347 protein-coding genes, 3 tRNA genes, 2 pseudogenes and 1 riboswitch (1 of these 353 cut by a window edge) are annotated in these 366,103 nt (G+C 71.4%); of the genes and pseudogenes, 213 read left to right on the forward strand and 139 right to left on the reverse strand.

Annotation, left to right across the window (positions count from 1 at the left end; genetic code table 11):
• Nucleotides 1-1,459, reverse strand: partial view of a fumarate hydratase gene (locus F1615_RS03800; protein ID WP_149547424.1) — the 5' portion only. The gene continues 221 nt to the left of window position 1, outside the view; only the first 1,459 of its 1,680 coding nucleotides appear in the window; it begins with the start codon at nucleotides 1,457-1,459; its stop codon lies beyond the left edge, outside the window.
• Nucleotides 1,460-1,650: 191 nt separating this feature from the next.
• Between F1615_RS03800 and F1615_RS03805 the strand changes: the two genes are divergently transcribed.
• Together F1615_RS03805 and F1615_RS03810 are read left to right on the forward strand one after the other, a co-directional pair.
• Nucleotides 1,651-2,346 carry a DUF1707 SHOCT-like domain-containing protein gene (locus F1615_RS03805; protein WP_149547425.1) on the forward strand — a complete coding sequence of 232 codons (696 nt, stop codon included), beginning with the start codon at nucleotides 1,651-1,653 and terminating at the stop codon, nucleotides 2,344-2,346.
• A 108-nt stretch (nucleotides 2,347-2,454) separates the two neighbouring features.
• The gene (locus tag F1615_RS03810) at nucleotides 2,455-2,829 is read left to right on the forward strand and encodes a WhiB family transcriptional regulator (RefSeq protein WP_149547426.1); all 375 of its coding nucleotides are present in this window, start codon (nucleotides 2,455-2,457) and stop codon (nucleotides 2,827-2,829) included.
• Nucleotides 2,830-2,921: 92 nt separating this feature from the next.
• Here the strand turns inward: F1615_RS03810 and glpX are convergent, their stop codons facing one another.
• Nucleotides 2,922-3,956 (reverse strand): class II fructose-bisphosphatase, encoded by a 1,035-nt coding sequence (gene glpX, locus F1615_RS03815; protein ID WP_149547427.1) that lies wholly within the window; start codon nucleotides 3,954-3,956, stop codon nucleotides 2,922-2,924.
• A gap of 143 nt (nucleotides 3,957-4,099) precedes the next feature.
• Here glpX and F1615_RS03820 point away from each other — a divergent pair, with 143 nt between their 5' ends.
• Nucleotides 4,100-4,606 carry a DUF4245 domain-containing protein gene (locus tag F1615_RS03820; protein ID WP_149547428.1) on the forward strand — a complete coding sequence of 169 codons (507 nt, stop codon included), beginning with the start codon at nucleotides 4,100-4,102 and terminating at the stop codon, nucleotides 4,604-4,606.
• Nucleotides 4,607-4,684: 78 nt separating this feature from the next.
• On the opposite strand, the gene F1615_RS03825 is transcribed toward F1615_RS03820, so the two are convergent.
• The 3 genes from F1615_RS03825 to xseA form a co-directional block, all read right to left on the reverse strand.
• Nucleotides 4,685-5,275 (reverse strand): malonic semialdehyde reductase, encoded by a 591-nt coding sequence (locus F1615_RS03825; protein WP_149547429.1) that lies wholly within the window; start codon nucleotides 5,273-5,275, stop codon nucleotides 4,685-4,687.
• 142 nt (nucleotides 5,276-5,417) lie between these two features.
• Entirely contained in the window at nucleotides 5,418-5,672 is a 255-nt protein-coding gene (locus F1615_RS03830) for an exodeoxyribonuclease VII small subunit (protein WP_149547430.1), read from the reverse strand.
• Nucleotides 5,673-5,681: 9 nt separating this feature from the next.
• The gene (gene xseA / locus F1615_RS03835; RefSeq protein WP_149547431.1) at nucleotides 5,682-6,890 is read right to left on the reverse strand and encodes an exodeoxyribonuclease VII large subunit; all 1,209 of its coding nucleotides are present in this window, start codon (nucleotides 6,888-6,890) and stop codon (nucleotides 5,682-5,684) included.
• Between the two features lie 66 nt (nucleotides 6,891-6,956).
• Here xseA and F1615_RS03840 point away from each other — a divergent pair, with 66 nt between their 5' ends.
• Together F1615_RS03840 and ppgK are read left to right on the forward strand one after the other, a co-directional pair.
• On the forward strand, nucleotides 6,957-7,982 hold the full coding sequence (locus tag F1615_RS03840) for a 4-hydroxy-3-methylbut-2-enyl diphosphate reductase (RefSeq protein ID WP_149547432.1): 1,026 nt from the start codon (nucleotides 6,957-6,959) through the stop codon (nucleotides 7,980-7,982).
• A gap of 70 nt (nucleotides 7,983-8,052) precedes the next feature.
• Nucleotides 8,053-8,799, forward strand: a complete 747-nt coding sequence (ppgK, locus tag F1615_RS03845) for a polyphosphate--glucose phosphotransferase (RefSeq protein WP_149547433.1) — start codon at nucleotides 8,053-8,055, stop codon at nucleotides 8,797-8,799.
• A gap of 10 nt (nucleotides 8,800-8,809) precedes the next feature.
• Here the strand turns inward: ppgK and F1615_RS35905 are convergent, their stop codons facing one another.
• Complete coding sequence (locus F1615_RS35905) at nucleotides 8,810-9,424, reverse strand: DUF6542 domain-containing protein (protein ID WP_149547434.1); 615 nt, start codon at nucleotides 9,422-9,424, stop codon at nucleotides 8,810-8,812.
• 181 nt (nucleotides 9,425-9,605) lie between these two features.
• Here F1615_RS35905 and ychF point away from each other — a divergent pair, with 181 nt between their 5' ends.
• The 6 genes from ychF (at nucleotide 9,606) to F1615_RS03875 (ending at nucleotide 15,078) form a co-directional block, all read left to right on the forward strand.
• Entirely contained in the window at nucleotides 9,606-10,694 is a 1,089-nt protein-coding gene (gene ychF / locus F1615_RS03855; protein WP_149547435.1) for a redox-regulated ATPase YchF, read from the forward strand.
• A gap of 125 nt (nucleotides 10,695-10,819) precedes the next feature.
• Entirely contained in the window at nucleotides 10,820-11,014 is a 195-nt protein-coding gene (locus tag F1615_RS03860) for an alpha/beta fold hydrolase (RefSeq protein ID WP_149547436.1), read from the forward strand.
• Between the two features lie 347 nt (nucleotides 11,015-11,361).
• Entirely contained in the window at nucleotides 11,362-12,570 is a 1,209-nt protein-coding gene (locus F1615_RS03865) for a multidrug effflux MFS transporter (RefSeq protein WP_244328634.1), read from the forward strand.
• Nucleotides 12,571-12,707: 137 nt separating this feature from the next.
• Nucleotides 12,708-12,839 carry a hypothetical protein gene (locus F1615_RS36815; protein WP_280118885.1) on the forward strand — a complete coding sequence of 44 codons (132 nt, stop codon included), beginning with the start codon at nucleotides 12,708-12,710 and terminating at the stop codon, nucleotides 12,837-12,839.
• Nucleotides 12,840-13,158: 319 nt separating this feature from the next.
• Nucleotides 13,159-14,106 carry a MerR family transcriptional regulator gene (locus F1615_RS03870; RefSeq protein WP_149547437.1) on the forward strand — a complete coding sequence of 316 codons (948 nt, stop codon included), beginning with the start codon at nucleotides 13,159-13,161 and terminating at the stop codon, nucleotides 14,104-14,106.
• 102 nt (nucleotides 14,107-14,208) lie between these two features.
• Complete coding sequence (locus F1615_RS03875; RefSeq protein WP_149547438.1) at nucleotides 14,209-15,078, forward strand: potassium channel family protein; 870 nt, start codon at nucleotides 14,209-14,211, stop codon at nucleotides 15,076-15,078.
• A 324-nt stretch (nucleotides 15,079-15,402) separates the two neighbouring features.
• Here the strand turns inward: F1615_RS03875 and F1615_RS03880 are convergent, their stop codons facing one another.
• The gene (locus F1615_RS03880; RefSeq protein ID WP_208818239.1) at nucleotides 15,403-15,888 is read right to left on the reverse strand and encodes a MarR family winged helix-turn-helix transcriptional regulator; all 486 of its coding nucleotides are present in this window, start codon (nucleotides 15,886-15,888) and stop codon (nucleotides 15,403-15,405) included.
• A 146-nt stretch (nucleotides 15,889-16,034) separates the two neighbouring features.
• Between F1615_RS03880 and F1615_RS03885 the strand changes: the two genes are divergently transcribed.
• From F1615_RS03885 to F1615_RS03915, 7 genes are all read left to right on the forward strand, one after another.
• Nucleotides 16,035-17,192, forward strand: coding sequence for a PP2C family protein-serine/threonine phosphatase (locus F1615_RS03885; protein WP_149547439.1), 1,158 nt, complete (start codon nucleotides 16,035-16,037; stop codon nucleotides 17,190-17,192).
• Between the two features lie 139 nt (nucleotides 17,193-17,331).
• The gene (locus tag F1615_RS03890; RefSeq protein ID WP_149547751.1) at nucleotides 17,332-18,216 is read left to right on the forward strand and encodes an STAS domain-containing protein; all 885 of its coding nucleotides are present in this window, start codon (nucleotides 17,332-17,334) and stop codon (nucleotides 18,214-18,216) included.
• A complete protein-coding gene (locus tag F1615_RS03895) occupies nucleotides 18,213-18,623 on the forward strand; it encodes an STAS domain-containing protein (protein WP_149547440.1) in 411 nt (136 codons plus the stop codon). The genes F1615_RS03890 and F1615_RS03895 overlap by 4 nt, the downstream gene beginning before the upstream one ends.
• On the forward strand, nucleotides 18,620-19,066 hold the full coding sequence (locus F1615_RS03900) for an anti-sigma regulatory factor (protein ID WP_149547441.1): 447 nt from the start codon (nucleotides 18,620-18,622) through the stop codon (nucleotides 19,064-19,066). Before F1615_RS03895 ends, F1615_RS03900 begins: the two co-directional genes overlap by 4 nt.
• Nucleotides 19,066-20,118, forward strand: a complete 1,053-nt coding sequence (locus F1615_RS03905) for a SpoIIE family protein phosphatase (RefSeq protein ID WP_149547442.1) — start codon at nucleotides 19,066-19,068, stop codon at nucleotides 20,116-20,118. Before F1615_RS03900 ends, F1615_RS03905 begins: the two co-directional genes overlap by 1 nt.
• Entirely contained in the window at nucleotides 20,115-21,920 is a 1,806-nt protein-coding gene (locus F1615_RS03910; protein WP_149547443.1) for a PP2C family protein-serine/threonine phosphatase, read from the forward strand. Before F1615_RS03905 ends, F1615_RS03910 begins: the two co-directional genes overlap by 4 nt.
• Nucleotides 21,921-21,949: 29 nt before the next feature.
• Entirely contained in the window at nucleotides 21,950-23,161 is a 1,212-nt protein-coding gene (locus F1615_RS03915; RefSeq protein WP_149547444.1) for a PP2C family protein-serine/threonine phosphatase, read from the forward strand.
• Between the two features lie 10 nt (nucleotides 23,162-23,171).
• Here F1615_RS03915 and F1615_RS03920 read toward each other — a convergent pair whose 3' ends face one another.
• The 3 genes from F1615_RS03920 to F1615_RS03930 form a co-directional block, all read right to left on the reverse strand.
• Nucleotides 23,172-23,669, reverse strand: a complete 498-nt coding sequence (locus tag F1615_RS03920) for a MarR family winged helix-turn-helix transcriptional regulator (protein WP_149547445.1) — start codon at nucleotides 23,667-23,669, stop codon at nucleotides 23,172-23,174.
• 129 nt (nucleotides 23,670-23,798) lie between these two features.
• A complete protein-coding gene (locus F1615_RS03925) occupies nucleotides 23,799-24,581 on the reverse strand; it encodes a DUF899 family protein (RefSeq protein WP_149547446.1) in 783 nt (260 codons plus the stop codon).
• Nucleotides 24,582-24,657: 76 nt separating this feature from the next.
• Nucleotides 24,658-25,962: a M14 family zinc carboxypeptidase gene (locus F1615_RS03930; protein ID WP_149547447.1), complete on the reverse strand. Its 1,305-nt coding sequence runs from the start codon at nucleotides 25,960-25,962 to the stop codon at nucleotides 24,658-24,660.
• Nucleotides 25,963-26,181: 219 nt separating this feature from the next.
• Here F1615_RS03930 and F1615_RS03935 point away from each other — a divergent pair, with 219 nt between their 5' ends.
• The 10 genes from F1615_RS03935 (at nucleotide 26,182) to F1615_RS03980 (ending at nucleotide 38,336) form a co-directional block, all read left to right on the forward strand.
• Nucleotides 26,182-27,390, forward strand: coding sequence for a HesA/MoeB/ThiF family protein (locus F1615_RS03935; RefSeq protein ID WP_208818240.1), 1,209 nt, complete (start codon nucleotides 26,182-26,184; stop codon nucleotides 27,388-27,390).
• On the forward strand, nucleotides 27,387-28,667 hold the full coding sequence (locus F1615_RS03940) for a hypothetical protein (RefSeq protein WP_149547448.1): 1,281 nt from the start codon (nucleotides 27,387-27,389) through the stop codon (nucleotides 28,665-28,667). The genes F1615_RS03935 and F1615_RS03940 overlap by 4 nt, the downstream gene beginning before the upstream one ends.
• 260 nt (nucleotides 28,668-28,927) lie before the next feature.
• The gene (locus F1615_RS03945) at nucleotides 28,928-30,502 is read left to right on the forward strand and encodes a S8 family peptidase (RefSeq protein ID WP_149547449.1); all 1,575 of its coding nucleotides are present in this window, start codon (nucleotides 28,928-28,930) and stop codon (nucleotides 30,500-30,502) included.
• A gap of 92 nt (nucleotides 30,503-30,594) precedes the next feature.
• The gene (locus tag F1615_RS03950) at nucleotides 30,595-31,752 is read left to right on the forward strand and encodes a DUF4190 domain-containing protein (RefSeq protein WP_425385620.1); all 1,158 of its coding nucleotides are present in this window, start codon (nucleotides 30,595-30,597) and stop codon (nucleotides 31,750-31,752) included.
• A 147-nt stretch (nucleotides 31,753-31,899) separates the two neighbouring features.
• The gene (locus F1615_RS03955) at nucleotides 31,900-32,652 is read left to right on the forward strand and encodes a GntR family transcriptional regulator (protein WP_149547451.1); all 753 of its coding nucleotides are present in this window, start codon (nucleotides 31,900-31,902) and stop codon (nucleotides 32,650-32,652) included.
• 387 nt (nucleotides 32,653-33,039) lie between these two features.
• Nucleotides 33,040-33,228 carry an SPOR domain-containing protein gene (locus F1615_RS03960; protein ID WP_149547452.1) on the forward strand — a complete coding sequence of 63 codons (189 nt, stop codon included), beginning with the start codon at nucleotides 33,040-33,042 and terminating at the stop codon, nucleotides 33,226-33,228.
• Nucleotides 33,229-33,251: 23 nt separating this feature from the next.
• Nucleotides 33,252-33,665, forward strand: a complete 414-nt coding sequence (locus F1615_RS03965; RefSeq protein ID WP_149547453.1) for a (deoxy)nucleoside triphosphate pyrophosphohydrolase — start codon at nucleotides 33,252-33,254, stop codon at nucleotides 33,663-33,665.
• 185 nt (nucleotides 33,666-33,850) lie between these two features.
• A complete protein-coding gene (locus F1615_RS03970; protein WP_208818241.1) occupies nucleotides 33,851-34,258 on the forward strand; it encodes an ATP-binding protein in 408 nt (135 codons plus the stop codon).
• 267 nt (nucleotides 34,259-34,525) lie between these two features.
• A complete protein-coding gene (locus tag F1615_RS03975; RefSeq protein ID WP_149547455.1) occupies nucleotides 34,526-37,165 on the forward strand; it encodes a SpoIIE family protein phosphatase in 2,640 nt (879 codons plus the stop codon).
• A 73-nt stretch (nucleotides 37,166-37,238) separates the two neighbouring features.
• Nucleotides 37,239-38,336 (forward strand): glycoside hydrolase family 18 protein, encoded by a 1,098-nt coding sequence (locus F1615_RS03980; protein WP_244328635.1) that lies wholly within the window; start codon nucleotides 37,239-37,241, stop codon nucleotides 38,334-38,336.
• Here F1615_RS03980 and F1615_RS03985 read toward each other — a convergent pair.
• The 4 genes from F1615_RS03985 to F1615_RS04000 are packed head-to-tail and all read right to left on the reverse strand — an operon-like array spanning nucleotide 38,323 to nucleotide 42,195.
• Nucleotides 38,323-39,087, reverse strand: a complete 765-nt coding sequence (locus F1615_RS03985; protein WP_149547456.1) for a succinate dehydrogenase/fumarate reductase iron-sulfur subunit — start codon at nucleotides 39,085-39,087, stop codon at nucleotides 38,323-38,325. The genes F1615_RS03980 and F1615_RS03985 overlap by 14 nt on opposite strands.
• The gene (locus tag F1615_RS03990; protein WP_149547457.1) at nucleotides 39,084-41,018 is read right to left on the reverse strand and encodes a fumarate reductase/succinate dehydrogenase flavoprotein subunit; all 1,935 of its coding nucleotides are present in this window, start codon (nucleotides 41,016-41,018) and stop codon (nucleotides 39,084-39,086) included. The genes F1615_RS03985 and F1615_RS03990 overlap by 4 nt, the downstream gene beginning before the upstream one ends.
• Nucleotides 41,018-41,854, reverse strand: a complete 837-nt coding sequence (locus F1615_RS03995; protein WP_149547458.1) for a hypothetical protein — start codon at nucleotides 41,852-41,854, stop codon at nucleotides 41,018-41,020. Before F1615_RS03995 ends, F1615_RS03990 begins: the two co-directional genes overlap by 1 nt.
• Before the next feature lie 47 nt (nucleotides 41,855-41,901).
• Nucleotides 41,902-42,195 carry a hypothetical protein gene (locus F1615_RS04000; RefSeq protein ID WP_149547459.1) on the reverse strand — a complete coding sequence of 98 codons (294 nt, stop codon included), beginning with the start codon at nucleotides 42,193-42,195 and terminating at the stop codon, nucleotides 41,902-41,904.
• A 290-nt stretch (nucleotides 42,196-42,485) separates the two neighbouring features.
• Between F1615_RS04000 and F1615_RS04005 the strand changes: the two genes are divergently transcribed.
• Nucleotides 42,486-44,729, forward strand: a complete 2,244-nt coding sequence (locus F1615_RS04005; RefSeq protein ID WP_149547460.1) for an ABC transporter family substrate-binding protein — start codon at nucleotides 42,486-42,488, stop codon at nucleotides 44,727-44,729.
• Between the two features lie 71 nt (nucleotides 44,730-44,800).
• On the opposite strand, the gene typA is transcribed toward F1615_RS04005, so the two are convergent.
• The gene (gene typA, locus F1615_RS04010) at nucleotides 44,801-46,708 is read right to left on the reverse strand and encodes a translational GTPase TypA (protein WP_149547461.1); all 1,908 of its coding nucleotides are present in this window, start codon (nucleotides 46,706-46,708) and stop codon (nucleotides 44,801-44,803) included.
• Nucleotides 46,709-47,150: 442 nt separating this feature from the next.
• Here typA and F1615_RS04015 point away from each other — a divergent pair, with 442 nt between their 5' ends.
• The 10 genes from F1615_RS04015 (at nucleotide 47,151) to F1615_RS04060 (ending at nucleotide 59,125) form a co-directional block, all read left to right on the forward strand.
• Nucleotides 47,151-48,197: an ABC transporter permease gene (locus tag F1615_RS04015; protein WP_149547462.1), complete on the forward strand. Its 1,047-nt coding sequence runs from the start codon at nucleotides 47,151-47,153 to the stop codon at nucleotides 48,195-48,197.
• 100 nt (nucleotides 48,198-48,297) lie between these two features.
• Nucleotides 48,298-50,100 carry an ABC transporter substrate-binding protein gene (locus F1615_RS04020; protein ID WP_149547463.1) on the forward strand — a complete coding sequence of 601 codons (1,803 nt, stop codon included), beginning with the start codon at nucleotides 48,298-48,300 and terminating at the stop codon, nucleotides 50,098-50,100.
• A gap of 103 nt (nucleotides 50,101-50,203) precedes the next feature.
• Nucleotides 50,204-51,181: an ABC transporter permease gene (locus F1615_RS04025; protein WP_149547464.1), complete on the forward strand. Its 978-nt coding sequence runs from the start codon at nucleotides 50,204-50,206 to the stop codon at nucleotides 51,179-51,181.
• A 10-nt stretch (nucleotides 51,182-51,191) separates the two neighbouring features.
• Nucleotides 51,192-52,253, forward strand: a complete 1,062-nt coding sequence (locus F1615_RS04030; protein WP_149547465.1) for an ABC transporter ATP-binding protein — start codon at nucleotides 51,192-51,194, stop codon at nucleotides 52,251-52,253.
• 15 nt (nucleotides 52,254-52,268) lie between these two features.
• On the forward strand, nucleotides 52,269-53,387 hold the full coding sequence (locus F1615_RS04035; RefSeq protein ID WP_149547466.1) for an ABC transporter ATP-binding protein: 1,119 nt from the start codon (nucleotides 52,269-52,271) through the stop codon (nucleotides 53,385-53,387).
• 186 nt (nucleotides 53,388-53,573) lie between these two features.
• A complete protein-coding gene (locus F1615_RS04040) occupies nucleotides 53,574-55,202 on the forward strand; it encodes a peptide ABC transporter substrate-binding protein (protein ID WP_149547467.1) in 1,629 nt (542 codons plus the stop codon).
• 6 nt (nucleotides 55,203-55,208) lie between these two features.
• The gene (locus F1615_RS04045) at nucleotides 55,209-56,132 is read left to right on the forward strand and encodes an ABC transporter permease (RefSeq protein WP_149547468.1); all 924 of its coding nucleotides are present in this window, start codon (nucleotides 55,209-55,211) and stop codon (nucleotides 56,130-56,132) included.
• On the forward strand, nucleotides 56,125-57,105 hold the full coding sequence (locus tag F1615_RS04050) for an ABC transporter permease (protein ID WP_149547469.1): 981 nt from the start codon (nucleotides 56,125-56,127) through the stop codon (nucleotides 57,103-57,105). The genes F1615_RS04045 and F1615_RS04050 overlap by 8 nt, the downstream gene beginning before the upstream one ends.
• 6 nt (nucleotides 57,106-57,111) lie before the next feature.
• Nucleotides 57,112-58,086 (forward strand): ABC transporter ATP-binding protein, encoded by a 975-nt coding sequence (locus F1615_RS04055; RefSeq protein ID WP_149547470.1) that lies wholly within the window; start codon nucleotides 57,112-57,114, stop codon nucleotides 58,084-58,086.
• Complete coding sequence (locus F1615_RS04060; RefSeq protein ID WP_149547471.1) at nucleotides 58,079-59,125, forward strand: ABC transporter ATP-binding protein; 1,047 nt, start codon at nucleotides 58,079-58,081, stop codon at nucleotides 59,123-59,125. Before F1615_RS04055 ends, F1615_RS04060 begins: the two co-directional genes overlap by 8 nt.
• 100 nt (nucleotides 59,126-59,225) lie before the next feature.
• On the opposite strand, the gene F1615_RS04065 is transcribed toward F1615_RS04060, so the two are convergent.
• Nucleotides 59,226-61,364: a S9 family peptidase gene (locus F1615_RS04065; protein WP_149547472.1), complete on the reverse strand. Its 2,139-nt coding sequence runs from the start codon at nucleotides 61,362-61,364 to the stop codon at nucleotides 59,226-59,228.
• Between the two features lie 176 nt (nucleotides 61,365-61,540).
• Here F1615_RS04065 and F1615_RS04070 point away from each other — a divergent pair, with 176 nt between their 5' ends.
• The 6 genes from F1615_RS04070 (at nucleotide 61,541) to F1615_RS04095 (ending at nucleotide 67,528) form a co-directional block, all read left to right on the forward strand.
• Nucleotides 61,541-61,735 carry a hypothetical protein gene (locus F1615_RS04070; protein WP_037938797.1) on the forward strand — a complete coding sequence of 65 codons (195 nt, stop codon included), beginning with the start codon at nucleotides 61,541-61,543 and terminating at the stop codon, nucleotides 61,733-61,735.
• A 107-nt stretch (nucleotides 61,736-61,842) separates the two neighbouring features.
• Nucleotides 61,843-62,250 carry a WD40 repeat domain-containing protein gene (locus tag F1615_RS04075; protein WP_280118887.1) on the forward strand — a complete coding sequence of 136 codons (408 nt, stop codon included), beginning with the start codon at nucleotides 61,843-61,845 and terminating at the stop codon, nucleotides 62,248-62,250.
• Nucleotides 62,251-62,296: 46 nt separating this feature from the next.
• Nucleotides 62,297-63,721, forward strand: coding sequence for an amidase (locus tag F1615_RS04080; RefSeq protein WP_149547474.1), 1,425 nt, complete (start codon nucleotides 62,297-62,299; stop codon nucleotides 63,719-63,721).
• A gap of 94 nt (nucleotides 63,722-63,815) precedes the next feature.
• Nucleotides 63,816-64,673 carry an N-acetyl-1-D-myo-inositol-2-amino-2-deoxy-alpha-D-glucopyranoside deacetylase gene (gene mshB, locus F1615_RS04085; RefSeq protein ID WP_149547475.1) on the forward strand — a complete coding sequence of 286 codons (858 nt, stop codon included), beginning with the start codon at nucleotides 63,816-63,818 and terminating at the stop codon, nucleotides 64,671-64,673.
• 20 nt (nucleotides 64,674-64,693) lie between these two features.
• A complete protein-coding gene (locus F1615_RS04090; RefSeq protein ID WP_149547754.1) occupies nucleotides 64,694-65,083 on the forward strand; it encodes a DUF6113 family protein in 390 nt (129 codons plus the stop codon).
• Nucleotides 65,084-65,278: 195 nt separating this feature from the next.
• On the forward strand, nucleotides 65,279-67,528 hold the full coding sequence (locus tag F1615_RS04095; protein ID WP_149547476.1) for a hypothetical protein: 2,250 nt from the start codon (nucleotides 65,279-65,281) through the stop codon (nucleotides 67,526-67,528).
• A 91-nt stretch (nucleotides 67,529-67,619) separates the two neighbouring features.
• Here F1615_RS04095 and F1615_RS04100 read toward each other — a convergent pair whose 3' ends face one another.
• The 3 genes from F1615_RS04100 to F1615_RS04110 form a co-directional block, all read right to left on the reverse strand.
• Nucleotides 67,620-67,802 carry a hypothetical protein gene (locus tag F1615_RS04100; protein WP_149547477.1) on the reverse strand — a complete coding sequence of 61 codons (183 nt, stop codon included), beginning with the start codon at nucleotides 67,800-67,802 and terminating at the stop codon, nucleotides 67,620-67,622.
• Between the two features lie 86 nt (nucleotides 67,803-67,888).
• Complete coding sequence (locus tag F1615_RS04105; protein WP_149547478.1) at nucleotides 67,889-68,755, reverse strand: transglutaminase-like domain-containing protein; 867 nt, start codon at nucleotides 68,753-68,755, stop codon at nucleotides 67,889-67,891.
• 17 nt (nucleotides 68,756-68,772) lie between these two features.
• Entirely contained in the window at nucleotides 68,773-69,798 is a 1,026-nt protein-coding gene (locus F1615_RS04110) for a GNAT family N-acetyltransferase (RefSeq protein WP_149547479.1), read from the reverse strand.
• A gap of 140 nt (nucleotides 69,799-69,938) precedes the next feature.
• Here F1615_RS04110 and fdxA point away from each other — a divergent pair, with 140 nt between their 5' ends.
• Together fdxA and F1615_RS04120 are read left to right on the forward strand one after the other, a co-directional pair.
• On the forward strand, nucleotides 69,939-70,256 hold the full coding sequence (gene fdxA / locus F1615_RS04115) for a ferredoxin (RefSeq protein ID WP_004926152.1): 318 nt from the start codon (nucleotides 69,939-69,941) through the stop codon (nucleotides 70,254-70,256).
• Between the two features lie 114 nt (nucleotides 70,257-70,370).
• Complete coding sequence (locus tag F1615_RS04120) at nucleotides 70,371-71,468, forward strand: bifunctional succinyldiaminopimelate transaminase/glutamate-prephenate aminotransferase (protein ID WP_149547480.1); 1,098 nt, start codon at nucleotides 70,371-70,373, stop codon at nucleotides 71,466-71,468.
• A 114-nt stretch (nucleotides 71,469-71,582) separates the two neighbouring features.
• On the opposite strand, the gene F1615_RS04125 is transcribed toward F1615_RS04120, so the two are convergent.
• Nucleotides 71,583-71,927 carry an ATP-binding protein gene (locus F1615_RS04125; RefSeq protein WP_149547481.1) on the reverse strand — a complete coding sequence of 115 codons (345 nt, stop codon included), beginning with the start codon at nucleotides 71,925-71,927 and terminating at the stop codon, nucleotides 71,583-71,585.
• 191 nt (nucleotides 71,928-72,118) lie between these two features.
• Nucleotides 72,119-73,102 (reverse strand): heavy metal transporter, encoded by a 984-nt coding sequence (locus F1615_RS04130; protein WP_244328636.1) that lies wholly within the window; start codon nucleotides 73,100-73,102, stop codon nucleotides 72,119-72,121.
• Between the two features lie 82 nt (nucleotides 73,103-73,184).
• Between F1615_RS04130 and dapE the strand changes: the two genes are divergently transcribed.
• Together dapE and F1615_RS04140 are read left to right on the forward strand one after the other, a co-directional pair.
• Nucleotides 73,185-74,264 (forward strand): succinyl-diaminopimelate desuccinylase, encoded by a 1,080-nt coding sequence (gene dapE, locus F1615_RS04135; protein ID WP_149547482.1) that lies wholly within the window; start codon nucleotides 73,185-73,187, stop codon nucleotides 74,262-74,264.
• Between the two features lie 119 nt (nucleotides 74,265-74,383).
• Nucleotides 74,384-75,142: a TIGR00730 family Rossman fold protein gene (locus tag F1615_RS04140; protein ID WP_149547483.1), complete on the forward strand. Its 759-nt coding sequence runs from the start codon at nucleotides 74,384-74,386 to the stop codon at nucleotides 75,140-75,142.
• Nucleotides 75,143-75,205: 63 nt separating this feature from the next.
• On the opposite strand, the gene folP is transcribed toward F1615_RS04140, so the two are convergent.
• Nucleotides 75,206-76,066 carry a dihydropteroate synthase gene (gene folP / locus F1615_RS04145; RefSeq protein ID WP_149547484.1) on the reverse strand — a complete coding sequence of 287 codons (861 nt, stop codon included), beginning with the start codon at nucleotides 76,064-76,066 and terminating at the stop codon, nucleotides 75,206-75,208.
• 138 nt (nucleotides 76,067-76,204) lie between these two features.
• Here folP and F1615_RS04150 point away from each other — a divergent pair, with 138 nt between their 5' ends.
• Both F1615_RS04150 and F1615_RS04155 read left to right on the forward strand, forming a co-directional pair.
• Complete coding sequence (locus tag F1615_RS04150) at nucleotides 76,205-76,561, forward strand: DivIVA domain-containing protein (protein WP_167533670.1); 357 nt, start codon at nucleotides 76,205-76,207, stop codon at nucleotides 76,559-76,561.
• Nucleotides 76,558-77,145, forward strand: a complete 588-nt coding sequence (locus F1615_RS04155) for a DNA-3-methyladenine glycosylase I (protein WP_149547486.1) — start codon at nucleotides 76,558-76,560, stop codon at nucleotides 77,143-77,145. Before F1615_RS04150 ends, F1615_RS04155 begins: the two co-directional genes overlap by 4 nt.
• Before the next feature lie 34 nt (nucleotides 77,146-77,179).
• Here the strand turns inward: F1615_RS04155 and F1615_RS04160 are convergent, their stop codons facing one another.
• A complete protein-coding gene (locus F1615_RS04160) occupies nucleotides 77,180-77,983 on the reverse strand; it encodes an enoyl-CoA hydratase/isomerase family protein (RefSeq protein ID WP_149547487.1) in 804 nt (267 codons plus the stop codon).
• A 379-nt stretch (nucleotides 77,984-78,362) separates the two neighbouring features.
• Here F1615_RS04160 and F1615_RS04165 point away from each other — a divergent pair, with 379 nt between their 5' ends.
• Nucleotides 78,363-78,530, forward strand: coding sequence for a DUF3117 domain-containing protein (locus tag F1615_RS04165; protein ID WP_003966491.1), 168 nt, complete (start codon nucleotides 78,363-78,365; stop codon nucleotides 78,528-78,530).
• A 128-nt stretch (nucleotides 78,531-78,658) separates the two neighbouring features.
• Here the strand turns inward: F1615_RS04165 and F1615_RS04170 are convergent, their stop codons facing one another.
• A complete protein-coding gene (locus F1615_RS04170) occupies nucleotides 78,659-79,357 on the reverse strand; it encodes an O-methyltransferase (protein WP_149547488.1) in 699 nt (232 codons plus the stop codon).
• A 276-nt stretch (nucleotides 79,358-79,633) separates the two neighbouring features.
• Here F1615_RS04170 and sigE point away from each other — a divergent pair, with 276 nt between their 5' ends.
• The 5 genes from sigE to F1615_RS04195 all read left to right on the forward strand — a co-directional run bounded on the left by sigE (nucleotide 79,634) and on the right by F1615_RS04195 (nucleotide 84,559).
• On the forward strand, nucleotides 79,634-80,293 hold the full coding sequence (gene sigE / locus F1615_RS04175; protein WP_149547489.1) for an RNA polymerase sigma factor SigE: 660 nt from the start codon (nucleotides 79,634-79,636) through the stop codon (nucleotides 80,291-80,293).
• Entirely contained in the window at nucleotides 80,290-81,198 is a 909-nt protein-coding gene (locus tag F1615_RS04180) for an anti-sigma factor family protein (RefSeq protein ID WP_149547490.1), read from the forward strand. Before sigE ends, F1615_RS04180 begins: the two co-directional genes overlap by 4 nt.
• Before the next feature lie 102 nt (nucleotides 81,199-81,300).
• On the forward strand, nucleotides 81,301-83,097 hold the full coding sequence (locus tag F1615_RS04185) for a trypsin-like peptidase domain-containing protein (RefSeq protein WP_149547491.1): 1,797 nt from the start codon (nucleotides 81,301-81,303) through the stop codon (nucleotides 83,095-83,097).
• Nucleotides 83,098-83,227: 130 nt separating this feature from the next.
• On the forward strand, nucleotides 83,228-83,656 hold the full coding sequence (locus F1615_RS04190; RefSeq protein ID WP_149547492.1) for a sec-independent translocase: 429 nt from the start codon (nucleotides 83,228-83,230) through the stop codon (nucleotides 83,654-83,656).
• Nucleotides 83,657-83,881: 225 nt separating this feature from the next.
• A complete protein-coding gene (locus tag F1615_RS04195; RefSeq protein ID WP_149547493.1) occupies nucleotides 83,882-84,559 on the forward strand; it encodes a hypothetical protein in 678 nt (225 codons plus the stop codon).
• A gap of 56 nt (nucleotides 84,560-84,615) precedes the next feature.
• Here F1615_RS04195 and F1615_RS04200 read toward each other — a convergent pair whose 3' ends face one another.
• Genes F1615_RS04200 through F1615_RS04210 form a run of 3 tightly spaced genes read right to left on the reverse strand, consistent with a single transcriptional unit; the run spans nucleotide 84,616 to nucleotide 87,674 of the window.
• Nucleotides 84,616-85,749 carry an Mrp/NBP35 family ATP-binding protein gene (locus F1615_RS04200; protein ID WP_149547494.1) on the reverse strand — a complete coding sequence of 378 codons (1,134 nt, stop codon included), beginning with the start codon at nucleotides 85,747-85,749 and terminating at the stop codon, nucleotides 84,616-84,618.
• Between the two features lie 43 nt (nucleotides 85,750-85,792).
• Nucleotides 85,793-86,401, reverse strand: coding sequence for a DUF1003 domain-containing protein (locus tag F1615_RS04205; protein WP_149547495.1), 609 nt, complete (start codon nucleotides 86,399-86,401; stop codon nucleotides 85,793-85,795).
• Nucleotides 86,391-87,674, reverse strand: a complete 1,284-nt coding sequence (locus F1615_RS04210) for a magnesium transporter MgtE N-terminal domain-containing protein (RefSeq protein ID WP_149547496.1) — start codon at nucleotides 87,672-87,674, stop codon at nucleotides 86,391-86,393. Before F1615_RS04210 ends, F1615_RS04205 begins: the two co-directional genes overlap by 11 nt.
• A 211-nt stretch (nucleotides 87,675-87,885) precedes the next feature.
• Between F1615_RS04210 and F1615_RS04215 the strand changes: the two genes are divergently transcribed.
• Entirely contained in the window at nucleotides 87,886-88,644 is a 759-nt protein-coding gene (locus F1615_RS04215; RefSeq protein WP_149547497.1) for a hypothetical protein, read from the forward strand.
• A gap of 6 nt (nucleotides 88,645-88,650) precedes the next feature.
• Here F1615_RS04215 and F1615_RS04220 read toward each other — a convergent pair whose 3' ends face one another.
• Nucleotides 88,651-89,166 carry a hypothetical protein gene (locus F1615_RS04220; protein WP_149547498.1) on the reverse strand — a complete coding sequence of 172 codons (516 nt, stop codon included), beginning with the start codon at nucleotides 89,164-89,166 and terminating at the stop codon, nucleotides 88,651-88,653.
• A 41-nt stretch (nucleotides 89,167-89,207) separates the two neighbouring features.
• Nucleotides 89,208-90,329, reverse strand: coding sequence for a magnesium and cobalt transport protein CorA (locus tag F1615_RS04225; RefSeq protein WP_149547499.1), 1,122 nt, complete (start codon nucleotides 90,327-90,329; stop codon nucleotides 89,208-89,210).
• Nucleotides 90,330-90,857: 528 nt separating this feature from the next.
• Here F1615_RS04225 and F1615_RS04230 point away from each other — a divergent pair.
• The 4 genes from F1615_RS04230 to F1615_RS04245 all read left to right on the forward strand — a co-directional run bounded on the left by F1615_RS04230 (nucleotide 90,858) and on the right by F1615_RS04245 (nucleotide 93,831).
• On the forward strand, nucleotides 90,858-91,442 hold the full coding sequence (locus F1615_RS04230; protein ID WP_149547500.1) for a suppressor of fused domain protein: 585 nt from the start codon (nucleotides 90,858-90,860) through the stop codon (nucleotides 91,440-91,442).
• Between the two features lie 114 nt (nucleotides 91,443-91,556).
• Nucleotides 91,557-92,198, forward strand: coding sequence for a DUF6758 family protein (locus F1615_RS04235; RefSeq protein WP_149547501.1), 642 nt, complete (start codon nucleotides 91,557-91,559; stop codon nucleotides 92,196-92,198).
• 118 nt (nucleotides 92,199-92,316) lie between these two features.
• Entirely contained in the window at nucleotides 92,317-93,174 is an 858-nt protein-coding gene (locus tag F1615_RS04240) for a PHP domain-containing protein (RefSeq protein WP_149547502.1), read from the forward strand.
• 51 nt (nucleotides 93,175-93,225) lie between these two features.
• The gene (locus F1615_RS04245; protein ID WP_149547503.1) at nucleotides 93,226-93,831 is read left to right on the forward strand and encodes a MarC family protein; all 606 of its coding nucleotides are present in this window, start codon (nucleotides 93,226-93,228) and stop codon (nucleotides 93,829-93,831) included.
• A gap of 113 nt (nucleotides 93,832-93,944) precedes the next feature.
• Here the strand turns inward: F1615_RS04245 and F1615_RS04250 are convergent, their stop codons facing one another.
• Nucleotides 93,945-94,097 (reverse strand): hypothetical protein, encoded by a 153-nt coding sequence (locus F1615_RS04250; RefSeq protein WP_142193303.1) that lies wholly within the window; start codon nucleotides 94,095-94,097, stop codon nucleotides 93,945-93,947.
• Between the two features lie 228 nt (nucleotides 94,098-94,325).
• On the opposite strand from F1615_RS04250, the gene F1615_RS04255 reads away from it, so the two are divergent.
• A complete protein-coding gene (locus F1615_RS04255) occupies nucleotides 94,326-95,219 on the forward strand; it encodes an NYN domain-containing protein (RefSeq protein ID WP_167533656.1) in 894 nt (297 codons plus the stop codon).
• Here the strand turns inward: F1615_RS04255 and F1615_RS04260 are convergent.
• Nucleotides 95,216-96,097, reverse strand: a complete 882-nt coding sequence (locus F1615_RS04260; RefSeq protein ID WP_149547504.1) for an alpha/beta fold hydrolase — start codon at nucleotides 96,095-96,097, stop codon at nucleotides 95,216-95,218. The genes F1615_RS04255 and F1615_RS04260 overlap by 4 nt on opposite strands.
• Nucleotides 96,098-96,174: 77 nt before the next feature.
• Nucleotides 96,175-98,631, reverse strand: coding sequence for a DEAD/DEAH box helicase (locus F1615_RS04265; RefSeq protein ID WP_149547505.1), 2,457 nt, complete (start codon nucleotides 98,629-98,631; stop codon nucleotides 96,175-96,177).
• 479 nt (nucleotides 98,632-99,110) lie between these two features.
• Here F1615_RS04265 and F1615_RS04275 point away from each other — a divergent pair, with 479 nt between their 5' ends.
• Nucleotides 99,111-99,866 (forward strand): ferritin-like domain-containing protein, encoded by a 756-nt coding sequence (locus F1615_RS04275; protein WP_149547507.1) that lies wholly within the window; start codon nucleotides 99,111-99,113, stop codon nucleotides 99,864-99,866.
• A gap of 56 nt (nucleotides 99,867-99,922) precedes the next feature.
• On the opposite strand, the gene F1615_RS04280 is transcribed toward F1615_RS04275, so the two are convergent.
• From F1615_RS04280 to F1615_RS04295, 4 genes are all read right to left on the reverse strand, one after another.
• Nucleotides 99,923-100,192 carry a hypothetical protein gene (locus F1615_RS04280; protein ID WP_149547508.1) on the reverse strand — a complete coding sequence of 90 codons (270 nt, stop codon included), beginning with the start codon at nucleotides 100,190-100,192 and terminating at the stop codon, nucleotides 99,923-99,925.
• Nucleotides 100,193-100,408: 216 nt separating this feature from the next.
• On the reverse strand, nucleotides 100,409-100,636 hold the full coding sequence (locus F1615_RS04285; protein ID WP_019522837.1) for a DUF3107 domain-containing protein: 228 nt from the start codon (nucleotides 100,634-100,636) through the stop codon (nucleotides 100,409-100,411).
• Nucleotides 100,637-100,789: 153 nt separating this feature from the next.
• Complete coding sequence (locus F1615_RS04290; protein WP_149547509.1) at nucleotides 100,790-101,434, reverse strand: TetR/AcrR family transcriptional regulator; 645 nt, start codon at nucleotides 101,432-101,434, stop codon at nucleotides 100,790-100,792.
• Nucleotides 101,435-101,632: 198 nt separating this feature from the next.
• On the reverse strand, nucleotides 101,633-101,857 hold the full coding sequence (locus tag F1615_RS04295) for a hypothetical protein (protein WP_149547510.1): 225 nt from the start codon (nucleotides 101,855-101,857) through the stop codon (nucleotides 101,633-101,635).
• Between the two features lie 197 nt (nucleotides 101,858-102,054).
• Between F1615_RS04295 and F1615_RS04300 the strand changes: the two genes are divergently transcribed.
• The 7 genes from F1615_RS04300 to moeZ all read left to right on the forward strand — a co-directional run bounded on the left by F1615_RS04300 (nucleotide 102,055) and on the right by moeZ (nucleotide 111,161).
• The gene (locus F1615_RS04300; protein WP_149547511.1) at nucleotides 102,055-103,110 is read left to right on the forward strand and encodes an alpha/beta fold hydrolase; all 1,056 of its coding nucleotides are present in this window, start codon (nucleotides 102,055-102,057) and stop codon (nucleotides 103,108-103,110) included.
• Between the two features lie 8 nt (nucleotides 103,111-103,118).
• Nucleotides 103,119-104,768 (forward strand): DUF3152 domain-containing protein, encoded by a 1,650-nt coding sequence (locus tag F1615_RS04305; RefSeq protein WP_149547512.1) that lies wholly within the window; start codon nucleotides 103,119-103,121, stop codon nucleotides 104,766-104,768.
• A gap of 183 nt (nucleotides 104,769-104,951) precedes the next feature.
• Complete coding sequence (locus F1615_RS04310; RefSeq protein ID WP_149547513.1) at nucleotides 104,952-106,607, forward strand: DUF3492 domain-containing protein; 1,656 nt, start codon at nucleotides 104,952-104,954, stop codon at nucleotides 106,605-106,607.
• Nucleotides 106,604-107,731, forward strand: a complete 1,128-nt coding sequence (locus tag F1615_RS04315; RefSeq protein ID WP_149547514.1) for a hypothetical protein — start codon at nucleotides 106,604-106,606, stop codon at nucleotides 107,729-107,731. Before F1615_RS04310 ends, F1615_RS04315 begins: the two co-directional genes overlap by 4 nt.
• 407 nt (nucleotides 107,732-108,138) lie before the next feature.
• The gene (locus tag F1615_RS04320) at nucleotides 108,139-109,185 is read left to right on the forward strand and encodes an NAD-dependent epimerase/dehydratase family protein (RefSeq protein WP_149547515.1); all 1,047 of its coding nucleotides are present in this window, start codon (nucleotides 108,139-108,141) and stop codon (nucleotides 109,183-109,185) included.
• A complete protein-coding gene (locus F1615_RS04325) occupies nucleotides 109,173-109,919 on the forward strand; it encodes a spherulation-specific family 4 protein (RefSeq protein WP_149547516.1) in 747 nt (248 codons plus the stop codon). Before F1615_RS04320 ends, F1615_RS04325 begins: the two co-directional genes overlap by 13 nt.
• Nucleotides 109,920-109,982: 63 nt before the next feature.
• On the forward strand, nucleotides 109,983-111,161 hold the full coding sequence (gene moeZ / locus F1615_RS04330; RefSeq protein ID WP_149547517.1) for an adenylyltransferase/sulfurtransferase MoeZ: 1,179 nt from the start codon (nucleotides 109,983-109,985) through the stop codon (nucleotides 111,159-111,161).
• Nucleotides 111,162-111,229: 68 nt separating this feature from the next.
• Here the strand turns inward: moeZ and F1615_RS04335 are convergent, their stop codons facing one another.
• From F1615_RS04335 to F1615_RS04345, 3 genes are all read right to left on the reverse strand, one after another.
• The gene (locus tag F1615_RS04335; RefSeq protein ID WP_149547518.1) at nucleotides 111,230-112,738 is read right to left on the reverse strand and encodes an alpha/beta hydrolase; all 1,509 of its coding nucleotides are present in this window, start codon (nucleotides 112,736-112,738) and stop codon (nucleotides 111,230-111,232) included.
• A 137-nt stretch (nucleotides 112,739-112,875) separates the two neighbouring features.
• Entirely contained in the window at nucleotides 112,876-114,429 is a 1,554-nt protein-coding gene (locus F1615_RS04340; protein ID WP_149547519.1) for an alpha/beta hydrolase, read from the reverse strand.
• A gap of 104 nt (nucleotides 114,430-114,533) precedes the next feature.
• Nucleotides 114,534-117,233: a lysylphosphatidylglycerol synthase transmembrane domain-containing protein gene (locus F1615_RS04345; protein ID WP_208818243.1), complete on the reverse strand. Its 2,700-nt coding sequence runs from the start codon at nucleotides 117,231-117,233 to the stop codon at nucleotides 114,534-114,536.
• A gap of 186 nt (nucleotides 117,234-117,419) precedes the next feature.
• Here F1615_RS04345 and F1615_RS04350 point away from each other — a divergent pair, with 186 nt between their 5' ends.
• From F1615_RS04350 to nudC, 5 genes are all read left to right on the forward strand, one after another.
• Nucleotides 117,420-117,806: an MGMT family protein gene (locus F1615_RS04350; protein ID WP_149547521.1), complete on the forward strand. Its 387-nt coding sequence runs from the start codon at nucleotides 117,420-117,422 to the stop codon at nucleotides 117,804-117,806.
• A gap of 257 nt (nucleotides 117,807-118,063) precedes the next feature.
• Nucleotides 118,064-121,378, forward strand: coding sequence for an ATP-dependent helicase (locus tag F1615_RS04355; protein ID WP_149547522.1), 3,315 nt, complete (start codon nucleotides 118,064-118,066; stop codon nucleotides 121,376-121,378).
• A gap of 100 nt (nucleotides 121,379-121,478) precedes the next feature.
• The gene (locus tag F1615_RS04360) at nucleotides 121,479-124,949 is read left to right on the forward strand and encodes an ATP-dependent helicase (RefSeq protein WP_149547523.1); all 3,471 of its coding nucleotides are present in this window, start codon (nucleotides 121,479-121,481) and stop codon (nucleotides 124,947-124,949) included.
• Nucleotides 124,950-124,959: 10 nt separating this feature from the next.
• Nucleotides 124,960-126,372 (forward strand): dipeptidase, encoded by a 1,413-nt coding sequence (locus F1615_RS04365; protein ID WP_149547524.1) that lies wholly within the window; start codon nucleotides 124,960-124,962, stop codon nucleotides 126,370-126,372.
• A gap of 146 nt (nucleotides 126,373-126,518) precedes the next feature.
• Nucleotides 126,519-127,463, forward strand: coding sequence for an NAD(+) diphosphatase (nudC, locus tag F1615_RS04370; protein WP_149547525.1), 945 nt, complete (start codon nucleotides 126,519-126,521; stop codon nucleotides 127,461-127,463).
• 78 nt (nucleotides 127,464-127,541) lie between these two features.
• Here the strand turns inward: nudC and F1615_RS04375 are convergent, their stop codons facing one another.
• Nucleotides 127,542-127,784 carry a mycoredoxin gene (locus F1615_RS04375; RefSeq protein WP_149547526.1) on the reverse strand — a complete coding sequence of 81 codons (243 nt, stop codon included), beginning with the start codon at nucleotides 127,782-127,784 and terminating at the stop codon, nucleotides 127,542-127,544.
• A 102-nt stretch (nucleotides 127,785-127,886) separates the two neighbouring features.
• On the opposite strand from F1615_RS04375, the gene F1615_RS04380 reads away from it, so the two are divergent.
• The 5 genes from F1615_RS04380 (at nucleotide 127,887) to F1615_RS04400 (ending at nucleotide 131,859) form a co-directional block, all read left to right on the forward strand.
• On the forward strand, nucleotides 127,887-130,175 hold the full coding sequence (locus tag F1615_RS04380) for an ATP-dependent DNA helicase UvrD2 (RefSeq protein ID WP_149547527.1): 2,289 nt from the start codon (nucleotides 127,887-127,889) through the stop codon (nucleotides 130,173-130,175).
• Between the two features lie 164 nt (nucleotides 130,176-130,339).
• Nucleotides 130,340-130,654, forward strand: coding sequence for a hypothetical protein (locus F1615_RS04385; protein WP_149547528.1), 315 nt, complete (start codon nucleotides 130,340-130,342; stop codon nucleotides 130,652-130,654).
• Nucleotides 130,655-130,824: 170 nt separating this feature from the next.
• On the forward strand, nucleotides 130,825-131,193 hold the full coding sequence (locus F1615_RS04390; protein ID WP_037937846.1) for a WhiB family transcriptional regulator: 369 nt from the start codon (nucleotides 130,825-130,827) through the stop codon (nucleotides 131,191-131,193).
• Nucleotides 131,190-131,513 carry a hypothetical protein gene (locus tag F1615_RS04395; protein ID WP_149547529.1) on the forward strand — a complete coding sequence of 108 codons (324 nt, stop codon included), beginning with the start codon at nucleotides 131,190-131,192 and terminating at the stop codon, nucleotides 131,511-131,513. The genes F1615_RS04390 and F1615_RS04395 overlap by 4 nt, the downstream gene beginning before the upstream one ends.
• Before the next feature lie 136 nt (nucleotides 131,514-131,649).
• Nucleotides 131,650-131,859: a hypothetical protein gene (locus tag F1615_RS04400; RefSeq protein WP_149547530.1), complete on the forward strand. Its 210-nt coding sequence runs from the start codon at nucleotides 131,650-131,652 to the stop codon at nucleotides 131,857-131,859.
• Nucleotides 131,860-131,872: 13 nt separating this feature from the next.
• Here the strand turns inward: F1615_RS04400 and F1615_RS04405 are convergent, their stop codons facing one another.
• Nucleotides 131,873-133,240 (reverse strand): ABC1 kinase family protein, encoded by a 1,368-nt coding sequence (locus tag F1615_RS04405; protein ID WP_149547531.1) that lies wholly within the window; start codon nucleotides 133,238-133,240, stop codon nucleotides 131,873-131,875.
• Nucleotides 133,233-134,483 (reverse strand): TOMM precursor leader peptide-binding protein, encoded by a 1,251-nt coding sequence (locus F1615_RS04410; protein ID WP_149547532.1) that lies wholly within the window; start codon nucleotides 134,481-134,483, stop codon nucleotides 133,233-133,235. Before F1615_RS04410 ends, F1615_RS04405 begins: the two co-directional genes overlap by 8 nt.
• Before the next feature lie 217 nt (nucleotides 134,484-134,700).
• On the opposite strand from F1615_RS04410, the gene F1615_RS04415 reads away from it, so the two are divergent.
• The 4 genes from F1615_RS04415 (at nucleotide 134,701) to F1615_RS04430 (ending at nucleotide 138,606) form a co-directional block, all read left to right on the forward strand.
• Entirely contained in the window at nucleotides 134,701-135,294 is a 594-nt protein-coding gene (locus F1615_RS04415) for a M48 family metallopeptidase (protein WP_149547533.1), read from the forward strand.
• Nucleotides 135,295-135,430: 136 nt separating this feature from the next.
• On the forward strand, nucleotides 135,431-137,140 hold the full coding sequence (locus tag F1615_RS04420; RefSeq protein WP_149547534.1) for a TerD family protein: 1,710 nt from the start codon (nucleotides 135,431-135,433) through the stop codon (nucleotides 137,138-137,140).
• A 12-nt stretch (nucleotides 137,141-137,152) separates the two neighbouring features.
• Nucleotides 137,153-137,833: an AIM24 family protein gene (locus F1615_RS04425; RefSeq protein WP_149547535.1), complete on the forward strand. Its 681-nt coding sequence runs from the start codon at nucleotides 137,153-137,155 to the stop codon at nucleotides 137,831-137,833.
• Between the two features lie 17 nt (nucleotides 137,834-137,850).
• On the forward strand, nucleotides 137,851-138,606 hold the full coding sequence (locus tag F1615_RS04430) for an AIM24 family protein (RefSeq protein WP_149547536.1): 756 nt from the start codon (nucleotides 137,851-137,853) through the stop codon (nucleotides 138,604-138,606).
• 63 nt (nucleotides 138,607-138,669) lie between these two features.
• On the opposite strand, the gene F1615_RS04435 is transcribed toward F1615_RS04430, so the two are convergent.
• Both F1615_RS04435 and F1615_RS04440 read right to left on the reverse strand, forming a co-directional pair.
• Complete coding sequence (locus F1615_RS04435) at nucleotides 138,670-139,197, reverse strand: NUDIX hydrolase (RefSeq protein ID WP_149547537.1); 528 nt, start codon at nucleotides 139,195-139,197, stop codon at nucleotides 138,670-138,672.
• A complete protein-coding gene (locus F1615_RS04440; protein WP_149547538.1) occupies nucleotides 139,194-140,630 on the reverse strand; it encodes a zinc-dependent metalloprotease in 1,437 nt (478 codons plus the stop codon). Before F1615_RS04440 ends, F1615_RS04435 begins: the two co-directional genes overlap by 4 nt.
• A gap of 192 nt (nucleotides 140,631-140,822) precedes the next feature.
• On the opposite strand from F1615_RS04440, the gene F1615_RS04445 reads away from it, so the two are divergent.
• The 3 genes from F1615_RS04445 (at nucleotide 140,823) to F1615_RS04455 (ending at nucleotide 144,152) form a co-directional block, all read left to right on the forward strand.
• The gene (locus tag F1615_RS04445) at nucleotides 140,823-141,986 is read left to right on the forward strand and encodes an SDR family oxidoreductase (protein ID WP_149547539.1); all 1,164 of its coding nucleotides are present in this window, start codon (nucleotides 140,823-140,825) and stop codon (nucleotides 141,984-141,986) included.
• 118 nt (nucleotides 141,987-142,104) lie between these two features.
• Entirely contained in the window at nucleotides 142,105-142,563 is a 459-nt protein-coding gene (locus F1615_RS04450) for a molybdenum cofactor biosynthesis protein MoaE (protein WP_149547540.1), read from the forward strand.
• A 494-nt stretch (nucleotides 142,564-143,057) separates the two neighbouring features.
• Nucleotides 143,058-144,152 (forward strand): YlbL family protein, encoded by a 1,095-nt coding sequence (locus tag F1615_RS04455; RefSeq protein ID WP_149547541.1) that lies wholly within the window; start codon nucleotides 143,058-143,060, stop codon nucleotides 144,150-144,152.
• Nucleotides 144,153-144,192: 40 nt separating this feature from the next.
• On the opposite strand, the gene F1615_RS04460 is transcribed toward F1615_RS04455, so the two are convergent.
• Entirely contained in the window at nucleotides 144,193-144,735 is a 543-nt protein-coding gene (locus tag F1615_RS04460; RefSeq protein WP_149547542.1) for a PPA1309 family protein, read from the reverse strand.
• A 164-nt stretch (nucleotides 144,736-144,899) separates the two neighbouring features.
• Between F1615_RS04460 and F1615_RS04465 the strand changes: the two genes are divergently transcribed.
• From F1615_RS04465 to F1615_RS04480, 4 genes are all read left to right on the forward strand, one after another.
• Nucleotides 144,900-147,839 (forward strand): UPF0182 family protein, encoded by a 2,940-nt coding sequence (locus F1615_RS04465; protein ID WP_244328646.1) that lies wholly within the window; start codon nucleotides 144,900-144,902, stop codon nucleotides 147,837-147,839.
• Nucleotides 147,840-147,894: 55 nt separating this feature from the next.
• Nucleotides 147,895-147,968, forward strand: a tRNA-Met gene (locus F1615_RS04470).
• A 223-nt stretch (nucleotides 147,969-148,191) separates the two neighbouring features.
• Nucleotides 148,192-150,009 carry a tetratricopeptide repeat protein gene (locus tag F1615_RS04475; RefSeq protein WP_208818245.1) on the forward strand — a complete coding sequence of 606 codons (1,818 nt, stop codon included), beginning with the start codon at nucleotides 148,192-148,194 and terminating at the stop codon, nucleotides 150,007-150,009.
• A gap of 116 nt (nucleotides 150,010-150,125) precedes the next feature.
• Nucleotides 150,126-150,199 (forward strand) — tRNA-Met (locus F1615_RS04480).
• A gap of 102 nt (nucleotides 150,200-150,301) precedes the next feature.
• On the opposite strand, the gene F1615_RS04485 is transcribed toward F1615_RS04480, so the two are convergent.
• Nucleotides 150,302-150,718 carry a Fur family transcriptional regulator gene (locus tag F1615_RS04485; protein ID WP_149547545.1) on the reverse strand — a complete coding sequence of 139 codons (417 nt, stop codon included), beginning with the start codon at nucleotides 150,716-150,718 and terminating at the stop codon, nucleotides 150,302-150,304.
• 145 nt (nucleotides 150,719-150,863) lie between these two features.
• On the opposite strand from F1615_RS04485, the gene F1615_RS04490 reads away from it, so the two are divergent.
• Nucleotides 150,864-152,315 carry a catalase gene (locus F1615_RS04490; RefSeq protein ID WP_208818246.1) on the forward strand — a complete coding sequence of 484 codons (1,452 nt, stop codon included), beginning with the start codon at nucleotides 150,864-150,866 and terminating at the stop codon, nucleotides 152,313-152,315.
• Between the two features lie 70 nt (nucleotides 152,316-152,385).
• Here the strand turns inward: F1615_RS04490 and F1615_RS04495 are convergent, their stop codons facing one another.
• Both F1615_RS04495 and hisN read right to left on the reverse strand, forming a co-directional pair.
• The gene (locus F1615_RS04495; protein WP_149547547.1) at nucleotides 152,386-152,787 is read right to left on the reverse strand and encodes a CBS domain-containing protein; all 402 of its coding nucleotides are present in this window, start codon (nucleotides 152,785-152,787) and stop codon (nucleotides 152,386-152,388) included.
• 169 nt (nucleotides 152,788-152,956) lie between these two features.
• Nucleotides 152,957-153,757, reverse strand: a complete 801-nt coding sequence (hisN, locus tag F1615_RS04500; RefSeq protein ID WP_149547548.1) for a histidinol-phosphatase — start codon at nucleotides 153,755-153,757, stop codon at nucleotides 152,957-152,959.
• Between the two features lie 125 nt (nucleotides 153,758-153,882).
• On the opposite strand from hisN, the gene F1615_RS04505 reads away from it, so the two are divergent.
• Entirely contained in the window at nucleotides 153,883-154,494 is a 612-nt protein-coding gene (locus F1615_RS04505) for a TetR/AcrR family transcriptional regulator (protein ID WP_208818247.1), read from the forward strand.
• 13 nt (nucleotides 154,495-154,507) lie between these two features.
• On the opposite strand, the gene F1615_RS04510 is transcribed toward F1615_RS04505, so the two are convergent.
• From F1615_RS04510 to F1615_RS04525, 4 genes are all read right to left on the reverse strand, one after another.
• Nucleotides 154,508-154,831 carry a DMT family transporter gene (locus F1615_RS04510; RefSeq protein WP_149547550.1) on the reverse strand — a complete coding sequence of 108 codons (324 nt, stop codon included), beginning with the start codon at nucleotides 154,829-154,831 and terminating at the stop codon, nucleotides 154,508-154,510.
• Nucleotides 154,832-154,950: 119 nt separating this feature from the next.
• Nucleotides 154,951-155,961 carry a ribosome small subunit-dependent GTPase A gene (rsgA, locus tag F1615_RS04515; RefSeq protein WP_149547551.1) on the reverse strand — a complete coding sequence of 337 codons (1,011 nt, stop codon included), beginning with the start codon at nucleotides 155,959-155,961 and terminating at the stop codon, nucleotides 154,951-154,953.
• 9 nt (nucleotides 155,962-155,970) lie between these two features.
• Complete coding sequence (gene aroA / locus F1615_RS04520) at nucleotides 155,971-157,311, reverse strand: 3-phosphoshikimate 1-carboxyvinyltransferase (protein WP_149547552.1); 1,341 nt, start codon at nucleotides 157,309-157,311, stop codon at nucleotides 155,971-155,973.
• Between the two features lie 98 nt (nucleotides 157,312-157,409).
• A complete protein-coding gene (locus F1615_RS04525; protein ID WP_149547553.1) occupies nucleotides 157,410-158,132 on the reverse strand; it encodes a M50 family metallopeptidase in 723 nt (240 codons plus the stop codon).
• Nucleotides 158,133-158,192: 60 nt separating this feature from the next.
• Here F1615_RS04525 and F1615_RS04530 point away from each other — a divergent pair, with 60 nt between their 5' ends.
• From F1615_RS04530 to F1615_RS04575, 10 genes are all read left to right on the forward strand, one after another.
• A complete protein-coding gene (locus F1615_RS04530; RefSeq protein ID WP_149547554.1) occupies nucleotides 158,193-159,008 on the forward strand; it encodes an SOS response-associated peptidase in 816 nt (271 codons plus the stop codon).
• A gap of 1 nt (nucleotide 159,009) precedes the next feature.
• Entirely contained in the window at nucleotides 159,010-159,660 is a 651-nt protein-coding gene (locus F1615_RS04535) for an alpha/beta family hydrolase (RefSeq protein ID WP_149547555.1), read from the forward strand.
• A gap of 256 nt (nucleotides 159,661-159,916) precedes the next feature.
• Nucleotides 159,917-160,603, forward strand: coding sequence for an RNA polymerase sigma factor SigR (gene sigR, locus F1615_RS04540; protein ID WP_037937802.1), 687 nt, complete (start codon nucleotides 159,917-159,919; stop codon nucleotides 160,601-160,603).
• The gene (rsrA, locus tag F1615_RS04545) at nucleotides 160,600-160,911 is read left to right on the forward strand and encodes a mycothiol system anti-sigma-R factor (RefSeq protein ID WP_149547557.1); all 312 of its coding nucleotides are present in this window, start codon (nucleotides 160,600-160,602) and stop codon (nucleotides 160,909-160,911) included. The genes sigR and rsrA overlap by 4 nt, the downstream gene beginning before the upstream one ends.
• 147 nt (nucleotides 160,912-161,058) lie before the next feature.
• The gene (locus F1615_RS04550; RefSeq protein WP_149547558.1) at nucleotides 161,059-162,438 is read left to right on the forward strand and encodes an HD-GYP domain-containing protein; all 1,380 of its coding nucleotides are present in this window, start codon (nucleotides 161,059-161,061) and stop codon (nucleotides 162,436-162,438) included.
• The gene (locus F1615_RS04555) at nucleotides 162,435-163,682 is read left to right on the forward strand and encodes an HD-GYP domain-containing protein (protein WP_208818248.1); all 1,248 of its coding nucleotides are present in this window, start codon (nucleotides 162,435-162,437) and stop codon (nucleotides 163,680-163,682) included. Before F1615_RS04550 ends, F1615_RS04555 begins: the two co-directional genes overlap by 4 nt.
• Before the next feature lie 157 nt (nucleotides 163,683-163,839).
• Nucleotides 163,840-164,820: a tetratricopeptide repeat protein gene (locus F1615_RS04560; protein ID WP_149547559.1), complete on the forward strand. Its 981-nt coding sequence runs from the start codon at nucleotides 163,840-163,842 to the stop codon at nucleotides 164,818-164,820.
• A 77-nt stretch (nucleotides 164,821-164,897) separates the two neighbouring features.
• On the forward strand, nucleotides 164,898-165,548 hold the full coding sequence (gene def / locus F1615_RS04565) for a peptide deformylase (RefSeq protein ID WP_149547560.1): 651 nt from the start codon (nucleotides 164,898-164,900) through the stop codon (nucleotides 165,546-165,548).
• Nucleotides 165,549-165,777: 229 nt separating this feature from the next.
• Nucleotides 165,778-166,863 carry an epi-isozizaene synthase gene (gene cyc1 / locus F1615_RS04570; RefSeq protein WP_149547758.1) on the forward strand — a complete coding sequence of 362 codons (1,086 nt, stop codon included), beginning with the start codon at nucleotides 165,778-165,780 and terminating at the stop codon, nucleotides 166,861-166,863.
• Nucleotides 166,860-168,230: a cytochrome P450 gene (locus F1615_RS04575; RefSeq protein WP_149547561.1), complete on the forward strand. Its 1,371-nt coding sequence runs from the start codon at nucleotides 166,860-166,862 to the stop codon at nucleotides 168,228-168,230. The genes cyc1 and F1615_RS04575 overlap by 4 nt, the downstream gene beginning before the upstream one ends.
• Before the next feature lie 18 nt (nucleotides 168,231-168,248).
• On the opposite strand, the gene F1615_RS04580 is transcribed toward F1615_RS04575, so the two are convergent.
• Nucleotides 168,249-169,211: a helix-turn-helix domain-containing protein gene (locus F1615_RS04580; RefSeq protein WP_149547562.1), complete on the reverse strand. Its 963-nt coding sequence runs from the start codon at nucleotides 169,209-169,211 to the stop codon at nucleotides 168,249-168,251.
• A 92-nt stretch (nucleotides 169,212-169,303) separates the two neighbouring features.
• On the opposite strand from F1615_RS04580, the gene F1615_RS04585 reads away from it, so the two are divergent.
• Nucleotides 169,304-169,528 carry a hypothetical protein gene (locus F1615_RS04585; RefSeq protein ID WP_149547563.1) on the forward strand — a complete coding sequence of 75 codons (225 nt, stop codon included), beginning with the start codon at nucleotides 169,304-169,306 and terminating at the stop codon, nucleotides 169,526-169,528.
• A 24-nt stretch (nucleotides 169,529-169,552) separates the two neighbouring features.
• On the opposite strand, the gene F1615_RS04590 is transcribed toward F1615_RS04585, so the two are convergent.
• The 7 genes and pseudogenes from F1615_RS04590 to nagB form a co-directional block, all read right to left on the reverse strand.
• Nucleotides 169,553-170,560 (reverse strand): ribonucleotide-diphosphate reductase subunit beta, encoded by a 1,008-nt coding sequence (locus F1615_RS04590; protein WP_149547564.1) that lies wholly within the window; start codon nucleotides 170,558-170,560, stop codon nucleotides 169,553-169,555.
• Nucleotides 170,560-172,917 (reverse strand): ribonucleoside-diphosphate reductase subunit alpha, encoded by a 2,358-nt coding sequence (locus F1615_RS04595; protein ID WP_149547565.1) that lies wholly within the window; start codon nucleotides 172,915-172,917, stop codon nucleotides 170,560-170,562. Before F1615_RS04595 ends, F1615_RS04590 begins: the two co-directional genes overlap by 1 nt.
• A 124-nt stretch (nucleotides 172,918-173,041) precedes the next feature.
• Nucleotides 173,042-173,213, reverse strand: a riboswitch (cobalamin riboswitch).
• A gap of 15 nt (nucleotides 173,214-173,228) precedes the next feature.
• Nucleotides 173,229-173,544: pseudogene (locus tag F1615_RS04600) on the reverse strand (GNAT family N-acetyltransferase); the annotation flags it as partial.
• Between the two features lie 138 nt (nucleotides 173,545-173,682).
• Nucleotides 173,683-175,314 (reverse strand): monocarboxylate uptake permease MctP, encoded by a 1,632-nt coding sequence (gene mctP / locus F1615_RS04605; protein ID WP_149547566.1) that lies wholly within the window; start codon nucleotides 175,312-175,314, stop codon nucleotides 173,683-173,685.
• Nucleotides 175,311-175,577, reverse strand: a complete 267-nt coding sequence (locus tag F1615_RS04610) for a DUF3311 domain-containing protein (protein WP_208818249.1) — start codon at nucleotides 175,575-175,577, stop codon at nucleotides 175,311-175,313. Before F1615_RS04610 ends, mctP begins: the two co-directional genes overlap by 4 nt.
• Before the next feature lie 181 nt (nucleotides 175,578-175,758).
• Nucleotides 175,759-176,523, reverse strand: a complete 765-nt coding sequence (locus F1615_RS04615; protein WP_149547568.1) for a GntR family transcriptional regulator — start codon at nucleotides 176,521-176,523, stop codon at nucleotides 175,759-175,761.
• A 156-nt stretch (nucleotides 176,524-176,679) separates the two neighbouring features.
• On the reverse strand, nucleotides 176,680-177,465 hold the full coding sequence (gene nagB / locus F1615_RS04620; protein ID WP_149547569.1) for a glucosamine-6-phosphate deaminase: 786 nt from the start codon (nucleotides 177,463-177,465) through the stop codon (nucleotides 176,680-176,682).
• 517 nt (nucleotides 177,466-177,982) lie between these two features.
• Between nagB and F1615_RS04625 the strand changes: the two genes are divergently transcribed.
• Nucleotides 177,983-179,458 (forward strand): sensor histidine kinase, encoded by a 1,476-nt coding sequence (locus tag F1615_RS04625; protein WP_149547570.1) that lies wholly within the window; start codon nucleotides 177,983-177,985, stop codon nucleotides 179,456-179,458.
• 198 nt (nucleotides 179,459-179,656) lie between these two features.
• Here the strand turns inward: F1615_RS04625 and F1615_RS04630 are convergent, their stop codons facing one another.
• Together F1615_RS04630 and F1615_RS04635 are read right to left on the reverse strand one after the other, a co-directional pair.
• Nucleotides 179,657-179,914 (reverse strand): WhiB family transcriptional regulator, encoded by a 258-nt coding sequence (locus F1615_RS04630; RefSeq protein ID WP_037937783.1) that lies wholly within the window; start codon nucleotides 179,912-179,914, stop codon nucleotides 179,657-179,659.
• A gap of 317 nt (nucleotides 179,915-180,231) precedes the next feature.
• Nucleotides 180,232-181,200 carry a diacylglycerol/lipid kinase family protein gene (locus tag F1615_RS04635; RefSeq protein WP_149547571.1) on the reverse strand — a complete coding sequence of 323 codons (969 nt, stop codon included), beginning with the start codon at nucleotides 181,198-181,200 and terminating at the stop codon, nucleotides 180,232-180,234.
• Nucleotides 181,201-181,315: 115 nt separating this feature from the next.
• On the opposite strand from F1615_RS04635, the gene F1615_RS04640 reads away from it, so the two are divergent.
• Nucleotides 181,316-181,759: a hypothetical protein gene (locus tag F1615_RS04640; RefSeq protein WP_149547572.1), complete on the forward strand. Its 444-nt coding sequence runs from the start codon at nucleotides 181,316-181,318 to the stop codon at nucleotides 181,757-181,759.
• 20 nt (nucleotides 181,760-181,779) lie between these two features.
• On the opposite strand, the gene F1615_RS04645 is transcribed toward F1615_RS04640, so the two are convergent.
• The 3 genes from F1615_RS04645 to F1615_RS04655 form a co-directional block, all read right to left on the reverse strand.
• Nucleotides 181,780-182,910 (reverse strand): RNA polymerase sigma factor SigF, encoded by a 1,131-nt coding sequence (locus tag F1615_RS04645; protein ID WP_167533658.1) that lies wholly within the window; start codon nucleotides 182,908-182,910, stop codon nucleotides 181,780-181,782.
• A 17-nt stretch (nucleotides 182,911-182,927) separates the two neighbouring features.
• Nucleotides 182,928-183,341, reverse strand: coding sequence for an anti-sigma regulatory factor (locus tag F1615_RS04650; protein ID WP_004925829.1), 414 nt, complete (start codon nucleotides 183,339-183,341; stop codon nucleotides 182,928-182,930).
• 256 nt (nucleotides 183,342-183,597) lie between these two features.
• Nucleotides 183,598-183,858: a UBP-type zinc finger domain-containing protein gene (locus F1615_RS04655; protein ID WP_149547574.1), complete on the reverse strand. Its 261-nt coding sequence runs from the start codon at nucleotides 183,856-183,858 to the stop codon at nucleotides 183,598-183,600.
• Nucleotides 183,859-183,918: 60 nt separating this feature from the next.
• Between F1615_RS04655 and F1615_RS04660 the strand changes: the two genes are divergently transcribed.
• Nucleotides 183,919-185,511 carry a Na+/H+ antiporter gene (locus F1615_RS04660; RefSeq protein WP_149547575.1) on the forward strand — a complete coding sequence of 531 codons (1,593 nt, stop codon included), beginning with the start codon at nucleotides 183,919-183,921 and terminating at the stop codon, nucleotides 185,509-185,511.
• Between the two features lie 4 nt (nucleotides 185,512-185,515).
• Here F1615_RS04660 and F1615_RS04665 read toward each other — a convergent pair whose 3' ends face one another.
• Together F1615_RS04665 and F1615_RS04670 are read right to left on the reverse strand one after the other, a co-directional pair.
• Complete coding sequence (locus F1615_RS04665) at nucleotides 185,516-186,436, reverse strand: 1-aminocyclopropane-1-carboxylate deaminase/D-cysteine desulfhydrase (RefSeq protein ID WP_149547576.1); 921 nt, start codon at nucleotides 186,434-186,436, stop codon at nucleotides 185,516-185,518.
• 74 nt (nucleotides 186,437-186,510) lie between these two features.
• Nucleotides 186,511-187,101 (reverse strand): N-acetylmuramoyl-L-alanine amidase, encoded by a 591-nt coding sequence (locus tag F1615_RS04670; RefSeq protein ID WP_208818250.1) that lies wholly within the window; start codon nucleotides 187,099-187,101, stop codon nucleotides 186,511-186,513.
• Between the two features lie 292 nt (nucleotides 187,102-187,393).
• Here F1615_RS04670 and F1615_RS04675 point away from each other — a divergent pair, with 292 nt between their 5' ends.
• From F1615_RS04675 to F1615_RS04710, 8 genes are all read left to right on the forward strand, one after another.
• On the forward strand, nucleotides 187,394-188,800 hold the full coding sequence (locus F1615_RS04675) for a family 2B encapsulin nanocompartment shell protein (protein WP_149547577.1): 1,407 nt from the start codon (nucleotides 187,394-187,396) through the stop codon (nucleotides 188,798-188,800).
• A gap of 133 nt (nucleotides 188,801-188,933) precedes the next feature.
• On the forward strand, nucleotides 188,934-190,043 hold the full coding sequence (locus F1615_RS04680; protein WP_149547578.1) for a family 2 encapsulin nanocompartment cargo protein polyprenyl transferase: 1,110 nt from the start codon (nucleotides 188,934-188,936) through the stop codon (nucleotides 190,041-190,043).
• Nucleotides 190,044-190,231: 188 nt separating this feature from the next.
• Complete coding sequence (locus F1615_RS04685; RefSeq protein WP_149547579.1) at nucleotides 190,232-190,885, forward strand: GNAT family N-acetyltransferase; 654 nt, start codon at nucleotides 190,232-190,234, stop codon at nucleotides 190,883-190,885.
• Between the two features lie 143 nt (nucleotides 190,886-191,028).
• Nucleotides 191,029-191,277, forward strand: coding sequence for a hypothetical protein (locus tag F1615_RS04690; RefSeq protein ID WP_149547580.1), 249 nt, complete (start codon nucleotides 191,029-191,031; stop codon nucleotides 191,275-191,277).
• Nucleotides 191,278-191,394: 117 nt separating this feature from the next.
• Nucleotides 191,395-193,113: a cytochrome c oxidase subunit I gene (ctaD, locus tag F1615_RS04695; protein WP_149547581.1), complete on the forward strand. Its 1,719-nt coding sequence runs from the start codon at nucleotides 191,395-191,397 to the stop codon at nucleotides 193,111-193,113.
• A gap of 3 nt (nucleotides 193,114-193,116) precedes the next feature.
• Nucleotides 193,117-193,557, forward strand: a complete 441-nt coding sequence (locus tag F1615_RS04700) for a hypothetical protein (protein WP_149547582.1) — start codon at nucleotides 193,117-193,119, stop codon at nucleotides 193,555-193,557.
• Between the two features lie 159 nt (nucleotides 193,558-193,716).
• Complete coding sequence (locus tag F1615_RS04705; protein ID WP_149547583.1) at nucleotides 193,717-194,301, forward strand: dihydrofolate reductase family protein; 585 nt, start codon at nucleotides 193,717-193,719, stop codon at nucleotides 194,299-194,301.
• A gap of 26 nt (nucleotides 194,302-194,327) precedes the next feature.
• Nucleotides 194,328-194,573 (forward strand): hypothetical protein, encoded by a 246-nt coding sequence (locus F1615_RS04710; RefSeq protein ID WP_149547584.1) that lies wholly within the window; start codon nucleotides 194,328-194,330, stop codon nucleotides 194,571-194,573.
• A 47-nt stretch (nucleotides 194,574-194,620) separates the two neighbouring features.
• On the opposite strand, the gene F1615_RS04715 is transcribed toward F1615_RS04710, so the two are convergent.
• The 5 genes from F1615_RS04715 to sodN are packed head-to-tail and all read right to left on the reverse strand — an operon-like array spanning nucleotide 194,621 to nucleotide 197,070.
• Nucleotides 194,621-195,388 (reverse strand): VOC family protein, encoded by a 768-nt coding sequence (locus F1615_RS04715; protein ID WP_149547585.1) that lies wholly within the window; start codon nucleotides 195,386-195,388, stop codon nucleotides 194,621-194,623.
• Nucleotides 195,385-195,813, reverse strand: coding sequence for a VOC family protein (locus F1615_RS04720; protein ID WP_149547586.1), 429 nt, complete (start codon nucleotides 195,811-195,813; stop codon nucleotides 195,385-195,387). The genes F1615_RS04715 and F1615_RS04720 overlap by 4 nt, the downstream gene beginning before the upstream one ends.
• A gap of 9 nt (nucleotides 195,814-195,822) precedes the next feature.
• Complete coding sequence (locus F1615_RS04725) at nucleotides 195,823-196,245, reverse strand: helix-turn-helix transcriptional regulator (RefSeq protein ID WP_149547587.1); 423 nt, start codon at nucleotides 196,243-196,245, stop codon at nucleotides 195,823-195,825.
• Between the two features lie 42 nt (nucleotides 196,246-196,287).
• Nucleotides 196,288-196,668 (reverse strand): hypothetical protein, encoded by a 381-nt coding sequence (locus tag F1615_RS35910; RefSeq protein ID WP_208818251.1) that lies wholly within the window; start codon nucleotides 196,666-196,668, stop codon nucleotides 196,288-196,290.
• A 6-nt stretch (nucleotides 196,669-196,674) separates the two neighbouring features.
• Nucleotides 196,675-197,070, reverse strand: coding sequence for a superoxide dismutase, Ni (gene sodN / locus F1615_RS04735; RefSeq protein WP_004983535.1), 396 nt, complete (start codon nucleotides 197,068-197,070; stop codon nucleotides 196,675-196,677).
• Between the two features lie 146 nt (nucleotides 197,071-197,216).
• On the opposite strand from sodN, the gene sodX reads away from it, so the two are divergent.
• Nucleotides 197,217-197,651 (forward strand): nickel-type superoxide dismutase maturation protease, encoded by a 435-nt coding sequence (sodX, locus tag F1615_RS04740; protein ID WP_149547588.1) that lies wholly within the window; start codon nucleotides 197,217-197,219, stop codon nucleotides 197,649-197,651.
• Here the strand turns inward: sodX and F1615_RS04745 are convergent.
• Nucleotides 197,534-198,184: a CGNR zinc finger domain-containing protein gene (locus tag F1615_RS04745; RefSeq protein ID WP_149547589.1), complete on the reverse strand. Its 651-nt coding sequence runs from the start codon at nucleotides 198,182-198,184 to the stop codon at nucleotides 197,534-197,536. The genes sodX and F1615_RS04745 overlap by 118 nt on opposite strands.
• Before the next feature lie 100 nt (nucleotides 198,185-198,284).
• Here F1615_RS04745 and F1615_RS04750 point away from each other — a divergent pair, with 100 nt between their 5' ends.
• Nucleotides 198,285-199,055 (forward strand): class I SAM-dependent methyltransferase, encoded by a 771-nt coding sequence (locus F1615_RS04750; RefSeq protein ID WP_149547590.1) that lies wholly within the window; start codon nucleotides 198,285-198,287, stop codon nucleotides 199,053-199,055.
• 63 nt (nucleotides 199,056-199,118) lie between these two features.
• Here the strand turns inward: F1615_RS04750 and F1615_RS04755 are convergent, their stop codons facing one another.
• From F1615_RS04755 to F1615_RS04765, 3 genes are read right to left on the reverse strand one after another with little or no spacing between them, the layout of a single operon-like run.
• The gene (locus tag F1615_RS04755) at nucleotides 199,119-199,871 is read right to left on the reverse strand and encodes an amino acid ABC transporter ATP-binding protein (RefSeq protein WP_149547760.1); all 753 of its coding nucleotides are present in this window, start codon (nucleotides 199,869-199,871) and stop codon (nucleotides 199,119-199,121) included.
• A 44-nt stretch (nucleotides 199,872-199,915) separates the two neighbouring features.
• Complete coding sequence (locus F1615_RS04760; protein WP_149547591.1) at nucleotides 199,916-200,845, reverse strand: amino acid ABC transporter permease; 930 nt, start codon at nucleotides 200,843-200,845, stop codon at nucleotides 199,916-199,918.
• 28 nt (nucleotides 200,846-200,873) lie between these two features.
• A complete protein-coding gene (locus tag F1615_RS04765; RefSeq protein WP_149547592.1) occupies nucleotides 200,874-201,833 on the reverse strand; it encodes an ABC transporter substrate-binding protein in 960 nt (319 codons plus the stop codon).
• 580 nt (nucleotides 201,834-202,413) lie between these two features.
• Here F1615_RS04765 and F1615_RS04775 point away from each other — a divergent pair.
• From F1615_RS04775 to F1615_RS04790, 4 genes are all read left to right on the forward strand, one after another.
• Nucleotides 202,414-203,652, forward strand: coding sequence for an NAD(P)-dependent malic enzyme (locus F1615_RS04775; protein WP_149547593.1), 1,239 nt, complete (start codon nucleotides 202,414-202,416; stop codon nucleotides 203,650-203,652).
• Nucleotides 203,653-203,826: 174 nt separating this feature from the next.
• On the forward strand, nucleotides 203,827-204,792 hold the full coding sequence (locus tag F1615_RS04780) for a zinc-binding dehydrogenase (protein WP_149547594.1): 966 nt from the start codon (nucleotides 203,827-203,829) through the stop codon (nucleotides 204,790-204,792).
• A 101-nt stretch (nucleotides 204,793-204,893) separates the two neighbouring features.
• Nucleotides 204,894-205,103 (forward strand): HTH domain-containing protein, encoded by a 210-nt coding sequence (locus F1615_RS04785; RefSeq protein ID WP_030219802.1) that lies wholly within the window; start codon nucleotides 204,894-204,896, stop codon nucleotides 205,101-205,103.
• Nucleotides 205,103-205,669, forward strand: a complete 567-nt coding sequence (locus F1615_RS04790; RefSeq protein WP_149547595.1) for a Clp protease N-terminal domain-containing protein — start codon at nucleotides 205,103-205,105, stop codon at nucleotides 205,667-205,669. The genes F1615_RS04785 and F1615_RS04790 overlap by 1 nt, the downstream gene beginning before the upstream one ends.
• A gap of 7 nt (nucleotides 205,670-205,676) precedes the next feature.
• Here F1615_RS04790 and F1615_RS04795 read toward each other — a convergent pair whose 3' ends face one another.
• The 7 genes from F1615_RS04795 to F1615_RS04830 all read right to left on the reverse strand — a co-directional run bounded on the left by F1615_RS04795 (nucleotide 205,677) and on the right by F1615_RS04830 (nucleotide 214,995).
• Nucleotides 205,677-206,714, reverse strand: coding sequence for a helix-turn-helix transcriptional regulator (locus tag F1615_RS04795; protein WP_149547596.1), 1,038 nt, complete (start codon nucleotides 206,712-206,714; stop codon nucleotides 205,677-205,679).
• A gap of 1 nt (nucleotide 206,715) precedes the next feature.
• Nucleotides 206,716-207,588 carry a DUF4097 family beta strand repeat-containing protein gene (locus F1615_RS04800; protein WP_149547597.1) on the reverse strand — a complete coding sequence of 291 codons (873 nt, stop codon included), beginning with the start codon at nucleotides 207,586-207,588 and terminating at the stop codon, nucleotides 206,716-206,718.
• A 404-nt stretch (nucleotides 207,589-207,992) separates the two neighbouring features.
• Nucleotides 207,993-208,172 (reverse strand): DUF6104 family protein, encoded by a 180-nt coding sequence (locus F1615_RS04810; RefSeq protein ID WP_018544467.1) that lies wholly within the window; start codon nucleotides 208,170-208,172, stop codon nucleotides 207,993-207,995.
• 78 nt (nucleotides 208,173-208,250) lie between these two features.
• Nucleotides 208,251-212,039: a multifunctional oxoglutarate decarboxylase/oxoglutarate dehydrogenase thiamine pyrophosphate-binding subunit/dihydrolipoyllysine-residue succinyltransferase subunit gene (locus F1615_RS04815; protein ID WP_149547598.1), complete on the reverse strand. Its 3,789-nt coding sequence runs from the start codon at nucleotides 212,037-212,039 to the stop codon at nucleotides 208,251-208,253.
• Nucleotides 212,040-212,330: 291 nt separating this feature from the next.
• Entirely contained in the window at nucleotides 212,331-213,443 is a 1,113-nt protein-coding gene (locus F1615_RS04820; RefSeq protein WP_149547599.1) for a HAMP domain-containing sensor histidine kinase, read from the reverse strand.
• Nucleotides 213,440-214,180 carry a response regulator transcription factor gene (locus F1615_RS04825; RefSeq protein ID WP_019522934.1) on the reverse strand — a complete coding sequence of 247 codons (741 nt, stop codon included), beginning with the start codon at nucleotides 214,178-214,180 and terminating at the stop codon, nucleotides 213,440-213,442. Before F1615_RS04825 ends, F1615_RS04820 begins: the two co-directional genes overlap by 4 nt.
• Nucleotides 214,181-214,305: 125 nt before the next feature.
• Nucleotides 214,306-214,995: a spermidine synthase gene (locus F1615_RS04830; RefSeq protein ID WP_149547600.1), complete on the reverse strand. Its 690-nt coding sequence runs from the start codon at nucleotides 214,993-214,995 to the stop codon at nucleotides 214,306-214,308.
• Nucleotides 214,996-215,146: 151 nt separating this feature from the next.
• On the opposite strand from F1615_RS04830, the gene lon reads away from it, so the two are divergent.
• Nucleotides 215,147-217,561: an endopeptidase La gene (lon, locus tag F1615_RS04835; protein WP_149547601.1), complete on the forward strand. Its 2,415-nt coding sequence runs from the start codon at nucleotides 215,147-215,149 to the stop codon at nucleotides 217,559-217,561.
• A gap of 76 nt (nucleotides 217,562-217,637) precedes the next feature.
• Here the strand turns inward: lon and F1615_RS04840 are convergent, their stop codons facing one another.
• A complete protein-coding gene (locus F1615_RS04840) occupies nucleotides 217,638-218,462 on the reverse strand; it encodes a lysozyme (protein WP_149547602.1) in 825 nt (274 codons plus the stop codon).
• A 261-nt stretch (nucleotides 218,463-218,723) separates the two neighbouring features.
• On the opposite strand from F1615_RS04840, the gene F1615_RS04845 reads away from it, so the two are divergent.
• On the forward strand, nucleotides 218,724-219,218 hold the full coding sequence (locus tag F1615_RS04845; protein ID WP_149547603.1) for a MarR family winged helix-turn-helix transcriptional regulator: 495 nt from the start codon (nucleotides 218,724-218,726) through the stop codon (nucleotides 219,216-219,218).
• 19 nt (nucleotides 219,219-219,237) lie between these two features.
• On the opposite strand, the gene F1615_RS04850 is transcribed toward F1615_RS04845, so the two are convergent.
• Nucleotides 219,238-220,032 carry a protein phosphatase 2C domain-containing protein gene (locus F1615_RS04850; RefSeq protein ID WP_149547604.1) on the reverse strand — a complete coding sequence of 265 codons (795 nt, stop codon included), beginning with the start codon at nucleotides 220,030-220,032 and terminating at the stop codon, nucleotides 219,238-219,240.
• Nucleotides 220,033-220,439: 407 nt separating this feature from the next.
• On the opposite strand from F1615_RS04850, the gene F1615_RS04855 reads away from it, so the two are divergent.
• The 6 genes from F1615_RS04855 (at nucleotide 220,440) to F1615_RS04880 (ending at nucleotide 229,578) form a co-directional block, all read left to right on the forward strand.
• Complete coding sequence (locus F1615_RS04855; RefSeq protein ID WP_244328637.1) at nucleotides 220,440-223,550, forward strand: sensor histidine kinase; 3,111 nt, start codon at nucleotides 220,440-220,442, stop codon at nucleotides 223,548-223,550.
• Entirely contained in the window at nucleotides 223,547-224,050 is a 504-nt protein-coding gene (locus F1615_RS04860) for a roadblock/LC7 domain-containing protein (protein WP_149547606.1), read from the forward strand. Before F1615_RS04855 ends, F1615_RS04860 begins: the two co-directional genes overlap by 4 nt.
• The gene (locus tag F1615_RS04865; protein ID WP_149547607.1) at nucleotides 224,047-224,478 is read left to right on the forward strand and encodes a DUF742 domain-containing protein; all 432 of its coding nucleotides are present in this window, start codon (nucleotides 224,047-224,049) and stop codon (nucleotides 224,476-224,478) included. The genes F1615_RS04860 and F1615_RS04865 overlap by 4 nt, the downstream gene beginning before the upstream one ends.
• A complete protein-coding gene (locus F1615_RS04870) occupies nucleotides 224,459-225,097 on the forward strand; it encodes a GTP-binding protein (RefSeq protein WP_167533659.1) in 639 nt (212 codons plus the stop codon). Before F1615_RS04865 ends, F1615_RS04870 begins: the two co-directional genes overlap by 20 nt.
• Before the next feature lie 35 nt (nucleotides 225,098-225,132).
• On the forward strand, nucleotides 225,133-226,386 hold the full coding sequence (locus tag F1615_RS04875; RefSeq protein WP_149547608.1) for a styrene monooxygenase/indole monooxygenase family protein: 1,254 nt from the start codon (nucleotides 225,133-225,135) through the stop codon (nucleotides 226,384-226,386).
• Between the two features lie 222 nt (nucleotides 226,387-226,608).
• Nucleotides 226,609-229,578, forward strand: a complete 2,970-nt coding sequence (locus tag F1615_RS04880) for a SpoIIE family protein phosphatase (RefSeq protein ID WP_149547609.1) — start codon at nucleotides 226,609-226,611, stop codon at nucleotides 229,576-229,578.
• A gap of 135 nt (nucleotides 229,579-229,713) precedes the next feature.
• Here F1615_RS04880 and F1615_RS04885 read toward each other — a convergent pair whose 3' ends face one another.
• From F1615_RS04885 to F1615_RS04900, 4 genes are all read right to left on the reverse strand, one after another.
• On the reverse strand, nucleotides 229,714-230,883 hold the full coding sequence (locus tag F1615_RS04885; RefSeq protein WP_149547610.1) for a C40 family peptidase: 1,170 nt from the start codon (nucleotides 230,881-230,883) through the stop codon (nucleotides 229,714-229,716).
• 103 nt (nucleotides 230,884-230,986) lie between these two features.
• Nucleotides 230,987-231,301 carry a hypothetical protein gene (locus F1615_RS04890; RefSeq protein WP_149547611.1) on the reverse strand — a complete coding sequence of 105 codons (315 nt, stop codon included), beginning with the start codon at nucleotides 231,299-231,301 and terminating at the stop codon, nucleotides 230,987-230,989.
• 59 nt (nucleotides 231,302-231,360) lie between these two features.
• Entirely contained in the window at nucleotides 231,361-232,014 is a 654-nt protein-coding gene (locus F1615_RS04895; RefSeq protein ID WP_149547612.1) for a TetR/AcrR family transcriptional regulator, read from the reverse strand.
• A 34-nt stretch (nucleotides 232,015-232,048) separates the two neighbouring features.
• Nucleotides 232,049-232,987, reverse strand: a complete 939-nt coding sequence (locus F1615_RS04900; RefSeq protein WP_149547613.1) for an AurF N-oxygenase family protein — start codon at nucleotides 232,985-232,987, stop codon at nucleotides 232,049-232,051.
• 224 nt (nucleotides 232,988-233,211) lie between these two features.
• On the opposite strand from F1615_RS04900, the gene F1615_RS04905 reads away from it, so the two are divergent.
• Nucleotides 233,212-233,811 (forward strand): Uma2 family endonuclease, encoded by a 600-nt coding sequence (locus tag F1615_RS04905; protein ID WP_149547614.1) that lies wholly within the window; start codon nucleotides 233,212-233,214, stop codon nucleotides 233,809-233,811.
• Here the strand turns inward: F1615_RS04905 and F1615_RS04910 are convergent.
• The 5 genes and pseudogenes from F1615_RS04910 to F1615_RS04930 all read right to left on the reverse strand — a co-directional run bounded on the left by F1615_RS04910 (nucleotide 233,812) and on the right by F1615_RS04930 (nucleotide 238,327).
• A pseudogene (locus F1615_RS04910) lies at nucleotides 233,812-234,196 on the reverse strand (DUF3291 domain-containing protein). It abuts the gene before it with no gap.
• A gap of 45 nt (nucleotides 234,197-234,241) precedes the next feature.
• Nucleotides 234,242-235,720 (reverse strand): penicillin-binding transpeptidase domain-containing protein, encoded by a 1,479-nt coding sequence (locus F1615_RS04915; protein ID WP_149547615.1) that lies wholly within the window; start codon nucleotides 235,718-235,720, stop codon nucleotides 234,242-234,244.
• Nucleotides 235,717-237,078: an FtsW/RodA/SpoVE family cell cycle protein gene (locus tag F1615_RS04920; RefSeq protein WP_149547616.1), complete on the reverse strand. Its 1,362-nt coding sequence runs from the start codon at nucleotides 237,076-237,078 to the stop codon at nucleotides 235,717-235,719. Before F1615_RS04920 ends, F1615_RS04915 begins: the two co-directional genes overlap by 4 nt.
• 43 nt (nucleotides 237,079-237,121) lie before the next feature.
• On the reverse strand, nucleotides 237,122-237,682 hold the full coding sequence (locus F1615_RS04925; RefSeq protein WP_149547617.1) for an SH3 domain-containing protein: 561 nt from the start codon (nucleotides 237,680-237,682) through the stop codon (nucleotides 237,122-237,124).
• A gap of 138 nt (nucleotides 237,683-237,820) precedes the next feature.
• Nucleotides 237,821-238,327, reverse strand: coding sequence for a protein-tyrosine phosphatase family protein (locus F1615_RS04930; RefSeq protein WP_149547618.1), 507 nt, complete (start codon nucleotides 238,325-238,327; stop codon nucleotides 237,821-237,823).
• A 100-nt stretch (nucleotides 238,328-238,427) separates the two neighbouring features.
• Here F1615_RS04930 and F1615_RS04935 point away from each other — a divergent pair, with 100 nt between their 5' ends.
• Nucleotides 238,428-239,231, forward strand: coding sequence for a nuclease-related domain-containing protein (locus F1615_RS04935; RefSeq protein WP_149547619.1), 804 nt, complete (start codon nucleotides 238,428-238,430; stop codon nucleotides 239,229-239,231).
• 19 nt (nucleotides 239,232-239,250) lie between these two features.
• Here the strand turns inward: F1615_RS04935 and ligD are convergent, their stop codons facing one another.
• Nucleotides 239,251-240,132, reverse strand: coding sequence for a non-homologous end-joining DNA ligase (gene ligD / locus F1615_RS04940; RefSeq protein ID WP_149547620.1), 882 nt, complete (start codon nucleotides 240,130-240,132; stop codon nucleotides 239,251-239,253).
• 64 nt (nucleotides 240,133-240,196) lie between these two features.
• Here ligD and F1615_RS04945 point away from each other — a divergent pair, with 64 nt between their 5' ends.
• Nucleotides 240,197-241,210, forward strand: coding sequence for a Ku protein (locus F1615_RS04945; RefSeq protein WP_149547621.1), 1,014 nt, complete (start codon nucleotides 240,197-240,199; stop codon nucleotides 241,208-241,210).
• A 479-nt stretch (nucleotides 241,211-241,689) separates the two neighbouring features.
• Here F1615_RS04945 and F1615_RS04950 read toward each other — a convergent pair whose 3' ends face one another.
• The 3 genes from F1615_RS04950 to F1615_RS04960 form a co-directional block, all read right to left on the reverse strand.
• Nucleotides 241,690-243,459: a beta-ketoacyl-[acyl-carrier-protein] synthase family protein gene (locus tag F1615_RS04950; protein ID WP_149547622.1), complete on the reverse strand. Its 1,770-nt coding sequence runs from the start codon at nucleotides 243,457-243,459 to the stop codon at nucleotides 241,690-241,692.
• 200 nt (nucleotides 243,460-243,659) lie between these two features.
• Nucleotides 243,660-245,381, reverse strand: a complete 1,722-nt coding sequence (locus F1615_RS04955) for a transglycosylase domain-containing protein (protein ID WP_425385622.1) — start codon at nucleotides 245,379-245,381, stop codon at nucleotides 243,660-243,662.
• Nucleotides 245,378-246,433 carry a sigma factor-like helix-turn-helix DNA-binding protein gene (locus tag F1615_RS04960; RefSeq protein WP_244328639.1) on the reverse strand — a complete coding sequence of 352 codons (1,056 nt, stop codon included), beginning with the start codon at nucleotides 246,431-246,433 and terminating at the stop codon, nucleotides 245,378-245,380. The genes F1615_RS04955 and F1615_RS04960 overlap by 4 nt, the downstream gene beginning before the upstream one ends.
• A 227-nt stretch (nucleotides 246,434-246,660) precedes the next feature.
• Here F1615_RS04960 and F1615_RS04965 point away from each other — a divergent pair, with 227 nt between their 5' ends.
• The 4 genes from F1615_RS04965 to F1615_RS04980 all read left to right on the forward strand — a co-directional run bounded on the left by F1615_RS04965 (nucleotide 246,661) and on the right by F1615_RS04980 (nucleotide 249,456).
• On the forward strand, nucleotides 246,661-247,176 hold the full coding sequence (locus tag F1615_RS04965; protein ID WP_208818252.1) for a SigE family RNA polymerase sigma factor: 516 nt from the start codon (nucleotides 246,661-246,663) through the stop codon (nucleotides 247,174-247,176).
• Nucleotides 247,166-247,921: a hypothetical protein gene (locus F1615_RS04970; RefSeq protein ID WP_208818253.1), complete on the forward strand. Its 756-nt coding sequence runs from the start codon at nucleotides 247,166-247,168 to the stop codon at nucleotides 247,919-247,921. The genes F1615_RS04965 and F1615_RS04970 overlap by 11 nt, the downstream gene beginning before the upstream one ends.
• 218 nt (nucleotides 247,922-248,139) lie before the next feature.
• Nucleotides 248,140-248,532, forward strand: a complete 393-nt coding sequence (locus F1615_RS04975) for a hypothetical protein (protein ID WP_149547624.1) — start codon at nucleotides 248,140-248,142, stop codon at nucleotides 248,530-248,532.
• A 75-nt stretch (nucleotides 248,533-248,607) separates the two neighbouring features.
• A complete protein-coding gene (locus tag F1615_RS04980) occupies nucleotides 248,608-249,456 on the forward strand; it encodes a class I SAM-dependent methyltransferase (RefSeq protein WP_149547625.1) in 849 nt (282 codons plus the stop codon).
• 148 nt (nucleotides 249,457-249,604) lie between these two features.
• Here F1615_RS04980 and F1615_RS04990 read toward each other — a convergent pair whose 3' ends face one another.
• Entirely contained in the window at nucleotides 249,605-250,111 is a 507-nt protein-coding gene (locus tag F1615_RS04990; RefSeq protein ID WP_149547626.1) for a DUF4440 domain-containing protein, read from the reverse strand.
• A gap of 70 nt (nucleotides 250,112-250,181) precedes the next feature.
• Here F1615_RS04990 and F1615_RS04995 point away from each other — a divergent pair, with 70 nt between their 5' ends.
• Nucleotides 250,182-250,595, forward strand: a complete 414-nt coding sequence (locus F1615_RS04995) for a winged helix-turn-helix transcriptional regulator (RefSeq protein ID WP_244328640.1) — start codon at nucleotides 250,182-250,184, stop codon at nucleotides 250,593-250,595.
• A 722-nt stretch (nucleotides 250,596-251,317) separates the two neighbouring features.
• Here F1615_RS04995 and F1615_RS05005 read toward each other — a convergent pair.
• Together F1615_RS05005 and F1615_RS05010 are read right to left on the reverse strand one after the other, a co-directional pair.
• The gene (locus F1615_RS05005; protein WP_149547629.1) at nucleotides 251,318-252,043 is read right to left on the reverse strand and encodes a 5-formyltetrahydrofolate cyclo-ligase; all 726 of its coding nucleotides are present in this window, start codon (nucleotides 252,041-252,043) and stop codon (nucleotides 251,318-251,320) included.
• Between the two features lie 19 nt (nucleotides 252,044-252,062).
• The gene (locus F1615_RS05010) at nucleotides 252,063-253,229 is read right to left on the reverse strand and encodes a helix-turn-helix transcriptional regulator (RefSeq protein WP_149547630.1); all 1,167 of its coding nucleotides are present in this window, start codon (nucleotides 253,227-253,229) and stop codon (nucleotides 252,063-252,065) included.
• 177 nt (nucleotides 253,230-253,406) lie between these two features.
• Between F1615_RS05010 and F1615_RS05015 the strand changes: the two genes are divergently transcribed.
• From F1615_RS05015 to F1615_RS05045, 8 genes are all read left to right on the forward strand, one after another.
• Complete coding sequence (locus F1615_RS05015; RefSeq protein WP_149547631.1) at nucleotides 253,407-254,009, forward strand: ATP-binding protein; 603 nt, start codon at nucleotides 253,407-253,409, stop codon at nucleotides 254,007-254,009.
• Between the two features lie 94 nt (nucleotides 254,010-254,103).
• Nucleotides 254,104-254,247 (forward strand): hypothetical protein, encoded by a 144-nt coding sequence (locus tag F1615_RS35545; protein WP_167533660.1) that lies wholly within the window; start codon nucleotides 254,104-254,106, stop codon nucleotides 254,245-254,247.
• A gap of 15 nt (nucleotides 254,248-254,262) precedes the next feature.
• Entirely contained in the window at nucleotides 254,263-255,447 is a 1,185-nt protein-coding gene (locus F1615_RS05020) for a cupin domain-containing protein (protein ID WP_149547632.1), read from the forward strand.
• Nucleotides 255,444-256,340 (forward strand): aldo/keto reductase, encoded by an 897-nt coding sequence (locus tag F1615_RS05025; protein WP_149547633.1) that lies wholly within the window; start codon nucleotides 255,444-255,446, stop codon nucleotides 256,338-256,340. The genes F1615_RS05020 and F1615_RS05025 overlap by 4 nt, the downstream gene beginning before the upstream one ends.
• Nucleotides 256,341-256,617: 277 nt before the next feature.
• The gene (locus F1615_RS05030; RefSeq protein ID WP_244328641.1) at nucleotides 256,618-257,214 is read left to right on the forward strand and encodes a phosphotransferase; all 597 of its coding nucleotides are present in this window, start codon (nucleotides 256,618-256,620) and stop codon (nucleotides 257,212-257,214) included.
• Nucleotides 257,215-257,479: 265 nt separating this feature from the next.
• Complete coding sequence (locus F1615_RS05035) at nucleotides 257,480-258,124, forward strand: hypothetical protein (RefSeq protein WP_149547634.1); 645 nt, start codon at nucleotides 257,480-257,482, stop codon at nucleotides 258,122-258,124.
• Between the two features lie 27 nt (nucleotides 258,125-258,151).
• A complete protein-coding gene (locus tag F1615_RS05040; protein WP_149547635.1) occupies nucleotides 258,152-259,138 on the forward strand; it encodes an McrB family protein in 987 nt (328 codons plus the stop codon).
• A complete protein-coding gene (locus F1615_RS05045; protein ID WP_149547636.1) occupies nucleotides 259,138-260,460 on the forward strand; it encodes an McrC family protein in 1,323 nt (440 codons plus the stop codon). Before F1615_RS05040 ends, F1615_RS05045 begins: the two co-directional genes overlap by 1 nt.
• Here the strand turns inward: F1615_RS05045 and F1615_RS05050 are convergent.
• Complete coding sequence (locus tag F1615_RS05050; protein WP_149547637.1) at nucleotides 260,457-261,752, reverse strand: DNA-methyltransferase; 1,296 nt, start codon at nucleotides 261,750-261,752, stop codon at nucleotides 260,457-260,459. The genes F1615_RS05045 and F1615_RS05050 overlap by 4 nt on opposite strands.
• Nucleotides 261,753-261,966: 214 nt before the next feature.
• Complete coding sequence (locus tag F1615_RS05055) at nucleotides 261,967-262,515, reverse strand: sigma-70 family RNA polymerase sigma factor (protein ID WP_149547638.1); 549 nt, start codon at nucleotides 262,513-262,515, stop codon at nucleotides 261,967-261,969.
• A 1,267-nt stretch (nucleotides 262,516-263,782) separates the two neighbouring features.
• On the opposite strand from F1615_RS05055, the gene F1615_RS05065 reads away from it, so the two are divergent.
• The 15 genes from F1615_RS05065 to F1615_RS05135 all read left to right on the forward strand — a co-directional run bounded on the left by F1615_RS05065 (nucleotide 263,783) and on the right by F1615_RS05135 (nucleotide 274,369).
• The gene (locus F1615_RS05065; RefSeq protein WP_149547765.1) at nucleotides 263,783-264,631 is read left to right on the forward strand and encodes a helix-turn-helix domain-containing protein; all 849 of its coding nucleotides are present in this window, start codon (nucleotides 263,783-263,785) and stop codon (nucleotides 264,629-264,631) included.
• 97 nt (nucleotides 264,632-264,728) lie between these two features.
• Complete coding sequence (locus F1615_RS05070; RefSeq protein ID WP_149547640.1) at nucleotides 264,729-265,118, forward strand: ATP-binding protein; 390 nt, start codon at nucleotides 264,729-264,731, stop codon at nucleotides 265,116-265,118.
• Between the two features lie 175 nt (nucleotides 265,119-265,293).
• On the forward strand, nucleotides 265,294-266,145 hold the full coding sequence (locus F1615_RS05075) for a sigma factor-like helix-turn-helix DNA-binding protein (protein ID WP_149547641.1): 852 nt from the start codon (nucleotides 265,294-265,296) through the stop codon (nucleotides 266,143-266,145).
• Nucleotides 266,142-266,966 (forward strand): protein phosphatase 2C domain-containing protein, encoded by an 825-nt coding sequence (locus F1615_RS05080; protein WP_149547642.1) that lies wholly within the window; start codon nucleotides 266,142-266,144, stop codon nucleotides 266,964-266,966. Before F1615_RS05075 ends, F1615_RS05080 begins: the two co-directional genes overlap by 4 nt.
• Before the next feature lie 28 nt (nucleotides 266,967-266,994).
• Nucleotides 266,995-267,351, forward strand: coding sequence for a DUF6233 domain-containing protein (locus F1615_RS05085; protein WP_149547643.1), 357 nt, complete (start codon nucleotides 266,995-266,997; stop codon nucleotides 267,349-267,351).
• 243 nt (nucleotides 267,352-267,594) lie between these two features.
• Nucleotides 267,595-267,942: a hypothetical protein gene (locus tag F1615_RS05090; RefSeq protein WP_086699578.1), complete on the forward strand. Its 348-nt coding sequence runs from the start codon at nucleotides 267,595-267,597 to the stop codon at nucleotides 267,940-267,942.
• Between the two features lie 5 nt (nucleotides 267,943-267,947).
• Nucleotides 267,948-269,303 carry an FtsK/SpoIIIE domain-containing protein gene (locus tag F1615_RS05095; RefSeq protein ID WP_149547644.1) on the forward strand — a complete coding sequence of 452 codons (1,356 nt, stop codon included), beginning with the start codon at nucleotides 267,948-267,950 and terminating at the stop codon, nucleotides 269,301-269,303.
• A gap of 86 nt (nucleotides 269,304-269,389) precedes the next feature.
• On the forward strand, nucleotides 269,390-270,094 hold the full coding sequence (locus F1615_RS05100; protein WP_149547645.1) for a DUF2637 domain-containing protein: 705 nt from the start codon (nucleotides 269,390-269,392) through the stop codon (nucleotides 270,092-270,094).
• 13 nt (nucleotides 270,095-270,107) lie between these two features.
• Entirely contained in the window at nucleotides 270,108-270,287 is a 180-nt protein-coding gene (locus F1615_RS05105) for a mobile element transfer protein (protein ID WP_019524147.1), read from the forward strand.
• A 15-nt stretch (nucleotides 270,288-270,302) separates the two neighbouring features.
• Nucleotides 270,303-270,458, forward strand: a complete 156-nt coding sequence (locus F1615_RS05110) for a hypothetical protein (protein WP_006134826.1) — start codon at nucleotides 270,303-270,305, stop codon at nucleotides 270,456-270,458.
• A 20-nt stretch (nucleotides 270,459-270,478) separates the two neighbouring features.
• Entirely contained in the window at nucleotides 270,479-270,784 is a 306-nt protein-coding gene (locus F1615_RS05115) for a SpdD-like protein (protein ID WP_149547646.1), read from the forward strand.
• 88 nt (nucleotides 270,785-270,872) lie between these two features.
• On the forward strand, nucleotides 270,873-272,252 hold the full coding sequence (locus F1615_RS05120; protein WP_244328642.1) for a replication initiator: 1,380 nt from the start codon (nucleotides 270,873-270,875) through the stop codon (nucleotides 272,250-272,252).
• Complete coding sequence (locus F1615_RS05125) at nucleotides 272,249-272,419, forward strand: helix-turn-helix transcriptional regulator (RefSeq protein ID WP_037722595.1); 171 nt, start codon at nucleotides 272,249-272,251, stop codon at nucleotides 272,417-272,419. The genes F1615_RS05120 and F1615_RS05125 overlap by 4 nt, the downstream gene beginning before the upstream one ends.
• The gene (locus tag F1615_RS05130) at nucleotides 272,416-273,789 is read left to right on the forward strand and encodes a tyrosine-type recombinase/integrase (protein ID WP_149547647.1); all 1,374 of its coding nucleotides are present in this window, start codon (nucleotides 272,416-272,418) and stop codon (nucleotides 273,787-273,789) included. Before F1615_RS05125 ends, F1615_RS05130 begins: the two co-directional genes overlap by 4 nt.
• A gap of 196 nt (nucleotides 273,790-273,985) precedes the next feature.
• On the forward strand, nucleotides 273,986-274,369 hold the full coding sequence (locus F1615_RS05135; RefSeq protein ID WP_167533662.1) for a DUF6083 domain-containing protein: 384 nt from the start codon (nucleotides 273,986-273,988) through the stop codon (nucleotides 274,367-274,369).
• Between the two features lie 175 nt (nucleotides 274,370-274,544).
• Here the strand turns inward: F1615_RS05135 and F1615_RS05140 are convergent.
• Nucleotides 274,545-274,616, reverse strand: a tRNA-Arg gene (locus tag F1615_RS05140).
• A 119-nt stretch (nucleotides 274,617-274,735) separates the two neighbouring features.
• Here F1615_RS05140 and F1615_RS05145 point away from each other — a divergent pair.
• From F1615_RS05145 to F1615_RS05265, 25 genes are all read left to right on the forward strand, one after another.
• The gene (locus F1615_RS05145) at nucleotides 274,736-275,218 is read left to right on the forward strand and encodes a response regulator (RefSeq protein WP_388234747.1); all 483 of its coding nucleotides are present in this window, start codon (nucleotides 274,736-274,738) and stop codon (nucleotides 275,216-275,218) included.
• 147 nt (nucleotides 275,219-275,365) lie between these two features.
• Nucleotides 275,366-276,448, forward strand: a complete 1,083-nt coding sequence (gene nrtL / locus F1615_RS05150; protein ID WP_149547650.1) for an ArgS-related anticodon-binding protein NrtL — start codon at nucleotides 275,366-275,368, stop codon at nucleotides 276,446-276,448.
• A 20-nt stretch (nucleotides 276,449-276,468) separates the two neighbouring features.
• Nucleotides 276,469-277,860, forward strand: coding sequence for a diaminopimelate decarboxylase (gene lysA / locus F1615_RS05155; protein WP_149547651.1), 1,392 nt, complete (start codon nucleotides 276,469-276,471; stop codon nucleotides 277,858-277,860).
• A 177-nt stretch (nucleotides 277,861-278,037) separates the two neighbouring features.
• Nucleotides 278,038-279,330 carry a homoserine dehydrogenase gene (locus F1615_RS05160; protein WP_149547652.1) on the forward strand — a complete coding sequence of 431 codons (1,293 nt, stop codon included), beginning with the start codon at nucleotides 278,038-278,040 and terminating at the stop codon, nucleotides 279,328-279,330.
• A gap of 6 nt (nucleotides 279,331-279,336) precedes the next feature.
• Nucleotides 279,337-280,395, forward strand: a complete 1,059-nt coding sequence (gene thrC, locus F1615_RS05165) for a threonine synthase (RefSeq protein ID WP_149547653.1) — start codon at nucleotides 279,337-279,339, stop codon at nucleotides 280,393-280,395.
• A 343-nt stretch (nucleotides 280,396-280,738) separates the two neighbouring features.
• Entirely contained in the window at nucleotides 280,739-281,656 is a 918-nt protein-coding gene (gene thrB, locus F1615_RS05170) for a homoserine kinase (RefSeq protein ID WP_149547654.1), read from the forward strand.
• Between the two features lie 420 nt (nucleotides 281,657-282,076).
• The gene (gene rho, locus F1615_RS05175; protein WP_149547655.1) at nucleotides 282,077-284,140 is read left to right on the forward strand and encodes a transcription termination factor Rho; all 2,064 of its coding nucleotides are present in this window, start codon (nucleotides 282,077-282,079) and stop codon (nucleotides 284,138-284,140) included.
• A gap of 243 nt (nucleotides 284,141-284,383) precedes the next feature.
• On the forward strand, nucleotides 284,384-285,523 hold the full coding sequence (locus F1615_RS05180) for an LCP family protein (protein ID WP_149547656.1): 1,140 nt from the start codon (nucleotides 284,384-284,386) through the stop codon (nucleotides 285,521-285,523).
• 190 nt (nucleotides 285,524-285,713) lie between these two features.
• On the forward strand, nucleotides 285,714-285,935 hold the full coding sequence (gene rpmE / locus F1615_RS05185) for a 50S ribosomal protein L31 (RefSeq protein WP_085572322.1): 222 nt from the start codon (nucleotides 285,714-285,716) through the stop codon (nucleotides 285,933-285,935).
• A gap of 105 nt (nucleotides 285,936-286,040) precedes the next feature.
• Nucleotides 286,041-287,108, forward strand: a complete 1,068-nt coding sequence (gene prfA, locus F1615_RS05190) for a peptide chain release factor 1 (protein ID WP_149547657.1) — start codon at nucleotides 286,041-286,043, stop codon at nucleotides 287,106-287,108.
• A gap of 27 nt (nucleotides 287,109-287,135) precedes the next feature.
• Nucleotides 287,136-287,981, forward strand: coding sequence for a peptide chain release factor N(5)-glutamine methyltransferase (gene prmC, locus F1615_RS05195; protein ID WP_149547658.1), 846 nt, complete (start codon nucleotides 287,136-287,138; stop codon nucleotides 287,979-287,981).
• A 53-nt stretch (nucleotides 287,982-288,034) separates the two neighbouring features.
• Nucleotides 288,035-288,682 carry an L-threonylcarbamoyladenylate synthase gene (locus F1615_RS05200; RefSeq protein ID WP_149547659.1) on the forward strand — a complete coding sequence of 216 codons (648 nt, stop codon included), beginning with the start codon at nucleotides 288,035-288,037 and terminating at the stop codon, nucleotides 288,680-288,682.
• A complete protein-coding gene (locus tag F1615_RS05205) occupies nucleotides 288,679-289,356 on the forward strand; it encodes a protein-tyrosine-phosphatase (RefSeq protein ID WP_149547660.1) in 678 nt (225 codons plus the stop codon). Before F1615_RS05200 ends, F1615_RS05205 begins: the two co-directional genes overlap by 4 nt.
• 134 nt (nucleotides 289,357-289,490) lie before the next feature.
• Nucleotides 289,491-290,729 carry a serine hydroxymethyltransferase gene (gene glyA / locus F1615_RS05210; RefSeq protein WP_149547661.1) on the forward strand — a complete coding sequence of 413 codons (1,239 nt, stop codon included), beginning with the start codon at nucleotides 289,491-289,493 and terminating at the stop codon, nucleotides 290,727-290,729.
• A gap of 137 nt (nucleotides 290,730-290,866) precedes the next feature.
• Nucleotides 290,867-292,198: an MraY family glycosyltransferase gene (locus F1615_RS05215; protein ID WP_149547662.1), complete on the forward strand. Its 1,332-nt coding sequence runs from the start codon at nucleotides 290,867-290,869 to the stop codon at nucleotides 292,196-292,198.
• A gap of 311 nt (nucleotides 292,199-292,509) precedes the next feature.
• Entirely contained in the window at nucleotides 292,510-292,947 is a 438-nt protein-coding gene (locus F1615_RS05220) for a hypothetical protein (RefSeq protein WP_037935951.1), read from the forward strand.
• Between the two features lie 210 nt (nucleotides 292,948-293,157).
• Nucleotides 293,158-293,997 carry a F0F1 ATP synthase subunit A gene (gene atpB / locus F1615_RS05225; RefSeq protein WP_167533663.1) on the forward strand — a complete coding sequence of 280 codons (840 nt, stop codon included), beginning with the start codon at nucleotides 293,158-293,160 and terminating at the stop codon, nucleotides 293,995-293,997.
• 73 nt (nucleotides 293,998-294,070) lie between these two features.
• Nucleotides 294,071-294,292, forward strand: a complete 222-nt coding sequence (atpE, locus tag F1615_RS05230; RefSeq protein WP_037935955.1) for an ATP synthase F0 subunit C — start codon at nucleotides 294,071-294,073, stop codon at nucleotides 294,290-294,292.
• Between the two features lie 41 nt (nucleotides 294,293-294,333).
• The gene (locus F1615_RS05235) at nucleotides 294,334-294,885 is read left to right on the forward strand and encodes a F0F1 ATP synthase subunit B (RefSeq protein WP_037935956.1); all 552 of its coding nucleotides are present in this window, start codon (nucleotides 294,334-294,336) and stop codon (nucleotides 294,883-294,885) included.
• A complete protein-coding gene (locus F1615_RS05240) occupies nucleotides 294,882-295,697 on the forward strand; it encodes a F0F1 ATP synthase subunit delta (protein ID WP_149547664.1) in 816 nt (271 codons plus the stop codon). Before F1615_RS05235 ends, F1615_RS05240 begins: the two co-directional genes overlap by 4 nt.
• 126 nt (nucleotides 295,698-295,823) lie before the next feature.
• Nucleotides 295,824-297,413, forward strand: a complete 1,590-nt coding sequence (gene atpA, locus F1615_RS05245; RefSeq protein WP_149547665.1) for a F0F1 ATP synthase subunit alpha — start codon at nucleotides 295,824-295,826, stop codon at nucleotides 297,411-297,413.
• A gap of 21 nt (nucleotides 297,414-297,434) precedes the next feature.
• Nucleotides 297,435-298,352, forward strand: coding sequence for a F0F1 ATP synthase subunit gamma (locus F1615_RS05250; RefSeq protein WP_149547666.1), 918 nt, complete (start codon nucleotides 297,435-297,437; stop codon nucleotides 298,350-298,352).
• Nucleotides 298,352-299,788 carry a F0F1 ATP synthase subunit beta gene (gene atpD, locus F1615_RS05255; protein ID WP_149547667.1) on the forward strand — a complete coding sequence of 479 codons (1,437 nt, stop codon included), beginning with the start codon at nucleotides 298,352-298,354 and terminating at the stop codon, nucleotides 299,786-299,788. Before F1615_RS05250 ends, atpD begins: the two co-directional genes overlap by 1 nt.
• Before the next feature lie 108 nt (nucleotides 299,789-299,896).
• Complete coding sequence (locus tag F1615_RS05260; RefSeq protein ID WP_149547668.1) at nucleotides 299,897-300,274, forward strand: F0F1 ATP synthase subunit epsilon; 378 nt, start codon at nucleotides 299,897-299,899, stop codon at nucleotides 300,272-300,274.
• Nucleotides 300,275-300,402: 128 nt separating this feature from the next.
• Nucleotides 300,403-300,852, forward strand: coding sequence for a DUF2550 domain-containing protein (locus F1615_RS05265; RefSeq protein WP_149547669.1), 450 nt, complete (start codon nucleotides 300,403-300,405; stop codon nucleotides 300,850-300,852).
• Nucleotides 300,853-300,868: 16 nt separating this feature from the next.
• Here the strand turns inward: F1615_RS05265 and F1615_RS05270 are convergent, their stop codons facing one another.
• From F1615_RS05270 to F1615_RS05280, 3 genes are all read right to left on the reverse strand, one after another.
• Nucleotides 300,869-302,692 (reverse strand): glycoside hydrolase family 18 chitinase, encoded by a 1,824-nt coding sequence (locus F1615_RS05270; RefSeq protein WP_149547670.1) that lies wholly within the window; start codon nucleotides 302,690-302,692, stop codon nucleotides 300,869-300,871.
• Nucleotides 302,693-302,828: 136 nt separating this feature from the next.
• Nucleotides 302,829-303,470 carry a response regulator gene (locus F1615_RS05275; protein ID WP_149547671.1) on the reverse strand — a complete coding sequence of 214 codons (642 nt, stop codon included), beginning with the start codon at nucleotides 303,468-303,470 and terminating at the stop codon, nucleotides 302,829-302,831.
• Nucleotides 303,470-304,660 carry a sensor histidine kinase gene (locus tag F1615_RS05280; RefSeq protein ID WP_149547672.1) on the reverse strand — a complete coding sequence of 397 codons (1,191 nt, stop codon included), beginning with the start codon at nucleotides 304,658-304,660 and terminating at the stop codon, nucleotides 303,470-303,472. Before F1615_RS05280 ends, F1615_RS05275 begins: the two co-directional genes overlap by 1 nt.
• 153 nt (nucleotides 304,661-304,813) lie before the next feature.
• On the opposite strand from F1615_RS05280, the gene F1615_RS05285 reads away from it, so the two are divergent.
• Both F1615_RS05285 and F1615_RS05290 read left to right on the forward strand, forming a co-directional pair.
• The gene (locus tag F1615_RS05285; protein WP_149547673.1) at nucleotides 304,814-305,395 is read left to right on the forward strand and encodes a hypothetical protein; all 582 of its coding nucleotides are present in this window, start codon (nucleotides 304,814-304,816) and stop codon (nucleotides 305,393-305,395) included.
• Nucleotides 305,392-305,574, forward strand: coding sequence for a DUF5708 family protein (locus tag F1615_RS05290; RefSeq protein WP_149547674.1), 183 nt, complete (start codon nucleotides 305,392-305,394; stop codon nucleotides 305,572-305,574). The genes F1615_RS05285 and F1615_RS05290 overlap by 4 nt, the downstream gene beginning before the upstream one ends.
• 3 nt (nucleotides 305,575-305,577) lie before the next feature.
• Here the strand turns inward: F1615_RS05290 and F1615_RS05295 are convergent, their stop codons facing one another.
• The 3 genes from F1615_RS05295 to F1615_RS05305 are packed head-to-tail and all read right to left on the reverse strand — an operon-like array spanning nucleotide 305,578 to nucleotide 307,709.
• Nucleotides 305,578-306,150, reverse strand: coding sequence for a cob(I)yrinic acid a,c-diamide adenosyltransferase (locus F1615_RS05295; RefSeq protein WP_149547675.1), 573 nt, complete (start codon nucleotides 306,148-306,150; stop codon nucleotides 305,578-305,580).
• Between the two features lie 13 nt (nucleotides 306,151-306,163).
• A complete protein-coding gene (locus F1615_RS05300; protein ID WP_149547676.1) occupies nucleotides 306,164-306,913 on the reverse strand; it encodes an ABC transporter permease in 750 nt (249 codons plus the stop codon).
• Nucleotides 306,914-306,926: 13 nt separating this feature from the next.
• Entirely contained in the window at nucleotides 306,927-307,709 is a 783-nt protein-coding gene (locus F1615_RS05305; RefSeq protein ID WP_149547677.1) for an ABC transporter ATP-binding protein, read from the reverse strand.
• A gap of 91 nt (nucleotides 307,710-307,800) precedes the next feature.
• Between F1615_RS05305 and F1615_RS05310 the strand changes: the two genes are divergently transcribed.
• The 4 genes from F1615_RS05310 to F1615_RS05325 all read left to right on the forward strand — a co-directional run bounded on the left by F1615_RS05310 (nucleotide 307,801) and on the right by F1615_RS05325 (nucleotide 312,680).
• Complete coding sequence (locus F1615_RS05310; protein ID WP_149547678.1) at nucleotides 307,801-308,442, forward strand: TetR/AcrR family transcriptional regulator; 642 nt, start codon at nucleotides 307,801-307,803, stop codon at nucleotides 308,440-308,442.
• A 125-nt stretch (nucleotides 308,443-308,567) separates the two neighbouring features.
• Nucleotides 308,568-309,416 (forward strand): 3-hydroxyacyl-CoA dehydrogenase family protein, encoded by an 849-nt coding sequence (locus F1615_RS05315; protein WP_149547679.1) that lies wholly within the window; start codon nucleotides 308,568-308,570, stop codon nucleotides 309,414-309,416.
• Between the two features lie 156 nt (nucleotides 309,417-309,572).
• A complete protein-coding gene (locus tag F1615_RS05320; RefSeq protein WP_149547680.1) occupies nucleotides 309,573-309,896 on the forward strand; it encodes an STAS domain-containing protein in 324 nt (107 codons plus the stop codon).
• Nucleotides 309,897-310,157: 261 nt separating this feature from the next.
• Entirely contained in the window at nucleotides 310,158-312,680 is a 2,523-nt protein-coding gene (locus tag F1615_RS05325; RefSeq protein WP_149547681.1) for an ATP-binding protein, read from the forward strand.
• 70 nt (nucleotides 312,681-312,750) lie between these two features.
• Here F1615_RS05325 and nucS read toward each other — a convergent pair whose 3' ends face one another.
• Nucleotides 312,751-313,422, reverse strand: a complete 672-nt coding sequence (gene nucS / locus F1615_RS05330; RefSeq protein ID WP_167533664.1) for an endonuclease NucS — start codon at nucleotides 313,420-313,422, stop codon at nucleotides 312,751-312,753.
• 288 nt (nucleotides 313,423-313,710) lie between these two features.
• Between nucS and F1615_RS05335 the strand changes: the two genes are divergently transcribed.
• Nucleotides 313,711-314,103 (forward strand): SCO5389 family protein, encoded by a 393-nt coding sequence (locus tag F1615_RS05335; RefSeq protein ID WP_149547683.1) that lies wholly within the window; start codon nucleotides 313,711-313,713, stop codon nucleotides 314,101-314,103.
• 82 nt (nucleotides 314,104-314,185) lie between these two features.
• On the opposite strand, the gene F1615_RS05340 is transcribed toward F1615_RS05335, so the two are convergent.
• Nucleotides 314,186-315,214, reverse strand: a complete 1,029-nt coding sequence (locus tag F1615_RS05340; protein WP_149547684.1) for an LLM class flavin-dependent oxidoreductase — start codon at nucleotides 315,212-315,214, stop codon at nucleotides 314,186-314,188.
• A 241-nt stretch (nucleotides 315,215-315,455) separates the two neighbouring features.
• Between F1615_RS05340 and F1615_RS05345 the strand changes: the two genes are divergently transcribed.
• Nucleotides 315,456-315,788 carry an ATP/GTP-binding protein gene (locus F1615_RS05345; RefSeq protein ID WP_149547685.1) on the forward strand — a complete coding sequence of 111 codons (333 nt, stop codon included), beginning with the start codon at nucleotides 315,456-315,458 and terminating at the stop codon, nucleotides 315,786-315,788.
• A 7-nt stretch (nucleotides 315,789-315,795) separates the two neighbouring features.
• Here the strand turns inward: F1615_RS05345 and F1615_RS05350 are convergent, their stop codons facing one another.
• The 7 genes from F1615_RS05350 to mce all read right to left on the reverse strand — a co-directional run bounded on the left by F1615_RS05350 (nucleotide 315,796) and on the right by mce (nucleotide 325,536).
• A complete protein-coding gene (locus tag F1615_RS05350) occupies nucleotides 315,796-316,689 on the reverse strand; it encodes an ABC transporter permease subunit (RefSeq protein ID WP_149547686.1) in 894 nt (297 codons plus the stop codon).
• Nucleotides 316,686-317,933 (reverse strand): ABC transporter ATP-binding protein, encoded by a 1,248-nt coding sequence (locus F1615_RS05355; protein WP_149547687.1) that lies wholly within the window; start codon nucleotides 317,931-317,933, stop codon nucleotides 316,686-316,688. The genes F1615_RS05350 and F1615_RS05355 overlap by 4 nt, the downstream gene beginning before the upstream one ends.
• Before the next feature lie 118 nt (nucleotides 317,934-318,051).
• Nucleotides 318,052-318,825 carry an ABC transporter permease gene (locus F1615_RS05360; protein ID WP_167533665.1) on the reverse strand — a complete coding sequence of 258 codons (774 nt, stop codon included), beginning with the start codon at nucleotides 318,823-318,825 and terminating at the stop codon, nucleotides 318,052-318,054.
• 2 nt (nucleotides 318,826-318,827) lie between these two features.
• A complete protein-coding gene (locus F1615_RS05365) occupies nucleotides 318,828-319,781 on the reverse strand; it encodes an ABC transporter ATP-binding protein (RefSeq protein ID WP_149547688.1) in 954 nt (317 codons plus the stop codon).
• An 81-nt stretch (nucleotides 319,782-319,862) separates the two neighbouring features.
• Nucleotides 319,863-320,801: a cellulose-binding protein gene (locus F1615_RS05370; RefSeq protein ID WP_149547689.1), complete on the reverse strand. Its 939-nt coding sequence runs from the start codon at nucleotides 320,799-320,801 to the stop codon at nucleotides 319,863-319,865.
• Nucleotides 320,802-320,984: 183 nt separating this feature from the next.
• Nucleotides 320,985-324,866, reverse strand: coding sequence for a polarized growth protein Scy (gene scy, locus F1615_RS05375; RefSeq protein ID WP_149547690.1), 3,882 nt, complete (start codon nucleotides 324,864-324,866; stop codon nucleotides 320,985-320,987).
• Between the two features lie 229 nt (nucleotides 324,867-325,095).
• The gene (gene mce / locus F1615_RS05380; RefSeq protein WP_149547691.1) at nucleotides 325,096-325,536 is read right to left on the reverse strand and encodes a methylmalonyl-CoA epimerase; all 441 of its coding nucleotides are present in this window, start codon (nucleotides 325,534-325,536) and stop codon (nucleotides 325,096-325,098) included.
• Nucleotides 325,537-325,683: 147 nt separating this feature from the next.
• Between mce and F1615_RS05385 the strand changes: the two genes are divergently transcribed.
• Both F1615_RS05385 and meaB read left to right on the forward strand, forming a co-directional pair.
• Nucleotides 325,684-326,907: an acetyl-CoA C-acetyltransferase gene (locus tag F1615_RS05385; RefSeq protein ID WP_149547692.1), complete on the forward strand. Its 1,224-nt coding sequence runs from the start codon at nucleotides 325,684-325,686 to the stop codon at nucleotides 326,905-326,907.
• 52 nt (nucleotides 326,908-326,959) lie between these two features.
• Nucleotides 326,960-327,916, forward strand: coding sequence for a methylmalonyl Co-A mutase-associated GTPase MeaB (gene meaB / locus F1615_RS05390; protein ID WP_149547693.1), 957 nt, complete (start codon nucleotides 326,960-326,962; stop codon nucleotides 327,914-327,916).
• Nucleotides 327,917-328,042: 126 nt separating this feature from the next.
• Here meaB and F1615_RS05395 read toward each other — a convergent pair whose 3' ends face one another.
• Nucleotides 328,043-328,690 (reverse strand): PepSY domain-containing protein, encoded by a 648-nt coding sequence (locus F1615_RS05395; protein ID WP_149547694.1) that lies wholly within the window; start codon nucleotides 328,688-328,690, stop codon nucleotides 328,043-328,045.
• A 121-nt stretch (nucleotides 328,691-328,811) separates the two neighbouring features.
• Here F1615_RS05395 and F1615_RS05400 point away from each other — a divergent pair, with 121 nt between their 5' ends.
• Together F1615_RS05400 and F1615_RS05405 are read left to right on the forward strand one after the other, a co-directional pair.
• A complete protein-coding gene (locus F1615_RS05400) occupies nucleotides 328,812-329,639 on the forward strand; it encodes a response regulator transcription factor (protein WP_341873412.1) in 828 nt (275 codons plus the stop codon).
• Nucleotides 329,636-331,087, forward strand: coding sequence for a sensor histidine kinase (locus F1615_RS05405; protein WP_149547695.1), 1,452 nt, complete (start codon nucleotides 329,636-329,638; stop codon nucleotides 331,085-331,087). Before F1615_RS05400 ends, F1615_RS05405 begins: the two co-directional genes overlap by 4 nt.
• A 6-nt stretch (nucleotides 331,088-331,093) precedes the next feature.
• Here the strand turns inward: F1615_RS05405 and F1615_RS05410 are convergent, their stop codons facing one another.
• The 4 genes from F1615_RS05410 to F1615_RS05425 form a co-directional block, all read right to left on the reverse strand.
• Nucleotides 331,094-331,570 (reverse strand): MarR family winged helix-turn-helix transcriptional regulator, encoded by a 477-nt coding sequence (locus F1615_RS05410; RefSeq protein ID WP_149547696.1) that lies wholly within the window; start codon nucleotides 331,568-331,570, stop codon nucleotides 331,094-331,096.
• A 97-nt stretch (nucleotides 331,571-331,667) separates the two neighbouring features.
• Complete coding sequence (locus tag F1615_RS05415) at nucleotides 331,668-332,468, reverse strand: AIM24 family protein (RefSeq protein ID WP_149547697.1); 801 nt, start codon at nucleotides 332,466-332,468, stop codon at nucleotides 331,668-331,670.
• Complete coding sequence (locus F1615_RS05420) at nucleotides 332,465-333,115, reverse strand: AIM24 family protein (RefSeq protein WP_149547698.1); 651 nt, start codon at nucleotides 333,113-333,115, stop codon at nucleotides 332,465-332,467. Before F1615_RS05420 ends, F1615_RS05415 begins: the two co-directional genes overlap by 4 nt.
• 1 nt (nucleotide 333,116) lies before the next feature.
• Entirely contained in the window at nucleotides 333,117-333,749 is a 633-nt protein-coding gene (locus tag F1615_RS05425) for an AIM24 family protein (protein WP_149547769.1), read from the reverse strand.
• Nucleotides 333,750-333,947: 198 nt separating this feature from the next.
• On the opposite strand from F1615_RS05425, the gene F1615_RS05430 reads away from it, so the two are divergent.
• The 3 genes from F1615_RS05430 (at nucleotide 333,948) to F1615_RS05440 (ending at nucleotide 335,162) form a co-directional block, all read left to right on the forward strand.
• Entirely contained in the window at nucleotides 333,948-334,292 is a 345-nt protein-coding gene (locus F1615_RS05430) for a DUF3817 domain-containing protein (RefSeq protein ID WP_149547699.1), read from the forward strand.
• A complete protein-coding gene (locus F1615_RS05435; protein WP_149547700.1) occupies nucleotides 334,289-334,591 on the forward strand; it encodes an MTH1187 family thiamine-binding protein in 303 nt (100 codons plus the stop codon). Before F1615_RS05430 ends, F1615_RS05435 begins: the two co-directional genes overlap by 4 nt.
• Nucleotides 334,592-334,652: 61 nt before the next feature.
• Complete coding sequence (locus tag F1615_RS05440; RefSeq protein ID WP_149547701.1) at nucleotides 334,653-335,162, forward strand: MarR family winged helix-turn-helix transcriptional regulator; 510 nt, start codon at nucleotides 334,653-334,655, stop codon at nucleotides 335,160-335,162.
• Nucleotides 335,163-335,221: 59 nt separating this feature from the next.
• Here the strand turns inward: F1615_RS05440 and F1615_RS05445 are convergent, their stop codons facing one another.
• A complete protein-coding gene (locus F1615_RS05445) occupies nucleotides 335,222-335,722 on the reverse strand; it encodes a hypothetical protein (protein WP_149547702.1) in 501 nt (166 codons plus the stop codon).
• A gap of 170 nt (nucleotides 335,723-335,892) precedes the next feature.
• On the opposite strand from F1615_RS05445, the gene F1615_RS05450 reads away from it, so the two are divergent.
• Together F1615_RS05450 and F1615_RS05455 are read left to right on the forward strand one after the other, a co-directional pair.
• The gene (locus F1615_RS05450; protein ID WP_149547703.1) at nucleotides 335,893-336,231 is read left to right on the forward strand and encodes a DUF3817 domain-containing protein; all 339 of its coding nucleotides are present in this window, start codon (nucleotides 335,893-335,895) and stop codon (nucleotides 336,229-336,231) included.
• 82 nt (nucleotides 336,232-336,313) lie between these two features.
• Nucleotides 336,314-338,014 carry an acyl-CoA mutase large subunit family protein gene (locus F1615_RS05455; RefSeq protein WP_149547704.1) on the forward strand — a complete coding sequence of 567 codons (1,701 nt, stop codon included), beginning with the start codon at nucleotides 336,314-336,316 and terminating at the stop codon, nucleotides 338,012-338,014.
• A gap of 88 nt (nucleotides 338,015-338,102) precedes the next feature.
• On the opposite strand, the gene F1615_RS05460 is transcribed toward F1615_RS05455, so the two are convergent.
• The 5 genes from F1615_RS05460 to F1615_RS05480 all read right to left on the reverse strand — a co-directional run bounded on the left by F1615_RS05460 (nucleotide 338,103) and on the right by F1615_RS05480 (nucleotide 342,354).
• Nucleotides 338,103-339,140 (reverse strand): YeiH family protein, encoded by a 1,038-nt coding sequence (locus F1615_RS05460; RefSeq protein ID WP_149547705.1) that lies wholly within the window; start codon nucleotides 339,138-339,140, stop codon nucleotides 338,103-338,105.
• Nucleotides 339,140-339,730, reverse strand: a complete 591-nt coding sequence (locus tag F1615_RS05465) for a cysteine dioxygenase family protein (protein WP_149547706.1) — start codon at nucleotides 339,728-339,730, stop codon at nucleotides 339,140-339,142. The genes F1615_RS05460 and F1615_RS05465 overlap by 1 nt, the downstream gene beginning before the upstream one ends.
• Before the next feature lie 92 nt (nucleotides 339,731-339,822).
• The gene (locus F1615_RS05470) at nucleotides 339,823-340,728 is read right to left on the reverse strand and encodes a LysR family transcriptional regulator (protein ID WP_149547707.1); all 906 of its coding nucleotides are present in this window, start codon (nucleotides 340,726-340,728) and stop codon (nucleotides 339,823-339,825) included.
• Nucleotides 340,729-340,788: 60 nt separating this feature from the next.
• Complete coding sequence (locus tag F1615_RS05475) at nucleotides 340,789-341,601, reverse strand: SAM-dependent methyltransferase (RefSeq protein ID WP_149547708.1); 813 nt, start codon at nucleotides 341,599-341,601, stop codon at nucleotides 340,789-340,791.
• A gap of 126 nt (nucleotides 341,602-341,727) precedes the next feature.
• Nucleotides 341,728-342,354 (reverse strand): TetR/AcrR family transcriptional regulator, encoded by a 627-nt coding sequence (locus F1615_RS05480; protein ID WP_149547709.1) that lies wholly within the window; start codon nucleotides 342,352-342,354, stop codon nucleotides 341,728-341,730.
• A 237-nt stretch (nucleotides 342,355-342,591) separates the two neighbouring features.
• Between F1615_RS05480 and F1615_RS05485 the strand changes: the two genes are divergently transcribed.
• From F1615_RS05485 to F1615_RS05505, 4 genes are all read left to right on the forward strand, one after another.
• Complete coding sequence (locus F1615_RS05485) at nucleotides 342,592-343,569, forward strand: tetratricopeptide repeat protein (protein WP_149547710.1); 978 nt, start codon at nucleotides 342,592-342,594, stop codon at nucleotides 343,567-343,569.
• 651 nt (nucleotides 343,570-344,220) lie between these two features.
• Nucleotides 344,221-344,856: a DUF6230 family protein gene (locus F1615_RS05495; RefSeq protein WP_149547711.1), complete on the forward strand. Its 636-nt coding sequence runs from the start codon at nucleotides 344,221-344,223 to the stop codon at nucleotides 344,854-344,856.
• A gap of 117 nt (nucleotides 344,857-344,973) precedes the next feature.
• Nucleotides 344,974-345,576 carry a DUF6114 domain-containing protein gene (locus F1615_RS05500; RefSeq protein ID WP_149547712.1) on the forward strand — a complete coding sequence of 201 codons (603 nt, stop codon included), beginning with the start codon at nucleotides 344,974-344,976 and terminating at the stop codon, nucleotides 345,574-345,576.
• Nucleotides 345,566-346,909, forward strand: coding sequence for a hypothetical protein (locus tag F1615_RS05505; protein ID WP_149547713.1), 1,344 nt, complete (start codon nucleotides 345,566-345,568; stop codon nucleotides 346,907-346,909). Before F1615_RS05500 ends, F1615_RS05505 begins: the two co-directional genes overlap by 11 nt.
• 90 nt (nucleotides 346,910-346,999) lie before the next feature.
• Here F1615_RS05505 and pyk read toward each other — a convergent pair whose 3' ends face one another.
• The 3 genes from pyk to pta all read right to left on the reverse strand — a co-directional run bounded on the left by pyk (nucleotide 347,000) and on the right by pta (nucleotide 351,817).
• Complete coding sequence (pyk, locus tag F1615_RS05510; protein ID WP_149547714.1) at nucleotides 347,000-348,427, reverse strand: pyruvate kinase; 1,428 nt, start codon at nucleotides 348,425-348,427, stop codon at nucleotides 347,000-347,002.
• 73 nt (nucleotides 348,428-348,500) lie between these two features.
• Nucleotides 348,501-349,712, reverse strand: a complete 1,212-nt coding sequence (locus F1615_RS05515) for an acetate kinase (RefSeq protein ID WP_149547715.1) — start codon at nucleotides 349,710-349,712, stop codon at nucleotides 348,501-348,503.
• Nucleotides 349,709-351,817 (reverse strand): phosphate acetyltransferase, encoded by a 2,109-nt coding sequence (gene pta, locus F1615_RS05520; RefSeq protein ID WP_149547716.1) that lies wholly within the window; start codon nucleotides 351,815-351,817, stop codon nucleotides 349,709-349,711. The genes F1615_RS05515 and pta overlap by 4 nt, the downstream gene beginning before the upstream one ends.
• Nucleotides 351,818-352,017: 200 nt before the next feature.
• On the opposite strand from pta, the gene F1615_RS05525 reads away from it, so the two are divergent.
• On the forward strand, nucleotides 352,018-353,043 hold the full coding sequence (locus tag F1615_RS05525; RefSeq protein WP_149547717.1) for an ATP-dependent 6-phosphofructokinase: 1,026 nt from the start codon (nucleotides 352,018-352,020) through the stop codon (nucleotides 353,041-353,043).
• Between the two features lie 9 nt (nucleotides 353,044-353,052).
• Here the strand turns inward: F1615_RS05525 and F1615_RS05530 are convergent, their stop codons facing one another.
• A complete protein-coding gene (locus F1615_RS05530; RefSeq protein WP_149547770.1) occupies nucleotides 353,053-353,772 on the reverse strand; it encodes an XRE family transcriptional regulator in 720 nt (239 codons plus the stop codon).
• A 385-nt stretch (nucleotides 353,773-354,157) separates the two neighbouring features.
• On the opposite strand from F1615_RS05530, the gene F1615_RS05535 reads away from it, so the two are divergent.
• Nucleotides 354,158-354,430 (forward strand): hypothetical protein, encoded by a 273-nt coding sequence (locus F1615_RS05535; RefSeq protein ID WP_149547718.1) that lies wholly within the window; start codon nucleotides 354,158-354,160, stop codon nucleotides 354,428-354,430.
• Nucleotides 354,431-354,548: 118 nt separating this feature from the next.
• On the opposite strand, the gene F1615_RS05540 is transcribed toward F1615_RS05535, so the two are convergent.
• On the reverse strand, nucleotides 354,549-355,232 hold the full coding sequence (locus tag F1615_RS05540) for a response regulator (protein WP_149547719.1): 684 nt from the start codon (nucleotides 355,230-355,232) through the stop codon (nucleotides 354,549-354,551).
• Complete coding sequence (locus F1615_RS05545) at nucleotides 355,229-356,863, reverse strand: sensor histidine kinase (RefSeq protein WP_149547720.1); 1,635 nt, start codon at nucleotides 356,861-356,863, stop codon at nucleotides 355,229-355,231. The genes F1615_RS05540 and F1615_RS05545 overlap by 4 nt, the downstream gene beginning before the upstream one ends.
• A gap of 157 nt (nucleotides 356,864-357,020) precedes the next feature.
• Here F1615_RS05545 and F1615_RS05550 point away from each other — a divergent pair, with 157 nt between their 5' ends.
• The 4 genes from F1615_RS05550 to F1615_RS05565 all read left to right on the forward strand — a co-directional run bounded on the left by F1615_RS05550 (nucleotide 357,021) and on the right by F1615_RS05565 (nucleotide 361,794).
• The gene (locus F1615_RS05550; RefSeq protein WP_149547721.1) at nucleotides 357,021-358,418 is read left to right on the forward strand and encodes a cation:dicarboxylate symporter family transporter; all 1,398 of its coding nucleotides are present in this window, start codon (nucleotides 357,021-357,023) and stop codon (nucleotides 358,416-358,418) included.
• Between the two features lie 215 nt (nucleotides 358,419-358,633).
• Nucleotides 358,634-359,062, forward strand: a complete 429-nt coding sequence (locus tag F1615_RS05555) for a MerR family transcriptional regulator (protein WP_149547722.1) — start codon at nucleotides 358,634-358,636, stop codon at nucleotides 359,060-359,062.
• On the forward strand, nucleotides 359,059-359,382 hold the full coding sequence (locus F1615_RS05560) for a thioredoxin family protein (protein WP_425385621.1): 324 nt from the start codon (nucleotides 359,059-359,061) through the stop codon (nucleotides 359,380-359,382). Before F1615_RS05555 ends, F1615_RS05560 begins: the two co-directional genes overlap by 4 nt.
• Nucleotides 359,383-359,514: 132 nt before the next feature.
• The gene (locus tag F1615_RS05565) at nucleotides 359,515-361,794 is read left to right on the forward strand and encodes a HelD family protein (RefSeq protein WP_149547724.1); all 2,280 of its coding nucleotides are present in this window, start codon (nucleotides 359,515-359,517) and stop codon (nucleotides 361,792-361,794) included.
• 15 nt (nucleotides 361,795-361,809) lie between these two features.
• Here F1615_RS05565 and glgB read toward each other — a convergent pair whose 3' ends face one another.
• The 3 genes from glgB to F1615_RS05580 form a co-directional block, all read right to left on the reverse strand.
• Nucleotides 361,810-364,254, reverse strand: a complete 2,445-nt coding sequence (gene glgB / locus F1615_RS05570; protein WP_425385623.1) for a 1,4-alpha-glucan branching enzyme — start codon at nucleotides 364,252-364,254, stop codon at nucleotides 361,810-361,812.
• Between the two features lie 129 nt (nucleotides 364,255-364,383).
• Nucleotides 364,384-365,829 carry a maltokinase N-terminal cap-like domain-containing protein gene (locus F1615_RS05575; RefSeq protein ID WP_149547726.1) on the reverse strand — a complete coding sequence of 482 codons (1,446 nt, stop codon included), beginning with the start codon at nucleotides 365,827-365,829 and terminating at the stop codon, nucleotides 364,384-364,386.
• Between the two features lie 112 nt (nucleotides 365,830-365,941).
• On the reverse strand, nucleotides 365,942-366,103 hold a 162-nt coding region (locus tag F1615_RS05580; protein ID WP_208818260.1), incomplete at its 5' end, for an alpha-glucosidase C-terminal domain-containing protein.

Genomic DNA, 366,103 nt, shown 5'->3' on the forward strand with positions numbered 1-366,103 from the left:
ACCCGAGGTAGAACCCGCCGTGCGCGTCGCACGCGTCCGTGACCTGCTTGCTCCGGTTCCCCTTCGCCAGCATCACCTTGGACCCGCCCGCCGCCTGGAACTGCTCCACGTAGGAGTCCATGCGCCCGGCCGTCGTCGGCCCGAAGGACCCCGACGCGTACCCCTCCGGGGTCTTCGCCGGCCCGGCGTAGTACACCGGGTGGTCCTTCAGGTACTGCGGCATCTCCTCGCCCGCGTCCAGCCGCTCCTTGATCTTGGCGTGCGCGATGTCACGCGCCACGACCAGCGGCCCGGTCAGCGAAAGCCGGGTCTTCACCGGGTACTTGGTCAGCTCGGCGAGGATGTCGTCCATGGGCTGGCTGAGGTCGATCCTGACGACGTCGCCCTCCGACTCGAGCTGCTCGTCCGTCGTCTCGGGAAGGAACCGCGCCGGATCCGTCTCCAGCTGCTCAAGGAACACGCCCTCGGTGGTGATCTTCGCGACCGCCTGCCGGTCGGCCGAGCACGACACCGCGATCGCGACCGGGCACGAGGCCCCGTGCCGCGGCAGCCGCACCACCCGCACGTCGTGGCAGAAGTACTTGCCGCCGAACTGCGCCCCGATACCGATCTTCTGCGTCAGCTCGAAGACCTTCTCCTCCAGCTCCTCGTCCCGGAAGCCGTGCCCGAGCGGCGACCCCTCGGAGGGAATCTCGTCCAGGTAGTGCGCGGAGGCGTACTTCGCGGTCTTCAGCGCGTACTCGGCCGACGTGCCGCCGACGACGATCGCCAGGTGGTACGGCGGACAGGCGGCCGTACCGAGCGAACGGATCTTCTCCTCCAGGAACTTCATCATGGAGGCCTCGTTCAGGACCGCCTTGGTCTCCTGGTACAGGAAGCTCTTGTTGGCGGACCCGCCGCCCTTGGCCATGAACAGGAACTTGTACGCGCCGCCGTCCGTCGCGTACAGCTCGATCTGCGCCGGGAGGTTGGAGCCGGTGTTCTTCTCCTCCCACATGGTGAGCGGAGCCATCTGCGAGTACCGGAGGTTCAGGTTCTGGTACGCGTCGTAGATGCCCCGGGACAGGGCCTCCTCGTCGCGGCCCGCCGTCAGCACGTTCTGCCCGCGCTTGCCCATGACGATCGCCGTACCGGTGTCCTGGCACATGGGCAGCACGCCGGCCGCCGCGATGTTCGCGTTCTTCAGCAGGTCCAGGGCGACGAACTTGTCGTTGCCCGACGCCTCGGGGTCGTCGATGATCCGGCGCAGCTGCGCCAGGTGGGCGGGGCGCAGATAGTGCTGGATGTCGTGGACGGCCTCCTCGGCGAGCCTGCGCAGCGCCTCCGGCTCCACCTTGAGGAACGTCCGCCCGTCGGCCTCGAAGGTGGAGACACCTTCGGAGGTCACCAGCCGGTAGGGGGTGGTGTCCTCTCCCATGGGGAGCAGATCGGCGTACTCGAACTCAGGCATCTCGCCCATTCCTCACTCGACGGAAGACCGCCCGCCTCCGTTGGCGGGCGCTCACCAGCCTAGGACCTGCCGTCGGCGGTGAACCTGTGAGGTTGTCCTCAGTCGTCCGCGCGGGAGACGTCCGCGCGCAAGACGCCCCTGCGAGAGTTGTCCGCGCGAGAGGGTAGTCGCGATCTATCGCGTTTGGGTACGCTGCTGCCGTGGACCTTCAGAAGCACGCCCAGCAGCCGGACACGGCACCGGGGGCCGCCGAGCTGCGCGCCTCCGACGCCGACCGGGACCGTATCGCCGACCTCCTGCGCGAGGCCCTCGCCGAGGGCCGCCTGACCGCCGACGAGCACGCGGAGCGCGTCGAGGGCGTGCTGGCCGCCAAGACGGTGGGGGAGCTGGACGTGTTCGTCCGGGACCTGCCGATAGCCCACCAGCGGCGCGCGGCCCACTCCTCCGCCCCCAGCCGGCCCACCGCGGGCGCGATCCCCGTCGACCCCGATGACAACGTGGTCGCGGTGTTCAGCGCCGCCGCCCGCAAGGGCCGATGGCGGACCGGCCGCCGCATCCACGCGTACGCGATCTTCGGCAGCGTCGAGATCGACCTCAGCGAGGCGCTGTTCGACCACCAGCAGGTCATGATCAAGGCGTTCGCCGTCTTCGGCAGCGTCGAGGTCCGCGTCCCGGAGAACGTGTCGCTGCGCGGCACGGGCGGTGGCGTGCTGGGTTCCTTCGAGGTGGACACGCTCGACGCGACCGACGACGAGGCCCCGGTGGTCTTCGTCGACGGCTGGGCGGTGCTGGGCAGCGTCGAGGCGCGGCCCAGGCGCGGCAAGTTCGTCGCGGACATCCTCGACCGGGTGCAGCGCACGGTCGACAGGAGCATGCGCAAGCATCTCGGCCACTGACCCGGCACGAGCGGAGCCCCGTCGGGGACGCAGTGCATAGGCGCGCGTACATCGGGTAAGCCTTGCTGCATCGTCTCTCGCTCGCGAAGCCGTCGTCAGGAGTAGACCGTGCTGCAACCGCCGCATTCGTCCCTGCAGGTAGCCGCCGTTCCGGCCCAGTCTGCGGCAGGGCGGGAGAGGGACCAGGACGCCCCCTGGCACACCGAGGCGGTGTGCCGGCGCGACGAGGCGGGGCTGTTCTTCGCGCCGTCGAAGGAGCCCACCGCCGCCCGGCTCTCCCGTGAGGAGGCGGCGAAGCGGGTCTGCGCCCGCTGCCCGGTCATGGTCGAGTGCCGCGAGCACGCCCTGCTCCAGCCCGAGCCGTACGGCGTCTGGGGCGGCCTCACCGCCGCCGAGCGCCGCGTGGTGCTGGCCCGCCGCAGGCGCCGCGACATGGAACTCAAGAAGACCGCCCGCCAGGGCCGCATAGCGGCGGCGGGCTAGCAGCGCGCACGAAAGAGGCGCCCCCTCCGCACAGGGGGCGCCTTTTCACGCGCCGGGCCGGCCAGCTCGCCCAGGGGCGCTGGAGAGACGTTTCACTTGGCCCGGTCGAAGTCGATGGCGCTGTAGGCGCGCAGCTTGCTCAGCCGGTGCTCGGAGTCGATCCTGCGCACCGTCCCCGACTTCGACCGCATCACGATGGAGTCGGTCGTGGCCGTCTCCGACCGGTACCGCACACCCCGCAGCAACTCGCCGTCGGTGATGCCCGTCGCCACGAAGAACACGTTGTCCCCGGTGACCAGGTCCTCCGTGGTCAGCACCCGGTCCAGGTCGTGCCCCGCGTCGACCGCCCGCTGCCGCTCCTCGTCGTCCTTGGGCCACAGCTTGCCCTGGATCGTCCCGCCCAGGCACTTGACCGCACAGGCCGAGATGATGCCCTCGGGGGTGCCGCCGACACCGAGCAGCAGGTCGATGCCGGTGCCCTCGCGCAGCGCGAGGATGGAGCCGGCCACGTCGCCGTCGGAGATCAGCTTGATGCGCGCCCCGGTCTCCCGGATCTCCTTGATGATGCCCTCGTGCCGCGGCCGGTCGAGGATCACGACGGTGACGTCCTCGGGGGTGACCCGCTTCGCCTTGGCGACCCGGCGGATGTTCACGTTCACCGGCGCGTTGATGTCGACGAAGTCGGCGGCCTCGGGGCCGGTGACCAGCTTGTCCATGTAGAACACGGCCGAGGGGTCGAACATCGAGCCGCGCTCGGCGGCGGCCAGCACCGCGATGGCGTTCGTCATGCCCTTGGCGGTCAGCGTGGTGCCGTCGATCGGGTCGACGGCGATGTCGCACTCGGGGCCGGTCCCGTCGCCCACACGCTCCCCGTTGAAGAGCATCGGGGCCTCGTCCTTCTCGCCCTCGCCGATGACGACGACGCCGTTCATCGAGACGGTGGAGACGAGGGTGCGCATGGCGCGCACCGCGGCACCGTCGGCGCCGTTCTTGTCCCCGCGCCCTACCCAGCGGCCCGCGGCCATCGCCGCTGCCTCGGTGACCCGTACGAGCTCCAGGGCGAGGTTGCGGTCGGGGGCCTCGGAGGGGACATCGAGCTCGGAGGGCAAGTGATGGTGTTCGGTCATCGGAGCGCACCTTTCTGTACGACGACGGCCGGATGAGGGTGTGGCCACGACTCTATCGCCAGACAGGCAGAATGAGCAGGGCCCCCCACGGATGAGCGCTTCGGGTACCTGCGACGATAGGGGACGTGGCAGGAACGAGCAGCATGCAGAAAACGGCCCGGGACATGATCCTCTCCCTGGCCCTCATCGTGCTCGCCGCGGGAGTGATCTGGCTGTTCATCCCGCACGAGGACGGTGAACCCGACCTCAAGCGGGTCGACTACCGGGTCGACCTGCTCACGGCCCGCCGGGCCGCCTCCTACCCCGTGGCCGCGCCCGAGGGACTGCCCGAGGCGTGGAAGCCCACCTCCGTCCGCTTCCAGGGCGCCGACGCCGACGCCTGGCACCTCGGCTTCCACGCCCCCGACGGGGAGTACGTGGCGGTCGAGCAGTCCGCGGGCAAGCGGACGCCGTTCATCGAGGACAAGACGCAGGGCGCCGCGAAGACCGGGGCCACCCAGCGGATCGACGGCAGGACGTGGACGCGCTACGAGGGCGACCACTACGACGCGCTGGTGCTGGAGGGCACCGAGGGCTCGACCACCGTCGTGACGGGCACGGCGTCGTTCGGGCAGCTGACGAAGATGGCCGAGGCGCTGCGCACCGAGTGAGCGCGCGCGGCCGAAAGGGGGACGGGCCCCGTCGGACCGGCCGGTCCGACGGGGCCCGTCCCTTCGCGTGTGCGGCGGTCAGACCGTGGTGACGACCTGCTCGAACTCCAGGCGCGGGCTGCGCGGGTACCAGGCGTCGGGGCCGGGACGGCCGATGTTGACGACCATCAGCGGGGTGTGGTCGTCGTCCAGGAACTCCTTGCGGACGCCCTCGAAGTCGACGCCGGTCATCGGACCGGCGGCCAGGCCGGCGGCGCGGACGCCGATGATGAAGTACGCGGCCTGGAGGGCGGCGTTCAGCGCCGCGGCGCTCTCCCGCACCGGGCGCTCGCTAAAGACGGCGTCCCTGGCCTGCGGGAAGTGCGGGAAGAGCTGCGGCAGCTCCTCGTGGAACTCGTTGTCCGCGGACAGGATCGCCACCAGCGGGGCCGTGGCCGTCTTGGGCCGGTTGCCCTCGGCCATGTGCCGCACGAGGCGCTCGCGGGCCTCGGGGGAGCGGACCAGCGTGACGCGCAGCGGCGACTGGTTCATGGCGGTAGGACCGTACTTGACCAGGTCGTAGATCGCCCGCACCTGCTCTTCGGTCACCGGCTCGTCGGTGAACGTGTTGGCGGTGCGCGCCTCGCGGAACAGCAGGTCCTGGGCGGCGGGGTCAAGGGCGAGAGACATGCGTGAACCTTCTGGGTGGTACGTCGGCCCGGCGTCCGCGCGGGGACCGCGGACCGGTTGGCGGACTCGACGGTACGCCCGAAAAGTTCAACTCTCAACTAAATCCGGACCGTGGTGATCCACTTCACGGATCGTTCACGGATCAGCCCTCCTCGGCGTCCTTTGCCCCGGCCTCCTCCGCGAGCGCCGCGTCCAGCCGCGCCCGCGCCCCGTCCAGCCAGCGCCGGCACACCTTGGCCAGCTCCTCGCCCCGCTCCCAGAGCGCGAGGGACTCCTCCAGGGTCGTACCGCCCGCCTCCAGCCGCCGTACGACCTCGATCAGCTCGTCCCGCGCCTGCTCGTACCCGAGCGCCCCGGCCGTCTCCGCCGCCGCTGTCTGCTCCGCCTTGCTGGTCATCCGCCCACCCTAAACATCGACTCGGACCGTGAACTCGCCCTCGGACACCCGCGCCCGCAACGCCTCACCGGCCTCCACCTCGCCCGGAGCGCGCACCGCGTGCCCGTCCGCCCGCTGGAGCACGGCGTACCCCCGCTTCAGGGTCGCGGCGGGGGACAGGGCCACCACGCGCGCGTGCGTGTGCGTCAGCTCCGAGTCGGCCCGGTCCAGCTGGTGCCGCAGACAGCGCCGCCCGCGCTCCAGCAGTGCCGTGACCTCCTCGGCCCGGGTCTCGATCATCCGGTGCGGATCCTGTATCGAGGGGCGGGCCAGCGCGTGGGCCAGCCCGCGCTCCTCCCGGTCCAGCAGCGCCTGGACGCAGCGCCGCGCGCGGTCGCGCAGCATCCGCACCCGCTCGTGTTCCTCCCCCACGTCCGGCACGACCTTCTTGGCGGCGTCGGTCGGCGTGGAGGCGCGCAGGTCGGCGACGTGGTCGAGGAGCGGACTGTCCGGCTCGTGCCCGATCGCCGAGACCACCGGCGTACGGCACGCCGCCACCGCCCGCACCAGCTGCTCGTCGGAGAAGGGCAGCAGGTCCTCCACGCTGCCGCCGCCCCGCGCCACGATGATCACGTCCACGTCGTCGACGGCGTCCAGCTCCTTCACGGCCTGGACGACCTGCGGCACCGCGTGCACCCCCTGCACGGCGACGTTGCGCACCTCGAAGCGCACGGCGGGCCAGCGGTGCCGCGCGTTCTCCAGCACGTCCCGCTCGGCCGCCGAGGCCCGCCCGCACACCAGCCCGATCAGCTGGGGCAGGAACGGCAGCGGCTTCTTCCGCTCCGGCGCGAACAGCCCCTCGCGCGCGAGCGCCTTCTTCAGCTGCTCCAGGCGCGCGAGCAGCTCCCCGACCCCGACGGGCCTGATCTCGGCGGCCCTGAGCGACAACTGCCCGCGCGGCGCGTACCACTCCGGCTTGCAGTGCACCACCACCCGCGCGCCCTCGCTCACGACGTCCGCCACGGCGTCGAACACCTGCCGGTAGCAGGTCACGCCCACGGAGATGTCGTGGGACGGGTCGCGCAGCGTCAGGAACACCACCCCGGCGCCCGGCCGCCGTGACAGCTGGGTGATCTGCCCCTCGACCCACACCGCGCCGAGCCGGTCGATCCATCCCCCGATGAGCCGCGACACCTCCCCGACCGGGAGGGGAGCTTCCGCAGACGTGTTGACAGCCATGCCGCGAGAGTAGTGCGCCCCACCGACAACGCACCGTGACCGGCCCCCTCGGACGCGGCCCTTACGATGGGACGCATGACCGCTTCGCCTGGCCGCCGTGTCCTGCTCGCCGCCCCCCGTGGCTACTGCGCGGGTGTGGACCGCGCCGTGATCGCCGTCGAGAAGGCCCTGGAGCAGTACGGGGCCCCCGTCTACGTCCGGCACGAGATCGTGCACAACAAGTACGTCGTGCAGACCCTGGAGAAGAAGGGTGCCGTCTTCGTCGAACGGACGGAGGAGGTCCCGCCGGGCAACATCGTGATGTTCTCCGCGCACGGCGTCGCCCCCGTCGTCCACGAGGAGGCCGAGCGCGGCCGGCTCGCCACCATCGACGCCACCTGTCCGCTCGTGACCAAGGTGCACAAGGAGGCGGTCCGCTTCGCCAACGAGGACTACGACATCCTCCTGATCGGCCACGAGGGCCACGAGGAGGTCATCGGCACCTCCGGCGAGGCCCCCGACCACATCCAGCTCGTCGACGGGCCCGGCGACGTGGAGAAGGTCGAGGTGCGCGACCCGTCCAGGGTCGTCTGGCTCTCCCAGACCACCCTCTCCGTCGACGAGACCATGGAGACCGTCGACGCCCTCAAGGAGAAGTTCCCCCAGCTGATCTCCCCGCCCAGCGACGACATCTGCTACGCCACGCAGAACCGCCAGCTCGCGGTCAAGCAGATGGGCGCCGAGGCGGACCTGGTGATCGTGGTCGGCTCCCGCAACTCCTCCAACTCCAAGCGGCTGGTGGAGGTCGCCAAGCTGGCCGGTGCCCGCGCGGCGTACCTGGTGGACTTCGCCGACGAGATCGACGAGGCGTGGCTGGAGGGCGTCTCCACGGTCGGCGTCACCTCGGGCGCCTCCGTGCCGGAGATCCTGGTCGAGCAGGTCCTCGAGTGGCTGGCGCGGCGCGGCTTCGAGGACGTCGAGATCGTCAAGGCGGCCGAGGAGTCGATCATCTTCTCCCTGCCGAAGGAGCTCCGCCGCGATCTGCGCGACGAGGCCGCCGCCCTGGTGGCCGGGCGCGGCGGCACGGGGACCGGTGCGGATTCCGCGGAGTGACGGTGGGGCCGCGGTGGCGGCCGGGCGGCCGGCTTTCGTGACGGTCCGTCGTTCGTCGTAACGTGGGGACATGCAGATCTTCGGCGTGGACATCGGCGGATCCGGGATCAAGGGTGCCCCGGTCGACCTGGACAAGGGGGACCTGGCGCAGGAGCGCTGCAAGGTCCTCACCCCGCACCCCGCCACGCCGGACGCGGTGGCCGACGGCGTCAAGCAGGTCGTCGACCACTTCGGCTGGACCGGCCCGGTCGGCGTCACCTTCCCCGGAGTGGTCACCGGCGGCACCACGATCCGTACGGCGGCCAACGTCGACAAGAGCTGGATCGACACCGACGCGCGCGTGCTGCTCGGCGACCGGCTGGGCGGCCTGCCGGTGACGGTGGTGAACGACGCGGACGCGGCCGGCGTCGCCGAGATGCACTTCGGCGCCGGACGCCACCGCAGGGGCACGGTGATCCTGCTGACCTTCGGCACCGGTATCGGCAGCGCCGTGTTCGTGGACGGCGTCCTCGTCCCCAACACCGAGCTGGGTCACCTGGAGCTGCACGGCCACGAGGCGGAGAAGCGGGCCTCCAGCAAGGCCAGGGAGGACCACGAACTGTCGTGGGAGCAGTGGGCGCACCGGGTGCGGACGTACCTGGCCCACGTGGAGATGCTGTTCTCGCCGGAGCTGTTCATCATCGGCGGCGGCGTCAGCCGCAAGTCCCACAAGTTCCTGGACCACATCGAGGGCATCAAGGCCGAGATCGTCCCCGCCCAGCTCCAGAACAACGCGGGCATCGTGGGCGCGGCGATGCGGGCGGCGACGGGCGCGTAGCGGGTGACCTCTACGGGCGGGGCCGGCTCCGCGCGACGCGGCGGTTGAGCACACGGACCCGGCGCACCCTGCGGACGAGCACGATCACACCCGCGACGAGCGTTCCGCCGTAGAGCCACCCGGCCTGGGTGGCCAGGCCCGTCACCAGGCCCGTCAGCCGGTCGAGGGTGCCGCCGCCGTCGGCGACCGGCACCAGGCCCACGGCGAACGCGATCGGTACGACCACGGGCGCGATCAGCAGGTCCCCCTCGCGCACCCACAGCGCGGTCAGCGCGCACACCGGCAGGAAGAGCACGCCGTACACCGTCTGGGAGGCCCCGAACAGCGCCCCGGTCAGCAGCCCGAGCGCGAGCATCACCAGCCCGCAGAACAGGCCGCCGCCCAGTCCGGTGAGCCGTGGGTCGGGCAGCCGCCGGGCCGCGGGCGGGTGAGCGGGCCGGCGCTGCGGCGCGCGGCCGGGCCGGGCCGGCCGCGCGGACCGTACGACCCCGCCCCCCGCCGCGCGTGCCGCCTGCGGAGGCAACGGCGGCCGGGGTGACCGGGACGGCCTGGGCTGCGCGGGTGGCCCGGATGCCGGGTCACGTCGCGGTCCGTACTGCGCGGGTCGCGTCCTGTGTTGCTCCACTGGACCAACTTAGGTCGTTTTATGTGCCGAACGGTCTGTCAGACACGCCGGGAACCGGAGCTCGGCCAGGCGTTCGGTACGTCGGCGGGGCGGGCACGGGCACGCCGTAGACTGGTGGATCGGCCCACGCTGCCCAGCCGGCCGGTCCTCGCCCCCATCCTCACGTACGGGAAGTCGCAACGTGTCGCTCACGATCGGAATCGTCGGTCTGCCGAATGTCGGCAAGTCGACCCTGTTCAACGCCCTGACCAAGAACGACGTGCTGGCGGCCAACTACCCGTTCGCCACGATCGAGCCGAACGTCGGCGTGGTCGGTGTCCCCGACCCCCGCCTGACCAGGCTGGCGGAGATCTTCGGCTCCCAGCGCGTCCTGCCGGCCACGGTCGACTTCGTCGACATCGCGGGCATCGTCCGCGGCGCGTCGGAGGGTGAGGGCCTGGGTAACAAGTTCCTCGCGAACATCCGCGAGTCCGACGCGATCTGCCAGGTCATCCGTGCCTTCAAGGACGAGAACGTCGTGCACGTCGACGGCAAGGTCTCGCCGAAGGACGACATCGAGACGATCAACACCGAGCTGATCCTCGCCGACCTGCAGACCATCGAGAAGGTCCTGCCCCGCCTCCAGAAGGAGTCGCGGATCAAGAAGGACATCGCGCCCAAGGTCAAGGCGGTCGAGGAGGCCAAGGAGATCCTGGAGAAGGGCGACACCCTCTTCGCCCACGGCATCGTCCAGGGCAGCGAGCGCGCGGAGCTCCTGCACGACCTGCACCTCCTCACGACGAAGCCCTTCCTCTACGTCTTCAACGTCGACGAGGACGAGCTGACCGACGAGGACTTCAAGAACGAGCAGCGCGCCCTGGTCGCCCCCGCCGAGGCGATCTTCCTCAACGCCAAGCTGGAGGCGGACCTCGCCGAGCTGGACGAGGACGAGGCCCTCGAACTCCTCCAGTCCGTCGGCCAGGACGAGCCCGGCCTCGCCACCCTCGCCCACGTCGGCTTCCGCACCCTCGGCCTGCAGACGTACCTCACGGCCGGCCCCAAGGAGTCCCGCGCCTGGACCATCAAGAAGGGCGCCACCGCCCCCGAGGCCGCCGGTGTCATCCACACCGACTTCCAGAAGGGCTTCATCAAGGCCGAGGTCATCTCCTTCTCCGACCTGGTCGAGACCGGCTCGGTCGCCGAGGCCCGCGCCAAGGGCAAGGCCCGCATGGAGGGCAAGGACTACGTCATGCAGGACGGCGACGTGGTGGAGTTCCGCTTCAACGTGTGACGGGTGGTGCACCACCACGTCAATGATCCGGCGCACGTGCAGGTCACATGGGGTCTGACTCTTCGGAGTCAGGCCCCATGGCTTTGCACCGTGCTGGATTCGTGCCGGGTGGGAGGAGAGTGCCCGTGCCGGACGGTGCTGTCCGGAGCCCGGTGGCAGGAGAGCACAAGTTCGTCCCGCCCTGGGCCTGCCAGGCGTACGCCCGGGCCGTCCCCTGCGGCCGGACGGTGGTCGTCCCGGACGCCTCCCACATGCCGTATCCGGAGCAACCCGCACGGTTCGCGCAGGAGTTGCCGTCACGGATCGGCGGTCCGGTGTGAGAAAACGAGCTGTTACCACCGGCGGTCGTGTGCCTACGATGAGCGACGACAACCTCGTTTCCAGGGATCGCTTCAGAAGGGGTCACGTTGCAGTCGGCGTCACGTGCCACGGGTGGCGAGCGGGCGGGCCGCAGGCCGCGCAACGCGCAGGCCACCTGGTGGCCGCTGATTCGAAGACTCACCACGCACCGCTGAGCCTTGCCGAGAGCACTGCCGCTCCGGCACGGCGCGGTTCCACGTGCCCACTTCACCTCACCCGGCCGGTCTCCGGCGTACCCCCGCTCCGTCGCGCCCTCGCGCGGACCCGGGGGCCGCCCGCGTCCCCCGGGTCCTTCCCTCACGAGGCCATGAAGAAGAACAGATTCCTGCCCACGCTGCTCGTCGTGGCGCTGATCGGCACCATCATCGAGCTGGACATGTCCGTGCCCAGCTTCCCCGACATCGCCCGGGCGCTGGACGCGTCCGAGTCGTCGGTCCAGCTGACCGTCACCTACAACTTCCTCGGCTACTGCCTGGGCGCCCTCGCCTACGGGCCGCTGTCCGACCGGTTCGGCCGGCGCGGCGTCATGCTGGCCGGCAACGCCGTCATGCTGGCCGGCGCCCTGGGCTGCGCGGTGGCACCCACCATCGAGTTCCTGCTGGTGTCCCGGTTCGTGCAGGGCGTGGGCGCCAGCACCTCCGTCGTGCTCGTCTTCGTGATCATCGCGGACGTCTACGAGGGCAAGCAGCTGCTCAAGATGTTCGGGCTGACCAACGCCGCCATGTCCACTTTCATGACAGCGGCCCCGGCGCTCGGCGGACTGGTCAACCGCACCCTCGGCTGGCGCGGCAACTACGCGGTGGTTTTCGGCGTCACCCTGGTGTCGCTGCTGCTCATGGCGCTGTTCCTGCCCGAGACCAGGACCGGGCGGGTCAAGGTGAGCGCCCGGCAGGTGGCCGGCGACTACCGACGGCTGCTGGGCAGCAGGGAGTTCCTGGCCGCGTCGCTCGTCCCCAGCCTGCTGTTCGCCGCCTACATGGTCTTCATCGCCGCCAGTTCCTTCCTCTACACGGACACCTTCGGCCTGTCCACGCCGGCGTTCGCGGGCAACCTCCTGGTCGTCGTCGCGTCGTTCGCGGTCACCAGCCTCTTCGCCACCAGGATCATGGAGCTCCTCGGCGGTCCCGGGCGCACCGTGGCGTGCGCCATCGCCGCCACGCTGGCCGGCGTCGCCCTGTTCCTCGCCCTCGGTGACGGTCCGGTGCCCACCACCGTGTCCCTCGCCGTCTTCAGCGTCGGCTTCGCCGCCGTCTACCCCGTCGTCTTCGGCCGTTCCCTGGAGGTGTTCCCCGAACTCCAGGGAGCGGCGTCCTCGCTGAGCATGAGTGGTCGGGCGCTGCTGGTGACCCTGTTCACCGGCGTGGCCGGCGGTCTGTTCACCGGTGACGCCGTCGTCACGGCCGGGGTGATGGCGGTGGCCACCGTCATCGCCGCGCCACTGGCCTTCCTCAGGCCCCGCACCCCCGCCGGCGAGCAGACCCCGCACCCGTCGGACGCGATGACCGGGACCGGCTGAGCCGGCCCGCCCTTCGGCTTCCCTTCACCCCCGCGGACGCGGGCGGCACTGCGCGCCGCCCGCACCCGCCCCCGCCCCGTCGTCACAGGGCACGCCGGCCGTCTGCCGCGCCGGCGTGCCCGGGAAAGAGGCACGCCATGTCCATGCTCCACCAGGAGAACGCCCCGTCCGAGCGGAGGCTGTCCAGCCTGCCCGCGCGGTACGCGGACCGCTGGGAGGCCCGCTACAACGCCGACGGCGTCCTGCCCGTCGCCATCGCGGCCAAGTAGTCCGCCGCCGGGGAGAAGCCGGGGGGGCCGTCCGCCCTTCTTCGGCCGCGAGGACTACAAGGCCCGGCACGCGGTCGAATGCGGGATCAACCGTCTCAAGCAGCACCGGGCCGTGGCGACCCGGTTCGATGAAGTTGCGGTTCGCCCGCCGTTGTGCGGATGCCACAGCAGGACAGGAAAGGACGGCCCTGCGGTCGTTACGGAGGAAGGGCGCAGTTCCTGGCATTGGGCGGAGCGGTGTTCATGCGGTTGCACCTTCCGTAGCGGCATGTGGTCCGGTGGACTTACGTCCCGATGCCTTGAGGAAAGGTCCCTGCTCATGCGTTCGTCTTTCGTGCCGCCCCGCCAGGTCAAGATCGGTGACGCGGCGGCCTTCGCCGGCAGCACGCCACGGGCGATTCGCCATTACCACGAGATCGGGCTGCTCCCCGAGCCTGAGCGGGGCGGCGACGACCGCCGCCGCTACGGGTACGAGGACATGATCCGCCTGCTGTGGATTCGCAAGATGGCCGATGCCGGGATCGCCCTGGACGACATCCGTGACGCCTTCACCACCGGCACCGCTTCCGCCGGTGCGGACAGCGGAGAAGGTATCGCGGGAATCCTGGAGCGGTTGGAGGAAACCCTCGCCGAGCAGGAGGCGGAATTGCGGCGGCAACGGACCGCCGTGCAGCGGATGCGCGCCGAAGGCAGCCGGATGGGCCTGCTCTCCGACCTCGTCACCGAACGCCTCAAGAGCCTGCCCGAGGGCTCCCTGCGTCAGGGGGACCTGGACAGTCTGCTGGTCACTGAGCGGATCTTCGGCCCGCTCGGCGCGGCCGTCCAGGCCACCCGCTTCGTCGTCCTGGCCACGCATCCCACTCTGCGGGAGGATTCCGACCGCATCGATGACGCCGAGGAGGCACTCGACGACAGTGTCGCCGTCGATGATCCACGGGTGGCTCGAGTGGCCGTCGAGCGGCACGCCTTCGAAAGCGCCCTGCAGGCCGCCATCGAGGAGTCCGGCCTGGGTGAGGACGACGACGACCTCTTCGACGCCTGGGACACTTCGCACCCTGCCACCGCCGATGACGGCGAGAGCGAGGCCGGCCTCAGCCCTGGCAGGCGGGAGGCTGACTCCATGAGCGTGTTCGAAGCCACCGGCAAGATGCCCTACGACTTCTCCCCAGCCCGCCTGCGCTGTATGGAACTGGCCGAGGAACTCTCCGCCCAAGACTCACCCGCTACCCAGAACACGGCCTCCAGTGCCCGGCGCGGTTTCCTCTGACGCCGGCACGACGTGTGGGGAGTGGCCGGCGACCGGCCGGCGTCGCCCCGGCACCGGCGGTTCCTGTGGGCGGCGGCCCCGGCATGGGGAAAGGTGGCGGCCATGGCGTGGCTTTCGATGGCCGCTGGCGCGGTGATGGTGCTGTTCGTCCTCCGTGACGTGTTCCACACGCTGTGGCACCCGACACGGCACGGCGGTCTCAGCAGGCTGATCATGATGTCACTGTGGCGGCTGTCGGCCCGCCTGGGAGCGCGGCGACGGCCGGCGGGTCTGGCCGGTCCGCTGGGCATGGTCGCGGTCGTCGCCGTGTGGGCGGGGACCGTCGCGGTCGGCTGGGGCCTCGTCTACTGGCCGCACATGCCCGAGCGGTTCTCCTACTCCGAGCGTCTCGTCCCCGGCGAGCACGCGGGCCCCGTGGACGCCCTGTACGTCTCCCTGGTCACCCTCGCCACGCTGGGCCTGGGAGACATCGCGCCGACATCGGGGTGGCTGCGGGTGCTCGCTCCCGTGGAGGCGCTGGTGGGCTTCGTTCTGCTGTCGGCGACCGTGGCCTGGATCCTCGGTGTCTACCCGGCCCTGGCCCGCCGGCGGGCTCTGGCCCTGCGTCTGTCCCACGTACGGCGGAGCCGGGCCACCGCGGAGGCCCTCGACTCGGACGGGGGAGCCGCGCTCCTGGATGCTCTGGCCTCGGCACTCTCGGTGACCACGGTCGACTTCATGCAGTACGCGGAGTCGTACTACTTCTACGACGGCGACGAGAACACGTCGCTGCCCCGGCAGCTCGGCCACGCGGCCGACCTGGCCCGTCAGGCCGGGCGCGCGCGTCACCCCGACGTGCGGCTGTCCGCGTCGGTGATGCGTACGGCCCTGGAGGACCTGGCCGCCGTCCTCGACGCGCGCTTTCTCCGTACGGGCGGGACTCCCGAGCAGGTCTTCGCGGCGTACGGTGCCGACCACGGACGGGGGGCGTGACCGAGCAGGTGATCGGCTGCGCCGTCACGGCCGCCGAGACCCTTCCCCGAGGCTTCGGGCGGATTCCGGTCCAGGTGCGCGCCGCGTCGCCGCGTCCGGGGGCGACGGGGCGATCCGGGAATCGTCCCTGTCATCGGGGGTATCCGGAGCGGGTACGCTTCCAGGGTCTGTTGCCGAGGGGCAACAATGGCCTTGGGGCAACAAAGCAGCCGTGTCGTACCGGACGGGGAAGGTAGTGGAATGTTCCGGTGGGGCGGACGTCCCTCCGCGCACCGGCCACCGATGCCCCGCGGCATCGGGGAGCCCGGTGGCGCAGCCTCGTGTTCAGGCGGTGCGGTCGTCCGACCGCATGCCGTCGTCGTGCATCTGCAGCGCCGCCGCGTCGCAGAACGCCTCCAGCCCTTCCAGCAGAGCCGCCCGCTTCCCCGCGGGCATGAGCGTCAGCACCGACTGCAGTTCCTGCTCCCGGCGTGCGCGCAGGTCGTCGAGGAACGCGCGGCCCCGCTTGCTGAGGTGCAGCCGGACCTCTCTCCGGTCGGTCCGGCCGACCACCCGCTCGACCAGGCCGACGGCGACCAGCCGGTCGCAGAGCCGGCTGGTGGACGGGGGGGTTGAGGCGAGGGCGGCGCTGAGCGTGCGCAGATTGATGCCGTCCTGGTGCTCCAGGGTGAGCAGCACGCGCATCTGGGACGCGGATGCCGGGGCGGTCGAGGCGCGGCCCCACAGGACTTCCAGCAACTCTCCCGCCGTCGCGGTCACACGGGCGACCTCGACGGGCTCCGGGCGGGGGCGGAAAGCAGCCACTGTCACACTCTCGCAGGCACTGGGACAGCGGCCAGCGTACTAGCCATTCGCAGCGGCTACACGTGGGTCCAGCGCCCCGATGCGGCCCCGAGCGGCGTCACCGCCCGGGCGAGGACAGAGGAACTCTTCGAAGGATTGGTGTTATTGCCATCGTGAACAGACTCGTGACCGCCGAGCGGGCGCTGCGTACAGCGGCACCGCATGAGCTGCTCGACGCCACCCGTCGCGTGCTGGCGGAGCTGTACGCGGCGGAATCCGCCGACTTGTTGATGGCCGACTACGGCCTGACCGTGCTCCAGCCCGTGTCGGTGCTCCCGTACACCGCGGAGCCGGTGTCCGTGCACAACAGCGTGGTGGGCCGGGCTTTCGGCGCCCAGGAACCGGTGGTCGAGCCCGTCGGCGGCCGTGTGCGCGTGCACCTCCCGGTCAGCGTGCGCGGCGACCGGCTGGGCGTGCTGTCGGTCACCCTGCCGGACGAGGACGGCGCCGTAGGCGTCCTCAACGAGCTCGCGGAGATCGCGCAGGTGCTCGGCCACGAAGTGGTCGTCGCCGAGCGTGACACCGACGTCTATCTGCAGGCGCGCCGCAAGGACCGGCTCACCCTGGCCGCCGAGATGCAGTGGCAGCTGCTGCCCGCGCGTTCCTGCTCGCGCCCCGAGTACGAGCTCGGCGCACAGCTGGAGCCCGCGTACGCGATCCACGGCGACAACTTCGACTGGTCCGTCACGGCGGACCATCTGATGCTCTACGTCACCAACGGCATGGGGGAGGGCACAGAGGCCTCCCTGCTGACCAATCTGGCCATCAACGCCCTGCGCAACGCGCGGCGTGCCGGGATCGCCATCGAGGACCAGGCCGCCCTCGCCGATCAGGCGGTCTACGCCCACTACCGGGGCCGCTGCTACCTGTCGGTGCTGATGTTCGACTTCGACCTGGAGACGGGGCGCGTCGCCGTCGTGGACGCGGGGTCCCCGCAGACGGTCCGGCTGCGGAACGGATCCGTCGAGCCGGTCACCTTCGAGGCGCAGCTTCCGCTGGGCATGTTCGAGGAGACCGACTACGTGACCCAGGAGTTCCGGGTCGAGCCCGGCGACCGGCTCGTCTTCGTCAGCGACGGCGTGCACGCGGTCGCGGACCCCAAGGGGGAGGCGTACGGCGACGCCGCGCTCGCCCGCGCGATCCAGGCCACCCGGCTGCTGCCGGCCGCCGAGGTCCCGCGCGCCGTCCTGCGCGAGCTGACCGGCCACCGGGGCCAGTCCCTCCCCGACGACGACGCCCTCGTCGTCTGTCTCGACTGGCACGGCCGCTGACCCGGGCGGGAACCGCCGGCCTCCCCGCGTGATGTGCCGACCCGTGTTGTTCGCCGCACACTGTCGGCGCTAACGTTTGCCATGTGGCAATAATTGCCTCATGGACGTGGCCGGTCGGCGGCCCCGCGGGGAGGAGACGGTGAGGGTGTCGGAGCAAGAGGCGGTCGAGTCGGCGGCGCGTGGGCTGGGAGCCTTCCTGGAGCGCCGCCGGGAGCAGATCGCTCAGCGCTGGGCCGACGCCCCGCTCTTCCGCGCCGTGTTCACCGTGTCCCGCGACGAGGCGGTGGAGGCCTGCAAGGCCGTCGTGGACGCCCTGTCCGAAGTGGCGTCGACCGGGAGGCTGGAGGACATCGCGGCCCCCGGCTTCGACCGGGTGCGCGATCAGCTCGGGCGCATGTCCGGGTCCCGGACCCGCACCGGATCCAGCCCCGCGCAGATCGCGGACGAGGTGGCCGCCCTGCGGGCGCCGGCCGCCGAGCTGCTGCGGGCCGAGTCCGCCGACGCGTCCGCCCCGGAGGCGGCCGAGGGCATGCTGGCGCTGACCGTCCTGATGGGCACGCTGCGCGTGGTGGTGATGCAGACGGCGCTCAGCTCGGGCGAGGAGCTCATCGCGCGGCAGCGGGAGCAACTGCTCGAGGTGGCCACCCCGGTCATCAGCCTGTGGGAGGGCGTCGTCGCGGTGCCGCTGATCGGCACGCTGGACAGCGCCCGCAGCCAGGTCGTCATGGAGTCCCTGCTGGAGAGCATCGTCGACCGGAGCGCCCGCTACGCCATCCTGGACATCACCGGTGTGTCCACCGTCGACTCCCTCGTCGCGCAGCACCTGATGAAGACGGTCGCCGCCGCGCGGCTGATGGGGGCCGAGTGCATCGTCTCCGGCATCCGCCCGGCCATCGCCCAGACCATCGTGCACCTCGGCATCGACCTGGGCTCCGTCCTCACCCGCGCGTCCCTGGCGGACGCCCTGGCCTACGCCCTCTCCCAGCAGGGCATCGAGGTCTCCCCGCGCGCGGGTACCCCGTGAGCTCCCCCCACCCGAGCCGCGCGGCCGCGGTGCCGGTCCTGGCGCTGGGGGAGACACTGCTCGTCACCCTCCAGGGGGAGCCGCACGACGGGACGGCCGAGCGGCTCCAGCAGGACGTCACCCACCGCATCGCCCGCAGCGGGGCGATCGGCGTGGCCATCGACATCTCCGGCGTGGACGTCGTGGACTCGTTCCTGGGACGGGTCCTCGCGGAGATCGCGGCGAACGCCCGTCTGCCGGCGGCCCGCACCGTCGTGGTCGGCATGCGGCCCGCCGTGGCGATCACGCTGGCCGAGCTGGGCCTCACCCTGCCCGGGCTGACCACCGCACTCGACGTCGAGCAGGGGATGGACCTGCTGACGGGGAACCGGCCGGCCGCCTCGGACGGACGGGGGAGGGGGACGTGACGCCGGCCTCCGATCCCCCTGTCGCGACGAGCCTGCCGGTCGGCTCGGACGCGGACCTGGCATGGGTGCGGCAGCAGATCCGCCAGGCCGCCGCCGGGCTCGGCTTCGGCCTGGTGCAGCAGACCAAGCTGGTCACCGCGGCCAGCGAACTGGCCCGCAACGCCCTGGTGCACGGCGGTGGCGGCCACGTGGAGATCACTCCGGTGGTGCGGGGCACGGCCCGGGGGCTGCGGCTGTCCTTCGTCGACAGCGGTCCCGGGATCCGCGACGTCGAGCTGGCCATGACCGACGGATACACCAGCGGCGGCGGCCTGGGGCTCGGCCTCGGCGGTGCCCGGCGCCTCGTGCACGAATTCGCGCTCGACACCGAGCCGGGCCGGGGCACCACCGTCACCGTCGTCGCCTGGACCGCCGACGTACCCGCGGCCCGTTCGGGGGAGTGATGACACGCTTCTGGGACATTCCGGTGCACGACTCCACCCGTGTACGGGATGTCCGCGTGGCGGCCGAGGCGGCCGGCGGCCACGCCCGCCTCGGTCCGCACCGCACGGCGGTCGCCGCCCTGGTCGCCACGGAGCCGGCGGCCAACCTGTTCAAGCACGCGGGCGGCGGCAGCATCGTCATCGACGTCGTCGAGCGTCCCGGAGAGGGCGAACCCGTGCCGGCGGTGCAGCACGCGTCCCTCGACCACGGCCCGGGCATCCACGACGTCACCGCGGCCACGCGCGACGGTCACACCACCAGCGACGCGTCGCTCGGCGCCGGCCTGGGTACCTGCCGGCGGACATCGAGCGCGTTCGACCTGTTCGGCAGCCACCGCGGTACCGTCGCGGTGGCCCGCACCGACCCGGATCCCGGCATCAGCCGGGTGACGGCCCCGCCGGGGCCACGCGCGGGAGGAATCAACGTCCCGCTCGCCCACGCCGAGCACTCGGGCGACGCCTGGCGCCTGGCACGTTCGGGCCCGCGCCCGACCCTGATGCCGGCCGACGGCCTCGGCCACGGAGTGGGGGCCGCCCACGCGTCCGGTACCGCGGCCGACGAACTGCGCCGCTCCGCGCATCTGCCACCCGCCGACATCCTGCGCCACATGCACCCGGCCCTGCGCCCCACCCGTGGCGCCGCCGTCGCCGTGGCCCAGCTCGACACCGACCGCGCGGAACTCGCTTTCGCCGGAGTCGGCACCATCGGCGCCGTCCCGCACACCGGCACCTCGTGGGAGCCCCTGATCCTCCACCCCGGCATCGTCGGCGCCCGGTTCCCCGCGACCGTGCCCGTACGGCGCCTGCCGTGGGGACCGGACAACGTGCTCGTCCTGCACAGTGACGGGCTGCCAGCCCGGTGGACGCCGCCCGACGGCCCCGGACTCCCCACCCACGATCCGGCGGTGGTCGCCGCGACCATACCGCTGGACGCCGGCAGCTCGGCCCGCCCTCCGCGCGACGACACCGCGGTGGCCGTCCTCGCCCGCGCACGTGCGGGACCGGTGTCATGATCCCGCCCGATGTCCGGAAGATCGCCACGGCGTCCGACGCCGCCCGTGCCCGGAGCGCCGCCGCGCGCCTCACGGCCGCGCAGGGAGCCCCCGGGGTCGAACGGGCACGCTTCCTCACGGCACTCACGCAGCGGCTGCGCCAGTGCCTCGACGGTGACGGCGCGGAACTCACGCTCACCGTCGAAGCGCCCGGTCCGGACGGGGCCGCGCGGGTACAGGCGGTGGTGCGGCCCCTCCCGCCGGGTGGACGGACCTCCCCGTCGCGGTTCGCCGTCTCCTGCCCCGGCCCCGTGCCCCGGAGCCTCGCCCACCCGGCGGACCCGGACGACCCCGCGTCGACCGACGCCGTCCTGGCCGCCGACGAGGAGACGGCGGCCGTCCTGAGGAGACTCGACGAGGTGGAGGAACTCTTCCGCCTCCACCGCGAGGAACTGCACCGGACCGACCAGGGCGTGCTGGCCCTGCACGCCGAGCTGGACGCCGCCGCCCTCGTCCAGCGCGACCTGCTCGACGCCGAACGGGCCACGCGCGGTGAGGCGGAGAAGGCCCGGCGGCTGCTGACCTTCCTCACCGACGCCAGCGCGGCCGTGACGGCGTCCCTCGACCACGAGGACATCCTGCTCTGCCTGTCCGACCAGCTCGTCCCGCGGTACGCGAGCCAGGTCGACGTATGGCTCTTCGGCGAGAACCGGGCGGCCTCCGGCGGTGCCCGCTCCGCCGCGGCGGTCACGGCCGCCCGCACCGGCCGTCCCCAGCACGCCGGACGTCACCCCGGCGGACTGCCCGGCACCGAGGACCTCCCGCCTTCCGCGCTCTCCCCCGGCCGGCCCGTGCTGTGCATCCCCCTCACGGTGCGCCGGACCCTCGGCGTGCTGACCCTCACGGCACCCGGCCACCGCTTCGACGCGGACACCGGCGTGATGCTGGTCGAACTGGCCCGCCGGATCGCCATCGCCCTGGAGAACGCCCTCCGCTACGAACAGCACCGGGACACCGCCGAGACACTCCAGCGTGCCCAGCTCACCGACCTGCCCACCGCCGACGGCCTGCGCCTGGCCGCCCGCTACCTGCCCGCCACCCGGGGACTCAACATCGGCGGCGACTGGTACGACGCCTTCTTCCAGCCCGACGGCAGCCTTCTGACGGTCATCGGAGACGTCACCGGGCACGGGCTGCACGCCGCCGTGGTCATGGGCCAGTTGCGCACCGCGCTCCGCGCGTACGCCGTCGACGGGGCCGGCCCCGCCGAGATCCTCACGCGTCTGCACCGCATGCTGCGCCACCAGGAGCCCGACCTGTACGCCACCGCGATGATCGCGCGCCTCAGGCCGGGGGAACACCGGGTGACGTGGGCCTCCGCCGGCCACCCGCCGGCGGTCGTCCGGGCTCCCAGGGGCGCCGTGCGGGTGCTGGGCAGCAAACCCGGGGTCATGCTCGGCGTCCCGATCCCCTTCACGTACCGGGACCGCACGACCGGTCTCGAACCGGGCTCGACCCTGGTGCTCTACACCGACGGCCTGGTGGAGCGACGCTCCCAGGGCATCGACACCGGCATCGAGCTGCTCGGGCGGACCCTGGCCGCGCTGGACGAGCCCGCCCTGGAGGACCTGGACCGGTGTGCCGAGTCGCTGGTCGAGCCCCTCGTCCGCGCGTCCGAGCGTGACGACGACGTCTGTCTCCTGCTCTGCCACAGCACCCCGCCGGAAACGGTGCCCCAGCCCGCGCACGGCGAGCGCCTGGGCCGGCCCACCGGGGTGCCGCGTCCTGCCCGCGCCTTCGGTGAAGGCCCGGCACCGCGATAGCGTGGAGATTCCAAGGGGAGAGGGCGGATATGGTGAATGTGTCTGGACGGCAGTCGTCCGTGGAGAGCCGCCTGCGGGCGGTGCCGCCCCATGCCCTGCACGCCACCGCCGAGGCGCTGCTGACCGAGGGTTTCGGCGCCCGGGAGGTCACCCTCTTCCTGGCCGACTACGGCCTCACGGTCCTCCAGCCGGTCACGCACCTGCCGCACACGGGAGAGCCGGTCTCCGCCCACGACGGTCCGGCCGGCACCGCGTTCACCTCCCAGAAGCCGGTGGTCGAGATCACCGCCGACCCGGCCACCGAGCTGATCCACCTGCCCATCACGGTCCGGGGCGACCGGCTGGGCGTCCTCTCCGTCCGTGTCCCCGCCGACTCCGCGGATCCGGCCACCGTGCTCAGGCTCGGTGAGTTCGCCACCGCACTCGGGCACGAGGTCGCCACGGCCGGCCGGGACACCGACCTCTACCTGCAGGCCCGCCGCACCCGCCGCCTCACCCTCGCGGCCGAGATGCAGTGGCAGCTCCTGCCGGGGCGCGGCTGCGCCCGCCCCGAGTACACCATCGGAGCCCACCTGGAACCCGCCTACGCGATCGGCGGCGACAACTTCGACTGGTCCACCGGCGCGGACCACCTCACCGTCACCCTCACCGACGGCATGGGCCAGGGCATCGACGCCTCCCTGCTCACCAGCCTCACCGTCAGCGCCCTGCGCAACGCCCGCCGGGCCGGCATCGGCCTCGCCGACCAGGCCGCGCTCGCGGACCAGGCCGTCTACGCACAGTACGGCGGCAAGGCGTACGCCTCGACGCTGCTGCTGCGCTTCGACCTGGACACGGGAACCGTGAGCGCCGTCGACGCGGGCTCACCCCAGATCTACCGGCTGCGCGGCGCCGGGATCGAACGGATCGAGCTGACCGCACAGCTCCCTCTGGGGATGTTCGAGGAGACGCCGTACGAGGAGCAGACCTTCCGGGTGGAGCCCGGAGACCGCCTGGTCGGCATCAGCTCCGGGGTGCACGGCACCAGCTCGGCGGCCGGAGACCTCTTCGGGGAACAGGCCCTGCGCCAGGTCCTGAGCGCGACGCGGCGGACCTCGCCGCACGAGACGGCCCGCGCGGTCGTCGCCGGGCTGATGGAGCACACGGGCAGCACGGACCTCACCACCGACGCCGCCGTCCTGTGCCTCGACTGGACCGGCAGGGCCGGCACCGCGGCGGGGGGCGGACCAGGGGCGGGGTGAACCCGCCCGGTCACGGTGCCTCCGGGGGGCGCGGCTCACCGCTCCGGGCGGCGAGGAACGCCTTCATGGCGCGGCGCAGCGCCGACCGCTCCGCCGGTTCCATCCCCGCCAGCACGGCCGCCAGGGCCCTCGCCCGCCGGGCCGCGACGTCGTCCAGTACGCGGCGTCCCTGCGCGGTCAGGCTCAGCCGGACCTCCCGGCGCCTCTCCGGATGCAGCGAACGCTCCAGCATCCCCGCCGCCTCCAGCCGGTCGCAGAGGCGACTGGCCGTGGGCAGGCCTATGCCCAGCCGCTCGGCGAGCGCGGTCAGGTTCAGATCCGTGGCCGCCTCCAGGACCAGCAGCGCCCGCAACTGGTGCGTGGACAGGCGCAGGGCTGCCCGCTGAGCGGCCGTCGACCACAGGTTCGTCAGACTCTCCACAGCGTCGGCGATGTCCAGCGCGACGGCGTCCGGGGCGTCGCCCGGTCCCTCATTGCGGTCGTCACCGGGGCCGTCGAGACGGGTCACCAAAACATCGCTTCCGTCATGTTTCGGATGCTGCGGAGATAATCCTCATCCCCTCGCTGTACCCGAAGACGCGCGGTGCAAGCCGGTTCCCGGGCCCGGCCGGGTGCCGTGCGACGGCGTGGGCGCGTGTCAGTGGTGGGGGCCGTGGCGGCCGAGGGTGTCGACGGGCGTGGCGCCGGGGCGGGTCCACTGGGGTACGGGGCGGCTGGTCGGGCCCCAGGTGGGGGCGCCGTCGGCGTCCGAGCGCCAGAACCAGCACGGCTCGCGCCCCTCGGGGCGGCCCTCGGGGTGGTCCTCCCAGGCCTCACCACGGCCGTACGGCGTCATGTCGAGGAGGCCGGCGGATCCGTTGACCCGTTCGGTGCCGCGGCCCGTGGTGGAGTAGGTGAGGAACGTGCGGTCGCCGTCGCGGAGGTAGCAGGTGAGGTAGCCCATGGGCCCGCCGGCCGGCCCCTCCACGCCGCGCACCGAGTACCAGGGCTGGGTGTAGCCCATGAACGCCACGTAGGAGGCCACCTCGTCCCAGCGGCCGGTGGTGAGGAAGGCGAACGACACGCCGCGGGCGTTGAGGTAGACGGCGTCCTTGAGGTGCCAGGCCGTGGTGGTGCAGCCCTCGCACTGGCCCTGGTGCGGCGCGCCGTCGTACCACATGTGCTTGTAGACCACGAGCTCGTCGCGGCCCTGGAACAGGTCCAGGAACGGGACGCGGCCGTCGGGCCCGACGACCTCGACCGTTCCGTCGAACTCCACCATCGGCAGCCGGCGGCGGGCGGCGGCGACGGCGTCGCCCTCGTGGGTGTGGGCCTTCTCGCGGACCAGCAGTTCGTCCCGGGCCGCCTGCCAGGTGGCCAGGTCGACGACGGGGGGCCGACCGGGCGGCGCGGTGGCCGGGTCTTTCGGCGGGGTCGTCATGAGGGTCTCCCGTGTGTCTCGTGCCGCACGGCGTCGTACGGCGGTCACCAGTGAAGACCCGCGGCACGGCCGGAACTCATCGCGATGCGCGCTCGGACGTCAGCGCGCTCTCCGCCGCGGCCACGACCGTGCGTGACTGGTGCCGCACCTGGTGGTGCACGGGGACCCAGCGCAGGCGCAGGGACTTCTCGAAGTCCTCGCACCACGTGGTGAACAGGGCGTCCAGCTCGCGGTGGAGTCCCGGGGCGGCGGCGTCGTCCGATGCCGCCAGGAGCCGCAGCAGCAGGCCGGCCGCGCGGAGCGGCTGGCGGCGGGCCACCACGTCCAGGGCGCAGACCTGGGACGTGGTCAGCCGGTGCGGAGCGTCGGCGGCCTGGCGGGCGAGGGGTGCCCAGGAGTCGGCGACCAGGTCGTAGAGGTCGTCCGCCATCCACTCCAGGACCCGTACGGGCGCGCTGGCCTCGGCCGGGGGCAGGAATCCGCGCGCCTTGTCGAAGATCGCGGTCACCTGTTCCCCGCCGTCCCTCACCAGCCGGGACAGATCACGCAGGACGTGCGCGGCCTCCGGGTGCGGGGACAGGTCGCCGGCCATGTCGCTGGCCCACATGGGCACTTCGACGATCGCCGTGACACCGCCGTAGCGCTGGGGCGCGCACCAGGTGGACAGGCCGATGTTCTCGGACCCGGCCGCGAGACGGCCGGTGCTCTCCGGCGGGGGCAGGACGTGGATGCCGGGGCCGGGGTTCTCCCAGTACAGGGCGTCGAACGTGCCGTGCTGGACGGGGATGGAGAGTTCCGCGGCTGACGTCCGGAAGGGGACGGCGAGTCCGGGGAGGTCCCGGGTCAGCTGGGTCCAGCTGCCGCCCGCTTCGACGCTGTGCAGGGAGCACTGGATGAAGGGGCGCAGTCCGTCGATCACGTCGAAGAGGGCCTGGCTCTCCGGGAGGTGCCGCGGCACGATCGGTGCCCACTCCGGCTGTTCCGCCGCGACCGGGCGGAAGGCGCTGCGGTAGTAGTTCCCCAGGGTGTGGCCGGGGCCGGCCGTCGCCTCCTCGACGCCCTCGCTGAGAGCCGCGCCGTCCGGGTCGAGACACAGGACGATGTCCCAGGTGACGAGCGCCGGGTCGGTCGCCGCGGCCGGCCGTCCGCCGCCCGCCACCCGCTCCGCCAGCGCGAGCGCGGTCACGCCGCCGACCGGCTCGTCGGGGTGCGGCCGGGCGACCACCAGGACGTGGTGCGGCCCGTGCCCCACGGACAGCATCTCGATCGGGCGGCCCTCGCGGGACGCGCCGACCCGGCGCAGTCGGCAGGTCCCCGGGAACCGGGAGACCAGCCGCCGCGCCGACTCGGAGACGTCCGCGACCGTGAGGTAGCGGTCCATCGTGCGCGTCCGGTCAGGAGCCGCCGTTGCCACCGCTGTCGCCGGTGGTCTCCTTCTTGTCCAGCGGACGGATCTCGATCTTGTTCGACATGCCGTTACCTCCCGTGATGGCTGGGTGCGCGAGGAGCCGATGTGCACTTGCCAGCGTTCGCTTATCGGGTCAGTGTCTCAATCTCCGTTGTTGTCGGGAGAGTTGGGACTGTCGAGATTGGCGTGAAGATGACGGTGCACACAACGGTCCGCTCGATGCGGCGGCCCCGGATCAAGCCGGAGCACCGGGCCTACCGGACCGTGGACGGCCACATCAGGATCGGCAGCGTCGTCCACGGCATCGGTGCCGAGGTCAGGGATCCCGACGGCTGGGTGTGGACCCTGGTCGAGGCCATGGACGGCACGCGCGGCGCCGAGGGCGTCGTCGACGAGGTGTCCCGGCGCCACCCGGGACTTCGGCTGCCGGCCGCGGACATCGTGCAGGCGATGACGGACCTGGCCGCGGCCGGGTACGTGGAGGACGCCGGTGCCGCGACGCCCGCGGAGCTGTCCGAGCGGGAACGCGAGCGCTACGGCAGGGGCATGACCCTGCTGCGCTGGATGGACCTCCGGCCGAGGGAGAGCGCCTGGGAGCCGCAGCTCCGGCTGCGGCGGGCCCGGGTCCTGCTGGTCGGCGTCGGCGGTACCGGCGGCGCCGCCGCACGGGACCTGGTGGCCTCCGGAGTGGGACGGCTGCACTGCGTCGAACCGGATGTCGTCGAGCTGTCCAACCTGAACCGGCAGACGCTCTTCCGCGAGGACGACCTGGGTACGCCCAAGATCGACGCGGCGCTGACCGCGTTACGGGCCCTGAACTCCGACACGGCGGTGACCGGCGAGCGCCGCGAGGTACGCGGTCCGGCGGACCTCGGGGACCTGCTGGCCGGCGCGCCCGACGGCCTTGGCGACTCCCCTGACCGGCCGGCCGCGTACGACGTGCTGCTCCTCGCCGCCGACCGCCCGGCCGTGATCCGCAGATGGGCCAACCAGGTATGTCTGGCCTCCGGCACGCCCTGGGCCGAAGCGGGCTATCGCGGTCCCCTGGTGAGCGTCGGGGTCTTCGCGCCCGGCCGCGGAGCGTGCTGGGAGTGCCTGCGCAGCGCCGAGATCGAACGACGCGATCTGCGGCTCGCGCCCGGCCAGGACGAGGACGCCGCCTCGCCCCGCATGCCGTGGAATCCGGTCAACGCCGTGACGGCGGGCCTGTCCGGCAGCCTGCTCGCCCATGCCGCGATCACGCTGCTGTGCGGCATCCCGCCGATCGAACCCGGCTGCCGGTTCGGCCTCAACCTCATGGTTCCCGGCGACCCGGTCATGCAGCGTTCCCAGCGGCGCCCCGACTGCCCCGCCTGCCGGACGGAACCGGCGGTGAACCCGTTCTCCGGGAACGCCTCGTGACGGACACCGCGGCCGAGGACCCTTCCCGCATCGATCCGTCGACCCGCGTCCAGCTGCACGACCTCGCGGTGCGCCGGGACCGGGACGAGTGGATCGTGGGCCGCATGGCGACCCGGACCTTCGTCGCCCTCCCGGCCGCCGGGGCACGCGCGGTGGAACTCCTGGGCCGGGGCATGAGCGTGGCCCGGACGGAGGAGGAACTGCGCACCGAGACCGGTGAGGAGTTCGCGATCGCGGACTTCGTCCGGGACCTGACCGCCCTGGGGTTCGTCGCACGGATCGGGGACCGTCCGGTACCGGAGCCCGAACCGCCGCCCGCCTCACTGCCGTGGCTGCGCCCGCGCCACGTCCGGTTCGCCCTGCACCCGGCGCTTCCCGTGCTCGTCGCGGTCCTGCTGACGGCCGCCGTCGTCACCCTCGTCCGCCGTCCCGGCCTGATCCCCGGCTACCGCGACCTGCTGTGGAGCCCGCACGGCAGCCTGGTCCTGCTGAGCGGGGCGGCGGCCGGGTGGACGCTGCTGCTGGCCCATGAACTGGCCCACCTGGTCACCGCCCGCGCCGCCGGCGTGCCGGGGAGGATGCGGCTGGGCACCCGGTTGCAGTTCCTCGTCATGCAGACCGACATCAGTGGCATCGAACTCGCGCCCCGCCGCCACCGGCTGACGGCCTACCTGGCGGGCATCGCCCTCAACCTGTCCGTCGCCTCCGCCCTGGTCCTGGTCCTCGCCGTGACGGACACCGGCACGACGGCCCACCGGCTGACGGCCGCCGCCCTGCTGCTGCCGCTGCTGCCGCTGCCCTTCCAGCTGATGGTGTTCACGCGCACGGACGTGTACTTCGTCCTCCAGGACCTCACCGGCTGCCGGGACCTGTACGGCGACGGACTCGCCTACGCCCGCTACCGGTTCCGGCGGGCGGTGGCGGCCCTGCGCCCCGGCGCTCCCGCGAAGACCGCCGGGGCCGGTGACCCGAGCACCCGGCTGCCCCCGCACGAGCGCCGGGCCGTCCGCCTCTACAGCGCCGTCCTCGTGACCGGGACGGCGGCCTGTCTGACGTTCATGGCCGCCGTCACCCTCCCCCTCGACATCGCCCTGCTGGTCCGAGCCGTACGGGGACTGGGGCCCGAGCACGGTGCCGCGCGCAACGCCGACTCGGTGGCGGTGCTGGTCACCCTGGGCGGGGTCAACGTCCTGTGGCTGGTCACCAAGTGGCGCGACCGCCGGTCACGCCGGGCCGGCGGGAGCGACCGCGGCCGGCTGCGGCGTGACGCGCCGTGAGCCGGGCGCGTCGCGTGCCGGGCGCCGCGCCGCGGTCCACCCACGGGGCCGTTACCGTCACGGGCCTGGCCCATTACGTCGTGCAGGGCCCTTGTGCAAATCCTGTGGAACCCTCAATCTTTCGGCTGAAGCGCGGACTTGGCCATCGGTATTGACATGATCCTGTCAGTGGCCGGTTCGCTGCGCCACACGCGCAGCCCGTGCGTCGACCGCACCACCCCCCACAGCACACGCACCACCGACTGAGGAGGAACCCTCACATGGCAGTGATGCGTCACCCCCGGCGAAGACTGGCCACCCTCGGAGCCGCGACCACCGCGGCCCTCGTCGCGGGCCTCGTCTCCGCTCTCCCCGCGGGCGCGGCCCCGGCCGCTCCTGAAGGCCGCATCCAGTACGCGGGCGCCGCGAACGCCGTCGCCGGCAGTTACATCGTGACCCTGAAGGCCGACGAGGCCCGCTCCGGCTCCGCCGAGGGCCGCGCCCTGGCCGCGAAGTACGGCGCCGACATCGAGCGCACCTACACCAAGGCCCTCAACGGCTACGAGGTCGAGGCCTCCGAGGCCGAGGCGAAGCGTCTCGCCGCCGACCCGGCCGTCGCCTCCGTGGTCCAGAACCGCACCTTCCACGTCACCGGCACCCAGCCCAGCCCGCCCTCCTGGGGCCTGGACCGGATCGACCAGCGCAGCCTCCCGCTCAACAGCTCCTACACCTACCCGGATTCGGCCGGGCAGGGCGTGACGGCGTACGTCATCGACACCGGCGTCCGCATCACCCACAGCGACTTCGGCGGCCGGGCCTCCTACGGCTACGACGCCATCGACAACGACAACACCGCCCAGGACGGCCACGGCCACGGCACGCACGTCGCCGGCACGGTCGCGGGCGGCTCCTACGGCGTGGCGAAGAAGGCGAAGGTCGTCGGCGTCCGGGTGCTGAACAACTCCGGCTCCGGCACCACCGCGCAGGTCGTCGCCGGCATCGACTGGGTGGCGCGGAACGCGGTCAAGCCGGCCGTCGCCAACATGTCCCTCGGCGGCGGCGCGGACACCGCCCTCGACACGGCCGTCCGCAACGCCGTCGCCTCCGGCGTCACCTTCGTCGTCGCGGCCGGCAACGAGTCCACCAACGCCTCCACCAAGTCCCCGGCCCGGGTGACCGAGGCGATCACCGTCGGCGCCACCACCTCCTCCGACGCCCGCGCCAGCTACTCCAACTACGGCTCCGTCCTGGACCTCTTCGCGCCGGGCTCCTCCATCACCTCCGCATGGAACAGCGGCGACACGGCCACCAACACCATCTCCGGCACGTCCATGGCGAGCCCGCACGTCGCCGGCGCCGCCGCCCTCCACCTGGCCGACAACCCCTCGGCCACCCCCGCCCAGGTCTCCTCCGCGCTGACCTCCGCCGCCACCACCGGCGTCGTCGGCAACCCGGGCAGCGGATCGCCCAACCGCCTGCTGTACGTGGGCGAGGGGGACACCACCCCGCCCGGTGACCGCTTCGAGAACACCGCCGACTACGCCATCGCCGACAACAGCACCGTCGAGTCCCCGGTCACCGTCTCCGGCGTCTCCGGCAACGCGCCCTCGGACCTGGCCGTCGAGGTCGACATCACCCACACCTACATCGGCGACCTCCAGGTCCAGCTGATCGCCCCCGACGGCACGGCGTACACGCTGAAGTCGTACGGCACCGGCGGCAGCGCCGACAACATCAACACCACCTACACCGTGAACGCCTCCGCGGAGCCGGCGAACGGCACCTGGAAGCTGCGCGTGAGCGACAACGCCCGGTACGACACCGGCCGGCTCAACGGCTGGGCCCTGCAGTTCTGACGCGGCCGGCGTCCTGCTGACGGGCACACCCTCGCCCCCGGGGAAGGATCCCCGGGGGCGAGGCCCGTCACCCCGCGCCTACGATGCGCCTCGTGTCCATACCTCCGCCCCACGGGCCCCCGCACCAGGACGGCCCCCCGCCGCCGCAGTTCCCCTACGGCGGCCGGCCCGGTTTCGCGCCGTACGGGCTGTACGGGCCCGACGGGCCCCGGCCGCCCGCCGTCGTCAACGGTGTCGCCATCGCCGCCCTGGTCCTCGGCGTGCTGTGCTTCCTGCCGGCCATCGGGCTGGTGCTGGGGCTGGTCGCCCTGAGGCAGATCAAGCGGCGGGGGGAGCGCGGGCGGGGGATGGCGATCGCCGGATCCGTGCTGTCGTCACTCGGGCTCGCGCTGTGGACGGTGGCGCTCGCCACCGGGGTCGCGGCCGACGTCTGGCAGGGCGTCAAGGACGGTACGCGCGGCGACAGCGTCCTCGGCCTGCGCAAGGGCGACTGCTTCAACTCGCCCGGCGGTCTCGAGGGCTGGGCCACGGACGCCGACCGGGTGCCCTGCGCGCGGGAGCACGACGGGGAGGTCTTCGCCGTCGTCACCGTGCCCGACGGCGCCTTCCCGGGCGACGCCCGCCTCACCGACACGGCCGACGAACGGTGCTACGCGCTCCAGGACGCCTACGTCATGGACACCTGGGCGCTGCCCGGCCACGTGGACGTCTACTACCTCACCCCGTCCCGGGAGAGCTGGGACTTCGGTGACCGCGAGATCACCTGCGTCCTCGGCAACCGGGACGCGCAGGCCACTCTCACCGGGTCGCTGCGCCGGGACCCGGCCACGCTGGACGCGCACCAGCTGGCCTATCTGAAGGCGGCCCGGGTGCTCGACACCGCGCTGCGCGACGCGCCCGGGGCGGAGTACCCCGACGAGGACCTGAGCGACGACAAGGAGTGGGCCGGACGGGTCGAGGAGGCCCTCGCCGAGCAGACGAGGCTGCTGCGCGCCCACGAGTGGCCGGCCGGTGCCAGGCAGCCGGTGGCCGACCTGGCCGACGGTCTGGAGAAGGCGCGCCAGGAATGGGCCAGGGCGGCCGACGCAGCCGACGTGGGCGCCTACTACGGGCACGAGGAGAAGGGCCGGGAGCTGATCGATCCCCACAGGTCGGTCACCGCACGCAAGGCTCTGGGCCTGGCCACCACCCCGCCCTCGTACGACGACGAGGCGGAGCGCGAGCCGGAAAGCGGTGACATGAAGGTGTGACGGCCGCCATAGCGGGGAGAAAGTGCCTGCGTAAAGCCCTCACCCGGCAGATGTCATCACATCGAGTGATTCTCTGGCCTTCGCTTGCCTGGTACAACCTACGGTTGCCACGCTGTTGCTGTCTGTACAACCTGATGGGAGTGGCCCGTGACATTCGGTGAGCAGCCGGCGTACCTGCGCGTCGCGGGTGATCTCCGCAAGAAGATCGTCGACGGCCGGCTGCCACCGCACACCCGCCTCCCCTCGCAGGCGAGGATCCGCGAGGAGTACGGCGTCTCGGACACGGTCGCCCTGGAGGCGCGCAAGGTGCTCATGGCGGAGGGGCTCGTCGAGGGCCGCTCCGGGTCGGGGACGTACGTGCGCGAGCGGCCGGTGCCCCGGCGGGTGGCCCGCTCCGGCTTCCGTCCGGAGCGCGGGGCCACGCCCTTCCGCCAGGAGCAGGCCGACGTGGGCGTCCGCGGCACCTGGGAGTCCAGCAGCGAGCAGACCGACGCCGGCGCCGCCGTCGCCGGCCGGCTCGGCATCGAGCCCGGTGACCGCGTGATGCGCACCAAGTACCTCTTCCGGGAGGCCGGTGAGCCGATGATGCTCTCCACCTCCTGGGAGCCGCTCGCCCTCACCGGCCGGACCCCCGTGATGCTCCCCGAGGAGGGCCCGCTCGGCGGCATGGGCGTCGTCGAGCGCATGCGCGCCATCGACGTGATCGTGGACAACGTCACCGAGGAGGTCGGCGCCCGCCCCGGCCTCGCCGAGGAGCTGGTCCTGCTGGGCGGCGTCCCCGGTCACGTCGTCCTGGTCATCCAGCGGACCTACTTCGCCTCGGGGCGCCCGGTCGAGACGGCGGACGTGGTCATCCCCGCCGACCGCTACCGGGCCGCCTACCACCTCCCGGTGAAGTAGCGCGGTCCCGGCCGGGCGGACCCCCGGGCCGTCCCGCTCCCGCCCCATCGCCCCCTCGCGCTCCTTTCCGCGCCCCCCGCCCCCGGGTCCGCTCCGGCGTGCCGCGCGGGCCGGCGCCGTCCCGCCGCCGTAGCAATCTGGCCGTTCTCGCAGGTCGCCCCCGGAGCGGGGCGCGCCGCGCGGTATGCCGCTGACCGGATGCGTCGGCCCTCGCGCACGGCGCACTGACCACCGTGCGCCCCCTGCGTACTGGCTGGTTGCGTGCCTCTTTGTGAAAAGGCGTATTCGCTCAGTGAAGGTAAGGCGTAGGCTCGGGCATATGCGGACTGGGGTTTCCTTACCGGGCGGAGCGCGGCACAGGCCGCGGGCGGGAAGTGGAGGGGAGCGATGAACGACGGCACGGTGACTCTGCCCTGGCTCGTCGTGCGTCAGGACGACAACGGAAATCGCTACCGGGTGGGCAGGTACGCGACCCGCGCCGAGGCGGAGAGGATCGCGGACAGCCTCGACGGGCCCGGACACAAACAGCTCTACTGGGTCGAGCGGATCACCCGGGACGGAACGTCGCCCGGCTGACCCGCTGTCGTAGGCTCCGGCGCATGAGCGAGCGGATCGTGGTGGTCGGTGCGGCCCTCTGGCACGAAGGGCGGCTGCTCGCCGCCCGCAGGAGCGCGCCCGCCGAACTGGCCGGGCGCTGGGAGCTGCCCGGCGGCAAGGTGGAACCGGGCGAGACCCCGGACGCGGCGGTCGTACGGGAGTTGCGCGAGGAACTCGGCGTCGACGCCGAGGCGGGCGAGCGCGTCCCGGGCGAGTGGCCGCTGCGCACCCCGTACGTGATGCAGGTGTGGACCGCGCGCCTGCGCCCCGGATCCGCCGCACCCCGGCCCCTGGAGGACCACGACGAGCTGCGCTGGCTGACGCCCGACCGGATCTGGGACGTCGACTGGCTCGAGCACGACGTGCCGGCCGTCCGGGACACCCTCGCCCACCTCGGCCCCCGGCAGGGCGTGTGAAGCGCTACTGCGGCGCGTGGACGCGGGGATGACGGAGCGTGGGGCGCCTTCCCGCGCCGCTCGTGCCACGATGCGCCGCCGAACGGGGTACTCGGTGCGGGATATCGGGTATGGGCCTTTTGACCGCATGAAGCCGGATAGGGAGGGATGTCCTCCCCGGGCTTCCTCACTCCCGCGGCGGGGAAGTGATCCGCGTGACCGACACCGACGGCGACTGGGCCGCGTGGACGTTCTCCGCGGACCCGGGAGCCGTGCGCGCGGCCCGCTCCGCCGTCCGCGACCAGCTGCGGCTCTGGGGCCTCGACAGCGTCGGCGACCTCGCGGCCCTGCTGGTCAGCGAGCTGGTCACGAACGCCCTGCGGCACGCCACCGGCCCCATCGGCGTCCGCCTGGTTCGCCCCTGCGACCTCGCCGAAGTCCTCCTGGTGGAGGTCTCCGACCCGCTCCCCGACCCCCCGCGCGAACGCGCCGCGCGGCCGGAGGACGAGGGCGGGCGCGGACTGCAGCTGCTGGCCTCCGCCTCCCGCCGCTGGGGCACCCGCCCCGGGGCGGCCGGAAAGACCGTGTGGTTCGAACTCACGGTGCCCCGGTGAGGTCTCGCACGGGCGTTCACCGGTGTACGCGCCCCGCCCTTCCGTCGAGTGACCGGCGCCGCCCGGCGGAGGTTGTCGAAGAGGGGGGTTCGACGACGTGTCCGCTGGTTAGAAGACTGGAAGTGTTCTCACGGCGCGGACCGAAAAGCATCGGGACCGTGCTGTGATCGTGAACACCGTGTTGTGCGGCGCCGTAGTGCTGGATACTGCGGGCAGCCGCCCCCGGTGACCGGTGCCGGACGCGGTGAGCTGGAGGGGACGGTTCGCGTGAGCGAGATACCAGCGAAGGCCACGGAGTCCGAGGACCCGTCGGGCGGCGCGAGAGGAGAGGCCGCCGACGGCCTCGTCCTCGGCGACGCCCCGTCCGGTGACGCGATGTGGCAGAGCAGTCCGCCCGGCTCCATGTACGACTACATCAAGGTCGCCTCCTTCTCCATCGGCCCGGACGGGCTGGTCGACCAGTGGAGTCTGCGCGCCGAGCAGATCTTCGGCATCCCCGCGGACCACGCCGTCGGCATGGACCCCATCGAGGCGTTCATCGAGCCCGTCCGGCGGGAGCGGGGCCAGCGCAAGATGGCCGAGATCCTGGACGGCCGGGAGTGGACCGGGGTCGTGCCCTTCCGGCTGCCCGCCACGATGGAGGCGGACGAGCGCGACCGGGAGGGCCTCGCCGAGGTCTACGTCATGCCGACGCGGACGGAGGAGGGGGAGAAGGCCGCCGTCTGCATCGTCGTGGACGTCCGCACCCTGCGCCGCATCGAGACCGACCTCGCCGCCTCGCAGGCCATATTCGGCCAATCTCCCTTCGGCTTCCTGCTGATCGATCCCGACCTGCGGGTACGCCGCGCCAACCAGCGGTTCGCGTCCATCTTCGGCGGCACCCCCGACGACCACCGCGGCAAGGGCGTGTACGACTATCTGCCGCGCGGGGAGGCCGAGCGTGTCGCGGCGACCCTGCGCCGGGTGCTGGAGTCCGGCGACTCCATCACGGACATGCACGTCACGGGCTTCGTTCCGGGGTCGGACGAGCGCCGCCACTGGTCCGTCAACCTCTACCGCGTGCACAGCGGCAGCGGGCGGCCCATCGGCATCGCCTGGCTCGGAACCGACATCACCGCCCGCCGTGCCGCCGCCCGGGAGGCCGCCGCCGCGCGGCGCAATCTCGCCCTCCTCAACGAGGCGGGCGCCCGGATCGGCAACTCCCTCGACCTGGAGACCACCGCCCGCGAACTCCTCGACGTCGTCGTCCCCGGCTTCTGCGACCTGGCCACCGTCGACCTGTACCAGGGGCTGCTGGCCGGTGACGAGAACCCTCCGGGGCTCGCCGACGGCAGCGCGGAGGTGCGCAGGGTCGCCTTCGCCAGCGCGGTCTCCGGCGCGCCGTTCAGCGGCACCGGGGAGCCCGTCAAGCTGGGAGCCGTCCACCACTACCCGTTCAACTCGGCCTGCGCGGACGCCCTGCGCACCGCCCGCCCGCAGAAGGTGCCGGGCGACGACGGCGGCCTGGTGCAGTCCACGCTCGCCGTGCCGATGGTCGCCCACGACACCGTGGTGGGCCTCGCCCAGTTCGCCCGCACCAAGGGCAGCGAGCCGTTCGGCGACCGCGACCGTGAGCTCGCGGTCGAACTGGCCGCGCGGGCCGCCGTCTGCATCGACAACGCCCGTCTGTACCGGCGTGAGCACGAACGGGCGCTGATACTGCAGCGGTCCCTGCTCCCGCCCGGCGACCCGGAGGCCTCCGGCCTCGACATCGCCTGCCGTTACCTGCCCGGCAACGCGGCCACCGGCCGGCCCAGCGAGGTCGGCGGCGACTGGTTCGACGTGATCGAACTGCCGGGCCACCGCACCGCGCTGGTCGTCGGGGACGTCATGGGGCGCGGGCTGCGCGCGGCCGTGGCGATGGGTGAACTGCGCACCGCCGTCCGCACCCTGGCCCAGCTCGACCTGGAACCCGCCGAGGTGCTCTCCCAGTTGGACGAGATCGCCCGGGGCCTCGGTGCTCCCGGAGGCCCCTCCCAGGCCTTCGCGGGAGGCGTCCAGCAGGCCACCAGAGCCGCCCGCCGTCCCCGCGAGGCGGACCTCTCCGAGGTCTACCTGGCGACCTGCGTGTACGCCGTCTACGACTCGGTGACCCGGCGCTGCACCTTCGCCAACGCGGGCCACCTGCCGCCCGTCCTGGTCGAACCCGGCGAGCCCGCCCTGATGCTGGACGTGCCGCCCGGCATGCCGCTCGGCGTCGGCGGGGAGCCGTTCGAGGAGGTGGAGGTCGAACTGCCCGAGGGCGCCCTGCTCGCGCTCTACACGGACGGCCTGGTCGAAAGCCGCGACCACCCCCTCGACGAGGGCCTCCAGGCCTTCGTGGGCACCCTGACGGATCCCTCCGCCCCCCTGGAGGACGTCTGCGACCACGTCCTCAACACCCTCGACACCCACCACGGCGAGGACGACATCGCCCTGCTGATGGCCCGCGTCCAGGGCCTGCCCGCCGACTCCGTCGGCGACTGGACCCTGCCCCGCGAGCCCCGCAGCGTGGGCCGGGCCCGCGAGTACGCCCGGGCGCAACTGCTCAGCTGGGACATGGAGCCGCTGGTCGACACCACGGAACTCCTGGTCAGCGAACTGGTCACCAACGCCCTGCGCTACGGCGAGGGAGAGATCAGACTCCGGCTCCTCCTCGACCGCACCCTGGTCTGCGAGGTCTGGGACTCCGGCCTGGTCCAGCCCCGCCGCCGGCGCGCCCGCGACACCGACGAGGGCGGCCGCGGCCTCCAGCTCGTCGGCCTGCTCAGCGCGGCCTGGGGCTCACGCCGTACGCACCGGGGCAAGACGGTCTGGTTCGAACTGCCCCTGCCCGGCACCGACACCGGTCTCACCGATCCGGCGGAGGCGCTGCTGAGCCTGTTCTGAGCGCCGTGTGCGCAACCGGAACACCTGTTCCCCTCGTCCTCCCCGGCAACAACGACGGCGAGGGGAACGCGGCATGGAGGGCACGGAGCCGGGGGAACAGGAAGCCGGCGAGGAGAGGAGCACCGGACCCGCGCCCGAGGGGAAGCGACGCAGCCCCTGGGTCCGCCGGGCCCGGCGCGCCGCCCTCGTGGTCGCGCTTCTCCTGATCGTCCCCCTTCTCGCCGCCGGGACCGCCCTGCGCGTGAACTACATGGGGGATCCGGCGGAGGGGACGTACACGCGTGACAGGGACGCCCTCTGGCTCGGGCACGCCTGGGTCGACGGGCGCAAGAAGGACGCCGACGCGACCGCGCTCGCCCGCCGCCTGAAGGACACCGGCATCCGCGACCTCTACGTCCACTCCGGACCGCTGGAGCATGACGGCACCCTGCCGAAGTCCGCCTATCCTAAGGCCCGCTGGCTGATCGACGCGGTGCACCGCGAGCTGCCCGGCGTCCGTGTCCAGGCCTTCCTCGGCGACGTCCTCGCCAACGGGGGCCCCGACGGCCTGCACCTGGACCGCGCCGCCACCCGCGCCGAGGTCGTCCGCAGCGCCGGTCAGGTCCTGGACACCGGCTACGACGGCGTCCACCTCGACCTGGAGCCCCTGCACTCCGGTGACAAGGACTACCTCACCCTCCTGGACGACCTGCGCGCCCTCACCCGTGCCGAGGGCGCCCACCTGTCCGTGGCGGCGCACCAGATCGACCCGCTCCCGGCGCTCCACTCCGTCGCGGGCCTCTTCGCCGAACACCCCAAGTGGTGGTCGCAGGAGTTCTTCGGCCAGGTCGCCCGGCGCGTCGACCAGATCGCCGTGATGTCGTACGACACCGCGCAGCCCCTGGAGGGCACCTACGGCGGCTACGTCGCCCTGCAGACGTCCCTCGCCCTGGAGGTCACCCCGCCCACCACACACCTGCTGATGGGCCTGCCCTTCTACCACGAGAGCAACTTCAGCCACTGGGGTCACGCCGAGACCGTCGCCGCCGCCGTCCGCGGCGCCCGCCTCGGCCTCTCCCGCACGGACGCCGACCGGGAGCTCTTCGGTGTCGCCCCGTACATCGACTTCGCGGCGACGGAGACCAACTGGCGGGAGTACCGCGACGGCTGGCTGCGCCCTAACGCCTCCTGATCTTCGAGCCCAGCCACACCAGCGGGTCGTACTTGCGGTCCACCGCCCGTTCCTTCAGCGGGATCAGCGCGTTGTCCGTGATCCTGATGCCCTCGGGGCAGACCTCCGTGCAGCACTTGGTGATGTTGCAGTAGCCGAGGCCGTGTTCGTCCTGCGCCGTGCCCTTGCGGTCCAGGCCGGTCTCCTCGGCCGCGTCCAGCGGGTGCATGTCGAGTTCCGCGACCCGCATCAGGAACCGCGGCCCGGCGAACGCCGGCTTGTTCTCCTCGTGGTCACGGACCACATGGCAGGTGTCCTGGCACAGGAAGCACTCGATGCACTTGCGGAACTCCTGCGACCGGTCCACGTCCTCCTGCATCATCCGGTACTCGCCCGGACCGACCCCCTCCGGCGCCACGAAGGACGGGACCTGCCGGGCCTTGGCGTAGTTGAAGCCGACGTCCGTCACCAGGTCCCGGATCACCGGGAAGGCCCGCAGCGGGGTCACGGTGATCGTCTCGTCCCGCCCGAACACCGACATCCGGGTCATGCACAGCAGCCGGGGCCGACCGTTGATCTCCGCCGAGCACGAACCGCACTTGCCGGCCTTGCAGTTCCAGCGCACGGCGAGGTCGGGGGTCTGGGTGGCCTGGAGGCGGTGGATGATGTCGAGGACCACCTCGCCGTCGTTCACCTCGACCGCGAAGTCCTCCAGGCCGCCGCCCCGCACGTCCCCCCGCCACACCTTGAAGCGGGCCTCGTAGCTGCTCACTCGTAGAGCTCCTCTTCGGCCAGGTACTTGACCAGCTCCTCCTTCTCGAAGAGGGCGAGCAGGTCGGGACGGATGGGTTCGGTTCTCTCGCGGGTGAGGGCGATCTGGCCGCGCACCGCGTCGGTGCCCGCGAGACCGCCCGTGGGGTCGGTGAGCGCGCACAGCAGATTGACGTTGCGCCAGGACCGGTCCATTCCGGCGTGGTCCTCGCGGGTGTGCCCGCCGCGCGACTCGGTGCGCTCCAGCGCCGCCCGGGCCACGCACTCGCTGACCAGCAGCATGTTCCTGAGGTCGAGGGCGAGGTGCCAGCCCGGGTTGAACTGCCGGTGCCCCTCGACCCCGGCCCGGCGGGCCCGTACCCGCAGCTCGGCGAGCTTCTGCAGGGCCCGCTCCATCTCGTGCTCGCGGCGGATGATGCCGACCAGGTCGTTCATCGTCTGCTGGAGTTCCTGGTGCAGGGTGTACGGGTTCTCCGGCGGCCCGTCGGCCGGTTCCCCGCCCTCCGCGGAGAACGGGCGCAGGGCCTCCGCGGCGGCCGCGTCGACCTGCACGTCGTCCACGCGGGGCCGCCCGGCCCCCTCGGCGCTCGCGTACTCGGCCGCGTGCAGGCCGGCCCGGCGCCCGAACACCAGCAGGTCGGACAGCGAGTTGCCGCCGAGCCGGTTGGAGCCGTGCATCCCGCCGGCCACCTCACCGGCCGCGAACAGCCCCGGCACCCCGCGCGCCGCCGCCGAGTCGGAGTCGACGGCGATGCCGCCCATCACGTAGTGACAGGTCGGCCCGACCTCCATCGCCTCCGCCGTGATGTCGACGTCCGCCAGCTCCTTGAACTGGTGGTACATCGACGGCAGCCGCCGCTTGATCACCTCGGCCGGCATCCGCGTGGACACGTCCAGGAAGACCCCGCCGTGCGGGGAGCCGCGGCCCGCCTTCACCTCGGCGTTGATCGCGCGGGCCACCTCGTCGCGGGGGAGCAGCTCGGGCGGGCGCCGGTTGTGGTCCGGGTCGTCGTACCAGCGGTCGCCCTCCTCCTCCGACTCGGCGTACTTGTCCTTGAAGACGTCCGGGACGTAGTCGAACATGAACCGCTCGCCCTCGGAGTTGCGCAGCACCCCGCCGTCCCCGCGCACCGACTCGGTGACGAGGATGCCCTTCACCGACGGAGGCCAGACCATCCCGGTCGGGTGGAACTGCACGAACTCCATGTTCAGCAGCGGGGCCCCGGCCAGCAGCGCCAGCGCGTGCCCGTCGCCCGTGTACTCCCAGGAGTTCGACGTCACCTTGAACGACTTGCCGATGCCGCCGGTCGCGATCACCACCGCGGGCGCCTCGAGGACGAAGAAGCGCCCCGACTCCCGCTCGTAGCCGAAGACCCCGCTGACCTGCTCGCCGTCCTTCAGCACCCGGGTGACCGTGCACTCCTGGAACACCTTCAGCCGCGACTCGTAGTCGCCGGTCTCCCGGAAGTCCTCCTGCTGGAGCGAGACGATCTTCTGCTGGAGGGTGCGGATCAGCTCAAGACCCGTGCGGTCGCCCACATGCGCCAGGCGCGGGTACTCGTGGCCGCCGAAGTTGCGCTGCGAGATCCGGCCGTCCTTCGTCCGGTCGAACAGCGCGCCCCACGTCTCCAGCTCCCACACCCGCTGCGGCGCCTCCTGGGCGTGCAGTTCGGCCATCCGCCACTGGTTGAGGAACTTGCCGCCGCGCATGGTGTCGCGGAAGTGGACCTGCCAGTCGTCCCCGGAGTTGACGTTGCCCATCGCCGCCGCGATGCCGCCCTCGGCCATCACGGTGTGTGCCTTGCCGAACAGCGACTTGCAGATCACGGCCGTACGGGCACCCCGCTCGCGGGCCTCGATCGCGGCGCGCAGACCGGCGCCGCCGGCCCCGACCACGACGACGTCCCACTCCTGCCGGTCGACCACGGACATCAGAACAACCTCGGATCGTCGAAGGCACCGGACGCGATCAGGTAGACGTAGAAGTCGGCGAGCGCCACGCTCACCAGCGACGCCCAGGCGAGCTGCATGTGCCGGGCGTTCAGCCGGCCCACCCACTGCCACATCCGGTAGCGAACGGGATGCCTGGAGAAATGCTTGAGCTTGCCGCCCACGATGTGGCGGCAGGAGTGGCAGGAGATCGTGTACGCCCAGATCAGCACGATGTTGAGGAGAAACACGAGTGTGCCGAGGCCCATGTGGCCCCACTGGTAGTTCTCGTCGCGAAAGGCGAGCACGGTGTCGTACGTGAGGATGCCGGCGACGAGGATCGCCGCGTAGAAGAAGTACCGGTGGATGTTCTGCAGGATCAGCGGGAAGCGGGTCTCCCCGGTGTACCTGGCGTGCGGTTCGGCCACCGCGCAGGCCGGCGGGGACGCCCAGAAGCCCCGGTAGTAGGCCTTGCGGTAATAGTAGCAGGTCAGCCGGAAGCCGAGCGGGAAGATCAGGATGATGATCGCCGGTGAGATGCCCCACCAGCTCCCGAACAGCTCCCAGTTCGGCCCGGCCTTCATCGGCTCGCAGTTCTCCGCCAGACAGGGCGAGTAGAACGGCGAGACGTACGGCGCCGCGTAGTAGTCGGCGTTCGCGAAGGCCCGCCAGGTCGAGTAGACGACGAAGGCGAGCAGTCCGGCCGCGGTGGCGGCCGGGGCCAGCCACCAGCGGTCGGTCCGCAGATGCGGGGCGGCGATCGCGGCGCGCGTACCGGTTCTCACGCCGCCGCTCGGGTGATGGGGTTCTGTGGCAGGGGGTTCCGTGCCAGTGGCCACTTGTCCACTCCGGTAGGGGTCAGGGGGGCGCCGCGATCGGCGGGAGGTCAGGGGGCGCGCCGGTCGCGGGCGCCGAGACCCTCGTCGTCCGTGTCCACCCACAGCGAGGGGTCGTACGGCGTGTCGGAGATGGTCACGAGGTCGGGGCGCTTCAGCGGGGCCGCGGTGGCGGCGGCCGTCTCCCGCAGCAGCGCGACGCTCTCGCGCAGGTGATTGGTGTCGGTGCGGACACGGCGCATCTCCAGGCCGCCGCTGCCCATCTGCTTCTCCAGGCGTCCCACCGACCGGATCAGGTCGTCGAGACAGCGCTGGACGGATGCCAGTTCGTCGTGCACGGACATGACTTGCCCTCACTTCCACGGGTCCCTCTGGCCCAAGGCGGCAACGTTCATGCGCCTGAGAGTGTTGCGCGTCACACCTTGCGCTGTGAAGGGATGTGCATCGATTGGCCGAGGCGTACGGGTGCATCGGGCCGTGCGTTGCGCCGCACGGGTGGGCTTGCCGCCCGTGGCCGCCGTGTCGCCCCGCGTTGCCGAACCCTTTCCTCTTCAGTGGGCCGCATACATCGGATGAGCTCCAAATACCACCAAAAGTGATCGTAACGCCCGCGGCTTCCCGGAGGTACCCAGAGATGTCCCACGACGGCGTCGGTCCGCGCGCGGCTCTGCGCTCGGTCGCCCTCCTCACCGCCGGCATGCTCGCGGTGCCCGCGCTGGCCGGATGCGGTTCGGACGACGACCCCGCGGGCGAGCCGCTCGCCGGAGCGGACATCGCGCGCGCCGACCGGGCCAGGATCGCCGACGGGGGCACCCTGCGCTGGGCCGTGGACACCGTCCCGGACACCCTGAACACCTTCCAGGCGGACGCCGACGCCACCACCTCCCGGATCGCCCAGGCCGTCCTGCCCTCGATGTACCGGATGGACGGCCGGGGACGGGCGGTCCGCAACCCCGACTACCTGGAGTCCGCCGAGATCGTCGACACCGAGCCCCGTCAGGTGGTCCTCTACAAGCTCAGCCAGCAGGCCGTCTGGAGCGACGGCCGCGAGATCGGCGCCGCCGACTTCGCCGCCCAGTGGCGCGCCCTGTCCGGCAAGGACACCGCCTACTGGACCGCCCGCAACGCCGGCTACGACCGCATCGAGAAGATCGAGCGGGGCGGGAACGACCTCGAGGTCAAGGTCACCTTCCGGCGCCCCTACGCCGACTGGAGGTCGCTGTTCACCCCGCTCTACCCCAAGGAGGTCATGGGCACGCCCGACTCCTTCAACGACGGGGCGCGCAAGAAACTGAAGGTCACCGCCGGCCCCTTCACCGTGAAGAAGGTCGACACCGAGGAGGACGAGGTCACCCTCACCCGCAACACGCGCTGGTGGGGCGAGGCGGCGAAGCTCTCGGAGATCGTGCTGCGCGCCGTCCCCCGCGACAAGCGGATCTCCGCGCTCAGCGCCGGCACCGTCGACCTGGCCGAGATCGACCCCTCCGCCGCCCGCCGGATCACCGTCGCCGCGCTCCCGCAGAATGAGAGCGGCCCGCTCATGGGCCCCGGCTCCGACCGTTCCGCCGCGGACGCGCTGCGCTCCTGGGCGGTCGCCAACGGCTCCGACGAGGACGCCGCCGACGAGGAGCTCTCCGCCCGCAGGAAGCTGCGCAAGAAGGCCGCGAAGTACGCCCGTCAGCAGAAGGCCCTCACCGGCTTCGAGGTGCGCAAGTCACTCGAGCCCGCCTACACCCAGCTCGCCCTCAACGGCGCCGACGGCCCCCTCGCCGACGAGCGGGTCCGCCGCGCCGTGGCCCGCGCCCTGGACCGCGAGGACATCGCCGGGGCCGTCCTGAAGCCGCTGGGCCTGCCCGCCGAGCCCGTCGGCAGCCACCTCGCGCTGGCCGGCCAGGCCGCCTACGCCGACAGCAGCGGCGCCCTCGGCGAGCAGGACGCCAAGGAGGCCCGGGCCCTGCTCGCGGACGCCGGCTGGGTGCCGGGCGGCCCGGTGAAGGAGGAGAAGAAGAAGGACGAGGGCGAGGAGGCGGCCGGCGCTGAGGGGGAGGAGGCCGGCTCCGAGGAGGACTCAGGAAGCGAGTCGGAGGGCGACGACGGCACGTACATCGTCGGTGAGGACGACGAGAACGACGACAACGACGGGGACGGCGGGAGCGGGGACAGCGGCGACAACAAGGCCCCGCGCGACTCCGCCACCGGTGCCCAGCGCCTGCAGCAGGGGAGCGCGCCCGGCGCCTACGCCCCCGAGGGCACCGCCGCCCCGGCCCGGGCCGGGAACGCGCCGGTGGCCAAGGACGGCAAGGCGCTCACCCTCCGGTTCGTCCTGCCCTCGGGGCCGGGCTCGGACACGCTGGCCACCGTGGCCGGCCGGATCTCGAAGATGCTGGAGCGGATCGGCATCCGCACGGACATCTCCAAGGTCGACGACGAGAGCTACTTCAAGGACCACATCGCCTCCGGCGAATACGACCTCGCCCTCTACTCGTGGCCCGCGACCGCCTTCCCCGCCACCGACGCCCGCCCCGTCTACTCCAAGCCGGTCCCGGCCGCCGACGGCTCCCTGAACGTGGAGCAGAACTACACCCGCGTCGGCACCGACCAGGTCGACCAGCTCTTCGACCAGGCCATCGGCACCCTGGACGACTCCGAGCGCCACGCCCTGATCCGCAAGGCCGACTCCCGCATCTGGGCGGCGGCCGGCTCGATCCCCCTCTACCAGCGCCCCCAGCTCACCGCGGCCCGCAGGAACCTGGCCAACGCCGGAGCCTTCGGGTTCCGCACACCGGTGTACGAGGACATGGGGTTCCTGAAGAAGTCCGCCCAGGGACCGTCGGGCACACCGGGCCCCAGGAGCTCCGGGACGCCGTCCGGGGACTGACGCCCCGGACACACACGGAAGCGGCCCACCCCGGACGGGGCGGGCCGCTTCCGTGTCCGTGCCGGCCGGGATCAGCCGTGCTTGGCGCGGCTCGCGGCGCGGGCGCGCTCGCGGGCGTCCAGGTTCACCTTGCGGATGCGGACCGCCTCCGGGGTGACCTCCACGCACTCGTCGTCACGGCAGAACTCCAGGGACTGCTCCAGCGACAGCTTGCGCGGGGGCACGATCGACTCGGTCACATCGGCCGTGGAGGACCGCATGTTCGTGAGCTTCTTCTCCTTGGTGATGTTGACGTCCATGTCGTCGGAGCGGGAATTCTCTCCGACGATCATGCCCTCGTACACCTCGGTGCCGGGCTCGACGAACAGCACGCCGCGCTCCTGGAGGTTGGTCATCGCGAACGCGGTGACGGCACCGGAGCGGTCGGCGACCAGGGAACCGTTGTTACGGGTCGTGAGCGTCCCGAACCAGGGCTCGTGCCCCTCGTGGATGGAGTGGGCGATGCCCGTGCCGCGGGTCTGGGTCAGGAACTCCGTACGGAAGCCGATCAGACCGCGGGAGGGCACCACGAACTCCATGCGCACCCAGCCGGAGCCGTGGTTGGACATGTTGTCCATGCGGCCCTTGCGGACGCCCATGAGCTGCGTGACCGCGCCCATGTGCTCCTCGGGCACGTCGATGGTCATGCGCTCGACCGGCTCGTAGGTCTTGCCCTCGACCTCCTTGGTGACGACCTGGGGCTTGCCGACGGTGAGCTCGTAGCCCTCCCGGCGCATGGTCTCCACCAGGATGGCCAGCGCCAGCTCGCCGCGGCCCTGCACCTCCCAGGCGTCGGGGCGGTCGGTGTCCAGGACGCGGAGCGAGACGTTGCCGATCAGCTCGCGGTCCAGGCGGTCCTTGACCTGGCGGGCGGTGACCTTGCGGTCCTTGACGGCCGCCTTGTTGTCCGCGCCCTTGCCGGTGGCGCCGCGGCCGACCAGCGGAGAGGTGTTGGTGCCGATGGTCATGGAGATCGCGGGCTCGTCCACCGTGATCAGCGGCAGCGGGACCGGGTTCTCCTGGTCGGCCAGGGTCTCGCCGATCATGATGTCCGGGATACCGGCGACGGCGCAGATGTCACCGGGGCCGGCCTTCTCGGCGGGCTTGCGGGTGAGCGCCTCGGTCATCATCAGCTCGGAGATGCGCACGTTGGCGACGGACCCGTCGCGCTTCAGCCAGGCGACCGTCTGCCCCTTCTTCAGCTCGCCCTGGTGGACGCGCAGCAGGGCGATACGGCCGAGGAAGTTGTCGGCGTCGAGGTTGGTGACGTGCGCCTGGAGCGGGGCGTCCTCGTCGTAGGTGGGGGCCGGGATGTGCTCCAGGATCGTGGAGAAGAACGGCTCCAGCGAGTCGGAGTCGCCCGGGACCGTGCCGTCCTCCGGCTTGGTCAGGGAGGCGACGCCGTCCCGGCCGCAGGCGTAGACGATCGGGAACTCGATCTGCTCCTCGTCGGCGTCCAGGTCGAGGAAGAGGTCGTAGGTCTCGTTGACGACCTCGTCGATCCGGGCGTCCGGACGGTCGGTCTTGTTGATGCAGAGGATGATCGGCAGCCGCTGCTGCAGCGCCTTGCGCAGCACGAAGCGGGTCTGCGGCAGCGGGCCCTCGGAGGCGTCCACCAGCAGCACCACGCCGTCGACCATCGACAGACCGCGCTCGACCTCGCCGCCGAAGTCGGCGTGGCCGGGGGTGTCGATGATGTTGATGGTGATGGGCTCCCCGCCGTCCTTGGGGTGGTACTTCACCGCCGTGTTCTTGGCGAGGATCGTGATGCCCTTCTCACGCTCCAGGTCGTTCGAGTCCATCATGCGGTCGTCGACCTGGTCGAGCTGGTGGGCGGCGAAGGCGCCGGCCTGCTTGAGCATGCCGTCGACGATGGTGGTCTTGCCGTGGTCGACGTGAGCGACGATGGCGACGTTGCGGATGTCGTGGCGCGTGGCCATAAAAGGCGTACTCCCGGAGTGCTGAGGAATGCCCTGCACGAGCGTCTGTGGTGTGCGGGCCCTGCCGGGCTGACACACGCCACGGCCTCACCCCATGGTACGGGCCCGTCGCGCCGTCCGCCGTCGCGAGCTCACGGGCCCCGGGAGCCCCCCGGGGAGCGGAAAGGTTCGTTCGGATATCGGTGTGTGTTCAAACACGTTTCGGACAAGTAAACAAAAAGGTGCGCCCAAATGCCCGAATTGCCGGTTTGTCTACGAGAGTGTCAAGCGCGCGCAGGTGTCAATCTTTGCAATTTTTGCTCAAAATATGGACGGTAGGGAGATCCCTATGTCTTCCGCCCTTGACGCGCGTTGACGGTCTTGGCGAAAGTTCCCCCAAACCACAGAACCTGCCGGTATCTGTGCTGCGCTCAACTCTCCAACCCCCCGGGGGACGAACACGATGACCAGTCCAATCAAGGCCGAGGACTCCGGGTCCGCGGCTGTCTTGGACCCTGAGCTCGCAGCGACCACCGAAAACGCGGTCGCCAAGGGCGAGAAGCAGCCCGAGGGTCGTTCCCCCGGCCAGTTGATGTGGCAGCGCTTCAAGCGCGACCGTACCGGGGTCGTCTCCGCGTGCGTAGTGATTTTCTTCTTCGTGGTCGCCGCTTGCGCCCCGCTCATCGCGAAGCTGTACGGGAAGAACCCTTACACGCTGTACGCCCAGGAGCCGGACTACCCCTTCCTCCTGGACGACTTCGCCATGCCGACCGGTTCCTTCGGCGGCATGTCGGGCGACTTCTGGTTCGGTGTGGAGCCGAAGCTGGGCCGTGACGTGTTCACGATGCTGCTGTACGGCATGCGGACCTCGCTGTACATGGCCGTGGTCGTCACCACGCTGTGTGTGGTGACGGGCGTGGTCATCGGCATGGTGATGGGCTACTTCGGCGGCCGGGTGGACTACTGGATGGGTCGGGTCACGGACTTCTTCCTGGCCTTCCCGCAGCAGCTGTTCTTCATCGCCTTCATGCCCGTCGTGACCGCCATGTTCGTCTCTCCCGCGGATGAGACCCCCACCTATCTGCGGGCCGTGGCGATCATCCTGGTGATGTGGTTCCTCGGCTGGATGGGCCTGGCCCGTCTGGTGCGCAGTTCCGTACTGTCGCTGGCGGACAGGGAGTTCGTGGAGGCGGCCAAGGTGTCCGGTGCTTCTCCCTGGCGCATCGTGCGCAAGGAGATCCTGCCGAACATCGTCACCCCGATCCTGGTGCAGGCCACCTACATCCTCCCGAGCACGATCCTCACCATCGCCTTCCTCTCGTTCATCGGCGTCGGCTTCGTCGAGCCGACCCCCGACTGGGGCCGGATGTTCGCCGTCGGCGCCGACGTGTACGAGCAGGACCCGATGTTCATGTTCTTCCCGGGCGTGGCGCTGGTGACCTTCGTTCTCGCCTTCAACCTTCTCGGAGACTCCGTCCGGGACGCATTCGACCCCAAGACCGGACGCTAACCGTCCATTGGTGGTGGGGGAGCTGCCGCCCCCGTGCCGGGTGACCGGACCGTCAGGCAGCACTCGTGGACAACTAACGACAGGTAGGTGCATCGGCATCATGAAGCCCATCAGAACGCGCACCGCGCGCGCTATCGCCGTTGCCATCGTGGCCGGCTCGCTGGCACTGACCGGCTGCTCGGGCGACAACGGCGGCGGCAGCAAGGGCAAGGACGACTCCAAGAAGCAGAAGGACGCCGCCGAGCAGCAGGACCCTGTCGCGTACGGTGACGCCGCCGCCTCCACCGGCCCGGCCGAGGAGGTCCCCGGGGCCAAGCCCGGCGGTTTCATCAACGTCTACATGCAGTCGGACCTGTCCCACATGGACCCGGGTCAGATCTACGTGAGCGACGCCGGCCAGTTCGCCAACCTGGTCCACCGCGGCCTGACGAACTACCAGGAGGACGACAAGGGCAACCTGACGGTCGTCGGTGACATCGCCACCGACTCCGGCAAGTCCTCCGACGGCGGCAAGACCTGGACGTACACGCTCAAGGACGGCGTCAAGGACGAGGACGGCAACGTCATCACGTCCGCCGACGTCCGCCACACCATCGAGCGCATGTACTCGAAGGTCATCTTCGACGGCCCGACCTACGTCCAGTCCTGGCTCTCGGGCAACGACTACCGCAAGGCGCTGCCGGACGGCCCCTACAAGGGCAAGCACCTGCCGGACTCCGTGCTGGAGACCCCGGACGACAAGACGGTCGTCTTCCACTTCGACAAGCCGCGTCCGGACCTCCCGCAGGCTCTGGCCATGGCCGGCTACGCCATCGTGCCCGAGAAGCAGGACACGAAGGAGAAGTACGACGACGCCCCCGCGTCGCTCGGCCCCTACAAGATCGCCGAGTACAAGGCCGGCAAGTCGATGAAGCTGGTCAAGAACGACCAGTGGGACGCGAAGACGGACTCGGTGCGCCACCAGTACGTCGACGGTTACAACTTCACCTCGACGATCGACCAGCCCAGCCAGACCAAGCGTCTGATCGCCGACCAGGGCGAGGCCAAGAACGCCATCCAGTTCACGGACTCGGTCGACCCGGCGCAGCTGTCCACGGTCATCGGTGACGCGGGCGCCAAGAAGCGCACCATCCAGGGCTACCAGCCCTACGTGTGGCAGCTCACCTTCAACCTCGACCGCGTCAAGGACAAGAAGATCCGCGACGCGATCACCTACGCCATCCCGAACCAGTCCATGGTCCAGGCGGACGGTGGCCGCTACGGCGGTGAGGTCGCCGGCGGTCTGCTCGCCCCGACGCTGCCGAACTTCGACCCCGAGTACGACCCGTTCGGCAAGCTGAAGAAGCCCAACGGCGACATCGAGAAGGCCAAGCAGCTGCTGAAGGAGGCGGGTGTCAAGGAGGGCACGAAGCTCACCTACGCCTACTCCAACACCCCGCGTGGCCAGGCCCAGCAGGTCATCATCAAGGACGCCCTGGGCAAGATCGGCTTCGACGTCCAGGCCAAGGAGATCGACCGGGCCAGCTTCTACGAGCAGGTCGGCAAGCTCGACAACCCGTACGACATCTACATGACCGGCTGGGGCCAGGACTGGTCCTCGCCGTCCACGGTCATCACCCCGGTCTACGACGGTGAGCTCGTCGCCGACGGTGCGTCGAACTACTCGCACATCAACGACAAGCAGGTCAACGACCTGATCAAGAAGGCCTCGGCGCAGGAGCCGGAGGAGGCCGCCAAGACCTGGGAGCAGGCTCACCACCGCATCGTGGAGGAGATCAACCCGGCTGCCCCGGTCTACTACTCGAAGCAGATCCAGCTCTACGGATCGAACATCGGTGGCGCCAAGTACAGCACCGAGTCGAGCTACATCGACATCAACGACCTGTTCCTGAAGCAGCCGTAACCGTCAGCTCGGCTGACCGCGGGGGTGTGCGCCAGGCGGAGCGCACCCCCGCGGACGGTTCCCCCTCCCTGCCGCCGCGTTTCGAAGAGAGCATTCACCCGCCATGCTTCAGTTCCTCATCCGCAGGCTGATCGGCGCCGTCGTCATCATGTTCCTGATCGGCGCCTTCACGTTCTTCCTGTTCTATACGGTTCCACAGGACTTCGCTGCGCTGTCCTGCGGCAAGAACTGCTCGCCCGAGAACCTCGCGGTGATCCGGGAGAACCTGGGCCTCGACAAGCCCATCACCACACAGTTCTGGGAGTTCATGTCGGGCATCGTGGCCGGCCGCGACTTCCCGCAGGGGCACTGCTCCGCGCCGTGCCTGGGTGTCTCCTTCGACAGCGGCAACTTCGTCTGGGACTCCATCGTCGACCGCTTCCCGCTGACGCTGTCGCTGACCGTCGGCGGCCTGGTGATCTTCCTGACCCTGGGCCTCGGCTCGGGTCTGCTCGCCGCCTGGAAGCGCGGCACCGTGATCGACAAGCTCGTCTCCGGCGCCTCGATCGTGCTCAGCTCGTTCCAGATCTACCTGCTCGGCCCGATCGTCCTGGGCATCCTGGTGTACAGCACCGGCATCATGGAGAACCCCAAGTACCACCCGTTCACCGAGAACCCGGCCACCTGGGCTCTCGGACTGCTCATCCCCTGGGCCGTGATGGCCACCATCTTCACCGCCCAGTACACGCGTATGTCGCGCTCGACCATGATCGAGCAACTGCAGGAGGAGCACGTCCGCACCGCGCGCGCCAAGGGCATGTCGCAGCGGTTCGTCTTCTTCCGCTACGCCTGGCGCGGCTCCCTCATCCCGATCGTCACCATCCTCGGCATCGACCTCAGCGCGCTGCTCGGGGGCGCGGTCGTCACGGAGTTCACCTTCGACCTGCCCGGCCTCGGCCGGCTCGCGGTCGACTCCTCGCTGACCAAGGACCTGCCGCTGACGATGGGCATCATGCTGTTCGGGGCGTTCTTCATCCTGATCCTGAACATCATCGTCGACCTCGCGTACGCATACATCGACCCGCGCGTGCGGCTCAGCTAGGAGAAACACCGTGACCACACTGACCAAGACCGAAGGCGGCAAGGCCCCGACCGGGCCTGACTCCTTCCTCTCGGTCCGCGACCTGCGGGTGCGGTTCTCCACTGAGGACGGCATCGTCAAGGCGGTCGACGGACTGTCCTTCGACGTCGAGCGCGGCAAGACCCTCGGCATCGTGGGCGAGTCGGGCTCCGGCAAGTCCGTGACCAACCTGACCGTTCTCGGTCTGCACAACCCCAAGACCGCCACCGTCGAGGGCGAGATCCTCCTCGAGGGGCAGGACCTGGTCACCGCCCCCGAGAAGGAGATGGAGAAGCTCCGCGGCAACAAGGTCGCGATGATCTTCCAGGACCCGCTGACGGCGCTCTCGCCGTACTACACGGTGGGCCGGCAGATCGCCGAGCCGTTCATGAAGCACACCGGCGCCTCCAGGAAGGAGGCCCGGGAGCGGGCGATCGAGATGCTGACCAAGGTCGGCATCCCGCAGCCCAAGACCCGCGTGGACGACTACCCGCACCAGTTCTCCGGCGGTATGCGCCAGCGCGCCATGATCGCCATGGCGCTGGTCTGTGACCCCGACCTGCTGATCGCCGACGAGCCGACCACGGCCCTGGACGTGACGGTCCAGGCGCAGATCCTCGACCTGCTCAAGGACCTCCAGCAGGAGTTCGGGTCCGCGATCATCTTCATCACCCACGACCTCGGCGTCATCTCCGACATGGCCGACGACCTGCTGGTGATGTATTCGGGGCGGGCCGTGGAGCGCGGCAGCGTCCGCGAAGTGCTGCGCGAGCCCAAGCACCCCTACACCTGGGGCCTGCTCAGCTCGATGCCGCGCCTCGGCGGGGACACCTCGCAGGCGCTCAACCCGATCCCCGGATCGCCGCCCAGCCTGCTGAACCCGCCCTCCGGCTGCCCCTTCCACCCGCGCTGCGCCTTCACCGGCGAGGTGCCGGGCAACCGGTGCAGCACCAAGCGCCCGCCGCTCGGCGAGGGCCGGGCCGCTGCCTGCCACCTGACGGCGGAGCAGAAGCAGACCATATTCATCGACACGATCCAGCCCCGGCTGCGCTAGGGAGAGATCCGAGACATGAGCGACAACCTCACCCTCCCCGCACAGCAGGGCTCCACCGGCGCGTCCACCGAGGCGCTGCTGAAGGTGGAGGGCCTGACCAAGCACTTCCCGATCTACGGCGGCTTTCCGATCAAGCGGAAGGTCGGCGCCGTCCAGGCGGTCGACAACGTCGACCTGACCGTCGGCGTCGGCGAGAGCGTCGGCCTGGTGGGTGAGTCGGGCTGCGGCAAGTCGACCACCGGCCGGCTCATCACCCGGCTCCTGGAGCCGACCGGCGGAAGGATCGAGTACGCGGGCCAGGACATCACGCACGCCAAGCGCAGGCAGCTTGCGCCCGTGCGGTCCGAGATCCAGATGATCTTCCAGGACCCGTACTCCTCGCTGAACCCGCGGCAGACCGTCGGCACCATCATCAGGTCGCCGATGGAGGTCAACGGGATCAACCCCGCGGGCGGCCGGGAGAAGAGGGTCCGCGAGCTGCTCGAGCTCGTCGGCCTCAACCCCGAGCACTACAACCGCTTCCCGCACGAGTTCTCCGGCGGCCAGCGCCAGCGCATCGGCGTCGCCCGTGCCCTCGCGCTCAACCCGAAGCTGATCGTCGCGGACGAGCCGGTCTCCGCCCTGGACGTGTCCATCCAGGCGCAGGTCGTCAACCTGCTGCAGAAGGTGCAGGAGGAGCTGGGCATCGCCTTCCTGTTCATCGCCCACGACCTGGCGGTGGTCCGGCACTTCTCGCAGCGCGTGGCCGTGATGTACCTCGGCAAGGTGGTCGAGGTCGGTGACCGGGACTCCATCTACAACCGGCCCCGGCACCCGTACACCCACGCCCTGCTGTCGGCCGTGCCCGAGGTGGCCATGGACGACGAGACGGAGAACCGGGAGCGCATCCGCCTCTACGGCGACGTGCCCTCGCCGATCATGCCGCCGTCCGGCTGCCGCTTCCGCACCCGCTGCTGGAAGGCGCAGGACAAGTGCGCCACCGAGGAGCCCCCGCTGGTGCAGATCTCCGGCAACCGCGAGGGTCACCTGACGGCCTGCCACTTCCCCGAGGAGCCGACCACTCAGTCCCGCGGCGAGGACGTGGTCCTCGACCCGGCCCTGAAGGCGCTGGAGGAGTCGGCCGGCAAGGACTGACACCTCGTCGGAACCGACGGCTGCCGTCCGCCCTCCCGGGGGCGGACGGCAGCCTTTGCCCGTTCGGGGCCCTTCATACGTACATACGGCTGGAGTCACCCCCGTACAGGTGCCGTACATGTGCGTGACGCACCCTTTGCCCAGATATTGGCGTGAAGGACCGGCGCACGTACGAGGAGGCACCCCATGCGCGGAGCCACGCACGTCAAATGGGCCGCTTGCGCGATGGCGGTCGCCCTCGCGGCGACGGCCTGCGGAGGCGACGGGGACGGCGGCGGCAGCGACGCCGGTGCCGTGCTGAGCGCCTCCTGGGGCGACCCGCAGAACCCGCTGGAGCCCTCGAACACCAACGAGGTCCAGGGCGGCAAGGTCCTCGACATGATCTTCCGGGGCCTGAAGCGGTACGACCCGGAGACCGGCGAGGCCAAGGACATGCTCGCCGAGAGGATCGAGACCTCCGACTCGCAGAACTTCACCGTCACCGTCAAGGACGGCTGGACCTTCAGCAACGGGGAGAAGGTCACCGCACAGTCCTTCGTCGACGCCTGGAACTACGGCGCGAGCCTCAGGAACAACCAGCGCAACGCGTACTTCTTCGCCTACATCGAGGGCTACGACCAGGTCCACCCCGAGGAGGGCGAGCAGACCGCCGACACCCTGTCCGGTCTGAAGGTCACCGGTGACCTGACCTTCACCGTCAAGCTCACCCAGAAGTTCTCGACCTTCCCCGACACCCTCGGCTACAACGCCTTCGCCCCGCTGCCCCGCGCCTTCTTCGACGACCACGACGCCTGGGTGAAGAAGCCGGTCGGCAACGGCCCCTACCTGGTCGACTCCTACACGCGCGGCTCGCAGATGTCCCTGCGCCGGTGGGACGACTACCCCGGCCCGGACAAGGCGCAGAACGGCGGCGTCGACCTCAAGGTCTACACCGACAACAACACCGCCTACACCGACCTGATGGCCGGCAACCTCGACCTGGTCGACGACGTCCCCGCCGCCCAGCTGAAGAACGTGAAGAACGACCTCGGCGACCGCTACCTCAACACCCCCGCCGGCATCATCCAGACCCTCGCCTTCCCCTTCTACGACGACGCCTGGAACAAGCCCGGCTCGGAGAAGGTCCGCAAGGGCCTGTCCATGGCGATCGACCGGGGGCAGATCACCGACACGATCTTCCAGAAGACCCGCACCCCGGCCACCGACTGGACCTCACCGGTCCTCGGCGAGGACGGCGGCTACCGGGCGGGCCTGTGCGGGGAGGCGTGCGAGTACAAGCCCGACGAGGCCAGGAAGCTCATCGAGGAGGGCGGCGGGCTGCCCGGCGGCAGGGTGACGATCACCTTCAACGCGGACACCGGCTCCCACCGCGAGTGGGTCAACGCCGTCTGCAACTCCATCAACAACGCGCTGGACGACGAGCGCGCCTGCACCGCCAACCCGGTCGGCACCTTCGCCGACTTCCGCAACGAGATCACCGACCGGAAGATGACGGGCCCCTTCCGGGCCGGCTGGCAGATGGACTACCCGCTCATCCAGAACTTCCTCCAGCCGCTCTACTACACCGACGCCTCCTCCAACGACGGCAAGTGGTCCAACCGGGAGTTCGACGACCTCGTCGACCGCGCCAACCAGGAGGCCGACACCGCCAAGGCCGTCGGCCTGTTCCAGCAGGCCGAGGAGGTCGTCCGGGACAACATGGCCGCCATCCCGCTCTGGTACCAGAACGGCAGCGCCGGCTGGTCCGAGCGGCTGTCCGACGTCAAGCTCAACCCGTTCAGCGTCCCCGTGTACGAACAGATCAAGGTGAGCTGAGCCGCGATGGGACGCTATGTCGTCCGGCGTCTGCTCCAGATGATCCCGGTCTTCATCGGGGCCACGCTGCTGATCTTCCTCATGGTCAACGTGATGGGCGACCCCATCGCCGGGCTGTGCGGCGAGCGCCGGTGCGACCCGGCGACCGCCGCCCGGCTGGAGCGGGAGTTCGGCCTCGACAAGCCCGTGTGGCAGCAGTACCTGACCTACATGGGCAACGTCTTCACCGGCGACTTCGGCACGGCCTTCAACGGCCAGGAGGTCACCGAGCTGATGTCGACGGCGTTCCCCGTCACCATCCGGCTCACCCTGATCGCGATCCTCTTCGAGATCGTCATCGGCGTCACCCTCGGCGTGGTCACCGGACTGCGCCGGGGCCGCCCCGTCGACACCGGCGTCCTGCTGCTCACCCTGGTCGTCATCTCCGTGCCCACCTTCGTCACGGGCCTGCTGCTCCAGCTCCTGCTGGGCGTGAAGTGGGGCTGGATCCGGCCCTCGGTCTCCTCCGAGGCGCCCTTCGACGAGCTGATCCTGCCCGGCCTGGTGCTGGCCTCCGTCTCGCTCGCCTACGTCACCCGGCTGACCCGCACCTCCATCGCCGAGAACCGCCGCTCCGACTACGTCCGCACGGCCATCGCCAAGGGCCTGCCGCGGCACCGGGTGGTCGTCCGGCACCTGCTGCGCAACTCCCTGATCCCCGTCGTCACCTTCATCGGCGCCGACATCGGCTTCCTCATGGGCGGCGCCATCGTCACCGAGCGGATCTTCAACATCCACGGCGTCGGCTACCAGCTCTACCAGGGCATCCTCCGGCAGAACACGCAGACCGTCGTCGGCTTCGTCACCGTGCTGGTGCTGGTGTTCCTGGTCGCCAACCTCGTCGTCGACCTCCTCTACGCCGTACTGGACCCGAGGATCCGCTATGCCTGATCACCAGCACGAACCCGAGCGCGCCATCGCGGGCACCGGAATGGGCGGCACCATGGACCTGGGCGTCGACGAGGCCGAGACCCTGGAGAAGCGGCCCGGCGTCCCGGACGGACGCGGACCGCAGGAACCGCCCCGCTCCCTGTGGTCCGACGCCTGGCGCGACCTGCGCCGCAACCCCGTCTTCATCGTCTCCGCCCTGGTCATCCTCTTCCTGCTCTTCATCTCCCTGTGGCCCTCGGCGATCGCCTCCGGCAGCCCCCTCAAGTGCGACCTGTCCAAGGCCCAGCAGGGCTCCCGGTCCGGACACCCCTTCGGCTTCGACGGCCAGGGCTGCGACGTCTACACCCGCACCGTCTACGGCGCCCGCACCTCCGTCGCCGTCGGCGTCCTCGCCACCCTCGGCGTCGCCGTCCTCGGCAGCGTCCTGGGCGCGCTCGCCGGGTTCTTCGGCGGCGTCTGGGACTCGGTCCTGTCCCGGATCACCGACGTCTTCTTCGCCATCCCGGTGGTCCTCGGCGGACTGGTGCTGCTCTCCGTCATCACCAGCAACACCGTCTGGCCCGTCATCGGCTTCATCGTGCTGCTCGGCTGGCCGCAGATCTCCCGCATCGCCCGCGGCTCCGTCATCACCGCCAAGCAGAACGACTACGTGCAGGCCGCGCGGGCCCTCGGCGCCTCCACCTCCCGCCTGATGCTCCGGCACATCGCGCCGAACGCCGTCGCGCCCGTCATCGTCGTCGCGACCATCGCGCTCGGGACCTACATCGCGCTGGAGGCCACCCTGTCCTACCTCGGCGTCGGTCTGAAGCCGCCCAGCGTCTCCTGGGGCATCGACATCTCCGCCGCCTCCCCGTACATCCGCAACGCCCCGCACGCGCTGCTGTGGCCCTCCGGGGCCCTCGCGGTCACGGTCCTGGCGTTCATCATGCTCGGCGACGCGGTGCGCGACGCCCTCGACCCGAAGCTGAGGTGAGCCGCCGTGCTGCTCGAAGTGCGGGACCTGCACGTGGAGTTCCACACCCGGGACGGGGTCGCGAAGGCCGTCAACGGGGTCGGCTACGGCGTGGACGCGGGCGAGACGCTGGCCGTGCTCGGCGAGTCCGGCTCCGGCAAGTCCGTGACCGCGCAGGCGATCATGGGCATCCTCGACGTGCCGCCCGGCCGGATCACCGGGGGCGAGGTCGTCTTCCAGGGGCGCGACCTGCTGACGCTGAAGGAGGACGAACGCCGGCGGATCCGGGGTGCCGAGATGGCGATGATCTTCCAGGACGCGCTGTCGTCCCTGAACCCCGTGATCTCCGTCGGCGACCAGCTGGGCGAGATGTTCACCGTGCACCGGGGCATGTCGCGGAAGGACGCGCGGGCCAAGGCCGTCGAGCTGATGGACCGGGTGCGCATCCCCGCCGCCCGGGAGCGGGTCCGGCAGTACCCGCACCAGTTCTCCGGCGGCATGCGCCAGCGCATCATGATCGCGATGGCGCTGGCCCTCGAGCCCGCCCTGATCATCGCCGACGAACCGACCACCGCCCTCGACGTCACCGTCCAGGCCCAGGTCATGGAACTGCTCGCGGAACTCCGGCGCGAGTACCACATGGGTCTCATCCTCATCACCCACGACCTGGGCGTGGTCGCCGACGTCGCCGACCGCATCGCCGTGATGTACGCGGGCCGGATCGTCGAGTCGGCGCCCGTCCACGACATCTACAAGGCGCCCGCGCACCCCTACACCCGCGGCCTGCTGGACTCCATCCCGCGTCTGGACCAGAAGGGGCAGGAGCTCTACGCCATCAAGGGCCTGCCGCCCAACCTCATGGACATCCCGCCGGGCTGCGCCTTCCACCCCCGCTGCCCGCTGGCCCGGGACGTCTGCCGCACCGACGAGCCCCCGCTGTACGAGGTCTCGGCGACGCGGGGGAGTGCCTGCCACTTCTGGAGGGAGTGCCTGGATGACTGAGACGGTCCTGGAGGTCAGCGACCTGGTCAAGCACTACCCGCTCACCCAGGGGGTCGTGTTCCGCAAGCAGGTCGGCGCCGTGCGCGCGGTCGACGGCGTGGACTTCCGCCTCGGCCGGGGCGAGACGCTGGGCATCGTCGGCGAGTCCGGCTGCGGCAAGTCGACGGTCGCGAAGATGCTGGTCAACCTGGAGCGGCCGACGGCCGGTTCGATCCGCTACAAGGGCGAGGACATCACCAGGCTGTCCGGGCGCGCGCTCAAGGCCGTGCGCCGCAACATCCAGATGGTCTTCCAGGACCCGTACACCTCCCTCAACCCCCGTATGACGGTGGGCGACATCATCGGGGAGCCGTACGACATCCACCCCGAGGTGGCGCCCAAGGGCGACCGGCGCCGGAAGGTGCAGGACCTGCTGGACGTCGTCGGCCTCAACCCGGAGTACATCAACCGCTATCCGCATCAGTTCTCCGGTGGCCAGCGGCAGCGCATCGGCATCGCGCGGGGCCTGGCGCTGCGGCCCGAGGTGATCGTCGCCGACGAGCCGGTCTCCGCGCTGGATGTCTCGGTGCAGGCCCAGGTCATCAATCTGATGGACCGGCTGCAGAGCGAGTTCGACCTCGCCTACGTCTTCATCGCGCACGACCTGTCGATCGTCCGGCACATCTCGGACCGGGTCGGGGTGATGTACCTCGGCCGGATCGTGGAGACGGGCACGGACACCGAGATCTACGACCATCCCACGCACCCCTACACCCAGGCGCTGCTCTCCGCCGTCCCCGTGCCGGACCCCCGGGCCCGGGAGCACCGGGAGCGGATCATCCTCACCGGTGACGTCCCGTCACCCACGAACATCCCCTCCGGCTGCCGTTTCCGCACCCGCTGCTGGAAGGCGCGGGAGCGCTGTGCGCTGGAGGTGCCGGCGCTCGCCGTGCCGCCCTGGTTCGCCGCGGCCGGGGGCCCGGCGGCCCACGACTCCGCCTGCCACTTCGCCGAGGAGGCGCACGTGGTGCCGGACGGGCACGGCGGCGGGCCGGGATGACATGGCGCACCCCGGCCCGCTCACGGCACCCGCACGGCCGTACGCTGCTCAGCGTTCCGTGTCCGTATATCGGTACCGCTTCCGTGAAGTTGCCGGCGTGTTAAAGCGGTTCGTCCCCGTTCGTCAGGGACAGCGAGCGCCGGAGGAAGTCGAGCTGGAGACGGAGCAGGTTCTCGGCGACCTCCTCCTGCGGGGTCATGTGCGTGACGCCGGACAGCGGCAGCACCTCGTGCGGACGGCCGGCCGCCAGCAGGGCCGAGGACAGGCGCAGGGAGTGTGCGACGACCACGTTGTCGTCCGCCAGCCCGTGGATGACCATCATCGGCCGGTGCGGTTCGGCGGCGTCGACCAGGCCGGCGTCGTCGATCACCGAGTTGCGGCGGTAGACGTCCGGCTGCTCGTCCGGGTGGCCGACGTAGCGCTCCTGGTAGTGGGTGTCGTAGAGGCGCAGATCGGTGACCGGGGCGCCCACCACGGCCGCGTGGAAGACGTCGGGCCGGCGCAGCGCCGCGAGGGCCGCCAGATAGCCGCCGAAGGACCAGCCGCGGATGGCGACCCGGTTCAGGTCGAGCGGGAAGTCGGCGGCGAGCGCCTGGAGCGCGTCGACCTGGTCCTGGACCACGATCGCCGCGATGTCGTCCCGGACGGCCTTCTCCCAGGCGGGCGAGCGGCCCGGCGTTCCGCGCCCGTCCGCGACGATCACCGCGAACCCCTGGTCGGCGAACCACTGCGAGGTCAGGTGCGGGTTGTGGGCGGCGACCACCCGCTGCCCGTGCGGACCGCCATAGGGGTCCATGAGCACCGGCAGAAGGGTGTCACCGGCGTAGTCCCGAGGCATAAGCACGGCGCACGGAATGCGGCGTGCGCCCCCCTGGGTCAGGGTCACGCGGGGGGACATACCGGGGTCTTCGGCGTACGAGGGGACAGTGGCCGTCGGTTTCCCGTCACGCAGCACCTGGGCCCGCGAACCTGGCCGATCCGGCGTCGCGGAGACGAGCACGGTCACGCCCCCGGCGCGTACCGCCGAGTGCACGCCGGGCTCCTGCGAGAGGCGCTCCACGCCCAGTTCGTTCACCCGGTACACGTGCACCTCGCCGATCTCGGCCTCAGCCGCCTCCTCGCCCGCCGAGGCCGAGACCAGCACGTCGTCGACGGAGACGTCGAGAACCGCCCGGATGTGCAACTGGGCCCCGGTGAGCGGTCGTTCACCGACGGCGAGTCGTCGCGCGCCCCCTTCGTCCGCGATCCGCACCAGCTGCCCGGAGGGGCTCCAGCAGGGCACTCCGGGGAAAAGTTCCAGCCAAGTTGGATCTTCGTCGGCGTGCACCATCCGGGTCGCCCCGGAGTCCGGGTCCACGGCCAGGATCAGCTGGCCGCGCTGGTCGCGCGCCTGTACGAGCAGCAGCGGGGCTCCCGCGGCTGACCAGTGCACATGTGCCAGATACGGATAGCGCGCACGGTCCCAGGAGACCTCGGTGCGCGTCCCGTCGAGGCCGGTCACGAACAGCCGGACGTCCGCGTTCGGGGTGCCCGCCGCCGGGTAGCGGACGTGGCCCGGCTCACGTTCCGGGTGGGCGGGATCGGAGATCCACCACCGCTGCACCGGCGTGTCGTCCACGCGCGCCACCAGCAGCCGGTCCGACTCCGGCGCCCACCAGAAGCCCCGCGAACGCCCCATCTCCTCGGCCGCGACGAACTCCGCCAGACCGTACGTGACGTTCTCCGCCTCGGGGGTAGCGAGCGCGCGGTCGTCCGCCCCCTCGGCCCCGGTCACCCGCAGCGCACCACGGGCGACGTAGGCGACGTGCCGCCCGTCGGGTGAAGGACGGGGGTCGATCACCGGCCCCGGCACGGTCAGTTCACGCGCCGTCCCGGCCCGCAGCTCTGCTGCGAACAGCCGCCCTGACAAGGCGAAAGACGCCAACTCGACGGCCGCGTCGGTGGCATAGCCGACGATGCCGGCGCCGCCCTCGCGGCTTCGTTCGCGCCGCGCGCGTTCCTCGGCGGAGAGGTTCTCCGAGGCCCCGCCCAGGAGGGCGCGCGGGTCGGCCGCCACGCGCTCCCCGCCCCCCTCCGTGTCGAGGACCCAGAGTGAATTGGCCCGGTCCGTACCGGAACCCGAGCGCAGGAACACGACACGCGAACCGTCGGGAGCCACGCTGAACGAACGCGGCGCGCCGAGCGTGAAGCGCAGGGTACGGGCGTGCCGTCGGGGGAAGGAGTCAGCCTCGGTCGTCATGCCCTGACCATATTGGCCATGCGCCCCCTTGTGCGGCTGTGCGCCGACCGATGCGCACGTACGGATAGTTATGATCGTTCGCGCATAGTGGGTATGAACCTGCTGGCTGCTGTGTGGAACTGTCTGCCCCCAATTCCTATACCCCCGCGCCCTGGGATTCTTGGAGGTGAACCGCCGTGGCACTCTCGATTTCGGCGGTGGTGCTGCTGGCGATCATCGTCTTCCTGCTGATCAAGAAGTCGGGACTGAAGGCAGGGCACGCCATCGTGTGCATGCTGCTCGGCTTCTACCTCGCCTCGTCGACGATGGCGCCCACGATCAGCGAGCTGACGAACAACATCGCGGGGATGATCGGCAGCATCAACTTCTGAGCCGGCGGCCGGCCTCGGGCGCCTGCCCGGACCCTGCCCGATTCCGCGCCGTCACCGGGGGCGACGACAGGGACGTCCGCCTGTGGGACCTCGACAGCGGCCGGTGCCTGCGCGTCATGACCGGCCACACCCGCGCCGTGCGGTCGGTGTGGCTCGGCCCGGACGGCCGCCGCGCCCTCTCGGGCGGCGACCACCGCGAACGCGTCCGGCGCCTGTGGGACACCGAGACCGGTGAGTGCCTGCGGACCTTCGACGGCTGCTCCTCCTCCGGTGCCCGTCTCACCGGGGACGGCCGCTTCGCGGTGTGCGACGGCCGGGAGGGGATCGAGGTGTGGAACGTCGGCACGGGCCGGTGCTTCCCGCTGCCGGAGGCGAAGGGGGACGGCCCGCCGGCGGCCGTACCGACCCCCGACGGCCGGTACGTCGTGGCCGGCGACTCCGCCGGGCGGGTGCGGGTGTGGGAGATCGACTGGGAACAGACCGTGAGCGACCCCTCGCGTGTTACCCGCGGGTAAGGAATGATGGCGGGCGACCATCCACGTGCGCAGGGCGGAGCCGACGGTGACGACTTCCGAGGAACAGAGCGAGGCACGGACCAGGGTGCACGTCTTCCGGGACGACGCCCTCGGCGACCACGACGCGGTCGGCCTCGCCCGGGCGATCCGCCGGGGCGAGATCTCCGCCGCGGAGGCCTCCCGCGACGCGGCGGCCCGGGTCAGGGCCGTCGAGGCCCGGCTCAACGCCGTGCAGGTCCACCTCGACATTCCGGCGCACGGCCCCGTGACCGGCGCCTTCGCCGGGGTGCCGACCTTCGTCAAGGACAACACCGACTACCAGGGGCTGCCCACCGGCCACGGCAGCGCCGCGTTCGCGCCCAGGGCCGCCCGTCGGCACGCACCCTTCACCCGCCAGTTCCTGAGCACCGGTGTCACCGTGCTCGGCAAGACGCGGCTGCCCGAGTTCGGGTTCAGCCCGACCACGGAGTACGAGGGGGCCGAGCCCGTCCGCAATCCGTGGCACACCGGCCACTCGGCGGGCGGTTCCTCGGGCGGCAGCGCGGCCCTCGTCGCCGCGGGTGCGGTGCCGATCGCGCACGCCAACGACGGCGGCGGCTCCATCCGCATCCCGGCCGCCTGCTGCGGACTCGTCGGCCTGAAGCCGACCCGCGGCCGGGTGGTGGCGAACGCGCAGGGCCGCCAGCTCCCCATCGACCTCGTCACCGACGGCGTGGTGAGCCGCTCGGTACGGGACAGCGCCGCGTTCCTCGCCGCCGCGGAACAGCACTGGCGCAACCCGAAACTGCCGCCCGTCGGCCTGGTCGAGGGCCCCTCGGACCGCCGCCTGCGCATCGGCCTCCTGGTGGACTCCCCGAACGGCGTCCGCTCCGACGACGACACCCGGGCGGCCGTCACGCAGACGGCACAGCGCCTGGAGCGGCTCGGCCACACCGTGGAACCGGTGGAACTCTCCATCGACCCGCACTTCACCGACGACTTCCTCACGTACTGGGGCCTGCTGTCCTTCCTGATCGGTGTCACCGGCAGGACGCTCGGCACGGACTTCGACCGCCGCCGCATGGACGGGTTGAGCCGGGGCCTGCGCGAGATGTACGTCGGCAGCTGGAGGAACACACCGGGCGTCCTGCGCCGGCTCAAGCGCACGCGGGAGGCGTACGCGGCCGGGTTCCGCGGGCTGGACCTGATCCTCTCCCCGGTCCTCGCCCACACCACGCCACCGATCGGCCACCTCAGCCCGGCCGTCCCGTACACCACCCTGATCGAGCGGATCCTCGCCTACGTCGCGTTCACCCCGGTCAACAACGTCGTCGGAACGCCGTCGATCTCGGTACCGGCAGCGAGCACGACCCCGGACGGACTCCCCATCGGCGTCATGTTCTCCGGCCGCCCGGGCGCGGAACGGACGCTGCTGGAGCTGGCGTTCGCCCTGGAGGCGGACCAGCCGTTCCGGCGCCTCCAGGACGACTGACGGTCCGACGGGCGTTCCGGGCCGGCCCTCGAGCGCGTACGGCAGGCATCCGCAGGCGTGATGGCGGCGGCCGGCGACCTCATAAGGTGACTCCATGACGGAACTGCGCTCCCGGCGTCTGATGCTGGTGCACGCCCACCCGGACGACGAGTCGATCAACAACGGCGCGACCATGGCCCGGTACGCCGCCGAGGGTGCACAGGTGACGCTGGTCACCTGCACGCTCGGTGAGCGGGGCGAGGTCATCCCGCCCGAGCTGCGGCATCTGAGCGGGGCCGCCCTCGGCGGGCACCGGCTCGGTGAGCTCAGGGAAGCGATGCGCGCGCTCGGGGTCACGGACTTCCGGCTGCTCGGCGGGGCCGGGCGGTACTGCGACTCCGGGATGATGGGCCTGCCCGACAACGACGACCCCGGCTGCTTCTGGCAGGCCGACGTCGACCAGGCCGCCGGTCTGCTGGCCGACGTGATCCTCGAGGTGCGGCCGCAGGTACTCGTCACGTACGACGAGAACGGGGGGTACGGCCACCCCGACCACATCCAGACCCACCGCGTCGCCATGCGCGCCGTCGAGCTCGCCGCCGGGGCGGGCTGGGACGTTCCCAAGGTGTACTGGAACCGCGTGCCCCGGTCCGTCGTCGAGGAGTCCTTCGCCCGCCTGCACGACGACCTCGCCGGGCTGCCCTTCGACAAGGCCGGCGCGGTGGACGACGTACCGGGCGTGGTCGCCGACGAACAGGTGACCACCGGGATCGACGGCACCGCGTACGCCTCCGCCAAGGCCGCCGCCATGCGGGCGCACGCCACCCAGATCACCGTCGAGGAGCCGTACTTCGTGCTCTCCAACGAACTCGCGCAGCCGCTCTTCACCACCGAGTACTACGAGTTGGTGCGCGGGGAACGCGCCGTGAGCCGGGAGAGCGACCTGTTCGCCGGAGTCGGGGAGGCGCCGTGAGCGGCGGCCGCGCGCCCGTGATGGCGCAGCCGCTGCGTCCGCCCTCCGCCGCGCGGGCCGGGGCCTACCTGGGGCTGTTCGTGCTCGGTGCCGTGGTCGGTGTGGCCGGGGCGCTCGTCCAGCCCGCGTGGTTCCCGGGGGGACTGCTGCTGGCCCTCGCCGGAGAGGCGGGACTGGTCCTCGGGGCGTCGCGGGTGATGCGCGCCCGGGCCGGTGGCGCGGTGGTCGCCGCGGGCTGGACGCTCGTCGTCATCCTGCTCACGGCCAGCCGCCCGGAGGGAGACTTCCTGTTCGCCGCGGGTGCCGGGTCGTATCTCTTCCTGCTCGGCGGCATCGCGGTCGCTGTGATCTGTGCCACGCTCGGGGCCGGGCGGCAACCGGACGCGGAGCCCGCCCGACTTGGCAAGTGACGTACCACTTCGCCGTGTCATGGGCGTGGGGGTCGGGTGCGCTTTTCGCCAGCGGTCCTGGGATACGGGCCGGATATGGCCAGTAAGGTGGTGCGCGCCGCCGAGCCTCCCTCGAACTCTCGGCTTCGCCCGAGCAAGGGGGGACCCCCACCGTGAGGTCGTGACGGGCGGCGGAGCCAACCGGGAGAACCTGCCTTGAGTCGTGAAACTGACACTCCGTCCTCCGGACCCAACGGGCACGGCGGAGCCGCCTACCCGTCGGGCACCCCGCCCTACGGGATCCCGGCGATTCCGGACGAGGGTACGGGCGCGGGCCGTTCGGCCGCGCGACCGGAGGACCGCAAGACCGAGACCACGCTGACGACCCGGATCCGGATCAACATCCCCGGATCGCGGCCCATTCCGCCGGTCGTCGTGCGCAAGCCCGTCAAGGACGCGGAGGCCAAGGGTCTCACCGACGCGGAGGCGCCGGCTCCGTCCCCGGCCCCGTCCCCCGAGCCGGCCGAGCCTCCCGCCCGGCCCGACCGGTCCGCGGACCCGGCGGCCGAGGACAAGCCGGCCAGTGACTGGTTCGCACCGCGCAAGTCCGGCGCGGGCAAGGGCGGTCCGGGCGGCGCCGCCGCCAACGGGGCAGGCGCGCCGAGCGCTTCGGGCACCGGTGCCGGCGGCGGGGCCCCGGCGGGCCCCGGGACTCCGAAGGGTGCCGGTGCGCCCGGTGGGGCGAGGCCCGGCGCCGCACGTCCGGGTGGCGTGGTCGGCTCCATGGGCGCCCCCGGCGGCTCCCGCCCGGGCGGGACGACGGGTTCCGGACCCACCGGCGCGACCGGTGCGACCGGCGGTCCCGTGGCCCCCGGGCACGGCGGTGGCACCGGATCCTTCGACGTGACCGAGGCGCTGGCCGGCGGGCCCGCGGGCAGCGGCACCCGCCCGGGTGCCGACCGCGGGGGCGAACCCGGCCGCGACGACCTGCCGTACTTCACGGAGGACGGGCCCGGCGGTCCCCTCGGGCAGCAGGGTCCGGGCGGCGGACCCGCACAGGGCGGCCGGCCCGGGTACGGCGGCCAGGACCGGCCGGACGGCCCGCAGGGCCCCGCCGGCCCCACCGGCGGTCCCGTCACCGGCGACGGCCCGATGGTCCCGCCGGCCGGCGGCGGTCCGTCCGTCCCCGGCGGCGGTCCCGGCAGCTCCGGCGGTCCCGGTCCCGGTCCCGTCGGAGCGCAGCAGAACCGGCCCGGCGCCCAGGGCGCCCCCGGCGCGGGCCTCAGCGACGACACCGCGATCCTCACCCCCCAGAAGCCCGCCGAACCGGGCACCCCGGGCTACGGTCCCCGCCACGACAACGTCTCCGGGCACACCGTCACCAGCGGCATCCCCGTCGTCCCGCCGAGCGCGGCCTTCGACGCGCCCGGCACCGGACCCGGCGGGCGCGTGCCGCACACGCCCCCCAAGCTGCCCGAGCCGGTCTCGCCGCCCCCGGCGAGCTCCTCGAAGGCGCCGAAGAAGAAGGGCCGCAACAAGCTCGTCCTGCTCGGCGGCGGTGTCCTCTTCCTCGCCGGTGTCGCCTACGGCGCCGGTCTGCTGATGAACAGCTCCGACGTGCCCAAGGGCACCACCGTGCTCGGCGTCGACATCGGCGGCGGTACGCGTGACGACGCCGTGAAGAAGCTGGACGCCGCCCTCGGCGACCGGCTGGACAAGCCGCTGAAGCTGTCGGTCGACGGCAGGACCGTCGAGCTGCAGCCGGACAACGCCGGCCTGCAGGTCGACGCCGACGCCACCGTCGGCGCGGCCGCCACGAGCGACTACAACCCGGTCAACGTGATCGGCTCCCTCTTCGGCCAGCAGCGCGTCGTCGACCCGGTCATGCCCGTCGACGAGGAGAAGCTCCAGGTCGCCCTGGAGAGCGCCGCCGGCGGCTCCGGCTCGGTGACCGAGGGCTCGATCGCGTTCGAGTCCGGCAAGGCCGTCCCCGTCTATCCCAAGGCGGGCCAGGGCATCGACGTGTCCAAGGCGGCCGACGTGGTGACGGAGGCGTACCGCACCCAGGTGGAGACCGGCGCCTCCGCCGCGGTGAACGTCCCGACGACGGCCCAGCAGCCGAAGGTCTCCAAGGCCGAGGTCGACCGGATGATGAAGGAGTACGCCGAGCCGGCGATGTCCGGCATCGTGACCGTGCAGACCGACCCGGCGCGCTCCATCCAGATGAGCCCCGAGAAGTCGCTGTGGAAGTTCCTCCGCGTCACGGCCGTGGGCGGCAAGCTGGTCGACAAGCCCGACCTGAACGCCCTGAAGGAGCTGTACGGTCAGACGTTCGACGGCGTGCTCATCACCCGGGGCAACGGAAAGAAGACGGCCGTCACCCCCCAGGACGTCTACGTCGCCCTCCGCCAGGCGCTGATGAGCAGGACCGACCGCGTCGCCGTGATCGAGACGAACCCCAGCTGACGGGGCCACCGGGCCCCCTACGGGAGCGGCGCCGCACGAGTCCGTGAGGGACCCGTGCGGCGCCGCTCTCCTGTCCGGCGGGCCCCGTCGCTCAGCCGGCGGCGACGGCCACCGGTGCCGCCTCCGCGCCGTCGGCCGCCACCCGGGAGCGGCGCTCGATGCCGACGACGGCGGCCACGGCGCCGATCAGGCACAGGATCCCGGTGACGGTCACGAAGATCCCGCCGGGCATCACGAAGAAGTTCAGCCCGGTGATGACGACGCCGGTGGTCATCGACCGGTTGCGGCTGGGGGCTCCTCCGGGGGGCGGGACTTCGCAACGCCGGGCGGGCCGGTCCCCCGTCCGGCACCCACCAGCGGTCAGTTCAGCATCGCCCGAGCGGCGAGGGCCTCCCCCCGCACCCGCTCCCCGGCCGCCTCGTCCACCGCCGAGACCACCTCCGCGTACGCCTCCAACTCCCCGGCCCCCGCCGAGAACTCCCCCCGCTGCACCAGCAACCGCGCCCGCTCGTACCGCAGCCGCGCCGCATGGGACGGGAACAGCAGCGACAGCTCCACCGCCCACAACCCCACATCCGACCGCTCCGGCCGGGCCGCCGCCCACGCCCGCACGTTGTTCAGGATGCGCAGGACGACGTCCAGCACCCCCGCCGGCGTCAGCATCGACGCGTTCAGCGACGCCCCCGTCGCCCCCGCGACCAGCAGCTCCGCGTCGGCCCCGCTCAGCACCCGCCCCCCGTCGAACGGATCGACCAGCACCTGCCCCGCACCCACGCCCCCGCCCGGCTCCCCGAACCCGACGACGAAATGCCCCGGCAGCGCCACCCCGTACACCGGCGCACCCGCCCGCCGGGCCACCTCGATCCACACCACCGACAGCAGGATCGGCAGCCCGCGCCGCCGCCGCAGCACCTCGTGCAGCAGCGAGGACTCCAGCCGCTGGTAGTCGTCCGGAACGCCGTGGAATCCGTACCGCTCACCCAGCAGGTCCCGCAGCGCCAGCGCCCACGCGCGCGGCGAGCCGGGCCGGTGGGGCAGCTCGCCCGCCAGCCGGTCCAGCTCCACCTGCACGGCGTCCATGCCCGCCTCGTCCAGCGTGCCGTCCGCCTCGGCGCCCACCAGCAGGCACAGGGTGGACAGGTCGGGCCGCTCGCAGCGGGCCTCCTCGGCGAACCGCCGGCGCAGTTCCGCGGACCGCTCGGGCGGCGGGGGGTAGGGGGAGCGCATACCCGGTTCGTGCCCGCTCACAGCGCTCCGTCACCTACCGGGGCCGACGATTCCGGAGCGCGGTAGTGGTGGTACGCGTGATGCGCCGCGAAGCCCATACGGTCGTACAGCGCCCGCGCGCCCGCGTTGCCGTCCTCCACCTGGAGCCAGGCGGCCGAGGCTCCCTCGTCCAGTGCCCGCCGGGCCAGCGCGGCCATCACGGCGGTCGCCAGCCCTCGCCGCCGCCGCGCCGGATCCACCTCGACCGCCGCGAAGCCGGCCCACCGCCCGTCCACGACGCACCGCCCTATGGCGGCCGGCGCGCCGGGGCCGCCCGGCACCGTGGCGAACCACACCGACGGCCCGGAATGCAGGACCCTCAGGGCCGCCTCGCTCACGCCTTTGCGCCGGTACCGGGACAGCCACGCCTTGTCGGCCTCCCGCGACAGCACGACCCCGGACGGCTCCCCGCCCGGGTCGGCGACCGGCGCCAGCGGGCCCACCCACAGCTCGGCGGTCACCTCCCGTACCCAGCCGCGCCGTTCCAGCTCCGCGCACAGCGGTTCCTGCGCCCCTTCGGCGCCGGTCGCGGTCTGGACGTAGGCGGGCAGCCCCCGGGCCGCGTACCAGCCGCGTACGGCCGTCAGCGCCTCGTCGAGCGGCACGCCCGGGTCACCGAGCGGCAGCGCGGAGTTGGCCCGCCGCGTGAAACCGTCCGCAGCCCGCAGCTCCCACTCGCCGAGCCGCTCGCTCTCCACGGGCCGCCACGCCCGCGCGGAGATCCGCGCCAGCTCCCCGTACGAGGCCGCCGGCCCCCGGCGACGCGCCGGAGCGGAGGGGACGACCTTGCCCGCGACCAGCGAGGACTCCGCGACGCGGACGCTCTCCCCGTTCTTCCTTGTGATCCGCAGCACACCGTTGTCCCATGATGTGAGAACGCCGACCGTGTCGGTGAACTTCTCACCCGATGGACCATGTTCGATCAAGCTCCGTACCGAGACCCGTTTTCCCACGTCAGCAGTGGTGATACGGACCTCGAGGCGCCCGGCGGCAGAGATTTCCACAGGTCAGTTCACCCCTCCTGTTCGGATCATGCCCAGGAACGGAGATACTAGGGGCGGGCATCGACGACGCCGCGCTCCCGCGCGCCAGGCGGCGGAGCCTGAGGAGGCCCGCCAGCGCCCAATCGAGGAGGAACGACAGCGTGACCTACGTCATCGCGCAGCCTTGTGTCGACGTGAAGGACAAGGCGTGCATCGAGGAGTGCCCGGTCGACTGCATCTACGAGGGCCAGCGGTCCTTGTACATCCACCCGGACGAATGCGTCGACTGCGGCGCCTGTGAACCGGTCTGCCCGGTCGAGGCCATCTTCTACGAGGACGACACTCCCGAGGAGTGGAAGGACTACTACAAGGCGAACGTCGAGTTCTTCGACGAGCTCGGCTCGCCCGGCGGCGCCAGCAAGCTGGGGCTGATCGAGCGGGACCACCCGTTCATCGCCGCGCTGCCGCCGCAGGCGTAGCCGTCCCGCGAGCGGCCCCGCATCGACGTGCCGCCCTGGTCCCGCACGGCCCGGTCGTCCCGGTCGCCGTGCGGGTCCGAGGCGTTCGCCGTACCAGAAAGTGAGCCACTTCCCGTGTCCGCAGTCTCCGACCGGTTGCCCACCTTCCCCTGGGACAAGCTGGAGCCCTACAAGAAGACGGCCGCCGCGCACCCCGACGGCATCGTCGACCTCTCGGTCGGCACGCCCGTCGACCCGGTGCCCGAGCCGATCCAGAAGGCCCTGATCGCCGCGGCGGACTCGCCGGGCTATCCCACGGTCTGGGGCACGCCGGAACTGCGCGACGCGATCATCCGCTGGGTGGAGCGCCGGCTGGGCGCCCGTGAGGTCACCCACCGGCACGTCCTGCCGATCGTCGGCTCCAAGGAACTGGTCGCCTGGCTGCCCACCCAGCTCGGACTCGGCCCCGGCGACAAGGTCGCCTTCCCGCGCCTGGCCTACCCGACGTACGAGGTCGGCGCCCGTCTCGCCCGCGCCGGGTACGAGGCCTACGACGACCCGACCGAGCTGGACCCGACGGGCCTGAAGCTGCTCTGGCTGAACTCCCCGTCCAACCCGACGGGCCGGGTGCTCTCCAAGGAGGAACTCACCCGGATCGTCGCCTGGGCCCGCGAGCACGGCGTCCTCGTCCTCTCCGACGAGTGCTACATCGAGCTCGGCTGGGAGGCCGACCCGGTCTCGGTGCTGCACCCCGACGTCAACGGCGGTTCCCACGACGGCATCGTCTCGGTCCACTCCCTCTCCAAGCGGTCCAACCTCGCCGGCTACCGCGCCGCCTTCCTGGCCGGTGACCCGGCGGTCCTCGGTCCGCTGCTGCAGATCCGCAAGCACGGCGGGATGATGACCTCCGCGCCGACGCAGGCGGCCGTGGTGGCGGCCCTGGGCGACGACGAGCACGTCCGTGTCCAGCGGGAGCGGTACGCGGCCCGCCGCACCGCCCTGCGCGACGCGCTGCTCGCCCACGGCTTCCGCATCGAACACAGCGAGGCCAGCCTCTACCTGTGGGCCACGAGGGACGAGTCCTGCTGGTCCACGGTCGCCCACCTCGCCGACCGGGGCATCCTGGTGGCCCCCGGCGACTTCTACGGCCCGGCAGGCCACCACTTCGTCCGCGTGGCCCTGACGGCAACGGACGACCGGGTCCGGGCCGCGGTGACCCGCCTGACCACCTGACCCGCACCACGGGCTGCGGAACGACTGCCCACGGCCAGGCCGGTACACAGCGAACGACGGGGCCCGGGGAACACCCCGGACCCCGTCGCCGTACGGCCGGCCGCAGGCCGGGCCTCAGCCGATCGGCAGCCCCTTGACCGGCAGGTTCTTCCCCGCCGGCACGCCGCCCTTCGCCAGCGAGTCCGTCGGCAGCTCCTTCACCACCGGTACGGCCTTCTTCACGGTCGTACCCGCGGCCGGCGCCACCTGGCCCGCGTCCGGCGTGCTCTTGCTGACACCCTTGGCCACGTTGTCCACGGCGCCGCCGGTCGCGCCGTCCAGCGCGCTCAGGCCGAGGTTCGGGGTGGCGGGCAGCTCCGGAGCCGCGCTCGCGGTGCCGGCCGCACCGACCCCGGCGGCCGCTCCCGCAGCGACGAGCAGCGCGGCACGGGCGATCCGACGGGTCAGGGGGAGGGACATGGTGCTCCTTCGACGGCAGAGAACGGTGAGGTGTCCGGCCGCCCGGAGAGCGATCCACTGGCTGTCGACCGCCGGGCTCGGACGCAGTGACTACCGCTCGACCGCCGGGAAGGTTGCGGCGTGACGACGTAAAGAGTTGGCAATGCGTCGCATTATCGGCCGCGTACAACGCCTGCGGGTGAGCCCCCGTACTACTGAGCGGTGGTGATCCGGACCGCTCCCGCGCCGCCGTCACCCGAGTCCGCGGACCCCTTGCCGTCGGCCGTCCGCCACTGGCTGTCGGTGTTCCCGGCGGTCCACTCCCGCCCCGCGTACGAAACCCGCTTTATGTGCAGCTCGGAGGCGTTGGCCACGGCCCAGTGGGCCAGCTGCCAGCCCCGCACCCCGGCACTCCGCCCGGCCCCGGCCCCGGGGGCGACCGGGAGCGTCACCGTCCGCCCGTCGGAACCGCCGGTGTCCGGGACGCCCGGGGCCTCCGACGACGCCGGGCCGTCCACCTCCGCGCCGGCCGGCTCCAGCGCGTCCCGCCCGAAGTCCCGGACCAGCGCGGCCCGCACCGCGTCCGCACCCGCCGCCCGGGTCGCCGCGGGACGGCCCTCGCAGGTCAGCGTCGCCGCCGAGCGCCCGGTGAGCGCTGCGGCCAGCAGCGCGGCGTCCGGTTCGTGCTTGGCGTACGCCTGCGGGAAGCCGCTGCGCTGCACCCGCTGCGCGGCGACCGTGAGCGGCAGCCGGGTGTAGCCCGGTACCTCCTCCAGGTGCTCGTAGAACTTCCCCGCCGCGTACGCCGGGTCCATGATCTCCTTCGGCGTGCCCCAGCCCTGCGAGGGACGCTGCTGGAACAGTCCCAGCGAGTCGCGGTCGCCGTAGTCGATGTTGCGCAGCGCCGACTCCTGCAGCGCGGTCGCCAGCGCGATCGTCACGGCCCGCTCGGGCAGGTCGCGGGCCGTGCCCACGGCGGTGATCGTCGCCGCGTTCACCGCCTGCTCGGGCGTGAACTCGTACGCCGCGCCGTCGTCCTTGCCGGACACGACCGTGCAGCCCGGACCACCGGTACCCCCGGTGTCGTACTGCACGACGACGTATCCGGCGACCGCGGACAGCACCACAAGACCCGCGCTCCAGCGGATGAGACGGCCGCGACGCGTGCGCTGGGAAGGAAGGGACGGCTCTGGCACGCGTACAAGGTACTGGAGAGTACGGTTCCTTGTGAGCCGGGTGCGGACAGTGGTCCCGGGCCGGGGCGTTAGGGTCGTCGGCATGGCCGACACCCCGCTTGACCTCACGCTGGACGCCGCGCGCCTGACCGCGCAGCTCGTCGACTTCCCCTCCGTCAGCGGCACCGAGAAGCCGCTCGCGGACGCGATCGAGACCGCGCTGCGCGCCCTGCCGCACCTCACGGTCGACCGGTACGGCAACAACGTCGTGGCCCGTACGCGGCTGGGGCGCGCGGAGCGGGTGGTCCTCGCCGGTCACATCGACACGGTCCCGATCGCGGACAACGTCCCCTCCCGGCTCGACGCCGACGGCACGCTGTGGGGCTGCGGCACCTGCGACATGAAGGCGGGCGTGGCCGTCCAGCTGCGGATCGCGGCCACGGTCCCGGCCCCGAACCGCGACCTCACGTTCGTCTTCTACGACAACGAGGAGGTCGCCGCCGACCTCAACGGCCTCAAGCACGTCTCCGAGGCGCACCCGGAGTGGCTGGAGGGCGACTTCGCGGTGCTGCTGGAACCCTCCGACGGCCAGGTGGAGGGCGGCTGCCAGGGCACGCTGCGGGTGCTGCTGAAGACCAGCGGCGAGCGAGCCCACTCCGCGCGGAGCTGGATGGGCTCCAACGCGATCCACGCCGCCGCCCCGATCCTCGCCCGCCTGGCCGCGTACGAGCCCCGCTACCCGGTCATCGACGGGCTGGAATACCGCGAAGGACTGAACGCGGTCGGCATCTCCGGGGGAGTGGCCGGCAACGTCATCCCCGACGAGTGCGTCGTCACCGTGAACTTCCGCTACGCCCCGGACCGCACGGAGGAGGAGGCCCTGGCCCATGTCCGCGAGGTCTTCGCGGACTGCGGAGTGACGGAGTTCGCCGTCGACGACCACAGCGGCGCCGCGCTCCCCGGCCTGTCCCACCCGGCCGCGGCGGCCTTCATCGAGGCGGTGGGCGGCACCCCGCAGCCCAAGTACGGCTGGACGGACGTCTCCCGCTTCTCGTCGCTGGGCGTCCCGGCGGTCAACTACGGCCCCGGCAACCCCCATCTGGCGCACAAGCGGGACGAGCGCGTGGACACCGCGAAGATCATCGCGGGGGAGGAGCGGCTGCGGTCCTGGCTGACGGCCTGACACCGCCACACCGCGAGGGCGTTTGGAACGCGCTCCCGTGGACATGCTGACGTCCCCCGTACGTAACCCGCGTAGATCTACGCTGAGGCGGTACGACCTGGTACACGGAGGGAGCGGACATGGCTACGGGCAACCCCGAGGGGAAGCGGCGGCCGCCGGAGGAGAAGCGTCAAGGGCCGGTCCTCCGCCGGCGGGGACAGGTGCAGGCGAGCACCAGCGACCAGCGGCTGCTGGACGAGCGGGCCCCCTCGGACTGGGTGCACACCGACCCCTGGCGGGTGCTGCGCATCCAGTCGGAGTTCATCGAGGGCTTCGGCGCGCTCGCCGAACTCCCGGCCGCCATCAGCGTCTTCGGCTCGGCGCGCACACCGGTGGACTCCCCGGAGTACGAAGCCGGGGTCCGGCTCGGCCGGGGCCTGGTCCAAGCGGGCTTCGCGGTGATCACCGGCGGCGGCCCCGGCGCCATGGAGGCGGCCAACAAGGGCGCCCTCGAGGCGGACGGCATGTCGATCGGCCTGGGCATCGAGCTGCCCTTCGAGCAGGGGCTGAACCCCTACGTCGACATCGGCCTGAACTTCCGCTACTTCTTCGTCCGCAAGATGATGTTCGTGAAGTACGCCCAGGGCTTCGTCGTCCTGCCGGGCGGCCTCGGCACCCTGGACGAACTGTTCGAGGCCCTGACCCTCGTCCAGACCCAGAAGGTCACCCAGTTCCCCATCGTCCTGTTCGGCACGGACTACTGGGGCGGCCTGGTCGACTGGCTCCGCCACACGGTCATCGCCCAGGGCAAGGCGGCGGAGAAGGACCTGCTCCTGTTCCACGTCACGGACGACGTGGACGAGGCGGTGGCCCTGGTCTCCAAGGAGGCGGGCCGCTGAGGCGCTTCTGCAGGGCCGGCCGGGGCGAAAGAACCCCACGCCGGCCCTCCCCGCGCCCACCCCCTACGCCAGCCCCCTGCGGGCCACCGCCGGCGCCCGCTCCCCGGCGATGGACGACACCATGTCCAGCACCTGCCGGGTCTCGGCGACCTCGTGCACCCGGTACACCCGCGCCCCCAGCCACGCGGACACCGCGGTCGTCGCCAGTGTCCCCACCACCCGCTCCTTGACCGGGCGGTCCAGCGTCTCCCCGACGAAGTCCTTGTTCGACAACGACACCAGCACGGGCCATCCCGTGGCGACCATCTCGCCCAGCCGCCGCGTCGCCTCCAGACTGTGCCGCGTGTTCTTCCCGAAGTCGTGCCCCGGGTCGATCATCACCGACTCCCGCGGCACCCCCAGGGACACCGCCCGTTCCGCCAGGCCCACGGTCACGTCCAGGATGTCGGCCACGACGTCGTCGTACGTCACCCGGTGCGGACGCGTCCGCGGCTGCGCGCCGCCCGCGTGGGTGCACACCAGGCCCGCGCCGTACCGCGCGGCGACCTCCGCGAGCCGCGGGTCGACCCCGCCCCACGCGTCGTTCAGCACGTCCGCGCCCGCCTCGCACACGGCTTCGCCGACCTCGTGCCGCCAGGTGTCGACGCTGATCACGACGTCCGGGAAGCGCCGCCGCACCTCGGCGACGAAGCCGACCGTCCGCCGTACCTCCTCCTCGGCCGTGACCTCCTCGCCCGGTCCGGCCTTCACCCCGCCGATGTCGATGATCGCGGCACCCTCGGCCACGGCCTGCTCCACGCGCGTGAGCGCGGGCTCGTCGCGGAACGTGGCGCCCCGGTCGTAGAAGGAGTCCGGGGTCCGGTTCACGATCGCCATGATCACCCGCTCGTGCGGTGCGAATTCCCGCTGGCCCAGCCTGAGCATCCCCTGCGACCTCTTCTCGTACGTCCGTCCCGGGCCGCCCGCGTCCGCCCGGTGGCCCCGACTGTCAGACTCGCATGGCACGATCGGAGCCACACATCCGACTCCGACTCACCGACCGTGGGGGCCCCGGCGATGGTTATGTTCCTGTTCCTGGTCGTCGCGCTCGCCGTCGTGGTGGCCGCGGTGACCCTCGCCGTGGTGGGCGGCGGCGACAACGGCCCGCTGCCCGACGCGGCCCCCGAGCGCCTGGTGGACTTCCTCCCGCCGGACCGCCCGGTCAGCCGCGCGGACGTGGACGGCCTGCGCTTCCCGCTCACCGCCCGCGGCTACCGGATGGCGGACGTGGACGACGCCCTCGGCCGGCTCGGCGCCGAACTCGCCGAGCGTGACGCCCGGATCGCCGACCTGGAATCCGCTCTGGCCGGCGCCCGTGCCGCCGCCGCACACCTCTCCATGGACAAGCCCGCCCCGCACCGGGAGGACGAGCAGCCGTGAGCCACGAAGCGGACGCCCCGGCCGGTCAGGACGGCCTCCCGCGCTGCCCCTGGGCCCTGTCCACCGCGGAGTACGTGACCTACCACGACGAGGAGTGGGGCCGTACGGTCCACGGCGACGACGCCCTCTTCGAGCGCCTCAGCCTGGAGGCGTTCCAGTCCGGCCTGTCCTGGATCACCATCCTGCGGCGCCGCCCCGGCTTCCGTGCCGCCTTCGCCGACTTCAAGATCGCCGCGGTCGCGGAGTTCACCGACACCGACCGCGAGCGCCTGCTCGCCGACACCGGCATCATCCGCAACCGCGCCAAGATCGACGCGACGCTGGCCAACGCGCGCGTGCTGGCCGAGTGGGCGCCCGGCGACCTGGACGCCCTGATCTGGTCCCACGCCCCCGACCCGGCCGGCCGCCCGGCGCCGAAGACCCTCGCCGACGTCCCCGCGGTGACCCCGGAGTCGACGGCCCTGTCCAAGGGACTGAAGAAGCGGGGCCTGCGCTTCGTCGGCCCCACCACGGCGTACGCCCTGATGCAGGCCTGCGGTCTGGTGAACGACCACCTGGAGACGTGCGTGGCGAGGCGCGGCTGAGCCGTACGCCCCGCCCGTCCGTCCGGGCCGGGGCTCAGCGGCCCAGGTACCTGGGCTTCTCCTTGTTCACGAACGCCCGCACCGCGATCGCGTGGTCCTCGGAGGAGCCCGCCCGGGTCTGCAGCTCGTCCTCCTTGTCCAGCGCCTCCTGAAGCGAGTGGCTCAGCCCGTACGCCACGGACTCCTTCAGCGCCGCGTACGCCACCGTCGGCCCCTCGGCCAGCGCGCGGGCCACCTTCTCCGCCTCCGCGCGCAGCTCCGAGGCCGGTACCAGCCGGTTCGCGATGCCCAGCTCGTAGGCCTCCTGCGCGGAGACACTGCGGGGGAAGAGCAGCAGGTCGGTGGCGCGCCCGGGGCCGATCACCCGGGGCAGTGTCCACGAGATCCCGGAGTCCGCGGTCAGCGCGACCCCGGCGAACGAGGTGTTGAACGCCGCCGTGTCCGCGACGATCCGGTAGTCCGCGGCCAGCGCGAAACCGAAGCCGGCGCCCGCCGCGACCCCGTTCACCGCCGCGACCACCGGCTTCGCGGCCCCGGTGATCGCCTTCACGATCGGGTTGTAGTGCTCGCGCACCGTGCTCATCGTCTGCCCCGAACCGCTCTCCCGGTCGGCGGCCAGCAGCCCGATGTGCTCCTTGAGGTCCTGCCCGACACAGAACGCCCTGTCACCGGCGGCCGTCAGCAGCACGGCCCGCACGGCGTCGTCGTCAGCGGCGGCCCGTACCGCGTCCCGGAGGGCGACCTTCGCCGCGACGTTCAGCGCGTTCATCGCCTCCGGGCGGTTCAGCGTGATCGTCGCGAGTCCGTCGCTCACCTCGTAGAGCACGGTGTCGGCCATGGCGTATCCCTCCGTGTCGCGGCTCGGGGCGTACCGGCGGGTACGCACCTGTCTGCAGGACAGCATGACGGAGATCACCGGCTCCGGAGCACGGCCCGCGTGTGACCTGCGTCAAACAATTCACGTCCGATTCCGGCGCACGGAGGTGTGCGCGGCGGCGAAGTATCGCAGCCACATCGCCGAATTGAGTGGTTTTGCTCGCGCGCGTTGCCCAAGCGATGCCAACTGATGTTGGTCATCGGGTCCTGCGATGCGGGATAATGGCCTGGAAGCAATGTGTTCGATGCCGGTGGCGTGTGTCCTGCTTCAAGGACCGCAGGTGCCCTTCAGTGGGCCGTCGGCTAGACGGTTGAGCTGGGTTTCAGGAAGGGGAACGAGCATGGCGGCCATGAAGCCGCGGACGGGTGATGGCCCGCTCGAGGTGACCAAGGAGGGGCGGGGCATCGTCATGCGCGTTCCGCTCGAAGGCGGCGGTCGGCTCGTCGTCGAGCTGACCCCGGACGAGGCCGACGCCCTCGGCGACGCGCTGAAGAAGGTCGTCGGCTGACGCGCAAGCGACCATACCCTTTCGGCCGCCCCGGCACCGCACGCGGTGCCGGGGCGGCTGTTTGCGTACGGGAGAGGGCGCAGCCGGTCTCAGCCGGTCGCCGCTTCACCGCACGCCGCAGCGCCGCTTCACCGCTTGACCGCGCAGAGGAGCCCGTCCCCGACCGGCAGCAGCGACGACACCAGATCCTGGCTCTCGCGCACGGTCCGCACCAGCTCCCGCAGCCGCAGCACCTCCGAGGGCTGCGGACCGGAGTCCACGGTGCGCCCGTTCGCGAACACCCCTTCGAAGGCGACCAGGCCTCCGGGGCGCAGCAGGCGCAACGATTCAGCGAGGTAGTCCTGATACTCCTGCCGGTCGCCGTCGCAGAAGACGAGGTCGTAACCGGCGTCCGCGAGGCGCGGCAGCACGTCCAGCGCGCGGCCCGGGATGAAGCGGGCCCGGTTGCCCGCGAAACCGGCGTCGCGGAACGCCTGACGGGCGGACTGCTGGTGCTCCGGCTCCTGGTCGACCGTGGTGAGCACCCCGTCCGGCCGCATCCCGTGCAGCAGATGGATGCCGGAGACCCCGCAGCCGGTGCCGATCTCCGCGACCGCCTTGGCGTCCACGCTGGCGGCCAGCAACCGCAGGGCCGCGCCCGTGCCGGGCGACACCGAGCGCAGCCCTGCGTCACGGGCCCGGTCCCGGGCCCAGTGCAGCGCCTCGTCCTCGGCGACATAGGCGTCGGCGAACGCCCAGCTCGTCTGCCGGTTGGCGGTAATGACCCTCTCCCGTCCCCGTGGTTGCCTGGGCGTGACTGTATCCGTTGGCGTCGGGAACCCGCAGATGGGACCGGTCGTTTAAAGGGGTGAGCAAGTGGCGTGTGCCGTGACGGGGGGCAGGCAGTGGACGAGGACGCCGAGCAAGTGCTGACGCAGTCGTACGAGCCGTGGCAGCGCAGATCAAATTCTCGTAAAACCGCTTATCCGGAGCTAACGGGCGAGGTGGCTATGGTAGGGGCTCCACTGGACACCACCAGAGCCGATAGGGGAGGTGCGGCTGCGCCTGTGGATCGCGGAGGAGTGCTGCGGCGCTTCCTCGGATCGGCGGGCAGGCCGAAATCCGTGAACGACACCGCTGCTGACCACCACCGCGCCGGCGACCCGGCCCAGACCGCGACCTTCTCCAGCGACGCGGACGGGCAGGCGTGGACTCCGCCCACCTGGGAGGAGATCGTCAGCATGCACAGCGGCCGGGTCTACCGGCTCGCCTACCGCCTCACCGGCAACCAGCACGACGCCGAGGACCTCACGCAGGAGGTCTTCGTCCGCGTCTTCCGCTCCCTGTCGACGTACACCCCCGGCACCTTCGAGGGCTGGCTGCACCGCATCACCACCAACCTCTTCCTGGACATGGTCCGCCGCAAGCAGCGGATCCGCTTCGACGCGCTCGGTGACGACGCGGCCGAGCGGCTGGCCAGCAAGGAGCCCTCACCGCAGCAGGTCTTCAACGACGCCCACTTCGACGCGGACGTCCAGCAGGCCCTCGACACCCTCGCCCCCGAGTTCCGCGCCGCCGTCGTCCTGTGCGACATCGAAGGTCTGTCGTACGAGGAGATCGCGGCCACCCTGGGCGTCAAGCTCGGCACCGTCCGTTCCCGGATCCACCGCGGCCGTTCCCAGCTGCGCAAGGCCCTCGCGCACCGTTCGCCCCAGGCGCGCGCGGACCGCCGCTCCTTCATGCCGCGTGTTCCCGCAATGGGAGGAGGGGGCGCGAGCGCGTGAGCGGTTCACAGCCGAAGTCCTCCGAGGGACACCTCGCAGAGCAGCACCTGGGAGACCGACTCTCCGCCCTGGTGGACGGGGAGCTCGGTCATGACGCGCGTGAGCGCGTACTGGCGCACGTCGCCACCTGCGCGAAGTGCAAGGCGGAGGTGGACGCCCAGCGCCGTCTGAAGAACGTCTTCGCGGAGGCGGCCCCGCCGCCGCCGTCCGAGAGCTTCCTGGCCCGTCTGCAGGGGCTGCCGGCCGGCGGCGACCTCGGCGACGGCTCACCGCTGGGCGGCGGGGGACTGCCGGGCGGCCCGGCCGGGCGGTTCGGCTCCTCCGGGGTCTTCGGGAGCAGGCGCGGCGAGCGCTTCGAGTTCGCGTACACGCCCGTCCGGCGCCACGGCACGGCACCGGCGGCAGCCGTGGCCGGCCGGGAATTCGGCATCCACGACGTCAGCCGTCACGAGACCGACCGGCCGGCCTCGCGCGGACTGCGGTTCGCGTTCGTCGCCGCCGGAGCGGTGTCGCTGGCCGCGATCGCCCTGGGCGGCGTCACCGCGACCGGGCCCGCCGACCCGGAGGCCCGCGGCTCGGGCAAGGGCAGCAATGTGACGCCGGTGCGCACCCAGGGCGCGGCCCCGGCCACGGCGCCCGAATCCCGGCGCCGTGGCGTCGGACCGCTGCTGAGCCAGATGGCGGGGCAGAGCGCGCGAGGCGGCGCCTCCGTCGCTCCGACGGCGGTCTCCGCGCCGCTGCTGCCCGGCGTTCCCCCGCCCGCGGAGGGGGGTGCCACGGCGGTGTCCCCGCTGATACGCCCGCTGGAATCCGCCCCGCCGCTCACCCTGACCGCATGGGCCACCTCCGCCGGGCTCAGGGCCCCCGGTCTCGTCACCCCCAGGCCCACCAGCACGGCCCGCTGACCCGTTCACTGCGCAAGGGCGCGCGAACCTGATTAGATTCCAGGCGGCGCGCCCAGGCAGATGCGGCCGGGCGCCGAGCCAGTGTCCAGCTGTGGGGAGAGCATGAACAACGGGAAGCCGGGCCCACCGGGGGAGGAGCCGACCGTGCGTCCGGAGGTACCCGACGGGGACTTCGAACTGGCCCGCCCGGCCGGCGCACCGGCCACCACGGGCAACCACGAGGGCGACTACGAACTCGACCGCCCCCGAAACGCCGGGAACACCCCCGACGCGCGGAGCACGCCCACCGCCTCCGGGCCGGAGACGACCGTGGCGCCGGCACCCGCTGTTCCCGCCGGACGGACGGGCGGGTCCGACGCGCCCGCCCCTCCGGAGTCCGGTCCCGCCCCGACGCCCGGCACCCCTGCCGACGCCGCCGGGTCCCAGGGGAACGCCGAGCCCGCCGACGTGCCGGGTGTTGCTGCCCCGGGTGAGCCGCACGGGCCCGGTGGCGGGCGGACGCGGCCCCTGCACGACCCCGACCCCTACAGCACCCCGCCCTACGGCGAGCCGGGCCCCTGGGCCCCCGCACCGCCCGTGCAGCACCCGGCGGCCACTCCCGCGCACGGGATGGCGAGCGTCGCACCTCCCGCGGCCACGGCCACGCCCATCCCCGCCCAGGCGCACCCCGACGCCACGGACGCCCCGCCCGCCGACCCCTGGGGGCGCTACGACCCCTGGGCGGCGGCCGCGGCGGGCACCCCGCTGCGGCAGGCCGGGCCCGCGGTGGCGGACGGCAAGCGGCGGCGCGGGGGCGCCCGCCGGGTGCTCCTGACAGGCGCGCTCATGCTCGCCCTCGTGTCCGGCGGCATCGGCGGGATCGTCGGCGCGTACCTGGAGCGCAACGGCGGGGTGGGGACCGTGGAACTGCCGCAGGCCGGCAAGGAGGCGTCCGGGCGGGACCCGGGCAGCGTCGCCGGAATCGCCGCGCAGGCACTGCCCAGCGTCGTCACCCTGCACGTGAGCGGCGCCGGGAAGGCCGGCACCGGCACCGGCTTCGTGCTCGACGGGCGCGGTCACATCCTCACCAACAACCACGTCGTCGAGCCCGCAGGCGACGACGGCGAGATCACCGTCACCTTCCACAGCGGTGACACCGCCGAGGCCACCGTCGTCGGCCGGGACAGCGGCTACGACCTCGCCGTCGTGAAGGTGAAGGGCGTCCGCGGGCTCGCCCCCCTGCCCCTCGGCAACTCCGACAACGTGCGCGTCGGAGACCCCGTCGTCGCCATCGGCGCCCCCTTCGACCTGGCCGGCACCGTCACCTCCGGCATCATCAGCGCCCGCGAGCGGCCCATCACCGCGGGCGGCGAGAAGGGCGACGGCAGCGACGTGTCGTACGTCGACGCCCTGCAGACCGACGCGCCGATCAACCCCGGCAACTCCGGCGGCCCCCTGCTCGACGCCAAGGCCCGGGTGATCGGCATCAACTCGGCCATCCGGTCCGCCGACGGCGGTGCCGACCTGGACGGCGGTCGGGCCGGTTCCATAGGGCTCGGCTTCGCCATCCCGATCAACCAGGGCAAGCGCGTCGCCGAGGAGCTGATCAACACCGGGAGCGCGAGCCACCCGGTGATCGGCATCACCCTCGACATGGACTACAGCGGCGACGGCGCCCGCGTCGCCGCCAAGGGAAGCGACGGCGGTCCACCGGTCAGCACCGGCGGCCCCGGCGCCGAGGCCGGGATCGAGGCCGGCGACGTCATCACCGAGGTCGACGGCCGGCGCGTCCACTCCGGTGAGGAACTGATCGTCAAGACCCGCGCACACCGCCCCGGCGACCGGCTGGAGCTCACCCTGGAGCGGGACGGGAAGGAGCGGACGGTGTCGCTGGTGCTCGGCTCCTCCGACGGCGGCTGAGCGGGACGCGGGCGCCCGGGACAGTACCGGTCGTACGGGATGGCCGGGTACCGTGGACCCGGCCCGGACCACGGAAGACCACAGGCCGGCACCGAGGGCCGAGGACCGAAGGCATCGCGAGGAGCTTCAGGTGTTCAATGACATAGGACCGCTCGAGCTGGTGACGCTCATCGTCCTCGCCGTGCTCGTCTTCGGTCCGGAAAAGCTCCCCAAGGTCATCCAGGACGTGACCCGCACGATCCGGAAGATCCGGGACTTCTCGGAGAGCGCCAAGCAGGACATCCGGCAGGAGCTCGGCCCGGAGTTCAAGGACTTCGAGTTCGAGGACCTCAACCCCAAGACGTTCATCCGCAAGCAGATGGACAACGACGACCTGGGGCTGAAGGAGATCCGTAACGGCTTCGACCTGAAGAAGGAGATGGCCGAGGTCGCGGACGCCGTCCACGGCCGCGAGACGGACTCCGCCACGCCCCCCTCCGGCGGCCGCGTGGACATGACCAAGAAACCGGAGATCCCGGCGGCCGACAGCCGTCCGCCCTTCGACGCGGACGCCACCTGAGCCGTGTGCGCGAGGGCGTACGCCCTCGCGCACGTGACGCGTTTCATACTCCACCCGGGCTCCGTACGGCCTGATACGGACGTCCTGGCGAGCCGTCTGCCGGGCAGTTTCCCGGCCCGTGGCCGCGGGGTGGCTATGCTGCCGAGTTGTTGTGCGGAACGGACGAGTACGCCCGTAGGGGGGCGGGCCGCCCGGTCCGACGAGAGCGAGGAGGCGTCCGGGCACATGGAGACGACGAGTTCGGCAGTCGCGCAGGCGCCGGCCGCGGAGGACGGACCACACGTCCCCTCCGCCGCCCGGCGTACGGTCGACGGCTACCTGCGTGCGCCCTTCCCGTGGTACGGCCTGGACGAGGCCTTCACGGGGCCGCGCTGGCTGATGCAGGTCGGACTGGCGGCCGACGGAGCCGTCGAACACGGATCGGTCGGGCACGGCGACGAGCCCTCGGTGCGCAGCGAGTACGCGGCCGGGGCCGACCGGGACGCGAAGGAGAAGTTCGCGGTCGTGGTGACGGTGGCCGCCAACCCGGTCCGCCGCAGCGCCGACGGCACCGGTCTGCTGGAGGCCACCTCGGTCTCCTCCGCCGCCTGGCTCGCCGGTGTGGGGCTGCTGTCCTTCACCTGGCCCGGCCAGATGGACCACTCCCTGCGCGACGACTGGCTGGAGCAGCAGACGGAGACGGCCTGGGTCCTCGCCGACGACCTGGAGGGCGCGGACTGGTCGACGCTGTCCCTGCCCGTGGACGGGGTTCCGACGCCGTTCCACTACCGGGAGTCCGAGTTCGGCTGGGTGCTCGCCGGTTCCACGCGGGCGGGCGTGCACGTGGGCGCGTACGGCCGGGGCATGAGCGCGTACGGCCTCGGCTTCGCCGTGGTCAAGGACATCGCCGCGTACCAGGACTGAGCGGGTGTGCCGAAGGGCGCCGTCCCCGCGGACGGCGCCCTTCGGCGTGCGGACCCTCAGAACTTGTTGCGCGGGGTGATCCCCAGGGACATGCCCGACAGGCCCCGCTGCCGCCCGCCCAGCTTGCCGGCGATCGAGCGGAGCGCCGAGCCCGCCGGGGAGTCCGGGTCGGACAGGACCACGGGCCTGCCCTCGTCGCCGCCCTCGCGCAGCCGGACGTCGATCGGGATGGCACCGAGCACCGGGACGTTCGTACCGGTCGTGCGGGTCAGGCCGTCGGCGACCGTCTGGCCGCCGCCGGTGCCGAAGACGTCGACCATCTCGCCGCAGTGCGGGCAGGGCAGCCCGGACATGTTCTCGACCACGCCGACGATCTTCTGGTGCGTCTGCACGGCGATGGAGCCCGCCCGCTCGGCCACCTCGGCCGCCGCCTGCTGGGGCGTGGTGACGACCAGGATCTCGGCGTTCGGCACCAGCTGGGCCACGGAGATCGCGATGTCGCCCGTGCCGGGCGGCAGATCGAGGAGCAGCACGTCCAGGTCGCCCCAGTACACGTCCGCGAGGAACTGCTGGAGCGCGCGGTGCAGCATCGGCCCGCGCCACACGACCGGCGCGTTGCCCGGGGTGAACATGCCGATGGAGATGACCTTCACGCCGTTCGCCGACGGCGGCATGATCATGTTCTCGACCTGGGTGGGACGCCCGTCGGCCCCCAGCATGCGCGGCACCGAGTGGCCGTAGATGTCGGCGTCCACGACGCCGACCTTCAGGCCGTCGGCCGCCATGGCCGCCGCCAGGTTCACCGTCACCGACGACTTGCCGACGCCGCCCTTGCCGGACGCGACCGCGTACACCCGGGTGAGGCTGCCCGGCTTGGCGAAGGGCACCTCGCGCTCGGTCTGGCCGCCGCGCAGGGCGTTCGCCAGCTCCTTGCGCTGCTCGTCACTCATGACGTCCAGCGTCACGTCGACCCGGGTGACACCCTCGACCCGGGAGACCGCGTCCGTCACGCGCTGCGTGATGGTGTCCCGCATGGGGCAGCCGGAGACCGTCAGGTACACGGTGACCGCGACCGCCCCGTCCGCGCCGATCTCCACCGATTTGACCATGCCGAGTTCGGTGATGGGCCGGTTGATCTCGGGGTCGTTCACCGTCGCCAGTGCTTCGCGCACCGCGTCTTCCGTAGCCATAAGGACGATGGTACGGCGCCGGGTACACCCGCCGGTAAGTATGTCAGCGGTCGTCTGCGTCACGTCCCGGCGGCCGTTCCGCCCGCATCGCCGTGAATGAGCCGTGCTGTTCCTTGTGCCCGTTCCGGTGTGTCTCCAGTTCCTTGACCATGTCCTGGAGCTCGGAACGGATCCAGTCCCGGGTGGCGACCTCCCCGAGCCCGATCCGCAGGGCGGCGATCTCCCGGGTCAGGTACTCGGTGTCCGCGATCGACCGCTCGTTCTGCTTGCGGTCCTGCTCCAGGTTGACCCGGTCGCGGTCGTCCTGCCTGTTCTGCGCGAGCAGGATCAGCGGGGCGGCGTAGGAGGCCTGGAGGGACAGCATCAGGGTCAGGAAGATGAACGGGTACTCGTCGAAGCGCAGATGCTTCGGCGCGGACACGTTCCACAGCACCCACAGGATGATGACGAACGTCATCCAGACGATGAAGCGCCCGGTGCCCAGGAACCGCGCGGTGCGCTCCGAGAGCCGCCCGAAGGCCTCCGGGTCCCACTCGGGCAGGAGCCGGCGCCGCGGAGGGCGCGGCTGGTCCAGCCGGGGCGTGCGCGGCCGGCCGGCGGCCGTGGCACCCGCCGGCAGCCGCTCGCGCACGCCGTCGCGCTCAGCCGCCATCGGGCACCACCTCCTCGTCGAGGTGGAACTCGGTCTCCCGCCAGTCGTCGGGCAGCATGTGGTCCAGTACGTCGTCCACCGTCACCGCGCCGAGCAGCGACCCGGCCTCGTCGACCACGGGCGCCGCCACCATGTCGTACGCGGCGAAGAACCCGGCGACCACGGGCAGTGCCGCGTCCGGGTCCAGGGGCTGCAGATCGGTGTCCAGGATCGAGCCGACCAGCGTGTACGGGGGATCGCGCAGCAGGCGCTGGAAGTGCACGGTGCCCAGGTACTTGCCGGTGGGCGTCTCCTCGGGCGGGCGGCAGACGTAGATCTGCGCGGCGTGCGCGGGCGAGAGGTCGGGCTCGCGGATGCGGGCGAGCGCGTCCGCGACGGTCGCGTCGGGCCGCAGCACGATGGGCTCCGTGGTCATCAAGCCGCCCGCCGTGTGCTCCTCGTACGCCATCAGGCGCCGCATGTCGGCCGCGTCGCCCGGCTGCATCAGGCTCAGCAGCCGTTCCTTGTCCTCCTCGGGCAGCTCGCCGAGCAGGTCGGCCGCGTCGTCGGGGTCCATGGCCTCCAGCACGTCGGCCGCGCGTTCCTCCTTCAGCTTGCCGAGGATCTCGATCTGGTCGTCCTCCGGCAGCTCCTCCAGGACGTCCGCGAGCCGGTCGTCGTCGAGCGCGGCGGCCACCTCCGCGCGCCGCTTGGGCGAGAGGTGGTGCAGGACGTTGGCGAGGTCGGCGGGGCGCAGCTGCTCGAAGGTGGCGAGCAGGTTCTCGGCGCCCTGCCCGTGCTCCTCCAGGGAGAAGCCGGTGACCGCGGACCACTCGACGGTCAGCGCCTCGCCCTTGCCGCGCCGGAACGCGCCGCCCTTCTTCCCCTTGCGCACGAACACGCGGTCGATCTCCCACTCGCGGCGGGCGGGCAGCTGATGCACCGACAGGTCGAGGACGGTGACCTCCTCGCCGCTGTCCACGAGCGTCACCCGCCGGTCGAGGAGCTCGCCGAAGACGAGCCGCTCCGTGGGCCGCTGCTCGAAGCGCCGCACGTTGAGCACCCCGGTCGTGATGACCTGGCCGGACTGCACGGCGGTCACCCGGGTCATGGGCAGGAAGATGCGGCGCCGGGTGGAGAGTTCGACCACCAGGCCGATCAGCCTCGGCGGGCGGCGTCCGGGCCGCAGGATGACGACCAGATCGCGCACGCGTCCCACCTGGTCCCCGGCCGGGTCGAAGACGGCGACACCGGAGACGTGTGAGACGAAGAACCGGGGTGCGCCCCCTGCCATGGCGGCGGCTCCTTTTCGTGCGGGATCTTTCGGTGTACTGCCTGCTGTGTTCGTTTCTCCCCATTGCCCGCTCGGACGGGCTTCAGGCTAGCCCGTCCCGATCGGCCGTGCGCCCGCGGCCGCTCCGGACGGACTGGCTCCGCCCGGCCTCCCCGGCCCCGGTACTCTGCGGTACGCCGTTCAGGTCCCCCGTAAGAGAGGCAGCCCACCTGTGATTCCGATCTCCCAGGGCCGTTCCCGCAGGGCCACGCTGGCCGGCGCCGTGTGCGCACTGCTCGTGACGGGGACGGCGCTCACGGGATGCTCCGAGGATCCGAACGAGGGCACCAACGGTGTCGGGCGACTGCCCGCCGACCAGATCCAGAACAGGGCCCAGAAGGCCGCCGGGTCGGTCGGCGCCGTGCGGCTGCACGGAACCGTGGTCACCAGCGGACGCACGTACACGCTCGACATGCGGCTGAAGGAGAAGGGCGGCATCGGCTCGGTCACCACCAAGGGGGAGACGTTTCGCCTGCTGCGGATCGACGACGAGCTGTACCTGAAGGCCGGTGCCGAGTTCTGGGGCCAGGGCGCCGGCGCGGGTGAGGGCGACAGCGAGGCGGACGCGGCGGCGGCCGGCAAGCTCGCCGAGAAGTATGTGAAGGTGCCGCAGGGCGATCCCTCGTACAGGAAGTTCATCGGCTTCACCGACAAGAGTGTGCTGCTCAGTGGTCTGCTGACCCTGCACGGCGAGCTGGCCACGGACGGCCACCACGAGCAGTCGGGCGTGCGCACCATCCGCGTCACCGGCGACAAGGGCTCCGGCGGCACCCTGGACGTCTCGCTCGAGGGCAAGCCCTACCCGGTGCGCCTGGTGCGGGCCGGGAAGGCGGGCACCCTCACGTTCTCGGCCTGGGGTACCGACTTCCCCCTGGAGAAGCCGGCCGAGGACGAGACCCTGGACTACGGCAAGCAGCTCCCCACGTCCTAGCGCCGGCTACCCACGGCGCCGCTTCCCCTTCAGGAGCAGCCGGGGCAGTCCGGCCGGGGCGGGCCGCCGCGTCGTCACCGGGGTCGGCAGCGGGGCCTCGGCCAGGGAACCGTCGGGGAGCGGTGACGTCGCTCCCGTCGGCTCGAGGCGCAGCACCCGGCACTCGCGCGCCCAGCGCTCGGGCATGGTCTCGGCGTCGGGCGCGTTGAGCCGCTTGCCCTTGAGCTCGGCGACCGCGGCCGCCCACGCCTCGGAGCCCGGCGCCGGCTCCACGACCGTCGCGGACCAGGTGACCAGCCGGCCGCCCTTGTCCTTGCTGCGGACCGTCACCTCGGCCGGTCCGCCGCCGGCCAGCCCCGGCAGCGGCTGCTCGCCGGGCCCGTCGCCGATCACGCACGCGGCCCCGTCGTGCCACACGTGCCACAGCGCGCGGGCCGGAGCACCGGGACCCCTCACCCAGATGAGGCCGGACTTCTTCGTGGCCTCCTCGATGAGGGCCCGGTCGAGCAGCTCGCTTGTCATGTGCCCAGCCTATCCAGGGGCGCGCCGGGTCCCGTGCGCCGTCAGAGCCAGCCGTTGCGCTTCAGGGTGCGGTGGATGCCCAGACAGATGGCCACCGTGACACTCAGGACCAGCGGATAGCCGTACTTCCAGTGCGTCTCGGGCATGTAGTCGAAGTTCATCCCGTACACCCCGCACACCATGGTCGGTACGGCGATGATCGCGGCCCACGAGGTGATCTTCCGCATGTCCTCGTTCTGCGCCACGGAGGCCTGGGCCAGATTGGCCTGGAGGATGGAGTTCAGCAGCTCGTCGAAGCCGATGACCTGCTCCTGCACGCGTGCCACGTGGTCGGCGACGTCCCGGAAGTACTTCTGGATCTCCGGGTCGACCAACCGCATCGGCCGCTCGCTGAGCAGCTGCATCGGCCGCAGCAGCGGCGCCACGGCGCGCTTGAACTCCAGCACCTCACGCTTGAGTTGGTAGATCTGCCCGGCGTCCGTACCGCGCGGGGCGCCCTTGCGGCCCGGCGAGAACACCTGCGTCTCGACCTCGTCGATGTCGTCCTGCACCGCGTCGGCCACCGCGATGTAGCCGTCCACCACATGGTCGGCGATGGCGTGCAGTACCGCCGAGGGGCCCTTGGCCAGCAGTTCGGGGTCGTCCTGGAGGCGGTGCCTGAGGGCGCGCAGGGAGCCCTGGCCGCCGTGCCGGACGGTGATGAAGAAGTCCCGGCCGGTGAAGCACATCACCTCGCCGGTCTCGACGACCTCGCTGCTGGAGGTGAGCCGGTTCTTGTCGACGTAGTGGATGGTCTTGAAGACCGTGAACAGGGAGTCGTCGTAGCGCTCCAGCTTGGGCCGCTGGTGGGCCTGGACGGCGTCCTCCACGGCCAGCGGGTGGAGCCCGAACTCCGCGGCGATCCCGGCGAATTCGGCCTCGTTCGGTTCGTGCAGGCCGATCCACACGAAGCCCCCGTCGCGACGCACCAGGCGCATGGCCTCCTGGGGGGTGAGCTGGCCGCCCTCGGTCACCAGGCGGCGGCCGTCGCGGTAGACGGCGCAGTCGACGACGGCGGTGGTCGTCGCGGGGTCACGGGTGGTGTCGTACGGGCCGCTCTCCTTGCGCAGCGAGACACGGGAGGAGGGACGGACCACGGCGCGCAGGTCGCGGATCATCGACATGGCGGGCTCCTTCGCGGGCAGGCAACGAAAGGCGCCGGAACGACGGGTGGAACAACCCGGAATGAGGACGTCCTGGACTGCGGATGTTTGGCACGTCCACAAAGCGGGCAGCACCGCACCGTCGCGGTGGCGAGCTTCGTCGCTGATACAGCTACGGGGGCAGATCAGGCAGAACGAAACGACGTGCTCTTCCGATGAAGACGCGCAGGCGAAAGGCGGCAGCCAGACAGGGAGCAGCTACATCAGCGGGCGGAAGAGCGGGTGATACTGCACGGTCGACTTCGGTCCATGCCAGCCCCACCTCCTCCGGCCGGTCCCTCGTGAGGGACGATCCACATCCCCTGGGGGGATTTCCCCTGAGTGGGGAGTGTCATACGGGCGTTCGGGACGATCGGACTCCCGCAGGGCATCAACGGCCTGGGTGGTGTCCCTATCTGCGTGCGGCCCGAACCACCGGCCAAGCGTATCAGCCGACCGGCATGTCAAGGCTTTGCTTTGCCCGGTACTGACGAGTTCTATGCTCGCCGCATGGCTGATGTTCTTCCTCTGGTCGAGGCCCGGCTGCGCACCGCGCTGGGCGAGCCGGACGCGCGCGCGGCGGTCACCTTCCTGGGCACGGACCGCATCGAGGTGCTGCGCTTCCACGAGGGCGACATCGTGCGCTACGCCACCCTCGGCATGTCCGCGCACCCCATGACCGACCCCACGGCGGTCGTCGCGGACCCGGTCAAGGGCCCGCGTGTCGAGCTGGTGCTGTCCGTACGGGCCGGTGTGGCCGACACCGACAAGGTGCTCCGCCCGCTCGCCGTGCTCGCCGCGTCCCCGCAGGTCGAGGGTGTGGTCGTGGCCCCCGGCGCCTCGCTCGACGTGGGCGGACCGCTGTGGCCCGGCGCCCCGTTCACCTCCGTGCTGGTCGCCGAGCCGGGCGGCCTGGTGGAGGACTTGGAGCTCGACGACCCCCTGGACCCCGTACGGTTCCTGCCGCTGCTGCCGATGACCCCGAACGAGGCCGCCTGGAAGCGCGTGCACGGCGCCCAGGCCCTCCAGGAGCGCTGGCTGAACCAGGGCACGGATCTCAGGGACCCGTCCCGCAGGTCCGCCCCACTGGACTGAGACCGACCGGCCGGAACTCGTCGGTGTGAATATCGTGCTGATTCCACAAGATGAGTGCGCCGGCCGGGTGATCGTCCTTGACGTGGCGCGGCAGAGCTAGGACCGTGGGGCTCTATGAGGGGCGAACCCAGTTGCCCGAAGTGCGGTGGCCGGGTCAGGGCTCCCGGCCTCTTCTCGGATGCCTGGCAGTGCGACGTGCACGGCACCGTGCACCCGCTGCAGCCCGTGATACCGCCGAGCGTCGAAGCCCTCGAAGTCGTCGTGCACCGCACGAAGGTGCCGGTGTGGATGCCGTGGCCGCTGCCGGTGGGCTGGCTCTTCACGGGTGTGGCGTCCGCTGGCGACGACCGCAGCGGGGGCCGGGCGACGGCCGTCGCGTGCACCGGTCCGGGACCGCTCGGCGGAATGGGTGAACTGATCCTGGTCGCCGAGGAGCTCGGCGTCGGCCTCGGCGCGCGGTACGCGGGCATCGACGGCCCGGACCCGGGGCCGTACATGAACGTCGAGAAGCCACCGCAGGCCAAGGTGCTGGCCGCCGGCCGGCCGACCCCGCTCTGGCACGTCTCCCGGACGCCGGACGACCGTGCCGTGTTCGCGGGCGAGGCGCTCGGCATGTGGCTGTGGGCGGTGGTGTGGCCGGAGCGGTCCGGGCTGCTGATGTACGACGAGCTGGTCCTCACCGACCTGCGGGACGCCGGGGCGGAGGTGGAACTGGTGCCCTGCGGGGCGCTGTCACCGCGGTTGCTCGAGGCGTAGCCGCCCCAGGGACCGCCGGTAGGGGGCGCACGGCCGTTTCGGGTGTGACAGGGGCGGTGGAAAATCCGGTTATCCTGGAGCGTCCCCATCCGTCCGTCACCGCTTGGAGTAACGCGTCGTGCGCATCGACCTGCACACCCACTCCACCGCGTCCGACGGCACGGACACTCCGGCCGAGCTGGTCCGCAAGGCCGCTGCCGCCGGTCTCGACGTCATCGCGCTGACCGACCACGACACCACCCGCGGACACGCCGAGGCGCTCGCCGTGCTGCCGGCGGGACTCACCCTGGTCACCGGCGCCGAACTCTCCTGCCGGCTCGACGGCGTCAGCATGCACATGCTGGCCTACCTGTTCGACCCGGAGGAGCCCGCGCTGCTCGCCGAGCGCGAGCTGGTCCGGGACGACCGGGTGCCGCGGGCCAAGGGCATGATCGCCAAGCTGAACGCGCTGGGCGTGCCGGTCACCTGGGAGCAGGTCGCGCGGATCGCGGGCGACGGATCGGTGGGCCGGCCGCACGTGGCCACCGCCCTCGTCGAACTGGGCGTCGTGCCGAGCGTGAGCGACGCCTTCACCCAGGAGTGGCTGGCCGACGGAGGCCGCGCGTACATGGAGAAGCACGAGACCGACCCCTTCGTAGCCCTGCGGCTGGTGAAGAACGCGGGCGGCGTCGCCGTCTTCGCGCACCCCGCCGCGGACAAGCGGGGCAGGACCGTGCCGGAGTCCGCGATCGCCGATCTTGCCGGGGCCGGACTCGACGGCATCGAGGTCGACCACATGGACCACGACCCCGAGACCCGGGCGCGGCTGCGGGGCCTGGCGAAGGAACTGGGTCTCCTGGTCACCGGGTCCAGCGACTACCACGGCAGCAGGAAGACCTGCGTCCTCGGCGAGTTCATGACGGACCCCGAGGTGTACGGCGAGATCACACGGCGCGCGACGGGGGCGTTCCCGGTGCCCGGGGCCGGCGGAGTCTGAGGTCCGTCCTCACCCCGTACCCCTTTTCACTTCGTTCCCAGCAAGGCAGTCATGCTCGACGTCGCCGTCTTCGGCTCTCTCTTCCTGACCCTTTTTGTCATCATGGATCCCCCTGGGATCACCCCGATCTTCCTCGCCCTGACCGCGGGCCGGCCCGCCAAGGTGCAGAGGCGGATGGCCTTCCAGGCCGTCTGTGTGGCCGGCGGCGTGATCACCGTGTTCGGGCTGCTCGGCCACCAGATCCTCGCCTACCTGCACGTGTCGGTGCCGGCGCTGATGATCGCGGGCGGGCTGCTCCTGCTGCTGATCGCGCTCGACCTGCTCACCGGCAAGACCGACGAGCCCAAGCAGACCAAGGACGTCAACGTCGCCCTGGTCCCGCTGGGCATGCCGCTGCTGGCGGGGCCGGGTGCGATCGTGTCGGTCATCCTCGCCGTGCAGAAGGCCGACGGGCTCACCGGGCAGGTCTCGGTGTGGTCGGCGATCCTCGCCATCCACGTCGTGCTGTGGCTGGTGATGCGGTACTCGCTGCTGATCATCCGGGTCATCAAGGACGGCGGGGTGGTCCTGGTGACGCGCCTGGCCGGCATGATGCTCTCCGCGATCGCCGTGCAGCAGATCATCAACGGCGTCACCCAGGTCGTCCGGGGCGGCTGACCCGGCATCCTCGCGGACGTCGCGGAGCCCCCGTACCGATGGCGGTACGGGGGCTCCGAAGCATGCGTGCCGGGGCGGCCGGGCCCGTGTGGGCGGCGTCCCGCGGACGTGCGTTACGAGGCCGGGGCGTCGGCCGGGCGGATCCAGAGGCGCTGCCCGATGGCGGCGGCCTGCTGAACGATGCGGTTGACGGAGGCGGCGTCCACGACGGTCGTGTCCACGGGTGTGCCGTCGACGTCGTCGAGTCGCATGATTTCGAAGCGCACGGGCTTCTCCCTTCGTCTGGTCATCCTCCTGAAGGAGAACTACTCGGTGGGCGGCGCACAGGCCAGTCGGGCCCGTGTTCCATGACGGTTTCAACGGCATGCGCGGTGCAAACATTCCCTACGCTAAGGAAATTTTTCGATCGACTAAATACTGACCGGTAAGGGTTTCGAGGTGGACTGATCGGGACCGGTTGTGTTCATAGCGTGACCACCGGGACAATGGAAGTGATGAACGACGACCTGGCGGCCCTGCACGCCCGTATCGACCGCACGAACGAGCTGCTTCAGCGCATGCTCGCCGAGGTGGCGAAGACGCCCTCGACGCACGCGATCTTCGTCGACGCCGGCTATCTGTACGCCGCCGCGGGGCGGCTCGTGGCCGGGACGGAGGACCGCCGGGCCTTCGACCTCGACGCCGAGGGACTCATCGACGCGCTCATCGACCGGGCCCGCAATATCTTCGCCGACAGCAGGCTGCTGCGCGTCTACTGGTACGACGGGGCCAGGCGCCGCATCCACACCGCGGAGCAGCAGACCATCGCCGAACTCCCGGACGTCAAGGTCCGCCTCGGCAACCTCAACGCCAACAACCAGCAGAAGGGCGTCGACTCCCTCATCCGCACCGACCTGGAGTCACTGGCCCGGCACCGCGCCATCAGTGACGCGGCCCTGCTCGGCGGCGACGAGGACCTCGTCTCGGCGGTCGAGGCGGCCCAGGGGTACGGCGCCCGGGTCCACCTCTGGGGCATCGAGGCCCCGGAGGGCCGCAACCAGGCCGAGCCGCTGCTCTGGGAGGTCGACAGCCAGCGCACCCTCGACCTCGACTTCTTCAAGCCCTACGTCTCCCGGCGCACGGCACCGGCGTACGAGGGCACCACCGGCCGGCCCACCCGCGAGGACGTGCGGTTCGTCGGCGCGCAGATCGCCGCCAAGTGGCTGGCCGCACGCGGCCGGGAGACCATGGTGGAGCTCCTCCCCGGCCACCCCTATCTGCCCGGCTCCGTCGACCAGGACCTGCTGGTCGAGGCGGAAGGCCTCCTCCAGTACTCCCTGCGCGGCCAGGCGGACCTGCGACGCGCACTGCGGGACGGCTTCTGGGACCATCTGCAGGCGCAGTACTAGGCGGGCTCCCCGGGGCGCGGGTCGTCCCAGAAGTCGGCGAGGGCACGGGCGGTCGGGGCGGGCCGGTCGACGGCGGGCGAATGCTCGGCCCCGTCGACGACGGTGCGGTGCGCCCCCAGCCGCCGGGCCATCTCGTCGAGGTCCGGCACCGGCCACGTGTCGTCGCGCTCGCCCGACAGGACGTGGAACGGCAGCGGCACGGCGGCCAGTTCGGCGACCCGGTCCGGCTCGGTGCACAACTGATGTCCCGTGGCGAGCAGTTGTGCCGGTCGCGTGCCCAACCAGCGTCTGCGCAAGAACTCCTGGCCGCCGACCCCGCGGGCCGGACCACCCACCTCCTCCGGAGGACCCATGGCCAGGATCGCCTCCCAGCACTCCGCCATCGACATCACCGCGAGCGCGTCCCGCAGCAGCTTCACCCGCTGCTCCTGGGAGACGGAGATGTGTGCGGGCCCGGAGGAGACGAGCGTGAGCGAGCGGAAGGGGGAGTGGTCCAGGAGGACGGCGGCACGGGCGATCTGGCCGCCGAGGGAGTGGCCGACGAGGTGCACGGGCGCACCGAGCGCCTCCGCCTGCGCGAGCACGTCCCGGGCCAACTCGTCCCGCGCGTAGGCCGATTCGTCGTCGGCGGGTCCGTCCGACTCGTACTGCCCCCGCCCGTCCACGGCGACCGTACGGTATCCGCGCGCCGCGAGCGGTTCGTGCACCAGCGTGAAGTCCTCCTTGCTGCCGGTGTACCCGGGCAGCAGCAGTACCGTCCCCTTCACCCCGGCCCCGGGGGGCGGCGTCACGTCCACGACGGCGAACTCACCGCGGGAGGTGCGAAGTCGGCGGACACGGGCGCCCGGAGGCGGGGCGGAGGCGGAGCGGCTGGTCACAGAACGAAGCGTAAGGGGTACGGACACGCCGACGGCCCGGTCCCACGGGGGTGGGACCGGGCCGTCGGCGTGGTGCGTCAGCCCTCCGCGGGCTCCGCGGCGGCCGTGGCCTTGCGGGTACGGCGGGCCCTGGGCTTCGCCTCGTCCGCGGCCTCCGGCTCCTGCGCGGCCGGGGCGGCCTTGCGGGTCCGGCGCGGCTTGGCCCCGGTAGCCTCCGGCTCCTGCGCGGCCTGCGCCGGGATCTCGGCGGCCTTGCGGGTGCGGCGGCGCGGCGCGGCCTCGGCGGTGTCGACGGCGGGCTCCGCCTTCTTGGCGGCGGCCTTCCGCGTCCTGCGCGGCTTGGTCTCCTCGGCCTCGGACTCCGGGGCCGTCTGAGCCGGGATGCCGACGGCGACGGCCGGGTCCGACTCGGCGGCCTTGCGGGTGCGGCGGCGCGGCTTGGCCTCGACCGCCTCGGCGGTGTCGACGGCGGCCTCCGCCTTCGCGGTGGCCTTGCGGGTGCGGCGGGGCTTGGCCTCGGTCGCCTCGGCCGTCTCGGCGGCGTCGACCGGGGTCTCGGCCTTCGCGGCGGTCTTGCGGGTGCGGCGCGGCTTGGTCTCGGCCGCCTCGGCCGGCTCCGCGGTTCCCTCGACGGCGTCGACCGCGGCCTCCGCCTTCGCGGCGGTCTTGCGGGTGCGGCGGGGCTTGGCCTCGGTCGCCTCGGCCGTCTCGGCGGCGTCGACCGGGGTCTCGGCCTTCGCGGCGGTCTTGCGGGTGCGGCGCGGCTTCGGCTCGGTCGCCTCGGCCGGCTCGTCCGTTCCCTCGGCCGTGTCCACCGCTGCCGTCTCCGCGGTCCGGCGGGTGCGGCGGCGCGGCTCCGCGACCGGGGCGGCCTCGGGTTCCGTGACGACGGGGGCCGTCACGGCCACCGCGGTCTCCTCGGCCGGCGACGGGGTGACGACGGCCGCCGTGTCCACCGCTGCCGTCTCCGCGGACCTGCGGGTGCGGCGGCGGCGCGGCTTCGCGGCGGCTCCGGAGGCGTCCGCCGTGCCCTCGGCCGTGTCGACGGCGGACTCCGCCGCCTCGGCGGGCTCGGTCGCGGTCACCGCGGCCGACGGCGCCCCCGCCGGGACTCCGCCGCGCATACGGCGACGGCGGCGCGGGGTGCGTGCGGCCGTGCCGGTCTCCGCCTCACCGGTGCCTTCGGCGGCCGGGTTCGCGGGCTGCTGCGCCGCCTCGTCCAGCGGTGTACCGCCACGCGTGCGGCGGCGGCGCCGCGGCGTACGGGCCGAGGTCTCCCGCTCCTCGGGACGGTCGCCACCGCGCCCGCCCCGGCCACCGCGCCCGCGGGGCCCACGGCCGCCCGGCTCGCCCAGGTCCTCGAGCTCCTCCGCGTCCAGCCCGGCGCGCGTGCGGTCCGCGCGCGGCAGGATGCCCTTGGTGCCCTCGGGGATGCCCAGGTCCGTGAACAGGTGCGGGGAGGTGGAGTACGTCTCCTGCGGGTCGCCGAGGCCGAGCTCCAGCGCCTTGTTGATCAGCTGCCAGCGCGGGATGTCGTCCCAGTCGACCAGGGTGATCGCCGTACCCTTCGCCCCCGCGCGGCCGGTGCGGCCGATGCGGTGCAGATACGTCTTCTCGTCCTCGGGCGTCTGGTAGTTGATGACGTGGGTCACGCCCTCGACGTCGATGCCGCGGGCGGCGACGTCGGTGCAGACGAGGACGTCGACCTTGCCGTTGCGGAACGCGCGCAGGGCCTGTTCGCGCGCGCCCTGGCCGAGGTCGCCGTGGACCGCCCCGGAGGCGAAGCCGCGCTGCTTGAGCTGGTCGGCGAGGTCGGCGGCGGTGCGCTTGGTGCGGCAGAAGACCATGACCAGCCCCCGGCCGTCGGCCCGCAGCATCCGCGCGACCATCTCGGGCTTGTCCATGTTGTGGGCGCGGTAGACGAACTGCTTGGTGTTCGCGACCGTCGCGCCCTCGTCGTCCGGGGCCGTGGCGCGGATGTGCGTCGGCTGCGACATGTAGCGCCGGGCGAGACCGATCACGGCGCCCGGCATGGTGGCCGAGAACAGCATGGTCTGGCGCTTGGCCGGGAGGAAGTTGATGATCTTCTCGACGTCGGGCAGGAAGCCCAGGTCGAGCATCTCGTCGGCCTCGTCGAGGACGAGTGCCCTGACGTGGTTCAGGTTCAGCTTCTTCTGCCCGGCGAGGTCGAGCAGCCGGCCCGGGGTGCCGACGATCACGTCGACGCCCTTCTTCAGCGCCTCGACCTGGGGCTCGTAGGCCCGGCCGCCGTAGATGGCGGTGACGCGCACGTTACGCACCTTGCCGGCGGTCAGCAGGTCGTTGGTGACCTGCGTGCACAGCTCGCGCGTGGGGACGACGACCAGCGCCTGCGGGGCGTCGGTGAGGTCCTCGGGCTTCGCGCGGCCGGCTTCCACGTCCGCGGGGACGGTGACGCGCTCGAGGAGCGGAAGGCCGAAGCCGAGCGTCTTGCCGGTGCCGGTCTTGGCCTGGCCGATGACGTCCGTGCCCGACAGGGCCACGGGGAGCGTCATCTCCTGGATGGGGAAGGGGGTGATGATGCCGACGGCTTCCAGGGCCTCGGCGGTCTCGGGGAGGATCCCGAGCTCTCGGAACGTCGTAGTCAGGGTGCTGCCTCTTCTGTGTGCGCGGTACGAGGCGAGCGCGGGGGTCGTGTAGGGACCGTGCCGGGGACGTCGGCTGCCATACGGGCGGGGCCGTAGGACACGGGACCACTGCCGACGCTCGAGCGTTCGTACCGCTGAGGTGTCCCTCCGGGTTCCGTACGCACTGTGGCGTACGGTCGAGAGGGCTGTCGGGTCGGAGCCGATCGGGCCACCGACCGGGCATCCTCATACATGCGGCCCGTCGAGTACGTCAGAGTGCTCAGCAGGCGCATTACCACCATACCCCGGATCCGCGCACACGCCATGGCCGATTTGGTCACGTAGTCGTCGTCACACTGATTCACCAGGGACTTCCGGCGCCTGACAAGCGGGCTATTGTGCGCTTCATGACGAGCTCTGACAAGCCTGACAACGCCGCGGACACCCCCGAGACCCCCGCCGGACACACCGGCGTCGCCGCCATGGACTGGGCGGCCGCATCCGCCGACCCCCAGTACCGTGCCGCCGTCGTGGACCTGCTCGGCGCGCTCGCGTACGGGGAGCTGGCGGCGTTCGAGCGGCTCGCGGAGGACGCCAAGCTGGCGCCCACGCTGGCGGACAAGGCCGAGCTGGCGAAGATGGCCTCGGCCGAGTTCCACCACTTCGAGCGGCTGCGCGACCGGCTCGCCGAGATCGGTGAGGAACCGACGCTCGCGATGGAGCCCTTCGTCGCCGCCTACGACGGTTTCCACAAGCAGACGGCGCCCTCGGACTGGCTGGAGGGCCTGGTCAAGGCCTACGTCGGCGACTCCATCGCCAGCGACTTCTACCGGGAGGTCGCGGCCCGTCTGGACTCCGACACCCGGGCGCTGGTGCTGGCCGTGCTCGACGACACCGGGCACGGCGGCTTCGCCGTGGAAAAGGTGCGAGCCGCGATCGACGCGGACCCGCGCGTGGGCGGGCGGCTCGCACTGTGGGCGCGGCGGCTCATGGGTGAGGCGCTGTCGCAGTCCCAGCGGGTGGTCGCCGACCGGGACGCGCTGTCGACGATGCTCGTGGGAGGCGTCGCGGACGGGTTCGACCTCGCCGAGGTCGGCAAGATGTTCTCCCGGATCACCGAAGCCCACACCAAGCGGATGGCGGCCCTGGGGCTGGCGGCCTGACGGGAGTCCGGACCGCTCCGGCCCGGTTCACCGGCGGCGCCACCATCGGCGGCCGGTCAGGCGGTCGCCGATCGGCGGCGCAGTCTTCCCGCCGGGCGCAGCAGCAACGACAGCGAGGCCACGGACACGATCACCGCGCCCAGCAGGATCGTCAGCAGGTTGCCCGCGTCCAGCGCGGTGTTCATGACGAAGGCGCCGAACAGCGCTCCGGCCACACCGGTCGGCAGCACCAGGGCGCGGGCGGGAAGACGATGCGGCAGGCGGTGGTACGCCGCCCACGCCAGAGCCAGGCCGAGGATGGCGGAGCTGAGCGCTTCCAAGAGCATGTCGGGGTCCCTCCCACATGGCCGGCCTGCTCACATCGGTCGTAGCCCGTCTTACCCCTGACCTGCGGAATCCAATCCTCCTCCGGGGCGTAGCCGTGCTCCATCCGTGAAGGGACGCAGGCGGAGAGGGGAGAGGGGAGAGGGGAAAGGACACGGGAACGCGGGAGGGCCCGGCGGTTGGAACCGCCGGGCCTTCCCGTGACGTCCGGTCGCCGCCTACAGCGCGCCGAAGCCCACCTTGCGCGGGGCCGGCTCGCCGATCTCGACGTACGCGAGACGGTCGGCCGGGACCAGGATCTTGCGGCCGTGCTCGTCCACGAGGCTCAGCAGCTGCGACTTCCCGGCCAGCGCCTCGGCCACCACGCGCTCGACCTCCTCCGCGCTCTGACCGCTCTCCAGAACGATCTCGCGGGGCGCGTGCTGCACGCCGATCTTGACCTCCACGGCTATGTCCCTCCGACGGTCAGTGAAGTGCGCGACGTTCCGCGCCGTACCAGCACACATTAGCCCGGTGAGGGGACGGACACGTCGCGCCCTGCAACGCCAGGAGCGAACAGCCGACGGGAACAAACGGCCGCCGGTGTCCGCCCCGCGCGCTCAGTGGTGCTGCTCGTTGCCGTGCAACGGGAATCCGGCGATGCCCCGCCAGGCCAGCGAGGTCAGCAACTGCACCGCCTGGTCACGCGGCACGCTGCGGTCGCTGTGCAGCCAGGACCGCGCCACCACCTGCGCGAGGCCGCCGAGCCCCGAGGCGAGCAGCATCGACTCCGCCCGCGACAGCCCGGTGTCCTCGGCGATGACGTCGCAGATCGCCTCCGCGCAGTCGTTGGTCACCTTGTCGACGCGCTCGCGCACGGCGGGCTCGTTCGTCAGGTCCGACTCGAAGACCAGGCGGAACGCGCCGCCGTCGTCCTCGACGTACGCGAAATAGGCGTCCATGGTCGCCCGGACGCGCTGCTTGTTGTCCGTCGTCGACGCCAGCGCGTGGCGCACCGACTGGATCAGGGCCTCGCAGTGCTGGTCCAGCAGTGCGAGATAGAGATCCAGCTTGCCCGGGAAGTGCTGGTACAGCACCGGCTTGCTGACGCCGGCGCGTTCGGCGATGTCGTCCATCGCGGCCGCGTGGTAACCCTGCGCGACGAAGACTTCCTGAGCGGCACCCAGCAACTGGTTCCGTCGGGCACGGCGCGGCAGGCGTGTACCCCTCGGGCGTACCGCGTCTGTCTGCTCGATGGCTGTCACGCCGCCTCCCATTGTCGTCCATGTGCGGTGTGAGCCGCGCCGCCATCGTACTTTTCGGTAACCGTGGTGTGCGCGGTGAGAGCGCAGAATTTCACGGACCGGGCTGCGCCGAAAGGCGTACGGACGGTTTCAAAAGCTGTCAGAGCGGGCAAGGAGCGGCCTCCTCTCCGGACGACGGTGCCCTGGCCGGCGCACTCCTCACCGGTAGTCGTCCTCGTCGAGGGAGACGACCCGGGCCTGTTCCACCAGGTCGGCCTCGTTGGCGCGGTCGGGGTCGACGCCGGTCATCGGGTCGTCGCCCTCCGGCCGCACCTCCGCCTGCTGCTCGGCCGCGTCGACCTGGGGCGCCTCGACGTCGTACTCCTGGCCCTCGCGGACGTCCTCGTCCTCGAACGTCTCCGGGTCGGTCGGGTCTACGGCCATGGCTGGGCTCCCTTCTACGAACGTCCCTGACGGATGCAGGGGCCACATGCGGGTGCCCTCTGTACGAGCCTAGGAGACACCCGATTCGGACGCTATGCGATCCGCGGCGGCGATGTGACAGGTGCGCATCGCGCGGGGGAGCCCCCTGTGACGCCGGACACATGAGCCGCCACGTGATCGTCTCGTAACATTGCCGCATGTCTTCGACCGAGCTGCCGTCCGTGCCGCCCGCGAACGTGCTTCCCAAAGTGGCGGCCGTCAGGGTCGCGGAGGGCGAGCGCCTCAGGTCGGTGCACCTGCCCGGCGTCACCCTCTCCGTACGGTCGAGGCCACCCGCGCGCGAGGGGCTGCCGCCCGCTCTCTACGTCCACGGACTCGGCGGTTCCTCGCTGAACTGGTCGGCCCTCATGCCGCTGCTGCACGACGTCGTCGACAGCGAGGCCGTGGACCTGCCGGGCTTCGGGGACTCCCCGCCGCCGGACGACGGCGACTACTCCCTCACCGCGCACGCCCGCGCGGTGATCCGGTATCTCGACGCCTCCGGCCGCGGCCCCGTGCACCTCTTCGGGAACTCGCTCGGCGGGGCGGTCACCACCCGCGTCGCCGCCGTACGCCCCGACCTCGTCCGCACGCTCACCCTCGTGTCACCGGCCCTGCCGGAACTGCGGGTGCAGCGCACCGCCGTCCCCACGGGGCTGCTGGCGGTGCCCGGGGTCGCTCTGCTGTTCACCCGCATCACCCGGGAGTGGACGGCGGAACAGCGGGTCCGCGGTGTGCTGAAGCTCTGCTACGGCGACCCCGGGCGGGTGTCGCACGAAGGGTTCCACAACGCCGTGCAGGAGATGGAGCGGCGGCTGCGGCTGCCCTACTTCTGGGACGCGATGGCCCGCTCCGCGCGGGGGCTCGTCAACGCGTACACCCTGGGTGGCCAGCACGGACTGTGGCGCCAGGCCGAGCGGGTGCTCGCGCCGACCCTGCTCGTCTACGGCGGCCGGGACCAGCTCGTCGGCTTCCGCATGGCCCAGCGGTCGGCGCGGGCCTTCCGGGACTCCCGGCTGTGGACCATCCCGGACGCGGGCCACGTGGCGATGATGGAGTACCCCGACACCGTGGCCCTCGCCTTCCGTGAACTCCTCATGGATACAACGGATTCGGCCGATGAGGGGGATACTGGGGGACCGGGCGCGCAGGGCGCTCCGGGTTCCCCCGCCGGCACCGGTGGCGGAACCACCGCCGAGAACACGAGGGGCTGAGGCGCGACGTGGGACGCCACAGCCGCCGTGGACCCGCCCCCAGGGGCGACATCGCGGACACGACCGCAGCACGGAACGTTCCGGACGGCCGCGGGGCCCGCGGGGGCGACCGGGGCGACACCCGGCCGGACCCGTACCGGATGCCCGCGGACCATCCGGCACAGGGCCCGGCCCTGCAGCCGCCGGGGCGTCCGCCCGTGGGCGGGGGCCAGGGGTACGGGGTTCCGTACGCGGACCCGTCCGGGAATCCGGCACACGGCGCTCCCCTGTACGGGACGACCGGACACGGCATGCCGGACGGGACTCCGGCGCACGGTGTGCCGCGCCTCCCGGACGGATGGCTCCCGGAGGGCACCCCGCCGCACGGCGTTCCCCGGTTCGCCGACGGGACTCCGGCGCGCGGTGTGCCGCGGCTGCCCGACGGAACCCCCGCGCACGGCGTTCCCCGGTTCGCCGACGGCACCCCGGCGCGCGGCGTTCCCCAGGCCCGCGGCGAGCACCCGGAGCAGTGGGAGGCCGGGGGCGGCTGGGGGACGGTGAACGGCCGGACGACGGCCGGAGCCGGATACGGCGGCATGCCTCCGGCCGGGCCGGGGCCGAGACCCGGGCCGGGCGTGCCCTTCCCGCGACAGCGGCAGGCACCCCCCGCGGGACCGCGGGAGGACTACCTCGACGCCTTCGCCGATGACGTCGACCTCTTCACCCCGCGCACGCCCGCCTCCGCACCGCGCCCGCCGGCCTCCGCGCACCCCACCGACCCCTACGCCGCCGTCACCGACTGGAACAGCGCTCCGGTCACCGGCACCCCCGCGGACGCCGACGAGCCGCCGACCGGGGAGCCCGCGCAGGGCAAGGGCGGCAAGGGGCGCGCGTTCACCGGCATCGCGGCCGCCGCCGTCACCACGGTGCTGGCCGTCGTGGTGGCCGGGCAGGCCGCCGACGAGCGTGACGCCGCCGGCGCGCAGACGCAGTCCGCCGGTGAGCAGGCCCGCGACGTACGGGATCCCGCCTCGCGCGGTGACGACCGGGAGACGCCCGCCGTGCCGTCCGCCGAGCCGCTGACGTACCAGCAGAAGATGGACCGGACGTTCCCGCTCAGCGCGGCCCGCGCGGGCACGGGGACGTTCGAGGCGATCCCCGGCATCGACAAGGCGCCCGGCAAGGGCGACAAGGTCACCTACCGCGTGGACGTGGAACAGGGACTCGGCCTCGACGGCGAGCTCTTCGCCGAGGCCGTGCACAGGACGCTCAACGACGACCGCAGCTGGGCGCACAACGGCGCCCGCACCTTCGAGCGCATCCACTCAGGCCGGGCCGACTTCGTGATCACCCTCGCCAGTCCCGCGACGACCGCCGACTGGTGCGCCAAGTCCGGCCTGGACACCACCGAGGACAACGTCTCCTGCGACTCCGCGGCCACGGAGCGCGTGATGATCAACGCGTACCGGTGGGCGCAGGGTTCGGAGACCTACGGCGAGGAGATCCACGCCTACCGCCAGATGCTGATCAACCATGAGATCGGCCACCGGCTGGGCTACAACCACGTCACCTGTGACAAGAACGGCGACCTGGCACCGGTGATGCAGCAGCAGACCAAGTTCCTCGAACACAACGGAATCCGCTGCCGCCCGAACCCCTGGGCCTACCCCAACAGCTGATCATCAACTGATCGCATAGCGTCCAGAAACGCGCCCCGCACGGGAAAGTTACGCCCGTTCACCCCTTTTGGTGGCGCGATGGACAACCGTCCGTCGCGCCACCACCTGTTCCGCATACGTTCGTCCCGCTGCGAGCCGCCGGGTCAACGGCGGCTCCCCACACGGGAGATCGGGGGTGCACACGTGCGCATCGGACTGCTTACGGAGGGTGGCTATCCGTATGTGAGCGGTGAGGGCGGGTTCTGGTGCGACCGCCTGGTGCGCGGACTCGACCGACACGAGTTCGACGTCTACGCGTTCAGCAGCGGCGAGGCCCAGGAGGACGCCGGCTGGGTCCCGCTGCCGCCCCAGGTCAACCGGGTGCGTACCGCGCCGCTGTGGGCGGCCGAGGACGACGGGGTGGTGTACGGCCGCCGCGCACGCCGGCGCTTCTCGGAGCACTACGGCGAACTGGCCGCCGTGCTCTGCGCCTCGCCGGACTCCGCCGCCCCCGAGGCGGACCGTTTCGCCACCGCGCTCCGGGGCCTCGCCGAACTCGCCCGCGAGGAAGGCGGCCTGGTGGGCGCACTCCGCTCCGAGACGGCCGTACGCGCCCTGGAGCGCGCCTGTCGTGCGCCCGGTGCCCGGCGCGCGGCGCGCGAGGCCCGCGTCCCGGATCTGCTGGCGGTCGCCGCGCATGTGGAGCGCGCCCTGCGCCCCCTCTCACTCGACTGGTACGAGGAGGACGGGCTGGGCGCGGTGGACCTGTGCCACGCCGCCGCCGGGGGAGTGGCGGCCCTTCCGGGACTGCTCGCCCACCACTTCTTCGGCGTGCCCCTCCTCGTCACCGAGTACGGGGTCCGCCTGCGGACGCACTACCTCACCCGTCCGGACTCCCCACCCGCGGTCCGCTCCCTGCTCGCCGCCTTCCACGGCAGGCTCACCGCCGAGACCTACCGCCGGGCCGCGTTCATCACGCCGGGCAACACACACGCCCGCCGCTGGCAGGAACGCTGCGGCGCCGACCGGGCGAAGCTGCGCACGGTGTACCCGGGCATGGACGCCGCGCCCTTCGCCGAGGTGGGGGAGTCCCCGGAGAGCGCGGACCCGCACACCCTCGTCTGGGTCGGCCGGGTGGAGCCCGCCAAGGACCTGGTCTCGCTGCTGCACGCCTTCGCGGAGATCCGCACGGAGGAGCCGGAGGCCCGTCTGCGGATCATCGGCGGCCCGGCGGGCCCCGAGGGCGCCGCGTACCTCGGCCACTGCAGAGCACTCGCCGCACACCTCTTCCCGGACGAGGCCGACGGCCCGCACGCCGTCGGCGACAACCCGGTGTCCTTCGAGCAACTGGGCGGTCCCGGCCTGGAGACCCCCGCGGACGCCTACGCCGGCGGGGCCGTGACGGTCCTGTCCAGTGTCGTCGAGGGGTTCCCCACGGGTCTGATCGAGGCGATGTTCTGCGCACGCGCCACCGTCTCCACGGACGTCGGCGCGGTGGTGGAGGCCATCGGCGGCACCGGTCTCGTCGTACCACCGCGCAACCCGCGGGCGCTCGCCGAGGCGTGCGTCTCCCTGTTGCGCGACCCCGAGCGCCGTACACGCCTCGGCGCCGCCGCACGCGCCCGCGCTCTCGAGTTGTTCACCGTCGACCAGAACGTCTCGGCCTTCCACCGCATCTACCTGGAGATCGTCGCGCGGACCCCGGTCCGCTGCCTCGTCCTCGACGGCACCGGCGACCCCCTGCCCTTCGCCGCTCCCGCCGAGGCCCACGTCCCCGGCCACTGGACCGACCCCACCCCCCGCGCCGTCCCCACGTGGGCCGTGGAGACGCCGGTACCCGCAACGGAGACAGCCCGATGACCGACCTGGGCGAACTGAACCGCAGCACTCCCGGTGCGGCCGACCCCGTCAAGGCACTCCTGCACCGCCACCACGACCTGTGCCTGCGGGCAGTGGACCCGTTGGAGATCGCAGCGGGCCTGGAGGCCCACGGCATCACCGACCGCACCGCCGCCCGCTTCCGTCACCGCGACGTCTTCTCGCTGGCGGAGGAGCTCTACGCCCGGGTCCCCCGCGACACCGACCCCCCGCCCCCCGCCCCACCCACGACGCGGCGCGCGGACACCCTCCACGGGTCCGCATGGTTCCTCCTCCCCCTCCTTCCGGGCGCCCTGTGCGCGGCGACGGTGATCGCCCTGCGCCAGACCCACGGCGAGACGCGCCTCTACGCGGCGGCCGCCGGCATCCTCGCCGTCACCCTCGCCCTCCGCGCGGCACTCCGCCGGGGCCCGCTGAGCACTCCCGGCCGCACGACCCGCCCAGCCACGACGTCCTGGACGTGCTGGCTCATCGGCTACGCCCTCCTGGGCGACGGTCTGCTGCACGCGGCGATCACCGGCGGCCCGGACGGCCTGCCCAACGGTACGGCCGAGGGACACTGGCCACTCGCCGTCGCCCCGGTCCTCGCCCTCACCCTCGCCTGCGCGCCGGCCGCGTGGACCACCCACCTCTTCACCACCCACGCCCGCCGCCGACTCGGGTCGAGCCGCGGCCTGGAGGACTTCTCCGCCTCGGTACGCCCCGTGCTCCTGGGCACGTTCGTCCTGTTCCTGGGCGCACTGGCGGCCCTGCTCGCCGTGACGTCCGCGCTCCTCGACGAGCCCTCCGCGCTCCCCGGGACGCTCGCCCTGGGCGCCCTGCTCTTCCTGGCCCGCCTCCTGACGGTCCACGGCTTCAGCCACGCGCCGAAGGTGATCCTCACGATCACCGTCCTCGCCCAGGCAGCCGCCCTGACGACGGTCCTCGCGGCCCGCCTCCCCGGCTGCGCCGCCCTGTCCACACCGGTGGAAACCCTGACCACCACCTGGAGCCCCGCGGCGGTCCCCACCTTCACCTGCGGTGCGGCGGCCCTGGTCCTCCTGATCCACGCCTCCCGCAGACTGTCCCGCGCCTCGGCGCACGTCTCCACGGAGCAACCACGGTGAGCCGCGGACGCGCTGACGCGAGCCGAGGGGTGCTCGCGACCCGGCGCTCAACTGGTGGAGGCACGCCTCTGCCCGCGGATGCGGCAGCGGCTCCGCCCAAGCGGCGGTGGCCCGCGGGAGCGGCGTTGGCCGCGTACTGCGCGGAGGGGTCGGGGCGGGGGTGTGCGCCCGCAGCGGCTGGTGCGACTCGGCGCCCCGCACCTCCACCGGGCAACGGAATCACGCCAGTCCGAGGACGGACACCCCCGCCCCGGCCCCGACCCACCCCCCACCCGTAGGCGCTACGCGCACCCCCACCGCAGGGACAGCGGCGCCGAAGGCATACGACCACCACCCGACCCCACCCCCGAAGGAGAACCCCACATGACCCCCCGCCCAGCAGGTCCGCGCAGCGAAGGAGCCGCCCGATGAGAGTCCTGCTGATCGGAGCCAACGGCTACATCGGCCGCTTCGTGGCCGACCGCCTCCTCGCCGACCCCGCCGTCCAGCTCACCGCCCTCGGCCGGGGCGACGACGCCGACGTCCGCTTCGACCTCGCCACCGGCAGCCCCGGCGCCCTCACCCGCTTCCTCGACGCCGTCCACCCCGGCGTAGTGATCAACTGCGCCGGCGCCACACGAGGCGGTGCCCGCGACCTCACCCGCCACAACACCGTCGCCGTCGCCACCGTCTGCGAGGCCCTGCGCCGCAGCGGCTGCGGCGCACGGCTCGTACAGATCGGCTGCGCCTCGGAGTACGGCCCCAGCCAGCCCGGCTCCTCCACGGCGGAGGACGCCGTCCCCCGCCCCGGCGGCCCGTACGGCGTCAGCAAGCTCGCCGCCACCGAACTCGTCCTCGGCTCCGGCCTGGACGCCGTCGTCCTGCGGGTCTTCTCACCTGTGGGCCCCGGAACCCCCGCCGGCTCCCCCCTCGGCCGCCTCGCCGAGGCCATGCGCCGTGCCATGCAGTCCGGTGACGCCGAGCTGAAGCTCGGCGGTCTCGGCGCCCAACGGGACTTCATCGACGTCCGCGACGTCGCCCGCGCCGTCCACGCCGCCTCGCTCTCCGCCGCGCAGGGCGTCATCAACATCGGCTCGGGCCGCGCCGTCCGCCTCCGCGACGCCGCCGGGATCCTCGCCCGGGTCGCCGGCTACGGCGGCGCCCTCAACGAACTCGACACCCCACCCGGCATGCACCACCCCACCCCCCACCTCGCCCACACCCAGCACACCATCCCGCCCACCCCGCACCTGCGGCCCTCCATCGGCCACCCCCGCCCCGACCCCGACCACCACCACCACACCTCGGCCACCGCAGCCGCCGCCGGCCCCTCCGCCTTCCCCTACCCCGACGGCTGCGGCACCTGGCAGCAGGCAGACGTACGCACCGCCCGGGACCGCCTCGGCTGGCGCCCCCGCATCAACCTCGAGGAGTCCCTGGCCGACATCTGGATGGAGGCGGCATGTCGTATCTGACCAGCACCAGACCGGGCACGGCGAGCACGGACGTCCGCACCGGCTTCGGCATCCCCGGCTTCGCGCACCCCCTCCTCGCCCCCACCGAGTGGCACAGGCTCACCCGCCCGGGCACCCCTCTGCACTGGGTGGTGCTCAACGTGGCCGACGGCCCCGGTGTGCAGCCCGACCCGCACTGCCTGGCAGCGGCCGGCCGCCTGCGCAACGCCGGTGTCCGCGTCCTCGGTCACCTGGACACCGCCTACGGCCTGCGCACCTTCGGCGAGGTGATCTCGGACGCACACCGCTTGCTCGACTGGTACCAGGTCGACGGCTTCCTCCTGGACCGCTGCCCCGCCGACCCCGCCGCGCTCCCCGAAGTGCGGCGCACCGTGGCCACGCTCCGGGTGATCCATGACGACGCCCACATCGTCCTCGGCCACGGCACCCATCCGTATCCCGAATACGCCGAGCACGGCGACCAACTGGTCACCTTCTGCGGCACGTGGAGCGACTACCGCTGGTCGCAGGTGGCGGAGTGGACCGCCGACCACCCGCCCGAACGGTTCTGCCACTTCGTGCACGGGGTGCCCCGGCCGCATCTGGACGAGGCCCTGCGCGTCGCCCGCTGGCAGGGCGCGGCGACGATCTACTTCACCGATCACACGCCCGCACACCACACCGACCCCTGGGAACCCCTGCCCGGCTACTGGGACGACATCGTCTCGCGGATCGGGACGGGTGTCTCGGAATGAAAAAGGCCATGGCAGTGTTAAGCGGAGAACAACCGTAGTGATTGACCGACCAACGGAGTCCCCGTGTCGCTGCCACCCCTGGTCGAGCCGGCCCCCGAGCTCACCGTAGACGAGGTCCGCAGGTACTCCCGCCACCTGATCATCCCCGATGTGGGGATGGACGGGCAGAAGCGGCTGAAGAACGCCAAGGTGCTCTTTGTGGGCGCCGGCGGCCTGGGTTCCCCGGGGCTGATGTACATGGCCGCGGCGGGCGTGGGCACGCTCGGCATCGTGGAGTTCGACGAGGTCGACGAGTCGAACCTGCAGCGCCAGATCATCCACAGCCAGTCCGACATCGGCCGCCCCAAGGCCGAGTCCGCGCGAGACACGATCAAGGGCATCAACCCGTACGTGAACGTGGTCCTTCACGAGGAGCGGCTCGAGGCCGACAACGTGATGGGCCTCTTCAGCCAGTACGACCTGATCGTCGACGGCACGGACAACTTCGCGACCCGCTACCTGGTCAACGACGCCTGCGTGCTGCTGAACAAGCCGTACGTGTGGGGCTCGATCTACCGCTTCGACGGCCAGGCGTCCGTCTTCTGGTCCGAGCACGGCCCCTGCTACCGCTGCCTCTACCCGGAGCCCCCGCCCCCCGGCATGGTTCCCTCCTGCGCCGAGGGCGGCGTCCTCGGCGTGCTGTGCGCGTCCATCGGCTCCATCCAGGCCAACGAGGCCATCAAGCTGCTCGCCGGCATCGGTGAGCCCCTCGTCGGACGCCTGATGATCTACGACGCCCTGGAGATGCAGTACCGCCAGGTCAAGGTCCGCAAGGACCCCGACTGCGCGATCTGCGGCGAGAACCCGACCGTCACCGAGCTCATCGACTACGAGGCCTTCTGCGGCGTCGTGTCCGAGGAGGCCCAGGCGGCGGCCGCCGACTCCACGATCACTCCCAAGCAGCTCAAGGAGTGGATCGACGACGGCGAGAGCATCGAGCTCATCGACGTCCGCGAGCCGAACGAGTTCGAGATCGTCTCCATCCCGGGCGCCCGCCTGATCCCCAAGAACGAGTTCCTCATGGGCAACGCCCTGGAGAGCCTGCCGCAGGACAAGAAGATCGTCTTGAACTGCAAGACGGGTGTCCGCAGTGCGGAAGTCCTCGCGGTCCTGAAGTCCGCGGGCTTCGCCGACGCCGTCCACGTGGGCGGCGGCGTGATCGGCTGGGTCAACCAGATCGAACCGGAGAAGCCGGTCTACTGACCGGCGGCGGCGGTCCGAGCCGAGGCGGGGGCTTTGCGCACCACGGGTGCGCGGAGCCCCCGCCGTCGTCATGAGCAGACCTTGCCGTCCTCCGGCACCCTGCCGTCCAGCAGGTAGGCGTTCACCGTGGAGTCGACGCAGTCGCTGCCGCTGCCGTACGCACCGTGGCCCTCGCCCTTCCAGGTGAGCACCACCCCGACGTTCTCGCCCAGTTCGTCCGCCATCCTCCGGGCGCCCTCGTAGGGCGTGGCCGGGTCGCCGGTGTTGCCCACGACCAGGACCGGCGCCGCGCCGGGCGCGCTCACCTCCGGGGTGTCGACCTGACCGGGAACCGGCCACTCGTGGCACCAGCCTGCCGTGTCCCAGCCGAGGAAGGACCCGAACACGGGCGAGATCTCCTCGAACTCGGGCAGCAGCTTCTTCGTCTCCTCGATCGTCGGCCGCTGCTTGTCGTCCAGGCACGATATGACCCGCTGGGAGTGGGTCGTGGTGCCGTACCGCCCCGAGGTGTCACGCTCGTTGTAGCCGTCGGCCAGGGCCAGCAGCTCCGAGCCGTCCCCCTCCTCGGCGGCCTGCAGCGCGCTGGTCAGCGCCGGCCAGCTGGTCTTGCTGTACAGCGGCAGGACGATGCCGGTCAGCGCGAGCGACTGCGTCAGCTCGCGTCCGGAGGAGGACGTCGGCAGGGGCTCGGCGTCGATCCGCTCCAGCAGCTGCGCGATCTCCCTCGATCCCTGCCCGGGGTCCCGGCCGGTGGACCTCAGATAGTTGTTGAGGGCCGTCTGGAAGCCGCGCGCCTGGTTCTTGGCGTGTCCGACGGTGTCGGCGGTGGGGTCGACCACCGCGTCGAGCGTCATCCGGCCGACCTTCTCCGGGAACAGGTGCGCGTAGACGCCGCCGAGTTCCGTGCCGTAGGAGATGCCGAAGTAGTTCAGCCTGTCGTCGCCGAGGACCTGCCGGATGCGGTCCAAGTCGCGCGCGGTGTCGGTGGTCGAGACATGGGCCATCAGCTTTCCGGCGCCTTCCTGGCAGCCCTTGCCGAAGTCGGCGGCGTCCCGCAGGAACGTCTGCTCCTCGGCCGCCGTGTCGGGGGTGCCGTCCACCGACGCCTCGGCGGCCTGGATGCTCCTGTCGTCGCGGCAGCGGACGCCCTCGCTGGCGGCCACTCCGCGCGGATCCCAGCTGACCAGGTCGTACCGCTCGCGCAGCTCGGAGACCGTGGCCGCGTAGGACGGCATCATGGAGACACCCGAGCCACCCGGGCCTCCGAAGTTGAACAGCAGTGAGCCGAGGCGGTCGCCTCCCGTGGCCTTGGCCCGGATGAGGGCCAGCCCGATCGTCGAGCCCTCCGGCTTCGACCAGTCCAGCGGCACCCGGAGCGTGGCGCACTGCCAGTCGTCGCCCGGTGCGGGGGCGTCCCCGGAGGCCTTGCAGTCCCCCCAGTCGAGCGCTGTGCCGCCGCTCTTGCCGTCGTTGCCGTTGTCCCCGGAGTCGTCGCCCGACGACCCGGCGCCGCTGCAGCCCGCCGTCAGAAGCGCGGCGGCGGCCGTCAGGGCCGTCCACCGTGTGAAACGGGTCATGTGCCGATTCCCCCCTCGCTGGCCGTCCGCGCTGTGCCACGGATGGCGGTCAGGCCATGGTAGGCAGTTTCGCCGCCCGCCGGGGAAGCCTGTGGACAACGCTTTGACCTGCAGGTTTCTCCCATCTCGGCGGTCGCTCAGGAGCAGACGGTCCCGGCCGCCGGCATCGTGCCGTCCAGCAGATAGCCGTGCACCGCGTCCCGCACGCATCCGTTCCCGCTGCCGTAGGCGCCGTGCCCCTGCCCCTTGTACGTCAGCTCCACCCCGACACCGTCACCGAGGGCCCGCACCATTCTGCGTGCCCCCTCGTACGGGGTGGCCGGGTCACCGGTGGTGCCGATCACCAGGATCGGTGCCGCGCCGGGGGCGCTCACGTCCGGATGGTCGGCGGCCCCCGGCACCGCCCAGTCGGCACAGCTGATCATTCCCCACGCCATGTAGTCGCCGAAGAGCTCGGAGGCGGACCGGAACGCGGGAAGCCGGCGCTCCACGTGCCCCGGGCCGTAGCGGGGTTTGTCGTCGGCGCAGTTGATGGAGACGTTGGCGGCGACGAGGTTGCTGTACTCGCCGTTCTCGCTGCGCCCGTTCATCGCGTCGGACAGCAGCATCAGAATCGTTCCGTCACCGTCGTACGCCTGCTCGAGACCGTCGGTGAGGAACGCCCAGAACTGCTGTGAGTACAGGGCCTGCACGATCCCACCGGTCGCCGCGGTCTGGGTCAGTTGCCGTGGGAAGACCCCCGGGAGGGGCCTGCCGTCGAGGTCCTCGAGCAGTTCGGCGATGCGGTCCTTCACGTCCTGCGCGCTGTCGCCGACGGGGCACTCCTCGGTCCGGGAGACGCAGTCCCGGGCGTAGTTGTCGAGGGCGAGCTGGAATCCCCGTGCCTGTCCGAGCGAGCGCTCCTCCGCGGTCTGCGTGGGGTCGACGACCGCGTCGAACACCGCGCGGCCGACCTTCTCCGGGAACAGGTGGGCGTAGACGCCGCCGAGTTCCGTGCCGTAGGAGACGCCGAAGTAGTGCAGCGTGTCGTCACCGAGGACCTGACGCATCAGGTCCAGGTCACGGGCGGCGTCCGTGGTGCGCACATGCGGCAGGATCCGTCCGGAATTCTCCTCGCAGTCCGCGTTGAACTTTTCGGTGCTCTCCAGCAGTTCCGTGCGCTCGGTCCCGTCGTCCGGGGTGGCGTCCTGCTGGAGGTACGCGTCGAGCCGCCGGTCGTCCTGGCAGATCACCGGTGCGCTGCGGCCGACCCCGCGGGGATCGAAGCTCACGAGGTCGTAGCGGGTCCGCAGGGTCGCGTACTGCTCGCCGAACGCGGGCAGTGCGGTGACGCCGGAGCCGCCGGGGCCGCCGAAGTTGAAGATCAGGGAGCCGATGCGCTCGTTCGACGGGCCGCTCGACCCGGCCCGGATCAGCGCGAGGCCGATGGTGTCGCCCCGGGGGTCGTCCCAGTCCAGCGGCGCCTTCATGGTGGCGCAGCTCCACTCGCCCCCGCCGCCCGGCAGCGGGGACGGGGGAGCGCCTCCGCCCTGGGCCTCGGACGGGGCCGGGCAGTCCTTCCAGTCCAGCTCCTGCCGGGTCAGGTCCTGGTCCTCGGCGTCCTCGCCGCAGCCCGCCAGCAGCGTGGGCAGCAGCAGGACACAGGCGGTCAGGGCAGCGGCACGCGGGCGCAGGCGGAAGGGGCGGGGCATGCTCCCATCCTGGGGTTGCCCGGGGCGGGACGCGCGGGACGCGTGCCGTACGAGGTAAGAGGGCCCGCGCCCACGGGGCTGCCCGCGCCCACGGGGCTGCCCGCCTACAGGGCCGCCTTGCGCGTGAGGTGGTTGAAGGCGAGCCATCCCGGCAGCACCGGCAGCCACAGCGTCAGCAGCCGGAAGAGGAGCACCGCCGGCGCGGCGACCTCCTTGGGGAGCCCGACGGCGATCAGGCCGACCGTCAGGGTCGCCTCGACCGCGCCCACGCCGCCGGGTGTCGGCGCCGCCGATCCCAGCGCGTTGCCGGCGAGGAAGACGACGGCGACGCTCGCGATGCTGACCGAGGTCGTCTCGTCGCCGAACGCCCGGATCGAGGCGTCCAGGCACATCACGAAGCAGGCCGTCAGCAGCAGCATGCCGCCGATGCCGGTGACCAGCTTCTGGGGGCGCTGCAGCACGTCGAGCATGCGCGGCACGACGCCCGCGAAGAGTGACCGCACGCGCGTGGCGACGAACTTCCGCAGGAAGGGCACCGAGGTCACCACGAGCACCAGCACCGCCACCGTCAACAGGCCGCCGATGACCGTGCGGGACGGCGAGAGGGAGGGCGTCTTCTCGGTACCGGTCAGATAGCCGAACGCCAGCAGCATCAGGATGTGGCAGCCGAGCCCGAAGAGCTGCGACGCGCCGACGCTGGCCACCGCGAGCCCTGGACGCACCCCCGCGCGCTGCAGGAAGCGCGTGTTCAGGGCGACGCCGCCCACCGCGGCCGGCGCGACGATCTTGACGAAGGACCCGGCGACCTGCGCCGCCACCGTGCGCAGGAACGGCACCCGCTCCGGCACGAACCCGAGCAGGGCCATCGCCGCCGCGACGTAACTGGCCGCCGAGAACAGCACCGCCGCGGCCACCCAGCCCCACTCCGCGTTCGAGATCAGCGGGCCGAACTCGATGTGGGTGAGCTGCGTCAGGAGGAAGTACGCGCCGATCGCGCCGGCGATGAGGCTGATCAGCGTCCGCGGGCGCACCCGCTCCAGGCGGGCCGGCTCGACCGGGGCCTGCGGCCTGATCCGCAGCACCTCGTGCCGGATCTGGGTGAGCAGGTCCTCCTCGCGCGCCTCCTCCAGGGCCTCGTCGATGGCCCGCTTCTCGGCCCGCTGCTCCGCGCGTACGGCCTTCTTGCCGGTCTTCTCGAGCACCACGTGGCGGGTGTCGTCGGCGTCGTGCTCCGCGCGCGCCGGCCTGGCGTGCCGGGAGGCATCCAGGACCGCCTCGCGCTCGCGCTCCGCCCGCTCCCGGGCGAGCCTCCGCAGGGTGCCGCGCGTGGAGCGGCTCAGCGCGATCGGCTGGAGCATCGGCAGGCAGTCCGCGACAGCGTCGGGTCCGAGGACGCTCAGCGCGGAGGCCACCGCGCGTTCGGCGCCCACCCTGAGCCCCAGCGTCACCAGCAGCTGGGAGACGTCCATGCGCAGCAGCAGATCGCCTGCCGCGATCTCACCGCCGCGCAGATCGGTGAGGATCACCGTGCCGGAACGATCCACCAGGATGGCGTCGCCCACCAGCCTGCGGTGCGCGATGCGGCGGGACTGCAGGGCCCGTACCTGGTGCCAGGTGTCACGCAGCAGTTCGTCGGTGATCTCCTCGTCCTGCAGCGAGTCGAGGGTGCGCCCGCCGGTGTGCTCGTAGACGAGCATCACCGCGTCGGGACCGAGCTCGGACGTCGCGATCAGCTTGGGCGCGTTGGCGCCGGCCGCGATGGCGGCGTACGCCAGCAGCGCCTCCTGCTCCAGCGCCTGGCGCAAGGACTGCAGACTCCTGCGGGTGGCGAAGCCGCGCAGGGCCAGATTGCGCCACGCGCGGTAGAAGAACCCCTGCGCCTGCTGCTCGCGGTCGACCACCGTGACGTCCAGCGGCGGACCGTCCTCCAGGGTGACGAAGTACCGGCGCCCGCGGTCGCCGGTCTCGGAGGCGTCCGGCGCCTCGTCGCGGGAGGCGGTCACGGGGCGGAAGCCGACGGTGCGCAGGCCCGCCATCAGGGTGCGTCCGGTGGGGCGCACATTGGGCGACCCCACCGCGTAGAGGGTGCCGTAGGCCACGGTCCAGCCGATCAGCACCGTGAGGATGATCGAGAACGGTGTCGTGTACCCGGTGACGAGCATCGAGAAGGCGTCGAGGAGCAGCACGACCCACAGCACCGCGCGCCACCGGGGTCTGCGGGACATGCCGACGGCCGTCATGTACGCGATGACCGGTGCCAGATAGCCGTGCACCGGATCGGTGAGGGCGTGGATGTCACCGGGGGAGGGCTGGGTGAGCGCGTCCTGGATCGAGTCCGGAGCGGCACGTGCCACCCACAGGTCGGTGGCGAGCGTCACACCGTGCGCGAGGACGGCGGCGAGCACGCCGTCGGCGATTCGCAGTCCGTCCCGTTTGATCAGCCGTTCGATGGCGAAGGCGACCGGAACCAGGAGGATCGCGATGCTGGAGGCCAGGCCCGCGATCTTGATGAGCAGGTCGGGCGCCTGCCCGGTGCCCTTGTTGATGTCCTGTTCCAGCCCCGAGGTGGTCCCGTGGGCGAACGCGGCGATCGCCAGCAGCAGCACGACGGCGAGTACGCCGCCCAGGAGCCGCATGAGATCGGACGGGCGGTGCACCCGCGCGGGGAGCAGGGGCTCGTCGCCCTCCACCTCGTCGATGTGCGCCGTGTCGGGGTCCGTGGAGCGGGAGTCCCCGGTGTCCGGGCGCGACGAGGCGTCAGGGGTGCCCTCCGTGTCCCCGGGGTGCGCACCCTGCTGCTTCATCGTCTCTTCTCGATCTCGTATCACCGGTCACCGCCCGCACGATGGTGGCATGCCGATCCGGCACAAGGGGGCATCAGGGTCCAAAAGCGGGGCGGCACAGTCTGCCGGAAGCCCCGCTCCGGGGCGAGCCGTGCGCACGCGCGCGAGCGCGTCGCGTTGTCGGTGGGGTGGGGCAGGATGGGGCGGATGAGCCAGGAGAGCCTTCCGTCCGACAGCCCCCCGGAGCATCCCGACGCCCTGCCCGAGTACGCCGAGCGGGTTCTCGAGGTGGCGGAGCTGATCCCGCCGGGGCGTGTCATGACGTACGGGGACGTGGCCGAGTGGCTGGGGGAGGGCGGCCCCCGGCAGGTCGGGCGCGTGATGGCCCTGTACGGGGGAGCCGTACCGTGGTGGCGCGTCGTCCGCGCGGACGGTGTGCTGCTGCCGGGCCACGAACTGAGAGCCCTCGGCCACTACCGCGCGGAGGGCACGCCGCTGAAGGGGGCGAGCCGGTCCGCGGAGGGCCACGTGCCGCGCCTCGACATCGGGCGCGCGCGGTGGGACGGCGGCGAGCACACCGAGGGTCACACCTGACAGCTTCCGCCATCGCGCGCGCCGCCGTGTGACCGGTGATCCCCCGGGGTGAAACAGGGCACATCCGTGGCATGACGTACGTTCGTGAGGCAAGGGACATGTGCGCCACGAGTGTCCGGAGGGAAGAAGCGGAAGTCCTGCCTCCGTCCTTTTCACCGGCGTAGCGTCGGCTGCGCGTGCCCCCTTCACCCCCCGACCACCGCCCTCCGCGCGCGGCGAACAGCCCCACAGCACACCCACCAGGACCGGCGAACCACGTGAGCTCCTCTTCCTCCACCAGCGGCCTGTCGCACCCCCCGGTGCGGCGGGGGAACCGTGGCGCTTATCGACTGGTGCGTACCCCGCCGGCCCGCGCGAATCCCCCTCGGATGGACGCCGCACAGCGCTCCGTGGTTGAGCACACGACCGGCCCGCTGCTCGTTCTCGCAGGTCCGGGCACCGGCAAGACCACCACGCTCGTCGAGTCGGTGGCCGCGCGGATCGCCCGCGGCGGTGACCCCGGGCGCATCCTGGTGCTGACGTTCAGCCGCAGGGCGGCCGTCGAGCTGCGTGACCGCATGGCCCTGCGCATCGGAGCCGCACACGCCCCGCAGGCCACCACCTTCCACTCGCTCTGCTACGCCCTGGTCCGCGCCCACCAGGACAGCGACCTCTTCGTGGAACCGCTGCGGCTGCTGTCGGGCCCCGAGCAGGACGTCACCGTCCGCGAGCTGCTCGCCGGCCAGGTGGACCTGGAGCGGCTCGGACTGGCCCATGTGCGCTGGCCGGACGAACTGCGCGCCTGCCTGACCACCCGCGGCTTCGCCGACGAGGTCCGCGCGGTGCTCGCCCGCAGCCGCGAACTGGGCCTCGGCCCCGACGCCCTGGACGCCTTCGCCCGCCGCATCGGGCGCCCCGACTGGCGTGCGGCCTCCGCCTTCCTCGCCGAGTACCTCGACGTCCTCGACCTGCAGGGCGTGCTCGACTACGCCGAACTCGTCCACCGCGCGGTGCTCCTCGCCCGCCGCCCGGAGACCGCCGTGCGGCTCGCCGGACGGTACGACGCCGTCTACGTCGACGAGTACCAGGACACCGACCCCGCCCAGGTGCGGCTGCTGCACGCCCTGGCCGACGGACGCACCCTCGTCGCCTTCGGCGACCCCGACCAGTCGATCTACGCCTTCCGGGGCGCGGACGTGGGCGGCATCGTGGAGTTCCCGCAGGCGTTCCCCCGCGCGGACGGCCGCCCGGCCCCGGTCGAGGTGCTGCGCACCTCCCGGCGCTCCGGTGCCGCCCTGCTGGCGGCCACCCGGCTGGTGACCCGGCGCATGCCGCTGCCCCGGCTCCCCGCCGAGAAGGTCCGCGCCCACCGGGAGCTGACTCCCGTACGGGACGGCGGCCGGGCCGAAGTGTACACCTACCCGACGCCCGGCACGGAGCTGGACAACATCGCCGACATCCTGCGCAGGGCGCACCTGGAGGACGGGGTCCCCTGGAGCGACATGGCCGTGCTGGTGCGGGCCGGCTCCCGCACCCTCCCCGCCGTCCGCCGCGCGCTCACCTCGGCGGGCGTCCCCGTGGACGTCGACGGCGACGACCTGCCCCTGCGCCACGAGCCGGCCGTGGCCCCGCTGCTGACGGCCCTGCGCGCGGTGGCCACGGCGGAGGCGGGAGAGCGGGAAGGCGAGGACACGGCGACCGGCGCTCGCGCGGAAGCGTGCTGGCTCGACACCGGGACCGCCCTCACCCTGCTCGCCTCCCCCCTCGCCGGCATGGACGCCGCCGACCTGCGGCGCCTCGGACGGGCCCTGCGCGAGGAGGAGCGGGCCGCGGGCAACCCGCTGCCACCGCCCTCGGACGAGCTGCTCGCGCGAGCGCTGGCCGAACCGGAGCGGCTCGCCGTGCACGACCCCGTCCACGCGCGGGGCGCCCAGAGGCTCGGCGCCCTGCTGCGCCGGGCCCGCGAGCGTCTGGCGGGCGGCGGTACGGCCGAGGAGGCCCTGTGGGACCTGTGGGACGGCACTCCGTGGCCCCAGCGCCTGGAGCGCTCCGCCCGGCGCGGCGGCGCGGCCGGCCGTAACGCCGACCGGGACCTCGACGCCGTGTGCGCCCTGTTCGCGACCGCCGCCCGCGCGGAGGAACGCACCGGCGGCCGCGGCGCCCTGAACTTCCTGGAGGAGATCGAGGCCGAGGACATCGCCGCCGACACCCTCACCCGGCGGGCCGCCCGCCCCGACGCCGTACGCCTGATGACCGCGCACCGCTCCAAGGGCCTGGAGTGGCGCCTGGTCGTCGTGGCCGGGGTCCAGGAGGGACTGTGGCCGGACCTGCGCCGCCGCGGTTCCCTGCTGGAGGCCGACCGCATCGGCCGCGACGGACTCGCCGAACCCCTCACTCCGGGAGCGCTGCTCGCCGAGGAACGCCGCCTGTTCTACGTCGCCGCCACGCGCGCGCGTGAACGCCTCGTCGTGACGGCCGTGAAGGCGCCCGCCGACGACGGGGACCAGCCCTCACGCTTCCTGGCCGAACTCGGCGTCGAGCCCAGGGACGTCACCGGGCGCCCCCGCCGCCCCCTGTCCGTCGCCGCGCTCGTCGCCGAACTGCGCGCCACGACGGTCGACCCCCGGGTCTCGGACACCCTGCGGGAGGCCGCCGCCCAGCGGCTGGCCCGGCTCGCCGCGCTCGCCGACGAGGACGGACGCCCGCTGGTGCCGTCCGCGCACCCCTACCGCTGGTGGGGCATGTTCGAACCGACCGAGAGCAAGGTGCCGCTGCGGAGCCGCGACCAGCCCGTCGTGCTCTCCGGCAGCGCCCTCGACCAGCTCGCCAACACCTGCGCCCTGCAGTGGTTCCTCGGCCGCGAGGTGAAGGCCGACGCGCCCGCGACCGCCGCCCAGGGCTTCGGCAACGTGGTGCACGTCCTGGCCGACGAGGTGGCCTCCGGGCACACCCCGGCCGATCTCACCGTCCTCATGGAGCGCCTGGACTCCGTGTGGAACGCGCTCGCCTTCGACGCGCCGTGGAAGTCGGCGCAGGAGAAGGAGAACGCGCGCGTGGCGCTCGAACGCTTCCTGAAGTGGCACGTCATGGACCGCGCCGGACGCACCCCGGTGGCGAGCGAGCACGACTTCGACGTCACCCTCGAAGCGGGCGACTACCAGGTGCGCATCCGAGGCCAGCTCGACCGCGTCGAGGCCGACGGCGAGGGACGCGCGTACGTCGTCGACTTCAAGACCGGCAAGCAGGCGCCCAGCGCCAGGGAGGTGGAGCGCCACCCCCAGCTCGCGGTCTACCAGCTCGCCGTCCGCGAGGGCGCCGTCGACGAGGCCTTCGACGGGGTGCGCCCCGAACCGGGCGGTGCCGAGCTCGTCCAGCTGCGCCAGGGGGCCGCCCGACGGGACGGCGGCGAGACCCTGCCCAAGGTCCAGGCCCAGGAGCCGCCGGAGGGCGAGTGGGTCGGTGACCTGCTGGCCACGGCCGCCGGCAAGGTCCTCGACGAACGGTTCACCCCGACCGCGGGCCAGCACTGCGCCCACTGCTCGTTCCGCGCCTCGTGCAGCGCCCGGCCCGAGGGCCGGCACGTCGTCGAGTGACCGGCGTGACGCATCGCACCACCCGCGCCGACCTGTGCTTCTTCCTTCCCGGGGCACGCTGACGGCCCTCGCTGTCAGTGCGCGCCGCTAGATTCTGCGTGTGCCCGCCCGTATCACCGATCCCGATCAGCTCAAGGAGCTCCTCGGCATCCCGTTCACCCCGGAGCAGACGGCCTGCATCACCGCGCCGCCCGCCCCGCAGGTCATCGTGGCCGGAGCCGGGTCGGGCAAGACGACCGTGATGGCGGCGCGCGTGGTGTGGCTGGTCGGCACCGGACAGGTCGCCCCCGAGCAGGTGCTCGGCCTCACTTTCACCAACAAGGCCGCCGCCGAACTCGCCGAACGCGTCCGCAAGGCGCTGGTCAAGGCCGGCGTGACCGACCCCGACGTCATCGACCCGGACAACCCCCCGGGCGAGCCGGTGATCTCCACGTACCACGCCTTCGCGGGCCGTCTGCTGACCGACCACGGACTGCGCATCGGCCTCGAACCGGCCTCCCGGCTGCTCGCCGACGCCACCCGCTACCAGCTCGCCGCACGCGTCCTGCGCGAGGCCCCCGGGCCCTACCCGGCGCTCACCCGTTCCTTCCCCGACCTGGTCGGCGACCTCCTCACCCTCGACGCGGAGCTCGCCGAACATCTCGTGGCGCCCGAGGACCTGCGCGCCCACGACACCGGGCTGCTGCGCACCCTGGAGAACACCAGGCTCACCAACGCCGACCTGCGCAAGGTCCCCGAGGCGGCCGCCGCGCGCCGGGAACTCGCCGAACTCGTCCAGCGCTACCGGGCCGCCAAACGCGAACGCGACCTGCTCGACTTCGGCGACCAGATCGCCCTGTCCGCCCGGCTCGCCGCCCTCCCCGAGGTGGGCCGCGTCCTGCGCGACGAGTTCCGCGTGGTCCTCCTCGACGAGTACCAGGACACATCCGTCGCCCAGCGGGTCCTGCTGGCGGGACTGTTCGGCGGCGGCACCGGCCACCCGGTGACCGCCGTCGGCGACCCCTGCCAGGCGATCTACGGCTGGCGCGGCGCCTCCGTCGCCAACCTCGACGACTTCCCCGAGCACTTCGCCCAGGCCGACGGCCGCCCCGCCACCCGCCAGTCCCTCAGCGAGAACCGCCGCAGCGGAGGCCGCCTGCTCGACCTCGCCAACGGCCTCGCCGAGCCGCTGCGCGCCATGCACGCGGGCGTGGAGGCACTCCGCCCGGCCCCGGGCGCCGAACGCGACGGCACCGTCCGCTGTGCCCTGCTGCCCACCCACGCCGAGGAGATCGACTGGATCGCCGGCTCCATCGCCCACCTCGTCCGCACCGGCAAGGCACCCGGCGAGATCGCCGTCCTGTGCCGCACGGCCGGCGACTTCGCCGAGATCCAGGGCGCCCTGGTCGCCCGGGACGTCCCCGTCGAGGTCGTCGGCCTCTCCGGGCTGCTGCACCTGCCCGAGATCGCCGACCTCGTCGCCGTCTGCGAGGTCCTCCAGGACCCCGGGGCCAACGCCTCCCTGGTACGCCTGCTGACCGGCCCGCGCTGGCGCATCGGCCCCCGCGACCTCGCCCTGCTGGGGCGCCGCGCCCGGCGGCTCGTCTCCCACGCGCGCGCGGACGACGACGACCCCGACCGGCGGCTCGCCGAAGCCGTCGAGGGCGTCGACCCGGCCGAGGTGGTCTCCCTCGCCGACGCGCTCGACACGTTCCTGGAGACACCGCTGGACGGCCGCGGTGACGACGGCCTGCCCTTCTCCCCCGACGCGCGCGTGCGCTTCGCCCGCCTGGCGGCCGAACTGCGCGACCTGCGCCGCTCCCTGGCCGACCCCCTCATGGACGTCCTGCACCGCGTCCTCGCCGTCACCGGCCTGGAGGTCGAACTCTCCGCGTCCCCGCACGCCCTGGCCGCCCGGCGGCGGGAGACCCTGTCCAACTTCCTCGACATCGCCGCCTCCTTCGCCGCCGGCGACGGCGAGGCCACCCTGCTCGCCTTCCTCGGCTTCCTGCGCACCGCCGCCCAGTACGAGAAGGGCCTGGACAACGCGCTGCCCGGCGGTGAGAACACCGTCAAGGTGCTCACCGCCCACAAGTCCAAGGGCCTCGAATGGGACGTCGTCGCCGTACCCGGCCTGGTCACCGGCACCTTCCCCAGCAGTCAGGGCCGCGAGAAGTGGACCGCTCAGGGCAAGGTGCTGCCGCACGGACTGCGCGGCGACGCCGACACCCTGCCCGACGTCACGTCCTGGGACTCCCGGGGCCTGAAGTCCTTCCACGAGGCCATGAAGGAACACCAGCACACCGAGGAACTGCGCCTCGGCTACGTCACCTTCACCCGCCCCCGCTCCCTCCTGCTCGGCTCCGGGCACTGGTGGGGACCCAGCCAGAAGAGACCGCGCGGCCCCTCCGACTTCCTCCGCGCCCTCCACGAGCACTGCGCCGCCGGGTACGGCGAGATCGAGGCGTGGGCGGACGAGCCCGCCGAGGACGAGGAGAACCCCGCGCTGCACCGGGCCACCGACGACCAGGTGTGGCCCCTGCCCCTGGACGACGCCGCCCTCGCCCGCCGCCGGGCGGCCGCCGAGACCGTCCTCGCCCACCTGGACGGCCTCGCCGCCGGCACCGCCACCGCCGTACACGACCCGGACACCTACGACGACCCCGACTGGCCGCCGCCACCCGACGAGGAGGAACCCCTCCCCGGGGAGGGCCCCTTCGCGGACGCCGACCCGGACGACTGGGACTCCTGGGCCACCGACCGCCCCACCGTCCCGCACCAGGCGAGGGCACCCAAGGCCGCCGGACGCCCCGGCGCCGCGGAGCGGTCCCGCCCGCCGCGGCACCCCGAAGCACCCCGGCTCACCCCCGAGGAGGCCCGCACCGTCGCCTCCTGGGACCGCGACCTGGACGCCCTCAGCGGAGAGCTGCTGCGCACCCGCGCGAGCGTCACCGAGGTCCGGCTGCCCGCCACGCTGACCGCCTCCCAGCTGCTCCGCCTGGCCGAGGACCCGGACGGCTTCGCCCGGGAACTGGCCCGCCCCATGCCCCGCCCCCCACAGCCCGCGGCGCGCCGCGGCACCCGCTTCCACGCCTGGGTCGAGGCTCGCTTCGAGGCACTGACGCTGCCCATGCTCGAGCCGGAGGAGCTGCCCGGCAGCGACGCCGAGATCGAGGACGAGCGCGACCTGGAGGCCCTCAAGGAGGCCTTCGAACGCACCGAGTACGCCCACCGGACGCCCCACCGCGTGGAGGCGCCCTTCCAGCTGACGATCGCCGGCCGCGTCGTCCGCGGCCGCATCGACGCCGTCTACCGGCAGGACGACGGGGACGGGACGACGTACGAGATCGTCGACTGGAAGACCGGACGCGACCGCACCGGCGACCCGCTCCAGCTCGCCGTCTACCGGCTCGCCTGGGCCGAGCAGCAGGGCGTCCCGCCGGAATCCGTCACGGCCGCGTTCCTGTACGTGCGCACCGGGGAGGTGGTCCGCCCCGGCTCCCTGCCCGGACGCGCGGAGCTGGAACGGCTGCTGCTCGAGGAGCCGTCCGGTGAGATACCGCACTCCGAGGACACCGGCGCGGGCCGATAGGCTCGACGGCATGAGCCAGCCCGTTGACAGTGCCGTCAGCGCCGTCCGTACGTACATCGAGCAGCACCGTGTCGCCTTCCTCGGCGACCTCACCGAGTGGCTGCGCATCCCGTCCGTCTCGGCCCAGCCCGACCACGCGCCCGACGTGCGCCGCAGCGCCGACTGGCTCGCCGCGAAACTCAAGGAGACCGGCTTCCCCACCGCCGAGGTCTGGCACACCCCCGGCGCCCCGGCCGTCTACGCCGAGTGGCCCTCCGCCGACCCCGAGGCGCCCACCGTGCTGGTCTACGGCCACCACGACGTCCAGCCCGCCGCCCGCGAGGACGGCTGGGACAGCGAGCCCTTCGAACCCGTCGTCCGCGACAACCGCCTCTACGCCCGCGGCGCGGCCGACGACAAGGGCCAGGTCTTCTTCCACACCCTCGGCGTCCGCGCCCACCTCGCCGCCACCGGCCGCACCACCCCGGCCGTCCACCTGAAGCTGCTGATCGAGGGCGAGGAGGAATCCGGGTCCCCGCACTTCCGCGAGCTCGTCGAACGGCACGCGGACCGGCTCACCGCCGACGCCGTCATCGTGTCCGACACCGGCATGTGGTCCGAGGACACCCCCACCGTGTGCACCGGCATGCGCGGCCTCGCCGAGTGCGAGATCCGGCTGTACGGCCCCGACCAGGACATCCACTCCGGCTCCTTCGGCGGCGCGGTGCCCAACCCGGCCACCGCCGCCGCCCGCCTGGTGGCCGCCCTGCACGACGAGCACGCGCGCGTGGCGATCCCCGGTTTCTACGACGGTGTCGTCGAGCTCACCGACCGGGAACGCGAACTTTTCGCCGAGCTGCCCTTCGACGAGGCACAGTGGCTGCGCACCGCCGCGTCGCACGGCACCCGGGGCGAGGCCGGATACAGCACCCTGGAGCGCGTCTGGGCGCGCCCCACCGCCGAGGTCAACGGCATCGGCGGCGGCTACCAGGGCCCCGGCAGCAAGACGATCATCCCCTCCTCCGCCATGGTGAAGCTGTCCTTCCGGCTGGTCGCCGGCCAGGACCCGGAGCACGTGGCGAAGGCGGTCCGCGACTGGGTGCCCGGACAGGTCCCCGACGGCATCCGCCACGAACTCGTCTTCAGCCCCGCGACCCGTCCCTGCCTGACGCCCCTGGACCACCCGGCCCTGCAGTGCCTGGTCCGGGCGATGGGCCGCGCCTTCGACCGACCCGTCCTGTTCACGCGCGAGGGAGGCTCCGGCCCGGCCGCCGACCTCCAGGACGTCCTCGGCGCACCGGTCCTCTTCCTCGGCATCTCCGTCCCGTCCGACGGCTGGCACGCCCCCAACGAGAAGATCGACCTGGACCTGCTCCTCAAGGGCGTCGAGACCAGCGCGCACCTGTGGGGCGACCTCGCCGAGCACTGGCAGCACGCCCCCTGACCGCCCCACGCCGTCCGGACCCGACGCCCGCGCGGGGCACACTGGAAGGACCCGCCGCGCTCCGCCGGGTCCGGTCCCTCCCGCCGCATGTCCCGCCGAACCGCCCGCCGACCCAATCCGTTCCACCGGGGGAGTTGGAAGCACCCGTGACCACCTGGACCGACCACACCGCCGACCGCCCCATCTCGCTCACCGCCCCGAGCGGCATCGACCGCGCCGCCCACCACCGGCTCGACGAGGCATGGCTCGCGGCGGCATGGAGCCACCCCTCGACCCGCTGCTTCGTGGTCTCCGGCGGCCAGGTCCTCATCGACGAGACGGCGGACGGGCGTACCGAACTCGTCATGACCCCGTCCTTCGAGGCCCCGCTCACCGAGGCACACCGCTACTTCCTGGGGACCGACGAGGACGGCGTCAGCTACTTCGCCCTCCAGAAGGACTCCCTGCCCGGCCGCATGGACGACTCCGCCCGCCCGGCGGGCCTGCGCGAGGCGGGGCTGCTCCTGTCACCGCGCGAGGCGGGTCTGATGGTGCACGCGGTCGCCCTGGAGAACTGGCAGCGGCTGCACCGCTTCTGCTCCCGCTGCGGCGAGCGCACCGTCATCGCCGCCGCCGGCCACATCCGCCGCTGCCCCGCCTGCGGCGCGGAGCACTACCCGCGCACCGACCCCGCGGTGATCATGGCCGTCGTCGACGAGCGGGACCGCATCCTGCTCGGCCGCCAGGTCCACTGGCCCGAGGGCCGCTTCTCGACGCTGGCCGGATTCGTCGAGCCCGGCGAGTCCATCGAGCAGTCGGTGCGCCGCGAGGTCCACGAGGAGGTCGGCATCGGCGTCGGCGAGGTCGAGTACATCGCCAGCCAGCCCTGGCCCTTCCCGTCCAGCCTCATGCTGGGCTTCGTCGCCCGCGCCACCTCCACCGAGATCGACGTCGACGGCGACGAGATCCACGAGGCCCGCTGGTTCTCCCGCGACGAGCTCGGCGCCGCCTTCGAGTCCGGCGAGGTGCTGCCGCCCTACGGCATCTCGATCGCGGCCCGCCTGATCGAGCGCTGGTACGGCAAGGAGCTGCCGACCCGCAGCGTCTTCTGACCCGGCGCCCGCACGGCACGAAAGAGCGGGGTGGCGGTCCCTCCGACAGGGACCGGCCACCCCGCTCCGGGGTACCGCTCAGACGCCGACCTTCTGCTTCACCTGCGCCAGCGACGGGTTGGTGAGCGTCGAGCCGTCGGCGAAGAGGACGGTCGGAACCGTCTGGTTCCCGCCGTTCGCCTTCTCCACGAACGCGGCGGACTCGGGGTCCTGCTCGATGTTGATCTCGGTGTACGCGATGCCCTCACGGTCCATCTGGCTCTTCAGCCGGCGGCAGTAGCCGCACCACGTGGTGCTGTACATCGTCACAGTGCCCTGCATGCCTCTCGCGCTCCTTCGTCGGCTCGGGGAAGTCCTCGTCGTGGGGGAACGTACTTTAAAGCGCCATCATTCCCGAGGGCGGTGCCGCCGCGGTCCGATGTGATGCCTGCCGCATCAGTACGACTGCGAGGCCGTCCCTGTGGACAACGTGCTCACCCGTCTCCGGCGACCTGGCAGCATGGCCGTGTGACAGCAGCAACGCACTCCACCCTCTTCCCGCGGGTACCGGACTCGGCCGACGCGGTGCTCGAAGGGCTCGACCCCGAGCAGCGGGCCGTGGCCACCGCCCTGCACGGACCGGTGTGCGTGCTGGCGGGCGCCGGTACGGGCAAGACCCGGGCGATCACCCACCGGATCGCCTACGGGGTGCGCGCCGGGATCCTCCAGCCCTCCAGCGTGCTCGCCGTCACCTTCACCAACCGGGCCGCCGGGGAGATGCGCGGCCGGCTGCGCCAGCTCGGTGCCGTCGGGGTCCAGGCCCGCACCTTCCACTCCGCGGCGCTGCGCCAGCTCCAGTACTTCTGGCCGAAAGCGATCGGTGGCTCCCTGCCCCGGCTCGTCGACCGCAAGGTCCAGCTCGTCGCCGACGCGGCCGCGGCCTGCCGGATCCGGCTCGACCGGGGAGAGCTGCGGGACGTCACGGCCGAGATCGAGTGGTCCAAGGTCACCCAGACCGTCCCGGCGGACTACGCGGCCGCCGCCGCCAAGGCCGGCCGGGAGACCCCCCGAGACCCCGCCGAGGTCGCCCAGCTCTACTCCGCCTACGAGGACCTCAAGCGGGAGCGTGCCGTCATCGACTTCGAGGACGTGCTGCTGCTGACGGTCGCCGTCCTCCAGGACCGGCACGACATCGCCGAGCAGGTCCGCGCCCAGTACCAGCACTTCGTCGTCGACGAGTACCAGGACGTCAGCCCGCTCCAGCAGCGCCTGCTGGAGCTGTGGCTCGGTGACCGGGAGAACCTGTGCGTGGTCGGTGACGCCAGCCAGACCATCTACTCGTTCACGGGAGCAACCCCCGACCATCTGCTCGACTTCCGCATCCGCCACCCCGGAGCCACCGTCGTCAAGCTGGTCCGCGACTACCGTTCGACCCCCCAGGTCGTCCGTCTGGCGAACGGGCTGCTCGCCCAGGCCCGCGGCCGCGCCGCCGATCACCGGCTGGAACTGATCTCGCAGCGGGCCGCGGGCACCGAGCCGGTCTTCGCCGAGTACACCGACGAGCCCGCCGAGGCCGAGGGCGCCGCGCGCCGCATCCGTGAGCTGATCGACGCGGGGGTCCCGGCGAGCGAGATCGCCGTCCTGTTCCGCACGAACTCGCAGTCCGAGACCTACGAGCAGGCCCTCGCCGACGCCGGGGTGCCCTACCAGCTGCGGGGGGCCGAACGGTTCTTCGACCGCCCCGAGGTGCGCAAGGCGATCGTCGCCCTGCGTGCCGCGGCCCGCTTCGGCGGCAACGACGCGCTCCTCGACGACGCCCCCGACCTGCCCTCGCAGGTCCGCGCCGTGCTCTCCGGCGAGGGCTGGACGGCTCAGCCGCCGGCCGGCTCGGGCACGGTCCGGGAGCGCTGGGAGTCGCTGGCCGCCCTGGTGCATCTCGCCCAGGACTTCGCCGCCGCCCGGGGCGGCGCCACGCTCGCCGACCTCGTGGCCGAACTGGACGAGCGGGCCGGCGCGCAGCACGCCCCGACCGTGCAGGGCGTCACGCTCGCCTCGCTGCACTCGGCCAAGGGCCTGGAGTGGGACGTCGTCTTCCTGGTCGGCGTCGCCGAGGGCATGATGCCGATCACCTACGCAAAGACGGACGAGCAGATCGAGGAGGAGCGCCGCCTCCTCTATGTCGGTGTCACGCGCGCGCGTGCGCGCCTCCATCTCTCCTGGGCGCTCTCCCGCTCGCCCGGCGGCCGGCCGAACCGCCGCCCCAGCCGTTTCCTCACCGGACTGCGCCCCGGTTCGGCCTCCGCGGGCCGCGGCGGTGCGGGGGGAAGGGGAAGTGTGGAGCGCGGCTCCTCCGCCGCGGTACCGGCCCCGGCCGCGCCCACCCCGAGACGCGGCCGGCGCAGCCCCGCCCGCTGCCGGGTGTGCGGCCGCACGCTCACCGACGCGGGCGAGATGAAGCTGATGCGCTGCGAGGACTGCCCCTCCGACATGGACGAGGGTCTGTACGAGCGGCTCCGGGAGTGGCGCGCCGACCAGGCGCGGCGCAGCGGACAGCCGGCCTTCTGCGTCTTCACCGACAAGACACTGATCGCCATCGCGGAGACGGTCCCCGACGACGAGCACGGTCTCGCCCGCATCCCCGGGGTGGGGATGCGCAAACTGGGCCGCTACGGGGCCGATGTTCTGGCCATCTGCGCGGGCCGTGACGTTGCCGGTGAGCAAGATCCGGACTGATGCGAACTCGTCGGAAAAATAGTTTGCGCATGCCCCGGCAATCCCCATAGGTTCTTAGGCACGGGGACGGCGGCCTTCTCGAAGGCCGCGATTCCGTGTTGTACTTGCATATCCGCGGACTGGCTCACCCCAGTCCCCCGAGACGCCGAGAGGAGGCGAGTCCAGTGATCAGCATCAACACCAGCTCCGTCGTCAAACTGACCGATCGCTCGGCCGTCTCCCTGTGCATTCTCGGCGCCTCGAACCAGGGCACCGGTCTGTCCGGCAGCCGTGCCGCACGCCTGGTGTCCTCCCTTGCTCCCGCGGCTCCTGCCGTCCGTGAGCGGGATGAGCGACCGACCAAGGCACGGGAAGCAGTAGTGGCACAGGCGCAGGCCTATGCCTTTGCCGCGGCCGGTGCCGGATTCCGGAAGCAGACGACGCAGCACCACCTGATGTGGGCCTTCCGTGGGCCAGAACCCTGGAGCGATCCAGCCTGATGCGATCAGGCCGGCGCCTTCAGGGCCGCGGAACCCCACCCGGGATCCGCGGCCCTTCTGTTTTCCCCGAACGGGGAGGCAGAGCGAAGCGCCTCGGGACAAGAAAAGAACCCGGTACCAGCCGCCACTCGGCCAACCGGCCGGAAACGACCAGACGAGGAAGACGAACCGTGCAACTCGAAGCGCACGCCCCGTCCGTACCGCCTTCCGACACGATCCCCAAGTCCGGCTCCACGGAGGACCCGACCTTGACTCCGCTCACCGCGCTGACCGCGCTCGACGACGCCATCGAGAACCTCGGCGTGCCCGTCCCGTGCCGCTCCTACGACCCGGAGGTCTTCTTCGCCGAGTCGCCCGCGGACGTCGAGTACGCCAAGTCCCTCTGCCGCACCTGCCCGCTGGTCGAGGCCTGCCTCGCCGGCGCCAAGGAGCGGCGTGAGCCCTGGGGCGTCTGGGGTGGCGAGCTGTTCGTCCAGGGAGTTGTCGTCGCCCGGAAGCGGCCGCGTGGCCGCCCGCGCAAGAACCCGGTCACGGCATGAACACCCCAGGAACGATCGACCGCCCCCTCACGCACGACCCCCAGAAGCAGGCCCCGATGATGCCGTCCACCCACGAGCCCGCAGGCTCCGCGACCGAAGACTTCACCACCAGTGGTGCGAACGACTCGCGCCAGAACAGGACCCGAGAAATGCAACTCATCCCAGAAGCCCTGGCTCGTGCGCAAATGCGCGAGCGACTGCACGAGGCGCAACGGGAGCGCCAGGCCGCGCGCCTGGTGACCGCGCGCCGGATGCAGCGCCGGGCCGAGCGCGCCTCCCGGCGCGCCCGCCGCGCGCTCGCCATGGCGGTCATGCAGTAACCGATCCCAGCTGAAGCGGCGCCCTCCCACAGCCGGGGGCCCAGCTCTTCCCGCGGGGGCCGGTCCGTGCGAACGGACCGGCCCCCGCGGTGCGTTGTGCCGGACGGGCGGTCCGGAACGGGGTTATCGTCGCCGGGTGACGAGTCATTCCGGTGGCGGTGACGACGACGGCCCCGAGGCGGAGCCGGAGCGGCTGGTGTGTGCCCGCTGCGGCGCCCGCGCCGAGGACCCGCAGCCGACCTGGACCTATTCCGTGGAGAACGGCGCGCCGCGGTACTACTGCGAGCAGTGCTCCCGCGACCATCTGCGGGCGATCGAGGGACGCCTGGACCCGCAGTGGTGGTAGTGGCGCTGCCGGTTCACGCCTGCGCGGCCGGCTCCTCCTCCACCGGATCCTCCGGGAGGAACGCCGGCAGCCATTCCTCCAGTTCCTCCCGCAGCCGCACCGTCGCCCCCAGCTGACAGAGCACGCCGATCGTGCTCAGGGTCACCCGGTGGATCAGGAGATAGGCCGGGGGCAGGTTGAGCTGCTTGGCCAGCTGGTAGGCGGGGGAGCGGGGATCGGCGATCCGGCCCGCCTGACTCCGCATCCAGCCGCGGGTGAAGGTGAACTCCTCCGCCCGCGCCGGCTCGATGATCGGCAGGAGGTAGTCGAGTACGGCGTCGGGGTCCAGCTCTATGGACTCCTTGACGAAGCCCTCCGTGCAGAGCATCTCGTAGACGGCCTCCGCCTCGCCGTCCAGCGTCATGCGCAGGGCCTCGCCGATGGGCTCGGGCAGGCCGCCGGGGAGCCGGTCGACGGTGCCGAAGTCCAGCACCCCGAGGCGCCAGTCGTCCTCGCCCTCCGGACCGCCGGGCAGCAGTCGGAAGTTGCCCGGATGCGGGTCGGCGTGCAGCAGACCGGTGCGGGCGGGGCCGGAGAACAGGAAGCGCGACAGCAGCTGGCCGGCCCGGTCGCGCTGTGCCTCGGTGCCGTCCGAGATGATCTCCGACAGCGGAATGCCGTCCATCCACTCGGTGACCAGCACCTGCTCGCACTGGTGCACCACGTCCGGTACGACGACGTCGGGATCGCCGTCGAACTCCTCGGCGTGGGCCCGCTGGGCCTGGGCCTCCAGGCCGTAGTCCAGCTCTTCCGAGACACGGTCCTTGAGCTCGGTGATCAGCGGCTTGACGTCCATGCCGGGAATGAGCGGACCCAGCAGACGGGCGAAGCGGCTCAGCTGGTTCAGATCGGACAGCAGGGCCTCGCCGGCCCCCGGGTACTGCACCTTGACCGCGACCTCGCGGCCGTCGTGCCACACCGCCCGGTGCACCTGGCCGATCGAGGCCGCCGCGGAGGGCTTGTCCTCGAACTCCAGGAACAGCCCCTGCCAGTCCTCGCCCAGCCGCTCCCGAAGCACCGTGTGGACGGTACGGGTCGGCATCGGCGGGGCCGCCTCCTGGAGCTTGGTCAGCGCCGCGCGATAGGGACCGGCGACCTCCTCCGGAAGGGCCGACTCGAAGACCGACAGGGCCTGGCCGAACTTCATCGCGCCGCCCTTGAGCTCGCCGAGCACCTTGAAGAGCTGCTCGGCGGTGCGCTGCTGAAGCTCGCGGCCGACGATCTCCGCGGACTCGCCCACGATCCGCTTGCCGAGTCCCCAGGTCGCCCGCCCGGCGAAGCCGAGCGGGAGTGCGGCCAGCTTGGCGGTCCGGGTGACCGCCTTCCGGGGAAGATCAGACATGCGCCCTCCAAGTACCTGCCGGCCGCTCCGTGTCCGCCTGTCGGCGCAACGCCTCCGACGGCCCCTGCACAGCCATTGTGTCGTGCGACCCCCCGACCCCGGGGGTGTGTTCTCCCTTACCTTTCTCCCGGGCCCGTCCCGCGTCCTGCTCCGCGGGGCTTCCGGCAGCCCCGCACGGGCAGGCCGGATGAGGCCACACGGGCCGCGCATGCCAGTGCAGACCGGGAACGGACACCTCCCAGCGCGCGCCGGCGGTGGACGGGACCCGGCCGTCCAGGAAAGCGAGCGCGTGGGCGGCCGCCAGTCCCGCCACCGCCGTGGCCAGTGTCAGATCGCATGCTCCCACTCTGCGCTGCCGGCCGGAGCGCCACTGGGCGACGAGTCGCGGCCAGGTCGGGTCCCGGTCGACGCGGTCCTGCTGGAGACAGCCGGCACAGCCCGTCCCGCCCGGCAGGACGAGCGGACCGACGACGCCGGTTCCCTCCACCACCCCCACGTAGAGATGGGGTGTACCGGAGGACAAAAGGGTTGCGGCTGCCGACGGGTCGGGCGCGTGCACGGCGACGTCGTCCCGCGGGGCGAGGACCACCAGGGAGAAACCGGGGCCGGACTCGTCGAGGGGCGACCGGGCGGTCCGGCGCCGGGGTCCGTCCGGCGCGGCCCGCCGCACCACGCGGCGGGCCGCCTCGTCCCGGCGGTCGCCGACGGCCTCGGCTGGCAGTCCGCCCGGGGCGACGTCCCACGGCTCGACCCGGCCGACGTCACGCACCTCAACCTCGCCCACCCCGGCTCCGGACAGCAGCGCCGCGAGCAGCCCGCCCACCCGGCCCGCGCCTCTCACCTGCACCCGCATGCTGCGACGCGCCGCCAGCCGGCGGAGCGGCTCGCCCGGTTCGGACGTGGTGAGGGCGAGGGACGCCAGGTCCGCGCGGAGCCGGTCCAGGACCCCGGTTCTCTCGCGCAGGGCGTCCGCGTCCGGTCCGCCGCCCCGTGAGTCGTCCAGGAGCCCGGCCCGCGACAGCCGTCGCACGAGCCGGTCGACATGGCCCTCGGGCAGATCCATGCGCCGTCCCTCCTCGCGCAGGAGGCCGAGGCCGCGGGTGCCGTCGAGCAGTTCGAGGAAGCTGCCCGTGGCCGTGTCCACCGGGCCCAGCGTCAGCGCGTGCGCCGGCGTCATCCCGAACTGCACGGTGTTGAGATCGCGCCACCCGCGCCTGAGCGCGGGCTTGACCATCGGATGCATGACAGGCCCCCGTATGTGATGGATCGTCCCCGTGGGTGGCCGAGCCCGTTCGCGGCTCGGCCGACGCATGCCAGCATGCCGGTACGTGCCGGAGGCCGCCGAAAGTTGTCCACAGACGCCGGGATTCATCGTACAAATCCGGCGCCCGGTGGTGGGATCGCCACGGAACCGCGCCCGGAGTCAAGACTTCCCTGTGTGCAACGGGTAACGTCGGGGCGTGCCCGCCGACCCACTGCACCGCGCCGGAACGTCACAGCGCAGCACGAGCCAGCCGACGAACGGCTCACGGGCGAGCGCGATCGAGGTCCGCAGGAGCGCCCGTCGACGCAGAACGGTCTCCGCGTACCGCGAGGGCGATCGCACCGTCGTGCTCATCCCCGCCCGGATGTCCGAGGCGGAGGAGCAGCGCTGGGTGAACGTCATGCTCGACAAGCTGGCCGCCCAGGAGAGCAGGCGTGCTCTCGGGGACACGGAGCTGGCCGAACGCGCCCGGCGGCTGTCGGGCCAGTACTTCGACGGGCGGGCCAGGCCCGCCTCCGTGCGCTGGGTGACCAACCAGAACACGCGCTGGGGCTCGTGCACCCCGTCCGAGGGCAGCATCCGTCTCTCGCACCGGCTGCAGGGCATGCCCGACTACGTTGTCGACTACGTCCTCTGCCATGAGCTGGCGCATCTGCTGGTGCCCGGGCACGGGCCCCGCTTCTGGCGGCTGCTGGAGGCCTACCCCAGGACGGAGCGCGCCCGTGGCTACCTCGAGGGCGTGGTGGCGGCCGAGCGGCTGCCGCACGTGCCGGGTGCGCGCGATGAGTGAGAACCGCCCGAGGTGAGCGCACGGTAGGCCCCCGTACGCGTTGTGTACCGGGTCTGTACCGACTTCATCCGGTGTCGGCGTTTGCCGTTAGCCTGGCGCGACGCACTCGCATTCGGGATGGGGGACGGTCGTACGCATGGCCAGGGAATTCCAACGCGGCCACAAGGCCAGGATCAGTGACCTCACCGCGGGCACGGATCTGTACGTAGGTGTGCAGATCTCCGGCCCGGGGCTGAACTTCGACATCAGCTGCTTCGGTCTCGACGCCGAGGAACGGCTCTCGGACGACCGGTACTTCATCTTCTACAACCAGCCGAAGTCCCCCGAGGAGTCCATTCAGCTGCTGGGTGCCCAGGCCGGGGACACGGAGTCCTTCCGCGTGACGCTGGACCGGATCCCGCAGCAGATCAGGAAGCTGTCCTTCACGGCGGCGCTCGACGGCGCCGGGCAGATGTCGCAGGTCGGTCCCGGATACATCCGTATCGTCGCGGGCGGCGAGGAAGTGGCCCGGTACCCCTTCAGCGGCTCGGAGTTCTCCACCGAGCGGGCCGTGATGCTCGGTGACTTCTACTTCAAGGACGTGTGGCGGTTCGCCGCCGTCGGACAGGGGTTCGACGGCGGGCTCGACGCACTGCTGCGGAACTTCGGCGGTGAGGTGGCCGAGGAAGAGCCGGCCGCCCCGCAGCCGCAGCCGGGCGGGGCCGCGCCCGGTTTCGCCCCGCCCGCCCAGGCCGCCGCGCCGCCCGCGTTCGGTGCCCCCGGCGGCGGTTCCGCGCCCGCCCCGGCCCATGCTCCCGCCCCGGCCCCCGCGCCCCAGCCCGCCGCACAGGGCTTCGCGCCGCCCCCCGGCGCCACCCCGACCCCGGCCCCCGCGCCCCCGGTGCACTCCGCACCGACCATCGTCGCGCCCATGAGCACGCCGCCCGGCGGCTTCCCGGTCCCGCCTCCGGCACCGGCCCCCGCGTCGTACGGCCAGCCCGGCCAGCAGCCGCCGTACGGCCAGCCCGCCCCGCCGCCCCCGGGCTACGGTCAGCCGCAGGCGCCGCAGGCACCCGCCCCGCCGCCCGGCTACGGCCGGCCCACGCCCCCTCCCGGGTACGGACAGCAGCCCCCGCCCGGACAGGTGCCGCACCAGCAGGCTCCCTACGGTGCTCCCCAGGGCGTTCCCCAGGGCGCGCCGCAGAGCCCCGGCGTGCTCGGCGCGCTCCAGCAGTTCAAGGAGACGCCCACCGGGCAGCGCTGGACCCAGCAGAACAAGAAGCTCGTCCGCGCCGACCTCGGCATCGGCGGGCAGGCCGTGCTGGCCAGGCAGGGCAGCATGGTGCTCTACCAGGGCAAGGTCGACTTCAGCTACAAGGGCGCCGGGTTCTCCGGCCGTGTCGTGGGCAACGCCACCGGCCAGGAGATGCAGCTGATGCGCTGCACCGGCCAGGGCCAGGTGTTCTTCGCCGAGAACTCCACGATGCTGCACCCGATCGAGCTCCAGGGCGACGCCGTGTGCGTCTCCGCGGAGAACGTCCTCGCCTTCGACGAGACCCTCCAGTACGAGGTCCGCCGCATCGAGGGGCACGGCATCCCCGGCGGCGCGCTGTTCACGATGCAGTTCCAGGGGACCGGCACGATCGTCGTGAAGACCCACGGCACGCCCGTGGTGCTGCCGGTCACGCCCACCACCTTCGCCGACTGCAACGCCGTGGTCGCCTGGTCGGCCGCCTCGCAGGTGGTCGTCTCCAGCCAGGTGCGGATGCGCCGCAACTCCTACCCCGGCGACACCGGGGAGAGCGTCAACCTGCAGTTCCGGGGCGCACCAGGCAACTTCATCGTCGTCCAGCCGTACGAGATCTGAAGGGAGCCCGTCATGAACCAGCCACTCGCGGGCTACGCCCCCGCCCCCGTCACCGCCCGCATGGAGAATCACGGCAACCACATGCTGAAGGTCGCCATGCAGACCGGGAACGACCTCCTCGCGCGCGTGGGCTCGATGGTCGCCTACGAGGGATTCGTCCAGTACGAGCCCAATCCGCCGGCCGTCCGCCAGATCGCCAAGGACTGGCTCACCGGTGAGGGCGCGCCCCTGATGAAGTGCTCCGGTGACGGCCTGCTCTACCTGGCCGACTACGGCGCCAACGTCGTCGTGATCAACCTGGGCGGCGACGGCATCTCCGTCAACGCCACCAACCTGCTCGCCTTCGACGCCCATCTGACGTGGGGCGTGGAGCGGGTCAAGGGCCTGGCGAAGTTCGCCGGACAGGGCCTGTGGAACACCAAGATCTCCGGCCAGGGCTGGGTCGCGCTGACCTCGCGCGGCAAGCCGATCGTCGTCGACTGCGGTGGCGGCGACGACGAGACGTACGTCGACCCGGACGCCCTGGTCGCCTGGTCCCCGAACCTCAAGGTGAAGGGCAAGCGCAGCTTCCGCGCCCAGTCGCTGATCGGCCGCGGCAGCGGCGAGGCCTACCAGATGGCCTTCTCCGGTCAGGGGATCGTCGTCGTCCAGCCCAGTGAGGACAGCACCGACCGTCTCCGGGTCCGGGGCTGAGGGGGAGCAACCACACCATGCAGAGCCCGCTTTTCGCCTTCAACGACCAGCAGACCCAGGAACGCTGGAGCCTGCAGAACCAGCAGATGCTCCGGGTCGCCCTGGAGGGTCACGACGACGTCCTCGCCCGCAAGGGCACGATGGTCGCCTACCAGGGGCTCGTCGAGTTCGACGCCGAGTTCCAGAGCAACAGCCAGGCCCGCTCGCGGGCGCACACCGGTGAGGGACTCGACCTGATGCGCTGCCACGGGCAGGGCACCGTCTACCTCGCCAACCTCGCCCAGCGCATCCACATCATGGAGGTGGAGCAGGACGGGCTGACGGTCGACAGCAGCTACGTGCTCGCGATGGACTCCTCGCTGCACCACGAGGTCATCGCCGTCGACAGCCTGTACGGCATCTCCGGCTCCGGGAAGTACCAGCTCAACATCAGCGGCCGGGGCAAGGTCGCCCTGATGACCTCCGGCATGCCGCTGCTGATGCAGGTGACGCCGGACAAGTACGTCAACTGCGACGCCGACGCGATCGTCGCCTGGTCCACCTCACTGCGGGTGCAGATGCAGGCGCAGACCCACTCCTCCGGGGTGTGGCGGCGCCGCGGCAGCACCGGTGAGGGCTGGGAGCTCAGCTTCATGGGCAGCGGCTTCGCGCTCGTCCAGCCCAGCGAGCTGCTGCCGCCGCAGAACGCCCAGGTCGGCTCGGGGCTCGCCGCGCAGTACGGCATGGGGCAGCAGGGTGCCCGCGGCCAGAACCAGGGGAACGTCTGGAGCTGACCCGGCCGCGGCGGGACAGGGGCGAGGGGTGACCACCACGGCGGTCACCCCTCGCCTGTGCCGTCAGACGCCCAGTCTCGCCCGGGTCGCCTCGACCAGGCGTACGACCGACTCGTCGGCCACCTCCACGACCTCGCCGTAGGGGAACCAGCGCAGGTCCAGGGACTCGTCACTGATCGCGTGCGCGGCGTCCGGCGCGGCCACGGCCGCGTACTGGACGTCGAAGTGGCAGTGGCAGGGCGGCGGGATCGCATGCCGGTCCAGTCGCACCGGACCGCCCGCGAGGAGCGTCAGGCCCGGGATGCCGGACTCCTCCGTCGCCTCCCGCAGGGCCGCCGCGGCGAGCGAGGCGTCGCCGGGCTCGCAGTGGCCGCCCATCTGGAGCCACATGCGCAGCTTCCCGTGCAGGGTCAGCAGGACCCGGCCGCGCTCGGGGTCGATCACCAGGGCGCTCGCCGTGACATGCCCGGCGTGGCAGGCCTTCCACATGCCGTCCGGATGGGCGGCGAGATGGTCCAGATAGTCCTGGCGCAGCTCCCGCTGGCCCTCGTACCCCTTGAGCACGAGGACCGCGTCGTCGTACAGGCTCACTCGGTGCCGTCGCCCTTGTTCTCGCCCTCGCCCTCGTCCTTCTTCCTGAGGTCGGGCTTGTCGGCGGCCTCGCCGAGCATCTTGTCCAGCTCGGAGAAGTCGATCTGCTCCCGGTGCACGAAACCGTCCGGGTCGTCCAGGTCGGTGGCCGTCGGCAGCATGTCCGGGTGCGCCCACAGGGCGTCCCGGCCGTCGACTCCGCGCGCGTCGGTGAGCGAGGCCCACAGGCGCGAGGCGTCGCGCAGCCGGCGCGGACGCAGCTCCAGGCCGATCAGCGTGGCGAACGTCTGCTCCGCCGGGCCACCCGAGGCGCGACGCCGGCGCAGCGTCTCGCGGAGCGCGTCGGCCGACGACAGCCGGGGCTTGGCCGCCGCGTGCACCACCGCGTCCACCCAGCCCTCGACGAGGGCCAGCGCCGTCTCCAGACGGGCCAGGGCCGCCTTCTGCTCCGGCGTGTCCTCCGGCTGGAACATGCCCTGCTGAAGGGCCTCCTGCAGCTGCTCGGGGTTCTGCGGGTCGAACTGGCCGACGACGTCCTCCAGCTTGCCGGTGTCGACCTTGATCCCGCGCGCGTAGCCGTCGACCGCGCCGAAGAGGTGCGAGCGCAGCCACGGCACGTGCGCGAACAGGCGCTGGTGGGCGGCCTCGCGCAGGGCGAGGTACAGCCGCACCTCGTCCTGCGGCACGCCCAGGTCCTTGCCGAAGGTCTCGATGTTGAGCGGCAGCAGCGCGGCGCGGCGCGCCGGGCCCAGCGGCAGGCCGATGTCGGACGAACCGACGACCTCACCGGCGAGCACGCCGACGGCCTGCCCGATCTGCGTGCCGAACATGGCGCCGCCCATGGAGCGCATCATGCCGATCAGCGGGCCGGCCATGGCCTGCATCTCCTCCGGCAGGACGTCGCCCATCGCGTTCCCGACGCGCTCGGCGACCGGGTCGACCAGCTCCCGCCACGCCGGAAGGGTGGCCTCGACCCACTCCGCGCGGCTCCAGGCCACGGCGGAGTTGGCGCCCGACGGCAGCGACGTGGCGTCGTCCAGCCACAGGTCGGCCAGGCGGACGGCTTCCTCCACGGCCCTGCGGTCGGCGGGGCCGACGCTCGCGTCCTTGGACCCCTCCGCGGTGCCCTGGGAGACCGTCTGCCGGGCGATCTGCTTGGCCATGTCCCAGTTCACCGGCCCGCCCTCGTAGGAGAGCATCTGGCCGAGCTGCTGGAACGCGGCGCCCAGGTCGTTGGGGTTCAGCGACCCGAACATCGCGGCGAACGGATTGTCCGCGCCCGGGCCGCCAAAGCCTCCGGCTCCGGGCGTGCCGAATCCGAACGGGTTGGCCGGGCCCTGACCACCGCCGCTCTGCGGGTCCTTCTTCTTGCCCTCGTCGCCGTCGTCCGGCTCCTCCGGCGGAAGGCCGAATCCGAATGGGGTGTCACTCACGGGATTCCTCGGCTTGTAAGGCCACCGGTTCTTTCCGGCGGCACGGCTGCCCGACAACACCACCCAGCGTAGACACCTGAAGCCGTTCGGGCCTCGGTGCTTCGCCGACAGGAGGCCTGCGGCAGGATGGATGCCACCTGGTACGCACGCGTCGGTCGCGCTCGTACTGAAGACAACCGCTGGAGACGCCCGGTGAGTTCCCCAGATCCGCAGGTTCGCGCAGCGCGAAACAACTCAGCCCACCCGTCACCCGACCACCACCCCTCGACGACGGCGCCGCGCGCCGACAGGACGACTGCGGCGCGCGGGCCCGTCGTAGCCGTCACCGGAGCCGCGTCCGGCGTAGGGGCGCTGCTCACCGAGCGGCTCGCCGCCTCGGAGGAGATCAAGCAGGTCATCGCCATCGACGAGCGGCGCGGCGAGTGCGCCGAGGCGCGGTGGCACATCCTGGACGTACGGGATCCGGCCATCGCGGAGAAGCTCCGGGGGGCGGACGCGGTCGTCCATCTGGCGCTCGACCTCGATCTGGAGACCGACGGCGCCGCCCGGACGGCCTACAACGTACGCGGCACGCAGACCGTGCTGACGGCCGCGGCGGCCGCCGGGGTGCACCGGGTGGTGCTGTGCACCTCGACGATGGTCTACGGGGCGCTGCCGGACAACGAGCTGCCGCTGTCCGAGGACGCCGAACTGCGCGCCACGGCGGAGGCCACGGGCGTCGGCGACCTCCTGGAGATCGAGCGGCTGGCGCGCCGGGCACCGCGCGCCCACCCCGGCCTCAACGTCACCGTCGTCCGCCCCGCCGTGCTGGTGGGAGGCACCGACACGGCGCTGACCAGGTACTTCGAGTCGCCCCGGCTGCTCGTGGTGGCCGGATCGCGGCCCGCGTGGCAGTTCTGCCACGTCGACGACCTGTGCAGCGCCCTGGAGTACGCCGTGCTGGAGAAGGTCGACGGCGAGCTGGCCGTCGGCTGCGACGGATGGCTGGAGCAGGAGGAGGTCGAGGAGCTCAGCGGGATCCGGCGGATGGAGCTGCCGTCGGCGGTCGCGCTCGGCGCGGCGGCCCGGCTGCACCGGATCGGGCTCACCCCGTCCCCGGCCGGGGACCTGGCGTACACGATGTACCCCTGGGTGGTGAGCGGGAGCCGGCTGCACGATGCCGGGTGGCGGCCCGCGCACACCAACGAGGAAGTGCTCGCGGAGCTGCTGGAGGAGGTGTCCGGCAGGCACACGGTCGCCGGCCGGCGGCTGGGGCGCAAGGACGCGACGGCGGCGGGTGCCGCGGGCGCGACGGTGGCCCTGCTGGGCGCGGCGGCGGTGGTACGACGGGCGCGGAAGGCCCGGCGCCGGATCTGACCGCCCCGAGGGGCGGGACGCGTGAGCCGTCTCCTGCAGGAGGGTCCGAACCGGCACGCGCGCGTTCCGGTCGATGCCCCTGTTCCGCCTCGTCGCCGGGGTGGGGCACGATGGGGGCATGGCACCCACGCACGGTCATCCCGGTGAGCAGGCCGCACAGGACCCGATCAAGCTGATCGCGATCCGCGACACGCCGCTGTCGGTGGACGAGGTCCTCCGCGCGGTCGGGGACGACGCCGCCGGCGGGACGGCGCTGTTCGTGGGGACCGTCCGCAACCACGACGGGGGCGCCGACGTCGACACGCTCGGCTATTCGTGCCACCCCAGCGCCGAGGACGAGATGCGGCGGATCGCCGAGAAGGTCGCCGCCGAATACCCCGTACGGGCGCTCGCCGCCGTCCACCGTGTGGGGGACCTCGGGGTCGGCGACCTCGCCGTGGTCGTCGGCGTGTCGTGTCCGCACCGGGGAGAGGCCTTCGAGGCCTGCCGGAAGCTGATCGACGACCTCAAGCACGAGGTGCCCATCTGGAAGCACCAGAGCTTCTCGGACGGGACAGAGGAATGGGTCGGCGCGTAGCGCCGTCGTTGGGGGGTGGTGGTCGGGCGACGGGAGGGCGGGTCGGCGCGTAGCGCCGTCTTCGGGGGCGGTGGTCGGGCGACGGGGCCTGGCAGGGCACCCGGGCCCTCCTGTCGGCAGGCCCGGACCTCCGGTTGCGTAACACCACCCCTGAGGTGAGCGTTGTCACTGCGGATGGTTAATCTGCTGATCAGTCAGTTGCGGACGCTCATGGGGTTGGGAGGTCGGCATGGCGGCGCTCGCCTGGTTGCTGATTCCGCTTGTGGCCGCGATCGGAGCGGGACTGTGGGGCAGTTGGGCCAACCGGACCCGCAGGGTGCGGAGCGACGGCCCCGAGGTCATCGGATACGCCCGCTTCCGTGAGGCCATGGAAAGGCCGCGCTCGGACCGCTCGAGGACCTGAGACCGCGGGTCCCGGCGCGGCGCGCGGGCAGGGCCGCCCGTCCGGGCGGCCCTGACGGTGCGCCGACAGGCCCGTCCCGTACTGTCGAGGCATGCCACGCCGCACCGCGACGATGCTCGCCTCCACCCTGATGCTGATCGCGCTCCTGTGCGCGGGAGTCTTCATCCCCGTGCCCTATTCGGAGATGTCGCCGGGGCCGACGGTGAACACGCTGGGCGAGCACGACGGCGAGCCGGTGCTCCAGATCGACGGGCGCAAGACCTACGCGACGGACGGTCACCTCAACATGACCACGGTGCGGGTCACCAGTGCCGACTACCGGATGAACCTGGTGGAGGCCGTCTACGGGTGGCTCGCGCACGACAACAAGGTCGTGCCGCACGACACCCTCTACCCCAACGGCAAGACGGAGGAGCAGTCCACCCAGGAGAACGCCGAGGAGTTCAGCCAGTCCCAGGAGAGCGCCAAGGTCGCGGCCCTGAAGGAACTCGACGTCCCGGTGAAGTCCTGGGTGATCGTCTCCACGGTCGTCAAGGGGTCCCCGTCCGAGGGCAAGCTGCACGCGGGTGACGTGATCAAGGCCGTCGACGGCAGGGCGGTGAAGGAGCCGGCCGACGTCGCCGAACTGGTGACCGAGCACAGGCCCGGCGAGGACGTCGTCTTCACGGTCGTGCCCGCCAAGGAGCAGGCCGCCGCCGAGAAGGAGAAGCGGACGGCGACGAAGACCGAGAAGGTCACGATCACCACCGCGGCCTCCGACGACGCCGGCGAGAAGCGGGCCATCGTCGGGATCTCCGCCGGGACGGACCACACCTTCCCGTTCAGCATCGACATCCGGCTCGCCGACGTGGGCGGGCCGAGCGCGGGTCTGATGTTCGCCCTCGGCATCTACGACAAGCTCACCCCGGGCAGCCTGACCGGCGGCGCGTTCGTCGCCGGAACCGGGACGATAGACGACAACGGCAAGGTGGGACCGATCGGCGGCATCGAGATGAAGACGGTCGGCGCGCGCGGCAAGGGCGCCGAGTACTTCCTCACGCCCGCCGACAACTGCGCGTCCGCCGCCAGGGACGTCCCCGAGGGTCTCACCCTGGTGAAGGTGAACACCATCGACGACGCCCTGGGCGCCCTGGAGGACATCCGCTCCGGTGACACGGCCGACCTGCCGAAGTGCACCGCGTCCTGACCGGCCCTCGGCGCAGGCCCGGACCGGCCGCCCGCGGCCGCTACTCCTCGAACGTCGCCGCCAGCGCCTGAGCCAGGCCCGGCACCAGGCCGGAACCGGTGAGGACCTCCGTGGGGGAGTCCTTGTCGCGCAGCCGCAGGGCGGACTCGCGGGCGCCGTCGCGCAGCACCGCGACCGTCATACGGACCTCCTGACGCTCCGGGTGCTCCGCCACCCACTTGGTCAGCGCGGCCTCGTCCAGATTCTTCGGGACCTGCGCCTCGGCGGACGGCGGCAGCATCAGCCGCTCCACGGTCAGCGCGCAGCCGGCGACCGCGTCGGGCCAGGCGATGGTGCCCAGGAACTCGTCCAGCGGCTTGCCCGTTGGAATCTCGTCCTGCTCGATCGGGGTGTAGGCGGTGGTCTCCTGCTCGCCGTCCTGACCGAGCCGGCCCGCGAGCGAGGGCTGCTCGGCCCGCAGCCGGGCGGTGTCCACGAGGGCGAACAGTCGGGCGGGCCGGTCCCAGCCGAGTCCGGAGGCGTACTCGTCGATCTCGAGCACGGCCCGGGTGAGCGGGTTGGCGGCCATGGGTGTGTTGGACATGGTCACAATCCTCTCTCGTTCCTGGCCGGAAACGGGAACCGAGTAAAGCGTAGGTAAGTTGCATAGGTGTGGGCCCACGATCACGGGGGCCCACTCACGGTCCGTGAAACCGCGGGCCTGACGAATCAACAGCGAACTTCGAGGTGCCTACCTTGGCTTTCCAGATGCCGGACCGCGGCGGAGGCCCGACGGGGCCACGGATCAGAGTGGGCCGCCCGTCCCGGCGGGTCCGGACCCTGCTCATGACACTGGGCGTCCTGGCCGTCCTCGGCATGGTGTTCACCATGTTCGCGGGGTTCTGGACCGACTGGCTGTGGTATCGCTCGGTCAACTACTCGTCGGTCTTCACGACGACCCTGTGGACCAAGATCGGGCTGTTCTTCGTCTTCGGTCTGCTCATGGCCCTGGCGGTCGGCTTCAACATCTGGCTGGCACACCGGATGCGGCCGCCGCTGAGCGCCATGTCGATGGAGCAGCAGAACCTCGACCGGTACCGGATGGGCATCGCCCCGTACAAGAAGTGGCTGCTGCTCGGCATCACCGCTCTGGTGGGCCTGATCGCCGGCGCCTCGGCGTCGGGCCAGTGGCGGACCTGGCTGATGTGGGTCAACGGCGTGTCCTTCGGCCAGAAGGACCCGCAGTTCAAGCTCGACGTCTCCTTCTACGCCTTCGACCTGCCCTGGTACCGGTTCCTGCTGGGCTTCGGCTTCGCCGCCACGATCCTGGCGCTGATCGCCGCCGCGCTCACCCACTACCTGTACGGCGGGCTGCGCATCACCAGCCCGGGCGCGCGCGCCACGGCCGCGGCCACCGGGCACCTGTCGGTGCTCCTCGGGATCTTCGTCGCCCTGAAGGCGGTCGCGTACTGGCTCGACCGGTACGGCCTCGCCGTCAAGTCCAGCGACTTCAAGGCGACCGACAGCTGGACGGGCCTGAGGTACGTCGACGCCAACGCCTACCTGCCGGCCAAGACGATCCTGTTCTGCATCGCCGTGATCTGCGCGCTGCTGTTCTTCGCCACCCTGTGGCGGCGCACCTGGCAGCTGCCCGTGATCGGCTTCGGCCTGATGGTCCTGTCGGCGATCCTCATCGGCGGCCTCTACCCGGCGATCGTGCAGAAGTTCCAGGTCCAGCCGAACGAGCAGGCCAAGGAAGCGCCGTACGTCGAGAAGAACCTCAAGGCCACGCGTGAGGCCTACGGCATCGACGACGCCGACGTCACCGACTACCCGGGCATCGGCCAGACGGAGGACAAGACCCAGCTGCGGGACGACGTCACCGACACGGCGAGCATCCGGATCATGGACCCGAACATCGTCTCGCCGACGTTCCAGCAGCTCCAGCAGATCAGGAACTACTACGCGTTCCCGACCAACCTGGACGTCGACCGGTACACCAAGGACGGCAAGGACCAGGACACGGTCATCGGTCTGCGCGAGCTGAACCTCAACGGCATCCCGAAGCGGAACTGGATCAACGATCACTTCCGCTACACCCACGGATACGGTGTCGTCGCCGCGAAGGGCACCAGCGTGGCGTCCGGCGGCCGTCCGGAGTTCACCGAGTCCGACCTGCCGTCCAAGGGCGACCTCGGCTCGTACGAACAGCGCGTCTACTACGGCGAGCGGACGACCACGTACTCGATCGTCGGCGGTCCCCAGAAGGAGATCGACTACTCCGACGACAGTGGCGAGAAGACGTACAGCTACCAGGGCGACAGCGGGGTCAACCTCGCCAACCCGGTCAACCGGGCCGCCTACGCGGTCGCGTTCAGCGAGCCGCAGATCCTGTACTCGGGGGCCATCGGCGAGGGTTCGCGGATCCTGTACAACCGCACGCCCAAGGAGCGAGTCGAGGCGATCGCCCCGTGGCTGACCATCGACGGCGACGCCTACCCCGCGGTCGTGGACGGCCGGATCCAGTGGATCGTCGACGCCTACACGACCACCAACGGCTATCCGTACGCGTCGCGGACGACGCTCGGTGACACCACGGCCGACTCGCTGACCGCCACCAACGACCAGCGCGCGGTGGTGGCCCAGCAGAACCAGGTCAACTACATCCGCAACTCGGTGAAGGCGACCGTCGACGCGTACAGCGGCGAGGTCAAGCTCTACCAGTGGGACACCAAGGACCCCGTCCTCAAGACGTGGATGAAGGCGTTCCCGGACACGGTGGAGCCGAGGAGCGAGATCTCGGGCGACCTGATGGCCCATCTGCGCTACCCGCAGGACCTGTTCAAGGTGCAGCGCGAGCTGCTGACCCGCTACCACGTGAAGGACGCCACGACGTTCCTCTCGGGCAGCGAGGTGTGGCAGGTGCCGGACGACCCGACGAACAAGACGGGCGACGCGGTGCCTCCGTACTACCTGAGCATGAAGATGCCCGACCAGCAGGAGCAGGCCTTCTCGCTCACCACGACGTTCACCCCGAACGGACGCGACAACCTCAGCGCGTTCATGGCGGTCGACGCCGAGGCGGGCAGTGACGACTACGGCAAGATCAGAGTGCTGAAACTGCCGACGAGCACCACCGCCGCCGGACCCAAGCAGATCCAGAGCCAGTTCAACTCCGAACAGGACATCGCCGAGTCCATCAGGCTGCTGAGAGGCGGCGACTCGGAGGTCGAGTACGGCAACCTCCTGGCCGTCCCGCTCGACGGAGGACTGCTCTACGTGGAGCCGGTCTACGTACGCGGTGGCGGACTGAAGTACCCGCTGCTGCGGAAGGTGCTGGTGACCTACGGAGGCCAGACCGCGTTCGAGGACACCCTCGAAGAGGCCCTGGACAAGGTCTTCGGCGGGGAGGGCACGCCCGTCGAGCCGCCACCGGGCGAGGACGAGGGAACGGGTGAGGACGAGGGCACCGAGCCACCGCCCACGTCCGACAACCCCACGGTCCAGGAGGCTCTGAACGACGCCCAGAAGGCCTTCGAGGCCGGCCAGGAAGCCCTGAAGAACAACGACTGGGAGGCCTACGGCAAGGCGCAGAAGGACCTGGAGGACGCACTCCGCAAGGCCGAGGAGGCGCAGTCGGCCGAAGGGGGTGGCGGCGCCGGCGGCGGGGAGAGCAGTCCCGGTCCCGACGCGAGCCCGAGCAGTTAGCGAGCAGGCTGGTCAGAAGCCCACCCCGCGCCGTGCTACGGTTGGAACACAACGGCGCGGGGTGGAGCAGCTCGGTAGCTCGCTGGGCTCATAACCCAGAGGTCGCAGGTTCAAATCCTGTCCCCGCTACTGACGTCGCGCAGTCAGCGACCACAAAGGCCCGGATTCCTCACGGAATCCGGGCCTTTGTGATGTGCGAACGCATCTACCCGGGTGAGCGACGGCCGTGCCGCCGACGGGAGTTGGGCGATGTGTGTTTGACTTGTCTCTCTGTGGGCATGTCGACAAAACGCTGTAGTGACCTCACTGACTGCGGTATACCAGGTGTACCCAGGTTGCAGGTGGTGCGACGATGGATGTTATGGGGGACAAGTCAACTCTGTATGAGACAGGGCGTTTTGTGCAGTCCTCCCGCCGCGGGGAACCTCGCGACCAGGCGGGGGAAGCCGCCGACGATGCGGCGGAGGAGCTCCGCCGACGGCTCGCCGCCGAGGCCGGCGACATCGAGGCGATGAGCGTCCTCGGCGCCATGCTGCTGCGCCGCGGTGATCTCGACGGAGCCGAACCCCATCTGCGTGCCGCCACCGCCGCGGGCGACCGCGCCGCCGCCAACAACCTGGGCGTCCTGCTGCACCAGCGGGGCTACGCCGACGAGGCCGCCGGATGGTGGCGGATCGCCGCCGTCGCCGGCTCCACCGCGGCGGCCCACGCGCTCGGCCGTCACCACCGCGAGCGCGGCGACGAGCCCGCCGCCGAGTACTGGCTGCGCCAGTCCGCCGAGCAGGGCCACGCCCTCGGCGCCTACGCCCTCGCCGACCTGCTGGAACACCGTGGGGACACGGACCGGGCCGAGCGCTGGATGCGGGCCGCCGCCGAGCGGGGGCACCGCGAGGCGGCGTACCGGCTGGCCCGCTCGCTGGACCGCGGGGCCGCCCGGGAATCCGACGACGACGCCGCCAAGGCGCTCGAGGAGGCCGAGCAGTGGTACCGGCAGGCCGCCGCGCGCGGGCACCGCCGGGCCGCGCTGCACCTCGGGGCGATCCTGGAGAAACGCGGCGAGCTCAAGGAGGCCGGCCGCTGGTACCTGACGTCCGCCAAGGACGGAGAGGCCCGGGCCGCGTGCGCCCTCGGCTTCCTGCTGCGCGACGCCGGCGACACCGAGAACGCCGCCGTGTGGTGGCTGCGGGCCGCGCAGGACGGCGACGGCAACGCCGCGAACGCGCTGGGCGCGCTGCACGCCGAGCGGGGCGAGACGCAGACCGCCGAGCGCTGGTACCGGGCCGCGATGGACGCCGGCGACATCAACGGCGCCTACAACCTCGGGCTGCTCTGCGCCGACCAGGGCCGCACGGGCCCGGCCGAGCAGTGGTACCGCCGGGCCGCCTACGCCGGTCACCGCGAGGCGGCGAACGCGCTGGCGATCCTGCTGCTGCGGGCCGGGGACGAGACCGGTGCGGAGCCCTGGTTCTCCAAGGCCGCGGAGGCCGGCAGCGTGGACGCCGCCTTCAACCTCGGCATCCTGCACGCCGGCCGGGGCGAGGACGACGCCGCGCTGCGCTGGTACGAGCGGGCGGCGGCGGCCGGGCACACCGAGGCGGCGCTCCAGGTCGGGATGGCGCGGCTGCGCGACGGCGAGGAGGGCGAGGCGGAGCGCTTCCTGCGGTGCGCGGCGGGCGGCGGGAGCGCGGAGGCCGCGTACCGGCTGGCGACGGTGCTGGACGCCCGCAGGCCGCCGGAGCCCGCGCACGAGCTGGGGGAACCGGTGAACCGGCGCAGCGAGTGCGAGGAGTGGTACGAGCGGGCGGCCTCCCAGGGGCACCGGCGGGCGCAGGTGCGGGTCGGCATGCTCGCGGCGGCCCGGGGGGACGTCGTCGAGGCGGCGCGGTGGTACCGGGAGGCCGCGGAGGCCGGGTCGCGGAACGGGGCGTTCAACCTGGGGCTGCTGCTGGCGCGCGAGGGGAGCGAGCCCGAGGCCGCGGTGTGGTGGACGCGGGCCGCGGACGCCGGGCACGGGCGGGCGGCGTTGCGGCTCGCGCTGGTGTACGCGCGGCGGGGGGAGCTCGCGGAGGGGCAGCGGTGGGCCGACCGGGCGGCGGCGCTGGGGCCGGCGGCGGTGACGGAGCGGGCCACGCGGCTGCGGGACGCGCTGCGCGAGGAGCTGTCGGCGTGACCCCGCGCCGGGCCGGCCGGGGCGCGTCGCCCGGCCCGGCGTCGCGGAGCCCGAGCGGCCCGCGGTGAAAGGATTTGCTTCCTTCGCGAGTCTTGACGTAACGTTGCGTTCATCGCCGCGGGGTGGAGCAGCTCGGTAGCTCGCTGGGCTCATAACCCAGAGGTCGCAGGTTCAAATCCTGTCCCCGCTACTGAAACCGAGGGCCGGAATCCGAAAGGGTTCCGGCCCTCGGTGTTTCCCGGCCCGGGAGCGGGCCCGGCGGCGCCGGGGCCCCGGAGCCGGGTCGTGCCGCCTAGGCCGCCGCGCAGTTCGGGCAGACGCCGCGGTAGGTCACTTCCACGTCGGAGACCGAGAAGCCGAAGCGCTCCGTGTCGGGGAGGTCGGCCAGCGGGTTCCCGGTCGGGTGGACGTCGCGGATCGCCCCGCACCGCGCGCACACCAGGTGGTGGTGCGGGCGGTGGGCGTTGGGGTCGTAGCGCTTGGCCCGCTTGTCCGTGGCGACCTCGAGCACCTCGCCGAGCGAGACCAGCTCGCCCAGGGTGTTGTAGACGGTCGCCCGGGAGATCTCGGGCAGTTTGGCGACAGCTCTGGCGTGCACCTCGTCGGCCGTCAGGTGGACGTGTTCGCCGTCGAGGACCTCGGCCACGACACGGCGCTGCGCGGTCATCCGCCATCCACGTCCGCGGAGCCGTTCCAAAAGGTCACTCATAGGCACCAGCCTAACAGCAGGGGGGACCAGGTCCCGAACGGGTGTGACTTTGGAGCTTTACTTGACTTAGACATTGTCCATTGTAGGATCGAGCTCGGCTTTAGCCAAGGAACAGATTGGTCGGTAAATGTCGCAGGAGGCGTACGTGACGCAGGGACCGCTTACTACGGAGGCCGGTGCCCCGGTAGCCGACAACCAGAACAGCGAGACCGCGGGCGTCGGTGGCCCGGTCCTCGTGCAGGACCAGCTCCTCCTGGAGAAGCTGGCCCACTTCAACCGTGAGCGCATCCCGGAGCGCGTGGTCCACGCCCGTGGCGCGGGTGCGTACGGCACCTTCACGGTGACCGCCGACGTCACGAAGTACACGCGCGCCAAGTTCCTCTCCGAGGTCGGCAAGCAGACGGAGACCTTCCTGCGCTTCTCGACGGTGGCCGGCAACCTGGGTGCCGCGGACGCCGTGCGCGACCCGCGCGGTTTCGCGGTGAAGTTCTACACCGAGGAGGGCAACTACGACCTCGTCGGCAACAACACCCCGGTGTTCTTCATCCGCGACGCGATCAAGTTCCCGGACTTCATCCACACTCAGAAGCGCGACCCGTACACCGGTTCGCAGGAGGCGGACAACGTCTTCGACTTCTGGGGTCTGTCGCCCGAGTCCACGCACCAGGTGACCTGGCTGTTCGGTGACCGAGGCATCCCGGCGTCGTACCGCCACATGGACGGCTTCGGTTCGCACACCTACCAGTGGAACAACGAGGCCGGTGAGGCGTTCTGGGTCAAGTACCACTTCAAGACGGACCAGGGCATCAGGAACCTGACCGCCGAGGAGGCCGAGATCCTCGCGGGCAAGGACCCCGACTCCCACCAGCGGGACCTGCGCGAGGCCATCGAGCGCGGCGACTTCCCGTCCTGGACCGTCTACGTCCAGGTGATGCCGGCGGCCGAGGCGGCCACCTACCGCTTCAACCCGTTCGACCTGACCAAGGTCTGGCCGCACGCGGACTACCCGCTGATCGAGTTCGGCAAGCTGGAGCTCAACCGCAACCCGGAGAACATCTTCGCCGAGGTCGAGCAGTCCGTCTTCAGCCCCGCCCACTTCGTGCCGGGCATCGGTCCCTCCCCGGACAAGATGCTCCAGGGCCGCCTCTTCGCGTACGGCGACGCCCACCGCTACCGCGTCGGCATCAACGCCGACCACCTGCCGGTGAACCGTCCGCACGCCACGGAGGCGCGCACCCACTCCCGTGACGGCTACCTGTACGACGGCCGCCACAAGGGCACGAAGAACTACGAGCCGAACAGCTTCGGCGGCCCGTTCCAGACGGACCGTCCGCTGTGGCAGCCGGTGCCGGTCACCGGTGTCACCGGTGAGACGGTCACGCCCGTCCACGCCGAGGACAACGACTTCGTCCAGGCGGGCAACCTGTACCGGCTGATGTCTGAGGACGAGAAGGAGCGCCTGGTGAACAACCTGGCGAACGCCATCTCGGGGGTGACGCGCGACGACATCGCCGACCGCGCGATCAGCAACTTCCGTCAGGCGGACGAGGACTTCGGCAAGCGGCTGGAGGCCGCGGTCCAGGCCCTGCGCGGCTGATTCCAGCGCTGGACCGCTTGTCGATCGACGGGCCGGACTCCCCCGGGAGTCCGGCCCGCTCCGCGTGCCCCTACACGGGTACCTGCTGCGCCCGCTGACGCTCCGGTGCCCAGCAGCGGATGATGTCGCGGACCGAGACGATGCCGGCGGGCCCGCCCCGGTCGAGGACGATCAGATGGCGGAAACCGCCGTGGGTCATGGCGACAGCGGCCTCCTCGAGGGTCCAGGACGGGGTGGCGAAGACGACATCGGTGGTGGTGTGGGCGTGTGCGCGCTCGGCGTCCGGATCCTGGCCGAGGCCGAGGGAGTTGAGGACGTCCCGTTCGGTCAGGATGCCGATGCCGGTGCCGTCGGGGTCGAGGACCACGGCCGCGCCCACCCTGCGGGCGGACATCAGGGCGGCGGCCTGTCGGAGGGTGTGGGCGGGGCCGATGGTGAGGACCACGGTGCTCATTGCGTCACGGACGAGCATGGATGGAGCCACCTCCTATGGGAAAACGCGAGGTCACGGGCGCGGAGCCCGCTCGTTCGCGGTTTCACAAGTTCACAAGTGGGGGAGCTCCCAGAGTGGCAGGCAAAGCGGGGGTCAACAAGAGGGCGCGTGCGGCGGGTTGGGGGCGCGCACGCGGATCTCCCGCTGCTCAGTAACGCTGGTTGAGGTACCCCAGCAACTCGTCGTGCAGCAGACCGTTCGAGGCGGCGGCGTTGCCGCTGTGCGGTCCCGGGCGGCCGTCGAGGCCCGTGAACGAGCCGCCGGCCTCCGTGACCACGATCGCGGTGGCCGCCATGTCCCAGAGCGACAGCTCCGGCTCGGCACACAGGTCGACCGACCCCTCGGCGACCATCATGTACGGCCAGAAGTCGCCGTACGCGCGCGTGCGCCACACCTCGCGGCTCAGGTCGAGGAAGCCGTCCAGCCGCCCCTGTTCCTCCCAGCCGCTGAGCGAGGAGTACGCGAACGAGGCGTCGGAGAGCTCGGAGACGCGGGAGACCTGCAGCCGGGAGGCCGACGACAGACTGCGGCCGGCGAAGGCGCCGTGCCCCCGTGCGGCCCACCAGCGGCGGCCCAGGGCCGGGGCGGACACCACCCCCACGACCGGCTGGAAGCCCCCCTCACCGGCCTCCATGAGGGAGATCAGCGTGGCCCAGACGGGCACACCGCGGACGTAGTTCTTGGTGCCGTCGATCGGATCGATCACCCAGCGACGCGGCCCCGTGCCCTCCACCCCGTACTCCTCACCGAGGACCGCGTCCCTCGGGCGGGCGCGCTGGAGGTGGCCGCGGATGAGTTCCTCGGCGGCCTTGTCCGCCTCGGTCACCGGCGTCATGTCCGGTTTCGTCTCCACCTTGAGGTCGAGGGCCTTGAACCGGTCCGTCGTCGCGGCGTCGGCGGCGTCCGCGAGGACGTGGGCGAGACGCAGGTCGTCGAGGTAGTCGGGCATGCAACGAACGGTATCCGCCGAGGTCGGTGCGGGGCCAGCGGGGGCGGGGCCCGAGACCCCTTGACAGTGCCCGGGGGCGCGTCAAATCTGAACCGCAGGGTCGGCCGTTCGCCCCGAGGGAGGCGATGATGCCTGCAGCGCGGGAATCTCTGCTGGACGCCGCTTGCACGGCACTGGCACGCCGGCCGTGGTCCGCGGTGCGGATGGTGGACGTGGCCGCCGCGGCGGGAGTCTCCCGGCAGACGCTGTACAACGAGTTCGGCAGCAAGGACGGCCTCGCGAGAGCCCTCGTGCGCAGGGAGGCCGACGGCTACCTGGCCGGCGTCGACCGCGCCCTCACCGGCCACTCGGACCCGCGCGACCGCCTGACCGCGACCGCCGAGTGGACCACCTCGAGCGCCCGCGACAACGCCCTGGTCCGCGCCATGCTCACCGGCTGCTGGGGCGAACGCCTGCCCGCCCCGGCCCTCTCGGCCGTGCCGTCCGGTTCCGCCGTGCCCGCGCAGCGCCGCGCCGACGGCCCGCTGCCCTCACCCGCCGACTTCGTGGCGCTCGTCCGTGACCGTGCCGTCGCCGTCCTGGCCGGACCGGGCGTCCCGAGGAGCGACACCGCGGAGCTGGCCCGGTCCTGCGAGCTCGTGGTCCGCCTCGCCCTGTCCTGCGTGGCCGCGCCACCGGCCGACAACGGTGTTGCCGACCTGGTGCGCGGCGCCCTGCACCGGCAACCGGTGTTCTAGGGGCGGCGCGCGCTCAGTGGGTGGATCCGGAAAGCTGCAGTCCGATCACACCCACGATCACCAAGGTGATCGACACGATCTTCAGCGTCGACACCAGATCGCCGAGGAACACCATCCCGTAGATGGCCGTACCCGCCGCCCCGATGCCCGTCCACACCGCGTACGCGGGCCCCACGTCCAGCTTCTTCAGCGCCAGCGTCAGCAGCCCGAAGCTGCCCAGGGCGAACGCGCAGAACGCGATGGTCGGCCACAGCCGGGTGAATCCGTGCGACAGCTTCAGGCACACGGCGAAGCCGGTCTCGAGCAACCCGGCCACGATGACCAGCAGCCACGCCATGTGTCGTCCTCCCGCAATGCCCCACGTACAGTGACCGCTTCGCCAGGTTCGGCGGGTTCGTGTCCGGCTCGGTGCGATTATGCACTTACCGTCCGCGGGGCACGACAAACACGCGAAGGTCAGTCGCCTTCGGTGTGCTCCCGCGTCGCCAGCAGCCGGCGCAGCGAGTACAGCCGCGCCGGGTCCGCGTGACCGTCCGCCACCCAGGCGTCCAGTGCGCAGTCCGGCTCGTCGTGACTGCACGCGCGCGGACAGCCCTCCGTGCCCGGCTGCAGATCGGGGAAGGCGTTGATGACTCTGGACGGGTCGACGTGGGCGAGTCCGAAGGAGCGCACACCCGGAGTGTCGATCACCCAGCCGTCCGCACCCGACAACGGCAGCGCCAGCGCGGACGTCGTGGTGTGCCGCCCCCGCCCCGTCACCGCGTTGACATGACCGGTCGTACGCCGCCGCTCCAGCGGCACCAGCGCGTTCACCAGGGTCGTCTTGCCGACCCCGGAGTGCCCCACGAACGCCGTGATCCGGCCGTCCAGTTGCTCCCGCACCCGGTCCGCCGCCTCACCGCTCTCCAGCTCCGCGCGGCTGGTGACGACATACGGGATGTCGAGGTCGCCGTACAGCTCAAGGAGCTTGTCGGCCGGCGCGAGGTCCGACTTGGTCAGCACCAGCAGCGGCTCGAGCCCGCCGTCGTAGGCCGCGACCAGACAGCGGTCGATCAGCCGCGGGCGGGGCTCGGGGTCGGCGAGGGCGGTGACGACGGCGAGCTGGTCGGCGTTGGCCACGACCACCCGCTCGTAGGGGTCGTCGTCGTCGGCGGTACGGCGCAGCACCGACGTGCGCTTCTCGATCCGCACGATCCGCGCGAGGGTGTCCTTCCTGCCGGTCAGGTCGCCCACGATCGCCACCCGGTCGCCGACCACGGCCGCCTTGCGGCCCAGTTCGCGGGCCTTCATCGCCAGCACGACACGGTCATCGACGAGGCAGGTCAGCCGGCCCCGGTCCACGGTCAGGACCAGGCCCTCGGCGGCGTCCTCGTGCTTGGGCCGGATGTGGGTGCGCGGCCGGTTGCCCTTGCGGTTGGGGCGGGAGCGGATGTCGTCCTCGTCGGTGTGCTTGCCGTAGCGGCGCATGGTGAACCCCTACGCCCCGAGCATCCCGGTCCACAGCTCGGGGAAGTCCGGCAGGGTCTTCGCCGTGGTCGCCACGTTCTCGATCTGCACGCCCTCGACCGCCAGGCCGATGATCGCACCGGCGGTGGCCATGCGGTGGTCCTCGTAGGTGTGGAAGACCCCGCCGTGCAGCCGGCGCGGACGGATGTGCAGACCGTCGGCGGTCTCGGTGACGTCTCCGCCGAGCTCGTTGATCTCCTTGGTGAGCGCGGCCAGGCGGTCCGTCTCGTGCAGCCGCAGATGGGCCACGCCCCGCAGGGTCGACGGGGAGTCCGCGAGCGCCGCGACGGCCGCGATGCCCGGCGTCAGCTCGCCGACCTCGCCGAGGTCCACGTCGATGCCGTGGACCGAGCCGGACCCGGTGAAGACGAGCCCGTACTCGGTCAGCTCGCAGGAACCGCCCATCTCGGTGAAGATCTCCCGCAGCCGGTCACCCGGCTGGGTGGTGCGGGCCGGCCAGTCCGGGACGACGACCCGGCCGCCGGTCACCAGCGCCGCCGCCAGGAACGGCTGGGCGTTGGACAGGTCGGGCTCGACGGTCAGGTCGCGGCCGAGCAGGGCGCCCGGGGTGACCCGCCAGACGTTGGGCTCGCCGCCCGACTCGGGGGTGTCCACCTGGGCGCCCACCGCGCGGAGCATGTCGACGGTCATCCGGATGTGCGGCAGGGACGGCAGTGTCGCCCCGGTGTGCCGGACCTCCACGCCCTGGTTGAAGCGCGGCGCGGAGAGCAGGAGGGCGCTGACGAACTGGGACGAGGAGGACGCGTCGACCTCCACCGTGCCGCCGTCCAGGGCGCCGCCGCCGTGCACCGTCATCGGCAGCGCGCCGCGGTCGTCGTCGTCGATCCGGGCGCCCAGCCGGCGCAGCGCGTCGATGACTCCGTTCAGGGGACGCTCGTACGAGCGGGGGTCGCCGTCGAAGCGGACGGGACCGTCGGCCAGCGTGGCCACCGGGGGCAGGAACCGCATCACCGTGCCCGCGTTGCCGACGTCGACGGTGGCCGGACCGCGCAGGCCGGTGGGGAGCACCCGCCAGGCCTCGCCGGTGGTCTGCGGGCCCCCCGCGACGGAGGAGCTGGACGACACCGTCTCCTCGATCTCCACGCCCATCGCGCGCAGCGCGCCCGCCATCAGCAGCGTGTCGCGCGAGCGCAGCGGGCGGCGCAGCCAGCCCGGCTCGGAGGCGAGCGCGGCGAGCACGAGGGCGCGGTTGGTGACCGACTTGGACCCGGGCACGTGGACCGTCGCGTCGACGGCTCCGCTTGCGTGCGGGGCGGGCCAGAGGGCGGTGTGCGTGGGGTTCGGGGCCATGGGGCCACTCTATAAGGAGGGCGGTGGTGAGGCCGTTCGTCGTCCGCGCGTGAGACGGTGGGGGCCCGCGCGGTTTCCCGCTCGCGGATGCCGCCGGCTCACAGGGCCAGCAGCCACCTGCCGCCGCCCAGCAGCGCGCACAGCGACACCGCGTGGAACAGGAAGAGCCACAGGCCCGCCGGTACATGGGTCAGCCGCGACAGCTGGTCCGCGTCCGAGTCCCCCGCACCGCCGCGCGCCCGCTTGGCCTGGAGCTCGAATGCCGGGCGCACCCCGCCGAGCAGCAGGAACCACACCACGGCGTACGCGAACGCCGCCTGCACCTGCGGCCCGGCCAGCCAGGACACCAGGACGAACGTGCCGCCCGTGACGAGCACCGACAGCGCCCCGTAGGCGTTGCGGATCATCACCAGCATCGCCACCAGCAGCACCGTGGCCAGCCACAGCAGCAGCGTGATGCGTCCGGCGCCGAGCAGCGCGGCACCGCCCAGGCCCAGCAGCGGGGGAGCGGTGTAGCCGGCGGCGGCGGTGAGGATCATGCCGATGCCGTCCGGCTTGCCCCGGCTGACGGTCAGGCCGCTGGTGTCGGAGTGCAGGCGTATCCCCGTCAGCGTGCGGCCGGTGAGCAGGGCCACCAGGCCGTGCCCGCCCTCGTGGGCGATGGTGATGGCGTTGCGGGACAGCCGCCACAGCCCGTGGGGTACGACGACGGCGGCCGCGGCGACGAGAGTGGCGACGACCACCCACACATCGGGGTCGGGCTGGGTGCCGGAGACCTCGTCCCAGAGGGAGGCGAGCGAGGCGGACGCGGTGCTGGCCATGCTTTCCATGCGTTTCGGATCGCTCCCTGTGTGCGTACGGAGTCTGGCAGTGTTGCATGTATGTGCGGACGGTATGCAGCGAGTCGAAGGCCCGAGGACCTCGCGGGGATCTTCGGGATAGAGAAGTGGGAGCCGGAGGAGACCCTGGAGCCCGACTACAACGTGGCACCGACCAAGGAGGTTTACGCCGTACTCGACCGTGCCCTCAAGGACGAGGCCGGCCCCCGCCCGGTCCGGCAGCTGCGGACCCTCAGGTGGGGCCTGGTGCCCTCCTGGTCCAAGACCCCCGAGGGCGGCGCCCGGATGATCAACGCCCGCGCCGAGACCGTCCACGAGAAGCCGTCCTACCGCCGTGCCTTCTCCTCCCGGCGCTGCATCCTCCCCGCCGACGGCTACTACGAGTGGGTCACCGGCAAGCAGGAGCGTGACCTGGAGGCCGAGGGCAAGAAGAAGCGGCCCCGCAAGCAGCCCTACTTCGTGACGCCGGCCGACGGCTCGGTGTTCGCCATGGCCGGGCTGTACGAGTTCTGGCGGGACAGGACGCTGCCGGACGACCACCCCCGGGCCTGGTGGGTGACGTGCTCCGTCCTCACCACCGAGGCGGAGACCGCTCCGCTCGCCGTGTCCCCCGAGGAGGGCCCGTACGCCCTCGCCGAGATCCACCCGCGCATGCCGCTGATGCTCACGCCGGACCGCTGGGACACCTGGCTGGACCCCGCCCGCACGGACGTCGACGAGCTGCGTGAGCTGCTCGCCCCGCCGCCCGCAGGCCTGATGCGCGCCTACCCGGTCGCCACGGCCGTCAGCAACGTCCGCAACAACGGGCCGGAGCTGCTGAAGGAGCTGGCCGCGCCGGAAGAGGGCACACTCTTCTGACGTGACCTCCGACACGACAGACACGACCGAGAGCGTCGGGACGGACGCCGGCACCGCCCGCGTCACGTGGCACGGCGCCGGGCGCCGCGCCCGCTTCGTCCTCGCGGTGAGTCACGGCGCCGGCGGCGGGATCGAGGCCCGTGACCTGCGGGCGCTCGCCGCCGTGCTGCCCGCGCACGGTGTGACCGTCGCCCTCGTCGAACAGCCCTGGCGGGTGGCCGGCAGGAAGGTGGCTCCCGCGCCGAAGACCCTGGACGCCGGCTGGCGCGGCATCTGGCCCGCGCTGACCCGGCCGGGCCTTCCGGTGATCGCGGGCGGGCGCAGCGCCGGGGCCCGCGTCGCCTGCCGCACCGCCACGGAACTCGGCGCCCACGCCGTACTCGCCCTGAGTTTCCCGCTGCACCCGCCGGGCAGGCCCGAGAAGTCCCGGGCCGGCGAACTGCTGGGTGCGGGCGTGCCCACGCTCGTCGTCCAGGGCGGCAACGACCCGTTCGGCAGGCCCGGGGAGTTCCCCGGGGGGACCTACGAACTGGTCGAGGTGCCCCACGGCGATCATGGCTTCGCCGTGCCCAAACGGGCCGGCATCACGCAGGAGGAGGCCGTGGCGGTCGTCACGGACGCCGTCGTGCGGTGGACCGGCACGCTCGGCTGAGGCGCCGGGAATGCCCGGGCGGCTCACGCTGTTGGGAGGGGCGTATGTGCCGGTCGACGGCACCACCGTCGTAGGAGAGGAAGTCCGCCGCATGGGTTCCATGTTCTGCCCGAGCCGCAGTGCCCGCGCCGACCTGGACTGGACGGTGCTGCACGCGGCCAAGACCGCCCCGATTCGGGCGGCGGGCGGACCGGATCGTCGTCTATCCTCCGATTCGGGTGAGACCGGTTCCGGTCTCGCGACGACATCGGAGGAGGTGGGTCCGGTTCCCGGTACCGACGCAGGGACCGAACACGGCCAGGCGGAGCAGCCCGAGGGCCAGGGCAGCACGGGTGCGGAGTCGACCGCGGAGCGCAGCGCGCGCTTCGAGCGGGACGCGCTCGAGTTCCTCGACCAGATGTACTCGGCCGCGCTGCGCATGACGCGCAACCCGGCCGACGCCGAGGACCTGGTGCAGGAGACGTACGCCAAGGCGTACGCGTCCTTCCACCAGTTCCGCGAAGGCACCAACCTCAAGGCGTGGCTGTACCGGATCCTCACCAACACCTTCATCAACTCGTACCGCAAGAAGCAGCGCGAGCCCCAGCGCAGCGCGGCCGAGGAGATCGAGGACTGGCAGCTCGCGCGCGCCGAGTCGCACATGTCCACGGGTCTGCGCTCCGCGGAGTCGCAGGCGCTGGACCACCTGCCCGACTCGGACGTCAAGGAAGCACTGCAGGCGATCCCCGAGGAGTTCCGCATCGCGGTGTACCTCGCCGATGTCGAGGGCTTTGCCTACAAGGAGATCGCCGACATCATGGGGACACCCATCGGTACCGTGATGTCCCGGCTGCACCGTGGCCGCCGCCAGCTGCGCGGCATGCTCGAGGACTACGCGCGCGAGCGCGGACTGGTCCCGGCCGGTGCCGGAGAGTCGAACGAAGCGAAAGGCTCGGGGTCATGAGCTGCGGAGAGCCGCACGAGACGGATTGCAGCGAAATCCTCGATCATCTCTACGAGTTCCTCGACCGCGAGATGCCGGACGCCGACTGCGTGAAGTTCGAGCACCACTTCGAGGAATGTTCGCCGTGCCTGGAGAAGTACGGGCTCGAGCAGGCGGTGAAGAAGCTGGTCAAGCGCTGCTGCGGGCAGGACGACGTGCCGGGTGACCTGCGCTCCAAGGTCATGGGCCGGATCGACCTGATCCGCTCCGGTCAGACCGTGCCCGAGCAGGACGTCACGACCTCACCGGCCACACCGCAGGAGTCCTGACACCCCGCCCCTTCTCGCGGCCCTCGGTGTCACTCGTACGTGCTAATCCCCCGGTTATCGGCCCGTCGCGGCCCCCGCCTCCGGCCTAGGCTCCTGAGCCTGGCAGATGGCGGGCCGCGTGCGGCGGGCACGGTCGGGGAGGGGCTCATGGAGGCGTTACCGGCGCGGGTCCGGGCGTATGTCGCCGGTGTCATCCTGCTGGCCCTGCTCTGTCCGGTCCCCCCGCCGGGACTCCCGTCCCCGGGCATCCCGCCGGACCTGCGCGTCCCCTGGTGGCCGGCCGTTCTGCTCGCCGCCGTGTACGCCGGGTGCGAGCGCCTCGCCCGGTCGCGCCTCGTGGCCGCACCGCATCCGGGCGCCACCTTCTACCCCGTCCTGCTCGCCGGGGCCTTTCTGCTGCCGCCGCACGCCGCGGCGCTGGTCGCGCTGCCCGGGGCACTGCTGCTCCCCGTGGAGCAGCGTCCGTACCTGGCGCGCAGGCTCTGGCGGGCCGGCCGGCTCGTGGTCGCCGTGTGGGCCGCGGGCCGGGTCCATGCGGCGGCCGGTGGCCCGGACACGGTGGCGGACTGCGACATGCCGGGGGCACTCGCGACAGCCGGGGCCGCGGTACTGGTGTTCTGCCTGGTCCTCACCCTGCTCGACGGCGGCGTCCCGGCGCCGGCGTCCGGCGTGCGCCCGCGCGGGAGGCAGGCGGCCGCCCTTGCCGCATGGCGGCGGCAGTGCCTGAGGTCGCTGGCACCGCTGACCGTGCACGGTCTCGCCGGGCTCATGATGGCGCTGCTGTGGCGCAGCGCCTACGGCCCCGTGGCGGCGCTGCTCGTGCTGCTGCCGATGGGTGTCTCGTGGTGGGCGTTCGCCCAGTACCACCGGGAGCGGGCCGCCCACCAGGCCACGATCCGCGCGCTCGTCCAGGCCGTCGACATCAAGGACGGCTACACGCGCGGGCACAGCGAGCGCGTCGGACGGGCCTCCATGATGATCGCGCGGGAACTCGGGCTCGACGACGAGCGGGTGGAGGTGCTCCGCTTCGCGGGCATCCTGCACGACGTCGGCAAGCTCGGCGTCCCCACCCGGCTGCTCACCAAGAACGGCCCGCTGACCCCCGAGGAACGCCGGGTGATCGAACTGCACCCCGAGTACGGGCACGAGATGGTGCGGGGGATCTCCTTCCTCGGCGAGGCCCGGGCGGCCGTGCTGCACCACCACGAGCGGCTCGACGGCTCGGGCTACCCCTACGGGCTGGCGGGCGGTCAGATCCCCGAGTCCGCGCGGGTGGTCGCCGTCGCCGACGCGTTCGACGCGATGACCTCCACCCGCTCCTACAGCAGGGCACGGCCCATTCCGGTGGCGCTGGAGGAGCTCCGCCGGTGCGCGGGGACCCACTTCGACCCGCGGATGGTCGGTGCGCTGGTCCGCGCGATCGGCCGGGCCGGCTGGCATCCGGCGGTGACCGCCGACGACGACCGCTCCGCTATTTTGCCCGGGCCCGCCGCACCGGTGACCGGCCGGCCGGGAGCGCGCCGGTGAGGCCGCGGCTGCACACCGTGGTGCACCTGTGCGCCGCCGTCCTCGCCGCGGGCTCCCTGGGCAGCACCCTCTACCACGGTGTCGAGGAGCGGGGCGCCGCCCTGGCGTTCGGGGTGCTCATCACCGTCGGCGAGCTCACCCGGCGCAACGGGACCCGGATCCGGGAGGCCGCGCCGCTCGCCGCCGCGGGCTCGCTGGCGTACGCGCTGCTCGGTGAGACCGCCGGGCGGCAGACCCACCACGGCGCCGCCCAGGTCGTCACCGTGGTGCTCGCCGCGTCCCTGCTCGGCAGCGTGCCGCACGTCGGGCGAGGTGACGGACCCGCCCTCGACCCGCAGGCCCGCCGGGTGCTGACCGTCGGCTTCGTCGCCGTGTGCTTCCAGCCCCTGTACAACCGGGGTGCCTTCGACGGCTGGGACGGCTCCGCCCACGCGCTGCTGCTGCTCGCCCTGCTGTCCCTCACCGCGCTGTGCGACGCCGTGCTCGCCGCCGCGCTGGCCCACTCCCGCACCGGCTGGCCCTTCCTGCCGACGCTGCGGGACGAACTGCGCGCCGTGCCCGGCATCGGGGCGGCCGTCGTCGCCACCGGCGCCGTGATGGCGCTCGGGGTCGCGGTCGTGGGGCTGTGGGCACTGCCCGTCTTCTCCGTGCCCCTGCTGCTCGCGCAGCTGTCCTACCGGCGGTACGCCGCCGTGCGCGCCACCTACCGGCAGACGATCGCCTCCCTCGCGCGGGCCACCGAGATCGCCGGGTACACCCCCGTCGGGCACGCCCACCGGGTCGCCGCGCTCAGCCGGGCGGTGGGCCGGGACCTCGGGCTGACCGAGCCCGAGCTGACCGTGCTGGAGTACGCGGCCCTGATGCACGACATCGGTCAGCTCAGCCTCGTCGACCCGGTCCCCGCGGGCGCCACCGCCGTCCTGCCGGTCTCCGAGCAGCGGCGGATCGCGCTGCTCGGCGGTGCCGTGGTGCGCCAGACCGGCGTCGACCCCCGGGTGGCCGGAATCGTCGAACGCCAGGCCGACCCGCACCGGGAGCAGCCGCTCGCCGCGCGGATCGTCCGCGTGGTGAACGCGTACGAGGAGAAGTCCAGGGAAGGAGGCCCCGGCGGGGCGCTGACCGCGCTGGAGGAACTGCGGCTCGGTACCGCCGGGGCGTACGCGCCGGAGGTCGTCGAAGCGCTGGCCCGGGTGCTGTCACGGAACACGGAGGGGGAGTGTGCACACGGAGACCGGTCGTGGTGAGAGCCACGAAGAGGGCTGTCTGACCCCGGGCGAGGCTGGGTAACCCATGGGTAATGAGCGTCCTCGCGGCCGTACGTGGTTGGATGCGAAGGAGAGGGTGTCCGGGGGCGCGGATCGGTACAGCCGGCCCACCGAACGGAACTGGCAGGCGGGAATCGTGAGGATCTTCGGCAAGGGACGGCACCGGCCCTCCGCCTCCTGGCGGCAGGCCACGGACCGCGCGTTCACGCTCATCGGCGACGGCCGGTACGAGGACGCGGGCGCGCTGCTGACACGTGCCGCCGATCTGGAACCCTGGCTGTCGGAGTCCTGGTTCAACCTCGCGCTGCTGCACAAGTTCCGGCACGACTGGGAGCAGGCGCGGACGGCCGGTCTGCGCGCCGTGGCGCTGCTCGACCGGGACACCGGGGCTCCCGACTGGTGGAACGTCGGCATCGCCGCCACCGCCCTGCAGGACTGGCCCCTGGCCCGGCGGGCCTGGCAGGCCTACGGGCTCAAGGTGCCCGGCCCGGCCACCGACTCCGGCGAGCCCCTCGGCATGGACCTGGGCAGTGCGGCCGTACGGCTGTCACCGGAGGGGGAGGCGGAGGTCGTGTGGGGGCGACGCCTCGACCCCGCCCGGATCGAGGTGCTGTCCATTCCGCTGCCGTCGTCCGGGCGCCGCTGGGGCGAGGTCGTCCTGCACGACGGTGTGCCGCACGGCGAGCGCAGCACCGCGGCCGGGCACACCTACCCGGTGTTCGACGAGATCGAGTTGTGGGCGCCGTCGCCGGTGCCGACCTGGGTGGTGCTGCTGGAGGCCGCGTCCGAGGCCGACCGGGACGCGCTGGAACAGCTGGCCTCCGACGCCGGTTTCGCCGCCGAGGACTGGTCGTCGTCCGTACGGCTGCTGTGCCGGATGTGCTCGGAGTCCCGGATGCCGTCCGACGAGGGCGACGGCGAGCACCTGGACCCGCACGACCACAGCGAGCCGGGTCACCCCGGCCCCCTCGGCCACCGCACCGACGGGCAGTTGTGGGTTCCGGAGCGCGAGTGCGGTCTTGCCGCGCCGGCTTCGCTGGTCCGGGGGTTGTTGGACGGGTGGGTCGCGGACAGCCCGGAGTCCAGGGACTGGAGGGACCTGGAAGAGGTCTGTTAGGGGCGGGCGCGCAGATCGTTCGCCGTACCCTGTATCAGCATCACCCCCGGATTTTCCCAGGAAGGCACACGTCGGTCATGGCTCAGCAGGACACCGATCAGCAGCACGCGGGCGTGCTCCCCGTCGACGACGAGGGGTACGTCATCGACACGGAGGACTGCGAGGAGCGCGAGGCGGCCTGGCGGGAGCGCGGGACCTCTCGCCCGATCACGGTGGTCGGCAACCCGGTGCTGCACAAGGAGTGCAAGGACGTCACCGACTTCGGCGAGGAGTTCCAGCAGCTGGTCGCCGACATGTTCGCCAGCCAGCGCACCGCCGAGGGCGTGGGCCTGGCCGCCAACCAGATCGGTGTCGACCTGAAGGTCTTCGTCTACGACTGCCCGGACGACGAGGGCGTGCGGCACACCGGTGTGGTCTGCAACCCGAAGCTGGTCGAACTGCCCGCGGAACAGCGCCGGCTGGACGACAGCAACGAGGGCTGCCTGTCGGTGCCCACCGCGTACGCGTCGCTGGCCCGTCCCGACTACGCCGAGGTGACCGGGCAGGACGAGAAGGGCAACCAGGTCCGGGTACGCGGCACGGGCTACTTCGCACGGTGTTTGCAGCACGAGACCGATCACCTCTACGGCTACCTCTACATCGACCGGCTGTCCAAGCGGGAGCGCAAGGCGGCGCTGCGGCAGATGGCCGAGAACGAGCCGCGTTACCCCGTGGTCGCCAACGACTGACCGCTCCCCGCAGCCGCACGGGGATCCTCCGCTTCCTCGTACACGGCGCCCGCCCGGACACCTCTCCGGCCGGGCGCCGTTCGTGTGTGCGCGGCCAGAGGTAGTGAAAGAAGCAAATCCGTTCCCACAACGGTCAGTTGTGGTGCTGAATGGAGGTGCGTGGATACGCGGCGTGCGCCCGGCTCGGGGGAGGGGCGCACGCCGACTGGCGGCTGAGAGGGGATTGTTCGTGCATGCTTTGTCACACGGCACCACATCGACACCGACCACCATCGCAGTTCCACCGGCGCTGTCTCTTCCGGTGATCGAGGCCGCGTTTCCCCGGCAACTCCACCCGTATTGGCCGAGGCTTCAGCAGAGGACGAGGGCGTGGCTGCTCGAAAAGCGGCTCATGCCCGAGGACAAGGTGGAGGAATATGCCGATGGACTGTGCTACACCGACCTTATGGCGGGCTACTACACAGGCGCCCCCGACGAGGTCCTGCAGGCGATCGCGGACTACAGCGCGTGGTTCTTCGTCTGGGACGACCGGCACGACCGCGACATCGTGCACGGCCGCCCCGCCGCCTGGCGACGGTTGAAGGACCGGCTGCACACGGCCCTCGACAGCCCCGCCGATCACCTGGGGCACGAGGATCCGGTGGTCGCCGGGCTCGCGGACAGCGTGCGACGGCTGTACGCCTTCCTGCCGGGCACGTGGAACGCCCGGTTCGCCCGGCACTTCCACTCGGTGATCGAGGCGTACGACCGGGAATTCCACAACCGCACGGCGGGCATCGTCCCCACCGTCGAGGAATACCTGGAACTGCGCCGGCTCACCTTCGCGCACTGGATCTGGACCGATCTCCTCGAACCGAGCGCGGGCACCGAACTCCCGGACGCGATACGGAAGAACCCGGCCTACCGGAAGGCGGCGCTGCTCAGTCAGGAATTCGCCGCCTGGTACAACGACCTGTGCTCGCTCCCCAAGGAGATAGCGGGAAGCGAGGTGCACAATCTCGGAATCAGTCTCGTCACTCATGAAGGGCTGACACTCGAAGAGGCGATCGCCGACGTGAGGCGCCGCGTCGAGGAATGCATCAGCGAATTCCAGGACGCGGAAAAGGACGCCTTACGCTTCGCCGACGTCCTCGACGACGGCACGGTGGGAGGAAAGGAAACAAGCGCCGCCGTGCGCGCCTGCGTCGGCAACATGCGCAACTGGTTCAGTTCCGTCTACTGGTTCCACCACGAGTCCGGCCGGTACCGGGTCGACAGCTGGGACGACCGGTCCACGCCCCCGTACGTCAACAACGAAGCGGCAGGTGAGAAATGACCGTCGAGTCGGTGAACCCCGGAGCGCCCGCGGCGACCGCACTGCGCGAGCCGCCCTTGGCCGGCGGAGGCGTCCCCTTCCTCGGCCACGGCTGGAGGCTGGCGCGCGATCCGCTGGCCTTCATGTCCCGACTGCGCGACCACGGAGAGGTCGTGCGCCTGAAGCTCGGACCGAAGACGGTGTACGCCGTCACCACTCCCGCCCTCACCGGGACGGTGGCGCTGAGCCCCGACTACATCATCGCCGGACCGCTGTGGGAGTCCCTGGAGGACCTGCTCGGCAAGGAGGGCGTGGCCACCGCCAACGGCCCGCTGCACCGGCGCCAGCGCCGCACCATCCAGCCCGCGTTCCGGCTCGACGCGATCCCCGCCTACGGGCCGGTCATGGCGGAGGAGGCGCACGCGCTCGTGGAGCGCTGGCGCTCCGGCGAGGTGCTGGACGTGACGATGGAGTCCTTCCGCGTGGCCGTCCGGGTCGCCGCCCGCTGCCTGATGCGCGGCAGCTACATGGATGCCCGGGCCGACCGCATCTGCGTCGACCTCGCCTCGCTGTTCAGCGGCATGTACCAGCGCATGGTGGTGCCCCTCGGACCGCTCTACAAGGTGCCGCTTCCGGCCAACCGGGAATTCAACCGGGCCCTGGCCGATTTGCACGTCCTGGTGGACGAGATCGTCGCCGACCGACGGGCAAGCGGTCAAAAGCCGAACGATTTGCTGACGGCTTTGCTGGAGGCGAAGGACGACAATGGTGAGCCCATCGGGGAACAGGAGATCCACGACCAGGTCATCGCCATCCTCACCCCCGGCAGCGAAACCGTCGGAGCCACGGTCATGTCCCTGCTCCTGGTTCTCACCGAGTACCCGGAACTCGGCGACAAGATCCGCGACGAGGTGAAAACCGTCGTCGGCGACCGCCCCGTCGCATTCGAGGACGTCCGGAAGCTGACGTACACCGCGAATGTCGTCACCGAGACCCTGCGGCTGCATCCGGCCGTATGGATATTGACCCGCCGTGCGGTGGCCGACACGGAACTCGGCGGATACCGCATTCCCAAGGGGGCGGACCTCATCTACAGCCCTTACGCCATCCAGCGCGACGGGCGGTCGTACGAGCGGAACGACGAGTTCGACCCGGACCGCTGGCTTCCCGGGCGCGCGAAGGACGTGCCCCGGTACGCGATGAGCCCGTTCAGCGTGGGCAACCGCAAATGCCCCAGTGACCACTTCTCGATGGCCGAGCTCACGCTCATCACCGCGGCGGTCGCCTCCGCCTACCGGTTCGAGCACGCGCCCGGCTCCGACGCCCGGCCCCGGATCGGCATCACGCTCCGGCCGCGCCGGCTGATGCTGCGGGCGCTGCCCCGCTGACGGCCCGCCGGCGCGCGTTCAGGCGGCCTCCGGTCCCCTGAACGTGCGCCGGTAGGAGTGCGGGGTGGTTCCCACGGCGCGCACGAAGTGGTGGCGCAGTGCCGCCGCGTTGCCGAAGCCGGTGCGGCCCGCGATCGCGTCCACGGTCTCGTCCGTCGCCTCCAGCAGATGCTGGGCCAGCAGCACCCGCTGGCGCAGGATCCAGCGGTAGGGCGTGGTGCCGGTCTCCTGCTGGAAGCGGCGGGCGAAGGTGCGCGGGGACATGTGGGCGCGGGCGGCGAGCTGTTCGACGGTGACCTCCTCGTCGAGGTGCCGCTCCATCCACACCAGCACCCCGGAGACGGTGTCGCCGCCGGACCGCGGCAGCGGGCGCTCGATGTACTGCGCCTGGCCGCCGTCGCGGTGCGGGGGCACCACCATGCGCCGGGCGATCCTGTTGGCGACCTCCGGGCCCTGCTCCTTGCGCACCAGATGCAGACAGGCGTCGATCCCGGCTGCGGTGCCGGCGGAGGTGATCACCGGGTCCTCGTCGACGTAGAGCACGTCCGGTTCGACGGTCAGATGGGGATACCGCCTCAGCAGGTCCTCCGCGTGCTTCCAGTGGGAGGTGACCCGCCGGCCGTCGAGGAGACCGGCGGCGGCGAGCACGAACACCCCGGAGCAGACGCTGAGCACCCGGGCGCCCCGCTCCACGGCCCGGCGCAGGGCGTCCAGCAGCTCGGGCGGGAACTCCCGGGAACCGTAGCCGGAACCGGCCGGTACGGCGATCAGGTCCGCCGTCTCCAGGCGCTCCAGGCCGTGCTCGACCTGGAGGGTGAAGCCGGTGTTGCAGCGCAGCGTGGGGCCGTCGGCCGAGGCGACGGCGAAGTCGTAGACCGGCAGCCCGTCGTCACTGCGGTCGACGCCGAAGACCTCGCAGACGACGCCGAGTTCGAAGGGGTTCACACCGTCGAGCAGGACGGCGGCCACGTTTCTGAGCATGGGTCCAGTGTGCCCCGCCGTTGGCAGTAAATCGAGGTTCTACGGCAGTCCTGCCACTGCCGGTAAGGAGCATTCGGCCTGACAGTGGTGTCATGGATACGACGCAGAGGGAAGCACTGATCGCGATGGCCGCCGTTCTCGGCCTGTTCGTCCTCATGACCCTGCCCGCACTCATCGGCATCGCGCACGACCGGCGGATCGACCGGCAGATCAGGCGGGCCGAGGCCGCCCGCGCCGCCGCGGGACACCGCACCACGCCGACGGGGCCCCGCCCGGCCCGGGGTGCCGCCCCCCACCGCACCGCACGGGCGGCGTGAGACGGCACCGGGGCGCACGGCGCTCTAGAAGTCCTCGTCCAGGTCGACCGTGCCCTCCACGGCGACCTGGTACGCGGACGGACGCCGCTCGAAGAAGTTCGTCAGCTCCTGGACGCCCTGGAGCTCCATGAAGGAGAACGGGTTCTCCGAGCCGTACACCGGCGCGAAGCCCAGCCGCACCAGCCGCTGGTCGGCGACGCACTCCAGGTACTGCCGCATCGAATCGGTGTTCATGCCCGGCAGCCCGTCGCCGCACAGGTCACGCGCGAACTGCAGCTCCGCCTCGACCGCCTCGCGCAGCATGCCGGTGACCTGCTGCCCGAGTTCCTCGTCGAAGAGCTCCGGCTCCTCCTTGCGCACGGTGTCGACGACGTCGAAGGCGAAGGACATGTGCATCGTCTCGTCGCGGAACACCCAGTTGGTGCCGGTCGCCAGCCCGTGCAGCAGGCCCCGCCCGCGGAACCAGTAGACGTAGGCGAACGCACCGTAGAAGAACAGCCCCTCGATGCACGCCGCGAAGCAGATCAGATTCAGCAGGAAGCGGCGGCGGTCGGACCGCGTCTCCAGCCGGTCGGTCTTCTCCACCGAGTCCATCCACCGGAAGCAGAACTCCGCCTTCTCCCGGATGGAGGGGATGTTCTCCACGGCCGCGAAGGCCGCCGCCCGGTCGTCCGGGTCGGGCAGGTAGGTGTCCAGCAGCGTCAGGTAGAACTGGACGTGCACCGCCTCCTCGAACAGCTGCCGCGACAGGTACAGCCGCGCCTCCGGGGAGTTGATGTGCTTGTACAGCGTCAGCACCAGGTTGTTCGCCACGATCGAGTCACCCGTGGCGAAGAAGGCCACGAGCCGGCCGATCAGATGCTGTTCCTCCGGAGTGAGCTTCGCCAGGTCGGCGACGTCCGAGTGCAGGTCCACCTCCTCCACGTGCCAGGTGTTCTTGATGGCGTCCCGGTAGCGCTCGTAGAAGTCCGGGTAGCGCATGGGGCGCAGAGTCAGCTCGAAGCCGGGGTCGAGCAGGTTCTTGTCGGTCATCACTGGCAGGCCTCGCAGGACTCGGGGTTCTCAAGGGAGCAGGCGACCGCTTCGGGGTCCGGGGCGGCCTCCACGGGGACGGCGGCGCGGGCCGCGCGGGCGATCCGGGTCGCCGGGCGGGAGCGCAGGTAGTACGTGGTCTTCAGGCCCTGCTTCCACGCGTAGGCGTACATCGAGGAGAGCTTGCCGATCGTCGGCGTCTCCAGGAACAGGTTGAGGGACTGCGCCTGGTCCAGGAACGGGGTGCGGGCGGCGGCCATGTCGATCAGGGCGCGCTGCGGGATCTCCCACGCCGTGCGGTACAGCCGCCGCGCCTCTTCGGGGATCCACGCGAAGTCCTGCACCGAGCCGCCGGCCTCGCGCAGCGCCTCGCGGGTGCGCGCGTCCCACACGCCGAGCCGCTTCAGGTCGTCCACCAGGTAGGAGTTGACCTGGAGGAACTCCCCGGACAGCGTCTCGCGCTTGAACAGGTTGGACACCTGCGGCTCGATGCACTCGTACACGCCCGCGATCGACGCGATGGTGGCGGTGGGCGCGATCGCCAGCAGCAGCGAGTTGCGCATCCCGGTGGCCGCGATCCGCGTCCGCAGCGCGGCCCAGCGCTCCGGCCAGGACAGCTCGGCGTCGTAGTGGTCGGGGTGCAGCACGCCGCGGGCGGTACGGGTCTTCTCCCAGGCCGGGAGCGGCCCGTCGCGCTCGGCGAGGTCGGCGGAGGTCTCGTACGCGGCGAGCATGATCCGCTCGGCGATCCTCGTGGACAGGGCCTTCGCCTCGGGCGAGTCGAAGGGCAGCCGCAGCTTGAAGAAGACGTCCTGCAGACCCATGGCGCCGAGACCGACGGGGCGCCACCGGGCGTTGGAGCGGCCCGCCTGCTCGGTCGGGTAGAAGTTGATGTCGACGACCCGGTCGAGGAACGTCACGGCCGTGCGGACCGTCTCGTCGAGGCGCTCCCAGTCGACGTCCCCCCGGTCCACGAAGGCACCGAGGTTGACCGACCCCAGGTTGCAGACCGCCGTCTCCCCGTCGTCGGTGACCTCCAGGATCTCCGTGCAGAGGTTCGAGGAGTGGATGACGTGGCCGGGCTCGGCGGTCTGGTTGGCGGTGCGGTTGGCGGTGTCCTTGAAGGTCATCCAGCCGTTGCCGGTCTGGGCGAGCGTGCGCATCATCCGGCCGTACAGCTCGCGCGCCGGGAGGGTCTTGCGGGCCAGGCCACGGGCCTCGGCGGCCCGGTACGCCGCGTCGAACTCCTCGCCCCACAGGTCGACCAGTCCGGGTACGTCCGCCGGGGAGAACAGCGACCAGGGCCCGTCGGCGTCCACCCGGCGCATGAACTCGTCCGGCACCCAGTGCGCGAGGTTCAGATTGTGCGTGCGGCGGGCGTCCTCACCGGTGTTGTCGCGCAGCTCGAGGAACTCCTCGATGTCGGAGTGCCAGGTCTCCAGGTACACCGCCGCCGCGCCCTTGCGCCGCCCGCCCTGGTTCACGGCGGCGACCGAGGCGTCCAGCGTCTTCAGGAACGGGACGATGCCGTTGGAGTGCCCGTTGGTGCCGCGGATCAGCGAACCCCGTGAGCGGATGCGGGAGTAGGCCAGGCCGATGCCGCCGGCGTGCTTGGAGAGGCGGGCGACCTGGTGGTAGCGGTCGTAGATCGAGTCGAGCTCGTCCTTGGGGGAGTCCAGCAGGTAGCACGACGACATCTGGGGGTGCCGGGTACCGGAGTTGAACAGCGTGGGGGAGGAGGGCAGGTAGTCCAGGCGGCTCATCAGCCCGTACAGCGCGGCGACCTCGTCCAGCGAGCGCGCGCTGTCGTCCTCGGCGAGACCGGCGGCGACCCGCAGCAGGAAGTGCTGGGGCGTCTCGACCACCTTGCGGGTGACCGGGTGCCGCAGCAGGTAGCGGCTGTGCAGGGTGCGCAGGCCGAAATATCCGAAGCGGTCGTCGGCACGGGTGTCGATCAGCGCGTCGAGCCGGTCCGCGTGCAGCCGGACGAACGCGGCGGTCCGGTCGGCGATCAGACCCTCGCGGTGCCCGGTCGCGACGGACCCGGTGAACGACGTGACGCCCTGGGAGGCGGCCTCGGCGCGGATGCCGATGGTCAGCAGCCGGGCGGCGAGCCGGGAGTAGGCCGGGTCCTCGGAGATGAGCCCGGCCGCCGCCTCGGTCGCCAGTTCGCGCAGCTCCGCCTGGTCGGCGGCCGCGGACCGGCCGCGCAGCGCGGCGGCGGCGACCCGGCCGGGATCGGCGTCGGGCAGGTCGGCGGTCAGCTCGGTCAGGGTCCGCAGCAGTACGGCACCGGGGCCGTCGCTCTCCTCGGTCACGTCGATCGCTGAAGCCGGATCGGCTGGCGCGATGGTCACGTGGGGCTCTCCCTCGCTCGGCACGGGGGCCTCGAAGAGGGCAGGGGGCAGCACACGAGCGCACGCGGCGTCGCGTCCACCGGCCCATTCCGCGAGGCCCGGACGTCACGGCACCCGGACCGGACGGCCGGGCGCACTGTCGGCAGGTCCTCGGACTGACGCCCATGCACACCCCGGCTCGGGCGGGCATGGGTACACCGTTGCGGGACAGTTCCGGATTCACACCGGATTCCCCTGCGGCGACAGCGAGCATGAGCATACATCTTGTGCCGGGTGCCGCCAGCAGTCCCATATGTTGTGTCGCGCTGGTGTCAGAGCGTCAACGCGTAGGCGATGAGCGTGATGTCGTCGAGGTCCGGGAGCGGGTTCCGGTCGCGCTCCGGGGTGCGGGTGAAGCCCAGCCGTCCGTGGACGCGGTGGGCGGCACGCATGGTGCGCCGGCTCGACAGCACGATGGCTCGACAGCACGATCGCTCGCGTCCCGTCGATCGCCCGCGCCCGGTCGACGCAGGCGCGCACCAGGGCCTCTCCGGCGCCGCGGCCGCGGCCCGCCCGGGCCACCGCCGGCATCCGGATCCCCGCCTCGCCCGGCCTCGCCATGCCGGCCGTCGGGCCGGGGCCCGGCACGACGCCGGGCTGCACCGGCCGGATGACGATGTCCATGGGCAGCGTGTGCCGGACGGGTACGGCGAGCGTGTGCCGGACGGGTACGGCGACGGGCCGCCGGATTCCTCCGGCGGCCCGTCGCCCGACGCGTCCGCGGTGTCAGTGGGTGCTGCTGCCCGCCGTGGCCGGCGGAAGCTCCACCTGGACACCGGGGTCGCCCGCGTCCGCCGTGTAGTCCTCCGGCTTGGTCTGGTCGACGCCCTCGGGGGCCTTCAGGGCCCTCATGACGAAGGTCAGGACGACCGTGACCGCGACGTTGAGCACGAACGCGGTGAGACCGATGTAGCCGATCTCGCCGATGCCCGGGATCTCCTTCGCCGAGCCGCCGAAGTGCTTCTGCGTCGGCGAGGCCACCCCGTACGCGGCGACCGTGCCGTAGATCATGCCGACCGCCCAGCCGCCGATCAGCGCCCAGCGGTGGAACCAGCGGGTGAACAGGCCGCCCACCAGCGCCGGGAAGGTCTGCAGGATCCAGATGCCGCCCAGCAGCTGGAAGTTGATGGCGACCGTCTTGTCCATGGTCAGGACGAAGACCAGCGCACCCACCTTCACCAGCAGCGAGACGATCTTGGAGACCTTGGTCTCCTGCTTCGGCGTCGCGTCCGGCTTGATGAAGTCCTTGTAGATGTTGCGGGTGAACAGGTTCGCCGCCGCGATCGACATGATCGCCGCCGGCACCAGCGCGCCGATGCCGATCGCCGCGAAGGCCACGCCCGCGAACCAGGCCGGGAACATGTTCTCGAACAGCTGCGGGATCGCCAGCTGGCCGTTCTGCACCTTCACCCCGGCCGCGATCGCCATGAAGCCGAGCAGCGCCAGCAGGCCCAGCATCAGCGAGTACAGCGGCAGGATCGTGGTGTTGCGGCGGATCACCTCACGGCTGCGCGAGGACAGCGTCGCGGTGATCGAGTGCGGGTACATGAACAGCGCGAGCGCCGAGCCCAGCGCCAGCGTGGCGTACGTCCACTGGCCGGCGTCGCCCGGTACCAGCGCCCCGCGCGGAGCGCCCGTGGCCGGGTTGGTCTGGCTGTACGCCTCGCTCGCCGAGGCGAAGATCTCGTCGAAGCCGCCCAGCTTGATGGGGATGTAGATGATCGCCACGGCGATCACGATGTAGATCAGCGTGTCCTTGACGAACGCGATCAGCGCGGGGGCCCGCAGACCCGACGAGTACGTGTACGCCGCCAGCACACCGAAGGCGATCAGCAGCGGCAGGTCCTTGATGAACCAGTTGGTGTCCTCGCCACCGCCGACGCCCATCACGTCCAGCACGGCCTGGATGCCGACCAGCTGGAGCGCGATGTACGGCATCGTGGCCAGGATGCCGGTGAGCGCGACGGCCAGCGACAGGCCCTTCGAGCCGAACCGGCCGCGCACGAAGTCGGACGTCGTGACATAGCCGTGCTTGTGCGACACCGACCACAGGCGGGGCAGGAAGGTGAAGATCAGCGGGTACACCAGGATCGTGTACGGCACCGCGAAGAAGCCGGCCGCGCCCGCCGCGTAGATCGCCGCCGGGACGGCGACGAAGGTGTAGGCGGTGTACAGGTCGCCGCCGAGCAGGAACCAGGTGACCCAGGTCCCGAAGGACCGTCCGCCCAGGCCCCACTCGTCGAGGCTGTGCTCGTTCTCGGCCTTGCGCCAGCGCGCGGCCATGAAGCCCATCGCCGTGACGAGCAGGAAGAAGAAGATGAAGACGGCGAGTGCCACGCCGTTCACGCCGTCGTTCACTTCGACGCACCGCCCTTCGAGGCCGAGCGGGCGCGCTGGTCACGCTGCCAGAGCTTGTAGGCGATCATCGTCAGCAGGGTGGACAGCAGCACCCACAGCATCTGGTACCAGTAGAAGAATGGGATGCCGATGACGACGGGGTCGGTCTTCGCGTACGAACCGACCCACAGCATGGCCACGAACGGTGCGACGAGACAGAGGGCGATGACGACGCGCAAAGGCGTCACCACCGGCCCTCCTGTGGTTTCTGGGGCTTGCGACATCTGACGGTTCCGTCCCCTCACTGATCACCGGCGGTAATGCGCAGGGAAATCTAGGTGAGGGCGCGGCGCGCTCGTAACCCCTTGTCGACACAGCGGTATTCAGGCGCGGCTCAACTGAGAGGCAACAGCAACGAAAACCTTGTCAACCACCCGTTTCGTCGGGGTTTGGAACGGCGTCCCCTCACTCCTGCGGGCGCTTCAGGCGCGCGACGAACTTGTACCGGTCGCCCCGGTACACCGACCGCACCCACTCCACGGGCCGGCCCTCGCGGTCCCGCGAGTGCCGGGAGAGCATCAGCATCGGCAGGCCCACGTCGGTCCCCAGCAGACCGGCCTCGCGGGGGGTGGCCAGCGACGTCTCGATCGTCTCCTCGGCCTCCGCGAGATGGACGTCGTACACCTCGGCGAGGGCGGTGTAGAGGGACGTGTACTTCGCCAGGCTGCGGCGCAGCGCGGGGAAGCGCTTCGCGCTCAGGTGGGTCGTCTCGATGGCCATCGGCTCGCCGTTGGCCATGCGCAGCCGCTCGATGCGCAGCACCCGTCCGCCGGCCGTGATGTCGAGCAGTGCGGCGAGCCGGTCGTCGGCGGTGACGTAGCCCAGGTCGAGCAGCTGCGAGGTCGGCTCCAGACCCTGGGCACGCATGTCCTCGGTGTACGAGGTGAGCTGGAGTGCCTGGGAGACCTTGGGTTTGGCGACGAACGTGCCCTTGCCCTGGATGCGCTCGAGGCGCCCCTCGACCACCAGCTCCTGGAGGGCCTGGCGCACGGTGGTGCGCGAGGTGTCGAACTCCGCGGCCAGGGTGCGCTCCGGCGGCACCGGCGTGCCGGGCGGGGCCGTCTCGGTCATGTCGAGCAGATGTTTCTTCAGCCGGTAGTACTTGGGCACACGCGCCGTACGGACCGTAGTCCCACCCTCGTTCTCCGCACTGCTGACGTCGGTGCTCATGCTCTGCCTTCCCGGCTCCGGGTGCCGAAACGACCGACATCCCCGTCGGCCACGGCTGACATCGTGGCACGGCGCGGGGCGGGGTGTGCCCCGCACGCTCCGTGATCCCCTTTGTATACCCCCGGGACAAGGGCTGGTCCAGACCACCGCCGGCGGTCAGATCCCCTGCCACTCCGGCTTGTGCGCGTAGGTGTGCCGGAAGTACTCGGCGAGCTTCAGCTTGGAGGCCGCGGCCTCGTCGACGACCACCGTGGCACGGGGGTGCAGCTGGAGCGCGGAGGCCGGGCACACCGCCGCCACCGGTCCCTCGACGGTCGCGGCGACCGCGTCCGCCTTGCCCTCGCCGGTGGCCAGCAGGACGAGGTGACGGGCCTCCAGGATGGTGCCGATGCCCTGCGTGATGACGTGGTGCGGGACCTGGTCGATGTCGCCGCCGAAGAAGCGCGCGTTGTCCACCCGGGTCTGCTCGGTCAGTGTCTTGATGCGGGTGCGCGAGGCGAGCGAGGAGCACGGCTCGTTGAAGCCGATGTGCCCGTCCGTGCCGATCCCGAGCAGCTGGAGGTCCACGCCGCCGGCCTCGGCGAGCTCCCTGTCGTAGGCCTCGCACGCCCCCTGCACGTCCTCGGCCGTACCGTCGGGGCCCATGAAGGCGTCCATCCCGATCCCGAGCGGCTCCAGCACCTCGCGGCGGAGCACCGAACGGTAGGACTCGGGGTGGTCGGCCGGCAGCCCCACGTACTCGTCGAGCTGGGCGATCCGCGCCCGCGCGGTGTCCACGGCGCCCGACGTCACCCTGGCCGCCAGCGCCTCGTAGACGGGCAGCGGCGTCGAACCCGTGGCGACGCCCAGCAGGGCATCGGGCTTGCGCCGCAGGAGCCGCGCCATGGCCTCGGCGATGAGTTCGCCGCCCGCCTTGGCGTCCGCAACGATGACAACTTCCACGGTGGGCCTGCCGATCTTGAGGAGGAGTCGACTGGGTCTGGCGCCCCGACGAGCGGACCAGGTGGTTTAGACCAATCTCAATCTAGCAGAGAGGGGAGCTCCCACCCAGGCGGAACCGTCGCCACCGGATGCCGGTCGCCGAAATTGCCATGGTCCTTCCGGCTCCCGGAGGAACCCGCACGGGTTAGGCTTCAGGGCGGACGCCCGTGCCTCGGGGCGGACGCGGACAAGACACCGAAGAACAGCGTTCCACGCATTTACACGGACAGTGGTCTAGTCCACAATGCGTAGCAGGACACAGAAGCCTGCCTTCCCCGCACAGGAAGGCGGACCGAGGATCCGGAGCTCTCTGCCCTGACTGCCCCGGCTCCTCATCCTTCGGCCGACCGGGACCGCACACCCCACGGCCGATATTGCTCCGGGCTGCGGTGCCGGGAGGGTTGAGGGTCCCTCTCAGGCGCCGCGGCCCGCGGGTGTTTTTCCGGGCTGGTACCGACCCCCGGGTACGCTCGCTGGCGTGCCCTCCATGAACGAACTCGTACGCCAGCACACCGCCCTCGACGACACCGACCTCGAGTGGCTCCATCTGCTGGTCTCGGAGTGGCAGCTGCTCTCCGACCTCTCCTTCGCCGACCTGGTCCTGTGGGTCCCCACCCGCGACGGCACCCGCTATGTCTCCGTCGCCCAGATGCGGCCCAACACCGGCCCCACCTCGTACCAGGACGACATGGTCGGCCATCTCGTCCCGCGCGGACGCCGGCCCATGCTGGACGCGGCCCTGGACGAGGGCCGCATCGTGCGCGAGGGGGACCCGGAGTGGCGCGAGGAGGTCCCCGTACGGGTCGAGTCCATCCCCGTACGGCGCGAGGGGCGCGTCCTGGGCGTCATCGCGCGCAACACCAACCTGCTCACCGTGCGCACCCCGAGCCGGCTGGAGCTCACCTATCTCCAGAGCGCCTCCGATCTGGCCCAGATGATCGCGGCCGGTGCCTTCCCGTTCGCGAACCAGCAGCTGGAGATGGACGCCTCGCCCCGCGTCGGCGACGGGCTGATCCGGCTCGACGCCGACGGCATCGTCCAGTACGCCTCGCCGAACGCCCTGTCCGCCTACCACCGCATGGGTCTCGCCGCCGACCTGGTGGGCCACCACCTCGGCCGGACCACCGCCGAACTGGCCCCCTCCCGCGGCCCGGTGGACGAGGCGCTGGCCAAGGTGGCCAGCGGCTGGGCGCCGCGCGAGTTCGAGATCGAGGCGCACGACGGGGTGATCCAGTTCCGGGCGATCCCGCTCAAGCCCAAGGGCACGCGCATCGGGTCGCTTGTCCTGCTCCGTGACGTCACGGAACTTCGCCGCCGCGAACGCGAGTTGATCACCAAGGACGCGACCATCCGGGAGATCCACCACCGGGTGAAGAACAACCTCCAGACGGTGGCGGCGCTGCTGCGCCTCCAGGCCCGCCGTATCGGCTCGGAGCGCGGCCGCGCCGCGCTGGAGGAGGCCGTGCGGCGGGTGGGGTCCATCGCGATCGTGCACGAGACGCTGTCCCAGAACCTGGACGAGCGGGTGGAGTTCGACGAGATCGCCGACCGCGTCCTCGCGATGGTCGCGGAGATCTCCCCGGGCAAGGTCACCGGCCGGCGCTCGGGCCGCTTCGGGATACTCGACGCCGAGGTCGCCACCCCGTTGTCGATGGTGCTGACCGAGATCCTGCAGAACGCCCTGGAGCACGGCTTCAGCGAGGGCGAGACCGGCACCGTCGAGGTGTCCGCGGTCCGGGGCGGCACCTCGAAGGAGGCCCGCCTGCTGGTCACCGTGCAGGACGACGGCGTGGGTCTGCCCGAGGGATTCGACCCGCACACCGCGGGCAACCTCGGCCTGCAGATCGTACGGACCCTGGTGGAGGGCGAGTTGGGCGGCACGTTCGACATGGTCCCGGCTCCGGGCCGGGGGACCCGGGTGATCCTGGACATCCCGGTGCAGTCGAACAAGTAGGGAGCAGCAAAAGGCCCCGGACCGGGAAGCGGTCCGGGGCTGATGCTCGTTCCTCGTGGTCCCCCTGTTCGAGCGGGGTCGAGTGCTCCGGGGGAACTGCGCGCTGCGGCTCGGGGGCGGGAGATGCGTACGCGGTGTCCACGGATTCGTGCCGTCAGGCGTACGCGCCGCCAAGCTCAGGCTGTCAGCAGGGGGTTGTCAGGCGGAGGCCTGACGGGCCCGGTTGCGGGCGGCGCGGCGCTTCATCGCACGACGCTCGTCCTCGCTGAGACCACCCCAGACGCCGGAGTCCTGACCGGACTCGAGCGCCCACTGGAGGCAGTTCTCGATCACCGGGCAGCGACGGCAGACGGCCTTGGCTTCCTCGATCTGCAGCAGCGCGGGACCGGTGTTGCCGATGGGGAAGAAGAGCTCGGGGTCTTCCTCGCGGCAAACGGCGTTGTGACGCCAGTCCATGGCTGCTACCTCTCCTTGGTATTACTGCAAGTGCTTGTGAATGTGAACGCTTTCACGAATCCCTCAACAAGTGAAGGGCCGACCGCCAGGTTCCCTGGCGTGGTCCTTGGGTTTGAAGAGGGGTTCCGGTGATCTGTGGAGGCCGGTGTTGCGGGCCGTCCCGATCGCCATGTAGAGACTCGCAAACCTCGGCGGCGGATACAACCCCTTCCGAAAAGTTTTTTTTGATTCTTCGGTGTCGACTAGGTCACAGCCGTACTTCCATGGGGTGGATCCTGGCCTAAACGTTCGAGTGAAAGGACTTTGGCCCTTTCTGCTCACACAATCACACGCAGTGCACGGCGTACGCCTGTGAACGTCACGCTGGTTCGCAGCCCCAGGTGGTCACCGTCCATCTGGAGAGGCAGTGGCACCTTCGAATGCAAGGTGAAGCGTGTCAGATCGTGCCGGGAGACCGCATGGTTGCCGCGGGGGCCGCGCTCCGGGGACGAAGTGAGCAACTGCGTGCCATACCGGGCAACCGCGGCGGTGGACAGCCGCCTCAGACCGAAGAGATCCAGGCCGGTATCGAACGAGGCCTTAGGTGACGCGTAGATCGGGCGATTGCCGAGAAACGTCCACGGCGATGTGTTCGAGACTATGGAGAGCGCCAGATCGGTGACCGGTTCCTCGCCCGGGTGCTCGAACGTGATCACCCCGTTCCGGCGGTGCGGATCGCCGAGCAGCTGGCGGACCACCTGGCGCATGTAGAGCGCGTGGGTGGACTTCCTGCCGCGCTCCCGCTGCTGCTCCACCCGGCCGACGACCCCGGCGTCGAAGCCCAGCCCCGCGTTGAAGGTGAACCAGCGGGCCGGCACGGCCTCGTCCTCCGAGCCCGGCGTGCCCGAGGTCAGTCCCAGGCCCACGGTGCGCTCCCGGCCCTCGCGCAGCGCGTCCAGCAGGACGCCGGTGGCCTCGACGGGCTGGTTGGGCAGCCCCAGCGCGCGGGCGAAGACATTGGTGGAGCCGCCGGGCACCACGGCGAGGCCGGGCAGGTGCTCCGGATCGGGCCCCGCGTGCAGCAGGCCGTTGACGACCTCGTTGACCGTGCCGTCCCCGCCGAGGGCCACCACCAGGTCGATGTCGTCGCTCTCCGCGGCCTGCCGGCCCAGGTCGCGCCCGTGCCCGCGGTACTCGGTGGTGACCGCCTCCAGCTTCATCTCGCTGGCGAGGGCGTGGATCAGCACATCGCGCGTGCGCGCACTTGTGGTGGTTGCCGCCGGATTGACCACGAGAAGAGCACGCATGACGTGCAGCGTACCTACTGAGCGGTACCGGGCCCAGACCGAGGCCGGACCGGAACGGGGGACGGGGCGTGAACCTCACCACGGGAGGCGCGACCGCGAGGGCTACCCTTCAGGGGTGAGCAGTGAGCAGACCCCCACCACCACCTCGGACGACACCGGCCCCCGCCCGCGCCGCCTGACGTACGCCGCGGCGCTCGCCGCCCTGGAAGGGCTCGCGCTGGTGGCCGGCGGGGTGTGGTTGCTGGTCCTCGGACTCGCCGGCGAACCGGACGACCGCGGGCAGGCCGTCACCGGCGGAGTGACGCTGATCGCGCTGGCCCTGCTGCCGCTGCTCGCCGCCCGGGGGCTGTTCGCCCGCCGGGGCTGGAGCCGCGGCCCGGCCGTCATCACGCAGATCATGGCGCTGCCGGTGGCCTACAACATGCTGCGGTCCGACGGTGTGGCCATCCCCGCCGGGATCGTGCTCGCCGTCGTGGCCGTCACCGGGCTCGTGCTGCTGATCAACCCCGAGACGACCCGGGCCCTCGGCATCCGGGGGCCCGGGAACGCCGGGAAGTAGCTCCCGGGAGCCGCGCCGGGTCACTCCTCGACGAGCAGCTTCTCCCGCAGCTGGGCCAGGGTGCGGGCGAGCAGCCGGGAGACGTGCATCTGCGAGATGCCGACCTCCTGCGCGATCTGCGACTGGGTCATGTTGCCGAAGAAGCGCAGCAGCAGGATCCGCTTCTCGCGCGGCGGCAGATCCTCCAGCAGCGGCTTGAGCGACTCCCGGTACTCCACGCCCTCCAGCGCCTCGTCCTCGGCGCCGAGGGTGTCGGCGACCGCCGGGGACTCGTCGTCGGTGTCGGGGACGTCCAGGGACAGCGTGGAGTAGGCGTTGGCGGACTCCAGCCCCTCCAGGACCTCCTCCTCGGAAATGGCCAGCTTCTCGGCCAGCTCGTGCACCGTGGGGGAGCGCCCGTGCAGCTGCGACAGCTCCGCCGTGGCCGTGGTGAGCGCCAGTCGCAGCTCCTGGAGCCGGCGCGGCACCCGCACCGCCCAGCCCTTGTCACGGAAGTGCCGCTTGATCTCGCCGACGACCGTGGGGGTGGCGTAGGTCGAGAACTCCACGCCCCGGTCCGGGTCGAAGCGGTCGACCGACTTGATCAGCCCGATGGTGGCGACCTGGGTGAGGTCGTCCAGCGGCTCGCCGCGGTTGCGGAAGCGGCGCGCGAGATGCTCGACGAGCGGCAGGTGCATGCGCACCAGCCGGTTGCGCAGCTCCGCGTACTCGGGAGTGCCGTCCGGCAGCGTGCGCAGCTCGAGGAACAGGGCGCGCGCCCCGCTGCGGTCCTGCGGGTCGTGGTGCGCGTGCCCGCCGTGGGTGCCCGATGTGCCCGGTGTGCCCCGCGCGCCGGGTGCCCGCGGCGCCTCGTCCTCGGCATGTCGCTCGTGCTCGCTCATCGTCCCGCCCGTCGCCCTTCCCCGAGCGCTCGCCTCGTCCCCCGTCGCCGGCTTAGCCCGCGCGGAGGCGCCTCCGTGGCGGGGGCCGGCCCCGGCCTGCCCGGCCCGAGGCGTGCCCCCCACGGCACCGCCGGGCTGCCCGCCGCCCGGGGAGACGTTCTCCGTGGAGTCGTCCTCCGGATGCGGCCGGGCCTGCTCGGGAATGCCGTCGATGCCGTCCGGCACGCGCTCGGCCGGCAGCTCCCTTGTGCCGCGTTCTTCGTCCCGCACCGGCCCGTCCTCGCTCCTCACGCCGGCCCGGGTCCCGCGCCGCGCTGTTTGTAGAGGCTGATCGAAACGGTCTTGTCCTCGTCCACGGCCGAGGAGACCTTGCCCGCGAGCGCGGACAGGACGGTCCAGGCGAAGGTGTCCCGCGAGGGGGCGTGACCGTCCGTGGTCGGCGCCGAGACGGTCACCTCGAGCGAGTCGTCGACGAGCCGGAAGACACAGCTGAGCACCGACCCCGGCACGGCCTGCTGAAGCAGGATCGCGCAGGCCTCGTCGACCGCGATGCGCAGGTCCTCGATCTCGTCGAGGGTGAAGTCCAAACGGGCCGCGAGGCCGGCCGTGGCCGTACGCAGCACCGACAGGTAGGCACCCGCGGCCGGCAGCCGGACTTCCACGAAGTCCTGGGTCGCGGGCTCGCCTGCGATCTGGGACACCCTCACCTCCAAGGTGGTACAAGCGTTTCAGGGCCGGTTCGCCCCCGGGTAACGCGCCAGGTGGTTCAGCGGTGACGCTATCGCGCTCTCAGCGGTCCTGTCCCCGGGACCCCGGCGCATTGGTGTCACTCATAGTAAAACTATGAATACGCTCCGTGGCTAGGGGTCTGCGGCTCCCAAATGGGAAGAGCGCGCGCCGCATTGACGTACCCAGACGTCAGACGGTCGAACCGTCCGGCACCGGGGCCGCCTCGGGTCACACCAGTACGTGATCGACGAAGCACCAACGCCAGTCCTCGCCGGGCTCGGCGGTCCGCATCACGGGGTGGCCGGTCTCCTTGTAGTGCTCCGTGGCGTGCCGGTTCGGCGAGGAGTCGCAGCATCCGACGTGGCCGCAGGTGAGGCAGAGGCGCAGCTGCACCGGATCGGTACCGTCACGCAGACACTCCGGACACGTCTCACCGAGCGGGACGGGTTCCGGGTGCGGCAGCGCGTCGGCGTGCGTGCACTGTTTCATGATTGCCAGATTACGACGCGCCCGTGGGCGACCGCGCGGAAAAACGAGGGTGGGCCGGACATGGAAGTGATGCACCTTCTGCTGCTGGTGGCGGGCAGTGCCGCGGTCGCGGCCGCCGCCCGGCGCACACCGGTGCCGGCGCCCCTGCTGCTGGTCGCGGCCGGCCTGGCGGTCAGCTACCTCCCCGGGGTGCCCGAGTACACCCTCGACCCGCACATCGTGCTGCCGCTCGTCCTGCCCCCGCTGCTGCACACGGCGGCCACCGAGAGTTCCTACCTCGACCTGCGGGCACAGCTGCGGCCGGTGGCACTGCTGTCCGTGGGGTACGTGCTGTTCGCGACCTTCGCCGTCGGCTGGGCCCTGTATCTGCTGGTGCCGGGCCTGCCCCTGACGGCGGCGCTGGTGTTCGGCGCCGTGGTGGCCCCGCCGGACGCGGTCGCGGCGACGGCGGTGGCCCGCAGGGTGGGCCTGCCGTCCCGGATCACCACCATCCTCCAGGGCGAGTCCCTGCTGAACGACGCCACCGCGATCACCGCGTTCCGGGTGGCCCTGGCGGCGGCCGTCGGCGAGGGCGCGACCTGGGCCGGGGGAGTGGGGGAGTTCCTGGTCGCGGCGGTCGGCGGTGTCGCGGTCGGGCTGGTGCTGATGGCGCCGCTGCACTGGCTGCGCACACATGTGAGGGAGGCGCTGCTCCAGAACACGCTCTCCCTGCTGATCCCGTTCGTCGCCTACGCGGCCGCCGAGCAGGTGCACGCCTCCGGTGTCATCGCCGTCGTGGTCGTCGCCCTCTACCTGGGGCACCGCGCGTGGGAGGTCGACTTCGCCACCCGGCTCCAGGAGGAGGCGGTGTGGAGGATGGTCGCGTTCATCCTGGAGTCCGCGGTGTTCGCGCTGATCGGACTGCAACTGCCCGTGGTCCTCAGAGGGCTCGGCGAACACGAGGGCGCCGCCTCCGCCTGGTACGCGCTCGTCGTCTTCGTGGTGGTCGTCGTCGTCCGGTTCCTCTGGGTGTACCCGGCGACCTTGCTGCCGCCGATGCTCTCGGCGAGGATCCGGGAACGCGAGGGCAGACCCGGCTGGAAGGGCCCGTTCGTGATCGCGTGGGCCGGGATGAGAGGGGTGGTCTCGCTGGCCATCGCCTTCTCGATCCCGATCACCGCGGACAGCGAGGACTTCCCGCACCGCAACCTGCTGCTCTTCCTGACCTTCACCACCGTCATCGGCACCCTGGTCGTGCAGGGGCTGACGCTGCCCCCGCTGATCCGCGTGCTGAAACTCCCCGGACGCGACGCGCGGGCCGAGACCCTGGCGGAGGCCAATGCCCAGGCGCAGGCCTCCAGAGCCGCCGAGCAGCGGCTCGACGAGCTCCTGTCCGACGAGCGCAACGCCCTTCCCACCCCGCTCGCCGACCGGCTGCGCGCGGTCCTGGAGCGCCGCCGCAACGCCGTCTGGGAGCGGCTCGGGCAGGTCAACCCCGTCACCGGGGAATCGGTCGACGACACCTACCGGCGGCTGTCCCGGCAGGTGATCAGCGAGGAGCGCGAGGTGTTCGTCAGACTGCGCGACGCCCGCCACATCGACGACGAGATGCTGCGGACGCTGCTGCGCCGGCTGGACCTGGAGGAGGCGGCGGCGTACCGGGAGGCGACCTAGGGTGTCACGCGGGGAAGGGCCGCCCCGTGATCACGGCGGCGACCGCGCTCCCGCGCGGGAAGGCGCCCTCTTCCGCCAGGGCGACAAGGGCATAGAGCAATTTGGCGACATAGACACGTTCCACGGGGACGCCGTGACGCTGCTCGAAATCCTGGGCGAACGCCTCGAGTTCCGGTGTGGTGCGCGCGTAGCCGCCGAAGTGGAAACGGTCGTCGAGGCTCCAGTCGCCGCGCGGGCCGCCGAACGCCTCGGTCTGCAGGGCCCTTGTCCCGTCGGTCAGGAAGCCACCCCTGAGCACGGGTATGCCCAGCGCGCGCACGCCGCCGCCGGCTCCGGCGGCCAGTCCCGCGAGGGTGCCGCCGGTGCCGCAGGCCACCGCGGCCACGTCCGCGCGGCCGGCCAGTTCCTCGCCGAGGGCCCGGCACCCGCGCACGGCGGCGGAGTTGCTGCCGCCCTCGGGCACGACGTACGCGTCCTCGGCGTCCGCCGCGCGCAGGACGGCCGCCAGGGTCTCCGGCTCGGTCTTGCGGCGGTACGCCGACCGGTCGACGAAGTGCAGCCGCATCCCGTCGGCCGCGCACCGGGCCAGGGAGGGATTGAGCGGGCGGCCGGCCAGTTCCTGGCCGCGCACCACGCCGACCGTGGGCAGGCCGAGCAGCCGGCCGGCGGCGGCCGTGGCCCGCAGATGGTTGGAGTACGCGCCGCCGAAGGTGAGCACGGTCCGCCCGGCCGCCAGCGCCAGGTTCGGAGCGAGCTTGCGCCACTTGTTGCCGATCAGTTCCGGGTGGATCAGATCGTCCCGCTTCAGCAGGAGCCGGACCCCGCGGCGCTCGAAGCGTTCGTCCACGACCTCCCGCAGCGGCGACGGCAGCCGGGGACGCAGGCCCGCGAGGGCGCCGGAGCCGGGGTCGTCGGAGCTGGTCACGGGGTCATTGTCGCCCGGCCTCCCCGGCGCCCGCACCGGAGGCGGTCACGGCGCCCGGCACCACCGGTGCGGCCTCACTTCAGCCGGTCGCCGATCCGCTTCCTCATCGAGGTCATCGAGAACCCGCGCGGATCCACCTTCCCCGGCTGCCACTCGCGGTGCCCGATGACCGACCGCTCGTTCCAGCCGTGGTGCCGGCACACCGCGGCCGCGGCCCGCTCGATCGCCTCCAGCTGTGCCGCCGGCCAGGGGTCCTCGCCGTCGCCCAGGTTCTCGCACTCGAAGCCGTAGAAGTGGCGGTTGCCGTCGGTGTTCGCCTCGTTGTCCGCGGGCAGCCGCTTCTCGGCGATCACCGCGCGCAGCACGTCGTCGTCGCCGAGCCCCGCGTGGTTGGCCCGGCCGTAGCCGACGAGGTGTACCCGGCCGTCCTTGGTGATGACCCCGTGGCACAGCGGACCGGGCAGATCCGCGTAGCCCCTGCGGCACAGCTCCACCGTTCTGGCGCTGCCCTTGGTCACCGTGTGGTGGATCATCACGCCGTGCACCGGGCCCCAGGGGCCCTTGTGGTTCCGGTTGTGGTCGCGCCAGTCGCCGACCTCGACGACCTTGAGACCTTCCGCCTTAAGAGCGCGCAGGAACGCGCTTGCGGACATGGGTGGGGCCATGACCGCCCTCCTTCGTGCCGGACGACGGCCGCCGTTCGCGGCCGCCTGGTACAGGGCCTATACCTAAAAGGAGAGAGTTCAACTACTCGTTCGGGCCCTGTGCGAGCCGATCCGGACATCTTCCTTCCGGCGCGCTGCCGTCGAACGGCGCCCCATGGTGCCCAGCCGACTCAAGATCCAACCCCGCTCGATCGGGTAATGGCGCGGACACGGTGCGTGAGGAACGCTTGATCACGCAGGGCGATGCCCGGCGCGGCCGGGCGTGGATCACCATTGGGGAGGGCAATTCTCTATGTCGGTAGGCGAAGAGGTCCGCACGGAGCAGGCCAGGCAGCAGCAGAGCCTCGGTACGGCCGCCGCGCGGAACCTGGCCACCACGACCAAGTCCGTGCCGCAGATGCAGGAGATCAGCTCACGCTGGCTGCTGCGCATGCTGCCCTGGGTCGATGTGCAGGGCGGTACGTACCGGGTCAACCGCCGGCTGACGTACGCCGTGGGTGATGGCCGGATGACGTTCGTGAAGACCGGCGACCGCGTCGAGATCATCCCGGCGGAGCTCGGCGAGTTGCCCGTGCTCAGGTCGTACGAGGACGAGGAGGTGCTGGCCGAGCTCGCCTCCCGCTGCCGGCAGCGGGAGATCGGGGCCGGCCAGGTGATCGCCTCCTTCGGCAGCCCGGCCGACGAGGTGTACCTGCTGGCGCACGGCAGGGTGGAGCGGGTCGGCACCGGCCCCTACGGCGAGGACGAATCCCTCGGAGTCCTCGCCGACGGAGCCTACTTCGGCGAGCAGGCCCTGCTGGGCGAGGACGCCATCTGGGAGTACACGGCCCGCACCCTCACCGCCTGCACCGTGCTGGTGCTGCCCCGTGAGGCCGTCGAGCAGGTCGCCGAGCGGTCGGACACCCTGCGCGAGCACCTCCGCCGGAGGCTCTCCGTCCCCGGGCAGCGCACCAACAAGTACGGCGAGAAGGAGATCGACCTCGCGGCCGGGCACAGCGGTGAGCCGGACATCCCGCACACCTTCGTCGACTACGAGGCCAGGCCGCGCGAGTACGAACTCAGCGTCGCCCAGACCGTGCTGCGCATCCACACCCGCGTGGCCGACCTCTACAACCAGCCCATGAACCAGACGGAACAGCAGATCCGGCTGACCGTCGAGGCACTGAAGGAGCGCCAGGAGCACGAACTGGTCAACAACCGCGACTTCGGTCTGCTGCACAACTGCGAGTACGACCAGCGGATCCAGCCGCACGACGGAGTACCGGGCCCCGACGACATGGACGAGCTGCTCAGCAGGCGGCGCGGGACCCGCCTGCTGCTCGCCCATCCGCGCGCGATCGCCGCGTTCGGCCGCGAGCTCAACAGGCGGGGACTCGTCCCGGAAACCGTCGACATGGGCGGCAACCGCATTCCCACCTGGCGGGGAGTGCCCATCTTCCCGTGCAACAAGATCCCGGTGACCCAGGCCCGTACGACCTCCATCATCGCCCTGCGCACCGGGGAGGAGGAGCAGGGTGTCATCGGCCTGCGGGCGGCCGGCATCCCCGACGAGATCGAGCCGAGTCTGTCCGTGCGGTTCATGGGCATCAACGAACAGGCCATCGTCAAGTACCTGGTCACGGCCTACTACTCGGCCGCGGTCCTGGTACCGGACGCGCTCGGCGTCCTGGAGAACGTCGAGATCGGCCGCTGGCGATGACGGTCCGCGAGCTCCCGCACCGCATGCCGTGTCCCCGCCCGTCCGGGCGGGTACACCTCGGAGGTACGCGCTCGACGGGTGCGGAAGCGCCCTTCCTCCGCTCCTCCACCGAGTCGGACCCAGGGGGAAGCCGATGACGGAGTCCATCACGGAGCCGCAGACGGGGCTCACGACGGAGTACGCGACCGGGACCCCTGCGGTACCGGAGCCACGCCACGGTGACGGACACGAGGCGACGATGCTGCTGGAGCGGGCACGGGCCGCGGTCGACCCGGTGCTGCGGGCGGCCCTCGGCTCCCTGCCCGCCCCGATGCGCCGGATCGCGCTCTACCACTTCGGCTGGGAACACGCGGACGGCAGCCCGGCCGGGGGAGGCTCGGGCAAGGCGATCCGCCCCGCGCTGGTGCTCGCCGCGGCCTCGGCCGTGGGCGGCCCCACGGCCCGGGCAGCGGCCGTCCGGGCCGCGGCGGCCGTGGAACTGGTCCACAACTTCACGCTGTTGCACGACGACGTGATGGACCGGGACACCACCCGCCGGCACCGCCCCACGGCGTGGACGGTGTTCGGGGACACCGACGCGATCCTCGCGGGGGACACCCTCCAGGCGCTCGCCCTGCGGCTGCTCGCGGAGGACCCCCATCCGGCGGGCCGGGCGGCGGCGGCCCGGCTCGCGGACTGCGTGGTCGAACTGTGCGCGGGACAGCACGCGGACACGGCCATGGAGCGGCGCGCCCCCGGTGACGTCACCCTCGCCGAGACGCTCGCCATGGCCGAGTCCAAGACCGGTGCGCTGCTCGGCTGCGCCTGCGCGATCGGGGCGCTGTACGCGGACGCCGACGACGCGGACGTGGCGGCCATGGACGCGTTCGGCCGGGCGGCCGGGCTGGCGTTCCAGCTGATCGACGACGTGATCGGCATATGGGGCGATCCACGCCGCACCGGCAAGCCCGCCGGCGCGGACCTCGCCGCCCGCAAGAAGTCACTGCCGGTGGTCGCCGCACTCACCTCCGGCACCCCGGCCGCCGCGGAACTCGCCGCGCTGTACGCCGTCCCGCACCGGAAGGAGGACCTGGAGCACATCGCCCGGACCGTGGAACGGGCGGGCGGCCGTGACTGGGCGCAGGCCCAGGCCGCCGACCGGATGGGCCGGGCGATGCAGGAAGTGGCCCGCGCGGTGCCCGACCCGGAGGCGGCGGGCGGGCTGCTGACCCTGGCCGAGTTCGTGACCCGGCGCAACACCTGACGGCCCGCCGTCCCCGTGTCCCCGGACCCACTCGGTGCCGTGCGGCTCCTGACCCCGCACGGCACCGCGGCTCCGGCCCGGCGGGTCCCGCACTTCCCCACGATGTGCGGGGCCCGCCCTCTCCCCGGCTGTCCCCCGTTAGGCTCAACCTCCGTACGGACAAGGACGGTTGGGACGAAGGGGCGGACATGGGCGTGGCGATCCGGAGGGCTGGGGACGACGACCGGGAGCTGGTGGTCCGGCTCCTGGACCGGGCGTTCCAGGACGACCCGGTCAGTGGCTGGGTCTTCCCCGGCGAGGAGTACCGCCGTGCGACCCACCACAGGCTCATGGCGGCCTTCACCGACATCGTCCTCGCCGAGGGACGTGTCGACCTCACCGAGGACGGCTCGGCCTGCGCGCTGTGGATGTCCGTACCGGCGGACGACCCCGGCCACGGTGACCAGCGGGCCGGCGAGCGGACGGACGACGACGACTTCGCCAGGATGCGCCGGGCCGTCGACCCGGACAACGAGCGTGTGGAGCTGATCGGCCGGCTCACGGCCGGCATCCATCCCTCGGGGCGCGCCCACGAGTACCTGTGGATGATCGGTGTCGTCCCCGGCCGCCAGGGTGAGGGCCTCGGCACCGCGCTGATCGGTTCCGTACTCGACCGCTGCGACCGGCAGGGGCGGGCGGCGTATCTCGAGGCGAGCAGCGAGCGCAGCCGCCTGCTGTACGAACGCCTCGGCTTCGAGGCCGCCGGTGAGCCCCTGGCCCTCCCGGACGGTCCGCGCATGTGGCCCATGTGGCGCGAACCCCGCACCACGCCCACGTCCTCGTGGACCGGCCCGCGGGGCTGATGTCCCGGCCGCCGTCCCCGCCGAGGGACGTTCGGCCCTGGCCGCCGCCGCCCGTGCGGACATCACTGGCTCGCGGGTGGCGCCCGCCGGCCGTCCCGAGGGGGTCCGGCGGGCGCGCCGGACGACGAGGCGGCGGGAGCGCGATGGGTGCGGCGGGCGACGACGGCAGGGCGGGCGGGGACATCGCGGTGGTGGGCCACGCCGACCTGAGCCCGGACACGCCGGTGCTGGTGGAGTCCGCGCCGGCCGTCTGGGACGGCTCCCCCTCCGACGGCCGCGACGCCACCGCCCACCTGGTCACCTGCGCCCGCGCGCGAGGCGTCCCCGTGGAGGCCGTGTGGCCCGCGGGCGCCGCGCGGGAAGCGGTGCCGGCCACCGGCGCGGAGGGCTGAACGCCGGGACCATTGGTCCCTGCCCGGGGCTCCTCACAGGGACCCTTCGACCCATGCGGACCTCTCTCCCAGCCGCCGATCATGGGGCGCGCGAAACAGCTGGGAGGAAGACATCCGGTGGATGAGATACGCATGGAGCACGTGAGAACCGCGGCGGACGACCGGACGGATCCGGTGCCGCACGCGGCGGTCACGACTCGCGAGGGAACCGTCGCGGAGGCGCCGGCGGTGCGCAGGGCCGCGTGGGTGGACTGGCTGACGACCACCGACCACAAGAAGATCGGCACGCTGTACCTGGTCAGCGCGTTCGTGTTCTTCGTCGTCGGCGGGGTCATGGCGCTGATGATGCGCGCGGAACTGGCCAGGCCGGGTCTGCAGATCATGTCGAACGAGCAGTTCAACCAGGCGTTCACGATGCACGGCTCGATCATGCTGCTGATGTTCGCGATGCCGCTGTTCACCGGCTTCGCGAACTGGATCATGCCGCTGCAGATCGGCGCGCCCGACGTGGCCTTCCCGCGGCTGAACATGCTGGCCTTCTGGCTGTTCCTGTTCGGCTCCTCGATCGCGGCCGCCGGCTTCCTCACCCCGGGCGGCGCCGCCGACTTCGGCTGGTTCCTGTACGCGCCGCTGTCCAACGAGGTCTACTCACCGGGCATCGGCGCCGACCTGTGGATCATGGGCGTTGCCCTGTCCGGCTTCGGCTCGATCCTGGGCGCGGTCAACTTCATCACCACCATCATCTGCATGCGGGCACCCGGTATGACGATGTTCCGCATGCCGATCTTCACCTGGAACGTGCTGCTCACGGCGCTGCTCGTGCTGATCGTGTTCCCGGTGCTGGCGGCGGCGCTGTTCGCGCTGGAGTGCGACCGCAAGTTCGGCAGCCACATCTTCGACTCGGCCAACGGCGGTGCGCTGCTCTGGCAGCACCTGTTCTGGTTCTTCGGCCATCCCGAGGTGTACATCCTGGCGCTGCCGTTCTTCGGCATCGTCTCCGAGGTGATCCCGGTCTTCTCCCGCAAGCCGATGTTCGGCTACATGGGCCTGATCGGCGCGACCATCGCGATCGCCGGCCTCTCGGTGACCGTGTGGGCGCACCACATGTACGTCACGGGCGGTGTGCTGCTGCCGTTCTTCGCCTTCATGACGATGCTGATCGCGGTGCCGACCGGCGTGAAGTTCTTCAACTGGATCGGCACCATGTGGAAGGGCTCGCTGAGTTTCGAGACGCCGATGCTGTGGACGCTGGGCTTCCTGACCACCTTCCTCTTCGGCGGCCTGACCGGCGTCATCCTGGCCTCGCCCCCGCTGGACTTCCACGTCTCCGACACGTACTTCGTCGTCGCGCACTTCCACTACACCGTCTTCGGCACGGTGGTGTACGCGATGTTCGCCGGCTTCCACTTCTGGTGGCCCAAGTTCACCGGCAAGATGCTCGACGAGCGGCTCGGCAAGATCACCTTCTGGACCCTGACGGTCGGTTTCCACCTGACCTTCCTGGTCCAGCACTGGCTGGGGGTCGAGGGCATGCCGCGCCGGTACGCCGACTACCTCGCGGCCGACGGCTTCACCGCCCTCAACACCCTGTCCTCCATCGGGTCGTTCCTGCTCGGCCTGTCGCTCCTGCCGTTCTTCTACAACATCTGGAAGACGGCCAAGTACGGCAAGCCCGTCGGCGTCGACGACCCCTGGGGCTACGGCCGTTCCCTGGAGTGGGCCACCTCCTGCCCGCCCCCGCGGCACAACTTCCTCACCCTGCCGAAGATCCGCAGCGAGTCCCCGGCGTTCGATCTGCACCACCCGGAGATCGCGGCGCTCGAGACGGAGAGGTGAGCCGTGCCGCAGCCCGTTCTCGCCCTGGGGTGCGCGGCGGTGACCGGCGCCGGCTGTGTCTGGTACCTGCCGGCCCTCGCCGACCTGCGAGCAGGGGCGGCCGACCGGCCGCTGTCCCGCCGTACCGCGGCGATCGCCTGTCTCACCGGCTGGGCCACGCTCGGTGCGGTCGCCCTGGTGCTGACGGTGGCCACGGCGTGGTGGATGCCGGGCGCCGTGGCGGCCGTGGGCGGCACGGCCGCCGCCGTCCTGCGGATCCGGGCCGCCGTGCGGCGCGCCGGTGAGCAGCGGGAGGCGGCCCGGCAGTGGGCGCAGTTGCCGCACGCACCCCTGCCCGCCGGCGCCCGGCACCCTCGTGGAGTGGCGGTCACCGCGGCCGTCGTCCCCGTCATGGTCGCGGCCCTGGTCCTCGCGCTCGCCGGCCGCGGGCTGCCCGCGGGATAGCGGCCGGGCGGTGGGGGTCCGTGCGGCTAGGCACCGGCAGCATCCGGAACCTCGATCCCCACTTCGACCCCGGTCCCGGTAATCGCTTGCAACCACTACGCTTGAAGTACTACAACTGGAGTTGTTCACGACGAGTGCCGCCTACGGGAAGAGACCGCGTTGCGAAAGCTCACGTACTTCATCGCCTGCTCCATCGACGGCTTCATCGGTGACCCGGAGGGCGACGCGTCGGCCATGGTCTCCTTGGTCGACGAGGAGCTCCTCGAGTTCTTCAGGACGGAGTACCCGGAGACACTGCCCACCCATGGCCGGCGCCCGCTCGGCATGGACGACCTGCCGAACAAGCGGTTCGACACGATCATCCAGGGCCGGGCCAGCTACGACCTGGCCCTCAAGGAGGGGATCACCAGCCCCTACGCCCACCTGCGCGAATACGTCGCCTCCCGCACGCTGGGGGAGTCGCCCGACCCGAACGTCGAGATCATCGCGGACGACCTGGTCGGCCGGGTGCGCGCGCTGAAGGCGGAGGACAGCGCGTACGACATCTACCTGTGCGGCGGGTCCAAGCTCGCCGGTGAGCTGGTCGACGAGATCGACGAGCTGGTCATCAAGACGTATCCCATCGTCCAGGGCTCCGGCATGCCGATGTTCGCCTCCGGCTTCTCCATCACGGAGTTCGCGCTGGAGTCGGTGCGCACGCTCGGCAACGGCATCATGGTGCGGACGTACAGCAGGAAGCGCTGAACGGCCACCGGACCTACCCTGAGGACATGGGCAGCGAACAACCGGTCTGTCCCGCCTGCGGACAGCCGGTGGAGACGGTGGTCCGGCGCCACAAGACGCTGGGTGCGTGGGTCCCGGTATGGGTGCACGGCCCGTGCCGCAACCCGGAGTGCGAGACGTACCCGGACCGGGCGGCCGGCACCGCGCCCCCGGGGGCTGCCGGGAGGACCGGCGCTCCGGAGTCCGCCTCGGTACGCGGGGACGCCGGAGGCCAGGCCGCCACGACGCGCTAGCGGCGCGCCGCGGAGCGGTACCGCAGGACGCCGAGGACGGCGGGCGGTCACCGCTGCCTCGTCACCGCCGACCCGTCCGGCCGGCGCGTCACCCCGCCCGTCTCCGGGTCGCGGCCGGTCAGACAGTAGATGCCGCCCGTCGGGTCCCGCATCACCGTCCAGTGGTCGAACGCGGCCACGAACGCCGCCCCGAGGCCCTCGTGCCGTGCCCGGGACGCCCTGATGTCGGCGCACGCCAGGTCGGGATGGGCCGAGACGGGCCGTTCCTCCTCCAGCCGCTGGAGCAGGATGCGCACGGGGAGCCCGGCCGGCGGCCCGACCACGTGGAACTCCGGCAGCGAGCCGGGCGCGGAGTCCCAGCCGGCCAGCAGCCCGCTCCAGAAGGCGACCTCGGCGTCGTAGAGGGACGGTGGAACGTTGATGCACACCTGGTCCAGCCGGCTGCCGTGCACGATGGGCGGCCGGACCGACTCCCCGTGCCAGCGCACCGCGCAGAACGGCTGCCCCGCGGGCGACCGCAGCACGGACAGCCCTTCGCGCCCGGCCACCGTCCTCCCACCCAGCCGCACCGCCGCCGCGGCGAAACCCGGGATGTCGTCCACGGAGAAGTCGAGGTGCGCACCGCCCGCGCCCGAGACGATCCGCTGCATCCCCACGCAGGCGTCGGCCCCGTCCGCCGTCAGGGTCGCGAACTCCCCGTGGTCGCCGGTCGGTTCGGACAGACGGGTCCCCGTGACGGCCGTCCAGAAGTCACCGGCCCGGTCGACGAGGGCGGCGGGCCGGTCGATGAAGGCGTACGTCCACCGGACGCTCACCGCGCGGGGCGTTCCATGAAGCGCAGCATGTTCCCCGCCGGGTCGCGGAACGCGCAGTCACGCACCCCGTACGGCTGGTCCACCGGCTCCTGGAGCACGTCCGCACCGGCGGCCCGGACGCGCTCGAAGAGGGCGTCGCAGTCGGTGGTGGTGAAGTTGACCCCGCGCAGCATGCCCTTGGCCAGCAGCTCCGCCATCGCCTGCCGGTCACCGGGGGAGGCGTCCGGGTTCGCGGCGGGCGGCTCCAGCACGATCTCCACGTCCGGCTGCTCCGGCGAGGCGACCGTCACCCACCGCATCCCCTCGAAGCCCACGTCGTTGCGGACCTCGAGGCCCAGCACGTCACGGTAGAAGGCCAGCGCCTTGTCGTGATCGTCGACGGCGATGAAGCACTGGGCGAGTCTCACGTTTGTTCCTGTGTCCATACGCCCACGCTAGAAGGTTTCGCCCGGATCGACCCGGGTGCGGCCCCGGACCGGACGGGTGTACGTGCGTGCCACGCACGGCGGGATCACCGCGCTCTCCACGTGCGACCGGGCGCGGTAGGCGCTCGGCGTCTCCCCGACCAGCTCGGTGAAGCGCGAACTGAACGAACCGAGCGAGGTGCAGCCGACTGCCAGACACACCTCCGTCACCGTGAGGTCGCCCCGCCGCAGCAGCGCCTTGGCGCGCTCGATGCGCCGGGTCATGAGGTAGGCGTACGGCGTCTGCCCGTAGGCCGCGCGGAAGCTGCGCTGGAAGTGGCCGGGCGACATCAGCGCGGTCCGCGCGAGCTCCGTGACGTCGAGCGGCTCGGCGTACTCCCGGTCCATCCGGTCCCGGGCCCGCCGCAGCCGCACCAGATCCTCCAGCTCCATCCGCCCAGCATCCCACGCCCGGCACGGCCGCCCACCGAATCCTCAGGGTCCGTCCGCTGTGACACCGAGCCGGCGTAACTCCTCCAGCGGGTACGGGGTCCGCCTGCTGCGGTCCTGGAACGCGCGGTTGAAGTCGGACATCACCGCGGCGACCGGCGCGTGCCGGGTGAGGATCGCCGCGGCCTCCCGCGGGATTCCCGTGGGACGCTCACCCTCCGCCAAGGCGCGCACCAGCGCGCGGCGGCCCTCCCGGTCCTCCCTGCGGAACCCGCACAGAGCGGTGACGAGTTCCGGCGACCTCCGCCAGGGGGTGCCGCATGTGACCGCACCCGGCCCGTGGGACACGCCGTGGGTGGCGGGCCGTGGGGCCGGGTGCGGGTGGGGGACGCTGCGAGTCGTGAGGAACCGCAGGTCGGAAGGCACTAAGGGTCAGGCCTTCTTGGTCTCCCAGAAGATCTTGTCGATCTGGGCGATGTAGTCCAGCGCCTTCTGGCCGGTGGCCGGGTCCGTCGAGGCCTTGGCGGCCGACAGGGCCTTCAGCGTGTCGTTGACCAGCTGGTGCAGCTCCGGGTACTTCTCGAAGTGCGGAGGCTTGAAGTAGTCGCTCCACAGCACGGAGACATGGTGCTTCGCCAGCTCGGCGCGCTGCTCCTTGATGACCGTGGCGCGGGCCTGGAAGTGCGGGTCGTCGTTGCCGGCCATCTTCTCCTGGACGGCCTTCACCGACTCCGCCTCGATGCGGGCCTGGGCCGGGTCGTACACGCCGCAGGGCAGGTCGCAGTGGGCGCTGACCTTGACCTTGGGGGCAAACAGGCGGGAAAGCATGGAGCGTTTCCTTCCTCGTGATCGTCTTCTCACACTGGACATTACTCCGTGGCGGACGGCTTTTCGCGGGTGCCCCCACGGGCTTAGGACAAAAGTCCGGGGTGAGACTGAGACTGGTGGAGGATGAACCGGGGAGGTGCCGGGAGATGCCGGAGCTGTCGCAGGACGCCGAGCGGGCGAGGGTCCCGCTGCCCTTCGGGGTGGCCGAGGTGACCGGGCCGTCCATGGTGCCCACACTGCACCACGGGGACCGGCTCCTCGTGCACTACGGCGCCCGGGTCAAACGCGGTGACGTGATCGTGCTGCGGCATCCCTTCCAGCAGGACCTGCTGGTCGTCAAGCGGGCCGCCGAGCGGCGCGACGGCGGCTGGTGGGTGCTGGGGGACAACGCCTACGCCGGTGGGGACAGCACCGACTACGGCGTCGTCCCCGACGAGCTGGTGCTGGGCCGGGTCCGGTTCCGTTACCGGCCGCGCGGCTCCGGGCGGCGGTCGCCGCTGGCCGTGGTGGGCTGGGCGCTGTCGTCGGCGCGGCCCGTGCTCTCCGGCCGGTCGGCCTCCAGGCGTTTGCGCGCGCGGTAGGCGGCCACGTTGGCGCGGGTGGCGCAGCGGTCGGAGCAGTAGCGGCGGGAGCGGTTGGTCGAGGTGTCCAGGTAGGCGTTGCGGCAGGGCGACGCCTCGCACAGGCCGAGCCGGTCCACGCCGTACTCGGTGAGGTGGAAGGCGAGCCCCATCGCGGCGATGGCGGCGTAGCCGGCGGTCGCGTTGGACGGGTGGTCGGCCAGGTGCATGTGCCACAGCGGGCGGCCGTCGTCGTCGCGGAAGTCGTGGCCGGAGATCTGGGGGCTGACGGGGAACTCCAGCAGCAGCGAGTTCAGCAGGTCGACGGCGAGCGTCTCGTCGCCGCCGTCCGCCGCGTCGAAGACCGAGCGGAGCCTGGCCCGGACCGAGCGGAACCGCGTCACATCGGCGTCGGTGGCGCGCCGGGCGGCCGACTGGTTCGCGCCGAACAGGTCGCGGACGGCCTCGACCGAGGTGAGCGTGTCCTTCCCCCGGGCCGGTTCCTCGGTGTTGACGAGGCGTACGGCGTAATCCGAGTAATAGGCCAGTTCCACTTGTAGTCCTTACGCAGGGGCTCTATGGTCATGCGTGCGGTCGGGTAATAGACGGTCGTGCTGCAAGGGTATTACGTGACGGAGACGAGGGAGGGGCTCGATGACGGACGCGCACACCACCACGGCCGCCGCCGACTGGCACGCCTGGCAGGAGAGCTGGGACCGGCAGCAGGAGTGGTACATGCCCGACCGCGAGGAGCGGTTCCGGGTCATGCTCGACATGGTCGAGGCCCTCGTCGGCACGGCCCCGCGCGTGCTGGACCTCGCCTGCGGCACGGGCAGCATCACCGCCCGGCTGCTCGCCCGGTTCCCGGACGCCACCAGCACCGGCGTCGACCTGGACCCGGCGCTGCTCGCCATCGCCGAAGGCACCTTCGCGGGGGACGGGCGGGTCACCTTCGTGACGGCCGACCTCAAGGATCCCGAGTGGCCGGCGGCACTGCCGTACGACACCTACGACGCCGTCCTGACCGCGACGGCCCTGCACTGGCTGCACCGGGAACCCCTCGCCGACCTCTACGGGCACATCGCGGGGCTGGTCCGCGACGGCGGTGTCTTCATGAACGCGGACCACATGATCGACGACACGACGCCCCGGATCAACGCGGCCGAACGCGCCCAGCGGCACGCCCGCATGGATCAGGCCAAGGCGGACGGCGCCCTCGACTGGGCCGAGTGGTGGCGGCTCGCCGCCGAGGACCCGGTCCTCGCGGGACCGGCGGCCCGCCGGTTCGAGATCTACGGCGAGCACGCCGAGGGCGACACGCCGTCGGCGGCCTGGCACGCGCGCGTGCTGCGCGAGAAGGGGTTCGGCGAGGCACGGCCGGTCTGGTGCTCGCCCTCGGACACCCTGCTGCTGGCGCTGAAGTAGCACACGGGCGAGGGGCGGTACGGACAATCCGTACCGCCCCTCCGCCGTGTGCCGGGGCCGCGGTCAGAGCACCTTGGAAAGGAACGACTTGGTGCGGTCGTGCTGCGGGTTGGTCAGCACCTCGCGCGGGTGCCCGGACTCGACGACCACGCCGTCGTCCATGAACACCAGCGAGTCGCCCACCTCCCGGGCGAAGCCCATCTCGTGGGTGACGACGATCATCGTCATGCCGTCCTCGGCGAGGTCGCGCATGACGTCGAGGACCTCGCCGACGAGCTCCGGGTCGAGGGCCGACGTCGGCTCGTCGAAGAGCATCAGCTTGGGCTGCATCGCCAGCGCACGGGCGATGGCGACGCGCTGCTGCTGACCTCCGGAGAGCTGGGCGGGGTAGTGACCCCTGCGGTCGCCGAGACCGACCCGGTCCAGCAGCCGCTCCGCGCGCTCCCGGGCCACGGCCCTGGTCTCCCGCTTGACCTGGACCGGAGCCTCCATGACGTTCTCCAGCGCCGTCATGTGGGGGAAGAGGTTGAAGCGCTGGAACACCATGCCGATGTCCCGTCGCTGCGCCGCGACCTCCTTCTCCTTCAGCTCGTAGAGCTTGTCGCCCTTCTGCCGGTAGCCGACCAGTTCGCCGTCGACGGACAGCCGGCCGGCGCTGATCTTCTCCAGGTGGTTGATGCACCGCAGGAAGGTGGACTTGCCGGAACCGGACGGGCCGATCAGGCAGAACACCTCCCGCGCGTTCACCTCCAGGTCGATGCCCTTGAGGATGTGCGCGAGGCCGAAGGACTTGTGCACGCCCTCCGACTTGACCATCGGGTGACTGCTCGCGCCGCTCACGACGTCCTTGCTGAGCTTGCTCACCGGGTCACCTCCGGGCGGCCGAACGAGTTGAACAGGCGGAGGTTCTTCTTCAGGCGCTGCCATGGCGTCGGCGGCAGACTGCGCGTGGCGCCGCGGGCGTAGCGGCGTTCCAGGTAGTACTGGCCGACGCTGAAGACGCTGGTGAGGGCCAGGTACCAGATCGACGCCACGAAGTACATCTCGACCACCGCCAGCGACGTGCTGGAGATGTCCGTGGACCGTTTGATGAGTTCACTGAACTGCACCACGTAGGCGAGCGACGAGGTCTTGAGCATGTTGATGTACTCGTTGCCCGTCGGCGGCACGATCACCCGCATCGCCTGCGGGAGGACCACCCGGCGCAGCGTCTTGGCCCGGGTCATGCCCAGCGCGTGCGAGGCCTCCGTCTGTCCTTCGTCGACGGACTGGATGCCCGCGCGGACGATCTCGGACATGTACGCGGCCTCGTTCAGGCCGAGCCCCAGCAGTGCCGCCAGGAACGGCGTCATCACCTGGTTCATCTCGTCCTTGTAGAACCCCAGGTTGAGGGTGGGGAACACGAGCGCGATGTTGTACCAGATGAGCAGCTGGACCAGGACCGGCGTGCCGCGGAAGAACCAGACGTAGAAGTAGGCCACCGCGCTGGTGACCGGGTTCGCCGACATCCGCATGACCGCGAGGATCACGCCCAGGACGAGACCGAGCACCATGGCGAGCACGGAGATGTACAGCGTGTGCCAGGCGCCGGACAGAATGGTTCCGTCCGTGAGGTAGTCGGGGATGATGGCGTAGTTGATGTTCGCGTTGGAGAAGGCGATCCCGATCAGCACCAGGATGGCGATGACCACCGCACCGGCCACCCAGCGGCCGTAGTGGCGCACCGGGATCGCCTTGATCTGCTCCGGCGGCACCGATGGCGCCGGAGCCTTGTCAACCGTGTCCGTCACAGTGACTGCCCTTCAGTGTCGCCGAGGTTCAGGAACCGCCGTTGATCTTCGCCTCGGTCACCGCGCCGTCCGTGACGTTCCACTTCTCGAGGATCTTCGTGTACTCGCCGTTCTCGATGATGGCGTTCATGGCCGCCTGGAGGGCGTCCCGCAGCTGGGTCTGGTCCTTGCTGACGCCGATGCCGTACGGGCCGGCCTCGATCTGCTCGCCGACGACCTCGAAGTCCTTGCCGCCACCCGACGTCTTGGCGTTGTAGGCGGCGACCGGGAAGTCGTTGAGGTCGGCGACGGACGCGCCCTGCTTCAGACGGAGCAGCGCCTCGGGGTCGGTGTCGTAGGTCTGGAGCTTGATGGCCGGCTTGCCGTCGTCGGTGCACTTCTTGTTCTGGGCGTTGGCGATGCCCTCGGAGGTGGTGCCGCGCTGCAGCGCCACGACCTGGCCGCACAGGTCGTCCAGGGACTTGATGCCCTTGGGGTTGCCCTTCTGGACGAGGATCGACGTACCGGCGGTGAAGTAGTCGACGAAGTCGATGCCGTCGCCGGCCTTCTTGCCGGTGTCGGAGTCGATGCCGTTCTGGCGGTCCTTGGTGTCGTTCATCGCGGACATGATGACGTTGAAGCGCTTGGACTGCAGACCGACGATGAGCTGGTCGAACTTGCCGTTCTGGAAGTCGAACTTCACACCGAGCTGCTTGCCGAGGGCTTCCGCGATGTCGGGGTCGATGCCGACGGCCTTGCCGTCCTTCATGAACTCGACCGGCGGGTACGCGATGTCGGAGCCCACCTTGATGACGCCCGCCTTGCGGACGTCGGCCGGGAGCTTGTCGGCGAGCGGGGCGCTGGACGTGCCGGCGGTGTCGCTGTCGCCGCTCTTGTCCGTCTGGTCACCGCAGCCGGTGAGAATCAGTGCGCCTGCGACCGCGATCGCGCCGACCGCTGCAATCCGTGAGCGCGCGGCGGTGGTACGACGGGTGGTGCTTGCGGTCATGGTGGGTTCCTCCGGCGGATGGGTGGAGTTGCCGATGGGGCCGGCGACTGCCTGAGCGGCATCGCCGCGGGTCGACGAGAGCACACGCCTTCGAGTGTCGCGACCTCGTGTGATTACCGCATCTTGCCATTCGGACTGCGCCAGTCAGGGGGGCGGCGATGTCAAAATCGGATAACGGGTGGCGCTCGAACCGGCCCATTCCGCTCCATCGTGGCCGGACACTCTGCGGGAATCCTCCATTCCGGCGGGAAGATCTTCGGTGGCGCCCGTGATATGGACGTGGCCACCGTGACCTTTGGTGGGATTGTGGGCTTGCTGGGAGTTCGCCCAGGTCTTGTCCTGATATCGGGCGATGGTTCAGGGTGTCGGCATGTGACCTTCGCGTTATGGACTCGTCGCCGACGGCGTCCGTCCGGTAAGAAGGTTCTTTACACCCCTCATCCGGGGCTCAGGGCGCGTGTGCGGCGCGCCCGTCGTGTTTGGCCCGTACGCATCAACCCTCCGGGCCTTGCGCGGTCCCGCCCACCCCTCACCAGGAGTGGCAACCCTCAAACCATGAACACTTAAGGGGTAAAACCAAGTGGCAGCGGAGATTGTCAATCCTCGCAGCGACAGCGAAAGCCGGAACGGTCACAAGGAACCGGAGAGCGGGGCAGAGCCCCTGGATTCCTTCGACCCGGCATTCGCGCTGCACCGCGGCGGCAAGATGGCTGTGCAGGCCACCGTGCCGGTCCGCGACAAGGACGATCTGTCCCTGGCTTACACGCCCGGCGTCGCGAAGGTGTGCAGCGCGATCGCCGAGCAGCCGGACCTCGTCCACGACTACACGTGGAAATCCCAGGTCGTCGCCGTCGTGACGGACGGTACGGCCGTGCTCGGGCTCGGCGACATCGGGCCCGAGGCCTCCCTCCCCGTGATGGAGGGCAAGGCCATCCTCTTCAAGCAGTTCGGCGGCGTGGACGCCGTCCCGATCGCTCTGGCCTGCACCGACGTCGACGAGATCGTCGAGACCGTGGTCCGGCTCGCCCCGTCCTTCGGCGGCGTGAACCTGGAGGACATCTCGGCACCCCGGTGCTTCGAGATCGAGCGGCGGCTGCAGGAACGGCTGGACATCCCGGTCTTCCACGACGACCAGCACGGCACGGCGGTCGTGTCGCTGGCGGCGCTGCGCAACGCGGCGCGGCTGAGCGGACGCACGCTGGGCGAGCTGCGGGCCGTGATCTCGGGCGCCGGAGCCGCGGGTGTCGCGATCGCCAAGATGCTGGTCGAGGCCGGCATCGGCGACGTGGCCGTGGCCGACCGCAAGGGCGTCGTGTCGCGCGACCGCCAGGACCTCACGCCGATCAAGGCGGAGCTGGCGTCGTTCACGAACAAGGCCGGTCTCTCCGGAACGCTGGAGTCGGCGCTGGCCGGGGCCGATGTGTTCATCGGTGTCTCCGGCGGCACGGTGCCGGAGTCGGCGGTGGCGTCGATGGCCGAGGGCGCGTTCGTCTTCGCCATGGCCAACCCCGATCCGGAGGTGCACCCGGAGGTCGCGCACAAGTACGCGGCGGTCGTGGCCACCGGGCGGTCGGACTTCCCGAACCAGATCAACAACGTGCTGGCGTTCCCCGGGATCTTCGCGGGTGCCCTCCAGGTGCGGGCCTCGCGGATCACCGAGGGGATGAAGCTGGCGGCGGCCGAGGCGCTGGCCTCGGTGGTCGGTGACGATCTCGCCGCCGACTACGTCATCCCGTCCCCGTTCGACGAGCGGGTCGCCCCCGCGGTGACGGCGGCCGTGGCCGCGGCCGCCCGGGCGGAGGGTGTCGCCCGCCGCTGAGGCGTGCTTCACCGTTGGCCCCGTCCCTGTGCGGACGGGGCCACTTTTCTTCGCCGGGGGCTGGGCCGTACGGGTGGCGAATGCCGCGTGCGGCCGGAGGGCGCGTGGCAAGAGGGCGTGTCTCACAGCGGGCCCTGGTTCCCCCGACGGGGCGGGGAACCTATCGTCAAGGTCATGTTCGCTGTCTACGCCGCCCGAATCGACCGCGACCAGCCGCTGAACGGTCTGGAGTTGGGGGAGCGTCCCGCTCCCGAGACCCGGCCCGGCTGGAGCACCGTCACGGTCAAGGCCGCCTCCCTCAACCACCATGACCTCTGGTCCCTGCGGGGCGTCGGCCTCGCGGAGGACAAGCTGCCGATGATCCTCGGCTGCGACGCCGCCGGTGTCGACGCGGACGGCAACGAGGTCGTCCTGCACTCCGTGATCGGACAGAGCGGTCACGGGGTGGGGCCCGGGGAGCCCCGGTCCATCCTGACCGAGCGCTACCAGGGCACCTTCGCCGAGCAGGTGTCCGTGCCCACCTGGAACATCCTGCCCAAGCCGAAGGAGCTCTCCTTCGAGGAGGCCGCCTGTCTGCCGACCGCCTGGCTGACGGCGTACCGGATGCTGTTCACCAACGCCGGGGTGCGGCCCGGTGACTCCGTGCTGGTCCAGGGGGCCGGGGGCGGCGTCGCGACCGCCGCCATCGTGCTCGGCAGGGCCGCCGGGCTGCGGGTCTTCGCCACCAGCCGGGACGAGGCCAAGCGCAAGCGGGCGCTGGAGCTCGGCGCGGTGGAGGCGGTGGAGCCCGGTGCGCGGCTGCCGCAGCGCGTCGACGCGGTGATCGAGACCGTGGGGGCCGCCACCTGGTCCCACTCGGTGAAGTCGCTGCGCCCCGGCGGCACGGTGGTCATCTCCGGGGCCACCAGCGGTGACCGGCCCTCGCACGCCGAGCTGACCCGGGTCTTCTTCCTGGAGCTCAGGATCGTCGGGTCGACGATGGGGACCAAGGACGAGCTGGAGGACCTGCTCTCCTTCTGTGCCGCCACGGGCGTACGTCCCGTCATCGACGAGGTGCTGCCCATGGACCGGGCGCGGGAGGGCTTCGAGCGGATGGAGTCCGGGGTGCAGTTCGGGAAGATCGTGCTCACCGGTCCCTGAGGAGCGGAGTTCCCGCCGACGGCCGGTCCGGGTTTCCGGGCCGGCCGTCGCTGCGTCAACCAGGGTTGACGACCCGGTCGGTGTCAACGTAAGTTGACATCATGACTGAGGCAACCGACCTCGCCGAGCGGGCGGGCGACCGCGATCCACGCGTCGGCCTGCGGGCCGTCGCCGCGCTGCGCAGGCTGCTCGAGCAGTTGGAGACCGTGCAGGTGCGCAACGCGCGCCATCAGGGCTGGTCGTGGCAAGAGATCGCCACCGAGCTCGGGGTCAGCAGGCAGGCCGTGCACAAGAAGTACGGGAGGCATTGATGTTCGAGCGGTTCACCAAGGACGCCCGGGACGTGGTCAAGGGCGCGGTCGCACACGCGGAACAGGCCGGCGCGCGCAGCGTCGGCACCGAGCACATCCTGCTGGCCCTGCTCGACCGGGAGGGCAGCCGGGCCTCCTTCGTGCTGGGCGCCCTCGGGCTCGCCGGGCGGCGTGAGCCGGTGAGGGCCGCGCTGGAGCAGGCGCGGCGGCGCGGCGGGCTGACGAAGGCCGAGACCGACGCCCTCGCCGGGCTGGGGATCGATGTGCCGGAGATCGTGGCCCGGGTGGAGGAGGTGCACGGAGCCGGCGCCCTGTCCGGCGATCGGCGGGGCGGCGGGCGGCGGTCGGGACACCGTCCCTTCGAGCCGGGAGCCAAGGACATCCTGACCGGGGCCCTGCGCGCCGCCACCGCCCGGCGGGACCGGCGCATCGGCGACGAGCACATCCTGCTCGCCCTCACCGCACGCCCCGGCGTCCCCGCCGAGGTCCTCGCCGACCACGGGGTGACGTACGAGTCCGTGACCCGGGTGCTCCCCGGGAGCGGCGGCGAGGCCAAGGCGGGCTGACGGCGGCTCAGGGCTTCGGGGTGCGCAGTATCGCCCCGATGTTCGCCGCCGCCGCGGACAGATGGCGCCGGGCGTCGCGGAGCTGGTCCGCGGTGACGCCGTGGTCGCGGGCCGCGTCCCGGATGTCGTCCCGGAAGCGGTCCAGCAGTCGGTCCAGATCGCGGGCCGGATCACCGGTGGAGTCCGAGGCGTCCTCGTGCGCCCACGCCGGGGTGTAGTCGGCGGGGAAGTCCTCGGGGGTTTGGGAGTACGACGGCTCGGAGGCCCTGCCGGCCGATCCCGTGCCGGTGCGGCCGAAGGCGAAGTCCTTGCCGAACTCACCCATCCCCTTGGCCAGTTCGCCCAGGCCCTCGCGCAGTCCCGTCGGCCAGTCGCCGCGGGCGAAGTGGTCCTGGACCTGTTCCTGGACCTGGCGCATGATGCGCTGCACCTCCTCCTGCGCCCTGTCCTGGGCCTCCTTGGCCTGGCGGCGGGCGCGCTGGGCCTCCTCACGGGAGCGCCGGCTCTCGTCCTTGGCGCGCCGGGCCTGTTCCTTCCACTCCTGCTTCGCGCGGCGCATCTCCTCCTTGGCGGCGCGCCAGGCGTCGTTGTCGCCGAAGACCGTGAAGTCGCCGAGCAGGCCCTCGTCCTCGGTGGACGCGCCGTTGCCGCGGGACTGGCGGGCCTTGCCGGCCGCGGCCCGCATCTCCCGGCGCAGGTCCCCCGCCGCGCCGCTGACGTCGGCCCGGATCTCGGCGGCCAGTTCGGCGACCGACTCCCGGATCTCCAGTTCCAGGTCGGCCAGTTCGCCGCTGCGGTCGGCCAGTTCGGCGCGGCCGGCGTCCGTGATGGCGTACACCTTGCGGCCGCCCTCGGTGGTGTGGGTGACCAGGCCCTCCGCCTCCAGCTTGGCCAGGCGGGGGTACACCGTGCCGGCGGAGGGCGCGTACAGCCCCTGGAAGCGTTCCTCGAGGAGGCGGATCACCTCGTAGCCGTGACGCGGCGCCTCGTCCAGCAGCTTCAGCAGGTAGAGGCGGAGGCGTCCGTGGGCGAAGACGGGGGGCATGTCAGAGCACCTTCTTGTCGGTCGTACCGGCGTTGTCTCCCGAGGCGTCCCGCGGGTCCGGCTCGTCCTCACCGGGCGGGCGGCGCAGCAGGGCGATGGAGCCGGAGACGGTGGTGGCGCGCAGCTTGCCACTGCCCGCGCCCAGACGGCCGGTGAGCTTGTGGGCGCCCCACTGGCCCCGCACCCGGAGGTCGTCGAAGGCGTTGGAGATGGCGCCGCTCGCGGTGTTGGCCTCGACCTCGGCGTCCGCCGGGTAGGGCAGCCGGATGGCGATCTCGCCGGAGACGCTGGTGAGCCTGACGTCGGTGGGGCCGTCGGGATCGAGGTCCACGATCATGGAGCCGCTGACCGTGTCCGCCCGCACGGAGGAGCCCGAGCCCTCGACGACGGTGAGGTCGCCGGAGACGGAGGCGAAGCGGAGGTCGCCGGTGACGGACTGGGCCTCCACGTTCCCCGACACGGTGTCCGCGCGGACCGGGCCGGAGAGGGCGACCAGGGTCGTGTCACCCGCGACGCCCTTCACCGCGGCGGGGCCCCGGATGCCGGAGACCACGGCGCCGGCGCCGACCACGCCGACCTCCACCCGGGTCCGTGCCGGGACGGCCAGGGAGACCACCGCGCTGCGGCGCCAGCCCTTGCGGTCCAGCCACTTGAGGAAGCCCTTCCAGGGCAGGTCGTCGTAGGCCACCGTGAGGGTGCCGTCCCTCTGGGTGACCACCAGGGGCGGGCCGTCTATCTCGGAGACCTCCAGGCGGGCGGAACCCTCGTCGGTCCCCACCACGTTCACCGTTCCGTTGACGATGCGCACGTGGAGCTCGTGAACGGGGGCGTCGAAGGTGAGCTTCGTGGGCTCCGCGACGGACGACTCGGACATGGTGACGACCTCCAGGGAGCGGACGTACCCGACGACGCGCCATATCGCGTCTTACGTGATTCACGATATATCGCGGCAGGGGAAAGTCAAGACACTCGTTCTGGTGATCGGCCGTCGTGGGCGTTGCCGGGCAGCGCGGCGGCGGGCGGCGCGGCAGCCTCGCCTGCGCTGTCGGGCTGAGCCGGTGTGGGGGCGCGGCGGGGGGGCGTTTGCGCAGCCCGGCGCCTGCGGGGTGCCGTCGCGCACAACCGTGCCGCCCTGCGGCACGATTGCCCGCGGTCGACGCGACTACTGCCCGCGGTCGACGCGGCACCGCTGCCCGCCGATGCCGATGCCGATGCGGATGCGGATGCGGATGCGGATGCGAAAGCGGTGCGGATGCGGGTGGGTGCCGGAGGGGGAGGTTACTCGTCGTCCTCGTCGTCCAGGCGGGCCAGCCAGGTGGCCAGGCGTTCCACCGGGACCTCGAAGTCGGGGTTGAGGTCGACGAACGTCCTCAGCTGCTCGGCCAGCCACTCGAAGGAGACCTCCTCCTCGCCGCGCCGCTTCTCCAGTTCCTCGATGCCACGGTCCGTGAAGTACATGAGACAAGGATATGTGCCGGAAAACGGGCGGGCCGCACCCCCCGTGAGAGGGGCGCGGCCCGTGCGTACGGCTGCCGGTCAGGCCTCGAAGACCTCGCGCACCAGCTGCTCCTGCTCGGCCTGGTGGCGCTTCGCGGAGCCGACCGCGGGGGACGAGCCGTGCGGGCGCGAGATGCGCCGCAGACGCTCGTCGTGCGGGAGGTCCGCTCCGACCGCCAGGTCGAGGTGGTCGATCAGGTTGAGCGCGATGAACGGCCAGGCACCCTGGTTCGCCGGCTCCTCCTGGGCCCACAGGTACTTCTCGGCGTTCGGGTACTTCTTGATCTCCGCCTGGAGCTCCGCACCCGGCAGCGGGTACAGGCGCTCGATGCGGATGATCGCCGTGTCCGTCACGCCGCGCTTGCGCCGCTCGGCCTCCAGGTCGTAGTAGACCTTGCCGGCGGTGAAGACGACCTTCCTGACCGCGGCCGGGTCGACCGAGGCGTCGCCGATGACCGGGCGGAACTGGCCCGTCGTGAACTCCTCCGCCTTCGATGCCGCGGCCTTCAGGCGCAGCATCGACTTCGGCGTGAAGACGACCAGCGGCTTGTGGTGCGGGTTGTGCACCTGCCACCGCAGGAGGTGGAAGTAGTTCGACGGCGACGTCGGCATCGCGACCGTCATGTTGTTCTGGGCGCAGAGCTGCAGGAACCGCTCGGGGCGGGCCGAGGAGTGGTCCGGGCCCTGGCCCTCGTAGCCGTGGGGGAGAAGCAGGACCACACCGGAGGTCTGGCTCCACTTCTGTTCCGCCGACGAGATGAACTCGTCCACGACCGTCTGCGCGCCGTTGACGAAGTCACCGAACTGCGCCTCCCACAGCACGAGCGCGTCGGGGCGGGCGAGCGAGTAGCCGTACTCGAAGCCCATCGCCGCGTACTCGGACAGCAGGGAGTTGTAGACGTTCAGCCGCGACTGGTCCTCGGAGAGGTACTGCAGCGGCGTGTACTCCTCACCCGTGCTGCGGTCGATGATGACCGCGTGGCGCTGGCCGAAGGTGCCGCGCTGGGAGTCCTGGCCGGCGAGGCGCACCGGGACGCCCTCCAGCAGCAGGGAGCCGAACGCGAGGGTCTCGCCCATGCCCCAGTCGATCGTGCCGTCCTCGACCATCGCCGCACGGCGCTGCAGCTGCGGCAGCAGACGCGGGTGGACGGTGATGTGGTCGGGGATGTTCACCTGGGACTCGGCGATCCGCTTGACGACCTCCGTGGTCACCGCGGTGTTCACGGCGACCGGGAACTCGGCCTGCGGCTCGGACGGCACCACGGCGGACGGCTGCGAGGTGGCCTCACGGACCTCCGTGAAGACCTTCTCCAGCTGGCCCTGGTAGTCCTGAAGCGCCTGCTCGGCCTCTTCCAGGGTGATGTCGCCGCGACCGATCAGGGACTCGGTGTAGAGCTTGCGCACCGAGCGCTTCTTGTCGATCAGGTCGTACATCAGCGGCTGGGTGAAGGCCGGGTTGTCCGACTCGTTGTGACCGCGGCGGCGGTAGCAGATGAGGTCGATCACCACGTCCTTGTTGAACGCCTGGCGGAACTCGAAGGCCAGGCGCGCGACGCGCACGACGGCCTCCGGGTCGTCGCCGTTCACGTGGAAGATCGGGGCCTCGATCATCCGCGCCACGTCCGTGGCGTACATCGAGGAGCGCGAGGACTCCGGGGCGGCGGTGAAGCCGACCTGGTTGTTGATGACGATGTGGACCGTGCCGCCGGTGCGGTAGCCGCGCAGCTGCGACATGTTCAGGGTCTCGGCCACCACGCCCTGGCCCGCGAAGGCCGCGTCGCCGTGGATCGCCACCGGCAGCACGGTGAAGTCCGTGCCGCCCTTGCCGATGATGTCCTGCTTGGCGCGGGCGACGCCCTCCAGGACCGGGTCCACCGCCTCCAGGTGCGAGGGGTTGGCGACCAGGGAGACCTTGATCTGCTCGCCGTCCAGGCCGGTGAAGGTGCCCTCGGCGCCCAGGTGGTACTTCACGTCGCCGGAGCCGTGCATCGACTTCGGGTCGAGGTTGCCCTCGAACTCGCGGAAGATCTGCGCGTACGACTTGCCGACGATGTTGGCCAGCACGTTCAGCCGGCCGCGGTGGGCCATGCCGATGACGACCTCGTCCAGGCGGGACTCGGCGGCCGAGTCCAGCACCGCGTCGAGCAGCGGGATGACGGACTCGCCGCCCTCCAGGGAGAAGCGCTTCTGGCCGACGTACTTCGTCTGCAGGAAGGTCTCGAAGGCCTCCGCCGCGTTCAGCCGGCGCAGGATGCGCAGCTGCTCCTCGCGCTCCGGCTTGGTGTGCGAGCGCTCGATGCGGTCCTGGATCCACTTGCGCTGCTTGGGGTCCTGGATGTGCATGAACTCGACGCCGGTGGTGCGGCAGTACGAGTCGCGCAGGACGCCCAGGATGTCGCGCAGCTTCATCAGGGACTTGCCCGCGAAGCCGCCGACGGCGAACTCGCGCTCCAGGTCCCACAGCGTGAGGCCGTGCTCGACGATGTCCAGGTCGGGGTGCTTGCGCTGGCGGTACTCCAGCGGGTCGGTGTCGGCCATGACGTGGCCGCGGACCCGGTAGGAGTGGATCAGCTCGAAGACGCGGGCGGCCTTGGTGACGTCGTCGTCGTGGGACGCGTCGATGTCCTTGAGCCAGCGGACCGGCTCGTAGGGGATGCGCAGCGCCTCGAAGATCTCGTCGTAGAAGTTGTTCTCGCCGAGCAGGAGGTTCGCGACCTGGCGGAGGAACTCGCCGGAGGCGGCGCCCTGGATCACCCGGTGGTCGTAGGTCGACGTGAGCGTCATGACCTTGGAGATGCCGAGCTTGTTCAGGGTGTCCTGGCTGGTGCCCTGGAACTCCGCCGGGTAGTCCATCGAGCCGACGCCCAGGATCACCGACTGGCCGGGCATCAGGCGCGGCACGGAGTGGACGGTGCCAAGGCCGCCGGGGTTGGTCAGCGAGACCGTGACGCCGGTGAAGTCGTCCATCGTCAGCTTGTTGTCGCGGGCGCGACGGACGATGTCCTCGTAGGCCTGCCAGAACTCGAAGAAGTTCAGCGTCTCGGCCTTCTTGATCGCCGCGACGACCAGCTGGCGGTCGCCGTTGGGCTTCACCAGGTCGATGGCGAGACCGAGGTTGACGTGCTCCGGCTTGACCAGGGTGGGCTTGCCGTCCACCTTCGCGTAGGAGTTGTTCATCGACGGCATCGCCTTGATCGCCTGGACCATGGCGTACCCGATGAGGTGCGTGAAGGAGATCTTTCCGCCGCGCGCCCGCTTGAGGTGGTTGTTGATGACGATGCGGTTGTCGAACAGCAGCTTCACCGGGACCGCGCGCACGGACGTGGCCGTGGGCAGCTCCAGCGAGGCGTCCATGTTCTTCGCCACGGCGGCGGACGGACCGCGCAGGGTCACCTGCTCGGGGCCGCCCTTGGCCTCGCCGTCGGGCTGCGCCTTGGGCTTGGCGGGGGCCGGCTTCGCGGCGGGAGCGGCGGCCTTCGCCGGTGCGGGCGCCTGCGCCGGGGCCTTGGCGGCCGGCTGGGCGGCGGGCTGCGCGGCCGCAGGAGCGGGCGCGGCAGGCTGGGCCGGAGCGGCCGGCTGCGCAGGGGTGGAGGTTCCCGCGGCCCCCGCGGCCGCGGTACCCGCCGGAGCCGAGGTCGCAGGCGCGCCCGGCTTGTAGTCGGCGAAGAAGTCCCACCAGGCTCGGTCCACCGAGTTCGGGTCCTGGAGGTACTGCTGGTAGATCTCGTCGACGAGCCATTCGTTGGCACCGAAGGCCGCAGCGGGGTTCTTACCCGCTTGGTCGGTGTCGGTCGAGATGCTCGAGTTACTGGGGGACTGTGGCGACACGGCGTCAACCGCCCTCTTCCGCTTCGCAAGATGATGGACAGCGGAAATAAAGGCTACGCCCCCCGGAGCGAGAAGGTCAGGCCGGGCCCGTTCATCGTCGTGTAAGTCACATATCTTCGCGTGTTTCGGCGCATGAAATGGCGGGAAACAAGCGAGGTTCCGGTTCTTCCGGGGGTATGCGGCATCGTTCGGCCGGGACCCGGCGCGCAGCTCGCGCGGGCCTGTGCCTGATCACACGTGTCCGTCAGCGTGAACACGGATGGATCTTGCGGCTCCGCTTCGAACTTTACGTCAACTTGGTACGGATGACGCTCCCGGAAGAGTGATGAGGATCCGGCAGCCCCGCTCGGATTCGGCCACTCCGATCCGGCCGCCGTGCAGATCGACGGCCCAGCGGGCGATCGCCAGGCCGAGACCGGTGCCGCCGTCGCTGCCCGGACCGTGCGGGCGGTTGACGTTGCCGCGGTTGAAGCGCTCGAAGACGCGGTGCCATTCGGTCCGCGGAATACCGGGCCCCTCGTCCAGCACCTCCAGCTCCAGCGACTCCGGCTGGGCCCCGCGCCGCGCCCGGACCGTCACCCGGCCGTGCGGCGGGCTGTGCTTGACCGCGTTGTCGATGAGGTTGGCGACCACCTGGTGGATGCGCTCCGGGTCGGCGTGCGCGACGAGTTCCGGCGGCGAGACGTCGAGGTGCAGGTGGACGTCCGTACGGGTGTGGCTGCCCGACCCGGAGGCCATGCCCGCGCGGGCCGAGGCGACCATGTTGGCCTCCTTGAGCACGCCCGACAGGTACGGCCACACCTCGAAGCGGCGCTTCTTCAGCGGAACGACCCCGTTGTCCAGGCGGGACAGGTCCAGCAGCGTCTCCACGAGGCGCCCGAGCCGCTCGGTCTGCTTCAGGGCCGTGCGCATCGTCTCGGGATCGGCCTGCGTGACGCCGTCGACGATGTTCTCCAGCACCGCGCGCAGGCCCGCGATGGGCGTGCGCAGCTCGTGCGAGACGTTGGCCACCAGCTCCTTGCGCTGGCGGTCCTGGGCCTCCAGCTCGTCGGCCATGACGTTGATCGTCTGGGCCAGGTCGCCCAGCTCGTCCCGGCGGTTCTCCCGCACCCGGCGGGTGTAGTCGCCGTGCGAGATGGACCGGGCCACGGCGTTCATGTCGTCCAGCGGCGCGGTGAGCGAGTGCGCCACGAACTGCGTGATGAGCAGTGTGGCGATCATCGAGAAGACCGTGATGAAGCGCAGTTCCGTCTTGGTGTGCACCGCGATCACCGACAGTCCCGTGGTGATCAGGACCGAGACGACGACCAGCGCGCCCAGCTTGGTCTTGATCGAGAACGGGCGTACACCGCCCCAGGGCTGTGGTCCCCCGGGGCCTCCGCGTCCGGCCGGCCCCCCGCTCATGGCGTCGGCGTCTCCAGGGCGTAGCCCACGCCGTGCACGGTGCGGATGCGCTCGGCGCCGATCTTCCGGCGCAGCGCCTTGATGTGGCTGTCGACGGTCCGGGTTCCGGAGGCGTCCGCCCAGTCCCAGACCTCGGCCAGCAGCTGCTCGCGCGAGAGCACCGCGCGGGGCGTGTTCGCCAGGCACACCAGGAGGTCGAACTCGGTGGGCGTCAGATGGACGTCCTCGCTGCGCACGCGCACCCTGCGCTGCGCGTGGTCGATCTCCAGCTCACCCAGGCGCAGGATGCCGCTGCGCGGTGTGGTGGCCGCGAGCGCCGCGCGCTCCATGCGGCGCAGCAGCACGTGCACGCGGGCCGCGAGCTCCCGCATGGAGAACGGCTTCGTCATGTAGTCGTCGGCGCCGACGCCCAGCCCGACCAGCATGTCGGTCTCGTCGTCCCGCGCGGTGAGCATCAGCACCGGCACCGGCCGCTGGGCCTGCACGCGCCGGCAGACCTCCAGGCCGTCGAAGCCCGGCAGCATGATGTCGAGGATCAGCAGGTCGGGCTGCCAGGCCTCCGCCGTGTCGACCGCCGACGGGCCGTCGCCCGCCGTTTGCACCAGGAATCCCTCGGCGCGAAGGCGGGTCGCGATGGCGTCCACGATCGTCGCGTCGTCCTCGACCACCAGGACCCGGCGCTGCGCGCCGGGGGTGGTCGTCGCCGTGCCGTTGTGGGAGGTGTGTGTCTGCTCCATCGCCCGCCCCTGAGGTGTGCTTTTTCCGGAATCCGTGGGGTGATCCGTCGTCTGCGCATCACTGCGATTGACGCTTGAATGATCCGCGTCAGGGCAGCAGCGTACGGGGATGCACCGCGGCTTTGCTATTCAGGGCGGACGCCGATGTGCACGACGTCCGGAACGCCCCGGGCAACGGGGATCTCTTCGGTACGCACCTGTCGGAACCCGGCATTCCGCAAGGTTCCCTCGAATTCCGGGGACGGCTGGGCGGACCAGAGCGCGAGCACCCCGCCCGGACTCAACACCCGTGCGCAGGCCGACAGTCCGGCCGGCGAATAGAGGCCTTCGTTGTCCTCGGTGACGGTCCAGTCGGGCCCGTTGTCGATGTCGAGACACAGCGCGTCGAACGTGTCGGACGTCTCATGGAGGTAACGGACGAGATCCGCCTCGACGATCCGGACGCGGGGGTCGGCGAGCGCCCGGCCGGAGAGCGCGGACAGCGGTCCCGCGCGGTGCCACTCGACGACGGCGGGTTCGCGCTCCACCACGGTGATCCGCCCCCAGCGGGACTGCCCGGCGGCGTGTGCGAGCGAGAAGCCGACCCCGAGGCCGCCGATCAGGACGCGCGGACCGGCGGCGCGCGCGTCGAGGGCGCCCAGGGCGGCGTCGACGAGCCGCCGCTCCGAACGGCCGTCGGAGGTGTCCATCAGGAAGCAGCCGTTGGCGATGATCTGCAGCAGGTCACCGTGCCTGCGCAGCACGACCTCGCCGTACGGTCCCTCGCGGCGGTCCAGGACTTCGGGGGCTTCGGGAATGTCGTACGGGGTGGACATGCGTTCATCCTGGCAGCTTCCCTCGCACGGGATTCCTGGCCTCCGCACCCCGGAGCCGGTGATCGCTCAGAGCGAACGTATGCCCGGGAACATTCGGCGGCTCCCCAGCATTGAGTCGGCATAGCTCAACTTGACTGCCGAAGGGGAGATCATGGCTGCTGAGTCCACACCGCTCGCCCTGCCTGTGCTGCCGCTCGACGACGAGGTCGTGCTGCCCGGGATGGTGGTTCCGCTGGACCTGAGCGATTCCGAGGTACGCGCCGCGGTGGAGGCCGCCCAGGCCGCCGCCCGCGACGAACCGGGAAAGCCCAGGGTGCTCCTGGTGCCACGCGTCGACGGGACCTACGCCGGTACCGGCGTGCTCGGCACGGTCGAGCAGGTCGGCAGGCTGGCCGACGGTGACCCGGGCGCCCTGATCCGCGGCCGGGGCCGCGTGCGGATCGGCGCCGGGACCACCGGGCCGGGCGCGGCGCTGTGGGTGGAGGGCACCCGCATCGACGAGAGCGTGCCGGAGCCCCTGCCCGGGCACGTGACCGAACTGGTCAAGGAGTACAAGGCACTCGCCACCGCCTGGCTGCGCAAGCGCGGCGCCTGGCAGGTCGTCGACCGCGTCCAGGCCATCGACGACGTCTCCGCGCTCGCCGACAACTCCGGCTACTCGCCCTTCCTCACCACCGAGCAGAAGGTCGCCCTGCTGGAGACCACCGACCCGGTGGCCCGGCTCAGGCTCGCCACCCAGCAGCTGCGCGACCACCTCGCCGAGCAGGACGTCGCCGAGACCATCGCCAAGGACGTCCAGGAAGGCGTCGACAAGCAGCAGCGCGAGTTCCTGCTGCGCCGCCAGCTGGAGGCCGTCCGCAAGGAACTGCGCGAGCTGAACGGCGAACAGGAGGGCGAGGAGTCCGACGACTACCGCGCCCGCGTCGAGGCCGCCGGCCTGCCGGAGAAGGTCCGCGAGGCCGCGCTCAAGGAGGTCGACAAGCTGGAGCGGTCCTCCGACCAGTCGCCCGAGGGCTCCTGGATCCGCACCTGGCTCGACACGGTCCTGGAGATGCCGTGGAACGAGCGCACCGAGGACGCCTACGACATCCGGGGCGCCCGGGCCGTGCTGGACGCCGAGCACTCGGGCCTGGCGGACGTGAAGGAGCGGATCACCGAGTACCTGGCGGTGCGCAAGCGGCGCGGCGACCGGGGCCTGGGCGTCGTCGGCGGGCGGCGCGGCGGTGCCGTACTGGCCCTGGTGGGCCCGCCCGGCGTCGGCAAGACCTCGCTCGGCGAGTCCGTCGCCCACGCGATGGGCCGCACGTTCGTCCGCGTCGCCCTCGGCGGCGTCCGCGACGAGGCCGAGATCCGCGGCCACCGCCGTACGTACGTCGGTGCCCTGCCCGGCCGGATCGTGCGGGCGATCAAGGAGGCCGGTTCGATGAACCCGGTCGTCCTGCTGGACGAGATCGACAAGGTGGGCTCCGACTTCCGCGGCGACCCGGCCGCCGCCCTCCTCGAGGTCCTCGACCCGGCGCAGAACCACACCTTCCGGGACCACTACCTGGAGGTCGAGCTCGACCTGTCCGACGTCGTGTTCCTCGCGACGGCCAACGTCCTGGAAGCCATCCCGGAGGCCCTGCTCGACCGAATGGAGCTGGTCCGGCTCGACGGCTACACGGAGGACGAGAAGGTCGTCATCGCCCGGGACCACCTGCTCCCGCGTCAGCTGGAGCGCGCCGGTCTCGACCGGGACGAGGTGACGATCGACGAGGGCGCGCTGCGCAAGCTGGCCGGCGAGTACACGCGCGAGGCGGGCGTGCGCACCCTGGAGCGGTCCATCGCGCGGCTGCTGCGCAAGGTCGCGGCCCAGCACGAACTGGGCGAGCGGGAGCTGCCCTTCACCGTGACCGAGGGCGGCCTGCGGGACCTGATCGGCCGGCCGCACCACGTGCCCGAGTCCGCCCAGGACCCGGCCGGGCGCCGCACCGCCGTCCCCGGTGTCGCCACCGGCCTCGCGGTGACCGGCGCCGGCGGGGACGTGCTGTACGTGGAGGCGTCGCTGGCCGACCCGGAGACGGGCGCGGCGGGTCTCACCCTGACCGGCCAGCTGGGTGACGTGATGAAGGAGTCCGCGCAGATCGCGCTGAGCTTCCTGCGCAGTCACGGGGCCGAGCTGGAGCTGCCGGTGGGCGACCTCAAGGACCGGGGCGCGCACATCCACTTCCCGGCGGGCGCGGTGCCCAAGGACGGGCCGAGCGCGGGCGTCACGATGACCACCGCCCTGGCCTCGCTGCTCTCCGGCCGGCTGGTCCGCACCGACGTGGCGATGACCGGTGAGGTCTCGCTGACCGGGCGGGTGCTGCCGATCGGCGGGGTGAAGCAGAAGCTGCTCGCCGCGCACCGCGCGGGGATCACCACCGTGATCATCCCCAAGCGCAACGAACCGGACCTGGACGACGTCCCGGCGGAGGTGCTGGACAGGCTCGACGTCCACGCCGTCACCGACGTCCGCCAGGTTTTGGAGCTGGCGCTGTCCCCGGCGACGGACGGCGTGGCGCCGGAGGTTCCGGTCGCCGCGTGACAGGGGCGGCCGGAGAGGGGAAGGCCCGGGTCCCGTGACGGAGGCCCGGGCCTTCACCGCGTCCGGGGCCGCCGGGTCAGCCGAGGGCGAAGGCCCGCACCCGGTCGAGGGTGCCGTTGAAGCGGTCGTGGTCCCCGACGGTCGGCCCGGTCGAGGTGTACTGCCACATCGTGTACGTGGCCCAGCCGGCGGGCAGTTCGCCCACCGTGGACGCGTACCGGGCGATCCAGAGCGGAGTGGTGGAGGCGAAGCCGGCGTAGTTGCCGGTGCACTGCTTCCACCAGCTGGTGGCCGTGTAGATGACGGCGTCGCGGCCGGTGCGGGCGCGGTACTGGTCCAGGAAGTCCCGGATCCAGCTCACCATCGCGCTCTGCGACTTGCCGTAGCAGGCGTCGCCGTACGGGTTCCACTCGATGTCCAGCACGCCCGGCAGGGTCCGCCCGTCGGCGGTCCAGCCGCCGCCGCGGCTGACGAAGTAGTCGGCCTGGGCGGCGCCGCTCGCGGTGTCGGGGGTCGCGAAGTGATAGGCGCCGCGGACCATGCCGACGTCGTAGGCGCCGTTGTACTGCTGGGAGTGGTACGGGTTGGTGTAGTACGTCCCCTCCGTGGCCTTGGCGTAGGCCCACCGGACCCCGCTCTTGAACAGGGTCGGCCAGGCGACGTCGCCCTGGTGGCTGGAGACGTCCACGCCCTCCGTCTGGGTGGAGCGCGCCGTGGGGACGCCGCCGCTGCCGTCGTGGGCGACGACGCCCATGCCCATGTGGGCGGAGCCCCGCGGCGGAACGGTGGGAGCGGACTCGGCCGCGCCGGCCGCGCGGGGGAGGGAGAGGACCGCGAGCAGGACCGCCCCGGCGGTCGCGAGCGCGGGTATGCGGGTGAGGCCGGATCTGTGCACAGGCATGACGCATCTCCGAAAGGTCGGTGGGGGCGAACCCGGAATGTGACCCACCTCGCATGTAGTGGGCATGCCACGTATAGCCCGGTGGGTGAGGTGCGCGCGTGGACCACGGCGTCGGACGGAGCGGCCTCCCCCACTGCCTGAAAGACATGGGAGGTGCCCCCGGCTGCCGTTGGTCTACGCCTGCGAAATACTGGTGGAGCTGCGGCGACGTCGCCACTTGGCGGGGAGCTTTCAGAACGGGAAACCGAGGCAGGGGCAGACGTGCACGAAGACGGAAACGGCGGCGGAGGACGCGCCGCCTCTCCGGGGCCCGCATCCCATGTGGAGCGGCCCGGGTTCCTCGCGCTGGAACGCGAGTTGACGGTGCTGCTGCGGCGCGCCCGGGCCAGTCAGGGGGAGATGGCCCGCGCGGTCCACCCCGACCTGGAGCCGTCCGCCTACGGGCTGCTGGTCCGTCTGGATGAGTGCGGCCGGCAGCGGGCCACCGAGCTCGCCGCCTACATCGGCGTCGGCAAGGCGACGATGTCCCGCCAGCTGCGCGCGCTGGAGGAACTCGGGCTCGTCGGCCGCGAGCCGGACCCCGCCGACGGCCGGGCCTGGCTGGTCGCCCTCACCGAGGAGGGGCACGAACGGGTGCGCAGGGTCCGCGAGGCCCGCCGCGCGCGCTACGCCGGCCGGCTGGCCGACTGGGACCCCGCCGAGGTCACGGAGCTGGCCCGGCTGCTGAACCAGCTGAACCGGGGGATGGAGAAGTGAGCCGGGGCGGCACGCGCCGCTACCGGGGTGACAGCTCCACGTAGACCACCGTCGCGTCGTCGTGCGCCTTGCCCGGGCGCCGCGGCACCCGGCCCGCGTCCGCCCGCTCCAGGGTGCGCACCCGGTCCACCAGGGCCCGCGGCCCCTCCTTGCGGATCAGGGTGAGGCACTCCGCCCAGCCGCCCTCGTGGAACCTCTCCACCCAGCGCGCCGCACCGTCGGTCAGGGCGGCCAGGGCGCGCACCTCGCCGCGCGGCAGTGAACCGGTGACCGCGCGGGAGGCCACCGAGGGGTCCGCCGCCGCCGTGAAGAAGCCGCCCTCCTTGTTGCGCAGCGTGGTGTCCACCAGGGCGTGACTGGCCAGCGCCGAGCGGGGCAGCCGGTCCAGCCGGTCGTCCCGCAGCGCGGTGACCGTGCCGTCGGGGGCCTCGACGAGCAGGGCCGAGTCCGACAGCACCAGGTACTCCACCGAGGCCGGTGACCAGCGGGCCAGGACCACGGTTGCCTGAGGCGTACGGGGGTGAGAAAGGTCACAGGTTGTCGCGTGGCTCCCGGCGGTACGCGCGAGGGCGCGGGACAGCAGCTCGGCGAGGGGGACATCCTGGAGGGAAACGGTCAGTTCGGTCAGCGCGCCGCCGAGCCGTGCGGTGAACCAGGGCACCGAATGCAGACAGCCGCCCCCGTCACCCGGCGGGGTGACCCCGTCCAGCACCACGAGCGAACCGCCCTGCCCGGAGGCCGGGAGCCCGACGCTCGCGAAGTCCTCGTTGGGGCGGCCCGGATCACCCGGCTCCGAAACAAGCTCCGTACGCATCCGGCCAGTCTGCACGAGCTCTCCACAACGGCCGCGAAAGGCGGGCAACGGTTGCCGGATCCCCGCAGCCGTGCAGGTCAGACGCCTGGTTTGGGAGGGATTGAAGCCCTCGGGGAAGGCGTGGCGGCGAATACTGCCACCGCCCGCCGCAGACGTCCAACCGGCGTGCCCCGCAAGGCGGCTGTCGAACCCCGTGGAACTTGCTCCCCAACTCACGTCCGATGTTCACTCCTTCGAGTGGCGGGTCAGGTGATGCGCATCCACTGTCCACGGGCACTGGGAGGGTCGGGGAGCGATGGGGGCGCCTCGCTGCCCGAGCGCGGTCAGGAGCTCGGGGTGAACGCCCGCACCCGTTGACGGAGCGTCACCCGGGCCCACGGGTACACGAGTCAGGAATGCGAGCACCGGTGCAGAAGACGCGGCCTCGTCGCAAAGGCAAGCAGACGGCCCCCGAGGGGGACGCGGAGCAGAGGCCCACCGTCGGCAGGGGCCGCCCCACCCATGTGCGCAACCGGCTCATCGTCGCCGTGGCCGTGGTGGCCGCCGCGATCGCCGGGGCCGGGGCGCCCTCCGTGCTCGCCGCCTCCGGTCAGCTCAGCGACTCGCAGGACCTGGTGACCCTCGCCGAGCAGACCCAGGACGCCCTCACCCTCGCCCACTCCCTCGCCGACGAGCGCGACGAGGTCGTTCCCTACATCGCGGCCGGCCGCCCCAAGGACAAGGCGCCCTCCGAGGAGCACAGCGCCCGGGTCGACCGGCAGGTTGAGGAACTGCGTGCCGACACCGACACCTCCCGGACGCTGCGCGACGAGCTCGACGCCGTGGCCGCCGTCCGCAGAGCGGCGCTCACCGGGAAGAGCAGCGCTCTCGAAGCGCACCAGGCGTACTCCACCGCCATCTCCCAACTGCACCGGCTCTCCGAGCAGCTGGCGGACCGTACCCCGCCCCGGGCCGGCTCCGGAGCCCATGCGCTCGCCGAGCTGGACGCCGCCGTCCAGCAGGCGGCCGCCACCCGGGGACTGCTGCTCGCCGCGCTGAACGTGCCGCGCACCACGCAGACCGTGATCGACCCGGTCACCGGCCTGCCGACCACGTCCACCGCCTCCTCGGACGCCGACAGCAAGCGGCGCGACGCGCTGAGCGCCGCCGCGCTCCAGGCCCGGCTGCGCTCCGACGCCGCCCTCGCCGACTTCCGCGACGGCGCGCCCGAGACCGCCCGCGCCTCCTACGACTCCACGGTCACCGGGCCCGAGGTCGACTCCGCCGAGAAGTACCTCGCGAGCCTCACCGACGAGCCGTCCCTCTCCGACGGCGACCTGGACACCGGCACCAAGAAGCTCGCGGCCGCCCTCACCGCGCGGATCGACGCGATGCGCGGCGTGGAGTCCGCGCTCTTCGACAAGCGCACCAAGGACCTCGCCCAGCTCCGCGACGACGACGTCACCGAGCTGGAGATCCGGATCGCCGTCCTCGGCGCCCTGATGCTGCTCGCGGTCGGTATCGCCACGGCGATGGCCCGCACGCTCACGCGTCCCCTGTCGGTGCTGCGCCGCGGTTCCGCCCGCCTCGCGCAGGCCGAGGACCCCGCCGCGGAGGAGCCGGTCACCTTCACCGGCCGCAACGACGAGTTCGCGCAGGTCGTCCGGTCCGTCAACGCCCTGCACGCGCACGCCGCCCAGCTCGCCGAGCGGATCGCCACGCTCGAGGCCGACCGCAAGCATCTCGTCGGCCAGCGGCAGCGGATGGCCGACGCCCGTGAGGAACTCCGCACCGAACTCGCCGAGTCCGCGGCCCAGCTGGAGCGCCTGCGCGCCGGCGTCGGCGGCACGTTCGTCAACCTCGCCCTGCGCACCCTCGGTCTGGTCGAGCGGCAGCTCGGCGTCATCGAGGGGCTGGAGGAGCGGGAGGACGACCCGGAACGCCTGGCCACCCTGTTCAAGCTCGACCACTTCGCCACCGTCATGCGCCGGCACAGCGAGAACCTCCTGGTCCTCGCCGGCACCGAGCACGGCCGGCACACGGCGGGGCCGGTGCCGCTGGTGGACGTCGTACGGGCGGCCGTCAGCGAGATCGAGCGGTACGAGCGGGTGCGGATCGCCGCGCTGCCGCCGCACGCGCACATCGCCGGGTTCGCCGCGGACGACCTGTCCCACCTGCTGGCCGAGCTCATGGAGAACGCCACCTCGTTCTCCCCGCCCGACCTGCCCGTCGAGGTCTCCGGCTGGCTGCTGGAGAACGGCGAGGTCATGCTCTCCGTCCAGGACGGGGGCATCGGCATGGCCGACGACCGGCTGGAGCGGCTCAACGCCCGCCTGTCCGACTTCGACCCGGAGACCACGTACGACGCGGAGGCCGACGACGGTCTCGGTCTCGGCCTGTACGTGGTGGCCCGGCTCGCCCACCGGCACGGCGTGCGGGTCCAGCTGCGCGAGCAGAAGCAGGGCGGCATCGCCGCGGTCGTCGTTCTCCCCGACCCCCTGCTGGCCGCCGCCACCCCCACCGCGGTCCCCACTCCGGTCTCCGGCGCCTCCTGCACCGTCTCCCTCCCGGGCGCGGACGCCGAGGCCAACTCCAACGTCCTGCACGGCCGCACGGAGTCGGACGACCCGCTGGTCATCCTGGCGGAGAAGGCGGTGCGCGGCCGCGACGCGGCCGCGGGGGCAACACCGCGCACCCCGGAGTCCGGCCACCCGCGGGAGCTGACGGAGTCCGGGGCGGAGCGCGCGGCGGATGCCGCCGGGGACCGGGCGGACGATTCCGCCGCGGGCCACCCCGACGTGCCCGCGCAGAGCCGTTCCGACGCCTCGGCGGACGACCCCGTGGAGGACACCGGCGAAGGGCTTCCGGCCGCGCCGCCCGAGCGGGTCGCCGAGACCACGATGGAGCTGCTGGTCCCCGTACAGCCCGACGCGGCCGACGAGCCGTCGGCACCCTCGTCGCAGTCGGTACGTCCGGGAGCCGCCCGCGACCACGGGACCGGCACGGAAGCCGCCGACCCCCGAGACGCCGGACCCGAGCCCGTCGCCCGGACGGAGTCCGAGGCCGTGCGCCCGGGTGCCGGTCACGCGTACGGCGCCGAGCCGGCCCCGGAAGCCGACGGCGTACGCGCCGCCGCCGGGCCCGGGGCCGCCGCGCAGCCGTCCGGCGCCGACGCGTCCGGCACCGTGCCCCCGCCGGGTGCGCTGCCGCGTCGTCCGGTGGCCGGGAGCGGCGACGGCGACGAGCACACGCGCGTCGCGGACGGGGACGCGGACGAGGAGCCCGTCACCGCCAAGGGGCTGCCCAAGCGCACGCCGAAGATCACCGCGCCCGCCGCGCCCCCGCGCCCGCGCACCGGGGCCGTGGACGCCGAGGCACTGCGCCGGCGGCTCGGCGGGTTCCGCCGGGGGGCGGACGCCGGCCGCAGGGACGTCGAGGCGGAGATCGCCGAACGCACCGGACACCACCAGGCCCCGCCCGGCACCGGCGCACCGACCGAAGAAGCCACGGGGGGCACCGTCGAGGAGGCAAGCAGTTGACCGCGTCCAGTACCTTCGGACTGAGCAGTGAGGCCCGCAACCTGCACTGGCTGCTGACCAACCTCGTCGAGGAGGTGCCCGGCATCCTCTCCGTCGCGGTGGTCTCCTCCGACGGGCTGCTGCTCCTCTCCTCCGACGACCTCCACAACACCGAGGCCCGCGACGCGCGGACCGCGAAGCGTTCCGGCCCGCGCGGCTCCGCCGCCGACCTCGCCACCGTCGTCTCCGGCATCGGCAGCCTCACCGTCGGCGCCTCCAAGCTGATGGACTGCGGCCCGGTCAAGCACACGATGGTCGCGATGGACGACGGCAGCCTCTTCGTGATGTCGATCAGCGACGGCTCGCTGCTCGGCGTGCACGGTGCCGCGGACTGCGACATGAGTGTCGTGGCCTACCACATGGCCCTGTTCGTCGGCCGGGCCGGCCATGTCCTGACGCCCGAACTCCGCAGCGAACTGCGCAAGAACCTGGAGAACGAGTCCACCGGGAGCCGCCCGTGAGCAGCACGTCCAGGAAACATCTCCCGGTCCGCGGCGGTGACCGCAAGCCCGCCCGGGTCCGCCCGTACTCGCTCACCGGCGGCCGCACCCGCTTCGGCCACGTCCTCCTCGTCGAGACGTTCGTCGGCGCCACCGCCGGCACCGCCGCGCTCGACGCCGCCGAGGAGCGCAGGGAACTCACCAACGGCGGCCTCACCTCCCGGGTCATGCCGGAGATGCGGGCCATCGTCGAACTGTGCCGCCGTATGCGTACGGTGGCCGAGATCGCCGCGCTGCTGAGGATGCCGCTCGGCGTGGTCCGCGTCCTCCTGAGCGACCTCGCGGACCAGGGAAAGATCCGTGTCTACGGAACGGGAACCGGCCACGGCACGGGCCGCCCCGACCGCGCGTTGCTGGAAAGGGTGCTGAGTGGACTCCGTCGTCTCTGACGCCGCTCACGGCGTCTCCCCGCTCGTCGAAGCAGACGAGCCCCTGCTGCCCTGGCAGACGGACCGCACCCGCGCGCCGATCGCCACGAAGATAGTGGTGGCGGGCGGCTTCGGGGTCGGCAAGACCACGCTCGTCACCACCGTCTCGGAGATCACGCCCCTGCAGACCGAGGCGCTGATGACCGAGGCGAGTGAGGAGACCGACGACCTCACCGCCACGCCGGGCAAGCTGACCACCACCGTGGCCATGGACTTCGGCCGCATCACGCTCGACGACGACCTGGTGCTCTACGTCTTCGGCACACCCGGTCAGCAGCGGTTCTGGTTCATGTGGGACGACCTGGTGCGCGGCGCGATCGGCGCCGTCGTGCTGGCCGACACGCGCCGCCTGAAGGACTGCTGGCCGGCGCTGGACTACTTCGAGAGCTGCGGACTGCCCTACGTCGTCGCGGTCAACCACTTCGACGGCAGCGAGCGGTTCGACGCCGAGGACGTGCGGGAGGCGTTGACGATCCCCGCGCACATACCTGTAATGATCATGGATGCGCGCCGCCGGATCTCGGTCATCGAGACCCTCCTGTCCCTCGTGGGCCACGCGCTCGACGAAACCCCCGAGTAGTCCCCCTGAGCAGTCCCCTTAGGAGCGTCCCCCGTATGCGGAAGATACTCGTCGTCGGAGCCGGCCAGTCCGGTCTCCAGCTCGCCCTCGGCCTCCAGTCGCACGGGTACGAGGTCACCCTGATGTCCAACCGGACCGCGGACGAGATCCGCACCGGGCGGGTCATGTCGACGCAGTGCATGTTCCATACGGCCCTGCAGCACGAGCGCGATCTCCAGCTGAACTTCTGGGAGTCCCAGGCCCCGAAGATCGAAGGACTCGGCGTCTCGGTCGCCGCCCCCGGCTCCTTCGACCCGGGTCCGACGCAGCGCGCCATCGACTGGCTGGGCCGGCTCGACGGGTTCGCCCAGTCGGTGGACCAGCGGGTGAAGATGGCCGGATGGATGGAGACCTTCGCCCAGCGCGGCGGCCAGCTCGTCATCCACGGCGCGGCGGTCGGCGACCTGGACTACTTCTCCCGCGCGTACGACCTCGTGCTCGTCTCGGCGGGCAAGGGCGAGCTCGTCCAGATGTTCGCCCGCGATCCGGAGCGCTCCCCCTACAGCGAGCCGCAGCGCGCCCTGGCCGTCGCCTACGTCCACGGGCTCGGCCCGCGTCCGGAGCACCCGGACACCGAGGCGGTCCGCTGCAACCTGGTCCCCGGCGTCGGCGAGATGTTCATCATGCCGACGTACACGACCTCGGGCCGCGCCGACATCCTGTTCTGGGAGGGCATACCCGGTGGCCCGCTGGACGCCTTCAAGGACGTCAAGGACCCGGCGGAGCACCTCTCCCTGACCCTGGAACTCATGGAGACGTTCCTCCCCTGGGAACACGCCCGGGCCACCAAGGCCGAACTGACCGACGCCGGCGGCACCCTCGCGGGCCGCTACGCCCCCACCGTCCGCAACCCCGTCGGCCGGCTGCCCTCCGGGGGGCTCGTCCTCGGCGTCGCCGACGTGGTCGTCGCCAACGACCCGATCACCGGCCAGGGTTCCAACTCGGCCTCCAAGTGCGCCGCCTCCTACCTCGCCTCGATCCTCGAGCACGGGGAGAAGGAGTTCGACGAGACCTGGATGCGGCAGACCTTCGACCGCTACTGGGAGACGGCCCAGCACGTCACCAAGTGGACGAACACCATGCTCGCCCCGCCGCCGGAGCACGTCCTGAACCTGATCGGCGCCGGCGGACAGCTCCAGCCGGTCGCCGACCGCTTCGCCAACGGCTTCAACAACCCGGCCGACTTCGAGAACTTCCTCTACGACCCGGAGAAGACGGCCGCCTACCTGGCCTCGGTCACCGGAGCCTGAGCGGCCTCTGACCCGGGGTCCGGCCGTCGCCGTCCGCCGACGTCGGCCGCCTTCGGACGGCCCGGGGACGGCCCTGGTGCAGCCGGGGCCGTCCCCGCGGCCGTGCGCCGAGGCCCGAAGGGGGGGTGAATGCGGCGAATGTCGCAATTAGCCCAATAGGGCAATAAATGTTCGATCATCCTGCATACTGGACCTCGTCTCGTACGTCTGTACGGGAAGGGAGTGATCCAGTTGACGGCCGGGTGGGACGAGAGCGGCGACCTCGCCAAGGTCTACGAGCGGATCCTCGCGGGTGAGGTGGTCGACGACGTCGCCGGAGTCGTCAGGACCCCGATCCTGACCTCCTGGCAGCGGTGCAGGTCGCTGGGGCTCGTCCCGGACCAGCTCATCCTCACCTGCGAGCGGGACCTCGACCTGGACGGACGGCTGCTGACCGCCGCGACACCGGTCCTCGACCGGCTGGAGGCCGTGCTGGACGGACCGCCGGTGAGCGTGATCCTCACCGACGCGCAGGCGCGCGTGCTGTCGCGCCGGGCCGGTGACGCGGAGCTGAACAGGCACCTGGACGCGACGAACATCGTCCAGGGCTTCGGCTTCCCCGAGTCCAGCGCCGGCACCAACGCCCTCGGCACCGCGCTGGCCGAGCGCCGCCCGGTCTACGTGCTGGGCCGTGAGCACTTCGCGGACTGCATGCAGCAGCTCGCGTGCGCCGCCGCGCCCATCCGTGATCCGCTCAGCGGCCGTGTCGAGGGGGTCCTGGACCTCACCAGTTTCCGGCGGCACTCGGATCCGGTGATGCTGCCCCTCGCGCAGCAGGCCGCCGACGAGATCGAACAGCGGCTGCTCGAGCAGTCCTCGAAGCGCGAGCGGGAACTGCTCGCCGAGTTCCTCCGCACCCGGCGGGCCGCCGGAGAACCCGTCGGACCGTACGGGGAACCCCTGCCCGGCCCGGCACCGGGCGCGGACCCGACCGCCTCCGTTCGTCCCGTCCTCCCCCTCGACCCCATCGACCAGGCCGTCCTCCGGGCGAGGGCCCAGGAGTTGATCGCCGCCCCGCACCGGGTGGCCACGGAGGTGACGCTGTCCGGTGGCCGGACCGCGGTGCTGTTCTGTCGTGAGGTGTGCGCGTCCGGTGAGGCCGGGATCGTCGTGGAAGCCGCCATCGCCGCCGGCCCCCGGTTCCGCGTGCCGGCGCCCTCGGGACCCGAGACCTCCCGCGCGGGTACCCCGGCGGCCGAGGTGACGACGCCGTCCCGGGGCTCCGCCGCCGCGGCAGCGGCCGCGACGGGTCCGGCGGAGCTGACGGGCGGGCACCGGATCGGCATGCACCGGGCCGGGAGGCGCCAGGCCGGACGGCACGAGGCCGAGGCGGAGATCCGGGGGACGGCCCGTCCGCCGGAAGCCGGGCCGTCCGCGCCCGCGTCCGGTCAGGCCCCCCACACCCAGGCCGGCCTGTTGCTTCTGGGTGAGCCGGGAGTCGGCCGGCTCGCCCTGCTGGCCCGCAAGCGGCTGGAACTGCTGTACGACGCCAGCGCGGGCATCGGCCGGACCCTCGACGTCACCCGTACGGCGGAGGAGCTGGTGGAGACCGTGGTGCCGCGGTTCGCCGACTTCGTCGCCGTCGACCTGCCCGGCTCGGTGCTGAGCGGCGAGGAACCCGTCGACATCGGCGAGGGACTGCGGCGGGTGGCGCTCGGGGCCATCCACGGGGGCTCGCATCTCTACGACGTCGGTGAGAAGGTCGACTGGCTCCCCACCTCACCGCAGGCGCGCTGCCTGGAGACGGCCGGCCCCGTGCTGGAGCCGGACCTGAGCCGGGCCGTCGACTGGATCGCCGTCGATCCGGAACGCACCCGGAAGGTCCTGGAGTCCGGAATCCACTCCCTGATCACCGTGCCGCTGCGGGCCCGCGGCGTCATCCTCGGTGTGGTCAGCTTCTACCGCGCCGAGCGCTTCGCCGCCTTCGAGGACGACGACCTGTGGCTCGCCGGCGAGCTGGCCGGCCGGGCCGCGGTCTGCATCGACAATGCGCGCCGCTTCACCCGCGAGCACACCATGGCCCTGGCGGTGCAGCGCAGTCTCCTCCCGCGGGGCGTGCCCGCCCAGGACGCCGTCGAGGTCGCGCACCGCTACCTGCCCGCACAGGCCGGGGTGGGTGGCGACTGGTTCGACGTCATCCCGCTGTCCGGCAGCCGGGTGGCGTTGGTCGTGGGTGACGTCGTCGGTCACGGCGTGCACGCCGCCACCACCATGGGACGGCTGCGCACCGCCGTGCACAACTTCTCCGCCCTCGACCTGCCGTCCGAGGAGCTCCTCACCCACCTCGACGACCTGGTCGGCCGCCTGGACGCGGACAGTGGCGGAAATGGCGGGATCATCGGGGCCACCTGCCTGTACGCGGTGTACGACCCGGTGTCCCGACGGTGCACGTTCGCCCGGGCCGGCCACCCCCCGCCCGCGCTCGTGCTGCCCGACGGCACCGTCGACTTCGTCGACGTGCCCGCAGGCCCGCCGCTGGGCCTCGGCGGCCTGCCCTTCGAGCCCTGTGAGACCGAGGTGCCCGAGGGCAGCAGGATCGTCCTCTACACCGACGGGCTCATCGAGTCGCGCGGCCAGGACCTCGACACCCGGCTCGGCCTGCTGCGCCGCGCACTCGCCGCCACCCGGCCGCCCGCCGACTCGCCGGAGGAAACCTGCGGGGCCGTCCTGGACGCCCTGCTCCCCGCCCGTCCCGACGACGACGTCGCCCTGCTCGTCGCCCGGACCCGCGCCCTCGACGCCGAGCGCACGAAACACTGGGACGTGTCGGCCGACCCGGCCGAAGTCCCACGGCTCCGCACGGCAGTCACCGACCAGCTCGAGAAGTGGGACCTCGTCGACCAGGTGCCCACCACCGAGCTGATCGTCAGCGAGCTGGTCACCAACGCCATCCGGTACGGACGTCCTCCCATCCGGCTGCGGCTGATCCGCGATCACACGCTGATCTGCGAGGTGACGGACGGCAGCAGCACATCTCCGCGCCTGCGGCGTGCCCGCACGACCGACGAGGGCGGCCGCGGCCTCTTCCTCATGGCCCAGCTCGCGGAACGCTGGGGCACGCGCTACACGGCCGACGGCAAGGTCATCTGGACCCAACAACCACTGCCTCCGGACGGGCCGGGCGGCTCGGGCCGTTCGGAGGGCCCCGTCTGAAAGGGCGCAGGAGAACACGCCCGGGAGAAGGCGTGAGGTGCCGCCGGGTTGCGACGCGGCAAACGGGTCGTCCACTTGCTGGGCCGTCCGCCTCGGGCCGTGGGCTTGCTCCTGCGACCGGCAGAAGACCGAGGGCTACCTGATGGAGGTCTCGGGCGCGGCCGGCGCGTAGGCGCCGGAGTACCCCGCGTCGGAGCCCTCCGTCGACCCTTCGGGGAGCTCCGGCGGCACGTACCGCCGCAGGGGCTCCCCGGCCGGGTCGGGGCGTACGGCGCCGAGCACCGGGTTGGCCGCGACGGGGGAGACCTTGACCCTCGCGCCGGGGCGGGGAGCCTGCACCACCATGCCGTCGCCGAGGTAGAGGGCGACGTGGGTGGCCTCCGGGAAGTACACGACGAGGTCCCCCGGCCGCAGCTCCGTCAGCGGCACCCGTTCCAGCCGGGCCCACTGCTCCTGGCTGGTCCGCGGGACCGGCGTCCCGGCCGCGCCCCACGCCTCGGAGGTCAGCCCCGAGCAGTCGTACGCCGCCGGCCCCTCTGCTCCCCACTCGTAGGGCTTGCCGAGCTGCTCCACGGCGTACCGCACGGCCCGTTCACCGGCCGCGGAAGGGGGCGTGCCGCCGCTCAGCGCGCCGGAGGCGACCAGTTCCTCCTGTGCCTCGTCGACCCTGCTGCGCTCCAGCTCGGCCAGTGCGGCGAGCTGCTCGGCGGTGAGCGAGGCGAGCAGTTCCTCGATCTCGTCGAGCCGTTCGCGCACCTCGTCCCGCTGCTTCCTGCTCCGCTCCGTGAGGGCCGCCCGGTCGGCGAGTGCCCTGCGCGCCCGGCGGGCCAGTTCGCGGGCCTCCTTCACGTCGCCGGTCAGCCGCCCCACCGTCTCCGCCCGCTCCCGCGCCAACCGGCCGATCACATGCCCCTGGTCGAGCGCGCGCCGCGGATCGCTCGCCAGCAGCAGGCGTACGTACGGGGAGAGGCCGGTGACGCTCTGGTACTGCTGCCGGGCCAGCCGTCCGGCCGCGCCCCGGCTGTCGCGCAGGGAGAGCCGGGTGCGTGCGAGGGCGCGCTCGAGCCGCCCGGTCTCGGCACGCTGCTTCTTCAGCCGCTCCTCGGTGGCGTTGTAGGACTCGGTGGCCTTCTCCGCCTCCCGGTACCGGGTCTGAAGCTCCGTCAGCAGCTCGGCCACGGGACGCCCGGCGGAGCCGGCGGCGCCGCCGCCCGGTTCCGGGACGGCCGCCGCGGGCACGGGTGCGAGTACGGTCCCGGCCGCCAGCGCCGCCGTACACACCAGACGCAGAAGCATTCCTGACACGACGTCACCTCCGACGCGGGGCGGCTCGTCCGCTCCGCATCGCGAGCTTCCGGCGGGTGCGCGCGGTCCGCTCGCCGAGTGTGCGCGGTCCGGCGCAACGGAGTCACCCGTCGGTGTCGTCCGGCTTGCCCTTCGGCGTGGCGTCCGGCCCGGCCGCGGGCTTCGACCACGGCCACCTCGGGCGGCCGCCGGCCTGCCCCGTCGGGTCGTGGAGGTACTTCCACCCGCGGGTCAGCCCGGTCCGCGAGCTCTGCCCCCGGGGCACCCTCCGGTAGACCAGCACCGTGGGCGGGCCGCCGTCCGGGGCCGGGACGGGGATGCGGTACGTCTTGGGCGGGTGCCCGGTGATGCCCAGCAGCACGGGCAGGACGCGCCCGTCCATGGGCCCGCCCTCGAAGGGGGTGTCCTGTCTCTTCACGTCACCAGTTTCGGCCATCGCGCGCGGAACCGGCCGGGGTGGCCCCCCGTCCCGGCCCGTCAGAGGTCCGTGGCCAGTGCCCGTACCAGCTCGTCGCACTGCGCGTCGCGCCGCGCGGTCACCGCCAGCACCGCAACGAACTGCTCCACGAGCCAGTCCCGCAGTTCCTCCAGCGGCGGCTGCTTGCCCTCGTCGAGCCAGATCAGCGAGGCCGCCTCCACGGCGGTGATCCACATCCGTATGGTCATCCGGAGCCGGGGGCCGGGCTCGTCGACGTGCAGGTGGCTGAGGATGTGCTCGGCGGCGGCCCGGCGCACGCCGTCCACGATGGCGGTCGTACGGGAGGTCTCCACCACGCTGCCGCCCTGGAGCAGCGCGCTGAACCCGGTGTCGTGCTGGTCCACGAAGGCGAGGTAGCGGTCGAGGGCCCGGGACAGCCGGGGCAGCAGCGGGCCCTCGTGCGGCTCGTCGAAGCAGTGGCGCAGCTCGTCGGCGGCGGACATCAGGGCCGCCTCGTACAGCTGCTGCTTGCCGCCCGGGAAGTACCGGTAGACCAGCGGCCGTGACACGCCGGCCGCCTCCGCCACGTCGTCCAGGGACACGTCCTCCGGGGTGCTGTGGGCGAAGAGGGACAGCGCGGCCTCGAGCAGCTGGCTGCGGCGTTCCTCGACACTGAGCCGCCGGTAGGCGGGGGTGGGGGCCTGCGGGGTCATGCCCGCAGGGTAACCGCCCGCCCGGCGGGCCCGCCTACGCCAGCAGTCCCGAGGACTTCCACAGCCGTCGTCCGACCCCGCGCAGCACGCCGATGTCGTCGAGGAAGTCGGTGAGGCGCCTCGACCCCTGCTGCATCACGTCCCGCCGGTGCGCGCTCGCCCTGACCTGCGCGACCGCCTCCCGCCGGTCGAGACCGACGTTCGTGTACACCTCGGGGTTCACGAAGGCCACCGAGAACACCCGGGCGAACTCTCCTGAGGTGACGCGGGTGAACTCCTGCGACCACTTCGGGGCGGTCACCATCTGGCGGCGGAGCTCCTCGCGGGCGTAGCGCACGTGCCGTGCCTCCTCGACGACGTGGATGCGCGTGACGCCCCGGATCAGCGGCTGGACCCGCTCGTCCGGGAAGGTCAGCCGCTGCATCCAGTCCAGGACCTCCTCGCCGAGCAGGGTCGCCGTGAAGGAGCCGGGAGTGGTGGAGATCGTCTTGAACAGCCGGCCGAGGTTCTGGTGGACCCGGCTCACCGGGTACCAGGGAGTGCCGCCCCGGGTGATCACCCGGGCGAACATCTTCGAGTGCCGGCACTCGTCCTCGATCTCGGTGAGGGCGTACCGCACGTGCGCGCTCGTGGCGGCCTTGTCGTAGATGTGCCGCACCAGCAGCTGCATCAGGATCAGCTCGAACCAGATGCCGAGCGAGGCCAGCGCGGCGGCCTCGTGCCGGGAGAGCAGGATGCGCTGCTCCTCGCTCATCCGCTTCCACATCGGGGTGTCGTACAGCGACACCAGCTCCGGCGGCCAGAACCACTTGCCCTCCTCGAAGGGCGCCTCCCAGTCCAGCTCCTTGTCGGGATCGAAGGAGTGCTTGGCGGAGGAGTCGAGCAGCCGCTGGGCCACCTGCTCCCGGTCCTTGAGCAGCCCGAGCGCGTCCCGCAGGCCGTCGAGCGCGTCCGCTTCCGTCAGGGTCGTCATGGCGGGTCCACCTCATGGGCGTCTCGGGTTACCGGCTGGTCACCCTTTATGAGACTGCCTGTCAGCAAGCTCGTCAATCCCTTGTGCGGAAGTTGCTGACGACCGGTCTACCGAACGGGTCGGGTCAACGGCACGCACTCGGAGTCACTCTGTGGAGCGTCGTTCCGGTGTTCGCCCTGGGTACGCTGACTGTGCCGGTCGGACTGCAGCACATGGGAGCGATCATGAGCGCCGCACGCGGCTACGGGCTGGACGACGACTACCAGTGGCCTCGTCCGCCGGAGGGCGGCTGGACGGCGGACGACCTCGACGAGCTTCCCAACCTGCCTCCGCACACGGAGCTGATCGACGGGAGCCTCGTCTTCGTGAGGCCGCAGACCAATTTCCATTCACGCGTCATCCGCTTGCTGGACAACGCCCTGCTGGCTCAGGTGCCGGATGAGCTGGATGTCATCCGTGAGATGACCATCAAGCTCAACAAGCGCAACCGGCCGGAACCCGATGTTCTGGTCTTCCGGGCGGACGCTGATTCCGGCCCGGACCAGACGTGGTACCGGCCGGAGGACGTCGTGCTCGCTGTCGAGGTCGTGTCCAAGGACTCGCAGGAGCGGGACCGTGAGGTGAAACCCCGCAAGTACGCGGCTGCGGGCATCCCGCACTACTGGCGCGTCGAGGAGAACGACGGACTCCCCGTGGTCTACGTCTACGAGCTGGACCCGATGACCAAGTCGTACGTACCCATGGGCATCTTCCACAACCGGCTCAAGCTGACCGTGCCGTTCCCCGTCGACGTCGACCTCACCGCCGTCGGCCGGAGCCGCTGACTAGACCGCGCAGCCCAGCCCCTCCGGCACCTCGCCGGTGACCGGCTCCGCTCCGCCCGGCGGAAAGGACGTGCGCAGGGTGAAGGCGTACGGGGCCGGGCCGTGGGTGCGCAGATGGAGGAGGCGGGACTCGGCCTCCGCGACGCTCGGGCGGTGGCCCCTCGGGACCCACCACAGCGTGACCATCGCCTCCTGGACGCGCTCGAACCTCCCCCACTGCCTTAAAGGCGTGGCTCTGCAGGCGCCAGACGAAGCCGTCGGCGGCGTCGGCGTCCGCGTTCACCGGCTCGAGGCCGTCGACGAAGTCCTTCAACTGCGGCGATTCGAGCGGGGCCTTGAGGCGGGCGACGTTCACCTGGGCGAGTTCGTACGCGGTCTCGGTCATGTACCGAACGGTGGGTAGGGAACATGCCCCTCCGGGAGTCCCGTCTCACCCAGTGGGCCGCCGGGCCCCCGGCTTCAGCACCGCCTCCATCACCGCCCGCGCGATCGGCGCCGCCGTTCCGCCCCCGCTGATCTCCCGCCGGTTCGCCGCCGCGTCCTCGACCACCACCGCCACGGCCACCTTGGCCTCCATGTCCTCACCGCCCTGGCCCCAGGAGATGAACCAGGCGTACGGCGTACCGGAGTTGCCCAGCCCGTGCTGGGCGGTGCCGGTCTTGCCGCCGACCACGGCACCGGGGATCGCGGCCTTCTTGCCGGTGCCGTCCCGCACGACACCCCGCATCAGCTCCCGCAGCCGCAGCGCCGTCGCCGGGTGCATGGCCCGCCGTACCGGACGGGAGCCGGCCGTCGACACGGTGCCGCCGCCCGCCCGCGTGGTCCGCTCCACCAGATACGGCTCCCGCACCTGGCCGCCGCCCGCGACGGCCGCCGCGACCATCGCCATCTGCAGCGGTGTGGCCCGGGTGTTGTACTGCCCGATCGACGACAGCGCGAGCTGCGCCCGGTCCACCGAGGTGTCGAAGGTGCTGGGCGCCACCCGGAACGGGATCCGCACGTCCGTGTCGTTGAAACCGAAGCTCTCGGCCGTCGCCTTCATCCGCGCCACGCCCGTGGACACGCCCAGCCTGGCGAACACCGTGTTGCACGACCACACGAACGCCTCCCGCGGCGTGGCGTCCTCGCAGCCCCCGGACCCGTTGGTCAGCCGGGTCGTCGTCCCGGGGAGGGTGTACGGGTCGGGGGAGTCGGTCGGCTCGTCCAGGTTCCCCACCACGCCCGCGTCCAGCGCCGCGGCGGCCGTGACCACCTTGAACGTCGAACCCGGCGGATACGTCCGCTGCACGGCCCGGTTCAGCATCGGCCGGTCCGGGTCGGCGTTCAGCCGCACCCAGGCCTCCCGCGCCGTCCTGCCGTTCCCGGACAGCAGCGCGGGGTCGTACGACGGGACCGACACCAGCGCCAAGATCCTCCCCGTCGACGGCTCCACGGCCGCCACCGCCCCCTTGCGCGAGCGCAGCCCCTCGTACGCCGCGCGCTGTGCCGCCGGGTCGATGGTGGTCACCACGTTGCCGCCCGCGTTGCGGGACCGGGTGAACTCGTTCCACAGCGGCAGGGGCGCGAGCAGCGGGGCGGCGCCGGACAGCAGCCCGTCCTCCGTGTGCTCCAGCAGTGTCGTGCCGTACTCCTGCGAGGCGAAGCCGGTCACCGGCGCGTACAACGGCCCGTCCCGGTAGGTCCGTTCGTAGCGCAGATGCTCCCCGGTGTCCCGCGAGCCGGTGACCGGGCGGTCGGCGACCAGGATGTCGCCGCGCGGCTGCTGGTACCGGGAGATGGCGTCCCGGCGGTTGGCCGGGTTCGCCTGGTAGGCCTCGGCGTGCAGCACCTGCACCCGGGCGGCGTTGACCAGCAGCGCGACCAGCAGCAGGGCGCAGAACAGCGCGGCGTGCCGGATGTGACGGGTCACCGGGCGGCACCCCCGTCGCCCTGCCGCCGCGCGGAGTCGCTCAGCCGGACCAGCAGCGCCACGATCGTCCAGTTGGTCACCACCGACGAACCGCCCTGCGCCAGGAACGGCATCGCCATGCCGGTCAGGGGGATCAGCCCGGTCACCCCGCCCGCGATCACGAACACCTGGAGCGCCACGATCGAGGCGAGCCCCACGGCGAGCAGCCGGCCGAAGGGATCGCGCAGGGCGAGCCCCGCCCGGTAGCCGCGCTCCACCAGCAGCCCGTACAGCAGGAAGATCGCCGCCAGCCCGGCCAGGCCCAGCTCCTCACCGGCCGTCGCCAGGATGAAGTCGGACTTGACCGCGAAGCCGATGAGCACGGAGTGCCCGAGACCCAGCCCGGTGCCGAGGATCCCGCCCTCCGCGAAGGCGAACAGGGACTGGGCGAGCTGGTTCGGGCCCTCGCCCGCCTCGATGGAGGCGAACGGGTGCAGCCAGGTCTCGATCCTGTGGTGCACGTGCGGTTCCAGCCGTCCCACGGCCACCGCACCCAGGGAGGCCAGCAGGAGACCGACGGCGATCCAGCCGGTACGGCCGGTGGCGACGTAGAGCAGCACCACGAACAGGCCGAAGAACAGCAGCGAGGTGCCGAGGTCCCGTTCCAGGACCAGGACGCCCACACTGACCAGCCAGACGGCGACGATGGGGCCGAGCACCCGGCCGGTCGGCAGTCGCAGCCACCGGACGCGGCGGCCGGCGTAGGTGAGGGCGCTCCGGTTCGCGGCGAGATACGCGGCGAAGAAGACCGCCAGCAGCACTTTCGCGAACTCGCCGGGCTGGATGGAGAATCCGGCGATCCGGATCCAGATCCGGGCCCCGTTGACCGCGGGGAAGAGGATCGGGACCGTCAGCAGGACGAGTGCGGCGGTGACGCAGACGTAGGTGTAGCGCTGGAGCACCCGGTGGTCGCGCAGCACCAGGACGACCGCGGTGAACAGGGCCACGCCGAGGGCCGACCAGACCAGTTGGGTCGGGGCGGCCGGTTCGCCCGGTGCCTCCAGGTCGAGCCGGTAGATCAGCACCAGGCCGAGGCCGTTGAGCAGGACCCCGATCGGCAGCGGCAGCGGGTCGGCGTGCGGGGCGCGCCAGCGCACCGCCAGATGCGCGACCAGGGCGAGCACACCGAGCCCGGCGCCGTAACCGGCGGCGCCGGGCGGGACGGTGCCGTTCCTGGCGAGGCCGACGGCGCAGTATCCGTACACCGACAGCGCGACGGCCAGGACGATCAGGGTGAGTTCGATGCCGCGGCGCCCGGGGAGGCGGACGGTGGGCGTGGGCGGATCCGCCGTCGCCAGGGTGATACCGGCCTTGCTCATGTCCGGAACTTACCCAAATGGGGTGCCTTGTGCGCTTCGCTCATCAGCACCAGCGTGGCGCGGCACCGATGTTGTCGATGTGCGCGGCCGGACCCCAGGCCCAGGTGCCGTCCGTGAGGAGGTACCAGAGGGGATTGCCGTTCACCTTGTCGCCGGGGACCTTGCAGAAGATCGAAACGACGTCGCCCTTGTGGGCGTACCGGATGATCTGCGAACCGCGGTTCGGGGCTGAGCGCAGGGCCAGGGACTGAGCCGTGACGACACCCCTGTACCGGCCCTGGTCGCCGTGGTTGCCGCCGGCCTGGTTGTTCCAGTCGCCGTTGCCGCCACCGCTCTGCTGGTTCGAGCCGCTGTCGTGGCCGCCGTTGCCGCCCTGCTGGTTGCCACCGCCCTGCTGGTTGCCACCGCCCTGCTGGTCGCCACCGCCCTGCTGGTCGCCACCGCCGTTGTCGTAGCCGTTCCCGCCCTGCTGGCTCCAGTTCCCCTGGTCGCCCTGGTTCGGGTCGTCGGCGGCGAAGGCGGGGGTGACGGCGGTCGCGACCGCGAGGGCCCCGGCGGCGAGAGCCATGGGCAGTCGGCGGGCGAGTGGGGGGCGGGGAGCCATGGCAGTACCTCCATGTAGGGGGAAACGGGTCGAAGGTGACTTGATCGCCACACTAGGAGCGCCCCCTGGCACCCGCGCGCCCTGCTGCGCCATCGGGGACGGCACTGGGCCCTCCGGGTCATACGCACCGCCCGGCGGCTACTCCGTCAGCTCCTCCAGCAGCCGCGCCGTGGTCAGCCCCGCCCGCAGGTAGTCGACGAAGAGGTCGTTGTGCAGTGCCCAGGGCGAGCGGCGGGAGCGGATCAACCGGATCGCCGTCTCGGCGGTACGGCCCCGGCGCATCAGCGCGTGCGCGACCACCAGACCGGAGCGGTTGTACCCGTGGTAACAGCGCACGAGGACCGTGCGTCCGCCGTCCAGTGCCTCGCACGCCGCCTCAGCGAGCCGGATCACGCCCGCGAGCTGCGTCCCGTCCAGCGGCCCGTCGGGGATGGGCCACACATGGTGCTCGATCCCGGGGTCCGGGCCGTGCCCGGGCAGCCGCAGCAGCGTCTGGACAAGATCGAACTGCCGGTTCGCCACGGCGAACTCCAGCCGGCCGGAAAGACCCCGGAACTCGTGTCCGCCCATCCACAGGCCGGGCACGATCTCGTTCCACGGACTGTCCGGAGCCGGTACGTCGGGTTGCCTCCTGCGGGTACGCAACGGCGCCTCCCCACCCTCACCGCCCAACTCCTCTCCAAGGTAACCGGCTTCTTGCCCCTGGAGCACCCCGCCTGTTCCCATGGATGTGGGGTGATGGTGCATGGACGGACTGCGCGTCATACCGACCTGGCGGCACGGCCGGGAAAGGCTGTACGTCTGCCTCCCGGACGGCAGGAACCTCGCCTGGTACGACCGCGAGACGGCCAGGGTGAACCTGCTCGGCGAGGACCACGAGGAGGAGGTGCTCACCGCGCTGGGCCCCTTCCTCACCGGCCCGGTCTCGGTCGGCCCGCCGCCCATCCCCACCCCCGCCGAGCTGGCACGTCTCTCCCTGCACCCCGACGACGACCTCGCGCCGAACCGTCCCGGCGAGGCCCTGCTGATCGCCCTCGACCGCGACCCCGGCCCGGCCCGCCGGCTCCGCCCCGATCCGCGCCGCAGGGCCCTCACCGCGGAGCGGACGGTGGGCGAGGCCCTGGACCGCATGGACCGGGCGGGCTGGCACACCCTGCACTCGGTCCCGCTGCCCGGCGGCGACCGCATCCACCATCTGCTGATCGGCCCCGGCGGGCTGTACGCCGTCCACTCCCTGTACGCCCACAGGCAGCGGGTGACGGTCGCCGACCCCCGGGTCGCGCTGGGCCGCCACGAACCGCTGCCCCTCCTGCGACGCGTCCGCTCCGACGCCGACCGCGCCTCCTACGCGCTGACGGCCGAGGTCCGCCCGGTCCTGGTCCTGGTCGCAGCGTCGGCCGTGAAGGTCCCGGTGCCGCCCCGCGAGGTGCGTGTCCTGACGGACGCCGGACTGGAGGACCTGACCCGCGCGGGCGGTGTCCTGAAACCGGCCGACGTGGAGGCCCTGCACGCCATGGCCCGGGACCGGAACACCTGGTCCCGGCTGTGAGAGGCGTCCCCGGGCGCGCTCACGGCAGCTCACCCGCGTGCCGTGGATCGAGCAGCGGCGCCAGCAGATCGCCGTAGTCCCGCACCCGCGGGCCGATGTCCGGGGCACGGAGCGCCATCCGCTCCGGCGCCCGGCACTCCTCGACCTCGTCCCAGGTCACCGGCGCCGACACCAGCGGTTCGGCCCGCGCCCGCAGCGTGTACGGGGCGGCCGTGGTCTTCCGGGCCGCGTTCTGGCTCCAGTCGACGAACACCTTCCCCGGCCGCAGACTCCTGGTCATCCGGTGCAGCACCAGCCGGGGCATGGCCTTCTCCGCCTCCACGGCCAGCGCCTTGGCGTACTCCGACACTCGTTCGGAGGAAGCTCCCCGCACCGCCGCCAGCAGATGCAGCCCCTTCGACCCGGAGGTCTTGACGTACGCCTCGATCCCGTCCGCCGCCAGCCGCTCCCGCAGCCACAGAGCGACCTCGCAGCAGTGCACGACCGTCGCCGGCGCCCCCGGGTCCAGGTCGAACACGATGCGGTCGGCCTGTCCCGGGGCGCCGATGAGCCACTGGTGCGTGTGGAACTCGGTGACCAGGTTCGCCGCCCACATCAGGCTCGGCAGGTCCTGCACCAGCACCATCCGGGCCGGTCCCTCGGTCCTCGGCACCTCGGCGGTGGTGACCCAGTCGGGCGTACCCGGCGGCACGTTCTTGGTGAAGAACACCTGGCCGTCGGGCCCGTCCGGATACCGCAGGAAGGACACCGGCCGCTCCCGCAGATGGGGCAGCAGCACGTCGGCGACGGTCGCGTAGTAGTGCAGTACCTCCGCCTTGGTGAACCCGGTGGCGGGATACAGCACCTTCTCCAGGTTGCTGAGCGCGAGCCGTCGCCCCTCCACCTCAGTGATAGGCGCCATACGATGAGAATCTCACGCAAACCAGGACAAGAATCCCGACAGTGATCGGCAGACGACCGGAAAGGTGCTGCACGTGAGATCCATTTGGAACGGCGCGATCTCGTTCGGCCTGGTCAGCATCCCGATCAAGCTGGTGAACGCCACCGAGAACCACTCGATCTCCTTCCGTCAGATCCACACGGAGGACGGCGGCCGGATCCGGTACCGCAAGTTCTGCGAGCTGGAGGACCGCGAGGTCACCGGCCAGGAGATCGGCAAGGGGTACGAGGACGCGGACGGCACGATCATCCCGATCACCGACGAGGACCTCTCCAGTCTGCCGCTCCCCACCGCGAAGACGATCGAGATCGTCGCCTTCGTCCCCGAGGACCGGATCGACCCGCTCCAGATGGACGCGGCGTACTACCTCGCGGCGGGCGGGGCACCGGCGGCCAAGCCGTACACGCTGCTGCGCGAGGCGCTGAAGCGGAGCAACAAGGTGGCCATCGCGAAGTACGCCCTGCGCGGGCGGGAGCGCCTGGGCATGCTCCGCGTGGTCGGCGACGCCATCGCCATGCACGGCCTGCTCTGGCCGGACGAGGTCCGCGCCCCCGAGGGGGTGGCGCCCGACACGAGTGTCACCGTCCGGGACAAGGAGCTGGACCTCGCCGACGCCCTGATGGACACCCTCGGCGAGGTCGACCTGCAGGACCTGCACGACGAGTACCGCGAGGCGGTAGAAGAGGTCATCGCCGCGAAGGCCGCCGGTGAGGCCCCGCCGGAGGCCCCCGAGCCGGAGCGGGGCGGCAAGGTCCTCGACCTGATGGCGGCGCTGGAGAACAGCGTCCGGGCGGCCCGCGAGTCCCGAGGCGAGGAGGCCGAGGTCAAGGACCTCCCGCAGCGCAAGACGTCCTCCCGCTCGTCGCCCAAGGACACCGGGGGCAAGAAGTCGACGTCGACGGCGAAGAAGAAGACGGCGTCCTCGACCCGGAAGTCGACGTCGAAGACGGCCCAGCCCGAGAAGAGGACGACGGCGAAGAAGTCGCCCGCGAAGAAGACGGCGGCGAAGAAGACGGCGTCCCGCAAACGCTCGGCCTGACCCGCCGGCCGCCCGGCGTCTGCGAGCAGCGCCGCGTGGGTGCGGCTCGGGGGGAGCTCGCGCAGCCCGGCGCCCACGGGGTGCCGTCGCGCCCACCCGTGCCGCCCTGCGGCACGACTGCCCGCGGAAGCGCCGGCGGCCCGCGCGAGCGGCAGCCCACAAGCGCGTACGGCCAGTCGCCTATGGCGCGGTGCGCGGATTGCGGTGGGGGCGGGAGGGGGCGTATGGCGCGGTGCGCGGATTGCGGTGGGGGCGGGGACAGGCGCCTGCGGCGCGGAGGGGACGGGGCGGGGGTGTGCGCCCGCAGCGGCTGGTGCGACTCGGCGCCCCGCACCTCCACCGAGTGACCCGGTCGCGCCAGTCCGAGGACGTACACCCCCGACCCGGCCCCGACCCACCCACCGGCACCAGGCGCTACCCAAGCCCCCACCGGAGGGAAGGCGGCGCCGCAGGCCCCCGCCGGAGGGACCCCTCCTCGCCTACGCCACGCGCCTCAGCGCCAGTACCGCGTTGTGCCCGCCGAACCCGAACGAGTTGCTCAGCACCAGGTCACCGGTGTCCGGCAGTGCCCGCGGTCCGCCACGCACCACGTCCAGCCCGATCGCGTCGTCGACCTCCGCGCAGCCGACCGTCGGCGGCACCACCCCGTGGTGCAGCGTGAGCACCGCGGCGACCGCCTCGACCCCGCCCGCGGCCCCCTGGAGGTGCCCCAGGTGCCCCTTGAGGGCCGTCACCGGCACCCCGCGCCCCCCGAGCACACCCCGCAGCGCCCGCGCCTCGGCGAGGTCGCCGTCGACCGTGGCGGTGGCGTGCGCGTTGACGTGCACCACGTCCGCCGGCTGCCCCCCGGCGTCCCGCACGGCCCGCCGCAGGGCGAGGGCGATGCCGTCACCGGAGGGGTCCGGCGCCGCGACGTGGTGGGCGTCGGCGGACAGCCCCCACCCCGCGGCCTCGCAGTAGATCCGGGCCCCACGGGCGCGCGCGTGCTCCTCGGACTCCAGCACGAGTACCCCCGCGCCCTCCCCGTTGACGAACCCGTCCCGGTCCTTGGCGAACGGGTGCGACGGTGAGCCGGCCGACGGATCGCCCTCGGCCAGCGCCCGCATCGCGGCGAAGGACGCCATGATCGCGGGCGTGACGACCGCCTCGGCACCGCCCGCGAGGGCGACGTCGACCCGGCCGTACCGGATGCGGTCGACGGCCTGTCCGATCGCCTCGGTGCCGGAGGCGCAGGCACTGGTCACGGTGCGCGCCTCACCGGTGACGTGCAGGTCGAGCGAGACCTGCGAGGCCGCCTGCGAGGGCACCGTCATCGGGGTGGTGAGCGGGGAGACACCGCGCGGCCCCCTGTCCCGCAGCCTACGGTCCCCGCCGACGAGCACGGACGCGTCCCCGAGGATGGAGCCGAGGCTCACCCCGACCCGCTCCGGGTCCAGCCCGCTCTCGCGGGTGCCGCCGCCGGCGTACCCGGCGTCGGCCCACGCCTCCCGCGCCGCGAGCACCGCGAACTGCGCGGCCCGGTTCATCCGCCGCGCCGCCTGGCGGGGCAGCAGCCCGGCCGGGTCCACCGGCACCGTCCCGGCGACCCGCACCGGCAGCCCGTCGAACTCCTCGTCCGCCAACTCCCGTATGCCGTGCCGTCCTTCGAGCAGCCCCTGCCACAACTCGCCCGTACCGACGCCCAGCGGGGTGACGGCACCGAGCCCGGTGACCACGACGCGCCGCGCCCCGGCCGCCTCCGCCGCCCGCACGGGACGCGGTTCGTGCCGTACGACGTCGCCCTCCCGGTCCGCCCCGGCGGCCCAGCGGCGTACGTCGTCGTCGGTCGCCCCGCTCGCGGCCGGGTCCTCGTCGCAGTGCCAGGCGCCCCAGCGGCGGACGTACGTCACCTCCTCGGCCAGCGGGTCGACCGCCCGCAGGACGCGCACCCGGTCCCCGTCGCGGAACTGAACGCCGTCCAGGGCGGGCGAACTCACCAGCGGCACCGCGGCCACGTCCAGCCGCCGCCCGGCGACGACCACCCGCTGATCGCGCCGCAGCGCCTCCTCGTGGTCCACTCCGCCCAGCGGCGGACGCAGCGTGACCCGGATCACCTCCGGGGACTCGGGCAGTGTGTGGGTGACGACGTGCCACCTGTCCTGCGCCGCCTCCTCGCGCGACAGTGCGAACAGATCGCCGGGGACGACCTCGGCTGCGGTCACCGTGTGCGGGCGTATGGGTACTTCAGGCGTTTCCGGGGAGTGCGTCATGGCCGTGGATGCTCTCTTTGGTCCGAACTGCCGTACTAGGAACGATTCCGAGTGTTCTGTACGCGGTACGGACCAGCCATTGTTGAACTCGAGACATGCCCGATTTGCCCCGCTCTACCATGGAGGTGACGCGAGACACACCCGACAAATCATCAATCAAGCCCAGGACTTACCCCACCGTAGCCGGACTGTGGAAAACGTCACGAACCACCCGCGAGATCCCACACCCGCCGCGTCAGTTCCTCCGCGTACCCGGTAGGGGGCGGATCGTTCGGCAACCGCGCGGGCACGGTGGTGTTCTTCTTCGCACCGGGCCGGTCGGCGAACAGTGCCACGGCCACGGTGAGTCGGGAGTCGTACCCGACGGACCAGACGGTGCGCCGGGTGATGCCGCCCCCGGCCCCCGCGGTGAGGAACGTCCCCCCACCACCGCCGACGCCGGCCCGGTCGACGACCGGAGCGCCGGTCCCGGACGGCCCGCCGGAGCCGTGTGCCGCCCGCACCGTCACGGCATGAGCGCCCTTCTCGTCCAGCACCCGCCGGGTCCGAGGGCGGGCGGTGTGCACCGTCCGCCCCTCCCGGGTGATCCGGGCCACGGTGTGGGGAGTGGCGTGCACGCCGTCCGCCGCCACGGCCGCGTACGCCGACGCCAGCCGCAGCGGTGTCGGCGCCGCGGAGTCGCCCAGCCCGCGCAACGGGCCGCCGAGCCGCACCCCGGCGAACGGATCGAGCACCGAACCGGCCTCCACCGCCCCGCTCACCGCGTCGTTGAACGGCTGCCGGGCGTAGTCCGCCCCTCCGTACAGCACCCGCACCGCCCCGTCACCCGGCTCGATCCCCACCACGGCCGTGTGCACCCGGACGTCCCCGGCGGCGGAACCCTTGCCGCCCTTCTCTCCCTTCACGCCCTTCGTGTGCTCCTTCGCCGACTCGGCGGTCGCGTCCTGCAACGCCAGATCGAAGGTGGTGTGCACCGTGTAGCCGCCGCGCGCCAGTTGGTCCCCGGTGATGCCGAGCCGGTCGGCGGCCTCCTCCGCGGCCACGTCGATGAGGTACTGCCGCTGTCCCTCCGTCCCGCCCGGCGGATAGAACCGGAACGCCGGGAAGCGGGCCTGCGCGCGCTGCGCACGTGTGATGCCGCCGCCGGCCTCCATCGCGTCGAGCACCCACTCCCAGCGGTCCCGGAGCTTCGCGGTCACCTTCGGGTCGGAGCCCGCCTTCTCGTAGTACGAGGGGATGTTGACGATCGCTGCCAGCGCGGCCCCCTGGGACACGGTGAGGTCCTTCGCCGCCACGTCGAAGTAGTTCCGTGCGGCCGACTGCACGCCCGCGGCGCCCCGGCCGAAGTACACCGTGTTGAGATAGCCCTCAAGGATCTCGTCCTTGTCGCGCGTCCGGTCCAGCTTGACGGCGATCAGTGCCTCACGCGCCTTGCGCGACAGCGACCGCTCCGGGCTGAGCAGCGCGTTCTTCACGTACTGCTGCGTGATGGTCGAACCGCCCTGCGGGGCACCGCCGGACACCGTGGCCCACACCGCGCGGGCGATGGCGCGCGGCGACACCCCGGTGTCCGTGCGGAAGGACCGGTTCTCGGCCGCGATCACCGCGTCCTGGACGTGCCGGGGCACCTGAGACAGCGGCACCTCCTGTCGGTCCACCGGTCCCCGCCGGCCCAGGTAGGAGCCCTCGGCGTCCACGAAGACCGTGCTCTGCACCACCGTCTCGGGATGCGGTTCGGGAACGACGGTCAGTCTGTACGCCACCACGGCCGCGCCGCAGACGACCGCGAGGAACGTGACGAAGGTGATGAGCAGCCGCCGCAGCCAGCGCCCCCGGCTGCGGCGGAGGCGGACGCGCAGGGGCAGGCGGGGCCGGTCCGCCGTCCCGCGACGCAGCCGGCCGGTGAGCGAGGACGGTGTCACGAACGCCACGCCCCCGCGGGTACCGCCCGCACGACCGCGGGCCCGAGCTCCGAGCGCACCAGGACCTCACCGGCCGCGTCGTACACCGTGACGGTCTGTCCGCCGTCCGACGGGCCGGAGTCCGCGGCGGCATCCGCCGGCGGCGTTGGCGTCCTCGCGTACCACGCGCACCACCCCGGACTCCCCGCCAGGGTCAGGACATCGGCGGTGACGGTCCTGCCGCCGGTGCGGATCTCGATCCGCGCGGGGTCACGATCGAGGCCGTAATACACCCCGGTCTGGAAGTACGCCCCGCCGTCCAGCCTCTCGCCCTGGACGGAGATCCCCGGCCTGCCGTGGCCCGGAGTGCCGTCGCTCACCGCGTGGAACCGGTTCGGCGCCTGCGGGGAGGACCAGTGGTGGCCGTCCGCGGTCAGCCAGACGTCCACACCCGGAGCTGCGGCCACCCGCTCACCTGGAGCGACGACGCGCACCGGGCCGGGCACCTGCCGGTCGGAGGCCTCGGCGGCCCCGGTGGCGTCACCGCCCGTGAGGGGGCCGTGGGCGAGCACGGCGGGCGGCGCGAGCAGCAGCGCGCACCCGGCGGCGGCAAGTCCCGCCCTGCGGCGGCGCCGTGACGCACCGTCGCGCCGGATGCCGTCCAGCGGAACGGCCGGCGGCGTGAAACCGGCGAGCAGCGCGGCGAACTCCGCCCGCCGGTCCTCCGGCCGGGCCTCCTTCGCCCCGCGCCGCAGCAGCGCCCGCACGGCGCCCACCGAGCACCCCAGCATCTGCGCGATCTCCGGCTCTCCCAGCCCCGACCAGTACCGCAGCACCAGCACCGCCCGCCTCCGGCCACCCGCGCGACGCGCACGCAGGTGGCCCCGGACCAGACAGCGCCGGACGTGGAAGTCGACGTCGTCGCGCGGGATCCGCCGCCACCGCGCGCACACCCGCACCAGCGTGCGCCGGGCCAACTCCTCGGCACCGTAGGTGTCTTCGGTGAGCAGCCGGGCGGTGGCGACCAGCCGCGGCCACCGGTCGCGCGCGTACCCGTCGAAGTCGCTGTGCACGCCCGGTACTTGGGGCGCCCGCACCGGTCGGAGCGGGACATACGTCACGTCTGCCGCGGTCGTCCCTCTGGGAGGCGCGCCCACCCGCACGACGGGTCGATGGATCCCGGTACCCGTGTTCATCGTCTTCCTCCAGGGGTGTGCTTCGATGTGCGCGACCTGCGAAACCTGTACGCACGGGGGTGACGGGCGGGTTGCAGGGGAAATCCGAGACTCCGGTGGAGGGCATGACCGAGGACGAGTTCGACGCTTTCTACGCGGCCGCTTTCCCCCGTCTGACCGGGCAGCTCTACGCCTTCACCGGGGACCTCGGCGAGGCCCAGGACGTGGTCCAGGAGGCGTTCGTACGGGCCTGGGACCGGCGCCACAGACTGCTCGCCGACGAGGCGCCCGAGGCGTGGATACGCACCGTCGCCATGCGCCTCGCGGTGAGCCGCTGGCGCCGTGCGAGACGCTGGCTTGAACTGGTACGGCGCACCCCGCCCCCCGAGTCGACGCCCGGCCCGGGGCCCGACCGCACCGCCCTGGTCACGGCACTGCGCCAACTGCCGGAGGCGCAGCGCATGGCGATCGTCCTGCACCACCTGTGCGACCTCAGCGTCGAACAGGTAGCCTCCGAGACCGGCGCGCCCGTGGGGACGGTCAAGGCCAGGCTGTCCCGCGGACGGGCGGCGCTGGCCAGGCACCTGGCGGTGGACGAGGCCGAGGAGCCGGCCTGGAGGGAGAGCGGCCGTGTCGGATGAACTCGCCGATGCCCTGCGCGAGTTGGCGGCACAGCACGAGACCCCACCGCGCGTGGACGCCGCGGGGATCCGCGACCGGGCCCGGCGCCGCTCCCGCCGCCGCAGGGCGACCGTCGCCCTCGGCACGGCGGCCACGGCGGCCTGCGCCCTGGCGGCCGTCGCCTTCACGCTGCGCACCGGGGACCCCGCCGCGCACCGGCACCTGCCGGGCACGTCGTCCTCGGACACCCCGGCCCCCGGCGCGGCGACCCCGAGCGCGGCGACCCCGACGCCCCTCCCCGGCATGCCCCTCCCCAGCCCGTCCGGCCTGCTGGACCTGGGGCTGCACACCCTCACCGTCGGCGACCGCGTGATGCGCGTGGACTCCCACTCCTTCGGCCGGTTCCCGCCCGGCACCCGGCTGACGGTGGTCGCCAGGGCCGAGACCGCGGTGCTGCCGCTCGACGGCGACCCCGGGATCAACGAGGAGGTCAAGGTCCCCTACCTGGTGGAGCTGCGCACCCCCGACCGGGAACCCGTCTACGCGGGCGCCCTCGCCTTCGACACCAAGGCCCTCGCGGGCCTCTCCGACAAGGCGGGCTGGCTGGGCATGAGCCTCACGGACGCGGAGTGGTTCCACGACCGGGTCCGCGTGGGCGACCGGATCGAGCTCACCTCGACGGTCCCCCCGAGCGCGGCGACGACCACGACCCCGCCGGGGTACGCCGAGACGGCGAGGGGAACGACCGCCGCACCGGGGGAGTAGGGCCGGCCGGCGTATCCGTCGAGCCACGGTGATCGCCACCGGCCGGGCACTCCACGACGTGGAACTCCCCGAACGAGCCGCCCGGGGCGCGCTCGGCGGGGACCGGCGGTGCGCAGGGAAGGGGCATCGGAATCCGGCCGGACTGTCAGTCCCCCCTGCCATGCTCCGGCCATGCCGCACGACACCGAGATCCCCCGCCGTACCGAGCGAGGTGCCTGATGGCCACCGTGACCTTCCGGGACGAGACCGCCACCGGCAAGCCCCTCACCGAGTGGCGGGTCACCGGCCTGCCCGACCGCATGACCGTACGCGCACTGATCCGGCTCCGCGTCCGCGAGGAGGTCGCCCGCCACAACGCCCGTCCGAGCGACCGCTACTACGGCCTGGTCCGCCCCGACGACGCCGTGACGGCCCCCCACGGCTACCGCCTCCCCGGACCCCGCCGCCTCGACTGGCGACGCCAGGCCGACACGGCCGAGCAGGCCTTCCGGACCAGCGCGTTCTTCCTGCTGGCCGGCGACCGCCAGGCCGAGGAACTCGACGAGACAGTGGACCTCACCACCACCTCCGACCTCGTCTTCATCAAGCTGGTCGCCCTCGTCGGCGGCTGAGGAGACGGGCTCGGGAACACCCGGCTCCCCGGCGCAGCGCCCCGGCAACGCACCCCACACGGCACCATGGGACGCATGGCCGACGACAACCGGATCGTGAACACCCACCAGTTCGAGGCGTGGAACGGCTACGAGGGCCGGCACTGGGCCGAACACCAGGCGCGCTACGACGCCCTCAACGACCCCGCCAACGCCCCGCTCCTGGACGCCGCCCGCATCAAGGAAACGGACAGCGTCCTGGACATCGGCTGCGGCAACGGCCGCCTGACCAGGCTGGCCGCCCGCACCGCCCGCCGGGCCGTCGGTGTGGACCTGTCCGCACCCATGCTGGAACGGGCCCGCGCGAGCGCCGCCGCGGAAGACCTCGCCCACGTCACCCACCTCCAGGCCGACGCCCAGGTGCACCCGTTCGAGGAAGCCTCCTTCGATGTCGCGCTGAGCCGCTTCGGCATCATGTTCTTCGCCGACCCGGTCGCCGCGTTCGCCAACATCGGACGCGCCCTGCGGCCGGACGGACGGCTGGCCTTCGTGTGCCCGCAGTCGGTCGACCGACTGGACCAGTCAGTGATCTTCGCGGCCGTGGCCGAGCAGGTGACCCTGCCGGACTTCTCCCAGAGGACGGAGACGGGCCCCGCCTCGTTCGCGGACCCCGGCCGTACCACGCGCGTCCTCTCCGGAGCAGGGTTCGACGCGATCGCCGTGGACCCGCTCGAAGTGGTACAGGCATGGGGCACGGACCCGGCGGACGCCGCCGACTTCCTCTTCGGCTGGGGCCCGATGCGCCACTGGCTGCGCGACGCCGCTCCCGAGACCGTCGACCGCGCCCGGCAGGCGGCATCGGACGCCTTCCGCACCTACGCGACGGACGAGGGCGTCCACCTCACGGCCCGCTACTGGCTGGTCACGGCCACCTGGCCGGCCTGACCCCGACCCGGCGACGCGTCAGCGCCGTACCACCGGCGCATGCTCTCCTCTGCCACCGGCGCACGGCCTTCGGCCGCCGGCATCGTCGAGCTGCCCAGGAGCCGCAGCGCCGCGTCCGACGGCGAACCGGGCTCGGCGGAGTGGGCGATCAGACGCTGCCCGGACGTGCCGGGGAGGACGAGGGTCCGGCGCCCTGTTCCCGTGCCCCGCCCGGCTCGACGCACGCTGAGGGCCCACCGGCTCGAAGACCGACCGCCCGAGGGTGCCGGCCGGGGGCACTCAGAACGCCGAAGGGGTTGTCGATGACGTAGCGCCAACGACCGTCCGTGCCCCGCCGGGCGACATCGGTGGCAGTGCCCTCGACGTGTACGGCCCGCCCCTCCCGGTCGGTTCCGTGGATGCCCCAGTCGACGATCAGCAGCGCGAGGTCTCCGTTGCGATACACGTGCCGCGGTCGGACGGTGATGGGAACCCCGAGCTCCTGCAGGCGGCCGTTGGCGGCGTGCAGATCGGGTCCGGTCGCCGGGGTTCCCGGCTGTGGAACCAGTACCGCCGCTTCCTCGTACACCTGAGCCAGCGCGGCACCGTCACCGCTGTTGAACCGCTCGGCGAACACCGCGGGCAGGTCCTCGGGCAGATCGGCCAGTTCTCGCATGATCGACAGACGTCCTTCCGGGCGGTGGGCGGGGAGAATCGAAGTGCCCCACACGCTAGGAGGCGATCTCGTGACTCACCGAACGGTTGGTCACCCGGCAGGGCTCCCCGACGACCCGCACGCGAACGTCACCGCACCCACCCCCGAGTGCCCCGTGGAGATCGCACTGGCGGCCCTGCACGGCCGCTGGACGACACTGGTGGTGCGCGAGCTGCTGCGGGGCGACCGCTCCTACAGCCAGCTGCGAGCGGCCCTGCCCACGTTGTCGGACAAGGTGCTGTCCGACCGCTTGTCACAGCTCCGCGAGGCCGGAGTCGTCGAACGCGACCGCCGCCCGGGCTGGCCGCCGCGAGTGCGCTACACACTCACCCCGAGCGGCCACCGCCTCGGCCCCGTCCTCCAGGCCCTGTGGGACTGGGGTGCACAAGCCCTCGCACGACCCAACGAGGCCGAGAACGACCGCACGACGAGCCCCGCCCGCTGACCGGAAGGCGTCCCCGGCCTCAGCGCTTCCGCCGGCGACCACGTCTCTGGGTACCCCGGGCCGAAGCGGCCCTGCGCACTGCCTCGAAAGCACTGTCCGTGACTTCAACCACTGCGGGGGAACTTGCCATGAGGCGGACACGGAACAGTTCATGCTGCGCGATTCCCTTGAGTCGGTACGACTCCAGGCCTGCCTCTGACGCGGTTGTGCTGTCCGGATCCTCGTTCCTGCGGTGCCAGCGGTCGTACTGGCTGCGGCGGTACTCCGTCACTGCGCTGAACGCCGGTGTCGAGGCCCCCGGCATCGTGTTCATGGGCCTCGGCGTTGCTCCAAGTCTCAGTTCATCGGGTAGCCGATCTCCGCGATGTCGTTCACGACGTCTGCCCGGACGATCACCGAGTTCAAAAACTTCACCCAAAGCCTATTGACTCGGTGCAAACACAGCCTAACCTGGTTAATAAGCCACAACACCGAAAGAGTCACAAAGTCGATGAGGACGTCTAGTCGGCGGAGTGGGCTTGGACAGGATGTGGTGTAGGCCCCCGGCAAGCCGGCGCGATACCGGAGTGACAGTGACGACTGAAGCTCCAGGACACGTGCAGTACTACCGGGGACTGTTTTCGCCCCCTACAGCCTTCGCACGGCCCGGCCGCAGTGCGGAGGCTGTGTCATGACCACGAAGCCGCCCGTCTGGTCCTGGGAGGTGCTTGACACTCCGGCCTTCAGAAGATCTGCCGAGCCATGAGCGCTGGGATCGCGGCGATCTTCTCCGTCGTGAGGGCTGGCCAGTCGACCCCTGACGGTCGGTGAGGGTTCGGGCAAGTGATGATCTCGTCGGGGGTCACGATCAGGTCGACGCCGACGTCGTGCTCCGTGGTGGGGATCGGGGTCTCGGTCACCTGAAGCGGGTGGACGGTGGTGACGACGATGGTCTCCGGCGTCACCAGACCGGCCTCGGTGAGCAGGGCGAACTCGATGTCGGAGTAGCCGGCGCCCTTGCCGATGCGGGCGCCGTCGCGGTTGACGGCGACGCTGCCGAGGATGATCAGATCCAGTGGGCGGAGGGCGTCGACCTCGACTGTGGGGGCGATGGCGGCAGCGGTGCGGGTGGCTGCGGCCTCGGCGGGTGGGACGGTGAGGGCAGCCGGGTCGAGGAGGTAGAAGGGCTTGAGGGAAGCCAGCTTCGGCACCGCCATGTAGACGGTTTTTCCTTGCTCCAGTGCTTTTGCACGCACCGGGAGTTGGGCCTTGTCCGGTACTGCCTTGACAACACTCGCGTGCTGCCAGGCCGGAAGTGCCTCGAGTCGGTCCGCAGCTTGCTCGGCGCCCTTGAAGTGGGGGATGCGGCCGTAAACGGAAAGGTCGTGGACGGCGTCCGCGGCGGTCAAGGCGTCCCAGACCTGCGTGCGTACCGCCTGCTTGGCGCGGTCCAGGGAGTTGGCTGCCACCGGTGTCTCCTTCTCTGTCCTACGCTGCCGTCATCAAGCCGAGCAGTCTGTCGTGGACCTCTGCGACGAGGGGTTCCTGTCGCCAGGGGCGAAGCTCGCGGGCGGCTCCGAAGACGATGTTCATTCCTCCGCCCCCACGGGTGGTCTCCAGCTCGGTGATGGCTTCAGTGAGGCTGGCCACCCCCGCCTCGACGTCGCGTTGACGGATACGGGCGAGCGTAAGGTTCCCCAGCACGATCGCGCGTGACTTTCGCCGGTCCCGTAGCTTCTCCGCCGTGTTGGCCAGCAGGGTTTCGGCCCGTCGGTGGTCACCGAGGGAGAGATAGCAGGAACCCGCCAGGCGGCCGAACTGTGTGGGGGACACGAGGTCGGCGGCGGCGTCGCCGGCGACCACGTGATCGAGCCGGCGTTCGGCGTTGAAGAGAGCACGTTCGCACGCCGGGGTGGATCCCAGTATGGCGTGGGCCTCGGCGACGTGCAGGAGTGCCAGCCCGGAGAGGGCGGGACTCGTACGCGCGGCGATTTCGGCTGCTTGTTCCGCGAGTGCGAGACCGGCCTGGGCCTGGTGTGCGCCGTACAGAGCGACGTAGCAGGTGCGCAGTAAAGCGTGGGCTTCGAGGGTGGTGTCACGCAGGTGGCGGGCGAGTCCTGCGCTCTGCTCGTAGTACGTCGTCGCGGTGGCGTGATCGCGGCGCTGGGAGGCGTCCCAGATCAACTGCCCCATGAGGGTGCACGCGTCGGCGTGCAGAGCGTGCAGCTCCCTTTGAACGCGCCCGCGGGAGGATCCGGCGGCGAGCTGGTCGATGCGGTTGAGCTGCGCTGCCGCCTCAGCGATAAGGCCGGCCGAGGGCACACGGTCATAACGAGCGGCGCAGTCATCGAAGCGCGTGCGGAGTGTCGCTACGGCGAGCAGATCGATGCGGTCCGGGCGAAGTATCGCGTCATCGAGGGCGTCCTGCCCTTGCGTGCCCTGCGATGTCCGTGCCGTCAGCAGGTCATTGAGGCCCTCGGCGTCGACACGCAGAAGGCGGGCCAGCCGTGGACGCATCCAGGGCTGCGGGGCGGTGCGGCCCGATTCCCAGCGGGCGATAGTGGAGCGGTCCACCCGCATGTGCTCGGCCAGGGCCTCTTGGGTGAGACCCACGGTTCGGCGGCGCGCTGCCAGGCCGTTGCGGTGGTGCGCCATGAGACTGCCTCTCGTTTCGCCTGTCCTGACAAGGACTTGCGGCTGCGCGACTCCCCAGGTGAGGCACAGGAGTGACGCAGGAATGCCGCATCGGTGCGTCCATTGTGCTCTGGGCGTTGTCCGTTGTGGGCGGTTGTGTGGAACTCCGACGCACACCGCCAGGAAGGTCCGCCCTCCATGACGTTCCGAACACCCGCCCCGAAGTCCTCCTCCGTCCGTGTCCCGCCCGACATCGGCGCCGTGTCGTCCGCTCGTCGCCGGGTTGTCGCCATCGTTCGTGACTGGGACTTGCCGCTCCTGGAGGACGCGGTCGAGACGCTGGAACTGCTGACCGGCGAAGTGATCGCGAACGCCGTGGTGCACACGGGGGAGGGCTGCCAGGTCACGGTGAGCTGGGACGGGCTCCGTGTGCGGCTGGAGGTCGAGGACACGAAGGGTGGCCACCTCCCGGGGTGGGCGCCGGCCGGCCTGGACGAGGAGAGCGGGCGCGGACTGCAGTTGGTCGACGGCCTTGCCCAGAAGTGGGGCTTTCGGTCGACCACGGACGGAAAGGCGGTCTGGTTCGAGATCGGCAACTGTCCACTCTCGACTTCGAGCCCGTCGTCCGCCGCATCCGAAAGCGATTCGACGTTCGAGGGCGGAGACGCACAGCGGCTGGTTGCCATAGCTGAACCGGGAAGCCGCGTGCTTAGCGGCTCCCGTACGCCGGTCGCCGTCACTTCACCACTTGACCACCTGACTCGGGAGGCGCAAGCGCCGAGTCAGGTTCCGGCGCCCTGACCTGCCTTCCACCCCTGGTGGGGGAATCGGGGATGCCACAACCAGGGAGCGGGCGACCTGCTCGCTTCTGCCAACACCGAAGGAGACACACACCATGTCCGAGCAGAACATCACCACGACCGGTGGTCAGGAGGACCACGGCCTGCTGGTCGCCCGTCGTCGGATCGCCGCCGCCCGTTCGCGGGCCGAGCAGCCCTCGGACGGCGGTTCCACCGGCCGATCCGACGGCAACGACTGAGAAGGACCGTCACCGATGACCACCGACGTATCCGCGGTGGTCGCGCACCTGGGCGAGGACTTCCTCGCCCAGGTGTACGGCCGCACCTACCGCCACTTCCCAGTCGAGCCGAACCGCTTCTCCGGCCTGCTCGACTGGGACGACCTGAACGCCCTGCTCACCCACCACCGGCTCGAACCACCCCGCCTGCGCCTCTCCGCGGGCGGCGAGACCCTGCCGCAGCACTCCTACTCAGTACCGGTCACCACCCGGCGCAGCACCGAGTGGCACCGGCTCAAGCCCGCCGAACTCCACCGTCACCTTGCCGAGGGCGCCACCCTCGTCCTGGACGCGGTCGACGAACTGCATCCGGCCGTCAGCCACCTCGCCCAGGAGCTGGAACGGCACCTGCGCATCGGCATCCAGGTCAACGCCTACGCCTCCTGGACGCCCGAGGAAGGCTTCGGAGTCCACTGGGACGACCACGACGTCCTCGTCCTCCAGCTGGACGGCGCCAAGCGATGGCGCATCTACGGCCCCACGAGGCGCGCCCCACTGCACCGCGACACGGACGTCCCCGAACCGCCGCCGAACGAGGCACTCGTCGAACTGGTCCTGCACACAGGGGACATGCTGTACCTGCCACGTGGTTGGTGGCACGCGGTCGCCGCCTCCGAAGGCGTCCACTCACTCCACCTCACCTGCGGCATACAGACGACGACCGGCGCCGACCTCCTCCAGTGGCTCTCCGAGGACCTGCGCCGCGAGACGACCGTACGCAGCGATCTGCCACGCTTCGGGACCGAGGAGGAGAAGGCGGACTTCGTGCGGTCCCTCGGCGACCTCGTCATGAAGGAGTTCGAGGACGGGACGCTGCTCGACCGCTTCCTCACCATGCGGGACGCCACCGACCGGGCCCGCCTCGTGCCCTCAATGCCCTACGTCGAGGGCGTACCACCCGATCCCGCTCTCGTCGTACACCTGGTGACCGCTCGTGCCCGGCTCCACAACGACGGAGAGGGCCGCGCGGTGCTGACGGCAGGGGGAGAGGAATGGACCTTCTTCCCGCAGGCCGCGCCCCTGCTGTCCCTCCTCGTGGACGGAGGCCGTCACCGCCTGGACGCACTCGCCCGCGCGGCCGGACTTCGCGTCGGGCAGGTGGCGCAACTCGTGAGCGAACTGGTGGACGGTGAGGTCGCGGCTGTGGGGCGGGCTGGATGAGCGCACAGCTGGCGGCCGGGACCTACCGATGTGGTGACGTGTCACATTCGGTGGCCGCGGCCGTGGGTGCCGGGGTGACATGGGTCGACACGGCGCCCAATTACGCGTCCGGTACGGCGGAGACCTCGTTGCGGCCGGTCTTCGACGCGTGTCCTCACGTACGGGTCTCGACCAAGGTCGGCTTCGTTCCCGACTCCGACTGGCATGCCGTGCGGGCCGCCGGGGTGTTGCCGTACGACCACGATCGAGGCCACTGCCTGACGCGTCCCTACATCGCCTGGCAGCTGGCCCGCAGTCGCGCCCGCCTCGGCCGCGTCCCGGACCTGGTGTTCGTCCACAATCCGGAACACGGCCGGCCGGACCGGGTCGGGCTGTTGCGGACGCTGACCGAGGCATTCGAGGAACTGGAGAGCGCGGCGGACGCCGGCGACATCGGCGGCTACGGCGTCGCCACCTGGACGGGCCTGTCGAGCGGCATGTTCACCGTCCTGGAACTGACGGAGCTCGCGGAAACCGTGGGCGGGCCACACCACCATTTCCGAGCTGTTCAGCTTCCGGTCTCGCTCATTCGACTGGCCGTGGTGGCGGACGGGCTCAACGGGTGCGGAGCACTGGCCGAGGCACGGGAAGCGGGGCTCGACGTCTTTGCAGCGGCTCCGCTCGGAGGCGGTGAACTGCTCGGCGCGATGACGGAAGAGTTGGTGCGCAGCATCGATTGCGCGGCCTCCCCGGCGCAGGCCGCTCTCTTGGTCGCTCTGTCGGCTCCGGGGGTGTCACGTGTCCTGCTGTCGGCGAGCACACCGGCACACTGGGCCGATGCCCGTCGTGCTGCGGCCCGCGAGCCCTTGTCGCCTGATCGTCTGAGGAAGGTCATCGATGTCCTCGGAACCTGACGACCCCGAGGTCACCGCGCGTATGCGGAGTGCCCATACCACGGCGTGCGGCTTCCTCGGGGCGGCCCCTGACGCTCGACCGTCCGGCGGAGAGGCGCAGGAAGCGTGGGGATGGAGGGGGCGCACGCTCGGCCGACCGGTCACCGGCCCTTACGGGCCGGGATGGCTGCGTGTCGTCCACAGCCCTTTGGACAAGGCGAGCGGCAAGTTGTGGACGGGCCCGGAAGACGCCGAACGGCTGGTGCCCCGGCAGGTGCCACGCCCTGGCCTACGTCTCGTGCGGCAGTGGACAGAGGCAGGAAACGCGTACAAGGCGGAGCTGTACGACCGCGTCGGCGAAACCGTCTCGCCCACCCCCGCGCTCGTCACCGCCGGACCTCCCCTGACGACAGCCTGGTGGAACGACCTGCGCAGGGCCCTCGTCCGTCTCTCGGCGGTCCCCACCGACCGTACGGCAGTACGCCAGGCATACCTGGACCACGCCATGCCGAAGTACCTCGCCTTCCTCGACGGGCCCGTCCCTACGACGCCTCCCGCATGGTCCACCGCGCACGGCGATCTGCACTGGGCCAACCTGGTCGGCCATGAGCTCGGCATCCTGGACTGGGAGGGCTGGGGCACTGCCCCGGCCGCCTACGACGCCGCCCTGCTGCACGCCTACAGCCTCGGGGTCCCGGAGACGGCAGAGCGCCTCCGCTACGAGCTTTGCGCCATTCTCGACAGCCAGGAGGGGCGCTTCGCGGAGCTGGTGGTCATCACCGAACTCCTGCAGAGCGCCGAACGCGGAGACAACGTGGAACTCGTTCCCGCTCTGCGGCGACGTGCGAGAGAGGTCTGGCTTCGGATGATGGCTGACGGCGTGGCCGGTCACTGACGAGACCACTGGAGAACAACGAGAGAGGGCGGGAGCCAATGAGACTGACCCCCGCCCTTCTCTGTCGGCATCCGCCCTGGTCACACCTCAATGTTGAAGCGTGCTAGGTGGGTGCCCCGGCAAAATTGGAACCTGTGCACACGGCTCCGGAGGGGGCTTGCACCAGCTGCAATCTAGCTGGTCAACGCCGCGTGGCCGCTCGTGAGGGAGGTATCTGTCCACGAATAGGCCACGAGCCGGCGGCGCCCGCCCTAGAGTGATCAACGTGACTGACGAGCAAGTGAGCGTTACCCAAAGCTACGTGGTGCGCACAGAGGTCATCCGCTGGGCCATCGACACGCTGAGTAACCAGCGGATTCATCCATTCTTCCTTGCGTATCTCCACCTTCACAGTCTGACCCCCGACGAGACCAACCCGACACCCGTTTCACCCATATGGGGCGATCTCGGTAATTACTTGGTGATGCCCGGTGGTCCACCGAACAAACCCTTCTATCGTCCATTTTTTAACGACGTCAGGAAGCCTGAGCGATATTGGCTGAATGCGAACCTTGCTGGAAGTTGGGCTCCCAGCTCTCTTCGGCAGGTACCCAAAAAGGTAGTGGACGTAGTAGACGACGGACTCTTTCTCCTCAAAGAAAACAGTGCCGAATTGGCGCTCCAGTATCTGCTCTACGATGAACCGGTGCCAGCTCTAGCCTTGAGCACTTTCATGCTTCGAAATTACGCATTCAGTTCTGACGAAGGCACACCTTCCGAAGCGCGCATTCACGCACTTTTCCTAGAAGAGTTCAACTTCCGTCTGGCGGAGGACGGCCGACCGCTGGGTGATGCCGAAGTAATCTTCAGCTACGAACAACAACAACTGCCAACGGCAGAAATTTGCCGCCCCTATCAGCAGAACACCTAGAAAGCGGATCAACCATTGGCTGTCAAAATGACGTCTGCACCAGTACGGCTTCTGACTGCAGATGAACTTGGAATCGGTGTAGCCGCGGCAACAGCCGAGCACGCATCCAACCGTCCCGATGAGCCGACGATGGAGTCGTCTGATCCCGTTGTCGTACAAGCTAGGTGGCTACTTGAAAGATTCGGCGGGATTATTTACACCGGTCCACCTGGGACGGGTAAAACATGGACCGTCAATAAGATTGCCAATGCGCTGACTAGTGGCGATAAGTCCAGAGTTAGGTACGTTCAGTTTCATCCCTCGTATCAGTATGAAGATTTCATGCAGGGCTTTAGACCTGTTGAAGATGGCAGCTTCGTCCTTCGCAACGGTCACTTCATGGAGATGTGCGAGAAGGCTAGGGCAGCGGAAAATGAAGGCCGTGACTGTGTACTAGTGATTGACGAACTGAGTCGTGGCGATGCTGGCAGAGTCTTTGGTGAGGCACTGACTTATCTCGAGAAGAGCAAGCGCGGCCTTCCCTTTAAGTTGGCATCCGGCGCAGAAGCTACTGTGCCGGCCAATCTAGTCATCCTTGCCACGATGAACCCATTGGATCGTGGGGTTGACGAAATCGACTCGGCATTTGGTCGGAGATTCGCTCAAGTTTCGATGGAGCCGAGCCGAAGTGCATTGCTCAGCTTCATGGAGATCAATCAGCTTGCCGAGCCCTTGGCGCAAGGGTTGCTGAGGTTTTTCGACTTCGTCAACAAACGAGCGCAGACCAATCCGCACGCTGCCGTTGGACACGTTTTCTTCAGCGATGTGAGCGATGAGGAGTCCTTGCGCGCCGTTTGGGATTACCAGCTACGCTTTCAGCTTGAGAGGGCCTTCAGACTTGACTCTCAGGGATATGAGGAAGTGCAGAGTCGGTGGCAGGCTATCTTCCCTCCCACTCAAATTGATGCGCCCGAAGAGGCCGGGGTGGGATCTTCCGTGCTCGGTGAAGAAGAGCCACAGCCGGAACCTCAGTGATGTCTGACAAAGAGCCCCGTGTGATCCCATGCGTCGAACAAGGCCAGATCGACATTGCGCTTCGCGAACTGCTGGATGAATCTGGCGTTCTGCTTCTTAATCCGGACATCAGCAAAAAGGACTTCCTGACTGTAGCTTTCCGGGGTGGGAAGCTACGTCTGCAAGCGCGCGGATACATCGGGCTGATTCCATTGAATGAGCGACTGGCAATTTTTGTCGAGCCCCGTGTGCCGGTAACAAACCTGACGCGTATGGCAGAGATATCCGGCTCTGACCGTCTTCCGCTGGCAGTGATCCGCAGTTATGAGACGGGAGCAGCGAAAGAAGAATTCCTCACTGACCTCTACACTTCCGCTCTCGTCCATCATGTTGAGGCAGTCATCGAGGGAGGGCTCCTTCGCGATTATCATCGCGTTGATGATAGCTCATCCTTTCCCACCGGTCGTGTAATGATGAGCCAGACAGCGCGTCTGCGGGCGCAGAATGTTCAGCACAAGGTATGGTTCAGTCACTTCGAGAGGACCGTCGATAATGCCGCTAACCGATGCCTTAAGTATGCCCTCTGGAAGCTTACACAGCATGGCTTTTTGACGGCCGGATCTAAGCGGCGCATACGGCAACAGTTGAATGGACTCTACGCAAAATTTGACGGAGTTTCCCTCGACCACTCTCTTCGTTTCCTAAATGACGAAGTAGTGACTGGACGCCGTGAACTGCCGTCCCATCGAGCCTACTACCGCGATGCATTGAACGTAGCTCGGGCTGCTCTGATGCAGCGAAAGATATTCCTCGAACATGCCCAATCGGGTGTCAAGCTGCCATCCATTGTGATGGACATGAATGACCTTTTTGAAAGGTATGTCCGTAGAGTTCTTGAGGTGCACGCGGCAAGCGCCGGATGGGGCGAAGTTGTAGCCGATGGGAACACCGGGGCTAAACGTTCCCTGTTTGCTCATCATCGTACAGTTGGAGATCACCTACAGCGGCTGCCAATTGGTAATCCCTTCGCGACTCCGGATATCGTAATTCTTCGCGAGGATAACGAGTCCGTTGCTTGCGTTCTGGATGTGAAGAATAAGCTCGTGAAACAGCGCTCTGACCGCGATGGTGAGGACCAAGTCATTGCGTATGCGCTACGGTACGGCGCCGATCGGGTCGTGCTAGTCCATCCAGCCCAAGAAAAGCAGACCTCAGGGATGTTCAAAGTTGGTGACGTTGGCGAGGTTAGCCTTTTCCAATACCGGATGAACCTGGCTGCAGCTCACCCTGAATCCGAAGAGGAGAGATTCGGCAACGCCGTAGCAGACCTAATCAATTCCTAGGTCGCGGGGTTAAGGTCGACACCAATGACGTCACGACCCATTTCGTAAGCTGCGTTCAGAGTGGTTCCGGTGCCCATGAATGGGTCCAGTACTGTGCCTCTGATCCAGCTATCGTGTCCGCAATCTGTCCAGCCGACTGTACGCTTTGGGGCGAAGGTAAACTCCCGGAAGTAACCCCCTAGAGCTGCCTTCGCTTCCGCGGCGAGTTCACGGACTCGTTCAGCATTGCGGCCGGTTCCGACCTGGACATGAAGCGCTTTACCCGCATCAGAGATGCCGGTGGCCTGGATGGCGGCAATGTGCGCCGGCGTTAGGCGCTTCTCTTTGGCTAGTTCCATCGCGCGCTTGGCCTGAGGGCGCTGTGGGTCGAGATCTGCCGTCTTTTCAACGATTCTCTCACGGGCCTGTCCGCATTCGGAGCATACGGTGGTGGGGCAGGCCAGGGTCACTGCGCGATGAACGATTTCGCTTGGGAAGGGTGCCAGATGGCGTGCCATATTGCGTTCGAGGTCAATATCCCAGATATCGCCAGGGTTGTCGAAATTCCAGTCGACTTTGGAGATGGGACTTTCTTCATCCCAAAGTGACTCATTTCCCTCGTAGGGAACATCCCTAAAGTCCCAAATGTCTCCAGGGTTAGCCGTGCTGCCATTGCGACCGTACGCTCGCGCGTACCCGAACAGGTCGTAATAGTAAGTGCGCTGCGGAGTTAGATGAATGATGTACTCGTGCCGACTAGCCAGACGGTTCTGCACTGGATCTGGCATGCCTCGCGTCTTCGCCCAAATGATGCGATTTCGAATGCGCCAGCCTGCGTCTGCGGCAGCTGCCTCAATCCGTCCCGGAATCCCCGCGAGCGACTGATTCTTCCATGTGTCGCCGACATTGAGAAAAACTGATCCGGTCGGGCGCAGTACGCGTCGCCATTCATTAAGGCAATCCATCATTGCTGCGACGTATTCAGCCGGCTTACGTTCTTGGCCGATTTGCCCAGCGACACCATAGTCGCGCTTTTGCCAGTAGGGAGGCGACGTGACAACGAGGTCAACAGTGTTGTCTTCCAGCGGGATTGACCTGGCGTCTCCCTTTATGACGCGACGCTGCGGTGCGCCGGGGATGGCTGGCTGAGGAACGCCTGGCTGAGCAACCGGCTCACGCAATCGTTGCCCAGAGGGGGCTTCGACCTCAAACAGTGCCTCACCGTCCGGCGTGCGACTGGTCCGCGGAAGCACAACCCTGGCGGCTGTGCGCGTTGCGTTCCCGTCCGTGCTGGACGCATCCTGTGAGGCCATGTGTGCATCCTTCTTTGGTTCTTCCCGGATCCCGACGGGAGAGGATACCAAGCGGTGGGCCACCAGATCGTGACGTGTACCGTAGGCAGCTGTCAGTGTTTCCTCGGTGACCAGGTTCTGAGACCTTGCCGACTCGCTTCGCTACTGCGAGCCCCGGTTCAGCCTTGGGAAGGATGCGTCCTCTCCACTCGATTCGGCATGCAAGCCACTGCAATCACTGCAGGTCAGCCGCGTATCCAGGGAGTACTCGGCGCAGGGCGCGCAGCGCGTAGAAGGCGCGGGACTTCACGGTACCGGGCGGGATGCGCAGCGTTGTGGCGGCCTCCGCCACACTGGCCCCTTGAAAGTACAGCAACACCAGAATTTCACGGTGCTCAGGAGTGAGCCTCTTCACAGCCTCCCTTACGTCGAGCATCGCGGCGGCTCGTTCGGCGTGATCGGCGATGACGCGCCTGTTCTCCAGGTCGGCATCTCCAATCTCCAGGGGCCGCGCCTGGCGGGCTCGGCGCGCGTCGATGGCGAGCCGGCGCGCTACGGTCAGTAGCCAAGGCCGTACCGAACTGAAGGTGTCTGCGCGCAGTGCCTCGCGGTGCTGCCAAGCACGTACGAGTGTCTCCTGGAGCAAGTCCTCGGCGCGCTGGCGGTCGCCATCGCACAGACGCAGCAGCAGCGCGAAGAGCGGTCGACCGTGCTCGCGCTGCAATGCGGCGAGCTCGTGCTCAGCGGTCGTCGTACCGTGAGAGAGGGTGATTCCGGCCGTCATTGCCGTATGGCATCGCAGGGAGCCGTACGGGGACAGAGCGCGCGCGCCTCTATGCGACGGACGGTCGATCGAGTCGGCGAACGGTGCGACGAACGGTCCGCTAGGCACTTCTTCCATGCACGGATGGGCGGTAGTGCCGGGCTCGCGCAGCTGACGCGCCGGCAAGCTACGCGAACGACGGCCCACAGACGGCCTGGCGCTACTCGGCGGACTCCCCGGCCTGTCGCAGCGCCTGAGCTTCCCGCCGACTGAACTCCTCGCCACAGCCCATACAGACGTAGTCACCGGTGCGCGAGCCTAGGTAGAACTCGGGACTCAGGTTGGCGTGATCGCATGCCGGACCTCCCGCGTCTATCCACTGCTGCCTAATACCTGATGCGTCCTCAGCCTGAACCATGCTGATGAGCCTAAGCCATCCAGAGTGGTCACTTGGCCGCGCGGTCGGCGGAGCGATTTTGGCCGGGAGCTGCTTTGGCGCGAGTGATCATGGCCCCGTAAGCTTCCAGCGCGTCGGGCAGTCTGTGGACCTGCCCGCTAAAGCACGACGTTGGGGCCATGATCTTCGAGGCTCGCGCCAAAGTGGCTGGCTAAAGTCGCGGAGTCGGCCGCCCCAGCCACAGCGGGTTTCTTGCGCTCCTCATGGCCGCGCCCGCCGCCCGGCCGGTGGCCCCATGCGGGGTCAGCGGGCCGTACGAACGCCCACGCATCTGGCAGCGTTGGCCCGCATGCCGCCACCACGATCCGGCCTCTTGCGGTAACACAAAGCGTCCCTGACTTGCACCGTTGGAGATCATCGTTCGTCCCCGTGCCCGTGTTGGAGTGTGGCCGCTGCGGGCGGCGACGGACGGGCGGCGACGTGCGCCGGTGGCGAAGACATGGAGGCGGCGCGGCGGCGACCGGCCGGCGCCGCCGCGCTTGGCGCGGCCCTCGGTTTGATCCGACCTACTGGTGTAGGCAACCAGGTAGAAAGGGGTGCGACGTGGCCCCGGAAACGGGGCGTTGGGGTCGAGCTGCGGTTGCGTCTTCCCCTTCCTGAGGCCGGATCGTGGTGGCGGTGGTGTGCGGGCCGGAAGCGGCCGTTGATGCGTCTGGGCGGCGTGTGCGGCGGCCGGGTTGGCGATGATCTATAAGCGCCGTTGGCTCGCCAGACGAGCGAGCGCAGCGAGCCTTGAACCAGTAGAGAGACTTTGAATCACGCTCATGCTGACGGCTGTTGATGCTGCTCTTGCGCCTGGTCGCTGTCGGCTCGTGGTGTAGAACCCTGGGTATGGGGAGTGAACGGCGCGAGCGGATGAGGGTGCTTGGGGCACGTCTTCGGGCTCTGCGTGCGGAGGCTGGTCTGACGGGTGCTGCTCTGGCTCAGCGGGCCGGCGTGGGTCAGCCAACGGTCTCCAAAGTGGAGACCGGGCGCATGGTCCCCAGTGTCGATGTGCTGGACCGGCTGTGCCGGGCGCTCAACCTCGATGAGTCGGCGGCCCGGGAACTCCGTGACCTCCTCGTCGCCGTTGAGTCTGCGATCGCCACCGATTTTGAAGCGGAAGGGCTGCCCGCTGGGCTCGTCGTTGATGACGCGGTCCGCGGTGCTCGGTCGGTGCGGTCGTTCCAGTGTGTCGTTCTGCCGTCGCTGCTTCAGAGCGCCGAGTACGCCCGTCACGTCTTCGAGAGCGCCCCGGATGCGACTGCCGAGTCAGTTGGTCGGGCTGTCGCTGCCCGCGTAGAGCGGCAGAGCGTGCTGTACGAGCCGGGGCGCGAGTCGGTGTTCGTGCTGACGGAAGCCGTGCTGCGGACCTGGCCGGGCACGCCGGCGCTGATGCTGGCCCAGCTCGACCGGCTGCTCGCCGTCGAGAGCCTGAGCACCGTGCGGCTTGGCGTCATCCCGTGGCGCCGCCCGGTGCCGCTTCTGCCTCATCACGGATTCACTCTGTGCGACGAGCAGGCTGTCGTGATTGAGGCATTCACCGGTGAGCGGGTGGCCGTCGACTCCGCTGAGGTGGCTGCGTACGAGGAGACCTTCGACCGCTTCCAAGGCGCAGCCGTCTTCGGGGACGAGGTACGTGAGCTGTTGTTGCGGGTGATGAAGGAGTTCCGCGAGCTGGGAGACACGGTCACCCCTTAGAGGAATAATTCCTCTACATGCCTGGCATGTGGACCGCTTGTGGGCATAGCCTGCCGTCGCGTTGTCTAGTCCCCTAGACGCAGACAAGGAGCTTGCCATGCGTACCAAGTGGTGCCGCGCCTTCCCGGGTCTTGCCGAGCAAGTGGTCCAGGCCCGTCACTTCGTCGCTGCCTTAGTCGCGGAGAAGGGGCCGGTAGATGACGCCACCCTGGTTGTCAGCGAACTGGCCACCAACGCCGTACGTCACTCGCTGAGCGGGGCGGAAGGCGGCTGGTTCCTCGTCGTCGTCGGCTTCGGCGACGGCTTCATCCGTATCGAGGTGGTCGACCAGGGCGGCGAACGCGTCCCACACCTGTGTGATGTGACCAGCCAGGAAGAGGGCGGGCGCGGGTTGCTGCTGATCGCGGCCTGCGCGAAGGACTGGGGCGTGAAGAACTGGCCCGACGGGCGTTCCGTCTGGGCGGAACTGGCCTGGGGGAGCGCGTGACCGGGCGTCCGTCACTGATGGGGGGCCGTTGCCATGTCGGCGGTGACGGATGACTCCTCGGGGTGTGCCTCGGCGTCGGTCGCGCTTCTTCGTCGTTGAAAGTCGTACGGGACGGCGCCTCCCGCCCATTCCGTCTAGGGCCCTAGACTCCTGGGTACTTCTGGGAGGTGTGGTCATGTCGGACGAGTTGCAGCGGATCATGGCGATCGGTGATCCGTACCTGCTTCTGCGTGAGGTCACCACGAGGCTGGCCGCTGCGCAGCAGGAGGTGACCGAACTCGCCCGGCTGCGCCGTCGCGTGGTTCAGGACCTCCACGCGCAAGGAATGTCCTACGCGCAGATCGCCGAGAAGGCCGGCCTGAGCCGCGGGCGGATTCATCAGATCCGGCACACCGGCCCCGCGCCCGAGGGGGCCTTCCTTGGGACGGGTGCCGTCACGGTCGTGACACCGCTCCGGTGGGACGACACGAAGAAGCGCCCGGTCGTCGCCATGGCCGACATGAACTCCGGCAAGCGGCTGGAGGAGCTGGCGAAGTCGTACGGGCTCGACGTCAGCTCCGGCCACGTGCAGGTGAGCGGCGAGGTTGACCTCAACCGTGACGGCCTGGTCGTCGTCTGCGGGCCGGGCATGTCCCAGGCCATGCGCGACCTGTACGCCCAGGACCCGGTACTCGCCTGGGAACACCCGGAGGGTGAGCCCTGGGCGCTGGTGGACCGGCGTACCGGCACGGCGTACCACGCAGGGGCGGACCTCGAGCCGAGGCGCCCGCACGACGTCGGATACCTGGGCCGACTGCCCCGCCCGGACGGCAACGGCTCGGTGCTGGCCATCGCCGGCATCCACACGGCAGGTTCCCTCGGCGTCGTCCACCTGCTCACCTCCGACCTCAGCACGCTGTGGGGACAGGTGGGGGAGCGGCACTTTTCCACACTGGTGAGTGTTGAGTACGACTCTAATACCGAAGAGCCGCAATCCGCCGAGCTTCTCTGCCCCCTGTACCTGCACGACGAGGAGGCGACGGCGTGAACGTCGTTCTCGGCACGCTGCCCGCTGAACCAGACCAGCAGAACGAGGACTTCGCGGCCACCGCTCCCGGTGCGGCCGTCCTCCTCGACGGTGTCGGCGTCGCCGGGGCCGAGACCGGCTGCGTGCACGGCATCGCGTGGTTCTCCTCGACCCTGGGCGGACTGCTGCTGGGCAACATCGCTGGAGACCCCGCCCGGCCGCTCGCCGACTGTCTCGCCGACGCGCTCCGCGGCGTCCGGTCCCTGCACGAGGACACGTGCGATCTGACCTACCGGGCCAGCCCGACCAGCACGGTCGTCGCGGTCCGCGTCGGCGGGGGAGCGCTGGAGTACCTCGTCCTCGGTGACTCGACCCTCCTCCTCGCCGGTCAGGACGGGAAGACGACCGCTGTCACCGACGACCGCCTGGACCAGGTCGGAAAGCAACTCCGTGCGTCGGTCGACCGACTGCCCACCGGCACGCCCGAGCACGCTGGCGCCCTGGCCCAGTACCGCGACGACCTGACGGGACTCCGGAACCGGCCGGGCGGCTTCTGGATCGCCGGCCCCGAACCACGGGCAGCCGAGCACTCCCTCACCGGAACGGTGCCGCTGGAGTCGCTGGCGTCCGTGACCCTGCTGAGCGACGGCGCGACACGCCTCGTCGACCGGTTCGGCCTCGCCGACTGGACGGACGTGCTGGACGTGCTCGCGTCCGCCGGCCCGGACGAACTCATCCGCCGTGTACGGGAAGCGGAGAACGGCGATCCCGACGGGCAGCGATGGCCTCGCGGAAAGGCGAGGGACGACGCCACGGTTCTCCACTGGGTGCCCTCGTCGTAGCCGCACACCCAACCGTAGAATCGAACGTGTGAGCGACCAACCGTCCCGACTGGAGCTGCTGCGCTTCGCGCGCCGTGTGGTCGTGCAGCAGGCGACGGCTGCCGTGCGGCAGCTCGACGGGTGGATCGCGGACGAGGAGCGGCGCGAGGCTGAGCGGCGCCGAGGTGAGGAGATGCGGCCGCCGCCTCCGGACTGGCTGCTCCAGTACGGGCTCAACCGGAAGGACGTGGATGCCGTCCATGCCGGGGACTGCTGGGCAGCGACGAAGCCGGGCCGGTGTCGTCCCGCGTCCCGCGAGCAGGTGGTTGATGCTCTGCGGCATGGCGTGACGGCGTGCGTGCACTGCCGCCCGGATACGGCGCTGGGCCTGCTCGACAACCCGTGACGGTGGTGGTCTAAAAGCGGGCGAGGGGCTCCCAAATGGCGTCACCGGCCGCTGCGAGATCGGGTGGTCCCATCGGCGCTCGCGCGACACGTTCGTATACCCCCCTAGACAGTTGACGGGACGTCGGCTTACGGTAGTCGTCAACCCCCCTAGACAGTTGGGGTGGTCGCCTCCTTGTGCTGTCTAGGGGGGTATTCAACGGCTCGGCGTCCACGAGGACGCCTGAATCAAGTGAGGTTCAGAATGCGTGTCATCCCCGTGGACACCTCGTCCGCCACTCTGCTGGTCACCAAGCTCCCCGAGGTCAAGGTGAGGGACCGGCAGACCGGCGAGGTGGCCGTGGACCCGGTCACCAACGACCGGCTCATGGTCATGGAGCTGGTGTTCATCGCCCAGGGCGGCTCGGACATGATCAAGGTCACCGTGCCCGAGAAGGGCATCGGCGAAGGACTGGCCATGGGTGCACCGGTGTTCCTGTCCGGCCTTGTCGCCCGGCCCTGGGAGAGCGAGTTCGGCGGCCGTACCCGGCACGGCATCGCCTACCGGGCGGACGCCGTCATGGTCGACACCCCGGCCGCGGTGCAGGGCTGAGCGTCATGACCGACGCCCTGTGGATTCTGCTGTTAGCGCTGCTGGTGGCGGCTGCGCTGGTCGCTGTGCGTCGTCGGCTGCCGGTCCTGTTCTGGTGGTTGGTCGGGTATCCGGCTGTGACGCTGCGGGTGCTCGCCACGTATCGGGCCACCATGGACGCCTGCGGGCTGACGGTGCCCGCCTCGGCCATGCGCCGTGCAACAGCCCGGATGCTGGGGCGGCAGGCCGCTCCCGTGCCGCCTCGTCGGTCGCTGCCACTGCCGACCGGGTCCGGACTCGTGATGCGGCTACGTATGGCGGCCGGCCAGGCACCCGAAGACTTCAACGCGTCCGCCGACCGGCTACGGCATGCCTGGGGTGCGCACGCCGTGCACGTCCGGCCCACCAAGCCGGGACGGCTGGAGCTGCGGTTGGTCGGCTGGGACGTCCTCACTGACGTGCGGCCCCCGCGTCGGTGGCTGCGGACCGAACCGCTGACCTTGCCTCTGGCGCTGCGCGAGGACGGACACTGGCACGTCCGGGACTTCCGCACCGTGCCGCACGAACTCATCCTCGGCGCCACGCAGTCGGGCAAGTCCGTGTACCTGCGCAACCTGCTCTGCGGGCTGGCCCGGCAACCCGTCGCACTCGTCGGCATCGACTGCAAGTGGGGCGTCGAACTGGCGCCGTTTGCGCCCCGGTTGTCGGCGCTCGCCGATACGCCGGACCGCGCGAACGACGTCCTTGACGTCCTGGTGGACGAGATGGAGGCACGCTTCCGCCTCATCGGCATGAGGGGCGGGACCGGTACGGATGCCGTGCTCACCTCGGACGTCTGGGGCCTGCCGGAGAAGGCGCGACCGGTGCCGGTCGTGGTCGTCGTCGACGAGGTCGCCGAACTCTTCCTCGCCGCGAGCAAGGACGACGAGAAGCGGCGGGACGCCATGGTCACCAAACTCATCCGCCTCGCCCAGCTCGGGCGCGCGGCCGGCATCTATCTGGAGGTGTGCGGGCAGCGCTTCGGCGCCGAACTCGGCAAGGGCGCCACCATGCTCCGCGCCCAGCTCACCGGGCGGGTCTGCCATCGCGTCAACGACGAGACGTCCGCCAACATGGCCCTCGGCGACATCGCACCGGAAGCGGCGCTGGCAGCCACCAGGATCCCGGCCGAACGACCCGGCGTCGCGGTCGTCGGTGACTCCTCCGGAGGCTGGTCCCGGGTCCGCTCCCCACACCTCACCCTCGAAGACGCGGCGGCCGTCTGCCGCGACACTTCGGGCCTGATTCCGGTACTGCCCCGCCTGGACACCTTCCGCCCCGTGGTGCCGCAGCCTTCCGCTGCTCCCGTTGTGCAGCCCGCCACGCGCCCGGTGACCGGGTAGCTGCACTTCCCCTCCAACGGTCGGCGTGACCGCCTCACGCCAAGTCCCTGCCCATGCCTTGCCTGATACCGAAGGAGCCCGAGCCGATGCGTGCCCAGCTGGCCCGCGTGGACGCCGTGATCGTGCAGGCCGTCATCGCCGGTGCCCTGTCCTTCTCCCACCTACACGACGTCGCCGCGGCGGCCGGACAGGACGGCTGGAAGGCGTGGGCCTATCCCGTGAGTGTCGACCTGCTCCTGGTCGCCGCCTGGCGTCGGATGCGCCAGTCACAGCGAGCGGGCCAGGCGGCCGGCGGTCCGCGCCTGTGGTTCCTCGTAGCCCTGGCCGCGTCCCTCGGCGCCAACGTCGCCACGGCCGGCCTCCTCGACCTGGACGACGTACCCGCCTGGCTCCGCGTGATGGTCGCGGGCTGGCCCGCTGTCGCCTTCTTCGGCGGCACGCTGCTGGCTCACGCCCCGCACACCGCGGAAGAGCCCGCCGCCTCTCCTGCGACGGACGCCGCTACGGCTCCTGACGGCAGTTCGTCCGACGTGGAGGGGCCCGATCACAAGGTTCCGTACAGCGCCGACCCCGAACCGGCTCCCGAGCCTTCTGCCGCGCCGGCCACCGCTTCCGCCCCGGCGCCTGCTTCTGCTCCTGCAGTCGCCCTGCCGCCCGCCCTCGTCGACCGCGTCCGGGCCCTGGCCGAGGAACACCGCTCGGCCACCGGCCGTCCCGCCGACCCCGACGCCGTCCGCACTCGGCTCGGCCTGCCCCCGTCCATGACCGCATCCGTCGCCGCACACCTCTGAGAGGAGCCCCACCGTGAACCGCCGTTTCCGCAACCTCCGACGCATCGGCCCCGTCAACGTCGCCTCCTACGTCGAACGCGGCCGGAACCGCCACCTGGCCGCCTGCACCGCTCCCCGCTGCGACTTCTCCGCCGAGTACGACAGCCGTGCCGCTGCCGAACTCGCCGCCCGTACCCACCGCTGCCCGGCCTGACAGGAGACCACTGAGATGGACGTTCCGCTCTGGCTCGCCCTGCTCGTCGTAGGCGTCCTCGGCGTCAAGCTCATCCGCCCGCCCTGGTGGCTCATCGCCGTACTTCTCCTCGGCGGCTACCTCCTCGCCGACAGCCTGCTCGCCCCCGTCATCGACCCCGCCCTCAAGTGACCCGCGAAGGAAGACCGCTCATGTTCCGACCGAAGGTGCCGACCATGCCGCAGCCCACCGGTCTGACCACCCCGCCCGCAGTCGTCGCACTGACCACCATCACGCCGGACACCCCGGCCCCGCCGCCGGCACCCGCTACCCCGGCCCCGGCCCGTCCGGCCGTCCAGCTCACGCCGGGCACTGTGCTCGCCCTGGTCGGCGGCGGCACCGCCGTGGTCTTGGTCGTCGGCGCCGTCTTGGTCTCCATGCTCCTCGCCGTCGCCCTCACCGCCGCATCCGTGGCCGTGTGTGCCCTCACCGTCCGCTCCGTCATCGCCCGCCGCTGACACCACCGCCCCGACCTCCCGCCCTTTTCGCACTGTCTAGCCCCCTCGACAAAACCAACCGCAAGCCCACGCAAGGAGGACCCCGCACATGACTCCTGCGGCTCCGACCGCAGCTATCCGCCAGCTGGCATCCCTCGCCCGGCACGGCGACCTCAGCGCCTACGCCCACCAGATCCAGCGCCTCGGCGGCTGCGAGCGGCCCATCCGAATGGAGGGCCACCGGCTCGACGTCCACGCCACCACTGGGGAGATCGTCCGGGAGATCACCGACCGCGACCTACCGGCGGGACAACTCCTCATCCGCTGCAACAACCGCCGCGCCACCCGGTGCGCCTCGTGCGCCGAGGTGTACCGCAAAGACACCTTCCACCTCGTTACGGCCGGTCTGAGCGGCGGCAAAGGCATCGGCCCGGCCGTGGCCCAACACCCTCGTGTCTTCGCCACCTTCACCGCCCCGTCCTTCGGCCCCGTGCACAACCGCCCCAGCGGCGGCCGGTGCCGCTGCGGACGTCTCCACCCGGACGACGACCCTGCCCTCGGCACGCCCCTGGACCCGGACCGATACGACTACCGCGCGGCCGTCCTGTGGAACGCCCATGCGGGCAAGCTCTGGGGCCGCTTCACCACCTACCTGCGCCAGCACCTCGCCTCCCGCGCGGGCCTCAGCCGTTCTGCACTGCGGCACTGCCTCAAGGTCTCCTATGCCAAGGTCGCCGAGTACCAGCGGCGCGGCGCTGTCCACTTCCACGCCGTCATCCGCCTCGACGGCCCGCACGGCGCCGAGGACACCCCGCCGGCCTGGGCCACGACCGAACTCCTCACCGACGCGATCCGCTCCGCGGCCCGGATGGCCGAGACACCCGGCCCGGTCCTCGACGGCCATACGTACGCCTTCCGCTTCGGCGAACAGCTCGACATTCGCCCCATTCGCTCGGCCGACTTCGCGGGCACCTCGGAACTTTCCAGCCGCGCCGTGGCCGCCTACATCGCGAAGTACGCCACCAAGGGAGCCGAGACCGCAGGCACCCTCGACCGGCCCATCCGCAACCCGATCACCGACCTGATCGGCTCCGGCGTCACCGATCACGCCCGACGCATGATCCTCACCTGCTGGCACCTCGGGGCGCTCCCCGAGCTGGAAGACCTGCGCCTACGCAAGTGGGCCCACATGCTCGGCTTCTGCGGCCACTTCTCCACCAAGTCCCGCGCCTACTCCGTCACCCTCGGCGCCCTCCGCCAGGAGCGGGCTGACCACAACGAAACCCTGGCCCGCGAACGCGCGGCCGAGGCCGGCTATCCGCTGCCCGACCCGGACACCGTCCTCGTCCTCTCGCACTGGCGCTTCGCCGGCACTGGGCTGACGGCTGCGGAACGCCTCATTACTCACGGAATTCCGTCGCCTGCCAACTCGACGGACGACGATATGGAAGGAGCTCCGACGTGGACCGCCGACGCGATGAACTCATGACCGTTCCGCAGATCCTCGCAGAGCTGGGCGGTGTATCCCGACGCACTTTCTACCGGTGGCGCGAGCTGGGCCAGGGGCCTGCTGCCTTCAAGCTGCCTAACGGCGAACTTCGGGTGTGGCGGAGTGACTTCACCATGTGGCTGCGGCAGTTGGAGGCGGCGGCGTGAAGTCTCTCGACGTGAAGGTGTGGGGCGTCCGGAAGAGGAACACCAAAAAGTCGTCCTATGACGTCCGGTGGACCGTTGCCGGAAATGTGTTCTCCGAACAGTTCCGCACCAAGGGGCTCGCGGACCACTACCGTTCCAAGTTGCTCCGCGCCGCCCATGCTGGCGAAGAGTTCGACACAGAAACCGGGCTGCCCGACTCGATGGTCGAAAAAGCAGCCTCAATGACCTGGTACACCTTCGCTTTGAAGTACCTCGCCATGAAGTGGCCGCACGCGGCGCCGAACACGCGTAACGGGATCAATGAGGCCCTGACCGCCGTGACGATGGCCCTTCTTGACGAGCGTCCGGGGCAGCCGACCGAGGACCTGATCAGGAGGGCGCTTCGGAACTGGGCCTTCGTCCTTCCCGGACCGGACGAGCGCGAAGTGCCGACCGAGATCGCGAACACCTTGCACTGGGTGGCGAAGGCATCGCGTCCGCTCTCGGACCTCGGTGACGCTGCGATCGGAAGGGCCGTTTTGGATTCGCTCAAGCTGAAGCTCGACGGGACGGCGGCAGCTGCGGAGACCGTCCGGCGCAAGCGTCGGACGCTCGTCAATGCGCTGCACTATGCAGTCGATCTCGGGGAGTTCAAAGAGAACCCGATCACGGGCATTCGCTGGAAGAAGCCGAAGGTGGCCGGGGAAGTTGATCCTCGGGTGGTCGCCAATCCTGCTCAGGCGCGTGCCCTGCTGACTGCGGTCTCGTACGTCGGTGGGTACGGCCGGGCGCGTGGTCGCCGACTCGTCGGCCTGTTCGCCTGCATGTACTACGGCGCCTTGCGTCCGGCTGAGGCCGTCGGCCTCACCGATGCGGACCTGAAACTGCCCGAGGCCGGCTGGGGGACGGTGTTGCTCAACCGGACGCGTCCCAGCGTTGGAAAGCAGTGGACAGACTCCGGTGAGACTCATGACGACCGGGGCCTCAAGAACCGACCGCCGGAAGAGGTCCGGCTCGTGCCGATCCCGCCCCAGCTCGTCGCCATCCTCCGGCAGCACCTCGACACGTTCGGCACCGCCGAGGACGGGCGGCTGTTCACCAACGAGCGTGGGGGAGTGGTCGGGTCCTCGACGTACTACCGCGTCTGGCAGGAGGCCCGTGCGCTGGCGCTTCCGCCGGCCGCGGTTGCCTCTCCGCTCGCGGCTCGCCCGTATGACCTGAGGCACTCGGCACTGTCGACCTGGCTCAACTCCGGGGTGGACCCGACGGAGGTCGCTGAGCGTGCAGGCAACAGCGTGGAGGTCCTGCTGAGCCGCTACGCCAAGTGCATCGACGGACGGCAGGAGATCGTCAACCGCAAGATCGAGGAGTTGTTGCGCGAGTACGAGTGATCACGCGCGTAGGCCGTCAGCCCTCCAGCCCGCTTGGGCCGGAGGGCTTCGCCACGTCTCGGCCGTGTGCCGTCGGCCATTGGTTGCTGGCTGCACCTGCCGCGTCGTGTTTCGCCCTGCTGGCGGACGGTTGCCCCAGGGGTTCCGTCCGGTTCGCGCTCTACGCCTGGACTGCTGGGCTGGCGGCCATCGCAGTATGGGGGCCTTGGAGGAGAAGCCGCGGCGGCTGGGTGGTGGGCAGCCTCGCTGCCCATACTGCGGGCTGCTGCAGGATCGGGTGGCGACGCTGGAGCAGGACTGGGTACTGCTGGAGCCGGACATGCGTCCGCTGGCTCACACGGTGCCGGCGGAGCATCGGTGGATCGAGCTGTCCGATGGACGGGTGACGGCCTACGGGGTGTGTCCGCCGGATCAGTTCCAGCGGTGCCGTATCGAGCACCGTCTCGCCTGCCCGGCGCAGCCGCTGCCGGATCTGTGGCCGTGGTTGACGAGCCTGCGAGGGGAGAACGCGCGGCAAGCGGAGCGGCGGGACGACCCGAAGCTGCCCCCGCCTCCTGAGGAGTGGCCGGACGCCGGCTGACGGGCACTTCGGAAACCTCGGGGCTGACCAGGGAAGATGCCCCAAGATCCTGTCCACGAATAGTCCACGGACCGCGTCATAGGGCTGCTCCGGGCGGCGCATGCCTGCACATACGCGAAGACCCCGGCCTCAGCGTTTCCGCTGGTGACGGGGTCTTTGGGCACCTCATGCAGGGTGCCCCCGGCAGGATTCGAACCTGCGCACACGGCTCCGGAGGCCGTTGCTCTATCCCCTGAGCTACGGGGGCGTGTCGGTCGCGGTGATCGCGGCGACGGGTAGAACACTACCAGTTCCCGGGGGGTGGTCAGGAACCCGTTTCCGCAGCCGGCGGGGGCGGTCCGGAGTGCGGGGTTTCGCTCCTGCGGGGTGGAAGTGAGGAAACGCCGGACGCGGTGGCCGGTCCCGACCTACTCTCGAGTTGTGCCAGGCGCGTCGGGCCGGGTTCTTGTTGTGGACGACAACAAGGTCATCCGGCAGCTGATCAGGGTCAACCTCGAGCTGGAGGGCATCGAGGTCGTGACCGCGGCCGATGGTGCCGAGTGTCTGGATGTCGTCCATCAGGTGCGGCCCGACCTCGTCACCCTCGATGTCGCCATGCCGCGGCTGGACGGGCTGCGGACCGCCGGCCGGCTGCGTGCCGATCCGCGGACGCGTGACATTCCGCTCGCCATCGTCAGCGCCTGTACCCAGTACGAGGTCGAGAGCGGGCTCGACGTCGGTGTCGACGCCTTCCTCGCCAAGCCCTTCGATCCCCAGGAACTCGTCCGGCTCGTCCGCGAGTTGATCGGCGATCCGCTCGGGCGCGTTCGCGGGCCCGGGGACGCCGAGCCGGCCGCCGGGCACGCCTGAGGGTGAGTGCGGGGGCGCCCAGCACTTCGTTCGTGGCGTCCACCGTCGTCTGCGTGGCGTCCGCCTCCGCGTTCGTGGCGTCCACATCCCGGGATCGCGGCGTAACCCGTTCGCATACCCACCCCCCTCCTCCCCTACGCTTGTCCCGTGACCCCCGTCGAGCTCTCCCGCACCGTGCTGCACGCGGTGCGCCGTGCCGTCGACGAGGGTGAGCTGAGCGTGGCCCTGCCCGAGCGGGTGCTGGTGGCGCCCCCGGGGCCCGGGGGGTGCGGGGACTACTCCACCAACGTCGCCCTTCAGCTCGCCCGCCCGGCCGGGCTGCCGGCGCGGAAGGTCGCCGAGGTTCTCCGGCCGTATCTGCTGGGTGCCGGGGGGATCGGTGACGTCGTCGTCACCGGGCCCGGGTTCCTCAACATCGGTCTGCGGGGCACCGCTCCCGTCGGCCTCGTGCGCGAGGTGCTGCGGCGCGGGCTCCGGTACGGGCACGGCGACGCCCTCGCGGGCCAGGCCGTACGGCTGAACGCGGCGCACGAGGTGCGGGCCGTCGTCCAGCTCGATGCCGTGGCGCGCCTGCTCCGGTCGCAGGGAGCCCTGGTGCACGCCGGGTGCGCGGGCCCGATCGAGGCCGCGTGGGAGAGCGTGCTGGGGGTGCGCGTCGACGGCGTCCGGGACCCCGCGACGCCCACCCACCACGACAGTCCCGCCGGGACCGACACCGGTCCCGTTCCCGCCGGCATCGACATCCGCCCCGTCCCCGCTCCCGCCGACCCTCTCCCCCTCGGCCGGGACGCCGCCCGCTGGGCGCTGCTGCGTCCCGCGCCGCACGACCGGCCGCGCCTCGGTGACGAGCACCTGGTGCAGCGTGAGAGCAATCCGCTGTTCCGCGTCCGGTACGCGCATGCCCGCAGCCGGGGTCTGGTGCGCAACGCCGCCGATCTCGGGTTCGGGTCCGAGCCCGGTCCCGTGGAGGCGCGGGCGCTGCTCCAGTCCCTCGCCGACCATCCCCGCGTTCTCGTGGGCGCCGCCACCCACCGCGCGCCCGACCGGCTCGCCCGGCATCTCGTCACCGTCGCCGATGCCCTGCTGCCCCTGCTGCCCGCCGTGCTGCCCCTCGGTGACGAGAAACCCTCGGCCGCCCACCGTGCCCGGCTCGCCCTCGCCGAAGCCGCCGGGACGGTGCTGGCCGGTGGCCTGTCCCTGCTCGGCATCGACGCACCCGACCACCTCTGAGAGAGCCCAGAGAGACCATCATGAGCCGTTCCGCACACCCCGCCGGGCCCCGTCACGCCGACGTCCTTCCCGAGGGGCACTACTCCGCGCCGCCCTCCGATCTCAACGCGCTCGACCCCAAGGTGTGGTCCCAGACCGTCACGCGGAACGAGGACGGCGTGCTCACCGTCGGCGGGATCGACGCCAAGCGGCTCGCGGAGGAGTTCGGCACCCCCGCCTACTTCCTCGACGAGGACGACTTCCGGGCCCGCGCGCGGGCCTGGCGCACCGCCTTCGGTGACGACGCCGACGTGTTCTACGCCGGCAAGGCGTTTCTGTCCCGGGCCGTCGTGCGCTGGCTGCACGAGGAGGGGCTGAACCTCGACGTCTGCTCGGGCGGGGAGCTGGCCACCGCCCTGGCCGCCGGGATGCCGGCCGAGCGCATCGCCTTCCACGGCAACAACAAGTCCGTGGGTGAGATCCGGCGGGCCGTCGAGGCCGGGGTCGGGCGGATCGTGCTCGACTCGTTCCAGGAGATCGTCCGGGTCGCGCACATCGCCCAGGAGCTCGGAACGCGGCAGCGGGTGCAGATCCGCATCACCGTCGGGGTCGAGGCACACACCCACGAGTTCATCGCCACCGCCCACGAGGACCAGAAGTTCGGCATCCCGCTGGCCGGCGGGCAGGCCGCCGAGGCGGTGCGGCGGGCCCTGCGGCTGGACGGCATCGAGCTCATCGGGATCCACTCGCACATCGGGTCGCAGATCTTCGACATGTCGGGGTTCGAGGTCGCCGCGCACCGGGTGGTCGGGCTGCTCAAGGAGATCCGTGACGAGCACGGGGTCGAACTGCCCGAGATCGACCTCGGGGGCGGGCTCGGGATCGCGTACACCAGTGACGACGATCCGCGTGAGCCGCACGAGATCGCCAAGGCGCTGACCGAGATCGTCACCCGGGAGTGCGAGGCCGCCCGGCTCCGCACGCCGCGTATCTCCGTCGAGCCGGGGCGGGCCATCGTCGGGCCGACCGCGTTCACGCTGTACGAGGTCGGCACGGTCAAGCCGCTCGACGGGCTGCGGACGTACGTCTCCGTCGACGGCGGGATGTCGGACAACATCCGCACCGCGCTGTACGACGCCGAGTACAGCGTCTCCCTGGTCTCCCGCAGCTCCGACGCGGAGCCGGTGCTGTGCCGGGTCGTCGGCAAGCACTGCGAGAGCGGGGACATCGTGGTCAAGGACGCCTTCCTGCCGGGTGACCTGGCACCGGGTGACCTGCTCGCCGTACCGGCGACCGGGGCGTACTGCCGGTCCATGGCCAGCAACTACAACCATGTCCTGCGCCCGCCGGTCGTCGCCGTCCGCGGCGGCGAGGCGCGGGTGATCGTCCGGCGGGAGACGGAGGAGGACCTGCTCCGGCTCGACGTCGGGTAGTCCGGTGCGGTCCTTCGCGCGCGGCCGGACGGCCGGCGGGGGACCGGCCGGGAAGATCTTCGGTCCCACGGGCCGGGCAAATGAAATAGACGTCTCACGATCCGGACAAAGGGCAGAAACTCCCGTCCGGTGAGTGAGACTGGTGCAACCGAGACGGTAATCAGGAAACGAGGTCGGATGATGCGTACGCGTCCGCTGAAGGTGGCGCTGCTGGGCTGTGGAGTGGTCGGCTCAGAGGTGGCGCGCATCATGACGACGCACGCCGACGACCTCGCCGCCCGCATCGGGGCCCCGGTGGAGCTCGCCGGGGTCGCCGTGCGGCGGCCCGACAAGGTGCGTGAGGGCATCGACCCCGCCCTGGTCACCACCGACGCCACCGCGCTCGTCAAACGCGGCGACCTCGACATCGTTGTGGAGGTCATCGGCGGCATCGAGCCCGCCCGTACGCTCATCACCACCGCCTTCGAGCACGGCGCCTCCGTCGTCTCCGCGAACAAGGCGCTGCTCGCCCAGGACGGCGCCGCGCTGCACGCCGCCGCCGGGGAACAGGGCAAGGACCTCTACTACGAGGCCGCCGTCGCCGGCGCCATCCCGCTGATCCGCCCGCTGCGCGAGTCCCTCGCCGGCGACAAGGTCAACCGGGTGCTCGGCATCGTCAACGGCACCACCAACTTCATCCTCGACAAGATGGACACCACGGGCGCCGGCTACCAGGAGGCGCTCGACGAGGCCACCGCGCTCGGGTACGCCGAGGCCGACCCGACCGCCGACGTCGAGGGCTTCGACGCGGCCGCCAAGGCCGCCATCCTCGCCGGGATCGCCTTCCACACGCGCGTGCGCCTCGACGACGTCCACCGCGAGGGGATGACCGAGGTCACCGCCGCCGACTTCGCGTCCGCGAAGGAGATGGGCTGCACCATCAAGCTGCTCGCCATCTGCGAGCGGGCCGAGGACGGTGCGTCGGTCACCGCGCGGGTGCATCCGGCGATGATTCCGCTCAGCCACCCGCTGGCCTCCGTGCGCGGGGCCTACAACGCCGTGTTTGTCGAGTCGGACGCCGCCGGGCAGCTGATGTTCTACGGTCCGGGCGCGGGCGGCGCGCCGACCGCCTCGGCCGTGCTCGGGGACCTGGTCGCCGTGGGGCGCAACCGGATCGGCGGGACCACCGGGCCCGGCGAGTCCGCGTATGCCGCGCTGCCCGTCTCGTCCATGGGCGAGGTCGTCACGCGCTACCACATCAGCCTCGACGTGGCCGACAAACCGGGTGTCCTCGCCCAGGTCGCGACCGTGTTCGCGGAGCACGGTGTCTCGATCGACACGGTTCGCCAGTCCGGCAAGGACGGCGAGGCGTCGCTCGTCGTCGTCACGCACCGTGCGTCCGACGCCGCCCTCGGCGGGACCGTCGAGGCGTTGCGCAAGCTCGACACCGTGCGTGGTGTCGCCAGCATCATGCGGGTTGAAGGAGAGTAACCAGCAATGACCCACCAGTGGCGCGGAATCATCGAGGAGTACCGGGACCGCCTGCCGGTATCCGACAGCACGCCGGTCGTGACGCTCCGTGAGGGCGGTACGCCGCTCGTGCCCGCGCAGGTGCTCTCCGAGCGCACGGGCTGCGAGGTGCACCTCAAGGTCGAGGGCGCGAACCCCACCGGGTCCTTCAAGGACCGCGGCATGACCATGGCCATCTCGAAGGCGAAGGAGGAGGGGGCCAAGGCCGTCATCTGCGCCTCGACCGGCAACACCTCCGCGAGCGCCGCCGCGTACGGCGTGCGGGCGGGCATGGTCTCCGCCGTCCTCGTGCCGCAGGGCAAGATCGCGCTCGGCAAGATGGGCCAGGCGCTGGTCCACGGGGCGAAGATCCTCCAGGTCGACGGCAACTTCGACGACTGTCTGACGCTCGCCCGCGCGCTGAGCGACAACTACCCCGTGGCGCTGGTCAATTCGGTCAACCCGGTGCGTATCGAGGGGCAGAAGACCGCGGCCTTCGAGATCGTGGACATGCTGGGCGACGCGCCCGACATCCACGTCCTGCCGGTGGGCAACGCGGGCAACATCACCGCGTACTGGAAGGGCTACAAGGAGTACGCCGCCGACGGCGTCAGCACCAGGACGCCGCGCATGTGGGGGTTCCAGGCGTCCGGCAGCGCGCCGATCGTGCGCGGCGAGGTCGTCAAGGACCCCTCGACCATCGCCACCGCCATCCGGATCGGCAACCCGGCCTCGTGGGACTTCGCGCTCGCCGCGCGGGACGAGTCCGGCGGCGCCATCGACGAGGTGACGGACCGTGAGATCCTGCGCGCCTACCGGCTGTTGGCCTCGCAGGAGGGCGTCTTCGTGGAGCCCGCCTCCGCCGCGTCGGTGGCCGGTCTGCTGAAGGCCGCCGAGCAGGGCAAGGTCGACCCGGGCCAGAGGATCGTGTGCACGGTCACCGGCAACGGTCTGAAGGACCCGGACTGGGCCGTCGCCGGCGCGCCGCAGCCGGTCACCGTTCCCGTCGACGCGGCGACCGCCGCCCAGCGGCTCGGCCTCGCCTAGACCGCACCGCCCTTGCACCCGCCGCCCTCCGCACGGCGGGCGTAAGGGCGCGCCGACCTGGGGACGTCACCGACGAGGGGTGCACAGGGGGCTCGCGACACGCATCGTGCGCCTCCTGTGCGCCCTATGTCGCCACTGAACCTTTCTTCGATAGGCTGTACTGAACCCGCCCGCCGCATATGCCGCGGTCGTGCGTCGTCCCCACGGTCCGGAAAGCGGCCGGGAACGACCCGGAAAGCGGCCGGCCACCCCGGTCTGCGGCGGCCCCAGGGTTTTCGTACGTCATCGAATGTCCATGGAATGTCATTCGACAGTCACGCAGCTCAAGGAGAGTCTTCGAGCGATGGCCGGTCCAGCCTTCCGCGCCGCCGCCGTCCGGGTGCGCGTCCCCGCCACCAGCGCCAACCTCGGCCCGGGCTTCGACGCCCTCGGCCTCGCGCTGGGGCTGTACGACGACGTGGTCGTCCGGGTGGCCGACTCCGGGCTGCACATCGACATCGCGGGTGAGGGCAGCGAGACCCTCCCGCGGGACGAGCGCCATCTCCTCGTACGCTCTCTGCGCACCGCCTTCGACCTGCTCGGCGGACAGCCGCGCGGCCTCGAGATCGTCTGCGCCAACCGCATCCCGCACGGCCGGGGACTGGGCTCCTCCTCGGCCGCCATCTGCGCCGGAATCGTCGCCGCCCGCGCCGTGACGATAGGGGCCGACGCCAAGCTCGACGACACCGCGCTGCTCGAACTGGCCACCGAGATCGAGGGCCACCCCGACAACGTCGCGGCCTGTCTGCTGGGCGGATTCACCCTGTCCTGGATGGAGGGCGGCGCGGCCCGGGCCATCAGGATGGAACCCGCCGATTCCATCGTTCCGGTGGTTTTCGTGCCCGGGAAGCCGGTCCTCACCGAGACCGCGCGCGGACTGCTCCCGCGCACCGTGCCGCACGTCGACGCCGCCGCCAACGCGGGCCGTGCCGCCCTGCTCGTCGAGGCGCTGACCAGGCGCCCCGAGCTGCTGCTGCCCGCCACCGAGGACCGTCTGCACCAGGAGTACCGCGCCCCGGCCATGCCCGAGAGCGCCGCCCTGGTGGAGCGGCTGCGCGGGGACGGCATCCCCGCAGTGATCTCCGGCGCCGGACCCACGGTCATGGCGCTGGTGGACGCGGGCACGGCCGACAAGGTCGAAGCACTGGCCGGCGCCGACTGGGCCGCCAATCGGCTCGGTCTCGATGTGCAGGGTGCGAGCGTGCTACCGCTCGCCACCTGACACACGGTTGCCGGATTTCGAGAGGGGGAATGTTTGTTGGATCCGGTAGTGTTAATCTCAAGTCTGCACCCGACCCCACCATGGCGAGGTGCCTCGTGTCCCCGTCCGGGACAGACATTCTTCCGGGAGCCCCCCAAGCCGCACTGTGTCCACTGCTACGTACGCGGGCAGTACGTCGTACGCGGACACTGAACGGCCCGACGGTGGGGCTACCCCCTCTGGGGGATCTCCGGAACCGGTGCGACCACGCCACGTGACACTGGGTGCCACGGCTCGGGGGAGCGCCATCACCAGATATCTCTTCCGCCGCTCAGGCGGACAACCGCCCCGGCACGGTTCACACAGCAAGGACCGATGCCGGACAGCACAACCGGTCGCCGAGCCAGACAGGCCGACGTCCGCTCCAGGGAAGGACCCTTCGTGAGCGACACCACCGATCTGATGGGCGCACGTGTCGAGGAGACCGCTGCCGCGCCCGCCACGGACGCTTCCGCGCCTGCCTCCGGTGCCGGCTCCCGGCGGCGCCGCGGTACCGGCCTCGAGGGCATGGTGCTGGCCGAGCTGCAACAGGTCGCATCCGGCCTCGGCATCAGGGGCACCGCGCGCATGCGCAAGAGCCAGCTGATCGAGGTCATCAAGGAGGCGCAGGCCGCCGGTGGAGGTGCCCCCTCCGGGGGAGCTGCCCCGGCCAAGGCCGAGTCCGCCGCCGAGACCAAGCCCAAGCGCCGCGCCACCTCCCGGACCCGTACGGGTGACACCGCCGAGAAGGGCGACGCCAAGGCCGAGCAGGCCCCCGCCGACAAGGCCGCGGCCCAGCAGCAGATCGAGATCCCCGGCCAGCCCTCGCCGAAGGCCTCGGCCGAGCAGGCCGAGGAGGCCGCCCCCACCGAGCGCCGCCGCCGTCGCGCCACCGCCGAGGCCGGCGCCCCGGCCGCCGCGACCGAGACGATCGCCGCCGAGGCGAAGACCGACTCCAAGGCCGAGACCCCGGCCCAGCAGCAGTCGCAGCAGGGCGAGGGCAAGTCCGACCACGACGGCGGCGAGGGCCGCCGCCGCGACCGCCGTGAGCGCGGCCGCGACCGTGACCGTGGGGATCGCGGGGACCGTGGGGATCGCGGTGACCGTGGTGACCGTGGGGATCGCGGTGACCGTCGCAGCAAGGGTGACGACCAGCAGCAGAACCAGGGCGGCGGCCGTCAGCAGAACCAGCAGGGCGGCGGAGGCCGCCAGGACGACGGTTACGACGACGACGGAGGCGGCCGCCGTGGCCGTCGCGGCCGTTACCGCGACCGCCGTGGCCGCCGTGGCCGCGACGAGGTGCAGGAGCCCCAGATCGCCGAGGACGACGTCCTGATCCCGGTCGCGGGCATCCTGGACATCCTCGACAACTACGCCTTCATCCGGACCTCCGGCTACCTGCCCGGCCCGAACGACGTGTACGTCTCCCTCGCCCAGGTCCGCAAGAACGGCCTGCGCAAGGGCGACCACATCACCGGCGCGGTCCGCCAGCCCAAGGAGGGCGAGCGCCGCGAGAAGTTCAACGCGCTGGTCCGCCTGGACTCCGTCAACGGCATGGCGCCCGAACACGGCCGTGGCCGCCCGGAGTTCAACAAGCTCACCCCGCTGTACCCGCAGGACCGCCTCCGCCTGGAGACGGACCCGGGCGTGCTCACCACCCGGATCATCGACCTGGTGTCGCCGATCGGCAAGGGCCAGCGCGGTCTGATCGTGGCCCCGCCGAAGACCGGCAAGACCATGATCATGCAGGCGATCGCCAACGCGATCACGCACAACAACCCCGAGTGCCACCTGATGGTCGTCCTCGTCGACGAGCGTCCGGAAGAGGTCACCGACATGCAGCGGTCGGTCAAGGGCGAGGTCATCTCCTCGACCTTCGACCGTCCGGCCGAGGACCACACCACGGTCGCCGAGCTCGCCATCGAGCGCGCCAAGCGCCTGGTGGAGCTGGGTCACGACGTCGTCGTGCTGCTCGACTCGATCACGCGTCTGGGCCGTGCGTACAACCTCGCCGCCCCGGCCTCCGGCCGCATCCTGTCCGGTGGTGTCGACTCGACCGCCCTGTACCCGCCGAAGCGCTTCTTCGGTGCGGCCCGCAACATCGAGGACGGCGGCTCGCTGACCATCCTCGCCACCGCCCTGGTGGACACCGGGTCCCGCATGGACGAGGTGATCTTCGAGGAGTTCAAGGGCACCGGCAACGCGGAGCTCAAGCTCGACCGGAAGCTCGCCGACAAGCGCATCTTCCCCGCGGTGGACGTCGACGCGTCCGGTACCCGTAAGGAAGAGATCCTGCTCGCCAGCGACGAGCTCGCCATCGTCTGGAAGCTGCGCCGGGTGCTGCACGCCCTCGACCAGCAGCAGGCGGTCGAGCTGCTCCTCGACAAGATGAAGCAGACGAAGTCGAACGCCGAGTTCCTGATGCAGATCCAGAAGACGACGCCGACGCCGGGCAACGGCGACTGACGTCCCGCCTTCGGCCGAGTGCCACCTCCACGAAGGGCCGCTTCCGTGACGGAAGCGGCCCTTCGTGCGCGTTGGGGGCAGGTGGGGCGCGAGCGAGACCTTCGCCACAAGGGGCGCCGTGCAACCCTTTGCCGGATTTCCCCGTCTGACCCGACGGCGGGACCATGGTGACGTACGGGCCGTGACGGCCATGTCTGCCGGCAAGCGCAGGGGGTAACCGACCGGAGAAGAGCTGAGGAGTACATGTCTGCCGAGAGCACACCGGGCCCCGGGATACCGGGGGAGTCCGGTACCACGGGCACGCGCCGCCGGGGCAAGGGGCGCCGCCGCACACCGGGCGGGAAGCGGCACAAGGGCCTCAAGGTCGTGGCCTGGACCGCGGCGGGCATCGTCGTGCTCGGCGGCACCGGCGCCGGATACCTGTACCTGAAGCTCAACGGCAACATCGACAGCGTCGACATCGACCAGGCCCTCGGCACCGACCGGCCGGAGAAGGCGGACAACGGCTCGGAGAACATTCTCGTCCTCGGCTCCGACACCCGCGCCGACGGCAACAAGGAACTCGGCGGCGGCGCCGACGACGGCAGCGCCCGCTCCGACACCGCGATGATCGTGCACGTCCACGAGGGCCACAAGAAGGCCAGCGTCGTCTCCCTTCCGCGCGACACCCTCATCGACCGCCCCGCATGCGAGGACACCGAGGGCGGCACCCACCCGGCCGCGAACGGCGTGATGTTCAACTCCGCCTACTCCACGGGCGGGGCGGCCTGCGCGGTGAAGACCGTCGAGTCGATCACCGACCTGCGCATGGACCACTACCTGGAGATCGACTTCACCGGCTTCCAGAAGCTGATCGACGAGCTCGGCGGCGTCGAGGTCACCACCACCGAGGACATCGAGGACCCCGACAGCCACCTCGACCTCCCGGCGGGCACCCACCGCCTCGACGGCGAACAGGCCCTCGGTCTCGTCCGCACCCGGCACGGCGTCGGCGACGGCTCCGACCTCGGCCGCATCCAGCTCCAGCAGGCGTTCGTCAGGGCCCTGGTGCGGCAGGTCAAGGAGGTCGGCGTCTTCACCAGCCCGAAGAAGCTGTACAGCCTCGCCGACAGCGCCACCAAGGCCGTCACCACCGACTCCGGCCTCGGCTCGGTGAACTCGCTCATGTCCTTCGCGAGCGGCCTGAAGGGCATCGGCCCCGGCAACATGCACATGATCACCATGCCGGTCCAGTACGACCCGGCGAACGGCAACCGCGTCCTCCCGCTGAAGGACAAGTCCCGGCTGGTGTGGGACGCGCTCAGGAACGACGAGCCGATCCCCGTGAGCGCCACGCAGGACACGGCCACGGGTGAGGCGAGGGGCGTGGTCGACGCCGGTTAGGGGGCCGTGTCGATGTGCGGCTCCGCCGCGCGGGCGCGGCCGGCCCCCGCCGGGCCCGCGGGGAACAAAAGACGGCAACCCCCGGTTTTGGGTGATGGCCCCAGTCCTGGCAGACTGGTACGTCGGCCCCGGTTCACGCTCCCGCACCCCGCGGCAGCGACCCGGTGCCCTCCCGAACCTAGGAGACACCTTGAAGCGCGACATCCACCCCGAGTACGTCGAGACGCAGGTCAGCTGCACCTGCGGCGCGTCGTTCACCACCCGCAGCACGATCTCCGGCGGCGCCATCCGCGCCGAGGTCTGCTCCGAGTGCCACCCGTTCTACACGGGCAAGCAGAAGATCCTCGACACCGGTGGCCGTGTGGCCCGCTTCGAGGCCCGCTTCGGCAAGGCCGCCGGCTCCAAGAAGTAGCGAGCCCCATACCGCCGGTCCACGGCCGCGCCCCCGCCCGGGGCAGGCCGGGACCGGCGTTTTTGGTCGCCCGCCCCTTCACCCACGCAATCGCAGGAGCCCAAGATGTTCGAGGCCGTCGAGGAACTCGTCGCCGAGCACGCCGACCTGGAGAAGAAGCTCGCCGACCCGTCGGTCCACGCCGACCAGGCCAACGCGCGCAAGCTGAACAAGCGCTACGCCGAGCTCACCCCGATCGTCGCCACGTACCGCTCCTGGAAGCAGACCGGCGACGACATGGAGACCGCGCGCGAACTGGCCGCCGACGACCCAGACTTCGCCGCCGAGGTCAAGGATCTGGAGCGGCAGCGCGAGGAACTCACCGAGAAGCTCCGCCTGCTTCTCGTCCCGCGCGACCCCAGCGACGACAAGGACGTCATCCTCGAGATCAAGGCGGGCGCGGGCGGCGACGAGTCCGCCCTGTTCGCCGGCGACCTGCTGCGCATGTACCTGCGCTACGCCGAGCGCGTCGGCTGGAAGACCGAGATCATCGACGCCACCGAGTCCGAGCTGGGCGGCTACAAGGACGTCCAGGTCGCCGTGAAGGCCCGCGGGCAGATCGAGCCGGGCCAGGGCGTGTGGGCGCGGCTGAAGTACGAGGGCGGCGTGCACCGCGTGCAGCGCGTGCCGGCCACCGAGTCCCAGGGGCGCATCCACACCTCCGCGGCGGGCGTCCTGGTGACCCCGGAGGCGGAGGAGGTCGACGTCGAGATCAACCCGAACGACCTGCGGATCGACGTCTACCGGTCCTCCGGGCCCGGCGGGCAGTCCGTCAACACCACCGACTCCGCCGTGCGCATCACGCACCTTCCGACCGGAGTTGTCGCCTCCTGCCAGAACGAGAAGAGCCAGCTGCAGAACAAGGAGCAGGCACTGCGTATCCTGCGCTCCAGGTTGCTCGCCATGGCACAGGAGGAGGCGGAGAGGGAGGCCGCCGACGCCCGGCGCAGCCAGGTCCGCACCGTCGACCGCTCCGAGAAGATCCGGACGTACAACTTCCCGGAGAACCGCATCTCGGACCACCGCGTCGGCTTCAAGGCCTACAACCTGGACCAGGTCCTGGACGGCGACCTCGCCGCGGTGATCCAGGCCTGCGTCGACGCGGACTCGGCCGCCAAGCTCGCCGCCGCGTAAGCCCCCGAAAGACAGTCCGGAGGACCAGTGAACCTGCTGCTCGCCGAGGTGGCCCAGGCCACCCAGCGGCTCGCCGACGCGGGCGTGCCCTCGCCGCGCACCGACGCGGAGGAGCTCGCCGCGTTCGTGCACGGCGTCAAGCGCGGCGAGCTGCACAGTGTGAAGGACTCCGACTTCGACGCCCGGTACTGGGAGGTCATCGCCCGCCGCGAGGCCCGCGAGCCGCTCCAGCACATCACCGGGCGGGCGTACTTCCGCTACCTGGAGCTCCAGGTCGGTCCCGGGGTGTTCGTACCGCGCCCCGAGACCGAGTCGGTGGTCGGCTGGGCGATAGACGCCGTCCGCGCGATGGACGTCGTCGAGCCGTGCATCGTCGACCTGTGCACCGGCTCGGGCGCCATCGCGCTCGCCCTCGCGCAGGAGGTCCCGCGCTCCCGCGTGTACGCCGTGGAGCTGTCCGAGGACGCCCTGCGGTGGACCCGCAAGAACGTGGAGGGGTCCAGGGTCGAGCTGCGCCAGGGAGACGCCCTGACGGCCTTCCCGGACCTCGACGGCCAGGTCGACCTGGTCGTCTCCAACCCCCCGTACATCCCGCTCACCGAATGGGAGTACGTCGCGCCGGAGGCCCGCGACTACGACCCCGAGCTGGCGCTGTTCTCCGGTGAGGACGGCCTCGACCTGATCCGCGGCCTGGAGCGCACCGCGCACCGGCTGCTGCGTCCCGGCGGGGTGGTCGTCGTGGAGCACGCCGACACCCAGGGCGGCCAGGTGCCGTGGATCTTCGCCGAGGACCGCGGCTGGACCGACGCCGCCGACCACCCCGACCTGAACAACCGCCCGCGGTTCGCCACCGCCCGCAAGGCACTGCCGTGAGCACCCGGCATACTTCGACCCCCCAGCAGCACGTGTACGAGGAGGCCCGCCAGATGGCTCGGCGATACGACACCAACGACGCGACCGACCGCGCGACCGGTCTGCGCGAGGCCGCGTCCGCCGTCCGCCGGGGCGAGCTCGTGGTGCTGCCGACGGACACGGTGTACGGCATCGGCGCCGACGCGTTCACCTCGGAGGCCGTCGCCGATCTGCTGGAGGCCAAGGGCCGGGGCCGCAACATGCCCACCCCCGTCCTCATCGGCTCCCCGAACACCCTGCACGGACTGGTCACCGACTTCTCCGAGAAGGCCTGGGAACTGGTCGACGCCTTCTGGCCGGGCGCGCTGACGCTGGTCGCCAGGCACCAGCCGTCCCTCCAGTGGGACCTCGGGGACACCCGGGGCACGGTGGCCGTGCGGATGCCGCTGCACCCGGTCGCGATCGAACTGCTCACCGAGGTCGGCCCGATGGCCGTGTCCTCGGCCAACCTGACCGGTCACCCGGCACCCGAGGACTGCGACGCCGCGCAGGAGATGCTCGGCGACTCCGTCTCCGTGTACCTGGACGGCGGGCCCACCCCGGGCAACGTGCCCTCCTCCATCGTCGACGTCACGGGGCCCGTGCCGGTGCTGCTGCGCGAGGGCGCGCTCTCGCCGGACGAACTGCGCAAGGTGGTACCCGACCTCGAGGTGGCGAATTGACGGCCCCTGAGGCGGGGCGTGGCATAGGCAACGGGGAATCCAGCGCGGAGATCACGACGACCTTCGGGTTTCCGCGCGACACCTTCCGCATCCTCCACGTCAGTACCGGAAACGTGTGCCGCTCGCCCATCACCGAGCGGCTGACCCGGCATTTCGTGAGCCAGCGGCTGGGCGTCCTGGGCGGCGGGCTCATCGTGGAGAGCGCGGGCACGTGGGGGCACGAGGGCGCGGCGATGGAGGCGCACGCGGAGACCGTGCTGGCGGAGTTCGGCGCGGACGCGTCCGGGTTCGTGGGGCGCGAGCTGCTGGACGATCACGTGATCCGGGCGGACCTGGTGCTGACGGCCACGCGGGACCACCGGGCGCAGGTCATCTCCATGGGGCATTCGGCCGGGTTGCGGACCTTCACGCTGAAGGAGTTCACCCGGCTGGTCAACGCCATCGATCCGGCGACGCTGCCGCCGCTGGACGAGGGGCTGGTGATGCGTGCCCGGGCGCTGGTGCGCGCCGCCGCGGCCCTGCGCGGGTGGCTGCTGGCACCCACGGCCGAGGCGGACGAGGTGTACGACCCGTACGGGGCGCCGTTGACGTTCTTCCGGTCCATCGGGGACGAGATACACCAGGCGCTGGATCCCGTGGTGACGGCGCTGACCGGGGTGCCCGCGCGGGCGTAGGCGGGTGCCGGGGCCGGTGCAGGACCTCAGGCGTCGTTCCGCCGTACCGCGCACAGGGGCGTAAGAACTCGGGCGTTGCCGGCTGGTCCGGCCTACATTGGGCGTACGTCAGTGTCGACGTCCGGGAGCGGATCATGACGGTCAGCCATGCCCTCGAGGCCGATGTCCTGCGGCGGCAGGATCCCGAGCTCGCCGATGTGCTGCTCGGGGAGCGTGAGCGGCAGTCGTCCAAGCTCCAGCTGATCGCCGCCGAGAACTTCACGTCGCCGGCCGTGCTGGCCGCCCTCGGCTCACCGCTCGCCAACAAGTACGCCGAGGGCTACCCCGGCAACCGGCACCACGGCGGCTGCGAGATCGTCGACGTCGCCGAGCGCCTCGCCGTGGAGCGGGCGAAGGCGCTGTTCGGCGCGGAACACGCCAATGTGCAGGCGCATTCCGGCTCCTCCGCCGTGCTCGCCGCGTACGCCGCCCTGCTGCGCCCCGGTGACACCGTCCTCGCCCTCGGGCTGCCCTACGGCGGTCACCTCACCCACGGCTCGCCCGCCAACTTCTCCGGCCGCTGGTTCGACTTCGTCGGCTACGGCGTGGACGCGGAGAGCGGCCTCATCGACCACGAGCAGGTCCGCACCCTCGCCCGTACGCGCCGCCCCAAGGCGATCGTGTGCGGTTCCATCGCCTATCCCCGACACATCGACTACGCCTTCTTCCGCGAGGTCGCCGACGAGGCCGGTGCCCATCTCATCGCGGACGCCGCGCATCCCATGGGGCTGGTCGCCGGGGGAGTGGCGCCCAGTCCGGTGCCGTACGCGGACATCGTGTGCGCGACGACGGACAAGGTGCTGCGGGGTCCGCGCGGCGGGATGATCCTGTGCGGCGGCGAGCTGGCCGAGCGCGTCGACCGGGCCGTGTTCCCCTTCACGCAGGGCGGTGCGCAGATGCACACCATCGCGGCCAAGGCGGTCGCGTTCGGGGAGGCGGCGACGCCGGCGTTCGCGGCGTACGCGCACCAGGTGGTCGCCAACGCCCGGGCGCTGGCCGCCGCGCTGGCCGCGGAGGGGCTGATCGTCACCACCGGCGGCACGGACACCCATCTGATCATCGCCGACCCGGCCCCGCTCGGGGTCGACGGGCGCACCGCGCGCGGCCGGCTGGCGGCGGCGGGCATCGTCCTCGACTGCTGTGCGCTTCCGCACGACGACGGCCGCGGGCTGCGGCTGGGCACGGCGGCGGTGACGACGCAGGGCATGGGCGCACGGGAGATGAGGTTCGTCGCGGGGCTGCTGGCGAGCGTGCTGCGGGGAGGGACGGAGACCGCGCGGGCCCGGGAGGACGTACGGGAACTGGCGGCGGCGTTCCCTCCGTACCCGCGCTGACGCGGCCCCGGCGCGGGCAGGCGCACCGGTGTACAGCCACGCGTGCAACCATCGTCGCTACCCGGAAGTCCCCACTCGTATGCGCGCCTCGCTAGGGTGTGGGGCTGTGATGGCCAGCGAGACCTGTGGGGAAGCCCGTGCGTGAATACCTGCTGACGCTCTGCATCACGGCCGCGGTGACGTACCTGCTGACAGGGCCGGTACGGAAGTTCGCGATCGTGGCCGGGGCGATGCCGGAGATCCGGGCGCGTGACGTGCACCGGGAACCCACTCCGCGGCTCGGCGGTATCGCGATGTTCTTCGGGCTGTGCGCGGGTCTGCTGGTCGCCGATCACCTCACCAATCTCAACCAGCTCTTCGAGAAGTCCAACGAGCCGCGGGCGCTGCTCTCCGGGGCGGCGCTGATCTGGCTGATCGGTGTGCTGGACGACAAGTTCGAGATCGACGCCCTGATCAAGCTGGGCGGCCAGATGATCGCCGCCGGCGTGATGGTCATGCAGGGTCTGACGATCCTGTGGCTGCCGATCCCGGGCGTCGGTTCGGTCGCGCTCACCCAGTGGCAGGGCACGCTGCTCACGGTGGCGCTGGTCGTGATCACCATCAACGCGGTCAACTTCGTGGACGGCCTGGACGGCCTCGCGGCCGGCATGGTGTGCATCGCGGCGGCGGCGTTCTTCCTGTACGCCTACCGCATCTGGTACTCGTACGGCATCGAGGCGGCCGCTCCGGCGACCCTGTTCTCGGCGATCCTGATGGGCATGTGCCTGGGCTTCCTGCCGCACAACATGCATCCCGCGCGGATCTTCATGGGAGACTCCGGCTCCATGCTCATCGGCCTGGTGCTCGCCGCCGGCGCGATCTCCGTCACCGGGCAGGTCGACCCGGACGCGCTGAAGCTGTTCGCCGGTTCGGAGAAGGAGGCGGTGCACCAGACGGTGCCGGTGTACATCCCGCTGCTGCTGCCGCTGACCATCATCGCGGTGCCGGCCGCCGACCTGATCCTGGCGATCGTGCGGCGCACCTGGCGCGGCCAGTCGCCGTTCGCGGCGGACCGGGGCCACCTGCACCACCGGCTGCTGGAGATCGGCCACTCGCACAGCCGGGCGGTGCTGATCATGTACTTCTGGTCGGCGCTGATCGCCTTCGGCGCGCTCACGTACTCCGTGAACTCGGCGTCGATGTGGATCGTGCTGAGCGTGGTGATCCTCTCCACGATCGGTCTCGTCCTGCTCCTGCTGCCCCGCTTCACCCCACGCGCCCCGCGCTGGGCGGAGGCCGTCGTGCCTCCGCGCTACCGCCGCCGCCGGGCCTCGCCCGCCGCTCAGGACGCGTCGGCCGCGGAGGCGAGCGAGTCGTCCGGGGAAGCACCCGAGGAGCGCACCCCGGTGGCCGCGGGTGTCTCCGGCGTCAACGGAGCGACCGCCGTCGGCTCCCGCGCACGCCTGGGCGACCGGTCACGGTCAAGGTAAGAATCCGGCTAGAGCATTGCCAAGTCGTGGGGCCCCGATGGGGCGGTGTTGGGGGTGCGAAGCGTCCAATAGCAGACATACCGGCTCGGTTTTCGCTCAGACGCGCGGAATCACTCTCATGTGTGACGGCGGGCACACCTGACAGGTAAAGACTGCATCAAATAGTTTGTGATACCGTTCACGAGAACCCCGGATAGAGCCGAAGGACCGCAGTGCGACGGTTCATTGGCGCGAGGAATCGACACTCGGCCCGGGGGTCTACGCTCGTCCATGACGACACCCTGCCCCCTGTGAAAAGCGGAGTTGCCGCCATGCCGTCCAATGACGTCCGGATCCTGGCCCAGGCCGCCGTGCCCACGGCTGCCGCCGGCGGTGTCGCCGCCGTCGTCAGCGCGCTGGTCGCCGGTGGCAAGGGCGCGATCGGGGCGCTCGTCGCGACCGTGGTGGTGATCCTCTTCATGGGGATCGGCCTCTACGTACTGCAGCGCACTGCCAAATCGCTTCCGCACCTGTTCCAGGCCATGGGTCTGATGCTGTACGCGGCGCAGATCCTGCTGCTGTTCGTCTTTGTCGCGGTGTTCCGGGACACGACGTTGTTCCACCCCAAGGCCTTCGCCCTCACGCTCGTCGGCACCACGCTCGTGTGGATCGCCGCACAGACGCGCGCCCACATGAAATCCAAGATCCTCTACGTCGAGCCCGAGTCGACGACGGGCAACAGGCCCGGAAACTCGGGGCATTCGTCGTGAGGGGTAGGCCCGGGATAAAGAGGCTTGGGAACTCCTGCTATCGTCCGGTGCCAACTGCGGCATCGCGGGCGCGGGCATCCGAGCTGACGCCTGTTCAATCGCGAGGCGAGATGCCCCCCAGCCGCCCCCACATCCGTAACACCAGTCCCGTGCCGAACCGCGGCCGAGCGCCGCGCCGACACCACGAGGTTGCCGTACCTATGCGCCACGATGAAGGAGCCCGCGGTGAGTGCTGACCCGACGCAGGTGCTCGCCTTCGAGACCGACTGCCACCTCTTCGACGGTTGTGGCTTCCCGGCTCCGGGCCTGCACTCGTTCCTCTTCGAGCCGCTCTGGGGCGACGCAGACGGCAACGGCCTGTACTTCAACAAGCCGATGCTGCTCGCGCTGCTCGGTTCCATCATCATCGTGGGCTTCTTCTGGGCCGCTTTCGCCAGGCCGAAGATCGTCCCCGGCAAGCTCCAGATGATCGCCGAGGCCGGCTACGACTTCGTCCGCCGCGGCATCGTCTACGAGACGATCGGCAAGAAGGAGGGCGAGAAGTACGTCCCGCTCGCCGTCGCCCTCTTCTTCTTCATCTGGATGATGAACCTCTGGTCGATCATCCCGGTCGCCCAGTTCCCGGTGACGTCGATCATCGCCTACCCGATGATCCTCGCGCTCATCGTCTACATCACCTGGGTCGCCCTGACGTTCAAGAGGCACGGGTTCGTCGGCTTCTTCAAGAACGTGACGGGCTACGACAAGACGCTCGGCCCGGTGCTGCCGCTCTCGATGACCATCGAGTTCTTCTCGAACCTGCTGGTCCGCCCGTTCACGCACGCCGTCCGGCTCTTCGCGAACATGTTCGCCGGCCACACGCTGCTGCTGCTCTTCACGATCGCCGCCTGGTACATGCTGAACGGCATCGGCATCGCCTACTCCGGCGTCTCGTTCGTGATGGTCATCATCATGACCGCCTTCGAGCTCTTCATCCAGGCTGTCCAGGCGTACGTGTTCGTGCTTCTGACCTGCAGCTACATCCAGGGCGCGCTCGCCGAACACCACTGAGCCCTCCCGCCCCGCTCCCGCAATCGTCCGGTGGCCAACCCCCACCGGTCCGTAAAGAGAAGGAAGAACTGGCATGTCTACCCTTGCTGCTGTCACCGGTGACCTCGGTTCCGTCGGTTACGGTCTCGCGGCCATCGGCCCCGGCGTCGGTATCGGCATCATCTTCGGTAACGGCACCCAGGCTCTCGCCCGTCAGCCCGAGGCGGCCGGCCTGATCCGCGCCAACCAGATCCTGGGCTTCGCCTTCTGTGAGGCGCTCGCCCTGATCGGTCTCGTCATGCCGTTCGTCTACTAAGACGAGCCCGACGACCGACCCTTTCGACGAAAGGCACTGATGTGAACTCCGCCCTGGTTTTCCTGGCGGCTGAGGGTGAGAAGGAGAATCCCCTCATTCCGCCGTGGCCGGAAGTTGTCATCGGCCTCATCGCTTTCGTCATCGTCTTCGGGTTCCTCGCCAAGAAGCTCCTCCCGACCATCAACAAGGTCCTGGAAGAGCGTCGCGAGGCCATCGAAGGCGGTATCGAGAAGGCCGAGGCCGCGCAGACCGAGGCCCAGAGCGTCCTGGAGCAGTACAAGGCCCAGCTCGCCGAAGCCCGGCACGAGGCCGCGCGTCTGCGCCAGGAGGCGCAGGAGCAGGGTGCCGCGCTCATCGCCGAGATGCGGGCCGAGGGCCAGCGGCAGCGCGAGGAGATCGTCGCCGCCGGTCACGCGCAGATCGAGGCCGACCGCAAGGCCGCCGCGTCCGCGCTGCGCCAGGACGTCGGCAAGCTCGCCACCGACCTGGCCGGCAAGCTCGTCGGCGAGTCCCTCGAGGACCACGCCAGGCAGAGCCGCGTGATCGACCGCTTCCTCGACGAGCTCGACCAGAAGGCCGAGGCCGCACGATGAACGGAGCGAGCCGCGAGGCCCTGGCAGCCGCACGTGAGCGTCTCGACGCGCTGACGGACTCCACGTCCGTGGACGCCGGCTCGCTCGCCGGTGAGCTGGCCGCCGTCACCGCGCTGCTCGACCGCGAGGTGTCGCTGCGTCGGGTCCTCACCGACCCGGCGCAGGCCGGTGAGGCCAAGGCCGACCTGGCCCGGCGCCTGCTCGGCTCGCAGGTCAGCGGCCCCGCCGCGGACCTGGTGTCCGGCATGGTGCGCTCCCGCTGGTCGCAGTCCCGCGACCTGGTGGACGCGCTGGAGCAGCTGGCGGACATCGCCGACCTCACCACCGCCCAGCGGGCGGGCGCACTCGACGACGTCGAGGACGAGCTGTTCCGGTTCGCCCGGATCGTCTCCTCCAACACGGAGCTGCGTGCCGCGCTGACCAGCCGGAGCGCCTCCGTCTCCGCCAAGGGCGAGCTGCTGCGCAGCCTGCTCGGAGGCAGGGCGAACGCGGCCACCGAGCGCCTGGTGACGCGTCTTGTGACCGCGCCGCGGGGACGTAGCCTGGAGTCGGGACTGGAGTCCCTGTCCAAGCTCGCCGCCGAGCGCCGGGACCGCATGGTGGCCGTCGTCACCTCCGCGGTGCCGCTGAGCGACCAGCAGAAGCAGCGCCTGGGCGACGCCCTCGCGAAGCTCTACGGCCGCCGGATGCACCTCAACCTCGACGTCGACCCCGCGGTCGTCGGCGGGATCCGGGTGCAGGTCGGTGACGAGGTCATCAACGGCTCCCTGGCGGACCGGCTCGAGGACGCGAGCCGCCGGCTGGCGAGCTGAGCAGCACATTCTGAATAGGCAGTACGTACTTACGGCCCTGGTTGGGCCGTGCAGAGGATTCCTGGGGGTCGCCCCCAGACCCCCCAAGTGAAACTTCGGGCCCAACAAGGAGAGCAGGGAACTCAGATGGCGGAGCTCACGATCCGGCCGGAGGAGATCCGGGACGCGCTGGAGAACTTTGTCCAGTCGTACAAGCCGGACGCGGCCTCGCGCGAGGAGGTCGGTACGGTCACCCTTGCCGGCGACGGCATCGCGAAGGTCGAAGGTCTTCCCTCGGCCATGGCCAACGAGCTGCTGAAGTTCGAGGACGGCACCCTCGGCCTCGCCCTCAACCTCGAGGAGCGCGAGATCGGTGCCATCGTCCTCGGTGAGTTCAGCGGCATCGAAGAGGGCCAGCCGGTCACCCGCACCGGTGAGGTCCTGTCCGTCGCCGTGGGCGAGGGCTACCTCGGCCGTGTGGTCGACCCGCTCGGCAACCCGATCGACGGCCTCGGCGAGATCGAGACCGAGGGCCGCCGCGCCCTCGAACTGCAGGCCCCCACGGTCATGCAGCGCAAGTCGGTGCACGAGCCGATGGAGACGGGCTACAAGGCCGTCGACGCCATGACCCCGATCGGCCGTGGTCAGCGCCAGCTGATCATCGGCGACCGCCAGACCGGCAAGACCGCCCTGGCCGTCGACACGATCATCAACCAGCGCGACAACTGGCGCTCCGGCGACCCGAAGAAGCAGGTCCGCTGCATCTACGTCGCCATCGGCCAGAAGGGCTCCACCATCGCGTCGGTCCGCCGCGCGCTGGAGGAGAACGGCGCGCTGGAGTACACGACCATCGTCGCCGCCCCGGCGTCCGACCCGGCCGGCTTCAAGTACCTGGCGCCGTACACCGGCTCGGCCATCGGCCAGCAGTGGATGTACGAGGGCAAGCACGTCCTGATCATCTTCGACGACCTGTCGAAGCAGGCCGACGCCTACCGCGCCGTGTCGCTGCTGCTGCGCCGCCCGCCGGGCCGTGAGGCCTACCCGGGTGACGTCTTCTACCTGCACTCCCGTCTGCTGGAGCGCTGCGCCAAGCTCTCCGACGACATGGGCGCCGGCTCGATGACCGGTCTGCCGATCGTCGAGACCAAGGCCAACGACGTCTCGGCGTTCATCCCGACCAACGTCATCTCCATCACCGACGGCCAGTGCTTCCTCGAGTCGGACCTGTTCAACGCCGGTCAGCGCCCCGCTCTGAACGTCGGTATCTCCGTCTCCCGAGTCGGTGGTTCCGCACAGCACAAGGCGATGCGCCAGGTCTCCGGCCGTCTGCGCGTGGACCTCGCCCAGTTCCGTGAGCTGGAGGCGTTCGCCGCCTTCGGTTCCGACCTGGACGCCGCGTCGAAGGCGCAGCTGGAGCGCGGTCAGCGCATGGTCGAGCTGCTGAAGCAGAACCAGTACGAGCCGATGGCCACCGAGGACCAGGTCGTCTCCGTCTGGTCCGGCACCACGGGCCGTATGGACGACGTGCCGGTCGCCGACATCCGCCGCTTCGAGAAGGAGCTGCTGGAGTACCTGCACCGCAAGGAGCAGGGCCTCATGACCTCCATCCGCGAGGGCGCCAAGATGTCCGACGACACGATCCAGGCGATCGCCGACGCCGTGGCGGAGTTCAAGAAGCAGTTCGAGACCAGCGACGGCAAGCTGCTCGGCGAGGACGCCCCGTCCGCCGCCAAGTGACGTAAGGAAGGGACCTGACTCATGGGAGCCCAGCTCCGGGTCTACAAGCGTCGCATCCGATCCGTCACCGCGACCAAGAAGATCACCAAGGCGATGGAGATGATCGCCGCCTCGCGCGTCGTCAAGGCGCAGCGCAAGGTGGCGGCCTCCACGCCGTACGCGCAGGAGCTCACCCGCGCGGTCACGGCGGTCGGAACCGGGTCGAACACCAAGCACCCGCTCACCACGGAGGCGCAGAACCCGGCCCGTGCCGCGGTCCTGCTCCTCACGAGCGACCGCGGTCTGGCCGGCGCCTTCAACTCCAACGCCATCAAGGCGGCGGAGCAGCTGACCGAGCGCCTGGAGCGCGAGGGCAAGCAGGTCGACACGTACATCGTCGGCCGGCGCGGTGTCGCCCACTACAACTTCCGTGAGCGCAAGATCGCGGAGATGTTCACGGGCTTCACCGACGAGCCGACGTACGCGGACGCCAAGAAGGTCGCGGCTCCGCTGATCGAGGCCATCGAGAACGAGACGGGCGAGGGCGGCGTGGACGAGCTCCACATCGTCTACACCGAGTTCGTCTCGATGATGACGCAGACGGCGGTCGATTCCCGGCTGCTTCCGCTGCGTCTCGAGGAGGTCGCGGAGGGGACCGCCGGCAAGGGCGAGATCCTCCCGCTGTACGACTTCGAGCCCTCGGCCGAGGACGTCCTCGACGCACTGCTGCCGCGGTACGTCGAGAGCCGGATCTACAACGCGCTGCTCCAGTCGGCCGCTTCGAAGCACGCCGCCACGCGGCGCGCGATGAAGTCGGCCACCGACAACGCGGGCGAGCTGATCAACACGCTCTCCCGTCTTGCCAACGCGGCCCGCCAGGCCGAAATCACCCAGGAAATCAGCGAGATCGTCGGTGGCGCCAGTGCCCTGGCCGACGCGAACGCGGGGAGTGACAACTAATGACCACCACTGTTGAGACCGCGACGGCTACGGGCCGCGTCGCCCGGGTCATCGGCCCGGTCGTCGACGTGGAGTTCCCCGTCGACGCGATGCCGGAGATCTACAACGCCCTCCACGTCCAGGTCGCCGACCCGGCCAAGGAGGGTGAGCTCAAGACGCTGACCCTGGAGGTCGCCCAGCACCTGGGTGACGGCCTGGTCCGCACCATCTCCATGCAGCCCACCGACGGTCTGGTCCGCCAGGCCCCGGTGACCGACACGGGCTCCGCCATCTCGGTGCCGGTCGGCGACTTCACCACGGGCAAGGTGTTCAACACCCTCGGTGAGGTGCTGAACGTCGACGAGGAGTACACGGGCGAGCGCTGGCCGATCCACCGCAAGGCGCCGAACTTCGACGAGCTCGAGTCGAAGACCGAGATGTTCGAGACCGGCGTCAAGGTCATCGACCTTCTCACCCCGTACGTCAAGGGTGGAAAGATCGGTCTGTTCGGCGGTGCCGGCGTCGGCAAGACGGTGCTCATCCAGGAGATGATCTACCGCGTCGCCAACAACCACGACGGTGTGTCGGTGTTCGCCGGTGTCGGTGAGCGCACCCGTGAGGGCAACGACCTCATCGACGAGATGAGCGAGTCCGGCGTCATCGACAAGACCGCCCTGGTCTTCGGTCAGATGGACGAGCCCCCGGGCACCCGTCTGCGCGTCGCGCTGGCCGGCCTCACCATGGCCGAGTACTTCCGTGACGTCCAGAAGCAGGACGTGCTGTTCTTCATCGACAACATCTTCCGCTTCACCCAGGCCGGTTCCGAGGTGTCGACCCTGCTCGGCCGTATGCCCTCCGCGGTGGGCTACCAGCCGAACCTGGCCGACGAGATGGGTCTCCTCCAGGAGCGCATCACCTCGACCCGGGGTCACTCGATCACCTCGATGCAGGCGATCTACGTCCCCGCGGACGACCTGACCGACCCGGCCCCGGCCACCACCTTCGCCCACCTCGACGCGACGACGGTGCTGTCCCGTCCGATCTCGGAGAAGGGCATCTACCCGGCCGTGGACCCGCTGGACTCGACGTCCCGGATCCTGGACCCGCGCTACATCGCGCAGGACCACTACAACGCGGCCATGCGCGTGAAGAACATCCTGCAGAAGTACAAGGACCTGCAGGACATCATCGCGATCCTCGGTATCGACGAGCTCGGCGAGGAGGACAAGCTCGTCGTCCACCGTGCCCGTCGCGTGGAGCGCTTCCTGTCCCAGAACACCCACGTCGCCAAGCAGTTCACCGGCGTGGACGGTTCGGACGTGCCGCTGGAGGAGTCGATCGCCGCGTTCAACGCGATCTGCGACGGTGAGTACGACCACTTCCCGGAGCAGGCGTTCTTCATGTGCGGTGGCATCGAGGACCTGAAGAAGAACGCGAAGGAGCTGGGCGTCTCCTGAGCCTGATGCTCGTCGAGGGGGCGGGCGCGTCCCGCCCCCTCATCCACGCCCCTTAGACTTGTAACCAACACCCGGCACAACCGCCGGGTGGTGACCCGAGGAGCCACCTTGGCTGCTGAGCTGCACGTCGCGCTGGTCGCGGCCGACCGAGAGGTCTGGTCCGGCGAGGCCACCCTGGTCGTCGCGCGCACCACGTCCGGCGACATCGGCGTCATGCCCGGTCACCAGCCGCTGCTCGGTGTGCTGGAGTCGGGCCCGGTGACCATCCGTACGCGCGAGGGCGGGACGGTCGTCGCCGCGGTGCACGGCGGTTTCATCTCGTTCGCGGACGACAAGCTGTCGCTGCTGGCCGAGATCGCCGAGCTGTCGGACGAGATCGACGTCCAGCGCGCGGAGCAGGAGCTCGCCCGCGCGAAGGCGGAGGACGACGCCGAGGCCCAGCGCCGCGCGGATGTCCGTCTGCGGGCGGCGACGGCGGGGCGCTGATCCCAGCACGGTGAGATGACGTCACTCAGCCGCGGCCGGCACCGGAGCGATCCGGAGCCGGTCGCGGCTGAGGCAGATCTGGATGATTTTTCCGTTCCGTTACCTAGGAGACGAGGAGGTCGGTGCCGATGGTCCTCGCTCTGACTGTGTGCGGAATCGTCGTGGCCCTCGTGGTCGTGGGGCTCTTCGTCTTCGGCCTGCGCCGCCGCCTCATCCAGCGGTCCGGCGGAACCTTCGACTGCAGCCTGCGCTGGGACGCGCCCGAGGCCGCGGGTGACTCCGGCGGCAAGGGCTGGGCGTACGGGGTGGCACGGTACAACGGCGACCGGGTCGAGTGGTTCCGGGTGTTCTCCTACGCCCCCCGCCCGCGACGCGTCCTGGAGCGCTCCGCGATCGAGGTGGCCGGCCGCCGCGTCCCCGAGGGCGAGGAGGAGCTGGCGCTGCTGTCCGACGCGGTGATCCTCGCCTGCCTGCACCGGGGCACACGCCTGGAGCTCGCCATGAGCGAAGACGCGCTGACCGGTTTCCTCGCGTGGCTTGAGGCAGCCCCGCCCGGTCAGCGCGTCAATGTCGCTTAGTGGTGCTCGGTAGTGGTTACTTCAGGCCGCCGTCGATGGCGGTCACCAGTTCGCCGTTCGCGGTGTCACCGCTGAACTCCCAGAAGAAGGCACCGCCGAGGCCCTGGTTCTTGGCCCAGGCCATCTTGGTGCCGATGGTGGCCGGGGTGTCGTAGGACCACCAGTTGGTGCCGCAGTGGGCGTACGCCGTGCCCGCGATGGTGCCGGTGGCGGGGCAGGAGTTCTTCAGGACCTTGTAGTCCTCGATGCCCGCCTCGTAGGTGCCGGGGGCCGGGCCGGTGGCCGTGCCGCCGGGGGCGGACTGGGTGACGCCGGTCCAGCCGCGGCCGTAGAAGCCGATGCCGAGGAGCAGCTTGCTCGCCGGGACGCCCTTCGCCCGCAGCTTGGAGATCGCGGCGGCCGAGTTGAAGCCCTCCTTCGGGATGCCGTTGTACGTGGTCAGCGGCGAGTGGGGGTTGGTGGGTCCGGCCTTGTCCCAGGCGCCGAAGTAGTCGTACGTCATCACGTTGTACCAGTCGAGGTACTGGGCGGCGCCGCCGTAGTCGGCCGCGTCGATCTTGCCGCCGTCCGAGCCGTCCGCGGTGATGGCCGCGGTGACCAGGTAGTCCTTGCCGAATTCGGCGCGCAGGGCCTGCGAGAGGTTCCTGAAGGCCGCCGGGCCGCTGGTGTCACAGGTCAGACCGCAGGCGTTCGGGTACTCCCAGTCGATGTCGATGCCGTCGAAGACGTCGGCCCAGCGCGGGTCCTCCACGACGGCCTTGCAGGACTTGGCGAACGCGGCCGGGTTCTGCGCGGCCTGGCCGAAGCCGCCGGAGTAGGTCCAGCCGCCGAAGGAGTACAGCACCTTGATGTGCGGGTACTTCGCCTTGAGCTGGCGCAGCTGGTTGAAGTTGCCGCGCAGCGGCTGGTCCCAGGCGTCGGCGGTGCCGCTGACGGACTGGTCGGCGGTGTAGGCCTTGTCGGTGGCGGCGTAGGCGTCGTCGAGCACGCACTGGCCGTTCTTGACGTTGCCGAACGCGTAGTTGATGTGGGTGATCTTGGCGGCCGAGCCGGACGTCACCAGGTTCTTGACGTGGTAGTTGCGGCCGTAGACGCCCCACTCGGTGAAGTAGCCGAGCTTGACCTTGTCGCCGGTGGGCGGCGGTTCCTCGGTCTGGCCGGTGGTGCGGACCTTCACCGCGCCGCTGACCGGCCCGGTCTGGTCGGCGGTGTCACGGGCCTGCACGGTGTAGGAGTAGTCGGTGCCCTTGCTGAGGCCGGTGTCCGTGTGGGAGGTGCCGGTCACGGTGGCGACCTTGGTGCCGTCGCGCAGGACGTCGTAGTTCTTGACGCCCTTGTCGTCGGTGGCCGCCGACCAGGACAGCTTCACCGAGGTGTCGGTGACGTCGGAGGCGGTCGGGGTGCCGGGGGCGGACGGGGCCTCGTCGCCGGGGACGGAGCCTCCGTCGCAGCTGCCGCCGTTGAGCTTGCAGCCGGCGGGGGAGCCGGAGCCGCTGCCGTTGAAGCCGAAGCTGACGGACGCCCCGGGGGCGAGGGTGCCGTTCCAGCCGAGGTTCTTGGCGGTCCAGTGGTCACCGGAGTTGGTGACCGTGGCGTCCCAGGCGGAGGTGACCTTGGTGCCGGAGGGGAAGTCCCACTCGACGGTCCAGGAGCTGATCGTCGTGGTGCCGGTGTTCTTCACCGTCCACTTGCCCTCGAAGCCGGAGCCCCAGTCCTGGGTCTTGGCGTAGGTGGCGGTCGCCGAGGTGGCGGCCTGGGCGGGGCTCGCGAGGCCGACGAGGCCGGCGACGGGGAGCAGCAGGGTTGCGAATCCCGCCGCGGCTTTGTGTCTGAAGCGCATGCTGCGCCTCCTTATGGGGAGAAGCCGTTGGGGACGTGACTGAGCCATCACATCCGCAGTGCCGCGAGAATAGAAAGGTCTGGACCACAGGTCAATAGGTCTGGACCACTCGCCTCGCCGTCCCCGAGGGCCCCGGCTAGATCCCCAACTCCTGAGCGAGTACCGCGGCTTGCACCCGGCTGCGCAGCTCCAGCTTCCCCAGCAGACGGCTGACGTGCGTCTTCACCGTGGCCTCGGCCATGTCGAGCCGCTTCGCGATGTCGGCGTTGGACAGCCCCTCGCCGAGGCACGACAGCACCTGGCGCTCCCGCCGCGTCAGGGATTCCAGCACCGCCGGATCGCCCGCCGCGGGCCGCGCGGGCTTCGCGGCGAACTCGGCGATCAGCCGCCGGGTGACGGCCGGGGCGACGATGCCCTCGCCGCCCGCCACCGTGCGCACCGCCGTGATGAGGTCCTTCGCCTCCGTGTTCTTCAGCAGGAACCCGGCGGCACCGGCCCGCAGCGCCCCGAACACGTACTCGTCGAGGTCGAACGTGGTCAGCACCAGCACGTCGGCGAGGCCTTCCCCGACCACCTGCCGGGTCGCCGACACCCCGTCGAGACGGGGCATCTGCACGTCCATCAGCACCAGGTCGGGACGGAGCTCACGGGCGAGCGCCACCGCCCGTTCGCCGTCCGCCGCCTCGCCCACGACCTCGATGTCGGGCGCGCTGCCCAGGATCAGGACCAGGCCCGCGCGGACGGCGGACTGGTCCTCGGCGACCAGGACGCGGATCATCAGGTTTCTCCTTGCACGATGTCGGTGACCGGGAGGGTGGCGCGCACCACCCACAGCTTGCCCTCCGGGCCGCTCTCCGGCCCGGCCTCGAACGTGCCGTCCAGCAGGGCGGCCCGCTCCCGCATCCCGACGAGACCGGCCCCCGACCCCGGCGCGCGAGGAGTGTCCCGGTCGCCGAACGGGCTGGTCACCTTCAGGACGAGGGCGTCGTCCGGCCGGCGCAGCCACACGGTGACCCTGCCCGGCGCGGCATGCTTGAGCGCGTTCGTGAGCGACTCCTGGACCATCCTGTACGCGGCCAGTTCGACCGGCGCGGGGACGGCTCGGTACTCGGCGTCCAGGGTGACGTCGAGACCGTTGGCGCGGGCGCCCTCGACCAGCGCTCCGAGGCCGTCGAGCGTGGGGGTCGCCGCCGGTTCGCGGTCGTCGGAGCCGTCGCGCAGGATGCCGATGAGCCGCCGCATCTCGGACAGTCCCTGCACGCTGTTCTCGCGGATCACGGCGAGCGCCTCCGAGGACGTCCGGGGATCGTCCAGGGAGAGCGCGGCCGTGGAGTGGATGGCGATGGCGGAGAGGTGGTTGGCGACCATGTCGTGCAACTCACGGGCCATGCGGGCTCGTTCCGCGGTCACCGCCTGGGCTCGGTCCATCTCCGCGAGCAGCGCTGTCTGTTCGGCCCGCAGCCGGGCGGCCTCGGCCGCGTCGCGGTGGTTGCGCACGATGAGGCCGGTCGACGCGGGCGTGAACGTCACGGCACCGATGACCAGACCGACGAGCAGGGCCTCCGGCACCCGCCACACCGCGTAGGGCACCAGCGTCGCCGCGATGGTGAGCAGTCCGGTGATCCGCGGCAGCAGCCGGGCGGTGGCGGGTGTTCCGTACAGGACGGCCGCGTACATCAGGTCGGTGTACATCACGATCGTGGCGATGCTGCCCTGCGTCGTCGTGTCCGCCGCCAGGGCCAGCGTGCCGGTCAGCAGGGCGGTGCGCGGTGCGGTGCGGCGCAGCAGTTCGCAGCCGGCGATCACGGCCAGCGGCACCAGGAGCGGCCCGCGGCCGTCGAAGAGCACGATCGGGTCGTCGGCCTCGCGCACCCCCAGCCCGAAGGCCCACAGCAGCAGCCCGCCGGCGAGTCCGGCGAGCGCGACCCAGACGTCGAAGCGGGGAGGGCGGGGCGGTCGTACGGCCATGGCACCATCCAACACGGTGCGCGTGCCCGGGCGCCTGATCCCCGCGGACGGTCCGGGACTGCATCTTTCGATGTACCGCGAGTTCATCGGTGGCGACGACGCCTCCGGCCGGTCCCGACGGGAGCCTGGAAGGGTGACCGAAAGGAGCGAACCGTGATCGTCGCCTTGATCGCCGCCTGCGAGATCGGCTTCTGGGTGCTGCTGGCCGCCGGACTGGCCTGCCGCTATCTGCTGAAGATGCCGCGCGCCGGTCTGGCCCTGCTGCTGTGCGAGCCGCTGCTGGAGGTCGTGCTGCTGGTCGCCACCGCGCTGGACCTGAAGAACGGTGCGGAGCCGAACTGGACCCACGGACTGGCCGCTCTCTACATCGGCTACACGGTGGGCCACGGCCACCGCACCGTGAAGTGGCTCGACGGCCACGCCGCCCACCGGCTGGGCGGCGCGCCCAGGCCGGTCGGCCCGCCGCGCCACGGCATGGCCCGGGCACGGCACGAGGCCAAGGTCTGGCTGGGCACGCTGACGGCCGCCGCCGTGGCGACCGTGCTGCTCCAGCTCGCCATCTGGTACGTCGACGACCCGGGCCGCACCACCTCGCTCGAGGCGTGGCGCTTCACGGCCTGGCGGGTGGCCGGCATCCACGGCCTGGTGGCACTGGCCTACTGGATCTGGCCGAAGAAGGCCCCGGCGGCCGGGCCGGACGTCAGCGGCGTGGGCAAGGAGCGTGTGGGCCGATGACGCGGGCGTGGAGGAACCTGCTCGCGGGCACCGTCACGCTGCTGGTGGGCCTGGTCCTGTGGTTGTTCGCCGGGGGAGTGGACCTCCCGGTGGTCACGCCCGCCAAGGCCGGTGTGGTGATGATGTGCGTCGGCGGCGTCGAGATCCTGCTGGGCCTGTACCGGTCCGTGCGCCAGTAGCGCTCAGCGCTCCCCGCCCGGCACCCACAGCACGTCGCCGGTCTCCTTGTTCGCGATGCGGGCCAGGATGAACAGGAGGTCGGAGAGGCGGTTGAGGTAGGTGGCGGTGAGGGGGTTCATGGCCTCGCCGTGCGCCTCCAGGGCGGCCCAGGTGGAGCGCTCGGCCCGGCGTACGACCGTGCAGGCCTGGTGGAGCAGGGCGGCGCCGGGCGTACCGCCGGGCAGGATGAAGGAGCGCAGCTTCTCCAGTCGCTCGTTGAAGCGGTCGCAGTCCGTCTCGAGCCGGTCGATGTAGAACTGCTCGACCCGCAGGGGCGGGTACTCCGGGTTCTCCACCACCGGCGTCGACAGATCGGCACCGACGTCGAACAGGTCGTTCTGCACACGGGTGAGGACCTGCACGACCTCGTCCTCCAGACCGCCCAGCGCGATCGCCGTACCGATCACCGCGTTCGCCTCGTTGGCGTCGGCGTAGGCGGAGATCCGCAGATCGGTCTTGGCGACCCGGGACATGTCACCGAGAGCGGTGGTGCCCTTGTCGCCGGTCCTCGTGTAGATACGCGTCAGGTTGACCATGGGGCCAGCCTAGTTACGCTCCGGCCGTTCGGAACACGCGTGTGCCCACTGTCACGGCGAGCAGCGCGAAGCCGACGGCAACCAGCGCGCCGTACAGCATGTGGGCCGTCGCGTACGCGCCGACGTACGCGTCCCGCACCGCGTCCACCAGATAGCGGAACGGCATCAGGTGCGACAGCACGTCGAGCCAGGCGGGGCCGAGGGTCATGGGGAGCATGAGGCCCGACAGCAGCATGGACGGCATGGCCAGCGCGTTGACCGCCGGCCCGAATCCCTGCGGCGTCTCGATCCTCATGGCCAGGGCGTAGGACAGCGCGGCCAGGGACACGGTCAGCAGGGCGACGAAGGCGAAGCCGATCAGCACCCCGGCGAGGGGCGCCCGCAACCCCATCACCAGCGCCGCCAGGACCAGCAGCACCGCCTGGAAGACGAACACGGTGGCGTCCCGCAGCACCCGGCCCAGCAGCAGGGCGAGGCGGCTGACGGGCGTGACCCGCATCCGCTCGACCACCCCGTGCCCCTTCTCGATGATGATCGCGAAGCCCGCGAACGAAGCGCCGAACAGGCCGAGTTGCAGCAGCAGCCCCGGGACCAGCACCTGCCAGGAGCTGCCCTGCCCGCCGAGCGGAAGATCGGTCAGCAGCGGACCGAAGAACAACAGGTACAGCAGTGGCATCAGCACGCCGAACAGCAGCGCGAAGCGGGACCGCAGGGACTGGCGCAGATAACGCCCGTAGATGAGCGCGGTGTCGTGGAGCAGCATGGATGTCGGTGTCCTATACGGCTACGGGGGCGGCGTCGGCCGGGGAGGCGCTGCGCCCGGTGATGGCGAGGAAGGTGTCCTGGAGCGAGGCGTCGATCGAGCCGCCGTACTCGAGTTTCAGGGCGCTCGGTGTGCCCTCGGCGACGACCACGCCCCCGTCGACGACGACCAGCCGGTCCGCGAGCGCGTCCGCCTCGTCGAGGTAGTGGGTGGTCAGGAACACGGTGGTGCCGTGTTCGTCGCGCAGCCGCCGCACCAGGTCCCAGAGGTCGGCGCGGCTGCCGGGGTCCAGGCCGGTGGTCGGCTCGTCCAGGAACAGCACCGCGGGGCGGTGGGTGAGCGCCATGGCGATGTCCAGGCGGCGCCGCTGGCCGCCGGAGAGCGCGGCGCACTTGCGGTCGAGCAGTCCGGTGAGGCCCAGGTCGCGGGCCAGTTCCTCGGCGCGCTCGGCTGCCCGGGCCCTGGTGAGCCGGTAGAGCCGTCCCTGGGTGACCAGTTCCTCCCGCACGGTGATCTGCGGATCGACGCCGCCGGACTGCGCCACGTAGCCGCAGGCCCGCCGCACCCCGGCCGGGTCGGTGGCCAGGTCGTGGCCGGCCACGGTGGCCGCGCCGCCGGTGGGGGCGAGCAGGGTGGTGAGCATCCGCAGGGTGGTGGTCTTGCCGGCGCCGTTGGGGCCGAGGAAGCCGAGGATCTCGCCTTCGCGGACCGTCAGGTCGATGCCGCGCACGGCGTCGACCGGGCCGGTCTTCGTCCGGAAGGTACGGGCCAGCCCGGCCGTACTGATGATTGCCATGCCTCCAGGAAAACAGAGTCACTGAATTTTTTCAATGACCCCAAAATTACAGGAAGCCCAAGCATCACCCGGCCCGCCTACGATGAGGGGCATGGCAGAGGGGCTCAGGGAGCGGAAGAAGCGCGAGACCAGGCAGCGGATCTCGGACATCGCCACCGGGCTGTTCCTGGAGCACGGCTTCGTGACGGTGACCATCGCCGAGGTGGCGGAGGCCGCGGACGTCTCCGTGAACACCGTCTACAACTACTTCCCGACCAAGGAGGACCTCTTCCTCGACCGCAGCAAGGGCGTCGTCGACCGGCTCTCGCGCTGGGTGCGCGGCCGGGGCGTCGGCGAGTCCGCGGCCGCCGCGGTGCTGCGCGAACTGCGCGAGGAGGTCGAGGCCGTCTCGCCCCGGGTCGGCCTGATGGAGGGTTACGACCGCTTCATGCGGGTCATCCACGATGCTCCGCCCCTGCGCTCCCGGCTGTGGGCGATCCAGCAGGAGGTCCAGGACAACCTGGAGCAGACCCTGCGGGAGGAGACCGGCGCACCGGACGACGACCCCCTGCCCACCCTGATCGCCGGCCAGCTCAACTGGGTCCACCACACGGTGATGGGCGTCATCGGGCGCGCCATGGTCGCCGGCCGCGACCGCCACGAGGTGTCCCGCGAGACCCTGGCCCTGCTGGACGAGATGGAGGGCCTGTTGAGCCGGAAGGTGCTCAAGTACGCCGTCCGGGGCGCTCCCTGACCCGCTCCGGTGTGATGTCCGTCATGTGAGACGTGACGCGCGTTACTTACCGGTCACACGGCGCCCCGCGAACGCTAATGTCCGCTTCTGGAGAACAAGACAGCGCGTATCAGGGGAGTCGCACAGTGGCACGCAAGCTCGCCGTCATCGGGGCCGGTCTCATGGGGTCCGGCATCGCCCAGGTCTCCGCACAGGCGGGCTGGGACGTCGTCCTGCGCGACGTCACCGACGAGGCGCTGACGCGGGGCACCGACGGGATCAAGGCGTCGTACGACAAGTTCGTGAGCAAGGGGAAGCTGGAGGCCCAGGACGCCGGCGCCGCCCTCGCCCGGATCACCGCGACCACCGACCTGGACGCCTGTGCGGACGCGGACGTGGTGGTCGAGGCCGTGTTCGAGAAGCTCGAGGTCAAGCACGAGATCTTCCGCACGCTCGACAAGATCGTGCGCGAGGACGCCGTACTCGCCTCCAACACCTCCGCCATCCCGATCACCAAGATCGCGGCCGTGACGGAGCGCCCGGAGCGGGTCGTCGGCACCCACTTCTTCTCGCCGGTGCCGATGATGCAGCTGTGCGAGCTGGTCCGCGGCTACAAGACGAGCGACGAAACCCTCGCCAGGGCGCGGGAGTTCGCCGAGTCGGTCGGCAAGACCTGCATCGTCGTCAACCGCGACGTCGCCGGCTTCGTCACCACCCGCCTCATCTGCGCCCTCGTCGTCGAGGCCGCCAAGCTCCACGAGTCGGGCGTGGCGAGCGCCGAGGACATCGACCTGGCCTGCAAGCTGGGCTTCGGCCACGCCATGGGACCGCTGGCCACCGCCGACCTCACCGGCGTGGACATCCTGCTGCACGCCACGAGCAACATCTACACCGAGTCCCAGGACGAGAAGTTCGCCGCCCCCGAGCTGATGCGCCGGATGGTTGACGCCGGTGACATCGGACGCAAGAGCGGGCAGGGCTTCTACGAGCACTGATCACCGCGCGTTCACCCCGGCGCGCATCACACGCCGGGGTGAATTCGGTATCGGTTCGCTTACAGGCAGCAACCTCTGCGGGCGCCACGCCGTCAGAGCTTGCATCACCGGCCGTCAGGAAAACACGGAGCACGAGACGCATCACGGGGAGCGCATATGCACATCAGGGGCGACCACGTCGAGCTGGTCGTCGGGGGCCGCCTCGACGTCCGCAGCGCGGCGGACGCCCGAACGGTCCTGCACTCGGCCGTCGACGACGGAGCCGGCGACCTGGTTCTGGACCTGTCCGAACTGGACTCCTGGGACGCCACCGGACTCGGCGTGATCATGGGAGCCCACCGACGGGCCGGCCGGTGCGGCCGGCGCCTGGTGCTGCGCGACGTACCGCCGCAGATGCAGCGCCTGCTGGTGGCCACCCGGCTGCACCGGATCCTCGCGATCGAGGGGGGCATCGGGGTGGACACGCTGCCCCGCGTGTGAGGCCGTACGGGTGTGCGGGGGACGATCCGTGGAACCCGGGCCGGCCTCGGCGAACCGCGCGACGCGTGCACAATCCTCACGAGACTGTGACGTCTCGGACGGCGCGGTACCCCGGACTGTCGTAGATACTGAGCGAAGGTTTAGGGTTCGGCTGCCCGCTGCATGCAACCCTCGAGCGGGCCCGGACCAGAAGCGACAGCGCGGTGTGCAGCGAGGCCGGGGAGGGCTTCAGCCACGACGCTTTTGGGGGGCTAAGGACCTATGGACCCGAACACCACGGGACCCGAGGAGTACGGCCACGACGGTGACAGCAGTGCGCCGCGTCAGCGTCCTCCCAGGGAATCCCTGACTTCCGACTTCGGACAGCACGCGCCCGCGCTCGCCCGCACGGTGCAGCTCGTCTCCGGCGACTTCCTGCTGACCGTCAACCCCGTCGACGGCAGCGAGATCGAGCCCTGCCCGCCCGCCGAACGGCCGGCCCGCCCCGTGAAGCTGACGGAGGCCGAGCGCGCCGGGGTCGAGCGTGCCGCGAGGCCGCCCGTCCCGCCGGGCCCCGCGCAGCCCACGCTGCCGCTGCTGGCCCGTCAGGACGAGCGGGAGACGCTGGTCCGGCTGCTCGCCCGCGGCCGCTCCGTGCGCGTCACCGGCCCGGCCGGCTCGGGCCGCACCCGGCTCCTCGACGTCGTCGCCGAGGACTGCGCGGACCTCGCCCCCGACGGCGTGGTCCGGCTGAACGGCCTGCGCCGCTCCGCCGACGATCTGCTCCACGACCTCTTCTACGCCGTCCACAACGCCCCGCTGCACCGCCCGGAGCGTGCCGAACTCGTCGAGTGCGTCCGCGAGGTCGGTGCCGTCGTCGTCCTGGACGACCTGGAGTTCGGTGGCGCCGCCCTCGACGAGCTGCTGGACGCCACCCCCGAGTGCGCGTTCCTGTTCGCCGCCACCCCGGACGTGCCCGAGCCGTCCGCCGACGCCGGCATCGAGGAGGTCGCCCTCTCCGGTCTCGACCGCGCGGCCGGACTCGACCTGATCGAACACGTCGTCGGCCGCCGCCTCACCGAGGACGAGTCGAACTGGGCCGGCGACCTCTGGTTCGAGTCCGAGGGCCTGCCGCTGCGCTTCGTCCAGGCCGGTGCCCTGCTCCGGCAGCGCGACCGGCTGCGGGCCGGCACCAGCGCCGTCGACGAGTTCGGCGTCTTCGAGGACGTACGGCCCGACGAGGCGCCCTACGACCCCGCCGACGGCGACGAGGTGCCGCTGCCCTCGCTCGGCGAGGCCGCCGCGCCCGCCCCGCTGCTCGCCTCCCGGCTCAGCGCGTCCGCCCGCGCCACCCTGCGGTTCGCCGTCGCGCTCGGCGGCGAGGTCCCCCACCAGGCGCATCTGCCCGCCCTCGTGGGCGACACCCACGCCGACGCCGCCCTCGGCGAGCTGGCCGCCTGCGGACTGGTCTCCCCGGCGGGCTCCCGCTACCGGCTCGCCGCCGGGGTGCCGGCCCAGCTCGAGGCCGCCGGATACGCCGACGAGGCCGAGGCCCAGGCCCGCGCCGCCGCCCAGCACTACGCCTGGTGGGCCGGGCACCCGTCGGTCACCCCGGAACGGGTGTGCGCCGAGGCCGACGCGGTGCTCGCCGCGCTCGCCGTGCTGTCGCCGCTCACCTCGGCCACCAGCGAGGGCGAGCCCAGCACCGCCGTACAGCTCGCCCGCACCGCCGCGCCCGCCTTCGCCGCCGGGCTGCACTGGAGCGCCTGGGAGAAGGCGCTGCGGGCGGGTACGGAGTCCGCCCGGCTCGCCGGGGACGTGGGTGAACAGGCCTACTTCCACCACGAGCTCGGCGTCCACGCCCTGTGTGCCGGACAGCTCGACCGGTCGCGCGCCGAACTGGAGGCGTCCATCGGGCTGCGCGGTGCCCTCGCCGACAAGCGCGGCACCGTCGCGGGACGCAGGGCGCTGGCCCTGGTCGCCGACCGTTCCGGCCTCCCGCTCTCCCTCATGGCGGCCGCGGGGGAGGACGTGCCCGAGGCGCACCGCGAGGAGTCGGCCTCGCCGCCGCGCGGGGTGCCCACGGCGTTCCCGGAGCTCCAGCCCCCCACCGACAGTGCCCTGGTCATCAGCCGCACGGTGCCGTCCCCGTCTCCCTCTCCGTCGTCGGCCAATGCGGGCGGCGGTCTGAGGGGCCTGGCCCGGCGCAATCTGGTGGCGGCCGGCGCGGGCGCGCTGCTCGTCGCCGTGCTGGGCACGGTGGTCACCCTGGGCGCGACGTCCGAGAACGACGCCGGTACGCCGTCGGAGAACGTCGGCGTCAATCCGTCCGCGAGCCAGGGCATCGACGACGGCAGCCTGGGCGCGGACCCGGCGGCCGGGGACGAGGGCGACACCGGTGAGGCCACCAGCAGGCCGACCGATCCCGGTCCGGACGGCACGCTGGGCACCTCGGACGACCCGACGCCCACGGCCGACGAGTCGGGCGAGCCGTCGGACGAGCCGAGCGGTACCAGGAAGCCGGACGGTCCGACGGAGACGCCGAAGCCGCCGACGAGCCAGAAGCCCCCGACGAGCCAGAAGCCTCCGACGTCCGAGCCGCCGACCTCGGAGCCGCCGACCTCGGAGCCTCCCACCTCGGAGCCGCCGACCTCGGAGCCGCCTCCCAGCTCCGAGCCGCCGCCGTCGACCAGCGACTCGGCCGGCGGCCCGACCTCCTCCGCCCCCGTGGAGACGAGCACCTCCGCCGGCGCCCCGCAGAGCAGCGGCGCGGGCACGCCCAGCAGCTCGCAGTCGGTGATCTGACCGGTCGCCGTCACGCCCGAGGGCCGGGTTCCCGAACGGAACCCGGCCCTCGGTCTGTCGTGGCGACCGCTCAGAACAGGCGCAGTTTGTCGTCCTCGATGCCCCGCAGCGCGTTGTAGTCGAGGACCTGGCAGCCGATGCCCCGGTCGGTCGCGAGGACCCGGGCCTGCGGCTTGATCTCCTGGGCGGCGAAAATGCCGCGCACGGGGGCGAGATGGGGATCGCGGTTCAGCAGCTCCAGGTAGCGCGTGAGCTGCTCCACGCCGTCGATCTCGCCGCGCCGCTTGATCTCCACCGCGACGGTCCGCCCCTCGGCGTCCCGGCACAGGATGTCGACCGGGCCGATGGCGGTCATGTACTCGCGGCGGATGAGGGTGTAGCCCTCGCCGAGAGTGTCGATGCGGTCGGCGAGCAGCTCCTGGAGGTGTGCTTCCACGCCGTCCTTGATCAGGCCGGGATCGACGCCCAGTTCGTGCGAGGAGTCGTGGAGGACTTCCTCCATCGTGATGATGAGCTTCTCGCCCGCCTTGTTGACGACGGTCCAGACGCCCTCCTCCTCGCCGGTGCCCTCCTTCAGCGTGCAGGGCGGCGACATCCAGTTCAGGGGCTTGTAGGCCCGGTCGTCGGCGTGGATCGAGACGCTGCCGTCGGCCTTGACCAGGATCAGACGGGGTGCCGACGGCAGGTGCGCGGTGAGCCGTCCGGCGTAGTCCACGGAGCAGCGGGCAATGACGAGACGCATGGTCGGCAACGCTACTCGACCGGCCGGGGTCGACGCGATCCGCCCTCACACCCACCCCGTGCGACCCGTGGGGCGCGTCCTGAATCTCCTGGAAAACGCGTGTTCGGCGATGGCTGATTACCTGCCCACAGGAAGTTCCCCATCCGCGCATTCTCCTGGTGCGGTCACGGTCCGTTGCTTACGGTATTGAACGGGAGGTCGCGAACCGTGTACGCAGCGTGCCCGATTTCGCGCACTCCCTCATCTGTCAGGCAACCCCTGCTCGTTGGGGGTGCGAGAGGAGAACCCATGTCGCTCGACGTCTCACCGGCCCTACTCGAGAAGGCCGAGCGAGGCGAGGTCGACGAAGCAGAATTCGTCGACTGCGTCCGGACCTCCCTGCCCTACGCATGGGAGATGGTCAGCTCCCTGGTGGCCCAGCTGAAGGTGGACGGCGGACCCTTCGCCGACAACCAGACGCCCCCGCCGGACGAGCAGGCACGCGGTCAGCTGCTGCGTGCGCTCGCGAGTGACGCGATACGCGGCGCGCTGCAACGCCACTTCGGTGTACGGCTGGCCTTCCAGAACTGCCACCGGGTGGCCGTGTTCCCGCTTGACTCCTCGGTCGACGAGACGCTGGCCCGCTTCACCTCGGTGCGCAACCAGCTGCTCAACCAGTCGCCGGAACTGCGCGACTGCTGACGCGCCATCGTCAGCTTGCCGCTCCGTACGCGGGAGGTGCGTTCTGTACCGGGGCGGCAAGCCTCCGTGGACCCCGGCTCGCTCAGGCGAGTTGGGGGAGTACCTCGGCCCCGAGCCGTCGTACGTTCTCCTCCGTCGCCGCGAGGTCGCCGGAACCCTCGACGAGCAGCGCGAAGCGGGAGATGCCGGTCCGCTCGCTGGTCGCGGCGAGCCGGTCGGCGCACAGCCGGGGCGTGCCCACCGGGTGCAGCCCGCAGAGCAGTTCGGTGTACGCCAGCGGGTCGCGCATCTGCCGCGGTCGCCCGTCGACCGTGACATGGGCCTCCAGCCCCTGCCTCAGCCAGCCCGGCATCGCCTTCAGCAGGGTCTCCGCCGCGTCCGTGCGCCGGTCCGCGATCTGGCAGACGCCCGCCGAGACATGGGCCGCGCCGTGGATCTCCCGGGCCGGCCGTCCGCACGCGCGCGCGTGCCGCCGCCACAGGGCGACCATCTCGGCCTTCTCCTCGTCCCCGACGTGCATGCCGAGCAGCATCGGCAGTCCGCGCTCGGCGGCCAGCCGTACGCTCGCCGGGGAGGTGCAGGCGACGACGACCTCCGGGCCCTCGGTCTCGGTCAGGGACTCCGACGGGCGCGGGACGACGGGCACCTCGCGGAATCGGTACCGCTCGCCGTCGGCCCCGACGGACGCCTCGCGCAGCCAGCGCACCAGCAGATCGAGTGATTCCGGGAACCCCTTTTCGTACGCCTCCAGTCCGGCCCCGAACACCTCCAGGTCGACCCACGGCCCGCCGCGCCCGAGGCCCAGGGAGAACCGGCCGCCGCTCGTGATGTGCAGCAGAGCGGCCTGTTCGCCGAGGGCGACCGGGTGGACGGTGGGCAGCACACTGACCGCCGTCCCGACCCGCAGCCTGCGGGTGCGGCCGAGCAGCAACGCGGCCAGGGTGACGGCGGACGGGCAGGTGCCGTAGGGCACGAAGTGGTGCTCGGCCAGCCAGACCGTGTCGAGCCCCGCCTCCTCTGCCACTTCGGCCGAGCGGACCGCGCGGTGCAGCGCCTCTCCCTCGCCCTGCCCGGGGAACTGGGCGGCCAACACGAAACTTCCAACGCGCATTGCTTTCCTGCTTCCTTGGCTCCGACGCGGAGCTCCCCCGCAGGGCATAACCGCCCGACACGTGCCGAGGACACGGCCGGGCGAGCGATTTTGCGGATTGTCTGCAGAATGAACCGCTGCGGAGGGGCGCCGCACCGCCACGGAGGGGACTTGTGACGATTGGTGCCGTACGCGTACCCCTGCCCGTGCCGCGTAGGCTGGACGCGGCCCCAGCATCCTGTATAGCCCCGTGAGGTGTCCTGTGTCCCCGCGTCGCAACCGACCCAAGGGAGCCGGTTCGTCCGGCCGGAGCGCCGAGGACGACCGTTCCGGCCGCTACGGCGGCTGGCAGTCGACGGAGAGCTGGCAGGACGAGGAGTGGAACGTACGGCACGTGGCGGGCGCCAGTGCCCGGGGCAAGGCCTACCGGTGCCCCGGCTGCGACCAGTTGATCCCGGACGGGGTGCCGCACGTGGTGGCCTGGCCGGAGCACGCCGGGATCGACGACCGCCGGCACTGGCACAAGGCGTGCTGGAACGCGAGGGACCGCCGCACCACGCGGGTGCGGCGGTCCCGTAACGCGCCGAGGTTCTGAGGCGTCGCTACACGTCCCGCTTCTCCAGCAGGGCGAAGGCGCCGCCGAGGGCCGCGCCCGTGGCGACCAGCATGATCCACAGCGGGTCCCAGCCGGACGGACCGGACTCGGAGAGGGAGTTGGCGTAGAAGATGCTCATCTGGTTCGGGATGGAGTACTCGAACAGCGCCTGCTGCACGTCCTCGAGCGACGACGAGAACATGAACAGCGCGATCACCAGCGGGGCGAGCACGGCACCGATCATGATGGTGATGGCGCCGGCCGAGTGCCGGATGACCGACCCGATCGCCAGCGACAGCGTGCCGAGCAGCGCCAGGTAGAGCGAGACGCCGACCGTGCCCTTCAGCCACTCCTCGCCGGAGGGGTCCTTGGCGTTGTACTCCTCCAGCAGCGCCACGTGCACGAAGCCGATGAGCGTGGCGCACACCAGCGTCACCACGAAGGCGAGCACGAAGAACACCAGGGCCTTCGCCGCCAGCACGCGTCCGCGCGAAGGACAGGCGACCATCGTGGTGCGGATCATGCCCGTGCCGTACTCGGAGGCGGTGGTCAGCACGCCCAGCGTGATGATGCACATGCCGCCCAGCAGCAGTCCGAAGAAGCCGAGGGACAGCGGGCTCTCGCCGCCCAGGTCGGGGTCGGAGCTCGCGACCACCATGCCGGTCAGCGCACCGATGCCGACGACCAGCGCGACGAACACGCCCAGCGTCCACATCGTGGAGCGCACGGACTTGATCTTCGTCCACTCGGAGGCGAGGGCGTGCCCGAGGTGGGTGCGCACCACGGGGATCGGCGAGGTGTAGCCGGCACCCGCCGGACCGGAGGCGGGACGGGCGGCACCGGGAGCCGCCTGCCAGTCGGGGGCGGCGCTCTGCGGCATCGGGGGCGGGGGCGTGCTCATCGGGCGTCCTCGGGCTTGGTCAGGTCGGCGGACGGGGCGGACGGGGGCGCGGCGGCCGGCGGCGCGGCCGGAGCCGGACCCCGGGGAGCCTGCGGGGCCGGCTGCGCGTACGGGTTCGGGGCCTGGGCGCCCGGGACCGCTCCGGGGACGCCCGGAGCGCCGTAGGGGCCCGCGGGGGCCTGCGCCGGCGCGCCCTGCGGCGCGAAGGGCTGCCCGCCCTGCTGCGGCGGCGGCGGCGCGTACCAGCCGGGCTGCCCCTGACCCGGAACCGGCACCGGCGGCTGAGCGCCGGGCGGCAGCGGCTGCTGGAGCCCGGCCTTCTGGTCGGTGGTCGAGCGGTAGTCGACGGCGCCCTGCGTCATCCGCATGTACGCCTCCTCCAGCGAGGCCTGGTGCGGCGACAGTTCCCACAGCCGTACGTCGCTGTCGTGGGCGATGTCGCTGATGCGCGGCAGCGGCAGTCCCGTCACCCGCAGCGCTCCGTCCTGCTCGGGCAGCACATGCCCGCCGGCCTCGGTGATCGCGGCGGACAGCTTCTCCCGCTGCTGCGGCTCGCTGTCCGGCGTGCGCACCCGCGCGAAGTCGGCGGAGTTGGCGGAGATGAAGTCCGTGACGCTCATGTCGGCCATCAGCTGTCCGCGGCCGATGACGATGAGATGGTCGGCGGTCAGCGCCATCTCGCTCATCAGGTGGGACGAGACGAAGACCGTACGGCCCTCCGCGGCCAGCGACTTCATCAGGTTGCGCACCCAGAGGATGCCCTCGGGGTCGAGGCCGTTGACGGGCTCGTCGAACAGCAGCACCTGGGGGTCGCCGAGCAGCGCGGCGGCGATGCCGAGCCGCTGGCCCATACCCAGGGAGAAGCCCTTCGACCGCCGGCGCGCCACGTCGTGCAGACCCACGACACCCAGGACCTCGTCCACACGGCGGGCCGGGATGCCCGACAGCTGGGCCAGGCTCAGCAGGTGGTTGCGGGCGGACCGGCCGCCGTGCACCGCCTTGGCGTCCAGCAGCGCGCCGACCTGACGGGGGGCGTTCGGCAGCTTGCGGTACGGATAGCCGCCGATCGTGACCTGACCCGCGGTGGGGTTGTCCAGGCCGAGGATCATCCGCATCGTCGTCGACTTGCCCGAGCCGTTGGGCCCCAGGAATCCGGTGACGGCGCCGGGACGCACCTGGAAGGAAAGGTTGTACACAGCGGTCTTGTCGCCGTACCGCTTGGTCAGGCCGACTGCCTCGATCATGCTCCGCACCCATCGAAAGGTTCAGGACAGCAGGGCGCACGCCCCCGTAAGGGTTAGGAGGATATCGGGGCGCTGACGGTTCCGCCCAAGGCCGGGTAAAAACCGGCCCCGGGCCGGCTCACTGCGCGTCGCGCCTCTTCAGCAGCACGTAACCGCCGAGGAGCGCGGCGGCCACCCACAGCGCCATGATGCCCAGGCCGCCCCAGGGTCCGTACGGTGTGTCGTCCCCGAGGGGCGGGACCACCTGCATGATCTTGCTGCCGGCCTGGTCGGGCAGGAACCGGCCGACCTTCTTCGTGGCGTCGACGTTGCCGAGGATGTTGGAGATCAGGAAGAAGAACGGCATCAGGATGCCCAGCGACAGCATGGGGGAGCGCAGCATCGCGGCGACGCCCATGGAGAACAGCGCGATGAGCGTCATGTAGAGGCCGCCGCCGATGACCGCCCGCAGCACCCCCTCGTCGCCGATGGACGCCTTGTGCTCGCCGAGCATGGCCTGGCCCAGGAAGAAGGCGGCGAGGCTGGTGGCCATGGAGACGACGAGGGCGAGCGCGGTGGCGACGGCGAGCTTGCTGAACAGGAAGGTGCCGCGCTTCGGCACGGCCGCGAGCGAGGCGCGGATCATGCCGGTGCTGTACTCGTTCGAGACCACCAGCACCCCGAACACGATCATCGCGAGCTGACCGAGACTCATCCCGGCGAAACTGATGAACGTCGGGTCGAAGGAGAGCCGGTCCCGCGTGCTCATCGAGTCGAACTCGCTCCTCGACAGCGCCGAGATCAGCATGCCGAGCGCGATGGTGACGACCACCGCCAGCGAGAGCGTCCACACGGTGGACGCCACCGACCGGATCTTGGTCCACTCCGACCGGACGACCTGGGTTGCCGCCATGCTCAGCCCCTCTTCCAGCCGTCGCCCCACTGCTGCGGAGGCACGGGCGTGCCGGTGTGCGCGTGGTACTCCACCGACTCCGCGGTCAACTGCATGAACGCCTCCTCCAGGGAGGCCTGCTGCGGGCTCAGCTCGTGCAGCACCAGCTGGTGCCGGGCCGCCAGCTCCCCGATGTACTCCGCCTTGGACCCGTCCACCTCCAGCGCCCCGTCACCGCCGGCCACCGCGGTGATCCCGCCCTGGTGCAGCACGTCGAGCAGCAGCTCCCGCTGCGGGCTGCGCACCCGGACGTAGGAGCGGGAATTGCGCTCGATGAACTCGGCCATCGAGGTGTCGGCGAGCAGCCGCCCCTGGCCGATGACCACCAGGTGGTCGGCGGTCAGCGCCATCTCGCTCATCAGGTGGGAGGAGACGAAGACCGTACGGCCCTGCGTGGCGAGCGACTTCATCAGCGTGCGGATCCAGTGGATGCCCTCGGGGTCGAGACCGTTGACCGGCTCGTCGAACATCAGGATGCGCGGGTCGCCGAGCAGCGCGGCCGCGATGCCGAGCCGCTGGCCCATGCCGAGCGAGAACCCCTTGGCCTTCTTCCGCGCCACCGCCGTCAGCCCGACCGCGTCCAGCACCTCGTGCACCCGCCGCGGCTGGATGCCGTTGCTCTGCGCGAGGCACAGCAGGTGGTTGTAGGCGCTGCGGCCCGGGTGCACGCCCTTCGCCTCCAGCAGCGCGCCGATGCAGGTCAGCGGGTCCTCGAGGCGGTCGTAGCGCGTGCCGTCGATCCGCACGTCCCCGGCGGTGGGGTGGTCCAGGCCCAGGATCATCCGCATGGTGGTCGACTTGCCGGCGCCGTTCGGACCGAGGAACCCCGTGACGATGCCCGGTCTGACGGTGAAGGTCAGATCGTCGACCGCCACCTTCTCGCCGTACCGCTTGGTCAGCCCCTCGAGCTCGATCATGCGGCCACGCTAGAACGGGACGGAGCCCTCTGCCACCTCAGTGGCAGAGGGCTCCGTGCCTGCTCGGTCCCGCGCCGGGCGTTACCGGGACTGCTGGGCCGGGACCCCGCGGGAGATCGGCTCGTCCTCGGTGGCCGGCGAGCCGGTCGCGGCCACCGCCGCACCCGTGAGCGTCGCCAGCATCTCGCGGACGTTCGTCAGCTGGGCGTTGATGGAGTCACGGCGGTTGGTCAGCGCCGCGAGCTCACGCTCGGATTCCGAACGGATCCGGTCCGCCTTGGCGTTGGCGTCCGCGACGATGTCCTCGGCCTGGCGCTGCGCGGTCTCCACCGTCTGGCGGGCACGGCGCTCGGCGTCGGTGCGCAGCTTCTCGGCCTCCAGGCGCAGCTGCTCCGCGCGGTGCTCGATCTCCGCGAGACGCTTCTCGGCCTTGGCCTGCCGGGAGGCGAGGTCGCGCTCGGACTGCTCGCGCCGCTTGGCGAGGTTCGTCTCGAAGTCGGCGGCGGCCTGCGCGGCCTTGGCGCGGGTCTCCTCGAAGAGGGCGTCCGCCTCCTCCCGCTTGGACTGCGCGTCCTTCTGCGCCTCGGAACGCAGCTGGGACGCCTCGCCCTTGGCCTTCTCGACGATCCGGACGCCCTCGTCCTCCGCCTTGGCCTTGCGCTCGGAGGCGTACGACTCGGCGTCGTTGCGCACCTGCTGGGCGGCCGACTCGGCGAGCTCGCGGTGCTGCTCCGCCGCGCGCCGGGCCTCCTCGCGCAGATCCTTGGCCTCCTCCTCGGCGAGGCGGAGGATCTTCTCCACACGCGCGCCGAGACCCGCGTACGACGGCTCGGCGTCGTTGACCTGGGCCTGGGCGTTCTGCGTCTCGAGGTGGAGCTCTTCGATGCGCTTTTCCAGAGCGGTGATGCGGGCGAGAGCGCTGTCACGGTCGGAGACGAGCTTGGAGATACGTTCGTCCACCTGAGCGCGGTCGTACCCACGCCGCACAAGCTCGAAGCCGTAGGGGGAAGTGTCGCTCATGGGGTTCCTGTCGAATGAGACCGGTGAGGTGATAGGTGGAATCCTAGGGGCCGAAGCGCTGTGTCATCGAGCGGATGCACGTTTGATACGGAGATTGACACCCCTTTTGAGTGGCTCGCCGCCGGAAGGCTTGCCAAAGCCATGGTCAAAGGCCTCACCGTACAGGCGATTTGGTCCGGTTTGCTAGCTATCCGATGACTTGCCACCCGTACGGGTAGCACCCGCCGCGGCTCCCGCCCTGACCCCGTTGTCCTTGGCGGCCGCCGGGGCCTCGAAGGACTCCAGCGCCTCCAGCACATCCTGCACGCGGGAGATCTCCGCGTTGATGTCCTCGCGGCGCCGCACCAGCACCTCCAGCTCGCGCTTGCCCTCCTCGACCGTGCGCCGTGCCTCGCGGACCGCCTCGGCCTTCAGCTCCTCGGCCTCCCTCACGAGCGTGGCCTTCTTCTGCTCCGCCTCCTTCAGCAGACCCTCGGCCTTCTTCACGGCGGCGATACGCACCTTGCCCGCCTCGGAGTTGGCCTCCGAGACGATCTCCTTGGCCTTCGCCTCCGCCTTGGCGAGCTGCTCCTCGGCGGCCTTGATGAGCGCGTCGCAGCGGTCGCCCGTCGACTTCATCGTCTCCGCCGCCTCACGGCGGGCCCGCTCGTGCAGCTCCTCGATCTCGCCGGTGAGGCGGTCGCGCAGCTCCTGCGCGCGCTCCCTGATCTGGGTCGCGTCCCGGCGCGCACCCACCAGCAGCTCGTCCGCGTCCGTACGGGCCTTCTCCACCAGCGAGTTGCCCTCGACGGTCGCCTCGGACACCAGCCGCTCGGCCTCGCTGCGGGCCACGCCGACCATCGTGTCCGCCTGCGACTCCGCGTCCGCCGTCGTCTTCTGCGCCTGCTGCTGCGCCTCGGTGAGCAGCTTGTCCGCCTCGGCGGTGGTCTCCGTGATGAGCGTGTCGACCTGCTCGGCCGCCTCCGAGCGCCGCTTGTTGGCCTCCTTGCGGGCCTCGTCCAGCGTCCGCTCGGCCTCCTCGCGCGCGGTGGACACCAGCCGCTCGGCCTGCGACTCCGCGTCGGACCTGACCCGTTCGGCGTCCTGGCGGATCCGCTCCGCGTGCTGCTGCGCCGACCCCACCGTCTCCGCGGCCTCGGCCCGCAGCCGTTCCGCGTCGCCGGTCGCGTCCGCGATCAGCTTCTCCGCCTTGGCGACCGACTCCGAGCGCACCCGCTCGGCCTCGGCGACCGTCTCCACGCGCAGCCGGTCGGTCTCCGCGACGGTGTCCTCGGTGAGCCGCTCGGCCTCGCTGCGGGCCTCGGTGATGAGCGTGTCCGCCTGCGTCGCCGCGTCCGAACGGATCCGGTTGGCGTCCTCGCGGGCGTCCGCCCGGGTGCGCGCCGCGGCCTGCTCCGCCTCGGCGATGGCGTCCGACGCCTCCGTACGCACCCGCTGGGCGTGTTCGGACACCTCCGCGCGGATCCGCTCGGCCTCCGTGATCGCCTCGGACATGGTGCGCTCGGCCAGCGCCTTGGCGGCCTCCGTCTCCTCGTGCGCCTCGCGCCGCAGCCGGCCCGCGTCCTCGCTCGCCCGTTCCCGCTCCGCGTAGGCGTCGGCGCGGACCCGGTCCGCCTCCTCCCCGGCCTCGCGGCGCGTACGGTCCGCCGCGTGCTCGGCGGCGCTGCGCAGCCCGGCGATCTCCTCCTGCGCCTGCTCGTGCAGCCCGGCGACGGAGTCCCGTACCTGCTGGGCGTGCTGCTCGGCCGCCGACACCGTCTCCGTGGCGCGCCGGTCCGCCTCCTCGACCAGGCGTACGGCCTCGGCCTGCGCCTCCTCCACGCGCGTACGCGCCGACGACAGCAGCTCCTCGCTCTGCTCGCGGGCCCGTTCGCGCTCCTGGTCGGCCTCCTGCCGGGCCGCACCGAGGAGTTCCTCGGCCTCGCGGCGGCGCCGGGCCGCCTCCTCCTGCGCGGCGGCCAGCGTCTGGGACGCCTCCGCACCGATCCGCTCGGCGGCGGCCCGCGCCTCCGCGCGCATCCGGTCGGCGCTGTCCTGCGCCTCCGACGTCAGCCGCTCCGCCTCGGCCGCGGCCTCCGACCGCAGCCGTACGGCGACGGACTCGCCCTCCGCGCGGGACGCCGACGCGTCCGCGGCCGCCTCGTCACGCAGCCGCTCGGCCTCCGCCTCCGCCTGCTGCTGCAGCGTACGGATCCGCTCGGCGGCCTCCGTGCGCAGCCGCTCGCTCTCCTCGGCCGCCTCCCGGCGGATCCGGGCGGCCTCCTCGCGCGCGTCGCTCAGCGCCTGCTCGGCGGCGGCGAGCCGCTCCTCGGCGTCCGCGTGCAGCCGTGTCAGTTCCCCGGCGGCCTCCGTGCGGCGGGCCTCGACGGCCCGCTCGGTCTCCTCGCGCAGCTCGCGCGCGGCCCGCTCGGCGTCCTCCCTGAGCGCGTCCGCCTGCTCGACGGCCTCCGCGCGGTGCCGCTCGGCCTCCTTGCGGGTGCGCTCCAGCGTCTCCTCGGCCTGCCGGCGCAGCGTCGTGGCGCGCTCGATGGCCTCGGTGCGGACCTTCTCGCTGTCCGTCTGCGCCGTGGAGCGCAGTTCGTCGGCGTCGGCCTTCGCCTTGGCGAGCAGCTCCTCGGCGGACTTCGCCGCCTCCTCGATCTGCGCCACGGCCTCCTTGCGGGCCGCCGCGCGGATCTTCTCGCCCTCGGCGACCGCGTCGGCGCGCAGCTGCTCGGCCTCGCCGCGCAGCCGGCGCGCCTCCTCCTGCAGCTCGACCGTCTTGGCGCGGTACTCCTTGGTGTCGTCCTTCGCCGCGCCCTTGAGCTGCTCGGCGATGTCGTGCGCCTCCGCACGCAGCCGGTCGGCCTCGGCCTCGGCCTCCCCGCGGATCCGCTCGGCCTCCTCGGCCGCCGCCCTGGTGGTCCGCTTGGCCTCCTCCGACGCCTTGTTGAGCACGTCCTCGGCGGTCCTGGCAGCCTTGGACAGCTGCGTGGCGGACTCCTCGGCGGTGAGCGTGCGGGCCTTCTCCGCGGCCTCGGCGACGATCTTCTCGGCCTCCGCGCGGGCGTCGGCGACCAGCTGCTCGGCGTCGGCCTTGGTGGACTCCGCCTCCTTGGTGGCCTCGCTGACCAGCCGCGCCACCTGCTCCTTGGCGGTGCGCGTACGGGTCTCGTTGGCGGACTCGGCGGAGGCGATGGCCTTGGCGGCGGCCTCCTTCGCCTCGGCGAGCACCTTCTCCGCCTCGGCGCGCGCCTCGCGCAGCGAGGTCTCGGCCTCCGCCATGCGCTTCTCGGCGGCCCTGGCGAGCTCCTGGGCCTCGCGGCGCGCCGACTCCGACTCGGTGGCCGTGGACGTCCGCAACTGCTCGGCGTGGTCGGTGGCCTCCTGGGCCTGCGTGGACGCCGCGTTCAGCAGCCGCTCGGCGTCCGCGCGGGCCCGGCGCAGCAACTGCTCGGCCTCCGCGCGGGCCGACTCCGCCTCGCTCTGCAGCCGCTGTCGGGCCTCGGACGTCAGCCGCTCCGCCTCCGCGCGGGCGGCGGCCATGGCCTGCTCCCGCTCCGCGCGGGTCTCCTCCATGAGCCGGCGGGCCTGCTCCTCGGTACGGGCCCGCAACTGCTCCGCCCACGCCACGTTCTCGTTGACGTGCGACTCGACGGTCTGCCTGCGCTCCGCCAGCTCCTGGTCGAGCTGCTGGCGCCGCGTCACCGCCTCCTGGTGCAGCTCGGCCTGGAGCCGGGCCGCCTGCTCCGCGTGCTCCTGGAGGATCCGCTGGGTCTGCGCCCGGGCCTGGCTCAGCTCCCGCTCGGCGTCCGCGCGGAGCTGGTCGGCCTGCATCTGCGCGTTGCGGAGCATCTGCTCGGCCTGATAGCCGATGTCACCGCCGTCGTACGCGGGCCGGGACATGATGGTGCGCCGCGCCTCGTGCAGCTTGGCGCGCAGCACCTCGACCTGGTAGCCGAGGTCCTCGGCGTGCTGGATCGCCTTTTCCCGCTCGGTCTTCAGCCGCTTCATCTCGGCTTCGAACCGAGAGAGGTGGTCGACGTCAGCCGCCGGCTCTCGCTCCTGGCTCTCGTAGCCCCGCACTGCGCGGTCCCATCCGTCCCCTGGTCGCAAGTCTGGCCGAGCTCCGTCCATCCGCCGAACGGGGCCCCCGGGGAATGGTGTCAGATCAACGGCGGAGCATGGGCTGCTGCCCCGCGCTCGCCCCCCGAAACCCGGACCCCGGCGATCCCGCCGCCGAAGACGACAGGACCCGGTCACCACGGATCGAGCGGCGACCAGGCCCAACCCTACCGGCCCTTATGTACGTGGGTCAGTGCTCGGACGACTCAACAGGGGCCGAAGTGACCAGTTCTGTCAGTACGCCGTGGCAGTCCTTGGGATGCAGGAAGGTGATCCGTGACCCCATGGAGCCGCGCCGGGGCTCTTCGTACAGAACGCGTACGCCCTTCTCCTTGATGTCGGCCGCCTCCGCGTCCACATCCGCCGTACCGAAAGCGATGTGGTGGACGCCCTCGCCGTTCTTCGCCAGCCACTTGGCGACGGTGGAGTCCTCCCGCGTCGGCTCGAGGAGCTGCAGGTAGGAGGCGCCGCCGTCCGAGGTGTCGTTGATCTTGAGCATGGCCTCACGCACGCCCTGCTCCTCGTTGACCTCGGAGTGGAACACCTCGAAGCCGTAGGTGGCCCGGTAGAACTCCACGGTCCTGTCCAGGTCGAAACAGGCGATCCCGATGTGGTCGATTCGCGTCAGCATGAAATCAGTGCAGCGCTCCCGCCGTGGTTACGCAACGTGCGCGCGATCACACCGAAAGGCCGATGACGGGGTCCACCGCACGTCAGTACATTCGAAGTAAACCCTCGTTCACTCCTCGGCTGTGCAGCCGGAAGGGGACCGCAGCTCATGACTTCTGCATCATCTGCATCTTCCGCAACGAACGGCACGACGTCCGTCATCGTCGCGGGCGCCCGCACCCCGATGGGTCGGCTGCTCGGTTCGCTGAAGTCGTTCTCCGGGGCCGACCTCGGCGGCTTCGCGATCAAGGCCGCCCTCGACCGTGCGGGGATCGGTGGCGACCAGGTCCAGTACGTGATCATGGGCCAGGTGCTCCAGGCCGGGGCGGGGCAGATCCCGGCGCGCCAGGCCGCCGTGAAGGCCGGCATCCCGATGAACGTCCCGGCGCTCACCATCAACAAGGTGTGCCTCTCCGGCCTCGACGCCATCGCGCTCGCGGACCAGCTCATCCGGGCCGGCGAGTTCGACGTGATCGTCGCCGGCGGCCAGGAGTCCATGACCAACGCCCCGCACCTGCTGCCGAAGTCCCGCGACGGCTTCAAGTACGGCGCGGTGCAGATGCTCGACGCCATGGCGCACGACGGTCTGACCGACTCCTTCGAGAACATCGCCATGGGCGAGTCCACGGAGAAGCACAACACCCGCCTCGGCATCGCCCGCCCGGAGCAGGACGAGATCGCCGCCCTCTCCCACCAGCGCGCCGCCGCCGCCCAGAAGAACGGCATCTACGAAGCCGAGATCACCCCGGTCGAGATCCCGCAGCGCAAGGGCGACCCGGTCCTGTTCAGCAAGGACGAGGGCATCCGCGGCGACACCACCGCCGAGTCCCTCGGCAGGCTGCGCCCGGCGTTCGCCAAGGACGGCACGATCACCGCCGGCTCCTCGTCGCAGATCTCGGACGGTGCGGCGGCCGTGGTCGTGATGAGCAAGGCCAAGGCACAGGAGCTGGGCCTGGAGTGGATCGCCGAGATCGGTGCCCACGGCAACGTGGCCGGCCCCGACAACTCCCTCCAGTCGCAGCCGTCCAACGCGATCCGGCACGCGCTGAAGAAGGAGGGCCTGGAGGTCTCCGACCTCGACCTCATCGAGATCAACGAGGCCTTCGCCGCGGTCGCCGTCCAGTCAATGAAGGACCTGGGCGTTTCCACCGAAAAGGTGAACGTCAACGGCGGTGCCATCGCCCTCGGTCACCCGATCGGGATGTCCGGCGCGCGGCTCGTGCTGCACCTGGCGCTCGAGCTGAAGCGGCGCGGCGGCGGTGTCGGCGCGGCGGCGCTGTGCGGCGGCGGCGGCCAGGGCGACGCGCTGATCGTGCGGGTGCCCAAGGCCTGAGCCGGGTTTGTTCGCAGGTGTGCAGGGTCTTTCTCTCGTGAACGGAGCTGTGATGCAGGACGTCTCCTCGCTGGTCGCCCAGGCCAGGGAAGGCAGGCCACGGGCCGTGGCCCGGCTGATCTCCCTGGTGGAGGGGGCGTCCCCGCAGCTCAGGGAGGTGATGGCGGCCCTCGCGCCGCTCACCGGCAATGCCTATGTCGTCGGCCTCACCGGCTCCCCGGGCGTCGGCAAGTCCACGTCCACCTCGGCGCTGGTGACCGCGTACCGCAAACAGGGCAAACGGGTCGGCGTCCTGGCCGTCGACCCGTCCTCCCCCTTCTCCGGCGGCGCCCTGCTCGGTGACCGCGTCCGCATGTCGGAGCACGCCTCCGACCCGGGGGTCTACATCCGTTCCATGGCCACGCGGGGCCACCTGGGCGGCCTCGCCTGGGCCGCGCCGCAGGCGATCCGCGTCCTGGACGCGGCCGGCTGCGACGTGATCCTGGTGGAGACGGTGGGCGTCGGCCAGTCGGAGGTGGAGATCGCCTCCCAGGCCGACACCTCCGTGGTGCTGCTGGCCCCCGGCATGGGCGACGGCATCCAGGCCGCCAAGGCAGGGATCCTGGAGATCGGTGACGTCTACGTCGTCAACAAGGCCGACCGTGACGGCGCCGACGCCACCGCCCGCGAGCTGAACCACATGCTGGGCCTCGGCGAATCCCGCGCCCCGGGCGACTGGCGCCCCCCGATCGTCAAGACGGTCGCCGCGCGCGCGGAGGGCGTCGACGAGGTCGTCGAGGCGCTGGAGAAGCACCGTGCCTGGATGGAGGAGCGCGGGGTCCTGACGGAACGCCGCCTGGCCCGCGCATCCCGGGAGGTCGAGACCATCGCGGTCACGGCCCTGAGGGAACGCATCGGCGACCTCCACGGCGACCGCCGCCTCGGGGCGCTGGCGGAACGCATCATCGCGGGCGACCTGGACCCGTACCGCGCGGCGGACGAACTGGTGGAGGGCCTCACACAGGGCTGACTTGTGAGCCCGCTCCCAGCCCGTCCGGCGCTTGAGGACGAGGCCCGTTCAGGGCCGAAAGGGGGGCTGCGGGCGCAGCCCCCAGGGACGGGACGGGATGGGAAGGGGCGGCGGGGGCGACATCAATCAGTCGTCGTCGGCGTCGCCCCCGTCGTCGTCCCGGTCGGCGGTGACCTTGCCGCTGCCCAGGTCGACCCGCCAGTCCCGCTCGCCCCCGCCGGAGGCACGCGTCTCGGCCTCCCACCCCTGGTCATCGTCGTCCTCGAGGTCCACCGAGACCACCGTTCCCTCGGCGGCCGCCGCCTTCGCGGCCTCCTGGGCCGTCACCGACGTCCCCTTCAGCGCGGCCCGCACCTCACCGGCGTCGTCCTCGTCGTCCTCCGAGGCGCCCAGCACCCTGCCGCTGCCCGGGTCGACCCGCACGCTGTGCCGGCCGTCCCCGCGCCCGAGGACCTCGACCTCCCAGTCCCCGTCATCGTCCAGTTCGGCGGACACCGCCGTGCCCGGCGTGTGCTTCAGCGCGGCGGCGATGGCGTCGGCGGCGGTCACCTCACCCGACGGACGACGGTCGTCACGATCGTCCCGGTCATCGCCACGGCCGTCGTCGTCCCGCCCGCGGTCGTCCCGCCCGTCGTCGTCCCCCGCCCGCTTCTCCGTCCGCTCCACCGGCGCCGGCCCGCCGTCGTCGTCCCCCGAGACCGCGATGGCCGTCGCCGTACCCCCACCGACCAGAGCCGCGGCCGTGACGACGGCGATCACGATGTTGCGCTTCATGTGATTCCTCCCGAGTCGCTGCGTTTTCGCGCTGTACGGCCCCAATCTCGCCGACCGACGCTGAGAGGAACCTGAAACCGCCTGAAGTGATCTTCAGCTTCCCCCTGCGACCCTGGAGGACATGCGCCCGCCCGTCGCCCACCACCACCCTGCCGGAGGCGCTCCGCGCCGCCCCTTTCGCCCGCCCGTCGCCCACCACCACCCTGCCGGAGGCGCTCCGCGCCGCCCCTTTCGCCCGCCCGTCGCCCACCACCACCCTGCCGGAGGCGCTCCGCGCCGCCCCTTTCGACTCCTGCTCGTCGAGGACGAAAAACGCCTCGCCCTCTCCCTCGCCAAGGGCCTCGCCGCCGAGGGCTACGCCGTGGACGTCGTCCACGACGGCCGGGAGGGACTGCACCGGGCCACGGAGGGGACGTACGACCTGCTGATCCTCGACATCATGCTGCCCGGCCTCAACGGTTACCGCGTCTGCGCCGCCCTGCGCGCCGCCGGACACGACGTGCCGATCCTGATGCTCACCGCCAAGGACGGCGAGTACGACGAGGCCGAGGGCCTGGACACCGGCGCCGACGACTACCTCACCAAGCCGTTCTCGTACGTCGTCCTCGTCGCCAGGATCAAGGCGCTGCTGCGCCGCCGGCCGGCCACCGGGGCCTCCCCGGTCCATGTGCACGGCGACCTCAAGGTGGACACCGCCGCCCGCCGGGTCTTCCTGGGCGAGGACGAAGTGGCCCTGACCACCAAGGAGTTCTCGGTGCTCGAGCATCTGGTGCTGAGGGCCGGCGAGGTGGTCTCCAAGGCGGACATCCTCGAACACGTCTGGGACTTCGCCTACGAGGGCGACCCCAACATCGTCGAGGTCTACATCAGCGCCCTGCGCCGCAAACTGCGCGCCGGACTGATCCGCACCGTGCGGGGCGCCGGCTACCGCCTGGAGACGGCGCCGTGAGCCGGCTGTTCGGGTCGGTCCGGGCGCGGGCGACGCTCGGCGCCACCCTCGTCGTCGCGGTGGCCCTGGTCGCGGCCGGCACCGCGGTCCTGCTGTCGCTGCGCTCCAACCTGATCGGGGAGGCCGGCACCCAGGCGGAGCGCTCCGCACGGGCGGTCGCCTCCGAACTCGCCGCCCGGACGCCGTACGACGGGCTCTCCGGGCTGGACGGTGACGACCGGCCGGTGCAGATCGTGGACGAGGCCGGCACGCTCGTCGCGGCCTCCGAGGACCTGGAGCGGATCACCGGCACGGCGACCACCGAGGTGGAGCCACGGCCGTCGGCACCCGGCGGCGACGACGATGACGACGCGGACGACTCCCGCGGTGACGACTCCGACGACTCCGGCGACTCCGGCGGCGAATCCCTGTCGCCCGGCGAGATCGCCCGCGAGACCACCTTCAGCAACGGCTCCGCGACGATCGACGGCGACACCGAGGACTACCGCTTCGCCGCCGTGGACGTGGAGACCGCGGACCGGGGCCGCCTCACCGTCCACGCGGGTGCCCCGCTCGCCGCCGAGCACAGCGCGGTGAGCACCGCCCTGACCGGGATGCTCATCGGCCTGCCCCTGCTGCTCGGCGTCGTCGCCGGCGTGACCTGGCTGGTCACCGGGCGTGCCCTGCGTCCGGTGGAGGGCATCCGGCGGGAGATGGCCGCGATCACCGCCTCCGAGGACCTGGCCCGCCGCGTTCCCGAACCGGCGACGCACGACGAGATCGCCCGCCTCGCCCGCACCACCAACGCCACCCTCGCCGCGCTGGAGGCGTCCGTGGAGCGGCAGCGGCGGTTCGTGGCGGACGCCTCCCACGAGCTGCGCAGCCCCATCGCCTCCCTGCGCACCCAGCTGGAGGTGGCCGCCGCCCATCCCGGGCTGCTCGACCTGGACGGCGCCGTCGAGGACACCGTGCGGCTCCAGCACCTCGCCGCCGATCTGCTGCTGCTCGCCCGGCTGGACGCGGGGGAGCGGCCCGCCGGCGCCCGGGTCGACCTGGCCGCGCTGGCCCGCGATGAGGCCGCGGGGCGTTCGGGGGTGACGGTGGAAGCGGAGTCGGCCGAGGTGACCGGATCGCGGGGGCAGCTCGGGCGCCTGCTCGCCAACCTGCTGGACAACGCGGGCCGGCACGCCCGCGAGCGGGTCACCGTGACCGTGCGGCGGGAGGGTGCCTGGGCGGTGCTCGGGGTGGCCGACGACGGCGAGGGGGTGGCCGAGGCCGACCGGGAGCGGATCTTCGAGCGGTTCGTACGGCTGGACGCCGCCCGCAGCCGCGACGACGGCGGTGCCGGGCTGGGACTCGCGATCGCCAGGGACGTCGCCGTACGGCACGGCGGGACGCTCACGGTGGGTGCGGCTCCGGCCGGCGGAGCCCTGTTCGAACTCCGCCTGCCGCTCGCCCGCTCGGGTTGAGAGCCGTCAGGGACGTCCCCGTTGCGCCCGCAGGTGCTCGGCGATGGGTTTGAGGGCCTTGTCGAGCTCGGTGAGCGCCTCTGGGGAGAGCAGGTCGATGAAGTGCCGGCGCACGGATGCCACGTGATGCGGCGCGACCTTCTGCATGGTCTCCATGCCGTGCTCGGTGAGTACCGCGTACAGCCCGCGGCGGTCGGACTCGCAGTTCTCCCGCCGGACCAGGTCCGCGTTCTCCATCCGGGTGATCTGGTGCGAGAGGCGGCTCTTGGACTGCATGGTGGCGGAGGCGAGGTCGCTCATCCGCATCCGCCGGTCGTCCGACTCGGACAGGTTCACCAGGATCTCGTAGTCGTTCATTGTCAGGCCGAACGGCTGCAGATCCTTCTCGAGCTGGTATGTCAACAGTTTGTTGACCTCCAGGTGGGTGCGCCAGGCGCACTGCTCCGCGTTGGTCAGCCAGCGGGTGGCCGTCTCGGTCTCCATGAATGAAGTCTACCTAAGGAAGTTGAAAGGCGAACTAATGAGGCTTCCGTGTGACATCACGTGCAGGCGTTCGATGTCACACCCCGCACACTACCGCTCACAGACCGAAGCGACGCTGGAGGTCTCCCAGCTGTCCGGGAAGGCGCGGTGCCCCACCCGCCTGCCCCTGCCCGCCGGGGACACCGCCCCCGGGTACCCCCGGCTCGTGCGGAGCAACCCCCGTCGCCTGCTCCGCCATCAGCGTCTCGGAGGACTGGAGCAGCACCGTGCCCGCCCCCACGAACTCGAACTGGTGCTCCTCGCCGGACGCCCCGCCCAGGCCCGTCATCGCACGTAGACCGCCCATCAGGCCGGTCATGTACCCGTGGTCGTAGTGGTGGCACGGAGAGGGGCAGTCCGCCCAGCCGACCAGCGCCTGGGGGTCCACCCGGATCGGCGGCTCCATGAACACCACCGGACCGTTTGATGCGGCGACGAACTTCCCGGTTCCGATCAGGGTCAGAAAACCCGGCACGATCGACTGCTTCAGTGACAGACTTGGCTGAAAAGCTAGCAAGTTGCCCGAGCGAATGGTCAGGTTGCCGTCCTCGAGGTCGTACGAATTCACATCGAAGGCCCGGTCGGCGAGGAGCATCTTGCCCGAGCCCTCCGCCACGACCCAGTCGCTCGCGTGCAGAGGCGAATGGAACGACGTACGGACAAGTCGGTCGAGTTGCCCGTGCCCGATGCCGTTGAACTCGATCGAGCCGTAGTAGGCGATCATCTTCCCCTTCTGCATGAACCACTGGGTGCCCTTGAGCTCCACGCAGAAGGTGTAGTGATCGACGTTGTCGTCCGACGGCAGCGTCATAGGGTCGTGGGCCACGGGTCCGGCGCCCGGCGTTCCGTACGTGCTCAAAGCTTCTCCTCCGACGCCTGGACGTACACGGCACCGCTGCCGCTCAGCTCCAACTGGAAGGCCTCGCCGGAGCCCCGGCCCACCATGTCCCGCCAGCCGAGGGCGGTCGACAGCTTGTTGCGGACGTCACCGTGGTGGGCGACGTAGGCCTGCGGGTCGACGTGCACCGGCCGCTGCGGGGTGATCGGGACCTCGATCACCCCTCCGTGCGCCATCACGGCGACGGAGCCGTGCCCCTTCAGTGAGGTGGTGAACAGCCCCTGCCCCGAGACCTGTCCCCGGACCATGCCCATCACCCCGCCCTGGGAGCCGAGGAACACCGTGCCCTGCTCCAGCGTGCCCTCGAAGGCGAGCAGCCGGTCGGCCTCGACGTACAGCGTGTCCCCGGCGAGGTTGATCACCTGGATGTGGTGGCCGCCGTGCCCGAACAGGACGGTGCCGCTGCCCTCGACGGTCATCAGGGGCGTGTCCTCGTTGGCCACGCGCCGGCCGATCATCGAGACCAGCCCGCCCTGGCCGCCGCGCAGATTGGGTGTGAAGGCGACCTCCCCCTTGTACGCGAGCATCGCGCCGCGCTGGCTGAACAGCCGCTGACCGGGCGCCAGGGTCGCCTCGACCATCTTCGCGTTGATCTCCCGGAAGGCCATGTCAGACGTCCCCCGCGATCGTGTTGCGCTCACTGGGCTGGACGTAGACCACCCCGTCGCCCTCGAACCGGATCTGGAAGGCCTCGCCGCCGCCCTCTCCCATCAGCGTGCGGAAGGTCACACCCGACTGGAAGGACTGCCGCAGATCGCCCTGGTGGGCCACATACGCGCCCGGGTCGACCGTCAGCGGGTACTGCGGGCTGACCCGGAGCAGCACGGCCGGCCCGTCCGACAGGAGCGCGGCCTGGCCGTGCCCCTCGACCGTGGTCGTGAACAGCCCGTTGCCCTGCGAGGCCCCGCGCAGCCCGGTGAACGTGGTCCCGGTACGCAGCCCCCCGTCCGTCGCCAGCAGATTGCTGGACTCCACGTACAGCTTCTCGCCCTGCAGCCCCACCAGATTGATCTCGGAGGCCCGGTCCGCGAAAAAGCAGGTCCCGTGCCCCTTCACCTCCATCAGTGTCATCTGCTCACCCGTGAGCCGCCGGGTCACCATCCCCCGCAGACCCTCACCGCCACCGCTGAGCTTCTTGAAGGCCATCTCGCCGTCGTACGCGACCATGGAGCCGTTCTTCGCCTTCACGGCATCCCCGGTCATGTCGACAGCGAGCACCTTGCTGCTCTGAAGTCGGAACATCGCCACGCTTGCGACGGTAGCGGCACCTTTGCCCCCGCCGACAGATCCTGTGGACGGAGTCGCACCCTGAACGAACCCCTACGCGGACCCCCTCCCGTGATCGCGAGCGGAGTTTGCCACAATGGACGCGCGCTTGTGCGCGTGTTCACAAGCCGTCCGACCCGTCGACGCCGACGTCTCTCCCACCGAAGGTGACCCGTGGACATCAAGACCGCCTCCGCCCTCCGCCGCCTCCGCCTGGTCTCGGGCCCCGAAGCGATCTCGTTCCTGCTGCTGCTCGTCTGCTCGGTCCTGAAGCGGACCACCGACTTCAACGCCGTCCCGGTCATGGGCGCCGTCCACGGCTTCCTCTTCGTCCTCTACGTGCTCTTCTGGGCCGATGCCTGGAACCGCGCCCAGTGGCCGCTGAAGACCGCCGCCTTCTACTTCCTGATGTCGGTCCTGCCCACCGGCGGCTTCTTCGCCGACCGCCGGCTCAAGCGGGAGGCCGAGGACGCGGTGATCGCCTCCCGCGCCCGCAACGAAGGTGTCGTGAACGCGTGATCGTCGCCTTCTCCGTGACGCCGCTCGGCGTCGGCGAGGACGTGGGGGAGTACGTCGCCGACGCCGTGCGGGTGGTCCGCGAGTCCGGGCTGCCGAACCGCACCGACGCCATGTTCACCTCGGTGGAAGGTGAGTGGGACGAGGTCATGGACGTGGTGAGGCGCGCCGTGGCCGCCGTGGAGGCGCGCGCTCCGCGCGTCTCCCTGGTCCTCAAGGCGGACATCCGCCCGGGTGTGGAGGACGGTCTCACGTCGAAGGTCGAGACCGTCGAACGTCACCTGGCTCAGCCCGGCGGTTGACGGTGGACCGATGGGCGAGACAGGGCTGACCGACATATGACCGGCCGGTAGGGTCTGGGGCGTGCCGAAGCCGCTCAGTCTCTCGTTCGATCCCATCGCCCGCGCCGACGAGCTCTGGAAGCAGCGCTGGGGAAACGTGCCGTCGATGGCCGCCATCACCTCGGTCATGCGGGCGCACCAGATCCTGCTGGCCGAGGTCGATGCGGTGGTCAAGCCGTACGGGCTCACGTTCGCGCGGTACGAGGCCCTGGTGCTGCTGACCTTCTCCAAGTCCGGTGAGCTGCCGATGTCCAAGATCGGCGAGCGGCTGATGGTGCATCCCACGTCGGTGACGAACACCGTGGACCGCCTGGTGCGGTCGGGCCTGGTCGCCAAGCGCCCCAACCCCAACGACGGCCGCGGCACCCTCGCGACCATCACCGACAAGGGCCGCGAGGTGGTCGAGGCCGCCACCCGCGACCTGATGGCGATGGACTTCGGCCTGGGCGCCTACGACGCCGAGGAATGCGCCGAACTCTTCGCCATCCTCCGCCCGCTGCGGCTGGCGGCGGGGGACTTCGAGGAGAACTGACCGCCGTCCCGGGCCGCGGTCGTACGCGCGGGTGGCACCCGAACCCGCGTGGGACCCGGTCAGTGCGGCCGCGGGCGTGCGGCCCGCAGCCGTACGACGCTCGCCCCGGTCACCCCGGCTCCCGCTGCCAGCAGCGCGACGCCCGTGCCCACCACGCCCGGCGCGTGGGCGATCCACCGCGAGCCGACTCGCGTCGCGGTGACCTCGGCGGGGTCCTGCCGGCCGTCGTGGTCGACGAACGTGAGCCGGGTGCGCCGGGCGGGCTTCCGGGACGCGATGTCGGGATACTTCCCGCGCAGCGCGTCCAGCCGGGCCCGTCGCTGTTCCTCCGCGGCCGCCTCGATCTGCGCGGCGGTGCTGCCGAAGCAGTGCATGACGCTGCCGCCCTTGGCGGTACGCGTCTCGTGGCAGGAGATCCGGGTGAAGGTCCGTGTCTCCAGCCCCGGCGCCCCGGTCCCGACGGCGGTCACCCCGCCTCCCGCGAGCAGCAGCGCCCCCGCCCCGAGCATCATCACCCCCGCGCCCCTGCCCGGCCGTCCCGCCGTGCGTATGCCATCCACCCCGGCCCCCCGTCGTGCGACATCGGTGGCCAGGGTAGGGGAGGGAGGACGGTGTGACGGGGGCCATCCGTGCCCCCAGGTCTACGAGCGCGTCCATCGCCTCGCTGGGGTGACGCGGGGCACGTGCCCCGGCCCTGGTCCGCAGGGAACGGACCGTTACGCTCGACGTCATGAAGAAGAGCGTGCTGACCCGCTACCGGATCATGGCCTACGTCACCGGTGTCCTCCTCGTCGCGTTGACCTTCGGCATGATCGGCAAGTACGCGCTCAAGCTGGATGCCGCCGAAGACTTCACCCAGGTGGTCAGCATCGCGCACGGCTGGCTCTACGTCCTGTACCTGATCTTCGCCTTCGACCTCGGTTCCAAGGCGAAGTGGCCGGTCAAGAAGCAGCTCTGGGTCCTGCTGGCCGGCACCGTCCCCACCGCCGCGTTCTTCGTGGAGCGCAGGATCAGCCGCGAGCTGGACGCGAAGAGCGTGGGCGATGCACCCGCGGTGGCCAAGGCGTAACGTTTCGCGTCACCGCCGCACGGAGCAGCGTGCGGCGGTCTGCCATCGACATTTACTTGGACGTCCTAGTAAATTTGATGGCATGGACGCTGACGCCATCGAGGAGGGCCGCCGACGCTGGCAGGCCCGGTACGACGCCGCACGCAAGCGCGACGCAGACTTCACCACGCTCTCCGGCGATCCCGTGGAGCCGGTGTACGGTCCCCGGCCCGGGGACACCTATGAGGGGTTCGAGCGGATCGGCTGGCCGGGTGAGTACCCCTTCACCCGCGGTCTGTATCCGACCGGCTACCGGGGGCGGACCTGGACCATCCGGCAGTTCGCCGGGTTCGGGAACGCCGAGCAGACCAACGAGCGGTACAAGATGATCCTCGGCAACGGCGGGGGCGGCCTGTCCGTCGCCTTCGACATGCCGACGCTCATGGGCCGCGACTCCGACGACCCGCGCTCGCTGGGCGAGGTCGGGCACTGCGGGGTGGCGATCGACTCGGCGGCCGACATGGAGGTGCTGTTCCGGGACATCCCGCTCGGTGACGTCACCACGTCGATGACGATCAGCGGGCCCGCCGTGCCCGTCTTCTGCATGTACCTCGTCGCCGCCGAGCGGCAGGGCGTCGACCCCGCCGTGCTCAACGGCACGCTGCAGACGGACATCTTCAAGGAGTACATCGCGCAGAAGGAGTGGCTCTTCCAGCCCGAGCCCCATCTGCGTCTCATCGGCGACCTGATGGAGCACTGCGCGGCCGGCATCCCCGCCTACAAGCCGCTGTCGGTCTCCGGCTACCACATCCGCGAGGCCGGGGCGACGGCCGCGCAGGAGCTGGCGTACACGCTCGCGGACGGCTTCGGGTACGTCGAGCTGGGGCTCAGCCGCGGCCTCGACGTCGACGTCTTCGCCCCCGGCCTCTCCTTCTTCTTCGACGCGCACGTCGACTTCTTCGAGGAGATCGCGAAGTTCCGCGCGGCCAGGCGGATCTGGGCGCGCTGGATGCGGGACGTGTACGGCGCGAAGAGCGAGAAGGCGCAGTGGCTGCGGTTCCACACCCAGACCGCCGGTGTATCGCTGACCGCGCAGCAGCCCTACAACAACGTCGTACGGACCGCCGTGGAGGCGCTGGCCGCCGTGCTCGGCGGGACGAACTCCCTCCACACCAACGCCCTCGACGAGACCCTCGCGCTCCCCAGCGAGCAGGCCGCCGAGATCGCCCTGCGCACGCAGCAGGTGCTGATGGAGGAGACCGGCGTCGGCAACGTCGCGGACCCGCTGGGCGGTTCCTGGTACGTCGAGCAGCTCACGGACCGGATCGAGGCGGACGCCGAGAAGATCTTCGAGCAGATCAAGGAGCGGGGCCTGCGCGCCCACCCGGACGGGCGGCACCCGATCGGGCCGATCACCTCCGGCATCCTGCGCGGCATCGAGGACGGCTGGTTCACCGGCGAGATCGCCGAGTCGGCGTTCCGCTACCAGCAGGCGCTGGAGAAGGGCGACAAGCGGGTCGTGGGCGTCAACGTCCACACCGGGTCGGTCACCGGCGACCTGGAGATCCTGCGGGTCAGCCACGAGGTGGAGCGCGAACAGGTCCGCCTCCTGGGCGAGCGCAGGTCCGCCCGCGACGACGCGAAGGTGCGCGGCGCGCTCGACGCCATGATCGCGGCGGCACGCTCCGGCGCCAACATGATCGAGCCGATGCTCGACGCCGTACGCGCGGAGGCGACGCTCGGCGAGATCTGCGGCGTCCTGCGCGACGAGTGGGGCGTGTACACGGAGCCCGCCGGCTTCTGAGCCCCGGCTCCTCCCCGGACCGGTCCGGCAGGCACGGTGTCGACGGACACGGTGCCTGCCGGACGTGTGTGCGGGCGCGGCGCCGGCGTCAGCCGGACGTCAGCAGCACCCCGGCGTACGACAGTCCCGCGACGACCGCCCACGCGCACAGGCCGAGGACGGCGACGCGGGTCCCGGTGCGGGTCAGGGTGCGCAGGTCGACCGCGCTGCCCAGGCCGAACAGGGCGGCGGCGAGCAGGAGTTCCTGGGCGGCGTGGGCCGCGTCCAGGGCCGGCGCGGGCAGCAGACCCGTGCTGCGCAGCGCCACGGCGGCGAGGAAGCCGACGACGAACAGCGGGACCAGCGGCACCCGGGCCGCGCCCGCCCCGCGCCCCCTGCCGCGCCGGACGCCCAGGGCGACCGCGGCGACGATCGGGGCGAGCAGCGCCACCCGCATCAGCTTCACCAGCACCGCCTCGCCGAGCGCCGCGCCGCCCGCGGTCTGCGCGGTGGCGACCACCTGCCCGACGTCGTGCACGCTCGCCCCGGCCCAGCGTCCGAACTCCGCGTCGCTCAGCCCGAGGACGCCCTGCAGCAGTGGCAGTACCGCGATGGCGAGCGTCCCGCAGAGGGTGACCAGGGCGACCGAGGTGGCCGCGTCCCGTTCGTCGCTGCCCCGGGCCTCGCCCACCGCGCCGATCGCCGACGCCCCGCACACCGCGTACCCGGCGGCGATCAGCAGGGGCTGGTCACCGGGCAGGCCCAGCCGTCTGCCGAGCCACCAGGTGCCCAGCAGGGTGACCGTCACCACGCCGAGCACCATGAGGACGGTGGCCCAGCCCAGGGCGCGGACGTCGTCGAAGGCGAGCCGCAGCCCGAGGAGCACGATCCCGGCCCGCATCAGCCGCTTCCCCGCGAACGACAGCCCCGGCCGCGCGGTGGTCCGTACGACGGCCCGCAGCCGGGGCAGATGTGCGGCCGCGACGCCGAGCACGACGGCGGCGGTGAGCATCGGCACGCCCGGCACGACCCGGTGCACGCCCCAGGCGACGGCCACCCCGAGCGCCGCGAGGGCGAGTCCGTGCCCGCGGGTGGCGGCCGGCCCGCCCGCGGCCGGTGCGGCGGACCGTTCCCTCAGCAGCGCCATCAGCGGTCGGCCGGCTGGGGGTAGACGCGGCGGACGCTGGTGCCGGAGCGGGATATGTCGGCGCCGTAGACGTGCAGGGATATCGCCGTGCCGGGGCCGCCGTTCCAGACCCGGTGGATGTCCCCGGGCGGGGCGAAGCCGCAGACCTCGCCGCGCTCGTTGACCACGTCGGCGGTGGCGACGAGCCGTGGACCGGTGTCCGGGCCGGTGGCCGGCAGCAGCCGGTACCGCCGCTCGTGCTCCCGGCCCTCGTGGACACCGGTGGTGCACCAGGCGATGTGGTCGTGCACGGAGGTGCTCTGGCCGGGCAGCCAGACCAGGGCGACGAGGGAGAAGCTGCCGTCGTGCTCGGCGTGCAGCAGGTGCTGCCGGTAGCGCGCCGGGTCGCTCTCGCACTGCTCGGGGGTGAGCAGGTCGGGGGCGCCCAGGTGCGGGGCGAGGCACTCGGCGACGAGGTGGGCCGTGGGGTCGGGCGGCAGTCCGCGTCCGACGGTGCCCCGGACGTCCGCGATCAGGGCGGCGAGGCGTGCGGTGGGGCGCGGGACCGTGAAGGCGCCCGGGAGGCTCGTGGCAGTGGGGGCGGAAGGCATACCGGGAGCGTCCGCCGGACGGACGCATTACGTCCAACGCGGATTTCTTCGCCTTTCCCAAGCGCCGCTTATGGGTCGGCGTGCTCCGGTGGTCAGCAGCCGTCCTTGGCGGCGGCGACCGCCTTCAACCGGTCCAGGACGCGTGCCGTCGCCGGGATGCGCAGGTGCTCGGGCAGGACGTAGGCGGAGATCTTGCGCCGGGAGAGGGGACGGAGCGGCCGGCCGGCGACCTTCGGGTGGCGCATGAAGTTCAGGACGAGCGAGGGGAGCATGGCCACCCCCAGCCCCTCCGCGACCAGGCTCTGCACGGCGAGGTTGTCGTCGGTCATGAAGGCGACGTCGGGGACGAACCCCTCCTCCGCGCACTCGTGGAGCAGGTTGGCCCGGCAGCGCGGGCAGCCGGCGATCCAGCGCTCCCCGGCCAGATCGGTGAGCCGGACCGCCCGCCGCCGGGCCAGCGAGTGCCCGGCCGGCAGCAGCACGGTCAGCTGGTCCTCCAGGAGCGGTATCTCCACCAGCCCCTCCGGCACCTGTTCGTGCAGTCCGGGATAGGTGAACGCCAGTGCTATGTCGCACTCGCCCCGGGTGAGCCGCCGCAGCGACTCGGGCGGCTCGTTCTCCAGCAGGTCGACGCGCAGGGCGGGGTGGTCGACCGTCAGCCGGGCCAGGGTCTCGGGGACGAGGGTGGAGTTGGCACTGGGGAAGGCGCACAGCCGGACCCGTCCGGCGCGCAGCCGCGTGAGGGCGTTCATCTGCTCCTGGGCGGCGGACATGGCGTCGAGGATGGTGGAGGAGTGCCGGGCCAGTGCCTCACCGGCCTCGGTGAGCCGCAGGCCGCGGCCCACCCGGACGAACAGGGCGGAGCCGGTGTCCCGCTCCAGGGCCTTCATCTGCTGTGTGATCGCCGGCTGGGTGTAGCCGAGGGCACGCGCGGCGGCCGAGTAGGAGCCGGTCCTGACCACCTCGTGGAACGTCTTGATGTGCCGGGAATCGAACACCGGGGCATCATAAGCAGCTTTTGGGGGGCCGCTGCCGCCAGCCCGTCCGGGCCGTGCCCCTCACGGCTTGCGGGCCACCGCCCCGTACAGCGAGATCACGGCGTTCTCGTCGGTGCTCTCCCCGACGGCGAGCTCGGGATGCCAGTCGGTCACCTGCACGAGGCCGGGCTCGACGAGCTCCAGCCCCTCGAAGAAGCGGGCGATCTCCGCACGCGTGCGGGGTGCGAGGGTGACGCCGCCCGCCTCGTACATCGCCACCCCGCGGCCGACCGCCTCCGGGTCGAAGTCGGCGGTGAGCTGGGACAGCACCAGGTAGCTGTCGGGGGGAAGACCGTCGACGAGGCGCGCCACCAGGGCGTAGGGGTCGTCCGCGTCGCCGAGGAAGTGCGTCAGCGCCACGAGGGACAGGGCCACCGGACGGCCGGGGTCCAGGCTCTCGCGGGCCTGCCGCAGGATGCGCTCCGGCTCGCGCACATCGGCCTGCACGTAGGCGGTGACGCCCTCGGGGGTGCTGCGCAGCAGCGCCTCCGCGTGCTTCAGGACGATGGGGTCGTTGTCGGTGTAGACGACGCGGGACTCGGGCGCGACGCGCTGGGCCAGCTGGTGCAGATTGGGTTCGGTGGGGATGCCGGTGCCGATGTCCAGGTACTGCCGGACGCCCGCCGTGCCGGCCAGCCACCGGGTGACGCGCTGCATGAACCAGCGGTTGGTGCGGGCGACGTGCCGGGCGGTGCCGTCGAGGCTCATGATCCGGCGGCCCAGTTCCTCGTCGACGGGGTAGTTGTCCTTGCCGCCGAGGAACCAGTCGTAGACCCGGGCCGGGTGCGGCCTGGAGGTGTCGATCCGTGCGGCGAGGGGTTCGGTCCCGGTCATGTGCGCCTCCCTGGCCGCTCGGTGTCCCGTATGTCCCGGTGGGGATGATCACGATCCTCGCAGGGCGCCGGGGCCGGCGACAGGCGACTACCGGCCGACCGTGGCCGGTTCACGGCCGTTTGAGCGTCACCCGGGTCCGGGGGCGGCGGCCAGGCCCGACAACAGGACCCGGGTGAGGCCGTGCACCCACTCCTCGTCGGCCGGCTCCGCGCTGACCAGCGTGCGGTGCACCACCGCGCCGGCCACCATGTCGAAGATCAGGTCGACCGTGCGGGCCGCCGCATCGGCGTCCGGCTGGGCCGGCAGCTCGCCCCGTTCCTGGGCGCGGGCGCGGCCCGCGAGGACCAGACGTTTCTGCCGGTCGACGATCGAGGCGCGGATGCGCTCGCGCAGGGCGTCGTCGCGGGTTGCCTCGGCGACCACCGCCATCAGCCCGCTCCTGGCCTCCGGGCGGGCCAGGATCGCGGCGAACTGGAGCACCACGCCCTCGATGTCGGCGGCCAGGGAGCCGCGGTCGGGCAGGCTCAGCTCGTCGAAGAGCTCCGCGACCGCGTCCACGACCAGTTCGTTCTTGCCCGCCCAGCGCCGGTACAGGGTCGTCTTCGCGACCCCGGCACGGACCGCCACGTCCCCCAGCGTGAGCCTGGACCACCCGAGTTCGACCAGAGCCTGACGCGTCGCGGCCAGGATCGCGGCGTCCGCCGCGGCGCTGCGCGGGCGTCCGGTGCGACTGGCTGGGGTGCGGCTCTGCATGGCACGACGATAACCGGCGGATACCGGGCGGTCGGTGGTGAGAGAGATCACGGGGGCGGGGTGCCGCGCGGGCCCCTATCGGAGTTACGCTACGGCTCGTAGCGAAAGCACCCGTGACCGGCGTGCCCGAGCGACGACCACCGGCGCGGGGTGGGGACCCGGCGCCAACACCACACGTACGCCTGGGTTTCCCGGGTGCTTTTCACACACGCGCGCAGTACGGGGGAGGATAGGCGCATGCAGCCACGGAACATGTCCATGAGCGGAGTCGTCGACCTCGCCGCGGTGAAGGCGGCCCAGGAGGCCAAGGCGAAGGCGGAGCAGGCGCGCGCCGAAACGGCCCGGCAGGGCGGCGGGGGTGCCGTCTCCCCGGCCGATCTCGTCATCGACGTCGACGAGGCCGGCTTCGAGCGCGACGTTCTGCAGCGGTCCACCGAGGTCCCGGTCGTCATCGACTTCTGGGCCGAGTGGTGCGAGCCCTGCAAGCAGCTGAGCCCCGTCCTGGAGCGGCTCACCGTCGAGTACAACGGGCGCATCCTGCTCGCCAAGATCGACGTCGACGCCAACGAGATGCTGATGCAGCAGTTCGGGATCCAGGGGATCCCGGCCGTCTTCGCGGTGGTGGCCGGGCAGGCGCTGCCGCTCTTCCAGGGGGCCGCGGGCGAGGCCCAGATCCGGCAGACCCTGGACCAGCTGGTGCAGGTCGGCGAGCAGCGCTTCGGCCTGACCGGTCTCACCGTCGACCCCGACGCGGAGCCGGGCGGGGGAGTGACGGCCGCCCCGGCGGAGACCGCCGGGCCCTACGACGCCCTGCTGGAGGCCGCCGTGCGGGCCCTGGACAGCGGTGATCTCGCCGGTGCCGTCCAGGCGTACAAGAACGTGCTCGCCGACGACCCGGGCAACCCGGAGGCCACGCTCGGTCTCGCCCAGGCCGAACTGCTCCAGCGGGTGCAGGGCCTCGACCCGCAGCAGGTGCGCAAGGAGGCCGCCGGCAAGCCGGGGGACGCCGCCGCGCAGATCGCCGCCGCCGACCTGGATCTGGTGGGAGGCCACGTCGAGGACGCCTTCGGCCGGCTCATCGAGACGGTGGGGCGCACCGCGGGCGACGACCGCGACGCCGTACGGGTGCGGCTCCTTGAGCTGTTCGAGGTGGTCGGCGCCGAGGATCCGCGCGTGATCGCCGCGCGCCGGGCGCTGGCGCGGGCGCTGTTCTGATCGGACCCGCGCCCGGTTAGGGCTGGTTTGCCGGTCGGCCGGGCCCGTGGGGCCCGTGTTACGGATTGGCTCATGGAGGTCGGTGCGGCCGCGCTTTACCAAAACTTGGTAATCGCGGCCGCTGTTACTGCGAGTAAGTCGCAGGCGTTGATCTGTCGGTTTCTGTCCATTGATCAACAGTTTTGTACGGCACCTTCGGTGCACCGAGCGTCGCTGAGCGGGACCGGCGGGCCGTTGCACGGTTATCCGGCCGTTACTAGCGAGTAACGAACCCCCTTGTGCGGGCGGCGAGAATGCACCACGATCGGCCACGCTCGGTCCATTACCCGTACCCCGACAGCCGGTCGGGCCGCGGGAACTCCTGGGTCCCCACCGAGCGGAACCGGCGGCAGTGACGCCGGTTCCAGGACAGGGGGGTCTTCGCCCGTGCGGCGAAGCCTGTCCAGCAGGGTTGTGCGTGATGCGTGTCAGGCGCGACCAGTGGTTGTCGCTCGGGGGTGATCGCCGGTGATTCGGGCGCGTTCTTCCGCGCCGCCGAGCGCGGGCGCTCTCCTTCCCGAGGACGTAGCACTTCTCCCATCCCTGCCCGGCTGAGCCACCGTTCATGGCGGCGAGTCAGGTCAGGAGATGTACGTCCGAGAAGGAGGAAATATGGAGTCCCAGGTGCGTGGCGGGACCAGATGGAAGCGGTTCGCTGTGGTCATGGTGCCCAGCGTCGCCGCCACGGCGTGCATAGGTGTCGCCCTCGCGCAGGGCGCCCTCGCGGCGTCGTTCAGCGTGTCGGGCCAGTCGTTCAAGGTCACCACGGACGAGCTGGTCGGTACGGGCTTCTCGCAGTACGGCGCCCTTGACGAGGGGTACACCCTCTCCGGTCAGAAGACGGTTCACCCCGTCGCGGTCTCGGCGTTCAAGTCCGCGACCATCAAGAGCCTGTGCCAGTCGGTCGTCACCCCGAACATTCCGGTGCTCGGGAACGTCAGCCTGATCCTGCGCGCCGGCCAGGGTGCCGAGCCGGTCGAGGCCAAGAACCTCTACATCGACGTCGCCGACCTGAACGCCGATGCGACGTTCACGAACATCGACATCGGTGTGGCCGCCAAGGACGCCAGCAAGGGTCCGGGCATGAAGGGCGGCGGCGAGCAGGCCAACCCCTACGGGTTCGCCCAGCAGGCCGAGAAGGCCGTCCTGAAGGACGTGAAGCAGACGGCGTGGGCGACCACCGCCGGAACCTTCAAGCTCAGCGGTCTGAAGATGTCGCTCTCGACGGGTGTCAAGGAGTGCTACTAAGCACTCGCTGACGGGCGGGGGAGCCGGTGGCGCCCCCGCCCGTCCACCTTCCCGCCGCGCCTTCACGCGCGGCGCACATCACCACCACAGCAAAGCCGTACCAGGGAGCTGTTTTCCATGAGCGCCGAGACTCCTGCCGCCGCCGGCCAGTTCACCCGCCGCAGGCTGCAGTTCCGCGCCTGGCGGGGCGAACGGCCGTTCTGGGCCGGGCTGTTCGTCATGCTCGGCGGACTCCCCATCGCCTACTTCCCGTACGCCAACCTCCAGATCGGGCACCTGACGCTGGCGATGGCGACCACCGCGGGCGCCGGGTCCCTGATCATCGGTGTACTGCTCGTCGTCCTCGGCGTCAGCCTCTGGTTCCAGAAGCACGTCCGGGTCTTCGCGGGTGTCGCGGCGATCCTGCTGGCGCTCGTGTCCATCCCCGTGTCCAACATCGGCGGCTTCCTGATCGGCTTCCTCCTCTCCCTGGTGGGCGGAGCGATGGCCGTGTCGTGGGCGCCGGGCACGCCGCCTGAGCAGGAGCCGCCGGCGGACGGGAACGGCCACGACGGCACACCGCAGGGCGCGATCGCCGACACCACCGCCCTGGAACCCGTCGAGGGCGCCGCGGCGACGGGCGATGCGGGTCCCTCCCAGGGCCACGAGGTCCTGGGGGAGAACGATCTGTCAGGAACGAGCCCGGCGAACGGGGCGAACGGGAGGCACAGTGCCGGCTGACGAGGTGACCCACGGGACTGAGGTGGACAAGTCCCGTGTGAGAACCGGGCCGCGCCACGCGGCACCCAAGAAGCCGCTGTTCACCAGGTTCCACGTGCCGGCCGGGAAGGCGATCGCCATCGCGGCGATGCCGACCGCGGTCCTCATGGGAATGGGCTTCACCCCGACGCTCGCCCAGGCCGACGACCAGCCGTCGTCGAAGAACCTCACGGCCGACGAGTTCAAGGAGTGCCTGGAGGCCATCGAGGAGGCCGAGAAGGGGGACGCCACCGCGTCGCCCACGCCGTCCGCCACGACGAGCGGGAGCGCCTCCCCGGACGAGGAGCCCTCGGCGGAGCCGACCCCCTCGGCCCCCGCGCAGGAGACGCCGGACGCGGGCTCGGACAAGGCAACGGACTCTTCGCCGGATTCAGGTTCCGACGACGGGCCCGAGCCCACGCCGACCCCCTCCGCGACCGCGGGCGCACAGGCCGCCGAGGAGCAGGCCGAGCCCGCGCCCGCCCCCTCGGAGACCGACCGCAATCTGCTCGAGGACATCGGGGACGCCATCAAGGACGTCTTCACCCCCGGGGAGGAGAAGGAGGAGGCGGCCCCGAGCCCCACCCCGACCGCCTCCGCCCCGGCCGCCGGGGAGCCTGCCGCCGAGGAGACGGCCGGCGCCGCGGAGGAGACCGCCGGGAAGGCGGCCACCGAGGCGAAGGACACGGCGGAGGAAACGGCTCAGGACGTGGCCGGCACGGCGTCGCCCGTGGCCGGGGCCGCCGAGGAGAAGGCGGAGGAGCCCAACGCGGAGGCGACCGGGACTCCCGGGGCCACCGCCTCGCCGAGCCCCTCGGAGACGTCCGGCGCCGACCTCGAGGACTGCCCGGTCGCCACGGACGCCGAGGGCGGGGTCGACAACAACGTCCCGCTGCCCGACGAGCCGTGGTTCCTGAACGCCAGCTCGCTGCTGCTGAAGGGCGCCGACTACAAGGGCATCGTCGAGGTACGGACGGCGAGCGGTACCACCAAGAAGGTGCTGAAGTACGTCATATCCGACGGCACCGACATCGGGGACCTGCACCAGACGGTCAAGGACGAGCAGTCCGGCAAGACCTACCACGTGCAGGCCGCCAAGGGGTCGACGTCCACCATCCGCGACGGCGACACCGTGATGTACACGGAGAGCATCTCCGGCAACCTGCTCGGACTGATCCCGATCACGTTCGACCCGGAGCACCCGCCGCCGCTCAACATCCCGCTGATCTACTTCACCAACGTGAAGGTGCAGCAGGCCGGCCAGTTCGGCGGAACGCTGCACGTGCCCGGGCTGCACCAGTACGTCACCGACTGAGCGCCCGCCGGACCCTTCCGGGAGCCGCACACGCCGAGGGCGCCCCCTGTCCGCAGGGGGCGCCCTCGGCGTGTGCACGGGCGGTGCGGGTCAGGCGGACGCGCCGCCCAGGTGGTGGACGCGGACCATGTTCGTGGTGCCGGGGACGCCGGGGGGCGAACCCGCGGTGATGATCACGGTGTCGCCCTCGTTGAAGCGGTGCAGCTTGACCAGTTCCTGCTCCACCAGCTCGACCATCTCGTCGGTGCTGTTCACGAACGGCACGACGTGCGGCTCCACGCCCCAGCTGAGCGCCAGCTGGTTGCGGGTCGACTCGTCCGTGGTGAACGCCAGGATCGGCTGCGCGACGCGGTAGCGGCACAGCCGCCGGGCCGTGTCGCCGGACTGGGTGAAGGCCACCAGGCCCTTGCCGCCGAGGAAGTCGGCGATCTCGCAGGCGGCGCGGGCCACCGAACCGCCCTGGGTGCGCGGCTTCTTGCCCGGCACCAGCGGCTGCAGGCCCTTGGACAGCAGCTCCTGCTCGGCCGCCTGGACGATCTTCGACATCGTCCGCACGGTCTCGACCGGGTACGCGCCCACGCTCGACTCCGCCGAGAGCATCACCGCGTCGGCGCCGTCCAGGATCGCGTTGGCCACGTCGGAGGCCTCGGCGCGGGTCGGCCGGGAGTTGGTGATCATCGACTCCATCATCTGGGTCGCCACGATCACCGGCTTGGCGTTGCGCCGGCACAGCTCGATCAGGCGCTTCTGGACCATGGGAACCTTCTCGAGCGGGTACTCGACGGCGAGGTCACCGCGGGCGACCATCACTCCGTCGAACGCCGCCACGACGTCCTCCATGTTCTCCACCGCCTGCGGCTTCTCCACCTTGGCGATGACCGGGACCCGGCGGCCCTCCTCGTCCATCACCCGGTGCACGTCGGCGACGTCCTTGGCGTCCCGGACGAAGGACAGCGCGACCAGGTCGCAGCCCATCCGCAGGGCGAACCGCAGGTCCTCGATGTCCTTCTCGGACAGCGCGGGCACGTTCACGGCCGTGCCGGGCAGGTTGATGCCCTTGTGGTCGGAGATGACACCGCCCTCGATGACGATCGACTTCACCCGGGGGCCGTCGACGTCCAGCACCTTCAGCTCGACGTTGCCGTCGTTGATCAGGATCTGGTCGCCGCGGGAGACGTCACCCGGCAGGCCCTTGTAGGTCGTCCCGCAGATCGTCTTGTCGCCCGGGACGTCCTCGGTGGTGATGGTGAACTCGTCACCGCGCACCAGCTCGACGGGACCCTCCGCGAAGGTCTCCAGGCGGATCTTCGGGCCCTGGAGGTCGGCCAGGACGCCGATGGCCCTGCCCGTCTCCTTGGCGGCGGCACGGACCCGGTCGTACCGGCCCTGGTGCTCGGCGTGCGAGCCGTGGCTGAAGTTGAAGCGGGCCACGTTCATGCCGGCTTCGATCAGGGCGACAAGCTGCTCGTGGGAGTCGACCGCGGGGCCGAGAGTACAGACGATTTTCGAACGGCGCATGGGGCGATCCTAACGGTTTGTTTCGCTACGGAATATTCCGTCTGGCGGAAAATACAAATGAGGTTCTGCCTGCTCAGTTGTTCTTTCCGACCAGTGCGTATGTCTGCTGCGCGATCTCCATTTCCTCGTCCGTCGGTACCACCGCGACCGCGACCCGCGCGCCGTCGGGCGAGATCAGCCGCGGTCCTCCGCCGCGCACGGCGTTGCGCTCGCCGTCGACCGCCAGCCCCAGCCCCTCGAGGCCGGCCACGGCCGCCTCCCGCACCGGAGCGGCGTTCTCGCCGACCCCGGCGGTGAAGGCCACCGCGTCCACCCGTCCGAGAACGGCGTAATAGGCACCGATGTACTTCTTCAGACGGTGAATGTAGATGTCGAACGCCAGCTTCGCCTGTTCGTCGCCCTCGTCGATCCGGCGCCGGATCTCCCTCATGTCGTTGTCCCCGCACAGCCCGACCAGACCGCTCTTCTTGTTGAGGAGAGTGTCGATCTCGTCGGCGGACATTCCGCCAACACGCATCAAATGGAAGATGACGGCCGGGTCCATGTCTCCGGACCGCGTACCCATCACCAGCCCCTCCAAGGGCGTCAGCCCCATCGAGGTGTCCACGCAGCGCCCGCCGCGCACGGCCGATGCGGACGCCCCGTTGCCCAGGTGCAGCACGATGACGTTCACCTCCTCGGGCGCCCTGCCCAGCAGCGTCGCCGTCTCCCGGGAGACGTACGCGTGCGAGGTGCCGTGGAAGCCGTAGCGGCGGATGCGGTGCTCGTCGGCGGTCCTCACGTCGATCGCGTACCGGGCGGCCGACTCCGGCATCGTCGTGTGGAAGGAGGTGTCGAAGACCGCCACCTGCGGCAGGTCGGGGCGCAGCGTCATGGCCGTGCGGATGCCGGTCAGATTGGCCGGGTTGTGCAGCGGCGCCACCGGGATCAGCCGCTCGATCTCGGCGAGGACCCGGTCGTCGATCACCGTCGGCTCGGTGAAGTGCATCCCGCCGTGCACCACCCGGTGGCCGATCGCGGCCAGCTCGGGGGAGTCGAGGCCCAGCCCGTCGGCGGCCAGTTCCCCGGCCATCGCCTTCAGCGCGGCGTCGTGGTCGGCGACCTGGCCGGTCCGCTCCCGGGTCCGTCCGCCCGGGGCGAGCGGGGTGTGCCGGACCAGCGAGGTCCGCTCGCCGATCCGCTCGACCAGCCCGGCGGCCAGCCGGCGGCCGGCGTCCATGTCCAGCAGCTGGTACTTCACGGACGAGGAGCCGGAGTTGAGGACGAGGACACGGGACGGGCTCACTGGGCGGCTGCCTTCTCGCTCGGGGCCGGGGACGGGGCCGGGGACTGGGCCTGGATCGCCGTGATGGCGACGGTGTTGACGATGTCCTGCACCAGGGCGCCCCGGGACAGGTCGTTGACCGGCTTGCGCAGACCCTGGAGCACCGGGCCGACGGCGATGGCGCCGGCCGAGCGCTGCACGGCCTTGTAGGTGTTGTTGCCGGTGTTCAGGTCGGGGAAGATCAGCACCGTCGCCTGCCCGGCCACCTCGGAACCCGGCAGCTTGGTCGCCGCGACCGACGGCTCCACCGCCGCGTCGTACTGGATCGGCCCCTCGATCCGCAGATCCGGCCGGCGGGAGCGGACCAGCTCGGTGGCGGTGCGCACCTTGTCGACGTCGGCGCCGGACCCCGACGTACCCGTCGAGTACGACAGCATCGCGATCCGCGGCTCCACCCCGAACCGGGCGGCGGTGACCGCCGACTGCACGGCGATGTCGGCGAGCTGTTCGGCGTCCGGGTCGGGGTTGACCGCGCAGTCGCCGTAGACGAGCACCTTGTCGGCCAGGCACATGAAGAAGACGGAGGAGACGATCCGCGCGTCCTCGCGGGTCTTGATGATCTCGAAGGCCGGCCGGATGGTCGCGGCCGTGGAGTGCACCGTGCCGGACACCATGCCGTCGGCGAGGCCCTCCTGCACCATCAGGGTGCCGAAGTAGTTCACGTCGGAGACGACGTCGTAGGCCAGCTCCACGGTGACGCCCCGGTGGGCGCGCAGGGCCGCGTACTGCTCGGCGAAGGAGTCCCGCAGCTCCGAGGTGGCCGGGTCGATCAGCTGGGTGTCGCCGAGGTCGATGCCGAGGTCGGCGGCCTTCTTGCGGATCTGGTCCACGTCACCGAGCAGGGTCAGCTCGCACACGCCCCGGCGCAGCAGCACCTCCGCCGCGTGCAGCACCCGCTCCTCGGTGCCCTCGGGGAGCACCACCCGGCGCAGGTCGGAACGGGCCTGCTCGAGCAGCTTGTGCTCGAACATCATCGGGGTGACGCGGTCGCTGCTGGGCGCGGAGACCCGCTGGGTGAGCTCCGCGGTGTCGGCGTACCGCTCGAAGAGGCCGAGCGCGCGCTCCGCCTTGCGCGGGGTGGCCGCGTTCAGCTTCCCCTCCAGGGAGAAGAGCTGCTCGGCCGTGGGGAAGCTGTTGCTCGGCACCGACAGCACCGGAGTGCCGGGGGCGAGGCGGTCGGCGAGGGTGAGGACGCGCTTTCCGGGCACCTCGTCCAGGGTCAGCAGCACCCCCGCTATCGGCGGGGTGCCGGCACTGTGCGCGGCCAGCGCGCCGACGACCAGGTCCGCGCGGTCTCCCGGGGTGACCACCAGGCAGCCAGGGGTCAGGGCGGCGAGGAAGTTCGGCAGCATCGCGCCGCCGAAGATGAAGTCCAGGGCGTCGCGGGCGAGGCCGGAGTCGTCGCCGAGCACCACCTTCGCGCCGAGGGTGTGCGCGATCTGGGAGACGGTCGGGGCGGAGAGCGCGGGCTCGTCGGGCAGCACGTAGCAGGGCACGGGCAGCCGGGTGCCGAGCCGCTCGGCGATCTCGTCCCGTTCCTCGATCGCGACCCGGTTGACCACCATGGCGAGCACGTCGCAGCCCAGGGTGGCGTAGGCGCGGTAGGCGTTGCGGGTCTCGGCGCGCACCGCCTCGGCGGTCTGCTTGCGGGCGCCCACGACCGGGATCACCGAGGCGCCGAACTCGTTGGCGAGCCGGGCGTTCAGGGACAGCTCGTCGGGGAACTGGGTGTCGGCGTAGTCGGTGCCGAGGACGAGTACGACGTCGTAGTCGCGGGTGACCAGGTGGAACCGGTCGACGAGGGTGGACACCAGTTCGTCCGTGCCCTGCTCGGCCCGGAGCGCGGACGCCTCCGCGTAGTCCATGCCGTACACGGTCGCGGGGTCCTGCGTGAGCCGGTAGCGGGCCCGCAGCAGTTCGAAGAGGCGGTCCGGCCCGTCGTGCACCAGGGGACGGAACACACCCACCCGGTCGACCTGCCGGGTCAGGAGCTCCATGACCCCGAGTTCGACGACCTGGCGGCCGTCGCCGCGGTCGATACCGGTCACGTACACGCTGCGGGTCACGCGCGCTCTCCGTTTCGTCGGGGGCCGCAAGAGGCATCGTCGGGCCACAAAAATCGCCCACCCAGGTGAGCGGATCCCTCTTGACAATACCTCCGACGCTGGCTAGGGCGCCCGTGCGCAGGGCGTCGGCGCCGCCCCGGGGGCATGAAACAATCGGAGCCGGCTCACCGGTATCGACAGCGACCAGGAGACACAGCGAGATGCGTATAGGAGTCCTCACCGCAGGCGGCGACTGCCCTGGGCTGAACGCAGTGATCCGGTCGGTCGTGCACCGAGCGGTCGACAACTACGGCGACGAGGTCATCGGCTTCGAGGACGGCTACTCCGGTCTGCTGGACGGCCGCTACCGCCCGCTCGACCTCAACGCGGTCAGCGGCATCCTGGCCCGAGGCGGCACCATCCTCGGCTCGTCCCGGCTGGAGCGCGACCGGCTGCGCGAGGCCTGCGAGAACGCCTCCGACATGATCCACGACTTCGGCATCGACGCGCTGATCCCCATCGGCGGCGAGGGCACGCTCACCGCGGCCCACATGCTGTCCGACGCCGGCCTGCCCGTGGTCGGCGTCCCGAAGACGATCGACAACGACATCTCCTCCACCGACCGCACCTTCGGCTTCGACACCGCCGTGGGCGTCGCCACCGAGGCGATGGACCGGCTGAAGACCACCGCCGAGTCCCACCAGCGGGTGATGGTCGTCGAGGTCATGGGCCGGCACGCGGGCTGGATCGCCCTGGAGTCCGGCATGGCCGCCGGCGCCCACGGCATCTGCCTGCCCGAGCGTCCCTTCGACCCCGCCCAGCTGGTGAAGATGGTCGAGGAACGCTTCGCCCGCGGCAAGAAGTTCGCGGTCATCTGCGTCGCCGAGGGAGCCCACCCGGCCGACGGCACCATGGACTACGGCAAGGGCGAGATCGACAAGTTCGGCCACGAGCGCTTCCAGGGCATCGGAACGGCCCTGGCGTACGAGCTGGAGCGCCGCCTCGGCAAGGAGGCCAAGCCGGTCATCCTCGGCCACGTCCAGCGCGGCGGCGTACCGACCGCGTACGACCGCGTCCTCGCCACCCGCTTCGGCTGGCACGCGGTGGAGGCCGCGCACCGGGGCGAGTTCGGCAGGATGACCTCGCTGCGCGGCACGGACATCGTGATGGTGCCGCTGGCGGAGGCGGTCACCGAGCTGAAGACGGTCCCCAAGGACCGGATGGACGAGGCGGAGTCCGTCTTCTAGACGGGGCCCCTACCCGGCCGCGTCCTCGACCGCCGTCCAGAAGTGCTCGACGATGCGGTCCAGGAACTCCCGGCCGCTGTCGCCCGCGTCGCCGTGGCCGCCGCCCCAGCTGAGGGTGGCGGCCATGTGGCCCTGGTAGTCCCGGTGCAGCCGGTGGAGCGCCCCTTCGAGCTGCCGCCGTTCCAGCGGGGCGACCTTCGACACCGGCCGCACGTACGCCTGCCAGCGCGTCGTCGCCGCACTGCGCAGCAACTCCGCGAGCCGGTCCTCCCGTCCGGTGACGGTGATGACGTCGGCCAGGGACAGGGCGAGCATCCGGGCCAGGGCGGCCGACTGCCGCTCGGTGCCGCGCCACTGGCCCGTCTCCTCCATGCGCAGGTACGCGTGCAGTTCGTGGCCGACCGTGCGGGCGACGTCCTCGGGCGCCAGACCGCGCGCGACACGGTGCTCGCGCAGGGTGCGCGGCCGCCCGACGAGTTCGCCGGGCGAACACCACAACACGCCTGCCAGGGCGCTGAGTTCGGGATGGGAGGGGGCGGCGGCCCCGCGTTCCCAGGCGGCGACGAGCGCCGGGGTGACGTACGGCAGCCCGTACGAGTCGCGCAGGGTGTGGGCGACATGCTCCGGGCCCAGGCCCAGGGCGGCCCGCAGCCGGCGCGCGGCGGGGGCGTTGAACGGTGGGGGCGGATGACGGTCGCTGCGAGCGGAGGGTCGGTGCACGGCCCACAAGCTAGGCCCGTCCACCGGGGATGACTACGGTCTGTTCGGCCAGTATCACTGATCGTAGGAAGGTACGGCTACCGGCGAGTCGGGCGCTTCGGCGCGGAGGGGTGTTCCGGCGCCCTCCGGCGTGCCCACTCACGAACAGCAAGCTCAGCGGGCATATGCGTGTTCCGGTATCCGCGTCCGGGTCCATGGCGGGGTGATCCGCACGCGCGAGGTTCGCACGTCCGCGCGACCCGAGGGCCTTCGACGACGCGTGCCCACGCGGCGCGAATCCGCCCTCCGCCCTCGGCGGACCACGACGGCCCGGGGCCCGACCGCGTGCGTGCGGTCGGGCCCGGGCTCGCGCCCAGGTGGCGGAGGTGAACAGGCGGAGCCGGGGAAGGAATCTGTGACGCGTTCGATCATCAAAGCGGCTGAGTGGGCGCTGGAACCGGAAGCTGGCGAGAGTGCCCCGCGAGCCATTTACTCCGCTCTGTGCATGGCGTGTGGGGCAGAAGCGCCGGCGTCGGACGACTCGCCTGAGCCTGTGGAGATCTGGGCGCTGAAACACACGGGCCTGAATCCGGCTCATCGGCAGTACAAGGCCATGGTCGAGACCTATTGGCGTGTGGCCCCGGCGGAGGGCAACCCCTACCGGGAGCTTGACGCCCAGGGCGTCTGAGCGTGCGCCTGCACCGAGCCGGATGGCTGCCGCTTACTGGGCGCTGCGAGGTACAAGGGCAACAACGAGCGGGCGGGCTCGCCCAAGGAGGCCGAGCAGGCCCGCCGGGCGGCACGGCTCACCGGCCCCGAACCCACCGATAAACCAGCTCCGGCCGCCCCACCTGCCCATACACCGGAGCCCGCCCGGCCCTCCCCGCCTCCACCAGGTGCTCCAGATACCGCCGGGCCGTGATCCGGGAGATCCCCACCGCCTCGGCGACCCCCGCCGCGGTCAGTCCGTCCTCCGCGTCCCGCAGGGCCTCCGTCACCCGCTCCAGCGTCGGCGCGCTCAGCCCCTTCGGCAGTGCCGCGGGCGAAGGTGCCCGGAGCGCGGCCAGCGCCCGGTCCACCTCGTCCTGGCCGCTGGCCTCGCCCACGGCCGCGTGGAACTCGGCGTACCGCACCAGACGGTCCCGCAGCGTCGCGAACGTGAACGGCTTGAGCACGTACTGCACGACGCCCAGCGACACGCCCTCGCGCACGACCGCGAGGTCCCGGGCGGAGGTCACCGCGATCACGTCGGCGTGGTGGCCGGCCGCCCGGAGCGAGCGGGCCAGCTGGAGGCCGTGCACGTCGGGCAGGTGCAGGTCGAGGAGCAGCAGGTCGACGGGCGTGCGCTCCAGCGCGCGGCGCGCCTCCACCCCGGTGTGCGCCTTTCCCACCGCGACGAACCCGGGCACCCGCCCGACGTACAGCACGTGCGCGTCGGCGGCGACCGGATCGTCCTCGACCACCAGCACTCTGATGGGCTGCCCGGTCATCCCGCGCCCCCCGGGACCTCCGCGACAGCGGCTTGCCTGAGCGGCAGCCGCGCCTCGAACACCGCGCCGCCCCCGTCCGCGGAGGCCACCGACAGGTGTCCGCCGTGCCGGGCCACCGCCTGCTGCACGAGGGCGAGGCCCAGGCCCCGTCCCCCGGGGCCGGACGGCTTGGTCGTGAAGCCGCGCCGGAAGACCGCCTCCGTGTGGTCCGGGTCCACGCCCGGGCCGGTGTCGGACACCCGCAGGACCAGCTCACAGGGGTCCTCGGTCAGCGCCGTCACCGTCACCCGGGGCCGCACCCCGCCCTGCGCCGCGTCCACGGCGTTGTCGACGAGGTTGCCGAGGATGGTCACCAGGTCCCGGGCGGGCAGGGAGTCCGGCAGCAGGCCGTCGTCGAGGCGGCTGTCGTCCGACACCACCAGCTCCACACCCCGCTCGTTGGCCTGGGCGGTCTTGCCGAGCAGCAGCGCCGCCAGCACCGGCTCGCTCACCGCCGCCACCACCTGGTCGGTGAGCGCCTGCGCCAGCTCCAGCTCGGCCGTCGCGAAGTCCACCGCCTCCTCCGCCCGGCCCAGCTCGATCAGCGAGACCACGGTGTGCAGCCGGTTCGCCGCCTCGTGCGCCTGCGACCGGAGCGCCTGGGTGAAGCCGCGCTCGGAGTCCAGCTCGCCCATCAGCGACTGGAGCTCGGTCACGTCCCGCAGCGTCACCACCGAGCCGCGCCGCTGGCCGCCGGTGACCGGCGAGGTGTTCACCACCAGCACCCGGTCCGCCGTCAGGTGCACCTCGTCCACCCGGGGCTCCGAGGCGAGCAGCGCGCCCGTCAGCGGCGCCGGAAGACCCAGCTCCGCGACCGATCTGCCCACCACGTCCTCCTCCTGGCCCACACCCAGCAGCTCCCGGCCGCCGTCGTTGATCAGCGCCACCCGGTACTGCCCGTCCAGCATCAGCAGCCCCTCGCGCACGGCGTGCAGCGCGGCCTGATGGTAGTCGTGCATATGACTGAGCTCGGCCGCGTTCATGCCGTGGGTGTGACGGCGCAGCCGGGCGTTGATGACGTAGGTGCCGATCGCGCCCAGCCCGAGCGCGCCGGCCGCGACGGAGAGCAGCGCGGTCAGCTGTCCCCGGGCGCGCTGGCTGATCTCCTCGACCCGTATGCCCGCGCTGACCAGGCCGACGATCCGGTCGCCGTCCCGGATCGGGGTGACCGCCCGGACCGACGGCCCGAGGGTACCGGTGTACGTCTCGGTGAAGGTACGGCCCTGGAGCGCCGGGGCCGTGTGCCCCTGGAAGACCAGCCCGATCTCGGCGGGGTTGGGGTGGGTCCAGCGGATGCCCCGCGTGTCCATGATCGTGACGAAGTCCACGTCGGTGTCGCGCACCACCGCCAGCGCGTACGGCTGGAGCCGCGCCGACGGGTCGGACGTGCGGACCGCCTCCCGGACGGAGGGCGAGTCGGCGACCGACCGGGCGACCGCGGTGGCCTGGCGTCCCGCCGCCTCCTCGGCCTGGCTGCGGTCGCCGGCGTAGGTGAACAGCGCGTACCCCGCCACGACGACCGCGATGAGCACGGCCTGCATGGCGAACAGCTGGCCCGCGAGGCTGCGGGGCCGGGGGAGGGGGATGCGCATGCCGCAAGTCTGCCTTCCGGTTCCACGATGAACTAAATGAACGGAAGGGTGACCGCGCTCACAAGGCAGGACATAGTCACGGCATTCCCCGAACCCCATCTCCCCGGACGTGAGCCGCACGCCGGTGATGCCGACGACGTCGTCAAGGAGGGCCGCCGTGACCAGCACATCCGCTCCGGCACCTGCCGCACCCGCAGCCAAGCGGGACCGCACGCACTATCTCTACATCGCGGTGATCATCGCGGTCGCCCTCGGTATCGCCGTCGGCCTGATCGCACCCGGCTTCGCGGTCGAGCTGAAGCCGATCGGTACCGGGTTCGTGAACCTGATCAAGATGATGATCTCGCCGATCATCTTCTGCACGATCGTGCTGGGCATCGGATCCGTGCGGAAGGCGGCCAAGGTCGGCGCCGTCGGCGGTATCGCCATGGGTTACTTCCTGGTGATGTCGCTGGTCGCGCTCGGCATCGGCCTGGTCGTCGGCAACATCCTGGACCCGGGAACGGGTCTCGCGGTCACCGACGCGGTCAAGGAGACGGGCCAGGCCCAGGTCGACGCCGAGGCCAAGTCCACCACCGACTTCCTGCTCGGGATCATCCCGACCACGATCGTGTCCGCCTTCACCCAGGGCGAGGTGCTGCAGACCCTGCTGGTCGCCCTGCTGTGCGGCTTCGCGCTGCAGGCCATGGGCAAGGCGGGCCAGCCGGTCCTGCGTGGCATCGAGCACATCCAGCGGCTCGTCTTCCGGGTCCTCGCCATGATCATGTGGGCCGCCCCGATCGGTGCCTTCGGCGCCATGGCCGCCGTCACCGGAGCCTCGGGCGTGGACGCGCTCAAGAGCCTCGCGGTGCTGATGCTCGGCTTCTACATCACCTGTGTGCTGTTCATCTTCGTGGTGCTCGGCGCGATGGTGCGGATCGTGGCGGGGCTGAACGTCTGGTCGCTGTTCCGGTACCTGGGCCGTGAGTTCCTGCTGATCCTGTCCACCTCCTCGTCCGAGTCGGCGCTGCCGCGCCTCATCGCGAAGATGGAGCACCTGGGCGTCAGCAAGCCGGTGGTCGGCATCACCGTCCCGACCGGCTACTCCTTCAACCTCGACGGCACCATGATCTACATGACCATGGCCTCGCTGTTCATCGCGGACGCCCTGGGTACGCCGATGTCGATCGGCGAGCAGATCCCGCTGCTGCTCTTCCTGCTGGTCGCCTCCAAGGGCGCCGCCGGTGTCTCCGGTGCCGGCCTCGCGACGCTGGCCGGCGGCCTGCAGTCGCACAAGCCGGCCCTGGTGGACGGCATCGGCCTCATCGTCGGCATCGACCGCCTGATGAGCGAGGCCCGCGCCCTGACCAACTTCGCGGGCAACGCGGTCGCCACGGTGCTGATCGGCACCTGGACCAAGGAGATCGACAAGGAGCGGGTGAACGAGGTCCTCGCCGGCCGCGCCCCCTTCGACGAGAAGACGCTGCTGGACGACCACGGCTCCGACGGCGACGCGGACGCCTCCCCCGCCGAGCTGCCCCGGAAGGGCGGCGAGAAGGAGCTGGCCAAGGCCTGACGGCCGACGCCGCTCCCCGCACACCCCGGGCGGCCGGGCGCTCCCCCGTAGCCCAGCCGCCCGGCCCCGGAGGTCCGCGTCCCAAGGCCGGCAGGCCTTGCCGGACCTCCACCACGGCCGGGCGGCCGGGCTCTCCCCCCGTGAGCCCGGCCGCCCGGTCCTTTCCGCCGCCGGCCCTTTCCCTGACGCCGACGTCAAGGCTTACGTTCGTCCCCATGCGAATCGGCGAGCTGGCCGCACGGGCCGGGACCACCCCGCGGACGCTGCGGTACTACGAATCCCGTGGGCTGCTCCCCGCGCGGCGGACCACCAACGGATACCGGACCTACGACGAGAGCGACCTGAAGCTGCTGCGGCAGATCCGCACGCTCCAGGACTTCGGGTTCGACCTGGAGGAGACCCGGCCCTTCGTGGAGTGTCTGCGGGCCGGCCACCCCGAGGGCGACGCGTGCCCCGCCTCGCTCCAGGTCTACCGGCGCAAGCTGGACGAGCTCGACGCGCTCATCGGTGAGCTGCGCGTGGTGCGGGCCGAGGTGGGCGAGCAGCTGGCGCGGGCGGAGTCGGCGCGGGACCGGCTGGCCGCCGGGGCCGCGGTTCCGGGGGGTCCGGAGCCGGAGTGCGAACTGGGAGGGGAACCGTGGTGAGAGGTGTGCCCGAGGTGACCGACGCGGACTTCGCGGCGGAGGTGATCGGGGCGGAGCTGCCGGTGCTCGTGGAGTTCACGGCCGACTGGTGCCCGCCGTGCCGGCAGATGGCCCCGGTGCTGAGCGCGCTGGCCGCTCAGGAGGCGGGCCGGCTGAAGGTCGTCCAGCTGAACGTGGACGCCAATCCCGGCACGACCAACGCGTACAAGGTGCTGTCGATGCCGACCTTCATGGTGTTCCGTGACGGGCGGCCCGTGCGGTCGATGGTGGGGGCCAGGCCCGAGCGGCGGCTCCGCGAGGAGCTGGAGGACGTGCTCTGACCTGCGCGGCAGGCGCAAGGCGGCACAAGGAAACCCCCGGGGCAATTGCGCCCGGGGGTTTCCTTTGCGTATATTCATGGGTTCGCGACTTCGAAAGAGAGAAGGCGCGGTGAAGTTCAGTGAGCACAGTATATCCGGGCGGGAGCGGAATTGTCAAACACCGAATTTCCGGACGATGAATTCCGGCAGGAACAGGAATTCATCGACGGACTGTACGCACGTGTGGACGTCCTGCGCGGCGACGCCGAGGCCGGCGTCACGGACGCGCTCGCCCAGGGCCACACCCCCCGGCAGGCCAGGCTGGAACGGGACATCCTCGTCGCCGAACGCTCCGGGCTGCTCGCCGCGCTGAACGCGGTGGACGGCTCCCTGTGCTTCGGCCGGATCGACCTCACCTCCGGCACGACCCACCACATCGGGCGCATCGGCCTGCGCGCCGACGACGCCGAACGCACGCCCGTGCTCATCGACTGGCGCGCCGACGTCGCGCGCCCCTTCTACCTGGCCACGGGCCACACCACGATGGGCCTCGGGCGCCGCCGGCACATCGCCACCGAGGGCCGCCGGGTCACCGCCCTGCACGACGAGATCCTCGACCTCGGCGACGAGACCCGCACCGGCCACGAGGACCCCACAGGCGACGCCGTCCTGCTCGCCGCGCTCAACTCCGCGCGCACCGGCCGCATGGGCGACATCGTGCGCACCATCCAGGCCGACCAGGACCGCATCATCCGCGCCCCGCACCGCGGGGTCATGGTCGTCGAGGGCGGCCCCGGCACCGGCAAGACCGCCGTCGCCCTGCACCGCGCCGCGTACCTCCTCTACGAACACCGCGAGCTGCTGGCCCGCCGCGCCGTCCTGATCGTCGGCCCCAACCCGGCGTTCCTCGGCTACATCGGCGAGGTGCTTCCCAGCCTCGGCGAGACCGGCGTGCTCCTGGCGACCGTCGGCGAGCTGTTCCCCGGCGTGCGGACCACCCGGACGGACACCCCCGAGGCGGCGGCCGTCAAGGGCCGCGCGGAGATGGCGGACGTCCTCGCCGACGTCGTGCGCGAGCGGCAGGCACTGCCCGACCCGGTGATCGCGATCGAGCACGACCGCGAGATCCTCATGCTGGACGACGGCCTGGTGAACGTCGCCCGCGAGCGCACCCGGGCGGCCAAGCTGCCGCACAACGTGGCCCGGGAGCACTTCGAGGGCCACATCCTCAACGCGCTCACCGACATGGTCGCCGAGCGCATCGGCACCGACCCCTACGACGGCAGCAACCTGCTCGACCCGAGCGACGTCACCCAGATCCGCGACGAGCTCGCCGAGAACCCCGAGGTCTGGTCCGCCATCGACCGGCTCTGGCCGAGGATCACCCCGCAGCGCCTGGTCGCCGACTTCCTCGCCGCGCCCGAGGGCCGTCTGCCCGACGAGGACGCCGCCGCGATCCGCCGCCCGGTCACCCGGCACTGGACCGTCTCCGACGTGCCCCTGCTCGACGAGGCCGCCGAACTCCTCGGCGAGGACGACCGGCTCGAACGCGAGCGCGCCGAACGCGAACGGCAGACGCAGATCGCCTACGCCCAGGGCGTGCTGGACGTCTCCTACGCCTCGCGGACCTACGAGTTCGAGGACAAGGAGGACGACGACCCCGAGTCCTCCGAGGTGCTGTCCGCGCACGACATCATCGACGCCGAGCGCTTCGCCGAACGGCACGAGGAGGACGACCACCGCAGCGCCGCGGAGCGTGCCGCCGCCGACCGCACCTGGGCGTTCGGGCACATCATCGTCGACGAGGCGCAGGAGCTGTCCCCGATGGCCTGGCGGCTGCTCATGCGGCGCAGCCCCACCCGCTCGATGACCCTCGTCGGCGACCCGGCGCAGACCTCGGAGGCGGGCGGAGTCGGGTCCTGGGCGGACATCCTCACCCCCTACGTCGAGGACCGCTGGGAACACAACCGGCTCGGCGTCAACTACCGCACGCCCGCGGAGATCATGGAGGTCGCCGCCGCCGTGGTCCGCGCCGCGCACCCCGGCTTCGAGCCGCCCGGCTCGGTGCGCTCCACCGGGGTGCGCCCCTGGGCCCGCGCCACCGACGACCTGCCCGGCGCCGCGGCCAAGGCCGTCGCGGAACTCACCCCCGCCGAGGGCCGCCTCGCCGTCATCGCCCCGCGCGAGCTGCACCGCGCCCTGGCCGCCCGGCTGGACGGGGTCACGGCGGGCGGTGAACCCGATCTGACGCACGACGTCGTCCTGCTCGACCCGCGCCAGGCCAAGGGACTGGAGTTCGACTCGGTCCTCGTGGTGGAACCGGGCCGCTACGGCACCAGCGACCTGTACGTGGCGCTCACCCGCGCCACCCAGCGGCTCGGCGTCCTGCACACCGAGCCGCTGCCCCAGCCGCTGGCCGACGCCCTGGCGTAGGACACGGCCCCGGAGTCAGGCCGGGCGCAGCCACACCGTCGCCAGGGGCGGCAGGGTCAGCCGGATGCTCGCCGGGTGGCCGTGCCACCCCTGCGGCTCCGGCTTGACCGGGTCCGGGTTCGTGACGTCACCGCCGCCGTAGCGGCCGGCGTCGGTGTTCACGGCCTCGTGCCAGGCGGGCACGTCGTCGGGGACACCGATCCGGTAGTCCTGCCGGACCACGGGCGCGAAGTGGGACACCGCGAGCAGCGGGGAGCCGTCGGAGTCGTACCGCAGGAAGGCGAACACGTTGTCCTCGGCGGCGTCCCCGGTCACCCACCGGAATCCGGACGGCTCGGTGTCGCCCCGCCACAGCGCCGGGGTCTTCCGGTACACGGTGTTGAGGTCCCGCACCAGATCGCGCACCCCGCGGTGGTCGGCCTCCGCGCCGTAGTGCGGGTCCAGCAGCCACCAGTCGGGGCCGTGCGCCTCCGACCACTCGGCGCCCTGCGCGAACTCCTGCCCCATGAAGAGGAGCTGCTTGCCCGGGTGGGCCCACATGAAGCCCAGGTAGGCACGGAGGTTGGCGCGCTGCTGCCACCAGTCGCCGGGCATCTTCGACACCAGCGACCGCTTGCCGTGCACCACCTCGTCGTGGGAGATCGGCAGCACGTAGTTCTCGCTGTAGGCGTACACCATCGAGAACGTCATCTCGCCGTGGTGGTACCGGCGGTGGACCGGCTCGTGGCTCATGTACTCGAGCGAGTCGTGCATCCAGCCCATGTTCCACTTCAGCCCGAACCCCAGCCCGCCGAAGCCGCTCGGGCCCTTGTGGTGGGTGGCCCGGGTGACGCCGTCCCAGGCCGTGGACTCCTCCGCGACGGTCACGACCCCCGGCACCCTGCGGTACACGGTCGCGTTCATCTCCTGCAGGAACGCCACCGCGTCCAGGTTCTCCCGGCCGCCGTGCTCGTTCGGCGTCCACTGGCCCGGCTCGCGCGAGTAGTCGAGGTAGAGCATCGAGGCGACCGCGTCCACCCGCAGGCCGTCGATGTGGAACTCCTCGCACCAGTACAGCGCGTTGGCCACCAGGAAGTTGCGCACCTCCCGCCGCCCGAAGTCGAACTCCAGGGTGCCCCAGTCCGGGTGCGCGGCCCGCAGCGGGTCCTCGTGCTCGTACAGCGGCCGGCCGTCGAACTCGGCGAGCGCCCACTCGTCGCGCGGGAAGTGCGCGGGCACCCAGTCCATCAGTACGCCGATCCCGGCCTGGTGCAGGGCGTCGACCAGGTACCTGAAGTCGTCGGGGGTGCCGAGCCGGGCCGTGGGCGCGTAGAACCCCGTGACCTGGTAGCCCCAGGAGCCGCCGAACGGGTGCTCGGCGACCGGCATCAGCTCGACATGGGTGAAGCCGAGGTCCTTGACGTAGGCGGGGAGCTGCTCGGCGAGCCGGCGGTACGTCAGGCCGGGGCGCCAGGACGGCAGGTGCACCTCGTACACGGAGAACGGCGCCCGGTGCGCGGGCACCTCGGCCCGCCGCTCCAGCCACTCGGCGTCGCCCCACTCGTACGCCGAGGACGTGACGATGGACGACGTCGCCGGCGGCACCTCCGTACGGCGGGCCAGCGGGTCGGCGCGCAGCGTCTTCGAGCCGTCGGGGCGGGTGATCTCGAACTTGTACAGTTCGCCCTCGCCGATCCCCGGCACGAACAGCTCCCACACCCCCGTGCCGCCCAGCGACCGCATGGGGCAACCGGTGCCGTTCCAGAAGTTGAAGGAGCCCGCCACCCGCACACCGCGCGCGTTCGGCGCCCACACCGAGAAGCGGGTGCCGGTGACGCCCTGGTGCGTCATCGGGTGTGCGCCCAGCACCGTCCACAGCTCCTCGTGCCGGCCCTCGCCGATCAGGTGCAGATCGAGCTCGCCGAGCGTGGGCAGGAAACGGTACGCGTCCTCGGTCTCCACGACCGTGTCCTCGTACGTCACGAGCAGCCGGTACGCCGGGACCTCGCGCAGCGGGAGCAGACCCGAGAAGAATCCGTCACCGTCGTCGTGCAGGTCGACGGTCAGGCCCCCGGAGAGGACGGTCACCGCCCGTGCGAACGGCCGGAACGCCCGGAAGACGACCCCGCCGGGCACCGGATGCGCGCCGAGCACGGAATGCGGGGCGTGATGCGTACCGCTCAGCAGCCGCTCCCGGTCGCCGGCGTCCACGGCGGGGGAGACGGCGATCTCCGTCTCGGGCGGGGCGGGCTGCGGGGCGGTCGTCTCCGGGACGACCGCCCTCTTCGCCGGGGCCTTCTTCACGGCCTTCTTCGAGGCCTTCTTCGCGGCCTTCTTCAGCGGGCTCCCGGCCGCCTTCTCCGCCGCCTTCTTCGTGGCCTTCTTCACCGTCGCCTTCTCGGCCGCCGCCTTCTTGGCCGTGGCCTTCGCCGCCGCGGCGGTCTTCTTCGCCGGGGCCTTCTTCGCAGTGTCCTTCTTCACGGCTGCCTTCTTCCGCGCGGGCGCCGGTGGCTCGGTGCGCCGCTGCTCGGCCGGCTGCTCCGGTTGCGAACCGCTGGACTCGGGGCGGGGGGTCACGGGCGAAGCCTCCTGGAACGAAGGTCGGACGGGTCAGGTCTGGTCGGACGTGGCGAGCCGCCGCACGGCGGCCATCGGTACGGGGAGCCAGTCGGGGCGGTGCCGGGCCTCGTAGACCGCCTCGTAGACCGCCTTGTCGGTCTCGTACGCGCGCAGGAGCACGGGCTCCGTGCGGGGGTCGCGGCCCCCGGCCTCCGCGTACCCGGAGCAGTACGCCGCCCGGCAGTGCCCGGCCCACTCCGGCTGCGGCGGGTCCACCGAACGCGCCGCGTAGTCGAAGGAGCGCAGCATGCCGGCCACGTCCCGCATCGTCGGCTGCGGCATCCGCCGCTCGGCCAGCGGCCGGGCCGGCTCCCCCTCGAAGTCGATCAGCGACCACTGACCGCCACTGCCGAAGGCGTGGGAGGTGCTCCCGGCCGGGGACCGCAGGCACTGCCCGAGATGCAGGTCACCGTGCACCCGCTGGGCGGTCCAGGTGCGGCCCCCGGCGGCCAGGTCGTCCAGCGCCGTGTACGCGGCGCGCAGCCCGTCCGCGTACGGCCGCAGCGCGGGCACCGCGTGCACGGCGGCCTCGAGCCGCTCCGCCATGCCGTCCACGAGGTGGCGCAGCCGGCCGTGGCCCAATGTGACCGTCGGCAGCGCGCGGGCCAGCGCGGTGTGCACCTCGGCGGTCGCCCGCCCGAGGGCCCGCGCCTCGGCGAGGAAGTCCTCGCCCTTGGCCAGCTCCCGCAGGGCCAGCTCCCAGCCGTCCGTCGCTCCCTGCACGAACGGCTGGAGCACGCCCAGGACGTACGGTTCGGCCGAGGGCGGGCCGGGCACTTCCTCCGGGTCCGTCACCAGCCAGGCCGTCGGCGGGGGCACCCGGGAGCAGCCCTCGCGGGCCAGCGCCAGCGGCAGCTCCAGATCGGGGTTGATCCCGGGCACGACCCGGCGCAACAGCTTCAGGATGAACGTATCTCCGTAGACGACCGACGAGTTCGACTGCTCGGCGGTCATCAGGCGCGGCACCAGGCCGGGCCGGATCTCCTGGCGCGGGTCCCGCTCGAAGCGAAGCCCGCCGATCCGGGCCTGGGTGCGCAGGGCCTCCAGGAGCAGTTCGGCGGGCCGGGTGTCGTGCAGGGCGTCGTAGACCGTCCGTCCGGCCAGGGGGCCCTGCGTCACATGACCGATCAGCGCGGGCGCCAGCCGGGGCGGCAGCGCCTCGCGCACGCCTATGAGCAGCTGGTAGCAGTCGCCGGGCTGCTCCTGCCCGCCGTGGCCCGGCTGGAGCGGCTGGTGGGCGCGGACCAGCAGGTGGTACAGGCCCAGCTTGGCGGTGGGCGGCAGCAGTTCGGTGGCCGCGACCAGGGCGAACCCGGAGACCGGGCGGCCCTTGCCCGCGAACCAGCGCTGCCGCGGCAGCCATTCCCTGAGCAGCGGATCCAGTGACGCAAGGAGCCCGGGCGGTGTCGTGACGGTACGTGTGACGGCTTCCGACATGGCGTCGCGTCCTTTCCCCTCTTTCGGCGCGCCACGGCGGGCGCCGCCGGTGGGCGGGGTGTTACTGATGCGTGCCCAGGGCGGGCCGGTGAAAACCGACCCGCCCCGGGTTCTACGCGGCGTCCTTGCGGAGCCGGAACCAGTAGAAGCCGTGCCCCGCGAGGGTCAGCAGGTACGGCAGCTCGCCGACGGCCGGGAAGCGCACCCCGCCGAACAGCTCGACCGGGTGCCGCCCCTCGAAGGCGCTGAGATCCAGTTCCGTGGGCTGTGCGAA

Origin of the sequence: Streptomyces marokkonensis, assembly GCF_008312835.1 — a bacterium.
In the GTDB taxonomy this organism is placed as follows: Bacteria; Actinomycetota; Actinomycetes; order Streptomycetales; family Streptomycetaceae; genus Streptomyces; species Streptomyces marokkonensis_A.

Excerpts from the sequence above, each read along its gene's own strand:
- F1615_RS04165 (WP_003966491.1), top strand. The coding sequence starts at position 78,363 with ATGGCGGCCATGAAGCCGCGGACGGGTGATGGCCCGCTCGAGGTGACC.
- F1615_RS05400 (WP_341873412.1), top strand. The coding sequence starts at position 328,812 with ATGCGCCCGCCCGTCGCCCACCACCACCCTGCCGGAGGCGCTCCGCGC.
- F1615_RS04630 (WP_037937783.1), bottom strand. The coding sequence starts at position 179,914 with ATGGACTGGCGTCACAACGCCGTTTGCCGCGAGGAAGACCCCGAGCTC.
- F1615_RS04200 (WP_149547494.1), bottom strand. The coding sequence starts at position 85,749 with ATGGCTACGGAAGACGCGGTGCGCGAAGCACTGGCGACGGTGAACGAC.
- F1615_RS04405 (WP_149547531.1), bottom strand. The coding sequence starts at position 133,240 with ATGTCTGATCTTCCCCGGAAGGCGGTCACCCGGACCGCCAAGCTGGCC.
- F1615_RS04980 (WP_149547625.1), top strand. The coding sequence starts at position 248,608 with ATGGCCGACGACAACCGGATCGTGAACACCCACCAGTTCGAGGCGTGG.
- F1615_RS04615 (WP_149547568.1), bottom strand. The coding sequence starts at position 176,523 with ATGAGCACCGACGTCAGCAGTGCGGAGAACGAGGGTGGGACTACGGTC.
- F1615_RS04420 (WP_149547534.1), top strand. The coding sequence starts at position 135,431 with ATGGCCAGGGAATTCCAACGCGGCCACAAGGCCAGGATCAGTGACCTC.
- F1615_RS04245 (WP_149547503.1), top strand. The coding sequence starts at position 93,226 with ATGCTCGACGTCGCCGTCTTCGGCTCTCTCTTCCTGACCCTTTTTGTC.
- F1615_RS05465 (WP_149547706.1), bottom strand. The coding sequence starts at position 339,730 with ATGCCTTCCGCCCCCACTGCCACGAGCCTCCCGGGCGCCTTCACGGTC.
- F1615_RS05300 (WP_149547676.1), bottom strand. The coding sequence starts at position 306,913 with ATGCTGCTCCACGACACCGCGCTCATCTACGGGCGTTATCTGCGCCAG.
- F1615_RS05395 (WP_149547694.1), bottom strand. The coding sequence starts at position 328,690 with ATGAAGCGCAACATCGTGATCGCCGTCGTCACGGCCGCGGCTCTGGTC.
- F1615_RS03875 (WP_149547438.1), top strand. The coding sequence starts at position 14,209 with ATGGCGTGGCTTTCGATGGCCGCTGGCGCGGTGATGGTGCTGTTCGTC.
- rsrA (WP_149547557.1), top strand. The coding sequence starts at position 160,600 with ATGAGCTGCGGAGAGCCGCACGAGACGGATTGCAGCGAAATCCTCGAT.
- F1615_RS04660 (WP_149547575.1), top strand. The coding sequence starts at position 183,919 with ATGGAAGTGATGCACCTTCTGCTGCTGGTGGCGGGCAGTGCCGCGGTC.
- F1615_RS04195 (WP_149547493.1), top strand. The coding sequence starts at position 83,882 with ATGGAGACGACGAGTTCGGCAGTCGCGCAGGCGCCGGCCGCGGAGGAC.
- F1615_RS04350 (WP_149547521.1), top strand. The coding sequence starts at position 117,420 with ATGAGCCAGGAGAGCCTTCCGTCCGACAGCCCCCCGGAGCATCCCGAC.
- folP (WP_149547484.1), bottom strand. The coding sequence starts at position 76,066 with ATGCTCAGGCTGGGCCAGCGGGAATTCGCACCGCACGAGCGGGTGATC.
- def (WP_149547560.1), top strand. The coding sequence starts at position 164,898 with ATGGCTCAGCAGGACACCGATCAGCAGCACGCGGGCGTGCTCCCCGTC.
- F1615_RS04220 (WP_149547498.1), bottom strand. The coding sequence starts at position 89,166 with ATGACAAGCGAGCTGCTCGACCGGGCCCTCATCGAGGAGGCCACGAAG.
- F1615_RS04025 (WP_149547464.1), top strand. The coding sequence starts at position 50,204 with ATGCTTCAGTTCCTCATCCGCAGGCTGATCGGCGCCGTCGTCATCATG.
- F1615_RS04485 (WP_149547545.1), bottom strand. The coding sequence starts at position 150,718 with ATGAGTGACCTTTTGGAACGGCTCCGCGGACGTGGATGGCGGATGACC.
- F1615_RS04455 (WP_149547541.1), top strand. The coding sequence starts at position 143,058 with ATGCCACGCCGCACCGCGACGATGCTCGCCTCCACCCTGATGCTGATC.
- dapE (WP_149547482.1), top strand. The coding sequence starts at position 73,185 with ATGGCCGACACCCCGCTTGACCTCACGCTGGACGCCGCGCGCCTGACC.
- F1615_RS05220 (WP_037935951.1), top strand. The coding sequence starts at position 292,510 with ATGCCGTCCAATGACGTCCGGATCCTGGCCCAGGCCGCCGTGCCCACG.
- F1615_RS04345 (WP_208818243.1), bottom strand. The coding sequence starts at position 117,233 with ATGAAGCAGCAGGGTGCGCACCCCGGGGACACGGAGGGCACCCCTGAC.
- F1615_RS04255 (WP_167533656.1), top strand. The coding sequence starts at position 94,326 with ATGAACGACGACCTGGCGGCCCTGCACGCCCGTATCGACCGCACGAAC.
- F1615_RS05065 (WP_149547765.1), top strand. The coding sequence starts at position 263,783 with ATGGGGAGTGAACGGCGCGAGCGGATGAGGGTGCTTGGGGCACGTCTT.
- F1615_RS04780 (WP_149547594.1), top strand. The coding sequence starts at position 203,827 with ATGTTCGCTGTCTACGCCGCCCGAATCGACCGCGACCAGCCGCTGAAC.
- F1615_RS05250 (WP_149547666.1), top strand. The coding sequence starts at position 297,435 with ATGGGAGCCCAGCTCCGGGTCTACAAGCGTCGCATCCGATCCGTCACC.
- F1615_RS04230 (WP_149547500.1), top strand. The coding sequence starts at position 90,858 with ATGGCTGATGTTCTTCCTCTGGTCGAGGCCCGGCTGCGCACCGCGCTG.
- F1615_RS05370 (WP_149547689.1), bottom strand. The coding sequence starts at position 320,801 with ATGAGCGACACTTCCCCCTACGGCTTCGAGCTTGTGCGGCGTGGGTAC.
- F1615_RS04875 (WP_149547608.1), top strand. The coding sequence starts at position 225,133 with ATGCGGAAGATACTCGTCGTCGGAGCCGGCCAGTCCGGTCTCCAGCTC.
- F1615_RS04830 (WP_149547600.1), bottom strand. The coding sequence starts at position 214,995 with ATGTCCACCCCGTACGACATTCCCGAAGCCCCCGAAGTCCTGGACCGC.
- F1615_RS03825 (WP_149547429.1), bottom strand. The coding sequence starts at position 5,275 with ATGTCTCTCGCCCTTGACCCCGCCGCCCAGGACCTGCTGTTCCGCGAG.
- F1615_RS04235 (WP_149547501.1), top strand. The coding sequence starts at position 91,557 with ATGAGGGGCGAACCCAGTTGCCCGAAGTGCGGTGGCCGGGTCAGGGCT.
- F1615_RS03910 (WP_149547443.1), top strand. The coding sequence starts at position 20,115 with ATGATCCCGCCCGATGTCCGGAAGATCGCCACGGCGTCCGACGCCGCC.
- F1615_RS05485 (WP_149547710.1), top strand. The coding sequence starts at position 342,592 with ATGCAGCCACGGAACATGTCCATGAGCGGAGTCGTCGACCTCGCCGCG.
- F1615_RS03905 (WP_149547442.1), top strand. The coding sequence starts at position 19,066 with ATGACACGCTTCTGGGACATTCCGGTGCACGACTCCACCCGTGTACGG.
- sodN (WP_004983535.1), bottom strand. The coding sequence starts at position 197,070 with ATGCTTTCCCGCCTGTTTGCCCCCAAGGTCAAGGTCAGCGCCCACTGC.
- F1615_RS05115 (WP_149547646.1), top strand. The coding sequence starts at position 270,479 with ATGTTCCGACCGAAGGTGCCGACCATGCCGCAGCCCACCGGTCTGACC.
- F1615_RS04375 (WP_149547526.1), bottom strand. The coding sequence starts at position 127,784 with ATGCAGGGCACTGTGACGATGTACAGCACCACGTGGTGCGGCTACTGC.
- F1615_RS05040 (WP_149547635.1), top strand. The coding sequence starts at position 258,152 with ATGACGTCTGCACCAGTACGGCTTCTGACTGCAGATGAACTTGGAATC.
- F1615_RS05305 (WP_149547677.1), bottom strand. The coding sequence starts at position 307,709 with ATGGCAATCATCAGTACGGCCGGGCTGGCCCGTACCTTCCGGACGAAG.
- F1615_RS04335 (WP_149547518.1), bottom strand. The coding sequence starts at position 112,738 with ATGACCCGTTTCACACGGTGGACGGCCCTGACGGCCGCCGCCGCGCTT.
- F1615_RS04320 (WP_149547515.1), top strand. The coding sequence starts at position 108,139 with ATGAGAGTCCTGCTGATCGGAGCCAACGGCTACATCGGCCGCTTCGTG.
- F1615_RS04265 (WP_149547505.1), bottom strand. The coding sequence starts at position 98,631 with ATGACGCTCCCCGTGGCCCTGTCGGGCACGGACGTCATCGGCCAGGCC.
- F1615_RS03930 (WP_149547447.1), bottom strand. The coding sequence starts at position 25,962 with ATGGACCGCTACCTCACGGTCGCGGACGTCTCCGAGTCGGCGCGGCGG.
- F1615_RS04150 (WP_167533670.1), top strand. The coding sequence starts at position 76,205 with ATGTTCCTGTTCCTGGTCGTCGCGCTCGCCGTCGTGGTGGCCGCGGTG.
- F1615_RS05545 (WP_149547720.1), bottom strand. The coding sequence starts at position 356,863 with ATGCGCATCCCCCTCCCCCGGCCCCGCAGCCTCGCGGGCCAGCTGTTC.
- F1615_RS05180 (WP_149547656.1), top strand. The coding sequence starts at position 284,384 with ATGTCTGCCGAGAGCACACCGGGCCCCGGGATACCGGGGGAGTCCGGT.
- ppgK (WP_149547433.1), top strand. The coding sequence starts at position 8,053 with ATGCAGATCTTCGGCGTGGACATCGGCGGATCCGGGATCAAGGGTGCC.
- F1615_RS04205 (WP_149547495.1), bottom strand. The coding sequence starts at position 86,401 with ATGGCGGCTGAGCGCGACGGCGTGCGCGAGCGGCTGCCGGCGGGTGCC.
- F1615_RS04920 (WP_149547616.1), bottom strand. The coding sequence starts at position 237,078 with ATGAGCAAGGCCGGTATCACCCTGGCGACGGCGGATCCGCCCACGCCC.
- F1615_RS05120 (WP_244328642.1), top strand. The coding sequence starts at position 270,873 with ATGACTCCTGCGGCTCCGACCGCAGCTATCCGCCAGCTGGCATCCCTC.
- F1615_RS04580 (WP_149547562.1), bottom strand. The coding sequence starts at position 169,211 with ATGCTCAGAAACGTGGCCGCCGTCCTGCTCGACGGTGTGAACCCCTTC.
- F1615_RS35545 (WP_167533660.1), top strand. The coding sequence starts at position 254,104 with ATGTCCGAGCAGAACATCACCACGACCGGTGGTCAGGAGGACCACGGC.
- F1615_RS05525 (WP_149547717.1), top strand. The coding sequence starts at position 352,018 with ATGCGTATAGGAGTCCTCACCGCAGGCGGCGACTGCCCTGGGCTGAAC.
- F1615_RS05055 (WP_149547638.1), bottom strand. The coding sequence starts at position 262,515 with ATGACGGCCGGAATCACCCTCTCTCACGGTACGACGACCGCTGAGCAC.
- F1615_RS04505 (WP_208818247.1), top strand. The coding sequence starts at position 153,883 with ATGATGCCTGCAGCGCGGGAATCTCTGCTGGACGCCGCTTGCACGGCA.
- F1615_RS04465 (WP_244328646.1), top strand. The coding sequence starts at position 144,900 with ATGCCGGACCGCGGCGGAGGCCCGACGGGGCCACGGATCAGAGTGGGC.
- F1615_RS05455 (WP_149547704.1), top strand. The coding sequence starts at position 336,314 with ATGGACGCTGACGCCATCGAGGAGGGCCGCCGACGCTGGCAGGCCCGG.
- sodX (WP_149547588.1), top strand. The coding sequence starts at position 197,217 with ATGCCGGAGCTGTCGCAGGACGCCGAGCGGGCGAGGGTCCCGCTGCCC.
- F1615_RS05275 (WP_149547671.1), bottom strand. The coding sequence starts at position 303,470 with ATGATCCGCGTCCTGGTCGCCGAGGACCAGTCCGCCGTCCGCGCGGGC.
- F1615_RS04755 (WP_149547760.1), bottom strand. The coding sequence starts at position 199,871 with ATGGTCAAGTCGGAGGGCGTGCACAAGTCCTTCGGCCTCGCGCACATC.
- F1615_RS04460 (WP_149547542.1), bottom strand. The coding sequence starts at position 144,735 with ATGTCCAACACACCCATGGCCGCCAACCCGCTCACCCGGGCCGTGCTC.
- rsgA (WP_149547551.1), bottom strand. The coding sequence starts at position 155,961 with ATGCGCCGCTACGGCAAGCACACCGACGAGGACGACATCCGCTCCCGC.
- F1615_RS05540 (WP_149547719.1), bottom strand. The coding sequence starts at position 355,232 with ATGACCGGGCAGCCCATCAGAGTGCTGGTGGTCGAGGACGATCCGGTC.
- F1615_RS05495 (WP_149547711.1), top strand. The coding sequence starts at position 344,221 with ATGGAGTCCCAGGTGCGTGGCGGGACCAGATGGAAGCGGTTCGCTGTG.
- F1615_RS04575 (WP_149547561.1), top strand. The coding sequence starts at position 166,860 with ATGACCGTCGAGTCGGTGAACCCCGGAGCGCCCGCGGCGACCGCACTG.
- F1615_RS04090 (WP_149547754.1), top strand. The coding sequence starts at position 64,694 with ATGGCGCAGCCGCTGCGTCCGCCCTCCGCCGCGCGGGCCGGGGCCTAC.
- F1615_RS04000 (WP_149547459.1), bottom strand. The coding sequence starts at position 42,195 with ATGTCCGTGCACGACGAACTGGCATCCGTCCAGCGCTGTCTCGACGAC.
- F1615_RS05555 (WP_149547722.1), top strand. The coding sequence starts at position 358,634 with ATGCGAATCGGCGAGCTGGCCGCACGGGCCGGGACCACCCCGCGGACG.
- F1615_RS03960 (WP_149547452.1), top strand. The coding sequence starts at position 33,040 with ATGAACGACGGCACGGTGACTCTGCCCTGGCTCGTCGTGCGTCAGGAC.
- F1615_RS04950 (WP_149547622.1), bottom strand. The coding sequence starts at position 243,459 with ATGACGCACTCCCCGGAAACGCCTGAAGTACCCATACGCCCGCACACG.
- F1615_RS04825 (WP_019522934.1), bottom strand. The coding sequence starts at position 214,180 with ATGGAGCAGACACACACCTCCCACAACGGCACGGCGACGACCACCCCC.
- F1615_RS03915 (WP_149547444.1), top strand. The coding sequence starts at position 21,950 with ATGGTGAATGTGTCTGGACGGCAGTCGTCCGTGGAGAGCCGCCTGCGG.
- F1615_RS04280 (WP_149547508.1), bottom strand. The coding sequence starts at position 100,192 with ATGCTCTTGGAAGCGCTCAGCTCCGCCATCCTCGGCCTGGCTCTGGCG.
- F1615_RS04045 (WP_149547468.1), top strand. The coding sequence starts at position 55,209 with ATGGGACGCTATGTCGTCCGGCGTCTGCTCCAGATGATCCCGGTCTTC.
- F1615_RS05480 (WP_149547709.1), bottom strand. The coding sequence starts at position 342,354 with ATGCAGAGCCGCACCCCAGCCAGTCGCACCGGACGCCCGCGCAGCGCC.
- F1615_RS04160 (WP_149547487.1), bottom strand. The coding sequence starts at position 77,983 with ATGGCCGACACCGTGCTCTACGAGGTGAGCGACGGACTCGCGACGATC.
- F1615_RS04380 (WP_149547527.1), top strand. The coding sequence starts at position 127,887 with ATGCCTGCCGCATCAGTACGACTGCGAGGCCGTCCCTGTGGACAACGT.
- F1615_RS04670 (WP_208818250.1), bottom strand. The coding sequence starts at position 187,101 with ATGGCCCCACCCATGTCCGCAAGCGCGTTCCTGCGCGCTCTTAAGGCG.
- F1615_RS04365 (WP_149547524.1), top strand. The coding sequence starts at position 124,960 with ATGAGCCAGCCCGTTGACAGTGCCGTCAGCGCCGTCCGTACGTACATC.
- F1615_RS04325 (WP_149547516.1), top strand. The coding sequence starts at position 109,173 with ATGTCGTATCTGACCAGCACCAGACCGGGCACGGCGAGCACGGACGTC.
- F1615_RS04065 (WP_149547472.1), bottom strand. The coding sequence starts at position 61,364 with ATGACGACCGAGGCTGACTCCTTCCCCCGACGGCACGCCCGTACCCTG.
- F1615_RS04585 (WP_149547563.1), top strand. The coding sequence starts at position 169,304 with ATGGATACGACGCAGAGGGAAGCACTGATCGCGATGGCCGCCGTTCTC.
- F1615_RS04140 (WP_149547483.1), top strand. The coding sequence starts at position 74,384 with ATGGCTACGGGCAACCCCGAGGGGAAGCGGCGGCCGCCGGAGGAGAAG.
- F1615_RS04765 (WP_149547592.1), bottom strand. The coding sequence starts at position 201,833 with ATGACCGCAAGCACCACCCGTCGTACCACCGCCGCGCGCTCACGGATT.
- F1615_RS05110 (WP_006134826.1), top strand. The coding sequence starts at position 270,303 with ATGGACGTTCCGCTCTGGCTCGCCCTGCTCGTCGTAGGCGTCCTCGGC.
- F1615_RS04720 (WP_149547586.1), bottom strand. The coding sequence starts at position 195,813 with ATGGACACAGGAACAAACGTGAGACTCGCCCAGTGCTTCATCGCCGTC.
- F1615_RS04790 (WP_149547595.1), top strand. The coding sequence starts at position 205,103 with ATGTTCGAGCGGTTCACCAAGGACGCCCGGGACGTGGTCAAGGGCGCG.
- F1615_RS04550 (WP_149547558.1), top strand. The coding sequence starts at position 161,059 with ATGGAGGCGTTACCGGCGCGGGTCCGGGCGTATGTCGCCGGTGTCATC.
- F1615_RS04495 (WP_149547547.1), bottom strand. The coding sequence starts at position 152,787 with ATGCTCGTCCGTGACGCAATGAGCACCGTGGTCCTCACCATCGGCCCC.
- F1615_RS05125 (WP_037722595.1), top strand. The coding sequence starts at position 272,249 with ATGACCGTTCCGCAGATCCTCGCAGAGCTGGGCGGTGTATCCCGACGC.
- F1615_RS05075 (WP_149547641.1), top strand. The coding sequence starts at position 265,294 with ATGTCGGACGAGTTGCAGCGGATCATGGCGATCGGTGATCCGTACCTG.
- F1615_RS05090 (WP_086699578.1), top strand. The coding sequence starts at position 267,595 with ATGCGTGTCATCCCCGTGGACACCTCGTCCGCCACTCTGCTGGTCACC.
- thrC (WP_149547653.1), top strand. The coding sequence starts at position 279,337 with ATGACCCACCAGTGGCGCGGAATCATCGAGGAGTACCGGGACCGCCTG.
- F1615_RS04210 (WP_149547496.1), bottom strand. The coding sequence starts at position 87,674 with ATGGCAGGGGGCGCACCCCGGTTCTTCGTCTCACACGTCTCCGGTGTC.
- F1615_RS04750 (WP_149547590.1), top strand. The coding sequence starts at position 198,285 with ATGACGGACGCGCACACCACCACGGCCGCCGCCGACTGGCACGCCTGG.
- aroA (WP_149547552.1), bottom strand. The coding sequence starts at position 157,311 with ATGGCCCCGAACCCCACGCACACCGCCCTCTGGCCCGCCCCGCACGCA.
- F1615_RS05095 (WP_149547644.1), top strand. The coding sequence starts at position 267,948 with ATGACCGACGCCCTGTGGATTCTGCTGTTAGCGCTGCTGGTGGCGGCT.
- F1615_RS05460 (WP_149547705.1), bottom strand. The coding sequence starts at position 339,140 with ATGGCGCTGCTGAGGGAACGGTCCGCCGCACCGGCCGCGGGCGGGCCG.
- F1615_RS04105 (WP_149547478.1), bottom strand. The coding sequence starts at position 68,755 with ATGCGCTCCCCCTACCCCCCGCCGCCCGAGCGGTCCGCGGAACTGCGC.
- F1615_RS04965 (WP_208818252.1), top strand. The coding sequence starts at position 246,661 with ATGACCGAGGACGAGTTCGACGCTTTCTACGCGGCCGCTTTCCCCCGT.
- F1615_RS03980 (WP_244328635.1), top strand. The coding sequence starts at position 37,239 with ATGGAGGGCACGGAGCCGGGGGAACAGGAAGCCGGCGAGGAGAGGAGC.
- F1615_RS04530 (WP_149547554.1), top strand. The coding sequence starts at position 158,193 with ATGTGCGGACGGTATGCAGCGAGTCGAAGGCCCGAGGACCTCGCGGGG.
- F1615_RS04850 (WP_149547604.1), bottom strand. The coding sequence starts at position 220,032 with ATGCGTACGGAGCTTGTTTCGGAGCCGGGTGATCCGGGCCGCCCCAAC.
- F1615_RS04475 (WP_208818245.1), top strand. The coding sequence starts at position 148,192 with ATGGATGTTATGGGGGACAAGTCAACTCTGTATGAGACAGGGCGTTTT.
- F1615_RS04635 (WP_149547571.1), bottom strand. The coding sequence starts at position 181,200 with ATGCGTGCTCTTCTCGTGGTCAATCCGGCGGCAACCACCACAAGTGCG.
- xseA (WP_149547431.1), bottom strand. The coding sequence starts at position 6,890 with ATGGCTGTCAACACGTCTGCGGAAGCTCCCCTCCCGGTCGGGGAGGTG.
- F1615_RS03990 (WP_149547457.1), bottom strand. The coding sequence starts at position 41,018 with ATGTCCGTGGTCGACCGGCAGGAGTGGGACGTCGTCGTGGTCGGGGCC.
- F1615_RS03925 (WP_149547446.1), bottom strand. The coding sequence starts at position 24,581 with ATGACGACCCCGCCGAAAGACCCGGCCACCGCGCCGCCCGGTCGGCCC.
- atpD (WP_149547667.1), top strand. The coding sequence starts at position 298,352 with ATGACCACCACTGTTGAGACCGCGACGGCTACGGGCCGCGTCGCCCGG.
- F1615_RS05240 (WP_149547664.1), top strand. The coding sequence starts at position 294,882 with ATGAACGGAGCGAGCCGCGAGGCCCTGGCAGCCGCACGTGAGCGTCTC.
- F1615_RS04015 (WP_149547462.1), top strand. The coding sequence starts at position 47,151 with ATGACCAGTCCAATCAAGGCCGAGGACTCCGGGTCCGCGGCTGTCTTG.
- F1615_RS04795 (WP_149547596.1), bottom strand. The coding sequence starts at position 206,714 with ATGCCCCCCGTCTTCGCCCACGGACGCCTCCGCCTCTACCTGCTGAAG.
- pyk (WP_149547714.1), bottom strand. The coding sequence starts at position 348,427 with ATGCGCCGTTCGAAAATCGTCTGTACTCTCGGCCCCGCGGTCGACTCC.
- atpB (WP_167533663.1), top strand. The coding sequence starts at position 293,158 with ATGAAGGAGCCCGCGGTGAGTGCTGACCCGACGCAGGTGCTCGCCTTC.
- F1615_RS04710 (WP_149547584.1), top strand. The coding sequence starts at position 194,328 with ATGGGCAGCGAACAACCGGTCTGTCCCGCCTGCGGACAGCCGGTGGAG.
- F1615_RS03935 (WP_208818240.1), top strand. The coding sequence starts at position 26,182 with ATGACGGTGCACACAACGGTCCGCTCGATGCGGCGGCCCCGGATCAAG.
- glyA (WP_149547661.1), top strand. The coding sequence starts at position 289,491 with ATGACGGTCAGCCATGCCCTCGAGGCCGATGTCCTGCGGCGGCAGGAT.
- lon (WP_149547601.1), top strand. The coding sequence starts at position 215,147 with ATGGCTGCTGAGTCCACACCGCTCGCCCTGCCTGTGCTGCCGCTCGAC.
- F1615_RS03965 (WP_149547453.1), top strand. The coding sequence starts at position 33,252 with ATGAGCGAGCGGATCGTGGTGGTCGGTGCGGCCCTCTGGCACGAAGGG.
- F1615_RS05295 (WP_149547675.1), bottom strand. The coding sequence starts at position 306,150 with ATGGTCAACCTGACGCGTATCTACACGAGGACCGGCGACAAGGGCACC.
- F1615_RS04100 (WP_149547477.1), bottom strand. The coding sequence starts at position 67,802 with ATGACCACCGGCGTCGTCATCACCGGGCTGAACTTCTTCGTGATGCCC.
- F1615_RS05270 (WP_149547670.1), bottom strand. The coding sequence starts at position 302,692 with ATGCGCTTCAGACACAAAGCCGCGGCGGGATTCGCAACCCTGCTGCTC.
- F1615_RS04655 (WP_149547574.1), bottom strand. The coding sequence starts at position 183,858 with ATGAAACAGTGCACGCACGCCGACGCGCTGCCGCACCCGGAACCCGTC.
- F1615_RS04295 (WP_149547510.1), bottom strand. The coding sequence starts at position 101,857 with ATGGCCGTAGACCCGACCGACCCGGAGACGTTCGAGGACGAGGACGTC.
- F1615_RS04675 (WP_149547577.1), top strand. The coding sequence starts at position 187,394 with ATGTCGGTAGGCGAAGAGGTCCGCACGGAGCAGGCCAGGCAGCAGCAG.
- hisN (WP_149547548.1), bottom strand. The coding sequence starts at position 153,757 with ATGCCCGACTACCTCGACGACCTGCGTCTCGCCCACGTCCTCGCGGAC.
- F1615_RS04975 (WP_149547624.1), top strand. The coding sequence starts at position 248,140 with ATGGCCACCGTGACCTTCCGGGACGAGACCGCCACCGGCAAGCCCCTC.
- F1615_RS04840 (WP_149547602.1), bottom strand. The coding sequence starts at position 218,462 with ATGCCTGTGCACAGATCCGGCCTCACCCGCATACCCGCGCTCGCGACC.
- ligD (WP_149547620.1), bottom strand. The coding sequence starts at position 240,132 with ATGGCGCCTATCACTGAGGTGGAGGGGCGACGGCTCGCGCTCAGCAAC.
- F1615_RS04340 (WP_149547519.1), bottom strand. The coding sequence starts at position 114,429 with ATGCCCCGCCCCTTCCGCCTGCGCCCGCGTGCCGCTGCCCTGACCGCC.
- F1615_RS05135 (WP_167533662.1), top strand. The coding sequence starts at position 273,986 with ATGGGGGCCTTGGAGGAGAAGCCGCGGCGGCTGGGTGGTGGGCAGCCT.
- F1615_RS04430 (WP_149547536.1), top strand. The coding sequence starts at position 137,851 with ATGCAGAGCCCGCTTTTCGCCTTCAACGACCAGCAGACCCAGGAACGC.
- F1615_RS05450 (WP_149547703.1), top strand. The coding sequence starts at position 335,893 with ATGAAGAAGAGCGTGCTGACCCGCTACCGGATCATGGCCTACGTCACC.
- F1615_RS04990 (WP_149547626.1), bottom strand. The coding sequence starts at position 250,111 with ATGCGAGAACTGGCCGATCTGCCCGAGGACCTGCCCGCGGTGTTCGCC.
- F1615_RS05290 (WP_149547674.1), top strand. The coding sequence starts at position 305,392 with ATGACGCGGGCGTGGAGGAACCTGCTCGCGGGCACCGTCACGCTGCTG.
- meaB (WP_149547693.1), top strand. The coding sequence starts at position 326,960 with ATGCAGGACGTCTCCTCGCTGGTCGCCCAGGCCAGGGAAGGCAGGCCA.
- F1615_RS04395 (WP_149547529.1), top strand. The coding sequence starts at position 131,190 with ATGAACACCCCAGGAACGATCGACCGCCCCCTCACGCACGACCCCCAG.
- F1615_RS05410 (WP_149547696.1), bottom strand. The coding sequence starts at position 331,570 with ATGGAGACCGAGACGGCCACCCGCTGGCTGACCAACGCGGAGCAGTGC.
- F1615_RS05350 (WP_149547686.1), bottom strand. The coding sequence starts at position 316,689 with ATGAGCACGCCCCCGCCCCCGATGCCGCAGAGCGCCGCCCCCGACTGG.
- F1615_RS04925 (WP_149547617.1), bottom strand. The coding sequence starts at position 237,682 with ATGGCTCCCCGCCCCCCACTCGCCCGCCGACTGCCCATGGCTCTCGCC.
- F1615_RS05100 (WP_149547645.1), top strand. The coding sequence starts at position 269,390 with ATGCGTGCCCAGCTGGCCCGCGTGGACGCCGTGATCGTGCAGGCCGTC.
- F1615_RS04785 (WP_030219802.1), top strand. The coding sequence starts at position 204,894 with ATGACTGAGGCAACCGACCTCGCCGAGCGGGCGGGCGACCGCGATCCA.
- F1615_RS04900 (WP_149547613.1), bottom strand. The coding sequence starts at position 232,987 with ATGACGACCCTGACGGAAGCGGACGCGCTCGACGGCCTGCGGGACGCG.
- F1615_RS05020 (WP_149547632.1), top strand. The coding sequence starts at position 254,263 with ATGACCACCGACGTATCCGCGGTGGTCGCGCACCTGGGCGAGGACTTC.
- F1615_RS04410 (WP_149547532.1), bottom strand. The coding sequence starts at position 134,483 with ATGCATCCGATGGTCAAGCCCGCGCTCAGGCGCGGGTGGCGCGATCTC.
- F1615_RS04275 (WP_149547507.1), top strand. The coding sequence starts at position 99,111 with ATGACGAGCTCTGACAAGCCTGACAACGCCGCGGACACCCCCGAGACC.
- F1615_RS05280 (WP_149547672.1), bottom strand. The coding sequence starts at position 304,660 with ATGGCCGTACGACCGCCCCGCCCTCCCCGCTTCGACGTCTGGGTCGCG.
- F1615_RS36815 (WP_280118885.1), top strand. The coding sequence starts at position 12,708 with ATGTCCATGCTCCACCAGGAGAACGCCCCGTCCGAGCGGAGGCTGTCC.
- F1615_RS04060 (WP_149547471.1), top strand. The coding sequence starts at position 58,079 with ATGACTGAGACGGTCCTGGAGGTCAGCGACCTGGTCAAGCACTACCCG.
- F1615_RS04125 (WP_149547481.1), bottom strand. The coding sequence starts at position 71,927 with ATGTCCCTCCCCCTGACCCGTCGGATCGCCCGTGCCGCGCTGCTCGTC.
- F1615_RS05365 (WP_149547688.1), bottom strand. The coding sequence starts at position 319,781 with ATGATCGAGCTCGAGGGGCTGACCAAGCGGTACGGCGAGAAGGTGGCG.
- F1615_RS05335 (WP_149547683.1), top strand. The coding sequence starts at position 313,711 with ATGTCGCTCGACGTCTCACCGGCCCTACTCGAGAAGGCCGAGCGAGGC.
- F1615_RS05420 (WP_149547698.1), bottom strand. The coding sequence starts at position 333,115 with ATGGCCTTCCGGGAGATCAACGCGAAGATGGTCGAGGCGACCCTGGCG.
- F1615_RS05340 (WP_149547684.1), bottom strand. The coding sequence starts at position 315,214 with ATGCGCGTTGGAAGTTTCGTGTTGGCCGCCCAGTTCCCCGGGCAGGGC.
- F1615_RS05310 (WP_149547678.1), top strand. The coding sequence starts at position 307,801 with ATGGCAGAGGGGCTCAGGGAGCGGAAGAAGCGCGAGACCAGGCAGCGG.
- F1615_RS04040 (WP_149547467.1), top strand. The coding sequence starts at position 53,574 with ATGCGCGGAGCCACGCACGTCAAATGGGCCGCTTGCGCGATGGCGGTC.
- F1615_RS04425 (WP_149547535.1), top strand. The coding sequence starts at position 137,153 with ATGAACCAGCCACTCGCGGGCTACGCCCCCGCCCCCGTCACCGCCCGC.
- F1615_RS05045 (WP_149547636.1), top strand. The coding sequence starts at position 259,138 with ATGTCTGACAAAGAGCCCCGTGTGATCCCATGCGTCGAACAAGGCCAG.
- atpE (WP_037935955.1), top strand. The coding sequence starts at position 294,071 with ATGTCTACCCTTGCTGCTGTCACCGGTGACCTCGGTTCCGTCGGTTAC.
- F1615_RS04800 (WP_149547597.1), bottom strand. The coding sequence starts at position 207,588 with ATGTCCGAGTCGTCCGTCGCGGAGCCCACGAAGCTCACCTTCGACGCC.
- thrB (WP_149547654.1), top strand. The coding sequence starts at position 280,739 with ATGGCCGGTCCAGCCTTCCGCGCCGCCGCCGTCCGGGTGCGCGTCCCC.
- prfA (WP_149547657.1), top strand. The coding sequence starts at position 286,041 with ATGTTCGAGGCCGTCGAGGAACTCGTCGCCGAGCACGCCGACCTGGAG.
- F1615_RS05160 (WP_149547652.1), top strand. The coding sequence starts at position 278,038 with ATGATGCGTACGCGTCCGCTGAAGGTGGCGCTGCTGGGCTGTGGAGTG.
- mce (WP_149547691.1), bottom strand. The coding sequence starts at position 325,536 with ATGCTGACGCGAATCGACCACATCGGGATCGCCTGTTTCGACCTGGAC.
- F1615_RS04895 (WP_149547612.1), bottom strand. The coding sequence starts at position 232,014 with ATGACCCCGCAGGCCCCCACCCCCGCCTACCGGCGGCTCAGTGTCGAG.
- F1615_RS04610 (WP_208818249.1), bottom strand. The coding sequence starts at position 175,577 with ATGTCGCAAGCCCCAGAAACCACAGGAGGGCCGGTGGTGACGCCTTTG.
- F1615_RS05385 (WP_149547692.1), top strand. The coding sequence starts at position 325,684 with ATGACTTCTGCATCATCTGCATCTTCCGCAACGAACGGCACGACGTCC.
- F1615_RS05575 (WP_149547726.1), bottom strand. The coding sequence starts at position 365,829 with ATGTCGGAAGCCGTCACACGTACCGTCACGACACCGCCCGGGCTCCTT.
- mshB (WP_149547475.1), top strand. The coding sequence starts at position 63,816 with ATGACGGAACTGCGCTCCCGGCGTCTGATGCTGGTGCACGCCCACCCG.
- F1615_RS05070 (WP_149547640.1), top strand. The coding sequence starts at position 264,729 with ATGCGTACCAAGTGGTGCCGCGCCTTCCCGGGTCTTGCCGAGCAAGTG.
- F1615_RS05355 (WP_149547687.1), bottom strand. The coding sequence starts at position 317,933 with ATGATCGAGGCAGTCGGCCTGACCAAGCGGTACGGCGACAAGACCGCT.
- F1615_RS04680 (WP_149547578.1), top strand. The coding sequence starts at position 188,934 with ATGACGGAGTCCATCACGGAGCCGCAGACGGGGCTCACGACGGAGTAC.
- F1615_RS03945 (WP_149547449.1), top strand. The coding sequence starts at position 28,928 with ATGGCAGTGATGCGTCACCCCCGGCGAAGACTGGCCACCCTCGGAGCC.
- F1615_RS04450 (WP_149547540.1), top strand. The coding sequence starts at position 142,105 with ATGGCACCCACGCACGGTCATCCCGGTGAGCAGGCCGCACAGGACCCG.
- F1615_RS04300 (WP_149547511.1), top strand. The coding sequence starts at position 102,055 with ATGTCTTCGACCGAGCTGCCGTCCGTGCCGCCCGCGAACGTGCTTCCC.
- F1615_RS03870 (WP_149547437.1), top strand. The coding sequence starts at position 13,159 with ATGCGTTCGTCTTTCGTGCCGCCCCGCCAGGTCAAGATCGGTGACGCG.
- nucS (WP_167533664.1), bottom strand. The coding sequence starts at position 313,422 with ATGCGTCTCGTCATTGCCCGCTGCTCCGTGGACTACGCCGGACGGCTC.
- F1615_RS04690 (WP_149547580.1), top strand. The coding sequence starts at position 191,029 with ATGGGTGCGGCGGGCGACGACGGCAGGGCGGGCGGGGACATCGCGGTG.
- atpA (WP_149547665.1), top strand. The coding sequence starts at position 295,824 with ATGGCGGAGCTCACGATCCGGCCGGAGGAGATCCGGGACGCGCTGGAG.
- F1615_RS05015 (WP_149547631.1), top strand. The coding sequence starts at position 253,407 with ATGACGTTCCGAACACCCGCCCCGAAGTCCTCCTCCGTCCGTGTCCCG.
- F1615_RS04935 (WP_149547619.1), top strand. The coding sequence starts at position 238,428 with ATGGACGGACTGCGCGTCATACCGACCTGGCGGCACGGCCGGGAAAGG.
- typA (WP_149547461.1), bottom strand. The coding sequence starts at position 46,708 with ATGGCCACGCGCCACGACATCCGCAACGTCGCCATCGTCGCTCACGTC.
- F1615_RS04725 (WP_149547587.1), bottom strand. The coding sequence starts at position 196,245 with ATGGAGCTGGAGGATCTGGTGCGGCTGCGGCGGGCCCGGGACCGGATG.
- F1615_RS05050 (WP_149547637.1), bottom strand. The coding sequence starts at position 261,752 with ATGGCCTCACAGGATGCGTCCAGCACGGACGGGAACGCAACGCGCACA.
- F1615_RS04005 (WP_149547460.1), top strand. The coding sequence starts at position 42,486 with ATGTCCCACGACGGCGTCGGTCCGCGCGCGGCTCTGCGCTCGGTCGCC.
- F1615_RS05425 (WP_149547769.1), bottom strand. The coding sequence starts at position 333,749 with ATGTTCCGACTTCAGAGCAGCAAGGTGCTCGCTGTCGACATGACCGGG.
- F1615_RS04225 (WP_149547499.1), bottom strand. The coding sequence starts at position 90,329 with ATGTCGATGATCCGCGACCTGCGCGCCGTGGTCCGTCCCTCCTCCCGT.
- F1615_RS04810 (WP_018544467.1), bottom strand. The coding sequence starts at position 208,172 with ATGTACTTCACGGACCGTGGCATCGAGGAACTGGAGAAGCGGCGCGGC.
- glpX (WP_149547427.1), bottom strand. The coding sequence starts at position 3,956 with ATGACCGAACACCATCACTTGCCCTCCGAGCTCGATGTCCCCTCCGAG.
- F1615_RS05325 (WP_149547681.1), top strand. The coding sequence starts at position 310,158 with ATGGACCCGAACACCACGGGACCCGAGGAGTACGGCCACGACGGTGAC.
- lysA (WP_149547651.1), top strand. The coding sequence starts at position 276,469 with ATGAGCCGTTCCGCACACCCCGCCGGGCCCCGTCACGCCGACGTCCTT.
- F1615_RS05475 (WP_149547708.1), bottom strand. The coding sequence starts at position 341,601 with ATGACCGGGACCGAACCCCTCGCCGCACGGATCGACACCTCCAGGCCG.
- F1615_RS04590 (WP_149547564.1), bottom strand. The coding sequence starts at position 170,560 with ATGACCGACAAGAACCTGCTCGACCCCGGCTTCGAGCTGACTCTGCGC.
- F1615_RS05320 (WP_149547680.1), top strand. The coding sequence starts at position 309,573 with ATGCACATCAGGGGCGACCACGTCGAGCTGGTCGTCGGGGGCCGCCTC.
- F1615_RS04315 (WP_149547514.1), top strand. The coding sequence starts at position 106,604 with ATGACCGACCTGGGCGAACTGAACCGCAGCACTCCCGGTGCGGCCGAC.
- F1615_RS04820 (WP_149547599.1), bottom strand. The coding sequence starts at position 213,443 with ATGAGCGGGGGGCCGGCCGGACGCGGAGGCCCCGGGGGACCACAGCCC.
- F1615_RS05360 (WP_167533665.1), bottom strand. The coding sequence starts at position 318,825 with ATGGCGGCAACCCAGGTCGTCCGGTCGGAGTGGACCAAGATCCGGTCG.
- F1615_RS04525 (WP_149547553.1), bottom strand. The coding sequence starts at position 158,132 with ATGGCCAGCACCGCGTCCGCCTCGCTCGCCTCCCTCTGGGACGAGGTC.
- F1615_RS03840 (WP_149547432.1), top strand. The coding sequence starts at position 6,957 with ATGGGACGCATGACCGCTTCGCCTGGCCGCCGTGTCCTGCTCGCCGCC.
- F1615_RS04050 (WP_149547469.1), top strand. The coding sequence starts at position 56,125 with ATGCCTGATCACCAGCACGAACCCGAGCGCGCCATCGCGGGCACCGGA.
- F1615_RS04685 (WP_149547579.1), top strand. The coding sequence starts at position 190,232 with ATGGGCGTGGCGATCCGGAGGGCTGGGGACGACGACCGGGAGCTGGTG.
- F1615_RS03830 (WP_149547430.1), bottom strand. The coding sequence starts at position 5,672 with ATGACCAGCAAGGCGGAGCAGACAGCGGCGGCGGAGACGGCCGGGGCG.
- F1615_RS05025 (WP_149547633.1), top strand. The coding sequence starts at position 255,444 with ATGAGCGCACAGCTGGCGGCCGGGACCTACCGATGTGGTGACGTGTCA.
- F1615_RS04510 (WP_149547550.1), bottom strand. The coding sequence starts at position 154,831 with ATGGCGTGGCTGCTGGTCATCGTGGCCGGGTTGCTCGAGACCGGCTTC.
- F1615_RS03865 (WP_244328634.1), top strand. The coding sequence starts at position 11,362 with ATGAAGAAGAACAGATTCCTGCCCACGCTGCTCGTCGTGGCGCTGATC.
- F1615_RS05500 (WP_149547712.1), top strand. The coding sequence starts at position 344,974 with ATGAGCGCCGAGACTCCTGCCGCCGCCGGCCAGTTCACCCGCCGCAGG.
- F1615_RS05200 (WP_149547659.1), top strand. The coding sequence starts at position 288,035 with ATGGCTCGGCGATACGACACCAACGACGCGACCGACCGCGCGACCGGT.
- F1615_RS04020 (WP_149547463.1), top strand. The coding sequence starts at position 48,298 with ATGAAGCCCATCAGAACGCGCACCGCGCGCGCTATCGCCGTTGCCATC.
- F1615_RS05010 (WP_149547630.1), bottom strand. The coding sequence starts at position 253,229 with ATGGCGCACCACCGCAACGGCCTGGCAGCGCGCCGCCGAACCGTGGGT.
- F1615_RS05265 (WP_149547669.1), top strand. The coding sequence starts at position 300,403 with ATGGTCCTCGCTCTGACTGTGTGCGGAATCGTCGTGGCCCTCGTGGTC.
- F1615_RS03820 (WP_149547428.1), top strand. The coding sequence starts at position 4,100 with ATGCAGAAAACGGCCCGGGACATGATCCTCTCCCTGGCCCTCATCGTG.
- F1615_RS04185 (WP_149547491.1), top strand. The coding sequence starts at position 81,301 with ATGAACAACGGGAAGCCGGGCCCACCGGGGGAGGAGCCGACCGTGCGT.
- F1615_RS04905 (WP_149547614.1), top strand. The coding sequence starts at position 233,212 with ATGAGCGCCGCACGCGGCTACGGGCTGGACGACGACTACCAGTGGCCT.
- F1615_RS04035 (WP_149547466.1), top strand. The coding sequence starts at position 52,269 with ATGAGCGACAACCTCACCCTCCCCGCACAGCAGGGCTCCACCGGCGCG.